This is a genomic window from Oceanobacillus manasiensis (assembly GCF_000724085.1).
Classification (GTDB): domain Bacteria; phylum Bacillota; class Bacilli; order Bacillales; family Amphibacillaceae; genus Oceanobacillus_B; species Oceanobacillus_B manasiensis.
In genome coordinates this window covers 288,358-638,378 of sequence record NZ_CCDL010000003.1, presented here as the reverse complement: position 1 = coordinate 638,378, position 350,021 = coordinate 288,358, and the positions used below count along the sequence as shown (strand labels likewise).

Below are 350,021 nucleotides of genomic sequence, written 5' to 3'. Positions count from 1 at the left end.
GTCTTAGCTTTCGCAGAATACTGGCTTCTGCTTGTATTTCTTCGAAAAACAGAAAGTCTGTTTTTCCTTGACATACTAGTTGTTTTGTTCAGTTTTCAAAGAGCAATTTGTTGGCGTCGCTTTTTTGAAGCAACTTTTATATCATACCATTTCCAAAGCAACCTGTCAATAACTTTTTCGTTTTTAATTATTTCAAGGAGTTGTCGATTGCTGTCGAATTTGGCGACTTGAATAATATAGCATTTTACCAAACATGGTGTCAACAGTTTTTGAATGGAAATAACAGGAATTTATTTTCAATTTGTTATGAAGCACAAAATTGACAGCCCGGTTCAACTTATTAATTGCTATATCTATACATATACCCCATATAAATAATTTTAAACATTTTTTTTAAAAAATGTTTCGATCTCACTTTTATTATCTATTTTAGAATAGGAAGACCTTCCTAAATAGAGTGGTATGTCAATTTCCTTTAAATTCGGTAGACCGTTATCGAGAAACTTAGTGTCGTCACGATAGCATTGCGTAATTTCTCCAACAAACCAATCGTGATCTCCATATGTATTTCGGTCTATAACCTTACACTCATAAGCTACATACGCATCCACTAAGATAGGAGCGGGTATTGTTATCCCTTTTTCAAAAGGTAACCCCAGAGGCTCAAACTTGTCATGTGCGATACCAGAAATACTTCCGGTTCCCTGAATACTTGCAGCTTTCTCATATGGGAGAAAGTTAACTGCAAAGCTCGCAGATTCATTCACTAACTTATGAGTATATCGCTCATTCCCAATCGCTACCCCATAAATAGGCGGATCCATGGAAATATAAGAATGCCAACCTGCAGCCATAATATTATACTTTCCTTCATTATAAGAAGTAACAAGGGCAATCATTCCTGGATAACTGTGCATTACTGTACCTTCTATTGGTTTTCTCAATTGATAACCTCCTCCTATTATATGAAGCATATCATAATAGAAGAGGAAAGGTTAAAGGTATTTTTAATATTTACACTTCCATTCCTTCTTTTGACTACGTAGCTATTAGCTAAAAAGGAAAAGCACCATTGGAGTAATATCCGCTGGTACTCTTCCTCTAAATTTATTTTTGTGGTGCAGAAGGTGTAGAAATCGTGGACAATGCTTGCTCTGCCTCATCATCAAACTGATTATCCACAGCAAGGTCACCAAGTGCTACCATCCCGATAAGTTTCCCATCTTCCGTAACAGGCAAACGACGAATTTGCTGTTGCGACATAAGTTGTGCTGCTTCGTGCACATCCATATCCGGCGTCCCTTGGACAATTTTTTGAGCAGTCATTACTTCAGAGACAGGAGTATTTGCTGCTTCACCCTGGGCTGTAGAACGTAAGGTTATATCACGGTCTGTGACAATACCTACCATGCTCCCGCTTTGGTCAACTACTGGGATAGCTCCAATATTGTTTTCACTCATTATTTTTGCAGCATCCTGAATGGATTGTGTTTCACTTACAGTAAAAACGTCTGATGTCATAAGGTTACGCAATTGCTGATGCATATAGATCCCTCCCCTTCTACAATAGAATGTGTTGAGAAGGTTATTTTATGAAAGGTAGTTTTTTCAATACCCCGCTTAAATTTTCCACTTTTTGAAACCTTTTTTCCATTTAATCGTAATACAATTAGAGTAACGAGTTAAGGGGGCTAATACATATGACGCTTTTCGGCACATCAATAGAAAGCATTTACTTAATTATTCTCTTTATTGCGGGAGGATTAACCATTCTTTACATATTTTTTGGAGATATTTTAGAAGGTGCAGGAGACTTTTTTGGATTTTTAAATCCAGTATTGATTCTTTCGTTTTTTGCATTTATGTCTGCAACTGGATATGTATTGGAAAATATTACTTCTTTATCCAGCATTCTTATATTATTTCTAGCAGCAGGAATCGCACTTATACTCGACACGTTACTTAACATTTTTGTACTTATACCTCTCTCTTCTGCCGAGGAATCGCTTAGCTATACAGAAGAATCTCTTAAAGGAAGAGTGGGCAAAATCATTATTCCAATCCCCGAAAATGGTTTTGGAGAGATAGTAATAGAGAGCAAAAGTGGTGTAATTTCCAAACCCGCAGCTGGGTTCGATAACAACGTTATCCCTGAGGGTGTAAAAGTTTTAGTTTTGGAAGTTAAAAAAGGCGTCCTATATGTCGTTCCATACGAGAACGAACTTGATGCTAATGATTTTGTTTAATCGAACGAAGCCACTTGGTGACGTTTGCTTAATATAATTTAGAACAAGGGGGAAGGAATATGTTTGAAGGAATATGGATTGTCATCGGGATTGCAGTTATTTTAGTAATAGCACTTATTGGGGTATTTGTAGCAAAATACCGTACTGCCGGACCTGATGAAGCATTAATTGTTACTGGAAGTTACCTAGGTGGAAAGAATGTTCATGTAGATGAGGCAAGTAACAAAATAAAAATCATTCGTGGTGGCGGTGCGTTTGTACTACCGGTCTTCCAGCAAGCAGAACCACTCAGTCTACTTTCGAGTAAATTAGAAGTTACCACTCCTGAGGTATATACGGAACAAGGTGTCCCCGTAATGGCTGATGGTACCGCAATTATCAAAATTGGTGGGTCTATAGGTGAAATTGCCACGGCTGCTGAACAGTTCCTCGGGAAATCAAAGATAGACCGGGAGAATGAGGCAAAAGAAGTCTTGGAAGGTCATCTGCGTTCCATTTTAGGTTCAATGACTGTAGAAGAGATATATAAAAATCGTGACAAGTTCTCCCAAGAAGTACAGCGAGTAGCGTCACAAGATCTTGCAAAAATGGGACTTATCATTGTGTCCTTTACGATTAAAGATGTAAAGGATAAAAATGGCTACTTAGAATCACTTGGTAAACCGCGAATTGCTCAGGTTAAGCGCGACGCAGACATTGCAACAGCAGAGGCGGATAAAGAAACGCGTATTAAGCGAGCTGAAGCCGCTAAAGATGCACAAAAAGCCGAATTGGAAAGGGCAACTGAAATTGCCGAAGCAGAAAAAGAAAACCAAATGAAAACGGCAGATTACCGTAAAGATCAGGACGCAGCGAAAGCACGTGCTGACCAAGCCTATGACCTGGAAACTGCTCGCTCCAAGCAGGAAGTTACAGAACAAGAGATGCAAATTAAAATTATTGAGAGACAAAAGCAAATTGAGTTAGAAGAGAAAGAAATTCTTCGTAGAGAAAGACAATATGACTCTGAAGTTAAGAAGAAAGCAGACGCGGATCGTTATGCTGTCGAACAAGCAGCAGTTGCAGACAAAGCCAAACAGCTTGCTGAAGCTGATGCCAATCAGTATCGAATTGAATCACAGGCAAAGGCAGAAGCAGAACGTGTGCGTGTGGATGGTCTAGCTAAAGCAGATTCTCAACGAGCACAAGGTGAATCTGAAGCTGAAGTTATCCGCTTGAAGGGTCTTGCTGAAGCCGAAGCAAAACGGAAAATTGCTGAAGCCTTCGAACAATATGGTGAGGCAGCAATTCTCGATATGATCACGAAGATGCTTCCTGAATATGCAAAAGAAGTGGCAAGTCCATTAGCTAATATTGATAAACTAACAGTAGTCGATACTGGAAGCAGTGGTACAGATGGCGGAGCAAACAAAGTAAGTGGCTATGCGACAAATCTGATGTCCACGCTTCAAGAATCCTTAAAAGCTTCATCTGGAATTGATGTTAAAGAACTTTTAGAAAACATAACAGGTAAACAGCATAAACCAGAGGACTTAGACTTGGACCGCATTCGTTATGAAAACCAGGAAGAAAAGCAATTAGCTCATAATGAGTCACACCACAATTAATATTTAAAGACTTCTAGACGGTAAGAGAAGTGTTTAACCAGTTCATCTGGTCTGACGCTTCTCTTATTTTTTTCTATTCATTTTAAATTACTATCGAAAATCCATCAGAAGATGTTTACTATTTATCTGATTCGAGAACACATTAAAAGAGCAACTGGGGAGGTGTCGATACTTATCTGGTATATAATTCTTATATTCTTTTTGGCTGCGGCGCTTTCAGCATACGCAGCTACTCGACTATCAAGTCATGCTGATACTATCAGCAGGGAAACCAAATTAGGAGGTGTGCTCGCAGGTACGCTTTTATTAGCTGTCGCCACTTCCCTACCAGAATTAACGGTTACTATTTCTGCCGGTGTTATCGGGAATGCAGGCATTGCAGTAGGAAATGGATTAGGGAGTATTTTATTTAACTTTTTTGTCCTATTTATATTAGACCTTCATTTCCGCAATAAACGCTTATTTCTAGATGTTTCAGACCACCACATTCAAACAGGGATAGTGGCACTAATCCTATGTTTGACCACTGCAGGAGCTCTTGCTATTAAGAGCACGTGGGGTTTTTATAATATAGGTGTTTTCAGTATTGCGATCGTGTTTGTATATATCTTTGGTATGTGGTTTATGTCACGGAAGCAACAAGGACCTACCAAAAATAAAGATAACACCATAGAGGAAGAGCCTGTAAAGAGCAAGGATAGTGTTAAGCGAGCCATACGCCAGTTCATCCTTTTTTCTGTGATTATATTAATAACTGGCACCGCCCTTTCCCTGTCAGGAGATGCGTTAGCGCAAAACACTGGCATTAGCGCGACGGCCATAGGAAGTATTCTTGTTGCATTGTCCTCATCCATTCCTGATGCAATGAGTGTATATGTGGCATTAAAGCTTACCAATGTTAATATGGCAATAGGTACCATTCTGGGAAGTAATTTGTTTAACATATTGGTTATTGCACTTGCTGATCCGTTTTATACGGAAGGGAGTATTTGGCAGGATTCTAGCGATGAGTTGATGTTTATGTCCTTCATCGGGTTTAGTTTAACTGCTCTTACAATGATAATTATAAAACGAGATAAAACGAAGAACACTACAACATATGTTATTCCTTCCGTCATTGCAGTAGTTAGTTATTTTGTTGTAGTCGGAATGTTCATATTTTAGACTTGTGAAGCAAAATATAACACCTTACCCGAGATCTTGGTTAGTCTCTCAGGTCATTGAATCAACAACTAATTATATAGAATGAATTCAATCTGGCATGCTTACCATTCAAGAAGATGTTGTGGTGAAGTGATAATATCAGACAAGGTTTAGCAAAAGAGGTGCTGCATATGCAGCACCTCTTAATTAATAACGCATCACCTTTTTATAAACATCTGCGTCACAAATAATAAATAGCCTGGCATCAGATGGGATTTTTTGATCAAGGTGGTTCATAATAGACAAATCTCTTCCATCAGAAATTAATAAAGCTCCTTTTTTAGACAGCTCGGTTTTAGCGTCTTCATATGTCACCCAATTGCTCTTCTTATCAATCGAATATAAATCAAAACCTTGATTGCTTGTAAGCTGCCTAATAATTTCACTTGACCCATTAAATAAAATGGATCTTGCTGCAAGGTTACCTACTGTATCATTTGGGGTTATGTATTCTTCAACTGAAACATTCTTAAATGCTTGAATGTGTGTGGAATCAGTCACTTCACAAATCGTGTAAAGATTTTGGTTATACTCTTTCCCTATTCCTTCCAAGATGGTTGCAATAAGTAATGTTTGGCCATCTGCCTGGGAACTAATCGTTGTATCTTCTGGAGAAAAGATCATAACAGACTTACTTTTAAGTAAATTGGCTTGCATCAGTACATCGTGATTTGCTGGATTTCCACTTACAAATTCCACTTGTTCGTGTAATAGAGGTGTTTTTTTCATATTCTCGTCTATTACTACAATGCGGACATTTCGAAAGGTACGGAGTATTTCATCAAGTGTAATACTTGCCTTCTTCGTCCAGTTAATAAGAATAATGTGATCTTCTGTATTAATATCCAACTTCCCTTCCTCCTTTAAACGCTTTCGAATACTTAAAAAATCGATCGCTTTCCCAATAAAAATAGTCATTAAGCCAATCCCTACAATATATAAAAACATGGCAAAGATTTTACCTGGTACCGTGACTGGTGATATATCCCCATAACCCACTGTTGTTACGGTTGTCATTGTCCACCAGAGACCTTCAAAAGGACTAACGAACGTATCAGGCTCTAAGTAGTATATAAAGTAGCTACTTGCCAGCACTAAGGTTAAGGTAGCCAGTATAAAGAACCAGTTATTTAACCGAACTACTTTCACAAATAGATTTCTAAAAAAAATCATATGTAATCTTTCCCTTCCCAATAAATCTCTCTTTATCTAGTATAGCTTTCTGCGAAGATGCCCTACAACAAAAACTTTTTGGAAGCAGCCATTATGAACGCCTACTCAAAAACATAAGTCTTGGCAAATAATAAGACCCGATTAAAATCTAATCGGATCTTGTGTTAAATATAGAATTTACAAATGTACATTGTTCCCCCTCCAATCAACACGTTCAAACAACAATTATATTTAATCATAACATTCCTGTTTTTTCATGAACAGTTAAAGAGGGGTAGTATATGTTACATACCTCTTCATAAGACATTTTTGCTAAACAAAGGCACACCATACCATGTTGGTACGGTGCGAATATTCTTGTTTAAGCTTTTTTCTATATTACTTAAAATTGAAACCTAATTATAAGATTTCCGTTCCCTTTTATAAAAGATTGCTTTTTCAGGGTGATCTGTGATAATTGCCCCTTCACCAATAACTAGCAGTTGTTTAATATCATTGCTTTCATATGCCGTCCAAACCCGTAGCTTAGGAAGAATGATCTGCCACTTTTTTGCATGCTGTAAAGCCACCTTGACGGAGACATGAATTGATTCTAATGCAAAATACTCCTTATATTCTTCTGGACGACTTACAGGGTGATTAATAAGCCAGGCAATCTTTGCTTTAATTTGTCACATTTTCATTAATGTAGGCAGATGAAAAGATGAATAGACGATTTTTCTTCCATTCCCAAATTCATTGACAATCTCATTTACACGTTCTTCCAATCCTTCATACGACTCTATATATGTTTTTAATTCTATATTTAACTCCGTGTCATAGGGCTCAAGTAACTCCCAATACCACTTGCAATGTTGGAACCTTTTCCAGTCTCCATTCATCCGTGAAGTCAGTTAAATGCGAAAAGCAATTACCTGTGCAAAATTGTCTTATCTCATCTAAGTTAAGCTCCTTTATTAAACCATTTCCGTCCGTGGCACGATCTAATGTCTCATCATGAATTACTACTACTTCGCCATCCTTGGTTAGATGAACATCTAATTCTATTCCATCCGTACCAGCTTCTACAGGCTCTAAGAAACCAATCAAAGAATTTTACGAAACGTAAATGTTATTCAACTATGTATACCAAATTATTTAACAAAATTTTGCTTTATCGTCTTCTTCCATTTAATCATATTTCACTTTAAAAAAACTCTTATTTACCGAAGCTTTACTTATCCTTTACAGGTCAGTAAAAAGATAAGCTTAGATCATATTTTAAAAGCAGTAAAAAAGCACCGTAAATAATACAGTGCTAAAGCAAGCCAGCAGAGTTCCTCCTCTAAGTCGTTATTTCTATTTTGTTAACAGTCTTTTCAAGCCGTCGTTGCACGATACGCAAACGGATAAAAAAGCCAATTGCTGCACAGGACAGGCCTAATGTGATTCCGATCCAAAGTCCAAATGGCCCAAGGTCTGTATAAGCCGAAAGGAGATAGCCTGAAGGAATACCGATCACCCAATACGAAATAAGTGCAATAACAAAAGGTACTTTTACATCAGTGTAACCACGTAAGGCACCTTGTAATCCAGCTTGAGTTGCGTCAGATATCTGATAGAAGATAGCAATAATGAAAAACTGCCCTGCCATCAATACAACTTTCGGATCTTCTGTATATAAATAAGCAATAGATTCACGGAATAAGAACAAGAAGATTGCGCCAAAAGCAAGGAATAATACCCCACCAATTACTCCCATGAAACTATACTGCTTCGCTGCCTGCAATTTTTTTCCACCGACTGAATACCCGACAACAATTGTTAATGCCATCGAAATACTTAGTGGGATCATAAACATAAGGGTTGTAAAACTTAATGCAACTTGATTTGCCGCTACCGTAACTGCCGAAAACATAATCCCCATTAAAAGGGTAACCACAGAGAAAATACTTGATTCAAAAAAGATGGATAACCCAATTGGTACACCGATACCCAGCTGCTTCTTCCAAGCTTTGAAAGATGGCTTTACCCATTCGACAAAAATACGATAATTTCGAACAGAGCTAATTCGAAAAGTCATCAAAATGCTTAGTAAGAGAATGATCCAGTACGTAATCGCTGTTGCATAGCCTGCACCAATCCCTCCAAGGGCAGGCAAGCCGAAGTTACCAAAAATGAAGCCATAGTTTAGCAATGCATTAAAAGGAACAGCCATGATGGTAATGAACATGGTAATTCTTGTGAAACCTTGTCCATCAAAGAAATTACGTAGAACATTGGAAAGAAATAATGGAATAATTCCAATCGAAAGCCCAATTAAATAATGCATCGCGATGTGTTCAACTCCAGCCTCTAATCCCATAACCTGTAAGATTGGCTTTAATACAATACCACCAATAATTAACACCACTACTGCTAAACCTGTGGCTAAGTAGAGTGCTTGCATGACCGAATAAGTAATTTCCTTTTTCTGTCCTCGTCCCATTAACTGAGCAATAATTGGTGTAACAGCGAGCAGGATGCCGTTCATTCCTGTAAAAACCGGTAACCAAAGATTTGAACCAATCGCTACACCAGCTAGGTCATTTGTTCCAACCCTACCTGACATCATCGTATCTACCAAATTCATTGCATATAAACTGAGCTGCGTGACCATTATTGGCCATAAAATTGATATTAATAATGTTGCTTTATTTTTCCAAGTTTCTGCATGATACATAACCTGTTTCCTCCATACTGCTGTTTCTTGTTGTTTGTTTAACTAGAAATACCTCTCCAGAATACCTCCCATGCTGCGGAAAGTTTTTTTTCTGTTCGTTCTTCCCCACTATATACTAATTCTACAGCGATCGAATCTAAAAGTGCCGAGAAAGCCATCGTCGCTGTTTCTGGACTAATGAAATCCATTTCCCTATCAATTGAAGCCTTTTTAAAACGTTCCAAGTATAACGAATCGATTTCATCTATATAGTTATAGCTATATTCATTAATTTGCTCATACAAATGCATAGGAGGAAAAAAAGAAATGCGTAACCAGAATTTCAGTCTACTATCATATGGATAGCGATCTACATAACTACGTAAAGATTTTAGTAAACAATCTTTTAATGACTCTGCGAAATGCTTTTCAAGAAATTCTTTCTCTCGTTCTATTTCAATGTGAAATGTATCATTCACTATCGCTAAAAATAGTTCATCTTTCCCTTTAAAATGCGAGTAGATCGACTGCTTCTTTATTCCTACTTGATCTGCTATTTGTGAAAGAGACGTACCTTCATATCCGTGTAATGCAAACAAGTCTAGTGCCACATCTTTTATCTTATTTGAACTCATCATCCCCACTCCCTTACGATCGGTCGTCAGCGAATTATATCATGATTAGAAAATCAATGCAATTTATTTACAGTAATCCAAAAACGCAAAAAGAGCTTCGTCGAAAGCTCTTTTTGTCATTTACGTTTTATTCTACATTGATTTCATATTCTTCATGTTCATGTAAGCCATCATTGTTTTCAACATGCACGACAACGTGGTACAGTCCTTTTTCACCAAAGGAATGAGTAGCCGAGTATTCTCCTGGGTTGTTTTCTTCAACATCAACCCAGTCATGTTTATCAGATCCATCTAACCATAGCTCATAACGTACCCTTGCTTCCTCCATCGGCTCTTCATCCATTTGTAAATGTGATACTAGCTCAACTTCCTGCTTTGCTTTAACACCCTCTGGATGAGCAAAATGCATGCTAAATCCTTTTGCCGTCTCTCCATGGTGGTGTTCATGATTATCTTCGTGTTCGCTTTCTTCCTCGCTGTCAATGACGGCTTCCCCACTACCTACGGTTATTTTTTTCTTCGGCATCGTATGTAGTTCCCTGGCGTCTGTATGTGCATACATTTCGTATACACCATCCTTCTCGAATGATGTTTCGGCAGTGTATGTTCCATCCTCATTATTAGTTGATTCTACTTCCCAGCTTTCATCTTTCTTTCCCTTTTCCCATAATTCAAATAACACTTTATCAGCGTCTTTAACATCTTCTTCCCCATATGTAACGGTTGCTTTTAATTCTACCGTTTCATTTGTATCAGCAGTTTCTGGCACTGAAAAATCTACTTCCAATATAGCCGGCTCTTCCATAGTTTCTGCTTCATTTGTGTTTCCTTTCCCGCCACAAGCAACTAGCATGGCTAAAACAAAAAACAAAGCGAACCCAATTAGCTTTTTCATTGTACAATCCCCTTATTTTTGGGCATGGCAGCTATTCTGCAGCCCGTTCATTTTTTCTAAAAGTATGGTTTTAGCTTCCTCAAAAGAGTAAACATGACCACCGAAACCTTTTACAAATTTCTCTGCATTCTCCCTAGATTCAAAGGTAAGGATCTGGGGGTGACAGCAACCCATATGGACAGAAGTATCCAAAACAAACCATGCTAGCAGTGCACTAATGGTTGTATTGGTCAGAAAGTCTGGACAAATAGCCTGCATTACTTCATCTTCTATTTGGTGGTGTCGTAAAAGGCCACAGTGCGCACAACAAGCTGTTTCGGTTTGTTGGCTTAAAAGGATTAATCGATAGGCAAGCCTCTCACTATACCCCCTTCCACATAAGGTGCAACCCTGATAGTGTGCTTTAGGTTCATTACTTTCATGATTCCATGACACACCGCCAAACGTCTTGGTTATGCAGCCTTCTTCTAGTAGTGGCTTAATGTCACGGTGAATTGTCATTTCAGAAACGCTAAACCTTTTGCTTAATTCTGTAATTTTCATATGGCTTTCTTTTTCGATTAATGCTTTAATACGTTTTTTTCTTTCCAAAGGTAACATACCAGTCCCTCGCCTTATAACAAAATAACACAATCTATAACATACAATATCATGGGTTTGTGCTATATTCAACATGAATAATATGAATTGTTTGTGAATGAATACTCCCGCCACTTAGCAAGCTTGAAGTGGGGGTACTCTGGACGGATTTGATAGATTATGTGAAGCATACCTTTATTCCTTAGTCTATCTAGATTTATGTTCAAGGTCTTCTATTTCCACCACATGGATACGTTAATAACTATACTATATGTACACCTCTCCCTTCAGAAGAGATGTGGATGCCTATTAAAATTGTTAGCTTTTTGATTTCCTACCAGGATTACCTAAGACGACTTCGCTTGCTGGGACATCTTTTGTAATGACAGACCCTGCACCTACGATCGCCTTTTCACCGACTACGATACCTGGGAGCAAGGAAGCATTATTTCCAATTTTCGCCCCCTTTTTCAAAATGGGCCCTTGCAATTCTTTCGTACGGGAAGCCATATATTTGTCATTACTGCTCGACATACATGGACCTATAAACACTTCATCTTCTATTAACATATGTGCTGTTACATAAGAAGCTGTTTGAATTGTCACGTTATCACCGATAGTCGTGTTATTTTCAACCATTACATTTTTTCCGATTATACTGTTAGCTCCCACTGTTACATGCTCACGAATACTTGCCATATCTGCTACCAGTACACCCGGATGAATGGTGGATCCTTTATATAAACAGCAATGACTTCCTACTTTAACATTCTCCCCAATATACAAAGGGTCCAGATCCATTATCGGCTTTCTAGCCATTTTATTGTTGCTGGAGGGTGCTTTACCTAGCAAAGAAAAGTCACTAATCACTACATTATCAGAAATAATTGTCCCTTCCTTTATCGTAACATGATTCCCAATTTCTACGTTATTTCCAATTAACACATTCTTCTCTATAACCACATAGCTGCCAATCGTTATATTCTCACCTTGTACCGCTGTTTTATCGATCATCCTATCTTTCCTCCCATTTCTTTTGTATTAAAATCTTCTATTGGCAAATGGATAAGTGATTTCATCCTATCTGCTCGGTATAAAGCAAAAATAGCTTCCAGCGCTTGTTTGCCTTCCAACAGCGATACCTGTGGCTGCCGATCATCGATTATGGCATCAAGAAGATCCAGGTACATATAATATTGTTCATCTTTATCTAAGGCAAGAGCACGAAGTTCTTCAGTATTTTCCTTATTCTCCACGTAACAGTGTGTTAGTTCATTAAACTGCATACCACCAATGGAGAACGATCCCTTTTCACCAAATAATGTCAGTTCGTATCCAAGGTTCCTTGGTGTTGTTATGGTATTAGCCTCTATTAAACCTTTCCCGCCATTTTTAAATTGCAAGATCCCTGTCGCTATATCCTCCGTTTCCTTCGTTTTTACAACTTTACCAAGTTCTCCGTAGATAGTAGATGCTTGCCCCATCATCCAAAGTAACTGATCCACCATATGAATTCCTTGATTTACAAGCATCCCACCATCTTTTTCCCAAGTACCCTTCCAATTAGAGTTATTATAATAGGAAACGGGTCTATGAAGTCGTAGCGAGCTTACGGCAAAATACGGTTCACCAAATTCTCTATTTTCTACCATCTCTTGAAGCTTTTTTAGAAGCGGGCGATAACGCAACTGATGGCAAACTAATACCTTGCTATTAGTCTCTTGAGAGATAGTAATTAATTCATCCGCCTCTTTTAAAGAAAGTGCAATTGGTTTTTCCAAAATAACATGCTTACCTTGCTTCATCACCTGTTTTGCTACGGTAGCATGGAGACTGGAGATTACTGCTATTACTACAATATCAATAGTTGGATCTTCTATAAGTTTTTCGTAGTTTTCATAGCAGGAAACAGCACTTTTTTTCCCTACTTGGCTCTGATAATCTGTAATCGTTTTTCGCATACTTTCTTGATTAATATCACTTACTGCAGCTAGTTGCAGTCTATCTATTCGTGAAATGGTAGCTACATGCTTCCCTGCAATATAACCACAGCCGATAATCCCGATTTTGATCATGACAGCATCACCTGGAACTCCTTTAATGCTTCTATTACGACATCCTGCTCTGCTTCTGTCATGTGTGGAAAAAGTGGCAGTGCAAGTAACCTTTCTGATAATTGTTCAGCTTTTGGGAAGTCACCTTTCCGATAAGATAAATGCTGATAAGCTTCCTGAAGATGAATACATTGAGGGTAATAAATTCCAGTTTGAACTTTTCTCGAAGTAAGATGCTCCATAAGCTCTTGGCGTCTTTCTGTACTAATCGTATATAAATGATAAACATGTTTACGGTCCGCTTTGGTCTTCGGACTCTCAATAAATGTTAAATCTTTAAGCTTCTGCTGATACCTAACCGCCCAATTCCCTCGCATCTGATTCCATTCATCAATATTTTTTAAGCAACATAATAAAATAGCTGCATGGATTTCATCCAACCTGCTGTTATAGCCTATTTCACTATGAAAATACTTTTGCTTACTACCATGTGTTTTCAGCTCGCGGATACGTTTTGCCAACGTTTTATCTGATGTGGTAACCAAACCTCCATCCCCCATTGTCGACAGGTTTTTAGTGGGAAAAAAAGAGAAACAAGCAGCATCTCCTAAACTACCAACCTCTTTGCCTTGATAGACTGCACCAAAAGCTTGGCAAGCATCTTCGATAACAAGGATATTATGCTCTTTTGCTAACTTATTCAATTCCTGCATATCAGCTGGTTGACCGAAAAGATGAACCGGTAATATAGCTTTTGTCCTTTTTGAAATTTTCTCCCTTACTTTCGCTGGATCTAGATTAAAGGTAGTGGGATCTATGTCTGCGAAGATGGGTGTGGCTCCAACCCTACTAATTGCCTCTGCGGTCGCAAAAAAGCTAAACGGTGTTGTAACCACCTCATCACCCGGGCCAATGTTATATGCATGTAATGTAAGAACGAGAGCATCCGTCCCATTTGCTACGGCAATTGCTTCTTTCACTCCTAACCGGTCCGCAATGACGGATTCCAGTTGAGTCACATTCTCTCCTGAAATATAGGTTCCCTTCTTTAAGACATGCATTATTTTTATAAATATATCTGATTCCAAGGCTGTGAATTGTCGTTTCGGATCCGTTATTGGGATCATAAGCATCTTCCTTTACAAAATTAATTAAACAATCTCCTAACATCGTATTCTAATTTCTGCTAAGCTGAACGGCAGCTACCATAAAAGCAGAGAATTGTACACTAGCTCATGCCTATCAGCAGATTGATTCAATTAGTAGGAAAAAGCCTTTTTTCTATAAAACCCCGGACTCTACCTTGTCCACTGGCATATATAAATATTAGATTTGCTGAAAGGATAATGCTTATGACAACACGTAATGTACCCATTGCAATTATCGGAAATACGAATCAATTTCTAAAGCCAGTGACTCAGAGGTTAACGGAGGCAGGGTTTGAAATAATTGAGGTAGAAGAAAAAGAGCATGACACCATCTCTATTATTATGTTTTTGTCTGGTAGGCAATCGGCCAAGCCATCAAGCCGGTTATTGGAAAAAATTCATGCAGGAAAACAAAAAATCAAACAACTTATTGTAATTCATGACGAAAAAACAGGAAATAACACTGCTGAAAAAATGGGTTTTCAAGCCATGATGGAAGCAAGCAACACCACAATTGAGATAGCAATCCATGGCCACTTTATTTCAAATACAACTTTGGCCTCATACGGAGACAAATTAGCTCTTCATCTACTACGCTATTTAACCCACCCTCCCATTCAAGAATTAGAAAAAAGAGTAATTTATTTAAATGAAACTGAAACAATTGGTGTTGTAGGTCTTGGATATGTTGGACTTCCTGTAGCAATAGGTTTTTCAGAGAAACATTCTGTAATAGGTTTTGATGTGGATGAGACAAAGATAGCGAAGTTAAGGAGAGGTATAGATCCTTCTGAACAATTTTCCGAAGAAATATTAACTAAATCACAGATAGATTTCACTACAGATGCTCAAAAGCTTCGTAATTGTTCATTTATAATCGTGGCAGTACCAACTCCTATTTCAGAATCCAAACAACCAGATTTTTCTTATTTAAATTCGGCCTCGCAGTTAATCGGAGAAAACCTCACACAGGATACAGTAGTCGTTTATGAATCAACTGTATACCCGGGTGCTACAGAGGAAATATGCTTACCCCTTTTAGAAAAAGCATCCAACTTTAAGGCAGGTGAGGACTTCTTTATCGGCTATTCCCCTGAGAGAATTAACCCTGGTGATAAGGAGCATACGTTCAAAACAATTCCAAAAGTCGTTGCTGGTCAAAGTATCTATGTAACCGAATTACTTCAACATCTCTATCAAAGTGTCATTAAAGCAAACGTGTATAAAGCAAGTTCTATTAAAGTGGCTGAGGCAGCAAAAGTAGTAGAAAATACTCAACGAGACATAAACATTGCTTTTATGAACGAGCTCTCCCATATATTTAACCATTTAGAAGTCCCAACAGAGGATGTATTGGAAGCAGCGGGAACAAAGTGGAACTTTCTTCCTTTTAAACCCGGGCTCGTAGGTGGACACTGCATTGGGGTTGACCCCTATTATCTCATCCACAAGTCTCGGCTAGCTGGTTATGAACCTAACTTATTGACAGTTGCAAGAGAAGTGAATGAATCAATGGTCGATCATGTTATCAATACTGTTATGAAAAAAATAATTGAACATCAATTTTCATTCGAGGATTTAAAGATAACGATACTAGGAGCAACCTTTAAAGAAAATATTGGGGATATGCGAAATTCGAAAGCACTTACTATATTAGATAAACTTCTTCATCTTGGTCTATCTGTACAATTATGTGATCCATATATTGAATCAAGCACGCTCAAAGATATGTACGGAATTAGTAACACCCCTTTTACCGAATTGGAAAAAGCAGATATCGTCATAATAGCGGTTCCTCATAAGATCTTTGATTGGAAAAAGCTTCATAACATATTGAAGGAGCAATCTATCGTGATGGATATCAAGTCAGCGGTTCATTCTAAACAAATACCAGTTAACACCGTACACTGGCAGTTATAAGAGAGGAGGAAATAATATGCAATTAAAACCAACGATTCTCATTTTAATTAAACCTTTTTGGATCTATGCGAAGCATAAACCTAAGATGGATACTATTAAGGCATTAGAAAAAGTAGCTAACGTCCATTATTGGCATGTTGATGGACATATTTCTGACATTATAAATAAACTGCAAATACAACCAGATTTCATTTTTCATTATGATATAGCTTGGAACCATGGACTCGCACCTGAGATCGAGGGATTAAGTGAAGTAGAAATACCAAAAGGCTGTTTTGTTATAGACCTACATTGGAAGCCAGAGGAAAGAAGAAAATATATCGAAGAAAACAAGGTTGATCTAATTTTCTCAGCTACAAAACATCCTTTTTTAAAAGTATTCCCTGAATATGAAACTAAATTAAGGTGGCTTCCTTGGGCAATAAACCCTAAAGTTATGAAGGATTGGAAGCAAGAAAAAACGATAGACGCTCTTTTGATGGGACTTGTTTACGTTGATGAGAACAATAGAGGGAAACATCCACTGCCGGAAAAAATACCTCCTGAAGGCAGATATGCCTTTCGGGATACTGTTTTTAATGTAATGAGAGAAGATCCCCGTTTTGTCTTTCACCCCCACCCAGGGCATAGGGTAAAACGCTCAACCAACCTAATGGTTGATAAAAAATACGCTAAAGAGCTTAACCGCGCTAAAATTTTTTATACATGCGGTAGCCGTAGCGAAATTGGTGGTGTAGCGGTACTCAAGTTCTTTGAAGCACCTGCTTGCAACACGTTACTTCTAGCTGAGGCAAATGAAGAAATTGAAGCACTAGGATTTATAGATGGAGTGAATTATGTAGCATGCACAACTGAAAATATTGTAGAAAAAACTTCGTACTATCTTGCTAATGAAGAAGAAAGGAACCGCATCGCTAGAAACGGTTATAAATTCGTTCATTCATATCATACGAACCATAAACGTGCTAATCAGATGTTAGCGTATATTTCCCCTCTCCTTCAAGACCCTTTAAACTAGTTTTTCTTCTATTAATCGTAAATGTGCGCTCATATCAGATAGTTTGACTCAATCACTTTCTTCTATCGCACATAGGATATATAGAGTTCCAAATTTGGGATCTTAATAAAGGAAAAGGAGGATTAAAATGGCTGTTACGAATTTAATTTTAAATGGTGGATTTGAAACTGGTACTCTATCAGAGTGGAGTGCTCAAAATAGTTATGTTACGGCATCAAGTCCCCATTCTGGAAGATACGCAGCTGTATTAAGAAGCGGTCTATCTGCATCAAGTCTCAGTCAGTTGGTACCAATCATGCCTGGCGAGAATTTTCAGTTGCTAATTTCCTTAAGCAGATATGGTGTCTTCGGAAGTCCACGCCTGATTCTACGGGTGTATTTCTTAAACGAATTGAACCTTGAAGTAGGAATGGGGCTCGATGTGGAGATTGCTAGAGGAAGTTTACCAAATGCTTTAACTAATAACTGGCAAGAAATTTACTATATTACAGAAGAAGCTCCTGAAACTGCTACACAAGCTAGAATTGAAATCAGCAAACCTGCTGGGAACTTATTTTCGTCTACCGTTATGGTTGACGACGTAGCATTACTTGATTTTGAAACCGGAAGTGGAGAAGGAGAACCAGGGCCTACTGGACCGCCTGGCGTTACAGGACCTACTGGACCTACTGGGCCTACCGGCGCTACTGGCCTCACTGGGGCTACTGGACCTACGGGCGTTACCGGCGCTACTGGCCTCACTGGGGCTACTGGACCTACGGGCGTTACCGGCGCTACCGGGCGTTACCGGCGCTACTGGCGTCACTGGTGATACTGGGCCTACTGGACCGACGGGGCCTACCGGGCCTACCGGGCCTACTGGAACAACTGGACCTTAAGTTTACTCAAGAAGGTACTTTACTCAAAGTACCTTCTTTTTTACACGCTAAAAGTATTATTATTCTATTTGGTTTTAACCAAAAATGTATACACTATTCCTAAAAAGAAGATGTTAATCCAACCTTTATAAAAGAACTTTGAATATATTAGTACATGTGAAATGTTTAGGAATTAAAAGGAGTGAAAAGTATGGTAAGCATTAGCCTATGTATGATCGTGAAGAATGAAGAAAAATTATTAGCAAGATGTCTTGACACTGTAAAAGATATTGTCGATGAGATAAATATTGTGGATACAGGCTCAACAGATCGAACAATAGAGATAGCGAAAAAATACACGGACAGGATATATTTTTTTGAGTGGACGGGGAGCTTTAAAGATGCACGAAACGAATCATTTAAGTATGCTACGAAGGACTATATTCTTTATTTGGACGCTGATGATGTAGTCTTGGAGGAAGATCAAAAAAAACTAAAAAAGTTAAAAGAAGAACTTGATCCATCAGTTGATTCTGTTTCTATGTATTACAATGCTGGTATAGATAAGTATGGAAACGTGACCTTAAAATATAGAACTCACCGCTTATTAAAAACAGAGCGCCAATATCGGTGGGAAGGAGACGCACACAATTATTTAAATGTACACGGGAAGATTATCACCTCAGACGTAGGTGTGACCCATAAAAAGGAGCATCATGCAGTTGGCCGTACTCTTTCCATTTATAAAAAAAGGATTGAAAACAAAGAAACCTTTACTGCCAGGGACCATTTCTATTATGGTAATGAGCTACGGGAAAATGGCCATTATGAGCAAGCAATTGAAAGCTACACGAAAAATATTGAAACGGAACAAGGATGGATTGAAGATAAAGTCTATGCCTGTATTAATCGCGCAGACTGTTATCGCTATTTGAATGAGCCAGATAAGGAAATTGCTTCCCTTTACGAATCCTTTCGATTTTCTAAAACACCTCGTCCCGAATCCTGCAGTCGTATTGGCTATCACTATCAGAAAAAAAGAGAATATAACCAAGCAGTCTATTGGTATAAAAATGCGATTGAGCTAGAAGATGACCCAAACAGATGGAGCTTTACCTACCCCGTGTATGCAACGTGGTACCCCCATCTCCAACTATGTGTCTGCTATTATAATCTTCAGCAATTCGACAAAGCATACGAACATAATGAAAAGGCAAGATATTACAGGCCAGATGATGAAAGGATACTATTTAACAAAGAACTGCTTGAGAAAAAAATTAATCAATAACTGATTTCCTCTAAACTCACTTAGAGTGAGTTTAGTTACATAATAACATAGCCTAGTTTCGTTCAGACTTTTACCGCTTTCCACACTGTCCAATAATCCTTTTCCCTTATCTCTTTATCCATAGGTAAACGTCTGCTAATATACTCTACTAACAGTTGAAGCTGCGAATCAGAAAGTTCATAGAGAATAGAACGACCCGTACGCTGTCTTAAATCCTCCTCCAATGCTTCTTTCGTTTTATAAACTCGCCTAGTCTCCAAAAGCTTTCTCTCCTCAACAATTTTGAAACCAGTTTCCTCAATGGTGGTTCTCACTTCATTTGATGCAAAGCGTCTAGCATTTTCTATCTCCTTAAGTTGAGGGAAGCACGTAAAAAACCATCCTCTTATATGTTCTTCATCTCCTATTTTATAGATGTCTTCCATCGTACGGTCCTGAATAATTAACACTCCGCCTTTTTTCAACACTCTATTTACTTCAGTAAAACAGCTCTTCAATTCAGATAGGTGGTGAATTAATGCCCTTTCAATCACCAAGTCCATCTTATTAGAAGCTATGTTAAGTGCATTGGCATCCCCATGTATAAATTGAATCTGTGGGTAGTTGCGACAATTTTCACTGGCAGCCGCCAACATTGGTTTAGAATAATCCACTCCAACCACTTTTGGTACACCAAGATTACACAGAGCTTTGCTATAAATGCCTCCCCCACAACCAATATCAGCTGCCCGCTGAATCAATTGCCCATTTAATAATTCTTTTATTAATGTGGTCCATTGTTCGTCTGCTACCCTTGTTGTGTAACTATTTTTATTTCGCTCATGATGAAAATGATTGGCCATCAGCTTTCCTCCTCCCTACTTTATTTTACCAATTTCACCTGTATAATTATAATACTTATTAGTCATCATTCTTGATAACAGTTGCTTATCGTTTTTTCCGGGATGTTAGATAGCAGGGGGATAATATGATTCATCTTCTTCAGACACCCGCTTACCACTTGTAATTTAAAAAAATAATATTTGCTCTTACCCGTTAAAATTGCTTTAAAACTTTATATAAATTGAAACTTTTTCGTTCTTCCCCCACTAATTGTTAGTTTAACGAATCGGGGTTTTAGCTTCTGTATACTTCCACTTAAACATCACTGTTTAACTTCTTGTTTTTAAGTAGGAGTCTTACGGACGATTGTCCAGGATAAATGTATGATGACTGTATAACTTGATATACTAAGAAAAACCGTTAACAAGGAGGCATTTTTATGGGTGAATACAGCCATTTCCGTTCAGGACAAAAGGTACCAAACAATGGTATCTACCGTGAAATTGGGGAAACAGGAAGTAATGTTAATGATCCTCAATTTATAGAATTAAAAGCAGGCGAAAAGTTTCCAGAAACTATGAATCAAAACAGAGTGTGGACTAGGGAAAAATAATGATTAAAACGTAAATAAGCACCATGCCTAATCACTACTAGGCATGGTGCTTGTTTTATAATCTTATTTCACTCCTAAAACTAACAGAAAGAATCTTTTGACTTGGGAACAGAGAGTCCAAATAATGGACGTAAATACAATGCTACAAATGTTCCTCCAAGAGCTAGAATTCCCCAAATGTAACCATGTAGACTAAAGGAAGCAATTCCGCCGAAATATGCTCCAATATTACATCCAAAAGCAAGACGTGCACCATATCCCATCAGCAGACCACCGATAATTGCTGCCGCGACATTTTTTAAGTTCATTTTAGAGAATTTAAATAATCCCCCAGCTGCTGATGCCAAAAAAGCACCTAAAATAACGCCTAAGTTAAGTACGGTAGTAGAATCTGTAAAGATCGATGCATTTAAAGCTTCTACATTACCTTGCCAATATCCCCAGCTTGCAACATCAACACCAAAAAACTGGGCAACTTTCGAACCCCATAGCGCAAACGCTGAGGTAACTCCCCATGGAGTACCACGTGTCATAAGGGTTAGAGCATTAAGAACTGCAAGAACTATAGCTGCAGCAAATAATGGCCAGGAGCCTCTAAATATTCTTTTCCAACCATTTGTTGAAGGTAGGGGAGCCATTTTGGGAGCCTTCCTTCTTCTTTCAATTACTAGTGTAATCCAAGCAATTACACCAAAGAGTAGAATGGATACTGCCCATGCACCACCATACCCCAATCCAGTGGAAGTTGCCAAGGACACTGGCTCAAAAGATGGTAGCTCCTCTGTCCAGAACGGAAGGTGATATGCTCCAACCGTGGAACCGACAATAAAGAACAGTAATGTAACAAACATAACCGATCTTCCGCCCCCTACAGCATACAAGGTTCCTGAGGCACATCCGCCACCAAGCTGCATGCCGATACCAAACAAAAAGGCACCAACAAGTAAACTAATACCTACTGGAGACACATAGCCAGATACTTCTCCGCCAAAGAAAGAAAGTCCGAAGGCTAGAATAGGAGCAAACAAGGAAACAGCTATTGCCAGCATAAGCATATGTGCACGTAAGGCCTGGCCGTTTCCAACAGATGCGAGTCTGCGGAATGCAGAGGTAAAACCAAAACGCGCATGAAATAATGTATAGCCAAGCAAGATACCAATGACAAGTAGTAACGGCTGTACGGTTTCCTGGCTAATTAATAAATAGACTAATAGAATTGCACTAACAACCAGCCCACCTATGATTTGTGGTGTTTGTGGCTTATTTAAATTAGAATCTTCTTTTTTTATAGGATCCTTCACTTCATTTACTGGTTGAACATATGTTGACATTTAATACACCCTTTTCCGATTTATTTAGTCGGGATTAATGAATATTTTATTATAATACGTGTTGAATAATATTATGTCAATGAAATTAATTGTCTTACAATTAATCATTTAGTCGTAAAATTTTTACGTATGGTTTACCGCTTAATCTGTAGAAATCAAAGCAATGTATAGTACCGTGAAATTACGAGACTAAGCCACGTTTTTAATTTCACATTCAACATAAAAAAGGACTCCTCCAATCTTCTGGAGAAATCCTACTTCACTAATTTTCTCGGTTAATTACATAGTCTAATAGGTGCTTCAAAAAATTACTGTTTTGCTTAATAACCTGCAATGCTTCCGCTGCATTACAGTAATGATCCCACATTAGTTTTTTGGCTCCATTAAGCCCAAGAACAGAGACAAATGTAGCACTATGGTTTTCCAAGTCTTGCCTTGTGTTTTTGCCTGTTTGTGTACTCTCACCTTCTACATCTAAAATGTCGTCTTTAATCTGAAAGGCTATGCCGGCATGCTTTGCGAAAAGCTTCAATTTTTCTTTGTAGATATCATCTTTACCAGCAAGTATAGCCGGCATGATTAACGAGGCCTCAAAGCCAATTCCAGTCTTATAAAAACACATTTCTGTCAGTTCATCAATTGTCAGTGTTTTCCCTCTAGAACTAAGATCTATCGCCTGCCCCTTACACATTTCTGTAGCAACGGTAGAAGAGTAGTAAATAAGGTGAAGAATTGCAGTTTGATCAAATCCAGCAAGTGATGCTTGGTTGGCAACGGCTTGTTGGGTTAGGAAAATTCCTGTTAACTCAGCATTTGCTGTGTTATACACTTCATGAAGAGTGGGACGGCCCCTGCGTAGAGAAGCATTATCTTGTGCTGGCAAATCATCATAAATCAGCGAAGCGGTATGCATATACTCAAGTGACTTTAATAGTGGCTCAATTGAAGCAGGTTCCATATTATACTCTTCCACTGCCATTACCCATGTCATCACAGGACGGAGTCTTTTGCCTCCACTTTCCAGGCTATAATTCGCTGCCTCTGTAATGAGATCATCAAAAAAGGAATTTGATTTAGATTGTGTGACTGGTAACATACTGTTAATCGTTGCACGTATCTTTCTTACTGAATCAATGAATGCTTCCTTTTCTTTCTTTTGGTTTTTTAAGTCGTCGATCATATGATCACGTAAAAACTTATCAAAAAACTCTACATCTGTTGCTTTGCTGACTATACGTTGAATTACACGATTTAATTGAGGATCAATACTAAAAAGCTCCATTAGTTGTTCATATTTTTCCTCCCCCCACTTCTTCTTAAATCGCTTTAATCCATTGATTGCTCGGGAGAGTATAACTTCTCTCGTGTTAGCATCTGATTTATAAACAGTGTGTATCAAATATGAAACGACTGTCCAATACATTTCAAATGGGTTTATCAAGTCATGACGAAGATTATGATGTTTTAAATAGTATGTATAGGGAGTGACAGCCCCCTCTTCCATGTCTGAAAACATATCAGCAAAATCATCTGACAATTGATTATAAATACCATAATAAAATGTTTGTTCATTTATTTGCTGGTCTTCGTTTGCTTTTATTAATGAGCGCACAATCAAACGAGAAGACGCTGATTTAAGAATGATCGGCACATACAAATCACTATTAGTGTATGTTTCAACAGCTAAATCCTTTTCTCGGTCTATTTCCTGTGAATGAAAGAAAACTAACGACTGTTCCAGAAAGCTTTCCCATCCTTTTCTTGAGTGTTGTGTTTTTATATATTCAAAGGCTTCTTTTAATTCGGAATGAACGAATCTCATAAATGGATAGTGTTTAATCCATCCAAACAATTCTGGTACCACCCCCGTCTGAAGCGTCGTACGTATTATGGCTGCGTAGTCTTCCTTTTCCTCAGTCGAGAGTAACTGCGAATCTAAAATATCATCTATAAATGGGTATGTGAGTCCATAAGCATAGCCGAGCCGGATCGCTTGGTCTAGTCGATTAGCACGTAAGGCTGGCGAGAGACTTTCCTCCATTTCGTCCAGCTCTTGAATTACCACACCACCAATAATTTTGATTAACTTCCTTTTAGTTTCAGTTGGGTCCAGTTCAACAGGTATGGTCGTTGTAATCTCATGTAATTTATCTAATACCCAAATAATACTTGATTCTACATTCTCTTTTTGAGCCCATCGGTAAATTTCAGTCATACTAAACGTACTTTTGCCGCTTTCTTGACTTAACAGCTTCTGTCGCATGCTTTCAACCGAGCGACGAACTTTATCCTTCGTTTTTTCATCATCCAAGGATCTCCCAATGTCTCGCATATATATGTAAGAAATGCTTCTATTTAAGTAATCAAAAAGTTTTCCTCTTTTATCAAGCCAATGAATGTAATGAGGATAATGAGAATGAGTGCTTTTCTTCCCATTCATATTATCGGTGACAACGGAAAATCTTTTTAGATGCTTTCGCTTCCATATATCAAAGTCATTTTTTAATAATGGAAGGTATGTCTTTTCTTCCAGATGTGTACTTAGATGTTTAAAATATGCTGTAGCTTTTTTCTCTTGCACTTTGTATGCCATATTATTTTCCTCAGATATGATACGTATTCCCTCTCTCATATGAAGATCCCTCATCTTCTATATTTCTCTTTATTTCCTATTTATATAATACTAATAAAATGCACAGGAATATACCTCTTAATTGTAGCAATATTGATTACCTAAAGAGTGAGTATAAGTTAATGTTAAAAAGCTTTCCAATATGATAAAAAGCGAAGCCTCATTGGCCTCGCTTTTTATCTATCTTAATTAACGGTTTAAACTATTTTGCTTTGCTTCACCAGCAGTGTCTTGAAATTCACCTTTTGCTTTATCTTTTTTTCCTTCTGCTTGCATTTTATTATTGTCTGTCAAATTACCTACTTGATCCTTCGTTTCGCCTTTAGCTTTACTAATTGCTCCTTTAACTTTATCTGAAGCTCCGTTTTTACTCATCTCTATCACGCTCCTTATAAGGGATATTACCGGTATAGAAGATGATTAAACATTTAGTCGCCTATTAAATACTAATGGGATACCGTAATACTCCCGTTGTGTGTTGTTAATTTTACACGGTTTTCTCCATCACCTACGACCGTATCCCAATCAGAATTACCAAAAATATCAATTTTCCCATTGTCTACCCGAACATCAAACGTTACATTTGTTGGTTCCTCATTTGTTTCAATTTTGATCTTTCCGTTATCAGAACCTAGTTGGATAGAGCGATCCAAACTCTCCGTCACAAGCGAGATAGCACCATTATTGGTTTTACCGTTCAACTCCCCCTCCACGTTATGGAGGGTTATTTTCCCGTTATTTGATTCAACATTCACTCTTTCTGATAGAATGTTCTCCATCATAATCTTCCCATTATTTGTCTCTGCTACAATATCCGTTGAATTAATTTGTTCAGCGTTTATACTTCCATTGTCAACATCCAATTGAATAGAGGCAAACTCTTTATCTGGCAAATAGACCGTTAAAGTCAACCTGTCTCCCCAATCAAAAAACCGAAACAATTTCTCATCATGTGCTTTCGTTTCAATGATTAGCTTATCACCTTGCATTTCAGCATGTAAACGATTCTTATCCGGTCTATTACCTTTTCCTTCAAGTTCCACAATGACCTCTGAAGACTGACTTGGCTTTATGTTCATTTTTTGGTTATTCAACTGAATGTCTACCTTCTCTACCCCATCTTCAGGGAATACCTCCGATTCAAATATGTCAGAACGGTCACTTGAAGCAAAGGTGATAACACCTCCAGTCACACCAACCACTAACAGGATAATAGCTAAAATAGAAAGCTTTTTTAGATTACGCATGTTTTAAACCACCTTTCACTAGTTTGGCATTATAAGATAAATAGCGGACGAATACTTTGGCAATAAATCGTGTTACATAAAACATTGCTATTGTAATAAATATGCCCAAACCAGTTAACGCAATAGAAGCAAATAAATCAAACAATCGGAAACTGTCGGGATAGAACATGAAATCTAGAAGTAACAATATAGGTGAACAAACAAATGCGATACCTACTGCCCAACCTCCTACAATACAACCTAACAAAGCTATAAACGGACCAAGCACAATGATTAAATTAAAGAAACCTAATCCAATCACAGCCCACACTGCTCTAAAAATATTGCCGACATTTGATTTTTCTTCTACCCTATCCAAATAATACGTAGCTATTATTTCCTTGGCAATTTGATTAGGTGATCCCAGCGCATTAGCAATTTCTTCTTCCTCTTTCCCTTCCTGTAACCCTGCATGAAAATGTTCTCGAAAGTCTTCTAGTACATCCTGCTGTTCTTCAGGTGGTAACTTTTCTAATGCCTTTTCGAGTTTTTTGATAAAAATCGTCTTATTCATCAATCACAACCTCCTTTAATAATTCATTTACACCTTCAGTAAACTCGTTCCACTCGGCATTTAACTGATGTAAATATTTTCTACCCTGATCAGTTAAATGGTAGTATTTTCGAGAAGGCCCTTCTTTGGATTCCTGTAAATAGGTCGTAAAATAGGCTTCCTTTGTAAGTCTACGTAGGAGGGGATAAACAGAACCCTCTGAGATTGCAATGTTGTCAGAAATTTTCTGTACTAATTCATAACCATATCTGTCTTGCTTATCCAATAAGGCAAGCACGCATAGCTCTAGGGCACCTTTTTTAAACTGTATATTCACGTCCTAATCACACCTCTTTCATTACTACTGTTCAATAAACAGTACCTTTATATAATTACTATACAACGTACTACTAATTAATGCAAGGTAGTATTCACCTTTTTACAAGCCTAATTTGATATAAACGTAGATATTTGTTATAATAAGTTGCTTTTAAAAATCATTAGGGGGAACTTTTTTGTCAATTGAAATAGGCAGTAAAGTCAAAGGAAAAGTAACAGGTATCACTAATTTTGGAGCATTTGTTGAATTGCCTGGTGGAAAAACCGGCCTTGTACACATTAGCGAAGTAGCAGACAGCTATGTAAAAGATGTGAATGATCATTTAACTGTTGGCGATGAAGTCGAAGTAAAAATCATTAGTGAAAAAGAAGGTAAAGTAGCATTATCTATTAAAAAAGCTGTTGATAAGCCAGAAGGTCAGCGACCAATTCGTCAGAGCAGAGATCGGAATTCTAAAGACTTCCGTTCAAAGGGCGGTGGATTTAAGCCTAAGGAAAGCTTTGAAGATAAGATGGCTAAATTCCTAAAATCAAGTGAAGAAAATTTATCTACGCTCAAGCGTAACACTGACACGAAGCGCGGTGGAAGAGGCGGAAGACGCGGATAATATACTTCATGACATAGATAAAAGCAAGCCAGATGCTGGCTTGCTTTTTTAGTGTAATTTTTTTATAGAAAACTAACCCAAAGAACTTAGTCATTTTTAGAAGTCTTTATTGCGTAATTTTATAATTTATTCCCCATCTCTCTAAAACCGTATAGCTATGTTCTCTGCTTCTTGCTATTATTATAGTATTATAACCACAATTTAATATTACACAAAACCGATAAATTCATATAGACGGAGTTAACAGATGAAAAAAACGTTTAGGATTCCCTTAATAATCCTCTTATTTCTATTAGCTTTAACCATTGTTCGCCTATTCTGGGGGGATATGTATAAATCTGAACATCATCCCATTGCAGATAATGGTGTACTTGACTTAAGACAGGGTCAGCTAGAAGATAGGCTAACTATCCCTCTCTTAGGCAAATGGAAGTTTTACCCAGATGTATTATTGGATAAAGCACTACTAAAGACACCAGACAACGGGGCGTATAGTACCTTCCCCAATGGTTGGAATAAGATTCCACACCATTCTGACTACACTGTTGGAACGTATCATTTAAAAATCCTTCTACCCAAATCTAGTGCAACAGTCGACTATGGAATACGCATGCCTATTATACAATCTGCCTCAAAGCTATTTATTGATGGAGTTGAGATTGGCGGATCAGGTAATCCTTCAACAAAACTGTCGGAATATGCTCCCTTAAAGGTCCCCTACACTGTTTCCTTTCGTTCAGAAAAGGACGCAGTGGACATGACCATACAGGTTGCCCACGGAAAGTATCCAATTAGATCCTCAGAAGTAGGCGTTGTGAAGTTTGGATATGCCGAAGCAATTAATAAGGAGACGGCTTTTTCTGTTATTAGTCAAATCGTTGTTCTAGCCGTACTTGGAGTTGTTGCTATATTTACTGCATTTCTATATTTTTTTGGTAAAAGGCCAAAAAGCTTATTATATTTTTTTCTGTTACTTATCGCTGCGATGTTTATGATTCTTTTAGATGTAGATAAATTCTTATTAAAACTTATGCCTATTCCTTATGAAATTAGTGTAAAGCTATTATTCTTGGTATATACAAGTATCGCTTCTTTTATGCTTTTATTCTTTAAGCATTTACTTCCGGAGTTTGCAAACAAAACGTTACTCAACTGGTTTCTAGCTGCTTGTATGGTATACGTAGGATTTATCATTCTAGCACCAGTATCATACATACTTAAGGCAAGCTTCCTATTAGGCATTGTTTTACTAACTACTACCTGCTTTATTACCGTACAGTTTTACAAAGCAACCAAGAATCAATTGGAAGATGTTTTGTACTTGTTGTTAAGTGCTGCTGCTATAACAAATAATGTTATATGGGCAATTATATATAGCAACACTACGATTGAACGTTTTTTCTATCCTGTTGATTTATTGATTACTATCTTTCTCTTTTCCGCTTTCTGGTTAAAGCGTTTCTTTCGAAATGTACATCGGATAGAGAGGCTTTCCGAAGAACTACTCGAAGCGGATAAGCGAAAGGATGCATTCCTTGCTAATACATCGCACGAACTACGTAATCCATTACACAGTATGATTAATATTGGCCATTCTTTGCTACATAATAAGGAAAATAAGTTGAATGTGCAGGATCGTCAGGATTTGGCATTACTCGTTACTGTAGGTAAACGAATGTCCTCCATGATCAATGATCTGTTAGATTTGGGGAAAATTAAAGAGAAAAAATTGAGCTTAAAATTGAAACCGGTACATTTACAAGCCATTACGGCTGGAGTAGTAGATATGCTCCTTTATTTAGTTGAGGACCGACCAGTTCGAATAAAAAATAATATATCAAGAGATGCCCGGATTGTAATTGCAGATGAAAATAGATTAATTCAGATTCTTATAAACTTACTCCATAATTCGATTAAGTATACTGAAAAAGGAACGATCACTATTTCCGCCGAATATTTGGAGAACAAAGCCGTGATATCAGTTTCGGATACTGGTATTGGGATGAGGAAGGATAGGATCCATTCTATCTTTCAGCCATATGAACAAGGAGTCGAAGACAATATTGACGTTAGAGGTGGTGTTGGCTTAGGTTTAACCATTACCAATCAGTTAGTTAAATTACATGGTGGGGAAATGAAAGTTCTTTCAGAGGTTCATAAAGGATCCGTATTTTCTTTTTCTTTACCTTTAGCCAAGGAGAATGTCGTTCAAGTTGAGAAATCATCTGCTTCCCCAACGGGACGAGATGAAGCTGCCGTTACAAAGAGCTTGGAAAAAAGGCGTGCTATTCTTCACTCTGAAACGCCAAAGATTTTAATTGTGGATGATGAGACAATTAACCTACGGGTGCTAAAAAGTTTACTGGCGTCAGAGCAATATGAGATAACCACTGTGTTAAACGGAGCCGATGCGTTAGAAAAATTACAAATGGATAAATTCCACTTGCTGATTACGGATGTCATGATGCCATATATGTCAGGGTATGAACTAACAAAGAAGGTTAGGCAGCAATACACCCTTTCTGAATTGCCTATCCTATTGCTTGTAGCTAGAAACAGTCCAGAGGATTTATATACTGGTTTTTCTTCTGGTGCAAATGATTATATTGCCAAACCTATAGATCCCATGGAATTGAGATCCCGTGTAGACGTGCTTGTAAAACTAAAAACTTCTATTACCGAGCATATGCGCATGGAAGCGGCTTGGTTGCAAGCGCAAATTAAACCACATTTTTTATTTAACACCTTGAACTCTATTTTGTATTTAATGGAAGTTGATGAAGTGAAAATGCGATATGTATTAGATCATTTCATTCAGTTCATTCAAACTAGTTTTGCTTTCAAAAACACTGATAGCCTAGTCGGCCTTAAAGAGGAATTAACAATGGTACATTCCTACATTGAAATTGAAAAAGCTAGATTTGGCGACCGTGTCAAAGTAGAATGGGCTGTCGACCAAAGCATTAATGTAAAATTGCCACCACTGTCCATTCAGACATTGGTTGAAAATGCAATTAACCATGGGATATTAAAGAAAGCTATAGGTGGTAAAATTATTGTTCAGGTAAAAAAACAGGATGATGGGCTTACGAGAATTTCAATTAGTGATAATGGTGTCGGTATGCATCCCGAACAACAGGCGCACCTTGCAAACTATCAACCTACTGAGCGGACAGGCGTAGGAATATTCAATACGGACAGACGATTACGTCAATTATTTGGCAAGGGATTAGACATTAAAAGTGAGTTGAATGTAGGAACTACGATATCCTTTACTATTCCAACTGGGTGAGCTAGGTGAATTTATTCCACTCATGCTCCCCTCGCATATTATTTTAGGCAGTCACTTTTTGTCTATTTCATACCTACTCATTATTTCATTAAGAATTTGTATCAGTTCCTTTCTTTTTCTAACCTCAAATTTGCGATACATTTTACTGACATAATCCCGCACTGTTTTTTCTTTAAGCTGCAATCTTTCTGCGATTTCTACGTTTTTTTTGTTTTTATAAACCAAAAAAGCAACTTCTTTTTCTCTAGAGGATAAAGAATAATGTCTCATTAGCTTATGTTTAAAAAGTTGTTTTTCAAAAAAATCATCTGTTGGAACTTCAGAAAAAAAGTTTCTTACAAGCTCTCCTGACACAACATGAAGATCCTCATTTACATTTTTAATTGATCTTACAAGACAATGTGGTGTCACATTATCAAGAATAAAAGATACTACCCCAATTTTTAATCCATAAAGAACAGCATCTCGGTCGGGTGAAGCTAATACGAACAATAACTTAACTTTTGGAGAATATTGTTTCATTCTTTCAGCTAAAAATAAGTTCTCTTCAGCTTGATGAATTAAAACAAGATCTGCCTCATTCCGCATTAAAGTATTTTTTATATTTGCTTCATCATCCATAACGCCCAAAACCTTTATAGCAGTTTCACTTGGCACTGTGCTATAAAGCTTGTTTGCAGCGACACTTGGAGGACCAACAATTAATAATTTGATCATATAAGACACCCTCAATAAATTATAAAATACGTGATCTTAGTTTAACGATAACGACTGTACAAGTTCTATACATCCTCAACTGTTCTGTAAAACGAACAAAATGTCCAACGCCTAGTGTTATTCTCATGAACTTTTCTGTGTAACTATTTATTACCCAAATCTAGCCAATTGTATTCCTATTTAACAGTTCTATTCTATGTTTTCAAAACATTAAAAGCAAACCCTGCCAACTCTTGTAGTACATGACCTTCAAAAAGGGCACTTGTTCACCAGAGGGTTTGCTTATTATTTCCTTAGCTTATTTTTCAACTTTACTATTCAATTTCTTTTAAACTCGAAATGTTAACATCTTTTAAAGCTTGAGAAGCAAGCTGATCTGCTTCACGATTGTTCTTACGGGAGACGAGTTCAAATTCAGCCTCTAAACCCAATTTTTCCAACTTTACTTCAATACGGTTTGCCCATTTTGCAAGTTCCTTTTCATAACAGGGCCAATCCTCTTCGAGCTGTTTAATCACGACTTGAGAATCGCCAATGATGGTAATGGGCATATGATGTCCACCAAGTTCTTCCACTTCCTGCACAGCCAAGTGAAGCGCAGCATATTCAGCCTCATTATTAGATTCAAGTTCTTCTACCAGCGCGTTTCTTCTTATACGAAATGTTTTGTCGTTCTGTTCATAATAAACGGCGCAACCAAGACCTGACTTTTTTGATTTAAGATCAAATCCACCATCAAAGTATATTTTAATATTATGAGGCTCAGTTTTTATTTCTTCTAGTTGCTTACGTAATTCTTTCACCCTCCATACGTGTTCGTGCGTATCTATAAATTGAATATCTTTAGCTCGCCCTGTTTTTTCCATGTCTTCTATTAGTAATAAGGCTTTGGAAGCACGCATTTCTTCTGAGTAAAAGACGGTATCTGCACCCTTTGGGGTACGGTAAGTAAATGAAATTATTCCTTTCATCTTGTAACCTCCACTTGAGTTATAAGGGGTATAGTAAATAGTCTTTCTTATCCTTTCCAAATATAACACCGATACAGCCTCTTTTCTAAAGATTAGTTATTAAATGAAGTACAAGTAATTTGTAGTATTGATCTTAAATATACAAAAACCCTTATTATGTCGAAGCCGAAGCATAATAAGGGTTTTACTATTTATATTTTTATTCTCCAGTCATCCAACCTGGTTTACCAAAACCTTGGAATTCTTCATCCATAATTTTTTCAAATTCATCTGATTCGATAACTTCTTTAATATCTTTGGCAAACTGAGCATCCTTATCTTCTGTATTAACGGCAACGACGTTTCTGTAATCATCCGGCATTTCTTCTAAAGCTAACGCATCTAGTAGATCCATATCTGCTGCCAGTGCAAAGTTTCCTGGAACTGCAGCAGCATCCTCGCTATCAACTAAACGTGGTAGCTGACCTGCTTCCACTTCCACGAACTCAAGGTTCTTTGGATTCTCCACAATGTCATTAACTGAAGCTTTTAACGGATCAACTTCTTCATTAATCGTGATCAAATCTTGATCCTGTAACATTAGCAGCGTTCTGGAAAGATTGGTGGGGTCATTGGCTATTGCAATTGTGCTACCCTCAGCTATCTCTTCCGTACTTGCGAAAGAATTGGAATATAAGCCCATCGGAGCTGTTGGTACAGCTATTACTGAGGAAAGATCCATATCATTTTCTTCTGAGAAGGCTTCTAAATAAATAGTGTGCTGGAATAGGTTCGCATCTAGATCACCTCTAGATAAAGCGTTATTTGGCTGGACATAATCAGTAAACTCTTGGTTTTCTACTTCATAGCCCTTTTCTTCTAAGAGTGGCACAAGAGCTTTTGTTACCATATCACTGTACGGTCCTACAGTGGCACCGAACTTAATGGATTTAGACTCGCCCTCATTTTCATTTTCCCCTGTTCCAGAGTCATCGTTCCCACATGCTGCGAGTAAAAGAATACATAACAATGTTGCAAATGCTATAAGTGCTTTTTTCATCGTTGTTGTTCCTCCATATGTTTTTTATTTTTTATTTACAGTCTTAGCAATAAAATCACCAAGATATTGTATAAGCTGTACCAATACAATTAGTACAATAACTGTGGTAATCATTACCGTGTCGTCATACCGGTAATACCCATAGCGAATGGCTAAGTCCCCAATTCCGCCACCACCAATTGTCCCAGCCATGGCGGAATAACCAATTAAACTAATTGCTGTGATCGTTAACCCACTGATAAGTCCCGGTTTTGTTTCAGGGAGAATAATATCCTTGATAATTAACCAAGGGGAAGCCCCAACAGCTATAGCTGCTTCAATGACACCTTTGTCAATCTCTCTGGCAGCAGACTCTACAATACGAGCATAGAACGGAATGGCCGCCACAGATAGGGATACCGATGCTGCAAGCGGACCAGTAATACGTCCGACGATGAGATCTGTAACAGGGAATAGAAAGACAAGCAGGATAATAAAAGGTACAGACCGGACAAGATTAACCAAAATACCAATAGTACTTTTCGCTATCCGATTCTCCCAAAACAAGCCTTTATCTGTAACATAAAGTAAAATACCAATAGGAAGGCCAAGGATAAGAGCTACAAGCAACCCTATACCAACCATTAATAATGTTTCAAAGAACGCAGCATTCAATTCGGGAAGGATTTCGACGATTCTATCGAGCATGTTGAATCACCTCCACTTGCTTTAACCGCTCTTTTAAATAAATCTTCGCTGCCGACACTTCTTGCGTGTCCCCCAACAGCTCCATAATAAAAATCCCTAATGGAGTCTCTTTTATGTACTCTACCTTGCCATGGAGAATATTCCCACTGACCTGAAACTTTTGGAGCATATCTGATACAACTGGGTCGCTAGCCAAATCTCCACGAAATTGCAATTGTAGTATCGTGCCTTTACATGCTTTAAGTAATTTTGCCGGCAATTCAAAATTCATAACCGTGTCAATGAATTGCTTAGTCAGTTCTTCTTTCGGATTTGCAAAAATATCATAAGAAGGTCCCTGCTCAATAATTTTTCCATCCTGCATAACAGCACATGTATCACAAATTTCCTTGACTACTTCCATTTCATGGGTAATTAAAACGATGGTGATCCCAAGCTCTTGGTTAATTTTCTTTAATAGCTGTAAAATTGATTTCGTTGTGCTCGGATCCAATGCGGAGGTTGCTTCATCACATAGTAACACTTTTGGATTATTGGCAAGCGCCCTGGCAATACTAACACGCTGTTTTTGCCCACCACTTAGCTGAGCAGGATAATGGTTCACTTTGTCCGTTAGACCAACTAGATCAAGTAGCTCTAATACGCGTTGCTTCCTTTGTGACGCAGCTACTCCAGCTGCTTTTAAAGCAAAGGCGATATTATCAAATACCGTTTTTGCAGAAGCAAGATAAAACCCTTGAAATATCATTCCGATTGATTGTCGTGCCTCTCTTAATTTCTTTGGAGAAAGTTGAAGTAAATCAATACCATCTACCACAATCTTTCCAGATGTTGGCCGCTCTAATATATTTATACAGCGTAGCAAACTACTTTTCCCAGCACCACTATAGCCGACAATACCGTATATCTCTCCTCTAGGTACTTCCAAAGAGACATTGTCTACACCGACTACTTGGCCGGATTTCGTATTATATACTTTGCTGACCTGCTCAACCTTGATCATAACGTTCACTCCAATTCCGACTGTAAATCCAATCCATCAAAAAACCCCCTTTCATCATGAAAGAGGGTGTCGATTAAAAGTATCTCACACTTATCTTCCAGAATGAATCATTCTGAAGGAAGTAGCACCACTCCAAATGGAAGGTTGCTGTGACATCAACGGGCCTTTCCCTCCGTCACTCTAGATAAGAAATATTCATATTGTTAACGTAATGATTATCATAATCTTCGGATTCTACTTTGTCAATAGAAAGTTTAAAATATTCCTAAGTTACCAATTCGATTTGCAGCTTCAGCAAGTCGCTCTTCATTAGCTAGCAAGCCCGCTCGCACAAAGCCCTCTCCTGCTTCACCAAATCCATTACCTGGCGCTACCACAACATGTGCTTTTTCCAAAAGGAGGTCAGCAAATTCCTCTGATGTATATCCCTCTGGGACTGGAAGCCACGCAAAGAATGTACCGCGTGGCGCTTGAACGTTCCACCCAATTTCCTGCAATTTTTCTACTAACACATTCCGTCTATTTTCATAGGTAGCAACCAATTCGTCTACAGCAGTTTGGTCCCCGAGTAAAGCCTTCTCTGCTGCTTGTTGTATCGCACCAAACAAGCTGACGTATAAGTGATCTTGAATCAGGTTAAGGCTTTTAATCACGGAAGTGTTTCCTACAGCAAAACCAACACGCCAACCTGCCATGTTATACGTTTTAGACAAAGTATACATTTCTACCCCAATATCCTTTGCACCAGCTGATTGCATAAAACTTTGCGGTTTCTTTCCATCAAAGCCAATCGCCCCATAAGCAAAGTCATGTACTACACATATTTCGTTTTGTTTTGCTAGTTCAATTGTTTCATCAAAAAATTCCTTGTTCGCAACCCCGGCAGTTGGATTGTTTGGATAGTTTAAGAATAATAATTTCGCTGTTTCCAGGTCAACTTGATTTAGTTGCTGATAATTCGGTAGAAAATTATTTTTTTCTAACAATGGCATAAAGACTGGATTTGCATTGGCCATCGCAATTCCGGACATGTAATCTGGATAGCCAGGGTCAGGTAACAATGCTGTGTCTCCTGCATTTAACAAGCATTGACTAATTTCAACTAATCCTGTTTTTGCACCAAAAAGAATCGCTACCTCTGATTCTGGATCAATATCGACATCGTATTCCCGCTTGTAAAATGTCGCCACCGCTTCTTTAAGAAAAGCATGACCTGTAAACGGAGAATATTTATGATAAACAGGATCATCCGCTGCCGTTTTTAATTCTTCTACAATATGGTTTGGTGTTGGCAAATCAGGATTCCCCTGGCCAAGATTAATAATATCGTGTCCTTCATTGCTTAATGCTTGTACTTTTTTTACCAATTTGGCAAAAAACTGTTCTGGCAGGCGTTTCAAGGTATCTGATACTGGAAAGCTTTGCACGGTTTTCTCACCTCTAATAATTCTAAAATTCTAATTATCTATGTTAGCCAAACTTACAACGTTTGTAAAGCTACACTTACAAAAGGGACAGGTTAATTGACAGGAAAATGAGGCGATGGGATAATAAGCACCAATAACATCGAGCATTTAAATTAGGATCAGGATGGTAGCTTAGCGTTGCTTTAAATGAAGGAGTTGATTTGATGACATTGTCTGTTGCCTTGTTGCAGATAGACATTACTTTTGGAGACCCGGTAGCAAATGAAAAAAAGGTAGAAAGCAAGTTTGCAAATTTTAAAAAAAAGAAAGTAGATGTGGTCGTTTTACCCGAGCTTTGGACAACTGGCTATGATCTCACCCGTCTAGAAGAGATTGCCGACTCTAATGGAGAACGTTCTCTCTCCTTCCTTTCAAGACTCGCTAAGAAATTTGATGTGCATCTTGTCGCAGGGTCTGTTGCCAAGCACACAGAACGAGGCATAACCAATTCCATGTTCGTTATCAATTCAAATGGTGAACTCGTTAAGGAATATGCAAAAGCACATCTATTTAGACTGATGGATGAGGAAAAGCATTTGATCGAAGGTAGTGAGAATGGCATTTTTGAACTGGCCGGAATAAAATCTGCTGGTGTTATTTGCTATGATATTCGTTTTCCAGAATGGATTCGAACACATATGCTTGATAATACAAAGATTTTATACGTGGTTGCGGAGTGGCCTGCAAAACGAATAGATCATTGGAAAGCATTGTTGATCAGTAGAGCTATTGAAAATCAATGCTATGTTGTAGCTTGCAACCGAGTTGGTGCTGATCCAAACAATAAGTTTGGTGGCCATTCTATGGTTATTGGGCCTTGGGGAGAGATCCTAGAAGAAGCTGCTGACGAAGAAACCATTCTATACAGTGAATTGGAAATAGAGCAGGTAGATGATGTTCGACAGCGTATTCCAATTTTTTCTGATCGCCGTCCGGATATTTATCGCTATTAGAGTAGCACCACTAGGGAACTGAATCGGGAGAGCTGTTTTAACAAACAGATTTAACAGCAATACAAAAAGAAGCTTGATATGTAAGCTTCTTTTTGTATGCTTTCCTATTTGGTTATTATTTAATAATTAGCATTTCATTTTCATCAAATTCCCACATATCCCCATAAGCTACCTCCCAAATATGTCCGTCCGGATCAGAAAAATAGCCACTATATCCTCCCCAAAAAACCGTTTCAGGCTCTTTTAATATGGTTGCTCCCGCATCTCGAGCATTGCCAATAAACCTGTCTACGCCTTCTTTAGAGTCTGCATTATATGCTAACGTGATACCTGAAAAGCCTTGCTTTTGACCGATCAATTCCTCACCAATATCCTTTGCTAGTTCTTCTACTGGGAATAGTGCTAATTTGGTTCCCTGATTGTTAAAAAAGACAACTTCAGGATTTCTGTCTGACACAGAGGTCTTAAAGCCTAATCCCTCACGATAGAAGGTTAACGACTTATGGATGTCTTGAACTCCTAGGGTAATTAAATTAATTCGATTCAATGTAAGCACCTCCGATTATCCTTTTGGAAAGTTCCTTAATTCCCTACTTTGTCTTGCGTGATTCCAACTCTTGTAGGCGTTTTTCAAGATTACTAATCCTTTGTTCTGATTGTCTTGCAGGCTCTTTTACCCTATGTATTATACCTTTCATAACAGCAATGATTGCAATAAAAAATACAACGAAACCCGCTACAAACATAAAGATAATTTCCATGAGCCCCCTCCTCTTCTTTAATACTTCTATTTTCTACCTTTAATTCCTGCCTAAAATAGAAATTGCCCCAAATAATGGGACAACCTATTCTACATTACTTCTTTAATTCCCTTTTTAACAAGTAACCAATTGGCTGGGTAGCTTGTTAGAAATCCAAGTATCATGGCAATTTGCATCATAAACCAATATACAGCAGTATCAGGTTTTGGTGGCACCGTAAAGAGAACAAAATGAACGATTGCCATCCAGCCAAACATGCCGACTTCAAATGCAATAAGCGCTGCGGAATCTGCTTTTATCGCTGACTTAAGCGCACCAGTTTTACCAAGATCTTTGTTCATTGGATAGATCGCATAATATTGGAATATAATGCCGACTAGATATGCTAGGATAAATTCAACCAAAAATGTGCAAACAAAGTGGAACCTACTATGGTGAAACCAGTTAATGCCACAAATGGTACACCTGCTGCATCTCCTACTGTGCATCCCCCTGCGCAATGACTTGTCGACACAAAAACCTTTGCAGGCGTTTTCCGTCGATCTTCACGTTCTGAGCCTTTTGCATTCAGCCGTCCCCACTTAAAGTAAGCCCAAAGTGCGAATGGTCCAAAAAACCATCCGTTTATCGGCCATACCAAGTTCATTACTTTCATCTGCTGCGGATGCCTGGTAATATCCACTATGATAATGGCAGAACTTATTATACCAATGATTAATGCGATCCAAGATATAGTAGTTAACATCATTTTCACCTCACAGTATCGTTTCTACCCAAGTTTGTAATCTTTCTAAACAACGCTATGAACCCATCATAGTTAAATAAGGATTACACTACTAACGTGTAAACTTTTGGCAGACCTGGGAAACGATCTAGTTGCGATCATCTTTGTCTATCGTTAAACTACAAGTAACAAACACCACACCAGGAGGAATAGCCATGCGACTTTGGCACGAAGATTTAATTCCCCACCTGCCTAGGCAGCAGTTGCTTGGACAGCATCGTGAATGCTGTGCTTTAAGAGGTAATGGTTGGGGAAAGCCACATGCTACAGTAAATTATGTATTCGATTATTCACCATATCGTCTGTTTATCTACCATCAATTAATTATGAGGGAGATGCAAAAACGAGGATATCGGGTCGATCCTTTATGGGAAGATCCTTTTTATAGAGGAAAGATTTCTGAAGCACATAATGAAAATAGCCTTTATGGAACCGAGCATGTAAACAAGCAACAAATACCACTCTATCCAGAGCATAGCCCTACCTACTTAAAAGAATGTCTTGATAACCTGAGCGAAAAAGGCATTGATTTGCCAGAGATAAAGTGAAACCCGCCAGTAAGGACTGGCAGGTTTCATTTTTTATGTGAAATATTCTATTTTTGCATCTGGGAAGTAGTGGTTTATATAGCCACCAAGCGTGTCTTTAATGTCTTCCTGTTCTTCATTTTGGTAGACGTATTTGCCAATTCCGTATCTTCCCCATTTCCACTTTCGTTTTGATTCATCAAGCTCAAGCTTTGTCATTGGGTAATTTTCCTGAATAACTCGCTTGGCCGGCTTGGTAAAGCGATGCTGAATTAATTCAAAAGTTAAATCCTTTGTTGCTTTTGCTGGCAAGGCCGCTTCTATCCTTTCAAACATCTCTTTATAGCCTTCTTTCCAACCCTCATGCAAATAAATTGGAGCAACGATAAAACCGAGTGGATATCCAGCTTCTGCAATTTTTACTGCTGCCTCAATCCGTTCTTTCAGTCGGGACGTACCTGGCTCGAAATATTTAATAATATAATCATCATTCACACTAAAACGGAAGCGTGTTCTACCTTTATGCTCTGCATCTAGCAAATGATCGACATGTGCAAATTTCGTAACAAACCGGAGCTTGCCATGCTCAGATTTCCCGAAATATTCAATTGCCCTTTTTAATGTGTGGGTCAGATGATCAATCCCAACGATATCAGAGGTACAGGATGCTTCAAATCTTGTGAACTCAGGGGCCCTTTCCTGCATATATTCCTCTGCCGCATCAAAAATCTCGTCTACATTTACATAGGAACGGATATATGGCTTGCTTCCCATCGTTGTTTGCAAATAACAGTAATGACAATGACCCATACAGCCTGTTGCGAAGGGAATTGCATACTCTGCAGATGGCTTCGATGTATCAAATTTAAGTGTTTTACGGATACCGAGCACAAGCGTTGATTTTGCCGTTCGGTACTTTTGAAAATGATTCTCTCCTGGTAAGTTACGAATTTGGTTATGAGATGTTGTTTCCCTTATCTCGATATCCATCTTTTCAAACTTTCCAATTAACTCCTTGGCAAGTGGATATTCCATGGCTCGTGGCTCTACGTAAACGAGTTGCGGCACAAAAGGCTTAACCATAATAATCCTCTGTTTCTGGTAGTCCAAAAGCTACCTGATATGCTTCCTCTGCTTCTTCGGCACTTTTATATACAGCAAACTCCTCCGTTAATGGAAAATAAGTCTCGTGTATGAACAGTGCAAGTTCACCGTTTTGATCTGGATTTTCAACTACAGCAGCCTGTTGAACATGTGCCACATCTTGGGCATGGGGGTTGCGGATAATAATATAAACAACCTCTCCAGGTTGATAAGATTCATTAATATGCATTTTTTCACCATTCTTCCTTTTTACTATTCAGTATCCGCACTTTCTGTGAAATTATGAGAGTTACCTTTTTTACCCGTGATGAAAGTTAGAAGAAGGGGCCAAAACACATTAGGTATATTACCTTATCGTTAACCTAGGAGCTATGTTAAAATGGATTAAAAATATTTTGAAATATCCACTATAATCTAGCATAGCAGGTTCGTTCATTAAGGTTTTTTAAGTCTAAGATTTTCGGAGGCAGGACTGTGGAGAGAACAAAGGTAAGAGTTTATTTTAGTCTATTCGGGGACACATTTCCTTTAGATTATGTGACTGAAAAACTAGGGATTACACCCTCTAATACTTATACAAAAGGAGATATCATTACCCATCTTCCTACTGTTTTGGTTAGACAAGAAACTTGTTGGGAATTAGATACTGGTTACCAAGAATCTCTTGATGTAAATGACCAATTACAACAAATCTTAGCTCAACTGCAAAATAAAGTATTTCTAATTAATGAGATTAAAATGAATTATTCTGTTGAGTGTAAAATCTTTATTGTTGCGGAAATAGAAGATGGAGATACCCCTGCTATATATTTGGATAGAGATGTGATTAGATTTGCATCCATTATTGAAGCTGAATTTGATATAGATTTATATGCATATCCTTATGAAGAATCTAATGATGTGTTATTTGAGTAAATCATTCAATCCATAGCAATAGGAGCTTGATTAGCCAAGCTCCTATTTTCCTTATCCCAGGGCCACATCGAGGACCATCATGATGGTAAACCCAATCATTAAACTCATCACTGCGAGATCTCTATTCCCTTCTTCCTGTGAACCAGGAATTACTTCTTCTGCTACAACAAAGATCATTGCGCCTGCCGCAAAGCTTAATGCATAAGGTAGAAGCGGCTGGATAAAGGTCACAGCCATCGCCCCAATAATTCCGGCAATTGGCTCAACCATCCCGGAAAACTGGCCATACATAAAGCTTTTACGTCGTGACATGCCTTCTCTGCGTAAGGGCATGGAGACGGCCAGTCCTTCTGGAAAATTTTGAATTCCAATCCCTATTGCCAAGACAATGGCACCTGTAATGGAGGCGGATGGGAATTCTGCAGCCACGGCTCCAAAGGCTACCCCAACAGCTAGTCCCTCTGGAATGTTATGCATGGTTATCGCCAAAACCAGTAACGTACTACGTTTTTTCTTTTTTGGCTGATATCCCTCTGCCTCACTCATCGGGGAGGTGGGATGTAAATGAGGTAAAACTTTATCAATTCCCCATAGAAAAAGGCCACCTAGCATGAATCCGACTGCTGCTGGCATCCAGGAAATCGAGCCATTCTCTTCTGCCATCTCAATCGATGGGGCAAGTAAAGACCAAAAACTGGCTGCAATCATAACCCCACCAGCGAATCCGAGCATACTATCCATTAACTTTTGATTAAAATTTTTAGTTGTAAAAACGAGAGCAGCCCCAAGTGCTGTCATGAACCATGTAAATAATGTAGCAATGCCTGCCTGGGCAACTGGGTGCAATGATAGGAAGTAGTCTAGCATAAATAGTGCTCCTTTCTCTGCTGCAATGCTTGTCTTCGATGTCATTCTATGATGTTAATTCAATACTATTCCTATATGACGGGATTTGTAAACAATATCGAACCAAGAGATTGTTTATATGATCTCGACAAATAATGGATATCTTTATTCTGAAGTAAGTCAACTATAAGATACAAAATATAATCGATCTTAAAAAGGAATTGAGTCATCTGCAAAAATAAGACTTTATAAAAACGCAAAGGAGCAGCACTAGACTGCTCCCTCGTTCACTATTCACCTTGCACTCCGACCTCTAACACCGCATATAGCGGATAATGATCACTCGGGAATTGGTCTCCATTTCTTGTGTTGACGATCTCTATAGAACGAGCAGTAACCTCGCCTTTTGCCAGAATTCCATCAATTCGGAAGTCCTTCCCTCCACCAGTAGGGTCGTGAAAATTGTTGAATGTTCCCATTGTCTCATTTTTCCGTTCCACTGCGGTTTTCCATAGGTTTAGAAAGCCCTTCTCCTTTAGGATTTGGAAAGGAGTACTTTCATGATTCGCATTAAAATCCCCTGTTAATACCATAGGTAATCCTTCACTTAAACCCGATCTTTCCCCCAGTAATGCTGCAGCCTTCTCTCGTGCTTTGGAAGCTATATGATCAAAATGCGTATTTAGGATATAAAGTTCCTTTCCATTATCTAAACTACGGAATTTCCCCCATGACACAATTCTTGGACAGGCACTCCCCCAGCCTTTGGAGCCAGGCTCCCTCGGTTCTTCTGACAACCAGTATGTAGCTGTATCGATTACTTTAAAAGCAGCTTTTCGGAAAAATATCGCAGATCGTTCGCCTTTCTCACCGCCATCTCTTCCCTCTCCGATCCACTGATAGTCAGACAGATTTGCTTCCAGGTCGCTCATTTGCTGTGGTACTGCTTCTTGAATTCCTATAAAATCAGGGTTTTTGTCCTTGATTACCTTTAGTATTTCTGGTAATCTTTGCGCCCACGTATGTGGCGGTTCATCTTCACTGGTTAGGCACCTAATATTGTAGCTCATTACACTAATTAGCATGTAGCTCCCCCCTTAGCTATGATACTAATAGTATAGAATCACCCTTCTCGTTTCACAACCGGAAACTAAAACAGTTAATCAATCCAGGCTCCCGTCAAATGATCGAGCGGTAAATACTCCTCGTTAATCCTTACAAATTGATTTAAAACATCCACGCCAAGAAGCTTGCCCTTTATCTTATGGTAGTCATGGTCTTTGAAATATTCTAATTCAATGGTTAAATCGTTCGCCAATGCCAGCTGAAGCTGTAAATTAATCTCCTCCATTTGGTACTCGGAAAGCATCGGCTTTTCCTTAAACTCCTGCTCTGCCCACATCTTTTTTAGTAATTCAATATGTTCTGGCAGCATCATCGCTGTCCATTTTATCGTACCTCTGTCATTGACACTCATTGTTATGCCCCCACTTTCTTGATTCCTAGTAAATTATAAAATTTGTTTTCTGTGGATAACTAAATAACAGAATTAGTTACATCCGGATCCAGCGCCCAGCAGAAAGGATGTTTTCGCGTTTAAACGTGCGTACGCTTTTTCTATAATAACAATAAGCAAGAACGAGTGTATCATCCATTTTTAGCACACGAATAAAACGTTGCGTAATCTGTTGATTTCCATCCATATAGAACACAACAATTTTTTGTTTTGTTTCCATCGAACGCATGAATACTCCATTCATTGAGAACACCCTTTCCGGAACGTTTGTTCAGAACATCTGTTCTTATTTTACCACATTAGCTAAAAAATATGCATGAAAATTTCTGGAAACAAGTTTTAAAGGGGAAAATCCGCGTCTGTCACGACTTCAATTTGTGAAGCATAAACTGTGAGGGTAAAAATGAAGATGGGGAGTTGTTTCCGTATGACAGTCTCATACATGGATTACACAAGTGATCATGACACATATTTCGCCGATTTGAATAAAAATCGACTGTTTACAAGGAATAGACAGAATTACATTAACCAATTAGGAAGAGATGTATTGAATACCTTAGGGAATGTTTCGCTACTGGATATTTACTTAAGTGATAGGCGTGTAGTAGAACCACACTATCACCAGAACGCCACCGAACTTGTTTATTGTGTTTCCGGTGCAGCACGGGTTTCCTTTATTAACCCATTTGATAATGAGGTCAGCAACATTACCATAAGGCCTGGACAAGTGGCAAACATCCCTCAAGGATGGTGGCATTGGGAGGAAGCAACAACAGACCAAACACATTTGTTAGCCATATTTGACGCTCCGTATCCTGAGTATATTTTAGGCTCTGACATTTTGACAAAGACCCCCATTGATGTACTGGCACATACGTATTGCCTGAATGCCGATCAGTTACGTAAAACACTTTCTCCACTTAACAATGAAACTATCATTATTGGTCCAACAGATGAATGTGAACAGAACCAAGTAAAACAACTATATGCCACTCAACAACCTGTAAAAAACACATACCCTAGAAGCGACACCCCCTCCACTTACTATGACGGGTATTATCCACAGGGACAAAATCATTTCTAATGCCTAGACAGTTTCAAACTTTGCCAGTGTTTGGCGTGGCGCAGCGGACCGATACCAATGTAACATGAGGATAAAAATCAATACCAAATCGATCGCATCTCCACCATAATACATTAACATCCCTCCCGTCTCTGCCTCGTGAGTTGGGACCCCGGTTGGAGGATTTGCATAAATATATTTAGACAGGACAGCATGTGCTCCTAAAGCAACCATGAGGACAATACTGCGGTATAAATAAGAAAAGCGATGAGGTGTCGGGTCGATATAGATCATTGCTGCTGTAAATAAGTATCCAGCTGCAAATACATGAAAATGAACAAGCAAATAAACGAGAAGATTATGGTGCATGAAGTGATATAAATTTGTTGTGTACAGCAACCATAGCCCTCCGATATTTAAAATGGAAGCAATGATAGGATGGCTGAGAATCGCAACAGGAAAACTTTTTAAAAAACTTGCTAAAAAACGGGCCTGCCTGACAGGAAGTGTTCGAAGTACTAAAGTCATTGGTGCAGAGAGTACCAGTAAAAGTGGTGCAAGCATTCCGAGCAGGAGATGGCCCAGCATATGTGCAGTAAAATTTGTGTGAGCCCATTCTGTTAAAGGCCCTATGACTGCACATGTGGCAGCAATTATTCCTAGAGTCCAGAGCATATATCGGGACATTGGCCATGAATGTAAATGGCTTTTTCTGTTGGAAAGAAAGCCTGCTAGAAAATAAACAGCAATCGAAGCAAAAGATAGAGCTAGAACGATAATAGCCCCCACTCCTTGGATTCCGTTATGCATCTGAACTCGACTCCTTCATCTTGTGCAAACTTTTTCTTGTTTGGAATAGAATGATCAATCCAACCAACATCATGATGATTGCAATTCCGTTCCAAACTACGTCATAAATCCAAACATTGTCAACGTAACGAATTTGATGCAGTCCCATTACCTTGTGTTGGATCGTTCCATCATATAGCTGAAACACACCAGCACCAAGAAGTACACTCCCCCACCACCGCTTCAACCAGAGAGCGTTTCTACGTCGTAAATCAGCAAACAGGAATAGACCACCAATGGTAGCGAACCAACTGAATGCATGGAAAAGCCCGTCGGATATGAGCCCAATATCTGTTGTAGATTTATCATAAAAATGGTGCCATCGTAGCAACTGATGGAATACTGTTTCGTCAATAAATGCAGCAAGCCCTATACCAAATAACACACCTGATAATAGATTGCGACCAGCATATTTCATTCTTTTTTTCGACTGATTATCTATATCCATAATATCTACCTCGATTCCAAGCTTTCTAATTGTATACCCATGTAGTGCTCCATTCATTCAATGCAATACAAAAAATCCGAACACCCGAATATAGTGGGATAAATTCGGTGGATCGGATTAAATGTTGGATTGCTTGTCTTCTACAAAAGCTAATTCAGTAGTAAGTTAATTCCCCCAAGGGCCGCCAAAATTAACACAAGGATAGTAAAAACTTTTTGCGGAATAATCGGTAGCACCTTAATACCAATAAATGCCCCTATAATAATGGCAGGAACAAGCCATGCATTAAACGAAATCGATTCCACTGTAATGAGCTCAAGATGCACATAAAACGGCACCTTGATAAGGTTAACAAACAGAAAGAACCAGGCTCCAGTCCCAACAAATTCCTTTTTAGGAAGCCCCTTTACTAATAAATAAATTGTCATGATTGCTCCTGCAGCATTTCCTACCATTGTGGTAAAGCCGCCAAGAATCCCCATAAGTAAGGTAAACCCCAGTGAGTTAGGTAACAAAGTATTAAACTTCGTACCAAATCTCTCCCTTACAAAGTTGAGGGTTATCATCATAAGCACAATAACTCCAATTAATGGCTTCAGTTGTGCATCATTTACATGTTCTAGTACAAAGTAGCCCGCAACTATTCCAATTAACACCCACGGGATAAGCCCTTTTAAATGGTTCCACTTTACATTTCTACGATAGTAAATAATCGCAAAAAAATCCCCCACTAAGAGCATCGGCAACAGAATACCGACAGAATCTCTTGCAGGGAAAACAAACATTAGTAATGTGACAACCAATATAACCAAATTAGGCAATCCAGACTTTGAAAAACCAATACAAAGCGCACAAAAGATTACCAGAATCCATTCCAATAACGTTAGCTCAAACATCGTGCTGCCTCCTGCTTTTAACTATTACTTTTACGGTAGTTTCATAATGTTTATTAAGTAAAAAGGAGAGTTTTCCACTAGATCATATTGGCCTTTACCTTATCTGGAATCATCACAACCTCTGTTTTAAGGTCCAGGGGCCTATAATCAGGATCAATGCAAATATCCCAGAATTCGAGATGCTTTTTATCAATCCAATGGGTGGATTCCTCTACTTCCTGTCCACCTTCCCCTTGTACGGAGTACCAATATAAATACTCCCTACCATCAATGGTCTCTCGGAAGATTGTTTCCACATACATCTTTTCAGCATCTAATGTTAGCAGAACATCCTGCATATGATCTCGGAGAAAGCCCATCCATTCATCTACTTTCGCTTCTGCTCCTTGTTTGACTCGAAACCTAGTCAACTCTGTATTCATCCATATACCTCCCTAAAACTATAGTACAAATTGCTTCAAAAGCCTTATGTTTTCTTCAAGAAACAAAGCATTTTTCTCTGTACCCCGACGCTTGCACCAACCAATACTATTAAATGCATCCGTGAAACGGTAAAAAGGTAATACAGATCCCAAATCCATTAATGGTCTTATACTGTTATATCCTTCTTGAAAGGCTTTATAGATTGAATCATCAAACTGCAGAAAATCACGGTATAGCTTGGTAAAATCAATCTCAGTCGACCCAAATCGTACACTTTCAAAATCGATGATCCCGGAAACTTCTTCGCCGTCTACAATTATATTCGCAGGACGAAAATCCATATGTATGAAGCTTGGTCCGTCTGGACTTGGAAGCTGTCGTTTCATTTTTTCAAACTTTTTAATTGCTAGATTGTATGTATGTTTATCCATTACACCTTCTACATCCTCAGCAAAACTATAAAATTGGTTTTCTAAAAAACTTGTCCAGCTCGGAAATTCATTTTTTATGCCGGTCAGCATATGTTTATCAGGGGGCTGTATGTTATGCATGGAGGCATGAAGAACCCCCACATCATATGCGACGTTAGGTGATACCTCAGCGGTTAACGGACTCCCTTTTAGTTCAGATAACAAAAAAGCACCCGGACATTCGTCATCCCCAGACCAAAAGTCCAACAATTCTGGAACAGCAACCTTGCCTGATAAAATACGATAGGCCTCTAGCTCCCTTTGATATTTTAATTTAGAGTAGGGAATCTTAAAAAAAACTGTTTGACTATTAACCAATTTACATTTATAGACGGTGGAACTAAAGGAATCTTCCACTTCATTCATAGATTGTATTTGCATTCCAAAGTTGTCTATAACACGATCTAACAACGTTTTCCCCTCCTTTACTACTCTGTTAAGTGCCACAAACTTAAGAGAGTTGGATATTTCTATCGATTCATAATCGAATAAACTAACGTATCCCCTTCCGCAAGCTTTACTGTTTTTTCATAGCTAAGTCCTGCCTTCTTAGCTACAAAAATAGAAGCTGGATGATTTGGGTTAATTAAAGCTATCAGCTTCATTAAACCTTTCTCTTTAAATCCAACATTACGTAAAGTAATAGCCGCTTCTTTTGCTAGTCCCATTCCCCAATACTCTGGCAGCAACCAATATCCAACTTCTATTTCCTCTTGACCTTCGATTGTTTGCCGTACTAGTCCAGCATGTCCAATTAGTTTATTATCTGGTTTTAGTTCCAAAGCCTGCAATCCGAAACCGTGTTCATATTCAGAAAACCACCGCTTTAAACTAACTTCCGCTTCTGCAAACGTTTTAGTTTCCCCCTTACCAATATAGCGGACAACCTTAGGATCACCCCACAAACGTGCATAAAAATCTAAATCTTTCTCAGTATAAGGCCTAAAGCGTAGTCTATCACTTGTGACCATAGAAAATTCCCCCTTTCATCAATCCCCTACCTTGTCATGTTATCTGATTTCTCCGACGAATTCCACCAACTCCTAAAATAAATAGTATGAGAACGAGCAGAAACATTGTTGTCGGAATTTGATATCCTTCTAATAACTGTAAAATTCTCTCCTCCTTTATTATCATCTCACCTGCCGTCCAGGCAAGAAGCGCAGCTCCTCCATATACAATGCTTGGGAATTTCTCCATGGCCTTCATAATAACACCACTGGCCACTAGAATGATTGGAATACTAATCATAATACCAATTATAATTAACATTAACTGACTATTTGAAATAGCTACTATTGCTAGGACGTTATCAAGACTCATTAAGATATCTGCAAATACAATAATTGCAATAGCTTCTTGTAAAGAATTGCCCACCTTCAACTGATGGTTATCAGGCTTGTCCACCAATAATTTATAAGCAATAAACAAAAGAAGCAAACCACCAATTAAATGTATCCAAGGCATTTTTAAAAGGTAAAGAACAAGAAAGACAAATAGAATTCGAAATGCCACTGCTCCAAACGTTCCCCATATAACTGCCTTTCGTTTTAGTTGATGTGGTAATTTCCTGCTTGCCATCGCGATCACCACAGCATTATCACCACTCAGAATAATATTGACAAGTAATATCTTTAGTAATGGCTCTATAATCTCCAATAGCCTTCTCCTCCCATCTATTTCCTATGGATAGCCTATGATTCTAGTGAGGAAGACAGACCAGATAAAGTGAAACTTCAATTAGTGGGGTTTTTCAATATCCCCTACTGATTGTTAGTTGAACGAATCGGCATGTTAGTCCGTTTACTCCCACTCAAAACTACTGTTTCTCTTCATGTTTTGAAGTGGAAGACTTCCGAACGGTTGCTCCGGGATAAAGGACATCATCTTTCATCTGTCATGCCCTTTGTGTTTGCAGGTATCGTTCCTAGGGAAAATAAATAATAACGATTGAAAGGAGATTGAGTCTAAATGCAAAACAAATATACTGAACTATTTATTAATGGAAAATGGACGACAGGGTCTTCTGGTAAAAAAGTTGAAAATCACAACCCTTACAATGGTGAATCCTTAGGAACTATTCAATCAGCGAATCCTGAAGATCTTAATCAAGCATATGAAGCTGCTGCTGCCTACCAGCCAAAATGGGAGGCAATGATGCCAGCTAAAAAGCAGGAATATTTGCTTCAATTAATCGAGACGATAAAAGATAATAAGGCACATATTGTGGAATGGCTTATCAAAGAAGCAGGAAGCAGTAAAGTAAAAGCAGAAGTTGAGATTCAGTCAGCGATCCAAATCATCCGTGAATCAGCTTCCTTCCCAACAAGAATACAAGGCACCACCGGGAACTCCAATACAGAAGGAAAAGAAAATTACACTTTCCGTTCGGCCAAAGGAGTCATTGGAGTAATAGGGCCTTGGAATTTCCCATTCCATCTCGCAATGCGAACAATCGCACCTGCACTGGCAACAGGGAATACCGTTGTAGTAAAACCAGCTTCAGATACACCCGTAACATCCGGTCTGTTAATTGCTGATTTACTACAGGAAGCAGGCTTCCCGGATGGAGTCATTCATGTAGTAGCTGGACGTGGATCTGAGATCGGAGATGAGTTTATCGAGCATCCAGTTCCTAAGCTCATCTCATTCACAGGTTCTACAGAGGTAGGCAAACACATTGCACAGCTTGCAAGTAAGCACCTAAAAGAAACCTCTCTTGAGCTTGGAGGAAATAATGTAATGCTCGTTCTGAAAGATGCAGATATTGAGAAAGCCGCCGAAGCTGCCGTTTTCGGGTCTTTCCTTCATCAGGGACAAATTTGTCTATCTCTGAACCGCATCATAATTGATGATAGTATCTATGATGAATTTGTAAAAACATTCACCAAGACTGCAGACAAACTGAAAGCCGGAGATCCTTCTCAAGATGATGTGTTAATTGGCCCTATCATTAACGAAGGGCAAGTCAAGCATATACAAGAACTTGTGGAGAAAACAATTGATGAAGGCGCGAAACTTCATACAGAATATAAAATAGAAGGAAATGTTATCCACCCAATTATTTTCTCGGAAGTGACGAACGATATGCCTGTTGCAAAAGAGGAAGTATTTGGACCTGTAGCTTCCCTTCTTCGTGCATCAGATGAAGAAACGGCAATTAAGATTACCAATGATTCTCCATATGGATTAAGTGGGTCTATCTTTACAAATGATCGCTACCGTGGCATGCAAGTTGCCAAACGTATCGAATCTGGCATGGTTCATATTAATGATATGCCAGTCAATGACGAATCTCATATGCCATTTGGCGGTGAAAAACAATCAGGTATCGGGCGTTTTAATGGTGAATGGATTATGGATGAATTTACAACCACTCAATGGATTAGTGTACAAGCAGAAAATCGAGAGTATCCATTTTAGTTAATAAGATTTCGTTATAGAACAAAAAATCCCAAGATACTAGTTATGTATCTTGGGATTTTCTTTGTTTAAGTTATAAGCACCTGTATAGGTATTATCTGTTTTCATTTACATACTGACGCATATGATCTTTTATGCCAGCTAAGTAAATTGATGAAGGATCATCTTCCTTCTCTAGTTCTACAGTAGAGCCATCAGTTGGAAGTGTGTTATTAAACCATGACTCATATTCCGCAACTGATATTTCTTTTCTGGAATCAAGTATTTCTTTATGTCTAACAGGTTGCAGCGCATCTTTGAAGCCAGGTTGCAAAATACCAGTAAAGAATTCACCCACTGCACCAGATCCATAGCTAAACAATCCAATTCTTGCTCCCTCTTGTAAATTCTCTTGTTTTTCCAAAAGGGATAAGAGACTAAGGTAGAGCGATCCAGTATAAATATTGCCAATCCGTTTATTATACGTTTTACCAGCTTCATTGTTTTCTAGTAGTCTCTTCTGTGTTGCTTCATCTGTTTCTGGTAGAAGTGGTTTTAATGCTTTCTGTCCCATCTTCGTATATGGTAGGTGGAAACAAATCGCTTCGAAATCAGAGAATGAAGCGCCTGTTTTTGCTTTATATTGCTCCCAAACCTTAGCAAAAAATTCAATATATTGTTCATTTGATAGTTTACCATCAACGAGTGCTTTATCCGTATAAGTAGGGCGCCAAAAATCCATTACATCACTTGTGTGATAAGCACTTTTCTCCTCAAGTTCCAATATCTTCGGGTCAGCGCTAATTAACATGGCAACTGCACCTGCGCCTTGGGTAGCTTCTCCACCAGTTCGAAGTCCATATCTGGCAATATCTGATGCTAGTACTAATACTTTGCTTTCCGGATTCAAAGCAATATGCCCTTTAGCCATCTGGATGGCTGCAGTTGCTGCATAACAAGCTTGTTTCATTTCAACACTACGCGCTTCTGGATTGATCCCAAGTAAATCATGCACATAAACAGCAGCTGCTTTTGAACTGTCGATACCTGTTTCTGTACCAAAAATAACAAAGTCGATCTTTTGTTTGTCCGCTTCATCAAGAATTTCGGAGGCAGCATTGGCTGCAAGTGTTACCGTATCCTGGGTCATTGGAGCAAAAGCCATTTCTTCTTGTCCAATGCCAATCGTGAACTTAGCAGGTTCTACTTCTCTTGCAGTTGCTAGTTTATTCATATCTACGTATAAATGTGGTGCATAAAAGCCGATTTTATCAATACCTATTTTCAATGTCCTGCTCCTTTACTTCTAAATTTCCACTGTTGCACAAGTGATGAATTTCACAAATGCTAAGCCTTTTAAGTTTAATGCAATATAAGATTAATAATATACTTTTTTTTATTCAAAAACAATTCATGCGGATAGAGTATTCATTTAACATTCCAACAAATCTTTAATTGGAGTTGTTAGAAAACAACCCTTTATCAAACAAATTATTTTTTCTAGTCCGCACCTGGACACTGAACACAAGTCCGATGGCTGCCATATTAGTTAATAAAGCACTACCTCCATAACTTAGATAAGGCAGAGCAAGCCCTGTTATTGGCATTAGTCCTATAGTCATTCCAATGTTTTGAAATACTTGAAAAGCAATCAAGGCTATAATACCTATTCCTATGTATGCCCCAAAAAGGTTCTTTGCATTTAGAGTTGCTAGCACTATGCGATAAATAAGAAAGAAATAAAGAAACACTAAAATACTTGCTCCAATGAAGCCAAATTCTTCACCAATAACTGCAAATATAAAGTCTGTATGAGCCTCAGGCACCTTTCCACTTTGTACTTGTACCCCCTGATTATAACCACTTCCAGTTAACTGACCAGATCCTATCCCCATCCTTGCCTGTTTTAGCTGATACCCTGAGTTGGAAGGAAATTGTTCAGGATCCAACCAACCATAAATTCTGGATAGCTGATGGGGTTTAAAAATTTGCATTAATAATTCTGGCGCAATCAAATATAGAACTGCAATTAAACAAACTGCAGCGACAACTCCAATAAGTATGAGTAAAACCATTTTACTAGAAATAACGGATACAAACACCATGGTAGTGGCCGTCATTGCTACCATGATGGCAGAACCTAAATCTGGTTGTAATAAAATTAAAACAAAAGGTATAAGTGTTACCATCCCAATTTTTAATATGACAGGTATACTCTTTTTAAAAGAGAGCCTATTGCTACCAACATTATTTAAAATGGTAGCGATGTATAGAACAAGGGAAAACTTTAAAAACTCCGAGGGTTGCAATTCAAAGAAACCTAAGTTAATCCATCGCTGTGAACCGTTTTTTAAAACACCAAAAAAATGTACATAAATGAGTAAAAGGACACTAAATAAATATAAATAAAAACTCCACCGTTTTAATAGGTCATAGTCAAATAGCGCAAAGGCAGCTAGCACAGCAAAACCTAATATATACCAAAATACTTGTCGTTTTAGAAAATAAAAGGAATCAGCGGATTCATATTGCCCGGAACCACTATAAACTGCTATTAAACTATATAGGAAGAAACAAATTATAATAAATAATAATGTATAATCTATTACATGTTTTGTCGATTTCATAATAGGTCATACCTTACCCTTGTTTAGACAACATGCTCATAGATAACTGAACAGCGATAGCATCATCAATATAACCAATCGGGAAAAGATAGTCGGGTATTAAATCAACTGTCAAAACAAAGTACAACAGAGCTCCGCCCATTACGAGCTGATGCTTTATCGTTACATTCCCAGAAGTAAACTGATCATACATTTTTTCTAATTGTTGAATAAACGGCCCTGCAGCTCCGATACTCTTTATCTTACTTTTAAATTTCTCTCTTATAGTATCCTGTCCCTCTTCTGTTATTGCGTGTTGTCTGTGATTTTTCAATTGCTTTTCCAGAAGATCAATGGAAAAATCAGAATGAACTGTTTCGGATGTCTCAATAACTTGGAGTAGATGTTGGATATGCTTTTCTACTTTTTCCTCATTATTATTCGAAATAGAATTATCTGCATAACCAGCAGCCCTTAAAAGCTCCTTTATTGGCATATTTAAGGCTTCAGCAAATGCCCTTAAATGATGAATGTTAGCTTTCCTCTTACCATTAATAATCCTAGATATACTAGAAGTTTCTATATTGGTCATTTCACTAAATTTACGCATCGTAAGACCATTTATCTGTAATTGCTTTTTTAGAAATCCACCAAATTCCGTAGTCATTAATGTGTTCACCTACCCATTTTATCTTGATTGTCTCATCTATATCGCAATTTACAACATCGTTGACATTTTGTCAATCTATTGATCAAGCATTTAATTTTACAAGAATTTATTGTTTTGACATTTTGTCAACATTATCATATAGTTTACATACATTAATACAAGGAGTGTCATTTACATGGGGAGATTAAAGAAGAGATCAAAAAGAAAAAGAAGAATAAAGTTATTTTTTCTTACTTTTGTTTTATTAGTAGGAGTTGTTATTACATACAGTATCATCCAATTTAATCAAGGTTTATCTGCAGCAAAAAAAGAAAACACATCTAGTACTACATCCAACCACCAAGATTTCACAGGAGAAGAAGTAAAGTTTGGGGAGATAAAGGTACTCTTAATTGGATCAGACGCAAGAGAAGGAGAACAAGGTCGTTCAGACACCTTAATGATTGGTTATTACAACCAAAATACGCATGACGTAAAATTAGTATCTTTAATGCGCGATATATATGTTGACATACCTGGATACGGAATGAATAAGTTAAATGCTGCCTATTCTTTTGGTGGACCTGAGTTACTTAGACAAACAATCAAACAAAACTTTGATACCGACATTAACTACTATGCCACCGTCGACTTTAATGGTTTCCCTAAAATAATAGATTTGATAGTCCCAGACGGTCTAAATATAGATGTAGCGAAAAGAATGTCAAAGAATATTGGAATGACGCTAGAAAAAGGAGAACAAACATTACACGGCGAGGAACTTTTAGGCTATGTACGTTTTCGCAAAGACAGTGAAAGTGATTTCGGCAGGGTTAGACGTCAACAGGAAGTACTATCGAAATTAAAAGATGAGGCTATTTCAATAAATAGCATAGTTAATCTACCAAAAACAATGGGCGTAGCAACAGGATATGTTGATACAAATATAAGTAATAATACCTTATTTTCAATTGGAAAAGGATTACTGACTTCAAACCAAGATGTCGAGACATTGAGACTTCCTGTTGATGGATCTTTTACAAACCAACGTGTGAATGTTGGGGCTGTATTAGATATAGATCTTGATCAAAATAAGCAAGCTTTAAAAGACTTTTTCTCAAAAGAGGGAAATTTAGCTCAAGAGTAGCCTTCTATGATCCCCTCTAATTTATAAGTTAATAGTAATCAAGTTTTGAAGTCGTTGGGTAATAGAAGTTATCTGTTTTAAAAAACAATAAACGGAAGAGGAAGCACAACATGCTTTCCTCCACCAACAGCGAATTTAAAAAAATTAAAAGGTACTATTTCCCGTGCGCTACAGGAAATAGTACGCCAAAAGTACGTTCGGAAACTAGGATATATTCACCGAAAATTTTCTCTTATTAAAATCCTTTTGTTTCATCCTCTTACAAGTTCTCGTAACAGAAAAGTCATATGGTTTTTAATCAATAACTACCTTTCGTTTCGTTACGTATTGTCCCTATACCTTCAATGGTGCACTCTACCATTATATTTTCCCCGACCATTTCTGCACCGACAGGACTTCCCGTTAAGATGACGTCTCCTGGCTGTAATGTCATCACATGAGATAAATAACGGATCATCTCTTCAATGGTGACAATCATCAAACGTGTTGGACTACTTTGCTTCCTCACACCATTGACTTTCGCTTCAATTCGAACCTTATCTAAGTCAAGGTTGGTTTCTACTACTGGACCGATCGGGGTAAATGTATCAAAGGCTTTTCCAATGGTCCAGTGGCCATCCGGATGAAACATGTCCGGTGCTGTAACATCGTTTGCGATTGTATAACCAAATACATATGGTTCCACAGGTTCTTCTGGTAGTAGTTGTTTAATCTCTTTTCCAACAACAACAGCCAATTCTGCCTCAAATTTCACATTTTCAACCTGCTCTGGTATGACAATGTTTTCACCAGTGCCAATTACGGAAGATACTGGCTTAAAAAAGAATACTGGATGTTGTACAGATTCTCTAGGTAATTCTTCTTCACTTGCTACATAATTCGCCCCAATACCTATAATTTGATTGGGTATTAGTGGTGCAAGTAGTTTCACTTCACTAAGTTGGTGAACCATATTTGTTTTCGTCCAGTTGCTGAAGAGGTCCCCAGAGATTTGGAGGATTCTGTCGTTTTCCAAAACCCCCTGAAACACTTGATTTTTATCTGTGTATCTAACAAATTTCACATTTTCACCCTCTATTTCACCATCACATATTTTCTGCTTTTTTTGCTCTCCGTCCCTCATGCAAAATAGGTTCTGTATAGCCATTTGACTGCTTTTTCCCTTCGAAGACAAGCTTACATGCGGTCTGGAAGGCAATTGAATTTACTTCGTTATTTGCCATGGGCTCGTAGAATGCATCCAACTGATTCTGTTGATCAACCACTTTCGCCATATTTTTGAAAGCATCGTAGACCTGTCCCTTCGTGCAAACTCCATGGTGCAGCCAGTTTGCGATGTGTTGACTGGAAATTCGCAGAGTAGCACGGTCCTCCATTAAACCAATATTGTGAATGTCAGGGACTTTTGAACAACCAATTCCATGATTAACCCAACGAACGACATACCCAAGTATTCCTTGAACATTATTGTTTAATTCCTGTTCTATATCTTCTTCAGTAATTGATGTATTCTTCATTATGGGAATCTTTAAAAGCCTGTCACGATACGAAGACACCTCATTTTTTGATAGCTGCTGCTGAATCTTGTGAACATCTACTTGATGATAGTGAAGAGCATGTAGTGTTGCAGCTGTAGGTGAAGGAACCCATGCTGTTGTTGCGCCAGCTTGTGGATGCAATACCTTTTCCTCGAGCATTGCTTTCATACGTTCAGGTGCCGCCCACATGCCCTTTCCAATCTGCGCTGTTTTTTGAAACCCACTTGACAGGGCGGCCGAGACATTTGAAGCCTCATAGGCTTGGATCCATTCTGTATGCTTCATGTCATTCTTTCTTTGAACCGGACCAACAAGCATTGACGTATGAATCTCATCGCCAGTACGATCCAAAAAACCTGTATTTACAAACACAATACGCTCTTTTACTTGCTCCATACACGCTTTTAAGTTAAGGGAAGTCCTTCTTTCCTCATCCATCACACCAATTTTAATCGTATGCCGTTTTAGGCCAAGTAAATCTTCTACTCGGTTAAACAATGTATTGCTAAATGCCACTTCCTTAGGGCCATGCATCTTTGGTTTAACAATATAGATAGATCCTGTTTTAGAATTGACATACTTCCCTCTTCCTTTCAACGAGTGGAGGCTAATAAGGCTGGTTACGACGGTATCCAGTATACCTTCAAACAGAGGATTACCAGCTTCATCTAATATCGCGTCGGTTGTCATCAAATGTCCAACATTCCGAATAAACAATAAAGATCTTCCCCTAAGAGTAAACCTATCATCATTTAAACCGGTATATTCTCTATCACCTTGTAAACATCGTTTAAACATACTGCCATTCTTCTTAAAGGAAGCAGTTAAATTGCCTTTCATGAGTCCAAGCCAGTTACGATAGACATCCAGCTTATCCTCTGCGTCAACTGCTGCAACTGAGTCTTCACAGTCAATTATGGTCGTGAGTGCAGCTTCAAATATAATATCCTTAACATATGCCTTATCCTGACTGCCAATTGGATCCTTCTTGTCACGCACCAATTCAATATGAAGCCCATGATGTCTAAATAGAATGGAAGTGGGATTATCTTTTTCTCCACGAAAGCCACGGAATAAAGAGAGTTCTTCTAATGTAGTACTCCTTCCATCTTCAAGTGTGAAAACCAGTCCTCCTTCCCCGATGAAATACCCATTTACATTGTGATGACTTCCTTTTACCAATGGGAGAAATTGATCTAAAAGGCTTCGCCCGAAAGCGACTACCTTTTCTCCTCGTTTAGGGTTATAACTCGAACCTTTTTCAGCTCCATCTGTTTCTGGTATTACGTCCGTCCCATACAAAGCATCATATAGACTTCCCCATCGAGCATTGGCAGCATTAATGGCATAGCGTGCGTTGTTTACAGGAACAACTAGTTGGGGCCCTGCAATAGTTATCTCATCATCCACATTATCAGTGGTAATATTCACTGTTTCAGGTTCCTTTTCTAAGTATCCGATTGCTTCAAGAAACTGCTTATATTGCTTTTGATTAAACGTAGGATTTGCAACATGCCAGTCATTAATTGCTGTCTGTAATTGTTTTCTTTTCTTAAGTAACTCCTCATTTTCAGGCGTCAGCTCACTCACTAGGCAAGAAAAGTCGTTCCAAAATTTGTTTTGATTAAGATCGAAATCGATTAAGACCTCTTCTTGCAGAAAGTGATATAACCCTTCTTCCACTTGTAATGTACCTATTTTTTTGTATGTTGTCATTTCTATCAGCCTCTCATGTAAGTGCTAAATTGTTTCTTTTACTGAAATTGCTCGCATTGGCTGATATGGGCTCATGTCCAGTTCTATTAGTCCATCCATCATTAATTCTGCTGCCAATGTACCAACATAAGGACCCATCGTTAATCCAGAGGCCCCCAATCCGTTCGCCATGTATAATCCGGCAATGGCGTCAACAGCTCCTACTAATGGGAGAATATCTGGTCCCATCGGTCGAAAACCAATACGTACTTCTTTTAGTGTTCCAGCATTCAAACCAGGTGCAACATCTAAAGCGGCGCCCAATACTTCGTGCACACCTCCAGCTGTTAATCTATAATCGAATCCAGACCCGGTTTCTCTTGTGGCACCGGCCACAACACGAGAATCATCAAACGCCAACATGTAATGGCTAGTTTGCGGTAACACAACTGGCCAATCTGACGTATCCTGTTCAGGTAGATTGATATGGGCAATTTGTCCACGCTGTGGTTCCATCGCCAGTTCCAGTCCCAGTGGCTTTAATAATTCTGGTGCCCATGCTCCTGCTGTGATAAGTACTTTATCAGCATTAATGGTTTCACCATTTACGCTGACACCCGTTATCTTTTTCTCGGACATATGGAGTATTGCCTCTCCTTCAATTAAACGTGCACCGTGTTTTTGAGAAGCCCGTTTTAGCGCATCTCGTAAATAGCCACCATCTATACGAGCAGCGCCAGGGACATAGACAGCTTCCAAATCATCAGCAAGGGCTGGAAACATTGCTTGTGCTTGTGTTGCATCTAATCTTTGGATTTCACCTGCTTCAGGAGCTTCTTCTTGTTTCTTTCTAACTCGTTTCTCTACAACGTCCAGTTTGGCGGGATCTGAGCTAACACTAAGCGCACCGACTTTTTTATAACCTGTTTCTGTCTCCCCATCTTGTTCTAACTGTTCAATGAGGTCTGGATAGAACCTGGCACCACGTTTCGCAATTTGGTACCAATCTGGATCATCTACACGGGATATCCACGGACAGACGATGCCAGCCCCCGCAGAAGTTGCCTTCCCCTCCTCAATTCGGTCTATCATCACAACCTCTACTCCACTTTTGGCAAGATGATAAGCTGCACTTGATCCAACAATTCCGGTTCCAACAACGATTATTTTCATAATTTCTTTTCCTCCTTTTTTATGCATGCAATGGATAATGACAAGCTACAAGATGTCCTTCTTCATTTGCTTTCAATTCCGGTTTTTGCCCTTTACATTTTTCTGTTGCAAATGGGCAGCGCGAGTAAAAACTACATCCTTTTGGCAGGTTGCGCTGATCCGGCAAATCCTTTTCGAGGATTACCTGCTCGGATACTTCTCTTAAGGAAGGGTCTGGAATTGGAACCGCTGAAATAAGCCCTTGGGTGTAGGGATGCCGTGTATTTGCAAATAGACTTTCTTTATCAGCCATTTCCACGATTTCTCCCATATACATCACAGCAATCCTGTCGCTGATATATTTCACAGCAGGTATGCCATGTCCAATAAATATTAAAGTTAGCTGCAGCTTTTCCTTAAGTTCTAATAAAAGATTCAGTATTTGTGCCTGAATCGAAACATCCAAAGCAGAAACGGGTTCGTCACAAACAATTAATTTGGGTTTTAAAGCAATAGCCCGAGCGATACCAATTCGTTGTCTTTGACCACCACTAAACTGATGGGGGAAACGATTTGCCTGAGAGTGATCGAGCCCTACAAGATTGAGAAGCTCATAAACTCTCTGCTGCAATTCTTTACCGACTGCCGCTTTATGGGTTCGCAATGGTTCGGCAATAATATCAAATACCCTCATCCTTGGATTTAAGGAAGAGAAAGGATCTTGAAAAATCATTTGAACCTCTTTCCGCATTTTTTGCAGCTGTGTTGACGTCATGTTTAGTACATCTTGCCCTTCAAAAAAGATGCTGCCTTTGGTGGGTTCAATTAGTCTAAGAATAGTGTTTCCCATTGTAGATTTACCACAGCCAGATTCCCCGACAATTCCGAGTGTTTCTCCCTTTTTCAGTGATAGATTCACTCCATTCACTGCCTTGACACTTTCCTTTGGCTTCCCAAATAGATTAGTAGATACAACAAAGTGCTTTGAAAGTTCCTTTACCTCAAGTAAGGGAGCTTTCATTAAACTTTGTTTCTTTTGCACCTGTTGGGTCATACATTCACCACTTCCTTTTCCTGATGTAGCCAGCAACGGACGGAAGATCCATCGGTAGAAGCAACTAGATTTGGTGATAGTTCTCGACACTTATCCATTGCAAACGGACATCGATCTTGGAAATTACAACCTGATGGTAGCTGATCTGGCGTTGGTACGTTTCCTTCAATAGATTGCAGTTTTTCCTTGAGTTGATGAATTTTTGGTGTACTGTTCAATAAACCTTTTGTGTAAGGATGCTTGGGATTTTCAAATAAACTATATACGTCATTTTCTTCGACAATCTCTCCACCATACATAACAACAACTCTGTCCACCATTTCTGCAATAACACCTAAGTCATGTGTTATTAAAATAATTGAGGTATTAAGCTCATTACTTAGATTTTTCATTAGCTTTAATATCTGCTTTTGAATGGTCACATCTAGTGCTGTAGTCGGTTCATCAGCAATCAAAAGTTCCGGGTTGCACGAAAGCGCCATAGCAATCATTACACGCTGGCGCATTCCACCACTAAGCAAGTGAGGAAAGGCATGATACTGGCGTTCTGGATTTGCCATTCCTACTTTGCGTAAAAGAGAGATACTTCGTTGCTTTGCTTCCTTCTTATCTACATCTTGATGGAGGCGAATTGCCTCGGAGATTTGATGACCAATCGTGAAAACAGGGTTTAGCGAAGTCAATGGTTCTTGAAAAATCATTGAAATTTTATTACCCCGTATTTTACGTATTTCCTTTTCGGAGAATGTGGTTAAGTCCTTTTCGTGAAACCTTATCTCACCTTCCACAATCTTTCCTGGTTTATTAATAAGTTGAAGAATAGATAAGGATGTGACACTCTTCCCACATCCTGATTCTCCAACAATCCCAATGACCTCCCCTTTTTTGACCGAAAAGGATACACCGTTCACAGAAGGAATCACACCATTTTCCGTGAAAAAATGCGTATGCAAATTTTTAACTTCCAATAGATTCTCTGTCATACTAAGCTCCTCCTTTTTTACTGAAATAGTTTCGGGGATCAAGCACATCTCGTAACCAGTCACCGAGGAAAATAATGCCCAGTACTGTAATTGTGATAGCAATCCCAGGGAAAGTCGCTATCCACCAATTGGTAGCTAAATAATTCCGCCCATCAGTAAGCATAGCTCCCCATGATACGTCAGGTGGCTGAATCCCTAATCCAAGAAAGCTTAGTGAGGCTTCAAGTATAATTGTAGTCGCTACGCTTAATGCGGAAATAACGATAAAGGAAGAAATGATGTTGGGCACAATATGTTTCCTGATTATCGTAGTATCTTTTGTTCCAATGGAGTAAGAGGCACGTACAAAGTCTCTCTCCTTCACACTCAGTACTTCACTTCTTACTACTCGGGCATAAGAAACCCAATTGGTTAAACCAATGACGACAATCAGGGTCATAATACTTGGCTCAAAGACCGCCAATACAACGAGAATAAACAGAATACTTGGTATGGCAAGAAAGGAATCTACAATTCTCATTAGAATAGTATCTACCCACTTTCCGTAATACCCTGCAGCTAGCCCCACAAGTAAACCAATGATTCCTGCCAGTACTACGGAAAATATCCCCACTAATAATGAAACCCTAGTTCCAACAATAATTCTGCTTAAAATATCCCTTCCAAGGTTATCCGTTCCAAGCAAGTATGCGGCTGACCCGCCATCCATCCAAAATGGGGGTGCCAGCATATCCGATAAATTATTTTCTACAGGATCGTGTGGTACTAGAAGGTCTGCAAAAATGGCTACCAACACGACGGATAATACAATGATAAAACCAACAGTTCCTGTTTTACTTTGCCAGAGGAGATGACACCATCGTTTAAACCCACCAGTGGCTTTATCTTTTCGCACTGCTTGACCAATTGTCCCTACTGTTTTTGCTTCGGCATTTCCTTGCATGATGCCACCTCCTATGAATAATTGATTCTTGGGTCCAATAATCTATAAATTAAGTCCGTAATTAGATTTACAACGATAACAAGCAGTGCGATGACAAATACCGCTGCCTGGACAACTGCCATATCCCTCCCATTTACTGCTTGGACAAGCAACAAGCCAATTCCCGGCCAAGAAAACACACTTTCGGTTATGAGGGCCCCGCTAACAAGATGTGAAACTTGCAAACCCATGATCGTGACTACAGGGATCAAAGAATTACGAAATGCATGTTTATAAACTAATATATTACTAGAAACTCCCTTACTTCTTGCAGTTCTGATATAGTCCTGGTTAAGAATTTCCAGCATATTGGATCGAATAAGCCTTGTCATTTCAGCTGCAATGCCCGTTCCTAGAGTAATCGCGGGGAGAATCATATGTACGATCGTCCCTCTTCCAGAAACAGGAAATACTTGAATATTTACTGCAAACAACAAAATTAAGAGAATACCTAACCAAAAGTTTGGCATTGCTTTTCCTAAGACAGATCCACCTGTAATAAACAAATCTACTAATGAATTCTGTTTACGCGCTGAGTAAATTCCTAATGGCACCGCCATTAGCGTTGCAACGACCATGGAAGCGGCAGCAAGCTCGAACGTTGCTGGCAATCTTTCTAATACCAATGGAAGTGCAGCTTGGTTATAACGAAAAGAGGTACCAAAATTCCCTTGAACTAGATCTCCCACAAAGCGAAAGTACTGAATATAGAATGGGTCAGTCAACCCAAGAGCCGCTCGCATAGCCTCTCGATCACTTTCCGAAGCATCTTCTGGTAACATTAAGGCAACGGGGTCCCCTGCCATATAAACAAGCACAAATACTACAAACGAGATAATAAATAAGACAGGGATGATCTGTAGTAGTCGTTTCACAAGATACTTCTTCATATCGAGTCTCCTTTGTTGGGAGCCAACGTTTTCCAGATGGCTCCCCTGTTATTATTTTTTCGTAAGATCATCAAAGCGGATTGCTTCATCCAACCTTGGTGTAAACGTAATGTTTTCACTCACCCCATAATTCACGGCGTTTTGGTAAAGGAAAATATGTGGTCGCTCTTCCGCAACAATTTCCTGAATTAACTGATACTGTTCTGTACGTTCTTCCTCATCCAGGTTTTGGCCAGCCGCGTTAAATAGTCCTTCAACTTCTCCATTTTTATAGTCCGTCTGACCAGCTGCTCGCTCCTCTGTATAGTGAACCAAGGAATAAGATGCATCAAGCAATCCATCCGCTAGACCAATCATGATTAGTTCTTCGTTAGACTTTGAATTGTATTCATCTAAAAACGCACTTGATTCAAGTAACTTCAATTCGGCATTAATCCCTGCTTCACTTAGCATACTTACAATTAGTTGTGCTACTTCACTATCCAATGGATAGCGGCCTCTGGAGGAAGTAAACGTGATATCAATGCCGTCTGGGTGTCCAGCTTCTGCAAGCAATTCTTTTGCTCTTTCCACATCATAAACCCGGGTATTTGTTAAATCAGGATTTGTTCCAAATACTCCTTCTGGAACTCTGGTTCGAACCGGGACTCCTGTACCCTGAAGAACTGAATCCACAATTGCTTGCTGGTCGATGGCAAGATCAATCGCTTCCCTAACTTTTGGATCAGAGGTTACATACCCTTCCGTTGTGCGGACCATTAAAAGACTTACTCTGGTTGTTTCACCATTTATCAAATCAACTCCTGATTCTGATTCCACGCGTTCCCATTCGTTCGGTGGGATATCTGTTGCAATATCAACACCACCCGTCAGTAATTCTCCAACTCTGGTAGAACTTTCTGGAATAGCACGTACTTCAACTTTCTCCCATTTAGGCTTATCGCCATAATAATCTTCAAACGGTACCAGTGTTACGCGATCATCACGAATCCATTCTGCAAACTGATAAGGCCCTGACCCAATTGGTTTCTCTTGAAATCCTTCTATTCCTACTTCCTCAAAATAAGCTTTTGGAAGTATATCGGACCCACTTTTCGCAAGAAGGTTGAGTAGAGTAGGCATTGGTCCCTCTGTGATAATTTGCACTGTTTGTTCATCTTTTACGTTTACTTCCTTCAATTGTTTAAAGTATGGATATTCCTTTAACGTTTCATCAGTCATAACGCGCTCCAGACTAAATTTTACATCTTCCGCCGTAACTGTCTCTCCATCATGAAAAGTTGCTTTTTTTAAAGTAAACTCCCAAGTTTCATCGTCGATCTGCTCATACGTGTCCACAAGGTCCTCTTGCAATGCCAGTTCGTTATCCCACATAAATAATCGGCTAAACATATTTCGATGGACCCGGTCCCCTGTAGTGCTTAAAGAATTTTGTGGATCAATTGATGGAATGTCTGCTGCTTGTGCTAATACGAGGGTGTTGCTTTCTTCCTCGCTTCCTCCAGCTGTTTCTCCTTCATTACTACAGCCTGCAAACACCAAGAGAACTAAAATCAATAAGCCTATGCTAAACAAATTTACTTTTTTCATTTCCATCCCCCTATTTTGATTATTCAGTCATTAATAATTAAACAACGCCAAAATGACGTATGACATTGGCCGTAGCCTTTATCCCCTTCATGAAATCTTCTATATAAATATTTTCATTAGGTCCGTGGAAATTTGATTCTGTATTTGCGACACCAATCTGTGCAGCTGGTATTCTAGTATCAGCCAATAGCTTTTCCATTGGACTTGAGCCTGCTAGATTTCGCATGATGATCGGTGGCTCTTCATACACTTCTTTCATACTTTTGATAACCGTATCGACAAAAGGATGGTTCGCGTCCGAATTAAATGGGAGCAATCCAGCCAATTGTTCAATTTCAATATCTTGAAATCCATGTAGGTCGAGATGATTACGCAACAATTTCATTACCTTTTTCGGTGTCTGCCCTGGTACTAACCGAAAATCCAATTTCACTTTGGCACTAGATGGCAAAACTGTTTTTGCTCCTTCCCCTGTATGTCCCGCCTCTAGGCCGCATATCGTGCAGGTTGGAGCGGCTGTTAAACGTTCCTTTAGTTCTATACCTGTTACATTAGTAAGAAAATTGTCTATTTGATAATGTCCTTTTGTATGCTCCTCATCATAATCCATTGTCTCAAAAAATGCTTTTTCTTTTTCTGTCAAAGCTATTACATCATCATAAAACCCTTCAATTTGTACCATTTCCTCACTATTCTTCAAGGTACTCAATGCCCATACAAGACGCCAGGCAGGATTTTCAACCACCGCAGCTTCAGAGGAATGAAGGTCAAATGCTGCACCCTTGACTTGCATCTCTACAAAGCATATCCCTTTTACTCCAAAACTGATATGTGGCCGTTTGTCATGAACATTACGCATGCCCCCTTCCCAAATCATGGCATCTGTTTTTAGCTTTTCCGGATTCTCTGATGCAAAGCTTTTTAAATTGGGACTTCCAACCTCTTCTTCTCCTTCAATGATAAATTTCACATTAACCGGTAATTCACCATGAACTTTCTGATAAGCGTGTACTGCTGCTATTCGTGCCGCTATATTGCCTTTATTATCTGCTACCCCTCTTGCAAAGATTTGTCCATCTTCTATTTTCGCCTCAAATGGGTCAGACACCCACTCCGTCAACGGATCTGGAGGCTGTACGTCGTAATGGTTGTAAAAAGTCAGAGTTCTTTTCTTTCCGTTATCGATATGCGCATAAATGATCGGATATCCAGTAGTCAAAACTTCCTCCACTTCTGCTCCCAGATCTTCTAGTAATTGCATCACCAACTCCTTCATCTCCAGCATCCCTATATTTTTTGCAGAAATACTTGGCTGATTACACATGTTTAGCAGCCAATGTTTATACAAGGATGCATGTTCTTCAATTTGTTGAAACAGTCTTTCCATACAACCCCTCCTTATTGATCATATAAAATATAATATTATAACATTATAAGGTTATAATATTTTCATATAGTTTCGTAGAATGGTAATTTTCAGATATTTTAACTTAATAAAATTATAAATCTATTTCTAAATAAAAATTTGACTGTTCTTGTTTTAGAATAAATCTGGAATACTCAATTATAGTTCCTTCTTCGTCAACTGTATAACGCTCAAGTGAAAATAATTGTTCTCCCACTGGAAGTTGTAGTAATTCTGCCTCATAGCTGTCAGCAAAAATAATTGAGAAATATACTTTTGCTTTTCCTAACCTCTTTTGATATGTCTGTGTAAACAAATTGTAGAGCAGTTCTTTTTCCATATCATTTTCCAGGAGCCCGGGAAAGATATGTACAGGTATATAGGAATATTCTATTGCTACCGGTGTATCTTCCTTTAGCTTTATCCTATGAATTTTATACACTTCATCTTCCTGCATTTCAAGTTTTCTTTTAATATCAAAAGATGCTTTCTCAGCATTAAGGCTCAACGTCCGATGAGGATGATACTGGTTTTCCCACGCTTCATTTCTTAAAGAAACAAGTCTTGTTAGATTCGTTTCTTCCTTAGCCTTAACGAAGGTGCCTTTACCACTTTGTCTGTAAAGTAATCCGTCATGTACTAGATCATGAATAGCACGTTTGATCGTGATGTTACTTACGTCAAATGTTTCTGAAAGTTTCTTTTCCGTTGGGAGTTGATACCCCACGTCCCATTCCTTGCTTGTAATCTTAGCTTCCAATATATGTTTCACTTGATCATATAAAGGTATAGATAACTCCTTGTCTACTTTCATGCTATACTCCCTATCAAAAGTTATAATATTATATTGAATATTTGATTATTGTTGACAAGTATAATCTCATTTTTTTATGAAGTCAACTGTATATTTATAATTAATTTTAAAAATCTAATTATTTTATAAAAATCAGAAAAATATACAGCCCTTTCATTGGAAAATATTTAAATAGACTCCATTTCTTCCTATATACTCCAAAAAAGAATGACTATTAGAGGATTTACGTTTTGTATTCTACTCGTGAGAAAAAGTAGTAAAAAAGTATATTCTTCTTTATTATTTAATAATTTTAGACTGATTTGGAAAGAATAATCTCATTAAGTTATGAAATCTAACAACGAGGTGAAACTAAATTGAATCCGGATTTCGACCTTGCTAAAGGTATTTGGTACCCGATAGGCCTTAGTGTCATTTTACTTTTAATTACGCTATTAATGCCTGCAAAATTAAAACGCCAAGAATTTCTATTTCATTTCGCAACAGTTGGCTATGTTGTCTGGATGGTTAATATAACAATTGCAGCTCCGTTTGATATATTTGACATTGGTACCAAAAGAGATGGTTTACCAGAACTTTTGCTTTACGGTTTTATCCCTCCTCTATTAGCATTGATCTTCTTAAACTTCTATGAAGAAGGAAAGAAAAATATAAGCCTTGTTTTTTTATTCGTCATTATTTCATATATCCTTGAATATTTCACTACCAAATCCGAAATTATGACCTCTGACATTTGGGAACCATGGTACTCGATTCCGGTATTTTTTATTGCGTATTATTTCTATCTTCCATGGCAATTAAAATTTCTGCGTAAGTTCAGAGAAACGAACTAAAAACTCCCCAAGCAGTCATTCGCCCGGAGAGTATTTATGCTTTCTCACTTTTCATGGGAAGGGAAGGGTTTTTAGTAGCGTCATTTTTAATAGTCGCGCCACTATAGTAGCTTCTCCGTCCTTGTGCGACTCATTTCACCTTTTAATACTTCATTATTCAGGATCTGAAACTTTTACAAGCTGTTTTCCAATGTTTTTTCCAGAGAACAGTCCAAGGAAAGCATCTGGAATCTTTCGAAAACCTTCATAAATTGTTTCTTCATAGTGTAAATTACCATTACCCACAGCATTTGCTAATTCTTGATATGCTTCAGCATAATGGTCAGAGAAATCACCAACAATAAACCCTTGCATGAGAACACGGGACTTAACAAGAAATTGCTGTACCCGTAACCCGATATCCTGTTCTCCTTCCTCTAGGTTATATGAGGAAATTGCGCCACAGACTGGTACACGGGCAAACGTATTTAACATTGGCCAAATATGATCTGAGATTTCCCCGCCAACATTTTCATAATAAACATCAACGCCATCAGGACAAGCATCTTTTAATTGTTTTCCAAAGTCTTCTTTTTTATATTCCACGGCTTTATCGTAGCCTAGCTTTTCTTTTATATAGTCCGCTTTCTCTTCAGAACCGACTATGCCAACAACATGGGCTCCTGCCTGTTTGGCAAGCTGTCCTGCTACTTGTCCAACAGCTCCTGCTGCGCCGGAAATCACAACCGTTTCTCCTCTTTTAGGCTTTCCAATGTGCATCATACCAAAATAGGCTGTTAATCCAGGCATGCCAAGTATGCTGAGAGCAGCACTGGGATCTAACCCATTTGTTTGTACTTTACTTACCTGGTCTGATTTTTCTACATTGTACTCCTGAAATGGTAAGTTTCCTCTAACGATGTCTCCTTTTTGCAGTTGATCGGTTTTTGTCTCTACAACTTGCGCAACCACACCGCCAGCTAGTGGTTCCCCGACTTTAAATGGGTCTACATAAGAAGGTGCGTCTGACATCCTCCCTCTCATATATGGATCTACTGAGACATAAAGTGTTTTTAACAAAACTTCGCCATCTTTTGGAGTGCCTTGTTCTACCTCTTTAAATTGAAAGGTACTATCATCAGGTAACCCGTTTGGGCGTTCTTGCAGAATAAGTTGCTGTTGTTTCATGGAATATACCTCCCCTAGTAATTTAAACTTTTTCCAATATAGTCGTTTTCCCTATTTATAAAAAGTTAAACATCAAGATTTTGTGTCCTGATTTCTATTCGCTACATTTAAACCATACCTGATGCAAAAAAAGCAGTACCATAAAATGGTACCGCTCTTTGTATCATTATTTTTCTCTAAGTTGATTTTGCAATTGGTTTAGCGAAGTATTTAACTGTTCCATCATTACTTCCATGCCTTCTTTTCTAGACATGTCTTCTGGCAAATAAATTGGCTCTCCATAAATAATATGTGGCTTCACTCGCTTAAACAGGTCAGTAAAATTATTAGGACCCGTATAGGCAACAGGAAGTATTGGGACTTTTGAATGCCCGGCAATGGTAACCGCACCGCGCTTTAATGGCACCTCTTCACTAGTCCTTGTACCACTTGGGAAAATTCCTACAACTTTCCCTTCCGCAAGTAATCGTCGAGGAAATTTAATCGTACTCGGCCCCGGATTTTCCCGATCCACAGGAAAAGCATTGAGGTGCTCCATAAGCCATTTTAAACCCTTTGATTTAAATAATTCCTTCTTAGCCATATAATGTATTTTGGTTGGTAGCATGGAAACGCCTAACCAGAGAATATCTACCCATCCAGTATGTGTACATGCAATGACGTAACCATCTTTTCCTTTTGGAATGTTATCTTTTTGATGGACGTTTAATCTACCAAACAAATTTAATATAAGTTTCACAAGATTAGCAGCAAATGTGTATATCATGCTCTCTCTCCTTATCTGCTCAATTCTATCTTTTATTTTAACACAAACTACTAGCACCTGGTACTATTTTCACTAAAAACGTTATTGATCCTTAATATCCCACCTTAATGCCCTTCTTATAATAATATGAAATCAAAATAAAAACCAGTACCTTTTATAAGATACTGGTTTGATAATTAGGACTCAGGTGTTTCAACTTGCTCATATTCTGTCTTAGGAGGGGTCACTCGTTTAATAAAGAAACCGAGAAGTAGAGCAACGACTGCAATCCATGTGGAAACGAAGAAGGTGAAATTAATTCCTTCTAACATCGCCTCATTTGCAAGCTGCACTTTAAATGCTGCCATTCCGTCGGTGTTTTGGGGTACATTCCCAGAAGCCATCGCCTGGTCTAGGAGATCATTTCCTGCTGATTCACTCCTTTTGTTCATAACAGTAAGAAGCAACGCAGAGCCGATTGCACCAGAAACCTGTTGGATAGTACTGTTCATTGCCGTACCATGTGGGTTGTCTCTCATTGGCAACTGATTTAAACCGTTGGTCATAACCGGCATCATGACCATGGAAATACCAAACATCCGAATGGTATAAAGCAACATGATATAATAATAACCCGATTCAAGATCTAAATTACTAAATAAATAAGTTGTAAGAACCGTTATAGATAAACCGATAATCGCAAGTATTCTTGCACCAAATTTGTCAAATAAGCGTCCCATAATAGGTGACATAATTCCCATAACAATTGCGCCTGGAAGCATAAGCAAACCAGAGTGGAATGGTGAAATACCTCGAATAGTCTGTACATATAATGGTGTTAATATCATGGCAGAAAACATGGACATAGAAAGTACAATGGAAATAGCTGAAGACAAAGCAAACATAGGATGCTTATATATTCTAAATTCTAACATTGGTTCGTCCATGTGCAACTGACGCCAGATAAAGCCAAACAATGCCACAGCTCCAACTATGATAGTTCCGTACACCTCAAGAGTTCCCCATCCCTTATCACCAGCCATACTAAAACCATATAGAATGCCGCCAAAACCTATACTAGATAAAATCAAAGAAGGAAAGTTTAAACGTACATCACGGTTTTCTGTAATATTATTTAATTTTAAGAAAGCATAGACTAAAGTAAATAGCGCAAATGGCAATATGATGCCAAATAATACGCGCCAATCATAATGCTCGATTACCCAACCGGATAAAGTAGGGCCAATGGCTGGAGCTGTAATCATTGCCAGACCAAAAATCCCCATGGCACTTCCCCTTTTTTCCACTGGGAAAGCTGTAAGCATTACGTTCATTAGCAATGGCATCATCACAGCTGAACCTGATGCTTGTATCATCCGTCCTAGGACAAGTATTCCAAAGCTTGGCGCCAACATTGCCAACAAAGTCCCTATAGAGAATAGCGACATGGCTGTAAGAAACAACCTTCTATTTGTGAATTTCTGAATAAAAAAAGCACTGGCTGGTATGAGAATACCATTTACCAGCATATAGCCAGTTGTAATCCACTGAACAACTGATGGTGTAACTTCAAATTCTTCCATGATCGTTGGAAGTGCTACGTTTAGTAAGGTGTTATTTAATAATGCTACGAACGCTCCGATAAACAGAATGGCAATCATCCCATATGGAGGTTTCTCATGCATTTGTTTTATATTCAATTTAATTCCTCCATCCATACTAACAGTATAAAATTTGTACTTTGTGTTCAACACTAGAATAGTTTATACTCTTTGTTCATTTTTGGCAAGAGTAAATTCGTTATATTTCAAAGCAATTGATTAGACTATAGTTTTGAGTTAAGATTAAAAATATACTAAGAGTACAAAGGTGATTAAATGAATGAACGTAAACGACAAGTCTTATTAACAGCACAACGTCTATTTATCGAAAAAGGATTCAGTGCAACCTCCGTACAAGACATATTAGAAGGTTCTAAAATATCTAAAGGAACATTTTACAATTATTTCACTTCAAAGAATGAATGTCTTGTGGCCATTTTGGAATATGTAAATGAAGAAACCTTTGTAAGAAGAAGAGAATTACTAATCGGAGAAAGTAAACAGGATAAAACCATTCTAGCTAGGCAGATCGCAGTACGAATGCAAATAAATCGTGAAGAAAATTTATTTATGCTATTCGAGGCCATTTTTCACTCTGGTGACCAGGAATTACGTGATTTTGTGAAAAAAAATCACTTAAAGGAACTATTCTGGCTTTCTGAAAGGTTAGCGGATGTTTACGGAGAAAAAGCCTCGCCCTACGCACTTGACGGAGCCGCATTATTACTAGGTATGATGCAGCAAGTTTTCCACATATGGGCTGCTGCAAGCAATAATTTAGGAGATGTGGAAACATTAGTTATGTATGTCCTACGTCAGATGGATTCTATTATCCCAAGCATTATTTCTAATAAAGATACTCTATTGAATGAAGATGTTGTACGATCACTAAAACGTAGCTTAAATAGCAGAAAATATTCGAGGGATCATGTGATGGAACAGCTTAATGGGTTTGCTGAGAAGTTGTCTGATGAAGCTAATGTGGAAGGAAAACAATGTATTCATTTTCTATGGGAAGAATTGAATGCTGAACATCCTAGAATTTACCTAATTGAAACAGTCACACGCGCTTTCACCAACGCTTTCACAGGAACAACTGACGAACTAGAGGCGAGAGAAATTGCATCTAGACTATGGAGCTATGTTGATACAGTGAATAATGGTTAAAAAAAGTTATATGTGCGTAATTAAGAAAGAGAAATGCTTCATCACTCGATAACATGTGAAAGTCGTCTAAAAATAGACGGCTCTTTCTTACAAGTTAATTATTTTAAAATTCAGATCCAGGGAGGCTGTATTTGTGAAGGATTTCAAACAAAGTAATGTGATTACGGTAAAACGTGACGAAGTGGTATTTCAATTATAAGAAGAGCATGGCTTTAATTGAATCAACTATTTAGGTATGGTCTTTTGTGTTTTTGATTAGCAAGATTCAGGCAACCCCCTCGTCACCATACTATCGCTTTAAAAAGCTAGATAAAAAGAAAAGATTAAAAGTTTTAGAAAAAATCTTTTCCTTTCATCGTTTCGTTGAATCACAACAATACGTTGCCGTAGACTTTTATGTTGGAAGTATTTTATACGACTTTAAAAATGATGAGGTAAAAATATGCCTTTACATTAACATTATTTCCGGGAAAATCATGACCTTTGCTTTTTAAGAGAAACCAATTGTTCGAGTCGGCCTCTATTATAACGCTGAGCTATAATGATTGGTAAATTTAAAGAAAACGCATATAGAATCATAATAAACCCAGCCCAAATTGGGTTCCAAATAAAAAAGAAAACAGCAGGTGGAATAGAAAGCCAGTGCGTTAATTCTGCACGACGTGACTCTGTTATAAAATTGATCAAGGACTTTGTATCATGACCATGGAGCTGTTTTTTATTATAACCCGCTCCCATTATAACTGTTCCATCAGGAATAAATGCTTTCCAGTTCTTCACTCGGAAATATTGTTGCCACACTAACCCCGCTTTTTCCCATGGTCGAATCTTATAAACTAAACGATCCCGCTCAAACCAGTGCTCTGGCATAGAAAGTGTCAGGAAAGATATTGCCATATGAATCACAGCCCATCCTATGATATCTAGTATAACGATCCATGCGATTGGAAGTTCTACAATTGGCATCTTACCTACTCCTTTACAGTTTGATTTTCCTCCCACGCCAGCTTACAGTTCGCCGTACATTAGTTAAATAGATAGACCAAATAAAAAGGATAGTGAAAAACAGGAATAACAAAGGATATAATGCTATCACAATAGTTGAAAACTTTCCTGTCCTACGAGCAAAAATAAATACTTGAACAAAGAAAATAATATATAGCATAGTTGCTATCGTTATCCAAACAGGTGAACCAAGGATACTTGCTGTTATTAAAAATGGTGTCGTAAGAAAGGCTCCGCTTATCCAGAAACTGATCAAAAAAGTAACCAGTGGATGCGTTTCCTGTGAAGCTGTTGCAAAGCTTTTTGTCCACCCTTCCCATAAAGACCTTAGCCCTTCTGGATACATTTGAAAATTGATAAGCCCTTTTCCTCCATAGCAGCGCACTGGATAGCCAGCTTTTCTAAAAGCCTCCCCTAACGCTAGGTCATCCATAACAGCCTTTCTTATTCCTTGATGCCCACCAGATTTCATGTAATCTACCTTATTACATAAAATACATGGACCAAAGGAGCCAGCGCCTTTCAGCTTCTTACCCCAAACAGTAAACACACTCATCCCCACCATAACAATAATGTTAAAGATGGCAGAAAGATTTTCATAGGGCCGTTTAATGGTATGATATGGTTGAAGCGATAAGATGCCACGAGCTCCTAATTCTTGGTAAGTTGAGGTAAGCTGTGTAAGACTTTCAGGTGTCTTTAATTGTGTGTCTGCATCCAGAAAGAGCAGCCAATCACCTGAAGCGTGCTTAACCCCCACCCAGCAAGCAGCTGTTTTACCTATCCAGCCATTTTCTAAATGATTATTCTGGATAACTTTTACACCGTAAGATGCTGCAATGGATACTGTCTCATCAGTAGATCCGTCATCAACTAAGATTGTCTCAAAATCTATCCCTTTTTGGGATAACAAGGAATCAAGTAGCGGGATTATTCGTTTCGCTTCATCTCGTGCAGGAATTATAATAGATAACCTATTCTTAACAGACTGTTTTTCTATATTCCGACGAGGTAGAAAGATTTTCCAAAACATAAGAAAACCACTTATAACCGCAACACTTATTAAACCCACACAGCAAAAAAATAAAAAGTTCATGTTATCCTCCCGCTTTACTGTTCTTTGGTCTATAAATTACGTTACTCTAATTCGATGTCCGTGCATTATCCCGCTTGACTATTTTTTGACACACCTGCTGACCACTAAGCGTAACCATTGGCATCCCTCCACCCGGGTTCACTGTACCCCCAACAAAATAGAGGTTGTCATATTTTTCACTATGCTTTGGATGCTTGAACCCTTTATTTTTTTTCTTATCAGATAGTGTCCCGTAAATCGACCCACGGTTAGATGCATAAGTACTTTCAATATCATCTGGTGTCCACATATCCTCTGTCACAATATGTTTACGTAAATCAGTCAATCCCATTGTTTCTAATTTTTCTAAAACACGTTCACGGAATTGCAAGTAGTCTTGCCTGTCAAAAGGGACATCCTGCTTATAAGGAATATGTGGCAGCACCTTAATATTTTCATAGCCTTCAGGAGCTTGCTCTGGATCCGTTTTATTAACATTTACAAGGTAAATTGTCGGGTCATCTGGCAACTCATGATTACGGAATACTTTGTTCATCTGCTTCTGAAGATCTTTAGAGAAAAAGAAATTATGGTGGCCCAACTGAGGATACTGTCTGTTCACACCTAAATGAAGCACGAGTCCGGAACTAGATGGTTCAAACTGCTTTTCTAGCTTGTTGATAAAGGCTTCACTTTCTTGTAATAAATGCTTGTAAGCTGGTATTACCTCCATATTCGATATGAAATAGTCGGCTCTCCTTCTTTCGCCATCAGCTAATTCCGCTGCAATAATTTCGTTCCGTTCATTTTTAATCAGCTTGTTTACGGGTTGGTTCTTATGTAATACCACTCCTAATTCCCTTGCCAACCTTTCCAAGCCACCAGCAATTTTATGCATACCACCAGGGACATACCAGATACCTTGTGCATGTTGCATATAAATCATCATATTTAATATAGCTGGTGCATCATATGGAGATGAGCCAACATACTTAATAAAATAGGAAAGCATATTACGGAGCTTAGGATTACTAATTCGCTTTTTAATTGCTTCATACATAGTGGAGAAAAGGTCGAATCCGGTAAGCGAATGCATAACACCATGGTGCTTTATCATTTCTTTCGTAGAATCTAGCCCTTCCGCAAAGTAACCTTTCTCTGTCATGGCATATAAGTCCCGTGCATAATGAAGAAAATTTTGATACTCTGCCATGTCGTGCTTGGTTAGATCAGGGTTCTCTTGTACCATTTTTCCCAAATCTGCATATAAATCAATTTTCGATCCATCAGGAAAGAATGATCTCCATTCATGCTCTAGCCTCATTGATGGTATATAATCTTTCATATTGCGCCCACTTCTAGTGAATAAAGCTTCAAAAATGTGTGGCATAGTGAGCATGGATGGTCCTAGGTCAAACCCAAATCCATCCTGTTCTAGCCGATTTACTTTCCCACCGAAATGATCATTTTTTTCATAAAGTGAAACCTGATAACCTTCCTGCGCGAGGGAAATTGCTGCCGAGAGACCTCCAAGTCCTCCTCCAACAATTAAAACAGAAGTCTTACCTGTCATATGTGCACCGTCCTTATCCAACTTTTCCTTTTATCTCTTGGTAAATTCGCTTCATTACTATAGGTGAAACATAGTTACGCCTCTTTAGACAATCATAGTGATGATCCCGGACCGCCTGAATAATACCACGGTAAATCTCAGCAGATAATAAAACGGGAAACTGACTGTCCTCATCAAAATGAAGGATCTCTTCTGAAAAAATATCATATAACTCTTCGGCCCGTACAGCCATTTTCTCCCAAACTCGAATAAAACTTGAATTTATTTGCCGTTGATTCAATTCCTTAGTTGTGTACCCTTCCTCCTCTAATTCTAACATTGGCAAATAAATACGCTCATTTTCGAAATAATCTTCTCCAACATCCCGGAGCATATTCGTTAGTTGCATCGCTATCCCCAGGTTAACAGAATGCTCACGGAGGTCTACCTCAGCTTCTGAAGCAATAATAGGTAACAACATTAATCCTACTGACCCTGCTACATAGTAACTGTACTCCTCCACTTCCTCCATTGTCTCAGGGGCACGGAAGTAAATGTCCATCCTTTGGCCAAATAATTGATCATAAAAGGGCTGTAATGACATATCATACCGATTGAACACGTCACGAAGTGCACGCCATAAGGGATGATCTTTTTCCTCGTATTGTTCGAACAAATATAGATCTTGTGTTAATCCGTTCAATGCTAACTCTTGCTCTTCTTTCGTTGAAGAATTGTCAACACTATCATCAGCCAACCGACAAAATGCGTAGATAGCAAAAACTGCTCTTGCCTTCTGTTCAGGGAGCCGCTTAAAAGCATAGTAAAAGCTCTTGGAATGTCTTTTAATAATATCCTCACAGTAGCGATAATCCTCTTCTAAACGATTTAGGTTCTTAACCTTCATGCTTGATCCTCCTATTTTCACGAAACCTCGTGCTTTGCTTTTTTCTCATGATCATCAAGCTGCAATTCCTCTGTAGCAATTTTTGCAGATAGTAACACTATCGGCACACCGGCTCCAGGATGGGTACTGCTTCCAGTAAAATATAAGTTCTCACAATTCTTTGCTTTACTTTGTGGTCGCATATGATTGCTCTGCGCGAGAGTTGGTTGTAATCCAAAACAAGCGCCATTGTAGGCATTAAATTTAGAGGCAAAATCGGGAGGGGTCATATATGATTCCGATACAATTTCCTCTTCAATTTTTTCAAATCCCTTCACTTTTTTCATTCGATTTAAAACTTTACTACGATAATAATCTATTGTTTCATCATTCCACTCATACTCTGAAGTAGATAGATCTGACACTGGGACAAGTACATACAATCCGTCTTTTCCTTCAGGTGCAAGCGTAGGATCCATTTTGGAACCAATATAGACATAAAAGGAAGGGTCCTCTAGTAGCTTCCCGTCGAATATAGCATTTAAATTATCTTCAAAACCTTCACTGAACATAAAATTATGCACTTGATCGACCGTTTCATATTTTCGATCCATTCCAAGGTACATAATGAAACAGGAGCAAGAATATTTCATACTATCAATCTTTTTGTCGGTATACTTCCCTTTTGCTTTCGTCTCCTGAACTAAATGCTTCATCGCATATGGAAAATCAGCATTACACATAACATAATCTGAAGGAATAAAGTGATCTCCTATTCGTATGCCCTTGGCTATCTGGTTTTCAATAACAATCTCATCGACCGTAGAATTGTAATGAACAGATCCTCCAAGTTCTAGAAAGAGCCTTTCCATAGCTGTAGCCATTGTATGTATGCCACCTTTAATAAACCAAACGCCATAAAGCATTTCAATCATAGGTATCATGGTATATAAGGAAGGGCCATTAAAGGGGGAGACACCAATATAAAGAGTTTGAAAACTAATCATCTGTTTGAGCCGTTCATTTTTTATATACTTCCCGACAAATTGGTCGGCAGTATCAAACGTTTTTAATTTTAGAGCCTGCCGCAGCATAAAAGGATTATAAAAGTCTTTCGCTTGTCGGAAAGGCCGTTGTATAAAATGATTTTTTGCTACAAGGAAACGTTCATATATTTTTTTTAAATATGTTAGAAAGCCCTCCGCATCCTCATCACTAATTTCTTCGAGTGTTTTCATAAGTTCAATAAGATCTGATGATATGTCATAGCGCTCTTCGGCATCCTTCCCAAAAAACACGGAGTACATGGGATCAAGTCTCTCCATGGGAATATAGTCCTCAGGATCCCGTCCAACAAGCTCAAAGACTTCCTGATAGAGCTCTGGCATCATTACAATGCTTGGACCTAAGTCAAACTTGTAGCCATCCTTCTCAATCTTGTGCATTTTACCACCTGGTATGGCTTCTTTTTCATATAGGTCTACGTCGTAGCCTGCATGTTGCAAGCGGATTGCACTTGCCAGTCCGGCTACTCCCGCTCCTATTACACTGACACGTTTTCTATTCATCTATTTCTCTCCCCCTGATGCTGATAATGTGCATTTGCACAGAACGTTGTACAACTTCTGTATTTCTTTTCTATCTTGCTTGTACCCTTCTATACCCAACAATTCCAGGTTACAAACAATTGAAATAAGGGAAGGGTTCTTTAATAGTGTCTAATCTTTGTTACCAACGTTAGACAAGTTATACAGTGGGGGATGTTGAGGAAATGAGTACACACACATATAGGCAGTATTACATAAAAGAAGTTGCAGAACTCACCGGGCTTTCAAAGCAAGTAATCCGGAAATGGGAGGATAGGTACCGTTCACTGGAACCAAAAAGGAAGGAAAACGGATATCGAGTGTACAGCCAGGATGACATCCATACATTACTAAAAATTAAAGATTATCAGCAAAAGGGTGAAAGTATACAGCAAGCTGTAAATAGAGTGCATAGAGAAAGAGCTACACAAAACTATCAACCTACAAACAATAGGGATATGCTTATCACGGATTTGCTGAAATCAGGGGAAAACTGTGATGACCTAGCTTTGAACCGTATATTACGGCAGGCGTATCATTATCATGGGTTGGATTATTTTCTAAAGAAAATTGTCATACCCTTTTTAGTTGAGGTGGGAAATAAATGGGAACGCGGGGAATGGGAAGCTTTCCAAGAATCGGTGACAAGTTTAGTTGTCCGTGACTTTCTAGTGGAAGTAAGGAACAACTTTCAATGTGACGAAAACGCACCTCTAATACTTGGTGCTTGTCTGCCAGGAGAGCTACATGAAGTGCCAGTTCATATCATATTACTTCAATGTTTGATGAAAGGATGGAAAACAAAGCTAATTGGCTCCTCTCCAGCCCCTGGTTCAATTGAAGCCTTGGTTTGTCGTTTTCAGCCAAAACGCGTTCTGTTATCTGCTACGACCACTATCCCGTTTGAACAGAACCCTGAGCTACTTAAAACGTTAGACAACTTTGCTGGAAGATACCACGAGACTTCTTTTTATCTTGGTGGTCAAGGTGCTATTTCTTTTTTAGGGAATAAACAACTTCGCCATATAAGTGTAACGGATCGTGTAGAGGATGTGGTTGCATTACAACCATCAAGCAGGACAGCTTTTCCAAATCCCAAATAGCATTATGATTATGCTTAAAGGAAACAAGGGAGCAAACAAACAGACCTCCCGCTTTCATACCTATTCGAAGGGAAATGCAACTACAAAGCTAGCAGCAAAAACAAGATTTGTTTTCTCTTCTCCTTATTTTATTATGAAGAACCCCCATTTTTTAAAAATGGGGGTTCAAGTTACGCTATTTATCTTCCGCTGCCCGGGCAATATATTCCATGGCCGTTTGCACACTTTTGAAAGTCTTCATATTTCTAAATTTATCCTGAATAGTGGCAGTCTGTACTGCCATGTCTGGGCGGATCCCCGCAACGAGCAGCTGTTTACCCATAAGGGATATAAATTGGTGAATTTTTAAAAATCTGGCTACAGTATTTCTATCAACTTCATACAAGCCTGAAAGATCTATAATTAAATAATCTTGGTCAGAATCCTCTAGGTAATTTGATACGGATTTCATAATAGTATCCAATCGTTCTTCTCCCATTGTTCCTATTAAGGGAAGCACCGAAGCATTGTCATGTACTGGAACAATTGGTGTCGAAATTCGTTCAATTTCTAATAAATGTTGGGCAAGCAGTCTCTCATTCTTTTTATCTTTGGTGACGTCCTTTTGCACCCCAACAAAATAGGTCTTCTGATCTTCCTCAACCCACATAGGATCAATTGATAACTCATTCCAGAAGCCAGTTCCATCTTTTCTGTAATTGTATAATTGTACAGTAATCTGCTTTTCTTCCAAAATTGCATCTCGTAATGCCTGCAGGTTAGTCTCATCTGTTTCTTCTCCCTGCAAAAAACGACAGTTGCTACCAATTACTTCACTTTCTGAATATCCCGTTAGTTTGTAAAAGCCTTGATTGGCAAACACAATCGGGTTATCCTCGATCGTCGGGTCTGTAATAATCAAGCCAACTCCTGTATAATTAAGTGCTTGTTCAATTAGATATTGTCTACTTTGAATATTTTTAGTCACGCTTGGCTCCACCTCTATAATTATAGTACCCTCTTATCTATCATATTATCGAACAATTGTTAAATTGTCTATGATTCTGTAGACTTATACGATAGGGATCTATCTCTTCGTCTTGTAAAGATGATGATAAGGCTTCCCACTCAGTACACCCTTTTCTTTGTCAAGCCCTTCCTTTGTTCCTCTTTTTTTATGTGCATGCTGATAGGCTTTTGAGCTTTGCCAATCTCGAAATGCTTCCACTGTTTCCCACTGACTGAGAATTAGATACGTATCGTCTGTCTTCGGTCGCAGAACGCGAATAGATATAAAACCAGCCTCTTTTTCAATTAGCTTAGGGCGACTAAGGAAGCGCATTTCAAACCTTTCTTTTGCTTCATGATTAACAGGTACATAATTTAATACATAAATCGCGTTTTCCTTCAGCTCACCAGATTGGTCAATTATCTCGTATTCTTTTTCTCCTACCTTTAAGCCCGTTTCCACTACCGATAGTACAATTGGATCATCATTTTCTAAATGCTGTATGGTTAGGTTCATTCTTAACTTCCTTCCAAAATCATTATTTTATTTAGTATATATCTTTCTATGCTCTGATTAAACGATGGAGGATCCATCATATGAAAATTAGTGTTAGAACTTGCTAGAGATTTTAGTTCATGATAAACCTTTCCCTTACCGAACGTGAGAGGCAACATTGTCACACTTCCATACTTCTCCTGAAAATTAACTAGTTTTTCTTGTGCGCCATCTTCCGCCAACATGACGACATGCCAAGGCATCCCATTTTTCTCACCAAGCCTTTTAGCCATTGCACAGAGAGCCTGCTTAGCCTCACATTGAGCGGAACCATGGGCTGCAAGGATGAAAGGTTTTTTTATATCATAGCTTCGTTGTATAAATTCTTTGAAGTGATCATCTTCTACTAAAGGTGGCAATATGTCCACTGGTGAGTCAGCTTGGAGCATTACATCTTTTAAATCTTCTTCATAATGCTTACCTTTCAAAAAGAATAATGGAATGACTGTAACTTGGTAACCTTTTGCATATTGGGCTATTACATTCTCCCACAATGGAGACCCAAATTCCAAAAAGCACCCTAACACGGGTTCCTGAACCTTTTCCTGCAGCCGATTGACCATTTCTAGGAAAGAATTATTTTTTGTTTCATCACGCGAGCCATGATAGACGAGTAGCTTTATTTTTTCCAATTAGCTCCTCCTCTCTATAGATCTGTTTTCCTTATTTTATCTTTTACTAAACAGAACATACATTTTGTTGTAAACTATGTGGTGGGATAATTTACATAAAGAAGGGATACACAACATGAACGGAACTGCACACGCTGCTGTTGGAGCAGCAACAGGATTTATCGTAGCAAACTCTTATACGGCTACACCAACCGAAACTGCTATCCTTGTGAGTATAGGAGTCGTAGCTGGCTTACTCCCAGACCTTGATATTGACGGAAAGTTGCGCGGGAGAATAACGCTTTCTCATAAACTGTTTCAATCTGTTGCCCAGCTAATTGGTATTTTAATGGTTGCTTACAGTGTGTATGAAGGCAATGGCACAAACCAATACATTGGATTGGGCATCGGGCTTTTACTTTTCGTATTCGCCTCCTTTATAAAACAAAAGCATATGCTGACACTGACAGGGGTTGCTGTGATTGCGGTTGGTCTATCTTTACAGGAGACCTGGTTATTTTTACTTGGTATTTTTATACTTATCGCTTCAGTAGTCTCGCACCGCAGCTATACGCATTCGTTACTTGGAGTAGTTTTCGTTGGATACATTGCCTATCGATTAGAGTTGTCAACAGGACTAATTGGTGTTCAAAATACTTGTCTGGCAGGCTATATAAGCCATCTACTAACAGACAGTAAATTTCTCCCTTTTAATAAAAGAGGAGTTAAGCTATTCTTGCCTCTTTCTTCAAAAGAATTTTAAAATAAGTTAAAGAAAAAAGGCTGATCTCTGACGGATCAGCCCTTATTATGTTGTATGGCCTTATGAAGCTGGAGTATTTCCTTAGAAAGTTTTGATATTCGTTCATTTACTATGGGATTTGTAATTTCATTGTCATCATTAAAGTCATCATTATGAACGAAAACACTGTATGTTGGCACCATTCCTTTTAAATAGGAAAGAATAGGCTTTAACTGATATTCGGAGACAAGAAAGTGTTTTTCGACCCCTCCTGTTGTAACCATTGCCGTAACCTTTGATTTAAATGCATCGACAGGTAAGTGATCAAATAAATTTTTGAGTACTCCAGAAATCGATGCTTGGTAAATTGGTGAACCAATCACAAGAGCATCGGCTGTCGTGATTTTGTTTACAACATCCCAAGTGTCTTGATTATATCCTGCTAGCGGAAACCCCCGTACCATTTCTACATCGTATTCCTTTAAATCAATTAGTTCAATTTCAAGCGATGGATCAAGTCTCTTAGCTGTCATTAACACATCATGTACTGCCTGTGACGTTTTTTCACCTACCACAGAACCGGATATTCCTGTAAGCTTCAACGTGTACCCCTCCTGTCGTCGTTTCTTGTAAAGCATATGTACAGAGTAAGGTGCATGTTAACACCTTATTCTATAGTATGTTTATCCAGTGCAACCGTCCGTAAGACTCCCACCTCAAAACATGAAGTGAAACAGTTAGTTTTTAGTGGGAGTACACGGACGCTAACACCCAGATTCGTTCAACTAACAGCTAGTGGGAGTAGAACGCCCACCCCACTGATTGACGTTTCACTTTATTTTGTAGCTGCTTCAAACTTTGTGGCTACTGCTTGCCAGTCAATAATATTAAAGAAGTTTTCAATGTATTCAGGCCTTCTGTTTTGATATGTTAGATAGTAAGCATGTTCCCATACGTCAAGGCCGAGAATTGGTGTTTTACCTTCCATAACAGGACTATCCTGATTTGGAGTGCTCATAATTTCCAGTTGATTATTTGAGTTCACAACAAGCCAAGCCCATCCTGATCCAAATCGTGTAGTAGCTGCATCTGCAAATTTTTGCTCGAAGCTGCTGATACTTCCGAAAGCATCGTTCATTGCCTCTGCAAGTTTTCCTTCTGGGGCTGACGCTTCTTTAGATGGGGCAATAATCTCCCAGAATAAAGTATGGTTTAAATGACCGCCACCATTATTCCTTACCGCTGTTCGTATTTCTTGAGGCAAATCCTCAAGGTTAGAAAGCAATGCTTCTAACGATTTACCCTGCAGGTCTTGATGCCCTTCCAAGGCGCCATTTAGTTTGGTTACATATGTTTGATGATGTTTTCCGTGATGTATCTCCATTGTTTTTGCATCAATATAAGGTTCAAGTGCGTCGTGTGAATAAGGTAGTGCAGGTAATTCAAATTTAGCCATGTTACTTTCCTCCCTAATCGAAATAGTTTATACTTTTTATACTATAAAGTATAATAACTTTAGATAAAGCGTACCCTATTCAAATTGGCATCGCAACTAAAATGCTTGAAGGGATTAAATATAAGAAACTTAAGGAGGTGGCACGATGCAACTAAAAACAACCAAGGATAAAATTCTTGATCTTTTGAAAAGAGAAGTTCGAATGACGGTTGGGGCCTTGTCCGAACACCTAGAAATTACCGACATGGCTGTTAGGAAACATCTATCGGTTATGGAAAAGGATGACCTTATCGTGACGGAAGAAATCAGGCAGCCAATGGGAAGGCCTGTCCAAAGCTATACTTTGTCAGCGAAAGGAGAGCTGCTTTTCCCTAAAAGCTATGAAGGGTTGAGTGTAGAATTTTTACAAGACATACAAGCACTTTATGGCAACAAATCCGTTGAACAGCTGTTCCAAAACAGGGAAAAACGTCTGACGAAGGAATATACTTTACGTATGCAGAAAAAATCGCCTCAGGAGAGAATGCGGGAAATTCAGACTATTCAAAATGAAAAAGGATATATGGCTGAAATTACCATGAAAGATGATAACAATTACGAGCTCATCGAGTACAATTGTCCGATAATGGCTGTTGCAAAAGAATACAAAGTGGCATGTAAATGTGAAACTTCCATGTTTAAAAATGTCTTACAAACAGAAAACGTCAAACGGACAAGCTGTAAAACGGAAGGGAATGACCATTGCAGGTTTCAAATTAGCTTTTAAACTCCACACAGGGCATTCCCTTCTTTTATGCTTTTAGAGTAGCTGTTTCGATTCCTGCTTCTCTCAGTTTTTCATCTGCTTCCCCTTCAATTTGTTCCTTTAATTCCTTTAGAACGGGGTGAAAGTCTGCATGTTTTCCAAGCATAAAGCTCATTCTATGTTCTACCGGAAGCCATGTGTCAATGGAAGCTTCGTTATGCTGAATTTGCGCTTCAAGCTTATCAAGTGCGTTAGCAGTTTTTGCTTCTAGCGTCTCTTTAGCTTCAAACTCTATCCACAATTGGTGTACTTCTAGTCCTAATTCATGAGGAAGCATGTCTCGGAGATGATCAATTGCCTCTAACTCCCGAGCTTGTTTTAATGCTTTTACTTCCTCATTATCCAGTGTATCAAACGCCGGCACATCGGTTGCTTCTGCCTCAACGAGATCATGAATAATAATCATTTTCAACAGCTTTGCTGTATCCAGCTTTTCTTCCATTAATGGCTCAATTAGCATTGCCATTAAGGATAGTCGCCATGTATGTTCTGCCACGCTCTCCCGTCTACCATTGCTAAGCCAACTGTGACGGAGTTCATATTTTAGTTTTTCAGCAAGCTTTATTACCTGCATTACATCTTTCAACTTCTCTTGCATTCCCATTTCCCCTTCTTTACACTTCCCTTGGCTGAGCAAAACGCATCCGACACATTGACCAACGAAATGAAGAGTTAATTATGTTGTCATGTAGTTCCCAAAGTCGTTCCAATTTACGCAGTTCGACATTGTACTTCGAAAGAACATGAACGATATCTTCTATTACAATTTTTCTACTTGGAGTTTGTATAATTTCGCTAACGTAGTAACCAGCAGACTCATCTTGCAATTTGAAACCTTCACTCCCAAATTCATATAAGTAAAGGGTAGTCTCGTTAATTCGCTGTAACCATGCCTTTTCCACTGCCACTACGTGATTCGATAACTTTAGGTAGGCTTTTCTATCTTCAATGGTTGTTTTTGGAGAGATTTGGAAGCAGACCCTTGGACAATTCCTAGGTGTTAGAAAATTTGCGAGACAGTTTTCATCAACCGCCCAAACTAACGGCTTATTTTTATCCAAGTCACCCCTCTCTGGAATCCTCGGATGAAACACGTCAATATTGCTTTCCTCACTTACATGGAACAATCTCAACTCCATCATCTCCATTTAAATTTGTATAGTAGCTGCTCATTTAAAGAAGAGCGTATTCATAGAATACGCCCTCCCTTCATTATAATAGATCTAGCATTTTTAAGCCTTTTAAAATTCCATCATCATCTACAGCTGCAGTTTCATATTTTGCTGCCTGCTTAGCTCGAGGATGGCCGTCTCCCATTGCTACACTTTTGGGGATTTCGGTCAACATTTCTAAATCGTTTAACGAATCTCCAAACGCAACGATGTTCTCTTGTCTTATATCAAGAAGATCGGTAACTTTCCTTATCCCTACAGCTTTTGAGCCTTCAAAAGGGACAACATCCACAGACCTTGGATGCCAACGAACGAAGTTAAATGCACTATACTTTTCCTCGTAAAATTCCTCCTCGCCTTCCTCACAGAACAACAAGCATTGAAATATGTCTCTGCCTTGATTATATTTCGGATCATGCCCTAGACTCACGTCTATTTTAAGAGAATTTAGACCTTCCTTAATTGCAGCATGCTCAGGGACGTTTGCTTTCATTTCTTCTTGCCCCATAAAAACAATCGGATTTTCATTTGCAAGTGATACTTTTGATAAGTCTTCCAATAATTCTTTATTTAATGGGTTACGATGAATAACCTTACCTTGAAAAACTACATATTGCCCGTTGAAGCATACATATGTATTAATTCCTAACTCTTCACGCAATGATTTGAAAAAGAATGGTGCTCTTCCAGTAGCGATTGCCACTTCATGCCCCGCTTCTTTTAATGCCATAATTGCTTCCTTGGTACTCTTAGGCAGCTCCTTTTCTTCATTAAGAAGCGTTCCATCTATATCAAAAAATACCATATGTTTCTCTGACATGATTCGTCCCTCCAACTATTCACATATATTATTTTCACAACACCTAGCATAGCCTATGGAAGGGTTTTCAAGTCAAGTAATTACTCCTAAATCGTAGTTATTTTCAATCTATTTTATTGTACCATTTTACTAGATAGTGATAACCTTAATTACAAGAGGATGCTACTAGAAGAGAAAGGTACTTTAATTATCTTCTCGTAGGTAAATTTAATAAGAGGGAGCGAAGAAGATGCATATACCAGAAATAACCTTAAATGACGGACTCACTGTGCCAGAAATCGGGTTTGGTACGTATAAGCTTAACGGTAACTCAGGGGTAAATGCGATTACAAGTGCCATCCAAACTGGCTATAGGCTAATTGATACAGCGTATAACTATGAAAATGAGGGAACCGTCGGGGAAGCTGTTCGCCGGAGTGCTATACCAAGAGAACAATTACGAATAACATCTAAACTGCCGGGACGCTATCAACCCTATGATAAAGCTGTATCGACTATTCAAGAGTCCCTCTACCGAGCAAACCTAGATTACTATGATATATACTTAATTCATTGGCCAAATCCTAAACAAGATCTTTATGTAGAAGCATGGCAAGCCTTAATTGACGCAAAAAAGTGGGGGTTAATACGATCCATTGGTGTCTGTAACTTTCTTCCCGAACATTTAGAACGCCTTGAAAAAGAAACGGGAGTCTTGCCGAGCATGAATCAAATTGAGCTGCATCCGTACTTTAATCAAGAGGATCAGCGTAAGTGGCATGAGAAGCATAATGTAAAAACAGAGTCTTGGAGTCCACTGGGTAGAGCTAGTACCGTGTTAGAGAATGAAACCATTGGTAAAATAGCAGAAAAGCATCAAAAGACCATTTCGCAAGTAATATTGCGTTGGCATCATCAGTTAGGATCCATTTCAATTCCAAAGTCAGCTTCACCAGCCAGACAGCTTGAGAACATCTCAATCTTTGATTTCACATTAAGTGATTCCGAAATGACTACTATTTCACAGCTAACACGTGCGGATGGTAGATTAAAGGATCAAGATCCTGCTGTCTATGAGGAATTTTAAATAAGAAAACATAAAAAACAAAGCGCTATTCTTAGGAATGGCGCTTTTTTGTGTATAGAAATTGTTAAGGATTAGGTAATATAATGTAATTAGACTTTTTATTTTTAATTCAGGTTTATTTAATTCAAAATCAGGGAAAAGGGACTAGGTCAAAAGTAATAAGTAAATTACTAGTTCGGCTCTCGGAAAATAGAATACGCTAAAAATAAGGATCCCCCTCTTTTTTCGTGGACTGTTATACCATACTTCCCTTATTTGAAATGTATGCAAATTTTTAACAGTAGCCGCAATGAGGAGGAAAATGAATGTTACATACTACAGAAACAGAGCAAGTAAATGACATGCATGTAGTCAAAGCAATTGAGGAAAATTTAGCAATTATAAGGTTCGGACTCGATTACCGTGTTGCCTATGTAAATGATGTATTTGCAAAAACAGTAGGCTATACGACAAGTGAAATGCTAGGAATGCATCACAAAGAACTTTGCTTCCCTGAATTCGCCAATAGTCCTGATTATAAGCGCTTCTGGAATAACATCCTGAAAGGGAGAAGCTTTCAAGATAAGATTGAACGAAAAGGAAAAGGTAATAAACGTGTTTGGTTGGAGGCAACGTATATGCCTATTTATAATGAGGAGCGAACGAGAATTATTGGTGTATCTAAAGTAGCAACAGATATTACAGATCGCCACAAAACGATTACAGATGTTGGAGATCAACTAAACCTTATGTCTGCTAATTTAAATTCAAAAGCTTCAGCCGGTATTGAGCGCTCAGAGGACCTCTTAGCATTGATTGATAGCATTACAAAAGTATCTGGAAAAAACACTGCGAATCTAGAACAACTACAGAAAGAAACACAATCAATTCAAGAAATTGTTAAAACCGTAAAAGCTATCGCTTCTCAAACGAATCTACTTGCTTTAAACGCTGCAATTGAAGCAGCAAGAGCCGGAGAACATGGTAGAGGGTTTAATGTTGTAGCACAAGAGGTACGTAAGCTATCTAATAATGTGGAAAAATCCATTACCCAAATTCGTGATAACATCGAAAGCATCACATCTGAAATTAACACTATAAGTGCTGGAACACAGGATGTTCAAGAACATATTATGGAAGGTCAAGTGAAAGTCCAATCAACAGTAAAGGATTTTAAAGACCTAACCGATTCATCAAAACAATTGGATAAACAAGCTCAACAATTTACTGAATTGTTATAGTAATCAAGCCCCAGACTTAGGGGCTTTTTTATGTTTCTTGATTAAATTGTAAAAAAACGCCCCTGATATGGCATATCATTCAGGGACGTCCTCCTATTTAACCGTCAAACACAAACTGTCGATCCTTCTTATCCTCTATAATCTGTACTTCAAGCTCTTGCACGCCAAAGTGAATTGCTTCCTCAAGGTCTTCTATATATACGTCTAGACGTCCTTCTACAATTGCACTACCTCGATCCTCACAAGTAAAGGTTTCATTTAGCTTAGGTATATACACTTCAGTTCCAAAGTCAAGTGAGACTGGACATGCTAATGTTTCGTTTTCTTTTACAAGATTACCGGAAGCTGTAATACCATATGAAGGATGGTCTGGTGACTTTCCAGTAGACTCCTTGCCAGCAGTATAAGCTGTTACAGTATAAGTCTCTGAAGCTAGATACCTATCTGGTTCTTCTTTCTTTTGATTTGAGTTATATTTCAGCGGTGTAATTACAGCACTATCAATAAAACTTTGTGAGGCTACAAGTGGAGTTATCACTTCTGTTTCTTTGTTCTCCACAATTAAGTTCTTCACATGAGAAATCGTAAATATATGCTGTTCATCAGCTTGTACTTTTCCCGCGAGCGTGAATGTAATAAAGATTAGTATAAATGCAACGCTCATTAATATCTTTCGAATATAAATCCCTCCAACCTTGTCTTGTTGCTAAGGTAATTTGTCCTAGATGGTCTAAACCACCATACAACTCATTGCTTACCCGAAATAGGTAGGAGGTAAACTTTTAGAGGGTATACGAATGACTATACGCACATTTGAGTAAATTGGTAAATAGTCTAATTCCCTAAGATCTCTCTGGTTTTGTCCAAGATTTCTTCATCTTTAAGTCGAAATTTAAACTCCACTCTACGTGAGTCTTTCGCACTGTAATCACCATTTTCATCCGTCCTAGGATCAGAATAGGATTTGCTGTTTACTGTTAACTTTTCACCTACATGTTGCTGAATATTTTCATATGGGAATTCCTCACTCATAATATAGTCAGCAACACTATAGGCACGTGCTTGTGAGAGTTCCAAATTATATAAGTAACTCCCATCTCGATCTGTGTGTCCTTCAATAATAATCTCAGCAATATACTCCTCATACCCACTCTGCAGCAGAATATCTAAATACTTTGGTACAAATTCATCAAGAAATTGAAAAGATTGGGCTTTTAACTCATCTTTTCCGTAATCAAATAGAATTTCCGTATTAAATATAATTGCTCCAGTTTTTTCATCAACCTCAACACCCATCGACGAATCACTAAATTCTTCTTTCAATTCACTTACAAGCTTGGCACGCACTCCCATAATCTGATCGAGTGTTTCCTTCATTTCCTCAATTTGCAAAGATTTAATAACCATCATACATATAAAAATCAGCATAAAACAAAGTAGAATAGTTGTTAGCAGGTCGGTAAATGATGGCCAAAAGTGTCCCTCGTCCTGTTCATTTCTAAATAGACGCTGATATTTAGAATTCATTTTGATTCATTCCTATTCCATTTGACCAATTACCTGTCTGCTGTTGTGGAGGTGTGGCCCTCCGCTGATTTATTGACTGAAGCTCTCTACTAATCTCCTGCAATGTTTGTTGGATGAACCGGCCATTGCTTTGATGTGTAGCTTCTGTAATACGCTGGACTTCTTTAAATTCATTACGTATTGCTTCATTAGTTCGCTCCACATATCTCCCAAAACTCTGCAAGAGACTATCCAATTTATTGCCGAGTGAGCCTTCTAAATTTCCAACATAGCTTGATAGCGTATCTTTTAATATTCCAACACTTGCCTCCATTTGATTTTCCCGCTGATGAAACCCACTGTTCATTTGATTAATTATAGTATTTATTTCTTGAATTAATTGGGTATTTTTCACTCCGAACTGTTCAAACGTGTACGTAGCATCCTTCATCTGTTTATCAAATTGACTAGACTGATTGGAATGGTCTTTTAAATGCTGATTAAAGGTCCGATTAAATTCTTTTAATTCATTAAAACGGTCTGCTAGAAGATGCTTGTACTCTGATTGTGTTTGGTTAATAACCTCTAAAGCATCTGGTAGCTTAACAATAGATGCTCCCATCTTATCAAATTCTTTAGACAGCTCTCCAAGGTATGTCATAACACCAGACAGTTTAGTTGATAGATCCTCCCCAAAAACTCTTTGAAAAGCTTTATTTTGATTATCCATCGCACCAACTAATTCACCGCTCTTTTCTTGTATCCTTTCAAAAGACTTATGCATCGTTTCCTGCTCACTCAAAAGGGATGACGTAAATTGTTTGATTTCTCCCACCGAGGATTCAAAGTGCTGTAATGTCTTCAATTGTGAGTCTGAAGCTTCTTTCATTTTCTCAAAAGTGCTTTCAAAAGCCTTTACCATCCGATCATTTTTGCTATCCATCTTTTTAAAATAAGAAAATAAGGAATCGAAATTTTTATTGAGGTTATTTGTCCCCTCAGAGAACCCATTTGTTACGTCTTTCATTTGTTGGAATAACCCTTTAAATTCTTCTAAATTCTCAGAAAGCCCATCATTAAAAGCTGCCAGATCTTTGGCAGATTGTTGTAGCCCTGCCGTATATTCCTTAAAGCCTGTGAAAGAAGCCTCAATACCTTGCAAGGATTTTTGATTCGTCTCCTGTAGACTGACAATCGAATTATTAATCGTTTCAGAAACACGTATTAACCGACCCATGCTATTCTGCTCTGCTCCTTCTAAACTAGATTCTGTGATGAGCATGATATCTGTTAACATAAATTCTGTATTCATGATTTTAATAAGCAGCGTCATAATTAAAGAAAATCCCATTCCTGCAATACTTGTGTAAAAGGCTACATCAATGCCTGCCAGCACCCCTGCCACACCTTCAACAAGGTCACTATCATCAATATTGATGCTCCCGAGAGACGAAGTGAGCCCGATAAATGTTCCAAGAACCCCTAGCAAAATGAAGACAGAAACGGTCATTTGAATCATCTTCACCAAGCTGACAACTGGCACTTGAAAAATGCGCCAGCCTGAAAACTTTTCCTGTATGAAGGTTTCAGCTTTTATGCCTTCTCCCTGCTTTTTATGGAATTGTTCTTGAAAACCTTGTAATGGCTCAACATCCAGTCGCCCTGTATTTTTCACATAATTACGTATCCCTCTTAGCTTGCTAAATAAAGTGATGTGAAATATTACGGCAATGAGGAACAAACCAAACAATAGAATGAAAATAGCCTCTATCATTGTGTTAGCTAATATTGCTTCTGCCTTTTGTTCACTTGTAAACATTTCTAGAATGGCTTGCACCATTTAATTTTCCTCCCTATATCTTACATATTTTAGGTTCTGTCTAATCATCCTCTTCTTTTATTGCTATTCAAGAATAAAGAAAATCATGTGTACAAGTTAGGAAAGGAATTAGCTGTTCTGGAAAACACCTCAAAATAATACAAAAAAGCCAGGAGAGGAACATCCTCCTGACTATGGTTGGCGTATATTGATTATTTTTCTAACAAGATCTTATAGTAAGTAAAAAGCCCTATTCCATATAGAATACCTCCGGTTTAGCGGATGCTCGAAACATAATTATCTATACGCATTAAATACTTCTTTATATCGGCTCCTACTACATTGGCTAACCAATTATCTGCACCATACTAAGCACTTGTAATTGAATATATTTCTAACTTATGCCAAATAGACTGCCACTCTTTTTTTGTCACTCTTTCATCATAAATAGCCGCGAGTGCGCTGGTCTCCATAAAATACGGAGTCGGCTTCACCTGTAAATTTAATACATCCTCAATCCCCCAAGGAGCTGTGAGTTTCACTTGATTATTTTGATCTAACTTCACACCAATTGCTGTTGCAGTTTCCGGAAATTTAGAAATTGCATTTTCACTTGATTTATAGGGCTCAACTTGGTTCACAATATGCATCCTTGCCTGGTTTTTCACAGACCAAGGAACATTAGGAAGCAAATCTCTTAATCTTTCCTCAAGTCTCTTTTCTTCTTTTTCTTCTATGTTGGTTTTATCGAAATAGATAACGTCCACATCAGGCATGGGGGTTTTTTCCCTGAATTGATGTAATGTATCCCAAATTTTCGAGCGCACAAACCCTGCACAAATCCACCAATCGGGCAACTCTAGCTTTTGGGCCGCTTTTAAAATGCGCATCATTTCTTCGTCTGATTCGATAAGTCTTATAATATCCTGTTCCGTTTTCAATGCTACACTCCTCCTATAGATCACTTGTTCTTATTCTATCATAGTAGAAGTTATTCTAGTTTTTTTCTATGTGTACGAATTAAAAACAGCAAGGATATCCTGTCGGTTTTTGCTTTTATAGGACTGATAGTTCCCTCTTAGAAAAGTTACTTTCAAGTTTCTAGAACAGTTGATACAAATGCTGTTTTCATTTCTGCATACTTATGTTTATTATGTCTATTTTCACTTGCAAGGTTCTGTTTTATCTTTTCATAATCTTTTCTTACAATTGCATTACTTCTTAATATGTCTCTAAATTGTAGTTGTTCCTTTAGATAACTACTTCCAGTCTGGTACATATGTATTTGGTGGGTCCGCGGTTCGCCCTTACTGAAGTAATGCCTGTCAGGTAATATATTGGTTCCTTTATAAGCATAACCTAACGACTCAAGCGGAAAAATACAATTGTCCCCTCCACTGAAGTCCCTTAACTCAATGGCAATATCAAGTATAGGCTTCGCACATAAATGTTTGACCGCCGTGCTTCCAATGTGATGAACGTCCAAGATATATTCGCTAATAAGAGCTTGGATCTTTTCTTTTTCGTATAGAAATTCCCTTTCCCAGTCCTCTGTCCAAGGTACTAAGAAAACCTCTCCTTTTGGCAATCCGAGCATCGTTCTTTCCTCCCTTTGTTTTATTTTGATGCTGACGAGTCTCTATAACTCCCTGATTCATGCTATAAAGATCCTACTATCTTAAACAACAAGGTGCACATTTGTGCTATAGTAAAAAGACAATAGACTGGCATCACATGAGGGGACGGTGCACTTTTCTTTTTAGGACGATTCCTAAAAAGGAGGTGGTGCCAATGGGGATTGAATCGGTGTTAACGTTAATGATATCCTTCGGGATGCTAATAGCGTTTATCATGTCTGACAAGAACCAAAAAAAATAATCCCTCATGTGCTTTAGCCAGGCGCTGAGGGATTACTTTCTCTAGGTGTACCTCCCCACTTGCTGGGGTTGGTCTATTGGAACCGTTCCATGTGTCCAGCATGGAACGGTTTTTAATACATTATGTTTATCTACGATTAGTATACCACGAATATGACTTTTTAACACTTCGTTAAAGAATCCGGTGTTTTAAAACTAAATCAAAAGTTGACCGATTTCTTATTCCTGTTTTACCTAGTAAAAAATTACTACCAAATAATTTTCACAATTTCAAAAAGTAACTTCTGTCTTTTTTCTAATTCTTCTTGTCCGAAGCTATTCATTGGTTCAAAAGCCAAATCATTATTAACCATCATAGATTTAAAATCAAGCTTTGAATGATAATTATCCTCTCGCAGTGTTTCGTTCCAATAAAGAGTATTAGAATAGGACTTCAACTTATTTGTGTAAGGCTCATTACTACTAGAAATGTTATCTCTACCCTTTAGTAACAAAAGGCCACCAATCCTATTCCTTTCTCTCTCAAATTTTTCTTCATCATTATCAAATAATAATAAATTCTCAGCGTTCATAGAGAGGATATGCTCAATATGGAATCCATTTACTGAGCCAGTATTCTTTACTAAATCATATAAAGTATGCTTCATATTCAAATTTGTATTATCGGCAATAAACTTTTCAATTCTAGCAAAAAAATAACGTTTGAAACGCTTATTTAGCTCATTGCCAGTCTCCCTAAAGAGGCTATAGCTTAAAGAGTGAGTTGCATTTAGCCCCCGATTTTCCGAAATAATATCGATAAGTATTCTATTAAATATAGTCGTAATTTCGTCCAGATCATCCTTATTCCTTATTTGTCTGCTAATTTCGTACATTGCTTCATTAAAGTCATTACTATCATAACTTTTTTGAAGTTGGAGCAAAGAGTACAAACGGTCAACATGGTAAGAAATTAATTTGATCTTTTCGTCTTCTAATTCGTCATCTATCTTACATGCTGATAAAATTAACATAAATTGTCCATCCATATCTGTTAAATTATTGTAATAGACATGCATAAAGTCCTCATTTTCCTCATCATAGTAACTTAGCAATTTCAAATACAAATTAGTGTAATATCTAAAATCACTCTGTAGAAATTTTTTAACAGATTTAGAGTTGTGATTCAATTCTAGCTTTTGCTCCACTTCATCTATGAAAATTGTTCTGTGATAATTTTTGTCATACTTACGCGAATCATTAGTCGTTTTTGCAAATTTTCCCCGTAAGTAATAAATGAAAAATTCATCAATTCCATCATCGTAAAAAGTATTTATTCTGTTTATTTGGCCGTCCCATAATTCGTTTAAGTTCAACTCTTCCAATTCTTCTTTATCAATCTGACCTAACAATTTACCTTTCAATATTTCATAAGGCTTAAGTCTAACACCCCGATCATTGATCACCTCAAATACCATTGGCACATCAGTCTGCTCAACATTTAAATTGATAAGTACAAGTCTCTTTAAGAAGTAAAAGGTAAAGTGCTCAAATTTATGTTGTTGTTCTTCCAGTTCTCGATTAAGATAATTGGATATTGCTTTATAATTTTTCACCATGTTTACGGCAGTAACTCCACTTGATGTATTAATATCGTTCGGATTCACTCCATCATAAAGTTCTTTCATTGCTGACTTGTGTTGTTCATGATTCATCCAAAAATCCTTTTTAAACCCAGATAGTCCTACAATTTTGGTGGATATCCAATCATCAATTTCGGATTGGAAGTCTAATGCTAGATGTCTTAATTTCATTAAAATCAATGTTAATGTAGTTAATCTTTGCTGACCATCAACTATGTAAATCTTACCATCTACACTGTTGGTTACATATGTATTTAAGTAATACCAGGAATATTTTTGTACTAATTTATCCAGTTCGGTATCATTATCTTTAAACCTTTCAAATTCTACATTAAACTTGTAAAATATATCGTCCAACAACCGTTTAACAGGCTCTTCATTCCATTTGTACTGACGTTGATAAAAATCTATGTAATATTTCGTGTTGGAAAATAAATTTTCAATATTTTGTTTCTCTGGTGCGACATCCATTAGAATCACTCCTCGTGATAAAATATTATTTACTGTTTTATTGGAGAGTACAAATAGTTTCATACACTGATCTCTTTTTAGAATGAGGGTTTAAAATCTCCTAGTGGTGTTAAGAGACCAGTTTAAATTATTCAACACCCATCGCCTTAAATACCGCATCCTCCGCGCTTTGGTAAAATGCCAATTGAAACTTAGAATACAATTCGGGAGGGACTGTGCCTAAATCTGCTGCAGATGCCATGGGAAGTAGTACTTTTTTTGCTCCGGAATCAAAACAAACCTGGAACATACTGGCTAGTTCCTCTACCTTATGTATCGTTCCACTAATTGAGATGGATCCCAAAACAACAACCTGGCTTTGAACAGGCTTATTTAATGCAGCTGAACATAATGCAATGAATGCTGCCAAAGACAGTTCGCCATTTAACCCAACACCGTTAATGTCCTGTACATGCATGAGATAATCTTTCGTTGCAGTGCTTATTGTTCCACTGATATTCTTATTATTAGCCTTAAAATATCGGAAAGCCGTATCCATGCTCTCTTTCGCATCACGGTCCGACCCTAAACCCGTTCTTTCAAATTTACCATTGCCACTAACCATTTCTGTTTCGAGCTTATATACTCCCATCATGCCACTTTTACCATGGGAAACAGTATATACGTGTCCGGGTTTACCTAAACCTTCAGGAATGATTTTTCCGCCGCCTTGCTCAGGAACAGTTACAAATTCTTCATTCATTGTATCCATATCAATATATGAAAAATTCACATCGTAAAATTCCATGCCACCAATTTTCTTCAGTTGCTCTTTAACACGTCTACGCCCAACTAATGCATAGCGCAATACTTCTTCCACATCTTCTTTTTCAAACTTTCCATTAGGGTAGAGTAGTTTCATTAAACCAGAGACCGTTTTTCTTACTGCAGTGACATCACGTTGATTAAGGTTGTTTCCAAGACGGTAATACTTATCAACTGCATCTGAGAAAGACCGTTTTCTCATCTCCCGAAAAAATTCCGCTAAGTAATCTGTAATGAACCCATAATCATTGGTGAAAAATTCTGGACGCATTTTGGGTATCTCCCACCCTGGAAGATAGTAATGCATGCGGTCAAAAAAAGCAGAGTCATATGCCATCGCTTCAGGAAACGGGTCAAACAAGTGGGATGTCTTTAACAACACTTCCACACTTTGGTTAATATTTCCCACAAAAACCATGGACGCAGATGCGGCCTTTTCTTCGCGTCCCCTGGCAAACGAGCCTGAAGCCATAAAGTCCTTCATAATCTGTATACCGTCTTTATCTTTAAAGGTAATCCCAGCAACTTCATCAAAAGCAACCGTGTCCCACATGCCAACTAAGCCAACTTGCCTTGTAGACATATTATAAAATAGATTTGCTACTGTTGTCTGTCCTCCTGATACGAGTATCGAATTAGGGGAGAGTTCTTTATAAACATGAGATTTTCCTGTCCCACGGGGCCCGAGTTCACATAGATTATAATTATTCTCCACTAATGGTACAAGACGTTCAAGCAAGTGCCATTTCACGTTATTCTCCAATTGGGTAGGTTCCATGCCAATAGAACGAATGATTGCGTCCATCCACTCTTCCTTTGAGAATTGATCTCTTAATGTGAACAATTCCCCCAGATCCATGTTTGGCATTTGAATTGGAGTAACTTTATCTATAGTAAAAGGACTGGTTCCTCTTTCTTCTTCATCAAAGAAATATTCCATTTGAACGATACACCAAATGCCACCAGCTAATAATTTATCAAATTCTTTCACATAGTTAGAAGCAATCGTGACACTTTTTAATCCAAGATTAGAAAATTCAGCTTCATACACATCTCGTTTGTCATTCAATTTAACCGTTAACTTATCAATAACAGTAAACCTACCAAGTTCTTTGATTTTTGATTTAATCTTTTCAGCTTCATCTGGACGAACAAAGTTATCAGAGAGAATCTTTTTAACACGTTCAACGCCATCATTAATACTGTCTTCATCATTTGTGGCACAATACATGCCAAGCAAATACTCCAATACATATACAGGCACGTTTGCCCCTTCTTTAATTTTCTTTGTTAGATCTTTTCGAACAACTTTACCTGAGAAGTGCTCAATTAGCTTTACGTTTAAGTCCTCCAATTACTTCCCCTCGCAATCTTTAAAAACCATATTTATCTGAAAAGGCGATGTCAATGGTGAATGGATAACGTTCATATTGGCTCTCCACTTGTTCTGTTTCATCTTCTAAAATTAAATAGTAAGTTTTTCGTTTATCATATTCGATGGATTTAAAAATAAATTTCTCCCGGAAAGTTCGTTCCCCTGGTTGTGATGAATCACTATCCGCGATAATTATATTCTCATTCGAAACTCGTTCCCCATTTTCATCAACAAAATACAATTTCAAATGAAGTGGCAGTTTTTTAACTGCTATTCGTTCTATTTGAAGAAACTCTAAATGAGTAATCGTATTTGTAACCTTTCTTGCTGGAGAAGTTAATTTTACATCAACCTTCTTTGCTATATTAATAGAAGATTTACTCCGATCATTTTTAAATGTAATTACAGGAACCACTACTTCTTGTAACATTGCGCCACCATGAACAAAATTAGCACCTGCACCTTGGATTGCAAATCTATTTAATCCCTTGGGTACAGTCACATACAATTCGTTATCTTGTTGTAATAGATCGCCCATCGGATAAGTTAACGTACCTTCTATTGCAGGTGGTGTTTCACTCAGCATAAATCTGCGTTTAGTTACTGTTGCATCCACTTTACCTTGTGGCAACTTCTGACTAGTAGTAAGTTCATCCCTTTGATACAGGAAACCATGATCAGCAGTAATCAGTATATTTGATGCACTTACATTGTTTACCAGTTGATTAATAAGTGTACGAATATCACTAATAGCTTCCTCTGCCGCTTGAAAAACTTCCATTTCTGTTGAAGCATTGTCACCTCTTGCATCAATTGCATTATGATAGATATAAACTACTTTTTTTCCATTAAAAGCTTCTCTAAACATCGTTCGACTCATACCGATGACATCACTATATTGAATAGCAACAGCTTCTGGTATTGCCTGCTGAAGAATTTGGTCCCTATTTTCCGTTCCAGAGGTGCTTATATCGTCAACGAAAACTTTAGCATCTTTGGTATACGCCATGTTTTTATATGGTAACAATGCCGCCATACCCAAACTAGTGTAGGAAGGTAGTACACTTTGAACGGCCGCAATGCCTGTCGAAGCTTTTCGCTCATTATTCAGTACTTGCATTAATTCCTGGGCTACTTCATAACGTAAGGCATCCGAAATAATAACAAACACACGTTCATTATCCACCACATATGGATGGACCCAATTACGGTAGAAATCATTTTGTTGGGATACCCCTGTCACTGGCCACCCCACACCTTCAACCCGTTCCAGACTACTAGACCATTTCACAGAAAGTTGATCCATGAAATGATTGGAATATATGTTTTCAATCAATGCTCTTAACGTATGCAATCTGTCTTTTTCTTCCAACTGATCATAAGAAACATAAAACTTTCTATAAGCGGTGTCCATTTTATAAAACTCTTCTGTATATGTCTGAAACAGACTATATGCGGATTGTTCTGGAATAAAATCATTTTTCTCGTGAATAAGTCGTAGCATATAAACAGCATGGGCCATTGCTTCATATTCATGCTTGTATTCCGGGTACCAATGAAGCTTACGACGTGTCGAAATCATTTCTTCATATTCTTCAAAATCGGTTAAATCATTTGTTAATTGCTCCACTATATAATCAATAATATTCTCATCAAAGGTTCGGAATGCGTCTAACTGAATGATCTCCGCCACATCCCATGTGGACAGATAATTACCTACTTTAACAATTTCTTCTACTTGATCAGCTAACTGATTATAGACACTGCCATCGTCACGATGGTTCATCCATTGATTCATAAACACAACTACATTTGTCGGTCTTTCCGTTGTATACTTCTTCCACGTTTCGGGGAATTCTAATGTTTGATTCTGTTCTGACACATAAGTTAGCATGAAATAGATCATTAATGACTGTAATGACTTTTCAGGAAGTGTATATCCATAATACTTTTCAACCAGATTCCAAAACACATCGATACTTCCATATTTTTGAATAGCTTCCCAAGACTTCAAATCTTTATGTAAGAAATCATGCATTAAAGATTTAACCACTTCGTCCATCGAATTCGTTTTGCTTTTCGATAATGTTGCTAAAACGGCCATGTCGATTGATTCCTCGGTATACGTATCAATAAGAAATCGAGTGAATGCTTGGAAGCGGGCTTTATTATTAAAGAACACTTTATATGACTTAAATGTTTCTCTAAGCGAATCATCGTGGATTCCTAATTCACGCATCGTAACGGTTGTTTTATCTGTAGCGAATTCGAAGGCTACTTTATAAATATCTAGTAACCAATCCTCACGTGGGTTTGGCTTAGCCATTTTTCCATAGAGAAGAAAGTGAGTTGTTGGGTCATTTTTCTCCAGCTCATATTTGGTGGCAAATAAATTGTTTGGCGTTACTTCCCATATACGTACATTGGGAATATTTATTTCCTCAATATCGTCAACAAATTCACCCTCTTCATCATACCAAAAAACAATATGCCGCTTTCGCCCATTCGTTAATTCTTTATGAAAAAAATCATTTAACACCCGATGCACTTCTTTCAAATTCATTCAATTCACACCCTTTAAAGTTAGAAGGAAAAGACTTAGCAATAACTTGCTAAATCTCTATCTTCCCTTCTATAATTTTGCCAACACGTTTGCTTTCAGGGCTTTTCTACCTTCACCCTGCGGGACCTCTATATCCTGGAATTTAGCATAGTTCACTTTCACACCATCATCTAAATCTAGATCCAGCTTTTGATTTGCAACATGTGCAATAACCTGATCATAATTCTGGCACTCCAACACTTGTTTTTGCAGCTTCTCTTTCTTTTTTTTCTCTTTAGTCTTTTCCTGCTGAGTAATATCTGATTCTAACAACATGTCCTTACGCTCTATCTCTTCCATATATTTTCGTTGTTGAGCATGCAAATAGTCTGTACGCACTCTTGAAACTAACCCCGGTTCATAACGGTGAAGATAAACAAGTGCTCTAAACCCATCCTGTTTTCCACTATCAAATAACCAGTAAATGGGTCGCTTCTGATATGTCTTTACATGATCTTTATAAAACTCTTTGAGGAAATAACGACGAATACACTGTCTGGATGTTTCATTCCCTTTTCTAGTTAAGGTATCGGCAATGAAATCAAGATTTTCTTCCAAGGTTTCTTCGCTGAAAATTGTTTTCATTATTGTAATGAACCTGGAAACTATATCATCTTCAAAATAGGTATCATCCGTAATCGGAATGACATTATCTGGATCCGGTTTGGAGGATTGATAATTATCTATATCAAAAGCACCACCCGCAAATGCTAGTCCTTCTGTATCTAAAGAATAACGCCCTAACATTAACCCAACAGTGTAGGATAGAAATGATTTTACATCTCGTCCTTTATCTGCACGCCTGATTGTAACTTCTTTATCTTCCACTTCTGGAGTCAGCTCGTCTTGTAAGCCGTATAAATCGATAAAAATGCGGTTTAATTCTTCTTCATTTGCTTTTAGTGTTTGAAAACGGTGTTCAGTCTCTTGCTCCCAGTTTGAATATACTTCAGAAAGCTTTGTTGAATCTTGCTTAAACTCGATAAATGGATGGATTTTGAAATCCCATGACGTTTCGAAAGAGTCCCAGTCGGATTTAGATAGATTAATATTACTCTCAGACAATAAGTTTGTTTCTTCTGTCAGTTGATTAAATAAGTTTTTAGCGATAGGAACGTTACTGACTGGTGTTGGATTAAAATCTAAAGTTGGTGCTAATAAAGACAACAATCGATTCGAAATCTTCGAATTAACTAAAGATAAAATATTAGCTATAAGATTACTTTCTTTTGGGAAAATCATAGGTCCCTTACTATCAAATAAAAACCCTTGAGGGGACCATCTAAATGAAACGTCTCCAGAGGTTAAAGAAGACCAAGTGATGCCTTCTTTAAAAAAGTATTTAGGATTTCTCATTCCAAATTTTTTAAAATTTCGAAGTTCTTCTCCGTCATTTTCCCAATTAATTACGTACTCATTGTTTCCATACCATTTTCTAAAACTCCCCCCTTTATTATATGGAAACCACTTATACAGTGATTTTTTAGATTCTTCTCTATTACTAAAATTAAAACCTATCTTTTGATAAGTAATTTCATGCCACAATTTTAGATAGATGTCATTATTGCCTGTAAAGCTACCTTTTTTTACATCTGCAAAATTACTTAAATTAGGATTTTGGCTGAAAGCTTTTCTAACCTGATCACTTGCCCAATAAGCTATTGGTGAACCAGGAACGTCTGCAAACCCATCCTGAATTCGTTTATATTGTGATTCATTGTTAAAAAACTGTCTTGCTTTTTCCTCCGCATTATTGTAATCAGTAAGACGCACAAAAGTAGCAACATATTCAGGAATAACTCTCTTTCTCATGATAAACGATGTTGTCTGCACTACTTCCCCACCTATATCTGCAAATGCCCTAGTGCCTAAATGAGCCATAGAATAAATCTGATGAGCACGTAACATGCTTTCTCTCAACTTTTCAAATGATGATAAGAACATCCATGAATGTTGATTAATCATGCCAATAAATCCATTCTCTCTCACCGACCGGCTAGCTACTTCCATAAATACAGCATATAGATCAGCACTGGAATCTTTATAATTCTTTTTCACATACTTTGAAAGTTCTGCATTCATTCCCTTACGCCCCATATAAGGAGGATTAGTTACTACAACATCATATGCTTTTGATAAAATCTCAGCTTGATCAATTATTCTTTCTATTACCGTAAGTGAATTATCTTTAAAATCTATCTCAAACATGTCATTGCTTTCTTTTTCTTTTAAAGATTTGGCTCTTTCTCTCAAGCTTGAAATATCTAATTCTGGCACCTCTATAATAGAACCGTATAGCTTTGCATCATGAAACGTATCCAATAGCAACGTCATATCGTTCTTTAGATCTGTATCACGGACACATATCTCAATGTCTTGCTCTGTTAGTTGATTACTTTCCTCCATCCAACGAATATTCGTTTTTAACTCTTGATCAAATAATCGATAATTATAGCTTCTAGCTTTCATCATCAACGCAAAATAAGCCAATTGTGCCGCCCGAGGATCTATATCTAATCCATATAGATTATTTTCCATGATAAGTTTAGGTATATTTTGTTCTCGATATCCTTGTGATTTGTACATTTGATACAATACGTCAAACGCATATACAAGTATATGACCTGAACCCATGCACGGATCGAAAAACGTTATCGATTCAGGGGTCAAGTTTGAATCTTTCAATGTTTCAAGATGGTTAACAACACTTTCCGGTTGCTCAGCACTTTCTAGATAATATGGGAGTTTACCTTGTAGGTTAGTATCGGAGTGGGATTCCAACCAAAAACGACCTAAAGAATTGTCCACCATATATTGAACAATCCAGCGTGGTGTAAATAACTCCGTTGCTGCGGGGATGTTTTCCTTCGCGATTTTTTTGTTTTTCTTCAGGTCAGCAAATACAGCATCTTTTTTTTCTGAAATATAATACTGATAGAGCCAGCCAATAATCTCCACTTCTGTTTGCCAATCATTTTCGTCAATCATTGTCACCATGTCATGTACTACAGATGTCTCTACTAACAGATTGTCTGGGATAAGCAGTTCTGTATAATCCTGAATCTCCTCAAACATCATTGGCATGATCTCACCAAGCTTGTTACATTGTTTAATCAATATGTATTTAAACAAATCTTCCGTCTCATTGGTATCCTGCAATTCATATACCTTTTGCTCATCAAGTCCTAGCTCATCAACAAGCATCAGTACTTCGGTTAGGGCATCGGGGTCTTTTTTCCCTTCTTCAATGGAAGAAAAAATTCGCACACCTGTTGGCAAATAATCATTCGCTTCCATAAAACGCAATGCGATAAATCGGTTAAACCATGTATAGGCCACTTCTTCAATGACTTGGTCATACCCTTTTTGTTGAATTTCTTGTACTAGCTTTTCACGTTGTTTAATTTCATATTTTTTGTAAAACTTTTGGTTAATCATAAATCCATCTTGATAGACTTCTGCATCTTTTATTGCTTCTTTGGTTATTCCTAATTCAAAGGCTTTTTGTTCCACTGCTTCCATTAACTTCACACGAGCTGTTACGGCAAACTTCTTTATTGCTCCCTTGTTCATCCTTACATCCTCCAATGATAGGAATGAAGGATAGCCTTTAATAAGGTCTATCCCTTCCTATTTAAACTAGATTGATTGTTGTATCTTCATCTAATTCATTCATTAATTTCGTTCTTAATTCTTCAATAAGAGTATCTACATCTTCTTTGGATTTAAGTGTTTTTGTTCCTTTAATCATCATGTTTTTACTCAACGTTTTAGTCTTTTTTGGTTTAGTTGGCGGTGAAACTATATCAGGACCCGGTCCCGGGCCGACAACTGGAGGCTTTTGACTATTCCATTCTCGTTCTAATTCACCCATACACCGAACTTTTAACCGATCACTTTCCACTTCCATCGCAATTGCTTCATAAAGATTATTAACCGTGCCCAACCGCTCCTCTAACGTATGGAATCTCGCCCTGAAAGTACCAGCGAATTTACGGTGCATATCTTCATGCTTCTCTAATGCCTCTAACACAGCCTGCAAATCACGCTGTATGGTTGCTTTTACAGGCTTACATTCTTCTTCTAGTAATATGACAAAATGATCATCAAATGTTTGATACAAGCCTGGCAGATCTTGGATCATATCATATGGCTCTGCATTTTTTACGATTTTTTCTATTGCATCCACCGTTTGGTTAATTTTTTCATCGGTTACATATGTTCGGTTATTTTCAAAGATCGTTAATCGTTTCATTGCTTGGTCAAATTTATCTTGTTGATTTTCGAAGAATCCTTTAATTTCTTTGGAGTCAGCAGCATATGATTGTAATTCACGGCGTAAATGATGAACTTCTTTATAATAGGTTGCTGTATCATTAATGGTTATTAATTCATCAATCAATTTCTTACCCTCTATTAAAATGGCTTCCCCAGGGTAATATTTATTGCGATAATTTGCTAATAAATCGGTGATTTTATCCCTTTCCTGGCTTAGTAATTCATTGAACCTATTTTTCAGACCATCTTCATCTGTTGGTAATGCTGATATCCCAAATAACTCCTTACTTAAATCCTTCACATTTTTCAGCAATAAGGCTGAAATTTGTTCTCGTTTTCTAACGACAACTCGATCAATGTAATCTCGTTTCGTCACATAGTTAATAAAATTAGGATCCTCGCCCTGTAGCTCACTACTATTTAATTGAAACTTAATTTTTTGTGATTTAAATAAATGGAGTAGTAATGCTGTAATATCCATTTCCAGCCACCCAAAAGGCTTATTTGCGAAATAATTACGTATGCTTTTGACTGTCATTTGTTGTTTTCTCGACGTAAGACGTGAAATATAGTCATCGACCGCATTGATCGCATTATGATTTACAGCTTTATCATCCATAGATAACTGCGTAGAATCCGTTAAAATGTCTTGTAACCCTTTCGTAGAATCAACAAATTCTGTAATATAATCTAGATTTTTATATTGTGTTTTAATTAATGTACGAAATGCATCATTAATTCGATCAACAGGGTTTTTCTTCGTAATGTCCATTTGCTGTGAGTTAACAAATACTTCCGCAGACTTTAATGCTTCTGTTAAGTATGTTGTAATTCGTTCCCTGCGATCAGCAACTTCCCTAATTTTACGTGTTTTAATGTCTTCTACCGCCTGTGAGACTGACGTTCCGCTCTTAACCTTTAAATATGCTTGGATTTTTAAAATCTCTTCCATTTCTTCCAAATAAGATGTATCCTGTGGTAGTTTCACAATGACATTATTTTCGCGCATTGACATCATTTTCAATTCTGAAGCATTATACTCCATTGTTGCATCCGCATATGGTGTTAAGATTCTTATGCCTATATCATTTACTTGAGTACGAACAGGACGATCATCAATAAAGGCATTGAAGGAAAAATGATATTTAGATGAATAACGATATTTCCTATCTTTATAGATACCCTCAAATATTTCTTCCCCTATTTTTTGAATGACTTCTGATGTTTCCACATGCATATTCTTTATCTCACGATTTACATCTTGTTCGTCATTGGTTAAGAATATATACTCTTCGCCATTTTTTTGAATTAATGTTTGCTGAATAAGACGCGTCAGGGATTTTTCAATATCTTTTTTTAGTTCTATTTTATCTATATCCATATGATCAACCAAGAGTGTCGAGATATTTTCTAGATTGGCTGGAAGCTCTTTTACATATTTAATGAGGAACAACAGTCTTAGAACATCCACATCGAAGTCTTTTAGTTTCTCGTTGCCCTGGGCATGAATAATGACACTTCGAATAGTAGAGTCCAAGAAGGTTTCAATTGTTTGATAAAATGCTGAAAATGGTACAAGTTTTCCTTCACTATTAGTAGCAAAACGAACTGCAGATTCTTGGAAGGCGCTTAACAGGGAACGTTCTCCTTCTGCCAAATGCTTTCCAGATGCCCCGTGGATACGTACCCCTGTAAATACTTTTTGTAGCAAATTAAACTGGTATGGGATAAATGGATATACATCAATGAAATCATGTTCACTTGTATATTTCTTCATTTCCGCACTATTATCTGAGAATGTTAATAGATTTTGTAGAATGGAACTGTTTTTGCGATATACTTCTTCCAATGTTTGTTGTCCGGCTTCATTCTTCGTTAAGATACGTTTCTTAATAACTTCATCAACAAATGCACTGGATAAACTCAATTTTGTATCAAAACGTCCCTGGATTTTCGAAAAATCATTTCCTTTTACACTTAATACAGAGTCAATATCTTCCTGACTCGTAACTGCGATCCATGCCTTTCCTTTACATTGGTGTCCCAACTCATGAACAATTGTCTGTAAGTTCAGCATAGACTGGGAGTTGTCACCAATGTACTGACCTACTTCATCAATTAAAAATGCAACATGATGATTCTTCCCTTTTTCATCGATATATTCTTTCACTCGCTTTGCGAAACGATCTATACTAATTGAATAATCTTGTTCAGCACGTTCAAACCAATTTCGTGCTGATGCTTCACTCATTTGTGTTGATTTAGACAGCGCCTCAATAATAGCATCCTCTTCATAATAGAAATCCTCACGTGCATTTTCCCATTGGTTGCCGGAGATCTCATGGAAGGTTGCTTTGAAGTACTCATAAGTTCCGTCTTTGTGCATGTTCCGCTCAATTTCAGCTATCCATGGAATCGCTCCGCAAAACCCTTGCATTTCATTAAATACCTTGTTCAATACTTTTACAATTGAATCATTGTCAGCCATAGAATCCGATTCACTTTTCGCATCAATATCGAAAAGGACCACATCTGTTGTAATGTCGCCTGCCTTTTTCAAGTCTGCCAGAATCATTGGATCTTGAATTTTATCATCAAAGTAATCAATTGCCTTTTTTCCATTAATCGTTCTGTTTTCTATTAAATAGGATAATATTTTTAAGAAATGGGATTTACCAGAACCAAAGAATCCGGATATCCACACACCTATTTTATCCGTAGGACTGTCGATCCCCTTTTTATATGCTGCAAAAAAATCACCGATATGTTTTTGTAATTCGTTTGTGACTACATATTCTTCTAATTCTTGATAAATATTTTGATCGTCATTCTGGCCAACTTTTACAACACCTTTAATATCACGATCAATTTTCCGTGTAAACATCTTTTTTATTTGCATGGTGCTTCCCCCTTTTAGTAATCCACTAATTGAAAGGCCCGATAATAATTATCATCCTTAATTTCTCCAAACAACATTAACTCTTGTCCGTCATAACGTCCTGGAAAAAATAATACAACTGGAATTTGGTTTACTGCTTTATATAGATTATTCAGTATGACATGAGATCGAATGATCGGGAATACCTTGCCAATTCCGGTTATAAATATAAGATCATTTTTCTGTACTCGGTCTGCTATGTACTTGATCACTAGATCATTATTTAAAGTTAAGCGTAGTGATTTACGCGTGGCATTTAGTATAAATTGACTCCCTTTCTTTTGTTCCATCTCGAAGTTCTTTTGCAAATATCCTTTTTCTTCTAAAATATCCAGAATTACTTCATATAAATCAAATTCAACAACTCGTTGATCTGATTGCTCATTATTAATCCGCTCTTTTATAAAAGCCACATGATTACGAACAACCATCTCCTGTTCTGGTTGGTAATCAAATATATGATAACCTACTTCATTTCCTAGTCCTTTGTTTTCTTTAAAAGAGGGATCCGTGATCTTCGGTAGTATCTGATCTAATCGTTCCTGTATTGTTTTCATACTGAAGTCCCCCCTACAATTAAATTAATGAACCTAGGATCATCGGTATTCCTAATATGTTCTAGTACATCTGGATTCGCAACTGGAACAAGAATTTCTCTGTTTCCTTTTTGATTCTTCAACATACCTGCTTCAAATAAAATTCGAATATATACCTGTTGTATCTTATAAAACGTGTATTCTTTCCATTTAGCTACTATTTCGCTTTGCTGTCTTTTCCCTTCGAAAAAGATGTTAAAATCTCTGTCTGTTAGAGATAGATCCCGATAGGCAATTTTATCACTGAAAACTTCATTCATAAATTCATAAAAAAGCCTGTCTGTTTTAATTATTGTATACAGTACAATTAATTTACTTGTTCCTATGTCGCTTATATTTAACTGATTAATAAGGTAATCATCTAAAACTTTCAATCTCTGTAAGATTACTGAAGCAATTTCCCTCTTTCGTGCATCTGTCTTTACTTGAAAGATATTGTTTTCAACAACCTGTTTTTTTAATTCAATTTCGTTAAATCCTTGTAAAACCAATTCTGCAAGTTTCTTTGTTTCCATATAAAAATATGGTCGGGACTTAATTGTTGATCGATATTGCTGTTTGTTTTCCACATTATTCCATTCCTTTGGGCCAGTATTTAATCCTATTTTATCATGCCATGACATGTAATGATATGTAAACTTTTGTATGAGATATTATTCTAGCTATCATCAATAGTAATCACTTTCAACATAATTCTCTTAATATGATATGATAGTAGAATATCTCCTTCCCAGAGGAAAAAGGCCATAATTCCCCTGTAAATCTTGATGTGATATGATTTTTGCGTTTGTTCCTGTTCTTCCAGATACGCCATAATTCCCCTGTAAATCTTGATGTGATATGATTTGCAATGCGAATGTATCCCTCGTCACATTGCCATAATTCCCCTGTAAATCTTGATGTGATATGATTCAATCCAACTGTTGCCATCTATATTCCTGCCATAATTCCCCTGTAAATCTTGATGTGATATGATTAAATCTAGCGGGGAAAGATACCCTTTAACGCCATAATTCCCCTGTAAATCTTGATGTGATATGATTCGAGTAGATGGTAATCCGGTAGATGTACGGCCATAATTCCCCTGTAAATCTTGATGTGATATGATTAAGACCCTTGAGAAGAATGATAAGCATATGCCATAATTCCCCTGTAAATCTTGATGTGATATGATTATCATTTGCGGGTTGTATATCGGTTGCTGCCATAATTCCCCTGTAAATCTTGATGTGATATGATATGTTGCCACTTATAGCTGAAATGGAATCAGCCATAATTCCCCTGTAAATCTTGATGTGATATGATATTTAATAATCTACAAACTGCGATATAATGGCCATAATTCCCCTGTAAATCTTGATGTGATATGATGCGCGTGACCGACTTGTCGCCGACAGAGCCGCCATAATTCCCCTGTAAATCTTGATGTGATATGATTGAAAATAGAAGTTGGCCGAGGTTAAACCAGCCATAATTCCCCTGTAAATCTTGATGTGATATGATCCCCACCCGTTACTGGATGGCGTGGCACTCGCCATAATTCCCCTGTAAATCTTGATGTGATATGATAATAGGTCGAGCGAAGGTAATTACGAGTTTGCCATAATTCCCCTGTAAATCTTGATGTGATATGATCCGTAAGCCGGAGTGGGCTCTCAAGCAGGGGCCATAATTCCCCTGTAAATCTTGATGTGATATGATTTTGTTATTGAGCAGGTGTCTTAATGGATAGCCATAATTCCCCTGTAAATCTTGATGTGATATGATCGATAAACAACATAACTGGACGTTGGATGAGCCATAATTCCCCTGTAAATCTTGATGTGATATGATTCGTTATTTTATCACCCTGATTATTAATACGCCATAATTCCCCTGTAAATCTTGATGTGATATGATAACTGCGGTAAAGAGTTTTCAGGCAGGAAAGCCATAATTCCCCTGTAAATCTTGATGTGATATGATTACCACCATTTAACACTATTACGAAATGTTGCCATAATTCCCCTGTAAATCTTGATGTGATATGATCGCTATAACTGCGCCTATTGCCGTTCCTAGGCCATAATTCCCCTGTAAATCTTGATGTGATATGATGTTGAGTAATTCGTATATTATGCTGACAGGGCCATAATTCCCCTGTAAATCTTGATGTGATATGATTTTTAGATTTTCTTCTATAGACCAATTTATGCCATAATTCCCCTGTAAATCTTGATGTGATATGATAAAATACTGGAGACTACCAACTGAAAATGTGCCATAATTCCCCTGTAAATCTTGATGTGATATGATGAAACCCCCTATTCATTCTTCGCATAATCTGCCATAATTCCCCTGTAAATCTTGATGTGATATGATAAAGCTTATGAAGAAGATGCCACAGGAGCTGCCATAATTCCCCTGTAAATCTTGATGTGATATGATGTATTAAAGATCATAATATCTCTTGAAGGGCCATAATTCCCCTGTAAATCTTGATGTGATATGATAAGACAGCTACTCAAGCATGGGATCGTGCAGCCATAATTCCCCTGTAAATCTTGATGTGATATGATTTTCGCCTTTTATAGTTACGGCATATACGGGCCATAATTCCCCTGTAAATCTTGATGTGATATGATCGTACCCTTTTATATAATATTCTCTCGTCTGCCATAATTCCCCTGTAAATCTTGATGTGATATGATGTATATCCACAGCCTTTATCTCTATATATGCCATAATTCCCCTGTAAATCTTGATGTGATATGATCCATGGCCCTGAACCCCTTGATAAATCAACCATTCAAGGGGTTTCTTTTTTTAAAAAGAAGTAATTTTTCTTATAAACGTCCCACTATTTCTTCCTTTTCCTAAAAAAATTCTAGAAAAAGATACTTGCTATTGTATTTGCAAGCATCTTTTAAAAGAAATCTATTTTATTTGCACCTAACTCTTCCTCTGCTGTAGTAGTTCCTAAAAGAATTTCCATGTTTTCAAATTGCTTTTCCGTAATCTTCAAGGCCCGTATTGCGCCATTAACTGGTGGGATATTTTCTTTCAAACGACGCATATGTTTACGAACACCATCTTCTCCGTTACAGATTCTTGTATAAACTGAGTATTGCAACATAGTATATCCATCTTGTAATAAAAACTTTCGAAAACGAGAATAAGCTTTTCTTTCTCTTGGTACAACTACCGGCAAATCAAAAAAGACAATTATTCTCATATATCTACTCATACGAATGGACAGCAATATTAGTAAGTTCGGGTAAGATTAGATAGTTTGCATCTTGCTGCCGGCAAGCTGAAACAAAACTTTTGATCATATTATCAACCCCATGCGTAATACTTAATTTTTCATGATTCCAAATAGCTATAATATCAAGGACTTGAAATAAATCTTTACGAATTTCAGGTGACCATTCTTTATCTTCTGTTACATTTGTGGCTATTAACACATCTACAAACGGCCTAACAACTTCCATAAAATCATCAGCTAGATTAAATGCATTTGTTTGGCTATCATGGAAAACACCAAAACTAGGAGTAAATCCATATCTGATAAGCGATCTAGCAACCAAGGAACGAATAATACTATAGCCATAGTTCAATGAGATATTATATACATTGTCTTCTCTCCTATGAAATCCAGCTCCAAACAGTGCTTCAAAATATACCTTTGCTCCATATGCTTCACGATTTGTACGATCTCCAGTTTCAACTCCGCGGCTAATACTATACAATTTCTGTGCTTCTTCAGCTTTATGTAACAATTCCAAACATCTTGCTTGATTCTCTATTTTACGAATAACTATTCTTTGCCAAGTACGTTTTTTGAAAGGTTTACCTAAAGCCAACTGCATTTCTAATACTGTTTTTTGTCTTGAATGCCTGTGGAATGGTTGAACAATCCCACTTGGCATTCGCTTTCTATCACAGATAATTAGCTCTACATGATATTCGGTGCACTTACTTAATACTCCATTGGTAAGCGTAATAGCCGGATCCTCTAGTGTAATTGTTACAATATCCTCTAGTGGTATTTTAATAGATTCTTCTTGCTTTATGACTAACTGCTCATTAGTTGTTGACAGTTTTGCAGGATTCCGTATAACAAGATGTCTAAACGCCATAGCGTTTTTCCTTTTGCACTTGAGTTAAATTACCTAGTGGGTCAGTCTGGTATTTCACAAAAGATTGCAGACTTTTAGAACCTATTGCATCTTTAAAGCTGCTCATATGATCAATTATATTTATCTGTGCAGTCCCTGTATGAACACCTTTAAAGTAAAACATTCCCTCGTCCCATGTGACTAAGTCCCCTGTGTTTAGTTTTGACTTTTTTTCTCTAGGCATCTTTAGTTTAATTATATCGTTCGAGAATAAGCTAAATAAAAATTCGTAATCAGATGTGATTTCTTCCCATTCACTATAAGGTTTTAAAGCCGTAATAAATTTTTCAGGTACTCTATTCTTTAATACATCACTTACATATACTGGAGCCAGATAATATCTCCCATTCTCTTTATGACGGAATACTTCCGTTCGGGCAATACTTGCATTTTCTGCAACTGTTTTATCATTTAAGTGAAACACTTGGTTTGCGGTTGTTTCTAATTTAACACTTCGGATAATAGGTGCATTTTCTGGGTTCTTTGAAGGTTTATACAACACAGTACTAAATGCTTTTCCAGCATCTTTTCCATATTCCAAGTATCTTTCTTTAATCGCTGCATATGTCTTTGGATCAGATTCTTTTCCATACATCGGAAAGTCACCATTTTTATCGAAATTGATATCTTTAAGTGCATATTTCTTCACCATTAAATTTAACCCTTTTTCTGTAAAACCACGGTGTCTTCTAATTGTTTCTTCATGAATCTGTCCTTTAACCGACCTCTTTGGCATTCTCGACACAAATATTGGCTTCACCCGATTCAGAAAATCGCCGTCATAACTTGCCAAGGATAAGCTTTCTAATGCAAGTTTTAGTTTTTCAGGATTCTGAAGCATACGAGCTTCTAACTCTTTAGAGAAACCCTCCCAAGGTTCGGGAAAACGTTCACCTTTTCGCTTTAGTATTTGAGAAGAATGCAATTCACTATGTTTAAAATAATTACTTACTCGATGTCTGAAAGGTAAACTTACTGCTACCAATACGGCATCCAGTGCATGATGCAAGTCATTTTCAGATCTGTTTTTATTAAATCCCCATCTTTTTCTCATCAACGATGTATAAGCTCCATTTACAGTATATACATATTGTTTATTCCCCTCTTCTCCCCTAAATTGTAAGTTATCATCTATAAATGCTTTTAAGAATCTTGTAATGTAACGAGTATCGTTTAAATGACGGGATTTAAACTGTTCTGCCTGCTCATCATCAAAATTTTGTTTCAGTAATAAATCTTTTTTCTTTTTGCGTACTTTTAATGAATTAACATAGGATATATATTTATCCCATCTAACTTCATCATTTCCAAACCATTCATAGGGTGTTCTATTTTGTTTATTTTGGTTTTCTCTTGCTAAAACTAATACTTTATTTGCATTACTGTCGTCGAAACTACGACTATAGGGAATGATATGATCAACCTCTGCTGTCCCATAATCAAATAATTTTTCTTGTGAAATTGGTCTTAACGAATAAGCGCAGCGTCCATCTTGTTCTTCCCACAATTTATATTTCAAAATATCGTGCCCTCTTGGATTACTAATTTCGGGATGCAGCTCATGTATTTGATTTTTGGCCTTTTCATTTAGTTTCCAGTTGTTATTATATTGCTTCTCAATTTCCTTTCTTTCCTTGTAATGTCTTCCCATGTCCCTTGCTAATTCAATGTAAATGGAAGAAGGGGAACCATACCTTTTAATAATTGCATTAATTACTTTCCTGGTTTGTGATAATGCACGAATGACCACGGGATTAGCAATGTCGTCCGCTGGAATCACTGGAAGAAACTTTTCCTTTTTATCACCAACTTTTTGATTGAAATTATACCCTGCTTTTTCGCAAGCCTGATTATAAAGTAATCCTTCTTCTAAAAAGGGGATGATTTTATTCAAAGCTTTCAATGATAGGTGGCCAAACTTTGAATATGATAAGTTTAGAAGTGCTTCTATCAATTCAGAACTATAGTGTCTATTAGCCAGATTGCTTACTCTTTTGCCGTTTTTATTTACATACTCATTCGATAAATAATCACGTGCATCATGGTCATCCTTATACACTGTTACTGCATAGGCAAACGTATCATAATCTATCGGACGGTAAGATTCTGCTAATGTCTTTCCTTCTACTTCTTTAACAATCTTTTTTAGAGCATAGTACCCAGCCAAGGATATAAATATTTTATTTTCATTTTTCTCATTAGTATCGCCTGGATCATAATATAACTCATTAAAGCGCTCACAATCCTTGAGTTGCAATACTTTTCTGAGATCTTTGTATTTTATTTCCTTTTTAGTCAACATACTATTCATCACTTCTTGGCGTTCTTTTCCAGTCAGTGATCTTTGTGGTCCTTCTGTAGAAATAATTCGTAACCGGTTTATCTTATCCAGACCCCGGAATTTTTCAAAAGTATAGGAAAACTTCGGTGCTCTTTTTTGATCTTCTTCCAAAGTACAATTTCCAATCTTCTTAGCAATATCATCTTGACTCGAAAAAGGTCTCTGAGAACTCCAAATATCTATGTATTCTTTTTCAATATTTATCGTTGCAAATTCATTCCCATATTTGCGTTGATTTTCAAAAACATCTTTTATTTCTTTTTCTATTTCATCTCTAGCTAGTACATGCGAATAATCGCCACCTTTATTGCGTTTTTTACCATTAAACTTTTCATCCAAGACCAGCATTTCGGCGACAGAACGGTATCCTTTTTCTTCCATTAACAATGCATTCTCTCTAACAGCTTTTAAAAGGACTCCTCCCTCACTCTCATTGGTCTCACTCTTTCGATTTGATTTAAACCCTCTATTTTTCGCATAATGGATCAAAATCCTGGCAAACTCACGCTCAGTTAATTTCCTTTCCAGTCCATTAACTCTTATTAGCCAAATATCGAAATCTCCATCCTGCCATTCATACAAATGATCAGCTTCCACTTCAGATAAAAGGCCCTTCTTAATTATAAGATTACGAATACGTCCAACACGATAACGACGCCTTCTTAATCTTTTCCTTGCAGATCTAGCTTCACGTCTTGGTGTAGCAAGTGATGAACCATTTTTAGGGTTTTCGGCCACGTCAAACATTCTAGAATTTAAGTCCTCGATTCTTTCTTTGTCTAGATTAATAACCGCCCACCCCACAGAAGAAATCCCAATATCCAGACCAATGCTATACTTCATTAGAATCACCCTATTCGTGTGTTTTAGTACTATATACCTGTTTTAGGTATAAAAAAAATGACTAAAAGCATTTAGTCATAGTTTGAATGGGGAACTCCGCAATATATGCGAAGCTAGGCGATCCCCAACGCCACGGCTTAATGCCTTACCATAATAACTTACCTGTAAACCTTGATGTGATATGATTCAACAACCTTCCCCAAGGTTGTTAATTAAAATTTACTACAATATTTCTAAATTGTCAATATTTTTTAGTTTTTTTAATTAGTCAACTAATTAAAAATTGGCTATCAATATATTCTCATCAATATTAGTTTCAACCAATTTATCGATTTTTAGTATATTATTTGCATAGCTGTCATAAGGTTGAAAATATTCACTGCTGCTAGAACCCATTTTAAAGCACGTTCTCCTCTAAACGCATAATAAATACCAAAGACAGGAAATAGCAATGTTCCTAAAATATATACCATTCCTATGACGCCGCTAATGTATTCACTTAGTAACATACCACCGAACCAAACGGCAAAAAAGCCTACAACACAAATAAACGACGCTTTAAGATTTCTGCTACCAAGATCTTTAACCCAGGCTCTACCTACCTCTATGTAAAAATCTTCTTCTTCCACTCTCTTATTGCGAACCGTGATAAATGCTGCTACTAACTCTTTGGAGCTCTTATTCTGTACAGGGACTGGCCCTTCGGTTAAATCCTCATTCAACTGCTCATTCTCTAAAAGACTCTTATGCAAGGATTTCAAAACCTTGTTCACTTCTTTATAATCCTTTTCCTTTCTACCTCTTTTCTTCAAAACAGAATGGACAAAGAAACGAATTGCTTTAAGATAAATCATTGATATTAATCTGCCAAACATACTAATGTTCCCTTCTCATTTAAGATTGTCTACCAACGCAGACACACTTAATACAAGTTTACCATATCAAAACTTAAATGGGGATGGGGGATCACGCAATCTATGTGGCATACAACAGAATATAAAAGAAAAAGCCACTAATATCAGCAGCCCCTTCTAACACTAACTAATTTTCCGCAATAACAGTGATCTTCTTCTCAATAACATTGCTATCATCTAAATCCTTAACAAGCTCACCTTTAAGCTTTTCTCCATTTTCTCCATATGCTTCATGAACATGTAAGCTGTTTTCATGACGACTTGGGTCCATTTCAATCAAAATTTCAAATTCCTCTAAGTCTTTTATTCTGTCATCTTTTTCAGGATTTTTAATGTAAAGAAGTGCGCTACCATCAGGATTCGTATAGGTAAAAGCCATGAAACCTGTAGCTACGTATCCAGGAATAATTGGTTTCCCACTTACGTACGTCCCATCAACTAGGTTACTATTTAGTTTTACTACCAGATAGTTACCTTTACGGCTAACATTAGCATCTATTTGTACATTTGTATTACCTAGTTCATCATTTGCTTCCCAGTTCGGTTCCACTATGTCAATTGCTTGATTACCATCGTCAATGGAAATCGTTTCTTTGAAGGAAAGCTTTTTAGATAACGTGTCATTATTAATATCGGTACTCACTCTGACAAAATCACCTCCTAGCTTATCCTCGTAATGAGCATTGACCTCCTCTTCCTGGTCTACAACTTCAAATTTTAATTCTAGATTGACTAGTCCTTCCATGTTATCTGGAACATCTCTTTCAATTAGGAACGTCCCATCATCCTCAACCACACTAGTACTTGATTTACTTCCAATTACAGTACCTTCTTCAGGGTCAGTTACAAGCGTAAGCTCAGAACCTGGTAATAAATTGGTAGTCCCTGAAGCAGTTACCGTTTTACCAACGATTGCAATTTCACCTTCAAACCAGCCCTCCATGGCACCCTGGTCCTCAGGTGCGTTTTGTTTACTACTAGAAGCTTCTTCACTTGCTTCCGTTTTCGCAGATTCCTCCTTACCCTTTACTTTAGAGTCATCATCTACGTCTTCTGCCATTTCTTCTTTTTGTTCACCTGTAGCTTCATTAGCTGACGAGTCCTGCTCATTCGCATTACAAGCCACAAGTAATATTGTCAAACCGAATAACCATACCATTTGCTTCGTTTTTTCCATACACTAAACACCTCTCATGTTATACATCTGTTTACATCATAGCTAAACTAGAGGAGGTATAACAACAGAACCTTTTTACTGTTTTTTATATTGTAAAGACGGAAGTCAGGCCTTTATACCTAATGCAGAATTAATTTTTACTGAGAACTAGTAACTAAAAAATTATTCCCATAAATATAAAAATAAAGCTTGCGCTACCCGATATTCCCTGCTAAACTATTTAAAATTATCTAAAAAGACGATGACGAGAAAAGTAAATGAGGACAATGCACAACAGAGAGCTCCGGGCGCTGAAAAGGAGTGTGTATTTACTCATTGAAACAAGACTCAGAGTAGCACGCTGGATTGATACATGATAGCGTGACAGGCGCTCCTGTTACAGAGCTAAAGTATAAGCAAAGTTATCTTTGTCGTACTTGAAGAGGTTAATATGGCAACATATTAACAAACTGGGGTGGCACCACGATTTAGAATTTTAAATCTCGTCCCCAAGACATTAAGTCTTGGGGGTGGGATTTTTTTATTTTGTACTACTTATTTAAAGGAGGAGAGGAAGAATGAAAGCAAAGTCCAATAGCAAGTATCCATTGCTATTTTTGTTAAAGGTTGGCATTTCAAACATTGGAGAATGGGTTTATTTCATTTCACTGAATCTTATTGTCTTAAATATGACAGGCTCTGCATTAGCCGTAACTGGCCTCTATTTAATAAAACCAATGGCTGTCCTGCTCACAAATTTTTGGGCTGGCAGTCTTATCGATCGAATGAACAAACGGAGATTATTGATCGGACTAGACCTATTTAGAGGAATAGTCATTGGCTTTCTTCCCTTATTTGCAACATCCCTTCCGCTTATCTATGTGACGGTATTAATCATAAATATGGCGGGTTCGATGTTTGAACCAGCTTCTATGTCCTATATGACAAAATTAATTCCACCTAAAAAACGTAAACAATTCAATTCTATTCATAGCTTTGTTACATCAGGGGCTTTTTTAGTTGGCCCTGCTGTTGCCGGCATTCTGTTTTTTATAGGTACACCCACATTGGCTATTTACATCAATGGTTTCGCTTTAATTATCGCAGGACTTATTACATGGCTACTTCCGGATCTTGAGAAAGGGAAGATCGTTTCAGAGCAAGAGAAAGCCAATACTATAAGGGTTTTAATAAAAGATTGGCAAGCAGTCTTAACCTTCAGCCTTACGAATCGATATATTTTTGTCATTTACTTTCTATTCAGTTCAGTCTTGATGGTTTTGGCAAGTGCAGTGGATTCACTGGAGGCTGCCTTTGCGAAACAAGTCCTCTTCTTATCAGATAGTGAATACGGATTTCTGGTTACCATTGCTGGGGCTGGCATTATAATGGGAGCTAGCATTAATACACTAATTGTTCAAAAACTAAAAACCTCCCTTTTAATAGGAGGTGGGGCTGTATTTGTTACAATTGGATATATTGTGTATGCCTTCTCCACTAACTTCCTAATTGCAGGGATAGGCTTTTTTATTCTTGCCTTTTTCATCTCTTTTGCTAATACTGGTTTCCTTACTTTCTATCAGCATCACATCCCCTCTGATATGATGGGACGGATTGGAAGCTTCTATAATTTGCTGGAAGCAATCTTGATAATTGTTGCAACTGGCTTGATGGGTGTAGCCACATTATTCATTTCAATTCGGTTCACTGTCAGCCTGGGCGTTTTCCTTATGTTCGTGTTGTCGGTTGTCTTACTTGGTGCAAGTGTATTACCCTCCAGGAGGAAATTTTTCCAGTCTCCTATTGCAGACCAATAATGTAATTCGAAGCTTTTGTAAAAAGGAACATGGCTATACCCCCATGTTCCTTCCTGTTTTAATCCTTAAGAGAACAAATTCTTAATCCTTTGATACGACCGCTCTTTTTCTTTAAAATCAAAGAGATTGGTTAAGATTAACCAGTCCTCACACTGATATATTTTTGATAACCGAAGGAGCTCTGATTTAACTTTTTCTGGACCACCCACAATCATTCGGCGTCTGTTGTACTGAATTTTCTCCTCATCTCTGACACTAAGTCGTTTTTCATTAGCTTCCTGCACACTAGGAACACGACTATCCAACCCCTTTTCAACCTGTAGAAGCCAGATATCCTGGCTACGTGCAAGCTCCTCCGCATGTGTGTCATCCTCTCCACATACTACAAAGATAGCCGTACGGGCAATAGGTGAAGAGAGAAGACCTGGATTAAACATCTCACGGTATTGTCGATGGCTTGCTTCTCCTCTTTCCGGTTTTATGAAGTGACCGAAAACATAGCCTATCCCTAGTTCAGCTGCAAATTCTGCACTATTTTCTCCTAATCCAAGGCTAAATAAGCCAGGTGACACTTCAGTTCGTGGAGCGGCTCTAACTTTTCCTTCTCCCTGTATAAAATGCAGGAGACTTCTTAGTTTTTCTGGATATTCAGCCATTTGATTCGGCTTCCCATCCGCCAATAAAGAGCGAATGGTTTCACTTCCCCCAGGTGAACGCCCTACGCCAGCTTCAATTCTACCAGGGTAAAGAGCTTGGAGCTGTAGCAGCTGCGCTGCAACCTTATATGCACTGTATTGGGGTAGCAAAATGCCGCCACTTCCCACCGCAATTCTCTTCGTTTGTCCTGCAAGGGCAGCCATCATAATTTCTGGGGCACTTGATACAAGACCCTTTGTCCCATGATGTTCTGCAAACCAATATCGCTCATAACCCAAGTTTTCCACATATTTTGCTAATTTTATTGTACGCACAGCCGTTTCTTCAGCACTCATTCCTTTCGGCTGTGCCATTTGATCTAACACACCTAACCGCATCGTGAAACCCCTTTTTGTTCCATTTTCCCTTATTACGTAGCGGAAGGAAAGATAAACGCTCATGCTGCTATATTGCTTCGTAATCGAGCCAACTACATTAATTCTACACAATTTTCAATGACATTTACCCAATCTCTTACATACTATAAGAACAAATTGTGAAAGGATTGAAGTCTATGTATTATTACCCATATCCTCATCCGCATGTTATGGCTACACACTATAATGTTTTTCCACCTGAGTACACTTATTATCCTACTGTTCGTTATTATCCTGATTACTACGGAAGTAACTGGCCACAAAGCGACCTTCCGAGAATTACACTTAAAGATTATGGCTACCAACCCTTTGTTACCAATATCGAAAGAGCAACCAAACAGAACAATACCTTCCGTACTGCCTTATGGAGCGGAGACCATCTGCAAGTTACGTTAATGAGCATTCCAGTTGGAGAGGACATAGGTCTAGAGCTACATCGAGATGTAGATCAATTTCTGCGCATTGAACAGGGCCGTGGATTGACTGAAATGGGCAAAAAGAAAGACAATCTGTCGTTCAAACGCCGTGTATCTGATGATGATGCTATCTTTATTCCAGCAGGATTTTGGCATAACATTACAAACACTGGTAACAAACCACTGAAATTGTATTCTATTTATGCTCCACCAGAGCACCCATTTGGCACCGTTCATGAAACGAAAGCCCAAGCAATGGCATCCGAACCAGAGGGCTATCATCGTCCCTAACCAAATAGGTTCTAAGTCAAATGTTGGGGTGAGCTAACGCTCACTCCTTCTTTATGCGACTCGCCCATTTATATTTTTATATTGATGATGTAATAATACTCTCATTCGAAACCGATCAAAACGACGGTATCCAAAAGCATTCCTCTTTATTACTTTCGTTTGGTTGTTAATCCCCTCCACATAGCCATTATGTAAATTAAAGGCAAAGCTATTCATAATCTCTTTTTGCCAATTTTGAAAGGTTTCCATGGCCTTTTTAAATTCCTCAATTCCAGACGCTTTTACCAAGTCGTAAAACTCATACAAACGTTCTTTGACTGCCGTTAAATTAGAAGGACCTAGGGCCTTTGCTTCTTCAAACCAAAACCGAAAAGCTTCTTTTAATTGGTATGCTGTCCGCAAGGTATCAGACATTTTCAAGTAACGTTCCAGATACCAGCGTTGTTTCTCCGTTAAATCTTCATGCTTCTTATTAAACACATGTTTCATCCGCTTACACTTTTTACGGTCGTAGTCGCTAAAATGCTTTTGTTCTTTTCTTCTTACACGCTCAAGTGCCCAATAAATATGCCGACAGAAATGAAAACGGTCAGCTACTACAATAGGTTTCCCTAATGCTTGGTCCACAGCTGCTTTGAATGAAGGGCTCATATCCATTACAACTTTTTCTACTTTCTGACCATGCTCTCTTAGATAAGCCTCTACCGTTTCTTTTTTCCTATCCGGCAATATCTCGAGGGGCTTCCGATCCACCGGATCGGCAATAATAGTTTGGTATTTTTCTCCGTCTGAATCTCCCTTGTATTCATCAATAGCGATTACAGAAGGTAACTCTCGTGTTTCCTCCAAAAAGCTAGATCCCACTTCATCAAACCTACGCATTACAGTAGTTGCAGAAGTGTTAAATCGAGAGGCAATTGCTTTAAAGTTTTTTCCATGAATTAGCTCTAACGCAATAGCTTGCTTTAGTTCTTTGGACTGCCGTTGATAGCGTTCTACCAATGAATTACTTTCATAAAAACGCCTTTTACATTGTGGGTGTTCACATTTATAGCGACGTTTACGGTAAAAAATTAGCGTCTCTCTCATAAACAGTTTTGAGTGCTGTATCTTTTGAGTGCGATAATCGTGCACCTTTTGTGTTAGGGTATTACACGCTGGACAACGATGGGGCTTGGAATCCAGTTCCACATGCAGCTGAAAAACTCCACCATTTTCAATCGTTTTTTTAATACGAAACTCTTCTAAACCTGGGAAAGAAATGTTAAAATTCACTTACACGCAACTCCTTTTGTTATTGTTTTGTGGTTAAAACAAGTCTAACAAAATTCGGAGTTTGCGTGTTTTATTTAGCTGAATTTTCTCTGTACCCCAACATATATTATAGAGCCACCAAATAAAAACAGATCAAGGAACTCATCCCTGATCTGTTTTATAAAACTTTATGATTTACTTAGTTGGTCTACTGCCAGAAGGGCCTCTGCCACATCTTCTGCTGTAATTGCAGGAGAAAGATTCCCCATAGTATCTGCTTCACTTGTTGCTGCTTCGCCAACTTTAACAAGGTCTTCATAAGATGCATTTTCCAAATGTAAATCTTTTAATGTTGTCGGAAGCCCAAGAGATTGATAAAAATCAATATATTTTCTAATCTCTGCTTCTGGGTGTAATTCTAAAACAAGATGTGCGAGTGTTCCATACGCAACCTTCTCGCCATGTGTTAGATGATGTATGTCACCATCTAATACGGTAAAACCGTTATGAATGGAATGTGCCCCTGCTAGTCCACCACTTTCAAAGCCAAGACCGGATAGCAACGTATTTGCCTCCACAATAGCTTCCACATGCTGGGTTACAAGACCTTCTTTGACTGCTTTATAGGCTGCTTGTCCATATGCAAAAAGTGTTTCTTCACATTTTTCTGCAATAGCTTTAGCTGCAATGCTTGTCTTCCCACCAGCCATAGTATCACTGTTACTTTTAATAGCGGCTCTTGCTTCAACCCATGTCGCCATAGCATCTGCAATACCTGAAGCAAATAATCTTGGTGGTGCGCCAGCAACTACTTTTGTATCAACAAGGACAAGGTCTGGATTCTTTTTATAAAAGTTATAGGATTCAAATACACCTTTATCCGAATAAATTACCGACAGAGAACTAGTTGGTGCGTCGGTAGAAGCTGTTGTAGGAACAATAATAACACCTGTCTCTAACTGATCCGCAATAGCTTTTGCTGTATCGAGGGTCTTACCTCCGCCAACTCCAATTATCGCATCAACGGACTCGTTCTTACCTTCATCCGTAATTCTGTTAATTTCCGTCCATGAAGCCTCGCCGTTAAATTCGACATAATGATAGTTCAAATCTTCTTCTTTAAAACTTTTTTCAATCGCTTCTCCTGTAATTCCCCATACCGTTTCGTCAGAGAGGATTAAAGGTTTTTTGCTTGCAGTTTCTTTAACATGTTTTCCTATTTTCTCTAATGCGTTTTTCCCTTGGATATACTTACTTGGTGAAACGAATATAATTTCAGACACCTAACCACTCCTTCAATTAATTTAAGTATACTACTATGTTTGTTCACAACTTCACCGTACACCACAATTAGTATTACCCTAAGGTAAACTTTCGCAAACTAACCCGTCTCCATCATTTCCATCAAGTCGGTGTGGGTCTTCATGCGGACCACCTGCTGCCTCAAAGAATATTTGCGCTTCCCCTTGGGTATTAAAATCTCCACAGTCCCTGTCAGGCCCATTGGGGTCGTAATTTACTTTATTTGAAGTTCCAGGCTCTGTATCTCTATTGTTTACAGACCTTTCTTCCTCATCTTGATAATAAAATCCTTCATCCGTTACATAACCATCTCTGCTCCAAATACCAAGACCTTCTTCCTTTGCTTTGTTCTGTGCTTTCATGTATGCTTCGAAATGGTTATAAGGGGGATCATAGACATAAGCAAGGCGGGCAAGCCCTTGCTCTAACAGCATTTGATTAAACATCACCCCATCAACCCATAGGTAGGCAAGGAGGCGGTCATATTTATCTCGTTTAGGACCATCAAACTCCAATCCCACTTGCTCACCTTCCAATACTTCTTTTGCAAAACTGCTCGCTTCCGGACCTAGTGGCTGAACTGGCTTTGATGGGTGCTTTGTCTCTGGTGTATCAACTAACAGCAAGCGTACCGTTTCTTCCTTTCCGTTATAGATAACTTTCACTGTATCACCATCAACTACCCGGCTCACTTTTGCAGCTATATGATGCTGTTGTTGTGTGACTTTTTCTTCATTCTCTATTTCTTTTTCCTTTAGGTCAGATTCCTTCTCTCCTGCAACTTTATCTTCTTCCTCAGATGATGTTCCCTTCGTCTCGATGTCATTCATTGTTCCACAACCTACTAAAAAGAACAGAAAGGTGGCAACTATTGCTATTCTTATGTAAAAATTTAATTTCATGATGTCCCTCCGTGTTGAACTACTTTTCTATGAATAATGAAAGGTATAACTATAAACCAACTTTTAAAAAATGAAGGATAGCCTGATTGAATTCTGTTTGATTTTCAATATATGGGTGGTGACTGCTTTCTAACACCTTTACTATCTGGTTTTTAAATTGAAAGAGATGATGATGTGTTGGACCCACTGCATCATCATATTCCCCAGCAATAATTAAAACTGGTTTGCTAATCTTACTCGTAAGCAAGGAAAAATCTTGGAAGTACTCTTCAGATGAGAAAACAAATTTCTGGAAATCAGGGTCACTATGGAGACCTGTCTGATCAATTTGGTCGACTTCCTTCTTTTTTTCTAAATCGTTATATTGTAGGGTGAAATATAACCCATTATCCAGCAAGCTGGTAACCATTTCATAATAGTTTTCCATAACTAACTCTAAAGTGTCTTTACTCACTTCTTGCACACTTTTATTTAGTAAAAATGATCCTTTGGTAATTTGTTTCTGAAAAGAATCGGACATATGAAGTGTGACGTTAGATAAAATTAATCCTTTTGTTTTGTCGGGAAATTGATGGGCATAACTAACGGCCAGTATACCTCCAAAAGAGTGAGCCATAACCAGCCATTCCTTATAACCTAAATGGGTGCGTAACTCCTCTATATCCCTAACCAATCTATTTAAAGAATAGTCCGTTGCCAGACTATGTTCAGATCTCCCACATCCACGTTGGTCCAAATAAATCATCTTTAAATTCTGTTCTAAAAAACTACCTGCGTAATGCTGAAAGGCTTTACTCCAATACCCTGGTCCTCCATGCAAAAACAGGCAGGGGGGCCTTCCCCACTTACTTCATAATACAAATCTACTCCATCATTTGTTTTAAAGTACATTTCATTATCTCCTTAGTATGCTGTTGATTTACAATAGAATTGGCTCACTACTGTTTATGCTAGTTTCATATAACGTAATGTTTCTAACAGGTGGATTCGAATCATGTGAACTACTCCCACACTTACCACCCTTATGGGTTGCTTGAAGTGGGGGCTTCTTGGGTAATCGCCACTTTTGATAGCTGACGAAATGGGCCAAGCTAACCCTCTTGTTCCAAGAGTTTGTATTTTCATTAGGTAGTTGCTAATAAGCGAATGCCTTCTTTTTTGATATTGCGTGCTGCATTATAATCTCTATCGAGATTTAGTCCACACGAACAAGTGTATACCCTCATTTCCATAGGCATTGGTTGGGTCTTTCCGCAACTTGAACACGTTTTGGTAGACGGGAACCATTTGTCAATTTTGATAAGTTGTTTCCCTTGTTCTTTGAGTTTGTACTGTAAGAAAGAAGTGAACATTCCCCATCCATTATCAGCTACGCTTTTACCAAATTTAAGTGCTTGTGCCATTCCTTTCATGTCTAAATCTTCCATCACAACAGCATCAAATTTAGAAACTAACGCTTTTGATTTATGGTGCAGAAAGTTCTTCCGTTGATTTGCTACTTTCTCTTGGATCTTAGCTACTCGAATACGCTGTTTATTCCAATTTGAAGAGCCTTTCTTTTTCCGGGAGAGTTTACGTTGTTCTTTTGCTAATTTTTCAAGCATTAGTCGATAAAATTTAGGGTAATTGGCTTTCTCACCCTCGCTATCGACAAACAACCCATCCATCGCAAAATCTAATCCCACCACTTTTTCAATTTCTTTTCTTTCTATCTCCTTCTCATATTCTGTAAGAATAGAAATATAGTATTTTCCTGATGCAGTCATAGATACGGTACAAGATTTTATTTTGTATTCTGATGGTATCTTTCTATGTTGTTTCATTTTAAGGCTTTTCAATTTAGGTAATTTGATATGACCATCCAACAACTGAATATTTCCATTGACGACATTCGTTGTATAGCTTTGTTTATGGCGTTTACTTTTGAATCTTGGAAACCGAGCATTGCCTTTGAAAAAGGCTTTATATGCCTTATCTAAATTTAATTGTGCGTTTGCCAACGCTAAAGAATCCACTTCTTTTAGCCATTCGTATTCTTTTTTGTATTTAGCAGGAGTAGGATGTTTTACTTTTTTCCATTCTTCTTTATTCTCTTTTAAGGTTTCATACGTTTCTTTTCGTTCTGCTAACATTTTATTATAAACAAAGCGAACACAACCAAAGGTCTTTCGTATAACGAATTCCTGTTCTTTTGTTGGATAAAGACGAAACTTATACGCTTTATGTTGTTTAGCCATATCAAATCACCTCACTTTACCCTTGATTTTCAATGTATTTTTTCACCACTTCAATAGGAGAACCACCAGTCGTTAACAAACAAAAACTTCTTGACCAAAACATTTCTTTCCATAACTTTTTACGAACATGAGGAAAGTCCTTCTTGATAAGTCTTAAACTGGCACTTTTATAGGCATTAATAAACTTCGATATTTCACTGTTGGGTTGTGCTTTGAACAAAATATGAACATGGTCCATATCGTGGTTCCATTCCACCAGTGTAATATTATATTTTTCACACAAAGACAAAAATTTATCTTTGGCATAGTCTGAAATCGTATCATCTATTACTTTTCTTCGATATTTCACAACTAACACAAGGTGGTAATACATCAAGAATACCGAATGATTATTGCTGTCTAATTTCATTGTTATATCAGTCCTTATACTTTATATGACTAATTATACCATGTTAAGCCAAAAGCTAGAAGAAAAGGCATTTGGGCTATCGCCCAAACGAAATTCATCTCCCCCTTACCGTTGGGCTATGCCCTTCACACGTTTGAAGAAGGGAGACTTCTTTCGTAAATACGTTAAATCAACAACAAAATTTTAGATCATTACCACACACTCATGGTTTAAATTCATTGTTTTATAAATATAGCTTTTTATTCATTATAAAACCCATCTACTTATAACTAAATATTACCATATTTAATTCGTAGTTTCGCTGTGCAACCAGGACATTTATGAATACTCCCGCCACTTAATTTCCTAACGAAAACTTGAAGTGAGGGTACTCTGGACGAATTTGATAGAGCATCTTGACTCTCAAGCCTAGTGACTGGAGTGAAAGCAAAGAATCTTGAAAAGCACAAAAAAGACAGGGAGCTAAACCCCTGCCTTTTCCTTAGTTATCTACCTTACTATATCTCTTCTTCTTTTCTTGTGGTCCATCCTTCTTACGTACATTGTGTATAAATGCTTGATCTTCATCCATCATTTTCTTCGCTGCGTAAATGGTTAGAACCTGTAAGACGATAATTGGTAGCCCCATAAGTCCAGAGACCACTTCAAGCGGAGGAAGTCCTCCTACTCGCATAAGAACAAGCGCTAATCCTGTAATAATTGCAGCAACTACAATACGTAGAGACCTTGGTGGTTCTGACTTACTCATATTTTGTGTTCCTGCATAAGCAGCGATCGTATACGTTGTTGAATCCAATGTAGTCGTCAAGAAAATGGTTGCAATAACCAGGAAGATGACAAGTGCTACATTTTCCAATGGTAATGAAGTTAGTATTTGTGGAATTGCAGCCATCTCACCTTGTTCACTAATAATATTTAGTACGTCCACATCTCCAGTAAGGAAACGATGAATCCCAAGTCCACCTAAAATACCTGTAGCTACCCAAGAGATTAAAGTTGGCGCCAACAAATATGTTAAGATCATTTCTTTGATCGTACGACCACGTGATATTTTTGCGGCAAACACACTGTGTAGCATAGCCCATGTTAAATTGTAAGCAAACCAGAAAACGGTGTTACTTTCTACCCTTGTGGTGCTTTCCATATTTAATGTGTTTGTATACAGTGATAGGTCAACGTAATTGGATAAAAGAGAACCCATTGTTTCGGTAAAAAAGTTTAGGATAAATATTCCTGGTCCGAGAATCATGACAAATAATGCGAATCCTCCGGCCAAATACATGTTAAATGTACTTAAACGTTTAATACCACGCTCTATTCCTAAGTACGCACTAAGAGAGAATAACAGTACCCAAATAACTGTAACAATTAAGGTAAGTGTAAATGTAACCTCTATGTTAAGTAATTCTGAAAGGTTATTCGTAATGATTGGCGCACCAAGACCTAGTGTTACAGCAGCCCCTGATAGGATACTGATTAAAAAGACCACGTCTAGTACTTTACCTCCAACCCCATCTGTAAACTTATCTCCGAAAATAACACGACATGCTTCAGAAATCCGGAATAGTGGTTTTTTCCTTACGTGCAAAATATAAGCCATTGCTGGTGCAGCCATGACAAAGACGGCAAAGGTTTGAAAGCTCCAAAGAAACATAGCGTACGTATTTCCCCATAGTAGTGCCTCTGTAGACCCTGCTTCGGTACCAAAAGGTGGGTTTATTGCAACATTTGCCCACTCTACCATACCTGTTCGCATAATGGTTGAACCTAATCCCATTGCAATTAAAATCGAAGCATATTCGAATAAAGTAAACCTAGGTTTTTCCATCGGATCCCCAAGTACTACATTTCCATACTTGGAAAAAGAAAAGAATAACCCCGCTGCTACTAAAATAACAGCATACCAAAGATAGCCCCACCGAAAGTTATTTACAATACTATTAAAAATGCTATTAAGTACTTCCAGTGACCGCTGTTCATATATTACTAACGGAATACAAATCGCAATTACAATTAATAAAGCTGGTGCGAATATCCGATAGTCTATTAAACGTGCTTTTTTCTTATTTTCACTATTATTCTCCATGTTATGCTACCTCCAATATTTCAATCACATTACTGCATACTACTTCTCTACCACACAGCTTGCTTGCTTAAACCAATAACATGCTGCTTATTTTTACCTTTGTTCCCTATCCTTTTTGACTAAGGACCGCTATAATGAGGAGTGGAATCTTAAGAAAGAAAAGGTGTTTTAACATGAGTTTATTATCAGTAAGTAACTTGAGCCACGGGTTTGGAGACCGTGCTATATTTGAGGATGTTTCCTTTCGCTTGCTACAAGGAGAGCATATTGGACTTCTAGGTGCAAATGGTGAAGGAAAGTCTACTTTTATGAACATTATCACAGGAAAATTAGAGCCAGACGCAGGGAAGGTAAGCTGGGCAAAGCATGTGCGTGTTGGCTATTTAGATCAGCATGCCGTGCTAAAAAAAGGCATTACCATACGTGATGCGCTGCGGACGGCTTTTCAATATCTATACGATATGGAAACAGAAATGAACGAACTTTATGGCAAAATGGGAGAAGTAGAGCCAGAGGAACTTGAGGAAATCCTTGAGGAAACTGGTCGTATACAAGACGCTTTAACCAACAACGATTTTTATATTATTGATGCAAAGGTCGATGAGGTAGCAAACGGACTTGGACTCGATGATTTTGGGCTAGAGCGAGATGTTCATGATTTAAGTGGCGGGCAGCGTACGAAAGTGCTTCTAGCTAAATTACTCTTAGAGAAACCCGATATTTTGCTTTTGGATGAACCGACAAACTATTTAGACGTAGAGCATATTGTCTGGTTAAAGGAATACCTATTGGCATATGAACATGCCTTTATTCTTGTTTCCCATGATATTCCTTTTATGAACAGTGTGGTCAACCTTATTTATCACATGGAAAATCAGCAGCTCACCCGCTATCCTGGTGACTATGATGAATTTTTACGTGTGTATGATATGAAGAAGCAACAACAGGCTGCCGCCTATAAAAAACAGCAAAAAGAGATTGCTAATTTGAAGGACTTTGTTGCACGAAATAAAGCAAATGCAGCAACGAGTAAAATGGCAATGTCCCGTCAGAAAAAACTAGATAAAATGGAAGTAATTGAATTAGATGCAGAGAAGCCAAAACCTCAATTTGAATTTAAAACAGCACGGACACCAGGCAGATATCTGTTCGAAACAAGCGACCTCGTGATCGGTTATGAAGAACCGTTGTCCCGCCCATTAAATTTAGCGATGGAACGCGGACAAAAGCTTGCACTATCAGGTGCAAACGGCATTGGTAAAACAACCTTACTCCGGAGTATTCTAGGCGAAATCCCTGCTCTTTCAGGTAATGTAGAGCTAGGTGAGCACCTTCACATTGGATACTTTCAGCAGGAAATGAAAGAGGTCAGCAAGAAGACCTGTATTGAGGAGGTTTGGGATGAATTCCCTCATATGAATCAATATGAAGTGCGGGCCGCTCTAGCTAGATGTGGCCTTACTACTAAACACATTGAAAGTAAAGTACAGGTATTAAGTGGTGGTGAGAAAGCCAAGGTACGACTTTGCAAACTGTTAAATCGGGAATCCAACTTGCTTGTACTCGATGAGCCCACAAATCACCTTGACAAAGAAGCCAAGGCGGAGCTTAAACGTGCACTTAAAGACTTTAAGGGGAGTGTTTTACTCATTTCCCACGAGCCAGACTTTTATGAAGACATCGTAACAGAAGTCTGGAACTGTGAAGATTGGACAACAAAAGCATTTTAGAAAAAAAACGAAGAGCGCCTAGTTCAATACAGGCGCTCTTTATAATTGCATTGTGATGTAGATCATAAGAGTTAAGAAAAACAGCAATGCCTCTATGTTATAAATGAAAGGATTTGGCTTTAACTTTTCCGTTAGTTTGATTCTTTTTATTGTGCTTACATTGATCAGGTTATTCAGGTAATAAATGATCATAAGACTAAATAAACTCATCAGTATTGCCATTGTGATTTCTTCATTTATCCAAAATGCTATAGCTAGGAAAATAGACCAAATACTTTTGAATACATTTGCTAATCCCTCAAAAGAACTTGAGAATGTATCAAGCATCCACGAAGCTCTTTCATCCCAAACTTCACTCTGTTCTTGTTTTACAATATGTACGATATGCCCTGTCTGAAAGCCCATTGTGATAACAAGCATCAATAAGTAGACAAAGCCGAAGATGCTACCTGTAAAAAGGAGTTCTTGCTCTAGCTCAAAATATAGTGCGAATGGCAATGGTAGCCACATAGCATACATGAAACCCATTAATAAATGAAGGAATCCATGTTCCTTGTTTTTTATAAGCTTCATGAAAGTAAGAAGCATTGTAACAAATATACCAATCCCTATCCATCCTAGAATAACTGTAGATAATATCACCTTTATAACCCCCTACCCCAAAAACATTGTGATAACAATAGATAAGAACAAACTTAGAAGAAAAGATGCTATCCAATGCTTTTTTTCAGTAGTTTTAAACATAATATTTAAGAAAGAACTGATTCCTAACATAACTACAAATGAAAATACCATCATAATTAACTGGTTCATATTTTAACCGCCCCTCTTAAATAAACACGTACATAGAAACAAACTTATTTCCAAATTGATCCATAATATGATAACCTTACCAATATCTTATATTAAACTCTTACTGCATTTCAATATGTTTGTACGTCTTATTAAACAATTTGTTAATCTTATAAAATCTCATATACTTGGCTATAACATTATATTTTTTTACATCATTCATAGTTAATTGTACCTAATTATTCGGACTATCCCGATATTCTATCAGGTCGAGCGATTCACGTCTTGGCTTTTTTCGGGTTTTTGTATACATATAAAATAAAATTAATAGGGGGAAATAAGCATGAAAAAAATTATGATTGGCACAGTTATTACCTTAGCTTTTATAGCTACTATTTGGTTCGGTTTTAACTCATTGTGGAATTGGGGAAATGAACAACAATTAGCCGAAGGTAGTAATAGTAGTGTTGCCGACGCAAAAGAAACAAATCAAAAGAAGGAAAATGGTTCCGAAAATATTAATACCAACCAAGACGACACGGCAGAAGAACTATCCCGGTTAGATAAGGTTTTATCAGAAATCAATGAAGATGAGTTACAATTAGATATTGACGCAAACACGAGTCAAAGTAAAGTTGTAGACGTTATGCATCAAATGGTTCACCAAAAAGTTAGAGCTGAAAAAAAGTGGGGAAAAATCCCAATGCACCCAGACACAATCGCACAGGTTTATATGGTTGTAAAGAACAGCAACTTTGATAACAAAGCAACTTTATTGGGCATCCTTGAAAATTGGAAAGATAAAGACTTCAGTAAAGCCGTAAACGATCATAACTATTTTTGGGAATACCAAGATGGAACAGTAGGAAAAGCAACAGCCTCTTTATCTATTTCTGAGGAAATAGCTTATGTTGAAAGTAATTTTCAATAGCATTAAATCCTAAAATTCATATCTTATACCAAGAAAGAGGAACTATAAATTATAGTTCTCCTTTTTATATTATCTTTTTTTATTACTGAGCCCATAGTAACTCAAGAAATCTATCTTTCTTGTCCTTAAACGGTAATCGTATGATTCTTACGACCATCAATTAGGTGACTAAGTTTCAGTTTTTCATTCATTCCTCTCCACTAACTTCCTATGGCTATCATGTAGTAAAATAAAAAGATAACTAAAAACACGATGCCTACAAGAGCAAGGTATATTATCCTGTTTACTTCTTTTTTTAAAAATACAGATAGCCCAAGAATGATTAAGTAGAATGGTAGAACAATAATTAAAGGAAACAACATCATCTGTAATGACCATGCTACAGCTTCAGTTGAAGTTTTAAAAGAAGCACCGGAATCGTTAAAACCAGCAAGAAATATAGTACAAAGAAAAATAGGAAGCAGACATACTATTGTAGCACCAATAAAGTATAATAATGTGAACCCTACAGAGTTATCAGCTTTCATTTGAAGAACTCCTTCCGTTCAATATCGTTATAATTAATTACTATACCGAATCTTTTCATACGGACATATATATATAGAAGACTTAAATAATTAATATCTGATTATAATGTGAATTACAAAATCTACTTATAGAGATTTTCTTATGTGATTTTTAAAAGTAAAAAACAAAAAGGCCACGAGCGTGACCTTTTAAAATGCACCGGAGCCGCCGCCACCGCCACCAACTCCCGCACCTCCACCTGGTGTTCCACCACCACTAGAGGAATATGCAGCTGCTGCAGTCGTATGCGCCTCTTTGAAGTTATGGTTGATTGCAGCGGCAATTACCATAAACATAACAAAATCAGTTTGCCCACTATTATATGTTGGCGTATTCTTCATCATTTGTTCACTCATTTTGTTCGCCTTTTTGCTATGAGTGCCAAGACTATAAATAAAGGCACGCTTTTGGTCATCATCCTGTAGCTCTCCCCATTCCTGTTCCTTTAAATAAGGATACTTTTCTTGAAAACTTTGCCACTGTTTATGGATCCGCGCCCCTTTTACTGTTCGTGGGGAATATAGACCTGCAAAACTTAGGAAGGTACCGAAGAAAACAATTGTTAAGGCCATGCTAAGAAACAATTCATATATTCCAAATAAGATAATAAGTGGCAGCATTAATAGAGTAGAGAGCCCTACGGCAATTCGTAATTTACCTTCTGTTGATGTTAACTTATTGCTTTTAACTTCACTTATCACTGCCTGTTTCCATTTTTGGAAATCACCTTGATACGCTTTATGATTCTTTTTATCTTTCGTATATTTCTTTAAGTGCTGTAGGGTAAATTCCCCATTACGACCAATCTTATCAAATAACCAACTAATTAAAATGGATTCATGCTTATGGTCTGTTTCGCGTTTGATAACCGTAAATTGCTCTTTTCCATCATGCTTTACAAAGCCCTTCCGTACCAAATCTAGTAAGGCAGCCGTCATCGTCTTTTCGTTTATCAGACGTCCATTCATATAGGCAATGGTAGCTGGTAGACTCATTTCTTCTTTTGGCACAAAATATGAATTACCAAAGCGACGATCAGCCTCCCTCTGAATAGTGTTTCTCTTTTGAACGACATACATAATTAACAACAGTAAGTAAACGGTGAGAGCCCCAATTACATAGGGAGAAATATTTGTGAAAAAGTTTTGCCTCTTTTCATAGGCAGCTTGTTTTTGTTCTTGCTCTTCTTTACCCACAAGGATTTCTTCGCGCATAGCTTTATCCGCTGTTAAAGGAGTATTAGGGAAAAGCGACGCATCAAAAGTCGTTCTAATATCACCATTATGGCCACTATCAACAAATCCCATTGCAAAATGAACAACGCCCTCTTCCTCTACCTTCTCTGTACCTGCAGCTTCATCTTCACCATAAGCAATGACTCCCTCTGTTGGTTCAGGTGGATAAACGTATACGTCCATTTGTGCATAATCTGATTCATTGCTTTTATCAAAAAATGGCCAGTCGAACCGAGCAACATCTGTATATTTTTCAATGCCATTTTCAATCATATAAGATATATTAATTGTTATCTTTTCATCAGAACCACTTCGGTATATACGGTAATTATTAACTTCCTGCTCTACCTCAAGTATCGCGTCCCCTTCTCGTGCAACTACATTACGAATTGCCGTCTCCTCTTTAGGTATAAGGGAACGCGTGATACCATTAAATTCTCCGTCGAATGAATAAGTGTGTGATTCTCTAACCTGGACACTACCATTGTCCTGCAAGTAGGCATCGATCCTCGATTGTTCTATAGAATAATCTACAGCCAATACTTGGCTAGGAAAAAGTAAGAATACCGTTAAAATACTAAGCAATAATCCTATTTTCTTCACTCACTACGCCCCCTCTAGTTAATATGTAATACGGATTAATTAACAAAAAGTTTCATAATGTTTCATAATGTTTCACAGGGTGCATGATATATATTCCTTAAACACAAAAAACCTCCCACATGGAAGGTCTCTTAAACTTGCTTTCAAAACTAAAATCCTTCGACAATTTCTCCACGTACCGGCTCCTCGACACTTAATTTAATGCGAATCGAGGTAGCTTCCTCCCATTCTGCACTATCTGCTACGTGATAATGAATATGGGGCTCAGTAGAATTCCCGGAATTCCCAGCTAAACCAAGTAACTCTCCTGACTTTACTTTTTGCCCATCTTCTACTATTATGCTGCCTTTCTTAAAATGGCCTAACACGCTAAATTCACTATTTTCATGTTTGATAATGACATGATTTCCTAGAGGTTGCTCCGTGTTTGTATCAACTCCAGGTGTGTTGTCCTCCATATCGTTTTCTACAGAAACAACAACACCTTCTAAAGGTGCTACAACATCTTTACCAAACGCAGGATAGCTTTCATTATCTTCCGGATCACCTTCAAAATTGCTTTCTCCATCTTTAATAATTAGATCATAAGCATACCGCTGGTTATCATAAGGATAATGGTAGTTAACAAGCTCGTTCACGCCTCCCCAGAAGGTAAACCAAGGCTCGTTAATTGGCATTTGGTAGGTATTCTTTGTATAATCTGCATCTGCTTCTAAATTGGCTGTTATGTTTAATACCTGTAATCCCACTATTGTATGATCTTCGGTGAAATTAGCCCTTATTCCTTTCTTTCCTTCTTCACTTACCCATTGATATTCCACCACACCTGGAGAGTTCAACTGTGATGTAAGGGAAAAACCTTTCACTCCACTATTAAACTGCTCTCCAATACGTTTAAATTCCTCAAATGAGACCTCTTTCTGGAAAGATTTACTCAACTGATTATAAAGTACTTCATAGTTACCCGAAAGAAATTGATCGGGAAATTCGGCTGCTGGTATTGTCTCTTCCATTGTATTTCCCTTCCCTTCTACTTCCTTAGATTCAGAAACATCTTTATCACTGGTGCAAGCTGTCATTGCAAAAAGAAATAGCAAACTCAAACTCACTCTCAATATTGTGCGCATATACACTCCCCTAACCAATAGATCTTCTTAATTTTAATACGTTTCATAACTAATAAAGTTTCGGTTATAGATTAAAAGACAAAAACACCCGAAACTAAAAGTTCCGGGTGTAATTCTCTATTATTGCCAAGACTGCATAAGGTCTTTAAAAAATTCTGTGTTAAATGTCCAAGTAAAATGACCAAAATAGCTTAGCCAGTCTGTTCCAGTCAGTTCACCACTAACAATAAACACACCAATAAACATTGCCATATATAATGCTATAGAGAGATAGCATTCGGTTGTTTCTCTCCAATACGGTTTGTCTGTTTGCATCATCTATCATTTCCTCTTCTCATCTTATTTTCTGATAAAAGAATAAAATGAACTAGGAGAGATAGTTGGACTGGTATTTTTTTATATGAATGTGCCACGTGTATCTTGGTCTATCAGGAAAAAGCAATTCTGTTGTTAAGAGCTTTCCCCTTGGAATTGCTTTTGTTAAGAATGGTGGCAGTGAAGGGGGGTGATCTACCTTATCAACATCTGAAGAAACAACACCAGTTGTGATATGGGCAATTTCTATCTGCTGTATGTCTTTAAATGCTGAAACTGTCTCCTCTGAGGAAGCAGTTTCCTGTATATGTTGCACCAATATTGTCGCCTGGCTAATACCGAAAAAAACCAGTGTTGCAATGAATAAGTAAATAAATTGCTTCCTCATAATGTCCCCCCTCTATTTTTATCATACCAAGATTTTTGATAATTGGATAGATACAGTCTAAGCTATTAACTCCAATATACTAATTGGAATTCGAAAAAAATAAAAGAAAAAACCGTAACCCTCACAGAGTTACGGTTTTAAAAAACAAGCCTAAGATTTCTTAATTCACATCTCCGAACAAGTACTTCTTGCGGTAATAAGAAACCATCCAAATGCCGACTCCGCTCAACAACATGATAGCTCCCAATAGGAGATACAGGTAGATCGTTGTGGCCGTTACCGGCAAAGCAGATCCTCCACTTTTACCACCATGGTGGGTTGTATTCTCTATGACCTGATTATCATCTTTGTTGTCATTCAGATCTGTTGGCTGTTTATTTTCATCTTTTTCTTTATCCGGATCGTTATCAGCGGAAGGATTTTCTACAACTGGATTCTCCTGATTTCCAGGATCCGCTATTTCTCCCGGCTTCTCACCATCCTCTCCAGCATTTCCCTCATCTGGATCTTGTGGGGCTTCTGGAATATCCGGATCCTCTGGATTATCTGGTTCTACAATCTCACCATCAACTGTAAGGAAACGCCAAATGTCCGAACGTTTTTTTCCACCGTATTGATCTGTTGCTTCGACATACCAGAAATATTCACTGTTCGGATTTAATTCATTCCAAGTTACCGAAGCCGTTTCCCCACTCGGTACACCTGTTACTTCTCCAATCAGTTCATCTGTATAAACATTTACCTCTACATAATCGGTAGCAACTTTTTTTGTTTGTGCTGCCATATCAAAATCTAATGAAAATTGATCTTTTCCAGGAAAATCTTTTGGATCGTAATAATTATAATTGTCAAGGTGAGGAGAATAAGTTTCTACATCGATCTTATTTTCATCCATGTTAAAGTTTAATATCCTTAAATAACCTTGGCCACCTTCAGGACCACCTTGATAATCGGCTAACATCTGATACACTGAACGGTCTGGAGTCCCGTCGCCGTTATCATCTATTTCATCAATTAACGTTTGTGCATTGTGATAATGTCCGCATAAAACAGCGAATACATTTTCATTTGGTACGACAACCTTTTCAAACAATAAATCACCTGTTGGACTTCTGTTACCTGTAGCGAGTAAATATTCGTGTACATTTAGAATTGCTTTATGGTTTGGATGTGCTTCCAACACCTCATTTAACCATTCAATTCCTTCTTCCTCAATGCCCCACCCGAGGTGTACCATAATGAAGTCTATTCCATTTACGGAGATTAAATCGTAATGTCCACGATTATCTTCGAAGGATCCACCGTAATATGAATTTCCTGCGAACCGTTCTTCTCCAAAGAACTCGGAGTAATTCCTGTAGTCACGACTTTTATTATAAACGTCATGATTACCTGCTACAACGCCATACGGAATGCCAGCTTCGTCTAGTACGCGCATGGACTGATCTGCTACTTCCCATTGGTCAAAATCATCATAGACATTCACTAGATCACCTGAATGAAATACGTACTCTATGTTACGCTCCTGCTGGTTTTCAGCAATCCAATTGACTTGTTTTTCATAAATATAAGGGTAGCTCTCGGAGTAATACTGGGTATCTGCCATCCAGATAAAGCTAAAATCTTCCCCAATGTCTGCTATTTGGTCCTGCACAATCACACTAACTTTGTGATCTTGTAAGTATTTAGACCCACTCACCGAACCAATCAGTTGAAATGCTTCCTCACCAGCAATCGTCGAAGTTAATACATCCCAACTATCCGTAGCATAATTCCATGCATACATGGTTACTTTTCTACCAGGAAGGGAAGATCCATCCCACACAATTTCTATTTCATCATTTTCATCAACCATCTCATCAACTGTTACATCGAAACGATGGTAAGGAAATTGTAAATCAGACTCTGTTGACAGTTCGTTTCCATCTAATTTTTGTAATGCTTCACGCTGCTTCTCGATCAGACGTTCCTCTCCATCTGGCATGTATCCATTTGGAGGCTCTGTATCCACAGCGTTTTCTGAGATGACAAGATTAGCATCCTCAGCTGTATATTGATAAGACTCGTAGAAAGCGACATCCATCACATCGTTTGTAGGGTCCGTTACTTTAACAGATAAATTAGCACTGGTGCCCTCGGCATCGTTGGAGAGCCAGTCTGGTAAAAGCGGATTTTCTTCTACAACGTAAAAGCTTACCTTTTCCTCTGCAGTATTCCCAGCCAAATCGGTGGCTCGGAATATAACATGATGTTCACCAGCCGATAACAGGGCAGATGAAGTTTCATATGGAAGAGAAATATATTCTCCATCCAATTGAGCCGTAACTTCTTCTACACTACTACCCGTATCCGTTGCTTCCGCGTCAATTGTGAGTGCACCCTTATAAGTCTCCCCTTCTACAATTGTAGGCTTCAGCACTGGCGCCGTGTTATCCGTTACCACTGTTGCTTCAACTTCTTCCTCTTCATAAACAGCTTTAACCTTATGTTCACCATCTTCTACAGTGCTTGTATCAAATAGATATGCTGTGGAGGTGAACTGCTCTTCCTCTAGCTCAAAGTTAAAATCATATACCCACTCTTTCCCTGGGTTATCCCCGATTGGGTGATTTTTTGTTGGATCGGAATATTGTGGATCATATAAAGTCGTTCCGTCTGACAATACCAAGCGAATGTTCCGAATTGTAAAGTCATTTCTATTTTCCTTTGATTCGTCATCAAATGGACTCACCTTATTGCCAGAGCGTATAGTTATCGTATTTTCACCTTGATTTAATCTTTCTGCAGAAATTGGTACGGTAATTGTTGTAAACTTCGTGTACGTATCATCAAAAATTTCCAATATTTCATCGCCCATGGTAACACCATTTTGGAAATAAATATTTGTATCTTTTACATCAAAAGCAAAATAGGCTTCTGTTTCCATGGCCATAAATGTATCCGTTACTTGATTGTCGTCAATATAAAGTTCTGTTTCGGTACTGTATTGATCTGTTGTTGCCTTTATAACTTTTTCTCCAGACAGCAAGTCCTCGTTACTTACATTCAGACGTAGTCCTTCCTGTAAGTTTTGATTTTCGATCGCAAGTTTTATCCGTTCTGATGTTGTTCGGTTTCTACCATCACTAGCAACAAAATAATATTCCAGTTCGCTTTTTCCAATCAATTCTGGCTCATAGACGATATGGCCATAGTAGTCATCTTTCTGTCTTTCCAAACTAACCTTTCGGAAATCATCCGTTCCATCTATACGATAGTATAGAAAGACTGATTTCACACCAAGTTGGTCCGTCACTTTTGCAGATAGTGTGATAGGTTGTTTTGCAGTAATAGGTCCTTCTATTGATGCAATTTCAATTACCGGCTTTATAGTATCTTCTGGGAGCTGAACCTTCTCAGGTGGCACCTGTTCTGTCATAACCTTCCCTGGCGTTGCTTCCCACTCACCTGCACTAATTTTTGTAGTATGAAGACCACCACCTGTTGGATAACGATAAAAGATTCCTTTATCCGGAACAGTGTCTTTCACACCTGCCACTTCATTGTAAGTAGCATAGGAAAGCTCTTCACCTGTTTTGCTCGCAATGATAAGAGTACGCTCACTACCGTTAGCCATTCCATCATTGTATATCTTAAACAGATTTTTCCCTTCAATTAAGTTACTGTTAAAGTTAGCATTAAAATCATCTGAACCTTTATCAGTATTTCCGTGGTTAATAACCCAAAATACTACTGTCTCACCTGATGGTATGATAACTTCTTGATCCTCTTCTGGTCCCCAGATTAAATCTCCTTCGGCACCTCTATTTGGGTAACGATAACGTAATGTGTAATCACTAAAATCAATCGTTTCAGTTGAATTATTATATACTTCAATAAACTCATAAGCATCTGCACCATTTGCATTTACTGTATCCGGTACAAGTTCTGTTATCAGCAATGCAGGGACTTTCTGATAATCAACTGGTTCAGCTGGTATTTTTATATCTTTTTGCTCAGTGCTTGTCTCTCCAGATTGGTTGGAAGCAGTTAAAAAATACGTTACCTGGTCACTCCAAATGTGTTTACGTGGAATGGTAACCGTATAAACAGAAGCATCTGCCTCGGACGGAACCATGTGCAACGTTTGGAAGTCTATGTCCTTGCTTTGCTGAACAGAGAGAATTGCTCCAAGTATCTCCTGATCAGACCTTATTTCCACCTCAACTGTAATGTTTTCCTCCGTTATTGAAAAATTCGGTTCCGCAATAACCGGTTTTTTTGAAGAATCATCAATTACAACCGGCTTTTGTGGCACTTGACCGTCAACAATAGTTAGTGGTGTAACCGTCTCGCCTATGCCTACTTTTAGCATGGTATTCCCTTGTCGTGGATAGCTATATACGATTCCTTTATCGGGATAGACATCTTTACCATCTTTATTATAAGTTGCAGAAACGATTTCATTTGAAAATTTATCCGCAACAATTAAAGTACGTTCACTACCATTCGCCATTCCAGCGCTTTGAATTTCTGTAGCATGACTTTCTGGCAGATTGAATCCATAGTGATTATTAAAATCAGCCAACTCTAACTCCTGGTTTCCGCCATTTTTAATCCATACGATAAAGCTTTCTTGTGGCTGAATAATCTTATCGTCGGTAAGGTTCCAAATTTGGTCCGCTGTATTGGTTGGATAGCGATAAATAACTTGATAGTCTTGCATATTAATAGCCTGATTGGAGTTGTTGTAGATTTCGATAAATTCATAAGCATCTGCACCATTAACATTTACCGTGTCTGGTGTTATCTCTGTAATGAGAATGCGTGGTACCTGTTGGAAATCTGTCTCGCCCTCCACTGTAACAACTGCTTCTACTTGACCTGCTTCCGGCAGACTAAATGTTTCACTATCATTGGTTTTTGCTATAATCCGATAACTAAAATGTGGTGACCATAATTCTTCCTTAGGAATAGTTACGGAGTATAGATCAGAACTCTCCTTATTTGTTAGGGGAAGTTCCTTTTTTTCCATTCCTTTTCCTGTCTTGTACTCTACAGTGACCTCTGAGGCTTCTTTAACAGTTGCCTCTATAGTTAAGTCTGCATTCCCATCTATTTCTGTAATTTCCTCGTGATCCATTACCTGGTCTGTTTTCTTTTCTAGTGTCTGGGATTTCGTCGTATCCTGCTCTGGATTTTCTTCAGCTGTTGTAGGCTTATCTTCCTCTTTGGAAGCATCATTTTCTGTTCCTTTTGTTTCTTCTGTACTTTTTTCTGTTTCTGATTCAATAACAATTGGCTGTTCAGGAACTTGACCTGCTACCAATACTCCAGGTGTAGCGGCCTCTGCGTTCCCACCATTCTTCATTTCACCGTTGCTGTAGTAAAAAAGCTGACTCTTAGTATCATTAGAAATATAGTTTACTAGGCTTACTATCTCTGTTGACTCCTTGTCCACTAGCTTTATTGGAACATCTCCAGAAGAAATAGTCGTTTCAATAATGATAATATCTTTTTCTTCTATTGTTGCATTATAGTGCTTATTAAACTGACTTATATCAGCCCCACTCTTTGTAGGCCAAATAACCACCGTATCCTGCGGAGATACTTTCCGATCTTCAGGAAAAGAAACTTCCTTTTCCCCTATGAAAAGCTGATAATCCTTAAGCAACAAAGTCTGATTTGTATTATTGTAGATTTCTATAAAAGGCTCTTCATCCAAATTGGCTTCTGCAATGAATAACTTTGGCGCCTGCTCATCTTTTCTGTCCACTTGCTTGTCTACCTTTACAGTATAGACATCTGATTGCGCTTGGCTCTCTGCATTGGCTGCTGTAAACCAATAAGCAACATCTTCAGCCCATAAGGCCGTATCTGGAATAGATGCCGTAAATGCATCACTTGCAGCCTTGTTCATATCTACAAGTACTGGCTTGGAATCTTTTGTTGATTTGTAATGTAGTTGGGCGTTCTCTGCGTTGGGGATGCTCACTGTTATGTCCTGAGACTTAGAATCAGTAAGGATAGGAGGTTTTTCATGCTGAAAAGTTATAGCGATTTTCTCTGAAGAAGTATCTATGATGTCTTGGTCGGTTTCAAGTGGCTCGTCTGTAGTAGCCGTCTCTCCATTTTGATCTATTTTCTTTCCATCTGGTATTTCGACAGCTGCTAATGCGATCGTACCTGGTTGTAACAGTGTTGAAACAAATAAAAATATCGCTGTTATTGCGGCAAATAGCCTATGTACCCTTCTATTCCTCATTCTCTTCCCTCCATTTAAAGTTGTCTATTTAATTATAGATTTCAACTGTTAACAGGAGATGTATTTAATGTGAAATTCTTGTAAAGGAAAAAAACACAGTAAAAAAGAGCCCTGTATATTCACATAGGCTCTCGCAATACTTTTTATTCTGATACTTGTTTTTTTCTATCCCGAGCTAACTTTTCCAGTATTTGATAATCCTTGGACTTTTCAAAAGGAATTTCATGCTTATCAGAAAAATCACCTAAATCTTCATATAGCTTTACAGGTATAAAATCGATGAGCCGGATGTTAAAACCCTTATACGTGTGGACAACAGCACCCTTTGTTGCCCAGCCATATCGTTTAAATTTTATATGACTTATTTGGTTTGGTGTCACTCGTTTTTTATAGAGGAGAAGCCCCATCCACATGATGTGATAGGCAATGGATTCCTCATTAATGTCGCAAGAATAACGAAGAAAGGCAGTTGCGAATAAAAAGGCTGCAAAAAGGATTAAAAAATATGAGAACCATCCAAAACTGGCCATATCTCTAAATGTGTTTATAAAGAAAAAAATTGACAAGAAAACTAAAACTTCACGTCTTCCAACATACGAATACTGCATCCCCACATCATCCCTCCATTATGTATGAGCCTTTTCATAAAGCTTACCATAATATGGATGAATTTGAGTAGGTGTTTTAGTGTCCCATCTTTTCCATGTTTGCACGAACTGCCTGCAAAATAGCATTCCGAAATCCGTTTTCTTCTAAACTTGCAACAGATTGAATGGTGGTGCCATCAGGAGAACAAACTTCATCCTTTAATTTAGCTGGATGCTCGCCTGTTTCTAATACCATTTTTGCTGCACCTAATGCTGCTTGTGCTGCAATATTATATGCTTTTTCTCTTGGCATACCATATAATACTGCGGCATCAGCTAATGCCTCTATGTACATATACATAAATGCAGGAGATGAGCCACCAACTGCACTTGCTGTATCCATGAGCTTCTCATCAATCACTTCGGCTTTACCAATACTGTTAAATAAATTTACAAGCTGCCGCTGCTCTTCCTCATTAATAAGAGAATTGAAACTCAGACTCGTCAACCCTTCTCCTACAAGGACTGGTGTGTTTGGCATTGCTTTGACTAGCTTTACCTTTCTGCCAAATCTCGCTTCATTTTCTGCAATACCCTCTCCACCACCAATAAGAATCACAATTGTCTCATCTTGAATGCAATCTCTAATCTCATCAATTACAACAGGATACTTATCTGGCGTAATCGAAAGAAACACTATATGACACAGTCGAGCGATTTCTTCATTACTTTCAACTGTTTGGATTCCATAAACATCCTTAAGGTGTAAAAGTTTATCTTCACTTCGATTTGATGCAACAATTTGTTCAGGCAGATAACCAGCCTTCATCATTCCACCAATTATAGCTTCCGCCATATTTCCACTACCAATAAATCCAATCTTCTTCATGTAAAAACCCTCTCCGCATTCTCTTTATACCTGTATTATTTTAGTATAGGGTAGGATAAAGGGCAAATAGGTTAGAGTAAGAATTGAAAAAACAAAAAAGCCCTCACTTTAACGTGAAGGCTTCGTGCATTTTTTATTCTTCTATTGGTGCTTGATGGAGTGGTGGTGGAACAAGCCAACCCTTATCTTTATTTAGTTTTAAAAATTTGCTGCCCAAAGCTGCTTTATTCATGTGAAATTGGCCAAACATCATTGCAATGTCTTCACGTATGGACATCCCTATTATCTGACTACAAGCTACTAGCCCTGCAGCGATCTTTGCCGAAGCAGCAGCCGCTATATCAGGATCCTGGAAACGTGCCCCTACTGGAATATCATTCAATTCAACGTGTGGAGGCATTGGCGCAGCTGGCGGAAGTGCTACACCATTTTTTGTAAGTACTTCTGAAACTTGCTTTGCTTCTTGCTTAGCTCCTTCAATTACATCCTTGAGAAGTTTTTTTAAGTCTTCATCTCCTGCATGATTCAATAACATCTCATGGTCAGCTGCAGTTTTATTGCAAACCATCACAAACTCCCACAAACTAAAAACTTCACCATAATGCATTGGTTCTTCCTGTGGATTTCCACTTAAAATACCCATTTAATCCCTCCTTACAAATTAATAACAAGTGTGCCAACCTTCTTCCGTGCACAGTTATATTGTGGTATGATTTGGAACATATTATCCATTAATAATTTCAACTGCTAGGATAATTGTTAGAAAATCAAATTTTAATATTTATGAAGTGTTCTGCAGTTTAGTCGGAATTAATAATGGTACACAATATTAGATAGAAAGAATCAGCATTCTAGTCTCTTGATACCTCACACCGCTACTTTTTTTCTATTTTAGTATTTCTTCTTTTTCCTCAAACTAACATTCGATTTATCTTGCCGAAAAAAGGGAATTGACTTACCATAATAAACTAGTTATATGGACAAGTATTAAATTTCACTTCTATTATTCAGTACGTTTGTTCATACTGTAGGTACTTGTTACTGTAACTAAATTAGAACTCTGTGCAGGATGTGAATATATGCCTAAATTACGTAATATTATTGCCTTGTTGCTAATAGCCTGGGGATTTTGGCATTTTTATGGAGAAGATTTTCAACAAGCTGGTTTTACCGGTGTCTATGAAGAAATCTCCTCTGATATAAATAATATAAGACAGGATCCTAAAGTTGTTGCCACTATAGAAACGATCAATCACGAAATACAAAATTTGTTAGGGACTATTAAAGAGGGGCAAGAGGAACAACAAACTAGAGAACCTGATGCTGAGAAGCCTCAACTTAATGCTCCGGAAGAGCAGTCATTTTCTATACACAATGTAGAGATTGGAGATAAGCGTTCTCAAGTAGAAGAAATTATTGGCGCTCCACAAAGATCTACCACAAACGAGTATGGCGTAGAATGGGTGAGCTATCACGAGAATTATCAAAACTTTTTTATGGCTGCATATGATGAAGATAATAATGTTGCTGGGTTATATACGAATCAGGACTTATTATCCTCTACCAGAGACATTGCATTCGACAGTCCTAGAGATTCAGTACTATCTGCTCTTGGAGATCCACTTAACGCAATAAGAAAAGGGGCTGTGAGATATCAAGTTCAGAACGAAGAGGAATATGACACATTTAATATAGACGATAATTATGTAACCATGTTTTATGATAAGCATGAGGAGAATACTCTGACTGCCATACAGATAATTAGTGAGGAGCTGGAACAGCAGAAGAAAGCATATTATACTGATCCCGACGAAGAGTTAAAAGAAGGCTTGGAATATCAATTATTTGATCTGACAAATGCTGCAAGAGTGGTGCACGGCCTTCCTGTACTTGAATGGAATGAGCCCTTACGTAAAACTGCTCAAGATCATAGCACAGATATGGCAGAAAATAGCTATTTCAGTCACACAAACCTAGATGGCCAATCTCCTTTTGATCGCATGGCGAAAGACGATATTGCCTTCAGAACTGCCGGGGAAAACCTCGCTACTGGGCAACCAAGCAGTATCTTTGCTCATGAAGGCTTAATGAATTCACTTGGACATAGGGAAAACATTTTGCAAGAGAATTACGAAACGCTTGCTGTCGGTGTATCCTTTGGTGAAAATGCAAGACCCTATTATACGGAGAATTTTTTGACAAAATAACTAATTGATATTGTTGAAAAATGGCCTGCCCTCAAATCCCCGAGTTGGCAGGCCAGTATTTTCTAGGCTTTATATTTCCAATTCAAATTGATTATACTCTCTGCCTTTTTTATCAATCTTAGTAGCCACTTTTACAAACCCTGATTTCTCAAACAAAGTTCTGGAAGGAGTATTGTACGTGTAAATTTTATTAACCTTTAAACTCGACCAGCCCAGCTTCATCGCTCTTTTGATTAGCATGGTTATCACACATTTACCGATCCCTTTACCCCTATAATCCTTTTCACCAATCACAATTGGCATCATATTTCTAGATAACGTTACATCCCCGATAGCATACCATCTATTCGCTTGAAAGTATTCAATAATATAAAGCTCCCCAATTTCCATAAGACGCTTATACATTCTTTCAATTGTCTGAAGGTCATAAGGTGTGGTACCTTCCCCTTCTGAATAAAATAGTATTTCTTCGTCTTGATACCAAGGGAATGCATGATATATGTCCTTTGGAAGTTGGGCAGATCTTAAACGTAAATTATTCTCTATAATTATCATTTTTATCCAGTCTCCAAAATCTTTATTGAGAGGTCCTTTGTTCCTAACAATCTTCCTTTTAGTTATAATCTTGGTTTGACGTGACTTAATTTATCACTTAATGAGTGATATTTTATTATATAAATAGCAGGACCAGTTAAAAGTAGAAATCCTACTAAGAGAGCGATTTCTGAAGACCAATATTCTGGGATGACGCCAGCTAAAAAAGTCCCTAGCACCGAAAAAATACCACTAATTACATACGTTGCACTTTTAACTCGAGATAATAACTCATCAGGTGTAACTCCTTGCTGAACTGCTGCCTGAACTATAAAAGCCATTGAAAGTGCGCCATCAAAAACAAGCAGACCTATACATAAAAAAAGGTAGTTTTTAAACAAAGCAATGAGTAAAATGCCAGAAGCTGAAACGGTAAGTAGAACAATTAGAAACAATAGCCAATTAACATTTTTGAACCATTTCATTATAATGATCCCAGCCATGTTTCCAACACCTGCGCAAGACAAGGCTATGCCAATAAGTCCCTCGGATAAATTTAAGGTTATTCTAGCATGAAATATCACCGTTAACATTATGAAAACAGTAGAAAAACTTAAACTACTTATAACCAATATGCACACTATTTGCTGGGGAGTTGAAAAGATATATCTCAAGCCATCACTTGTTTGTTGAATAAATCTTTTTCTTTTAATCTTTAAGTTAGAAGTCTCAGTGTACTTAACTTTTTCAGTATATTGAACTCTGGAAATAAAGAACATGGAAATAATGGATAATAAACCACAGATAAATAAAGTTACACTTTCTCCAGAATATGCTAACAATAAGCCACCGATGGTTGGACCCACAAATGTACTAAAAGCATCAGCGGCTTCTAAGCCCGTATGAGCTTCTACTAATTTATCCCTTCCGGTTACATTTGGAATCATTGTGGAAAAGGCTGTTCTACTAATTAACGCTACTATTCCCATGACGAATAGCAAAATAGCAACCAATAACGAATTGTATTGTTCTGATGCAATGAAAAATGTTAGTAAAAAAATACATACTGCATAAAAGAGGTTACATATCGTAGCCACTCTTACTTTATTCTTCGACTCCACCCAGGTTCCTATCGGTATAGCAAATATAATTGTACCTAATTGCTGTGATAACATTACTAAACTAGTAACTAGTGGCGATCTGGTTAAACCTAAAACAATAAGTGGTATAACCAGTTCTCTAAGACGGCTATTAAGAACTGTGGCCAATTCTGAAAGCCACATAGATGTAAAGTTTTTATTTATTAGGAATGATTTCATACTAAACTCCCTAAAAGATATACAAATAAGATTCTAGTAAAAGTTAACTTCTATAAAAGTAGATAAAGTATGTCCGCGAATATAAAACACATACACATTATCTAGAAGTTACTATTGGTTAACATAGTCCTCTTGAAATAAACTCATCATATATGCATCATGATAGCTACCATTCACAAAGTAATGCTTTTTTTGCTCCCCTTCTACATGAAAACCTACTTTTTCGTAAATATGAATGGCTTTTTCATTTACCTTTATCACATCTAAGGATAATTTATGTAAGTTTAGTTGGTTAAAGGAGTAATCGACCATTAATCGTGTCGCATCTTCAGCATATCCGTTACCTTGCTGTTCAGGATCAATCATAATGGCAAATTTAGCAAAGCTGTGGCGGAGATTAATACCGTAAAGACCTACATAGCCAATCTTTTCATCTGAATGATAAAGAATGAACTGTCTATTAGCTTCGCTTTCTTGTAGTTCTTCATAGGCTTTCTTTAATTTCTCCATGGTTGTATAAGGTTCAGCAAACCAATAATCCATTACATCAGAATTAGTTCTCATTTTGTACATGAATTCCAAGTCTTCTTTTTCGTATGGCCGAATATGTAAGTTATTGTTCATTTTATAACCCTTTCTCATTTAGACTAATTATAATCTTAACAAAATTTTAAGTATAGTTCAGCAATACGTAACTTTTAAATAAAGTAATTAAATAACAACCTCACGTTCTCTTCCCAATTATAGAAAAGGGTGGCTAATCCTTTGATCTTTCACACTCATCATACATAATAAGCCATTAAGATATCATCGGCGTAAGAACCATCTTCATATTTAATCTGTTTAATTTGTCTCCCTTCTTCTACAAACCCGAAATTTCTATATAAATGAATGGCTCTCTCGTTTATTGATGTTACTCCTAAACAAATTTTTTCTACGTCCCTCTGTTTTCGAGCCCAGTTAGTAAGGTATTCAAGTAATAATGTACCAATACCCTTATTTGTATACCCATTTCTAATACCCATACCCATTGAACCAGCATGCTTTAGTCGAGTGGGTTCATAGCGGCGAAAAATCATAAATCCAACTACATAACCTTCAACTTCAAAAACTACACAAAGATTATTTCTCTTCAGGCATTTTCGTATTGTTTCTTTTTCTCGCTCAACATCCATTGGTAATTCATTTGGAGAAGATACAAAATACCGTGTTGTCTTTCCTGAAAGAATGATATCCTTTTTGATATCTATTATTGCCTGTGCATCAGCTTCTGTTGCTACTCGAATCATCCAATATCCCTCCCGCCAGGTGTGTTCTAGTATATCTTTCAGGAAAATTTATAACGTGAATCTCTATTACTATTGATGAAACCTGTAATCGAGTTTGATCGTACTAACAGTTAACACTTACAATAAAGGAGATTTATTAGTGAAGAATCTTACGCTATTTGGAAAAGTGAACCTTGCCCTTGGTATTATATCTTTAATTCTTGGAATCTACTTGTTTGTTGAAACTTATACTGGAGGGTTTGTTTTTAAAGAACAATACCTATCCATTTCTTTTGTGGCACTAGGAATATCGTTATTTTTCGCTTCTTATTTAACTAAGGAAGAGAAAGAATAAATAGAGTAGTTACTATTTCTCCGGATACACCTTAAGAATCTTTAAACTCTTGACATTTTATTATTTGAGCTAACATTTTTTTGCTTACAGTGTCCTTTTTGCGACGCGGTCTCCCAATTTGTTCATAAATCTCTTTCTCTTCCAACAGTTGTTTTGGATTTATCACTAAAGCCGATATTCCTTTTAAATTAAATGTTTCTAAAGACAAAGAATCTGCTCTCCACAACCATTCATGCAATCCATTCATAATAATGTTTCCATCTTCTAAACGAAAAATATATCCAATCGTGATTTCTACTTCATCCTTGCGAAAATCAGACTGCCTATCCCGAAATTCTTCTTTAACAGAGACTTTCTCATAACCAGCTGTTTCAAGTTCATCCTCTAACTTTTCTCTGTTTTGTATACATGTTATTAAATCAATATCGTCGTGAAGTCGAGTGATTTTGCCTAGTAAAAAATCAATTGCCCAACCTCCACGTAACCAGAAATTCATATCAAGATTATCAGATATAGAACTAATTTCACTCAATACCTTTAATTGTGATTTACTTTGTTTTTCAATGTTTTGGAAAGTCATCAACTCCCAGTTGAAATAAGCATTTATTAAACATGCTTCTCAAATGCTTTGCTTAACTATTTCAAGCCTGCGGAACCAATCACAATTGTGACAATTCCTTGCAATGGATTGTAAAGCCCCGTGTGCTAAGGATAGATTTAGAATGAGATTATAATTTTGAAAACTTGCACCTCCCTCTTTTTTTAACCCCCCTAAATTACAGAGACTAGTTGCTTTCATTATCAACAAACTTAATAGACTGCATGTGTGTTCTCGCTAAAGTAATCACTTCTTCAATAAATTCCTCCTTCGTTTCTTTGAACCCTAGATTAATCCAGTTTAGAAGAAGTCCATAAAAACCATACGCTGTATAGCGTGTGAAATATGCCATATTTACAGGGATATGATTAACTGTCTCAAAGGTGAATTTTTCCTGATAAATCTTTAAGATAGTCTGGGGAAACCTAGTGTGTAACCCAGGGATTGTATCTTCGTGTTTAATTAGCTCAAAAAAATCTTTGTTTTCATAGATGTAAGAAACAATATTGAAAGAATCTAAGTTAAGGTGCGTGGTAGATACAGTTCGCCCTGGCACAAACAGACTACCTACAGAATCTTCTAAGCCTTGTAGCATGGTGTTCATTAAGTCTCTTGTAAGTTCAAATTTATCTTGATAATGGACATAAAATGTACTTCGATTATACAAAGCATGATCTACGATGTCTTTTACAGAAATAGCTTGATATCCCTTTTCTTTAATTAAAGCAATAAGGGATGTTTTCAAATGTTCTCTTGTTCGATTTTGGCGCTGGGATGGCATTTCAAGTTTGCCGTTCATAAAAAAACCTCCAAAAACAGACACTTTCATCGAAAATGTCTACAGATTAGACACTTTGCAAATGATTAATGATTGGTTAAAAAATGGTAAAGGAATAAAATTAAATTGTAAGCATGAATAAACTATCAATTCTATTATACTGGAGGAATCTATTATGGGTAAACTACAAAATAAAGTAGCAGTAATCACTGGTGGGGCATCTGGTATCGGTGCAGCAACAGCAAAATTATTTGTGTCAGAAGGCGCAAAAGTAGTTCTTGTTGATTTGAATGAGGAAAAAGGAAAAGCATTCGAAGAAGAATTAAAAGCTCAAGGAGCAGAGGCTCTTTTTGTTAAAGCAAATATTACGAGTGAAGAAGAAGTTGCTAAAGTCTTCAAACAAGCTACAAGTATATTCGATAAAGTAGATATCGTATTTAATAATGCAGGAATTGGACGCGTTCACTCATCTCATGATTTGGAGTATAGTGAGTGGAGAAACACAGTTAATGTTGACCTTGACGGTGTATTTTTAGTAGCGCGTGAGGCAATCCGAGGAATGCTTGAAAATGGTGGCGGAACGATTGTCAATACTGCTTCCATGTATGGCTGGGTCGGTTCACCTGGAAGTGCAGCATACAATGCTGCAAAAGGTGGGGTTATTAACTTAACTCGTTCCCTTGCCCTAGAATATGCAGAAAAAGATATTCGCATTAACGCTTTATGTCCTGGATTCATTGATACACCAATCATTCCAGAAGAAAATAAAAAAGAATTATCTTCCATCACACCGATGAAACGACTGGGAAAATCGGAAGAAATGGCGAAAGCGGTGTTGTTCTTAGCAAGTGATGATTCATCATATATGACAGGTAACAGCTTGACTGTTGATGGTGGGTATACTGCACAGTAGCAAAATAGTAAGTTAATCATTGAATCAGCGGGGATATCTTCCTCGCTGATTTTTTTATTACCCGAAAATCTCGCAATTACCTTAACTTACTTGAAGTCACACACAATGTTATTGCTCTTATTTGTTTCAGCTATTCGATTCATATTTTATTCTCAAACAGAAGGACATCTTTCCATTCCCCTCTAATCTTTAATATTATTCAATTAATACAGATCCAACCTCATTTCCTTGAAAGTCAGGGTTTAAGGGGGATGTACTTAATTCAACAATACTCGGACCAACGCTAATATAATATGACAAAAAAAAGCCTCTTTTAAGAGGCCAATAAGTTAATACTTTAGTACTATCTATCACAAAAACTGTGATACTTTTTCTTTTGGCAAGAGCAAATAGCTGTTGTGCGGAACCATGGATGATCAAAATAACTATTTCTTAGAAAGTTGTTATTATCATGGCCATGCTTTTTGTGACACCCACATTTATGACTTTGGTGTTTTTGACAAGAATTGCAATTACACATAATAATTCACCCTCCCTTCTTCCTTACACTATATGAAAATAGATAGAAAAAGATTGGACAGGTTTCATAGTTAATAATACATTTTGACATCTACTAAACCATTATTAAATTGAAGCTCGAAAAAATAAACTATTGTTTCACGGCAACAGCCATTCCAATCATATAAACTTCGAATACAATACCTTATAAACCGTAAGGGAGAGAAATTAATTATGTGGAGAAAAGTAGACAAACGAAGACTTGTTAATCAGGATGAGTATACTTCAAAAGCTAAAGAAAATGTTAATTCCGAAATTGAAAACTATGTAGAGAATGAGAATGATAACAAGTCAAAAGACAAAAAAGAGATTAAACGCAAATAATAAAAGGTAGAACCTCTCGATAACACACTTTAAGTTTACACCTCAAAGTGTTGGATTATCATTTTCAAGAGACAATTATTACACTGATACCGTATCAATCGAGTCTAGGTACACGCAATATAGTAGAATGATTATTTAGAAGAGCGGGAATAAGAATGTGTGGATTGATAGTATTGGAATGTTAAATTTAACTAAATAAAAAACAATTCGAGATATACACAGAGAGTGAGGTAATTTATAAATCCTCATTCTCTGTTATAACAATTATATCTAATTCTTCCCCTATCACCTCATTCACAGTTGTAGCGATAAGGCTTATAAAGTGATCTTTTAGCCAATCCCTCTGAAATACATTCACACAGTAAATGGTGAGTGTTTTTTCTGTAAAGCTCGCTTTGGTGTGTGCAAACCAAGCTTCATAGGAACCAGAGGAGATATTACTAGATATTAATTCTAATATTTTTCCCCATCTATGATCATCTTCTATTTTATTTTCTTCAATATCGTCATATGTAGGAGAAACTAAGATAGTAAGCCCTGCTTCCACATAATCCCACATTTTCACCCAAGGATACGTTCCTTCAGGTAAAATAAAGGTTCTTTCTTCTAATGGCTTTATTGGCTTACTATCAGCAACAGTACCATGAGAAAAGGTAGCAGCATGTATTTTCACTATTCTATTCGTATCGTTAAAATACTTAAACTTCACTATCTATTCCTCCTACTCCATTTGTTTAATGTATATTTTTATATAAAAAAACGCTAATCCATTGATATATATCGGATTAACGTTCCTTTCAAGTAGTGATTCCGATTGGGCTCGAACCAACGACCTCTACCCTGTCAAGGTAGCGCTCTCCCAGCTGAGCTACGGAATCGTGTATTTGCAGTAAATCTACTATATAAAATATCTTTATATCTGTCAATACTAAGAATAGCGCAGCATGATAGTTTTCGCGTGACCATGAGCCGATATTTTAAGAGTTTCCAAATAATAGTACAGATACTTAAAGGATTTCCCTTCCTTCACAGAGAATGGTAATAATATACCAATTATAAAATGAAGGAGTACTACATATGTCAAATAACAAGAAAGAAACTTTTCAAGAAATAAATGCTGAGCGCCTAAATATTATTGACAGCGCGGGGAAAGTGAAATTGTCGCTTTTCAACCAAGATAACATTCCACCAGTTCTTATGGATGGAGAAGATATTCTTCCCGGGCACAGACAAAAAGATCCTATATCGGGCATAATGTTTTACAACCAAAACGAAGATGAATGTGGCGGATTGATTTACGGAAATGGTAAAGATGAGAATGGTAACGAAACGGTTTCTGCCTCTCTAACCTTTGATCAATATAAACAAGACCAAGTAGTACAAATGAGGTATGTCGAAGAGAACGAAGAAAGACATTATGGATTTTCTATCTTTGATCGCCCATCAACCCCACTCTCCGAACAAATTAAGGAGTCAGAAAGAATTCGAAAAAGTGATAAGAGTATAGTAGATCAACAAGAAAAGTTGGCGGAATTATTTAAAGGAAATGTTGAGCGAGCTTTCATGGGGAAAAACAAAGATGGAGAGATGACAGTCCATCTTAATGATAAAAAGGGAAATCAAAGAATTCGTATGGTTATAGACGAGAACGATGTACCAAAAATGGAGTTCTTAAACGCCCAAGGAGAGGTGACTTACAAACTCCCTCCTGAATAATGAAAAACAGGACAGCATCTCCTCGCTGTCCTGCTATTAACAATACTACTGCTGGGAAAGCTGACTTTTGATTTGCTGTACTACTTGTGGGTTTGCTGGTGCTGCTGGTTGGTAGTACCCTTTTTGGCTTGCATAATTATATAAGTTACGTTGGCGCTGCTCGTCCTGATTACGCAGTTGAATTAGTGTTTGACGCAATTGCTCATTGTCTGACTCACTAATATAGCTTGCATATCCTGTTAAACTTGCATTTAACCCTGCAAGATAGTCATTCACGATATCCTTTTCTGAAAGCATGTAAAATTCCTCCCTATCCTAAAAATGTCATAAGCTTTTGTTGTGCTGCTTTAGCATCTTGTGCATCTTTTTGCAGTATGGAAACAAGTTGCGGATCTGTGCAATTTTGGGCATAAGCCTCAAGCTTATTTGCAATCATGCCATGTCCACCAATAATGTGACGAAGGTTTTCCAATTCAAGTTCTGTTAAGCCATTATTCATTACGATTACCCCTTCCTGAGAAATACACATCTATTTTTCCCAGAGGAAAATGCACTATGCATACAAAGTCCCCAACTCTTTTTTATTTCGAAACACGAATTAAATGAGTGGATAAAAACATACTTTCCTATTATAATAGGAAGAATATTGGATTATTTAATGACAGGTGGAGAGTCAACATGAGAACAGTCTTTTCTTTTATTAAACCGTATAAGCTGGCAGCCGTTGCAGCGTTATTGCTAATGCTTGTGGAATTGGCTGCTGAATTGCTGTTACCTCTATTTCTAGGAAAAATGATTAATGACGGGGTGGTTAATCAGGATATTGATAATATTGTGATGTGGGGCAGTATTATGATCGGTCTATCCTTAATCGGTTTCATTAGCGGAATTATTAACTCCTTTTATTCCTCCCATGTCAGCTGGGGATTTGCCCATGACATAAGGGAAAGATTATTTGCTAAAATACAGGAATTTTCGTTTGCTAATTTAAACAAGTACCCCACTTCCGGACTTGTCACACGATTTACTAATGATGTGCGGCAGGTACAGAACACTGTATTTATGATTTTACGCATCATTTCAAAAGCACCTCTAATTGTCATTGGTGGTGTAACACTGGCATTTATCGTGGATGCGAAGTTATCCCTTGTTTTCCTTATTACGGTTCCGTTACTAATTGGATTTATTTTATGGATACTGAAGATTGCGAGCGGGCTGTTCGATAAAGTACAGAAAAGCGTCGACAAAGTAAACCTGGTCATGCAAGAAAATTTAGCTGGCATGCGGTTAATTAAGGCATTTTTCCGGAGAAAACATGAAGAAAATCGCTTCACTACAGCAAACAAAGAACTTGCTGATCGTACACGTTTTACTTTTCGATTTGTGGAGTCTTCCATGCCAGTATTGTTATTTGTAATGAATTTAAGCCTCATTTTCATTATTTGGTTTGGAAACGCTCAGGCCATAGCTGGGGATACTTCTGTCGGAAATGTCGTTGCAATTGTTAATTACGCGCTTCGTGTCTCAATGGCCATTTCTATGTTTACCTTTATTATCATGGCATTTTCTAGGATGAAGGCATCTGCTGAACGTCTAAGTGAGGTATTAAATTTGGAAGTGGATTTGAAGGATTCTGAGACGGTAAACCATGGTGTCCATGTAAATAAAGGCTCTGTTGCATTTCAAGATGTCTCCTTTGCATACCCTGAGGCGGAAGAAACGGTTGTAAAGCAAATGACTTTTGAGGTTGCTGCAGGGGAGAAACTCGCTGTTATAGGTTCTACCGGAGCAGGAAAAACCTCTTTATTCCAGCTTATCCCAAGGCTCTATGACCCAACAAGCGGAACAGTCCTTGTGGATGACAAGCAGCTCACCGATTATTCGCTTGATGAACTGCGCGGAAGCATTGGTTATGTGCCGCAAAGTCCACTTTTATTTACAGGATCGGTGAAAGACAATATTGCTTGGGGAAAAGATCAGGCTACGACTGAAGAAATCGTGCAGGCAGCAAAGGATGCTCAAATTCACGACACCATCATGGGTCTGGATGATCAGTATGAGACCCGCGTTGGTCAAAAAGGTGTCAATCTTTCAGGGGGTCAGAAGCAACGGATTTCGATTGCTCGTGCATTAATTCGTAAACCAAAAATATTAATGCTTGATGACAGTACAAGTGCGTTAGATTTAACAACAGAATCTCGTTTACTTGATGCAATCGATACGTACCAATGCACCATGTTAATCATTACCCAAAAGATTTCTACTGCTATGCGTGCTGACCGAATATTGTTAATGGATGAAGGCAAGTTACTTGCTACCGGAACACATAAAGAGCTGCTCGCAAACTCTGAACTATATCAAAAAATTGTGGAATCCCAATTTGGAAAGGAGTATGCATATGCGAAATAATTCATTAAAGCAGCCTTTTCAATATGAAAAAATCCCTGTAGATACTATAAAGGAAGATAAAGCAAGGAAAGCGAAGGACGCCCGTGGGACGCTTAAACGGATTTGGTCTTACCTCGCTAGGGAAAAGTTTAAGCTTTTTCTAGTGATATTGATGGTTGTTGCCAGCGCTGGGCTCAGCCTACTTGGCCCTTATATGATCGGAATGGCAGTTGACGATTTTATTGTTACAAAAGAAAGTGCAGGACTTGCCACTTTGTTAATCTGGCTCGCTATTATATTTCTGTTCCACTCCCTATCCATTTTTCTACAAAACTTTTGGATGGTAGATATCGCGCAGAACACCGTTTATTCGTTGCGTTCCGATTTATTTTACCAATTTCATCGCCTGCCTATATCCTATTTTGATAAAAGGCAGCATGGTGAATTAATGAGTCGTGTTACCAATGATATTGATAATGTTAACAATACACTGAATCAGTCGGTCATCCAGATTTTTTCAAGTGTGTTAACCCTATTTGGAACTGTTGGCGTAATGCTTTATTTAAGTCCATTATTAACGTTAGTGACCATGTCGATTATCCCTGCGATGTTTTTCAGCATTCGCTGGATCACAAGAAGAACAGGACCACTCTATAAATTACAACAAAAAAACCTAGGTGAAGTGAATGGTTATGTAGAGGAAATCGTTTCGGGACAGCATATTGTAAAAAGCTTCTCTCAAGAAGAACGCGTCATCAAAGAATTTGAAGAGCGTAATCAGAAACTAAATCATTCTGGGTTCTGGGCATTAACCATTGCCGGCTTTATTCCAAAGGTAATGAATTCACTTAATGCCTTGAGTATGGCACTTATTGCCCTTGTTGGAGGAATACTTGCAATTAATGGTTTTATAACTGTTGGGATCATTGTTATTTTCACAGAATATGCAAGGCAGTTTACCAGGCCTTTAAATGAATTATCCAATCAGTTTAATATTCTGCTATCCGCCATCGCTGGAGCAGAACGAGTTTTTCAAGTTATAGACGAGAAACAAGAGGAAAGCGATGAAAAAAGTGCAATAAAGCTATCAGACACGGAAGGAAAGATTGTGTTTGATCATGTTTCTTTCGGTTACGAAGACAGTAAAATTCTAAATGATATTAGCTTTGAAGCTGCGCCTGGTGAAACAGTTGCCCTCGTTGGGCATACCGGTGCTGGTAAGACGACTATCGTCAATTTAATTTCCCGCTTCTATAATTATGATGAAGGCGAAATTCGGCTCGATGGAAATGCATTAAAAGATATCCAGCGTTCTAGTCTACGCCAACATATGGGCTTTGTCTTACAAGATTCCTTCCTCTTCCATGCTACCATTAAGGAAAACATCCGCTATGGGCGTCTTGAAGCAACGGATGAGGAAGTAGTGCAAGCTGCAAAGGATGCGAATGCACATGAATTCATTGAAAAATTGCCTGATGGCTATGATACGATGCTCGACCAAGTTGGTAGTGGAATTAGCCAAGGGCAAAAACAATTGCTCACCATCGCCCGAGCATTGCTTGCAGAACCATCCATTCTGATACTGGATGAAGCGACAAGTAATATCGACACCATCACAGAATTAAAAATTCAAGAGGCTCTTAAACGATTGATGGAAGGCAGAACGAGCTTTGTTATTGCTCATCGTTTAAACACCATTCAAGAAGCGGACAAAATCATTATGCTTGAACATGGGGAAATTCTTGAGCAAGGCAGCCACGAATCTTTACTTGAGCTTGAAGGAAGTTATTACAATCTGTATAAAGGTCAATTACTCGAGAAGGCAAACTGAACCTTTTATAATACGAACCCATTAGTTTACAATAAGAAATAGTAGGGAATCAGAAACCGAAATGTTCGAGTATGACTTCCTTAAAGAGAAAAGCATCTGACTTTTAAATATTGGGGGGGTTAAATTGGGAAGAAAAGGCTCCATGACAGAAAAGCAAGTGGAAAGCAGCTATTTAAATGAAACGATGATTTTAAAACTTTATCAGCCAGAATCATTCTCACCATTATACAAATATAATATCTGTATCATGCAGGATGGAAATGATTATTACCAAATGGGACGGATTGCTACCCTTAGTGATCGTCTTCATGATTTTCATGAAATAAGTAATACCATTTTTGTGGGAATCCATTATAAGGACAAATATGATCGCAGAGAAAAATATCACCCAACCGGGGAACAGAATAAGGCATATATTAAATTTTTGGTTCATGAAGTCGTTCCCCTGCTCGATGATCTGCTTCCGACGTATCATATGGGACAATCACGAGCACTTATGGGAGATTCATTAGCAGGTACACTTGCCCTCATGACCGCATTAAAATATCCGCATACATTTGGTAAAGTTGTTATGCAGTCACCCTATGTAGACGAAACTGTCTTGAAGGCCGTTGAGGAAGCCACATCTATTCATGGTATTGACGTGTATCATACGATTGGCACAGCGGAAACGGCAGTTAATACAACGGATGGGCAAACTCTTGACTTTATCGAACCAAATCGAAAGTTACATGACCTATTAACAGCAAAAGGGCTTAGCTATGTTTATCATGAGCTAGAAGATGGAGAGCATACTTGGAAATACTGGCAACAGGATATGAAACGTTTACTTACTACTATGTTCGTATAACAATAAACGATTTTGCTGAAAACTTTAAAAATAATTACCGTGTTCTTTTTAATTTTGTTATAATATTAGGTACACTTAGCTGGTTCTTAAAGATATAGTCGTCAAAATATTAGAGGAGGTTTTCATAATGAAATATGGAATAGCTATTTTTCCATCAAAAGCAGTACAAGATGAAGCAAATTCATACCGAAAGCGTTATGACCCACATTATGCATTAATTCCACCGCATATTACGCTTAAGGAAGCCTTTGAAGCAGACATTGAGACTGTTAATGAATTCGTATCCGAGCTGAAACATATAGCGAACGACACGGAACCATTTACCTTAAACATTCAAAAAGTAAGTACATTTTCACCTGTAACCAATACAATTTATTTAAAAGTTGAACCAAAGCAAGAGCTGATCGACTTATTTGAAAAAATTAACCGTGGCAATTTTCCTGGTAATCAAGAATACGCATTTGTACCCCACATCACGATTGCCCAGAAGTTATCCAGTGAGGAATACTCTGATGTATACGGTAGTTTAAAAATGAAGAATTTTGAGTTAGAGGATAAAGTTGATCGCTTCCAGCTCCTTTATCAACTGGAGAATGGATCATGGACAGTGCATGACTCCTTTGTGTTCGGAAAGGAAAAAGTTTGAACATAATAATCGTAGAAACAGACAAACAGCTAAGAGATGCCTATGATGTTCGCATGGATGTTTTCGTTAAAGAGCAAAAGGTATCACCAGAGGAAGAACTTGATGAACATGATGAAACAGCAACACATCTTGTAGGTTATGAAAGTGACGAAGCAATCGCAGCTAGTCGACTTCGCTTTGTTGAGGAATATGGCAAATTAGAACGAATTTGCATACTAAAAGAGCACCGTGGCAAAGCATACGGTTCGCAAATGATCTCTGCCATGGAAGACATCATATTATCCAATGGCTATAAAAAGGCAAAACTAAATGCACAAACCCAAGCGCTCCCCTTTTATGAGCGCCTGGGGTACAAAACGATTTCTGGCGAGTTTATGGATGCAGGCATTCCCCATGTTACAATGGTTAAAGATTTGTGAAGCACCTCCTTGTGAGGTGTTTTTTTGTTGTTTGCCCATTTTTGTTAGGGATGAAATTTGCCCATTTGGAAATGCTAAAGGCTAAATGCCTATAGGGAGGGCAGCTCCAGTGAATGATTATCTAACGATGTTATATGAAACATTGTTTGGCTTTGCAGCTCTGTTCATACTTACAAAAATCTTAGGAAAGACTCAAATTAACCAGCTAACACCATTTGATTTTATTTCAGCATTAATTCTCGGGGAGTTGGTTGGAAATGCCTTGTTTGATAAAGAAGCTGGTATTCCAGAAATAGCCTTTGTAATTGCTCTATGGGGTGGATTGTTATACCTAACTGAGATTACTACCCAAAAATGGAAAAAAACACGCGCTTTTATGGAAGGCAGTCCAGACATTGTGATATACAAAGGCAAACTTATACGAGATACGATGAAAAAGGCTAAACTTGACATTAACCAGCTTCAACATTTGTTACGTGATAAAGATGTGTTTTCTATTCAAGATGTTGAGTATGCCATATTAGAAACAAACGGAAAGGTCTCTGTATTAAAAAAAGCTGCCTATCAAACTCCGAATAAACAGGATTTGAAAGTAGCGACACAAGAGGTTCACCTCGCCACTACACTTATTAACGATGGAGAAATTATCTATGATAATTTAAAAGAGAAGAATCTCACCGAGGAATGGTTGTTGGAACAAGTGCTAAGACAAGACTATTCTAGCCCATCCGAAGTCTTTTACGCAGAGTATATAAAGGGTAAAGAACTTTACCTCCTCCCTTTTACGAACCGTAATCACAAGCGATTCAAATAGCAGCTCACATTAGGTGCGCTGCTTTTTAATGTGTCTATCAAGAGAACTAAACACCTGCGTTAAAGTGCTTTCCTCTACCGGTCATTTCACCGAAAAACTTATTGGCAGGCAAATCTTGTCTCTTAGAAGATTGCTGCACTGGACCATTTAGCCTTTCATATTCCTTTTCAATACGCTGATGCTGTTCCTGCAAAATAACTTTAAAAGGTCCCTCAATGAATTGTGGATTTCGCTTTGTTTCCACAATCCTGTTTTGGTATTCATGATACTGGTAATGTGGAATTGGAAGAATGTATCCCATATAAGCGCCTCCATTTTAACAAGATATATTTCGGATCAAGTAAACGAACGCTAAAAGCCCGATTCGCACAACTAACAATCAGTGGGGAAAGAATGAAAACTCCCACTGATTGAAGTTTCACTTTATATATACCCTTTTTTCTAAATAGTATTCCTACCATTTATCCATTTCTTTCTCCATTTCTTTCATAAAACTTTCTATATCCCTGATGTTATTTAAATAATCCTCTTCCCATGCCTCTGCTTCATTATGAAACGTATTAAACCTTTTTTCTGGTAACTGGAGCCATTTCTCATTTTTATCAAGATGCTTTTCTAAATCGTGCACATGCTGAAGCCACTTTGGTTCCGACGCTTTCAATACTTTCTCCCTCCCATTTCCTCAAAATAAAAAGCAGCTACAAGATAGCTGCCAACTTCTTTTAAAACCAAGCGAAAGGATCTCTTCTTTCATCTTTATCATCATACTCATCATTCAAGTCTTTCTTATCTTCATGACGATCCTCTACATCAGCTTCTTCTTCCGGCTTTCTTCCTCCTAAAAAAGGATTTCGGTGATGGGATCGAGATGGTTCAATATATACATTATCTGCCTTTATAACGAGGTCTCTAACATGAATAACCTGTTTTCTCTCAGACACTAGCTTCAACTCCTTCATCATGTAAGTTCGTTATTAGTCTATGTCAAAAGTTTAGGCTGGTGTGGACATTCGCCCTTTTATAAGGATAAATATCTCAAATATTTAGGATGGATGCCCACACCTTCTATGCGAAAACACATACTCTAGTAAAGACAAATGAGTCAATTTCATTTTGAAGGGAGTAATAATTCATGGGTTGTGGAAAAGATTTTGAAACAGGAAACTGTGTTTGCGATATTCTTAGTGAAATAGTAGAGGCACAGAATGATGTCATTGAAAATTGTTGTGACACCAGTTGCGAGCAGTCTATTACGGATTTACTGGGGGAAACAGATCACGGAAACGGCTTAGATACAGTTCCAGTAATCCTTTATTGTAAAGGGGACTGCAAACCATTCCAAGCATACGGTGCGCACCCAAGCAACATCGGCTACGTTGTAGGTAGCTTCTATTTCCGTGTGAAAAAGATTACGGATGATTGTTGTGCAGTTTTAGAACTATTAAGAGATCCTGGTGATGAAAATCCATGTCCGAAAAATCCAGTAGAGCAAGAAACAAAGCCACTACGCGCAACTGGTATTTGCATGACTGTAGATCTTAACTGCTTCTGCCACGTAACATGTCTTCCAGCAATTAATGCGATCAACTAAGAAAAGAAAAGGCTCGAGGATAACTCCTCGGCCTTTTTAAAATCCTAATAACTTAATATGTTTAATGTCATCCAGCTTAATCTTTGTACTCTGTTTTCTATTCCCCACTCTAATATACACATAGTTATCCTCTGACCCTGTAATGACGCCTCTATATGCTCTGTCTTCTGTCCTTATTTCACAACGCATTTGTGGTGCATAGCTGGGAGTATCCACGAAATATGCCACCTTCTCTTCAATTGTCATATCCTTAAACTTAGGCCGTTCCTTTTTAACGCTTTCTGTAAGTGGTTTCTCAGATTCTTCAGTTATCTCAGGTACTTCCTCGTCTTCTTCTTTAATCTCCTCTTTTTCTTCCATTACATTCTTTTCTTGCTGTAATGCCTGTTCTTCTAGAAAACTACGGCGCTTAGTATGAGTACGGACTGGGCCCAGCGGTTCATCATGTTTTTGGTATACAGGATCTGACTCTTGTTCTAAGTTTTGCTTCTTTTTTGAGTTTGTATAAGAAGTATGTTGCATAGGTGCTTTTGGGTTATTTTCCTTTGGTTGGTGAATATAAAGCAAGGGGTCTTTCGCAAATCTCTTTTTTGCCATTAAAGATCACTCCTTCCTTTCCCATTATATGAACCCATTTTTATAAATGTGTGGAAGAATTTAAATCACGTATTAATAGGATGATGAAATCGCGAAAGATCTTTAACAATAAAAAAAGCCGGAAACTAAATGAATCCTAAAATTAGAGTTCAACTAATCAACCGGCGAAGTTATTATTTATAATTTGCGATGTAGGTGTGGAAAAGATTATGACTTCTTGATACGGGTTCCCGTTAAACATTTTCTAATTTAACGGTTATGCTTTTAAGCAGAAAACCAAAGTTGATACCCCTGATTAATCAAGAATGGTACCTTTGTCATGTTTTGTCATAGTTTATGCTTATTTAAATTAAAAACCCCATAAAAGCTGTTGCCATTCCAAAGTAAATTAGAATAGATATAATATCATTAACTGTTGTTATAAATGGTCCTGAAGCTACTGCTGGATCAATATTAAAACGATCCATAACGATAGGTACGAGGGAGCCGGCAAGCGTTGCTACGATCAATGTTGCTAGGATAGAAATCCCGACAAGCATACCAAGGAAGATATCCCCCTTCCAAAGATAAATAACAAGTGTAATAACAACCCCGCATACTGCACCGGTAATTAACCCTGTCCCCGCTTCACGTAAAATTAATTTGGTTTTCTTTTGCTTACCGAATTCGCCAGTGGCTAGTCCTCTAACCGCTACGGCCAATGCCTGAGTCCCAGTATTACCAGCCATTCCACCAATTAATGGTATGAAGATAGCTAGAACGGCAACTTGATCAAGCGTTTCCTCAAATCTGCCAATAAGGCTAGCAGTAAACAAACCCAAAAATAGTAAGATAACCAGCCATGGAAGCCTTTTACGAGCCGAAACAAAGGCGTTATCCGCAGTGCGTGTTGCTTCTGTTACACCAGCAAGTCGGGAATAATCCTCACTAGCTTCTTTTTCCATAACATCCAAGATATCATCTACCGTAATTATACCGAGCAAGTGATCTTGAAAGTCTACTACTGGAACTGCAAGAAAATCATAGTCCCGAATCATTTGTGCGACTTCCTCTTGATCCTTTGCAACCGAAACAGCAACAATTTTCTCATTCATCAACTCTTCGACTAATGTTTCTTCTGAAGCAACAATTAAGTCCCTAAGTGAGAGAACACCTACTAATCGCTTTTCTTCGTCTATAACATATAAGTAATAAATTGTTTCCGCATCGGGTGCTTCTTCTTTCAATAATTGCATGGTCTGTCTAGCAGTATAATGTTTGTAAGTGGAGACAAATTCTGTCGTCATAATACTACCAGCTGTTTTTTCTTCATAATGTAGCAAATGTTTAATCTCGTCTGCAGCTTCTTTATCCATTATTGTCAGAAGACTAGCGACTTGATCCTTATCCAGCTCGTTTAATATATCAACTGCATTATCAGCAGACATTTTAGAGAGCATCATAGAAGACATTCTCGGATCCATTTCTGCCACAATAAAAGTGGTATCCTCTAGTTCAACATTTTCTATTACGTCTCCTAGTTCTTCTGGTGATAAGTACGTATAGATTTGCTGGCGATACTCTTTTTCTTGATCCATAAAAAATTTCGCTTGATCGTAGGGATGCATATCTAAAAATTCATTTCGGAATTCATCTATTACTTCATGCTCGAGTGCATGTTTTAGTTTATTCCAATGTGCTTCATATTGTACTTGGTAATCTTCATCATAACGATTATTGGATTCCATGATAGTTCATTCCTTCCGTATGAAGAAGCTATTTTACTTTCAAAACAAATCTTCTTCTATTTTGCGTTAAGTAAATACTTCATTTGGTGGGAGGGCATCTCCCATCAAATATTATTTAAACGAGTTGGACCTTTACTGGCAGTTGTTCCACGCTGACCATTCTTACCAATCGAAGACTTGAAGTGGGTACTTACTGCCAGCTTAGACGTGGTAAAAAGTCTCCTATTAAATTCCCTTATAAATAAGCATCAAAACAATTTGGATTTATACTAGAAAATGGATATAATAAATGTCAATTACAGTTTCCCCATGACACAGGGACGCGATTTATGATAATGCAATTGTGAAAGGAAAGCAAGAAAAAGAAGGGGGATTAAAATGGAAAAAGTCGATATAATTGGCGACGTGCATGGCTGCTTTGAGGAATTACATGAAGTGCTTGCAAAGCTAGGCTATCTAAAAGATAAAGAATATAACCATCCAGATGGAAGGATTTTAGTTTTTGTTGGCGATATTACAGATCGTGGGCCTGAGTCTTTAAAAGTTATTGAACTTGTCTACTATCTTGTTATGATAGTAAAAAAGGCTTGCTACGTGCCCGGAAATCATTGTAACAAGCTTTACCGCTTTTTCCTTGGGAACAAGGTCCAACAGCGTCACGGTTTAGAAACAACGGTTGCAGAATATGAACAGCTCCCTAAAGATAAACGAGCAGAGATTAAACAACAATTTATTACACTTTATGAACAAGCGCCTCTTTATTTACAAATTCCTGAAGTCAACGCCATTGTGGCACATGCCGGTATTAAAGAGTCACTTATTGGAAGAACGGATAAACAGGTGAAAACCTTTGTACTTTATGGAGATATTACTGGTGATGTTATGGAAGATGGCCGCCCCGTAAGGAAGGACTGGGCAAAAGAATACAATGGTAAAGAATGGATCGTCTATGGACATACACCTGTCTTGTCGCCCAGAATTGTTCATAACACGATAAATATTGATACAGGTTGTGTTTTTGGCAATGAACTAAGCGCCTTTCGTTTACCAGAAAAAGATATTATCTCAGTTCCATCAAAACAGCCGCTTATCGAGGAAAAATTTAGTCACTTTGAAGATTAATGTTTCTTGGTAAATCTATTTAGATGATGCTCCGCTAAAAAGTAGCTGTTTCATGTCTTGTGGTAAATCCTGTTGAAAATGCATTTCCTTTTCCGTTATTGGGTGCTTAAAAGTCAATGCACAACAATGTAATGCTTGTCTTCCTATCCATTTGTCACTTCCTCCGTATAGGGTATCCCCAACTAGGGGATGACCAACATAACTGAAATGTACACGAATTTGGTGGGTGCGACCTGTTTCCAATTGAATGGATACAAGAGAATAGTGAGTGAACTCCTTTTCCGTTTCATAGTGCGTGATGGCCTTCTTCCCATCCTCCCTAACAATACGCTCAATTATGGAACCTGCTTTTCGCTCGATTGGTGCATTAATTATGCCTTGTTTAACTGAAGGGACCCCTTCTACCACTGCTTGATATTGACGTTTGACCATACCACTCTTTTGAAATGCTGATAATCGCGAGTGACTGTAACTATTTTTTGCAACGAGCATAAGTCCAGAGGTGTCCCTATCCAAACGGGTTACTATGTGAACTGTATTACTGACATCTTGATTCTTGTAATGACCAAGCAGAGCATTGGCCACAGTTCCTGTAGGTTGCATTAAGGAGGGGATGGAAAGCATACCAGCAGCCTTATTTAATACAAGTACAACATCATCCTCGTACACAATCGATAACGGTGTATCCTCTGGTTCCATGTAGGCACCGATTTTTTCCGGAGGAAACTCCACTACTAGTTTGTCCCCTTCTTTTAATTCGTATCTCACATTCTGATTCGTCCCATTTACTAGGATACTTCCACCATTAAACTTAATTGATTTTATCATACGCCTAGAAAAACCATGTTCCCGTTGTAAATACGTACGAATAAGTAATCCCTCATGTATCTTCCTAATGATCCACTCCATTTATTGTTTCTCCTTCACACCAAAAATTCTTCTTTTTCAACTTTCCCTTATTTTTCATAATACTTCCATCTATTTTTAAAGAGCATTTTCACTTTTATATTTCGAACACTTATCCCTCTACTACCATATTTACCTTTTAGCTATTTTCTTCCGCGACAAAGGAATCCCGCACCCTGTTCCAGAATGGAAATTGGCGAAATCTAGCAAAACGAATACGTTCATCCGCTACGCGACATTGTATAGACTCCACATTTGTATAGTTTGTCGTAAAATGATCAATCGCAATTAAAAAGCTACGATCAACAGTTGGTCTTAATAGGCATGGATGATGCTTTGGCAAAATTAATGGTGATCCAATGGTACGGAACACCCGATTGTTGATTGATGCCATTTCTGTTAGTTGAATCGCATCAATTGATGGATGGATTATTGCTCCCCCGAGCGCTTTATTGTAAGCAGTGCTTCCAGATGGGGTTGAAATACAAAGCCCGTCTCCACGGAATGTTTCAAAGCGTTCACCCTTTATCTCCACATCAAATACAACGGATCCATCAGCTGTCTTAATTGTCGCCTCATTCAATGCAAGAAAACGATCTTTGCTTTCACCTGTTTTAGAGCTTATCGTAACCTCTAGTAATGGGTATTCCACAATTTGAAACGGTGTTTTAGCAATTTCAATAATTAATTTCTCTACTTCTTCTGGGACCCAGTCCGCATAAAAACCTAAATGGCCAGTATGTATCCCAATAAATGCTGTCTGACTCAATCTGTAAATGTAACGATGAAATGCTTCAAGAAACGTGCCATCTCCTCCTACTGAGATAACCAATTCAGGTTCTTCTTCATCATAATCTAAATCAAAGTCTGTTAAGTACTGTTTCATTGTTGCCTTAAGTTTATTAGAACGGTCATCACCCTTCGATACGATAACAAATTTCATGGATCCAGTCCTCCTTAGTAATAAGTTCTATTATTTGCTGTGAAACATGCGCTGGGCTTCTTGTACTTCATTTTTAATTTTAGACATTTCTTCATCTAACTTAAATGCCGCCTCAGCAGCTCTTTGTAGGCGTTCTTTAACATCTGTTGGTATTCTTCCTTTATACTTATAATTTAAAGAATGTTCATTTGTTGCCCAGAAATTCATAGCTAACGTTCTTATTTGAATTTCTGCTAATAGTATTTTCCTACCATCAATTGTTTCCACAGGGTATTCAATAATTAGATGATAGGATCTATACCCACTATCTTTTTTCTCTGAGACATAATCTTTTTCTTCCATTATAGAAAAATCATTGCGACTACGTATCATATCTACAATGGTATAAATATCATCAACAAACTGACATACAACCCGAACTCCTGCAATATCCTGTATTTTTTGTTCAATATCTGTCATGTTAATCTGTCTTTTTTCCGATTTTTCCAAAATGCTCGCAACAGGCTTTACTCTACCTGTGATAAATTCTATAGGTGAATGCCTAGATTCATATTCAAATTGTTTCCTTATTCCTTTTAGCTTTACTTTTAATTCCTCTACTACCTGTGCATAAGGTGCAAGTAACGCTCCCCAGTTCACATTTACCACCACCTGATTTTCTTCTAAAACGACGTCTAAAAGCCTTTCGGCTCTAAGCACGAGTCGTTAGGATATAATTCCCATCTTATTGTAACATAATCTAATGCAATGGCTAATCTTTGCATATTTGCTTCACATTAGCCATAATCAATACTAACCAATTTAAAAAATGGAGAGAATAATGTGGCACAAGAAATTGAAATTGAATATAAAAATATACTAACAAAAAAGGAGTTTGAGTTACTACTAACTACGCTTCCTTTTTCAATAGAAGGTAAAACACAAACAAATTACTATTTTGAAACGAAAGAATTTAGCTTGAAATCCCACGGAGCAGCACTAAGAATTAGAGAAAAACAAGGGAATTATCAGCTTACTTTAAAAGAACCAAACGAAACGGGTCTATTAGAAACCCACGACACACTGTCTGAGGTCGAAGTGGATCAGTGGTTGAGTGGAAAACCGATGGCAAAACAACATACACAACATCAACTTGATAAATGGAATATTTCCGTATCCGAGTTAAGCTACTACGGTGCGTTAACAACCATAAGAAGAGAAATTCGCTATAAAAATGTTTTACTTGTTCTTGATTATAGTACGTACAATGGTCAGGTGGACTATGAATTAGAGCTTGAAGCACCAACAGAAGAAGTTGGCGAATCTGTTTTTCAGTCACTTTTAAAAGAGTTTGCAATCCCAGAGCGAAAAACGCCTAATAAAATCCAGCGATTTTTTCAATCATTGAGCAAGGATTAGTAGCGAAAAGTGAAACTTCAATCGGTGGACAGAATCAGACCTCTGGTTGCTATTGGCTCCCACTTTACTAATCCTTCAGTGGACCCTTGAAGTAGGGGCTTACAGCCGGTAAAGATATAAAGCTACGTTACAATCAGATCATTTGCTCACAATACCTTACGTTGCTACAATATATACAAACTTAATTCAAAAGCAAATACATCTTTACTGGGATGGTTAAAGAGCTTTTATAATAACGAGGGGAATTTATGATGAGAGAGTTTGGAACAATATATGAGGCAATCGGTGGTTATGAAACGGTTGAACGACTCGTCAATGCTTTTTATAAACGGGTAGCTCTAAACACGGAACTTATTCCTATATTCCCAGAAGATCTAACCGAAACAGCAAGAAAACAGACGCTATTTCTAACCCAGTTTTTTGGTGGACCTTCATTATATTTGGAAGAACGTGGGCACCCTATGCTAAGAAGAAGGCACTTACCCTTTAAAATCACACCAACAAGACGAGATGCTTGGTTGAAATGCATGGCTGAAGCAATAGTAGAAGCAGAAATAGAGGAGCCCTATCGTACAGCAATTTATGAAAAATTAACAATGACTGCAAACCATATGATGAACACACCAGAATAACAGAAAGGAGAATCGATGTGAGCTGGAATCAAACAGAGCTAAGCTCAACACATGCCAACACATCGGGAAATTACAGCTTTTTTGATGTTCTGCAAAAACCTATAGAGATGTATATTTTCGTTGACCCTCTGTGTCCAGAATGTTGGGCACTGGAGCCCTATATTAAAAAACTTTCTATTGAATATGGTCGTTTTTTCACAGTTCGTCCTATTGTAAGTGGCCATATCAATTCTTTAAATAGAGATCAATTTGATAAACCGAGACGACTTAAAGATATATGGGAAAAGACTGCAAAACGGACTGGAATGAGCTGTGACGGTGATTTATGGATAGATAATCCGATTACTTCACCCTGGGTGGCTTCCATTGCCATTAAAGCAGCTGAATTGCAAGGAAAAAAAGCCGGAAGACAATTCCTTCGTATCATGCAAGAAGAGGCATTTTTGAATAAGCAAAATATATCGGATGAATCAGTTTTGATGAAATGTGCAGAAAGGGCAAATTTAGATACTGTGGAATTCCAAAATGACTTATACTCGACTTCTGCCAAAAAGGCATTTCAATGTGATCTTAAACTTACTCAGGAAATGGAAGTCGATTACATTCCAACAATTGTTTTCTTTAACCAAATGGTAGAAGAACAAGGTATAAAAGTATCTGGATTATATCCGTATGAGATTTATGTACGCATATTGCAAGAGATTCTAAGAATTCACCCAATTCCTTCTGAGAAACCACCACTAGAAGACTTTCTCGCACATTATAATATTGTGGGAAACAAAGAAATTTCTGTCGTTTATGATTGGAGCTTAGCACAAACAGAGAAAGAAATGAAGAAGTTACAATTAAAGCAAATTGTAGAAAGAATTCCGGTTAAATATGGTTACTTTTGGAAATATATTGGAGATAGATAAGACTTAAGCCTTTTAAAGGCTTATTTTTTTGTATCCTTAGATAATTAAAGTGCAAGAATCAAGAAATGGGCCATTTTATAAATATAGAGGATATACGGGGCAGCGTATATCCTCTATGTTCTCTCTTTGTATAAATAAACAAAGGGGGATGGGAGAAAGTTTCATGATTCAAACAAAGGGGTTTTGTTTGTTCTCATCTTACACATTAACTATAACAAGATTTTTTTAAGGTTTCAATAAGTATGTTCACATTTTCACAGAAGTGTCACACTTCTAAACTACGGTTCAAAAACATAAGCATTATTATATGCAACTAAAATAAAAGTGTGATAGGAGGATCTGTTGTGCAAGGCATATTTCCCCTTTTTTTCCTTATTCTAACACTGTTCGCATTCATATTAAATATTCTTGGTTTAATGAACGTAATCCCCCTTTACCTTACTTTGCCCATCCTATTTGTTTGTATCTACTTAACAGTACATTCGTTTACTCACAAGAATGTTTATCGTGGAATGAGATAAAGTGAAGCCTTCCATCAGTGGGGGTTTTTAATCTCCCCCATTGATCGTTAGTTGAACAAATCGGCATGTTAGCGTCCGGTTACTCCCACTCAAAACTACTGTTTCTCTTCATGTTTTGAAGTGTGAGACTTACGGACGGTTACTTCGGTATAAAAAACCGGATGGTTATGACCATCCGGTTTTGTTGTGTAATTAGAATAACAACTATCCGATCCTAGTGGATCCAACATATTGAAGTTGATCCTAGGCGGGACGTTCTCAGTTTAGCTTTCCAGACCAACTGCTCTCATTCTTTTCTATTGCTGTGAAAGGAGTTGTTCCATTTCATTCAGCTTCTCTTCAAATACATCAAGTGCGTCTAAAATTGGCTGTTTGGATGTCATATCCACTCCCGCTTGTTTTAAGACTTCGATAGGATAATCACTGCTCCCCGCTTTTAAGAAGTTAAGGTAACGATCTACTGCTCCTTCTTCTTTTTCTAAAATTTTGTTAGCAAGTGCAGTAGCAGCAGAATAGCCTGTCGCGTATTGATATACATAATAATTGTAATAGAAATGCGGGATACGTGCCCATTCAAGCCCTATCTCTTCATCCGAGACGACTCCATCTCCAAAGTATTTCTTGTTAAGATCATAATAAAGCTCTGTTAACCTTTCAGCTGTTAATGCTTCTCCATTTTGCATCCGTTCATGAATATCATGTTCAAATTCTGCAAACATCGTTTGACGGAAAACAGTACCACGGAAGCCTTCTAGAAAATGATTTAACAGATAAAGCTTTTCCTTTTCGTCCTCCGTTGTTTTTAATAGATAGTCATTAAGTAGTGCTTCATTACAAGTTGAAGCTACTTCTGCAACAAAGATTGAATAGTTTCCATAACGATAAGGTTGATTCTTTCTTGTATGGTAACTATGCACGGAGTGACCAAGCTCATGTGCAAGTGTAAACATATTGTTCACATTATCCTGCCAATTCAACAGAATGTATGGATTGGTACCATAAGCTCCTGAAGAGTATGCTCCACTGCGCTTCCCTTTATTTTCTTCCACGTCAATCCAGCGGTTTTCATAGCCTTCTTTAACAATATTTAGATATTCTTCGCCAAGTGGCTCTAATCCCTCTAACACGACTTTTTGCGCTTTTCCATACGGAAACTCCATATCGACGTCTTGTACAAGAGGTGTGAACAGGTCGTACATGTGAAGTTCATCTAGCTTCATTACCTTTTTACGAAGTGCAGCATAGCGATGTAATAAAGGTAGTTTCTCGTTTACAGCTTCCACAAGGTTATCATATACCTGTTCAGGAATATTATTATTGTCCAAGGCTGCTTCCCGTGCGGATTTATAATTACGAACTTTCGCATAAAAGTTATCCTTTTTAACATTACCACTTAATGTGGAAGCAAAAGTGTTTTTAAACTCTCCGTATTTCCCATACATGGCTTTAAAAGCTTCTTCTCGAACACGGCGATCCTTCGATTCAAGGAAACTTATATAGCGACCATGAGTTAGTTCCACTTCTTCGCCTGCTTCATTCTTGATTAAAGGGAATGTTAAATCTGCATTGTTAAGCATGCCAAAGGTTTGGGAAGCATTTGACATTGGTTCTGAGGCTTCAGCAAGCAATGCTTCTTCCTTTTGACTTAAGACATGAGGGCGTTGTCTTGTAATTTCATCAAGTGTTTTCTTATAGGCTTGCAAATTTTGATTCTCTTCTAAGAAAGTTTCAATCTTCCCTTCTTCCATAGCTAATATTTCTGGTACGATGAAACTCATCTCACTTGATGCTTGCGTTAATACATTTTCCGCTTTTGCATTTAATCCTTGATACCACGAATTGGTAGTGTCTTCGTCATAACGCATATGCGCATATGTATAAAGTTTACCAAGACGTTGAGATAATTTATCCTGTAACTGTAACATGTTATACAAACTGTCAGCAGAATCAGATAATTTACCTTGGTATTCTGCTATTTGTGGAATATCCTTTTGTAGTTTTGCTAACTCTTCATCCCATGCCTGATCTGTTTCGAAAATATCTTCGAGTTTCCATGTTAAGTTCACTGGGACTTCATTACGTTTAGGTAATTCTTTTGTCGATTTTGCCACTAATATTCCTCCTTTTATCTCTCTAACTAGTTATACAACTAAATAGAGGAGCTTCCTATTATAACCCCACTATGTTTAGTATATCGAATTGAAACGGAAAAATGCTCGTATTTTGCTTAGTGTCTCGAAATTATTTTACCAAATTTATCTTATGAACTGTAAAACTAATTCATTATCGGCCTTGATAGCTTCTTCTAATGAGGAATAAAAGGATATAGGACTAATTTTTTGATATTGTTTTGGATAGATTTCTTGAAAATAACCGAGCCGACAAAGGAGCAGCATATATTCTTCAAAGGGGTTATTGAAATGCTTAATGAGAGGAAAGTTAATTTGAGGATGGGGGGAACGTAGCAATGAAGTTATCCTGGTAAGAGAAAGGGTTCCGCCTATTGGAAAAGGTGCCAGTGCCTCTATTACAAGCTTACCTTGCCACTGCCAAAGTGGTTGTTTTAAAAAGTGCTGTGATGATATTGGCATGTGTATGATAGAGGGAAGACGATCTCTGTGTAAACCTTTTTCATAGAGCCATTTATTCCATCTGTGATCAGAACCGAACTGCCTAATCGGTTTTAATCTAAAACGCAATTTTTCTTTTCGCCATAACTTCCATAAATCGCTTGTCTGTAGGTAGCCAAACCGAAAACACTCTAAGAAATCAATGTCTTGAAGCTTGCGAATTTGCAGCAAGCCATGAACAAAGCCGTTACCTATACTATAGAGGTCCATTATCTTTAAAAATTGGTGGGTGTGTGGACAAAAGAAGTAAATTATTGGGGGAAACCCAGAAGAAAATTGGTGAATAAATAACTGTAAAAAAGAATCCATTTTAAAAAGTTGACTCGACTTTCTTTTCAAGAGCTGCTCTCCCATAATCCAGATCGGAGTAATTCCTGCTTTTTCATACCCTTTATTTCGCTCATATATTATACTTGGCGAAATTCGAGCACACTGGTATTCAATAGCGATTGTTTTACTGCCAATCATTAATAAAATATCTGGGCGCTGCTGAATTTCTGGTAGATAGGCTTCTAAACTCACACTTAGTTGCTGCGAGAGTAACCATTCATACAATAGAAGCTTCCCTTTTTCATGATAGACACCTTCACCACCTTCAGAGGCTGCACAGGAAGAAACGTGGTGATGGGCAAAATGCGGTATCACTTTCGTACCTGCTTTCATTATCACCTTACCGCCACAAACTGGACAAGTAAAAGTTTCTTTACCCATTTTAAGTTTTTTAATTTCAGCAGGCATCATGTTGGCAAGTGTAATAAACTCTCCTTCACTTGTTTTAGCCTGAAGCATTCGATTAATCACCTCCTCTCCACCTCTATTCGACAATGCATCAACAATTCCTCCCATTTAAGAAATTATTTTAACAACATTAGTAAGGAAGAGGAATATGGAAGGAGTTTTTTACGTAAACAAAAAGACACTCCGTTTAAGAGTGTCTATGCTATCACTGGAAAATATTCACGTATTTGAGAGAACGTATTTTCTTCAAAAATAATTTTCCCATATTCTTCAAGTAAATGAATCGTTAGCTCAGAGTCTTTACCAAATTCAAATACCTGACTGATAATATCCTCCTGTGCATTCTCATCTAGTAAGTCTTGTGAGAATTCAAGATATAAATAATAAGCATTATCAAAGTGATATAGCGTTTCTTCCGCACTGCCTTCAAAGTTCTCAAAGTAATGACTTAACTGTATAACATCCTCAAAATCTTTGAATTTAACAATGATCCAAAGATTGGCGGCTTCTAACTCCTCATCGCCCTCTTCTTCTGTTGAGTTGTCGCCTAATTCTTCTGTTTTTCCAAACTTTTCTTCAAGCATGTTTTCAATATTTTTATTAACTGGAAAACTACCAGTTCCACTTTCCTCAGAAAGCTGAACATTTTCACCGTTTTTAGACATATTCGCATTAGTTACGATAATCTCTAGGCCTTTTTCCAATGCTTGAACTTGTATCCATAAGGGACCTTCCACATTGAAACCTTCTTTATAATTTACCTCATCCATCATCTGCCAAAAAAGCTGCTCACTACGCTCACGATTATACCAAATTTCTTCTCTCTCAAAACCACGGTCTTCAATGTCCATATAAGAAATATAAAATTTCACCGTATTCTCATTAATTCTTTCTATTTCCATGGATAGTTCTCTCCCTTCTTAGCATAGTTTAGGTGGAAGAGATCGCTTCACCTTAATCTATATAATTGAACCTTGTATTTCTATTACCCAATATAGCCTGTCTCTAACCATTAGCTAATTAACATATCCCTTATACGGTAGGATTAATTCCTACTGCTATTGTATGATACTACATGCTAATTTGGAAATTAATATGCCTATTTATTATAAATAGTTAGTAACATATTTTAAACTATTAATCCTTATTTGTCACGATGCATTTTTTGACAATTGTATAACGTTTTCAAATAACTCCAATACACAATGAAAAACGCGGAATCATTTACATGAACCGCGTTTTTACTATTCATTTTTATTTTAGTATTAGTTAACCATTCGTTGTGCTTCACGTAACTGGAATGTACGCACTGTTCTAGGTAAGAACCTACGAATTTCATCTTCATTATACCCTACTTGCAGACGTTTTTCATCTAAGATTATCGGTCTTCTCAATAATCCTGGGTTCTTCTGAATTAGATTAAACAAATCCTTCATTGGTAATTGATCAATATTAACGTCCAATTTTTGAAAGACTTTTGACCGTGTTGATATGATCTCATCAGTTCCATCTTCCGTCATGCGTAATATTTCCTTGATTTCGTCCAATGATAATGGCTCGGAAAATATATTACGCTCCGTAAACGGGATATCATGTTCTTCTAAACATGCTTTTGCTTTTCTGCAAGATGTACAACTTGGTGAGGTATAAAGTGTTACCATATAAAACTTCACTCCTCATTCTAATATGGGTTGAATTCATTCATAACATTGAACAACTTATTAAATTAAAATAAGTTTAATTAAACCCTTTATGTAAATTATACTACATTTGTCAAGCGAAAGGTAGAGGGTATACGAGAAATTAGGGTTTTTTCATAAATTGTTCAAGAAATGTTTTTTAATTCGTTACTTGTAAGGTACCCCAAAACATTTTTAATTAAACCATTTACATAAAAAATTCTCAATTCGCTCACTAAATATGTAACCGATTACTTTAAAATTCTCAAAATAATTTACGAAAAAGTCTTGCAATTTAACTCTCTTCCTTTTATGATAATTAACATAACTAATCATGTTAGGTTTCCTAACATCAAAAGAAGGATGTGTTTGAAAATGAAAAAAATCGAAACGATTATCCGCCCTGAAAAGTTTCAACCATTACGTAAAGCACTATCTTCTATTGGAATTGGCGGTTTAACTGTTACAGAAGCTGCAGGAACCGGAAAGCAAAAAGGGCAGACGGGTGTCTTTAGGGGGACCACCTTCCAAATTCAATTACTTCCAAAAATCAAGGTGGAAATGATTGTAGAAGATAATCAGCTTGATGAGATTGTATCCATTATCCTTGCAAACTGCAGCACAGGTAACATTGGTGATGGTAAAATCTTTGTTTCTCCAGTTGAAGAGGTAATTCGTATACGGACTGGAGAACGTGGTAACGAAGCAGTTATTTAGTTTTATTTCTAAAAGGAGGATGAATCATGTTAAAGAAAAGTCTTTTATTGTCACCAATCTTATTCTTGATCGCATCACCAGTCTACGCTGCACCAACTAATGAATCTTTACAACTTTCCGTTGACCTTGTTTGGGTTATGATCGCTGCATTTTTAGTGTTTTTTATGCATGCAGGTTTTGCAATGGTGGAATCTGGTTTCACAAGGGCAAAAAACTCATTGAATATTTTAATGAAAAACTTCTTAACTATAAGTCTTGCATCCATTTTATTCTTTGTGGTAGGATATGGACTAATGTTTGGCACGTCTGCAGGATCCATAATCGGCACTGATGGCTTTCTATTAAGCGGTGTGGATGACATTGGATTCTTTGTATTCCAGGCAATGTTTGTTGCGACAAGTGCAACCATCATATCAGGAGCTGTCGCAGAACGTATAAAGCTCGGAAGCTATATTTTATTAGTACTTGCAATGACAAGTGTTATCTATCCCGTGGTCGGACATTGGATTTGGCAGGGTGATGGCTGGTTAACGAACCTTGGATTCAGCGATTTTGCAGGATCCACAGTTGTTCATCTAACTGGGGCTGTTGGGGCATTAACGGTGGTGTTGTTCCTTGGGCCACGCCTTGGAAAATATACAGGTAAGAAAGTAAATGTTATTCCAGGTCACAATATTCCATTAGGAGCTTTGGGTGTATTTATCCTTTGGCTTGGATGGTTCGGATTTAACGGCGGGAGTACACTCGCTGCAGATCCAACATTAGTGCCAATGGTTATTGGCACCACTCTCCTTTCCACATCTGCTGCATTAGTTGCTAGTGCTGCCTATACGAAATTCCGTTTCAAGCGTGTGGATGCATCCCTATCATTAAATGGCGTACTGGCAGGACTTGTAGGCATTACAGCAGGTGCTGCAGAAATTTCACTTGCAGGATCCATACTTGTTGGACTAATTTCCGGTGTTTTACTGGTAGAAGGAATACATTTACTAGATACCAAATTGCGTGTTGACGACCCAGTTGGCGCCATTACAGTACACGGAATTTGCGGTATCTGGGGAACTCTTGCAGTAGGACTATTCTCTACTTCAACTGGACTGTTTTACGGTAATGGCTTCTCCCAAGTAGGGATTCAATTAATAGGGGTACTTGCCGTTATAGCCTGGACAATGTTATCTGTTGGAGCAGTATCCTTTATAATAACCCGCTTCTCCTCGATTCGGGTATCAGAGGAAGAAGAAGTGGCAGGCCTTGATTTTGCTGAGCACGGTTCAAATGCGTACGAATTAAAAGAAACATTACTTACAGACGAGGCTTTGCCATTGAAAAATGGTCTCGGATTGGCGGATCGACTAAACAATCTATCAGTGGGGCGAACGGAAAAAAAATCATCATAGTAAAAAGAGAAAAATACTTTAGAGCATACACAAAGGCGCGAGCGATCATTCGAATATAAATTCGAATCACGCTCGCCTTTTAACTACTTCTGTTATTTATATCTTTAAAAATTAGGTTTACGCCTTTTCAGTTGTTCCCAAACCCTCTAAAATATCATCTCGAGTATTGTCTTCGTCATAGCTTAGTACTTCATCGACCGGTTGATATGCGCGTCCGTAGATTTCTTTATCTTTATACGTATGAATGTCTTCATACATTTTCTTCATTTGTTCAAAAATAACCTCTTCTGTTTCATCGTTTGGAGACCAGAATAATATCTCCATTGGTGTTTCTTCGTTGGTGGCTAAAGAACGACGATTATATCCAATTGATTGTGCATGGGTAAAACCTTCTCGATGATAAAAATGCAGACGCTTTTCAGTATCTGTATCCTCGTAATCTACAGGTTCCACTTCTAAAATAATTGGTTTGTTTTTTTTCTTTAGCTTATCAATCAGTTTATGGCCAATCCCTTGCCCACGTGTTGCTGCAGAAACCCATAAGTAATCAATAAAGAGAAACGAATCAAACTCTGCATACATTAAAACATGCTTAGGGCTTTCGTCTTTATAATAGACATCCCCCTTTTCTTTTAAAAGCATCTCCATATGCTTTTTTGACTTCATCTCTTCTACTGGAAAATACTTGTTTAACTTCTCATACCAATTCATTGATCTACTCCTTATTTTTAGTAGTCCTTATAAGTATAACGAATAATGACGCTTTTGTTAAATTGTTACCATAAAATGTGTGTTTGCTTATATTTTGTCCTTCATCTTTAAAGCCATACTAAAAAGCAGCTCTCTATCAGGAAGAGAGCTGCTTCACCTTATTCTTCATATCCAATTTTGTAGTCTACGTTTTCTGTATAGCTATTACCTGAATTCCATAAAAGAAATTCGTTAATTCCACTTTCATGTAATGCCTTAATTTGAGCCTCAACCTCTGCTTTACCGTACTGCTTGGTAGGACCGCTGTATAGCCATGGTGCTTCAAAGTCTTGGATCCACGGTCGCGATACGGGTGGTTCTTCCAATGCACCCAACACTTCATTTTCAACCTTGGCATACTCTTTAACAAGTTTGTACGGTTCTTTATCAGGAACTTCAATGCCGAAGTAAGAAGTCCAGTGACTTGGGTAAATCATAGAAGATATAACATCAACGTTATCCGAAATCTTAGAGAAATTTTGCCCTATACCAGGTGTTTCTTCAATTGTAGCCGCATAACCGAAAATATCCACGGATACATCCACATCATAGGAAGACATTTCTTCTCTTGCATAGGCTACAAAGTCCGTCACAGCTTGTACACGTTTTTTGATGTTGTTCATGTCTGCATCTTTGTAATCACCTAGTGAGTATTCTAGTTCTTCATCTCGATGTTCAAATCCTTCCGGGAAACGAACATAATCGAATTGAATCTCCTGAAAGCCCATTTCAGCAGCCATTTTGGCAATACCTAAATTATATTCCCATACTTCCTTTTGAAAAGGACTTACAAAGGCCTCTCCCTTATTATTCACCCAAACCTTTCCATTTTCCTGGAAAGACAGGTCTGGTCGCTCTTTCGCTAGAACAGAATCCTTAAATACTACTACCCTCGCAATTGGGTATATTCCTTTCTCCTCAAGCGTTTGCATCATTTCTTCTGGATTATCGATAAAATTCTTGGCAATATCCTCATATGGTGAACCTTCTTCCGGTTTGAAGGTAAGATTTCCGTTATCTTCTTTTACATCAATGACCATTGCATTGAGATCCGTGCTTTCAATCATTTCTAATAAAGATTCAAATCGACTTCCACCAGCTGAATTACCAGTTACATAAAGCCCACGTACTGCATCCGGATATTCGAAATTGTAGCCTGAATCATATGTAAATCGCTTCATGTTCTCAATCTCTAAAGGTTTAATACTCGTTTGCCGTTCCTGATGAGAGCTTACCGTTTCTTCTGCAGCTACAGTGTCTATCGAGAGCACACTAGGCAGTAGGAGCGTCATCATTGCTGTCATTGTCAGTAGTTTTTTCCCCATCCTATCAATCTCCCATTCTTTTATTTAATTCTAGTATAAAGGATTACCCGTTATAATTGGAAGGATTATACTAGAATTTGTCGAAAAGACAGTTGGTAACTATTACCCTAAATAAAAGGTAAAATAACCTCTAAATTTGTTTTCTAATAGGAAAATATAGGAAACAAGGGGAAGCATTGAATTTTAAACTCCAACATTAATAAAGTGAAACTTCAATCAGTGGGGGTTTTCAATATCCCCCACTGATTGTTAGTTGAACGAATCGGGGTGTTAGCGTCCGTTAACCCCACTCAAAACTACTGTTTCTCTTCATGTTTTGAAGTGGGAGTCTTACGGACGGTTGCTCCGGGATAAACGAGGCCAGCATTTTCATATATCAAGAGACAGATCTTTTCAAAAATAACATTTTTACGATATTCAGATTCTCGTTGCAAAAGATCCATTTTTTTCGTTTGATCATAGTGGTATGTTTTCTAATGATCAACCAATAATAAACTGGGTATATAGTTAACGGGAGGGATTAATATGGAATATACACAACACACCGATTCTTCTAAAGAAACGGTTGTTAGTGAATTAGATTCAAAAAAGGTTCAACTTTTTAGAAATCTGAAACTTAAAAGGTTAGATGAGCAGGTTATTGTCATAACTGGCGCCTCCAGTGGCATAGGACTCGTTACAGCCAGGATGGCAGCTGAAAAGGGCGCAAAAATTGTCGTAGCAGCTAGAAATGAACAAGCACTTTCTAAATTAGTAACAGAACTTAGAGAAAAAGGCACTTCTGCTATTTATGTAAAAGCAGATGTCGGAAACGAAGAAGATATTAACAGAATTGCTGAAGCAGCAATAAACGAATTTGGACGTTTCGATACATGGGTCAACAATGCTGGTGTCTCCATATTTGGCCATGCGATGGATGTCGAGATTAAGGATATGAAACGTATGTATGACACCAACTTTTGGAGTGTCGTGTACGGAACAAGAGTTGCTGTGAGGCATTATAAAGAAAGAGGTGTCCCAGGCTCGCTTATAAATATCGGTAGTTTGTTTGGTGACAGAGGAACAGTCATTCAATCAAGCTATGCTTCCAGCAAGTTTGCTGTTCATGGTTGGACGGAAAGCATAAGAATGGAATTAGAAAAAGAGAATGCACCAGTATCTGTAACACTTATTCATCCAGGGAGAATCGATACACCTTATAATGAACATGCTAGAAGTTATCTTGATAAACAGCCTGCCCACAGAGAAATGGTTTATCCTCCTGAAGCTGTTGCAGAAGCTATTCTCTATGCTGCAGAAAATCAAAAGCGGGATATGTATATTGGATCTCAAGCTAAAATCATTGCACTCCTTGGATCTTTTTTCCCTAGGTTTACAGATAAATTCATGGAAGTTTTTCTTTATCCGACCCAGCATGACAACAGGCCATCAAACCCTCGTCAAGAAAGCGCCCTGTATCATGCAGGCTATGGGCTACACGAAAGAGGAACAAACGATGGGTGGATGCGCTCTAGCAGTCTGTACGTAAAAGCGAGCAAACATCCCGTTCTAACATCTCTCATTGCCACAGGGGTTGGGGCATTAATTTTTTCTGCTGGCAGACGAAAAAAATAATGTTGAGCAAGTGAAATTTTTGCTGGAATGCTTTTGTGGATTAATATACTCCCTCCCTATAAGGTGGTTAGATTTTTTAAAGTAAAATCTATTATCGTTATAGGGAGTTTACTTGAGAACAAAACTTGCAATTATTTGTAGGAGTATTTAAAATATTCAGTAAGAACGAAAATAAGTTTATCTTTTGTAAACATACCACTTTATTTATTAAGTCCACCGAACTAACCTTACTTTAGCAAGCCCTCTGGAATAAACCATTACTTTCTATTTTTCTTCCTCTACCCTTTTACTAGATTTCTAAGAACAATTTCTTTTATATCACTATAAAGAATAGGATGTGAACAATGATTCTCAAATTACGTACAGTAACAATGGAACTTAAGATTGTTCGATTATTGAACAAGCGTAAGAAGCTGACCAGCAAGGAAAAACAGCATTTTATTAGTTTACAAAAAGGCTATGAAGGAGAAGTGTTATTTGATACCTATATATCACAACTGAAATGTGACTGTTTTGTATTAAATGATTTGCTATTAGAAATTAATAATACTACCTTCCAAATTGACTCTCTCCTCATAACCCCACAAAGAATTTATCTTTTCGAAGTGAAAAATTATCAAGGTAATTATGTTTACGAATCCGATAAGTTATTTAAAAGACCTCATTTAGAGGTAGTTAACCCCCTCCACCAGTTAAGCCGAAGTGAATCTTTGTTACGTCAGTTACTCCTCAAACTTGGGACGAATCCTCAAATTGATGCCTCCGTTGTTTTTATTAATCCAGCATTCACCTTATATCAGGCTCCTCTAGATAAACCAATAATTTTCCAGACACAAATTTATCATTACATGGAAAAAATAAATCAAGGAGATTCCAAGCTATCAGCGAAACATAGGAAACTCGCAGATCAACTAGTCTCTTTAGATCAGAAAGAATATAAGCAGACACAAATTGAACCTTACGATTATACCCAGTTACAGAAAGGTATTACCTGTTTGAGTTGTTTTTCATTCTCTGTAATTGTTGAGAAGGGAAAATGTATATGCAAGAAGTGCGGCTTTCAAGAAACCGTATCAAGAGCGGTATTAAGATCCGTTGAGGAATTTCATACCCTATTTCCAAGCGAGAAACTTACTACTAATGTTATTCATGATTGGTGTCAGATAGTGCAGTTAAAACAAAGGATCAGAAGAATTTTAGCAAGCAATTATAAGATTATAGGCGTTAATCAATGGACTTACTACACTTAGATTTTGACTAATGAATAGTTGTTTATATGTATGCGTCTTACCGTTCATTGGCATGTTTGGTCGTCCCTGGTTATGACGTGCATTTTGACTGCTCCTCTTCCACCTTTTGCACGTCAGCTACCTTGCGACGGGCATTTCGACTGCTCCTCTTCCATCTTTTGCACATCATCCCCCTTATGACGGGCATTTTGTCTGCTCCTCTTCCACCTTTTGCACGTCATCCCCCTTATGACGGGCATTTCGACTGCTCCTCTTCTCTCTTTTGCACGTCATCTCACTTATGACGTGCATTTCGACTGCTCCTCTTCTCTATTTTGCACGTCATCCCCCTTATGACGGGCATTTCAACTGCTCCTCTTCTCTCTTTTGCACGTCATCTCCTTTATGACGTGCATTTCGACTGCTCCTCTTCCACTTTTTGCACGTCATCTCACTTATGACGTGCATTTCGACTGCTCCTCTTCCACCTTTTGCACGTCAGCTCACTTATGACGTGCATTTTGACTCCTCCTCTTCTCTCTTTTGCACGTCATCCCACTTATGACGTGCATTTTAACTGCTTTTATTAAAGTACATCTTCTCGAAAAGTTTTTAGTTTTCATATTTAACCAAAACTATTGATTTTAGGTTACATCCCCCTTGCATTTAACCCCAAAGCTATATATAATGTTAAAAAACGTATAATATTAGCTACGACAAAGGCGTAGTACAATTACCCACTGATTTATAGAGAGCTTGTGGTTGGTGAAAACAAGCATCAAGGTATATTGGAATTGGACTTTCGAGCTTACTAACAGTTAAAGTGATTCTGTGACAAATTGCAGAATAATAAGGGTGGCACCGCGGTTCATTCGTCCCTGTTTAGAGGGATTAATGGGCTCTTTTTAATGAATTTTTTTTTAAGGAGATAAAATTATGCAAACAATCTTTTCAGGTATCCAGCCAAGCGGAACATTAACTTTAGGTAATTATTTGGGGGCAATTCAACAGTTTGTTCAACTACAAGAAGATCATCACTGTTATTTCTGTATTGTGGATGAGCATGCAATTACCGTACCTCAGGAACGTTTAACATTGCGTAACAATATACGTTCCCTAGCAGCACTATACCTAGCCTCGGGAATTGACCACGAAAAGGCTACACTTTTCGTACAGTCTGAAGTTCCTGCCCATACTCAATTGGGGTGGATGCTACAATCCATAAGCTATATGGGAGAATTGGAGCGAATGACACAATTCAAGGATAAGTCAGATGGGAAAGAGGCTGTCTCTTCCGGGCTGCTCACCTACCCTTCTTTAATGGCAGCGGATATTTTACTTTACAAGACAGATATCGTACCAGTTGGCGATGACCAAAAACAGCATTTAGAGCTTACAAGAAATCTGGCTCAACGATTCAACAATCGTTTTAACGATATCTTTACTATTCCAGAGGTTCGCATTCCAAAAGTTGGGGCACGTATTATGTCACTACAAGAGCCAACAAAAAAAATGAGTAAATCTGATACGAATGAAAAAGGATTTATCTCTATGCTAGACACACCAAAGAAAATAGAAAAGAAAATTAAAAGTGCGGTTACAGATTCGGAAGGAATTGTGAAATTTGATAAAGAAAACAAGCCTGGTGTCTCAAATTTACTAACAATCTATGCTATTTGTTCAGGTAAAAGCATTCCAGAATTAGAAGAAGCTTATGATGGAAAAGGATACGGGGAATTCAAACAAGGTGTAGCTGATGCAGTTGTTGGCCTCCTTCAACCAATCCAGGAGCGATATGAAGAATTGCTCCAATCAGAAGAACTAGACGCCATTTTAGATGAAGGTGCTGAGAAAGCATCCTACACTGCTAACAAAATGGTTGCCAAAGCTAAAAAAGCAATGGGTCTAGGAAGAGTGAAGAAGAAATAAAGGCTCACTACTTGCCCATAATTTAAACTGCACCGTCAATGGGTGCCACCCCCGAAAGTTAGAGTTATAAATCTACTTTCGGGGGTGTTTTTATGGCAATATATGATGAAGAGTTTGAACTGATTTTAATAAAAAAAGACTAAATCACAAGTGATTCAGTCCGAGTTATTCTCCATTATTTTTGCTTAGAAGTGTTCTCTTCTTGCCCATTCTCCACTTCCCAAATCTTTTCTAGGAAAGGTTGGCCTTTAATTAGCTTTCCACAAAGATCTTCATGGGCAATGCTCCAGCCTTTTTTCACGCCAGTGTACAATGCTTCCCACACTTCATCTTCACCCATAAAGCGAATATACGGATACTTTTTGGGGTCCCATTCAGTTAGCCAATAACGTAGTTCTTCTAAATTATTTGTCGTCCTGAGCTGATCAAGTCCCATCATTAACAAATGCTTTAGTTGCCGTTCTTTTCTAGTTAATCCAAAGACAAGTTCTGGGGACATGGAAAGCATATGATATTCTTTTTGGTATGCCTTTGAATCAAATTTATAAGATTGAGGCTTGGAATTCTTTATCATATCGTAAACGAGCTGTTCCTGCCTTGGAATTAGTCTACTTTTGCGAATCGGAATTTCGTACCCAATGGTATCAAACACCAAGATATCTGCACCATCAGAAACAATACAAGCATAGTCCAAGACATTACGCTCCTGTCCTTTACGCACATATGCTCTTTTATATACGGCATCTAACAAAGGACGTGGCAGGTCGTGCATGTCATTTTCAATATAGTGAAATAGTTCTTTTGTTATGTATAGTAATGGCACCTGGTCAAGTAGCTCAATTCCGTCACTCTTGCGCCATTCATGAAAATAACACACATTATAGCCATTCTCTTCGCCTTCAAACCAATTCACCCAAACATCGTGCATATACAACATATACAACCCTCACTTTTAAAACTAAACTTAGAATACATTATGACCATCATGAGGAAATTTATTCTAAACTAGTTAAAGATTAAGAGTTATTTGGGTAGCGATATACAACAAAAGCCATTAATACTAGACCTAAGGGTAAAAAGTAACACTCCAGTCGGCCGGCTATAAAAATGAAATACTCTACCCATGTAATCCCAGCTGGTAAAAAATTCAAGTATGCAATAATTGTAACGCCACCACTTACGGCTAACCCAAAACCTACTAAGAATACAAAGATATAGCCCATCTCATCCCCACCAACTTGTCCAAGCTTTTACATATATATATGCTTGTCCACGTAAAACAATGATATTTACTTGTGGCATGGAGTAAAAAATCTAGTTCTCAGTCGATTCAATTTTCTCTCGGCCGATTCAGCTTTCACGATGCCAAACACCTTAAGATGGTACACATTTGTGGTAAAAACCAACAAAAAAACTGACCGATAGAATCAGTCAGTTTTTAGTTTATTGATATTTTTTAAATACTAATGCAACATTGTGCCCACCAAATCCTAATGAGTTACTCATTACAACATCCACATTCTGTTTCCTTGCTTCGTTTGGCACATAATCAAGGTCACAATCTGGATCTGGGTTCTCGTAATTAATGGTTGCTGGGACAATGCTGTCCGTGATGGATTTTATGGAGATTACCGATTCAATCCCGCCTGCAGCACCCAGTAGATGTCCTGTCATCGATTTTGTTGAAGAAACCGCTACGTTATTTGCATGATCGCCAAGCACTGTTTTAATTGCCTCTGTTTCGAATTTATCATTCAAAGCTGTGCTTGTACCATGGGCATTTATATAATCTACCTGATTTGGAGATAGACCAGCATCGTCCAGAGCCATTTGCATCGCTCTTGCTGCTCCTTCTCCGTGTTCAGCAGGCGCTGTAATATGATAGGCATCTCCAGTTGCTCCATATCCTACGATTTCGCCATAGATATGCGCACCACGTTCTAAAGCTGTTTCAAGTGATTCCAGAATCATAATTCCAGAACCTTCTCCCATTACAAAGCCATCGCGCTCTTTGTCAAATGGACGGCTTGCTTTTTTTGGATCATCATTTAATGACAATGCTTTCGCAGAGGAGAAACCAGCAAATGACATATTGGTGATAGGTGCTTCTGTACCACCAGCAATAATATAATCAACATCACCACGCTGAACAGCCTTAAATGCATCTCCAATTGAGTTGGCGCCTGATGCACATGCTGTAACACTACAAGAATTAATCCCTTTTGCTCCAAGCTGGATGGAAACTTGTCCCGCAGCCATGTCTGGGATCATCATTGGCACGAAAAAGGGACTTACACGTTTTGGTCCTTTTTCCATAAACTTTGTGTGCTGATCTTCCCAAGTCGACATACCACCGATTCCGGAACCAATCCAAACCCCTACACGGTGTGCATTGTCTTCATTTATCTCTAGTTTGGCATCTTCTACAGCCATTTTAGACGCCGCAACTGCGTACTGGGTGAATGGATCCATCTTTCGAGCATCCTTCTTATCCATGTATGCTGTTGGATCGAAATCTTTCACCTCTGCCGCAACCTTCGCCTGAAAATTATCTATATTTACTTTTGTAGCAAGATCAATTCCAGAGTTTCCGGCAACAATATTTTCCCACATTGAGTCTACATTATTTCCCAATGGCGTGATGGCACCAAGACCAGTAATGACTACTCTTTTTTGTTCCATGAAATTACCCTCCTAAACATAATCGTACTAAATTTTAATCATCTATCTATTTCCCCCAGCGTATGGCAACTGCGCCCCATGTTAATCCACCGCCGAAACCTACTAATACAACGATATCATCATCTTTTATCTTACCCTCATTTGCCGCTTCTGCTAAAGCCATTGGTATAGATGCAGCTGAATTATTTCCATATTTTTTAATGGTCGTAGCCATCTTATCTTCCGAAATTCCCAATCGTTCTCGTGCAGCTTCCATTATACGAATATTAGCTTGATGGGGAATAAGGTAATCTACATCTTCTTTTTGAAGTCCTGCTTTATCAATAACATTTACTGTTGATTCAGGCATCTGGCGGACTGCAAATTTGTAGACCTCTCTACCGTTCATCACTAACATATCTTGTTCGTTTTGGTAAAGTTCCTTTCCACCTGCCCCATTAGAACCTAATTCAAATGAAAGAATCCCCTTACCTTCAGAAACTTCTCCCATAACCGCTGCCCCTGCGCCATCTCCGAGAAGCACACAGGTGCTACGATCTTCCCAATTCGTAATTTTGGATAATTTCTCTGCACCGATAACAAGGATCTTTTTATAAGCGTTTGTTTCAATAAATTGTTTAGCTGTAATCATACCATACATGAAACCACTACATGCTGCACTAACATCTAACGCAGCAGCGTTTTTCGCTCCTAGTCTTTCTTGAACCATACAAGATACCGATGGAAATGGAGTATCAGGCGTAACAGTTGCTGTTAAAATTAAATCAATTTCATCTACTGACACATTTGCTTTTTCCAATGCTTGTAATGCGGCAAAGTATGCCATGTCTGATGTATTAATATCATCTTCAGCAAATCGTCTTTCTTCAATTCCAGTTCTTGTTTTAATCCATTCGTCTGTCGTATCCACCAACTTCTCCATGTCTTTATTTGTTACAACTTTGGTTGGTAGATATTGACCCATACCTAATACACCAACACCCATATATACAACTCCTCAAAATGTAGTTTTATTATCAATTCTTATGACTTGGTACTAATTTTAATGCATTTTTCACCTTCTTGCAAGTTTTGTTGAAACCAGAAGCCCTTATGATATCGCAGGTAATGCTTGCTATGTAGTGTATAATTGCGAAGGTTAGTAAACAAGTGCTACGTTACAATTAACGGGCATTCCAACTTATTGTTCATTAGGTAGAAATTCTGTTTCTTTGTATCTTTCTACCGCTTTAGTTAAATATTCTTGGTAATCTTCCGGAACCGCTGAACTATATGGCCCTAATGTAATTACGTCATCTTGAAAATCATAGGTTTGAATTGTACCCTTAAGTTCTCCTTCATTAAATAATTCTGCTGCCAGCCTATAGAGCTTGTCCACGTGCTGTATCGTACTAGTAAGGACATGTCCCCCACCAAATCCAGATTGATCTGATACATACCCAATAGCAAATAAGTCATCCGAAACTGCCTTTTCTATAATCTCTTTACTAAATGCGTCTCCTGTCGGATAGACAACATCAACACCTGTTTGAGTAATCTGATCATATATTTCTTCTGCTGTTTCAGTGTCATTCCAATCATTAATAAAATTCATATTAATTTCAGCACTAGGGTTTTCATATTTTACTCCCTCATAAAACCCTTCAATTTCTGGTTGCCATTCATGTGCAGCAATTATTGCAACATGGTCACTAGTCGTCATTCTTCCAGCTAGCATACCACCAAAAAACCCCATAGAATGGGAATCGAAATTAAGACTTGTTACATTATTGCTAGTATAGCCACCGTTGAAATAAACAAAATGTACATTGGGGTAGCTCCCCGCAATATCCACGAAATATTTACCGTAAATACTACTATGGCCAAATATCAGATTTACACCATCTTGAACAAACTCCTCTACAGCATTCATAATCTCTTGTTCCTCTTTTATATTTTCTTTATAAAAGACATCTACCTTATAGGTATTTCCAATTTCCAACAAACCTGCATACCCTTTGCTCCCCCAAACCTGATCATTTATCGAACCATCCAGAAGCATTCCGACATTTTGAACATTTTTTTCATTCGAGCCACAGCCGGTTAAGACGAAAATAAGTCCTATTACTAGTAAAAGTCTGTATAAAAGGCCTTTATTCATAGGTGTACTCCTATCCCGTTTAAAGTTATTATTAGTTGTATTTTAATATCTCTCGTTGTGAAATTTTATAGAGGGAGTCTTATTGCCGGTTAAGGTTGGATATATTATCATAGTGCAACTTATTTTGCTTATAATGCTGTAATACTTTTTGCAATTTTTCCTCTATAGGTATATTGTCCCGAAGATAGACCGAATTTTCAAGTTTAAACTTTTTGGTCTGTGCAGATCGGTAGGATAGGATGTATAGTTCATCCCGATCTGCTATTACTTTGTTTTTCCATTTTACAAGCTCTTTGATGAAATCTTTAATATATATTGCTTCTTTTTGGAAAAGAGACGAGTCAAATCGAATATACGTGCCAGACCAGTACATACCTTCTTTATTCATTGGCATCCATTCACCAAATAACATTGGGACGTGAATGGCAGTATGATTCCTTTCCGTTACTTGCTGGCAATTTTCATTCAGGACATAGGTATGTAGCGTGTTGGAAAACAGCTTGGCATCATAATCAGCAAATATATATGCAGCTTTATATTTTGTGTCAAGATTATAAGAACTATAGTTACTGTTTCTACCAAAGAATAAGGTAAGCTCATTAGATTCTTGCTCAATTTCTTTGCCATGGACCTCATAACCGAGTTCTAATAGATGCTCGACCATGTGGTATCCTATCCAATGATTACTCGGATACACTAAATACGTCATACGATAACCTCCTCAAGGTAGCTATTTATAAGAAATAGCTTTTCATTTATTCATGATTTTGATAAAATATATATAAAATGTACGAAATATGCTTTTTAAAAAACGAGGTGTAAATAATGCGTTACATATGGACAATTATTTGGGCTTTCTTAATTAGTGCAGCTCTCTCCTATGTTCTTTCCAGCATGGGTGGCGGACAATTTGATTTAACGGGGACACTTGTGTTTGGTGCTATTTTGTCAGTATTTGTTTTTCTATTTGGTGAAGTTGTATTAAAGGTAGATAAAAGCAACAGTCACTAATGATTTGGAAAGAGAGACCCTTGCCTCATGCAAAATGGGCAAGGGTTTTGTTGTTTACAATTTTGTTTAATACCACGGAAGAATACTTAACGCCGTTAGGGCTGCAAGTGGTAGTACAAGTCTTCTAAAACGTGGCCGTCCATATCCATACCCGTATCCAAATCCTGGACCATACCCATATCCAGGATAACCGCCGTATCCATAGCCAAACTGGCGGTAGTCATCCGACGATTCATGGTGTTGATAGGCAGGCATTTGTTGTTGGTCATTGGAATCCAGCGGTACTGCAAAATATACATACTCGTCATCAAGACCGGTAATAATTCCATCTACATTTGTACCATCTACCATTTCGGCTAACACATAAGCATGCATATGTTTTTTACATAAGTCGTATATATGGTTTTGATTATGATTCATTTTAACAACCTCCTCACACCCTAGACTATTCACAAGCGTCTAGGTATGTGACTAGGAGTAATTTAATTTAGTAAAACGTATTTTTAAGGAGGAAATGAAAAACATGACAGAACTATGGACGTTAATTAAATATTTTATATTGGGTTTATTTCAAGGGTTTACGGAACCAATTCCCATTTCATCTAGTGGGCACATCGTTATTTTAAAAAATTTATTTAACCTTGAAATTAAAGGATTATCCTTTGAGATACTTGTCAACTTTGGTTCACTCATTGCTGTTCTTTTAATTTTTCGGCACGATATAATTCGACTTATAAAGAATGGTGTTATTTACATAACCAAACGAGAAGAAAAGGCAAAAGGTGACTTCCAGTTTATCCTCTTTCTTATCATTGCAACGATTCCAACAGGTATCCTTGGGTTATTGTTTGAAGATATCATTAGCGAAACGCTTAGTAAGCCAATCGTTGTAGGTTATACTTTACTCCTTACAGGTGCTGCTTTATGGGTTATTCGTAATCTGCGAGGACGAAAAAATGATGGTGATATACGGGTTAAAGATGCGCTTATCGTAGGGTTTGCCCAAGCTGTAGCACTAGTTCCAGGAATCAGCCGATCTGGTGCAACGATTGTAGCAGCAATGCTTGTAGGAATGAAGCAGGAAACAGCACTTCGCTTTTCTTTCTTGCTATATATTCCAGTAAGCTTAGGGATTACAATGATGTCCTTCACAAAAATCATCAATGACCCTGACTTTGATGCAATGGCAATACCATATCTAATCGCTTTTATGGCTTCCATTGTTGCTTCTTTCTATGCATTGAAGTGGTTTATCAATATTATGGCAAAAGGTAATTTAAAATACTTTGCTTTCTATTGCTTCATAGTAGGTATTTTGGTTATATTGTTTATTTAAAACATAAAACCTGCACACTCTCTATTCATGAGAATGTGCAGGTTTTTTTAGCGTTTTCTTTTATTTCTTTTGCCATTAAGATTCAGAAATTCTGTGTCTTCCGAGATCTCGACATCATCACGTTCTTTTTTCGGTGTTGTATCGTATTTAAGAGCATTTCGCTGTCTGCCCTTGTCTTTATTTTTGTTTTTATTTTCTTCAGACATACTATAACCTCCCAGAAGCGTTATAAGTGTAGTATGCCCACAAATTTGACTACTATTAAAAACACCCCATAAAAAGGCAGCCTTAGTAGCTACTTTTTATGGGGTATTGTTCGTCAATCAATCAGGGATTCCCAATGCAATTTTAGCATAGCGGGACATTCTTTCTTTGCCCCAAGGTGGGTTCCATACAATATTGACATTAATGTCTTTCACTTCTGGAATGTCGGATAATGCCGCACGCACATCCTGCTCGATATGTCCGGCAAGAGGACAACCCATTGCTGTAAGTGTCATTGTTACGGTAGCTAGTCCTTCTTCATTAAGTTCTACATCATATATCAATCCAAGATTAACAATGTCGATGCCTAACTCAGGGTCAATAACATTTTCCAAGGCACCCATCATGTTTTCTTTTAACGCTTCATCCATACCCTTACCTCCTTATCACTTTCTATCTACATTTAAACATATTTTCACCATTTTTTAAATCATAAAGAAAAGCATAGAGCACCCGATGCTAAGGAACACCGACTAAAAACGACCCGTCCTGGGTCAACGTCGGTATGACCCCAATCCTTTATACTATGTAGTAAGGTATAAGACAATTAAATATGTTTATGTAGCCATTCGACTGCTTCTAAAGTGGCGTAACGACTTACTTTGTGCCCACGGTTCTCTTCTCGTACAAAATGGACATTGTCCTGATTCTCATAAAGTTTTTTTGCATCTTGATAAAAAGAATAGGAATGGTCAAACGGTACTGCAGGATCGTTCACACCATGCCAAAAGAATAACGGCCGTTGTTTTAGTTTTTCTGGTTGAAGGGATAAATCGAAATGATTCAGCTGGTGATAAAGCTGATTAATGGTCTCGTCCGTAACAGGAAGATCACCCTTTTTCTTTAATCCTTCAATTAGGCTTTTGGCGAAAATACCCAGCTTTGGTGATCCCATAAGGATAGCCGCAGTTTTAATCCATGGATACTGTGTTAACGCAGCTGATGTCGTAATTCCACCCATACTTGTACCCGCAACGCCGATTCGCCCGTCTAAAATAAGATTTCTTTCATCTAAGCTTTTTTTTATCATGCCCAGTTCCTTTACGTTTTCCATTACAATATCCCAAAAAGATACCATTCTAGCCATGGAGTTAATTCCTTGCTCACGACTACCATGGTGCATGCTGTCAGGAAGAATGACTCGAAACCCCTTTTCCGCAAGCATATAAGCTATAGGAAGGTTGTGCTCTTTTGCGCTTGTGAAACCATGAAAAAAGACGGCCGTTGGCAATGCTTCCGTTTCTTTTGCTGTGTCTGCTATAATTAGGGAAGGTATATCATTAAGCTTATCTTCAATAATACCGATCATCGTTCCATGTCTCCTTACTGTGTTTTATAATTTTATTCTACGCCCCCCATTACGATGATTGCAACTAATGTATACCCTATCCCTTTACAGAAAATAAAATCACTTATAAACTAAAGACAGACGAGGTGAAATAATTGGAAAATAAACGATATTTAATAGCTTTGGATTTAGATGGAACCCTACTTACAGACAAAAAAGAAATTAGTGTGCAAACCAAGCAAACGGTGTTAACTGCCATGGAGGAAGGTCATATTGTAGTCATTTCTACTGGGCGGCCACATCGCGCAAGCATTTCTTACTACCATGAACTTGGGCTGAATACCCCAATGGTTAACTTTAATGGTGCTTTAATTCACCACCCCACAGATGCTAAATGGGATGCACTTCATAGCCCTATGCCTATCCGCACCGCACATAAGATTATTGATGCCTGCTATGAATTAGATGTACATAATATACTTGCAGAGGTAAAAGACGATGTTTATCTTGATAGTTATAATCAAGATATTATCGATATTTTTCAATCATCAAAAAATGATTCACCCTTTACGATTGGAAACCTACAACAAAATTTAAAAGAAGATCCAACCTCTTTGCTAATTCATCCCAAAGAATCCCATATTAAAGAACTCAGAAACCATTTGAATGACTACCATGCTGAGTTAATTGAACACCGTAAATGGGGTGCACCATGGAATATTATTGAAATCGTAAAAAAAGGGATGAATAAAGCAGTAGGATTACAAAAAATAGCTCATTATTATGATATCCCGCAAGACAGAGTGATCGCCTTTGGGGATGAAGATAACGATTTCGAAATGATTGAATATGCTGGAATTGGTGTAGCAATGGGTAATGCAATTGATGAGTTAAAAAACATTGCCAATCATGTAACGAAAACAAATGAAACAGAAGGGATTGGCGAATTTTTGAAGGACTATTTAAAACTTGAGGTAAAACCGGTTTAAATTTCCTACTATATAAATATCAATAAGAACCATACTAGTAGTGAGCGTATAACCAACGTTCACTTTTTTACTTCCTGATAAGCGTAGGTATTACAAAGTTTTTCTAAGGAGGCACTACCATGGGAAAACGGAGTAAATCAAAGCGATTCAGCCATCAGAGTGCTGATTCAGTAAAAAAGCATGCTGAACGATTTCCTTACCGTTCTACTTTTTCCGAGGCGGAAAGAAAGCAAGATGAAGCAGACAATCACACTGTAGGAGGGTTTTAAGTTGGAAAACAACCTATTTCAACAAGCTAAAGATGCTGTTGCCAATATGATGAACATGCAAGGGAATTCTACAAGTGCTCAAGATAAGCAAGCTGCACAAAATGCTATCCAAGCTGCATATAATGAAGCGAGTCCTGAGGAAAAGCAGCAACTTCAACAATTGGAGAATCAATTGAAGCAGCATAATCAATTACAGTAGTTCTGTTTTATTGTGAAGGTAATCCCCGATTCATTTGTTGATGAAAAGGATTTACTTTAAGCAATGCTTCTAACGGGACGGAATACTTCCACCTCACTTTACAAGCAGACTGCCTATCACTAAGGCAGTCTGCTTTCTCCTTTTTTATGTGAGCTATTTCTGCTAAAATATAACTAAGTATGATGAAGAAGGAGGAATTTTGATGAGCGTACGTGCAGAAGCAACACCAAATCCAAATGCTTTAAAATTTACAACAGATAAGTTAATTTTTGAAGGTACAAACAGTATCTCTGTAATGCCAGGAGATAAAAGCGAGCATGCAGTTCTTAATGAATTAATGGAGCTTGAAGGTGTCGACAATGTTTTTGGATATCAAAACTTCATTACTGTAAATAAGAAGTTTGATGCGGAATGGGACAACCTAGCAGAAGAGGTAACAAAAGTAATTGAAAAACATGGGTATTAAAGTACATAAAGAGGCCAGTGATAGCACTGGCCTCTTTTTTAAACTGAAGAGTATATAGTTCTACTCCGCTTCCAAATCTATAGGTACATAATTTGGATTAACTTCTTCCCCTGAAGCATTTTTCCCGTATAATTTCACTACTGGTGCCTGCTCTTTAGAAATACTATCCTGTGGTATATCCAAAAGTATCTCAAATGTACTAAATCCATGTGGGTTCGACTCTAATACGATCTCTTCTTCACTAAGAAGTTCTGTATCTCCTTGCTCTAATACGTAATACAACCCACTTTCAAAAAGTGAAGCTTCCCCTGTAATGGTTGCTTGCAAGTCATCCTGTACCTTAACCTCTACATTACGAATATTGACTGACGCCTCGTTACTCTGTTCATCTTCATTATTATCTGCAGTCTCATTCGTTTGATTGTTACAGCCTACTAGGAGAACAACCAATACAATCATCATCCATTTTTTCATCTAGATTACTCCTGTCTAATCTTTTCTAAAGAAACCAAAGATTCCAGTTGTTTGTACAATATTTGTAAAAGCATTTGGGTCTACTTCATTAATAATTCGTTCGAGGTCGTATAATTCATATCTCGTTACGACTAGATACATCATGCTTTTATCAGAATTGGTATAAGCCCCTTTTGCCGGGAGTATGGTAATACCGCGCACCATTGTTTTATGAATCTCCCTTTGTAATTCATCGGCCTTATGCGTAATGATCATTGCAGTTACTTTTTCATGACGTGTATGAAGCGCATCAATCACTCTTGTCGTTACATATAATGTTAATAATGTATAAAGAGCGTTTTCTGGTTCATACAAAATACCTGCCAAAGCAATAATAATTGCATTTAGTGCTAAAAAGTATGTGCCAATTGGTCTATCCTTCACTCGAGAAAGCACCATTGCGACAATATCCATCCCGCCAGTAGATGCACCAACTTTTAATGTTAACCCAACTCCTGTACCAGCGATAACACCACCAAAGACCGCATTTAGAATAATATCCTCAGAAAAACCGATAATTGGTATAAATTCAAGGAATACACTTGTAAATAGCACAGATACTACGCTGTATATTGTAAATCCTTTTCCAACCTTAAACCAACCTAGGATGGCAACTGGTATGTTAAATAGTAATAGCAAAATCCCTGTACTTACACCGATGTTTAGAAAATCATTAAACACACTGGAAACAAGCTGGGCTGCACCAGTAAATCCACTAGCATAAACATTTGCTCCGATTAAGAAGAAATTCAGAGAAAGTGCATTCAGCAGAGCCCCAAAAATTACAATAATAATACGTCGCGCTTCAAAAATAAACATGCCTAACCTCCTTCAAGCTTATTACCTTCATTTGTATAAGAAGGGATATCGTTTTTAAACTTTGTTTTGACTATCATGCCGACTAGCTATAAACTAGAAGAAATAATGATAGAAATGTAGGTGATACAATGTTGGTAAAAATTCTTGCTGATTCAGCAACAGATTTGTCAATGAACCATTATAACGAATTTGATCTTGAAATGGTACCATTAACTGTTCATTTGGATGAGAAAGAATATAAAGACAATGTAGAAATTCAGCCAAAGACTGTTTATGACGCCATGCGCCAAGGAAAAAGTCCAAAAACATCACAGGTTTCTCCCGAGACATTTCATAATGTATTTACCTCCTATGCAGAAAAAAATGAGCCACTGGTTTATTTGGCATTCTCCTCAGAGCTTTCAGGTACATATCAGACAGCCAAAATGATGCTTCAAGAAGTGAAGGAAACATATCCTGATGCCCCGATCCATGTGTTAGACACGAAATGTGCCTCCATTGGATATGGCCTTGTCGTTCTATACGCTGCCAAGGCTGCAAAAAACGGTGCCAGCGCCGAAGAAATTATGCAATCGGCTGAATACCATGCAACCCATATGGAACATATTTTTACTGTAGATGACTTGGAATATTTATACCGTGGCGGTCGCGTTAGCAAAACCGCTGCATTTGTCGGTTCCCTGTTAAAAATAAAACCAATCCTCCATGTTGAAAGTGGAAAACTAGTTCCATTAGAAAAAATCAGAGGATCAAAAAAGCTGTTTAACCGCATGCTCGATATTATGGAAGAACGTGGAACAGACTTTACGAATCAGCTTATCGGCATAAGCCATGGTGATGACCTTGAAAGAGCTGAACAACTTTCCACTATGATTCAGGAAAAGTTTGGAACAGCGAAAGAAGACATTGTAATCGAAATGGTTGGGTCCGTCATAGGAGCACATTCAGGTCCAGGAACAATCGCACTCTTTTTCTTAAATAAACCACATAGATAATGTAAAGGCCTGATTAGATCAGGCCTTTTTAAAACCCCTAAACCAGCCTGTCTCGACCTTTATACAGCTATTTAAGAAATTAAAATCCTATTTAGTATCAACATAGCCTAAAATTATTAATTAATACTTGATAATTCCAAATGCACTCCTTTTTTCCAACACAAAAAAGCTCGTCAACATTTCCACATGAAACTCTTATTTTTTTCATACATTGTAATAGGTGGACAATTAGAAAAGCTGGCGTTCGCTAGCCTTTTAGCAATGGGTACGTTTTTCTTATACTAAATAAAAATTCCATCGTAATTGCTTACTAAATTCTTTTTACTTATCAAACGTTCAAAAAAGGAGGAGGTACATAATGCAACTACATACATTGGTTGCTAGATATGAAATCGACCGAAGCCATGCACCTGATTCCATTCATGCTTTATTGGACTATTACCAGACGAAATATATATCACAAGAAATTGATCTGGTTGTTTATAGAGAGATCTTTCGCTGTCTGGATAAAGAAGGTGCTGTATCCTCTCATGACCAATTTTGTAAGGTATAGCGAAGCAAACACAGTCACAGGTACAATGTAGGTGACACTTTCTATTTCCATTCCTTTATCTCTAAGAAATCAAACTGATAATCTATCGTTACTAGGTAGCTTCGAAACTCCTTCAATGATTTGTTTATAACCTTTCGGGGAAGATAGTTAATACCAAACAGGTTGAAGGAGGAACAAAGTATGGGAATGGAAAAGAAAAATGGAATGGAAACACCACCGCCACAGCATCAATCACGTCAGCCGGGAATTGAATCAAAAATGAACCCTGAACCAGAATATATACGTGAGAATTATCAGGGAAGTAATAAACTAAAAGACAAAGTAGCTCTAGTTACAGGTGGAGATAGTGGAATTGGACGAGCTGTTAGTCTACATTTCGCCAAAGAAGGGGCAGACGTGGCAATTATTTACCTCGATGAACATGAGGATGCAGAAGAAACAAAAAGATTAGTAGAACAAAACGGACAGAAATGTTTGCTCATTAGCGGAGATATTGGAAATCAATCCTTTTGTGAAGCAGCCGTCACGGAAACAATGGAAAAATTTAAGAAAATAAACATCTTAGTAAACAATGCAGCAGAACAACACCCTCAAGGTAGCTTTATGGACATTACAAGCGAGCAACTTGAAAAGACTTTTCGAACGAACATATTTAGTATGTTTTACCTAACGAAAGCTGTTTTACCTAACTTAAAGGAAGGTAGTTCCATAATAAATACCTCTTCCATTACGGCATACCAGGGAAGTACCGATCTCATTGATTATTCTGCAACAAAAGGGGCTATCACTTCCTTTACACGCTCACTATCTGGTGCACTTGCAGATCAAGGGATTCGCGTGAATGGCGTAGCCCCAGGACCAATTTGGACACCACTTATCCCTTCTACTTTCACAGAAGAAAAAGTGGACAATTTTGGAGGACAGACTCCAATGAAACGGCCGGGACAGCCTCAGGAATTAGCACCTGCTTACGTTTATTTAGCTTCAGAGGATTCCAGTTATGTCAGTGGCCAAATGCTCCACGTAAACGGTGGCGTCGTTCTAAACGGATAAAGTGAAACTTCAATCGAACGAATCGGCATGTTAGTCCGTTTACTCCCACTAAAAACCTAACTGTTTCCCTTCATGTTTTGAAGTGGGAGGTTGCTCCGGGATAAACAAGGAAAAAACCCTTAAGTATGAGCTTAAGGGTTTTTATGTGCCTTCTTTTTTTGCTTTTTACTAAGGATTACGATACCAGTTATGAATACAATAAATACAGCAATCACAAAACCAATAAAGAACCAGTTATACCCGGTATCTTGCTGAACGATATACACCTCTGCACTTTCTCTGGATAGCCCTATTTTAAACTCCCCATTTTCTCCAGCACGCACGGTATCATCATGAAGATAGCCACGTAACTGCATAGTAGGATCCACATCGGTTAATGTTACAGCAGCCGTTTCTTCCCCATTGTTTATTGCAATATAGGCTGTTTGATCATCAAGACTTCTCTTAAAAATGCTCATGGCACCACTTGTCCCAGCCAGTTCAAAATCTCCATGAGAAAAAACAGGGAACTGTTTTTTTAATGAAGAAATACGGTTATGAAATTCTTTTAAGTCTGGATCCCCACTATTAAACTGCACCATTTGTTGAACTTCTTCCTCACTTGATCCATACATAGGCAACTCCGATCCCTGAAATAGGGTTGGGGTGCCTGGTGTCATATACATATAAGTAAGAACAAGCGACCAAGTCGTTAAAGCATTTCTACCATTTTCCGAAAATAGCTGTGTAAAACGTTCGGTTGACTGATCATCTACATAAACAAGCCCTACTTCTCTTCCCTCTTGCTGCTCATATATATCGACTACCGCATTACCAGGCTCCATAAATGTTTTTACGATGGCGTCTTTTAGCGAAGGGTCTTCCCATTTCTGTATTCCTGTTTCTTGTGGTAAATCGGTTGTTTTTATATTCTTGTCCAGTACATCACCAAGCAAATAAACATTTTCACCCATACTTGTGATGGCTTTTGTAAAGTTTGCTAGGAAAGTCGGAGATGCTTGATCTGCAGCATGCAGCTTTAAACCATCCAATCCCGTCTCTTGAAGCCAATAACTTGCAGCCTCAATAAGCATTTCCTCCACATCAGGATTATCCTGATTTAGTAAAACAACGTTATCCCCCCATGTTGTGTTTGGAGTCTGTTCGTCTTTTACCCAATTTTGCTTATCCGTATCTTCAACAAGTGGATGACTCGCTGCCACATAATTTGTGACGAATTCCATTACCACTTTTATTTCTCTATTATGCGCTTCTTCTACTAATCTTTTGACATCTTCGATCGATCCAAATTGGTCATCAACTGCATAAAAGTCTTCTATCCAATAGCCATGGTACCCATCGGGGGAATTTTCCATTAGTGGACTCAATACGATCGTTGTATATCCCAATTCTTCATATGTATCAAGCTTATCGATTATTCCCTGTAAATCGCCCCCTTGATAGGCATGTGAATCTTCCCGTCTAACCTGCTTATCATTCTCGGCCAATCCATTATTATAGCGGTCAACTAGAATGGAATAGATAATCTCTTCATCCAATTCTCGGTCCACCTCATCAGCTGATATAGCGATTGGAGAACCAAGTGCTAGCATAAATATAATCAATAACAAAGCTGTAATTTTTTTCATCTACTATTTCCTCCAACATTTCATACTCTTGTCCTATTATTCGCTATTTAAGCAAATAGTCAACTCTTGATTAGAGATTGTTGGAAATCATTCATAATTTGGAGAGTAAAAGCGTTTAAATCCGCTCTTTAAATAACAATTATTCATGTTTTTAAGCTGATCGGATTCAAAATCCATCAAATAGGGCCATCCTATAATTTATATATATAATTGAATACTATCGTTAAATTAGAGAATAATAAAATCATCTATTTATTGGAGGGGTTTCTATGCAGGGAGAACATAACCCAAGGTTAAACTCGTCAGAGATTTCTGTTATTTGGAGCACTATTCAGAACAATAGCTTTTCTATATGCGTTTTGGAATATTTTTTAGCTAAGGTTGAAGATCCAGACGTGAAGCCAGTCTTAAATTTCGCACTAGATATATCAAAGAAAAACTTTAAAATGAGCAAAGATATTTTAAAAAAATCCAGTCACCCCATTCCAGTTGGATTTACATATAAAGACGTGAACCCAAACGCACCTCGTCTATTTTCAGATGCCTTTTACCTATATTACCTTAAAAATATGGCAAAAGTTGGTTTGTCTGTTTATGGTGTTGCTTTAACTACCTCCGCACGATCAGATGTTCGACAATTTTTAAGTCAAGCTATTCAAACATCGACCGATCTCTATAATAAGACAGCTGACACTTTATTATCAAAGGGATTATTTATTAGATCTCCTTTTGTTTCAACCCCTGACACAGTTGATTTTGTCGACAAAAAAAATTATTTAGGAGGATTTTTAAACTTTAACAACAGACCATTGAATGTTATTGAAATTACGCATCTTGAAGCAAATAGTGATACAAATACAGTTGGTAAGGCTCTTTTAGAAGGTCTTGCTCAAGTTGCGAAGTCTAAGAAAGTAAGTGATTATTGCCACAGAGGTGCGGAAATTGCAAAAAAACATATAAAAGTGTTTCAAGAAATTTTAAGTCATGATGACGTTCCAACTCCTTCAGCATGGGACGTTGAAGTAACCAATTCGACTGTATCTCCTTTTTCTGATAAATTAATTATGTTTCATACAACTTTGTTAATAGGATCAAGCATTTCCAACTATGCAACATCTGCCGCAGCAAGTTTAAGAAAAGATATTGCCGCATCTTATGTTCGCCTTACTACAGAAAGTGCACAATTTGCGAACGATGGGATAGACATCATGATTAAAAACGAATGGCTGGAAGAACCCCCTCAAGTCCCTGATCGTAAGAATTTGGCAAAGGATTAGAATTTGTTAATATAAACAACCCCTTGCATTTAACGCATTAAGTAGGGGCACTCCAATTGCTTTTAATTTTTATAATTTAAATGCAAAAAAGCTGCCTTTGTCTCTAACAAAGAACAGCTTTTTATTGCTTCCTTTAAGGCAGCAAACCTAGCGGCAAACGACCAAACCCTAGAATCAAAGTAATAAGCAGTGCGATAACTAATTGTATCCAAGGCCCTTTTGTAGGTTTTGCTTTAGATGTCTTAACTAGGATTAACTCCATAGCAACGATGACCCAAAGGCCAGCTACTCCTTTTACAATTGCTTCGGGTAGCATGTCACCTCCACCAAAGTAAGTTGCTAGTAGAGACCCACCAGTGTACAGAATAAATAAGAAATCCAAACGTAAGATCATGTGAATAATTTTTCCGGGTTTTGCCTTCCCCTGCTTGTACATGATTAATGCTACAATTAGTAGAATTAATGCTAATGCCCAAGAGGTAATATGCATATGTACCATGCAAACACTCCTTCCACTTTCAACCTTTTAAATTTAGCTAACGCTATCATATCATGTAAAAGAGAAAGTTTCATTCAAAAAGGATTTACATCCACACTATGTGGGAACAGTGATTTAATAGAAGATTTCAAACAATGAGTAAATCACTACAAAAACTGTTATACTTAGTTTGAATTGGACTTTTTACAGGGAGGGCTCGTAAATGAAGAACAGTCAAGAAATAATTGATCAAACACAGGAATATGGGGCAAAGAATTATCACCCACTTCCTGTTGTCATTTCACATGCTGAAGGTGTCTGGGTAGAAGATCCAGAGGGAAATCGTTACATGGATATGCTCAGTGCCTATTCTGCGGTAAACCAGGGACATCGACATCCAAAAATTATTGAAGCACTAAAACAGCAGGCAGACTCCGTAACATTAACATCGAGAGCATTCCACAATGACCAGCTTGGTCCATGGTATGAAAAGATTTGTAAACTAACAAACAAAGAAGCAGCATTGCCCATGAATACAGGTGCGGAAGCCGTAGAAACAGCAATGAAAGCTGCTAGACGTTGGGCTTACGATGTAAAAGGCGTAACAGAGGATAAAGCGGAAATCATAGCCTGTGAAGGAAACTTCCATGGAAGAACAATGACAGCGGTCTCGCTCTCGTCTGAAGCAGAGTACAAACGTGGTTTTGGGCCAATGCTTCCTGGTATTAAAATTATTCCTTATGGTGATATTGAAGCATTAAAGTCTGCAATCAATGAAAATACGGCTGGATTCTTATTTGAGCCTATTCAAGGAGAAGCGGGTATTGTCATGCCTCCGGAAGGCTTTTTAAAGGAAGCATATGATGTATGTAAAGAAAACAATGTTCTCTATATTGCCGATGAAATCCAGGCTGGTCTTGGAAGAAGTGGTAAATTATTTGCTTGTGACTGGGAAGATGTAACACCTGATATTTTAATACTTGGTAAAGCTCTTGGTGGCGGAGTATTCCCAATCTCTTGTATCGTGGCCAATAAAGACATTCTGGGGGTATTTAACCCTGGTTCTCACGGTTCTACATTTGGTGGAAATCCATTAGCTTGTGCTGTGTCTCTTGCCTCTCTGGAAGTCTTAGAGGAAGAAAATTTGGCTGACCGTTCTCTTGAACTTGGTAATTATATGATGGATGAACTAAAGTCCATACAAAACCCGTTGATCAAAGAAGTACGGGGTAAAGGATTATTTATTGGTGTAGAACTAACAGAATCAGCACGTCCTTATTGTGAAGAATTAAAGGAAAAAGGATTATTGTGTAAAGAAACACATGAAAATGTGATTCGGTTTGCACCCCCACTTACAATTAAACAAGAAGATTTAGACTGGGCAATTGGCCATATTAAAGAAGTACTGAAAGCATAGATTAAAAAGAGAAAAGGTAGACTTCCACTCTAAAAATGTGTGCTATATTCAAATAAAGTGAAACTTCAAACCGTGGGGGTTTTCAATATCCCCCACGGCTTGTTAGTTGAACAAATCGGGGTGTTAGCGTCCGTCTACTCCCCCACTTCATGCTTTGAAGTTGGGGTCTTACGGAGGGTTGCTCCGGGATAAAACAATTACGAAGAGGCTGGGACATAATTAAATTATCAACGCTTAATACGAATAATACTTTTTAGCATCGCTTCGGCAGAACACTTCGCTTTCCACGGGCACGGCCTCAGCCTCCTCGTGGAATGGGCCCCACTGCGGGGTCTTCGGACTCGTGCTGTTCCCGTTGGAGTCTCCGCGTTCTACCTACGCTAAAATCAGAAAACCCGAACTAGGCAAACCTTTAACCAAGGATTTGCATGATAGTTAGGGTTTTCAAGTGTTAAGAGAAATTTTATCCCAGCCTCTTCTTTTTCGTCAACAAAAATCTTTCATCCCATTCTTCACTTTTCCTTATTTACCTGTCTTACTTATTCGTCTAAATTGTTGAATATTCTTATACGTTAAACTACGCCAAAGCCACTCTAGAGGACCAAAACGATAGTGTGTCAGCCACCATTTACTTAAGGATGCTTGAAAGCTATATACGATGAGCACCATCAGTATTAGGCTCATCGGAGTCATGGAACCATAGAACCCAATGATATAAAATACCAGGAAACACACAATAGACTGTGCAATGTAATTAGATAATGCCATTCTACCTACATATTGAAAAGGTTGTAGAAGTTTTTTTCCCCACTGCTTTTGAAAAAGCAAGGTTATAGATAGGATGTAAAACAATGCTGAAAAAGTACCACCAATGTTATCCTGTATCATAGAAAACCACATTGGATTTTCAAATAAATAAGGACCAGCTTTAAAACTAACAAACATTACAAATGAAATAAACCACAACCTGATTATAATTCCCTGATGCTTCTTCGGCTCATGCAACCACCTTTTTCTTGCAATGTACATGCCTGCTAAAAATAAAGGTAAAAGTGTTCCAATTAATAAAAGATAACTTATTCCTCCATTAGAATAAATCCAATCTGTGTAATTTTGCTGCCAGATCTCGGTAAGATTGCCACTTTGATAATGGTACTGAGCTTGTTCTGCACCAAAACGGTTAGGTTGTCCAATATAATCTCTGATCTGGTATAAAGAAAGGCTTAGAAGTCCCACACATATTCCCATTAACATTACTGCCCAAACAAGAAGTGTACTTTCCTTCACATGTAGAAAAGCTAATAGTAGCAACCCAATTAGCCCATAGGTGAGCAAAATATCACCGTGCCAAATAAGAAAAGCATGAACTAGTCCAAAACAAATGAGTACCACTAATCTTCTGGCCAAAATTGGATATGCCGATAATGCTCTCCTCTCCATTCTTTCCTTCATAAGTTGAATGCCAAAGCCAAACAGTAATGAGAACAATGTGTAAAAGCTTGCTTGAAAAAAGATATCTACAATCATATCAAACCCTTGATCAAAAGGAGAAAGGCTACCTGAATCTCCTCCATACAAAAAGTTTGGGGCACTAAAAGCACCAATATTTACAACAAATATCCCAAATATAGCAAAGCCTCTTGCTGCGTCGATCCATTGAAGTCGATTTGCTTCCTTTACAGGAGTGTGTCTTTCTGTCATGATTTCATCCAACTTTCCTTCTTTTTCTTCTCTTATATAGGAATACTCCACGAACCCCTTATATTCCTTCAACATTTGAAAGAAATAGGCATACCTTAAAGAGAAAGGAGGGGATCAGATGCCGGCAAAGGTGGGTGCAGTGAAAGTTATTAACGTTTCTTCATCAGGTATTTTCAATATCGGTGATGTCTATTCAATGAACCCTGAAAGCAGTGCAAAAACCTATGCTGGTGGTGGCTCCTTCAATACCGGGGACCGGTTGCGGGTCAATCTCGCAAATTCAACGACGTATGTGTATGATTCTGACAAGATGGATCAGAATATTACATCGTAAACGGAGGAAAACGAATGAATTTAACTGTACATCAATCAATTAGTATCCATATGTTAAAAGTAGGTGTCGTTACCAATTCATCCGTCTTACAAATTGGAAGTACTGGTAGCTTTCAAACACAATCTGCTATCTATAACACGGGGGGTTTCAAAGAAGTGGCTGAAGAGGCTGAAGCAACAGGAGCAGTAGAAGCTTCAGAGTTGGCAATGCCAATTGTACCCTTGAGCCGTTAATCATGCACACCCACTCCTCTCTTGCATAAATTAATTTTAGGCATTCGTCTATAACTAGGATAGGAGGGACGCCCTGTGAATGGAACGGATTGGATGACGTACATGTATGACCTACATGGATATGTAAAAGAGCAGGACAGGAAAATTCAAGAGCTTACCCAAAAACTTGAGCAGTTAGAAACAAACCTTAACGAACAGAATACGAATCGCGTCGAAAAAATCGAATATAAATTTGACCAATTAAAAATAGAAAATTTAAATGGGACACTTCATATTGGCATGTCACCACAAGATTTAAACAATGTGGAAGATTTCAGTATGCCTGATCAATCATTACCTCCGACCACACCGCCGCTCAAACAGCAGCTCGTTTCCGAACTATCCAGCTTTGTTCAACAGGAATGCCCTGCACTTATTCGCAATCTATCCGAAGAATATGAAAGAAAGATTGATAAGCCCTATCAGAACATTCTGTTACAGGATGTTACAAAGCAGCTCCCAAGCCGTGTTGCCTTTTATGAAAAAAAGGCAGCAGATGAAAAGATCGAGTCTAGTGATCTCGCTCTTCACGATTATATAGCCAACAATATAAAAGAGGAAATCCACAATTCTCTAATTGCATACATGCAAACATTTGATAAGAAGGAGGAGTAACATGATACTAGAAGTTCATAATTATGAATTAAATGTTGGAAATATTGAATTGGGTGACGTTTCTGCTTCGTCCGTTTTTTTAATTGGAGACAGTGAAGTGATGAAAATGAGCTCCTTTTTTGATACCCCTCCCGAATCCTATACAGTTGGTAGCATCGTACCATTAGGCTCATTAGGCGGGGGTTAGTGGAAAAATGAATAGCAGATTAGCTTCTGTTAACCAAGTAAGGGTAAACTCCGTCTCCTTCAGTGGCATTTTTTCTATTGGAGATACAGAAACATCAGAGCAAATTTCTAGAGGCATCGCTTTGCAAAAAGAAGGAGCGTATTTTACTAAAAAAGACGAACTCTCTTTTGAAGATTACTCTATTTTTAAGATGGAACCCGATTTACCTGCTTTCAAGAATAAGGTGCATATGAAAACATACCACCATAATGACGTGATTCACGTTCAAGGTGTTAATACTATAGGGGTAACCACATCTTCCATTATGCAAATTGGCAGTTTACGCCGTATTGAGGCAGTTTCCTGGCTAAAGCATTTCCGTAGACTAAAAGATTAGAATGTATTTAAGCTTATTTTTTTACAGATCAGAGGTAGCAATTCCAACAAATACGCATAGACTATGGTAAGCAATTCTTTAAATAGTAGGTGTTAATATGCCATCAATTGTCGGACCACTAAAAATTAATAGTATCGGTGGCGGAGTAGTAAATTTTGGTGATGCATTTTACCTCTCTCCGAAAAGCACGTCAAAGACAAACTCCGGTTCAGGGTCGCTAAATACAGGCGATTTCATATGTACGAATAATGGTGTAAGTTCTACGAATCCATTTGACCCTGATATAAACGATCAAAACGTTACAGCAAATGCATAAAAACAGGAGAACCCCATAGAGATTCTCCTGTTTTTTTCTTTACAGCTAGCCCTTGCTCTAGATACGGCACTCACTGCTTTTGTTTTATAGTTTCACTTTTATTAACTGCTGTTTTGCAAAGAAATAAAGATAGGTTTCCTTAACTGGTTGTTTCCAGATCTGCTCTACTGCATGTCGATAAAGCTTTAACTGTGTTTTATACCGATTTCTCATCTTTTCTTGCATCTTTTCTGTCATCTCACCATGTATAGCGTCTGATTTATAATCCAAAATGATCCAGCCGTCCTCATGTGGAATTAGACAGTCAATCACACCCTGTACTAGAACGCGTTCTTCCTTTTTGCTCTCCCAATTTGCATAGACCTCACTTGTCGGCAGGGACAAACTAAAGGGAACCTCTCTTTTCACCACAGGTGCTTCCATCATAAAGCGCGCAATATCTGTCTGTAGAAAATGTTCCACTGCAGTATTATCCACTATAGCTGCTTCATCACGTGTCAGCATTTCTCTCTCTACTAACTCTTCGATAAATGCCTCTATTTCTAAAGGAGAAAGCGGGTTGTTCAACGGAATATGTTGCATGACGGTATGCAACACCGTACCTTTTTCGGCTGCCGTCACGTTTTTTTCCTTTTGCATAAACTGCGGTCTTTTAGTAATCGGGGCTTTAAAAGGTGTTACAAGCTGATCCGAGCTATATTCGTCCTTTAGCTCACGTTGCCTTTTAATTTCCGTTACCGACTGTTTCGCTCTGGATCTTGATGCCTCTACATAAGGATACTGATAAGAAAGACGCTCATCCACACTTGTAGCAAGTTCTTCATCTTCCACCTGAACAGGGTGCCATGCTTTAAGGGTCTCTCGCAATGAAAGCTCTGCTTCATCATTTGTTTCTTCAATGTTAGCTAGTTCGCTGCCATGTTGTATCTTCACATTCCATTTAGATGGATCCACCCTTATTTCATCAAGTACTGCATCCTGTAATTCTTCTGTCCGCAATATCTCAGTGGATTGGTGGCGAATTAACGCAGGGCCAACCCAGTCTAGGTAGGTTTTCGATTCCATGCGATAATGTGCTGGCAATACCCATTCCGAATGATCCAACATCTTTTCCCATTTTTGTCTTTTCTTTTTAAAAGAAGCGACATTACCAATCATAACAAGCTTTTCTTTCGCTCGTGTTAACGCCACATAAAGCACACGCATTTCTTCAGCAAGCAACTCACGGAGTTTCTCCTGCTTTAATGCCTGGAAAAACAATGTAGGATACGTAATACGTTTTACAGGATCAATGTATTTACTCGCAAATCCGAGATCCTTGTGTAAAAGATACTTTTGATTAAGATCCATTAAATTGAACTGCTTATCCATTGCTCCAAGAATGACCACGGGAAATTCCAGCCCTTTGCTTTTGTGGATGGTCATAATTCGAACAACATCCTCTTGTTCACTTAATGCTCGCGCAGCTCCCAGGTCATCGCCCCGCTCTTCCATACGTTCAATAAAACGTAGAAAACGGAACAATCCACGGAAAGAAGTATTTTCGTAAGATCTTGCCCTGTCATACAATGCTCTTAAGTTTGCCTGCCGTTGCCTTCCACCAGGCATTCCACCAACAAAGTCGTAATATCCTGTCTCCCTGTAAATATCCCAAATTAAATCAGATAACGCTCCTTGGCTTGCGTCCATGCGAAAGGTTTGTAGTTTTGCTAAAAATGTTTCCAGCTTATCACCTACAGGACCAGTTTGTTCCTTCTTGAATTGCAATAAGGCCTCATAAAAAGTTTTATTACGCCCAGCAAGCCGAATGGAAGCCAAGTCATCCTCATTCAAGCCCACAATTGGTGACCTTAGTACAGATGCAAGTGGAATATCTTGTCTTGGGTTGTCGATCACCTTTAATAAACTAATCATGATTTTTACTTCAATGGCTTCAAAATATCCTGTGGAAATTTCGGCATAGACAGGTATACCTTGTTTTTTCAGTTCATCTGTAATCGTTGGTGCCCATGTCATAGATCTTAACAGGATTACGACATCACGATACTGCATATCTCTATGGGCATTGGTTGCTTTGTCCGCCACCTGTAATGGGGCAGCATCCTTTTGACCTATCCAACCTTTTATTTTCTCGGCATACGCTCTTGCCTCAATTTGCGCCTTTTCTAAATCGCGATAATCTTCTTCTCCACTATCTTCATCCTTCTCCTCTTCTGCTTCCCGATCGATGATAAGCAACTCTGGAGCTGGTTCTGAATGTGGCAACGAATCATACATTTTATTTCCATAAATTAATTCAGCATTTTGGTCGTATTTCACTTCGCCAACCGTCTCGTCAAGGATTTGTCGGAAAATATAGTTTGCTCCAACCAGTACATCCTCCCTGCTTCGAAAATTACTTGCAAGGTCAATACGCTGTCCTTGTTCTTCTTCCTTAGCAAAACGTTTATACTTTTCTATGAAAAGGGCTGGCTCAGCATGTCGGAAACGATAGATACTTTGTTTTACGTCTCCTACCATAAACATATTACCAGCTCCTGTTCGGTCACTAAGCAGACGTAATAGGGTCTCTTGCACAAGGTTTGTGTCCTGATATTCATCTACGAGTAGCTCGCTAAACTTCTGTTGGAATTGGATGGCAACCTGTGAAGGCGTTGGCTCTTCCGCAGGTGTTTGCTCTTCCATTAGCAATTGCAGACAAAGATGCTCTAGGTCTGAAAAATCCACAAGGGCTCTCTCCCTTTTTTGTTGGGAGAATTCTTGTTTAAATGTTTTTACAAGCTCTGTTAGCTTTTTGATAACAGGAGCAAGTTCTCTCATATCTTGCACATGGCTTTCAAGATTACGGCTGAACCACCCTTGCTTCATATCATTCCAACGTTTTTTGTAGCTGTCCCGTAATGCTTTAACCTTCTTTTTCTTGTCCTCATTACAATCCATTTTCTTCGAGGATAGCTTGGCAAATGTGCTGTTTTCCATATGCTGCTGGAGCATATTCCAATCCTCTAGGTGAACCTTAGCCTCCTGCAATCCTGCTATGTCTACTTCAATCGTTTCCGCATATTGGTAGGGACCGTCACTTTCCTTAGTCATTTCCATAGCTAATGCCATTTCTTCTTCCATTGCCGTAAATTGGCTACGCACCTCTCGCTTCATTATATTTAGCCAAGAAAGGGTACTTTCTTCCCAAACTTCTGATACAGCATACGTGTTAGCCAACTGGTCGAGCCAATGGTCAGGATATGGATTTTGCACTGCAAAAGTATATAAACTCAAGATCAGGTCCTCTACCTCTGCATCGCTACGATCATTGGAGAAACGATCAACAACCGCAAAAAAAGCTGCCTGCCCACTTCCTTCCTCCCCGTACCATCGTTCAAATAAATCATCTATCACTTCCTGTTTAATTAAATCTGCTTCCATATCGTTCGCTATCCGAAAAGAGGGATCGATATCAAGCAAGTACGCATACTGGCGAACCACCTCTAGACAAAATGAATGTAATGTAGAGATTGAAGCCCGCTGCAGTAAAGAAACTTGCTTTTTTAGGTGCTGAGAATTGGGATCTTCTGCTAAAGCCTTTTCTAAAGCCTCTCCTACCCGGTTCCGCATTTCCTGTGCTGCTGCATTGGTGAATGTCACGACAAGTAGTGAGTCTATGTCTACAGGGTTCTGCTTATTTAACAGCTTTTGTATAATCCGTTCTACGAGTACCGCTGTTTTTCCCGAACCAGCTGCTGCAGCAACTAGGACGTCTTTTCCTCCTGTATAAATAGCCTCTTCCTGTTCCTTTGTCCAATTAACCATTCTACTCCCCCCTCTCTAACGCGACAGACCCTGCCTGAATTTTTCCAAGGATTTCATCATCTTTCATATCTGTTAGCTTGCGATAATTATTTGTTTCCAGTTGTGAATCAAATTGGCATACAGAGTGAAATGGACAGTACGTACATGCCACATTCTGTTTATGCTGATATGGGTTCAAATGCACACCGCCTGCTGTCATATCGACTCCTGCCTGCATCATCAATTCATGGATATGTGATTGCAGGCTCGAAAAGGTTTCGTTGCCTGCAACCTTCGAATAATTGTAAAATCCGCCATTCTTTTTCACCCCAGCAGGCACAATTTGACTTGAACCAGAATCCAATGAGGTATCCATCATTTTAACAATTTCTTCATCCGATAAAAGCAAGCCTTGCATTTTATACTTTTTAAAGAGTTCCTCTTGAATAGTCTCGTCATGTAGTTTCTGATTCCCTGATACCATCGGGTTATGAACATGGAAATAAAGCACCCCAGCAGGCGTCGCCTTTGTACCAAGCCACTGTTCTGAATGAGATAAAACGACATCTAAATACGTAAGCATTTGTAACGCTAAACCGTAATAGACTTCTATAAGGTTTAACCCTTTCGCGCTGGACTTATAATCAATAATTCGCAAGTATAGTTCTTGTTGATTTAAAGCCTTGTCCACCCGGTCAATTCTGCCCCGCAGTTGTAACTCATACCCATTGGGTAGAGGTAAATTAAGTGGTGGTAGTGTCTGTCCAGCGCCAAAACCTAATTCCAATCCAACTGGGGAAAAATTACTCTGTCTTGCTTGCTCACTTAATACAAAGGCTGCTCGGGCGATGACTTCCTGTAATTTTTGTTGAATATATTTATAACGATTCGAACTATGCAATATTTGATGTTGTAAGATCGGTGCTAAACTCGTCACTGCTTTTTGTGCATATGAATCGGTATCCTTCTTGGATAGCTGTGCAAAATCCTTTCCTTCCGTCCGTATCCATTCTGTGATTGTTTTTAACGCCTCATGGAAAAGCTGGCCAATATCAGGAGCATCTAGCTTATACGTTTTTCTCTCCTCGAGTCCAAGACTATATTTAGCAAAATGCTGATAGGAACAACGATAATAAGTTTCTAGTCTAGATACACTAGCTTTTACTTCCTTCGGGTAAAGCTCTTCAACCGTTTTGGAAGAAAGGTCCAGTGGTTTATTCTCATAGTACAAGCTTTGTAGTACATTATAGGTTGTGCTGTATTTCTCGTGATGGCTTACAAACCAGTTCAATACATGCCACCACACAGGGGCCACAGGGTATCCTTTCCGTTTCCTCGCAAGCTGGGCAGTTAATGCCGATCTTGTTTTTACTGGCGTTGTAATAAAGCGGTCAGCTTCTACTAGCTCCTCAGGGTCCTGTAGTAATAGATGATCACAGCATACCGGAAATAAATCTTCCATACGTTTAACAAGTTGAGAAGGCATTTTTGACTTACCTTCTCCATCACTCAGTGGATAACTTATATATAATTTGTCTTTAGCAGACGTAAAGGCAATATACATATAGAACCAATCATCAAGTAATTGACGCTTACTACCATCCGCTAACTTTAAGCCATGACTAGCAAGCAACTCTCTTTCTTGCTCACTGATCATCCCATCTATCTGGGGCTTCATTGGCCATACACCTTCATTAACGCCCAGTAAAAAGGCACAAGATATTCCGCTGATTCTCGAACGGTCAATGGTTCCCACAATGACATGGTCAATAGTTGGTGGCACGTGGGCAAATGTTAAGGTTTCGAATCCTGCCTCGAGCGTTGCCCTAAACGTATCCAATGTCATTGTTTCATCTCCGGCCGTTTCCACAATTTCATCTAAGAGCTGTAAAATCCCTGTCCATACTTGGTCTTGCTCACGGCCTTTTTCCACATCTCCTTGCTCGTCATACACTTCACGCATTTTCTCAAGCATCGATGGTGCCTCTATCTCCTCTAAAAAGGTAAAGAGTACGGTAGCTTTTTCTCGTATCGTGGTGGCCTGTCTTATCGCTTCATCAAATGGCTGGAGAGCTTGTACCACTTGTTGGCGGTATTTATTAATACGAGTTTGTGTTGCTTTTTCTGTATCTGTCTGTGCTGTCTGGTCAAACCCCCGGAAACGCTGAAAGACCCATTCCTCTTCTCCTATCCAACGTTCTCTGGAACGAATCCCATATTCAAGCACATAATTTTCAAGGTCATCAATGGAATCAGCTGTTAAAGGAAAATCTGGATCTGTAGAAGGTATAAAGCCGGTCTTTAACACTCGGAAAATAGCATCGTAACGCCAATTTCCTTCTACCATATCCAATACAGAGCGAATCAATTCAATCAATGCATGATTTAACATAGTCCGCTTTTCATCAATAAACACTGGTATGTCATAATCGCTAAATACCGTTTTAATTAAGTCATGGTATGTGTCTGTCTCCCGAAGGAAAACTGCCAGGTCCTGATACCTGTAATTATCTTCCCTTACAAGACGAATGATTTCCTGGGCTACGCCTTCCACTTCTGCTCGTGGATGAACCGCTTCTCTAATCTTTATTGGCACATCCCCTTCATAGGGAGGAACTGGCCTTGTATCAAAATACCGTTCCAAGTGCGCAAAATAAGGACGATCCTGAAACCTTCCATATTTTGGTTCTAATACAACTGTATCTTCTTGAACAACCCCATGCTCTTCTGCCAGTTGCTTTAAAATATAATAGGTTTCCGTGGTTTGGTAGAACAAGCTAAGCTCAGATATTTGTAGCTCCTCTGGTCGGTCAATTGTCAGGGCTATGGTAACCCGTTTGCATTGCTTCATCAGTGCCTCAATTACAGTAAGTTCATTTGGGGTAAATTGGTGAAATCCATCTATATAAATTTCCGCTTCTTTTAAAGAAGTTGCTTCATAGATTTTTTCTGCTAAAAGCCGGAGTTGGTCTTCACTGTCTATATAGCTTTCTTGTAACGCAATCGCTAGTTTTTCGTAGATGTATTGGAGATCGTCTAGCTTGTTAACAAGTGCTTCTTCCCCCGGCTCTTTGTGGACATATTGGTTTATATCCTCCATTTGGCTCAAAAGAGATTCTGGGGTGATATTGTACCGTTTGAATTCTGTAATCATACCTTCAAGCTGCTTTAAAAAGCCCTGTTTTTCAATGGCCTTTTGGAATACCCGCCAGTCTCCTTGTTTCTCTTCAATTATTTTGCGCAACATCATTTGAATGCCGACAGAACTAATAAATTGCTTTGTTCCACCTCCAGTTTCCTGGAAAATACGCCAGGCTAACCTAGAAAAGCTAGTAACCTGTGCGCGGATACTGCCACTCATTTCCTCGTCCTGAAATAATTCGTATTCCTGCTGAAACGTCATTTGGTCTGGCACTATATAAAAAATTGGCGGCCCCTGAGGGTTGTCTTGTAGCTTGGCCTTTATTTCATCTAGCGTTCGGCCGCTTTTCCCTGTTCCCGCTCTTCCCGCTAAAAATCGGAGTCCCATCTTTCCTCTCCCCCCATTTTCTCTTTATAATAAATACGCAACGTTCTCCTAATATGAAAAGGGCTAACAAATGTTCCTTGCCCTCTATCTCTTTATCAACAACTAACTCGTCTTATTTAACACCAAGAAATGCTATTAACATAAAAAGCTTCCATCTTCTATTTTACCAAAGATGGAAGCTCCTAGCTATTTACCAAGACTTATACTTGTTTTGTTAAGTGGCCAATACTTTATATCTACTTTCCCAACAAGCTGGTCTTGAGAGATAAAGCCAAATGATCTACTGTCAAGACTGTCCTGTCTATTATCACCTAGAACGAACAGCTTTCCTTCTGGCACCTCTTTTTCACCAGTTTTCTCCTCTAACGTGAAATCTGCAGTATAAGGTTTTGAATCACTTGCTCTTACGTATGGTTCGAGAAACGGCTCTTCCACATACTCATCATTCACATGGAGTTTATCATCTCTATAGGAAATTTTATCACCAGGTAATCCGACCACCCTTTTCACGTAATCGTCTTCCTCATTTGCATGAAAAACGATGACATCAAAACGCTCGGCCTGTGTTAAGTCATATATTACTTTATTTACCATTAGCAAATTCCCATCATGCAGTGTTGGTTGCATGGACTCTCCATCGACTACATAGCTAGCGAATAGCAAAGAGCGTAAACCTATTATCAACACCGCTACAATTAGTATTACGGGCAGTAGCTTACGAAGTCTCCTTTTTTTCATCGTTTTTAAGCCTCCAGGGTTTTCTTCTATCTTATTCATACCCTGTTTGACGGTGTTTTAATCGTTTCCAAGCTTCTTTGCTTCTTTAATCAGAGCCTTTTTCTCCAGACGTTTTTCGATGATTTTTCCTACAATCCAAAAAATTGCAATACAACTCCCTACAATAATGGTCCGCACAGGATTTTTGGCGAATTCCGTAATACTTGAACCGATATAAGCAAGGGAGAAGATCATAACCGATTTACCTAAAAGTACCGCTAGAACAAACTGTTGGATACTGATTTTCGATAGACCGGCAACTACATTGATTACAGCAGACGGGGAGAACGGAAAGCAAGTCAGCAAAAACAATGGTCCAAATCCATGTCTCTCAAGCCATGTCGTTACTTTTTTTACTTGTTTATTTTTGCGTATTTTCGTAAATAGCGGTTTCTTCCCGAGCTTTCGTATAATTAAAAAAACAAGAATTGCTCCAAGAGAAGAACCAGCCCACGATAATAGAAATCCCTCAAGCAATCCATAGGCAGCAGCATTTGCAAAAACAAATACGACTAGTGGTAAAAATGGAAGGAAGGCTTCTATAAATGGTAATAAAATACCTGGAAGAGGTCCAAGCTGCTCGTATTGACCAAGCAGGTCCATGATGTATTCATCTAGCCTGTCTTCCTCAAACATAATTCTCCAATCGGATAGTGCAGTGTTTATGGCGTCCATGTAGTGAAATCTCCTCAGTATGTATAAAGTGAAATCGTTTGGGGTCCCTTCATTCCCCACCCAAATGTTAGTTGAACGAATTAGGAATAAAATATGATTAGCTAGTCCGTATATCCCCCTCTATGTAACTATTCCCACCCAAGTGGTTGCATAACCTATTTTATAGATCCTTTATCTAATTTTATTTTAATGCAAACGAAGTAAATTTCCTACTTATAAAAAAGAAAACAGCCACTTTCTTTCCCAGTTTATATAAATTAGTTGTATTTTTTCTTCGTTTTAACATATAATAAGAAGAACAAACGTTCTATTTCAGAGGGGGAAGACCATGCGCTATCTTACAGAAGAAGAACGACATATAGCCACACGATTTCTTTTTCTTTCAATGGCAATCGTGGTAATACAACAAGATATTCAACATATTGAAAGAGGAGCATTCAAAATAAAGGAACCCTATACAGAACTTTTGGAGACCATGGCAACAGTGGCAGGTTCCGAGCGACGCGAATTACGTACTCAAATGAGCAAAAGGAGAATAGAGGTGGTGACCTTACACAAAAACGATTCTTTCTCTTCCTTTCTATTTCTTTGCCAGGGCAGAGAAGAGAAACGGAATTATTTCAACCCGGCAATTCGCAAAAAAGTGCACGCCATAATACAGGAGCTTATGCAAAAGTCTCTGCCGTCTTTTCCGAAACCTGTTTCTGCAAAAACCTAATGCGATTGTCTAACAAATAACGGAATTGAGCAGTGCGCTGAACCTGATTTAACATGGAACCATAGGAAACGGATAAATTTACTTTTTTCCCATTTTTGAACATAATCTCTGTTCCTTGCCCAAATGCATCTAAAATGTGGTCAATGTGGGAATGTGCTATCCATGAACATTGTTTGCTTGATGGAGAGGTAGTAGGAAAGAAATACATGCCGCTGAGAGGGTCCACGGAGATGGGAGCTTTATGTGTTATGCCACAAATATCCCTGGTACCATCCTGTCTTCCTTTAAGACTTGACCCGAAAAATTTGCAGGCATGGTCCATTACTTTACTTGCAGTAACTGCCACTGTGTAATCGTTGTGTTCTTCCATTACATTGGTGATAAGGTTACCGGATGCGTCTTGTTCTGTGAGGAGTACCATCGTAAGTGGGGTAATTTCTGGAGTAGGAGCGTAGATGTCTTCATTAAAAAACATACATATCATCCTTTCACTAAACAGCGAAAGAAAGTGGCTTCTTACTAAATCTACCAAACTACAAACAATAAATAAAGACCTTACAGATAATTTATTTGAAAAATTTTATTTTTCTCATAAATAATAGCCCCTGTTGCGTTATTTGCCCCAGGGACTAGCATTAAATCATCCCTAATTAAGAGTTATTCATTATCCTTCCACGTCTCAAAATCCCCAGAAACATAGAAAGCTTCTACAGGTATCTTTATTAGCAATGGTATGCTCATATGTTTTTACTCTTAGCTCTCGTTAGTTCCTTATACTACTTTTCAAGCTCCTCCTAAGTATCTTTCCAGTTGTGTTCTTGGGAAGTTCTTCAAGAAACTCAATTTTTGTTGGTGTTTTATAAGAAACCAAATGGTTCACGCAGAAATCCTTCAAATCTTGTTCCGTTATTTCGGAATCATCGACTACGGCAAAACATGTTACGGATTCCCCACTCTCAGGGTGTGGTTCCCCTACGACCGCGACTTCTACAACACTCGGATGTGTGTATAGAACCTCTTCTACCTCTCTTGGGTACACATTGTAACCACCTACAAGGATCATATCTTTCTTTCGATCGACGATATAGAAATAACCATCTTCATCAACTCGAGCCATATCCCCTGTATAAAGCCACCCATCTTGTAGGGTTACCTCTGTTTCTTCGGGCATTTTATAATAGCCTTTCATAACATTGGGGCCTCGAACAATGAGTTCACCTACTTCACCAGTTTCTACTTCCTCACCAAACAGGTCTACCACTTTATTTTCCACATTCCAAATGCTTGTTCCTATTGAACCTGCCTTCCTCGGACGGTCAATTGGATTAAAGCAAGTAACTGGAGATGCCTCTGACAATCCGTATCCTTCTGATAATCGAATTTGAAACGTTGCTTCAAACGCCTCTAATAGAGAAACAGGCATGGCGGCCCCACCAGAAATACATAAACGGACCTTACCGAATCTCGGTTTCTCTCCTTTAACGGACTGTAAAAGGTAATTATACATAGTTGGCACACCAGCAAATACTGTAGCTTCATGTTCATTGGCTATCCGAATTACCTCAGCTGGTGAAAATTTAGGGATAATAAGAATGGTTCCCCCATTCATCAATGGAGCATTCAGCGATACAGTCAAACAAAAAACATGGAACATCGGTAAGGCTGCAATCATACGATCCTCACCATTAATCCCCAAGTAATCAGCTACATCCTTGGCATTAGAGTAAATATTTTGGTGGGAAAGCACAGCTCCTTTAGGCTTTCCAGTCGTTCCAGACGTATACAAAATGATTGCCGTATCCTGCTCAGCTAATGTGGGACCCTTAAAATTTCCTTCTCCTTTTCCCACCAATTCTGAGAACGCCTTCATTTTGTGTTGTAATGAGTCACCTTTTACGGATACATTTGCTCCTGAATCACAAGTAATATAATGTTGCACACTAGGCAGATCCTGATCAATGACAGCAAGTTTCTCAAGCATTACATCCATCGTAATGATAGCTTTCACATCACCATTATGTAGAATATAGGATAGCTCGTGTGCAGTATACATTGGATTAATGGGAATAACAACAAGACCAAGTCTCAGGGCACCATAGAGACTTATAACATAATAAGGGGAATTTCCAACAATTAAGGCAACATGATCGCCTTTTTTATACCCTAACTTCTCCATACTGGAAGCAAAACGTTGTACAGCTACTTCTAATTCTTGATAGTTCCTCTCCTCTTTTTCAAAAATATACGCTATCTTTTCCGGGTTTTCCTTCGCTGTAATCGATAGTTGATCACTAATATTCACAAACTAACCTCCCTTAAATTTATTATGAATGAATAGTCATTCATAATAAGACCAAAAAAATAGCTTTCTAGATTTGCTTGTCTTTATTATAAAGTAGCAATATTCCATTTTCAAGCAATTTTGAAAGCGTTGACAATTAAAAGTGGCAACTATTCGAAAGTTTATGTATCAGTTGGGAAGTTTCTAAGTTTGGATGTTGACGATTCACTTTGCTATGCTGTTGTTTTAATTGAGACGTACTCCAATAAAAAAAGCCCACCAAGTGAGCTTTCTCTTAATAGATTAAATTAATAAAATCTTCTTTTGTAATTTTACCAAGATAGTGCGGTACATCGACACCTGCTAAGGCTTCTTCAATCGATTTTCTTTCATGGCGAACACCTTTTAATTTATCCTCGATCACTTCAACACTACCTACACCAAAGAAGTCACCATAAATCTTACAATTTTCAATAACTCCCTTTTTAACGTCAAGACGAACATCAACGAGGCCAGCATCAAATTTATGAGATTCTTGGATATTGAATGACGGTGATTTACCATAATTCCATTCCCAATTTTGATAACGATCTTTAGAGATTTGCTCTACATTTTTCCAGTCTTCCTCTGTTAATTCATATTGTGGAACATCAGCAATATCTTCTACATCAAAGACATGTTTTAGGATCGTTTCCTTAAACTCGTCCATCGTTAGAGATTCTTCTAGGAATTCAGAGATGTTTGCAACACGGCTCCGAATGGACTTAATTCCTTTTGATTCAATTTTTTCTTTTCTAACTTTTAATGCAGAAACAACGTTCTCGATTTCTGAGTCGAACATTAACGTTCCATGACTAAACATCCGACCTTTCGTTGAGAACATAGCATTCCCGGATATTTTTCGACCATTAGCTGCCAAGTCATTTCTTCCTTGAAGCTCAGCAGGAACTCCAAGCTTATTTAAAGCCTCTACCATTGGCTGAGTGAACTTAGCAAAATTTTGGAAACTGTTTCCGTCATCTTTGGTAATAAAGCTAAAGTTCAGGTTTCCCTCATCATGGTAAACGGCACCGCCACCAGATAGTCTGCGGACAACCTTAATTCCATTTTCATCAACATAGCTTGTATTAATTTCTTCAATGGTATTTTGATTGCGCCCAATGATAATGGATGGCTTGTTAATGTAAAAAAGTAAATATGTATCGTTCTCTCCGAAATTCTGTAGTACATATTCCTCCAATGCCAGATTCACCATTGGATCTGTAATTCCTTTATTGTCTATAAACTTCATACCAATTAACCTCCCAAAAGAATATATCTATCATTAAGTTTAAGGCATCTATCTCGCTAAATCAAAAATTAGGTTTTGGCCTGCCAAACCAGTCCTTCTTCGGCTAAATAGACTGTCCCTTTGTATTCCTTCTTTGCTTCTTGGACTAACTGGTTCCTATCACCATATTGAGGTAGGTGGCTCAACATCAATTCTTTTGCTCCAGCTCTCTCGGCAATCTTTCCGCCTTCTTTGCTCGTCATATGTCCAGCACTCTCTCCATTTTGGTCAGCATAAAAATTGCAATCTGTAATGAGCAGATCAGCCCTTTGTGAAAATGGGATCCACTCTTCTTTAAAACTGCTATCCGCTGTATATACTACCGTATGCTCACCATCTGTTATCCGCATTCCGAAACACGGAACCGGATGAACGGTTTGCAGAAAACTAATCTGAAATGGCCCGATATCTACAGATTCATCTGGCTGATAAGCTTTTCCTTCTGTGTACTCGTGTGACAAGCTAGCAAATCCTTCTTCATCCAAAACATGGCCATAGATTGGCAGGATGCGGTCAGCACCATTCACATAATAATTTACTAGCTTTGCATACTGTAGAACACCAATATCTGCCACATGGTCCTCATGATAATGAGATAAAATGACGGCATCAAGCTCGGTCACTGGTAGATACTGTTGAAGCTTAGATAATGAGCCACTGCCTGCGTCTATCAATAAAGAGAATCCGTCTTTTTCTAGCAGATAAGAAGAAGTTGCTTCACCAGGGGCAGGATAACCTCCCCAAAAACCAATTACAGTTAATTTCATAACGACACACCCTTTTTTATACTTTGTTGTAACACAGTATTGACAATTTTCATACTGTTATAATACAATGACATTATCTTAGCAAAGGAGGATTCACATATGTTTAAAGTTATGGAGTTCTTTCGCAATCTGCCAAAGAAAAAATGCAGTCAATGCGGGCTTGATATGGTAGAACAAGCCGACTGTTATGGTAACCTATGTGACGAATGTGATCATCCCGCAAGATAAAAAATTTCCTCTTTCCACTGTACTATAACACTTGCTAATCTATCTACTCTAAAGCAGCTATCGCTTAATAGCTGCTTTTTTCTTGGTTTTGATTCTTTTATGCGTTACTAGTAATACGATTTATATTACAAAAGGTTTTAAACAAATTAAGCGATAATTCTATCATTTCTGGCTGCGATATATTATAATTACTTAGAGTACCGAAATAAATTGGATACATACATCAAGATAACAGAAAGGGGAAATTAAAATGACTACAGGAACAACCAATCGTTTAAAGCGTTCAGAAGTACCTACAGAACAAACTTGGGACTTAACTGATCTATTTACAACACATAAAGAATGGGAGAAGGAACTAGAAGCCGTACAGCAGGACGTCACAGACGTAACAGCCTACAAAGGAAAATTAGGAGAAAATGCTGCAACACTGCTTTCCTGTTTGCAGACACTTGAAGCTTTCCAACAGCGTGTAGTGCGTGTGGCAAACTATGCTAGTCTCCGTGCAAGTGCAGATGGATCCGATCCCGCTAACCAACGTGATGCAGCTAGGGTGTCAGCCGGACTGGCTTCCATTGGAACGAAACTTACTTTTATACAATCAGAACTACTAACCTTGTCCAATGAGACGATCTCACAATTTCTACAGGATGAGCCTGCATTAAAAACATATGAAAAAATGTTGCAGGATACGTTAGAGAAAAAGCCTTATACCTTAGCTCCTGAGATTGAAGAAACACTAGCAGCATTAAGTGAGGTTCACGATGCACCATATATGATTTATGGGCGTACTAAATCTTCCGATATGCAGTTTGACTCAATTGTTGATAAGGATGGGAAAGAACAGCCAATGTCAGCTGCTTTATATGAGGATCGTTACGAGTTATCTGCTGATACGGAAACACGCCGAGCTGCATATAAATCTTTTACCAATACGCTTAACCAATACAAAAATACGTTTGCGGCAACGTACGCTACAGAGGTAACAAAACAGGTAACTATGTCTAGGTTACGTTCATACGACTCTGTTACAGACATGCTGCTGCAATCCCAGCAAGTAACTAAAGAAATGTACCACAACCAGCTTGATGTAATTCAAAAAGAATTGGCTCCACATATGCAACGTTACGCAAAGTTAATGAAAGATAAGCTAGGTTTGGAGGAACTACAATATTGTGACCTCAAAGCACCACTTGATCCAGAGTTTACTCCAGTTACGACATATGAGGAAGCAACTTCTACCATCCTAGAAGCATTAGAAGTCATGGGACCTGAGTATACGGAGATTATGAAAAAAGGTATCAATGACCGGTGGGTTGACCTTGCCGACAATGTTGGAAAAGCGACAGGCGCTTTTTGTGCCAGTCCTTATGGTGTGCACCCATATATTTTAGTTACATGGACGGATACAATGCGGGGTGCTTTCGTACTTGCCCATGAGCTTGGACACGCTGGACATTTTTATCTCGCAGGGAAAAATCAAACCCTTCTTAATACTCGCCCTTCCACTTATTTCGTTGAAGCACCATCTACTATCAATGAGCTGCTTTTGGCAAATCACTTGATGAATAAAACAGATGATAAACGAATGAAACGCTGGGTGATCACCCAATTACTTGGCACGTATTATCATAACTTTGTTACACACCTTCTTGAAGGAGAGTTCCAACGTAGAGTATACGATCTGGCAGAAAAAGGGACTCCACTTACAGCAGATGTTTTAACAAAGCAGAAAAAAGAAACTCTAGAAAATTTCTGGGGAGATACTGTAACATTTGATGAAGGTGCAGGGCTAACCTGGATGCGTCAGCCGCACTATTATATGGGGTTATATCCATACACGTATTCTGCGGGACTAACTGTTTCTACTGCAATGGCAGAAAAGATTCAAACTGAAGGACAGCCTGCTGTAGACAAATGGCTTGATGTCCTGCGTGCTGGTGGTACGAAAAAGCCGCTTGACCTGATTAAGCAAGCCGGGGTCGATATGTCCAAACCAGACGCCATTAAAACGGCCGTAGCATTTGTCGGATCCCTAGTTGATCAGTTAGAAGAGAGTTATAAATAAAAGTCAAGCTTCAATTAGTGGGGGTTTTCGTTCTTTCTCCCCCACTGACTGAAGCTTGAACGAAACCGGGTTTTAGCACCGGGATAAACGAGTAAATATAAAAAACGCTAGGATACAACATATTCTAGCGTTTTACTATTCGCAAATTAACTTTAATACAATCCGACTTAAAAAATCATAAATAATATCATTGAAAAGGTTAGACCGATAGTAAAAGTCCAATCTTTCAGACCCATTGCCACACTATTTCTCTTTTTGTCTATCATTGAAAGGGATCTTCCTATTATTATTAATACAAATGGAAGAGCAACTATTGTTTTACTAAGGAAGGGATTTTCAACCGTTATAGATAACAAAGGCAAGAGTACCAAAGATAGCATTCCTATTAAGGCCACTAAGTATAGAAGGTACTTCGCTCGATACAAGTTCATAATTGCTCTCCTCATCATTAATATACTTTTTTCACAGCTCATATAGTTAGAACCATCGTGAAGTTACTATGTTCACATTTTACTTTAAAAAAGCATACCTTTCAATCTTGGTACATTGTCCTTTAATTTGGAATGACAAAAACTTATGATAGTCTCCGTTTATCTAAGTTCAGTGCTTAATAAGTTCATTAACGGGCAACTGGCTTAAATATAGTGGGAGAGGAGAACGTTATTTATGGAAATTAGAAAACCAAACGATTTGGAATATAAAAAGGTTTTATCACTTTCACCAAAAGCATTATTCGATGGTACCTTAGGCGAGGCAAAACCTACGGATGAAAAAGCCAAACAACTTATTGAACGATTATTGCAGAAAGGAAGTTATTATCTAATAGCAACGGAAGGCGATAATTTAATGGGTTGGATTCTTATAGGAACAAGTAAAGACCAATTTACGGAAAAAATATACGGATTTATTTATGAATTGTTTGTGTTAGAGGAATTTAGGGGCAATGGAATTTCAAAACAATTAATGAAAACTGGTATCGAACATCTTAAACAAGACGGATATTCAGAGGTTCGATTAAGTGTATATGCAGGAAATCAAGCATTAAAACTATATGAAAAATTAGGGTTCAAAAATAGAACCATTACAATGAGTATGCCCATTTAAAACAAACATCTTTATTGAAAATTGAGACTGGGACATAAGAAAATCAAACAAGAAAAAACTGTACATTCAAACGGCGTATTGCAGAAAAAGTTCGAACACATCCGGATAGCCCCTAATTTTTGAATATCTGAATTACACTTTAGCGAAGGAAAAATGCGAAGACTCCAGTGGGAACAGCACGAGTCCGAAGGCCCCGCAAGAAGCGATTTTTGCTTCTGAGGAGAACATGCGCCTGCGTCTTCTAGTTACGCTCCGAGGCTGGCTTCCTCGGCGCAAGGGAGCAAAGAAGTTTACTCAAGTAGTACCCTGGCCGTGCCCACGGAAAGCGGAGTATTTTCCGGAGCGGTAATAAAGCACTTAGTTTATTATTGTTCGTGTTTTAAAAAGGCTGGGACGTTATGTCCCAGCCCCAACATCATAACGAAAAATCAACATTAAACATTAACAGAGCCTTATAAAAAAATGCACACAAAATATATTTTAAGTCGTAATAATTACTTTAAAAATTCCAATACCTCTTCTACTGCTTTTTCACCTTGCTCAATACAATCCGGAATCCCAGCCCCATCATACGAGCATCCTGCCAAATATACACCAGGAATATGCTCCTGTGCTTTATCACGTACCTCGGCAAGCCGTTCTAAATGGCCGACGGTATATTGTGGTCGTCCGTCCTTCCATCTTGTAATTACACGGAATTCTGGTTCGGCTTTAATTTTCATTGTCTTCTTTAAATCTTTCATCACAATCCTAGTAATTTCATCATCTGATAAGTCAACGACTTCTTCATCCCCAGGTTTACCGACATAACAACGAAGCAGAATTTTTCCTTCTGGTGCTGTACTCGGCCACTTCTTATGCGTCCATGTACATGCAGTGATCCGAAAATCACTGTTACGTGTTACAAGGAAGCCTGTCCCATCAATGTCTCGCTTAATAGCAGATTGATCAAAGGCTAACACAACATTTGCTGTCGAGACAGAAGGTACTTCTCGGAAAGGCTTAAAGAAATCATACTGGCTGAACATCTTCGGTACGGTAAAATGAGGTGTTGCCATAATGATAGCATCTGCTTGAAGCACGTCCCCATCACTTAACAGTATATGATAGCCATGCTCTTTCTTTTCAATATGATCGACAGCCGTCTCTATTTTTACCGCCCCTTCATCCAACGCATCATGCAATGCGTGCACCAACGTTTCTAAACCATTTTGAAAGGAAAAAAACGCACCTGTCGGTTTAGCCTTGCCGTTCTTTTCAGGTTTTTGCATTGTTTTCTTTAAGCCCTTCATTACACTTCCATACTTCTGCTCGAGTTCATAAAAGTTTGGGTAGGTTGCTTTGAGGCTCATTTGGTTAATGTCACCCGAATGAATTCCGGAAAGTAAGGACTCAATCTGATTCACCAATAATTCATTTCCAAATCGGCGCCGGAAAAATTCGCCGAGGGATTGATCGCCCTTCTGCTTTCCTTTAGAAATAAACCTCTCCCCCACAGCACGAAGCTTTCCTTTACCAGAAATGAGGTTAGAGTTAAGTAATGGGCCAATTTCTTTCGGAACGCCCATAAAGGTACCTTTAGGCATTTTATGTAGCTTGTTTTTTAAAAGAATATAGGACTGGCCTGTAGCATTCCGGATCACTTGATCTTGTAGCCCTAATTCCTCCACAAGCTTAACTGCTGGTTCTTTTCTCGCTAAGAGTGAATCTGGTCCCTGCTCAATCGTAAATCCATCACGTTTCATTGTTTTTATTTTGCCACCTAGTCGATTAGACGCTTCCACTAGCTTGATGTTTAGCGAAAGCCCTTGCTCCTTCATGGTCTTCTGCAAATAATAGGCAGCGGATAATCCTGTTATCCCGCCACCTACAATTACAATGGATTTCGTTTGGCTCATTACACTTCACTCTTAACTTTTTGCATTACAACACCTGCTAGTGTGGTAATAAATTGTGGGTTAACATTCGGCATTTCTGGACGGTAGTAATTAGCGCCAAGTTCATCACATACAACTTTACATTCATAATCATTGTCATAAAGAACTTCTAAATGATCCGCAATAAAGCCAACTGGAGCATAGACAAAGGAACGATAGCCTTTATTATGGTACAAGTCACGCGTTAGATCCTGTACATCTGGTCCAAGCCAAGGATCTGGTGTATTGCCTTCACTTTGCCAGCCAAGTTCCACATTTTTAATTCCTGTTTCCTCTTTAATTAGCTCCGCTGTTTCCCGAAGCTGTTCCGGATATGGATCACCGTTTTGCAGAATCTTCTCTGGAAGACTGTGAGCTGAAACGACTAAAACTGCCTTTTCTCGCTCTTCTGGCGTCATCTCAAAGAAAATAGCGCCAATTCGGTCAGACCAAAGCTTAATAAAACCTGGAGCATTGTACCAGCTTTCCACCGATTCAATGGTTATACCATGCTTTGATGCTTCTTCATTGGCACGTGTATTGTATGACTGCACACTGAAAGTGGAGTAATGTGGTGCAAGTACGATAGATACCGCTTCTGTGATACCATCTTTTGCCATCTCATTAACCGCATCTTCGATAAACGGGGTAATATGTTTTAAGCCAATGTATGCTTTAAATTCATACTCATCCTGAGCTTCATTTAAATTGGTTTCTAATGCCTTAGCCTGCTGCTCGGTTATTTTGGCTAGTGGAGAAATACCACCAATTGCCTTATAACGATCCTTCAGATCTTGAAGCGCATCCTCTGCTGGTTTTCTTCCATGTCGTATATGTGTGTAGTACGGTTCAATATCCTCTTCCTTGTATGGTGTTCCATAAGCCATTACAAGTAAACCTAATTTTTGTTTTCCCATGTTAAGCACCTCTCTATTAAAATTTACAATTCTTTTTAAAGTTAACCCTTCCGCTAAGAAAAGATGGCACAAATGAAGTGATGTACGATCTATCTTTTGGAATATCTATGAATATATTCTGTAAGTTTTTTCAGTGTTTCTGGCTTAATATCTGGTGTTACACCATGTCCCAGGTTAAACACATGGTTACCATCAGCTATTCCTTCATCGATTAATGCTTTTGCTCGATCTTCTATTGTTTCCCATTTGGTTAAAAGTAAAGTAGGATCCAAATTCCCCTGAAGTACCTTTGTTACACCAATGTCACGTGCTTCTGTTATGGATGTACGCCAATCAAGTCCAATTACATCAACAGGCAGATCATTCCACTCCATTAGAAGATGTCTTGCCCCAACGCCAAACGTGATCAATGGTACGCCATGCTGTCTTAGTTCAGAAAATATACGAGTCATAACTGGCTTAATAAACACACGGTAGTCAGAAGCATTTAAGGCACCAACCCAAGAATCAAAAATCTGAATTGCTTTTGCACCTGCTTCTATTTGGGCTTCCACGTACGTTATCACCATGTCAGCTAGTTTATCCATTAAAGCAAACCATGCAGCAGAATCTGTGTACATAAATGCTTTTGTTTTATTATAATTTTTCGACGGGCCACCTTCTATCATATAGCTAGCCAAAGTAAATGGCGCCCCACTGAAGCCAATTAATGGTACATTCAATTGCTCTTCTGTTAATAATCGAATTGTGTCTAACACATAAGGAACATCTGCTTTAGGGTTAATGCTCCCTAACTTTTCTACATCATGAAAATTTTTAATGGGATTGTGTATCACTGGTCCAATTCCACTTTTAATCTCCACATCCACACCTAAGGCAGGCAATGGGGACATAATATCTTTATACAAAATAGCTGCATCTACACCATAGTTTTCCACAGGTAAGCGTGTAACATAAGCACAGAGCTCTGGTTGATGTGTTATTTCAAATAAAGAATACTTTTGCTTTAACTCTCGGTATTCGGGCTGGGATCTGCCTGCCTGTCGCATATACCAAACCGGCGTATGGCTCGTCTCTTCCCCTTTGTAAGCTTTAATTAACGTGTCATTCATTGTTTTGACCATGTTATCCATCCTTTATCCACCATTAAGAATAATTTTATCCGTATCCAATACTGTAAGCAGATTAAAAACCGCTCTCATAATCCAATATTAACTATAGCGATTTATTTCCCAACTGTATAGCAAAGCCATTTGATTGTCATGAATTTGTCTAAATTACCAGGATAACTCCACAATATCGGATCTCCCTCCCTCAAGCCTCGTCAAGGGATCATATGCTGTAATATAGTATTGCTTTGATTTGAAAAGTGCATTGCTTATTGTATATTCCGTCTCACCCTCCACTTCAGCAACACGCTTATCGATTCCATCTTCTACTCTATAGATCCGATAAACCACACGTTCATCTTGGGAACCTTGCCACGTGAGCTTTGCTTTTACGAGTGAAAACCCACCAAATTTATAGGTTGCATAAAGGTTTTCTATCTCTGGTAGTTCAATTGGTTTTTCTAGAGCAACAGCATTTTTAGGCTTCGTAAATGTCTCTGTTAACGGGTTTAGCTTATCGACCTCTGTCAAAATCGTTTTTGTTAGCTCTGTTGGATAAGCACTTCCACCTGTTAAATAATGGTTCTCATCAGATTGATCATAGCCCATCCATGTTACCATCACATAGTCTGGTGTATACCCTGCAAACCAAGCATCTTTAACTTGCCCTTCAACAAATGGATGCTGTGTAGTGCCCGTTTTACCTGCAAGTGCTTTGGAAAAACTTCCTGCTGAAGCAGTGCCATTTTCCACTGTTTCTAACAGTATCTCAGTCATATCCCATGCTACCTGCTCAGTAAATACTTCTTTCTCCACTGTATCTGCCTGAAAGAGTAGCTCATCATTCGAATCATAAATGCGCTCAATTGTATGAGAGTCCACCATCTTCCCATTTCTAGAAAAAGCACTATAACTACCCATCAAGTTTAATGGGGTGATTCCTTCAGTTAGTCCTCCTAAAGCAATTGCCAATCCATCATCTTCTATGGAAAGATTAAGCTTTTCTAGATACTCCTTTGCATAAGAGATACCTAGTTTATCAAGCAACCAAACAGCTGGCGCATTCTTGGAATATTTAATTGCATTATAGATAGAAACTGATTCATCATACTGGCCATCTGCATTTGTAGCAGTATACCCGTTATAATCTAATGCTTTGTCAGGTATAAGGGTATATGGGGTATATGACTCTTGCATTAGTGCAGGACCATATACAGCCAGAGGTTTAAACGTCGAACCAGGCTGCCTTTTAACTGCCGCACGATTAAGCTCCCCCAATTGGTAAGACCTTCCACCAAGTGCAGACACAATTCTACCTGTCTCCTGCTCCATCATAACGAAGGCTCCTTCTACACCTTCTGTATTTCCTGGGAAATACGCTTCATTTTGAAACTGATTATAAGCAATACGTTGGGTATTAGCATCCATATTGACAACGATACGATAGCCGCCGCGTTTTAGCTCCTTTATAGACAAATTATGTTTATCTGCTGCTTCCTTCATTACTAAGTCCACATAACTGTCTGAAAAGGGTTCTGTCTTTCTCTCATTTAACTGTAATTCTAAGTCACGGTTTTCTGCCTGTAGTCTCTTTTCGGTATTAAGCAGTCCTGCATTTTCCATGGAATGCAATACCACATTTCTTCGTTCCAAAGCCCTGTCAGGATGATCAATAGGTGAGTAGCCATTTGGTGCTTTAGCTAAACCTGCAAGCAACGCACCTTCTTCAATCGACAATTCACTTATCGGCTTGGAAAAAAAGTAATTTGCAGCTGTTTCTATACCATAGATCCCCTTCCCAAAGTAAATCTCATTTAAATATAATTCTAATATCTGATCTTTGGTGAAATTCTGTTCTATATATATAGCTGCCATTACTTCTTTTGTTTTCCTCATAATTGTTTTATCGTGATGTAAAAATAAATTCTTTGCTAGCTGCTGTGTGATGGTGCTTGCACCTTCCACTTTCTTCATGGCCACAATATCCCGCACGATGGCTCGCATAACAGAACGCAAGTCGACGCCGGCATGGTCATAAAAACGCCGGTCTTCAATAGCAACGAAGGCATTTTTAACATGATTCGGAATTCTGTCTATTGACACCAATTCACGATTCTCATTATATAGCTTTCCAATTACGGTGCCATCTTCCGTTTCAATGGTTGTAGTAGAATCAAGAAGAAATGCTTCATCATCTACTACTAAGCCTCCCCCATACAAAATAAGAGTAAAACCTATGAGACTTAGAACCAAAATAGCAACAAAGCTATACAATATCCCCTTAACATACTTGGGCATTCCCTTTTTAAAGCCTGTACGCTCTTTTTTCATTTGTTCACCTCTACACACAATCCATTATACGACAGATTTCTCCATTCTTAAAGTTTAATACTTCGTATCACCTAATAATCATTTTAATTTACCTCACCTAATGAAGTTTCACTATATTGTTTGACTAATTTACGAAATCGTAGGGTAATATAATAATAGTAATGGAAAAAAGCTTAGAAACGTATGGACCTATTTTTAAAAAATTGAGGGGTGAAATCTATGAAAGCATTTATGACAAATGGCACAATTGACTTTCTATTAAAACTGGATGAGAAGTATAAGGATATTCAGTTTTATTTTATGACAAGTAATAGTAGTGGTTTAGCCTATTATGAAGGGAAAGAAAAAAGTGTTTTTAACTCAGGACGGGATTATGATGTTCTTATAAAAAAAGGTGAAATATTAGAAGATGGCTATGTTGTAATGAACAACATTACAGTAGTAGAAGATGGGAAAGCTTCCTTTGAAGCGCGTTTTAAGGAACGTGAACATGATGTCGATATGATGCCCGGCTTTCAGGCATTTCGCTTTTTAAAACCACGAAAAGGCAACACCTATGTCGTATTTACACAATGGCAGTCAGTTCAGGACTTCGAAAACTGGAAGAACTCTGAGCAATTCAAGAAATCACATAAGGGACCGGCGACAAAGCCACCTGCTCACTATGCCGATAAACCTTTCATTACCACCTATCATATGTTCGATGAAAAAGAATAAGCAACTAAAAAATCGGACGAAGCGATGGAGACTGTTTAATTCGTTTCAACGCTTTGTCCGATCTATTTTTTAGAACAGCAACCTAATAGTGTTTTTTCCGAGCCCTAAATTTTAAGTGCCCTTTTTAACACTTGCCGTCGCGTCTTTCTACTCCACTACATATTGATCAAAAAATTGTTGGAAGTTATCTTCTGGCGCTTGGCCTACAATTCTTCCTTGTTCTTCTCCATCCTCAAAATGAATAAGTGTTGGTGTAGATTCGATACCATATACATTCCATTGGTTCTGAAATTCTCTAAGGTTCATTTTTTTCATGTCCACATCATTATCTTCAGCAAGCGGGACAAGATAAGGTGTAGTGTTTTGGCAATGGACACATAATGGATCGTAAAAATAAACTGTTACCGCTTCACCACTTTCCACTGTTTCCTGAAGCTCGTCAGGCATAATTTGGTTCCCGTAATTCGGATCATCAAGTTGGTCAATTGTACCTTGTTCAAGTTTTTTATCTCCGTATGGATTATCACTGTTTTCTACCGCCTGGTTATTCTTATAATCTATAACAAAATATAAGCCTGCAAATAAGAGAACGATTACCCCGACGAAGATGAGAATTTTCTTTTGCATTATGTACTCTCCTTTATTTCTTTGATTAATAGCAAATGTAATACAAAGATAACAATAAACGCGATCCCTGCAAGGAATGGAATCGTAATAAACCCGAAGTAGTTTACATAGGCAAGGTTACATGGGACTATACCACATGCATCCCCCGCATCCTGTAGGGCAGGAAGCTTTTGTACAAGGTAATGATAAAGTGATACAAACATACCTATTCCACTTAAAATCAGTCCTGGAAGTGCAATAGATACCTGTTTTTTAAATGCAGCCACTCCATATATAATAACTAATGGGTACATAAGTATACGTTGAATCCAGCATAGCTCACATGGGACATAGCCCATGACTTCCGAGAAAAACAAACTACCTGCAAGGGCTATAAAAGCCTGCGCCCATATAAGTAGTAACAGATTTTCCGCTTTCTTCGTTAGATTAGTCATTTTTTAAATCCTCTCATTTAATCGTTACATTGGTATTATACAAATGCGGAGAGAAAAAAACAAAGGGATTGTCTTATTTTTTATCTCAACTTCGTCATATTTTAGATCTGAAATTCTTTTAGTCTTTCATTAATTGCTGTTTATGTACATACACTGCTGCCTGGGTTCTATCCTGTACTTCTAATTTGGAGAGAATGTTACTAACATGTGTTTTCACTGTCTTTATTCCAATATAAAGCTTCTCACTTATCTCTTGATTCGTCATTCCATTCCCAATACAAAGTAACACTTCTCTTTCTCTTTCCGTTAGGTCATCATGCAGCTTTTTTTCTTCCGTACGAAAACTCGACAACATTCTTCCAGCAACTTTTGGTTCAATAACATTTTCTCCTTCAGCTGCTTTTTTTATGGCTGCTAGAATGTCTGTAGCTGAGGAGGTTTTTAACAAATAGCTAAAGGCTCCTGCTTCAATAGCAGGAAAAACCTGCTCATCGTCATAATAGCTTGTTAGAATAATAATTTTGATGGAAGGGTCTGATTTTAAAACTTGCCTCGTGGCATCGACTCCCGTACCATTTTCCATCATTAAATCCATAAGGACAACATCCGGTTTTTCTTTTAAAATTAATTCAGCTCCTTCATTGCCACTTGAAGCCTCACCAATCACATCAATGTCTTCATCTGTCTGTAAGTATGCAATGATGCCTTTACGTACCACTTCATGATCATCCACAACGATTACTCGAATCATGTTATCCTCACCTTTCTCCTAATTTAACACGGTATGCGAATGGTAATATGAGTTCCCTCTTCTTGATCAGAACGTATAACAAAGGTTCCACCAAGCTCTTCTGAACGTTCTTGCATCGTTTTTAACCCATAGGATGCCTTTTTTTCTACTCTATGGTTCACATCGAATCCTTTTCCATTATCACGTATATGGATAAACAATTCATTAGCACGCGTTGATATGTCTAGTCTAACCTCTGTTGCATTCGCATGGCGTAGAATATTGGAGAGCGCCTCCTGGATAATACGGAACACGTGATCCTCTATTGTCTCTGTAAGTTCTAACTCCTCTTGTATCCCCAGTTGGAAGCGTGTATTACTCTTTTGCTTCAGTTCCTCTACTAATTTGCTGACACCTGTTGATAAGGAATCACCGGATAGATGGACGGGGCGCAAATGCAAAAGGAGTGCCCGCATTTCTGTCTGAGATTGCAGGGCAGATTTAGCGACTTCCTCCATTTGTTTTTTAGCTGTTGCTGGATTTTTATCTAATTGCTTTAATGCTGCTTCCGACATCATTGTTAAGGCGAAAAGCTGTTGACTTACAGCATCGTGGAGGTCTCTAGCTAACCGCTGACGTTCTTCAATTACAGCGGCCTTGTGTGCAGATTTTGCATAATCGGCTTTTTCATCAGCCATACGCTGTAAAGATTTAACCTGACTTTGCAATTTCTCTCCAAGTTCGTTCATTTCATTGCCAATTCGAGCCAATTCATCTCCTTCGTTATAATAAACACGAGATTGATAGTTACCATTAGCAAACTGTGTGATGAGGACTGACAAATAGTCGAGTCGTTCCTTCATGTCCCCACTTGATTTGAAACCAGTATATAGGGAAATAATAATGGCAAGCACAATATATAAAGAGATAAAGAGAAAAATACTATGCGGTGTTAGCCATTCTGGTTCAATCAAGACATAGATTGAAAGCAATATAGACAAAATAGTTACCGTTGTTAGAAATACACCATATAAATGGGAGCGTATATAACTATACCGTATACTCGAAAAACGTTTATTCATGTACAGCTCCCCCCTTATACATAGTCGATTCTGATTGAACCGGCCTTTAAACGAATATGAAAATCAATTTTTTGTACGGCGTGCTCATAATCTTCTGTTTCATAATCAAGAGTTCGATTCATCCCATCCATATTCATATCTATCACTTCAATATCTCCTGCTTTGACAGAAGCATGAACTCTAAAGGGAATATCTTCGGGGATTAAAATAGTAACATCCCCCGCAAGCGAGTTAATGGAGATTGGCGTTCGCTTTTCTGGAATAAAGGCTTTAGAAAAGTCAAAGTAAAAATCGCCTGCCATATTATTTAAGTTCATAGGTTCAAGTTTCCAGTTAGGAGACGTGTACTCATAACTGCCGACAGAGAAGAAAGAAGAATTATGGGATTTCTGAGATTTATCTGTATAGAATCCCTCGTCTTTACTATTATATGTTACGAAGTATTTCTTTCTCCCAATTAAGAGAAAACCGATATAAATAATAAGAAGCGGCCACAATTTAAATATATCTCCCAATGTAAACGAGATATATCCAAATCTATCAAGAAGCAGCAACGATCCGGCCACAAGGAACAATGATCCAAAGATCCAGGTCCCTCCTCTTCTTTTCCAATAATCCATTAGCCATTTGCAACCAATCACCACAAAGAAGGCAGGATATATATATAACCAGGCTGCGTTAAAGTCAAATGCAACTATTCCAATGTTAGAAAGAACGAGCATAATGCCTAGCGCAATGAGTACTACTGCTATGAAATAACGGACAAAACTTTTCATTTTATTCCTCCTCCCTTCCTTTTCAATATCAAATTTAAAATTTATTCCTCTGGAGTAAAAGCCTTCAGGCGTTTATTCCGTAATGTATTTAGCGCAATCCCTGTAATAATCAGTCCACTTACCATAATAATGACCTGGATTTCCACCCCTACTGCAATTAATAAAGAAGTAGCGGCATAGGAGACAGGCACTAGCCCTGTAGATACTGTCATCAACAGGCTCATCATTCTACCAAGCATGCGCTTTTCTGTTGTCTGTTGTAGCATCGTCATAATAGGGATGTTAACGACCTGCATGGTAAAGGCCATTACTAACACTAATCCTGCTGTCAATATTAACGTTTCTGATGTACCTATGATTGTATAAATAACACCGAGACCAATTAATCCCCGAACGACCATAACTCCAGGTTTTTTAAATGCTTTAATAGCTAAAAATACTGCACCTAGTAATGCACCGACCCCCATTGACATCTGAACCATCGCCAAACTGACTGCACTTCCCGCAAAAATGTCCTTGACGATAATTGGTATGCCAATCGTAAATGGCCCTGTAAAAAAGAAATTAAGGAAGAAGGCCATTGAAACAATGGAAATAATAAGCTGATTTTTTTTTGCGTAAACTAGCCCTTCTTTCAAATCTGCCCAAGGTGTTTGAATTGTTCTTTCTTCTTCATCTTCTTTCTTCAAACGTATAAACAATACGATTATAGAAGCAATAAATAACATGCACATGGCTACAGTAAATACGCCTGTAAAGCCAAGAACAGCAATTAAAGTTCCACCTAAAGCCGGACCCGCTATCGGACTGATTTGTGCGGTCATTTGAATTAGAGAGTTTCCCCTTTGCAGTTGATTCTTTTCCAAAACCATCGGTGTCAATGAGTTTATAACAGGGTAGCTAAACGCATCTGATATCCCAAACAACGCAGCCAGTGTAATAAGGTGCCAAGCAGTAACTGAATCTGTTATTAAAAACATGATAAGGACAAGAATAAGTACTGCCCGTGACAAATCGGATATAAACAAAATGAGCCGTTTATTAAACCGATCAGCAACCACCCCTCCTGAAGAAAGTAACAGCAACCTGGGAATAGAAGCCGCTAAGAAAAGCATGCCGAAGTAAAAACGGTTTTCACTTAGGGAGAGCATCAACCATTCCGCACCAATTAAATAGACATAATAACCTGGTGAAGAAAGAAATGCACTCAAAAACAAAAGGATAAAGTTACGATTTTTTATTAATGGAACTGGGACTGTCTCCCGAGCTTGTGCAGTAATTTCCATTGAAACTACCTCCCTTAATTGATCTCCTACTTATCATACAAAATCAATTAATAGAGAGGCACCGTCTGCGGATTGCTTTTTACTCCGTCTTAAGACTGAGCTTTCTTTCTTAGGAATTCATAAAGGAAGATCATACACAGCACCCATAGGTACCCAAATACAAAACCAGCTACCACATCTGTTAAATAATGTACATTAATGACATACCTGCTTGTCCCTATTAAAAGGATTAAAACAGCAAATGCGGTGTGAATGACCCTTTTTGTTTTTGGATTTTTTACTAACTGGACAATAAAGTAAGCTAATAAGCCATAACACACCATGGAGATCATCGCATGACCGGACGGAAAGCTATACCCTTCTGCATTTGCTGAAACCAGAATGCTTGGTCTTTCTCGACCCACTACATGTTTAATATACACATTGATCAAATGGCCTCCCCAGGTACCCCCAGCAAAAATAAGTACAGGTAAAAGTGTGCGGAACTTCCAATATAGAATAATGGCCATTAGGATTACAAACGGAATCGTGAAATGTGATGAACCCAATTCGGTTATCCAGCGGAATACTGTATAGAAAGGAGAGTCCACAGCAATCCCTTCTACAGGGCCTCTTGTCCACTGATCTAAATAAGGCAATGTGCCATTTAGAATTCTCATGATCCATAACCCTATCATCAGGGTAACAACTGCAAGTAGTACAAGTAATAGATGAATTTTCTTAGATCGCATCTATATATCCCTCCTATCTATATAATACCTTATATGAGGTTTCAAAAACACTGAGGAGGGAAAGGTATAAGCGGATAAAAAATATTAAAGGCGGGATTGAAATGGAAAAAGAATTACAGCAACTAATCGATGGATTAAACGTAGACTTAGCTAACGAATACGGTGCTGCCATCCAGTATACCTACAGCGCGTCTGTAGTTTCAGGGCTATATCGCTCTGCATTAAAACCATTTTTTGAAGCAGAAATTAATGATGAACTAGGCCATGCACTTTACTTATCAGAGAAAATTAAATCACTTGGTGGAACTCCAACCACAGAAGCAGCTGACATTCCACAGCCAACAGAAGTGAAGGATCTTTTAAAAGCTGCCCATCAATCTGAATCTGACACTATTGAGCGCTACGAGGAAAGAAAAAAACAAGCAGAAAATCTTGGTTTCACAGAGCTTGTTGTAAAATTAGAAGATCTTATCTCTGATGAAACACACCATAAAGAAGAAATTGAACGACTTTTAGCAGATCCGCGTTTATCTGAATAAATACTTGAGCTTTTAACGATAATTCCTCATGTAGCACCCCCATTTTCCTATTGGACGATGGGGGTTTTATCTCTCTATTAATATAAAAGAAATAAGCATTTCGATAACGAACTTGCACTACCACATTACTTAAAGAACCAAATTTTTTACAGCCTTGGTCTCTCCCACCTATCCCCCCTTTTTGCTTTGAAATGTTATAATAGTTAGAAATTCATCAAGGGGGAATTTAATTGTTACAAGATATCCACGCATCCATAGACAAACTGTATGATGAAATGGTAGAAACAAGACGTTATTTACATCAATATCCTGAATTATCCTTTAAGGAAACGAAGACGGCCAAGTATATAGCTGATTATTACGAAAAGCTAGGTATTCCTTACAAAACCGGTGTAGGAGGTAATGGTGTCATTGCTACATTAAAGGGTGGAAAACCTGGTAAAACCGTTGCATTGCGAGCGGATTTTGATGCGTTACCAATCCAGGACGAGAAAGATGTACCTTACAAATCAAAAGTAGATGGTGTGATGCATGCATGTGGTCATGACGGACATACCGCCTCTTTACTTTCACTAGCCAAAGCAATGAAAGCATTCCAGGAGGAACTTCCTGGAACGATTGAATTTTTACATCAGCATGCAGAAGAATATGCGCCAGGTGGCGCGAAGCCAATTGTAGAATCAGGTGCCTTGGACCATGTGGATGCAGTATTTGGGACACACTTGTGGGCAACTACTCCACTTGGTGTATTACAAACCTCCAAGGATGTATTTATGGCTGGAGCGGATCGATTTACTATCACTATCCAAGGATTAGGTGGGCACGGTGCTTACCCACACGAAACGAAAGATTCCATCGTTATTGCAGCACAGCTTATTACCCAGCTTCAGCAAATTGTGTCTCGCAGACTCGACCCACTTGACACAGCTGTAGTAACTGTAGGGATATTTGAAGCAGGAAAAGCCTTTAATGTAATTGCAGATAAAGCAACATTGACTGGGACAGTCCGTTATCTTAATCCAAATATACAGGACGACCTTATTGCTGAGATGGAGAAAATCATAAAAGGGGTTTGTATTTCTAATGATGCGGACTACATTTTTGACTATACAAAGGGATACCCACCATTAGTTAACCATGAAAAGGAAGCGCTACTTGTGTTAGAGTCTAGTGAAGCGATAAAAGATATTCATACTCGAGAGACAGTCGTGCCCGTTATGGGGGGAGAGGATTTCGCTTATTATACCCAGCACAAACCCGGGGCTTATTTCTTTACAGGAGCTAACTTAGAGGGGAATCCTTTTCCACATCATCATCCTAAATTTGATATTGATGAGCGTGCATTACCAATTGCAGCAAAAACTTTAATTACAGCCTATATGGCATACCAAGAGCGTTAGTAAATTGTAAAAGTCCCGCCGACAGTGAATACTGTTGACGGGCTTTTTAATCCAAAAAAGTAAACGGGTGCGATTTATTAAACTAATTTGCCTCTTACATACCCTTGAATAAACAGGATATTAAAAAGGATTCCACCTAGTAATGTGGTTATAAATCCTGTATAGGCTTGGATTAGCAAAAAGACGAGGGAAAAAATGACAGCTTGTCCAATCGAAAGCTGATACAATAACTTCAAAACAGCTTGCCTCTTCGGTTTTACATCTACTGGATAAATATCAAGCCAGATATTCGTCCGATGATGTTGATAAATTGTCATCATCTGAAAGCAACTTAAGTACAGAAACAATATTGCAAAAATAACCTTCATCCATAAGTTAGGAATATAATAGATGAATAATCCTCCAATAATAATAAGGCGGACATACATGCCGAGATAATCTCCACTCCGTATAAATGTTATGCGGTATAAATAGTCAAACGTATTCTTTTTGTCTACAGTGAAACTGGTAAGGAGTTTTACCAGCCATTGTCGCTTCCTCACACGATTTTTCAAATGAGGTACATCTGCAAACATATTTGCAATTCTATAAAATGTCTGCATTCTATTCTGATCCTTTTCCACGAGCAAATCCCATATAATACCAGCTTGCTTTCGAGACACACTCATATCATAAAGAAATAAAAGAGCGAACATGATTGATGTGATGCCTGCCATCAACATATTCCCGCTTATAATAAAGTAAAACACGACAATATTTAAAATAGTTCTTACCACTAGATCGAGTCTTCTCGTTCCAGGTTCACGAACTTTTAACATCCACCAATTAGCAACTAAATTTCCTAATTTAAAAACAAGAACAATAGCTATACTAAGCAGATACATCTGTCCACTTCTACCAGGAAAAGATGCAAAGTAGAGTGGTCCAAATGCTGCAGCTACTAACAGAACGAGGTACAACTGAATAACAAAACTGTAAATAAGTGAATTACGGAAATAGGCATGCATTTTTGTCTCTGCTGCTATTAAGAAAACAAGATCTGGCTCTTTAAGTAATGTACGTACAGGACTATAGCTTACTAATAGCCCTAAGACCACACCCATAATTTCAGCAGTCGGGAAGTCATCTGGCAGCCCTGTAAGCCATTGTTGATAATAATAAGCCAATGCCGAAATAAAAAACAACATGGCAACAGCAATATGCCCGTTAAATATGTACTTTAAATAACGACTTGTTTCCTTTAGATGAGCTGAAAACCTCTTTTTATAAAAGTCATGGGAATTAAACATGGCTATCTTCTTCTTTCGTAAGCTGCACATACAGGTCATCCAATGTAGCTTTAGGCATATTAAAGGTGTTTTGCAACTCTTCTAAAGTGCCCATCGCTCTAATCTCCCCTTCATGTAAGATGACAAAGCGGTCACAATAGCGCTCGGCTGTAGCGAGAATATGGGTGGACATTAATACACCTGATCCATTTTCCTTCATTTCATCCATTAGCTGAAGATAAGATTGAATACCGAGTGGATCCAACCCTACGAATGGCTCGTCCACAATATATAGCGGAGGTTCTATAAGAAATGCACACATGATCATCACTTTTTGACGCATCCCTTTAGAAAAATGGACAGGGAACCAATTCAGTCTTTTTTCCATTCGAAACTCTTTTAGCAGTGGTGGCAAGCGTTTTTCAAAGAGCTCTTCCGAAATACCGTAAGCCATTGCTGTTAGTTTTAAATGCTCCTGTAAAGTAAGTTCATCATACAATATAGGCATTTCTGGGATATAGGCAAGTTGATTTCGATATGAAGTAGGGTTTTCTTTGAACATTTTTCCATTAATTGAAACAGAACCTTTTTTAGCTTGCATTAATCCTATTATGTGTTTGATAGTCGTACTCTTCCCCGCCCCATTTAGACCGATTAACCCGACGATCTCTTTGGGATAAACATCAAAAGAAATACCATGCAAAACATTTTTATGGGTATAACCCCCATGCAAATCTTTAATATGTAGCAATGATTCCACAACGTTTCCTCCTCTTCATCTTCCTTCATTTTATCATTACCAAGATTGATTGCCAAAATAAACTGTACCTTGAATTTTGACAAAAAACGTGACTACCTGCATATTATTTTATTTTGGTTGCAAACTAGTGATAGAAGGGCGGAGGTTTCCAATCAATTCATTTCAATAAACTACAAATGAGGTGTTAGTGATCGAGTAGCGAAAGAAGTTTCGTGCACTACACTAAACGAGGTGTCAGTGATCACTATCTAAGTAAATTTGTATTTCAGCAAATGAGGTGTTTGCGAAAGGTAACCAAATGTAATAAACCCTTTTGCCAGCTTATCTCAGAGAAATACTGAGATATTGACAAAAAGGTTTACGTAACCAGAGGTTCATGCACATGCATAAACTATACCGTTTACGAAGTCCCCACATTTTCGTTACAAACCCTTCGTCCTTCTTAGTGCAGGCATCGCTCACAATGAGTGATGCCTGTTTCTTTGCATTAAGCCCGCTTCCTCTATACAATAAAAGTAATTTAATGAATGAAGGAGTGGATTAGCAATGACTCATAACGATTGTATTTTCTGTAAAATAATTAATGGTGAGATTCCTTCTGCTAAGGTATATGAAGATGAACATGTCTACGCTTTTTTAGACATTAGCCAGGTTACAAAGGGACATACACTAGTTATACCGAAGCATCATACTAAAAATATTTATGAAACACCTCCGGAAATAGCAAAAGAATTATTTGCACGTGTTCCACTAATTGCTAATGCAATTAAGAAAACGTACAATCCAATTGGTATGAATTTACTAAATAACAATGAAAAACCAGCAGATCAGTCAGTCTTTCATTTGCACATTCATATACTTCCTAGGTACGGCGACGGTGACGGCTATTCATCAAATTGGAATGTGCATTCAGATGAATACACATCAGAAGATCTAACTGAAATTGCTAATAATATTAGCAAAGCTATGTAGCGTAGTATCATTTCCACATAAAGTGAAATTTCAATTATTGAGAATTTCGTTTCCCCCACTGATTGTTAGTTGAACGAATCGGGGTGTTAGCGTCCGTTTACTCCCACTAAAAACTAACGGTTTCTCTTCATGTTTTGAACTGGGAGTCTTACGGACGGTTGCTATGGGGTAAAATAAAAAAGTAGCACTTTTTATTTATAGACGTATTTGGTATAATGAGAATACATTTCTGCAGCTGACAACGAGTGTACAGTTGAGGAATGAAACATGATTTTCATGTAGCTGAGAAAGCAGAGAAGAGGAGAGGTAAAATGAATACGAAAGTTTTAGTTATCTTGTCACTATTGGTGGGGATCGGTACTGTACTTCATACTGTTATACCGGGTGTGTTCTTTGGAGTAAAGCCGGATATGCTTTTATCCATGATGTTCCTAGGAATCATATTATTCCCACAACCAAAGTATGTTGTTCTATTGGCAATGGCCACAGGAGCCATTTCCGCATTGACTACACAAGCCCCTGGTGGGCAAATCGCCAATTTAATTGATAAGCCAATTACTGCAATCCTATTTTTAGTTTTGTTTTTATTAGTTAAGAATAAGGTTAATAATAAAATAAGCGCCCCTGTTTTGACTGCAATCGGGACAATGGTTAGTGGAGCTATCTTCCTTAGCGTTGTACTTTTCTTCCTTGGAGCAATGGAGGGTGGATTTATAGTTGGAATGCTTACAGTCGTTCTTCCAGCAGCTGCTGTAAATACATTGATCATGATTGTAATTTATCCAGTCGTCGAGGGCATTTTGAAGAGGTCACAGCCTATAACATCATTGTAACAAAATCCTCTGGCAGCTCGTTTGTCAGAGGATTTTTTAGAAATACATAAGTAAAATGTTTGATGAAACAGGAAAAAGAGGAAAACTATAAGTAAGTGTAGGGAAAGGAGCGTATTTAAATGGCAAATGTAAAATCATTATTATTAGGATTGATGGTTGGTGGTACGGTAAGTGCTGCCGCAACCCTACTCACCACACCATCGTCTGGAAGCGATGTCCGTAACCGCGTGAAAAATCAAGGTACGGATTTGAAAGACATGCTCGCAAATTTAAAACAAGATGGCTTAAAATTAAGAAAGCAGTTGACTGAGACTTCAAAAGAAGGTGCTGCTTTAGTTAAAGAACTAACACAAGAAATGAAGAAATCTGTTGAAGAATGGAAAGATACTGTAGAGCCTCATCAGGAAAATATTCACCAATACCTAGAGCAAATTGAATTAAGCCTGAAGGACCTTGAGGAAAAAATGAAAACTAAAAATCAATAATAAAGTGAAACTTCAATCAGTGGGGGTTTTCAATATCTCCCACTGATTGTTAGTTGAACGAAATTGCATGTTAGTCCGTTTACTCCCACTAAAAACTAACGGTTTCACTTCATGTTTTGAAGTGGGAGTATTACGGACGGTTGCTCCGGGATAAAAGTGCTTCTTTTAGAGCACAAAGAAACACGCTTGGTGAATATTTATAAACCAAGCGTGTTTTTTGTTCTTATTGAAGTAAGAAAGATATGTTCTAGCCACTAATGTGTGAGACTATTTAGCTTCTAGATCTTCAATAGAGTTAATATCTTCCATGTATTCTGGAACGGCAAGACCAATTTTAGCTCCATCTAAGTTCTCACCTAAATCTACAAAATCATCCACAAATGATTCATAAAAGTCTGCATGAGTTTGTGGCATCCATGCAGCCAATGTAGCGTCCCCATCTCCATTAGCAATTGCCTCAAACATTACGGCGACATCTACAGGAGTAATGGTAACGTTAAAACCTTTTTGTTCTAGTGCTTCTGCCACAACATTTGCTGATGCGCGTTCGGAATCCCATGGAGTCGAAACAAGCTCTACTGCTACTCCATCCACATCTTCAACGCCATCTGTCCACTCTGCCACCTTATCCGGATTGTCCTCAACCCATTGCTTAGCAACCGCCGCGATGTCTTCACCAGTGTCCGAGGATTCGTACATGATACCTTCCATATCTTCTACTGACCAATTAAATTGGTCAATAAGTTTATAAGCGTTCGGTTTTTCCTCTTCTAATCCTGTTCGAGCAAGGGATTTGATTTGTTCTACTTCTCCATAAACCCCTTGTGGATCTTCAAGATATTTAAGGTTATCAAACTTTGTGAACATCCAATGCGGATTCCATCCAGTTACAACAATTGGTTCTTCATTGTTCATCGCTTTTTCCAATTCCGTAACCATTGCTGCAGTTGAGGATTGTTCAACCTCCCAACCATTAAGATTTTCATATTCTTCGATAGCCTTTTCTGTAGTTACTGTAATTCCAGCTCCCGGTTCAATACCTGTAATTGTATAGTCTACTTCTTCACCAATGTTCATAGAGCTATCAGAACTCTCTTCCGCATTTTCCTCACTATCGCTTCCTGAACCACATGCCGCTAGAAACAAAACGAGTAACATACCAGTTATCCAAATAATTTGGTTCTTCCAGTTTTCCAACATAAAATTAAGCTTATCCCTTCATTGTTGTATTGTTTAATACTATTATTATTATTATTATTGTTGTTGAAAATAAAAAGGCTGGCACATGAGGTACCAGCCTTTTTGTTTCCTTATTGCTAGTGTTATTCTACACCATTCAACCATTCGTCTACTTTATCCTGGTTATCTTCTACCCATGTAGCTGCTGCTTCTTCTGGGGAAGCACCGTTGTAAATATCAAGCATTACAGACTCCATATCATCTGTTGTCCAGTTGAATTGGTCAAGAATCTTATAGGCATTTGGAAGCTCTTCTTCTAAACCTTCACGAACCATTGTGTCAATAGTCTCTGCTTCACCAAATGAACCTTCTGGATCTTCAAGATACTTTAAATCATACTCTTGGAATTTCCAGTGAGGAGTCCATCCAGTTACAATAATATCATCTTCCTTATCAATAGCATTCCCAAGTTCGGTAGCCATGGCACCACTAGAAGACGTTTGTACCTCCCAGCCCTCTAGGTTGCCATAATCCTCAACAGCTTGCTCAGCTGCTCCTACAACACCTGCACCTGGTTCAATACCTGTAATCGTCTGTCCAGCTTCTTGATCAAGATCCGCAATAGAATTCACATCCATATATTCTGGAACAACAAGGCCAATTTTTGCTCCTTCAAGGTTTGTACCAAGCTCCACAACCTGGTCACCATATTCTTCATACTGCCCTGCATGTGTTGCCGGTAACCATGCAGCTACCATACCGTCAGCTTCGCCGTTAGCAACAGCTTCCCACATTACGGCATTATCAAGCGGTGTTAATTTCACATCATAACCTTGGTCTTCCAATACCTTCCCAATAACATTTGTGGAAGCAACTTCAGAATCCCATTCTACGTATGCTAGTTCAATTTCTTTACCCTCGCCTACTGCCTCAGAACCATCTTCAGAACCACCATTTGATGAATCGTCATCAGAACCGCAACCTGCAGCAACCAATGATAGTGAAAGACCTGTTACAAGGCCTAGACGTTTCCAGTTAAATTTAACCATAACTCTAAATCTCCCCTTTTCTATTTAAGTAATATATATGGAAACTTTTCATATTGAAAAGATGCCAACAAATTTAATTGTTTATTTCTGTTTGTTTAAATTTTGGGTAACACGATCTATTATGATCGCAAGAATTACTATTCCTACACCAGCTACAAAACCGTTACCAACATTTGAACGTTGTAGGGCGGAAAGCACTTCTCTTCCTAAACCTGGAGCACCGATCATGGATGCAATTACAACCATAGATAGCGCTAGCATGACTGTCTGGTTTATCCCAGCCATAATCGTAGCTTTTGCCATAGGGAGTTCTACCTTAAATAATTTTTGAGAACCCGTACTACCAAACGCCTCAGAAGCTTCCACTAATTCACTAGACACCTGGCGAATACCAAGGTTGGTAAACCTTACTGTAGGTGGTGTAGCGAAAATTAAAGAGGCAAAAATTCCTGGGACCATTCCAATACCGAAGAAGGCAACGGCAGGTATTAAGTATACAAATGCAGGCATTGTCTGCATAAAGTCCAAAATTGGTGTAATAATGGCCTCTGCTGTTTTACTTTTGGACATAAGTATCCCAATTGGCACCCCTATTATGATGGAAAGTAAACTTGAGATCAGTACTAGTGTAAAAGTACTCATCAAGTGTTCCCATAGTCCCTGGTTATAAATGAACCATAGACCAACAATTGAGAATACCGTCAAACCAAGCCTCTTGCCTGAAATAAAGAATGCAAGCACTGCAACTAAAAGAATAATAATAACTGGCGGAACTGCGGTAAGTGATTCAGAAACAAAATCCATGAAGTTTCCAAAATGTTCTTTAATTGGCTCAAATAAGAATGAAAAATAATCTGTAATTTTCTCAGTAAACCATTTAGTACCCTCAGCTACCGGAATCTTTGGAATAAAGTCAAGCATATTATTAAGCATTTCCTATGTTCACCTCGCCTTCTCCGGCAAGAGCAGCAATAACTGCACCGCGTACGATAATTCCTACCAATTTATCTTCCTCTACTACTGCAACAGGAATAGGAGAATCATAGATAATATCAAAGATTTCATTTAAAGGTGTCTCTTTATCTACTTTTGGAATATCGTTTTTCAAGATGTCTTGTAGGTTACCTACTTCTTTTTTTCGAGCTTCTGAAGCATCATCAGCAGTAATATAACCCTTTAAGTTACGTTTGCTGTCTGTTACGAACATGCTTGATAACCCTTCTTCACGCATACGCTCCAATGCAACCCTTGGTCCATGCTTTTCCATGTTCACTGTTTCTGGCCGTTTCATAATGTTCTGTGCCGTCAATACTTTTGAACGGTCAACATCCTCAACAAATTTTTCAACATAGTCATTGGCAGGGTTAACCAAGATTTCTTCTGGCGTACCAATTTGTACGATAGAGCCATCTTTCATTAAGGCAATACGATCGCCTAGTCGGAGAGCTTCATCCAGATCATGTGTAATAAATAGAATTGTTTTTTTCATTGTCGTTTGCAGATCAAGCAACTCATCCTGCATCTCCTTACGAATAAGTGGATCCAGCGCAGAGAATGCTTCATCCATAAGTAGAACTTCCGGATCGTTAGCTAAAGCACGGGCTAAACCAACACGCTGCTGCATACCACCAGATAATTGACTTGGCTTTTGATGTAAATAGCCGCCAAGGCCAACCATTTCCAATGCCTCTTTCGCTTTTTTCTGTCTTTCCTCTTTTGGAACATCTTGTATCTCCAAACCATATTCGGCATTTTCCAGTATGGTACGGAATGGAAATAAACCGAACTTTTGAAAAACCATACTTAGTTTTTCACGACGTACCCTGCGCAAGGATTTCTTATCCATCCCAGCAAGATCTTCACCATCAATATAAAGGCTGCCTTCTGTTGGTTCAATTAAACGATTAACTAATCGAACCAAGGTAGATTTACCACTACCAGATAAACCCATAATGACGAATATCTCACCAGCTTCTACAGAAAAGGAAGCACGGTTAACACCTACTGTATTTCCGGTTTCTTTTAGTATTTGCTCTTTGGAAGAACCTTTATCTAACATCTTTAATGCTTGTTTTGGATTCTTTCCAAATACTTTTGATAGCTGTTTCGCTTCAATTACTGGCAAATTATTCACCTCACCTTTAATCTAACTATTATTATTGGACCACTACTTTGTGACTAGTATTTGTCCGAGTACGGGTGATAGAAATCCTCTAGAACCTCCATCAGCTGATTTCCATCAAGCCGTACCGATTTGCTTTACTTGTAATACTATATCTGTTTTTTTATTTCAACACAAACTTTAAAATCCATTAGTTTTGTACGTTTTTTACGTACAGTTTAAACTGTACGAACTATAAAAGCATAGTATCTTTAAATATCTCCAATTTACTTAAAATTCCTAGCAAATGTACTGTTTTTAAATATTGTTTATTTAGTGTACCCTTTATATATCATGACTTAGGAGGATTTTATGAAATTACCTCAAAATGAAAATGTAACTAACGAAATTATGATTGAATTTTCTAAAACACTCGAGATGTTTGACCTTACGCCATTAGAGGCTAGGCTTTTTGCCTATCTATATCTATATGAAAAACCTTTTACTCTAGATGAGATGAGTGAAGTACTTGGAAAAAGCAAGACTTCTATGAGCACAGGTGTGAGAACGCTTTCAGACTTAAATCTTGTAACAAGAGTGTGGAAAAAGGGAGTCCGTAAAGATTTGTATCAGGCCAACACCCAATTATTCAAAACGTTTATGAATTTCTATATAAATAAATGGATTGACGCTACAATTCATCAAAAGGATTCTTTAGAGGAAACCAATAAATCTGTCAAACAAAATTTAAGCCAAAATAACACACCAGAACTCGAGAAACTCAGTAGTAAGTTACAGGACATCATTACCTTTCATACAAAGGTTGAACATTTGTTCAGGCAAATGAAACAGGATTAAAGACAAAAAAATAAACGAAGGAAATTTACAATCTCCTTCGTTTATATTTACGTTCGTCTTCTTCAATAATTTTGATAAATGTTTTCATTAGAGAAGGATAATACCCTTCTTTTTTTAATGCATAAATTGTCGCATTTGGATCAAGCTTTTCACTTAACATACCGGCAAATTCTATAAGGAGTGAACTGTAGTCAAGAAGACCTTCTTCTTGTTGCATTACATATTTGTCATTTAACCTGCTCAGTAATTGAAGTAATTCCTTAAATTCTAAGCCTGTTACATCTCTCTCTAGCACCATCTTTATCATGGGGAATTGATTCAAATCCATAACTTTTGAAAGCAGTTGCAGATGAAAGGCAGCATTGTCGTTGTTTTCCGTTCTTCCCAACCTCTTGAACCCCCTTTTACAAAGCCGTTATAACACTGCTGTAAATCTTTTATAAAAAAGCACAAAAAACTATTGATTTTTCTCTGTAATCGTACTATTATTCTTGAAGGATTAAAAGTCTCAAGATCAAAAGCGGAAGCACCTTAGCTGGTCGTAGCTAATTCAGTTAATTAGTTATTCACAGCACTCTTATATATCATAAACTTCTATGCAACAAGAATTAACCGGAGGGATCAAAAATGAATTGCTGGAAATCCATTAACCATACAAAAGAATTTGGGAACAATCGTTTATACCTTTTATCATTTTTGATCGGCTTGTTATCCTTCATATTTCTATACGTGCCAATCACAATTGCTCAGGGCACCAACAAAGTCGATGAAGCAGGTTTTCTGCCTTTTATACTGGCATTACTTTTATTACCTGCATTGCATTCGCTAATGCACATCCTACCATTAATTATACTAAATAAGCGACTAAAAATAATGTTTAAAATGAAAAATAAACGATTTCCCATATTTAATTATTATACAAAATTTCATCTCACCAAAAAAGTCTCATTAATTGTTGCTATTGCACCAACTATTTTAATAAGCATCCCAGGAGTGATTGCGAGTTATTTGTTCACCGATTATTCTGTCTATATTCTAATGTTCACATCCGTGCATATAGGCATGTCATATCTTGATTTTCTTTATGTAATTCATATTCAAAAAGCTCCTAAACAATGTTTTATTGATAGTCGACATGACGGCTTCGATATCTTAATAAAAGAAACAAAGCTACCATAAGACCTGGTTACGGTTTCCAGGTCTTTTTTTCGTTCTCTTAACTAGAAAAAGACTGGTTTCTACTTAAGATTTATTAGAAGAGCTCGTAAATAGAATTTTTCAAAGACAGTCATTTTCTTATGCTGCTTTTCAGGATAAGTCTGTTCAGATTGATAATCTTTTGTTAAAGTTAGGAATAGGATAATTTATAGATATGATATATTTTTACAGTGTTAACTGGGAACAAGGAGGTCTTTTATGCTCATTATGTATTTGCTGTTTGCAGCTCTCGTTTTATTTATATTTAATTCCCTAACAGATAGGTTTTGCACAAAAATGGAAATGGAATCATTAAAACAACGGAAGGTATTTCGTACTATTAATATAATGATTCTTATACTGCTCGTTTGTTCCTATCTTCGTGTGCTAAATGTCATGGTTTAACCTAATGGTAGAACTATATATTTTTTTTACATAAAATATGTTATATTAAACAATAGTAAAAACAAAATGCGAGAATGATTAGGAGTGTTCATAATTGAAAAAACTAGCAATCGCTGCCACATTAACAGCGGGAGTATTGACTCTTTCTGCTTGTAATTCAGATGAAGCAGAATCAGAAGTTGTCGTAGAAACTGCTGCAGGAGATATCACAAAAGATCAATTCTACGAGAAAATGAAAGACAAATATGGCGAGGAAGTGCTTCGTGAGTTAGTTACAATTGAAGTGCTCCAGGACAAGTATGACGTGTCAGAAGAGCAAGTAGAAGAAGAAGTAGAAAAAATGAAAGAACAATTAGGCGACCAATATGAAAACGCAGTGGCTCAACAATTTGGAAATGAAGAAGCTTTCCGTGATGTTATTGAAATAAGCTTACTACAAGAAGCTGTTGTCTCTGAAGATATTGAAATAAAAGATGAAGAACTACAAGAACTATATGATCGTAAAAATACAGAAATTGATGCATCACACATTCTAGTTGAAGATGAAGAAACAGCTAATGAAGTGAAAGAGAAGCTAGACAATGGCGAAGACTTTGCTGATTTAGCAGCAGAATATTCAACTGATGGTACTGCTGAAGATGGCGGAAACCTTGGTTACTTCTCTGCTGGACAAATGGTTGCTGAATTTGAAGATGCAGCATATAGCATGGAAACAGGAGATATTAGTGATCCTGTTGCTACCCAACATGGATTCCATATCATTAAAATAAATGATAAGCGTGAAAAGGAAGAAAGCATGGGTGAATTTGAAGATGTGAAAGATGATCTTCGCCGTGAGCTTGTAACTCAAAAAATGGATCCAACTGCAGCACAAGAAAAAATTAATGGATTAATCGAAGAGTCAGTTAAAGATGTGAAAGTTGATGGTCTAGAAGATATGTTTGAACAGCCTGAACCAGAAGAAGAAGCACAAGGCTAAAATTTATCAAATTAAAAAGAGGATGTTTCATCTCATGATGAACATCCTCTTTTTATCTTACGCTTATTCCGAAATTTGTTCTTTTTGATGCTGTTTGCTAACTCTTTCTGCTTCTAAGCGATCCATATATACCTTACCTTCTCTTTCAATAAACTGCTGTTCTAGCTTTTTCTCTGCGAGCATTGCACGCATTGCCATATATCCACTTAAAAAGATTAAAATAACCAGCATAAAAACCCACCAAGGTACTCCTAATATCATTATTCGGCCTCCTTGTCCATATTCTCTATCACAAGTATATGTACAAGAAGTTTAAATAATAACCGATATCTTTATTCTTCAAACAGTGGCTTATAGAATGCTCGATTGTCCATAGCAAACATTCGATCAGTGAATTCACCCGGCTTCGTTTTATCTAATGCGCGATTAAGCATATTCATTTTTGCATCCATAAGGTCAATAAGATGTAAAATCTCTGCTTCTCTTACCAAAGGCGGCTTTGGACTCCCCCATTCTGCTTTCCCATGATGTGATAGAATTAAATGTTGTAAAATAAGGGTCTCTTCCTCACCTTCTACTTGCAATTCTCTTGCCATCAGACCAATTTCTTCTACCATCATTGGAATATGACCAAGTAATTTTCCTTCTAAGGTGTAAGAGGTTGTCACCATACCTGACAATTCTCTTAACTTGCCTAAATCATGTAAGATAATGCCAGCATAAAGTAAATCTTTATTCACTTCAGGGTATAATTCATGTAATTGCCTTGCTATCGCCAACATACTAACAATATGATGTGCAAGTCCAGATACATATTCGTGGTGATTTTTAGTTGCAGCTGGATATAGAAGCAAATTATCCTGATATTTCTTTATAAAAGCTCTAGTAATTCGCTGTAAAGTAGGATTTTCCATCTCAAATATTGCCTCTGTCAGCTTATCCATCAATACATCTTTATCCACAGGCGCCTTTTCCACAAAGTCTGACACGTGAACGCCATCTGTAGGTTGTGCTGGCCTAACCGCTAGGATTTTCAACTGGGCTTTTCCTCTAAACTGGTTAATTTCTCCTGAAACCTTAATTATTTTTTCTGGAATAAATAATGCTTCATCTTCCTTCGATGCATCCCAAAGCTTTGCTTCGATCTCTCCAGTTGCATCCCTTAGAATTAGTGTTAGAAAAGGTTTCCCGCCACTGGTTAGTCCCTTCGTTGCTTCCTTTATAAGCATGAAGCTATCGACAGCTTCTCCTATATTGACATATCCTATTCCTTTATTCATGTTCTTTCTTCCCCCTATTATGAACTCAATAAAAAAAGAAGATTGACTTAAAAACAGGCTTTACGCCTTCCTTATGTCAATCTCCTGCTGTTACTTATTTTTAGGAATATAATCAAATATTTTTCCCGATTCCACAACCTGAATAAATTTCATAACCCACTCATAATAATTTTGAGCATAACGTAAGCGTTCAACATCTTCTTGAATTTTCTCTTTCAGGTCATTATCTTCGGTTCCTTGCATGATTAATTCCAATTCGGCAATGGTTTCTTCTGCCTCTTCTATATTTGTTTCCGTGTGTTGTCTCCAACGGTTCCCAAAAAGGGATGTAAAAGATTTGTACCAATCTTCCTCAGATTGATACAAGTCCTTACGCATACCCTTCTTAAACGTCGATTCTACCATTTTCATATCTGATAAAGCTCGAACTCCTGTTGACATGCTTGTTTTACTCATTTTAAGTGCTTCACGCATGTCATCCAAGGTCATCGGTTGTTCAGCAAAATATAGAACCCCGTATAGGCGACCCACAGATGATGTGATGCCATATAAATTCATATTTTTGGCAATCACTTGAATAAATTTTTCTATTGTTTCGTCATACTTATCCCAATCAGTTGTTATATTCTTCTCAGGCAATGGATGTCCCTCCACTTGCAATTATTAATCTGCAAATAGTTTATCATTATTTGTCACTTAATGCGAACAGTATTTTTTATTTGAATAATATTTTCTAATTCAAAATATTGTAAGAAATCTTCTTTACAAGTAAAAAGGATGATTTGTTGCTTGTTTGAGAGTTCCTTAACTAATTGAATCATGCGCTCTGTTCTCGTCGGGTCAAAATGTACAAATGCATCATCTAGAATATATGGTAAGCGATGCTTTTCACTCATAATATTACTAATTGCTATTCTTAGCGAAATATAGAGTTGGTCTTTTGCCCCTTGTGACAGTTGATCAACTGTATATCGTACATGGTCCTTTGATTCAACTTGGAACAACTTCCCATCAACTGGAGGATAAACATTTTGATAGTCCCCCCCTGTTAGCTTGTAAAAATATTCGCTCGTCTTTTCAATGACCCTTCTTAAATACTTATCTCGGTATTTTCGCTTTGTTTCTTCAAGAATCCCTTTTGCTGTTTTCAAAACTGCCCACTTTCGAACAGACTGATGAAGCTCTTCTTTCTCCATTGAAAAAGTGTGAAATGCCTCTGAATACTCACCAGAAATCTCCAATTGTGTTAGTTCAGCTTTTACATCTGCTAACTGCTGACGATAGTCTTCCATATCTTTTTCAAGCAAGGCAATGTTTTGTTTAACTGTATTGCTTTGCTCTACCATTTCTGGCTCATCAGGAATTACTGCATTCTCGTCACGCAAAAATGACTGTAACTGTTCTTCTAGTCTTGCTACTGTAACTTGTAGTTGTTTCTTTTCAGATAGAAGATTAGCACGTTCATAATAAGCGTTTTCGTCCTGCACCTGTGCATACCTTAATAATTCATTATATGTTTCCTCATAAACGGTAAGCTTTTTCTTAACACTGAGAAGTTGTTCAGTTGTCTCCTTATACAAATGCTGATAATGCAGTTTTTCACTCTCATTCTCTTCGTAATGTAGTATCCACTTTTCCAGTACTACGATTTTTTCTTCCTGTGTGCTATCCTGTTTTCCCCATTTTGAGGAATTCAAAAACACATTTAGCCTTTCAAAAAATCTATCCTGCTTTTCCGTTCTTTGTTTTAAAGTATCCGCTAATCGATTTTCTTCTCTAGACAGCCTGATCAAATGCTTAAGATGGTGGTAGATTTCAAGCCAATAGGTTACATTTATTCCTTTTAGAAAAGGGTATTGCGCTCTTTCATAATCTATTTTGTTAGTTAAAATGTTCTGTCTGTCTTGAAACTGCTCCCCTCTTTCTTGCCATAAAGCAAAAGTATGATCAAGAGATTTTAATTGTGCTTCTAATGTCGCAATCTCTGATGATGCTCTTTCATGAAGAAGTAGCTGATGTTCTGCCTCTCTCTTTTCTACCAAACCTGCCGAGACACCATCTGTATTCGCAAATGTTTCGATTTCTGTCAAACTTTGCTTTCCATGCCACCACTGTAATAACCCAGCGGTCAACGTAATGACTGCGAACAAGTAGTAGGATGCATTCTCCACTATGATACCTACAAGGATTAGAAGGATGGCCAAGCCAAAGCTGAGAAGGAATAGTTTTTGATTTGCTTTCTTTTTCTTTTGCTTCCAACTTTGCAATGGATTCTGCCCAAATTTAGATTCCGTATCAGAGTACCTTCGAACTGTATTTTCTTCTATTTTGTATATCTTATTCTTTAGCTCTTCTACACGATTTTCAGTTAAGAGGCCCTCTTCAAGACTTTCAGCCTGTGATAATAGGCGGGTCCGTTCTTTTTTTAACTGATGACTTTCCTCTAGATGCTTAGATTGTTCTACGTCTAATGTATCTTGTTCGGCCTTTAGCTCCCCCCACGTCTTTTCAGTATGAAAAGGAAGATTTATCTCTGAGAGCTTTACCTTATCCACATTAATACGTAACTGGTTTAATTCCTCGTCCATTTGGAATTCAAGCTGTTCTTTTTGCTTTGAAATATTGGAGACTTCTTTCTTTTCTGCCACATATTCTTCAGCCTCTTTCTTTAACTTATAAGCTTCTTGTAGTGTTTCCTCATTAGAATCTCCATCGTTTGTTTCTAAGGCATATAGCTTTTTCTCATACTTATCTCGATTATCTAGCAACAGAGCATATTCACTCTTTACTGGTAACAATTTATCTTTTACCTGTTGCATGCGTTCGCCACCATTTTCAGGGAAGGGCAGTTCATTTGGGAGCTGCTCTAATTGTTTCCTTACTGACCAGTATTTTTTCAGATATGGCAGTGCTTGGAGCTTTCTTTCATTATAATGTAAGATAGCTTTTTCATGTTGCAGGGTGCGAGAAGCTTCCTCAATATTTTCGGTATATTTTTGAACTGCCTCCTTTTTCTCCCTGTATGTAGCTTCTTGTTCTTTAGCTTTCTGTAGATTTCCCAAACGTGTGTCTAGCTTGTTTATCTGCTCATTAATGAGCGGCTTTTTCCCTGACGGCTTAAACAATCTACTGATTTGGCTATCAAGGCTAGATTCAAGCGCGTAAATTGCGGTTGTGCCCGTTAGACCGATTCCTAGTAGGACTTCACCTAGGTCCTCTTCTTTCATTTTCGGTAGGCCAGCTAAGTCACTTGCTGAAAAAGAATATATAGATCGATAAGTTTGATCCGTCATTCCTTTCAGTCTGCTTTTTAACCATGTTTCATCATACTCCGCTCCATCTTCTGCATAGCAAACGGCAGAGCCATTTCGCAAGTTATCTAATCTTTCAATCGTGTACCTTCCTACCTCAGGATCTAAGATTGTTAGTCTCCCCCCCATTTTCCCACTAGTTATCGGTTTATAGAAATTTCGTTGCTTTGGAGGGAGTCCAAACAGCATAAACAATATAAATGCTTGTAATGTTGATTTACCAGATTCATTCTCTCCATATAAAATAACAGGACCTGATGTAGGGAATTCTACGGTTGTATCCACCCATTTTCCAAAGCCATGTATGGTTGCTTTCGTGATATGCAATCTTTACCTCACTCCTCCATTAACCCCTTTAACAAGATATGCCTTGCTTCATTCTTTATTTGTTCTACTTCCTCCTCTGCAAACATCTCAACGTATTTTCTGGCCTGTTTCTGCTTATATAAATCCTTCAAAAAAGGCTGGATAGATGCCTTATCCGTTTGCCTGAGCAACTCTCCTATGAAATGGTCGCCCTCATATAAATAGGGGTCAATCGTGCTGTAGTCAATCTCTGAATGATATCGGAAAATATGGCACCAGTTTGTTTCTAACTGCATCGTTGCATTTACAACGTCTATGATTTCTTCTAATAAACCTTCCTGTTCCCATGCTGATAATCTTTGTTGGTTTCCAACAATAGAGAGATCGATCATATGAGGCTGCTCCTCTGCCAAATGATGACAGGCTTTCTGAATCTCTTCTTCAAGCTGATGAATTTCAATACAAGCAGTAGCGTTAATAGATAACTTAGAAAATTGTATCGCTTGAAGGGGAAGAAATTGGGTGTTATAAGAGGAAGCTGATAGTTCAACAACATAACAGCCTTTCTCTCCAGTTTCTTTTCGGTTTCTCCCTTGAATATTGCCAGGATATATAACTGGAGGTGATTCCTTCAGAATTTGTCTTTGGTGAATATGTCCCAATGCCCAATAATCGAAATCTTTTTCTACTAATTCATTTAACTGAAAAGGCGCATACAGATCGTGGTCTGTATTAGATTGTATACTGCCATGAAGCATACCAATATGAAACGGAATCGTATCGTCAGATAGGCGATACTCTTTAGCTTTGCCTTCTGTTACCGCCCTTTTTTCATAACTAAACCCATATATTTTTGCCATCGGCATATCTTCCTTATAATGAATAAATGATCGAACCTGTTCATCTGGGAAGATCTGTACATTGTTTGGATATGTAATGGGGTGGATATTTCCTTTTATGTAATCATGATTTCCATAAGATAGATAAACCATAATTTCGTGTGAATAAAGAAGCTCAAACGCCTTTTTCAAACGAATTTGGGCTTTCAAGCTTTGTCTTTCGCTATCAAATAAATCGCCTGTAATAAGTACAAAATCGACTTGCTTTTCAATAGCTGCCTGCACAAGGTTATCAAGTGCAAGGAATGTACTTTCCCTTATAGAATCAAGAACTAACTTTGGGGCATACGCCAGCCCTATAAACGGACTGTCTAAGTGTAGATCTGCTGCGTGAATGAACCTAATGCTTTTCATCTTTTCACCTCATTTTCTATTTTAGCAAACCCGTAAACAGAATGCACGTTCTATTATGTGACAGGATTACACGACAATAAAGCCGAGCAGCTTCAAATCTAACCAAAAATTTGAATAGCTGCTCGGCTTATACGTTCAAAGCATTTGCTTATATCTCTACTCTTTTTTAGAAAGAGCCAACGCCTTTTTAAAATCTTTCAGTGAGTTTGATTTTCCATACATTAGGACGCCACCTTTGTATACACGGGCACCGATTAATGCTAATAATGCGATGGTGCCTACCAGAAGGCCAATTGATAGTGCGACTTCCCAAATCGGGATATCAAGCATTCCCACTCTTAAGAACATGATCATTGGTGAGAAAAACGGGATAAACGAAGTAATCTTGATTAGTTCTGATTCGGGTGCATTTAGACCGAATATAGCAATAAAGAATGCAATCATAATTAAAAAGATCATCGGCATTATTAACTGATGTACATCTTCTATTCGGCTAACAAGCGAACCGAGCATTGCTGCTAATGTAGCGTATAGCAAATAGCCAAGAATAAAGAAGACTATGGCATAAATGTATACAGAGACGGACACATCACTTAATCCAAATACCGAGAAGAACCCGCCGGTCATATTATCCTGGTTAGCTTGAATCATCGCGTAACCGACGCCAAGGAAAAGCACGACCTGCGTTAACCCTAGAAGTGCAATTCCAATTATTTTGGCAAACATATGCGTTACAGGAGAAGCACTGGAAACAAGAATCTCCATGACGCGAGAAGATTTTTCTGTTGCGACATCTGTAGCGATCATATTTCCATAGGTGATAACGGCCATGTAAAGTAAAAATAACATAACATAGACAATCCCTCTTGCCTGACTCAGTTCTTCATCGGTTTTAGCAGACTTATCAAGAGCCACGGTATTAAAGGTCACTGGCGCAGAAATTTCTGCAAGAGTCGACTGATCAACACCTGATTGCTGTGTAGCATAAGCAACTTTTATTTGCTGGAGTTGTTGCTGGATCATCGCTTGATTATTTGAATTGGAAATATTATTTGCATAGTAACTAGCTTCAGGTAATTCATTGTCATTTAAAGATAAAACGACTAGTGCTTGGTACTCATCATCCTGCACCGCTTCTTTTCCAGCTTGTTCTGATCCATCATATAAGGAAAACTCCAAATCCTCACTAGATGACTGGATCCCCTGATTTAGTGGGTCAAAAAGTTCACCAGATTCATCAATGACAGCGATCTGATCACTTTCACCATCCGAAAATGCATCAATAATTGTCTGAAAATTCGTTGCAGCTACAATGAATAAAAGTGTAAGGACGGTACTAATAAGAAAAGATTTCGTTTTTATTCGGCTTATGTAGGTATGAGACATAATAATCCAGAACTTATTCATAGGAAGCACCTACCTTCTCGATAAAAATATCATTTAGGGATGGCTCTTCTAGTTCGAATTTTCGAATAAACCCTTTCCCCTGAAGAGCAGAGAATACTGTCTGTGAAACTTCTTCATTTTCAATTTGTAATTCGCATCCATCCATGTGCTTTTTATAGTCAATTACACCCGGATGGCTTCTCAGAAAAGCAAAGTCCTCATTACCACGAATTATTAAGTTCTTTTTACCAAAAGAACGTTTGATATCCCTTAAAGTACCTTGAACAACTGGTTTCCCTTTATGTAAAATACATAGATGCTCACATAACTCTTCAACATGCTCCATTCGATGGGATGAAAATACGATGGATGTACCCTTTTCTTTCAAATCGACTACAGCCTTTTTTAACATTTCAACGTTGACTGGATCTAGCCCGGAAAATGGTTCATCTAAAATTAACAATTTCGGTTTGTGAATTATAGCCGAGATAAATTGAATTTTTTGTTGATTCCCTTTAGAAAGCTCTTCTACTTTTTTATTCATATACTCAGGAACTTTAAAACGTTCGAGCCAGCTTTCCAATTCCTTGACGACACTGCTTTTATTCATGCCCCGTAGTTTTCCAAGATAAATAAGCTGATCTTTTACGGTTAATTTTGGATAAAGTCCCCTTTCTTCTGGAAGGTAACCGATAAGATGGCTTTTATCATAGCTAATCTCTCCCCCATTCCATGAAATATCCCCATCAGTACGATCAAGTAAGCCAAGGATCATACGGAAAGTTGTTGTTTTCCCAGCACCATTTCCTCCTAGAAACCCAAACATTTCACTCTCTGGAATTTCAAGAGACAAATTGTCAACAGCTGTGTGACTGCCGAACTGTTTTGTAACGTTTTTTAGTACAAGTGTCACGTTGCATTCCCCCTCTTTTAAGTAATACGTTTCTTTCTAGCTATTGTTTCAAAAATATTAATCTTTAGTGAAGATAATTACATCGGAAGTCGATATATCGTACATCGATACGATAGCATGATTCCGTATGTTTAACAACTTCTTTTTTAGGAAAATCAACCTATAATTTCAGACCCCATGACGAAAAAAGGGTTTTGTAGGGTACATACAGAATATAAGTATATAGACATATTTAACATAGGGAGGTAGTAGAACAAATGAGAACTTATGCCTTGACTGTATTTGATCAATCCGGTAAAAAACTATTAGATGAGTCCTTCACGGCTACATCAGATGATGAAGCAAAAACGGTTGGACAAGCCAGATTAGATGATACTGGTTACCAAGAATACACGCATCGATGTGTCACCCCAGAAGCAAAACTAATACTATTCCACCGATAAAGTAATAGCAATTGACCAGCAGCGATTTTACGCGCTGGTCATTATTCACCTTTGAAGCGTGGTTTTCTTTTATCTAAAAATGCTTGCACACCTTCTTGGTGATCTTGAGTTTGTCTGAGTTCCCATTGAGCCTCTTGTTCATCAACTAAAAAAGACAAAAGGTTGTCTCTCTGTCGCGAATGATAAAGCATTTTAGTCTTTAACATAGCTGTTAGCGGTGAGGAAAGGAGCTTTTCAGCAAGTCTATCTGCCGTCATAATCGCCTGCTCATCTGACAGGATATCAACCAATCCCATTTCTTTTGCCTGGATACCCTTGACTTGTTCCATCCCCCAAATAAATTGTTTAGCTTTTTGAACACCAATTCGTTCTTGCAAAAAGAAGTGTCCTCCTCCATCAGGCAATAAACCTATACCAAGAAATAACATACCTAATCTTGCATCTTTCTGTGTCACAACATAATCTGCTGTTAGCGCAATACTTAGACCTAACCCTACAGCAGCTCCTTGGATGGCAGAAATAATGATCTTAGGCATCATAAATAACTCCATTACGATGTCTTTAATGGTTTCCATGACCCCATTAAAGTTAGCTCTATCCGAAAAATCTTCCATCATACGAATATCGCCACCAGAACAAAAAGCGCTCCCTTTACCAGACAAAACAACTACTCTTGCTACACTATCTCTTACATGCCTTACTGTATCTAGGAGCTCCTCTAACATCTCTTTATTTAATGCATTGTATTTATCAGGACGATTTAAGTAGATATACGTAATTTCCCCTTTTTCTTCCATCATCACATATTTCATCGATCCATCCCTCCATTTTATGTAGTCTCTTTAATCTCTTTCGCCGTTCGGTGAGCAACATCCTGCTTGTCATAAAAAAAACTAGAATTCGCTAGCCTTATAGTGAATTCTAGTTTTTCTTATACTTATGACATTAATAATAAGCAATTTTATTTCCTAACCTATAAAAAAAAGCCCACAAATAAATGTGGACTTTTAACTTACTTACTCTTGTGTATCTTCTGGTGTGCCATATAGCTCTTCTAGTGGCTTGGTAATAATTCGGCTTACATCATTTATTACCGTATTTAGGCGCTGTTCTTCTTCCATCAATTTAGAAATGTCTTCATGCTGCTGAACAAGTTCAACAACCTGACGTGCTTTTTCCACTTCTTCTTCTGTAATTTCCTGACCTTGCATCTGTTTCTCTTGTAGTGCCATTTGTGTGTCACGGAAATTATCGAACATTTGCTTAGCAGACTCATCATTCATGACTGCATCATATGCAAGCTTTAAGCTTTTAAATTCTTCACTTTCACGTATTGCTTTTTCTAAGTCATACGCACTATCGTAAATGTTAGGCAAAATAAATCCTCCTCCGATTTTCTTACTCTACCTACTATAACAAACGATTTGTAACATGTATAGCAATAGAAAAATGGGGCAAAAATCCAATAATTTTGTTTTTTAATTATGTTATCCTTGCTATAATGATAGCAAGTTCATGAGAAAGAGGTTTTTACATGTTTGAACAGCTACAAAACATTTTTCCATCTATTATTTCGTACAAAAATTTTCATAAAAAAAAAGCTAACGAGGAAGATTACAAATGGTTTCAACTAGAACAGAACCAAGTAATTGGAATATTAAAGCATGAGTTGACGGATAAAGACCTTACTCTCTTATCCACATTTTTAACCCCTTTTCAAACTAGCTTTCCATTGCTTACAGAGCAAGAAAAGAATTGGAAACAAAAGATTGAAGCTGGAGAAGAATCTGGTTCTGTCGATAAAACGAATCATCCTTTTCGTTTTGTTTATTTCTCTATTAGAAAAGATCAAATTGATCCCAAAACGTTTAAAGAATCTCTTCATGAGTTTTTTTCTTACCCTGTACCGATACTTTGGGAAAATGAACGGGAAGGAATTATTATAGAAGAAAAGGCTAAGTACGAGGATGAGAGCATTTCTTATAAGCAAATTATCGATGTCCTAATGAGCGATTTATATGTTAACATTCATTTTTTTGCAGGTCCTTATGTACAACATTTAAATAATACAGGAAAACATTACAGATCTTTACTCACCAGTGCTAGAACTGCTTTTAACTATTCGGACAAATCTGTGCTATCCTTCTCTGAATCCATCCCTTTTTTATTAGTTGATCAAACATCAGAAAGTTTCCGAGAAGAGCTCTCTTCTTCAGTTCTTCAAGAATTCTCAGAGGATGAAGAAATTCTTCAGACGGTTGAAACATTTATTAAATGTAACTTAAATGTCTCTGTTGCTGCAAAGACTCTCTACATGCATCGAAACAGTTTACAATACCGGTTAGACAAATTCATTGAAAAAACTGGCATAGATATTCGTCATTTCCATGAAGCAATTACTGTTTATATCGCATTACTGGCAAACATGCACAAAGGCTAAGATGTTTTTTGTGCATGTTTGCCATTTTAATGCGGACAGACTTTTCTTATAATAAAAACAATAAAACGTTTTCATTGGAGGGATTAATATGGCTGAGTTAAAACTTGACCACATTCAAAAGTCTTACGATAAAAAAGTAATAGCAGTAGATGATTTCAATTTGCATATAAAGGATAAAGAATTCATCGTATTTGTCGGGCCATCTGGTTGCGGGAAATCTACAACTCTTCGAATGATTGCAGGACTTGAAGAAATTTCAGATGGTGCGTTATACATTGACGAAAAGAAAATGAATGACGTTGCTCCAAAAGACAGAGACATTGCAATGGTATTCCAAAACTATGCCCTTTACCCACATATGAATGTTTATGACAATATGGCATTCGGATTGAAACTTCGTAAATTTAAAAAGGACGAGATTGAAAAGCGTGTCAAAAACGCAGCGAAAATTCTTGGCCTAGAAGCATACCTTGATCGTAAACCAAAAGCTTTATCAGGTGGTCAACGCCAGCGTGTAGCACTTGGCCGGGCGATTGTTCGTGATGCTAAGGTGTTTTTAATGGATGAGCCTTTATCTAACCTTGATGCTAAATTACGTGTACAGATGCGTGCTGAAATTCAAAAATTACACCAACGTCTGCAAACAACTACAATTTATGTAACACATGACCAAACAGAAGCGATGACTATGGCAACACGTCTTGTAGTCATGAAGGATGGAATTATTCAGCAAGTTGGAGCACCAAAAGAGGTTTACGATAATCCTGAGAATGTTTTCGTTGGTGGCTTCATTGGTTCTCCTTCTATGAACTTCTTCTCTGGGAAGTTGACCGAGTCCGGTTTCCAAATGGGTGATATAAAAATTCAAGTACCTGAAGGAAAAATGAAAGGACTACGCGAGCAAAATTACATCGGGAAAGATATTATTCTAGGAGTACGTCCTGAAGATATTCACGATGAGCCTGTTTTCATTGAGTCAACACCAGGTAGTAAGATTAAAGCTACTATCGATGTTGCTGAACTTATGGGTGCTGAATCCTACTTATACTCCAAAGTAAATGAGCAAGATTTTGTTGCACGAGTTGACTCCAGGACAGACGTGAAAGGCGGACAAGAAATGGAATTGGCATTTGATATGAACAGTGCTCATTTCTTCGACGTCGAAAGCGAAGCAAGAATAAGATTATAAATTTTATCCGAAGAGGCAGCTATGCTGCTTCTTTTTTATTTCGCAAAACGATTAAAAGAGGGGAAAGCTGTGCTTTCCCCTCTTACCATTCATATTAAAATTGTGATCCATTCATTTGTTGTTGAGCAGTTTGAACAAGACGTTTAGTGATTTCACCACCAACAGAACCGTTAGCACGTGAAGTTGTGTCAGCACCTAAGTTAACACCAAATTCTTGAGCAATCTCAATTTTCATTTGATCTAATGCTTGTTGTACACCAGGTACAATCAATTGGTTTGAATTGTTGTTGTTAGCCATTGTTTATCACCTCCTGTAATTATAGTGTGAGCAGAATCAGCTAACTTATTACCTTATTTATTTGGTAAATTGTAGGGTAGTTTCCAATCTATTGAGCAAAGGGTTTGTATTAAAGTTCAAAGTGTACAAACGTTGTATGAAAGTGCATAGTAGTGACTAATACTTCGTATTCATTGTATGGGCTTGATTATTTCATATTAGTTTTATAATCACCTTTCAACCATACTTTATAATTTAATACTATAAGAAAAACCCTAATGCCATAGCATCAGGGTTTTTGTCGATAATTCCATTTACTATTTTGGACCAGTCATATCTGCAGGGTTTACATACTTATCAAATTCTTCTTCCGTTAATAACCCTGTAGCAACAGCAGTCTCTTTTAATGTTGCGTTATCTGCAAATGCTTTTTTGGCGATTTTAGCCGCATTTTCATATCCGATGTGTGGGTTTAATGCTGTCACGAGCATGAGAGAATCATTTAAATACTTTTCAATTTCCTCCTCGTTTGCTTCAATCCCGCTAGCACAACGCTCATCAAAAGAAAGGATGCTGTCTGCAAGAAGCTGACAGGACTGAAGGAAATTATAAGCAATTACCGGCTTAAATACATTTAATTCAAAATTCCCCTGACTTGCTGCAAAGCCTATAGTAGCATCATTACCCATCACTTGGGCGGCTACCATTGTTACAGCCTCACTTTGTGTAGGATTTACTTTCCCTGGCATGATGGAGCTTCCCGGCTCATTCGCAGGGATAGTTATTTCCCCAATTCCGCAGCGCGGCCCGCTTGCTAGCCAGCGTACATCGTTGGCAATCTTCATAATATCTGCCGCAAGAGCCTTCAAGGCACCATGTGCATATACCGTCTCATCATGACTTGTTAGCGCATGGAATTTATTAGGTGCAGATATAAATTTCTTTCCTGTAAATTGATTAATTTTTTCACAAACACGTTCAGAGAACTCAGGATGAGCATTTAATCCTGTACCAACAGCAGTGCCGCCAATTGCAAGTTCTCTTAAATATCTCGTGCTTTCTTCAATCATTCTTTCGGACTTTTCTAACATACGGTGCCAACCACTAATTTCCTGTCCAAGAGTCAAAGGAGTAGCATCCTGGAGGTGAGTACGTCCAATTTTCACTATATCTTGAAATTTATCCATCTTCTCTTTTAGTGTCTCTTTCAACTGTTTCACAGCTGGTAACACACTTTCCTCTACTTTTAAAACAGAAGCTATATGCATGGCTGTAGGATATGTATCATTAGAGCTTTGTGATTTATTTACATCATCATTGGGATGTAGAACAAGTTCACTATTCTTCTCTTTTAACCATTTGTTCCCAACATAAGCAAGAACTTCATTCACATTCATATTTGATTGAGTCCCACTGCCTGTTTGCCAAACTACGAGTGGAAAATGCTCATTAAGGTTGCCGTCAACAACTTGTTGAGCTGCGTAAGCAATGGCTTCAGCCTTTTCCTCTTCCATTAATCCTAGATCATAATTAGCTTTAGCAGCACTCATTTTTAATATAGCAAACGCTTTAACTATTTCGGTTGGCATTTTTTCATTTCCTATAGGAAAGTTTTGCTTGCTACGTTGTGTTTGCGCGCCCCAGTATTTCTCAGCTGGTACATTTATTTCTCCTATTGTATCTTTTTCTACACGATAATCCATGTTTCTTATTCCTCCCCTATGTAAGCATTGCCTTTTATCCATTGTACCAAATTTTCAGAAGAAAAAAAGCGTTAACAAATTGTAGGAATACAAAAAACAATTTCCCATATCTGTTCATTTTCTTTTATACTGATATAAAGACCAACAGTAAAACAACGTCATTCATTAGAATTGTCTTTAAATAAAGTTCATAATAGGAGGTTTTTATATGCCAAACATTTGGACACATATACTTTTTTGTGAACAAGTTGTAGACACAATGGAAGAGCCGATAACTTTTTTAACACATAAAGAATATATAAAGCTGGGTGCGCAGGGGCCTGATCCCTTTTTCTATTATAATTTTTGGCCATGGATCAAAGACGAACCAGTACATGAAGTGGGGATGGCATTACATACTAGGAATTGTGGTCCGTTTCTAATGGACCTTATTAAAGATGCAAAATACGGTAGTGAAGTATTACGCGCCTACGTATTCGGTTTCGTGACACACCACATCCTTGACCGAAATACTCATCCCTATATTCATTATAGAGCCGGTTATGAGGGAAGTAAGCATCAGTTGCTTGAGATCCAAATTGATACAATGATGATGGAAAAGCTTCGTAACCAAAAATCATGGAAAAAACAAGTCCATCGAGAAATCGATGTTGGAAAGACTCTAAAAACTGAAATTAGCGACCTTCTACATACTGCTATCGAAAAGCATTATCCTGAGCTTGCCGATCAACAACCCAAGTTTATTGAAACTGCTTATAAAGACATGCGCCTTGCGTTAAAATTGCTTTCAGATCCCTTTAGCTGGAAAAATAAATTATTCAGTTCCCTTATTTCTTCATATTCTCATCAGCCAATTAGTAATAATACGGATTATTTAAATCTCCGTAACACCAATTGGTGTCATCCTGCTACAAAAGAGCCGAGTAATGACAGCTTTCTAACGTTATATAACAAGGGATTAAAGGAAGCAGTCGATATTTCAACAGAGGTACTCCACTTTTGGCATCAAGAGACTCGTAAAGCGATAGAACTTGAAAGGAAAATTGCCAACATTTCTTATGACACGGGTCTTCCTTTGGAACTAAAATTAGAAAATAAATACAGTGATCCAATCGTCTAAAATTGGGAGTCATTACCTATTAGTATGATTGGTGGGGGTTTCCTTACCTCTCCCTCCAATTTTTAGTTAAACGAAGCGGGCCTTTACTGGAAGTTAATCCCTCACTTAGAATGCTTGATCCCCCATCGCACACTTTAAATGGGAGGATAGATAAAAAAAGTACTTAAAGAAGCCGAACGAAATAATTCCATTTTTTGGAATGTCCGTCCGGCTCCTCCTTATATTATATATTTACCCCTTTGTTACTCTAACTAGCCCCTACTTTGTCCATAACTTTATTCCCAAATAAATTGTTTAAATGCCTCACTGCTTTGCATAAACTGCTCTTTATTTCCACTTGCAATTGCTTGATTAATCGACGCTTCTATTCTTTGTTTATTGTACTGAAAACAAATTTCGTCAAGGATCATTCGGGATGATAGTCTAAACTCAAATGGTATCTCTTTTTTGGCTGAAGTTACGCTTCCCTCATATCGTTTATACTTGTAGATTAGCTTTTCCTTTTTCATGGAATAGCCCCCTTGTTCCTTTTTTCTATTATCCTAAATTTTTAGAATAATTTCAACTATAATTTGTGAAAAACATAATTTTTTTCTATTTGGGTAAAAGTAGATTGAGGACTTTCTTTTTACTTTGGCAAACTTCCTTCCCTGCTGCCAATACATATACCTTCATGCTTCAATGTTTCTCTAGACCCACCATTAAATGGTTTGTTAGACTATGTACGAGCGAAAGAACCATCAACGGAGGCTATTCAATGAACCATTCAGATAACTTAAAACGCGGAGAAAGAGGAGCTTGGCTTAGCATCTTTGCCTATATCTTTTTAGCAGCAACTAAGCTAATAATCGGATATACAGGGAACTCAGATGCACTTCAAGCAGACGGGTTGAATAACTCAACAGATGTTATTGCATCAGTAGCTGTACTAATCGGATTAAAAATATCTCGTAAACCACCTGATGATAATCACCATTATGGCCATTTCCGTGCAGAAACTATTGCATCACTTTTTGCTGCTTTCATCATGATGTTCGTAGGAGTTCAGGTTATTTTTAGTACCATTCAAAAGGTTTTTGAGGGGGAATCAATAAAGCCAGATATGATCACAGCATGGACAGCCCTTGGGGCAGCAGTCATCATGCTTCTAGTCTATCTTTATAATGTCAAACTGGCCAAAAAGATAAATAGTAGCGCACTCTATGCAGCTGCCCAGGACAATCGTTCAGATGCCTTAGTCAGTATTGGAGCCTTTGTTGGGATTATTGGAGCACAGTTTGGTCTATTTTGGCTTGATCCACTTGCGGGGTTACTAGTTGGATTAATTATTTGTAAAACGGCATGGAAAATTTTTAAAGATGCTACACACACACTTACAGATGGATTTGATAAGGAAAAAATAAAAAAAATCCGATCAAGTGTAGAAAAAGAACCGGATGTTAAAGCAGTCAAGAATGTTAAAGGGAGAGTTCTTGGTAATGAGCAATTTATCGATATAACGATTCTAGTCGATACCCATTTAAACGTAAAAGAAAGCCACGACATTACGGTAAGAATTGAACAGCACCTCTATGATGAGCATAATATTCGAAATGCTCACATCCATATTGAGCCATTTTACTAGGCTCAATATGTTATAAAGGGAAGAAGTTTACAACATCTAATGATATGAATTAGATTGTTAACAAAAAGACTGTAGCAATGGCTCCAAATACAACTAAGATAACGTTTAAGCCGATATATGCCAACCCAATTGCCACGATTCCTCCAATCAGACCAATATGTGGTTGATCTGGCTTAACTGTCATAATGCCTGGAAAAATGAGTGCACCAAGCGCTGCGTAGGGAATGGCGTTTAGCCAACGGTTAACCCAATCACGAAACTGCAATTTATCCACAATAAAAGCTGGGATAACCCTTGGAACCATTGTGACAAGAGCCATACCAAGTAGTATTAAGACCATCACGCTTCCTCCTCCCTCATTAGAAATATTCCACTCATGCCGCCAATAATCGTTCCAAGTACAATAGCCCATCCTGAACTCATTCCCCATTCAGTACAAAGCGCATTTATTAACATGGCAATGACAGCAATGATCGCTAATTTCCATTCCTTCTTAACCGATGGAATTAACAAGCCGATAAACATGGCATATAGGGCTATCCCCATGCTCTGACTTAATTGGGCTGGGATGACCTCTCCAAGCACTCCACCAAGAAATGAACCAGCAATCCAGGAAAAGTATGCTGTTAAAATCAGCGCTAAATAAAATAATGGACCCCTTTCTTGCTTAGCCTCTTCTGAATGAAGCGCTGAAACCGCAAAAGTTTCATCTGTCAGGCCTAAGGATAGTGGAAATTTCCACCTTAATTTAACACCTCGCAATCTATTCATAAAAGATAAGCTCATTACAAAATGACGAAAATTTAATACAAACGTGGCAATTATAATTTCTAAAGCTCCTGCACCAACCGCAATCATGTTTACTCCCATAAATTGACTCGCACCAGCGAACACCATGACACTCATTAATGTCAGATCTATTAAACTCATCCCTGCTTGCTTGGCAAGAACACCGTATGTGAGAGCAATTGGTAAGTATCCAAGCATAATTGGAAAACCTGCAGCTATTCCTTTATGTATCATTTCTTTTGCAGTTTTTTGTTCAGCATTGCTTACAACATCTGTTGCCACATTCCTTGCCTCCTTTGATTCATAATTCTAATTATTATAGCGGATAATTTTCTTTTAAGAAAGGATTTAATTTCGTATTGACAAATGATTATTACACCATGTATAGTCGTTGTAATCTATAAAGTAGAAAAGAGAATATCATATCTGGAATGCGAAGTAGATCTTTTTTGGGCAGCAAGAAGAGACGGGGCGTTAGCTGAAAGTCCCGGCAGGAAAAGATTAAATTACACATTCATCAAAAGCGGATAGTTAAATTGAGAGGCTGGCACATGCGTGTTGGCAATCAGGGTGGTAACGCGGAGTAAAGCTTCGTCCCTTATATGGGGCGAAGCTTTTTTTGTATTTTAATGATATATACTGCTTAAATACAAGAAAATGGTGCACAGTAACGTGGTGCCCTCTCCATCCCAATTGTTCCACCATTATCAGCAATGCCTGATTCCCAGCAACGTAAACAACACATATCAAGGAGGTTTCACAATGTTTCCAATTAAACCAAAGCATCAGCCGGCATTAATAGAATCCATTCTTTTTTTCATTGCTCTTATATCGCTTATTAGTTTTTTTATTATTGAATTAGAAAGCCCTCCACACATTCCTATTCTGCTTGGAATATTCTTGCTTATAGCATACGGGCTGATGAAAAGAATCAGCTTTTCAGATATTCAAGAGGGAATGGTGGAAGGTGCCCGTACAGGAATGGGTGCTGTCTTTTTATTTTTACTTATCGGTATTCTCATAAGCAGCTGGATCATTAGTGGAACTATACCTGCCCTGATTAACACCGGTTTCCAATTTATAGGTGGAACATGGTTTTATGCTATCGTGTTCGCTGTTACTGCAATTATCGGAGTTTCTTTAGGAAGTTCTTTAACAACGACCGCAACAATCGGAGTTGCATTTATAGGTATGGCTAGTGCAATGGATACATCACTAGCCATCACCGCTGGAGCAATTGTTTCAGGAGCATTCTTTGGGGATAAAATGTCACCCCTTTCTGATACAACCAATCTTGCATCAACCATTGTAGGTGTAGATTTGTTTGATCACATAAAACATATAAGTTTAACGACAATTCCAGCATCGATTATCGCATTCATCTTGTTTGCCATATTGTCGCCTAATGACTCAATTTCCTTACAAAGTGCTGCAGACTATCAAAACGCACTTCAAAACACTGGATTGATTCATTGGCTTTCTTGGCTGCCACTTGTTGTCATTGTACTTTGTACTATATTAAAAATACCTGCATTTCTATCTTTAGGGATCAGCAGCATAACTGCCACGCTTATTGCCGGCTTTGTGCATCAAATTCCTTGGGGTTCCATATGGGGGATATGGTTTAATGGCTATACTGCCTCCACAAATTTTGATCCAGTGAATGAGCTGCTTACAAAGGGCGGTATTAACAGCATGTTATTCACCATTTCTCTCGTTATTTTAGCTCTTGGCTTTGGTGGTTTGTTGTTTGTGACAGGAATTATACCTAGTATCCTATCAGCACTACAGGAAAAGCTCCAACGAGTTAGATCCATCATTATTTCAACAGCTGCAACTGCAATTGGTGTTAATGTATTTGTCGGAGAGCAATATTTATCCGTTATGCTGACTGGTGAAACATTTAAAAGCCTCTATGAAAAGGTAGGACTTCCAAGAAAAGCCCTATCGCGCACTTTAGAGGACGCGGGAACGGTAATTAATCCATTAGTACCATGGAGTGTTTGTGGGGTCTTCATCGCAGACGTACTAGGAGTCCCTGTATTAACCTACTTGCCTTTCGCATTTTTCTGTCTGGCAAGCCCAATCATAACTATGATCTTTGGGGGTAAAAGAGTAAGCTAAAAACAAGGGCTAAAACGGATTCTATACCTCGTTTTAGCCCTTGTTTAATTTATATGTCTAATAAGCTTTCTTAAACCTTCCAGTAAACGTGGTGAAGGCCTGCAAAATAGCGATTCTTCTAACACATGAACATTGCCATTTTGTACTGCTCGCATTTTATCCCATCCAGGTCTTTTCATGACTAGCTCAGGTCTCATCTTTTCTTCTTTTATTCCCACCCAAACCATGCAAATGTGATCTGGATTTCTAGTCTTAACGTCTTCCCAATCTGTCTGGAAACTTGCGACCTGTTCTGTAGCATAAATATTTGTTGCCCCAGCTAGCTCACTTATTTCAGTTAGCCAATTAACAGCACCAGGAGTAAATACGGGTTTTGGCCACCATTCCCAATAGAGGGTAGGTTGACTGGATTTCGTTTTTCTTTGCCTAAATTGTCTTATTTCAGCAAGAAAAGTTGCCTTTCTGGTCATACCAAGCTGACTTTCACCAATAGCCCGCCCCACTGTTTCAATATCTTCCGCAATCTCCTGAAGAGAATTAGGATTAAGAATAATATAAGGCAACTGAAGTTTTTCGAGTGCTTCTATATTCTTTTCCATTCCTGGTACACTAAGGGAAGCGAGCACAAGGTCTGGCTTTAGGGCTGCTACCTCGTCCATATCAATTGATAGATCAGGTCCCACCTTAGGCAATTCTCTGACTGAAAGTGGCCAGTCAGTGAAATCATCCACACCTACAAGCAAATGAACTTTTCCTAGATATTCTAGAATTTCTGTATTACTCGGACAAATGGAAACAATACGCATTGCTATCCCGCCAATCGTTAGACGTTTCTTTCTTCCCCTTGATCTGTAAGCAGTACGGGGCCATCCTTGGTAATCACGATGGTATGTTCATACTGTGCTGAACGCCCTTGGTCAACGGTTCGGGCCGTCCATTTATTCGAATCCATTTGACTGTGCCAGCTACCTTCGTTAATCATCGGCTCAATGGTGATAACCATGCCCTCTTTTAAACGTAACCCTTTATTCGGTAAACCAAAGTGCGGTATATGTGGCTCTTCATGTAAGGTTGGGCCAATTCCATGTCCCGTAAAATCACGAACAACTGAAAAACCTTCTGCCTCGGCATATGTCTGAATCGCGTGCCCAATATCTCCAATGCGACTTCCAAGCTGAGCCTGCTCAATTCCTTTATATAATGATTTCTTTGTAACATCCATTAGATGTTGACCCTTTTCATCAACGTTTCCAACCGCATAAGTCCAAGCTGAATCTGCTAATCCACCATCAAGATTAACAACCATATCAATAGTGACGATATCTCCATCTTTTAATTTCTCATCACGAGGAAAACCATGACAAATTTCATCATTAATAGATGCACAAGTAGCATAAGCGTAGCCGTTGTACCCTTTTTGTTCAGGAACTGCACCATGATCACGCATAAATTTTTCGGCAAACGCATCGATTTCCATCGTATTTATGCCTGGTTTTACCATTTTAGCTATTTCTTTATGACATTGAACTAAAATATCTCCAGCAGCTCGCATTTTCTCAATTTCACGTGCACTTTTTCTTGTAATCAACTCGAATCTTCCTTTCTTCTTCCACAAACTACCTTATTAAATATGTTAAACTATTCGTAAATGTTTATTGTTAGATACCATCATAAAGTGTACCATACATTACAATATTCATAAAAGCAAATAGAAATGAGGGAAATCATGATTGAAATAAAGGAAGTGAGCAAACATTATTCTGGGCAGAGAAAAGTGATTAATCGCTTAAACCTCACCATTCCAGACGGGAAAATAGTTGGCTTTCTCGGACCTAATGGCGCTGGAAAGTCTACTACTATCAAAATGATGACCGGAGTCCTTCCTATTGATGAAGGTGTCATCACATTGGACGGAAATGACATTGAGAAGAAACCTTTAGAAGCTAAAAGAATTATTGGCTATGTACCTGATAGACCAGATCTATTTCTTCGGTTAAAGGGATTGGAGTATTTAAATTTTATCGCTGACATTTATGACGTCCCAAAAGAAGTCAGGCAGGAACGTATTGAACGCATTACAAAACAATTTTCCATTTATAACTCATTGGATGATTATATTCAATCATACTCTCATGGGATGAGACAAAAAATTATTGTGACAGGTGTTCTCCTTCACGATCCTTCTATCTGGATTTTAGATGAGCCATTAACAGGGCTTGACCCGAAATCTGCCTACATATTAAAGGAAATGATGCGTGAACATGCAAATAAGGGAAAAACAGTCTTTTTTTCAAGTCATGGGTTAGAAGTAGTGGAACAACTATGCGACGAAGTGGCAATCATCAATAATGGGGAACTATTATTTTATGGAACTTTAGAGGACATGAAAGAAACGTATAAATCCGATCAAAGTTTAGAACAGGTTTTTCTGGAGTTGACTAGCAATGAATAAAACATGGAAGTTAATTAGAATTATGTTGAAAATGCAGTACTCTAGGGTGGGAAAAAAGAACTCAGAAACAGCTTTATTAGTCATTGCCCTCTTGTTTTTACTTCCTATGGCATTTGTCTATATTTCAGTTGTTAGGAATGCACTCACCGCATTTTATAATGTGCTTGAGCCTTTAGGACAAGAGTCTCTAATTATAGGCATTTTGCTTCTAACATCCCATATCATATTACTATTTGTTAGCTTTATTACCATCCTTAGCGCATTTTATTTTGCAGAAGATATCGATTCCTTTATCCCGTTCCCATTACAGCCATATCAGCTGATACTAGCAAAATCAGCTGGCCCGATGATTTATTTATATGGGACAGCTGCATTATTTTATCTACCTGTATTATTTATATACGGAGGAGTAAGTTCTGCATCCATTTTATTTTACATTGCAGGCATGATGATTTTTTTACTGTTACCTATTATCCCTTTTACTATCGCAGGAATTCTCCTTATGTTCATCATGCGATTTGTTAATATCGCCAAAAACAAGGACCGTTCCAAAGTAATTGCCGGAATATCTTCCTTTGCACTTATTATTTTACTTAATGTATTTATACGTTTAAACACAGATGTTGATGTAATTATGCAAGACGCTGCGATATTTATCCGGGAACAGGATGGTCTATTGCGTTGGATTACTGCGTTCTATCCACCAGCTTATTTTGGGACCATGACATTGACTGCTATAACAATATGGAATGGAATATTATCCTTTTTTGCTAGTATAGCTCTTCATGCAGGAGCGATTATTTTATTTATTTGGGCAGGACAACTATTGTATATTAAAGGCGTCCTTGGAATGGGGACCGCCAATAAATCTAACTTCTCGGATGCAAGACTTTCTAAGAAGACAAAGGTTAGCCCTGTATGGCTCTCCTATATAAAAAAAGAGCTAAGAATTATATTTCGGACTCCTACATTTCTGACTCAATGTGTTGTCTCAAGCTTGTTTGCTCCGATCTTCCTTATTATTATTTTGTTTATGGACTCTTCAAGTGGAAATATAGGTGGACTTTTAGATGGAGTTACTGGAAAGCATGGTTTACTAATTCTGTTTTTAGGTTCTCTCCTTATCGTCGGGACAAATGCAACGTCTATTTCGGGTATATCAAGAGAAGGGAAATCCTGGCATGCCAATTTGTTCCTTCCACTTAATCCTAAGCAAGTATTACTAAGTAAAATTGCGACTGCCTGGATTATCAATCTATTTACGATTTTACTGGCAGTAATCTTGTTCGTTTTTATTATAAAGTTGGAATGGACCCTATTCCTCATTTGGTTACCGCTCGCATTGTTAGCTAGCTGGTTTAGTAGTGCGCTTGGTATGTATCTTGACCTTTTGCAACCTAAACTTAACTGGACGGATGAACAGGAAGTGTTTAAGTCACGGATGATTGGCTTGATTGGGATTATCATCCAACTAGGCATTTTTGGGATAATAGTACTTTTACTATGGAATCTAAACATTATCAACGGAATATATATGACAGCGGCTATACTATATGTTCTAATAATAATCGGAATTGGAGTAATGCATAGCTTAATGCATCATAAGATTAAACAAAAACAGCATCAACTAATATAAAATGCAGAGGAGATTCTCCTCTGCATTTTCTTACTTATTAGTAAAAGCCGCCGCCGTAGCCGCCGCCATAGCCACCACCAGTATAAGCAGTTCCGATAATGATTAACAAAATAAACAATACAACTAACAGCGCAAAACCGCTGCCGTAGCCTTCACCTTTGCTCATTTCTTTCCCTCCTCTTTCGCCGATTAATATACTTTATGCTGCTAAATACTTTTTGGGAGGGAATTAACAAAGAATGGGCATATTTTATAAAGTGAAACTTCAATCAGTGGGGTTTTCGCTCTTCCCCTACTGATTGTTAGTTGAACGAATCGGATATATACAATGTTGAATCACACCGAATTCTGAAACTCGGGTCTACGGCTGGTTATTAGGATAAATAATCCTTCACGTGATAAATCTTCCCATTTTCTAAATTAGCTTCATCTGTCAGGATGTCTACTAGGACCCCACCTACAGTGTCTGTATCCTTTAACGCTTTATTCTCTTTATAAGACTTAAACGTCTCAACAGCACTAAATTCATCTGGAGAAGCTGAGCGGATTTTCTCTTGCATCCCTGTATCCATGATACCAGGGCTGAAGGCGAATACTTTATTGCCTGTACCTTTCTCATCCTGCTCAATTGCCACAGTTTCTGTATACATATTGATACTCGCTTTTGTACTGCAGTATGCACTCCAGCCAGACACAGGTCGCTCAGCAGCCCCTGAGGTCACCGTGGAACCAATAAAACGTATACCTTTAGATACTGCTTCCCGCAAGAATAAATTGGTCATAACCATCGGTGCGATGGTGTTGACCTTCACATGGTAAGCCAAGTCACTGCTTTTCATGTTCATTGCCTGATCGACAGGTTCAACAACAGCAGCATTGTTAACAAGATAAAGATCGCTAACTCCTTCACCCCATTGGCTCTTTATTTTACCGAAGGTTGTTTCAATTTCCTCCACATCTCCTAAGTCGCATTGAAATTGTTGAAAAGTCACATTACTTGTCTCAGCAATCTTTTTAAGCCCGTCAGGTTCTGTTCTGGATATTCCAATTACATGTATGCCCTTCTCAAGTAAAAGTTTTGCTACGGAATACCCTAACCCTTTCGATGCGCCAGTTATGATAGCGTACTTCATTACATCGCCCCCTCTATTTGATTACTTGTTGACTTCTTCCCAATAGTAGGCTAGCGTTTCCATTCCTCTTTGGAAACTATCTAGTGGAAAGCTTTCGTTAGGTGAATGAAGTCTGTCATCTGGGGTCCCAAACCCTAGCAACACAATTGGCATTTTATAAATTGCTTCCATCCATTCTACCACTGGAATTGAACCGCCCATCCTAACATAAACGGTCTCTTTGCCAAATGCTTTTGTGTAACTAATAGCAGCTTTTTTAATTAAAGCATGATCAGGATCCACTTTATATGCTTTTGCAGACAGTTTTTCTTTTTTCACCTCAACTGTTACTCCTGCCGGGGCAACTTTTTTGACGTGTTCCTCAAGTAATTGCTGTACCCTCTCTGGATCTTGCCCAGGTACAAGTCTACACGTTATTTTTGCAGTGGCAGAGGAAGGAATAATTGTTTTCGTCCCTTCACCTTGATAGCCTCCATACATACCATTCACTTCAAAAGTGGGACGAGCCATTGTATGCTCCTTGGCATTGTAACCTGTTTCTGAAACAGTCTCCGGGACACCAGTGGCTTGTACATAATCCTCTCCCTTTACCTGCTCAATTAAGCTTCTTTCTTCATCTGATAGCGGCTCGACCCCATCATAGAAACCATCCACTGTGACAACTTCTGCTTCATTTTTCATGGAGGAAAGAATGTGACTTAGTGCCATCAGTGGGTTGCGAACAGCACCACCATACATGCCTGAATGTAAATCATGATCTGGTCCATTCACTGTAATTTCAATGCCCGTGAAGCCTTTTAATCCATAAAGTATTGTCGGCTGGTTCTTTTCAACCATTCCAGAGTCAGAAATCACGGCAAAGTCTGCTTGAAACTGTTCCTTCTTATCATGAAGTATCTCATACAAGTTTTCACTACCGATCTCTTCTTCACCTTCAATACATACTTTTACGTTAAGCGGCAATTTTCCCTCTGTTCTCATATAGGCTTCAAACACAGCCAGGTGCATGAATACTTGACCTTTATCATCACTGGATCCCCTGGCATAAATACGCTCGTCCCTTATTTCCGGTTTGAATGGATCACTATCCCATAATTCAAGTGGATCAGCAGGCTGTACATCATAATGACCATAAAATAGGACGGTTGGCGCTTCAGATCCTGCCCCGTTATATTCTGCATATACGAGAGGGTGTCCACCTGTCTCTTGCTTTTCTATATTTTCAAAGCCTATATCTTGTAAATATGTAGTAATAAAGTCTGCAGCTTTGTGAATGTCCTCTTTGTGTGCACTATCCGTGCTAACACTTGGAATGGCTAAAAATTCAAACAATTCATCTAGCAGTCGTTGCTGGTTATCCTTTAAATATTGCAATACCTGTTCGCTCATCGCATAATTCCTCCTATGAATTGTAATGATTCTTATTTTAGCATATTTAATCAGAAAACTTCCATTACACCGATTATGACATAGAACAATTACCTTTTATTAATGTTGGAAGATTACTAATTCAAAAATACCGAAATACATTCGAATTGTTTAACTAATAATTCGAATATATCTCGGTATACATCATTTAGAAGTACTATTCTAAAGCTTGTTTTAAATCTTCTAGCAAGTCCTCTACATCTTCAATCCCGACAGATAAACGGATCAAGCCATCGGTAATACCTAATTCGTTACGTCTGTCACGCGGAATGGACGCATGCGTCATTTTTGCTGGTATAGAAATTAAGCTCTCAACAGCACCAAGGCTTTCCGCCAAGGTGAAATATTGAACCCTGCTTAATAGCTTATCTGCTGCAGCCTCACTTCCTACATCAAATGAAACCATGCCACCGTATCCAGTAGATTGATTTTCCGCTATGTCATGCCCTTCATGGTTTTCAAGGCCAGGATAGTAGACCTTTTCGACCTTAGGGTGATGCTCTAAAAACGCAACTAGTTTTTTCGTGTTTGCTTCAATTGCTTCCATTCTTAGAGCAAGGGTTTTTATTCCGCGCATTAATAGCCAAGAATCCTGCGGTCCTAAAACAGCCCCTACTGAGTTTTGGATAAAGTGAATTTTTTCAGCAAGGTCCGTCGAGTTAACAGCCACAAGCCCTGCTACTACATCACTGTGACCACCAATATACTTAGTTGCACTATGAAGCACGATATCTGCCCCCAGATCTAATGGCTGCTGCCAATACGGCGTTGCAAACGTATTGTCGACAATGAGGATCAAATTATGTTTCTTCGCAATCGTCGCCATTTGTTTAAGATCAGTTATTTTCAAAAGAGGATTTGTCGGTGTTTCAACATATAAGGCCTTTGTTTTTTCTGTAATGGCTTCTTCAACCGCTTTAGCATTGCTTGTATCTACAAATGTATGTTGAAGCTGATATCTGTTAAGAACACTTGTCATGAGACGATAAGAACCACCATACACATCGTCCGTTGAAAGAACATGATCTCCAGCATCAAACAGCATCATAATAGATGTGATAGCCGCCATTCCTGAGCCAAACGCAAATCCAGCTGTTCCATTCTCTAAATCCGCAATGACTGTTTCTAGCGCATGTCTAGTAGGATTTCCTGTCCGAGAATATTCAAAACCACTATGATTACCTGCGCTTTCCTGTTTATAGGTGCTTACCTGATAAATTGGCACGGATACAGCGCCAGTTTTCTCATCACCTGTTATCCCACCATGTATCATTTTTGTTTTTGGTCGCATCTCGATTCTCCTCACACATTGTCATAGATATTCTTACTTATATAACGATCACTACCATCTGGAAAAACCGTCACAATAGTTGTACCAGGCCTAGCTTTCTTTGCTTCCTGTAATGCACCAAACATAGCGGAACCAGAGGAACTGCCAACAAGCAGCCCTTCTTTACGGGCAAGCTGTCCGACCATGTCAAAGGCATATTCATCTGTTACCGTATATACTTTATCAATGAAGGAACGATCAAAATAATTCGGAAAGAATTCCATCCCAATCCCCTCCGTTCGATGTGATCCTGCATTTCCACCCGCAATAATGGATCCCTCCGGCTCTACGATTGCCGTATGGACAGCTGGATTTTTTTCTTTAAAAAAGCGACTGCTCCCCATAAAGGTCCCTGCTGAGCCAGCACCTGCGACGAAAATGTCGACTTTCCCATCTAGTTCACGCCAAATCTCTGGTGCTAATGTATGATAATAAGTTGCAGGATTGGCTGGATTAGAAAATTGCTGCGGACAATAACTACCGGGTATTTCCTTACAGAGATCCTCCGCTTTCTTAATCGCACCCACCATACCTTCATCCTGTGGTGTTGGAACAATACGTGCGCCTAATGCTTTCATAATTGTTTGCTTTTCTTGGCTAAAATGTTCTGGTACACAGAAAATTGCTTGCAGATTATAGGTAATGGCAGCCATTGCTAAGCCAATACCTGTGTTCCCAGCAGTAGGTTCAATAATAGTTCCGCCAGGCTGTAAATCTCCTTTTTCAAGTGCATCCTGAATTAAAGAAACACCAAGGCGATCTTTTACACTACCACCAGGATTCATAAATTCCAATTTGGCATAGAGTTTTACATCTTTCGGCAAATCAAATTGTTTCAGTTCTAATAAAGGTGTGTTTCCAATTAATTCTTGTACAGAAGCATACACCGCCATGTATCTTCGCCTTCCTTTTTGTGGTTGGGCTTTGCCATACCTTAAAATACTTCATGCCATTCATTTCGATGTGTGAGCATTTCCCGGGCAATTTCTTTTGCGCCTTCTAGGCTGTGATTTGCAGCCCAGCCACATTGCACCTCGTTACATGCCGGCACTTCATCAGCATCTAATACGTCACGTAAAGTTTTTTCCAGTGTATCTAAAATCTCTTCATAATTATCATGATTTATCACGGATAAATAGAAGCCGGTTTGACATCCCATCGGACCAATGTCCAAAACACTGTCCATATGGTTACGAATGTTTTCTGCCATCAAATGCTCGATTGAATGAAGACCAGCCATTTCCATATGTTCTTTATTCGGCTGTTTAAACCGAATATCATATTTATATACCTTATCTCCAACTGCACCTTCTGTCACACCTACTAAACGTACATATGGAGCTTTTACTTTGGTGTGATCCAGATTAAAGCTTTCCACATTCATTTTCTCTGCCATAATTATCTCTCCTTCATTACTTCATTCGCTCAGCCTTTATAAGCCAAACATAATCATTCAATTGTTTAAATGCGACATTAAATTCGTGAGTATTAAAAATAGTTTGAATTACAGGAATTGTTGTATAGTATTCTCTCTCAAGGTCCTCGGCTAAATCATTGAACCCCTTTTTTCTAGCATTATCGATTGCTTTTTGCTTATGTGCCTCCGATTGGAAGATTGTATCACCAAATATAATCTTGCCTTCCACCGGCAGTAAAGTGGCGAACTGGTTAATCGCAAAATCTTTCTCTTCATCTGTTAAATGATGGAAAGCATACGTACTCACAATGGACTCCACATCGTGAGGAAGATTGGGATAATCCAAAAAATCTCCTTCAAGTAAGGTGAGCTCGGGTAATTTTGTTGCAGCAATACTGCGCATTTCATTTGAAGGCTCTACTCCTACTACTTTAAGCCCTTTTTCAAGTAATTTAGCAGCAAGGTTTCCTGTTCCAACACCAAATTCCACCACCGTTCCAGAGGCATGTCGAACAACCTCCGTCAATATATCATTATAATTGGCAAACACTGCAGCATACTGAGGATCATCCCCTGCTACACTGTCATCATAGGTATCCGCCCAATCAGTAAAAATATCAAGAAATTCCCTCCCCATAATCCCTACACTCCTTTGAAAAATCATTAATCCATAGTATTACACTTGGTATAGTAAGAATTATATGTATAACACTACCATATGTTACTGTTTTTAAAAAGTATCTTTTCTGGAAAATAAATTGTTTAAATCATATAAATCTTCACAAAATAAATATTCACAAAATGAAAAAAAGCAGCACATGCTGCTTCTTTTCATTTTTAGTTATTTTGCGGGAAAAGTCGCTCAACCATATTGCCAAACTGATCAAAGAATCCTTCAATTGGTTCACCATTATTCATATCATCCACATAGTTATTGGTTAGATCTCGGAAATCAGGATTAGTTGATACGTATACATTATCAATGTCTTTATCAACAGATTTTACGATTTTGGAGATTCTTTCTTTTAACTCATCTGATACTTCTCCATCGTTGTTATTCCCTGCATTTTCTCTATCATTGTCGTAAGTATCCGTATTCTGTATACCGGAATTATCGCTTTCGTCTGCACCATTATTACCACTGTTTCCATTATTGGTACCTTTACTTCCATTTTGGTTGTTGACCTCAGCAGCAACATAAGCATTATTTTCTGTCGTTAAAACATAGACATTGTCAATTTCATCTAGTTCACTTTTTATTTTCTTCGCTGCTTCCTCTGATACCTCATATTCTTGCTGGCCATTACCGTCATTTCGATTTTGGTCACGTTCTGAGTCTCTTCCCATCTCGTAACTGCGATCCCCACTCATTCCATCACCAGTATTATTGTATCTTGTTTGTTCTACATTGTTATCACCAGTTGCATCATCTTGGTTCCCATCTGAATTTGTACAACCAACAAGAGCTAAGGTAAGTACTGTAACTGCACTAAATAGTTTCCATTTCATAGTTTTTTTACCTCCTTATCATTTGGTTTTAGTATGTAACAGCTTCCTCGAATTATACTCTGAAAAGAACTAGCTCTTTAAGCAAAATCGTAATGTGCTAAGAGAACCTTTATATGGCAACGACACCATTTTTGTTTCAGACAATATATATAAAATGCGGGGACAATAAATATAACCCTTACACTTAAGGAGGGGTATGAATGGAGATTCCTGATTACGATAAAGCATTGTATTATACACTGTGGGGCCAATGGGATGATTTGCTTGTTTTAATGGTACGCACCAAGGATGATTTGCTTTCAAAAAAAATCCAAGTGTTTTTACACGCTTATCATTACTCACTTGACCAAAGCAAAATCATGTCATCCCATGACAGTTTACTGTATTACCTGGACCATGCAATGAAATTTGAACCAGTTCCTATGGTGGAAATGTAACAAAAGGCTGCGATTCCAATTTTTAGAATCGCAGCCTTCTTTATAGTTATAGGCATTTATAATTTTTTAATGATTAGATTATTAACTCTCTCTTTACTCTTCATCGAAATGACGGCTTTTTTCGGAATAAAAGGAATGAATTATAGCTTTCTCTTCGTCATTTAAATTCAAAGCAGTTAAAGAGCTCTTAGACGGTTCTGTCTGGCTAATTACTTCTGCCACTTTTTCATTTATCGGTTTGCCACTCTCTATGGCAGATCTTCGTACACTATCCGGTACTTGGAAGGTTGTTACATTCCAACCAGGATCACTTTGTTGCAAAACTTTATTCAAATTATGGAAAATCCTGTTCTCCTGATCGTGATGATTTGGATAGCTAACACCTATGAGCATGTTTTTATTGTCACCAACCATGTTTGAGCTCTCACTTTGTTTCATAATTTCTTCTATTACTGCTTCTATTTTTCTACCCCTATATTCCTTTAACTTCAAGCCAACCTGTTTTGCTTCCTCATTTAAATAATGAATAGACTTAACATGCAATCCACCATCGATCTCTAATTCAAAGCTTGGATTTATGTCAAGACTCAAATATGCAAAGGTTTTATTATTTGCCAACACGAAATAAATGGGCAAGACAAATAAAAGTAGTGCACAAGCCAACAAAAACATTCTACCAGGAATTTTACCCATCTTTTCCAAGAAGAGAATAAAGCTTCTTTTTTTTACATGATAAAGCTCAAAAGGTATCTCCTCACCAATTTCTCCATGTACTACTGGCTTTGCCTTATGAAAGGTCCCATCTTTCTCCATTATAATGGTGTATGTACGCCGGTGTTCCATGACGATACCTTTCCTCACTGACCCACCCCCTTAAGATAATCCTTCAAATATAAGTAATCTTCTGCTAGTACAATAAATACTGCAAGTATGAATTTGCGGTTTCTCTCTAACGTTTTTTTGCTAACATCTACCTTTCTAACCAGTTGTTTAATGGGAAGCTTCTTCTTACTAAATACAAACGAGCGAAGTTCAGGGTCTTCATACAAGGTCTTGGCAGTCTTCACTGCCGAATCCCTTGCGTCTCTATGCTTTGGGGAAGCTTCCGTTAACTCATCCAGTGTAAGCTTATATGCTTTAAGCTTTTCTTTATAATCCGCGATCTCTTCTTTTCGATGCCAAGCATCCTGTTCTTCCTGATATCTTTCTTTCACTGCCGCGATTTCCAAAGGATTGTCCATTTGCTCTGCATCAAATGTTTCGTCAAGAGAAATGGGAAGTGGGCGTTTTTGAATATATCGTATATAGTCAATAACCTTCCGCTTCACTACCAGTTTGGCAAAAGATAAGAATGAGCTGCCTTTATTAGAAGAATAAGACATCATCGCTTCATTAAAAGCAGAGAGACCGATGCTAAACTCATCATCCCTTTTAGGATCAATATAACGTTTGCAGACTTCAGAAACACACTTAGCAATAAATGGTTGATATATCTTTAAAAGATAGTTTTGTGTATATGTATCCCCTCTTTGAACAGAGGATATCAATTCTTCAAGAGGTATGTCTTTTAATGATTGCCTAGTCATCAACCTAGAACACCCCCAGGCATTATAAAATTCGATTTATTATGTTTCTTTTTGGGTGTAATCTTATTTATAAATATAACATTAAATTGTTTTTGGAAAATAGTCATTTGTATCATCACCAGCTTATTTAATAATTGAATTTTAATTTCAGTCTGGTTAATCTTACCGCACCGTACAGACTGTTGCTATCTCAAAACAATTACAATTTGTTTAAAATACAATTACCACCCTCACCATACCCGCAATAATTACCATGCCTAAATACCTAGTTGTTCTACACCCAAAAAAACCTTTTGCATCATCTGCAAAAGGCTTTTCTAGTTTATTATTTTTTATAAGCTTGTAAGGATCTGTTCTTTTGATGAATATTTTGTAACATTTTTTGTTTCTGTCAATGTACCTTTTATATAAATATCTTTCTCAAACCAATCAACAGATTCAATTTGATCTGTATGGAAAACAAAATATTGTTCCTTCGTAAACGTTTCACTGTCTTGTACGATGAGATAACGAAGCTTCCAATATTCGGAATCAAAAACCATATCTACAACTGCTCCAATTTTACCGTCATTTGCATGCACTTTAAAATCTATTGTTTCATCTTCACTACGTAAGTTATAACGGCTCTGTTCCTCTAGCTGTTGGTTATACACTTCTGGTTGTGATTCTTCAGCAGGAGGAAACTGTGCTAATGGGCGGTCAGTTGCTCCCCAAAGCATATTACCAGTCCAGTATCTACTCCAGCCGTAATACCCAATTAAACTATCTTCAGCATCCTTTGATATTGAGCTTTCTTCAGAGATAGAAGGGCTATTTCTTACCTTTTCCTTATCACACTCTATTTCAAGGTGCTTATCATTTTCATTGAGCGTAATAAAGGAAGATGGGGACAAGAGTACACGTCGGCCTGGAAGCCACTTTCTTGTGTCTACAATCGCATAACGAATAGCCCATTTTTCATCATCAAAATATAAATCCTTCACTTTACCCATTTCACCATCTGCTGCATGGATATTATAGGTTTTTAGTTCGGAAGTAAAAAATAACATGTAATTCGCCTCCTTAAGACGTTTACAATATAAATACCCCCAATTCTCAAGGATGAAACAAAAGGCTAACCTTCCTCATAATACGTGATGGGTACAAAGAGCCCTACCTTTCCTTCTGTCTCATGTTCTAAAGTAGCAAACACTACCCCAATCACTTTTCCCTCTCCGTTTAAAACAGGGCTTCCGCTGTTTCCGCGGTAAACAGGTGCCTTTATCATCACTACTTCCTGGTTCCAGCCTTTTAGCTCTGTACGCCCAGCAATAGTCCCTTCATTTGCTATACCGTTAAAACGTAAAGGATTTCCTATAAAGGTAATTGGCAGATTCTCCTCGTAAAGCGGTGACTCTGCAAGTTCTAGTGAAGGCAGACCATGGCCATTTACCTGCAACACAGCCAAATCAATGGAAGGATTTGTTTCCACCACTTCTGCTTCAAACAAACCCTCTTCAGGAAAAGCAACGGTTACTTGTTCTTGTCCTTCTATCACATGGTGGTTTGTCAAAATCGTCCCATCCGAATTTATTGCAAAACCAGTTCCCTTACTATCTTCTGTTTCGACTACCACTACAGCCTCTTTATAGAGTCGTGTGTCCTCATTAGCTGAAAGCTTTGAAGAAGTTATGAGGAAATCAATAGCCGGGATGGAAAACGTTTGAGGGATTAATGCAAACACATTAAAGGCCATAGCGAACGCAATTACCCAAAAAATCCATTTTGGAAAAGGTCGCTTTGGTTTTTCGTCGTCCTCTTTCGCCTTTGCTCTATCTAAGGCTTTTCTACGCTCTTCCTGAACCAGCTCATAAAGCTCTTCATCATCAAATTCCTCATACAAATCCTCGTCAATAATGTCAGGTTTTTCTTTCTCTTCCCTATGTCGATCCATACTCCACCTCTTGTATTAAGCGGTCTTCTATCCTGCCGTTTCTTCCAGTATACCTTGTTGCATTTGATACATTTGATAGTAGGTACCCTGTTGCTGAAGGAGACTGTTGTGATTCCCTTGCTCTTTAATCGTACCGCGGTCTAATACAAATATAACATCTGCCTGCTGTATCGTCGAAAGTCTATGAGCAATAACAAGTGTCGTCCGTCCCTGCTTTAACACTTCCAAAGCCTGCTGTATGATATTTTCGGTCTCTGTATCTATATTAGCCGTAGCTTCATCAAGAATTAAAATAGCTGGATCAAATGCCAGTGCTCTGGCAAATGAAAGTAACTGCCTCTCACCTAGAGAAAATGTTCCTCCCCCTTCTGTTACTTTTTCATCATAACGATTTGGAAGTTTTTCAATAAAGCGATCTGCACCAACTGCTTTCAAGGCATCTACAGCTCTTTCTCTGCTAATTCGTGGATCATTCATCGTCACATTTGAAAGAATAGTACCTGTGAAGAGAAACGGGTCCTGTAGTACGATACCCATATGACTCCTAACTTGTTGCCTTGACCATTCCTGTGTAGAAAGCCCGTCAATTGAAATGGTCCCTTTTTGCGGATCGTAGAAACGGAAGAGCAAATTCATAATAGAGCTTTTTCCCGATCCTGTATGGCCAACAAATGCTGCGGTTTGACCTGCATTTACTGAAAAAGAAATATCGTTGAGAACATAGTCCTTTTCATTATAAGCAAATGATACGTGATCAAATAAAATATTACCCTTGTAACGAGTTACACCTTCATTCTTCACGTCTTCACCAGGATGATCAAGAAGTTCAAAAACTCTTCCACCAGCCACCCTTGCCTGCTCTATAAGTGGTAGTTGATTCACAATGTCTGTAACTGGCTCGAACAACCTAGTCAAATAATCCACAATTGCATATAGCATTCCAATCGATATAATACTTGTTGGGTCTAATGAACCCGAACCAAAATACCAAATAAACGCTACGAATGCCAAATTACGAAATACAGTAACAAGATTATAAGAGGTTAACGCACTTAGCTTTACAAGCTTTCGTTGATAGGTGAAGTGCCTATTATTAAGCACTTCAAATTCTTCTTTTGTCTTCTTTTCTCTACTGAATGCCTGTATAATTGGCATCCCTTGAATTGCTTCACTAATGTTTCCATTAATTTCACTTATTGTGGAACGTATTACTTTATTATACTTACTTCCAAAATGTTTATATAGCTTCATCCACCCGAAGATCAGAGGAATAATGAAAAGGCACATAAAAGCAAGCTTTGCATCAAGGATAAACAATGCCACAAATATTCCTGCCATATATATAATACTTGTTAAAACAATGGAAAGAACGCGCTCATATAAGTCACGAATCGCTTCTGTATCATTTGTGATTCTTGCTACCACTTTCCCTGCCGGTTGATCGACAAAGTAGTTTACAGGAATGCGCTGGGTTTGTGAGAATAAATCATTCCGCATCTTCCTCACAATTTGATTGGATGATTTCTGTAAGAGAAAAGTTTGATAAAACTGAAAGAAACCAGCTATAAAAAGTAATAAAACATATAGCCCAAGCAGCCAGATAATAGGGCCTTGTTCAGGTTTAAAAAATGGATATACGTCACCTAGTGACAATTTATCCCCTGTAAAAGTTTCTTCATTTGTACTTGTCGTAATGGTAATTGAATTCCCTTCTATCTCACGCTTTCCCCCTAGCGGTATTTCGTCCTCAACAAAATAATAGGTGGTTCCAATTTGAAAAATGGTTACCGGGCTTCCAACTGTCTGGTCAGATCCTTCCAATCTATCCATCCGTTTGTAAAACTGATCATTATAAGTGGCAGTATACCTATCGTCATTTGTTTCCACCTCTTGCCAGGTTCCTTCGACACCAAGGATATGGTCATCAATTACTTTCTTGGCTATTAAGGGACCAGCAAGTTCAAGCGAAACGGCTATAATTAAACAGATAAAACCAATTATAATACCTTTTTTATAATGCAATGCGTATTGAAAAAGTCGTTTCTCTGTAGTTCGTTTCATTTATTTTTTCGCCCCTGTCTTTGCAAGTTGCTGTTGTAAGTACTGCTGCTTATACCACCCATCTGTCAACATAAGTTCAGCATGTGACCCTTGCTCCACAATCTCACCATTATCAAGGACAATAATGTTATCTGCATGCGTTACAGCAGACATACGGTGTGCAGCTATAAAGGTCGTTTTACTTTTCCTTTCTCTGCGCAGATGTTCAATAATATTGGCTTCCGTCTTCCCATCAACTGCAGACATGGAATCATCTAATATGAGAATTTCTGGATCTTTAATAAAGGCTCGCGCTAATGCTACCCGCTGCTTTTGTCCCCCTGAAAGTGTTACACCACTTTCTCCAACTTCAGTATCCAGTCCATTCGGAAGTTGTTTCATATCATCGAGAAAATGAGCTAATTCCATAACTCGATAAATTTCCTTGTCGGTCGCATCAGATTTACCAAATTGGATATTCTCACGAATTGATTTAGAAAACATCATTTGATCCTGTGGTACATAGCCGATCCATGAACGGATTTGCTCTAGAGAAAGATCCTCTAAATCTACATCAGCTACTCTAATTTTCCCTTGCATACCGGGATATTGTCTTAATAATAATTTGAAAAGGGTAGTTTTCCCTGCACCTGTTTTCCCTACAACGCCAATGGTGTCACCTCGGTTAATTTTTAATGAAACATTATTTAGTTGCTTTGCGTCTGTCCCTGGATATGAAAATGTAATTTTCTCGAAATTAATTGACTCCACAGCATCAACCGTTTTAGGTGTATCAGGATCTGTCACATCAGCCTTGTAGCCAATCGTCTCATTCACACGATCTAAGGAAGCATTACCTCGCTGCAATATATTTATAAGCTCACCAACGGCGAACATTGGCCAAATCAACATTCCTAAATATACATTAAAGGTTACAAGGTCTCCGAGCGTCATTTTATTATCAAAAACCAGAAATGCACCATAACCTAGACCAATCGTATACGAAAGCCCTACAAGAATCTTCATGGTTGGCTCAAATAACGCATCAATCTTGGCCACTTCCATATTTTTCAAATAGACATCCTCTGTCATATTCTCAAATCGTTTTAAATCTTGCTTTTCCTGCACGAAAGCGCGAATTACTCTTACTCCCCGGATGGATTCCAGCACATCATTATTCATTTCTCCAAATGCCTGTTGTGCTTTTGTAAACCGTGCATGAATAACAGCCCCATATTTATTCATAATGACAGCCATAATAGGTAGCGGGATTAAGGCAGCAAGTGTAAGCTGCCAACTAATCGTAAATCCCATCATGGCAACCAACATTAGCATGAAAATAGACGAGTCCACTAAGGTCAACACACCAAAGCCAGCTGTTAGACTAATGGCTTTTAAATCATTGGTACTTCTAGCCATAAGGTCACCGGTTCGGTATTTACCAAAAAATGTTGGTGTCATTTTTGTAAAATGATCCATTAGATTACTTCTGCTCCAGCGTTCTAGAATAACCGCACCACTAAACAATGTGTAATCCCACAAAAAGGAGATCGCATAATGGACAATAATTAATAGTAAATATCCAACAATTAACGCTGTTAAGAGTTGTGTTGTCATTGAATCGAATTGTATCTGATCAATTGTATACCCTGCTAATTTAGGTGGTATAAGACCAATTGCACTTGCTACAATAAGTGCTAAAATTGCAAATAAATAACGTTTCCAATAATGTTTAAAAAACCAATCTAATTTCTTAAAAACCTGAAACATTCCATCACCTTCTAATCCCTCTGTAATTTCCGTTTTACTGTTGATTCGTTAGTTGATCGTACATCAAATTTGACATTAGATGCCTCTTTCTAACAAAAGATCCTCTACAGTTCCCAATCCTCTATTTGCGCAATAAAAAAGCATATGCCTATGACGACACATGCTTTTACTGAGATAAGTGCATAACATACCTATCCCAAAACAAAAAGGCCACAGACTGTTGTGACCTTCTAATTACACAAAGAAGTATGTAAAGATTAGAATACTTTTCCGCACAATACGGCAGAGGTCACATATTTAATTGATTTAAATTGCGTTGCTTGGATGATTTTATTCATCATCATGACCTCCTTTGAATTATTTGTTCTCAATAATTATAGTATTAGGAAAATTTTTAGTCAATCTTTTTTTCTAATATTTTTGTTAATTATTACTCATAACTAGAGTAGCTATTTTTTTATTAAATTTGTAATAAAAGAGGTTAAAAAAGAGTACGCTCTTTTTTTATACGTATACCTAGATGGATCATTTTTTCTAATTTCTCTAAAGGAACATTAGTTGAGCAGGATATCTCCTCCATCGAAGCCAGTGGATGCTTTTTAATATAGTTCTGGACTCGATCGCTTTCAGTTAGACAGGCAGGGCACAGCATAAATGGACTACTTTCCATAGACTCTTTGCATAATCGACAATTTCGGATTATCTCACTCAAATCCTCACCCCTCACTATTTCCTTACGTTTAATCATACAGGAATCGACAGGAACAAACAATGTTTTATGGGAATTTTCTAAAAATGAGTCTTTAGTCTCCAAAGCTTTTCTTTCAAGAGACACATTAGAAATTACATAGATAGTAGTTTTTCCTCACATACTATCCCCATAGATTATAATGTTCTAAGTGATTACGGGAGGAAATAATGAGAAAAGCTAAAAGAAAAGCCACCAATTCATTCTTCCCAAAAAAGGTTGAAGAATTAAAGCAGGTTTTAGAAAAGGAATTTGTAAATAGTAATGATTTAAGCTACTCCATTTTTGAAAGTTCAAGTCAAAAGCTTGCTGTCTTTTATTTGTCCTATCAAGTGGATTCACAAAGAATTGAAAATACCCTACTTAAAGCCCTTTTAGAGCCTAATAAGGACTGGACAGTTGATTCCTTATTAAATGAAATCCCTATTAACACTGGACAGAAAATGGATAAGTTAGAGGAATTACTAACTAACCTCATTAATGGCCATGTATTTGTCTATATTGAGGGAGCACAACAGGTTGTCTCTTATCTAATGCTAAACATAGAACACAGATCACTTGAAAAGGCCGAAACAGAATCTGTGGTTATTGGTCCACAGGTTGCTTTTACAGAGTCTTTAGTAACAAACTTAAATATATTACGCTGGAGAATGCGTTCTAAAGATCTGGTTTTAGAAAAGATTATGCTAGGAAAAACCACTCCGAAAGAAGCAAGAATTATCTATTTGAAATCTGTTGCAAATGAAACAGATGTCCAAACGATGCGTCAACGTCTCCAGGATCTCGATGTTGACGAGGTAGAAGATGCAAACGTACTTATGCAGTATATAGAGGATTCCTCTTGGACAATTTTCCCACAATTTTACTCAACAGAACTACCAGATCGCGCTTCCTATGCAATTAATAAGGGGCGGGTAGGAGTAGTTGTAGAAAACAGTCCAATGGCAATATTAGCACCAACAACGTTCTTTAGCTTTTTTGAATCCACTGAGGATTTATACATGCGTTGGAATGCAGGATCATTTCTACGTGTTTTACGGTTTATATCTATGTTTATATCTGTCATGCTCACACCAATGTATGTGGCTGCTGTCACCTTTCATTATGAACTTATTCCAACTCAGCTACTTATTTCAATTGGGCAATCAAGGGCGAACGTCCCTTTTCCGCCCATATTTGAGGCGTTGCTTCTTGAGCTTTTAATAGAATTATTACGTGAGGCCGGGGCAAGACTCCCAACAAAGGTAGGGCAAACAATTGGTATTGTTGGTGGTGTGGTCGTTGGAACAGCTGCAGTACAGGCCGGAATTACGAGTAACATCCTTATCATCTTTATTACAATCAGTGCGCTTGCTTCCTTTACCGCACCCAGCTACTTGATGGGGACTTCTATTCGGGTATTGCGGTTTCCCATGATTATTCTTGCCGGAATTCTTGGCATTATGGGCATTGTATTTGGTATCAGCTTCCTAATTATTCATTTATTAAAACTAACCTCTCTTGGGCGACCTTACCTTACACCTATTTATCCGTTCCGCATGAAAGATATCAACAAAGTACTGATCCGCTTTCCACAGCAATTTCAAGGAAAAAGATTTCTTTCTTACCGACCTAAGGATAAGGTTCGATTCAATAAGAAAAAGGCACAGCAGAAAAAAGATATTGACGAGTAGGTGAAGAATTGGATATCAACGTTAAAGTAAAACCAAATTTAAGCATTCGTGCATTTTACCTATTCTTCATTATTGCTTCTTTACAATTGGGAGTAGGAATAATGGGTGCGCCAAGGTTTCTTTATAAAGAGGCAGGCACAGACTCCTGGATATCTATTTTTATCGCCGTCGCTTATATCTTTGCCGTGCTTTTTGTCATGATACTTACTCTAAAACAGTATGAAAATGCAGACATCTTTGGCATTCATCGTGACCTGTTTGGGAAATGGATCGGAAACCTACTAAGCAGTGCCTATATTGTATACTTTATCGTTACACTCTTTTCCGTCCTTATTACGTATATAGAAGTAGTTAGGGTTTTTATCTTTCCAACAATCAGCCCATTAACAATGGGAGTAATTTTGCTTATCTTAGGTATATACAGCACGTTGGGAGGTTTACGTATAATAGTAGGTGTATGCTTCCTGTTTTTTATTCTCACTCACTGGGTACTGCTTCTATTGATTGAACCCGCTGTTCAAATAGATTGGGGGCATTTTTTCCCCATGTTCCAAACCCCATTCCCAGATTTGTTAGCAGGTGCCAAAGCCAGTGCGTATACGTTTATAGGCTTTGAAATTCTATTTCTGGTTTACCCTTTTATTCAGAATAAAGAAAAGCTACATTTCCCTGTGTATATGTCAGTAGCATGGTCAGGTTTGCTCGTTTTGGTTACTACTATTATAACCCTCGGATTTTTCACTGGCGTGCAAGTGGAAAGACGCGAATGGACACTTCTTTCATTATTTAAGTTTCAACAGTTTTCTTTTATTGAACGCCTGGATTTTGTAGTAGTAGCAGAATGGATGATGGTTATTATCCCAAATATTATCCTTCTATTTTGGGGCGCGACATATGGGATAAAGCGACTTTACAACCTACCACAAAAAATTACTATTTATGCGCTAGCTGTGCCTCTATTAATTGGTTGTTGGTTAATTGATGAACACTTTCAAATACAGTGGGTGATTGAAAAGGTAAATGGATTTGGTTTTTGGTTAGTGTATGTGTATCCATTTCTACTGCTCCCAATGGTCCTTATAAAGAAAAAATGGAACCAACATAGAAGAGGTGAAAAGAATGAGACTTAAAAGAATCACTTTACTAAGTATCACCCTTTGTCTGCTTACTTCCTGTGTTGATACAAACCAGCTGGAGAAGTTAGGAATTATTCATACGAGAGGTGTAGATATTTCAGAAGAAAAACCTAGTGAACTGGAAGCCACATTAATTATTTTTCAATTTAATGCACAATCAGATATGATCTCTAAGACATTAACAGGGACAGGTCATACCATCAAAGAGGCTCGTGAGCAAGCGAACAACAAATCTAGTTTTAGTTTGACCCCAGGACAAATCCGCTTGGAATTATACGGAAAAGAGATTGCAGAAAAAGGGATACTAACCTATTTAAAAACTTTGACGCGTGATGCCAAAGTTTCAGATACCATGTTGCTTGCAATTAGTGACACGACAGCGAAAGAAATCCTAGAGGTTGGCCAAGCAGATACAAATATGGATATTGGGCAATTTCTACATGGTCTAATTAGACAGGAGCATATGAAAGATACGATCCCAGAGGTTGCACTACATGATTTTACACATACCTATTTTGATGTAGGACAGGATCCTTACCTACCTGTTATCACGCTTGATGAACAATTCCCTATGCTTTCTGCTTTGGGAGTATTTCAAGGTGATAAATATGTTGGTGACATCACCTTGGATGATGCGCTTCTCCTCAATATGACACAAAAGCATGTAAACTTTGCACCAATTGAAGTAGAGATACCGAAAGCCCCATTTAAAAAATATATAGAAAATACGGAATCTATTGAGCCAGACAGCGAATACATGCATATACGAATTGGTGTGAAGGGAAAAACAACTAGCGAACTAACCGACCGAGACCAGCTACGATTTCGCTCGAACGTCGATCTCGATGTTGATCTACATGAAATTTCAGAACAGTTCACTGTTGAGGACAATAAGGCAGCAAAGATACTTGAAAAAGAATTGGGCAAGGCTATTAAGAAAAAATATGAAACAATGTTAAATAAGTTGCAAGAACTCAATTCTGACCCCATTGGTTATGGAAAATTGTATAGGGTGAAGGTCAATAATAAGTTAACAATGGAAGAATGGACAGAAAAGTTTCCTGAAATAACTGTAGATTTTCAGGTTGATGTCAACTTGGTCCATTTTGGTACGCTTCAATAAAGGGATGGAAGGGGTAAGGAAGCAATTTAGAAAAACTCGCATTCGTTACGGTCTTGTCAACGTGCATGTTTATCTTATACTGTGACTTCACATTTTCATTATTTTCGCCATTTCTTCCTAACCAAAATTTTATATGTAAAAAGCCAACGATTATTCAATATCAATTCGTTGGCTCTTTCCTGACTGTTATTTCTTTTGAACTTCTCCAATGATTTTAAGAACTCGATCTCTAGATTTCTCACTTTTATATTCCTTCATTGTATCAATCATGACTGGAGCGTATTCTTTTAATTGTGTTAGTTCATGCATTAAGGCTTCATTCGATAGATTTTCTTCCTCTAAAACCCTAGCATACCGCTTTTTTACAAAGGATTTAGCATTTATAATTTGGTCTCCCCTACTTGCCTCTCTTGATAATGGAATGAGCAACATAGGAATTCTTAATGCCAGGAATTCAAAGATAGCATTTGAACCTGCGCGAGAAAGTACAAAATCTGTTGCTGCGAAAACATCCTTTAATTCTTCATTAACATATTCATATTGAACATATCCTTCTCTCGTATAAGTAGGATCTACTTTGTCTTTCCCGCAAATATGGATAATGTGGAATGTTTCAAGCAACTGATCTAGTGAATCTCTTACTGTTTCGTTAATTTTTTGAGATCCTCCACTACCTCCCATTATGAGAAGAACAGGCTTATGTGAAGATAGTCCCGCAAATGCAAGACCGGCTTCCTTCTTCCCTACAAAGAGTTCATCTCGAATTACTGCACCAACATATTCAGCCTTATCTTTAGGAAGATACTCCATTGTTTCGGGAAAAGTTGCCAGCACTTTCCGAGCAAAAGGGATCGCAATCTTATTCGCAAGACCTGGGGTGTAATCTGATTCGTGGATAACAACAGGGATCCTTCTGAGTTTTGCTGCTAAAACAACCGGTACGGATACAAAGCCACCTTTTGAAAAAATAATGGATGGCTTGCGCTTTTTCATAATTCGTGCAGCTTGGGCAACACCTTTTAATACCTTGAATGGGTCTTTTATATTTTCTTTAGAAATATACCTTCTAAGTTTCCCTGTAGAAATTGGGTGGTATGTGACGCCTTCTAGTTGACTAATTAAGTTTTGTTCAATACCATCTTTTGAGCCAATATAATCAATGTCATACCCTTTTTCCTGATAATATGGGATCAAGGCGAGGTTCACGATCACATGCCCCGCAGTGCCTCCACCAGTGAATAGGATTCGTTTGTTTTTCATGCTATGTTCTCCTTTATATCCTCAATCTTTTTAAGATATCAGTGGGGATGAAAGAAAACCCACACTGATTGAAGTTTCACTTTATACAGTCTTTACTATCGTATTAAAAAAAGATGGAAAAGGAAAGCAAAAAAGGCGACCATTTGAAATTAAATGGTCGCCTGCTTATTATATGATTTTATAGGAATAGGCCTACCACTGTAGCGGATAGGATGGATGCGAGAGTTGCTCCGACAAGTAATTTCATTCCAAATCCTGATACACTTACTGCTTTTTCACTGTCAATTCCTTTTACGGTACCTGCGATGATTCCGATGGAGGAGAAGTTAGCAAAGCTAGTTAGGAATACAGATACAATTCCGACTGTTTTCTCGGACATTTCTGCAATCATTGGTTGGAATTCAAGCATGGCTACGAATTCGTTTGTAACGATTTTCGTCCCCATAACTGAACCTGCCCTGAGTACCTCGTCTGGAGAAATTCCCATAAGTATCCCGATTGGATAAAGAATGTAACCAAGTACTTCCTGTAGAGTTAATCCTGAAAAACTAATGATCCAATTAACCAGCTCAAGTGAAGCAATGAATGCAATAAGCATTGCGGCAACGATAAGGGCAATTTTCCCACCTTCTAGTGCACCATTCCCCATTGCTTCAAAGATACTTTTATCATTTGTTACATTTTTTACATCAACTTTATCCTCTTCCTTTGGTACTTTTACCGGTGCAATGATAGATGCCAGCATTAATGCGCTAAACATATTAAGAGGAAGTGCTACTAAAACAAACTCTGGTGGGAGCATTTGCAAGTACGCACCAACAATTGAGGCAGAAACAGAACCCATTGCTGACGCACTCACGATGTAAAGTCTATTTGCAGTCAAATGATGGAACTGTGAACGGATAGCAATTAACGCCTCAGATTGCCCAAAGAAAATACTGTTTACCGCGTTAAATGATTCGACACGGGGAAGACCAGTTATTTTTGAAATTAATCCTCCAAGATATTTAATAATAGGCGGGAGAATCCGCAAATAAGTTAATACAGATAATATGGTAGCGAAGAAGATAATTAGTAAAAGGACATTAAAGAAGAATACGCTTCCTCCCTCTTCCACAACTAAACCGCCTACGACGAAATTAACTCCTTCAGTACCAAACTCAATTAGTTTGTTAAAACCTGCTGCTATCCCATTTATAATAGCCTGTCCAATCCCTGTACTGAACATGAACCATGTTGTTAAAAGTTGGAGAAGCAACATAATTCCAATACCTTTGTAATTAATGTTTTTCTTATCGTTAGACATTAAAAATGCCAGACCAAGTACAACAAGAATTGCCAATAACCCTAAAATAATACCCACGTTCATTACCCTTCCTTTCCAAATGTAACTGTTTTCATTTCCTTTATTACAATGGTCATTGTACCAAGTTGTCAGACGTCAATCAACTAATTATATTTTCTGGGAATTATGATAACCTTATTTATTAATTCCCTAAATGTCAGCTAATTAACAATCATTTTTTTATATTAAATCTTTCTATTATATAAGACTTACATTCGCTCAGCTTCTAACGGAATATCCTTGGTACGAAATGATTTGTCTGTACCGTAAATTGCTTCCCGGCATTAACGCACAAAAAAACCCGTCGGCTCAAGCTGACGGGTTTTCTCTAAACCATTTAACCTTCTAGTAATAGATCATACGGATCTTCTAACAATTCCTTCACACGGACTAGGAACTGAACAGCTTCCTTACCATCTACAATTCTATGATCATAAGAAAGAGCCAAATACATCATTGGACGAACTTCAATAGAATCGTCTGGCATAACCATCGCACGCTTCTGAATGTTATGCATGCCAAGAATTCCTACCTGTGGTGCATTTAAAATAGGTGTTGAAAGCATGGAACCAAATGTCCCTCCATTTGTTATGGTGAAGGAACCACCTTGTAAATCTTCCATTGCTAGTTTTTTATCTCTTGCTTTTTTACCAAGGTTTCCTATTTCTTTTTCCACACCGGCAAAATCTAGACGATCTGCATCACGTACTACTGGAACAACTAGTCCGTCATCTGTAGATACGGCAATACCTATGTCATAGAATTTCTTTAAGACTAACTCATTACCTTGAATTTCAGCATTTAGTAGAGGGAAATCCTTCAACGCTCCTACTACAGCCTTTGTAAAGAATGACATGAAGCCTAATTTTACGCCATGCTTATCAATAAATTTCTCTTTACGTTCACTACGTAGCTTCATCACATTCGTAAGATCTACTTCATTGAACGTTGTAAGCATAGCAGCCTCATGCTGTACTTCGACTAAACGCTTAGCAATAGTTTGACGGCGACGTGACATCTTCACTCGTTCTACGGGCTTATCAAACTCCGTTTTTTCAGAGTTCGATTCTTTTTTGTCAGATTTTTTCTCTTCTTTTTTAGTATTGCCTTTTGCTGCAGCCTCTACATCTTCAGGGCGTACACGACCAAGTGGGTCTCTAGGACTAACCTCGCTTAAATCAATATTTAATTCGCGAGCTCGCTTTCGAGCTGCAGGAGAAGCAATTACTTCACCATTTTTGCTAGATGTGGAGTTATCTTTGTCTTGCTTTTTCTCCTTAGAAGAATCCTCTTTTTTGGCGGATTTTTCTTCATCATCCTTTTTGTCTTCTTTTGTATCTTCTTCATTTTTAGGCTCTTCTTTTTCGGGTTCTGAATCATCCGCTGCTTCTTCCCCACCAGCTTCGCCGTTTTCATCCACCTTGGCAATAACATCACCGACTTCTACATCATCGCCTTCTTCTCTGAGGATTTCCGTAACAACACCTGCATAATCTGCATTCACTTCAACATTTACTTTGTCTGTTTCTAATTCAACTACTGGATCGCCCTTTTCAATTTTGTCACCTTTTTTTACTAACCATTCAGCGATCGTACCTTCCGTAATTGATTCGGCAAGCTCTGGTATTTTAATTTCTTTCACTGGAATCTCCTCCTTTAGACGGGTTGATTGCTTTTTGTACAAGCTGCTTTTGTTCTGTTTTGTGGACATTCGGTACACCTACTGCTGGAGCAGCTCGATGTGGACGACCGATATAGCGTAATTTTTGCCCTTCTTTCAGTAAATCCCTCAGGTAGTCATCAACAAAATCCCAAGCACCCATGTTCTTCGGCTCTTCCTGTACCCAAACGATTTCTTCTAGATTAGACAATTCCTCTAACATCTTGCTCAATTCCTCTTTAGGGAATGGATAGATCTGCTCTAAACGAAGCACACTTAGCCAATCAAACGACTCCTCTGCATTGGCAATTTCCTCTTCGATATCTACCATAATCTTTCCAGACCCTATTAGAAGTCGCTTCACATCTTTTTTGCTAAGGTCAAGGTTAGGTTGAAGCCTTAACGGTTGGAATTTTCCTTCTGTAAATTCCTTTGGTTCAGAGGAAACACGTTGATTACGTAACAAACTTTTTGGCGTCATTAGAATTAATGGTCTTGCTTCTTCTCGCCCGCGCATTGCCGCCTGCCTACGAATTAAATGGAAAAACTGTGCGGAAGAAGTTACATTGGCTACAATCCAGTTGTTTTCTCCAGCCATTTGTAAGAAGCGCTCTAATCTAGCACTAGAATGTTCTGGTCCCTGTCCTTCATAACCATGTGGCAGAAGCATAACCATATTTGACTTTTCTCCCCATTTTGCACGTGCTGCAGATATAAATTGATCAAAAATCACCTGCGCAGCGTTGGCAAAATCTCCAAACTGAGCTTCCCAGATCACCAATGTATTTGGTGATTGAACACTATAACCGTATTCAAATCCTAGTACACCAGCTTCCGAAAGTGGACTGTTACGAATATCAAAGGATGCTGATGCATCCTCAAGGCCATGCATCGGGCTGTATTTCTCATTCGTTTTTACATCGTGTAGGACAACATGTCGATGTGCAAAAGTTCCTCTTTCTGAATCTTGTCCTGTAAACCTTATTGGAATTCCATCACGTAAGATCGAGGCATAAGTAAGTGCTTCACCAGTTCCCCAGTCAGCTTTACCTCCCTCTTCCATAGCTTTGCCACGGCGGTCAAGAATTTTTTCTAGTTTCTTGAAACCATTAAATCCTTCTGGTCGTCTGAGTAAACCTTTATTTAAACTCTGTAAGACATCAAGCTCCACAGCAGTTTCAAAGGTATCTAAGGTATTTTCCAATTCTTTTGGCATACATTTAGCTTCTGCTTTGCCTGTTTCGTTTTCTTTCATATTATCGTAGATGTCTCTAAGGTGTTTTTCGACATCTTCTAACATACTCTTAAAGGTTGTTTCCTCTATTACACCTTTCTCTTTTAACACCTCAGCATAAACGTTGGCAGCTGTAGGGTGTTGATCAATATCTTGATATAGGGCTGGTTGCGTAGTTCTTGGTTCATCCATTTCGTTATGACCATATCTTCTGTACCCTACTAAATCAATAAGAAAGTCTTTATTAAATTCTTTCCGATATTCGTACGCAATTTTAATTGCTGATACGCATGCGATCGGGTCATCTGCATTCACATGAATAATTGGTATTTCAAAGCCTTTGGCTAAGTCACTTGCATACCGTGTAGAACGTCCATCATCTTGATTTGTTGTATACCCAACAAGATTATTTGCAATGATATGAAGGCTACCACCTGTCGCATAACCAGGCAGTCCGCTGAGGTTAAGTGTCTCTGCCACAACTCCTTCTCCGATAAAGGCAGCATCTCCATGAATTAATACTGGAATCGCTTTATTTAGATCTCGCTTCGGATAGCCTGCCTTAGAACGATCGTCCTGTGCAGCTCGAGCAAACCCTTCAACTACTGGATTAACGAATTCAAGGTGAGACGGATTGTGTGCTAAAGTAATACGGGTAGCCGTTTCATCTCCCTTTTTCACTTCTTTCTTTGCACCAAAATGGTATTTCACATCACCTGTCCAGCCATAGTTAATTCCCATAGATCCTTCAGATGGAACTAATTCTTTATCTGGTGAATGATGAAACTCGGAAAAGATTTTATCAAATGGCTTGCCTAACACATGTGCCAAAACAGAAAGTCGACCCCTGTGAGCCATTCCCATCATAATATTTTCAACTTTGTCTTCGGTTGCATATTTAACCATTTGGTCAAGCATGGGAACCATTGCTTCTAACCCTTCAATAGAGAAGCGTTTTTGCCCAACAAATGTTTTTTGTAGGAATCCTTCAAATCCTTCAACATCCACCAAGCGTCCAAGTAACTGCTTTTTCTCTTCATCAGAAAGATCAAGCCGTGCCTTACCTGTCTCAATTAGATCAAGTAACCACGCGCGCTCAGCTTCGTTGTTAATATGATCATATTCAAATGTGATCGTACCAGAATAGTATTTTTTAAGTTCACGAAGGACATCAAGGCCATTTTCAACGTGATTCGGTGCCTTTTCCCATAACCAGCTAGCTGGCATTTGTTTTAGATCATCCTCACTTAATCCATAAGTGTCAGGCTGTACTAAATTTGAATTACGATTTTTGTGTAAACCTACTGGATAAATATCCGCTTCTAGATGACCGAAACGGCGAATAGCCTCAACAAGTTTCATAGCTGAGGTTAGTTTTTTTACGTCGTGCATGGAAGCCCGGGAATCTGTCGGCAGGTCTGTTGCTCCTGCATCATTAGATATCCAATTTGGTTTTCCATACTGATCAAACATTTCCTTTATGGAATGATCGACTGCATCTGGATCTGATTTATACAGATCATATTGTTCTTCTACATACCCCATATTTGGACCATGAAATTCTGCCCAGAATCTTTGATTAGATTCTTCCGTCTGTGCCACGTTTTTATACCCCCATTAGAAGTTAACATTACTCGTAATGTAAACGGTTTTCTAACACTCACTCTATTATAGAACTGATGAATGACTTTCATCAACTAATATACCCTATTTTATATACTGAAACAATATAATGTTCCAACCTTTATTATTATTAAAATCTTCCGTCTATTGCAGTTTGCAAAGTCCCGTTACTAAAAGTATTACGTCAATTTGTTAACATTAGTTCACAATACAATCATAATTAGTTATAATAGGGACATAATCAAAAAGACGTTCTTTTACCTGCATAAGGAGGCAAAATAATGAAGCTTGCACTTTTATTTGGCGTAATCTTAACATTTCTTACATCAATGTTTACATCTGGATATGAATCCAAACCAGCCGTACCAAAAAAAGACCAATAAATGTAGAAAAGCGTAAAGTTCCGTTTAGAAACGTAGTGACTGCGCCTGGCCATGCCAGGTGGCTCCATGTTGCCACGCAAAGTGGCGGTTTTAATGGAGCTTCTTCTTTTCGAGATAAAGGAAACATGCCCCTGCAAAAGGGGTATGTCGACGTTGGCCGCAAAGGCCGTTTTTAGTCGGCCTACCTTAATCTTTGAATCGATGTTGACTTTCACCCTACGAGTATAAGTGCGACTAAGCCTCTGGTTGAAACCAATCGGCAAGTCTACTTTATCGCAAGGCGCCTTTAGGAAGTCGCCTAGTTTCTGGAACTTGGAGCTAGACAAAGAAAAGCGTAAAGTTCCATATTGCGTAAACCAAAAAAACCGCCATATTGGCGGTTTTTTTATGTTAAGTCGGGAAAGCCTCGTTGACGAAGTGCTTCATAAACAATGATAGCTGCAGTATTCGATAAATTTAATGAACGGACTTTGTCATTCATATGGATGCGAAGACATTTATCTTCTTTTCCTTCTAATAACTCATGTGGAATACCATTTGTCTCTCTTCCAAAAACGAAAAATATATCTTCTTTATCATCGCTATAATTATAATCCGTATAATGCTTTGTACCAAAGTTTTCTATATAATAGTAAGAGCCCTCAGGATATTCTTGGTACAAGTTTTCTATGCTCATATGTTCTTGTATATCAACATCTTTCCAATAATCCAATCCAGCTCTACGCAGCATTTTATCATCTGTACTAAAGCCTAGCGGGTGAATAAGATGTAACGTGGCACCTGTTGCCAAACAAGTTCTTGCTATGTTTCCAGTGTTTGCAGGAATCTCTGGCTGAAATAAAACGACATGTATACTCACTGATCTAATCTCCTTGTTCGATAATCAACTACACCTAAGGGAGCAGCTAACTTATTATAGCATTACTATGATCCGATGCGAAAAAATTTATATTGAATGTTTGGGGTCCAAGCCGTGGAATCTTCATAAGACCAATAACGATTTCGACTATTACTCGTATGCGCATTAACTAGTGGCATTCCAGCTGCATCCTTTGTAACTACAATTGTGTTATGATCCCATCTTCCATCACCTTGGAAGTCGTAACAAATAACATCTCCCGGTGCCAACTCCTCTGCTGAACTAACTTCTTTTCCCTGCAACCCGTCAGTTGACCCACTTAAGTACCATCGTAAGGAATGAGCTACAGCCCAGCTAAAACTCCAGTTATCTTGATTGTACCACCAACCACGTTCCCTCACCGGCGCTCCTCGCATGGGCGCGCCTCCTGCTAAAAGACATTGAGACACATAATTCGTACAATCTACTTCAAACTTACGGAAATCAGGATTATAACTGTTCCACCATCGTTCAGCGTATTGAACCGCCGCCAGCCGATCATAGGAAAAACGTAAACGTTCTTCGTCAGGGTTACGATTTGCATTTGGAGCGATCGATGTTGGTGCTTCTAACTTTTTGTTTTCCACTCTCTTATGTTCTAAAATCGCGCCATTTTTCATTTTAAAGGTATATGGAATTACCTCTTCCTCCATATACATTTTTTCTTTCTGCCTGATTAGGTAAGACAAGTGTAGTTTATATTCATACATTATTTGGTTCTCATACTGAAACTTTCTAAACAAATGACCTTTTCCTTCAACCCGAACAATTTTTGCATCTCTTTTTTCACAGCAGTCTTTCTTCTTATCCCACCAGTTCTCTTCCCCTCGCTCATCCTGTAAAAAATCCAACCAATAATCTTTTAATTTCTCCATAAAAAATCCCCTCCACCACTACTATATGGGGAGAGGACTTGTCAAAAACCATAATTTTTCAAAGCATGGTGGCCGTATTTTAGGATTAAAGAAAGACTAATCTTTATGCGTCATCTGCTTAACTTATTTTACCTTGAACTGGCGATAAGTTTACGACTTCGCTTGATACACCTCTTGAAATGCCAATCCTTTTTCCATCTCAACGCAAACCTGTTCATCCTGCTCTGTCTCCATCGCTTTTCTTATTGAATCATAGGCTTCTTCTGTTCCAATCTTACCTAAGGACCATGCAGCAGTTCCCCTAATGACCGGTCTAGGATCTGTTTGCATTACATGTATAATGTCTTCTACTGCTGTTTTGTCCTTATAATGCCCAAGCGCAATAAGTGCATTTCGTTGAATCGGCTTTTTACCACGCCATGAACCAGAAATATGGCCAAAAGTTTCCTTAAATTCCCGATTGGAAATGCGTAACATCGGTTTTAATACAGGTTTTGATACGTCGTGCTCTGGTTCAAACTCAGGGTGAATATGAAAGTCCAACTTCTGATTTTTAGGACATACAACCTGACATGTATCACAACCATAAACCCGATTCCCTATCTTTGTGCGGAACTCATCCGGCAGAAAATCCTTCGTTTGCGTTAAAAATGCAATGCATCGCTGTGCGTTTAATTGTCCACCTTGAACGATAGCACCTGTCGGACATGCATCAATACATTTTGTACACTCTCCGCAGCTATCATCCACCGGATCATCGGGAACAAATGGAATATTGGTAATCATTTCCCCTAAATACACATAGGAACCAAATTCCGGGGTGATAATAGAGGTGTTTTTTCCACTAAAGCCAATACCTGCTCGTTCTGCTACAGCACGATCTGAAAGTTCTCCGGTGTCTACCATTACACGGTTTTCCACATCTGGCACCTTTTCTTTAATAAAGGCCGCCAGCTTATCCAGGCGATCACGCATGACAACATGATAATCTGTCCCCCAGGAAGCTCTGGCAAAAAGGCCGCGCCTCTCTTCCTTTGTACTCTTAGGAGCACCTTTCATTCGCGATGGATATGCAAGTGCTATTGAAATAATTGATTTTGCTTCTGGCAATAACCTTTCAGGCTCTGTACGTTCCTCAACAGTTCCTTTTTCAAAGCCTGATTGATAGGATAACTCCTGCTGACGCCGTAACCTTTCTTTTAATTCTCCAAACACATCTGCTGAGGCAAAGCCAATTTTGTCAATACCAATCTTCTTGCTGTATGCAATAATATCTTCTTTAAGCTGTACTGTATCCACTGACTTCGCCTCCTTTCTAATTGTGTTTAACAGTTGCTGTGCGCAATCGATTTAACACTGCAGCAATTTCATATTTTCGTGGTCTCGCTATATCTCCAGGATGTTGATTCTTGTAAGGGCTAAATGCTGCGATCCCCTTTTGATTCAATTCGTTATCAATATATTGCACAGTATCCTTTAATGATTTATTTCCCAATGATTTTTTCTGATCAAGATATAAAATGGTGTCTGCAATTAGCCGAGTCTGGGATTGATCAACCAGCTGCTCGGTATCAGCAAACTGTATGTCATGTTTACCCATTAATATAGTATTCAGTCCTTTAGCTTGCACTTTAGCACGTTTCCCTTTATGTGTCTGCAAAGATTCTGATTGAAAATAGCGAGTTGTAATCTCGCCAAACGCTTCTGTTCTATCTAGTGCTCGTTCAAGTGGCGAATATCTCATAATCTGCTTTGCTTTGTCTGTTACATCTTCAGGGCTGTAGGACTCTAGCATAATTACCTTGTCAGCGACTTCAAAGTAATCGCCTGAACCACCCATAACTAAAATAGTAGACACGCCAAGTTGCTCATCCATTTGCTTAATCTTATCAATAAATGGTGTGATGGGTTCTTGATCTCTTTTCACTAACTGTTGCATGCGGTGGTCACGGATCATAAAATTAGTAGCACTTGTATCTTCATCAATAAGTAGTGTTGTAGCACCAATTTCTAGGGCTTCCATAACATTTGCAGCTTGCGAGGTACTCCCACTAGCATTTTCTGTTGAGAAGAACGTTGTTTGCCGTTTATGTGGCAAGTTATTTATGAATGGAGAGATGTTAACGCCAGTTACCCTCCTGCCATCTTCTGCGCGAATTTTGACTGCATCAGGGTCCGTCAGCACATATTCTCTTCCATCACCTTTTGTATGGTAATAAACCCCGCGCTCGATTGCCTGCAACATCGTACTCTTACCATGATAGCCACCACCGACAATTAAGGTTATCCCTTTTTCTATTGCCATGCCTCGAATCGCTTCATCACGGTGTGGTATAGAGATTTCTACTTCTGATTCTAATGGACTTTGAAAAGGGACAGCATTTTTCATCGGACGATTGCTAATTCCACTCTCTCTAGGAAGAATTGAGCCATTTGCCAAGAAGGCTATCCAATTATGTTCTTTCATTTGCTCGCGGATAGCTTCTTGCTGGTCTGCGAGCTCTACTGCTTCCCAAATTGCTTTATCTGTTATTGTAAAAACTGAATTTCTAACTATATCTGGAATAACCTTTGTAAAAAGTTTCTCCGCTTCTCTGCCGTTAATTTTTCTGCCATTCGCAGGAAGACCAACTGATAAGCAAATTGTAATTGTTTCAGAGGAGAGCTGTACAGCACTTCTCTCTAAAACCTCCTGTCCAGGTCGGTCAAAAAACACATTGCCGCTTTTTCCTGAACCCTTTATGAAAACTTCTATCTTACCTGTAGCCTTGCCTACACTCCGCGCAATTGCATCCTCTGCCGCTAGTTTTCTAGCAGCTGTCTGGAGCCACTCTTGTTTTATAGCACGTTTCTGATGTGGCACAATAATTCTAAGCCGAGAGGGAGAAGCAAATGGGTCACCTTGTATATAATCAAGAAACAGGTCAAATTCAGAAAAATTATATTTACCTTGTAAATCTTTATAGGCTTTATATCCTTTATTATCAATCCGTTTTAATTGTTGAATTAAATTCTTCATATATCAATCCCTCAATTTCTTCATAGTTGCCTTAAGGATACTATGGCGAAACCCTTGATTCAAGCGAAGGGATAAGTTTTAGACAAATGAAAAACGCAACACCTCGTAAGTTAGATTACGAAACACTGCGTTAAGACATATGTATGGAGCGGGTGAAGGGAATCGAACCCTCATCATCAGCTTGGAAGGCTGAGGTTTTACCACTAAACTACACCCGCATGAGATATAAGATTATTATGTTATATAATACACGTACTTTAAGTCATACTGCCTCTACATCTTCTAGCTTATTCATAGTTGCTTGTGCTTCGAGGCAACTCGTGGGTTATTCGGTGGAAGCTTCGCTCGTCACTAAACTACACCCGCATGAGATATAAGATAATTATTTTGTAGGTTCGAGGCAACTCGTTGATTACTCGGCTCAACAATTGCGCTGTTTTTTGAATGCATTATTGATTATAGCAAGCAAATAAAGATAATGCAAGGGGAAATTTTACTTTTTTCGACAAAATACTAGATATCCTATTAAAAGACTGTTATAAAGTAGCCAATACAGGCAGTTCCCTTCCCTTTCCTTCAACTATAGATATGACTTAAAAATTTTTCGAATTCCAATTTACATCTAATCTTAGAAGTTATAGAATAGGCATAAGATTTAGGGAGGGGAAATCGCATGTCTGTTTATCCAATTATTATGACCCAAACAAGCTTCACTCACCGAGATAATTTGAAGTATCCATATGAAGAGCGTGGTCTTCAATTCGGGGATGGCATTTATGAAGTGATTCGTATTTATAATGGAGAGTACTACTTACTAGAAGAGCACGTTGATCGATTATTTCGATCCACTGCTGCTGTTAAAATTAAGCTGGATGTTACAAAGGAAGAAATGACTCATTTACTTTTGCAATTACTGGAAAGAAATAAAATGGACAAAGACGGAAAAGTTTACTTGCAGATCACACGTGGCTCTGCACCAAGAGACCATGTTTTCCCTGAAGGAATTCCAGCAAATGTCTATGCTTATGTGCAGGACCTTCCACGCAACACAGAGAAAATGGATAATGGCGTCAGTACGATTACCCAGCGGGATGTACGTTGGGAGAATTGCTATATAAAAAGCTTGAACCTCCTACCAAACGTCCTTGCGAAACAAGAGGCAAAGGAAAATGGTTGCTATGAAGCTATTCTACATAAAAATGGAATGGTAACAGAGTGTAGTTCATCCAATGTGTACATGGTAAAGGATGGGAAAATTTATACCCACCCTGCTACAAACAATATTTTACACGGTTGTGTTCGGATGCGTGTTGAAAAGTTTGCCAATGACCTTGGGATCCCATTCATTGAGGAACGTTTCTCTGTTGAAGATATTGCAACTGCTGATGAAATGTTACTATCCAGCAGTACATCAGAAGTGATGCCAATTATTTCTGTAGATAACCAGCAAATTGCTGATGGTCAGCCTGGTCTTATAACAAAAAAACTTCAGCAAGCTTACGTCAAAGACGCTAATATTGTTGAAGCTGATAAAGTAAGTAACGAAGTTATTTAAACATAAAATGCCGAGCAAACTTTAACTCTAGCACTGACTAGGATTAGAGTAATTGCTCGGCATTTTTACTGACCGTTTATTAATTTCAATCTTCTATACTGCCACGTTATTTAAACCAACCTTTTCTTTTAAACCAAAGAAACATAGTAAATGCGATAATACCCATAAAGACAATGGAAAAGAAATAGCCATACTTCCAAGTCAATTCAGGCATATTTTCAAAATTCATGCCGTATATCCCAGCAATTAATGTTAGTGGCGCAAATATAGAAGTAATAATGGTAAGAACTTTCATTACGTTATTCGTTTGGTGTGAGTTTAGAGAAAGGTAACTATCCCTAATATCTGCAGTTACTTCACGATTAGACATCACCATTTCAGCTAATTTCAATAGATGGTCGTAGATATCGGAGAAATATTCTCTCCTATTTTTAATTTCAACTAAATGATGGGAATTTAACATCCTATATAGTAAATCTCGCATCGGGTTAACAGAATGCCTTAAATTCAATAACATATTTCGTATATCAAATAATTCGCTCATTAAATTGTTCATTGATCTGTCTCGTGTATTATTTTCAATTAAATCCAATTCATCTTCAAGCTTATAAATGAGCGGAAAATAGTTATCTACAATTTTGTCTAATATTTGATAAAATACATAGAACGTATCCCACACATCCGTATTCCTGCCAGCTTTTAACATCTCCCAAACGTTAGTAATTTCTTTAGCCTCAGTACGATGAAAAGTCACAATATAGTTTTCATTCACAAAAAAATTAAACTCGTCCCTTATGATTTCTCTTTCTTCTTCACGTACAGAATGTGCCACATAGAAAGTATGATCTTCATAGTAATCTAATTTCGGCCGTTGCAGCTTCTGTATACAATCTTCAATTGCTAAAGGGTGAAAATTAAATGTACTGGATAAATGATTGATTTCTTCTTCTGTCGGTTGGTCAAAATCTACCCAGAACCATTTATATTTATTTCGTGTGACATCCTGTATAGATATATCTTTTTCAATTGTGTTTTCATCTGTCATGCCTATACATCGAATCAATCAAATCTCTCCTTTTGGGAGTGAGTCTATTACCTATCTACTGTTAATTTATTGTACTTTGTGCTCTATCCTGAATTAATAGAACAGGAAATTCATCGTCCTTTGTAACACTCCAAACAACAGAGTCAATATGAACCCTATCATTTAACTGTGGCAACTCAACCAATAGTTCTTCTGCTACTTTAAACATATTCTTCGTTCGCTCATCATCCATATAAGGATTACCATTTTCAAAGACCGCTTCTATCTCTTCCCCAAATTCTTGATTATTAGGCATGATTCGTACAGTATACTCTGTTCTACCTGTTTCTTGGTTTTCCCAGTTGTCTAAATTATAATGCGTATTTTCAATAGCGTAGTGTTCATTTAGATATGTTTCTATATCAAAATCTGGCTCACTGATCGTTACTTCTTCTTCCGTTTTCATTTCTTCGGCAGTTGAATTAGTGTCAGAGTGAAAATCCTCTGTCGATTTATTAGCTGAAGCTTCTTCCCTTTCACCAGCTACTTCTTTATCTATTTCCTTTGTATCACCAGTCGATTTTGTAGTAATTTTTTCTTCTTTTTCCACTACTTCCTTGTTCGACAAAGAATTATTCTGGGCTGCTTGTTTCCCTTCTGTACTAGAGCAAGCTCCCATTAATGTTAAAACCGTTATCAACCCTATTGTAAGCATTTTCTTCATGTTCTACACTTCTTTCTCGCATAACTTAACTTTATAGTATAAAGGCTAATGGCATCTATCTTACTAAGAATTCGTGTTATTTCTCTGCAATTTTTCTACAAAGTGAAGAATGATTCTTGCTGTTAAACCCCAAATGACTTTATCTCCATAGATATAGAAGTGTTCTGCCAATTTGCTTGTTCCCCATTCATAGTCTTTTCCGCCAGGAATGAGCTCAAAAGGAAATGACTCTTCTGGCTCCATTGCAACATTTACGTAATGGATTTGTGGAGGAGTATCCAGAAAAAATTTCAATGGCACGCTAAATACTTCATCTACTTCGGTAGGATTAGGAATCACATCCGAAGTACTGTCTATTATCCCTGTGTATGGATAGACAATCATTCCAAAGGATGAAACAAGATAATCTAATGGAACAACATGTGAAACCCGCTCCTTTTCTATCCCTAATTCTTCTTCGGTCTCTCTAAGGGCTGCATATTGGGCACTTGCATCGCTAGGGTCTATTTTCCCACCAGGGAAGCAGATTTCACCAGGCTGCCTTCTTAAGCTGGCTGCCCGCACTTCAAATAAAAGGTGGACTCCATCTTCTTTTTCAACTAACGGAAGAAGGATGGCATATTTATAGAGTTCTTTTGCTCCGAGGATTCCAGCGGTATGGTTTGTGAGTTTGTGGAGAATCTCTTCTTTCTTCATCACAAATCCTCCTCCCTTTTCAAATTATCCTTAACTATAACACGAGATCGGATGATAAATCCTATAGCCTGCACTATAAAATAAAAGCGCTATACTTTTTGAAAATTATGTTATAATAATTCTCCTTGCTTGTCCATATATATAGGGAGGGAGTTATGTTATGAGAAAAGTTGCAATCATTGGAAGTGGTGGGGCTGGCAAATCTACATTAGCGAGAAAGCTTGGCGAAATACTAGATATACCTGTTTACCATCTTGACGCAATCTTTTGGAAGCCTAATTGGGAGCCGATCGAACGAGATGAACTAATTGAAAAAACGATAAAGATACAGGAGACTGATGATTGGATTATAGATGGAAACTATAATGCAACAATGGACTTCCGCTTACAAAAAGCGGACACGGTCATCTTTCTGCATTACAGGACACTTCGTTGCCTTTATGGGATCGTCAAAAGACGCATACAATATCATAATAAAACACGTCCTGATATGGGGAGAGACTGCAAGGAAAGGCTCAATTGGGAATTTTTTAACTGGGTACGGATGTATAATAAAAAGAAAGCACCACTTGTTTATGAGCGTCTTTCAAAATTAGAAGACACAGCAATACATGTCTTTAATTCACCTAGACAACTAGAGAACTATTTAAGTGAATTGCAGAAAACTAGCTAGACAATCATTTGATTCGGTACTCGAAATAGTTTAAAATATAAAAATACAGAAATTTCGATACATATAGGGAGGTTAATTTATGACAAGCACAAAACGCACATTAAAAACAGAAGATTTAACTAGATTAGAAGTTTACAGTGATCCGCAGGTTTCACCTGATGGAAAATTTTACAGTTATGTCTCCACAACAACAAACGACAACGATGACTATAACTCTCACTTATTTGTTCAATCTGTTACCGGGGATTCACCCGTGCAATGGACCTTTGGAGACGTTAAAAATAGCAGCCTTCGCTATTCTCCCGATGGAAAAAAGGTAGTCTTCCAATCTAATAGGAGTGGAATACCTCAATTATGGTTGTTACCGACAGAGGGTGGGGAAGCAAGACAGCTAACTACTTTTAAAAATGGTGCATCAAACCCGGCATGGTCCAAAGACGGAAAGTATATTATCTTCCACGCTTCTCTTGATAAGGATGACGATATACATAACCAAAAAGAACAATCAAAGGAAGAGCGTCAGAAGGAACAAGAAGCAAAGAAACAGCAGCCACTCATCGTAAATCGTCTGAAATATAAGTCAGATTCCAGTGGATTTCATGATGACAAACGGGTTCAGCTTATCATCCTAGACGTGGAAAACAATACCTTTACCCAGCTAACACATGACGATGCTGACCATGGGTTCCAGGATATTTCCCCAGACGGAAAGCAAGTTCTATTTGCAGCTAACCTCAACGAGGATGCTGACTATGAATTAGTAAACGACTTATTCTTATTGGATCTTCAAACAAAAGAACGCAAAAAGCTAACAGATGGAAAAGGTGGATACAATAGTGCTTCCTTCTCTCCAAGCGGCGATAAAGTTGTTAGCTTTGGTCATGATTATGACTATGCTGGAGCAACGCTAACAGAAATTTATGTGTTTGATCTCGCAAGCGGTGAACGTACATGTCTCAGTAAAGAATGGGATATGCAGCTTGGTGACCTGATGATCGGTGATACTCGTCTAGGGCAATCAGAAACAGGTCCTGTCTGGGCAAAAGATGAAAATAGGCTATTTTTCATCGCAACCGATCATGGCTCTACAGGCCTTTACGAAGTTTCTTTGGATAAAGAATTAACAACCCTTTACGAGAAAGATAACCATGTGTTTGGTTTCTCCTATGATCAAAATAAGGAAGCCTTTGTTTTAGGTATCAGCTCTGCTACAAACCCATGTGATTTTTATTATTTGGAAAATGACGGTACACTTACACAGTTAACGAAAAGCAATCGTGCTTTTCTTGAGGAAGTTGCCATTGCGGAACCAGAGACCATTTCTGTGACAGCGGAAGATGGAAAAGAAATTCAGGGATGGCTTTTAAAACCTTATGGCTTCACAGAAGGTAAGAAATATCCATTTGTTCTGGAAATCCATGGTGGCCCCCATGCAATGTATGGCCAAACCTTTTTCTTTGAAATGCAGCTATTAGCAGCAAAAGGCTATGTTGTGCTATATACAAATCCTAGAGGAAGCCACGGATATGGCCAGGAATTTGTGGATGCCTGTCGCTCTGACTATGGTGGTGGCGATTATACAGATCTTATGACCGCTGTAGACTATGTACTAGAACATTATAGCTTTATTGATGAAGACAGACTTGGTGTAACTGGTGGAAGCTATGGTGGTTTCATGACAAACTGGATTGTTGGTCATACAAATCGCTTTAAAGCAGCTGTTACACAGCGCTCTATCTCCAACTGGTTAAGCTTCTATGGTGTGAGTGATATTGGGTTCTTCTTTACAAAATGGGAGCATGGTCTTAACCTATTGGATGATCCTGCGAAGCTTTGGGAGATTTCTCCACTAAAATATGCCGAAAACGTAGAAACACCTTTATTGATTCTTCATGGAGAATTGGATTTCCGTTGTCCTGTTGAACAAGGAGAACAACTGTTCATTGCGTTAAAGCATTTGCGTAAAGAAGTAGAATTCGTTCGATTCCCTGGCGCTAACCATGAGCTTAGTAGAAGCGGGAAACCAGCAATGCGTCAAGAGAGACTAAATCATATCTGTCGCTGGTTTGAAGAATATTTATAAGAAAATAACAGATAAAAAACAGGCATACACCATTTTGTATGCCTGCTTTATTTTGTGATATTTTTATTAAATCATTGCCTATTCATAATTAGAAAGATAATTACCTTCTTCAAACATTTTCTCACCATCTATCCCCAACCACTCTTCTGGCTCTAAATCCGGATACTGTTCAAGATAGTTCATTACAATTTTAAAACCTTCACTATACCCATAGAATGGTGGCAACTCCCCTTCACCATAAAGAATTTCTAAAGAGCGCTCAAGATTTCCTTGATTTAAGTCAGCTTCAATTAATTCCCAATGATTATTATTGTATGTCGAATACACAGGGATTGAATACGAATACATTTCAGGATAGACTAGTTCCTCAAATACTAGTGCTTTCCCTTCAAAAACCATATTCTCTAATACTGTAATATAATCATTCGGATCGTAATATTTCTCAGTCCATACACTATGATGATATTCATGTGCTGTGGTTATTTTATAATCGTCTTCTTTTAAATAACTGCTGTGAAAAAGTAAAATTTTTCCTGCACCAACATTGAAGCCCACAGGGGACTCCTCTCCTAAGGCTGGGAACACACACACGGTATTCTCAATCTCAGAAGGCAAAAGAGTCGACGATTTAATTAATGCATCCTTAATAGCTATATTTATGCTTTCCGTATCGATTTCTTTGATTAGCCCTTTCGCATTTTCTAAATCGGGTGGAGTTTGCTCCCAGACCAAATCCATCGCTTCCGCATGTTCTCCTTCTGCAACACACTGTTCATGAACAGGCTCTATGACCATGGTTTCAAATAATGATTCTACATTTTCTTCCTCTGATTCTTGCAATGCTTTTTCTATAAACGCATCGTATAGCTTATAAGCACTTACTATTTGAAAAGACTGATCCATATCTGGGTGTGTAAACTCCGTTACAATATCCTTCACTTCATCTTCCTTACAACCACTCAAAAAGACTAGTAAAAAGGCAATACTAACTACGATTAGTCTCACTGATCGTTTCCTCTTGCCCTCCACCCGTTATCCCCTCCAGTATTATCAAATCTTGAACCTTATTTGCTATAAATTCTCTAATTCGCATAAGTTCCCCCGCCTCTAACTTATCCGCTTTACCAACTGTCCTATAACGTTGTGCTACTTTATGTACCGTGATAGCCATATCGCTTGGCAATGATTTTATTCCCCATTGACTTGCTTCTTCCTTAGATGAAATCACCCCTTCTCTTAAATACCAATAAACTCTAAGAAGATTTAAGGTACAATAAACAGGATCTGTTTCTATACGATTTAGGCAGTCATAATAATCCCCCAAAATAGAAGAAATATAATGTGCCTTTGGAATAGAAGGAAATATACTATGTATTGCTTGGCCTTTTAGACAAACTCCTCTAGTTTTCGTTATGGTAATATGTGCAGCTAGATCAGGATTTGTCTTCAGCTCGTCGTTTAAATAATTCGAAGTACCATGTAATAAATCCTCTTCATAGCGCTTCCTCCAATATTCACTATAATGAAAATCAAATGGACATGGATGCACCCATTCTGTTAAGTGGTTTATTGTTAAAACGCTGATTTCCAATGGGTAAGGATTCGTAGAATATGTAAGAAACAATTTTGCTAACTCTCTCTTTTTCATCATGTTCAATGATTTGTTTGTTACTATTAATATATCAATATCACTACTATTAGGATTAAAGCCACCCATCGCTAATGAGCCATGCAGATAAAAGCCAACACTATTTCCCTTTATAATTTCTTCTAATTCGTTTATAAAATTTAAAACAAACCTTCTCACATCTTCGCTGCATGTTTGCCAACTATCCCCCATATGTACCCCTCGATATACATTCTTTTACATTTGGTTTTACTTTTCAGGTATTAAGATGGTTCTTTGTAATGGAGCTCCTCCCATATTTACAGTTCTCTCTATGAAGTTATAATTTTTCCCATCTACTATAAACTTGCTATTTCCTTTATAGTAAACTTCTCTACCCTCATTCTCCAGTTTGCTTTTTATTGCTGCTAAGTGTTCATTCTGTTTGTAGTAGCGTTCTTCAAAATCAATCGTTATGCTTCCTTTTTGATAACCCATTAACCTGTTAAATAAGAAAAGAAAGCTAATGCCTATAATAAAAGCTATAATATATACCACCATGACCCCTCCCTCTTTTAATAAAATACGAATCACTTTACAAAGTAGTTTCAGAAATTTGCATTATTTACCCAATTTCAAGAAAAGTACTAGCCGTATTTACCATTACTCCCATGTCTCTTCTAATTTATCAGAGTAAAATTCAATTGCTCTTTTATAGCTTAATATTTCTTCATCTTTTGTTGTTTCAATTAAGCATTTTAACAACAACTCCATCGCTCTACCATGTTCACTCAAGTTATATAGAGTCATTGCATAAAATGTTCTTATTGCTTTATTCTCTGGAAACTTGTTCAATCCCTTTTGAAAAATAACTTTTGACTTTTCATACTCTCCTAATGTCCTGTAAGTACTTCCCAGCCCTAATAATGCAGATTGTAGCTCTTCATCTGGTAATCCTAACTTTATCGCCTTTTCATAATAAGGTACTGCCTTCGCTTCTTCTCCTAATAAATCAAAACTCCAAGCACACTGATAATTTAAGGAAGAATTTTCTCCATCTTACTTCACCATTTCGATACATAACTCATTAGATTCTTTGAGTTTCCCTCTATTTCGAAGCCCCATCGCTTTATTTAATTTCTCTATCATACTCCATTGATTCTTCCCTTCTATACATAATTCAGTTGTATTGAACCCTTAAATTAATTCATCCACTAGTAAAGTCTTGACTTTTTGACCATAAAACCCTCTCAATACATTATTGTAATCAATTTCTAAAAATAGATTGCTTTACTTAAAAGGTCCCATGATTAATAGGATTAAATTTTTGTGATGCTTCTTCATCTATACTAATTTTACTTCTCAACTTTAGTCTTCCTCCTAGTAAATAAATTTATAAAATGGAACGCTATTTCTTATGTAGCCTGGTATAACATTAAATCATTGTTAAGAAAAACTAATTTTGTAAATCCTTTTCTAAAACAATCTTATGCCTCCCTTTTTCATCAATATAGGTTTCTATCACATCAAATCCATTTTTAATATTGAGGATTAACATACTACGCCATCTATCAAATCCGTCCAGAATACCCCACTTCAAGCTTGCTAAGTGGCGGGGTGAATGGACTTTTTTTATTTTCTGGCGAAAGCAAAGACTTTTTAATTTATTTTTGGTAATATTATCTTACAAACATACATTCGTATTGGGAGGTGGAACTATGGCTACAACAGTAAAACAGTACATAACACATCAAATTTTAATTAAAAAAGGTCATCGCCTGTTCAATTATTTTGAACAAGCCACTTCTAATGCAAAGAATATGTATAACACGACTAATTTTTATATTCGTCAGGCCTACACAGCGTTGAAAAGCGATAAAGAGCTTCAACCTCTTCAACACGAAGTACTGGAAAATATCCAAAAACACTTACCTAAAATGAATGATGTGCAGCTAGCTGCTTATCTTCGAAAAACAGAAAAAGAAAAAGTGAAACCAAAAGAAAAAAGAAAAGAGTTGAAGTGTAATCTTTTCGAAGGTCCAACTCAAGAAAAACCTTTTGTTGATTACAATTTTTTGGATGCTTTATTCAAATCCATGGTTCAGAATGATTACCGTTCTTTGCCAACACAATCGGCTCAAGCAGTCATGAAGAACGTTTTTCAGAACTGGAAGTCTTTTTTTAGTAGTCTGAAAGACTACAAAAAGAACCCTTCTAAATACAAAGGCCGACCAAGAATTCCGAACTACTCTCGGGCCAAGCAAAAAGAAGTGGTTTTTAGCAATCAAGATTGCGTAGTGAAAGACCAACGTTTCTTAAAGTTTCCTAAAACCAAGGAACGTTTGAATATTGGCAAGTTAGGACTTACCGAAGGTAAGTTAAAACAGATCAGGGTTATCCCTCGACACGGTCAGTACGTTGTGGAAGTGATAAAGGAAACACAGACTAAGAACGAACCTAAAACAGACAACAATAAGTACATGGCCATCGATTTGGGAATTGATAATTTAGCAACCATTATTACAAACACAGGTCATCGACCTGTTCTGTTAAAGGGCAAAAATATCAAATCCATTAATCAATTGTACAATAAAAAAAGAGCTCATTTATATGGCGTCCTGCGCCAAGGTAAGGGAGCGAAAGAGGGTTCTTTCTCTTCAAATGCCCTCTCAGGTATGTACCAGAAACGACAACGCAAAATAAAGGATTTGTTCCACAAGGCGAGCCGTAATATCGTTAACCTTGCACTCCAAGAGGATGTATCAACCATTGTCATTGGACTGAACAAGCAATGGAAACAGGAAACAAATATGTCTAAAAGGAACAATCAATCCTTCACCAGTATTCCGCACGGAATGTTATTAAATATGGTCGAATATAAGGCTGCAGAACACGGTATTAAAGTTGAAATACGCGAAGAGTCCTACACCTCAAAAGCGAGTTTCTTGGATAACGATGTTATCCCAACATATGGAAAGAAAACAAAGGACAAACCTGTGTTTTCGGGGAAACGCATCAAGCGAGGTTTGTACCGTTCTTTGAACGGAACACTACTAAACGCAGATGTAAACGGAGCCTGCAATATTTTAAGAAAAGCATTTCCAAATGCATTTGCAAATGGAATAGAGGGGTTGGATGGTAGTCAGCCCATCAATGTGTCAACTCCACTTTCGTTAATCGTTCGCTAAGTTCGACACGAAAGAAACCCCCACTTCAAATTTTCGTTAGGAAATTAAATGGCGGGAGTATTCATTCATTGTCTTCGTTTGTACGATCTTATAGCCTTTTTCTTTTAAATAGTGATGCTGCTGTTCCATTAACTCTGTCGCAATACCATGATTTCGATAGTTTGGATCCACTCCTCCTAACCAGCTATAAAACTTCCTATTATCCAATCTTATATCCAATAACCCTTTTATCTTTCATTGCAATAACAAATCCCAACGGAGGCTTTTCAGTCATTTTGTTTAGCAAATCATCTGATTGTCCAAATATGGTTCTATGTACTTCTAAAACTCCATTAAGGACGGATTCTTCAGGTATTGAATCAAGGAATAGGTAATGAAAAGTCAAGATCGATTCCCCCTATACAATAATAATTTTCATTCGCTTTCCCACAGTTTACCATTAGATCTACTTTGTATTGAAAATTTTCTAAAATCTGGTTAGTAGAATTACTATGGCGTTTACCCTAAGTAGATGACGGGAAACAAACATTGATAACAAAGACATGATGGCAAACTATATCTCTATTCGAGGAGGATTTTTTATGATAACCTTTCTGCCAAGTAAAAATGCCTCAAGTATTGCTCTAGAATTAAATGGAAAAGCGACCAAAGAAGATGCAGAGTTACTAGATAAGCGAGTGACACAAAGCTTTAATGGGGACAAGTTTAATGTATTAGCTGTCATCCATGATATCGATGGAACGACACTTCAAGGTATTAAGGATGGGATTCAATTTGATGCGAAGCATTGGAAGCAATTTCAAAAGTTTGCGATTGTAAGCGATAAGGATTTGATTGGTACAGCTGCTAATCTTGGTCATTACCTTCCAGGAATTAAAGCGAAACATTTCACATCCGATGAGATAGATGAGGCTTGGGAATGGCTTAGCTAGCTGTCTATTAAACGCATAACGGGTAAGGGAAAATAGATTCCCTTACCCGTTTGTTCTTCAAACATATTTATTTTTCTTTCATACTTTTTAATGGCTTTACTGCTGGTCCTTCTATAACCGATCCAGTGTGGGAAAAGCGTGATCCATGGCATGGACAATCCCAAGACCGCTCAGCATTATTCCATTCCACATCACAGCCCATGTGTGTGCATGTCGGTTTAATAACATGAAGCTGGCCTTCCTTATCTCGATAAGCGCCTGCCTTTTTGCCATGATGAACAACAATAGAACCTTCATCCAATCCAAGTTCTTCCACCGTTTTGTTCTCCCGGTGAGCTTTACCTTTAACTAGTTCCTTTGCAACATCCACATTCTCTTTCACAAAAGAAGTAGCACCTTTCTTTATCTCTGATCTACGCGGGTCAAATAAGCTTGCGAAGCGATTTTCATTTTCTAAAATTAAGTCTTTAAGTAATAGCGCTGCTACTACGCCATTACTCATCCCCCATTTAGCAAACCCTGTTGCTACCCATACGTGCTTCTTACCAGAAGTCATTTGTCCAATATAGGGAACTTTATCAAGTGTAACTAAGTCTTGAGCAGACCAGCGATAAGGAATTGAGTTAACACCAAAATTCTTTTCTCCATATTTCATTAGCTGCTCATAATTAGCAAACGTATCACCACGATTTTTCCCCGCAGTATGTTCTTGCCCCCCAATTAGTAATAAGGGATCCCCATTAGTATCAGTCGCATGTCTTAATGATCTTGATGGAGAGTCAACGGCTAAATACATTCCTTTTGGCGGGTTTTTAGCTGGTTGCACTGCTATAGAATAGGAACGCTGTGCATGCAACCGTGAGAAGTATGCGCCCTGTTCATCATTAAAAGGGAAATGCGAAGCAATGATCACATCTTGGCATTTCAATTTATGCCCATTCTCGGTCGTTACGGTTGGCTCATCGATTCCTCTTACACTTGTAACTCTTGTCTGTTCAAATATACAACCACCATTCGCTTCAATTACAGGGAGCAATCCTTCTGCAAATTTCACTGGATCAAATTGTGCTTGGTTTCGTAGTACAAGGGCCTTTTTCACAGGATAAGGAAGCTCTACTTCCTCCGTCGCATCTCTTCCATCTATCCCTAATGTTTGGTAAGCTTGTTCTTCTTTTTCCAAGACCTCCACATTTTTATTATTTGTTGTATACACATATGCGTCTTCCGTGATAAGCCCACAGTCTATTCCCTCTTTTTCCACTATCGTTCGAAGAAAATTTAGCGCTTCTTCATTTGCCTCATAATACAATTTGGCCTTTTCTTCACCGTGAATTTCCATCAGTTCATGGTAAATGGGCCCATGCTGTGAGGAGATCTTCGCAGTAGTGTATCCTGTGGTTCCTTCTAATAGACGATCAGCTTCAAGGACTGCAACCCTTTTCCCTTCCTTAGCTAAGAGATATGCAGATAAAAGACCTGTGATCCCGCCACCAACCACTACTACATCAATAATCATGTCTTTATCTAATGGTTGATAAGCAGCAATCTGTTTATCTATTTGCCATAATGAACGCCCTTCGTTAGGAATTTGATTCATTTCATCCAAATGGACTGCCTCCTATTAATCGTTTTATTGAGTTATTTTCCTTAAACATAGCAAGCAAAACATTCGTAACGTAAAACTTCAATTGGCGAGGCCTCTCTTCAGCCCAACCAACTGTTAGTTTAACGATTAAGGCCCTTACTGGCAGTTGAAGAGGGAATCTTACAGCTCAGTAGATTTCGGAAAAGCGTTTCTTTCATTTGCCTTGATACCATGCTGACATTTAAAAAAAGGCAGGAAAAAGGAGCTGACTCCATCACGGAAACAGCTCCTTCATTCACTTAAGGTTCTTTTTTTATTTTTTCACCATTTCTTTTGTCATATATTCTGTTAAAGAGCAAACATCAATATGATCAGGCTCTTCGGCCAGGAGAATAGCACGTGCTGTATCAAGGCTAGTAAAGCAAGTAACCGAGTATCGTGTTGCTAGCTCTCTTAAGTAAAATCCCTTCCTGTCTCGTTCTCTTCCTCTAGAAGGAATATTAATTAACACATCTGGTTGTTGTGTGGTCCAATAAGCCTCGATCGAACATTTCTCATTAGTCACCTTTATAACATCAAGTCCAGCAGCTTTTATATAATTTGCGGTCCCTTCTGTGGCTATGAATCTTACATTCTTGTTAGCAAGCTGTTTGATAAGCTCTAAGGCCTCTTTTTTAAATCTGTCAGCAATAGAAACAAAGATTTTTAAGTTCTCACTAGGGAGGTGAGGACGAATCTTGTTCATTGCTTCTTCTAGGCTTTCTCCCAATCCAATGATTTCGCCCGTTGATTTCATTTCTGGACCAAGTACATGATCCACACCTTTTAATTTTCCATCTGAAAAGACAGGCGCTTTTATCGTAAAATAAGATGGTTCTCTCATTACATTAAGTTCATTAGTTAATGATGCCAAACGCTTACCCAGTTGGACCTGTACTGCCCAATCTACAATCGGGACATCTGTCACTTTACTAATGATAGGGATTGTACGAGAAGATCGTGGATTCACTTCAATTACAAAGACATCTTCTTGATAAACGATAAACTGAACGTTCATCACACCTATGATTGGAACTTTTCTACAAATACCTTGAATTATTTTCGTTATTTTCTCTTTTATACTTGTAGTTAATGTGACAGATGGGAATAGCATCATACTGTCACCTGAATGAACTCCAGCTTTTTCTACATGCTCATAAATTCCTGGAATGACAATATCCTCCCCGTCGCTGATAACATCAACTTCACATTCCAATCCAGGCAAATAAGAATCAAGTAAAAGCGGCCAGCATTGTCCATTGCTATCAGCTTCTATCCGTTCCACATAATGCAATAGTTCTGATTCATTGTAGCTTACAAACATGGATTGTCCGCCAATGACGTAGGATGGTCGAATCAGAATGGGGAAGCCAATTTCTTTAGCACTATGCTTTAACTCTTCATAATGTGAGACAACTTTACCTACTATATGGGAAATTTCTAGCTCATCCAATAATTGATAAAAGGCATCACGATCCTCCATTTTATTTATCGCATCAGCAGTGGTTCCTAAAATAGGAACACCTTCCTCTACTAAACCTTCTACTAGATTGATGGCTGTTTGTCCGCCAAATTGCACGAGCACTCCATCAACCTTTTCTTTGTGTATGACGGCAAGCACATCCTCTAATGCTAGTGGCTCAAAATACAAGCTGTCTGCAAGCGAATAGTCTGTGCTTACAGTTTCTGGGTTATTATTCATTACGATGGTTTCATAACCCAATTCTTTCAGTGCCATGGTCGCTTGTACCGCGCAATAATCAAATTCAATCCCCTGTCCAATACGGATCGGCCCAGAACCTAACACTAGAATTTTTTTCTTTTCGTTTTGCGTCTCCACTTCATCTACCCCATGCCATGTTGAGTAATAATATGGTGTAATGGCATCAAACTCCCCGGCACATGTGTCAACAAGCTTGTAGGCAGGTTGCAAAGATATTTCTTTATACTTTTTTCTTAAATCCTTGGTGGAAATAACTGTCAGTTCTGAAATCCGTTCATCACTACAATTAAAGCGTTTTGCCTGCCTTAGTACTTCGGATGGAATATCAGACCACTGATAGGACACTAAAGTCTCCTCCTGTTCAATCATGCGTTGTAATTTTCGAATAAACCAGTAATCTATTTCTGTAAGGCTCATAACCTTATCTATATCCATTCCACGATTTAGTGCTTCTCCAATTGCAAATAGCCGCAGGTCGTTTGGCACATGAAGGAGCTGCTCTAGCTCATCTTCCGTCTTTTTTTCCAATCCTGGCCAATGAAGGCTATTTACATTAAGTTCCAAAGAGCGAATGGCTTTATTTAAAGCACCTTCAAATGTCCGATCAATCGCCATCACTTCGCCAGTCGCTTTCATTTGGGTACCTAAGGTGCGATCTGCTTCCGTAAATTTATCAAACGGAAAGCGTGGTAATTTTACTACAATATAATCCAATGCTGGCTCAAACGATGCGTATGTATTTCCAGTAATTGGATTAAGAATCTCATCAAGGTTAAAACCAACCGCACATTTGGCTGCAATCCGAGCAATCGGATATCCTGTTGCCTTTGAGGCTAATGCAGATGAACGGCTAACTCGAGGGTTTACTTCAATAATCCGGTATTCATTTGATGCCGGATGTATGGCAAACTGAATATTACAGCCCCCTACAACACCGAGTTCTCGAATTACTTTTAAAGAAGCAGTACGTAATAATTGATATTGCACATCATTTAAGGTTTGGGAAGGAGCTACCACTATAGAGTCACCAGTATGTACCCCTACTGGATCCATATTTTCCATGTTACATACAATAATGCACGTATCGTTCTTATCTCGCATTACCTCGTATTCTACTTCCTTCCAACCCTTTATACTTTTTTCTACCAAAACCTGGTTAATTGGACTGAGAGATAGAGCCTTTACAAGTAACTCAGCAAATTCAGATTCATTATGCGCGAATCCCCCTCCTTCTCCACCAAGTGTGTAGGCAGGACGCAGAATTACTGGAAAGCCAATTGTCTGAATAAAAGCAAGCCCTTCCTCTAAATTTTTTATGATACGCGACTCTGGAATCGGCTCATCTATATCTAACATAAGGTTTCGAAATAGGTTACGATCCTCCCCATTTTGAATCGCTTTGACAGGCGTACCAAGCACCTGAACACCATATTGATCGAGAATACCTTTTTCAAATAATTGTACTGTTAAATTTAAGCCTGTTTGGCCACCCAAGGTTCCGATTACCCCATCAGGCTTCTCCTTGGCAATTATTTTTTCAAGTATTTCCAATTCCAATGGTTCCATATAAACGTGGTCCGCAATGTTTTTATCCGTCATGATAGTTGCAGGATTATTATTAACAAGTATAACTTCGATTCCTTCTTCTTTTAATGCAAGACAAGCCTGTGTTCCTGCATAATCAAATTCAGCGGCTTGCCCTATCACAATGGGGCCAGAGCCGATGACTAGCACTTTTTTTAGCTGTGTACGCCTTGGCATGCCTGCTCCCTCCTTGTTACTACTTGGTGTAGAAAGTCTTGAAAAATGTACGCCGCATCACTTGGTCCTGGATGAGCTTCCGGGTGAAACTGAACGGATAAGATCGGTAATGTAGTATGTTTCATCCCTTCAACGGAGTTATCATTCACATTCCGGAAAGTTAGTTGAAAGGCTTCGTTAGGAATAGAATCTTCAATGACCTCATATCCGTGATTTTGGGAAGTGATAGTTACTTTGCCTGTAGCTAAGTCTTTCACAGGATGGTTGCCACCTCTGTGGCCATACGGCATTTTTTTCGTTTTCCCACCATGGGCGAGAGCGAGCAATTGGTGACCTAAGCAAATACCAAGTGTCGGGTATGTTTCCGATAACTTTTTTACTGTTGGAAAATAAGCTCCCAAATCTTTTGGATCTCCTGGTCCATTACTAATTAAGACTCCATCAGGTGCAAGAAGCACGATCTCTTCAAAAGGTGTAAAGAAAGGTACAATGGTGACCTTACATTCAGCCTCAAGCAATTCATTTAATATGGACTTTTTATAACCAAAATCGAGAAGAACAATGTGTAGGTCACCTGTACCAAACTCTTCATATTCCGGCACAGCTACTGTTTTGACTAATTCCTGCGTACTTTCCTGCTTCCAAAAAGACATCGTGGTTATAGAGGATTGTTGTGACACAATTCTTGCGCGAACAGTTTTGTGTTTCCGGATAATGGCCACAAGTGCCCTTGTATCCACATTCGTCAGTCCCGACACCCCTGCTTGCTCCAGTTTTTCGGATAACGTTGCGACGGACTGATAATGACTCGGCTCCTCACAGGTATCGTTCATGATTACCGCAGATACGGCAATGTGGTTACTTTCCACATCCTGAAGATTGATACCATAATTACCTATCATCGGGTAGCAAAAGGTTAAAATTTGACCAGCATAAGATGGATCTGTCATCATCTCCTGATAACCGGTCATACTGGTGTTAAAAACGAGTTCTCCTGTGGTGTCCTGCATTGCACCAAGCCAATCACCACTGAAAACTTCTCCTGTCTGTAGCATAAGATAGCCTTTTGTCATTTTGTGTTATTCTCTCCTTCTACTAAGATTCCAGTAAGGGTGTGGATGAACACCTTGATTTCTTCCCATGTTGCGGTTAATGGTGGAAGGATTCGTAAAACATGCTCTCCTGCTGCAAGAACGATAACCCCCTTATCCCTAAAGGCTGCAACAATATCAGCTGCATTTTCAGAGAACTCAACACCAATTAAGAAGCCATATCCCCGTACATCTTTTATAATAGGGAAGTTTGCTTTCAATTCATGCAACGCCTCAAACAACCACCTGCTTTTATCCACAACTTCCTGAAAGAATTGTTTATCAAGCATCACATCCAATGTTGCAGCACCCGCCGTCATTGCTAACGGGTTTCCACCAAACGTACTTCCATGTGTTCCAGGTTGAAAGGAAGCGGCAACTTCTTGGCGTGCCAGCATTGCTCCGACTGGAAAACCAGAACCAAGCCCTTTTGCAAGCGTCATAACATCTGGTTTTATTCCAAATTGCTCATAGGCAAACAATGTTCCCGTTCTCCCGATGCCTGTTTGTATTTCATCTACCATCAGTAAAATGTCTGACTGCCTGCAATAGTCTTCCAGTGCTATTATCCATTCCTGCTCGACAGGACGAACGCCTCCTTCCCCCTGAACCAGCTCTACTAATACGGCAGTGGTTTTCCCATTATCAATTTGCGATAATACATCCTTTGAATTAAGAGGCAGGTAGCGAAATCCCGAAACGATCGGTTCAAATCCTTGATGAATTTTCTCTTGGGCTGTAGCAGCCATCGTAGTCCCTGTACGTCCGTGAAAAGAGTGGTGGAATGTAACGATTTCTGTTCGTTCTGGATTCCCTTGATCTTTGGCGTATTTCTTTGCTAGTTTAATAGCAGCTTCATTAGCTTCAGCACCACTGTTACAAAAAAACACCTGATTGTAACAACTATGGTAGGTTAATTTCTGTGCAAGCTCCTCTTGAGCCGGTATGGCAAATAAATTGGAACAATGCCATAACGAAGCGAGCTGTTCAGAGAGCTTCTTATGAACTGGCTCAGGTACATGGCCAAGATTACAAGTGGCAATTCCTGAAGTGAAATCGAGATACTTCTTTCCTTCCTTATCCCAAACGTAGCTTCCTTTTCCCTTCACCAACTCTATAGGGAAGCGGTTATAGACATTCATCACCGCAGGTAGTTCATTCACTGATATGGACTGGCTCATCGTATGTCTCCTTTCTTAGTAAAATACTGGTCCCCCGCGATTCTCCGTTAATAAATGCTACAATATCTTCTGGTTTCAAGCCGTTTAGAATAGACGTCCTTTTTACACCGTTTACCAATCCCTTTATCGCGGCTTCCACTTTAGGAATCATTCCACCGTATATATTGCCACAAGCTATTCTTTCGTAAATTTGTTGTTCATCCAGTGCTGAAAGTAGCACTTTTTGTCCATGGACCTCTTCCATAACTCCGTCGACATCACTGACAAACACAAGATCAGCCTCTAACGCCTGAGCAATTGCCGTAGCCGCACTATCTCCATTAATATTGTAATGTTGACCAAAGAGGTCTGTACCAATTGGGGATATTACAGGCAAGACACCTGCTTCTAGAAAAGTAGTAAGGATTTCCGTATTCACTTTTTCTACCTCTCCGACAAAACCTAATTTTCCCGTTTCATCAGCAGTCACTGATTGAAGCAATTTTCCGTCAACTCCACTTAGGCCACAACTATTGACACCAGCCAGTTGGAATTCTGAAACAATCTGCTTGTTAATCTGACCAGACATCACCATTTCGGCTATTTCCAAAACGCTGTTCGTTGTAACCCTTAGACCATCCACCTTTTCGTTTGGTATATGCAAGCTATCTAGCATTTGATTTATGGCTGGCCCTCCGCCATGCACGATGATAGGAAGACATTGCCTCTTATTTAAAAGTTCACCAATAATTCGATAAAATTGTGTTGGAAGCTTTCCCAGTATGCTGCCACCGAGTTTAAGCACAACTAATTGCATCTCCACACCTCACGTTCGATAAGAAGCATTAATTTTGACGTAATCATATGTTAAGTCACAGCCCCATCCGGTAGAATTAAATAATCCATCCTGCAAATTTACATGTAACGTTATGTTTTCTTGTTGCAAGTAGTGCTTTCCATCCTGTTCATTAAAAGAAAGGGGCACCCCATCTTTTACTACAGGAATTTCTCCTATATGAATGCAGATCTTATCTGGATTTATCGGCTGCTCACTGTAGCCAACTGCACAAATAATTCTCCCCCAGTTTGGGTCAGCCCCGTAAATAGCTGTTTTAACAAGGTTAGAGGAAATAACAGATTTAGCAATTTGGGATGCCACCTCTTGAGACGGAGCGCCAGTTACCTTCACCTCAATTAACTTGGTAGCACCTTCCCCGTCTCTTGCAATCATTTTGGCAAGCTCCTCACTTACCATTTTCAGAGCATCTACAAAAAGAGACCACTGAGGATGAGAAACATTTAGGGGACTATTCTCTTGTTGTCCATTTGCCATTACCAGAACCATGTCATTCGTACTGCAATCTCCGTCGACTGTAATCATATTGAAGGTTTGATCAGTAGTCTGTCTGAGTGCAAGCTGAAGACTCTCCGCTTCTACTGCTGCATCTGTAGTGATAAAACCAAGCATGGTAGCCATATTCGGGTGTATCATACCAGACCCTTTCGCAGCACCTCCGATTGTAATTGTTTTTCCATCAATCTCTAGCTGAACCCCAACATGCTTTGTCACAGTATCTGTCGTTAAAATGGCATCTTCAAAATGGTGTGGAGCATTTTCTTTATTGACCGATATTTCGCTTATTGCCTTCTTTATCTTCCCCATTGGTAGTGGGCTTCCAATAAGCCCGGTAGAAGCGACCCCCACATAGTTTTTCGGAATATTTAGCTTTTCGGCAGCGACTTGTTGCATCTCCTCGGCATCCATTTCTCCTTGATGGCCGGTACAAGCATTGGCAATCCCGGAATTTACAATTACAGCTTGTAAATGGTTGTTAGTATTGATTGCACGCTTCGTTACTTTTAATGGTGCGGCCTGAAAAGCATTCATAGTATAAACACCCGCAGCAACAGCAGGAGTTACAGAGTGAAGCCATCCAAAGTCACGTCTTTTTTTACGAATCCCGCAATGCAGCCCACCTGCTAAAAATCCTTTAGGAGAAGTTACATGCCCCTCTTTCAAAAACTTAATTGTCTCACTCTGTATCGTTACCATGCTCTCATCCTTTCTATGGATAAATCGGGATTTGATTCAACCCATTTTCTTCATCCCATCCATTCATGATATTTACATTTTGAATTGCTTGACCGGCTGCTCCCTTCATTAAGTTATCTATAGCAGAAATGATAATCAGCTGATTCGTCCTATTGTCCACATGTAGCGCTATATCGCAAAAGTTGCTTCCATAGACACTTTTGGTTGTTGGAAGTTCCCCTTCGTCTAGTATTCTGACAAAGCGATCTTTTTCATAGAAATGTTTGTAATCAGATAAGATTTCTTCCGTGGATTGCTGACCAGAAAGTCTTCCGTACATGGTACATAGGATGCCTCTTGTCATGGGAACCAGATGGGTGGTAAAGGTAGCGTATACTGTCTCGTTACCTTGTTCAGATAAGTACTGGTCAATTTCGGGAATATGTTGATGTCCCCCAATTTTATAAGGTGTAATATTGCCATTCGTTTCAGGAAAATGTGTACGACCTGATGGTGTTTTCCCCGCTCCAGAGACTCCGGTTTTCCCATCAATAATTATGCCGTCCGTATGAACGTGCTCTTGTTTAATAGCGGGTATTAATCCAAGCAGTGCAGCCGTGGGAAAACATCCTGGATTAGATAGGATTGTAGCATCTCTAATCTGCTTTCGATTAATTTCAGAAAGTCCATATACAGCAGTATCTAGTAGGTCTTGTTCAGCTGCTTCTGATTTGTACCATGCTTTGTATTGCTCTTGAGAGGAAAGTCGCAAATCACCAGACAAATCTACACATTGTACTCCACTTCCAACTAAGCTTGGTATAATCTCTTTCGCTACACCAGCAGGGGTGGCAAAAAGCAGGATGTCTACATCTTGGATTAGAGTTGGAATATCTAATATTTCCAGGGCAATATCCTCGATCGATTTCAAGTGAGGGTAAATGGTCGAAATTTCTGTGTCGTTCTGTGAGTGGGAAATGATTTTTACTAATTCTATTTCACTGTGTGTATGTAGAAGCCTGATAAGTTCTAAGGCTCCATAACCGGTACCACCAACAATCGCCGCTTTTTTCAAACGTTCCACCCTTTCCTGTACGAATTTTTTAATTATTCACTAGTATAAATATCTATACACAACATTTCAAGTATATTTATTAATTTATTTTTATAAATATACAAATTAAAACGGAATTTGTTTATAAATTTGCATAAAAGATGAATAAAAACCCTTCACTATTAAAAAGTGAAGGGTTCAATCTTTCCGTATTAATTAAAATAATGACCAAGGAACTCATTAAGCCTTGTAACATATCGTTCTTTTTGTGTAACAAATGCCTCTCCATGACCTGCTCCGTCAAAAGTGATCATCTCTGCATCACTATTTGTATTTTCCAGAAGATCTTCCGTCATTTTAGTTGGTACAAACGTGTCAGCATTACCATGAATGTAGAGAATCGGTACGTCTGCCTTTTTTACTTGATCCAAAGCAGATGCCTCTTTTAAGGAATATCCAGCTTTCATTTTTGTCACAGCACTTGTACTAGGAAGAATCGGAAAAGCAGGTAAGTGAAACATCCGTCCCAATTGGTAATCAAACATATCATATACACTGGTGTAAGGACTGTCCGCTACAATAGCTTTTACATTTGGTTGTAGTTCTTCTTCACCACTTGCCATTAATACCGTAGCTGCCCCCATGGAAACACCATGCATTACAATTTCTGTGTCTTCACCGGTTTCAGTTACTATTCTATCCATCCAATCTAAATAATCCAATCGGTCATGCCAGCCAAATCCAATATAATCTCCACCACTGTTACCATGTCCTCTCATATCAGCAGTAAATATATTGTATCCTAGCTCTTCGTAATAATATTGGCCATATAGCCCCATATCTCTGGCATTTCCCAAGTAACCATGTGCTAGTACAACGGTCTTGTTAGTCTGCTCTTCGGCTGGGAGATAGTATCCTTTTAAATCTAATCCGTCATAGGAAGTCATTTCCCATTGTTCAAATTCCTGATCATCAACCCATTCTCGCCAATCGCCCTCTATAAATACATCCATCGCTTCTGCTGAAACTTCCAGGTCAGTATTACCCTGCAGAAAGTCTTTTACATTTCGCTCAATGGCTAAATTATAAAAATAAAAGCTTGCTACTATATCAATTATTAGCAGGATGGAGAGAATCCCAATACCAATACCTATTACACGTTTTTTCTTCATGATGTCTTCCCCTCTCTGCTCTTCTCCTATCAATCTATTATACTAGAAAAATGGATAGTTTAAACCCTATTTGGAATGGTACATGTTTACAGGGTGAGTCATTGGTATGATTAGAATAAGTTTATCTAAAGATTGGAGGAGAAAGCTGCGTTGATGGTTATGAACTGCATTTTCTACTTGAGAGACGCCCCTTTTGCCGTTCGTCACCTCTATGAACTGTATTGTTAGTGATGGAAGAAAATCCTTTCATTTTCAACCGCAAAACAAAAGAGGCAGTTTCCTGCCCCTTCATCTTAACTATTTATTTTTAATCTTTGCTTTATCTCCTTAATTTGCTCAATATGCCGTTGTTCATGATAACCGACAAACAATATCCATTGGAGGAGATTCATTTCCCCGAACACCGGGTGAATTGCCGCTTTTTCTTCTAATTTTGTTTTATCAACGGAATTGTATAACGTACGTATAGATTCATGGGAAGTATGCAATTTTTGTTCCAGATTCTCTGCTGTCTTAAGAGATTCGCTCGGTAGAACAAACTCAGGTGCCTCCACCTTTTTTGTTCGGTTTACTGCAAGTTCAATAGGTTTCGCAGACACTACCTTTATTGATCCGTTTTCTAGCGTGTACTGAATGTTTTGCGCCACCGTACTTTCCATTAAATATACGTGCTCTACTACTTGTCCGATTGACCATCCACCAGAGCTTGGGCGTTTATTTAATTCCTCGTCCCCTAGTCCTGACAGTTCACTCAAAAGCTTTGCTCTTGTTTCGTCGTTTGTTTCCAAAATAACACACTCCCCATTAAGATTAAGAATCTTAATACGTTTGAAGTTGCTCTTTCTCAAGTTTATAATTTAACTTCAAAAGTTTAACACTCTCCCCTTTCTTTCCACTATCGTATACTTTTAAAACACGTTTTAGAACGAAACAATCTTAGTGAAACATCCCTGATTCTTTTGATTTTTGTTTAATCTTTTTAGATTGTCTATTAATTGGCTGTTTTAAAAATGCTCCTAACACAATGGCTGCTATCCCAAAAATACTGAGGAATAGGATATCCCGAATTACTCGCTCCCAAACAATTCCGCCTACCGCTTCACGCAAGAGATCAATTGCATAGCTAAACGGCAGGAAAGGATGAATGACCTGGAAAAAGTCTGGTAAGAGTACAACAGGGTACGTACCGCCTGAGCCGGCAATCTGCAGAACAAGTAATACGATTACCATTGCTTTCCCGATATCCCCAAAGACCGATACTAGCGTGTAGATAATAATCATAAACACGAGACTAATTAGCAATCCAAACACTACAAACCAAATAGGGTTCGCCATCGATACATTTAAAAGAAAGATATCCCCCAATGAGACGATCGTTGTTTGTAACAAGCCGATCGTAATAAATGTCAATAACTTACCAAAATAAACCTGTCTTGATGAATAGCTTTCCATATTGGTTGTATCTGTGGAAAGCAATGAAATAAGTAGTAAACCACCTACCCATATTGCAAGCACCGTATAGAATGGAGTCATACCTGAACCATAATTCTCTATTGGAAAGACCTTATTCTCATTAAGCTGAACTGGTTCCGCAAAAAATCCTCGCTCTGCCTCTGGGTCATTTTGCAGCAGTTCAATAATCTCACCAATATCTGTTTCACCTTGTATTTCTCTTATACGATCTGCTAATTCATTGACCTTATCATTTACATAAGGAAACTCACCCTGCACTGTCTCTAGCAAGCCTTTACCCTCACCGAGGTCTGTCTCCGCACTCGAAAGGATCCTCTCCACTTCTGGAATGGCTGTTTGAATTTCCACCAATATATTTCTGGCTTCCGCAAGTGTTGTTTTGGCATTGGCGACTTCTGCCAATACTCTTGGCTCAATCGATTCATTGTATTCTGTGATAAAGGAGTCGATATTTGCTGAGGTGTTTTCTACAATGCTTTGCAAATCACCAATTAATCCATCCACTTCAGCATGTTTCTCCTCGATAAATGTGCGGATGTCCCCACTACGCTGTTGTGCAGTTTCAAGTCCAGCACGGATTGTTGCTAACTTTTCAAGTGCCTGTTCGATTTGTTGACTTCCCTGATTACTTTCTTCCGTTCCTTCATCAGGAGAATCTTCAGCGTTGTCTTCTTCTTTGTTTTCACTTTGCTGTTGCTGCACTTGTCTTAATGTGTTTTCAATCGAGCTGATGTTCTCAATTTGCTCGGCTACCTGTTCATCCAGCCGATCCGTCAATTCCTCACCATTCCCAAAATCAATCTCAGCAGATTGTACTTCTTTAAGAAAAGCATTTGTATCTTGAGCTACCTGCTGCACACGCTCTAAATCCGCTTGGATCTGTGGTGCCATTTCATTCAAGCGATCTTCTGCTTCATTTAAAAATGCTGTTGTATTATCAATCGTATTCAGCCCATCACGGGTCACTTGTTCAGCTTCAGGTACAAGCGACTGAGCACGATTAATTACCTCCTCAGCACTGGTTGCATCAGTCAGAGACTGATTAATTAGTTCATTAATCTCAGGTAGATTTTCTTCTATATCAAATATATACTGCTCGAATCGCTCAATGTCTGGTAGATCTTGTTCTAACTCGATACCGATATCATTAAAAGTTTCAAAAATAACCCCATTTACGGTCGAGATGAAGTTGCTGCTAATCTCATCAATTAGTGCTGAGGCACCTTTATCTGTAATCTTAGGAGCAATGGCATTAATCTTTTCATTTACGTAGTACTCCATATCAGCTTTTTCTGGCTGGTCGTCTACTACCGTCCCCAGTTTACTTGAAAAGTTTTCTGGGATTACAATTACCGCGAAATAATCCCCGTATTCTAATTTATCCATCGCCTTTTCTTTATCTTCAAACTGCCAGTCCATCGACGGATTTTCCTTTAAGGTATCAACAAGTTCCTGGCCTACATTAATATCTTCATCTCTTAATGTAGAGCCTGTATCTTCATTGACAATACCTATTGGAATCTGATCTGTCTGTCCATAAGGATCCCAGGAAGCCTTTATATTAAACCAAGCATAAAGCGATGGTAATAAAATAAGTCCTCCTATTAAAATTAACGCTACCCAGTTCGTACCAGTGTTCTTCGCGTCTTTTGTAAATATTCTTAAGATGTTTTTCATAAACTCTTCCTTCTCTTCTTAATGAATGACCATTCATTTTAATGTAAAATTAAGCTATGAGGAAGATTATAACAAGTTTTCTCTATGAATTCTACTATCCTTGGGTTTATGTAAAAAAGAGTTAATCATAGAGCAGTGAAACTTTAAACAAAACTCATTCGTATGGATTATAATAAGAATATTTAGCAAATTAGAAATGGAGGTAGCTCATTGAAACGAGAAAAGTCGAAAATTCTTGTACTTGGAACTTTTCATATGTTTGAATATGAGGGTTTATATTCTGAAAAAAGACAAGCTGAAATGGAAGAATTAGTATCTAAACTAGCAAACTTTAAACCAACAAAAATTGCAGTTGAAATGGTACCAGAAGATAGTGAATTTGTTAATGAAAGATATAACCAATACAAAATGGGTGCATACAAATTAGAAATGAATGAGATATATCAAGTAGCCTTTCGTTTAGCCTTAAGGCTCGGGCATAAACAGATTTATCCAACCGATTGGATGGGTGAGTCTGATATAGACTATGGAGATATGGAGAGCTGGGCAAAAGAAAATCAACCAGAACTTCTAAGTGATATATATAAAGATTTTGTTGGTCCTGTGTTAACAGAAAATAAGAGCATACTAGATTACTACAGAGAATTAAATGCCCCCTCTTTACTTAACACATTACACAAGATGTATGTAAATATGGCACGCATAGGTGATTTTAATAATAATGTTGGTATAAAGTGGTTAAGTTGGTGGTACAAAAGAAACTTAATTATGTTTTCTAATTTAACCCGTCTTATAAATTTTGAAGAGGAACGTATTTTATTTATAGTAGGTTTTTCACATTCATCTATAGTTAACAAATTTCTTGAAGAGAGTGAAGTGTGTGAGGTTGTACAACCAATAAGTTATCTATCTTAATTTATTGAGTTATTATCTGTAAGAAAGAGGAAGGCTTTCCTAGTTAACAGAACAAGTATTTAAAACGATATGCAGAATTCAATAAATTATTATATAAATAAAATTAAGGAGAGACACGTCTCGTCGTGTCCCTCCCTCTTTCCTGCTAATTATAAAGTTAAAATCTTGTCTTTTAACTTAGATTCGACTTGTGTTTCCCTGTAAGATTTTCCGGGTATCTCAGAATGGAACCCGTTAATTCATCTTTTAGACATGTCTTCTTTCCATAAGATGGATACCAAGACCTGTCATTACAACTCCCATGAGCACCAATATGCTAATCGGGTACAGTAATTCTTCAAAGGAGTAACCATATAGCACAACACCATTTAAAATTTCCATGCCGTATGTTATAGGATTAATTTTGGAAAGGGCGATTAATATTTCAGATTCCACGATTTCTAGTGGCCAATATGCACCACCTATCATTGCCATACTTACTGCTATAATCGGGATAACCGCATTAAACTGTTGAACGTTTTTTACAATAGCTGTAAGTAAAATGGATAGTGCCACAATAGCAAATACGTAAGGAACTGACAGAAGAAGGACCTCAACAAATTTGCCATAAAAGTCAAGCTTTAATCCATAATGGAAAACACAAAAGATAATAACTATTTGGATATAACCTTCTAGAAAACTGTAGACTAAATTCGCCACATAAACTTCCCACTTCTTCACAGGAGAAAGAATCATTCGGTCCCAAATCCCTTCCCGTTTCTCTACCAGAATTGGCAAAAGATTATAAGCGATGGTATATATCACAAAAAACAGTGTAAAACCAAATAGCGACTGGAAAGTATTATCGTAGATCACTGCATCCTCGCTGGTAAATCTTGTTGTTTCCACTTCAAAAACTGGAGATTCCATTGTCGCTTCAAAATCTTGTAAAAGTGTTTCCCTTTTATCCTCCGTATCAGCTTCAGCAGCCTTTACAATAGCTTCTTTTTGGTTATGCTTCATATAAGCCCGCTGGACTGCCTGTTCAATCATTGACACATTTGGTGATTCTACACCTATTATAAGTTGATATGAATCGTCGCTTAGAATCACGCCAGCTTCTGCTTTTCCGTTTTCTATCTGATTGCGCATCTCTTCTTCATCCAACCAATTAAATCGAAAAGCTTCTTCGTTTTCCAACGACTCTTTTAAGTTAATATTTTCTATTGCCCCTTCTTCTGCAGTAATTGGAACAGTAATAGTTGAAACAGCACCGTTTCCTCCAATTATGAATGCAAAGCCAAGGGACATAACAGTAAAAATAATAAATGTCCATGGGTTGCGAATGAACATACGGAACTTTGCTAGAATGATAGCGATCATAAGGCAGCCCCCCTTTTCGGAAAGCTCCATGCTGCAACAATAATAGATATAACACCGAATAATAGTAGAAAGACAACATGATTTGTCACATCAGAAAGTTCATTGCCACGAAGTATACTTAAATAAGCAGACATTCCAGCACCGTTTGGTGTTACATTTCCCATTTTGGAAATAAAGGCAGATGAATCTCCAATTGGGAAGAAACTTCCACCAAGTAAAGCCATTAATGACACAAGAATACTAGAGAAAAAGTTGGTAATCACCTCAGAGTTTAGTCGATAACATAGTGCGGTTAATAATACCGCAATCCCTCCAACTGCTATAGCGAAACTCATGGTCACAAAGGTAAAGCCAAACAAATTCGGCCATGTTACTCCAAAAACAATCCAAGCAAATCCAAAAATTAACAGGAGATGTAAAAATGCAAAGATCATTCCTGATAGGAGAATTCCAATAAAATAGGTCCATCGTGAAACATTCGCTAAAATGATACGGTCAAACACAAAAGTACTTTTCTCTAAAAAAGCAATGGAACCAATTGTTGATGCAATGAAGAGAACGTTCATAACTGCCATTCCCACTGTATAATAATCTTTTGAACTAACAGCACGCTGCTGTCCCATCGTTGATACATCTGCTGTCACATTTTGTAAGTTCTCTTCAAATACAACTGGGTCAATTTGTTTCTCGTTTATAAATGAATGCAGTGTAAGCTGATCCTGGTATTGGGTAAGAATACCGTCCACGATACTTACACCAAGCTGATGTTCTGTGTTTGTATACAGATGTACAGAAGACCGCTTCTCCTCAGCACTAAACCAGTACTGTAAAATTTCATAAGAAAAGTTTTCAGGAACCTCTATTAGCGCTGTGTACGTATTGTCGTTCAATACCCTTTCCTTATCTTCAGACGATATTTCCTCAAGTGTGATATACTTCGAAGCTTCTTCACTACCTAAAACATCCTGTTTCAACCGTTCAATTGGTAATATATTTTCCATTTCTTCTATGGCTTCGGTTGGTAGCTCTTCCCCTAAGTCGTCTGCAAAGCGCTCTAATTGCACTTCCTCGCTTTCTTGCTCTAAGATGGCTAGTTTCACTTTAATAACCGGGCTCTCTCCATTCATGAAACCACTTAATGCTACACCTAGTATCAATATAAGAATAATTGGCAAACCAACGAGTAATAATAGTTGAACTGGATTACGTAGAAACTCCAATGCTTGTTTTTTTATAATCTGTCCTATCATCATCTCACCCCCTAATCCCGTAAAGCACGCCCTGTAAGATGCAAAAACACATCCTCCAAGGTTGGGGTTCTGTTATGAACTGAGGTCAATTCAATGCCTGCTTGCTCAGCAAACTTCGTCAATTCAACAAACATACTTACTTCTTTTGCAACCATAAGGGTGATCTCTTTATCTGTTGTCACGACACGATTAACAAGTGGGTGCTCCTGTATTAAAGATATAAACTGCTCATTTAATTGATCACTTTTAATGGAAATTGTTTTTTCTGAAGATAAAATGCGTTTAATCTCTTCATTAGTTCCCGAAGCTATAAGATTTCCATGATCCATGATATAAATGCGGTCACAAAGGAACTCTACTTCTTCCATATAGTGACTTGTGTATATAACGGTCATATCTCTTTCTTTATTAAGTCGTTTAACAGTTTCCAAAATATAATTTCGTGATTGCGGATCTATGCCAACGGTCGGTTCATCCATAATAAGTAGTTCTGGGTCATGTAACAAGGCGACACCAATATTAAGTCGGCGTTTCATCCCTCCTGAAAAGGTCTTTACGACATCCTTTCTTCTATCAGTCAAACCAACTAAATCCAGTATTTCATTTATTTTGTTTTTCAAGGTAGAACCTTTCAATCGGTACATCCTACCAAAGAATTGTAGGTTCTCATCTGCGGTGAGGTCAGTATATAGTGCAATCTCTTGTGGAATCACCCCGACGATATTACGGAAATCCCCTGGTTTTTTCAGAATGCTTTCATTGTGGAATCGTACATCGCCAGAAGTGGGCTCTGCTAATGAGGATATCATAGAAATGGCAGTAGATTTTCCAGCACCGTTTGGGCCTAGTAATCCAATAATTTCCCCTCGTTCTACAAACATATTTACATTTTTCACAGCATAAAGCTGCTTGAATTTCTTTGAGAGATCAACTAGTTCTAACATATGTCTCCCCTCCTTCTATTTAATTTTAGAATAAAACATATCTGGCGCATACTGTCTGTAGTCATGTTTTGTTGCTTCTTAATATGACTTGAGTCACTTTTTTAAAAACATGAAAAAAGCTCACCCTAGGGAGAGCTTTAAGATAGTTAATCTGATATGTCATGCTTTAAAGCATAGATGGCAAGCTGTGTACGATCACGCTGTCCTGTTTTCTGAAGAATATGGGTTAGGTGATTCTTAACCGTACCCACAGAGAGAAATAGTGCAGTGGCAATTTCCTTATTCGTTTTCCCCTCTCCCACCAGCTTGGTAATTGCTAATTCTCTTTCGGAAAGAGAAACTTCTCGGTGTGGAGATTGTGTTGAACGTTCTAACAGTTTAGGCATGACTTTTGCTGCCACTTCTTCATGTATGATTAAACCGCCCTTCATACAACTGTGTACTGCAGCTATTAATTTGGCTGACTCTGAAGTTTTAAGTAAAAAGCCATTCGCCCCCTGTCTAAGTGCCTCTACTGCATATGTATCATCATTAAATGTCGTTAAAATAAGTACTTTAATATGAGGCCATCGCTGTTTAATCACTCTTGTTGCTTCTACCCCATTCATTACAGGCATACGAACATCCATCATCACGAAATCAATAATATGTTTTTCCAATACGTCAATGGCTTCCTGACCATTTGATGCTTCATGCGATACGGTTACATTCTCATCCTGCTCTAATATTACTTTAAGACCTTGTCTTACAATCACTTGATCTTCTACAAGCAAAACCTTCATCCTCTTCCCCCTAGCCCTCACAGGGAATTATCCCTGAAACAAGAAATTGGTTGGTCGTTTGCACCACTTCCAATCTTCCTCCTATTTCATCCACACGCTTTCTCATCATCGTGATGCCAAACCCTTCTTTAAAAGATGTGGCCTTATGTAATGCATTTTCAATTTCGAATGAAATAGATCCTGTTGCTGACTTACCGAGTGTTACGCGCACTTCCCTCGATTGTGCATGACGCATAGCATTTGTCAAAGCTTCTTGAATCACTCTATATAATACAACACTTTTTTCATTAGAAAGTCCAACTGAAAGGACACCCTGCTTCATCGTAAATTGCACCATAATATGACTTTCTGATTCAAGCTTTCGTATTAACTGGACAACAGTAGCAATGCCTTCATTCTCCTCAATCTTCAATGCCCTTACCGCCTGCCTCGTCTCCTCAAGGCTTTCAGTCGCCATACGCTTCAATTCAGTGTATTCTTCATTTTGTCGTTGAATGGAGAGCATTTCCAATTTCATTATTAGAGCTGTTAGACGGTGGCCTACCGAATCATGAATATCACGGGCAATATTCGTTCGCTCTTCTAACCTTGCATCCCGCTCAGCCACTAGATTTAGCCTTTTCAAATTGCGATATTCGCCGCGTAACTCTTCATATAACTGACGTATTTCCTCTCTTTTTGTAATCATCACTGCTACTTTTCCTGCTAACACATAAAGTATAGTGAGAACCAAGATCGCTTCCACTGTCAGTTGATCATGTAACAGAAGAGAAAAAAGGGAAAGAAATAAAGAGGCAGATAATACAATCAAGGATTTTTGCCGACTAATACGATAAACCCCGTCTAAAGAATAGAAGTAGAAAAGGGCCATAGTGTAAAAGGCAGATTCTTGTCCTACTATTAAAAAATGGATAAAACCAATTACAAGCAGGACAACAATTAGAGTATTAGGAAATTTTCCAACAGAAAGGAAAAAGTATAAAGCCAGTGAAGCGGCAAAAAACAAAATACTTATCGGTACATTGTCACTATTCAATGTAATAATACATAACCATAGTATGCTAAGAATACCAAATCGAACCCAAAATAACTTCACTTTTTCATTCTCCCTGTTGGAGCTTTTCTACAAATGATTTAAGGACATGTACAGTTTGGACACAATCGCTTAGTTCAGACCATTCATCAGGATGATGGCTCACACCATTAACACTTTTCGTAAATAGCATTGCCACCGGAATTTCTTCACCTACTACCATCGCATCATGCCCTGCACCACTCGGTAAGCAAGACGGAGTTAATCCCTGGGAACGAATTGCTTCTTCCATTAACTCCTGTGTCTTCTCCTCAATGGGCACTGGTGATACGCGCATCGTCTCATAATACGCTACTGTCGTTCCGTGGTTGGCAGCTATTTCCTCACCTGTCTGTTTAATTTTCTCAATCAGTTTATCACGCGGCTCTTTATGAATGTCCCGAATATCTACATATAACGATACCTTTCCTGGTATCACATTCACTCCATTTGGTTCGACGTGGAGCTTCCCTACAGTTGCTACAGCACTATCACTTACAGCAGACGGCAATGTGGATATTTTTGTAATAAACTCAGAAGCTGCTACAAGTGCATCCCTCCTGTCATTCATCGGTGTATTACCAGCATGGCCCGCTTCTCCAGTAAACGTGACTTCAAGCCAGCATGGTCCTGCAATACCTGTTACAATGCCACAAGGAAGGTTTTGTTTTTCTAAACGTTTACCTTGTTCAATATGTACTTCCACAAACATTTCAATCGTTTCTTTAGCCCGTTTAGCCTCAGGGTACTGTGCTGCAGATAATCCTACTTTTTTTAAAACTTCTTCAAAGCTTACCCCTTCGCTATCTTTTAATTTCATTTTTTCTTCTAAGCTTCCTAACCCCATCATACCTTCACTTCCGTTAAAGCCACCGTTGAATCGGGCCCCTTCTTCATCACTAAAGATGACGACTTCATAAGGCTTTTCTGGCTGGTAGCCCTTATCCTTCCAAGCCTGGGCTACTTCTAGTGCAGCTAATACACCTAATGGACCATCAAAGTGACCACCATTTGGTACACTATCTACATGGGAGCCGCTCAAAATGGCCGGCAAATGATTATGTTTTCCTGCAAGCCGACCGAACACATTCCCAGCCTCGTCATGATGGACGACAAGGCCAGCATCTTCCATCCAGCCTGCAACCATATCCTTCGCCTGCTTCTCTTCAAGAGAGTAACCAGGACGATTAGAACCCTTATCTGCCGTAAGTCCAATCTCTGATAGTGCGGCGAGTCTAGCTGCCAATCTTTCCCCTGAGACGCCACCATAATTCAGCTTATCATTATAAGACTCCATCAATTTGTTGTAAAATATACCATTCCAACTCATAAAAAAACCTCCGTTTCTTTTCATTTAACATATCAAATTTTTCAGTCATTGGAAATATGTGCAAGCCAAAAATGATTTTTCTCGATTAAAAAGGTGATGCAACATATATGCACTCACCTTAATGTAAACGGGTTATAGAAGCGGCTTCCATCATGAAACGTAACGACCAGTGATGCAATTAATAATATGACACCAATTACAATCGTAAAATAATCTCCACGCCGAAATGGTGTAGCGCGATACCATGTACGTTTTTTCTTCTTTCCAAAGCCCCGAAGCTCCATCGCATTACTAATAACTTCAATTCTTTCTAAACTGGAAAATATTAATGGCATGATAATTACTGAAGCATTTTTTATTCTCTTTGTCAGCTTTTCATTTTTAGACAGATCCGATCCTCTAGCCTGCTGTGCTTGGGCAATAGACCGGAACTCACGTTGGATATCTGGGATATAACGTAGAGTTAGAGATACCGAATAAGCAATCTTATAAGGGATGCCGATACGATTAAGAGAAGAGGCAAACTCACTCGGATTTGTGGTAACTACAAATAATAGTGCAGCTGGTATAACAACAAAATATTTTAACGTTATATTTAAGTGGTAAAATAACTGTTCTAATGTGATATTATATCTGCCTGCGATATCCCAAATAACATGGCTCGTTCCGTATATTTTCACGCCCTCTTGTGGAGAAAAAAGGTAGATCGCAATGTTATTCAATAATAAAAAGAACAAAATAAATAATAACACGAACCGAATTTCACTTACTTTTATTTTAGATATTTTAAAAAGGACAAAGCTTATGACAAGCAGGGCCAAAAGGACCCATGTATCATAAGTGAGCATGGCAGCTGTCGACCAGCAAAGAAAAATAATCAACTTTGTTACACCTGAAAGTTCGTGAACTGGTGACTGCTTCTTTATGTATGTGAGCATTTCTACTGCCATGTTCTCATCTCCCTGTCATAAGCGATAAAGCGAGCTACGAACTCTCTCGGGTCCGCAATTTCTGCCCGCACAGCCAGTCCGAATAAGGAGGTGACCTTCAAGTTAGAGGCATCAATAACAGTTTGATTTGTTAAGACATTAACAGCAGTATCGTCTGCAATCTTCCTTCCCTGGGCAATAGCAATCGCACGAGGTGTATATTCAAGCATTAGGTGCATGTCATGTGTAATCATAATAATGGTAATACCACGTTTATTTAAAACCTCTAGAAAGTCCATTATCTCTGTGTAGTGGCGAAAATCCTGGCCTGCGGTAGGCTCATCAAGGATAAGTACCTCAGGTTCTAAAACCAAAATAGACGCTATGGTGACCCGTTTTTTTTGACCAAAGCTTAGTGCGCTTATCGGCCAATTTCGAAATGGATAAAGACCGCAAATACGCAGCGTTTTCTCTACTCGCTCTTTAATAACATTCGCTTCAATTCCTCGTTTAACTAACCCAAGCGCAACTTCATCATAAATTAAATGCTTGGAAATCATCTGGTTCGGATTTTGCATCACCAGCCCGATTCGTTCTGAGCGTTGATGGATGCTATCGGATGTAATATCTTCTCCCTTAAAAAGAATTGTGCCATTCTGTACCTTTTCAAAACCGACGATTATTTTTGATATGGTGGATTTCCCTGCCCCATTTTGACCAACGATGCTGACCATTTCCCCTTGGTAAATGGTAAAGGACATATCCTGAATGGCGGTTTTTCCTGTATCATAAGCAAAGGTAACATGGTCAACTTCAAGGACTGGCTTACTTTCTAAACTCGGTGTTTGATTAGGAAGGGATTTATACCAGTCATGTAATTTCTTTTTATTTATTTCAATGGTTTCAGGATGTGCTGGTTTCATTTTTGCATGAATCCTGCACCCTGCATATTTCATTGCCCTTACGTAAAGCGGCTCCCGAATGCTGTTTTCCGCCAATACGGAAGTGGAAAATAGTTCATCAGGGCTGGTATCTGACACGATTTCTCCATCGCTAATGACTATAATACGATCCACTTTCCGATATAAAACATCTTCGAGACGGTGTTCAATCATAACAATTGTTTTGTTACTCTCCTCGTGGATTTGGTCTATGAGAGAAATAGAATACTTCCCTGTCGCCGGGTCAAGATTTGCAAGTGGCTCATCGAATAAGAGAATATCCACATCATCGACCATTACTCCACCAAGAGAAACCCGTTGTTTCTGACCACCAGATAGGTGATGGATGGACGCTTCTAGATAACTATCCATATTGACAAGCTGCGCGACTCGCTCGACCCTCTCTTTCATTAGCTCACTTGCAACAGCCTCATTTTCCAGCGCAAAAGCAATATCCTCACCAACCGTTAGGCCAATAAACTGTCCATCTGGGTCTTGCATAACGGTTCCTACCATCTTGGACAAACTAAAAAGATCCAGTTCTTTTGTTTCCCTGCTTTTAATTGTAAGACTACCTGTAATATCCCCCTTATAAGAAAAAGGAACAAGGCCATTTATACAATGTGCTAACGTACTTTTCCCAGAACCAGAAGGACCAACAATTAATACTTTTTCTCCTTCGTGTATAGTCAAATTTATATTTTTTAATGAAGGCTCTGTTTGGCTTCGATATTTAAATGTAAAGTTCTTAAATGCAATAATCGGTTTTTTCATTTTAAACTCCTAGGAAGTTAATCGTTCTCAAATACTTAAGCAAAAAAGAATGTATTAGACACCCTACTCCTTTGAAAGGCTGTTACTTTGACTGCGTGTTTTCGCATATACGACAAGCAACAATGTCCCCAAGAAGCCAACCATTGCAATATTGGATATTGCTGCAATAACACCTTGTGTAAATACTTTATTGGCAGGCTCTGCATAGATCAATATGTCGAGGATAGGAGCCACTAGGATCCAGCCGACTGCTTGGACAGAAGCCTGTATCAAATTGAATAAAAGGATTTGTTTTGTGGCGAAAACACCTGCTTCAATATTAACCCGTTTGGCAATAAGCCCTATAAAAAATCCCACAAACAGTGACACCAATACCCAACTCCACCAAACAGAGCCATAAGAGATTGCATCCTTTAAAGCGTGCCCGATAAATCCGATAAGCGCCCCTGCTATTGGGCCAAAAATAACTGCCATCAATGCAAGGAATGGATAGGTAGTTTCCACATACGTATTTGGTGCAATCGGTATGGAGGCAAACCTTCCTAAAATAACATAGATTGCTGCTCCAATCCCTATCGCTACAATCGTTTTAACTGATAACCCTTTATTCATTTGTCGTTTCCCCTTTTTATCTATTTTTTAATTATAATGTATACTCGAAGTTTTGCGAATACTTATTTTCCAATTGGCCCCTGTTTTAATATGATATGCCTTGGCAAAAGAACCTTGGTTAAGTGCCACTCCTAACTTATCCAGTGAATTCACGTAGATTAGTGGCTCTCCAAGTCGACTGTCAGCAAAGGAACGGCCAAATGTCATGATGTTTTTATAAACTTGCTGCTGATTATTTGTAATGGTAACTTCCAAAGAATTGCCGTATTCGATCGTCGCCTCTTTAAATAGCCCTCGATTAATATTCGTCCATAGATTTCCGAAACGGATATCAAGAATATCAA

The 350,021-nt window shown here is 38.1% G+C and carries 333 protein-coding genes, 2 tRNA genes, 4 pseudogenes, 1 CRISPR repeat array, 1 riboswitch and 2 other annotated features (1 of these 343 running past the window's edge); of the genes and pseudogenes, 99 read left to right on the top strand and 240 right to left on the bottom strand.

The genetic code is table 11. The annotated features are described in order from the left end of the window. Nucleotides 1–380 precede the first annotated feature (380 nt). Both BN985_RS16675 and BN985_RS16670 read right to left on the bottom strand, forming a co-directional pair. Entirely contained in the window at nt 381–944 is a 564-nt protein-coding gene (locus BN985_RS16675) for a flavin reductase family protein (protein WP_042224853.1), read from the bottom strand. Nucleotides 945–1,107: 163 nt separating this feature from the next. Next, the gene (locus BN985_RS16670; protein ID WP_042224852.1) at nt 1,108–1,545 is read right to left on the bottom strand and encodes a CBS domain-containing protein; all 438 of its coding nucleotides are present in this window, start codon (nt 1,543–1,545) and stop codon (nt 1,108–1,110) included. 155 nt (nt 1,546–1,700) lie between these two features. On the opposite strand from BN985_RS16670, the gene BN985_RS16665 reads away from it, so the two are divergent. The 3 genes from BN985_RS16665 to BN985_RS16655 all read left to right on the top strand — a co-directional run bounded on the left by BN985_RS16665 (nt 1,701) and on the right by BN985_RS16655 (nt 5,017). After that, the gene (locus BN985_RS16665) at nt 1,701–2,246 is read left to right on the top strand and encodes an NfeD family protein (RefSeq protein ID WP_042224850.1); all 546 of its coding nucleotides are present in this window, start codon (nt 1,701–1,703) and stop codon (nt 2,244–2,246) included. Nucleotides 2,247–2,305: 59 nt separating this feature from the next. Continuing rightward, nucleotides 2,306–3,853 (top strand): flotillin family protein, encoded by a 1,548-nt coding sequence (locus BN985_RS16660; RefSeq protein ID WP_042224847.1) that lies wholly within the window; start codon nt 2,306–2,308, stop codon nt 3,851–3,853. Between the two features lie 162 nt (nt 3,854–4,015). Further along, nucleotides 4,016–5,017: a sodium:calcium antiporter gene (locus BN985_RS16655; protein ID WP_198030025.1), complete on the top strand. Its 1,002-nt coding sequence runs from the start codon at nt 4,016–4,018 to the stop codon at nt 5,015–5,017. A 186-nt stretch (nt 5,018–5,203) separates the two neighbouring features. Here BN985_RS16655 and BN985_RS16650 read toward each other — a convergent pair whose 3' ends face one another. The 9 genes from BN985_RS16650 to BN985_RS16610 all read right to left on the bottom strand — a co-directional run bounded on the left by BN985_RS16650 (nt 5,204) and on the right by BN985_RS16610 (nt 14,199). Then, the gene (locus BN985_RS16650; protein ID WP_042224941.1) at nt 5,204–6,229 is read right to left on the bottom strand and encodes a potassium channel family protein; all 1,026 of its coding nucleotides are present in this window, start codon (nt 6,227–6,229) and stop codon (nt 5,204–5,206) included. Nucleotides 6,230–7,054: 825 nt separating this feature from the next. Continuing rightward, the gene (locus BN985_RS16645) at nt 7,055–7,318 is read right to left on the bottom strand and encodes a glycerophosphodiester phosphodiesterase family protein (RefSeq protein ID WP_042224844.1); all 264 of its coding nucleotides are present in this window, start codon (nt 7,316–7,318) and stop codon (nt 7,055–7,057) included. 235 nt (nt 7,319–7,553) lie between these two features. Next, nucleotides 7,554–8,930: an MATE family efflux transporter gene (locus BN985_RS16640; protein WP_042224842.1), complete on the bottom strand. Its 1,377-nt coding sequence runs from the start codon at nt 8,928–8,930 to the stop codon at nt 7,554–7,556. A gap of 38 nt (nt 8,931–8,968) precedes the next feature. After that, a complete protein-coding gene (locus BN985_RS16635; protein WP_042224841.1) occupies nt 8,969–9,544 on the bottom strand; it encodes a TetR/AcrR family transcriptional regulator in 576 nt (191 codons plus the stop codon). Between the two features lie 127 nt (nt 9,545–9,671). Further along, nucleotides 9,672–10,439, bottom strand: coding sequence for a FixH family protein (locus BN985_RS16630; RefSeq protein WP_042224839.1), 768 nt, complete (start codon nt 10,437–10,439; stop codon nt 9,672–9,674). A gap of 12 nt (nt 10,440–10,451) precedes the next feature. After that, nucleotides 10,452–11,039, bottom strand: a complete 588-nt coding sequence (locus BN985_RS16625; protein ID WP_042224837.1) for a DeoR family transcriptional regulator — start codon at nt 11,037–11,039, stop codon at nt 10,452–10,454. 297 nt (nt 11,040–11,336) lie between these two features. Further along, nucleotides 11,337–12,032 (bottom strand): N-acetyltransferase, encoded by a 696-nt coding sequence (locus BN985_RS16620; protein ID WP_042224835.1) that lies wholly within the window; start codon nt 12,030–12,032, stop codon nt 11,337–11,339. Then, nucleotides 12,029–13,093 carry a Gfo/Idh/MocA family protein gene (locus tag BN985_RS16615; RefSeq protein WP_042224833.1) on the bottom strand — a complete coding sequence of 355 codons (1,065 nt, stop codon included), beginning with the start codon at nt 13,091–13,093 and terminating at the stop codon, nt 12,029–12,031. The genes BN985_RS16620 and BN985_RS16615 overlap by 4 nt, the downstream gene beginning before the upstream one ends. Then, nucleotides 13,090–14,199 (bottom strand): DegT/DnrJ/EryC1/StrS family aminotransferase, encoded by a 1,110-nt coding sequence (locus BN985_RS16610; protein WP_042224831.1) that lies wholly within the window; start codon nt 14,197–14,199, stop codon nt 13,090–13,092. The genes BN985_RS16615 and BN985_RS16610 overlap by 4 nt, the downstream gene beginning before the upstream one ends. A 225-nt stretch (nt 14,200–14,424) precedes the next feature. On the opposite strand from BN985_RS16610, the gene BN985_RS16605 reads away from it, so the two are divergent. The 4 genes from BN985_RS16605 to BN985_RS16590 all read left to right on the top strand — a co-directional run bounded on the left by BN985_RS16605 (nt 14,425) and on the right by BN985_RS16590 (nt 19,303). Continuing rightward, on the top strand, nt 14,425–16,140 hold the full coding sequence (locus BN985_RS16605; protein ID WP_332257509.1) for a nucleotide sugar dehydrogenase: 1,716 nt from the start codon (nt 14,425–14,427) through the stop codon (nt 16,138–16,140). 16 nt (nt 16,141–16,156) lie between these two features. Next, a complete protein-coding gene (locus tag BN985_RS16600; RefSeq protein ID WP_042224829.1) occupies nt 16,157–17,158 on the top strand; it encodes a glycosyltransferase family protein in 1,002 nt (333 codons plus the stop codon). A 127-nt stretch (nt 17,159–17,285) separates the two neighbouring features. Further along, the gene (locus tag BN985_RS19105) at nt 17,286–17,969 is read left to right on the top strand and encodes an NTTRR-F1 domain (protein WP_052360724.1); all 684 of its coding nucleotides are present in this window, start codon (nt 17,286–17,288) and stop codon (nt 17,967–17,969) included. Between the two features lie 257 nt (nt 17,970–18,226). Then, nucleotides 18,227–19,303, top strand: a complete 1,077-nt coding sequence (locus BN985_RS16590) for a glycosyltransferase (protein WP_042224828.1) — start codon at nt 18,227–18,229, stop codon at nt 19,301–19,303. Nucleotides 19,304–19,365: 62 nt separating this feature from the next. Here the strand turns inward: BN985_RS16590 and BN985_RS16585 are convergent, their stop codons facing one another. Further along, a complete protein-coding gene (locus tag BN985_RS16585) occupies nt 19,366–20,145 on the bottom strand; it encodes a class I SAM-dependent methyltransferase (RefSeq protein WP_042224827.1) in 780 nt (259 codons plus the stop codon). A 419-nt stretch (nt 20,146–20,564) separates the two neighbouring features. Between BN985_RS16585 and BN985_RS16580 the strand changes: the two genes are divergently transcribed. After that, entirely contained in the window at nt 20,565–20,738 is a 174-nt protein-coding gene (locus BN985_RS16580) for a YjzC family protein (protein ID WP_081779352.1), read from the top strand. An 80-nt stretch (nt 20,739–20,818) separates the two neighbouring features. On the opposite strand, the gene BN985_RS16575 is transcribed toward BN985_RS16580, so the two are convergent. The 6 genes from BN985_RS16575 to BN985_RS16550 all read right to left on the bottom strand — a co-directional run bounded on the left by BN985_RS16575 (nt 20,819) and on the right by BN985_RS16550 (nt 26,817). Next, complete coding sequence (locus BN985_RS16575; RefSeq protein WP_042224826.1) at nt 20,819–22,069, bottom strand: YeeE/YedE family protein; 1,251 nt, start codon at nt 22,067–22,069, stop codon at nt 20,819–20,821. 262 nt (nt 22,070–22,331) lie between these two features. Further along, entirely contained in the window at nt 22,332–24,701 is a 2,370-nt protein-coding gene (locus BN985_RS16570) for a polyprenyl synthetase family protein (RefSeq protein WP_042224824.1), read from the bottom strand. 189 nt (nt 24,702–24,890) lie between these two features. Beyond that, entirely contained in the window at nt 24,891–25,076 is a 186-nt protein-coding gene (locus BN985_RS16565) for a CsbD family protein (RefSeq protein ID WP_042224823.1), read from the bottom strand. 71 nt (nt 25,077–25,147) lie between these two features. Continuing rightward, nucleotides 25,148–25,948, bottom strand: coding sequence for a DUF4097 family beta strand repeat-containing protein (locus tag BN985_RS16560; RefSeq protein ID WP_042224822.1), 801 nt, complete (start codon nt 25,946–25,948; stop codon nt 25,148–25,150). Then, complete coding sequence (locus BN985_RS16555; protein WP_042224820.1) at nt 25,941–26,501, bottom strand: HAAS signaling domain-containing protein; 561 nt, start codon at nt 26,499–26,501, stop codon at nt 25,941–25,943. The genes BN985_RS16560 and BN985_RS16555 overlap by 8 nt, the downstream gene beginning before the upstream one ends. Further along, the gene (locus tag BN985_RS16550; RefSeq protein ID WP_042224819.1) at nt 26,494–26,817 is read right to left on the bottom strand and encodes a PadR family transcriptional regulator; all 324 of its coding nucleotides are present in this window, start codon (nt 26,815–26,817) and stop codon (nt 26,494–26,496) included. Before BN985_RS16550 ends, BN985_RS16555 begins: the two co-directional genes overlap by 8 nt. Before the next feature lie 178 nt (nt 26,818–26,995). Here BN985_RS16550 and BN985_RS16545 point away from each other — a divergent pair, with 178 nt between their 5' ends. Together BN985_RS16545 and BN985_RS16540 are read left to right on the top strand one after the other, a co-directional pair. After that, entirely contained in the window at nt 26,996–27,427 is a 432-nt protein-coding gene (locus tag BN985_RS16545; RefSeq protein ID WP_042224817.1) for a S1 domain-containing RNA-binding protein, read from the top strand. A 247-nt stretch (nt 27,428–27,674) separates the two neighbouring features. After that, nucleotides 27,675–30,719, top strand: coding sequence for a hybrid sensor histidine kinase/response regulator (locus tag BN985_RS16540; protein ID WP_042224816.1), 3,045 nt, complete (start codon nt 27,675–27,677; stop codon nt 30,717–30,719). A gap of 51 nt (nt 30,720–30,770) precedes the next feature. On the opposite strand, the gene BN985_RS16535 is transcribed toward BN985_RS16540, so the two are convergent. The 6 genes from BN985_RS16535 to BN985_RS16510 form a co-directional block, all read right to left on the bottom strand. Further along, nucleotides 30,771–31,436 (bottom strand): helix-turn-helix transcriptional regulator, encoded by a 666-nt coding sequence (locus BN985_RS16535; RefSeq protein ID WP_042224814.1) that lies wholly within the window; start codon nt 31,434–31,436, stop codon nt 30,771–30,773. Nucleotides 31,437–31,750: 314 nt separating this feature from the next. Then, on the bottom strand, nt 31,751–32,407 hold the full coding sequence (locus BN985_RS16530; RefSeq protein WP_042224813.1) for a reverse transcriptase-like protein: 657 nt from the start codon (nt 32,405–32,407) through the stop codon (nt 31,751–31,753). Nucleotides 32,408–32,606: 199 nt separating this feature from the next. Then, nucleotides 32,607–33,446, bottom strand: a complete 840-nt coding sequence (locus tag BN985_RS16525) for a MetQ/NlpA family ABC transporter substrate-binding protein (protein WP_042224812.1) — start codon at nt 33,444–33,446, stop codon at nt 32,607–32,609. A gap of 24 nt (nt 33,447–33,470) precedes the next feature. Next, on the bottom strand, nt 33,471–34,133 hold the full coding sequence (locus tag BN985_RS16520; protein ID WP_042224811.1) for a methionine ABC transporter permease: 663 nt from the start codon (nt 34,131–34,133) through the stop codon (nt 33,471–33,473). After that, nucleotides 34,123–35,136 (bottom strand): methionine ABC transporter ATP-binding protein, encoded by a 1,014-nt coding sequence (locus BN985_RS16515; RefSeq protein ID WP_042224810.1) that lies wholly within the window; start codon nt 35,134–35,136, stop codon nt 34,123–34,125. The genes BN985_RS16520 and BN985_RS16515 overlap by 11 nt, the downstream gene beginning before the upstream one ends. An 87-nt stretch (nt 35,137–35,223) precedes the next feature. After that, nucleotides 35,224–35,327, bottom strand: a riboswitch (SAM riboswitch). A 63-nt stretch (nt 35,328–35,390) separates the two neighbouring features. Continuing rightward, nucleotides 35,391–36,563, bottom strand: coding sequence for a pyridoxal phosphate-dependent aminotransferase (locus BN985_RS16510; protein ID WP_042224809.1), 1,173 nt, complete (start codon nt 36,561–36,563; stop codon nt 35,391–35,393). A gap of 209 nt (nt 36,564–36,772) precedes the next feature. Between BN985_RS16510 and BN985_RS16505 the strand changes: the two genes are divergently transcribed. Then, the gene (locus tag BN985_RS16505; protein ID WP_198030029.1) at nt 36,773–37,555 is read left to right on the top strand and encodes a carbon-nitrogen family hydrolase; all 783 of its coding nucleotides are present in this window, start codon (nt 36,773–36,775) and stop codon (nt 37,553–37,555) included. 115 nt (nt 37,556–37,670) lie between these two features. Here BN985_RS16505 and BN985_RS16500 read toward each other — a convergent pair whose 3' ends face one another. The 4 genes from BN985_RS16500 to BN985_RS19405 all read right to left on the bottom strand — a co-directional run bounded on the left by BN985_RS16500 (nt 37,671) and on the right by BN985_RS19405 (nt 39,061). Next, nucleotides 37,671–38,102 carry a VOC family protein gene (locus BN985_RS16500; protein WP_042224806.1) on the bottom strand — a complete coding sequence of 144 codons (432 nt, stop codon included), beginning with the start codon at nt 38,100–38,102 and terminating at the stop codon, nt 37,671–37,673. 43 nt (nt 38,103–38,145) lie between these two features. After that, entirely contained in the window at nt 38,146–38,316 is a 171-nt protein-coding gene (locus BN985_RS19265; RefSeq protein ID WP_198030024.1) for a hypothetical protein, read from the bottom strand. Between the two features lie 89 nt (nt 38,317–38,405). Next, nucleotides 38,406–38,804 carry a DUF4396 domain-containing protein gene (locus BN985_RS19410; RefSeq protein WP_232225604.1) on the bottom strand — a complete coding sequence of 133 codons (399 nt, stop codon included), beginning with the start codon at nt 38,802–38,804 and terminating at the stop codon, nt 38,406–38,408. Then, nucleotides 38,702–39,061, bottom strand: a complete 360-nt coding sequence (locus BN985_RS19405) for a DUF4396 domain-containing protein (protein ID WP_232225609.1) — start codon at nt 39,059–39,061, stop codon at nt 38,702–38,704. The genes BN985_RS19410 and BN985_RS19405 overlap by 103 nt, the downstream gene beginning before the upstream one ends. A 194-nt stretch (nt 39,062–39,255) precedes the next feature. Here BN985_RS19405 and BN985_RS16490 point away from each other — a divergent pair, with 194 nt between their 5' ends. Beyond that, nucleotides 39,256–39,648, top strand: a complete 393-nt coding sequence (locus BN985_RS16490; RefSeq protein ID WP_042224805.1) for a TIGR02328 family protein — start codon at nt 39,256–39,258, stop codon at nt 39,646–39,648. Nucleotides 39,649–39,681: 33 nt separating this feature from the next. Here BN985_RS16490 and splB read toward each other — a convergent pair whose 3' ends face one another. Continuing rightward, nucleotides 39,682–40,710 carry a spore photoproduct lyase gene (splB, locus tag BN985_RS16485; RefSeq protein WP_042224803.1) on the bottom strand — a complete coding sequence of 343 codons (1,029 nt, stop codon included), beginning with the start codon at nt 40,708–40,710 and terminating at the stop codon, nt 39,682–39,684. After that, entirely contained in the window at nt 40,703–40,960 is a 258-nt protein-coding gene (locus BN985_RS16480; protein ID WP_036576358.1) for a transcriptional regulator SplA domain-containing protein, read from the bottom strand. Before BN985_RS16480 ends, splB begins: the two co-directional genes overlap by 8 nt. Before the next feature lie 245 nt (nt 40,961–41,205). Between BN985_RS16480 and BN985_RS16475 the strand changes: the two genes are divergently transcribed. Next, the gene (locus tag BN985_RS16475; protein ID WP_042224801.1) at nt 41,206–41,646 is read left to right on the top strand and encodes a DUF4279 domain-containing protein; all 441 of its coding nucleotides are present in this window, start codon (nt 41,206–41,208) and stop codon (nt 41,644–41,646) included. Between the two features lie 51 nt (nt 41,647–41,697). Here BN985_RS16475 and BN985_RS16470 read toward each other — a convergent pair whose 3' ends face one another. From BN985_RS16470 to BN985_RS16455, 4 genes are all read right to left on the bottom strand, one after another. After that, nucleotides 41,698–42,513 (bottom strand): ZIP family metal transporter, encoded by an 816-nt coding sequence (locus BN985_RS16470; protein WP_042224800.1) that lies wholly within the window; start codon nt 42,511–42,513, stop codon nt 41,698–41,700. 269 nt (nt 42,514–42,782) lie between these two features. Next, nucleotides 42,783–43,577, bottom strand: a complete 795-nt coding sequence (locus tag BN985_RS16465) for an endonuclease/exonuclease/phosphatase family protein (protein WP_052360723.1) — start codon at nt 43,575–43,577, stop codon at nt 42,783–42,785. A 74-nt stretch (nt 43,578–43,651) separates the two neighbouring features. Beyond that, complete coding sequence (locus BN985_RS16460; RefSeq protein ID WP_052360722.1) at nt 43,652–43,969, bottom strand: YolD-like family protein; 318 nt, start codon at nt 43,967–43,969, stop codon at nt 43,652–43,654. A gap of 76 nt (nt 43,970–44,045) precedes the next feature. Beyond that, complete coding sequence (locus tag BN985_RS16455; protein WP_042224797.1) at nt 44,046–44,252, bottom strand: hypothetical protein; 207 nt, start codon at nt 44,250–44,252, stop codon at nt 44,046–44,048. Between the two features lie 183 nt (nt 44,253–44,435). Between BN985_RS16455 and BN985_RS16450 the strand changes: the two genes are divergently transcribed. Then, nucleotides 44,436–45,092, top strand: coding sequence for a cupin domain-containing protein (locus tag BN985_RS16450; RefSeq protein WP_042224796.1), 657 nt, complete (start codon nt 44,436–44,438; stop codon nt 45,090–45,092). Nucleotides 45,093–45,095: 3 nt separating this feature from the next. Here BN985_RS16450 and BN985_RS16445 read toward each other — a convergent pair whose 3' ends face one another. The 7 genes from BN985_RS16445 to BN985_RS16415 all read right to left on the bottom strand — a co-directional run bounded on the left by BN985_RS16445 (nt 45,096) and on the right by BN985_RS16415 (nt 49,816). Continuing rightward, nucleotides 45,096–45,881 carry a cytochrome c oxidase assembly protein gene (locus tag BN985_RS16445; protein ID WP_042224794.1) on the bottom strand — a complete coding sequence of 262 codons (786 nt, stop codon included), beginning with the start codon at nt 45,879–45,881 and terminating at the stop codon, nt 45,096–45,098. After that, nucleotides 45,874–46,368 carry a DUF2243 domain-containing protein gene (locus BN985_RS16440; protein ID WP_042224935.1) on the bottom strand — a complete coding sequence of 165 codons (495 nt, stop codon included), beginning with the start codon at nt 46,366–46,368 and terminating at the stop codon, nt 45,874–45,876. Before BN985_RS16440 ends, BN985_RS16445 begins: the two co-directional genes overlap by 8 nt. A 149-nt stretch (nt 46,369–46,517) precedes the next feature. Then, the gene (locus BN985_RS16435; RefSeq protein WP_042224793.1) at nt 46,518–47,264 is read right to left on the bottom strand and encodes a sulfite exporter TauE/SafE family protein; all 747 of its coding nucleotides are present in this window, start codon (nt 47,262–47,264) and stop codon (nt 46,518–46,520) included. A 77-nt stretch (nt 47,265–47,341) separates the two neighbouring features. After that, complete coding sequence (locus BN985_RS16430; protein ID WP_042224792.1) at nt 47,342–47,686, bottom strand: DUF6176 family protein; 345 nt, start codon at nt 47,684–47,686, stop codon at nt 47,342–47,344. Nucleotides 47,687–47,704: 18 nt separating this feature from the next. After that, nucleotides 47,705–48,568 carry a phosphotransferase family protein gene (locus BN985_RS16425; protein WP_084157584.1) on the bottom strand — a complete coding sequence of 288 codons (864 nt, stop codon included), beginning with the start codon at nt 48,566–48,568 and terminating at the stop codon, nt 47,705–47,707. Nucleotides 48,569–48,627: 59 nt separating this feature from the next. Further along, on the bottom strand, nt 48,628–49,128 hold the full coding sequence (locus BN985_RS16420) for a GNAT family N-acetyltransferase (RefSeq protein ID WP_042224790.1): 501 nt from the start codon (nt 49,126–49,128) through the stop codon (nt 48,628–48,630). Between the two features lie 34 nt (nt 49,129–49,162). Beyond that, on the bottom strand, nt 49,163–49,816 hold the full coding sequence (locus BN985_RS16415) for a YjbE family putative metal transport protein (RefSeq protein WP_042224789.1): 654 nt from the start codon (nt 49,814–49,816) through the stop codon (nt 49,163–49,165). A 312-nt stretch (nt 49,817–50,128) separates the two neighbouring features. On the opposite strand from BN985_RS16415, the gene BN985_RS16410 reads away from it, so the two are divergent. Then, on the top strand, nt 50,129–51,580 hold the full coding sequence (locus BN985_RS16410) for an aldehyde dehydrogenase family protein (RefSeq protein ID WP_042224788.1): 1,452 nt from the start codon (nt 50,129–50,131) through the stop codon (nt 51,578–51,580). Between the two features lie 94 nt (nt 51,581–51,674). On the opposite strand, the gene BN985_RS16405 is transcribed toward BN985_RS16410, so the two are convergent. The 3 genes from BN985_RS16405 to BN985_RS16395 form a co-directional block, all read right to left on the bottom strand. Then, on the bottom strand, nt 51,675–52,847 hold the full coding sequence (locus BN985_RS16405) for a hydroxymethylglutaryl-CoA synthase (protein WP_042224787.1): 1,173 nt from the start codon (nt 52,845–52,847) through the stop codon (nt 51,675–51,677). Nucleotides 52,848–53,010: 163 nt separating this feature from the next. Then, on the bottom strand, nt 53,011–54,186 hold the full coding sequence (gene rodA / locus BN985_RS16400) for a rod shape-determining protein RodA (RefSeq protein WP_042224785.1): 1,176 nt from the start codon (nt 54,184–54,186) through the stop codon (nt 53,011–53,013). A gap of 13 nt (nt 54,187–54,199) precedes the next feature. Further along, a complete protein-coding gene (locus tag BN985_RS16395; RefSeq protein WP_042224783.1) occupies nt 54,200–54,832 on the bottom strand; it encodes a DUF1232 domain-containing protein in 633 nt (210 codons plus the stop codon). A gap of 178 nt (nt 54,833–55,010) precedes the next feature. Between BN985_RS16395 and BN985_RS16390 the strand changes: the two genes are divergently transcribed. After that, entirely contained in the window at nt 55,011–55,961 is a 951-nt protein-coding gene (locus BN985_RS16390; protein ID WP_042224781.1) for an LCP family protein, read from the top strand. A 298-nt stretch (nt 55,962–56,259) separates the two neighbouring features. Here the strand turns inward: BN985_RS16390 and BN985_RS16385 are convergent, their stop codons facing one another. The 10 genes from BN985_RS16385 to BN985_RS16340 all read right to left on the bottom strand — a co-directional run bounded on the left by BN985_RS16385 (nt 56,260) and on the right by BN985_RS16340 (nt 68,064). Beyond that, entirely contained in the window at nt 56,260–57,024 is a 765-nt protein-coding gene (locus BN985_RS16385; RefSeq protein ID WP_042224933.1) for a fumarylacetoacetate hydrolase family protein, read from the bottom strand. 22 nt (nt 57,025–57,046) lie between these two features. Beyond that, nucleotides 57,047–59,215: a malate synthase G gene (locus BN985_RS16380; RefSeq protein ID WP_042224779.1), complete on the bottom strand. Its 2,169-nt coding sequence runs from the start codon at nt 59,213–59,215 to the stop codon at nt 57,047–57,049. 24 nt (nt 59,216–59,239) lie between these two features. Continuing rightward, the gene (locus BN985_RS16375) at nt 59,240–60,367 is read right to left on the bottom strand and encodes an NAD(P)/FAD-dependent oxidoreductase (protein ID WP_042224932.1); all 1,128 of its coding nucleotides are present in this window, start codon (nt 60,365–60,367) and stop codon (nt 59,240–59,242) included. A gap of 19 nt (nt 60,368–60,386) precedes the next feature. Beyond that, nucleotides 60,387–61,400, bottom strand: a complete 1,014-nt coding sequence (locus BN985_RS16370) for an ABC transporter ATP-binding protein (RefSeq protein ID WP_042224778.1) — start codon at nt 61,398–61,400, stop codon at nt 60,387–60,389. Next, nucleotides 61,397–62,383: an ABC transporter ATP-binding protein gene (locus BN985_RS16365; protein WP_042224777.1), complete on the bottom strand. Its 987-nt coding sequence runs from the start codon at nt 62,381–62,383 to the stop codon at nt 61,397–61,399. Before BN985_RS16365 ends, BN985_RS16370 begins: the two co-directional genes overlap by 4 nt. Nucleotide 62,384: 1 nt before the next feature. Further along, the gene (locus BN985_RS16360; protein ID WP_042224776.1) at nt 62,385–63,326 is read right to left on the bottom strand and encodes an ABC transporter permease; all 942 of its coding nucleotides are present in this window, start codon (nt 63,324–63,326) and stop codon (nt 62,385–62,387) included. Nucleotides 63,327–63,337: 11 nt separating this feature from the next. Beyond that, complete coding sequence (locus tag BN985_RS16355; protein ID WP_042224774.1) at nt 63,338–64,255, bottom strand: ABC transporter permease; 918 nt, start codon at nt 64,253–64,255, stop codon at nt 63,338–63,340. 51 nt (nt 64,256–64,306) lie between these two features. Then, on the bottom strand, nt 64,307–65,845 hold the full coding sequence (locus BN985_RS16350) for an ABC transporter substrate-binding protein (protein WP_042224773.1): 1,539 nt from the start codon (nt 65,843–65,845) through the stop codon (nt 64,307–64,309). Nucleotides 65,846–65,882: 37 nt separating this feature from the next. Continuing rightward, nucleotides 65,883–67,232: a M20/M25/M40 family metallo-hydrolase gene (locus BN985_RS16345; protein WP_042224772.1), complete on the bottom strand. Its 1,350-nt coding sequence runs from the start codon at nt 67,230–67,232 to the stop codon at nt 65,883–65,885. A gap of 112 nt (nt 67,233–67,344) precedes the next feature. After that, entirely contained in the window at nt 67,345–68,064 is a 720-nt protein-coding gene (locus tag BN985_RS16340; protein ID WP_042224771.1) for a GntR family transcriptional regulator, read from the bottom strand. A gap of 356 nt (nt 68,065–68,420) precedes the next feature. On the opposite strand from BN985_RS16340, the gene BN985_RS16335 reads away from it, so the two are divergent. After that, nucleotides 68,421–68,897 (top strand): hypothetical protein, encoded by a 477-nt coding sequence (locus BN985_RS16335; RefSeq protein WP_042224770.1) that lies wholly within the window; start codon nt 68,421–68,423, stop codon nt 68,895–68,897. A gap of 153 nt (nt 68,898–69,050) precedes the next feature. Here the strand turns inward: BN985_RS16335 and BN985_RS16330 are convergent, their stop codons facing one another. From BN985_RS16330 to BN985_RS16320, 3 genes are all read right to left on the bottom strand, one after another. Beyond that, nucleotides 69,051–70,064 (bottom strand): NADP-dependent oxidoreductase, encoded by a 1,014-nt coding sequence (locus BN985_RS16330; RefSeq protein WP_042224769.1) that lies wholly within the window; start codon nt 70,062–70,064, stop codon nt 69,051–69,053. 166 nt (nt 70,065–70,230) lie between these two features. Further along, nucleotides 70,231–70,827, bottom strand: a complete 597-nt coding sequence (locus BN985_RS16325; RefSeq protein WP_042224931.1) for a lysophospholipid acyltransferase family protein — start codon at nt 70,825–70,827, stop codon at nt 70,231–70,233. Nucleotides 70,828–71,006: 179 nt separating this feature from the next. Continuing rightward, on the bottom strand, nt 71,007–72,527 hold the full coding sequence (locus BN985_RS16320; protein ID WP_084157589.1) for a DHA2 family efflux MFS transporter permease subunit: 1,521 nt from the start codon (nt 72,525–72,527) through the stop codon (nt 71,007–71,009). A 159-nt stretch (nt 72,528–72,686) separates the two neighbouring features. Here BN985_RS16320 and BN985_RS16315 point away from each other — a divergent pair, with 159 nt between their 5' ends. Then, nucleotides 72,687–73,577 carry a TetR/AcrR family transcriptional regulator gene (locus BN985_RS16315; RefSeq protein ID WP_042224767.1) on the top strand — a complete coding sequence of 297 codons (891 nt, stop codon included), beginning with the start codon at nt 72,687–72,689 and terminating at the stop codon, nt 73,575–73,577. A 275-nt stretch (nt 73,578–73,852) separates the two neighbouring features. After that, nucleotides 73,853–74,035 (top strand): annotated as a pseudogene (locus BN985_RS19605) (serine/threonine protein kinase); the annotation flags it as partial. 16 nt (nt 74,036–74,051) lie between these two features. On the opposite strand, the gene BN985_RS16305 reads toward BN985_RS19605, so the two are convergent. The 5 genes from BN985_RS16305 to BN985_RS16285 are packed head-to-tail and all read right to left on the bottom strand — an operon-like array spanning nt 74,052 to nt 79,663. Then, a complete protein-coding gene (locus tag BN985_RS16305) occupies nt 74,052–74,543 on the bottom strand; it encodes a glycosyl-4,4'-diaponeurosporenoate acyltransferase CrtO family protein (protein WP_042224763.1) in 492 nt (163 codons plus the stop codon). 13 nt (nt 74,544–74,556) lie between these two features. After that, entirely contained in the window at nt 74,557–75,678 is a 1,122-nt protein-coding gene (locus BN985_RS16300; RefSeq protein ID WP_042224762.1) for a glycosyltransferase, read from the bottom strand. 46 nt (nt 75,679–75,724) lie between these two features. Continuing rightward, nucleotides 75,725–77,230 (bottom strand): phytoene desaturase family protein, encoded by a 1,506-nt coding sequence (locus tag BN985_RS16295; protein ID WP_042224928.1) that lies wholly within the window; start codon nt 77,228–77,230, stop codon nt 75,725–75,727. A 13-nt stretch (nt 77,231–77,243) separates the two neighbouring features. Then, nucleotides 77,244–78,116 (bottom strand): phytoene/squalene synthase family protein, encoded by an 873-nt coding sequence (locus BN985_RS16290; RefSeq protein WP_042224761.1) that lies wholly within the window; start codon nt 78,114–78,116, stop codon nt 77,244–77,246. A 17-nt stretch (nt 78,117–78,133) separates the two neighbouring features. Continuing rightward, entirely contained in the window at nt 78,134–79,663 is a 1,530-nt protein-coding gene (locus BN985_RS16285; RefSeq protein WP_042224760.1) for a phytoene desaturase family protein, read from the bottom strand. 203 nt (nt 79,664–79,866) lie between these two features. Here BN985_RS16285 and BN985_RS16280 point away from each other — a divergent pair, with 203 nt between their 5' ends. After that, a complete protein-coding gene (locus tag BN985_RS16280; RefSeq protein ID WP_042224758.1) occupies nt 79,867–80,784 on the top strand; it encodes a MerR family transcriptional regulator in 918 nt (305 codons plus the stop codon). 175 nt (nt 80,785–80,959) lie between these two features. On the opposite strand, the gene BN985_RS16275 is transcribed toward BN985_RS16280, so the two are convergent. The 3 genes from BN985_RS16275 to BN985_RS16265 all read right to left on the bottom strand — a co-directional run bounded on the left by BN985_RS16275 (nt 80,960) and on the right by BN985_RS16265 (nt 82,959). After that, nucleotides 80,960–81,751, bottom strand: a complete 792-nt coding sequence (locus BN985_RS16275) for an STAS domain-containing protein (RefSeq protein ID WP_052360721.1) — start codon at nt 81,749–81,751, stop codon at nt 80,960–80,962. A 99-nt stretch (nt 81,752–81,850) separates the two neighbouring features. Then, nucleotides 81,851–82,288: an antibiotic biosynthesis monooxygenase family protein gene (locus BN985_RS16270; protein WP_042224754.1), complete on the bottom strand. Its 438-nt coding sequence runs from the start codon at nt 82,286–82,288 to the stop codon at nt 81,851–81,853. Nucleotides 82,289–82,290: 2 nt separating this feature from the next. Further along, complete coding sequence (locus BN985_RS16265; protein WP_042224753.1) at nt 82,291–82,959, bottom strand: sirohydrochlorin chelatase; 669 nt, start codon at nt 82,957–82,959, stop codon at nt 82,291–82,293. Nucleotides 82,960–83,074: 115 nt separating this feature from the next. On the opposite strand from BN985_RS16265, the gene BN985_RS16260 reads away from it, so the two are divergent. Then, nucleotides 83,075–83,701, top strand: coding sequence for a metal-dependent hydrolase (locus BN985_RS16260; RefSeq protein ID WP_042224752.1), 627 nt, complete (start codon nt 83,075–83,077; stop codon nt 83,699–83,701). A gap of 35 nt (nt 83,702–83,736) precedes the next feature. Here BN985_RS16260 and BN985_RS16255 read toward each other — a convergent pair whose 3' ends face one another. After that, nucleotides 83,737–84,282, bottom strand: coding sequence for an NADPH-dependent FMN reductase (locus BN985_RS16255; RefSeq protein WP_042224751.1), 546 nt, complete (start codon nt 84,280–84,282; stop codon nt 83,737–83,739). Between the two features lie 233 nt (nt 84,283–84,515). After that, nucleotides 84,516–85,136, bottom strand: a complete 621-nt coding sequence (locus BN985_RS16250) for a superoxide dismutase (RefSeq protein WP_042224750.1) — start codon at nt 85,134–85,136, stop codon at nt 84,516–84,518. A 145-nt stretch (nt 85,137–85,281) separates the two neighbouring features. On the opposite strand from BN985_RS16250, the gene BN985_RS16245 reads away from it, so the two are divergent. Further along, entirely contained in the window at nt 85,282–85,902 is a 621-nt protein-coding gene (locus BN985_RS16245; protein WP_042224748.1) for a helix-turn-helix transcriptional regulator, read from the top strand. Nucleotides 85,903–85,927: 25 nt separating this feature from the next. On the opposite strand, the gene BN985_RS16240 is transcribed toward BN985_RS16245, so the two are convergent. From BN985_RS16240 to BN985_RS16230, 3 genes are all read right to left on the bottom strand, one after another. Continuing rightward, nucleotides 85,928–86,539: an HD domain-containing protein gene (locus tag BN985_RS16240; protein WP_042224746.1), complete on the bottom strand. Its 612-nt coding sequence runs from the start codon at nt 86,537–86,539 to the stop codon at nt 85,928–85,930. Nucleotides 86,540–86,555: 16 nt separating this feature from the next. After that, on the bottom strand, nt 86,556–87,074 hold the full coding sequence (locus BN985_RS16235; protein WP_042224745.1) for a DUF6886 family protein: 519 nt from the start codon (nt 87,072–87,074) through the stop codon (nt 86,556–86,558). Between the two features lie 79 nt (nt 87,075–87,153). After that, nucleotides 87,154–87,933 carry a Cof-type HAD-IIB family hydrolase gene (locus tag BN985_RS16230; protein ID WP_042224743.1) on the bottom strand — a complete coding sequence of 260 codons (780 nt, stop codon included), beginning with the start codon at nt 87,931–87,933 and terminating at the stop codon, nt 87,154–87,156. Between the two features lie 229 nt (nt 87,934–88,162). Here BN985_RS16230 and BN985_RS16225 point away from each other — a divergent pair, with 229 nt between their 5' ends. From BN985_RS16225 to BN985_RS19595, 3 genes and pseudogenes are all read left to right on the top strand, one after another. Next, on the top strand, nt 88,163–88,999 hold the full coding sequence (locus BN985_RS16225; protein ID WP_042224741.1) for an aldo/keto reductase: 837 nt from the start codon (nt 88,163–88,165) through the stop codon (nt 88,997–88,999). Nucleotides 89,000–89,304: 305 nt separating this feature from the next. After that, a pseudogene (locus BN985_RS19600) lies at nt 89,305–89,685 on the top strand (PAS domain-containing protein); the annotation flags it as partial. Nucleotides 89,686–89,727: 42 nt separating this feature from the next. Next, nucleotides 89,728–90,219, top strand: coding sequence for a methyl-accepting chemotaxis protein (locus BN985_RS19595; protein ID WP_408634703.1), 492 nt, complete (start codon nt 89,728–89,730; stop codon nt 90,217–90,219). A gap of 97 nt (nt 90,220–90,316) precedes the next feature. On the opposite strand, the gene BN985_RS16215 is transcribed toward BN985_RS19595, so the two are convergent. The 17 genes from BN985_RS16215 to BN985_RS16135 form a co-directional block, all read right to left on the bottom strand. After that, complete coding sequence (locus tag BN985_RS16215) at nt 90,317–90,883, bottom strand: 3D domain-containing protein (RefSeq protein ID WP_042224738.1); 567 nt, start codon at nt 90,881–90,883, stop codon at nt 90,317–90,319. A 170-nt stretch (nt 90,884–91,053) separates the two neighbouring features. Then, the gene (locus BN985_RS16210; protein WP_042224736.1) at nt 91,054–91,746 is read right to left on the bottom strand and encodes an OmpA family protein; all 693 of its coding nucleotides are present in this window, start codon (nt 91,744–91,746) and stop codon (nt 91,054–91,056) included. Further along, the gene (locus tag BN985_RS16205; protein ID WP_042224734.1) at nt 91,736–93,565 is read right to left on the bottom strand and encodes a MotA/TolQ/ExbB proton channel family protein; all 1,830 of its coding nucleotides are present in this window, start codon (nt 93,563–93,565) and stop codon (nt 91,736–91,738) included. The genes BN985_RS16210 and BN985_RS16205 overlap by 11 nt, the downstream gene beginning before the upstream one ends. Before the next feature lie 347 nt (nt 93,566–93,912). Beyond that, complete coding sequence (locus tag BN985_RS16200) at nt 93,913–94,437, bottom strand: nucleotidyltransferase family protein (RefSeq protein WP_042224926.1); 525 nt, start codon at nt 94,435–94,437, stop codon at nt 93,913–93,915. A gap of 200 nt (nt 94,438–94,637) precedes the next feature. Next, nucleotides 94,638–95,141 carry a GrpB family protein gene (locus tag BN985_RS16195; protein ID WP_042224732.1) on the bottom strand — a complete coding sequence of 168 codons (504 nt, stop codon included), beginning with the start codon at nt 95,139–95,141 and terminating at the stop codon, nt 94,638–94,640. Nucleotides 95,142–95,669: 528 nt separating this feature from the next. Then, the gene (locus BN985_RS16190) at nt 95,670–97,514 is read right to left on the bottom strand and encodes a DUF262 domain-containing protein (RefSeq protein ID WP_042224730.1); all 1,845 of its coding nucleotides are present in this window, start codon (nt 97,512–97,514) and stop codon (nt 95,670–95,672) included. Nucleotides 97,515–97,641: 127 nt separating this feature from the next. Beyond that, nucleotides 97,642–99,672, bottom strand: a complete 2,031-nt coding sequence (brxL, locus tag BN985_RS16185) for a protease Lon-related BREX system protein BrxL (protein ID WP_042224728.1) — start codon at nt 99,670–99,672, stop codon at nt 97,642–97,644. A 19-nt stretch (nt 99,673–99,691) separates the two neighbouring features. Next, nucleotides 99,692–102,256: a BREX-1 system phosphatase PglZ type A gene (gene pglZ, locus BN985_RS16180; RefSeq protein WP_042224727.1), complete on the bottom strand. Its 2,565-nt coding sequence runs from the start codon at nt 102,254–102,256 to the stop codon at nt 99,692–99,694. 69 nt (nt 102,257–102,325) lie between these two features. Further along, complete coding sequence (gene pglX / locus BN985_RS16175; protein WP_042224726.1) at nt 102,326–105,868, bottom strand: BREX-1 system adenine-specific DNA-methyltransferase PglX; 3,543 nt, start codon at nt 105,866–105,868, stop codon at nt 102,326–102,328. A gap of 61 nt (nt 105,869–105,929) precedes the next feature. After that, complete coding sequence (gene brxC / locus BN985_RS16170; protein ID WP_042224724.1) at nt 105,930–109,472, bottom strand: BREX system P-loop protein BrxC; 3,543 nt, start codon at nt 109,470–109,472, stop codon at nt 105,930–105,932. 14 nt (nt 109,473–109,486) lie between these two features. Continuing rightward, a complete protein-coding gene (locus BN985_RS16165) occupies nt 109,487–110,068 on the bottom strand; it encodes a DUF1788 domain-containing protein (RefSeq protein ID WP_042224723.1) in 582 nt (193 codons plus the stop codon). Then, nucleotides 110,065–110,676, bottom strand: a complete 612-nt coding sequence (locus BN985_RS16160) for a DUF1819 family protein (protein ID WP_198030023.1) — start codon at nt 110,674–110,676, stop codon at nt 110,065–110,067. The genes BN985_RS16165 and BN985_RS16160 overlap by 4 nt, the downstream gene beginning before the upstream one ends. A gap of 174 nt (nt 110,677–110,850) precedes the next feature. Beyond that, nucleotides 110,851–112,862: a CRISPR direct-repeat array (repeat unit 36 nt; unit sequence GCCATAATTCCCCTGTAAATCTTGATGTGATATGAT). A 150-nt stretch (nt 112,863–113,012) separates the two neighbouring features. After that, nucleotides 113,013–113,321: a CRISPR-associated endonuclease Cas2 gene (cas2, locus tag BN985_RS16155; RefSeq protein ID WP_042224721.1), complete on the bottom strand. Its 309-nt coding sequence runs from the start codon at nt 113,319–113,321 to the stop codon at nt 113,013–113,015. A gap of 4 nt (nt 113,322–113,325) precedes the next feature. Then, a complete protein-coding gene (gene cas1 / locus BN985_RS16150) occupies nt 113,326–114,228 on the bottom strand; it encodes a type II CRISPR-associated endonuclease Cas1 (protein WP_042224719.1) in 903 nt (300 codons plus the stop codon). After that, entirely contained in the window at nt 114,218–117,451 is a 3,234-nt protein-coding gene (gene cas9, locus BN985_RS16145; protein WP_042224718.1) for a type II CRISPR RNA-guided endonuclease Cas9, read from the bottom strand. The genes cas1 and cas9 overlap by 11 nt, the downstream gene beginning before the upstream one ends. Nucleotides 117,452–117,786: 335 nt before the next feature. After that, nucleotides 117,787–118,326, bottom strand: a complete 540-nt coding sequence (locus BN985_RS16140) for a hypothetical protein (RefSeq protein WP_042224717.1) — start codon at nt 118,324–118,326, stop codon at nt 117,787–117,789. Between the two features lie 166 nt (nt 118,327–118,492). Then, nucleotides 118,493–119,542 carry a hypothetical protein gene (locus BN985_RS16135; RefSeq protein ID WP_042224715.1) on the bottom strand — a complete coding sequence of 350 codons (1,050 nt, stop codon included), beginning with the start codon at nt 119,540–119,542 and terminating at the stop codon, nt 118,493–118,495. 232 nt (nt 119,543–119,774) lie between these two features. Continuing rightward, nucleotides 119,775–120,035: a binding site (T-box leader), on the top strand. A 64-nt stretch (nt 120,036–120,099) separates the two neighbouring features. Here BN985_RS16135 and BN985_RS16130 point away from each other — a divergent pair. Next, nucleotides 120,100–121,338: an MFS transporter gene (locus BN985_RS16130; protein WP_042224714.1), complete on the top strand. Its 1,239-nt coding sequence runs from the start codon at nt 120,100–120,102 to the stop codon at nt 121,336–121,338. A 65-nt stretch (nt 121,339–121,403) separates the two neighbouring features. Here the strand turns inward: BN985_RS16130 and BN985_RS16125 are convergent, their stop codons facing one another. Then, on the bottom strand, nt 121,404–122,372 hold the full coding sequence (locus tag BN985_RS16125) for an MsnO8 family LLM class oxidoreductase (RefSeq protein WP_042224712.1): 969 nt from the start codon (nt 122,370–122,372) through the stop codon (nt 121,404–121,406). Nucleotides 122,373–122,548: 176 nt separating this feature from the next. Here BN985_RS16125 and BN985_RS16120 point away from each other — a divergent pair, with 176 nt between their 5' ends. Further along, nucleotides 122,549–123,118 (top strand): cupin domain-containing protein, encoded by a 570-nt coding sequence (locus tag BN985_RS16120; protein ID WP_042224710.1) that lies wholly within the window; start codon nt 122,549–122,551, stop codon nt 123,116–123,118. Nucleotides 123,119–123,169: 51 nt separating this feature from the next. Here the strand turns inward: BN985_RS16120 and BN985_RS16115 are convergent, their stop codons facing one another. The 8 genes from BN985_RS16115 to BN985_RS16080 all read right to left on the bottom strand — a co-directional run bounded on the left by BN985_RS16115 (nt 123,170) and on the right by BN985_RS16080 (nt 131,308). Next, nucleotides 123,170–124,393, bottom strand: a complete 1,224-nt coding sequence (locus BN985_RS16115) for an ISL3 family transposase (protein ID WP_042223810.1) — start codon at nt 124,391–124,393, stop codon at nt 123,170–123,172. Nucleotides 124,394–124,560: 167 nt separating this feature from the next. Further along, nucleotides 124,561–125,655, bottom strand: coding sequence for a glycerol dehydrogenase (locus BN985_RS16110; RefSeq protein ID WP_042224709.1), 1,095 nt, complete (start codon nt 125,653–125,655; stop codon nt 124,561–124,563). Nucleotides 125,656–125,733: 78 nt separating this feature from the next. Then, nucleotides 125,734–126,576 carry a thermonuclease family protein gene (locus tag BN985_RS16105; RefSeq protein ID WP_052360720.1) on the bottom strand — a complete coding sequence of 281 codons (843 nt, stop codon included), beginning with the start codon at nt 126,574–126,576 and terminating at the stop codon, nt 125,734–125,736. Nucleotides 126,577–126,625: 49 nt separating this feature from the next. Continuing rightward, complete coding sequence (locus tag BN985_RS16100) at nt 126,626–127,396, bottom strand: alpha/beta fold hydrolase (protein ID WP_232225603.1); 771 nt, start codon at nt 127,394–127,396, stop codon at nt 126,626–126,628. After that, nucleotides 127,336–127,467: a hypothetical protein gene (locus tag BN985_RS19510; protein ID WP_269635363.1), complete on the bottom strand. Its 132-nt coding sequence runs from the start codon at nt 127,465–127,467 to the stop codon at nt 127,336–127,338. The genes BN985_RS16100 and BN985_RS19510 overlap by 61 nt, the downstream gene beginning before the upstream one ends. A gap of 233 nt (nt 127,468–127,700) precedes the next feature. Next, complete coding sequence (locus BN985_RS16095; RefSeq protein WP_042224708.1) at nt 127,701–128,813, bottom strand: RNA-guided endonuclease TnpB family protein; 1,113 nt, start codon at nt 128,811–128,813, stop codon at nt 127,701–127,703. Nucleotides 128,814–128,829: 16 nt separating this feature from the next. Next, entirely contained in the window at nt 128,830–129,222 is a 393-nt protein-coding gene (gene tnpA, locus BN985_RS16090; protein ID WP_042224707.1) for an IS200/IS605 family transposase, read from the bottom strand. A 481-nt stretch (nt 129,223–129,703) separates the two neighbouring features. Further along, nucleotides 129,704–131,308, bottom strand: coding sequence for a BCCT family transporter (locus BN985_RS16080; protein WP_042224706.1), 1,605 nt, complete (start codon nt 131,306–131,308; stop codon nt 129,704–129,706). A 173-nt stretch (nt 131,309–131,481) separates the two neighbouring features. Here BN985_RS16080 and BN985_RS16075 point away from each other — a divergent pair, with 173 nt between their 5' ends. Next, complete coding sequence (locus tag BN985_RS16075; protein ID WP_042224705.1) at nt 131,482–133,038, top strand: ABC-F family ATP-binding cassette domain-containing protein; 1,557 nt, start codon at nt 131,482–131,484, stop codon at nt 133,036–133,038. A gap of 39 nt (nt 133,039–133,077) precedes the next feature. Here the strand turns inward: BN985_RS16075 and BN985_RS16070 are convergent, their stop codons facing one another. After that, a complete protein-coding gene (locus tag BN985_RS16070) occupies nt 133,078–133,680 on the bottom strand; it encodes a hypothetical protein (RefSeq protein WP_042224704.1) in 603 nt (200 codons plus the stop codon). Between the two features lie 493 nt (nt 133,681–134,173). Between BN985_RS16070 and BN985_RS16065 the strand changes: the two genes are divergently transcribed. Next, entirely contained in the window at nt 134,174–134,761 is a 588-nt protein-coding gene (locus BN985_RS16065) for a DUF6241 domain-containing protein (RefSeq protein ID WP_052360719.1), read from the top strand. Nucleotides 134,762–134,961: 200 nt separating this feature from the next. On the opposite strand, the gene BN985_RS16060 is transcribed toward BN985_RS16065, so the two are convergent. From BN985_RS16060 to BN985_RS16020, 9 genes are all read right to left on the bottom strand, one after another. Further along, complete coding sequence (locus BN985_RS16060; protein ID WP_042224703.1) at nt 134,962–135,288, bottom strand: hypothetical protein; 327 nt, start codon at nt 135,286–135,288, stop codon at nt 134,962–134,964. Nucleotides 135,289–135,477: 189 nt separating this feature from the next. Further along, entirely contained in the window at nt 135,478–137,166 is a 1,689-nt protein-coding gene (locus tag BN985_RS16055; protein ID WP_042224702.1) for a DUF2207 domain-containing protein, read from the bottom strand. A 149-nt stretch (nt 137,167–137,315) separates the two neighbouring features. Continuing rightward, entirely contained in the window at nt 137,316–138,293 is a 978-nt protein-coding gene (locus BN985_RS16050; RefSeq protein ID WP_084157581.1) for a peptidoglycan DD-metalloendopeptidase family protein, read from the bottom strand. A gap of 120 nt (nt 138,294–138,413) precedes the next feature. After that, nucleotides 138,414–138,611, bottom strand: a complete 198-nt coding sequence (locus BN985_RS16045) for a hypothetical protein (protein ID WP_042224698.1) — start codon at nt 138,609–138,611, stop codon at nt 138,414–138,416. 49 nt (nt 138,612–138,660) lie between these two features. Beyond that, the gene (locus tag BN985_RS16040; protein ID WP_042224696.1) at nt 138,661–138,996 is read right to left on the bottom strand and encodes a hypothetical protein; all 336 of its coding nucleotides are present in this window, start codon (nt 138,994–138,996) and stop codon (nt 138,661–138,663) included. 160 nt (nt 138,997–139,156) lie between these two features. Beyond that, the gene (locus BN985_RS16035) at nt 139,157–145,240 is read right to left on the bottom strand and encodes a lamin tail domain-containing protein (RefSeq protein WP_052360718.1); all 6,084 of its coding nucleotides are present in this window, start codon (nt 145,238–145,240) and stop codon (nt 139,157–139,159) included. A 143-nt stretch (nt 145,241–145,383) separates the two neighbouring features. Further along, nucleotides 145,384–145,854 carry a hypothetical protein gene (locus BN985_RS16030; RefSeq protein ID WP_042224694.1) on the bottom strand — a complete coding sequence of 157 codons (471 nt, stop codon included), beginning with the start codon at nt 145,852–145,854 and terminating at the stop codon, nt 145,384–145,386. Between the two features lie 70 nt (nt 145,855–145,924). Further along, nucleotides 145,925–146,716: a pyrroline-5-carboxylate reductase gene (gene proC / locus BN985_RS16025; protein ID WP_042224693.1), complete on the bottom strand. Its 792-nt coding sequence runs from the start codon at nt 146,714–146,716 to the stop codon at nt 145,925–145,927. Nucleotides 146,717–146,849: 133 nt separating this feature from the next. After that, nucleotides 146,850–147,359, bottom strand: a complete 510-nt coding sequence (locus tag BN985_RS16020) for a DUF3231 family protein (RefSeq protein WP_042224691.1) — start codon at nt 147,357–147,359, stop codon at nt 146,850–146,852. A gap of 436 nt (nt 147,360–147,795) precedes the next feature. Between BN985_RS16020 and BN985_RS16015 the strand changes: the two genes are divergently transcribed. Next, the gene (locus tag BN985_RS16015) at nt 147,796–148,923 is read left to right on the top strand and encodes a CAP domain-containing protein (protein WP_052360717.1); all 1,128 of its coding nucleotides are present in this window, start codon (nt 147,796–147,798) and stop codon (nt 148,921–148,923) included. A 69-nt stretch (nt 148,924–148,992) separates the two neighbouring features. On the opposite strand, the gene BN985_RS16010 is transcribed toward BN985_RS16015, so the two are convergent. The 4 genes from BN985_RS16010 to BN985_RS15995 form a co-directional block, all read right to left on the bottom strand. Further along, nucleotides 148,993–149,478, bottom strand: coding sequence for a GNAT family N-acetyltransferase (locus tag BN985_RS16010; RefSeq protein WP_042224689.1), 486 nt, complete (start codon nt 149,476–149,478; stop codon nt 148,993–148,995). Between the two features lie 62 nt (nt 149,479–149,540). Further along, the gene (locus BN985_RS16005) at nt 149,541–150,776 is read right to left on the bottom strand and encodes an MFS transporter (RefSeq protein WP_042224688.1); all 1,236 of its coding nucleotides are present in this window, start codon (nt 150,774–150,776) and stop codon (nt 149,541–149,543) included. A gap of 111 nt (nt 150,777–150,887) precedes the next feature. After that, nucleotides 150,888–151,400, bottom strand: a complete 513-nt coding sequence (locus BN985_RS16000) for a GNAT family N-acetyltransferase (RefSeq protein WP_042224687.1) — start codon at nt 151,398–151,400, stop codon at nt 150,888–150,890. A gap of 158 nt (nt 151,401–151,558) precedes the next feature. Then, a complete protein-coding gene (locus tag BN985_RS15995; protein ID WP_042224686.1) occupies nt 151,559–152,065 on the bottom strand; it encodes a GNAT family N-acetyltransferase in 507 nt (168 codons plus the stop codon). A gap of 139 nt (nt 152,066–152,204) precedes the next feature. Here BN985_RS15995 and BN985_RS15990 point away from each other — a divergent pair, with 139 nt between their 5' ends. Continuing rightward, nucleotides 152,205–152,399: a hypothetical protein gene (locus BN985_RS15990; protein WP_042224684.1), complete on the top strand. Its 195-nt coding sequence runs from the start codon at nt 152,205–152,207 to the stop codon at nt 152,397–152,399. 31 nt (nt 152,400–152,430) lie between these two features. Here BN985_RS15990 and BN985_RS15985 read toward each other — a convergent pair whose 3' ends face one another. Both BN985_RS15985 and BN985_RS15980 read right to left on the bottom strand, forming a co-directional pair. After that, complete coding sequence (locus BN985_RS15985) at nt 152,431–152,979, bottom strand: nucleotidyltransferase domain-containing protein (RefSeq protein ID WP_042224682.1); 549 nt, start codon at nt 152,977–152,979, stop codon at nt 152,431–152,433. 205 nt (nt 152,980–153,184) lie between these two features. Continuing rightward, nucleotides 153,185–153,796, bottom strand: coding sequence for a TetR/AcrR family transcriptional regulator (locus BN985_RS15980; RefSeq protein ID WP_176463542.1), 612 nt, complete (start codon nt 153,794–153,796; stop codon nt 153,185–153,187). 154 nt (nt 153,797–153,950) lie between these two features. On the opposite strand from BN985_RS15980, the gene BN985_RS15975 reads away from it, so the two are divergent. Together BN985_RS15975 and BN985_RS19100 are read left to right on the top strand one after the other, a co-directional pair. Then, nucleotides 153,951–154,688 carry an SDR family NAD(P)-dependent oxidoreductase gene (locus tag BN985_RS15975; protein WP_042224681.1) on the top strand — a complete coding sequence of 246 codons (738 nt, stop codon included), beginning with the start codon at nt 153,951–153,953 and terminating at the stop codon, nt 154,686–154,688. A gap of 732 nt (nt 154,689–155,420) precedes the next feature. Then, a complete protein-coding gene (locus tag BN985_RS19100; RefSeq protein ID WP_156960151.1) occupies nt 155,421–155,570 on the top strand; it encodes a hypothetical protein in 150 nt (49 codons plus the stop codon). 235 nt (nt 155,571–155,805) lie between these two features. On the opposite strand, the gene BN985_RS19260 is transcribed toward BN985_RS19100, so the two are convergent. After that, nucleotides 155,806–156,279 carry a DnaA N-terminal domain-containing protein gene (locus tag BN985_RS19260; RefSeq protein WP_095149340.1) on the bottom strand — a complete coding sequence of 158 codons (474 nt, stop codon included), beginning with the start codon at nt 156,277–156,279 and terminating at the stop codon, nt 155,806–155,808. Between the two features lie 96 nt (nt 156,280–156,375). Beyond that, nucleotides 156,376–156,448 (bottom strand) — tRNA-Val (locus tag BN985_RS15960). Between the two features lie 199 nt (nt 156,449–156,647). Between BN985_RS15960 and BN985_RS15955 the strand changes: the two genes are divergently transcribed. Continuing rightward, nucleotides 156,648–157,286, top strand: a complete 639-nt coding sequence (locus BN985_RS15955) for a hypothetical protein (protein WP_042224678.1) — start codon at nt 156,648–156,650, stop codon at nt 157,284–157,286. A gap of 45 nt (nt 157,287–157,331) precedes the next feature. On the opposite strand, the gene BN985_RS15950 is transcribed toward BN985_RS15955, so the two are convergent. Next, nucleotides 157,332–157,583 (bottom strand): spore coat protein, encoded by a 252-nt coding sequence (locus BN985_RS15950; protein ID WP_042224677.1) that lies wholly within the window; start codon nt 157,581–157,583, stop codon nt 157,332–157,334. 13 nt (nt 157,584–157,596) lie between these two features. Next, nucleotides 157,597–157,785: a hypothetical protein gene (locus BN985_RS15945; protein WP_042224675.1), complete on the bottom strand. Its 189-nt coding sequence runs from the start codon at nt 157,783–157,785 to the stop codon at nt 157,597–157,599. A gap of 179 nt (nt 157,786–157,964) precedes the next feature. Here BN985_RS15945 and BN985_RS15940 point away from each other — a divergent pair, with 179 nt between their 5' ends. The 6 genes from BN985_RS15940 to BN985_RS15915 all read left to right on the top strand — a co-directional run bounded on the left by BN985_RS15940 (nt 157,965) and on the right by BN985_RS15915 (nt 164,234). After that, nucleotides 157,965–159,695, top strand: a complete 1,731-nt coding sequence (locus BN985_RS15940; protein WP_042224674.1) for an ABC transporter ATP-binding protein — start codon at nt 157,965–157,967, stop codon at nt 159,693–159,695. Then, nucleotides 159,685–161,505 (top strand): ABC transporter ATP-binding protein, encoded by a 1,821-nt coding sequence (locus BN985_RS15935; RefSeq protein WP_042224673.1) that lies wholly within the window; start codon nt 159,685–159,687, stop codon nt 161,503–161,505. The genes BN985_RS15940 and BN985_RS15935 overlap by 11 nt, the downstream gene beginning before the upstream one ends. A gap of 124 nt (nt 161,506–161,629) precedes the next feature. After that, entirely contained in the window at nt 161,630–162,355 is a 726-nt protein-coding gene (locus BN985_RS15930) for an alpha/beta hydrolase (RefSeq protein WP_042224672.1), read from the top strand. A gap of 127 nt (nt 162,356–162,482) precedes the next feature. Next, nucleotides 162,483–163,001 (top strand): YjcG family protein, encoded by a 519-nt coding sequence (locus BN985_RS15925; protein WP_042224670.1) that lies wholly within the window; start codon nt 162,483–162,485, stop codon nt 162,999–163,001. Beyond that, nucleotides 162,998–163,420, top strand: a complete 423-nt coding sequence (locus BN985_RS15920; RefSeq protein ID WP_042224669.1) for a GNAT family N-acetyltransferase — start codon at nt 162,998–163,000, stop codon at nt 163,418–163,420. The genes BN985_RS15925 and BN985_RS15920 overlap by 4 nt, the downstream gene beginning before the upstream one ends. A 109-nt stretch (nt 163,421–163,529) precedes the next feature. After that, a complete protein-coding gene (locus BN985_RS15915; protein ID WP_095149341.1) occupies nt 163,530–164,234 on the top strand; it encodes a DUF421 domain-containing protein in 705 nt (234 codons plus the stop codon). Nucleotides 164,235–164,280: 46 nt separating this feature from the next. On the opposite strand, the gene BN985_RS15910 is transcribed toward BN985_RS15915, so the two are convergent. The 3 genes from BN985_RS15910 to BN985_RS15900 all read right to left on the bottom strand — a co-directional run bounded on the left by BN985_RS15910 (nt 164,281) and on the right by BN985_RS15900 (nt 165,175). Continuing rightward, a complete protein-coding gene (locus BN985_RS15910) occupies nt 164,281–164,535 on the bottom strand; it encodes a hypothetical protein (protein ID WP_042224667.1) in 255 nt (84 codons plus the stop codon). 153 nt (nt 164,536–164,688) lie between these two features. Further along, a complete protein-coding gene (locus tag BN985_RS15905; protein WP_042224665.1) occupies nt 164,689–164,895 on the bottom strand; it encodes a hypothetical protein in 207 nt (68 codons plus the stop codon). Between the two features lie 61 nt (nt 164,896–164,956). Further along, nucleotides 164,957–165,175 (bottom strand): hypothetical protein, encoded by a 219-nt coding sequence (locus tag BN985_RS15900; protein WP_042224664.1) that lies wholly within the window; start codon nt 165,173–165,175, stop codon nt 164,957–164,959. Between the two features lie 191 nt (nt 165,176–165,366). Here BN985_RS15900 and BN985_RS15895 point away from each other — a divergent pair, with 191 nt between their 5' ends. After that, complete coding sequence (locus BN985_RS15895; RefSeq protein ID WP_042224663.1) at nt 165,367–165,825, top strand: CotY/CotZ family spore coat protein; 459 nt, start codon at nt 165,367–165,369, stop codon at nt 165,823–165,825. A 36-nt stretch (nt 165,826–165,861) separates the two neighbouring features. On the opposite strand, the gene BN985_RS15890 is transcribed toward BN985_RS15895, so the two are convergent. Both BN985_RS15890 and mgtE read right to left on the bottom strand, forming a co-directional pair. Beyond that, complete coding sequence (locus tag BN985_RS15890; RefSeq protein WP_052360716.1) at nt 165,862–166,422, bottom strand: CotO family spore coat protein; 561 nt, start codon at nt 166,420–166,422, stop codon at nt 165,862–165,864. A gap of 344 nt (nt 166,423–166,766) precedes the next feature. After that, complete coding sequence (mgtE, locus tag BN985_RS15885; RefSeq protein WP_042224662.1) at nt 166,767–168,149, bottom strand: magnesium transporter; 1,383 nt, start codon at nt 168,147–168,149, stop codon at nt 166,767–166,769. Nucleotides 168,150–168,527: 378 nt separating this feature from the next. Between mgtE and prpE the strand changes: the two genes are divergently transcribed. Further along, complete coding sequence (prpE, locus tag BN985_RS15880) at nt 168,528–169,271, top strand: bis(5'-nucleosyl)-tetraphosphatase PrpE (RefSeq protein ID WP_042224660.1); 744 nt, start codon at nt 168,528–168,530, stop codon at nt 169,269–169,271. Nucleotides 169,272–169,286: 15 nt separating this feature from the next. Here the strand turns inward: prpE and BN985_RS15875 are convergent, their stop codons facing one another. The 3 genes from BN985_RS15875 to BN985_RS15865 form a co-directional block, all read right to left on the bottom strand. After that, nucleotides 169,287–170,180, bottom strand: a complete 894-nt coding sequence (locus BN985_RS15875; RefSeq protein ID WP_042224658.1) for an RluA family pseudouridine synthase — start codon at nt 170,178–170,180, stop codon at nt 169,287–169,289. A gap of 136 nt (nt 170,181–170,316) precedes the next feature. After that, nucleotides 170,317–171,120: an NAD kinase gene (locus BN985_RS15870; RefSeq protein ID WP_042224656.1), complete on the bottom strand. Its 804-nt coding sequence runs from the start codon at nt 171,118–171,120 to the stop codon at nt 170,317–170,319. A gap of 30 nt (nt 171,121–171,150) precedes the next feature. Further along, a complete protein-coding gene (locus BN985_RS15865; RefSeq protein WP_042224654.1) occupies nt 171,151–171,759 on the bottom strand; it encodes a GTP pyrophosphokinase in 609 nt (202 codons plus the stop codon). 183 nt (nt 171,760–171,942) lie between these two features. On the opposite strand from BN985_RS15865, the gene BN985_RS15860 reads away from it, so the two are divergent. The 3 genes from BN985_RS15860 (at nt 171,943) to BN985_RS15850 (ending at nt 174,064) form a co-directional block, all read left to right on the top strand. Continuing rightward, a complete protein-coding gene (locus BN985_RS15860; protein WP_042224653.1) occupies nt 171,943–172,518 on the top strand; it encodes a CYTH domain-containing protein in 576 nt (191 codons plus the stop codon). A gap of 251 nt (nt 172,519–172,769) precedes the next feature. Further along, nucleotides 172,770–173,150 (top strand): globin domain-containing protein, encoded by a 381-nt coding sequence (locus BN985_RS15855; protein WP_042224651.1) that lies wholly within the window; start codon nt 172,770–172,772, stop codon nt 173,148–173,150. A gap of 17 nt (nt 173,151–173,167) precedes the next feature. Continuing rightward, nucleotides 173,168–174,064: a ClpXP adapter SpxH family protein gene (locus BN985_RS15850; RefSeq protein ID WP_042224649.1), complete on the top strand. Its 897-nt coding sequence runs from the start codon at nt 173,168–173,170 to the stop codon at nt 174,062–174,064. An 817-nt stretch (nt 174,065–174,881) separates the two neighbouring features. On the opposite strand, the gene pepF (BN985_RS15845) is transcribed toward BN985_RS15850, so the two are convergent. The 4 genes from pepF (BN985_RS15845) to spxA all read right to left on the bottom strand — a co-directional run bounded on the left by pepF (BN985_RS15845) (nt 174,882) and on the right by spxA (nt 179,614). After that, on the bottom strand, nt 174,882–176,696 hold the full coding sequence (gene pepF, locus BN985_RS15845; RefSeq protein ID WP_042224647.1) for an oligoendopeptidase F: 1,815 nt from the start codon (nt 176,694–176,696) through the stop codon (nt 174,882–174,884). Between the two features lie 144 nt (nt 176,697–176,840). Continuing rightward, entirely contained in the window at nt 176,841–178,016 is a 1,176-nt protein-coding gene (locus tag BN985_RS15840; protein ID WP_176463543.1) for a competence protein CoiA, read from the bottom strand. Nucleotides 178,017–178,150: 134 nt separating this feature from the next. Continuing rightward, entirely contained in the window at nt 178,151–178,855 is a 705-nt protein-coding gene (mecA, locus tag BN985_RS15835; protein WP_042224645.1) for an adaptor protein MecA, read from the bottom strand. Between the two features lie 363 nt (nt 178,856–179,218). Further along, entirely contained in the window at nt 179,219–179,614 is a 396-nt protein-coding gene (gene spxA, locus BN985_RS15830) for a transcriptional regulator SpxA (RefSeq protein ID WP_042224644.1), read from the bottom strand. Nucleotides 179,615–180,007: 393 nt separating this feature from the next. Between spxA and BN985_RS15825 the strand changes: the two genes are divergently transcribed. Next, nucleotides 180,008–180,349 (top strand): P-II family nitrogen regulator, encoded by a 342-nt coding sequence (locus tag BN985_RS15825; protein ID WP_042224643.1) that lies wholly within the window; start codon nt 180,008–180,010, stop codon nt 180,347–180,349. Between the two features lie 26 nt (nt 180,350–180,375). Beyond that, a complete protein-coding gene (locus tag BN985_RS15820; protein ID WP_042224642.1) occupies nt 180,376–181,746 on the top strand; it encodes an ammonium transporter in 1,371 nt (456 codons plus the stop codon). Nucleotides 181,747–181,863: 117 nt separating this feature from the next. Here the strand turns inward: BN985_RS15820 and BN985_RS15815 are convergent, their stop codons facing one another. Both BN985_RS15815 and BN985_RS15810 read right to left on the bottom strand, forming a co-directional pair. Then, nucleotides 181,864–182,457, bottom strand: coding sequence for a GNAT family N-acetyltransferase (locus BN985_RS15815; RefSeq protein ID WP_042224641.1), 594 nt, complete (start codon nt 182,455–182,457; stop codon nt 181,864–181,866). A 158-nt stretch (nt 182,458–182,615) separates the two neighbouring features. Beyond that, nucleotides 182,616–183,821 (bottom strand): putative glycoside hydrolase, encoded by a 1,206-nt coding sequence (locus tag BN985_RS15810; RefSeq protein WP_042224639.1) that lies wholly within the window; start codon nt 183,819–183,821, stop codon nt 182,616–182,618. A 525-nt stretch (nt 183,822–184,346) separates the two neighbouring features. On the opposite strand from BN985_RS15810, the gene BN985_RS15805 reads away from it, so the two are divergent. The 3 genes from BN985_RS15805 (at nt 184,347) to trpS (ending at nt 188,593) form a co-directional block, all read left to right on the top strand. Next, nucleotides 184,347–185,435 carry an SDR family oxidoreductase gene (locus BN985_RS15805; RefSeq protein ID WP_042224637.1) on the top strand — a complete coding sequence of 363 codons (1,089 nt, stop codon included), beginning with the start codon at nt 184,347–184,349 and terminating at the stop codon, nt 185,433–185,435. Between the two features lie 344 nt (nt 185,436–185,779). Beyond that, nucleotides 185,780–186,685 (top strand): nuclease-related domain-containing protein, encoded by a 906-nt coding sequence (locus tag BN985_RS15800; protein WP_042224635.1) that lies wholly within the window; start codon nt 185,780–185,782, stop codon nt 186,683–186,685. Nucleotides 186,686–187,368: 683 nt separating this feature from the next. Further along, nucleotides 187,369–187,547: a binding site (T-box leader), on the top strand. A 53-nt stretch (nt 187,548–187,600) separates the two neighbouring features. Beyond that, nucleotides 187,601–188,593: a tryptophan--tRNA ligase gene (gene trpS / locus BN985_RS15795; RefSeq protein WP_042224633.1), complete on the top strand. Its 993-nt coding sequence runs from the start codon at nt 187,601–187,603 to the stop codon at nt 188,591–188,593. 175 nt (nt 188,594–188,768) lie between these two features. Here the strand turns inward: trpS and BN985_RS15790 are convergent, their stop codons facing one another. The 6 genes from BN985_RS15790 to BN985_RS15765 form a co-directional block, all read right to left on the bottom strand. Beyond that, nucleotides 188,769–189,530, bottom strand: a complete 762-nt coding sequence (locus tag BN985_RS15790; protein WP_042224631.1) for a YjbA family protein — start codon at nt 189,528–189,530, stop codon at nt 188,769–188,771. Nucleotides 189,531–189,609: 79 nt separating this feature from the next. Next, nucleotides 189,610–189,816 (bottom strand): hypothetical protein, encoded by a 207-nt coding sequence (locus BN985_RS15785; protein WP_042224629.1) that lies wholly within the window; start codon nt 189,814–189,816, stop codon nt 189,610–189,612. A 220-nt stretch (nt 189,817–190,036) separates the two neighbouring features. Continuing rightward, entirely contained in the window at nt 190,037–191,275 is a 1,239-nt protein-coding gene (gene fabF, locus BN985_RS15780; RefSeq protein WP_042224627.1) for a beta-ketoacyl-ACP synthase II, read from the bottom strand. Between the two features lie 46 nt (nt 191,276–191,321). Continuing rightward, nucleotides 191,322–192,260, bottom strand: coding sequence for a beta-ketoacyl-ACP synthase III (locus tag BN985_RS15775; RefSeq protein WP_042224626.1), 939 nt, complete (start codon nt 192,258–192,260; stop codon nt 191,322–191,324). A gap of 195 nt (nt 192,261–192,455) precedes the next feature. Next, nucleotides 192,456–193,415 carry a BMP family ABC transporter substrate-binding protein gene (locus BN985_RS15770; RefSeq protein ID WP_042224623.1) on the bottom strand — a complete coding sequence of 320 codons (960 nt, stop codon included), beginning with the start codon at nt 193,413–193,415 and terminating at the stop codon, nt 192,456–192,458. Nucleotides 193,416–193,494: 79 nt separating this feature from the next. Then, nucleotides 193,495–194,124, bottom strand: a complete 630-nt coding sequence (locus BN985_RS15765; RefSeq protein WP_042224621.1) for a hypothetical protein — start codon at nt 194,122–194,124, stop codon at nt 193,495–193,497. A 116-nt stretch (nt 194,125–194,240) separates the two neighbouring features. Here BN985_RS15765 and BN985_RS15760 point away from each other — a divergent pair, with 116 nt between their 5' ends. Beyond that, nucleotides 194,241–194,426, top strand: coding sequence for a YjzD family protein (locus tag BN985_RS15760; protein ID WP_042224620.1), 186 nt, complete (start codon nt 194,241–194,243; stop codon nt 194,424–194,426). A gap of 66 nt (nt 194,427–194,492) precedes the next feature. Here the strand turns inward: BN985_RS15760 and BN985_RS15755 are convergent, their stop codons facing one another. Further along, nucleotides 194,493–194,846 carry a hypothetical protein gene (locus tag BN985_RS15755; RefSeq protein ID WP_042224619.1) on the bottom strand — a complete coding sequence of 118 codons (354 nt, stop codon included), beginning with the start codon at nt 194,844–194,846 and terminating at the stop codon, nt 194,493–194,495. A 103-nt stretch (nt 194,847–194,949) separates the two neighbouring features. On the opposite strand from BN985_RS15755, the gene BN985_RS15750 reads away from it, so the two are divergent. Beyond that, nucleotides 194,950–195,762 (top strand): undecaprenyl-diphosphate phosphatase, encoded by an 813-nt coding sequence (locus BN985_RS15750; RefSeq protein WP_042224617.1) that lies wholly within the window; start codon nt 194,950–194,952, stop codon nt 195,760–195,762. A 47-nt stretch (nt 195,763–195,809) separates the two neighbouring features. On the opposite strand, the gene BN985_RS19255 is transcribed toward BN985_RS15750, so the two are convergent. The 3 genes from BN985_RS19255 to BN985_RS15740 all read right to left on the bottom strand — a co-directional run bounded on the left by BN985_RS19255 (nt 195,810) and on the right by BN985_RS15740 (nt 197,335). Then, nucleotides 195,810–195,968: a hypothetical protein gene (locus BN985_RS19255; RefSeq protein WP_176463544.1), complete on the bottom strand. Its 159-nt coding sequence runs from the start codon at nt 195,966–195,968 to the stop codon at nt 195,810–195,812. A gap of 117 nt (nt 195,969–196,085) precedes the next feature. After that, the gene (locus tag BN985_RS15745) at nt 196,086–196,397 is read right to left on the bottom strand and encodes a metal-sulfur cluster assembly factor (RefSeq protein WP_036573941.1); all 312 of its coding nucleotides are present in this window, start codon (nt 196,395–196,397) and stop codon (nt 196,086–196,088) included. Between the two features lie 176 nt (nt 196,398–196,573). Continuing rightward, nucleotides 196,574–197,335, bottom strand: a complete 762-nt coding sequence (locus BN985_RS15740) for a prolyl oligopeptidase family serine peptidase (protein ID WP_042224615.1) — start codon at nt 197,333–197,335, stop codon at nt 196,574–196,576. A 134-nt stretch (nt 197,336–197,469) separates the two neighbouring features. Here BN985_RS15740 and BN985_RS15735 point away from each other — a divergent pair, with 134 nt between their 5' ends. The 4 genes from BN985_RS15735 to BN985_RS15725 all read left to right on the top strand — a co-directional run bounded on the left by BN985_RS15735 (nt 197,470) and on the right by BN985_RS15725 (nt 199,237). Further along, the gene (locus tag BN985_RS15735) at nt 197,470–198,303 is read left to right on the top strand and encodes a Cof-type HAD-IIB family hydrolase (RefSeq protein ID WP_042224614.1); all 834 of its coding nucleotides are present in this window, start codon (nt 197,470–197,472) and stop codon (nt 198,301–198,303) included. Nucleotides 198,304–198,422: 119 nt separating this feature from the next. Then, on the top strand, nt 198,423–198,572 hold the full coding sequence (locus BN985_RS19250) for a hypothetical protein (RefSeq protein WP_176463545.1): 150 nt from the start codon (nt 198,423–198,425) through the stop codon (nt 198,570–198,572). Nucleotide 198,573: 1 nt separating this feature from the next. Next, nucleotides 198,574–198,771, top strand: a complete 198-nt coding sequence (locus tag BN985_RS15730; protein ID WP_042224613.1) for a DUF3813 family protein — start codon at nt 198,574–198,576, stop codon at nt 198,769–198,771. A 202-nt stretch (nt 198,772–198,973) separates the two neighbouring features. Further along, nucleotides 198,974–199,237, top strand: coding sequence for a NifU N-terminal domain-containing protein (locus BN985_RS15725; protein WP_042224612.1), 264 nt, complete (start codon nt 198,974–198,976; stop codon nt 199,235–199,237). Between the two features lie 60 nt (nt 199,238–199,297). Here the strand turns inward: BN985_RS15725 and BN985_RS15720 are convergent, their stop codons facing one another. Beyond that, nucleotides 199,298–199,711, bottom strand: coding sequence for a hypothetical protein (locus tag BN985_RS15720; protein ID WP_042224611.1), 414 nt, complete (start codon nt 199,709–199,711; stop codon nt 199,298–199,300). A 15-nt stretch (nt 199,712–199,726) separates the two neighbouring features. Beyond that, complete coding sequence (locus tag BN985_RS15715; RefSeq protein ID WP_042224610.1) at nt 199,727–200,569, bottom strand: YitT family protein; 843 nt, start codon at nt 200,567–200,569, stop codon at nt 199,727–199,729. A gap of 128 nt (nt 200,570–200,697) precedes the next feature. On the opposite strand from BN985_RS15715, the gene BN985_RS15710 reads away from it, so the two are divergent. From BN985_RS15710 to BN985_RS15700, 3 genes are all read left to right on the top strand, one after another. Continuing rightward, entirely contained in the window at nt 200,698–201,564 is an 867-nt protein-coding gene (locus BN985_RS15710; RefSeq protein ID WP_042224609.1) for a DegV family protein, read from the top strand. Nucleotides 201,565–201,922: 358 nt separating this feature from the next. Next, nucleotides 201,923–202,117 carry a YppF family protein gene (gene yppF / locus BN985_RS15705; RefSeq protein ID WP_042224608.1) on the top strand — a complete coding sequence of 65 codons (195 nt, stop codon included), beginning with the start codon at nt 201,923–201,925 and terminating at the stop codon, nt 202,115–202,117. A 180-nt stretch (nt 202,118–202,297) separates the two neighbouring features. Beyond that, nucleotides 202,298–203,170, top strand: coding sequence for an SDR family oxidoreductase (locus BN985_RS15700; RefSeq protein ID WP_084157579.1), 873 nt, complete (start codon nt 202,298–202,300; stop codon nt 203,168–203,170). Nucleotides 203,171–203,301: 131 nt separating this feature from the next. Here the strand turns inward: BN985_RS15700 and BN985_RS15695 are convergent, their stop codons facing one another. Further along, nucleotides 203,302–204,798 (bottom strand): alpha-amylase family glycosyl hydrolase, encoded by a 1,497-nt coding sequence (locus BN985_RS15695; RefSeq protein ID WP_042224606.1) that lies wholly within the window; start codon nt 204,796–204,798, stop codon nt 203,302–203,304. A gap of 269 nt (nt 204,799–205,067) precedes the next feature. Here BN985_RS15695 and BN985_RS15690 point away from each other — a divergent pair, with 269 nt between their 5' ends. Further along, entirely contained in the window at nt 205,068–206,075 is a 1,008-nt protein-coding gene (locus tag BN985_RS15690; RefSeq protein WP_042224605.1) for a DUF3231 family protein, read from the top strand. A gap of 133 nt (nt 206,076–206,208) precedes the next feature. On the opposite strand, the gene BN985_RS15685 is transcribed toward BN985_RS15690, so the two are convergent. Next, nucleotides 206,209–206,574: a YisL family protein gene (locus BN985_RS15685; protein WP_042224603.1), complete on the bottom strand. Its 366-nt coding sequence runs from the start codon at nt 206,572–206,574 to the stop codon at nt 206,209–206,211. A 202-nt stretch (nt 206,575–206,776) separates the two neighbouring features. On the opposite strand from BN985_RS15685, the gene BN985_RS15680 reads away from it, so the two are divergent. Continuing rightward, nucleotides 206,777–207,970 (top strand): ornithine--oxo-acid transaminase, encoded by a 1,194-nt coding sequence (locus BN985_RS15680; RefSeq protein ID WP_042224601.1) that lies wholly within the window; start codon nt 206,777–206,779, stop codon nt 207,968–207,970. Nucleotides 207,971–208,492: 522 nt separating this feature from the next. On the opposite strand, the gene BN985_RS15675 is transcribed toward BN985_RS15680, so the two are convergent. Beyond that, nucleotides 208,493–209,722, bottom strand: coding sequence for a DUF418 domain-containing protein (locus BN985_RS15675; protein WP_318262421.1), 1,230 nt, complete (start codon nt 209,720–209,722; stop codon nt 208,493–208,495). Nucleotides 209,723–209,789: 67 nt separating this feature from the next. Here BN985_RS15675 and BN985_RS15670 point away from each other — a divergent pair, with 67 nt between their 5' ends. From BN985_RS15670 to BN985_RS15645, 6 genes are all read left to right on the top strand, one after another. After that, nucleotides 209,790–210,005 (top strand): spore germination protein, encoded by a 216-nt coding sequence (locus BN985_RS15670; RefSeq protein WP_042224599.1) that lies wholly within the window; start codon nt 209,790–209,792, stop codon nt 210,003–210,005. A gap of 14 nt (nt 210,006–210,019) precedes the next feature. After that, a complete protein-coding gene (locus BN985_RS15665) occupies nt 210,020–210,238 on the top strand; it encodes a spore germination protein GerPB (protein ID WP_042224598.1) in 219 nt (72 codons plus the stop codon). Between the two features lie 75 nt (nt 210,239–210,313). Next, the gene (gene gerPC / locus BN985_RS15660) at nt 210,314–210,892 is read left to right on the top strand and encodes a spore germination protein GerPC (RefSeq protein ID WP_042224597.1); all 579 of its coding nucleotides are present in this window, start codon (nt 210,314–210,316) and stop codon (nt 210,890–210,892) included. Between the two features lies 1 nt (nt 210,893). Continuing rightward, nucleotides 210,894–211,079: a hypothetical protein gene (locus BN985_RS15655; protein WP_042224595.1), complete on the top strand. Its 186-nt coding sequence runs from the start codon at nt 210,894–210,896 to the stop codon at nt 211,077–211,079. 7 nt (nt 211,080–211,086) lie between these two features. Then, nucleotides 211,087–211,455, top strand: a complete 369-nt coding sequence (locus BN985_RS15650; RefSeq protein WP_042224594.1) for a spore germination protein GerPE — start codon at nt 211,087–211,089, stop codon at nt 211,453–211,455. Between the two features lie 97 nt (nt 211,456–211,552). Beyond that, a complete protein-coding gene (locus BN985_RS15645; RefSeq protein WP_042224593.1) occupies nt 211,553–211,771 on the top strand; it encodes a spore germination protein in 219 nt (72 codons plus the stop codon). Nucleotides 211,772–211,855: 84 nt separating this feature from the next. On the opposite strand, the gene addA is transcribed toward BN985_RS15645, so the two are convergent. From addA to BN985_RS15625, 4 genes are all read right to left on the bottom strand, one after another. After that, entirely contained in the window at nt 211,856–215,578 is a 3,723-nt protein-coding gene (gene addA / locus BN985_RS15640; RefSeq protein WP_042224591.1) for a helicase-exonuclease AddAB subunit AddA, read from the bottom strand. A 1-nt stretch (nt 215,579) separates the two neighbouring features. After that, nucleotides 215,580–219,086 carry a helicase-exonuclease AddAB subunit AddB gene (gene addB / locus BN985_RS15635; RefSeq protein ID WP_042224589.1) on the bottom strand — a complete coding sequence of 1,169 codons (3,507 nt, stop codon included), beginning with the start codon at nt 219,084–219,086 and terminating at the stop codon, nt 215,580–215,582. A gap of 186 nt (nt 219,087–219,272) precedes the next feature. Next, complete coding sequence (gene lepB / locus BN985_RS15630) at nt 219,273–219,824, bottom strand: signal peptidase I (RefSeq protein ID WP_042224587.1); 552 nt, start codon at nt 219,822–219,824, stop codon at nt 219,273–219,275. Nucleotides 219,825–219,881: 57 nt separating this feature from the next. After that, nucleotides 219,882–220,538, bottom strand: coding sequence for a TVP38/TMEM64 family protein (locus tag BN985_RS15625; protein WP_042224586.1), 657 nt, complete (start codon nt 220,536–220,538; stop codon nt 219,882–219,884). 328 nt (nt 220,539–220,866) lie between these two features. On the opposite strand from BN985_RS15625, the gene BN985_RS15620 reads away from it, so the two are divergent. Continuing rightward, nucleotides 220,867–221,256: a hypothetical protein gene (locus BN985_RS15620; RefSeq protein WP_042224585.1), complete on the top strand. Its 390-nt coding sequence runs from the start codon at nt 220,867–220,869 to the stop codon at nt 221,254–221,256. On the opposite strand, the gene BN985_RS15615 is transcribed toward BN985_RS15620, so the two are convergent. From BN985_RS15615 to BN985_RS15600, 4 genes are all read right to left on the bottom strand, one after another. Further along, on the bottom strand, nt 221,204–221,731 hold the full coding sequence (locus tag BN985_RS15615; RefSeq protein ID WP_052360715.1) for a competence protein ComK: 528 nt from the start codon (nt 221,729–221,731) through the stop codon (nt 221,204–221,206). The genes BN985_RS15620 and BN985_RS15615 overlap by 53 nt on opposite strands. Nucleotides 221,732–222,019: 288 nt before the next feature. Continuing rightward, nucleotides 222,020–223,558 carry a long-chain-fatty-acid--CoA ligase gene (locus tag BN985_RS15610; RefSeq protein WP_042224583.1) on the bottom strand — a complete coding sequence of 513 codons (1,539 nt, stop codon included), beginning with the start codon at nt 223,556–223,558 and terminating at the stop codon, nt 222,020–222,022. A 274-nt stretch (nt 223,559–223,832) separates the two neighbouring features. Further along, on the bottom strand, nt 223,833–224,828 hold the full coding sequence (locus BN985_RS15605; RefSeq protein WP_042224582.1) for a lipoate--protein ligase: 996 nt from the start codon (nt 224,826–224,828) through the stop codon (nt 223,833–223,835). Between the two features lie 68 nt (nt 224,829–224,896). Next, on the bottom strand, nt 224,897–225,634 hold the full coding sequence (locus tag BN985_RS15600; RefSeq protein WP_042224580.1) for an MBL fold metallo-hydrolase: 738 nt from the start codon (nt 225,632–225,634) through the stop codon (nt 224,897–224,899). A 99-nt stretch (nt 225,635–225,733) separates the two neighbouring features. Here BN985_RS15600 and yhfH point away from each other — a divergent pair, with 99 nt between their 5' ends. From yhfH to BN985_RS15580, 3 genes are all read left to right on the top strand, one after another. Next, a complete protein-coding gene (gene yhfH, locus BN985_RS15595; protein ID WP_081779362.1) occupies nt 225,734–225,862 on the top strand; it encodes a protein YhfH in 129 nt (42 codons plus the stop codon). A 250-nt stretch (nt 225,863–226,112) separates the two neighbouring features. Further along, complete coding sequence (pepF, locus tag BN985_RS15590; protein WP_042224578.1) at nt 226,113–227,927, top strand: oligoendopeptidase F; 1,815 nt, start codon at nt 226,113–226,115, stop codon at nt 227,925–227,927. A gap of 666 nt (nt 227,928–228,593) precedes the next feature. Beyond that, complete coding sequence (locus BN985_RS15580) at nt 228,594–229,031, top strand: GNAT family N-acetyltransferase (protein WP_042224575.1); 438 nt, start codon at nt 228,594–228,596, stop codon at nt 229,029–229,031. A 494-nt stretch (nt 229,032–229,525) separates the two neighbouring features. On the opposite strand, the gene hemY is transcribed toward BN985_RS15580, so the two are convergent. From hemY to BN985_RS15560, 4 genes are all read right to left on the bottom strand, one after another. Continuing rightward, complete coding sequence (hemY, locus tag BN985_RS15575; protein WP_042224573.1) at nt 229,526–230,929, bottom strand: protoporphyrinogen oxidase; 1,404 nt, start codon at nt 230,927–230,929, stop codon at nt 229,526–229,528. After that, on the bottom strand, nt 230,929–231,864 hold the full coding sequence (hemH, locus tag BN985_RS15570) for a ferrochelatase (protein ID WP_042224571.1): 936 nt from the start codon (nt 231,862–231,864) through the stop codon (nt 230,929–230,931). Before hemH ends, hemY begins: the two co-directional genes overlap by 1 nt. A gap of 89 nt (nt 231,865–231,953) precedes the next feature. After that, nucleotides 231,954–232,988, bottom strand: a complete 1,035-nt coding sequence (gene hemE, locus BN985_RS15565) for a uroporphyrinogen decarboxylase (RefSeq protein ID WP_042224906.1) — start codon at nt 232,986–232,988, stop codon at nt 231,954–231,956. Between the two features lie 153 nt (nt 232,989–233,141). After that, nucleotides 233,142–235,304 carry a transglycosylase domain-containing protein gene (locus tag BN985_RS15560; protein ID WP_052360714.1) on the bottom strand — a complete coding sequence of 721 codons (2,163 nt, stop codon included), beginning with the start codon at nt 235,302–235,304 and terminating at the stop codon, nt 233,142–233,144. Between the two features lie 219 nt (nt 235,305–235,523). Between BN985_RS15560 and BN985_RS15555 the strand changes: the two genes are divergently transcribed. Beyond that, on the top strand, nt 235,524–236,021 hold the full coding sequence (locus tag BN985_RS15555) for an antibiotic biosynthesis monooxygenase family protein (RefSeq protein ID WP_042224569.1): 498 nt from the start codon (nt 235,524–235,526) through the stop codon (nt 236,019–236,021). Nucleotides 236,022–236,168: 147 nt separating this feature from the next. Here the strand turns inward: BN985_RS15555 and BN985_RS15550 are convergent, their stop codons facing one another. From BN985_RS15550 to BN985_RS15520, 7 genes are all read right to left on the bottom strand, one after another. Next, a complete protein-coding gene (locus BN985_RS15550) occupies nt 236,169–236,648 on the bottom strand; it encodes a thioredoxin family protein (protein WP_042224568.1) in 480 nt (159 codons plus the stop codon). After that, nucleotides 236,648–237,082, bottom strand: coding sequence for a disulfide oxidoreductase (locus BN985_RS15545; RefSeq protein ID WP_042224567.1), 435 nt, complete (start codon nt 237,080–237,082; stop codon nt 236,648–236,650). Before BN985_RS15545 ends, BN985_RS15550 begins: the two co-directional genes overlap by 1 nt. A gap of 118 nt (nt 237,083–237,200) precedes the next feature. Beyond that, complete coding sequence (locus tag BN985_RS15540) at nt 237,201–237,833, bottom strand: response regulator (protein WP_042224566.1); 633 nt, start codon at nt 237,831–237,833, stop codon at nt 237,201–237,203. 23 nt (nt 237,834–237,856) lie between these two features. Beyond that, complete coding sequence (locus BN985_RS15535; protein ID WP_042224565.1) at nt 237,857–238,894, bottom strand: sensor histidine kinase; 1,038 nt, start codon at nt 238,892–238,894, stop codon at nt 237,857–237,859. Nucleotides 238,895–238,908: 14 nt separating this feature from the next. After that, nucleotides 238,909–239,670 carry a cell wall-active antibiotics response protein LiaF gene (gene liaF / locus BN985_RS15530; protein WP_042224564.1) on the bottom strand — a complete coding sequence of 254 codons (762 nt, stop codon included), beginning with the start codon at nt 239,668–239,670 and terminating at the stop codon, nt 238,909–238,911. A 41-nt stretch (nt 239,671–239,711) separates the two neighbouring features. Continuing rightward, a complete protein-coding gene (locus tag BN985_RS15525; protein ID WP_042224562.1) occupies nt 239,712–240,956 on the bottom strand; it encodes an MFS transporter in 1,245 nt (414 codons plus the stop codon). Nucleotides 240,957–241,045: 89 nt separating this feature from the next. Next, nucleotides 241,046–241,687 (bottom strand): phosphatase PAP2 family protein, encoded by a 642-nt coding sequence (locus BN985_RS15520; protein WP_042224560.1) that lies wholly within the window; start codon nt 241,685–241,687, stop codon nt 241,046–241,048. Nucleotides 241,688–241,788: 101 nt separating this feature from the next. Between BN985_RS15520 and BN985_RS15515 the strand changes: the two genes are divergently transcribed. Together BN985_RS15515 and BN985_RS15510 are read left to right on the top strand one after the other, a co-directional pair. Next, on the top strand, nt 241,789–242,226 hold the full coding sequence (locus BN985_RS15515) for a ferritin-like domain-containing protein (protein ID WP_042224559.1): 438 nt from the start codon (nt 241,789–241,791) through the stop codon (nt 242,224–242,226). 230 nt (nt 242,227–242,456) lie between these two features. Next, complete coding sequence (locus BN985_RS15510) at nt 242,457–243,626, top strand: M20 metallopeptidase family protein (RefSeq protein WP_042224557.1); 1,170 nt, start codon at nt 242,457–242,459, stop codon at nt 243,624–243,626. A gap of 77 nt (nt 243,627–243,703) precedes the next feature. Here the strand turns inward: BN985_RS15510 and BN985_RS15505 are convergent, their stop codons facing one another. Both BN985_RS15505 and BN985_RS15500 read right to left on the bottom strand, forming a co-directional pair. Next, complete coding sequence (locus tag BN985_RS15505; RefSeq protein ID WP_042224555.1) at nt 243,704–244,915, bottom strand: ABC transporter permease; 1,212 nt, start codon at nt 244,913–244,915, stop codon at nt 243,704–243,706. Beyond that, nucleotides 244,908–245,654 carry an ABC transporter ATP-binding protein gene (locus BN985_RS15500; RefSeq protein ID WP_042224554.1) on the bottom strand — a complete coding sequence of 249 codons (747 nt, stop codon included), beginning with the start codon at nt 245,652–245,654 and terminating at the stop codon, nt 244,908–244,910. Before BN985_RS15500 ends, BN985_RS15505 begins: the two co-directional genes overlap by 8 nt. Nucleotides 245,655–246,200: 546 nt before the next feature. Between BN985_RS15500 and BN985_RS15495 the strand changes: the two genes are divergently transcribed. The 3 genes from BN985_RS15495 (at nt 246,201) to BN985_RS15485 (ending at nt 247,944) form a co-directional block, all read left to right on the top strand. Then, on the top strand, nt 246,201–246,626 hold the full coding sequence (locus BN985_RS15495; RefSeq protein ID WP_042224552.1) for an HIT family protein: 426 nt from the start codon (nt 246,201–246,203) through the stop codon (nt 246,624–246,626). A 311-nt stretch (nt 246,627–246,937) separates the two neighbouring features. Continuing rightward, complete coding sequence (locus tag BN985_RS15490; RefSeq protein WP_042224551.1) at nt 246,938–247,459, top strand: tryptophan transporter; 522 nt, start codon at nt 246,938–246,940, stop codon at nt 247,457–247,459. A gap of 119 nt (nt 247,460–247,578) precedes the next feature. Continuing rightward, the gene (locus tag BN985_RS15485; protein ID WP_042224550.1) at nt 247,579–247,944 is read left to right on the top strand and encodes a YtxH domain-containing protein; all 366 of its coding nucleotides are present in this window, start codon (nt 247,579–247,581) and stop codon (nt 247,942–247,944) included. A gap of 267 nt (nt 247,945–248,211) precedes the next feature. On the opposite strand, the gene BN985_RS15480 is transcribed toward BN985_RS15485, so the two are convergent. The 4 genes from BN985_RS15480 to BN985_RS15465 form a co-directional block, all read right to left on the bottom strand. After that, complete coding sequence (locus BN985_RS15480; RefSeq protein WP_042224549.1) at nt 248,212–249,144, bottom strand: glycine betaine ABC transporter substrate-binding protein; 933 nt, start codon at nt 249,142–249,144, stop codon at nt 248,212–248,214. 122 nt (nt 249,145–249,266) lie between these two features. Next, nucleotides 249,267–250,172 carry a glycine betaine ABC transporter substrate-binding protein gene (locus BN985_RS15475; RefSeq protein ID WP_042224547.1) on the bottom strand — a complete coding sequence of 302 codons (906 nt, stop codon included), beginning with the start codon at nt 250,170–250,172 and terminating at the stop codon, nt 249,267–249,269. 81 nt (nt 250,173–250,253) lie between these two features. Beyond that, nucleotides 250,254–251,105, bottom strand: a complete 852-nt coding sequence (locus tag BN985_RS15470) for an ABC transporter permease (RefSeq protein ID WP_042224546.1) — start codon at nt 251,103–251,105, stop codon at nt 250,254–250,256. Next, on the bottom strand, nt 251,098–252,297 hold the full coding sequence (locus BN985_RS15465; protein ID WP_042224545.1) for a quaternary amine ABC transporter ATP-binding protein: 1,200 nt from the start codon (nt 252,295–252,297) through the stop codon (nt 251,098–251,100). Before BN985_RS15465 ends, BN985_RS15470 begins: the two co-directional genes overlap by 8 nt. A gap of 348 nt (nt 252,298–252,645) precedes the next feature. Here BN985_RS15465 and BN985_RS15460 point away from each other — a divergent pair, with 348 nt between their 5' ends. Next, the gene (locus BN985_RS15460; RefSeq protein WP_042224544.1) at nt 252,646–253,131 is read left to right on the top strand and encodes a GbsR/MarR family transcriptional regulator; all 486 of its coding nucleotides are present in this window, start codon (nt 252,646–252,648) and stop codon (nt 253,129–253,131) included. A 25-nt stretch (nt 253,132–253,156) separates the two neighbouring features. Here BN985_RS15460 and BN985_RS15455 read toward each other — a convergent pair whose 3' ends face one another. After that, complete coding sequence (locus BN985_RS15455; protein ID WP_232225602.1) at nt 253,157–253,519, bottom strand: DUF1878 family protein; 363 nt, start codon at nt 253,517–253,519, stop codon at nt 253,157–253,159. A gap of 239 nt (nt 253,520–253,758) precedes the next feature. Between BN985_RS15455 and BN985_RS15450 the strand changes: the two genes are divergently transcribed. The 3 genes from BN985_RS15450 to BN985_RS15440 all read left to right on the top strand — a co-directional run bounded on the left by BN985_RS15450 (nt 253,759) and on the right by BN985_RS15440 (nt 255,712). Further along, on the top strand, nt 253,759–254,310 hold the full coding sequence (locus BN985_RS15450) for a DUF3267 domain-containing protein (RefSeq protein ID WP_042224542.1): 552 nt from the start codon (nt 253,759–253,761) through the stop codon (nt 254,308–254,310). Between the two features lie 237 nt (nt 254,311–254,547). Further along, on the top strand, nt 254,548–254,733 hold the full coding sequence (locus BN985_RS15445) for a hypothetical protein (RefSeq protein WP_042224540.1): 186 nt from the start codon (nt 254,548–254,550) through the stop codon (nt 254,731–254,733). A gap of 94 nt (nt 254,734–254,827) precedes the next feature. Next, complete coding sequence (locus BN985_RS15440; protein WP_042224539.1) at nt 254,828–255,712, top strand: peptidylprolyl isomerase; 885 nt, start codon at nt 254,828–254,830, stop codon at nt 255,710–255,712. A 63-nt stretch (nt 255,713–255,775) separates the two neighbouring features. On the opposite strand, the gene BN985_RS15435 is transcribed toward BN985_RS15440, so the two are convergent. From BN985_RS15435 to BN985_RS15405, 7 genes are all read right to left on the bottom strand, one after another. Beyond that, on the bottom strand, nt 255,776–255,973 hold the full coding sequence (locus BN985_RS15435) for a sporulation YhaL family protein (protein WP_052360713.1): 198 nt from the start codon (nt 255,971–255,973) through the stop codon (nt 255,776–255,778). 71 nt (nt 255,974–256,044) lie between these two features. Further along, entirely contained in the window at nt 256,045–256,992 is a 948-nt protein-coding gene (yhaM, locus tag BN985_RS15430) for a 3'-5' exoribonuclease YhaM (RefSeq protein WP_042224538.1), read from the bottom strand. A gap of 90 nt (nt 256,993–257,082) precedes the next feature. Further along, a complete protein-coding gene (locus BN985_RS15425; RefSeq protein WP_042224537.1) occupies nt 257,083–257,631 on the bottom strand; it encodes a GbsR/MarR family transcriptional regulator in 549 nt (182 codons plus the stop codon). 53 nt (nt 257,632–257,684) lie between these two features. Further along, nucleotides 257,685–260,630, bottom strand: coding sequence for an ATP-binding protein (locus tag BN985_RS15420; RefSeq protein WP_042224536.1), 2,946 nt, complete (start codon nt 260,628–260,630; stop codon nt 257,685–257,687). A gap of 8 nt (nt 260,631–260,638) precedes the next feature. Beyond that, nucleotides 260,639–261,862 (bottom strand): metallophosphoesterase family protein, encoded by a 1,224-nt coding sequence (locus BN985_RS15415; RefSeq protein ID WP_042224534.1) that lies wholly within the window; start codon nt 261,860–261,862, stop codon nt 260,639–260,641. Nucleotides 261,863–262,018: 156 nt separating this feature from the next. Next, complete coding sequence (locus BN985_RS15410) at nt 262,019–263,269, bottom strand: ABC transporter permease (RefSeq protein WP_042224532.1); 1,251 nt, start codon at nt 263,267–263,269, stop codon at nt 262,019–262,021. Continuing rightward, nucleotides 263,262–264,161, bottom strand: a complete 900-nt coding sequence (locus tag BN985_RS15405) for an ABC transporter ATP-binding protein (RefSeq protein WP_042224530.1) — start codon at nt 264,159–264,161, stop codon at nt 263,262–263,264. Before BN985_RS15405 ends, BN985_RS15410 begins: the two co-directional genes overlap by 8 nt. 257 nt (nt 264,162–264,418) lie before the next feature. On the opposite strand from BN985_RS15405, the gene BN985_RS15400 reads away from it, so the two are divergent. Further along, nucleotides 264,419–264,604, top strand: coding sequence for a YhzD family protein (locus tag BN985_RS15400; RefSeq protein WP_042224529.1), 186 nt, complete (start codon nt 264,419–264,421; stop codon nt 264,602–264,604). A gap of 41 nt (nt 264,605–264,645) precedes the next feature. Here BN985_RS15400 and BN985_RS15395 read toward each other — a convergent pair whose 3' ends face one another. After that, nucleotides 264,646–265,416: an enoyl-CoA hydratase gene (locus BN985_RS15395; protein WP_042224528.1), complete on the bottom strand. Its 771-nt coding sequence runs from the start codon at nt 265,414–265,416 to the stop codon at nt 264,646–264,648. Between the two features lie 204 nt (nt 265,417–265,620). Continuing rightward, complete coding sequence (locus tag BN985_RS15390; protein WP_042224527.1) at nt 265,621–265,980, bottom strand: YlbF family regulator; 360 nt, start codon at nt 265,978–265,980, stop codon at nt 265,621–265,623. Between the two features lie 158 nt (nt 265,981–266,138). Here BN985_RS15390 and BN985_RS15385 point away from each other — a divergent pair, with 158 nt between their 5' ends. Together BN985_RS15385 and BN985_RS15380 are read left to right on the top strand one after the other, a co-directional pair. Then, the gene (locus tag BN985_RS15385; RefSeq protein WP_042224526.1) at nt 266,139–267,044 is read left to right on the top strand and encodes a PucR family transcriptional regulator; all 906 of its coding nucleotides are present in this window, start codon (nt 266,139–266,141) and stop codon (nt 267,042–267,044) included. Between the two features lie 88 nt (nt 267,045–267,132). Further along, a complete protein-coding gene (locus tag BN985_RS15380) occupies nt 267,133–268,233 on the top strand; it encodes an ABC transporter ATP-binding protein (RefSeq protein WP_042224525.1) in 1,101 nt (366 codons plus the stop codon). A gap of 94 nt (nt 268,234–268,327) precedes the next feature. Here BN985_RS15380 and BN985_RS15375 read toward each other — a convergent pair whose 3' ends face one another. Further along, entirely contained in the window at nt 268,328–268,531 is a 204-nt protein-coding gene (locus tag BN985_RS15375; protein WP_042224523.1) for an alpha/beta-type small acid-soluble spore protein, read from the bottom strand. A 296-nt stretch (nt 268,532–268,827) separates the two neighbouring features. Continuing rightward, on the bottom strand, nt 268,828–270,213 hold the full coding sequence (fumC, locus tag BN985_RS15370; protein ID WP_042224522.1) for a class II fumarate hydratase: 1,386 nt from the start codon (nt 270,211–270,213) through the stop codon (nt 268,828–268,830). A 208-nt stretch (nt 270,214–270,421) separates the two neighbouring features. On the opposite strand from fumC, the gene BN985_RS15365 reads away from it, so the two are divergent. After that, nucleotides 270,422–271,333: a zinc dependent phospholipase C family protein gene (locus BN985_RS15365; RefSeq protein ID WP_042224521.1), complete on the top strand. Its 912-nt coding sequence runs from the start codon at nt 270,422–270,424 to the stop codon at nt 271,331–271,333. Nucleotides 271,334–271,608: 275 nt separating this feature from the next. Here BN985_RS15365 and BN985_RS15360 read toward each other — a convergent pair whose 3' ends face one another. Next, entirely contained in the window at nt 271,609–271,842 is a 234-nt protein-coding gene (locus BN985_RS15360; protein WP_042224520.1) for an IDEAL domain-containing protein, read from the bottom strand. A 248-nt stretch (nt 271,843–272,090) separates the two neighbouring features. On the opposite strand from BN985_RS15360, the gene BN985_RS15355 reads away from it, so the two are divergent. After that, complete coding sequence (locus tag BN985_RS15355) at nt 272,091–272,957, top strand: cation diffusion facilitator family transporter (protein WP_042224518.1); 867 nt, start codon at nt 272,091–272,093, stop codon at nt 272,955–272,957. Nucleotides 272,958–273,006: 49 nt separating this feature from the next. Here the strand turns inward: BN985_RS15355 and BN985_RS15350 are convergent, their stop codons facing one another. Continuing rightward, nucleotides 273,007–273,297: an AzlD domain-containing protein gene (locus BN985_RS15350; RefSeq protein WP_408634701.1), complete on the bottom strand. Its 291-nt coding sequence runs from the start codon at nt 273,295–273,297 to the stop codon at nt 273,007–273,009. After that, a complete protein-coding gene (locus BN985_RS15345; RefSeq protein WP_408634697.1) occupies nt 273,297–274,028 on the bottom strand; it encodes an AzlC family ABC transporter permease in 732 nt (243 codons plus the stop codon). Before BN985_RS15345 ends, BN985_RS15350 begins: the two co-directional genes overlap by 1 nt. Before the next feature lie 480 nt (nt 274,029–274,508). On the opposite strand from BN985_RS15345, the gene nhaC reads away from it, so the two are divergent. Then, nucleotides 274,509–275,870, top strand: coding sequence for a Na+/H+ antiporter NhaC (gene nhaC, locus BN985_RS15340; protein ID WP_042224516.1), 1,362 nt, complete (start codon nt 274,509–274,511; stop codon nt 275,868–275,870). Nucleotides 275,871–275,914: 44 nt separating this feature from the next. Here the strand turns inward: nhaC and BN985_RS15335 are convergent, their stop codons facing one another. Continuing rightward, nucleotides 275,915–276,676 carry a cobalamin-binding protein gene (locus BN985_RS15335; RefSeq protein ID WP_042224515.1) on the bottom strand — a complete coding sequence of 254 codons (762 nt, stop codon included), beginning with the start codon at nt 276,674–276,676 and terminating at the stop codon, nt 275,915–275,917. Nucleotides 276,677–276,693: 17 nt separating this feature from the next. Further along, entirely contained in the window at nt 276,694–277,458 is a 765-nt protein-coding gene (gene map / locus BN985_RS15330; protein ID WP_042224514.1) for a type I methionyl aminopeptidase, read from the bottom strand. A gap of 138 nt (nt 277,459–277,596) precedes the next feature. Between map and BN985_RS15325 the strand changes: the two genes are divergently transcribed. Both BN985_RS15325 and BN985_RS15320 read left to right on the top strand, forming a co-directional pair. Next, complete coding sequence (locus BN985_RS15325; RefSeq protein ID WP_042224511.1) at nt 277,597–278,322, top strand: ABC transporter ATP-binding protein; 726 nt, start codon at nt 277,597–277,599, stop codon at nt 278,320–278,322. Continuing rightward, nucleotides 278,315–279,958: a putative ABC transporter permease subunit gene (locus BN985_RS15320; RefSeq protein WP_042224509.1), complete on the top strand. Its 1,644-nt coding sequence runs from the start codon at nt 278,315–278,317 to the stop codon at nt 279,956–279,958. Before BN985_RS15325 ends, BN985_RS15320 begins: the two co-directional genes overlap by 8 nt. Nucleotides 279,959–279,995: 37 nt before the next feature. Here BN985_RS15320 and BN985_RS15315 read toward each other — a convergent pair whose 3' ends face one another. The 8 genes from BN985_RS15315 to BN985_RS15280 form a co-directional block, all read right to left on the bottom strand. Further along, nucleotides 279,996–280,124 carry a YjcZ family sporulation protein gene (locus tag BN985_RS15315; protein WP_081779363.1) on the bottom strand — a complete coding sequence of 43 codons (129 nt, stop codon included), beginning with the start codon at nt 280,122–280,124 and terminating at the stop codon, nt 279,996–279,998. A gap of 208 nt (nt 280,125–280,332) precedes the next feature. Continuing rightward, nucleotides 280,333–281,091 (bottom strand): (S)-benzoin forming benzil reductase, encoded by a 759-nt coding sequence (locus tag BN985_RS15310; protein ID WP_042224507.1) that lies wholly within the window; start codon nt 281,089–281,091, stop codon nt 280,333–280,335. 21 nt (nt 281,092–281,112) lie between these two features. Further along, on the bottom strand, nt 281,113–282,480 hold the full coding sequence (locus BN985_RS15305; protein WP_042224505.1) for a dipeptidase: 1,368 nt from the start codon (nt 282,478–282,480) through the stop codon (nt 281,113–281,115). A gap of 196 nt (nt 282,481–282,676) precedes the next feature. Then, nucleotides 282,677–283,810, bottom strand: a complete 1,134-nt coding sequence (locus BN985_RS15300; RefSeq protein ID WP_042224504.1) for a bifunctional cystathionine gamma-lyase/homocysteine desulfhydrase — start codon at nt 283,808–283,810, stop codon at nt 282,677–282,679. A gap of 11 nt (nt 283,811–283,821) precedes the next feature. Then, nucleotides 283,822–284,742, bottom strand: coding sequence for a PLP-dependent cysteine synthase family protein (locus BN985_RS15295; protein ID WP_042224503.1), 921 nt, complete (start codon nt 284,740–284,742; stop codon nt 283,822–283,824). 41 nt (nt 284,743–284,783) lie between these two features. Next, the gene (locus tag BN985_RS15290; protein ID WP_042224502.1) at nt 284,784–285,245 is read right to left on the bottom strand and encodes an S-ribosylhomocysteine lyase; all 462 of its coding nucleotides are present in this window, start codon (nt 285,243–285,245) and stop codon (nt 284,784–284,786) included. Between the two features lie 16 nt (nt 285,246–285,261). Further along, on the bottom strand, nt 285,262–285,903 hold the full coding sequence (locus tag BN985_RS15285; protein WP_042224500.1) for a class I SAM-dependent DNA methyltransferase: 642 nt from the start codon (nt 285,901–285,903) through the stop codon (nt 285,262–285,264). Nucleotides 285,904–286,103: 200 nt separating this feature from the next. Then, nucleotides 286,104–286,775 carry a YhcN/YlaJ family sporulation lipoprotein gene (locus BN985_RS15280; RefSeq protein ID WP_042224498.1) on the bottom strand — a complete coding sequence of 224 codons (672 nt, stop codon included), beginning with the start codon at nt 286,773–286,775 and terminating at the stop codon, nt 286,104–286,106. Nucleotides 286,776–286,975: 200 nt separating this feature from the next. On the opposite strand from BN985_RS15280, the gene BN985_RS15275 reads away from it, so the two are divergent. Next, a complete protein-coding gene (locus BN985_RS15275) occupies nt 286,976–287,212 on the top strand; it encodes a YhdB family protein (RefSeq protein ID WP_042224496.1) in 237 nt (78 codons plus the stop codon). A 93-nt stretch (nt 287,213–287,305) separates the two neighbouring features. Here BN985_RS15275 and BN985_RS15270 read toward each other — a convergent pair whose 3' ends face one another. The 6 genes from BN985_RS15270 to BN985_RS15245 all read right to left on the bottom strand — a co-directional run bounded on the left by BN985_RS15270 (nt 287,306) and on the right by BN985_RS15245 (nt 294,541). Continuing rightward, nucleotides 287,306–288,073 (bottom strand): anti-sigma-I factor RsgI family protein, encoded by a 768-nt coding sequence (locus BN985_RS15270; protein WP_042224494.1) that lies wholly within the window; start codon nt 288,071–288,073, stop codon nt 287,306–287,308. Continuing rightward, nucleotides 288,070–288,798: an RNA polymerase sigma factor SigI gene (sigI, locus tag BN985_RS15265; protein ID WP_042224493.1), complete on the bottom strand. Its 729-nt coding sequence runs from the start codon at nt 288,796–288,798 to the stop codon at nt 288,070–288,072. The genes BN985_RS15270 and sigI overlap by 4 nt, the downstream gene beginning before the upstream one ends. A gap of 332 nt (nt 288,799–289,130) precedes the next feature. Beyond that, nucleotides 289,131–289,847 (bottom strand): PRC-barrel domain-containing protein, encoded by a 717-nt coding sequence (locus tag BN985_RS15260; protein ID WP_042224490.1) that lies wholly within the window; start codon nt 289,845–289,847, stop codon nt 289,131–289,133. Nucleotides 289,848–289,912: 65 nt separating this feature from the next. Then, nucleotides 289,913–290,731, bottom strand: a complete 819-nt coding sequence (locus tag BN985_RS15255) for a S1C family serine protease (RefSeq protein ID WP_042224489.1) — start codon at nt 290,729–290,731, stop codon at nt 289,913–289,915. 27 nt (nt 290,732–290,758) lie between these two features. Next, nucleotides 290,759–292,792, bottom strand: a complete 2,034-nt coding sequence (locus BN985_RS15250) for an ABC transporter ATP-binding protein (RefSeq protein WP_042224488.1) — start codon at nt 292,790–292,792, stop codon at nt 290,759–290,761. Beyond that, nucleotides 292,793–294,541, bottom strand: a complete 1,749-nt coding sequence (locus BN985_RS15245; protein ID WP_042224487.1) for an ABC transporter ATP-binding protein — start codon at nt 294,539–294,541, stop codon at nt 292,793–292,795. Between the two features lie 918 nt (nt 294,542–295,459). Here BN985_RS15245 and BN985_RS15235 point away from each other — a divergent pair. The 3 genes from BN985_RS15235 to BN985_RS15225 are packed head-to-tail and all read left to right on the top strand — an operon-like array spanning nt 295,460 to nt 299,221. Next, nucleotides 295,460–296,962 carry a spore germination protein gene (locus BN985_RS15235; RefSeq protein WP_042224486.1) on the top strand — a complete coding sequence of 501 codons (1,503 nt, stop codon included), beginning with the start codon at nt 295,460–295,462 and terminating at the stop codon, nt 296,960–296,962. Between the two features lie 8 nt (nt 296,963–296,970). After that, complete coding sequence (locus BN985_RS15230; RefSeq protein ID WP_042224484.1) at nt 296,971–298,092, top strand: GerAB/ArcD/ProY family transporter; 1,122 nt, start codon at nt 296,971–296,973, stop codon at nt 298,090–298,092. Continuing rightward, the gene (locus BN985_RS15225) at nt 298,082–299,221 is read left to right on the top strand and encodes a Ger(x)C family spore germination protein (protein ID WP_042224482.1); all 1,140 of its coding nucleotides are present in this window, start codon (nt 298,082–298,084) and stop codon (nt 299,219–299,221) included. The genes BN985_RS15230 and BN985_RS15225 overlap by 11 nt, the downstream gene beginning before the upstream one ends. 186 nt (nt 299,222–299,407) lie before the next feature. Here BN985_RS15225 and BN985_RS15220 read toward each other — a convergent pair whose 3' ends face one another. From BN985_RS15220 to BN985_RS15180, 9 genes are all read right to left on the bottom strand, one after another. Next, entirely contained in the window at nt 299,408–300,481 is a 1,074-nt protein-coding gene (locus BN985_RS15220; RefSeq protein WP_042224481.1) for an undecaprenyldiphospho-muramoylpentapeptide beta-N-acetylglucosaminyltransferase, read from the bottom strand. 178 nt (nt 300,482–300,659) lie between these two features. After that, nucleotides 300,660–301,844 (bottom strand): NupC/NupG family nucleoside CNT transporter, encoded by a 1,185-nt coding sequence (locus tag BN985_RS15215; protein WP_042224480.1) that lies wholly within the window; start codon nt 301,842–301,844, stop codon nt 300,660–300,662. A gap of 319 nt (nt 301,845–302,163) precedes the next feature. Then, nucleotides 302,164–303,468 (bottom strand): 2-oxoglutarate dehydrogenase complex dihydrolipoyllysine-residue succinyltransferase, encoded by a 1,305-nt coding sequence (gene odhB, locus BN985_RS15210; protein WP_042224479.1) that lies wholly within the window; start codon nt 303,466–303,468, stop codon nt 302,164–302,166. Further along, the gene (locus BN985_RS15205) at nt 303,455–306,322 is read right to left on the bottom strand and encodes a 2-oxoglutarate dehydrogenase E1 component (protein ID WP_042224477.1); all 2,868 of its coding nucleotides are present in this window, start codon (nt 306,320–306,322) and stop codon (nt 303,455–303,457) included. Before BN985_RS15205 ends, odhB begins: the two co-directional genes overlap by 14 nt. A gap of 789 nt (nt 306,323–307,111) precedes the next feature. Further along, complete coding sequence (gene trmL / locus BN985_RS15200; protein WP_042224475.1) at nt 307,112–307,585, bottom strand: tRNA (uridine(34)/cytosine(34)/5-carboxymethylaminomethyluridine(34)-2'-O)-methyltransferase TrmL; 474 nt, start codon at nt 307,583–307,585, stop codon at nt 307,112–307,114. A gap of 65 nt (nt 307,586–307,650) precedes the next feature. Beyond that, nucleotides 307,651–308,499, bottom strand: coding sequence for an amidase domain-containing protein (locus BN985_RS15195; RefSeq protein WP_042224473.1), 849 nt, complete (start codon nt 308,497–308,499; stop codon nt 307,651–307,653). A 150-nt stretch (nt 308,500–308,649) separates the two neighbouring features. Beyond that, on the bottom strand, nt 308,650–309,798 hold the full coding sequence (gene queG, locus BN985_RS15190) for a tRNA epoxyqueuosine(34) reductase QueG (protein WP_042224472.1): 1,149 nt from the start codon (nt 309,796–309,798) through the stop codon (nt 308,650–308,652). A 16-nt stretch (nt 309,799–309,814) separates the two neighbouring features. After that, complete coding sequence (locus BN985_RS15185; RefSeq protein WP_042224470.1) at nt 309,815–311,518, bottom strand: ABC-ATPase domain-containing protein; 1,704 nt, start codon at nt 311,516–311,518, stop codon at nt 309,815–309,817. A 144-nt stretch (nt 311,519–311,662) separates the two neighbouring features. Next, nucleotides 311,663–311,736, bottom strand: a tRNA-Gly gene (locus BN985_RS15180). 455 nt (nt 311,737–312,191) lie between these two features. Here BN985_RS15180 and dat point away from each other — a divergent pair. Continuing rightward, complete coding sequence (gene dat, locus BN985_RS15175) at nt 312,192–313,073, top strand: D-amino-acid transaminase (RefSeq protein ID WP_042224468.1); 882 nt, start codon at nt 312,192–312,194, stop codon at nt 313,071–313,073. Between the two features lie 106 nt (nt 313,074–313,179). Here the strand turns inward: dat and corA are convergent, their stop codons facing one another. From corA to BN985_RS15160, 3 genes are all read right to left on the bottom strand, one after another. Beyond that, a complete protein-coding gene (gene corA, locus BN985_RS15170; protein WP_042224466.1) occupies nt 313,180–314,136 on the bottom strand; it encodes a magnesium/cobalt transporter CorA in 957 nt (318 codons plus the stop codon). A 43-nt stretch (nt 314,137–314,179) separates the two neighbouring features. Further along, complete coding sequence (locus tag BN985_RS15165) at nt 314,180–314,821, bottom strand: hypothetical protein (protein WP_042224465.1); 642 nt, start codon at nt 314,819–314,821, stop codon at nt 314,180–314,182. Between the two features lie 63 nt (nt 314,822–314,884). After that, a complete protein-coding gene (locus BN985_RS15160) occupies nt 314,885–315,517 on the bottom strand; it encodes an NUDIX hydrolase (RefSeq protein WP_042224464.1) in 633 nt (210 codons plus the stop codon). Nucleotides 315,518–315,677: 160 nt separating this feature from the next. Here BN985_RS15160 and BN985_RS15155 point away from each other — a divergent pair, with 160 nt between their 5' ends. Beyond that, nucleotides 315,678–316,190, top strand: coding sequence for a DNA topology modulation protein (locus BN985_RS15155; RefSeq protein WP_042224463.1), 513 nt, complete (start codon nt 315,678–315,680; stop codon nt 316,188–316,190). A gap of 79 nt (nt 316,191–316,269) precedes the next feature. Continuing rightward, the gene (locus BN985_RS15150) at nt 316,270–318,273 is read left to right on the top strand and encodes a S9 family peptidase (RefSeq protein ID WP_042224462.1); all 2,004 of its coding nucleotides are present in this window, start codon (nt 316,270–316,272) and stop codon (nt 318,271–318,273) included. Nucleotides 318,274–318,351: 78 nt separating this feature from the next. Here the strand turns inward: BN985_RS15150 and BN985_RS15145 are convergent, their stop codons facing one another. The 5 genes and pseudogenes from BN985_RS15145 to BN985_RS19390 all read right to left on the bottom strand — a co-directional run. Next, nucleotides 318,352–319,278: a DUF2268 domain-containing putative Zn-dependent protease gene (locus BN985_RS15145; RefSeq protein WP_052360711.1), complete on the bottom strand. Its 927-nt coding sequence runs from the start codon at nt 319,276–319,278 to the stop codon at nt 318,352–318,354. Beyond that, the gene (locus BN985_RS15140) at nt 319,259–320,113 is read right to left on the bottom strand and encodes an aminoglycoside adenylyltransferase domain-containing protein (protein WP_084157578.1); all 855 of its coding nucleotides are present in this window, start codon (nt 320,111–320,113) and stop codon (nt 319,259–319,261) included. Before BN985_RS15140 ends, BN985_RS15145 begins: the two co-directional genes overlap by 20 nt. 36 nt (nt 320,114–320,149) lie before the next feature. After that, a complete protein-coding gene (locus BN985_RS15135; RefSeq protein WP_042224459.1) occupies nt 320,150–320,440 on the bottom strand; it encodes a hypothetical protein in 291 nt (96 codons plus the stop codon). 102 nt (nt 320,441–320,542) lie between these two features. Next, nucleotides 320,543–321,028 (bottom strand): annotated as a pseudogene (locus BN985_RS15130) (tetratricopeptide repeat protein). Nucleotides 321,029–321,335: 307 nt separating this feature from the next. Next, nucleotides 321,336–321,452: pseudogene (locus BN985_RS19390) on the bottom strand (GNAT family N-acetyltransferase); the annotation flags it as partial. A gap of 145 nt (nt 321,453–321,597) precedes the next feature. On the opposite strand from BN985_RS19390, the gene BN985_RS15125 reads away from it, so the two are divergent. After that, nucleotides 321,598–323,067 (top strand): RNA-guided endonuclease InsQ/TnpB family protein, encoded by a 1,470-nt coding sequence (locus tag BN985_RS15125; protein WP_042224457.1) that lies wholly within the window; start codon nt 321,598–321,600, stop codon nt 323,065–323,067. A 36-nt stretch (nt 323,068–323,103) separates the two neighbouring features. Here BN985_RS15125 and BN985_RS19385 read toward each other — a convergent pair whose 3' ends face one another. Then, complete coding sequence (locus BN985_RS19385) at nt 323,104–323,238, bottom strand: GNAT family N-acetyltransferase (RefSeq protein WP_084157577.1); 135 nt, start codon at nt 323,236–323,238, stop codon at nt 323,104–323,106. 28 nt (nt 323,239–323,266) lie between these two features. Then, nucleotides 323,267–323,452, bottom strand: coding sequence for a hypothetical protein (locus BN985_RS19380; RefSeq protein WP_084157576.1), 186 nt, complete (start codon nt 323,450–323,452; stop codon nt 323,267–323,269). Between the two features lie 196 nt (nt 323,453–323,648). On the opposite strand from BN985_RS19380, the gene BN985_RS15110 reads away from it, so the two are divergent. Continuing rightward, on the top strand, nt 323,649–323,999 hold the full coding sequence (locus BN985_RS15110; RefSeq protein ID WP_042224456.1) for a SpoIIAA family protein: 351 nt from the start codon (nt 323,649–323,651) through the stop codon (nt 323,997–323,999). A 67-nt stretch (nt 324,000–324,066) separates the two neighbouring features. On the opposite strand, the gene BN985_RS15105 is transcribed toward BN985_RS15110, so the two are convergent. From BN985_RS15105 to BN985_RS15060, 10 genes are all read right to left on the bottom strand, one after another. After that, nucleotides 324,067–325,596, bottom strand: a complete 1,530-nt coding sequence (locus tag BN985_RS15105) for an FAD-dependent oxidoreductase (RefSeq protein WP_042224897.1) — start codon at nt 325,594–325,596, stop codon at nt 324,067–324,069. A 301-nt stretch (nt 325,597–325,897) separates the two neighbouring features. Next, nucleotides 325,898–329,107: a carbamoyl-phosphate synthase (glutamine-hydrolyzing) large subunit gene (carB, locus tag BN985_RS15100; protein ID WP_042224455.1), complete on the bottom strand. Its 3,210-nt coding sequence runs from the start codon at nt 329,105–329,107 to the stop codon at nt 325,898–325,900. Further along, a complete protein-coding gene (locus BN985_RS15095) occupies nt 329,086–330,180 on the bottom strand; it encodes a carbamoyl phosphate synthase small subunit (RefSeq protein WP_042224454.1) in 1,095 nt (364 codons plus the stop codon). Before BN985_RS15095 ends, carB begins: the two co-directional genes overlap by 22 nt. Beyond that, nucleotides 330,177–331,379, bottom strand: a complete 1,203-nt coding sequence (locus tag BN985_RS15090; protein ID WP_042224453.1) for an acetylornithine transaminase — start codon at nt 331,377–331,379, stop codon at nt 330,177–330,179. Before BN985_RS15090 ends, BN985_RS15095 begins: the two co-directional genes overlap by 4 nt. Then, nucleotides 331,354–332,175 carry an acetylglutamate kinase gene (gene argB / locus BN985_RS15085; RefSeq protein ID WP_042224450.1) on the bottom strand — a complete coding sequence of 274 codons (822 nt, stop codon included), beginning with the start codon at nt 332,173–332,175 and terminating at the stop codon, nt 331,354–331,356. Before argB ends, BN985_RS15090 begins: the two co-directional genes overlap by 26 nt. A gap of 9 nt (nt 332,176–332,184) precedes the next feature. Beyond that, nucleotides 332,185–333,411, bottom strand: coding sequence for a bifunctional glutamate N-acetyltransferase/amino-acid acetyltransferase ArgJ (gene argJ / locus BN985_RS15080; RefSeq protein WP_042224448.1), 1,227 nt, complete (start codon nt 333,409–333,411; stop codon nt 332,185–332,187). 13 nt (nt 333,412–333,424) lie between these two features. Beyond that, nucleotides 333,425–334,474 (bottom strand): N-acetyl-gamma-glutamyl-phosphate reductase, encoded by a 1,050-nt coding sequence (argC, locus tag BN985_RS15075; protein ID WP_332257504.1) that lies wholly within the window; start codon nt 334,472–334,474, stop codon nt 333,425–333,427. Nucleotides 334,475–334,656: 182 nt separating this feature from the next. Next, nucleotides 334,657–335,616, bottom strand: coding sequence for an alpha/beta hydrolase (locus BN985_RS15070; protein WP_042224445.1), 960 nt, complete (start codon nt 335,614–335,616; stop codon nt 334,657–334,659). Nucleotides 335,617–335,909: 293 nt separating this feature from the next. After that, nucleotides 335,910–336,404, bottom strand: coding sequence for a DinB family protein (locus tag BN985_RS15065; RefSeq protein ID WP_052360710.1), 495 nt, complete (start codon nt 336,402–336,404; stop codon nt 335,910–335,912). Between the two features lie 148 nt (nt 336,405–336,552). After that, on the bottom strand, nt 336,553–338,766 hold the full coding sequence (locus tag BN985_RS15060; protein WP_176463546.1) for a YhgE/Pip domain-containing protein: 2,214 nt from the start codon (nt 338,764–338,766) through the stop codon (nt 336,553–336,555). Between the two features lie 210 nt (nt 338,767–338,976). On the opposite strand from BN985_RS15060, the gene BN985_RS15055 reads away from it, so the two are divergent. After that, nucleotides 338,977–339,681, top strand: a complete 705-nt coding sequence (locus BN985_RS15055) for a DUF5694 domain-containing protein (protein ID WP_095149345.1) — start codon at nt 338,977–338,979, stop codon at nt 339,679–339,681. A gap of 246 nt (nt 339,682–339,927) precedes the next feature. Here BN985_RS15055 and BN985_RS15050 read toward each other — a convergent pair whose 3' ends face one another. The 10 genes from BN985_RS15050 to BN985_RS15005 form a co-directional block, all read right to left on the bottom strand. Further along, nucleotides 339,928–341,043, bottom strand: a complete 1,116-nt coding sequence (locus BN985_RS15050) for an ABC transporter permease (RefSeq protein ID WP_042224443.1) — start codon at nt 341,041–341,043, stop codon at nt 339,928–339,930. Further along, complete coding sequence (locus tag BN985_RS15045; RefSeq protein WP_042224442.1) at nt 341,040–342,293, bottom strand: ABC transporter permease; 1,254 nt, start codon at nt 342,291–342,293, stop codon at nt 341,040–341,042. Before BN985_RS15045 ends, BN985_RS15050 begins: the two co-directional genes overlap by 4 nt. 11 nt (nt 342,294–342,304) lie before the next feature. Further along, nucleotides 342,305–343,237, bottom strand: coding sequence for an ABC transporter ATP-binding protein (locus BN985_RS15040; RefSeq protein WP_042224440.1), 933 nt, complete (start codon nt 343,235–343,237; stop codon nt 342,305–342,307). Between the two features lie 146 nt (nt 343,238–343,383). Next, nucleotides 343,384–344,019: a response regulator transcription factor gene (locus BN985_RS15035; RefSeq protein ID WP_042224439.1), complete on the bottom strand. Its 636-nt coding sequence runs from the start codon at nt 344,017–344,019 to the stop codon at nt 343,384–343,386. Nucleotides 344,020–344,029: 10 nt separating this feature from the next. Next, nucleotides 344,030–345,115, bottom strand: a complete 1,086-nt coding sequence (locus BN985_RS15030) for a sensor histidine kinase (protein ID WP_042224437.1) — start codon at nt 345,113–345,115, stop codon at nt 344,030–344,032. Between the two features lie 4 nt (nt 345,116–345,119). Then, nucleotides 345,120–346,421, bottom strand: coding sequence for a M20 family metallo-hydrolase (locus BN985_RS15025; RefSeq protein WP_042224436.1), 1,302 nt, complete (start codon nt 346,419–346,421; stop codon nt 345,120–345,122). Nucleotides 346,422–346,534: 113 nt separating this feature from the next. Beyond that, complete coding sequence (locus BN985_RS15020; RefSeq protein WP_042224434.1) at nt 346,535–347,371, bottom strand: energy-coupling factor transporter transmembrane component T family protein; 837 nt, start codon at nt 347,369–347,371, stop codon at nt 346,535–346,537. Next, entirely contained in the window at nt 347,362–349,065 is a 1,704-nt protein-coding gene (locus tag BN985_RS15015; RefSeq protein ID WP_042224432.1) for an ABC transporter ATP-binding protein, read from the bottom strand. Before BN985_RS15015 ends, BN985_RS15020 begins: the two co-directional genes overlap by 10 nt. 63 nt (nt 349,066–349,128) lie before the next feature. Then, complete coding sequence (locus BN985_RS15010; RefSeq protein WP_042224431.1) at nt 349,129–349,677, bottom strand: ECF-type riboflavin transporter substrate-binding protein; 549 nt, start codon at nt 349,675–349,677, stop codon at nt 349,129–349,131. A 27-nt stretch (nt 349,678–349,704) separates the two neighbouring features. Then, on the bottom strand, nt 349,705–350,021 hold the 3' end of the coding sequence (locus BN985_RS15005; RefSeq protein ID WP_042224430.1) for an SAM hydrolase/SAM-dependent halogenase family protein. It continues 538 nt past the right edge of the window; the window shows 317 of its 855 coding nt (coding positions 539–855); its start codon lies beyond the right edge, outside the window — the gene reads right to left on this strand; the stop codon is at nt 349,705–349,707.

What these genes read in the sequence shown, in the direction of transcription:
- BN985_RS15745 (WP_036573941.1), bottom strand. Translation starts at nt 196,397, where the DNA reads ATGGATGAAGCGTTAAAAGAAAACATGATGGGTGCCTTGGAAAATGTT.
- BN985_RS16350 (WP_042224773.1), bottom strand. Translation starts at nt 65,845, where the DNA reads ATGAAAAAAGTAAATTTGTTTAGCATAGGCTTATTGATTTTAGTTCTC.
- yhfH (WP_081779362.1), top strand. Translation starts at nt 225,734, where the DNA reads ATGTTTAAAGTTATGGAGTTCTTTCGCAATCTGCCAAAGAAAAAATGC.
- BN985_RS15710 (WP_042224609.1), top strand. Translation starts at nt 200,698, where the DNA reads ATGTTGGTAAAAATTCTTGCTGATTCAGCAACAGATTTGTCAATGAAC.
- BN985_RS15825 (WP_042224643.1), top strand. Translation starts at nt 180,008, where the DNA reads ATGAAAAAAATCGAAACGATTATCCGCCCTGAAAAGTTTCAACCATTA.
- BN985_RS16575 (WP_042224826.1), bottom strand. Translation starts at nt 22,069, where the DNA reads ATGTCAACATATGTTCAACCAGTAAATGAAGTGAAGGATCCTATAAAA.
- BN985_RS19510 (WP_269635363.1), bottom strand. Translation starts at nt 127,467, where the DNA reads ATGTACTTTAAAACAAATGATGGAGTAGATTTGTATTATGAAGTAAGT.
- BN985_RS15655 (WP_042224595.1), top strand. Translation starts at nt 210,894, where the DNA reads ATGATACTAGAAGTTCATAATTATGAATTAAATGTTGGAAATATTGAA.
- BN985_RS15350 (WP_408634701.1), bottom strand. Translation starts at nt 273,297, where the DNA reads ATGGTCTTAATACTACTTGGTATGGCTCTTGTCACAATGGTTCCAAGG.
- BN985_RS16670 (WP_042224852.1), bottom strand. Translation starts at nt 1,545, where the DNA reads ATGCATCAGCAATTGCGTAACCTTATGACATCAGACGTTTTTACTGTA.
- BN985_RS15280 (WP_042224498.1), bottom strand. Translation starts at nt 286,775, where the DNA reads ATGAAATGGAAACTATTTAGTGCAGTTACAGTACTTACCTTAGCTCTT.
- BN985_RS16205 (WP_042224734.1), bottom strand. Translation starts at nt 93,565, where the DNA reads ATGGTGCAAGCCATTCTAGAAATGTTTACAAGTGAACAAAAGGCAGAA.
- BN985_RS15050 (WP_042224443.1), bottom strand. Translation starts at nt 341,043, where the DNA reads ATGATCGCTATCATTCTAGCAAAGTTCCGTATGTTCATTCGCAACCCA.
- BN985_RS16515 (WP_042224810.1), bottom strand. Translation starts at nt 35,136, where the DNA reads ATGATCAAGGTTGAGCAGGTCAGCAAAGTATATAATACGAAATCCGGC.
- trpS (WP_042224633.1), top strand. Translation starts at nt 187,601, where the DNA reads ATGCAAACAATCTTTTCAGGTATCCAGCCAAGCGGAACATTAACTTTA.
- BN985_RS16465 (WP_052360723.1), bottom strand. Translation starts at nt 43,577, where the DNA reads ATGCTAATTAGTGTAATGAGCTACAATATTAGGTGCCTAACCAGTGAA.
- BN985_RS15810 (WP_042224639.1), bottom strand. Translation starts at nt 183,821, where the DNA reads ATGGGGAAAAAACTACTGACAATGACAGCAATGATGACGCTCCTACTG.
- BN985_RS16390 (WP_042224781.1), top strand. Translation starts at nt 55,011, where the DNA reads ATGGGGAGATTAAAGAAGAGATCAAAAAGAAAAAGAAGAATAAAGTTA.
- BN985_RS16250 (WP_042224750.1), bottom strand. Translation starts at nt 85,136, where the DNA reads ATGGCTAAATTTGAATTACCTGCACTACCTTATTCACACGACGCACTT.
- BN985_RS15095 (WP_042224454.1), bottom strand. Translation starts at nt 330,180, where the DNA reads ATGACAAAAGGCTATCTTATGCTACAGACAGGAGAAGTTTTCAGTGGT.
- BN985_RS16590 (WP_042224828.1), top strand. Translation starts at nt 18,227, where the DNA reads ATGGTAAGCATTAGCCTATGTATGATCGTGAAGAATGAAGAAAAATTA.
- BN985_RS15235 (WP_042224486.1), top strand. Translation starts at nt 295,460, where the DNA reads ATGAGAAAAGCTAAAAGAAAAGCCACCAATTCATTCTTCCCAAAAAAG.
- BN985_RS16290 (WP_042224761.1), bottom strand. Translation starts at nt 78,116, where the DNA reads ATGAAGGTTAAGAACCTAAATCGTTTAGAAGAGGATTATCGCTACTGT.
- BN985_RS15680 (WP_042224601.1), top strand. Translation starts at nt 206,777, where the DNA reads ATGAAGAACAGTCAAGAAATAATTGATCAAACACAGGAATATGGGGCA.
- BN985_RS16280 (WP_042224758.1), top strand. Translation starts at nt 79,867, where the DNA reads ATGAGTACACACACATATAGGCAGTATTACATAAAAGAAGTTGCAGAA.
- BN985_RS16365 (WP_042224777.1), bottom strand. Translation starts at nt 62,383, where the DNA reads ATGACAGAGAATCTATTGGAAGTTAAAAATTTGCATACGCATTTTTTC.
- BN985_RS15300 (WP_042224504.1), bottom strand. Translation starts at nt 283,810, where the DNA reads ATGCGACCAAAAACAAAAATGATACATGGTGGGATAACAGGTGATGAG.
- BN985_RS15495 (WP_042224552.1), top strand. Translation starts at nt 246,201, where the DNA reads ATGACTCATAACGATTGTATTTTCTGTAAAATAATTAATGGTGAGATT.
- BN985_RS16520 (WP_042224811.1), bottom strand. Translation starts at nt 34,133, where the DNA reads ATGCTCGATAGAATCGTCGAAATCCTTCCCGAATTGAATGCTGCGTTC.
- BN985_RS15765 (WP_042224621.1), bottom strand. Translation starts at nt 194,124, where the DNA reads ATGACGTATTTAGTGTATCCGAGTAATCATTGGATAGGATACCACATG.
- carB (WP_042224455.1), bottom strand. Translation starts at nt 329,107, where the DNA reads ATGCCAAGGCGTACACAGCTAAAAAAAGTGCTAGTCATCGGCTCTGGC.
- BN985_RS16140 (WP_042224717.1), bottom strand. Translation starts at nt 118,326, where the DNA reads ATGTTTGGCAGATTAATATCAATGATTTATCTTAAAGCAATTCGTTTC.
- BN985_RS15195 (WP_042224473.1), bottom strand. Translation starts at nt 308,499, where the DNA reads ATGGAGAAATTAAAAGATTATTGGTTGGATTTTTTACAGGATGAGCGA.
- pglX (WP_042224726.1), bottom strand. Translation starts at nt 105,868, where the DNA reads ATGAACAAGGGAGCAATAAAGAAGTTTGCCGTAACAGCTCGTGTGAAG.
- yhaM (WP_042224538.1), bottom strand. Translation starts at nt 256,992, where the DNA reads ATGAATAAAGGAATAGGATATGTCAATATAGGAGAAGCTGTCGATAGC.
- BN985_RS15045 (WP_042224442.1), bottom strand. Translation starts at nt 342,293, where the DNA reads ATGATAGGACAGATTATAAAAAAACAAGCATTGGAGTTTCTACGTAAT.
- BN985_RS15410 (WP_042224532.1), bottom strand. Translation starts at nt 263,269, where the DNA reads ATGAATAAGTTCTGGATTATTATGTCTCATACCTACATAAGCCGAATA.
- BN985_RS16270 (WP_042224754.1), bottom strand. Translation starts at nt 82,288, where the DNA reads ATGAACCTAACCATACAGCATTTAGAAAATGATGATCCAATTGTACTA.
- BN985_RS15400 (WP_042224529.1), top strand. Translation starts at nt 264,419, where the DNA reads ATGAGAACTTATGCCTTGACTGTATTTGATCAATCCGGTAAAAAACTA.
- BN985_RS16640 (WP_042224842.1), bottom strand. Translation starts at nt 8,930, where the DNA reads ATGTATCATGCAGAAACTTGGAAAAATAAAGCAACATTATTAATATCA.
- BN985_RS19265 (WP_198030024.1), bottom strand. Translation starts at nt 38,316, where the DNA reads ATGGAAATTATCTTTATGTTTGTAGCGGGTTTCGTTGTATTTTTTATT.
- BN985_RS16295 (WP_042224928.1), bottom strand. Translation starts at nt 77,230, where the DNA reads ATGACAGGTAAGACTTCTGTTTTAATTGTTGGAGGAGGACTTGGAGGT.
- dat (WP_042224468.1), top strand. Translation starts at nt 312,192, where the DNA reads ATGTCTGTTTATCCAATTATTATGACCCAAACAAGCTTCACTCACCGA.
- BN985_RS15580 (WP_042224575.1), top strand. Translation starts at nt 228,594, where the DNA reads ATGGAAATTAGAAAACCAAACGATTTGGAATATAAAAAGGTTTTATCA.
- BN985_RS19405 (WP_232225609.1), bottom strand. Translation starts at nt 39,061, where the DNA reads ATGTTAACTACTATATCTTGGATCGCATTAATCATTGGTATAATAAGT.
- BN985_RS16260 (WP_042224752.1), top strand. Translation starts at nt 83,075, where the DNA reads ATGAACGGAACTGCACACGCTGCTGTTGGAGCAGCAACAGGATTTATC.
- BN985_RS16330 (WP_042224769.1), bottom strand. Translation starts at nt 70,064, where the DNA reads ATGAAACAACAGCAACTTATTCTGCAAGAACGCCCAAACGGGTTACCT.
- BN985_RS15105 (WP_042224897.1), bottom strand. Translation starts at nt 325,596, where the DNA reads ATGAATCAAATTCCTAACGAAGGGCGTTCATTATGGCAAATAGATAAA.
- BN985_RS16650 (WP_042224941.1), bottom strand. Translation starts at nt 6,229, where the DNA reads ATGATTTTTTTTAGAAATCTATTTGTGAAAGTAGTTCGGTTAAATAAC.
- BN985_RS15320 (WP_042224509.1), top strand. Translation starts at nt 278,315, where the DNA reads ATGAATAAAACATGGAAGTTAATTAGAATTATGTTGAAAATGCAGTAC.
- argJ (WP_042224448.1), bottom strand. Translation starts at nt 333,411, where the DNA reads ATGGTAACGATACAGAGTGAGACAATTAAGTTTTTGAAAGAGGGGCAT.
- BN985_RS16060 (WP_042224703.1), bottom strand. Translation starts at nt 135,288, where the DNA reads ATGAAAGCTGATAACTCTGTAGGGTTCACATTATTATACTTTATTGGT.
- BN985_RS19100 (WP_156960151.1), top strand. Translation starts at nt 155,421, where the DNA reads ATGTGGAGAAAAGTAGACAAACGAAGACTTGTTAATCAGGATGAGTAT.
- BN985_RS15490 (WP_042224551.1), top strand. Translation starts at nt 246,938, where the DNA reads ATGAATACGAAAGTTTTAGTTATCTTGTCACTATTGGTGGGGATCGGT.
- BN985_RS15555 (WP_042224569.1), top strand. Translation starts at nt 235,524, where the DNA reads ATGAAAGCATTTATGACAAATGGCACAATTGACTTTCTATTAAAACTG.
- BN985_RS15620 (WP_042224585.1), top strand. Translation starts at nt 220,867, where the DNA reads ATGCGCTATCTTACAGAAGAAGAACGACATATAGCCACACGATTTCTT.
- BN985_RS15285 (WP_042224500.1), bottom strand. Translation starts at nt 285,903, where the DNA reads ATGGGGAGGGAATTTCTTGATATTTTTACTGATTGGGCGGATACCTAT.
- BN985_RS15225 (WP_042224482.1), top strand. Translation starts at nt 298,082, where the DNA reads ATGAGACTTAAAAGAATCACTTTACTAAGTATCACCCTTTGTCTGCTT.
- BN985_RS15275 (WP_042224496.1), top strand. Translation starts at nt 286,976, where the DNA reads ATGGAGATTCCTGATTACGATAAAGCATTGTATTATACACTGTGGGGC.
- BN985_RS15665 (WP_042224598.1), top strand. Translation starts at nt 210,020, where the DNA reads ATGAATTTAACTGTACATCAATCAATTAGTATCCATATGTTAAAAGTA.
- BN985_RS16620 (WP_042224835.1), bottom strand. Translation starts at nt 12,032, where the DNA reads ATGATCGATAAAACAGCGGTACAAGGTGAGAATATAACGATTGGCAGC.
- BN985_RS16345 (WP_042224772.1), bottom strand. Translation starts at nt 67,232, where the DNA reads ATGGAAAGACTGTTTCAACAAATTGAAGAACATGCATCCTTGTATAAA.
- BN985_RS15645 (WP_042224593.1), top strand. Translation starts at nt 211,553, where the DNA reads ATGCCATCAATTGTCGGACCACTAAAAATTAATAGTATCGGTGGCGGA.
- BN985_RS15720 (WP_042224611.1), bottom strand. Translation starts at nt 199,711, where the DNA reads ATGAAAAAATGGATGATGATTGTATTGGTTGTTCTCCTAGTAGGCTGT.
- BN985_RS16240 (WP_042224746.1), bottom strand. Translation starts at nt 86,539, where the DNA reads ATGCAAGAGAAGTTGAAAGATGTAATGCAGGTAATAAAGCTTGCTGAA.
- BN985_RS15545 (WP_042224567.1), bottom strand. Translation starts at nt 237,082, where the DNA reads ATGACTAATCTAACGAAGAAAGCGGAAAATCTGTTACTACTTATATGG.
- sigI (WP_042224493.1), bottom strand. Translation starts at nt 288,798, where the DNA reads ATGACTAGGCAATCATTAAAAGACATACCTCTTGAAGAATTGATATCC.
- BN985_RS15040 (WP_042224440.1), bottom strand. Translation starts at nt 343,237, where the DNA reads ATGTTAGAACTAGTTGATCTCTCAAAGAAATTCAAGCAGCTTTATGCT.
- BN985_RS15165 (WP_042224465.1), bottom strand. Translation starts at nt 314,821, where the DNA reads ATGAAGAAAATGCTTACAATAGGGTTGATAACGGTTTTAACATTAATG.
- BN985_RS15715 (WP_042224610.1), bottom strand. Translation starts at nt 200,569, where the DNA reads ATGTTTATTTTTGAAGCGCGACGTATTATTATTGTAATTTTTGGGGCT.
- BN985_RS15870 (WP_042224656.1), bottom strand. Translation starts at nt 171,120, where the DNA reads ATGAAATTTGTTATCGTATCGAAGGGTGATGACCGTTCTAATAAACTT.
- BN985_RS16370 (WP_042224778.1), bottom strand. Translation starts at nt 61,400, where the DNA reads ATGACCCAACAGGTGCAAAAGAAACAAAGTTTAATGAAAGCTCCCTTA.
- BN985_RS16450 (WP_042224796.1), top strand. Translation starts at nt 44,436, where the DNA reads ATGACAGTCTCATACATGGATTACACAAGTGATCATGACACATATTTC.
- BN985_RS15140 (WP_084157578.1), bottom strand. Translation starts at nt 320,113, where the DNA reads ATGGGGGATAGTTGGCAAACATGCAGCGAAGATGTGAGAAGGTTTGTT.
- BN985_RS16380 (WP_042224779.1), bottom strand. Translation starts at nt 59,215, where the DNA reads ATGACAACATACAAAAAAATAGGTACATTACAAGTGGAAGAAGGGTTA.
- BN985_RS16305 (WP_042224763.1), bottom strand. Translation starts at nt 74,543, where the DNA reads ATGCCAATTGTAGAACTTCCAATCGCATGGATCGTTATACTAGATATC.
- BN985_RS16630 (WP_042224839.1), bottom strand. Translation starts at nt 10,439, where the DNA reads ATGAAAAAGCTAATTGGGTTCGCTTTGTTTTTTGTTTTAGCCATGCTA.
- BN985_RS15220 (WP_042224481.1), bottom strand. Translation starts at nt 300,481, where the DNA reads ATGAAAAACAAACGAATCCTATTCACTGGTGGAGGCACTGCGGGGCAT.
- BN985_RS16040 (WP_042224696.1), bottom strand. Translation starts at nt 138,996, where the DNA reads ATGAGGAAGCAATTTATTTACTTATTCATTGCAACACTGGTTTTTTTC.
- BN985_RS15355 (WP_042224518.1), top strand. Translation starts at nt 272,091, where the DNA reads ATGAACCATTCAGATAACTTAAAACGCGGAGAAAGAGGAGCTTGGCTT.
- BN985_RS15025 (WP_042224436.1), bottom strand. Translation starts at nt 346,421, where the DNA reads ATGAGTTGGAATGGTATATTTTACAACAAATTGATGGAGTCTTATAAT.
- BN985_RS15415 (WP_042224534.1), bottom strand. Translation starts at nt 261,862, where the DNA reads ATGAAAAGCATTAGGTTCATTCACGCAGCAGATCTACACTTAGACAGT.
- BN985_RS16540 (WP_042224816.1), top strand. Translation starts at nt 27,675, where the DNA reads ATGAAAAAAACGTTTAGGATTCCCTTAATAATCCTCTTATTTCTATTA.
- BN985_RS16080 (WP_042224706.1), bottom strand. Translation starts at nt 131,308, where the DNA reads ATGGAGAATAATAGTGAAAATAAGAAAAAAGCACGTTTAATAGACTAT.
- BN985_RS15135 (WP_042224459.1), bottom strand. Translation starts at nt 320,440, where the DNA reads ATGGTGGTATATATTATAGCTTTTATTATAGGCATTAGCTTTCTTTTC.
- addA (WP_042224591.1), bottom strand. Translation starts at nt 215,578, where the DNA reads ATGGTTAATTGGACAAAGGAACAGGAAGAGGCTATTTATACAGGAGGA.
- BN985_RS15260 (WP_042224490.1), bottom strand. Translation starts at nt 289,847, where the DNA reads ATGTTATTTTTTACTTCCGAACTAAAAACCTATAATATCCATGCAGCA.
- mgtE (WP_042224662.1), bottom strand. Translation starts at nt 168,149, where the DNA reads ATGGAATCCAATAATCGTTATGATGAAGATTACCAAGTACAATATGAA.
- BN985_RS15475 (WP_042224547.1), bottom strand. Translation starts at nt 250,172, where the DNA reads ATGGTTAAATTTAACTGGAAACGTCTAGGCCTTGTAACAGGTCTTTCA.
- addB (WP_042224589.1), bottom strand. Translation starts at nt 219,086, where the DNA reads ATGGGACTCCGATTTTTAGCGGGAAGAGCGGGAACAGGGAAAAGCGGC.
- BN985_RS15375 (WP_042224523.1), bottom strand. Translation starts at nt 268,531, where the DNA reads ATGGCTAACAACAACAATTCAAACCAATTGATTGTACCTGGTGTACAA.
- BN985_RS15560 (WP_052360714.1), bottom strand. Translation starts at nt 235,304, where the DNA reads ATGAAAAAAGAGCGTACAGGCTTTAAAAAGGGAATGCCCAAGTATGTT.
- BN985_RS15015 (WP_042224432.1), bottom strand. Translation starts at nt 349,065, where the DNA reads ATGAAAAAACCGATTATTGCATTTAAGAACTTTACATTTAAATATCGA.
- BN985_RS15925 (WP_042224670.1), top strand. Translation starts at nt 162,483, where the DNA reads ATGAAATATGGAATAGCTATTTTTCCATCAAAAGCAGTACAAGATGAA.
- BN985_RS15875 (WP_042224658.1), bottom strand. Translation starts at nt 170,180, where the DNA reads ATGGAGTGGATCATTAGGAAGATACATGAGGGATTACTTATTCGTACG.
- BN985_RS16635 (WP_042224841.1), bottom strand. Translation starts at nt 9,544, where the DNA reads ATGAGTTCAAATAAGATAAAAGATGTGGCACTAGACTTGTTTGCATTA.
- BN985_RS15450 (WP_042224542.1), top strand. Translation starts at nt 253,759, where the DNA reads ATGAATTGCTGGAAATCCATTAACCATACAAAAGAATTTGGGAACAAT.
- BN985_RS16605 (WP_332257509.1), top strand. Translation starts at nt 14,425, where the DNA reads ATGACAACACGTAATGTACCCATTGCAATTATCGGAAATACGAATCAA.
- BN985_RS15155 (WP_042224463.1), top strand. Translation starts at nt 315,678, where the DNA reads ATGAGAAAAGTTGCAATCATTGGAAGTGGTGGGGCTGGCAAATCTACA.
- BN985_RS19595 (WP_408634703.1), top strand. Translation starts at nt 89,728, where the DNA reads ATGTCTGCTAATTTAAATTCAAAAGCTTCAGCCGGTATTGAGCGCTCA.
- BN985_RS15815 (WP_042224641.1), bottom strand. Translation starts at nt 182,457, where the DNA reads ATGAATTGGTATGAGAAGTTAAACAAGTATTTTCCAGTAGAAGAGATG.
- BN985_RS15360 (WP_042224520.1), bottom strand. Translation starts at nt 271,842, where the DNA reads ATGAAAAAGGAAAAGCTAATCTACAAGTATAAACGATATGAGGGAAGC.
- BN985_RS16065 (WP_052360719.1), top strand. Translation starts at nt 134,174, where the DNA reads ATGAAAAAAATTATGATTGGCACAGTTATTACCTTAGCTTTTATAGCT.
- splB (WP_042224803.1), bottom strand. Translation starts at nt 40,710, where the DNA reads ATGGTTAAGCCTTTTGTGCCGCAACTCGTTTACGTAGAGCCACGAGCC.
- spxA (WP_042224644.1), bottom strand. Translation starts at nt 179,614, where the DNA reads ATGGTAACACTTTATACCTCACCAAGTTGTACATCTTGCAGAAAAGCA.
- BN985_RS16200 (WP_042224926.1), bottom strand. Translation starts at nt 94,437, where the DNA reads ATGATGCGCATTTTAAAAGCGGCCCAAAAGCTAGAGTTGCCCGATTGG.
- BN985_RS15670 (WP_042224599.1), top strand. Translation starts at nt 209,790, where the DNA reads ATGCCGGCAAAGGTGGGTGCAGTGAAAGTTATTAACGTTTCTTCATCA.
- fabF (WP_042224627.1), bottom strand. Translation starts at nt 191,275, where the DNA reads ATGGAACAAAAAAGAGTAGTCATTACTGGTCTTGGTGCCATCACGCCA.
- BN985_RS15125 (WP_042224457.1), top strand. Translation starts at nt 321,598, where the DNA reads ATGGCTACAACAGTAAAACAGTACATAACACATCAAATTTTAATTAAA.
- BN985_RS15445 (WP_042224540.1), top strand. Translation starts at nt 254,548, where the DNA reads ATGCTCATTATGTATTTGCTGTTTGCAGCTCTCGTTTTATTTATATTT.
- BN985_RS16215 (WP_042224738.1), bottom strand. Translation starts at nt 90,883, where the DNA reads ATGAGCGTTGCATTTATACTAATCTTTATTACATTCACGCTCGCGGGA.
- fumC (WP_042224522.1), bottom strand. Translation starts at nt 270,213, where the DNA reads ATGGATTATCGTGTAGAAAAAGATACAATAGGAGAAATAAATGTACCA.
- BN985_RS15010 (WP_042224431.1), bottom strand. Translation starts at nt 349,677, where the DNA reads ATGAATAAAGGGTTATCAGTTAAAACGATTGTAGCGATAGGGATTGGA.
- BN985_RS16535 (WP_042224814.1), bottom strand. Translation starts at nt 31,436, where the DNA reads ATGATCAAATTATTAATTGTTGGTCCTCCAAGTGTCGCTGCAAACAAG.
- BN985_RS16375 (WP_042224932.1), bottom strand. Translation starts at nt 60,367, where the DNA reads ATGAAAATAATCGTTGTTGGAACCGGAATTGTTGGATCAAGTGCAGCT.
- BN985_RS15740 (WP_042224615.1), bottom strand. Translation starts at nt 197,335, where the DNA reads ATGATCGGTATTATTGAAGATAAGCTTAATGATATACCTTCCCTAATT.
- BN985_RS16460 (WP_052360722.1), bottom strand. Translation starts at nt 43,969, where the DNA reads ATGAGTGTCAATGACAGAGGTACGATAAAATGGACAGCGATGATGCTG.
- BN985_RS15520 (WP_042224560.1), bottom strand. Translation starts at nt 241,687, where the DNA reads ATGCGATCTAAGAAAATTCATCTATTACTTGTACTACTTGCAGTTGTT.
- BN985_RS15525 (WP_042224562.1), bottom strand. Translation starts at nt 240,956, where the DNA reads ATGGAAATTACTGCACAAGCTCGGGAGACAGTCCCAGTTCCATTAATA.
- BN985_RS15245 (WP_042224487.1), bottom strand. Translation starts at nt 294,541, where the DNA reads ATGTTTCAGGTTTTTAAGAAATTAGATTGGTTTTTTAAACATTATTGG.
- BN985_RS15855 (WP_042224651.1), top strand. Translation starts at nt 172,770, where the DNA reads ATGAGAGAGTTTGGAACAATATATGAGGCAATCGGTGGTTATGAAACG.
- BN985_RS15255 (WP_042224489.1), bottom strand. Translation starts at nt 290,731, where the DNA reads ATGGATCGACATAGGGAAGAGAAAGAAAAACCTGACATTATTGACGAG.
- BN985_RS15980 (WP_176463542.1), bottom strand. Translation starts at nt 153,796, where the DNA reads ATGAACGGCAAACTTGAAATGCCATCCCAGCGCCAAAATCGAACAAGA.
- BN985_RS16285 (WP_042224760.1), bottom strand. Translation starts at nt 79,663, where the DNA reads ATGAATAGAAAACGTGTCAGTGTAATAGGAGCGGGAGTAGCCGGACTG.
- BN985_RS15995 (WP_042224686.1), bottom strand. Translation starts at nt 152,065, where the DNA reads ATGATTCGAGTAGCAACAGAAGCTGATGCACAGGCAATAATAGATATC.
- BN985_RS15775 (WP_042224626.1), bottom strand. Translation starts at nt 192,260, where the DNA reads ATGGGTGTTGGTGTATTAGGTATGGGTCAATATCTACCAACCAAAGTT.
- yppF (WP_042224608.1), top strand. Translation starts at nt 201,923, where the DNA reads ATGCAACTACATACATTGGTTGCTAGATATGAAATCGACCGAAGCCAT.
- BN985_RS16210 (WP_042224736.1), bottom strand. Translation starts at nt 91,746, where the DNA reads ATGAATTCTAAATATCAGCGTCTATTTAGAAATGAACAGGACGAGGGA.
- BN985_RS15790 (WP_042224631.1), bottom strand. Translation starts at nt 189,530, where the DNA reads ATGTTGTATATGCACGATGTTTGGGTGAATTGGTTTGAAGGCGAAGAG.
- BN985_RS16355 (WP_042224774.1), bottom strand. Translation starts at nt 64,255, where the DNA reads ATGAAGAAGTATCTTGTGAAACGACTACTACAGATCATCCCTGTCTTA.
- BN985_RS16470 (WP_042224800.1), bottom strand. Translation starts at nt 42,513, where the DNA reads ATGCTAGACTACTTCCTATCATTGCACCCAGTTGCCCAGGCAGGCATT.
- mecA (WP_042224645.1), bottom strand. Translation starts at nt 178,855, where the DNA reads ATGGAAATAGAAAGAATTAATGAGAATACGGTGAAATTTTATATTTCT.
- BN985_RS16420 (WP_042224790.1), bottom strand. Translation starts at nt 49,128, where the DNA reads ATGGTCACAAGTGATAGACTACGCTTTAGGCCTTATACTGAGAAAGAT.
- BN985_RS16455 (WP_042224797.1), bottom strand. Translation starts at nt 44,252, where the DNA reads ATGAATGGAGTATTCATGCGTTCGATGGAAACAAAACAAAAAATTGTT.
- BN985_RS16435 (WP_042224793.1), bottom strand. Translation starts at nt 47,264, where the DNA reads ATGTTTGAGCTAACGTTATTGGAATGGATTCTGGTAATCTTTTGTGCG.
- BN985_RS15605 (WP_042224582.1), bottom strand. Translation starts at nt 224,828, where the DNA reads ATGAAGTTTATAGACAATAAAGGAATTACAGATCCAATGGTGAATCTG.
- BN985_RS15505 (WP_042224555.1), bottom strand. Translation starts at nt 244,915, where the DNA reads ATGTTTAATTCCCATGACTTTTATAAAAAGAGGTTTTCAGCTCATCTA.
- BN985_RS15250 (WP_042224488.1), bottom strand. Translation starts at nt 292,792, where the DNA reads ATGAAACGAACTACAGAGAAACGACTTTTTCAATACGCATTGCATTAT.
- BN985_RS16045 (WP_042224698.1), bottom strand. Translation starts at nt 138,611, where the DNA reads ATGATGCAAACAGACAAACCGTATTGGAGAGAAACAACCGAATGCTAT.
- BN985_RS15750 (WP_042224617.1), top strand. Translation starts at nt 194,950, where the DNA reads ATGACAGAACTATGGACGTTAATTAAATATTTTATATTGGGTTTATTT.
- BN985_RS16600 (WP_042224829.1), top strand. Translation starts at nt 16,157, where the DNA reads ATGCAATTAAAACCAACGATTCTCATTTTAATTAAACCTTTTTGGATC.
- BN985_RS16660 (WP_042224847.1), top strand. Translation starts at nt 2,306, where the DNA reads ATGTTTGAAGGAATATGGATTGTCATCGGGATTGCAGTTATTTTAGTA.
- BN985_RS19250 (WP_176463545.1), top strand. Translation starts at nt 198,423, where the DNA reads ATGGGAAAACGGAGTAAATCAAAGCGATTCAGCCATCAGAGTGCTGAT.
- BN985_RS16225 (WP_042224741.1), top strand. Translation starts at nt 88,163, where the DNA reads ATGCATATACCAGAAATAACCTTAAATGACGGACTCACTGTGCCAGAA.
- BN985_RS16395 (WP_042224783.1), bottom strand. Translation starts at nt 54,832, where the DNA reads ATGACTACGGAATTTGGTGGATTTCTAAAAAAGCAATTACAGATAAAT.
- BN985_RS15725 (WP_042224612.1), top strand. Translation starts at nt 198,974, where the DNA reads ATGAGCGTACGTGCAGAAGCAACACCAAATCCAAATGCTTTAAAATTT.
- BN985_RS15975 (WP_042224681.1), top strand. Translation starts at nt 153,951, where the DNA reads ATGGGTAAACTACAAAATAAAGTAGCAGTAATCACTGGTGGGGCATCT.
- pglZ (WP_042224727.1), bottom strand. Translation starts at nt 102,256, where the DNA reads ATGAATTTGAAAGAAGTGCATCGGGTGTTAAATGATTTTTTTCATAAA.
- BN985_RS16245 (WP_042224748.1), top strand. Translation starts at nt 85,282, where the DNA reads ATGCAACTAAAAACAACCAAGGATAAAATTCTTGATCTTTTGAAAAGA.
- proC (WP_042224693.1), bottom strand. Translation starts at nt 146,716, where the DNA reads ATGAAGAAGATTGGATTTATTGGTAGTGGAAATATGGCGGAAGCTATA.
- prpE (WP_042224660.1), top strand. Translation starts at nt 168,528, where the DNA reads ATGGAAAAAGTCGATATAATTGGCGACGTGCATGGCTGCTTTGAGGAA.
- BN985_RS15625 (WP_042224586.1), bottom strand. Translation starts at nt 220,538, where the DNA reads ATGGACGCCATAAACACTGCACTATCCGATTGGAGAATTATGTTTGAG.
- nhaC (WP_042224516.1), top strand. Translation starts at nt 274,509, where the DNA reads ATGTTTCCAATTAAACCAAAGCATCAGCCGGCATTAATAGAATCCATT.
- BN985_RS15315 (WP_081779363.1), bottom strand. Translation starts at nt 280,124, where the DNA reads ATGAGCAAAGGTGAAGGCTACGGCAGCGGTTTTGCGCTGTTAGTTGTA.
- hemY (WP_042224573.1), bottom strand. Translation starts at nt 230,929, where the DNA reads ATGAGCCAAACGAAATCCATTGTAATTGTAGGTGGCGGGATAACAGGA.
- BN985_RS16565 (WP_042224823.1), bottom strand. Translation starts at nt 25,076, where the DNA reads ATGAGTAAAAACGGAGCTTCAGATAAAGTTAAAGGAGCAATTAGTAAA.
- BN985_RS15690 (WP_042224605.1), top strand. Translation starts at nt 205,068, where the DNA reads ATGCAGGGAGAACATAACCCAAGGTTAAACTCGTCAGAGATTTCTGTT.
- BN985_RS16035 (WP_052360718.1), bottom strand. Translation starts at nt 145,240, where the DNA reads ATGAGGAATAGAAGGGTACATAGGCTATTTGCCGCAATAACAGCGATA.
- BN985_RS15395 (WP_042224528.1), bottom strand. Translation starts at nt 265,416, where the DNA reads ATGAAATATGTGATGATGGAAGAAAAAGGGGAAATTACGTATATCTAC.
- BN985_RS16315 (WP_042224767.1), top strand. Translation starts at nt 72,687, where the DNA reads ATGAATGAACGTAAACGACAAGTCTTATTAACAGCACAACGTCTATTT.
- BN985_RS16445 (WP_042224794.1), bottom strand. Translation starts at nt 45,881, where the DNA reads ATGCATAACGGAATCCAAGGAGTGGGGGCTATTATCGTTCTAGCTCTA.
- BN985_RS15895 (WP_042224663.1), top strand. Translation starts at nt 165,367, where the DNA reads ATGGGTTGTGGAAAAGATTTTGAAACAGGAAACTGTGTTTGCGATATT.
- BN985_RS15770 (WP_042224623.1), bottom strand. Translation starts at nt 193,415, where the DNA reads ATGAATAAAGGCCTTTTATACAGACTTTTACTAGTAATAGGACTTATT.
- BN985_RS15950 (WP_042224677.1), bottom strand. Translation starts at nt 157,583, where the DNA reads ATGCTTTCAGAAAAGGATATCGTGAATGACTATCTTGCAGGGTTAAAT.
- BN985_RS16625 (WP_042224837.1), bottom strand. Translation starts at nt 11,039, where the DNA reads ATGTTACCTTTGGAAAGAAAAAAACGTATTAAAGCATTAATCGAAAAA.
- BN985_RS15460 (WP_042224544.1), top strand. Translation starts at nt 252,646, where the DNA reads ATGAAATTACCTCAAAATGAAAATGTAACTAACGAAATTATGATTGAA.
- BN985_RS16530 (WP_042224813.1), bottom strand. Translation starts at nt 32,407, where the DNA reads ATGAAAGGAATAATTTCATTTACTTACCGTACCCCAAAGGGTGCAGAT.
- BN985_RS16480 (WP_036576358.1), bottom strand. Translation starts at nt 40,960, where the DNA reads ATGCATATTAATGAATCTTATCAACCTGGAGAGGTTGTTTATATTATT.
- BN985_RS15755 (WP_042224619.1), bottom strand. Translation starts at nt 194,846, where the DNA reads ATGAATCATAATCAAAACCATATATACGACTTATGTAAAAAACATATG.
- BN985_RS15820 (WP_042224642.1), top strand. Translation starts at nt 180,376, where the DNA reads ATGTTAAAGAAAAGTCTTTTATTGTCACCAATCTTATTCTTGATCGCA.
- BN985_RS16490 (WP_042224805.1), top strand. Translation starts at nt 39,256, where the DNA reads ATGCGACTTTGGCACGAAGATTTAATTCCCCACCTGCCTAGGCAGCAG.
- BN985_RS16300 (WP_042224762.1), bottom strand. Translation starts at nt 75,678, where the DNA reads ATGAACTTTTTATTTTTTTGCTGTGTGGGTTTAATAAGTGTTGCGGTT.
- BN985_RS15335 (WP_042224515.1), bottom strand. Translation starts at nt 276,676, where the DNA reads ATGCGTATTGTTTCCATTTGTCCGAGTAATACAGAAATTCTAGAATAT.
- BN985_RS15470 (WP_042224546.1), bottom strand. Translation starts at nt 251,105, where the DNA reads ATGCTTAATAATATGCTTGACTTTATTCCAAAGATTCCGGTAGCTGAG.
- BN985_RS15940 (WP_042224674.1), top strand. Translation starts at nt 157,965, where the DNA reads ATGAGAACAGTCTTTTCTTTTATTAAACCGTATAAGCTGGCAGCCGTT.
- cas9 (WP_042224718.1), bottom strand. Translation starts at nt 117,451, where the DNA reads ATGAAGTATAGCATTGGTCTGGATATTGGGATTTCTTCTGTGGGGTGG.
- BN985_RS16230 (WP_042224743.1), bottom strand. Translation starts at nt 87,933, where the DNA reads ATGTCAGAGAAACATATGGTATTTTTTGATATAGATGGAACGCTTCTT.
- brxC (WP_042224724.1), bottom strand. Translation starts at nt 109,472, where the DNA reads ATGCAAATAAAAAAGATGTTTACACGGAAAATTGATCGTGATATTAAA.
- BN985_RS15380 (WP_042224525.1), top strand. Translation starts at nt 267,133, where the DNA reads ATGGCTGAGTTAAAACTTGACCACATTCAAAAGTCTTACGATAAAAAA.
- rodA (WP_042224785.1), bottom strand. Translation starts at nt 54,186, where the DNA reads ATGAAATCGACAAAACATGTAATAGATTATACATTATTATTTATTATA.
- BN985_RS16410 (WP_042224788.1), top strand. Translation starts at nt 50,129, where the DNA reads ATGCAAAACAAATATACTGAACTATTTATTAATGGAAAATGGACGACA.
- BN985_RS15290 (WP_042224502.1), bottom strand. Translation starts at nt 285,245, where the DNA reads ATGGCAGAGAAAATGAATGTGGAAAGCTTTAATCTGGATCACACCAAA.
- BN985_RS16340 (WP_042224771.1), bottom strand. Translation starts at nt 68,064, where the DNA reads ATGAAAGTAGACAAGGAGTTATCTATACCTTTATATGATCAAGTGAAA.
- BN985_RS16105 (WP_052360720.1), bottom strand. Translation starts at nt 126,576, where the DNA reads ATGAAATTAAATTTTTACATAAGAATAGCAATAGTTGCCACCTTTCTG.
- BN985_RS15020 (WP_042224434.1), bottom strand. Translation starts at nt 347,371, where the DNA reads ATGGCAGTAGAAATGCTCACATACATAAAGAAGCAGTCACCAGTTCAC.
- argB (WP_042224450.1), bottom strand. Translation starts at nt 332,175, where the DNA reads ATGCAATTAGTTGTGCTTAAACTCGGTGGCAGCATACTGGGAAAGCTT.
- BN985_RS15090 (WP_042224453.1), bottom strand. Translation starts at nt 331,379, where the DNA reads ATGAGCCAGTCCATATCAGTGAATGAACTACCTGCGGTGATGAATGTC.
- BN985_RS15070 (WP_042224445.1), bottom strand. Translation starts at nt 335,616, where the DNA reads ATGAAGAAAAAACGTGTAATAGGTATTGGTATTGGGATTCTCTCCATC.
- BN985_RS15650 (WP_042224594.1), top strand. Translation starts at nt 211,087, where the DNA reads ATGAATAGCAGATTAGCTTCTGTTAACCAAGTAAGGGTAAACTCCGTC.
- BN985_RS15480 (WP_042224549.1), bottom strand. Translation starts at nt 249,144, where the DNA reads ATGTTGGAAAACTGGAAGAACCAAATTATTTGGATAACTGGTATGTTA.
- BN985_RS15185 (WP_042224470.1), bottom strand. Translation starts at nt 311,518, where the DNA reads ATGAAGAATTTAATTCAACAATTAAAACGGATTGATAATAAAGGATAT.
- BN985_RS19410 (WP_232225604.1), bottom strand. Translation starts at nt 38,804, where the DNA reads ATGCACAGTAGGAGATGCAGCAGGTGTACCATTTGTGGCATTAACTGG.
- BN985_RS15060 (WP_176463546.1), bottom strand. Translation starts at nt 338,766, where the DNA reads ATGAAAAACATCTTAAGAATATTTACAAAAGACGCGAAGAACACTGGT.
- BN985_RS15700 (WP_084157579.1), top strand. Translation starts at nt 202,298, where the DNA reads ATGGGAATGGAAAAGAAAAATGGAATGGAAACACCACCGCCACAGCAT.
- BN985_RS16555 (WP_042224820.1), bottom strand. Translation starts at nt 26,501, where the DNA reads ATGAATAAGACGATTTTTATCAAAAAACTCGAAAAGGCATTAGAAAAG.
- BN985_RS16050 (WP_084157581.1), bottom strand. Translation starts at nt 138,293, where the DNA reads ATGCGCACAATATTGAGAGTGAGTTTGAGTTTGCTATTTCTTTTTGCA.
- BN985_RS15760 (WP_042224620.1), top strand. Translation starts at nt 194,241, where the DNA reads ATGCGTTACATATGGACAATTATTTGGGCTTTCTTAATTAGTGCAGCT.
- BN985_RS16020 (WP_042224691.1), bottom strand. Translation starts at nt 147,359, where the DNA reads ATGGGTATTTTAAGTGGAAATCCACAGGAAGAACCAATGCATTATGGT.
- BN985_RS15910 (WP_042224667.1), bottom strand. Translation starts at nt 164,535, where the DNA reads ATGGGATACATTCTTCCAATTCCACATTACCAGTATCATGAATACCAA.
- cas2 (WP_042224721.1), bottom strand. Translation starts at nt 113,321, where the DNA reads ATGAGAATAATTGTCTTTTTTGATTTGCCGGTAGTTGTACCAAGAGAA.
- hemH (WP_042224571.1), bottom strand. Translation starts at nt 231,864, where the DNA reads ATGGGAAAACAAAAATTAGGTTTACTTGTAATGGCTTATGGAACACCA.
- BN985_RS15685 (WP_042224603.1), bottom strand. Translation starts at nt 206,574, where the DNA reads ATGGTACATATGCATATTACCTCTTGGGCATTAGCATTAATTCTACTA.
- BN985_RS16570 (WP_042224824.1), bottom strand. Translation starts at nt 24,701, where the DNA reads ATGAGAGAGGGAATACGTATCATATCTGAGGAAAATAATATGGCATAC.
- BN985_RS16560 (WP_042224822.1), bottom strand. Translation starts at nt 25,948, where the DNA reads ATGCGTAATCTAAAAAAGCTTTCTATTTTAGCTATTATCCTGTTAGTG.
- BN985_RS15305 (WP_042224505.1), bottom strand. Translation starts at nt 282,480, where the DNA reads ATGAGCGAACAGGTATTGCAATATTTAAAGGATAACCAGCAACGACTG.
- BN985_RS15365 (WP_042224521.1), top strand. Translation starts at nt 270,422, where the DNA reads ATGCCAAACATTTGGACACATATACTTTTTTGTGAACAAGTTGTAGAC.
- BN985_RS15955 (WP_042224678.1), top strand. Translation starts at nt 156,648, where the DNA reads ATGTCAAATAACAAGAAAGAAACTTTTCAAGAAATAAATGCTGAGCGC.
- BN985_RS15805 (WP_042224637.1), top strand. Translation starts at nt 184,347, where the DNA reads ATGGAATATACACAACACACCGATTCTTCTAAAGAAACGGTTGTTAGT.
- cas1 (WP_042224719.1), bottom strand. Translation starts at nt 114,228, where the DNA reads ATGGCGTTTAGACATCTTGTTATACGGAATCCTGCAAAACTGTCAACA.
- BN985_RS15385 (WP_042224526.1), top strand. Translation starts at nt 266,139, where the DNA reads ATGTTTGAACAGCTACAAAACATTTTTCCATCTATTATTTCGTACAAA.
- BN985_RS15890 (WP_052360716.1), bottom strand. Translation starts at nt 166,422, where the DNA reads ATGGCAAAAAAGAGATTTGCGAAAGACCCCTTGCTTTATATTCACCAA.
- hemE (WP_042224906.1), bottom strand. Translation starts at nt 232,988, where the DNA reads ATGGTCAAAACAATGAATGACACGTTAATTAAAGCTTACAAAGGGGAA.
- BN985_RS15535 (WP_042224565.1), bottom strand. Translation starts at nt 238,894, where the DNA reads ATGAATAAACGTTTTTCGAGTATACGGTATAGTTATATACGCTCCCAT.
- BN985_RS16440 (WP_042224935.1), bottom strand. Translation starts at nt 46,368, where the DNA reads ATGGATATAGATAATCAGTCGAAAAAAAGAATGAAATATGCTGGTCGC.
- BN985_RS16360 (WP_042224776.1), bottom strand. Translation starts at nt 63,326, where the DNA reads ATGCAAGGAAATGCCGAAGCAAAAACAGTAGGGACAATTGGTCAAGCA.
- BN985_RS16165 (WP_042224723.1), bottom strand. Translation starts at nt 110,068, where the DNA reads ATGAAAACAATACAGGAACGATTAGATCAGATACTACCGAAGATCACG.
- BN985_RS15515 (WP_042224559.1), top strand. Translation starts at nt 241,789, where the DNA reads ATGGAAAAAGAATTACAGCAACTAATCGATGGATTAAACGTAGACTTA.
- BN985_RS16615 (WP_042224833.1), bottom strand. Translation starts at nt 13,093, where the DNA reads ATGATCAAAATCGGGATTATCGGCTGTGGTTATATTGCAGGGAAGCAT.
- BN985_RS16120 (WP_042224710.1), top strand. Translation starts at nt 122,549, where the DNA reads ATGTATTATTACCCATATCCTCATCCGCATGTTATGGCTACACACTAT.
- BN985_RS16005 (WP_042224688.1), bottom strand. Translation starts at nt 150,776, where the DNA reads ATGAAATCATTCCTAATAAATAAAAACTTTACATCTATGTGGCTTTCA.
- BN985_RS16075 (WP_042224705.1), top strand. Translation starts at nt 131,482, where the DNA reads ATGAGTTTATTATCAGTAAGTAACTTGAGCCACGGGTTTGGAGACCGT.
- BN985_RS16095 (WP_042224708.1), bottom strand. Translation starts at nt 128,813, where the DNA reads ATGGCTAAACAACATAAAGCGTATAAGTTTCGTCTTTATCCAACAAAA.
- lepB (WP_042224587.1), bottom strand. Translation starts at nt 219,824, where the DNA reads ATGAAAAAAAGGAGACTTCGTAAGCTACTGCCCGTAATACTAATTGTA.
- BN985_RS15310 (WP_042224507.1), bottom strand. Translation starts at nt 281,091, where the DNA reads ATGAAGTACGCTATCATAACTGGCGCATCGAAAGGGTTAGGGTATTCC.
- BN985_RS15485 (WP_042224550.1), top strand. Translation starts at nt 247,579, where the DNA reads ATGGCAAATGTAAAATCATTATTATTAGGATTGATGGTTGGTGGTACG.
- BN985_RS16015 (WP_052360717.1), top strand. Translation starts at nt 147,796, where the DNA reads ATGCCTAAATTACGTAATATTATTGCCTTGTTGCTAATAGCCTGGGGA.
- BN985_RS15435 (WP_052360713.1), bottom strand. Translation starts at nt 255,973, where the DNA reads ATGATATTAGGAGTACCTTGGTGGGTTTTTATGCTGGTTATTTTAATC.
- BN985_RS16320 (WP_084157589.1), bottom strand. Translation starts at nt 72,527, where the DNA reads ATGGATGGAGGAATTAAATTGAATATAAAACAAATGCATGAGAAACCT.
- BN985_RS16010 (WP_042224689.1), bottom strand. Translation starts at nt 149,478, where the DNA reads ATGATAATTATAGAGAATAATTTACGTTTAAGATCTGCCCAACTTCCA.
- BN985_RS15160 (WP_042224464.1), bottom strand. Translation starts at nt 315,517, where the DNA reads ATGAAGAAAGAAGAGATTCTCCACAAACTCACAAACCATACCGCTGGA.
- BN985_RS19255 (WP_176463544.1), bottom strand. Translation starts at nt 195,968, where the DNA reads ATGTCTGAAGAAAATAAAAACAAAAATAAAGACAAGGGCAGACAGCGA.
- BN985_RS15945 (WP_042224675.1), bottom strand. Translation starts at nt 157,785, where the DNA reads ATGAATAATGGCTTAACAGAACTTGAATTGGAAAACCTTCGTCACATT.
- BN985_RS16000 (WP_042224687.1), bottom strand. Translation starts at nt 151,400, where the DNA reads ATGAACAATAACTTACATATTCGGCCATACGAAAAAGAAGACTTGGAA.
- BN985_RS16130 (WP_042224714.1), top strand. Translation starts at nt 120,100, where the DNA reads ATGAAAGCAAAGTCCAATAGCAAGTATCCATTGCTATTTTTGTTAAAG.
- BN985_RS16430 (WP_042224792.1), bottom strand. Translation starts at nt 47,686, where the DNA reads ATGAATACAGAGTTGACTAGGTTTCGAGTCAAACAAGGAGCAGAAGCG.
- BN985_RS15540 (WP_042224566.1), bottom strand. Translation starts at nt 237,833, where the DNA reads ATGATTCGAGTAATCGTTGTGGATGATCATGAAGTGGTACGTAAAGGC.
- BN985_RS16665 (WP_042224850.1), top strand. Translation starts at nt 1,701, where the DNA reads ATGACGCTTTTCGGCACATCAATAGAAAGCATTTACTTAATTATTCTC.
- BN985_RS15615 (WP_052360715.1), bottom strand. Translation starts at nt 221,731, where the DNA reads ATGTTTTTTAATGAAGACATCTACGCTCCTACTCCAGAAATTACCCCA.
- BN985_RS15785 (WP_042224629.1), bottom strand. Translation starts at nt 189,816, where the DNA reads ATGGGCTATATCTTTGTATTCTTAGTAGGTTTTGGGTTAGCCGTAAGT.
- BN985_RS15695 (WP_042224606.1), bottom strand. Translation starts at nt 204,798, where the DNA reads ATGAAAAAAATTACAGCTTTGTTATTGATTATATTTATGCTAGCACTT.
- BN985_RS15325 (WP_042224511.1), top strand. Translation starts at nt 277,597, where the DNA reads ATGATTGAAATAAAGGAAGTGAGCAAACATTATTCTGGGCAGAGAAAA.
- BN985_RS16525 (WP_042224812.1), bottom strand. Translation starts at nt 33,446, where the DNA reads ATGAAAAAAGCACTTATAGCATTTGCAACATTGTTATGTATTCTTTTA.
- BN985_RS15150 (WP_042224462.1), top strand. Translation starts at nt 316,270, where the DNA reads ATGACAAGCACAAAACGCACATTAAAAACAGAAGATTTAACTAGATTA.
- BN985_RS16195 (WP_042224732.1), bottom strand. Translation starts at nt 95,141, where the DNA reads ATGCTCGGATTGCCAAAAGGAGAGGTTTTCTTAGTACCTTGGACAGAG.
- BN985_RS15110 (WP_042224456.1), top strand. Translation starts at nt 323,649, where the DNA reads ATGATAACCTTTCTGCCAAGTAAAAATGCCTCAAGTATTGCTCTAGAA.
- BN985_RS15600 (WP_042224580.1), bottom strand. Translation starts at nt 225,634, where the DNA reads ATGAAATTAACTGTAATTGGTTTTTGGGGAGGTTATCCTGCCCCTGGT.
- pepF (WP_042224578.1), top strand. Translation starts at nt 226,113, where the DNA reads ATGACTACAGGAACAACCAATCGTTTAAAGCGTTCAGAAGTACCTACA.
- BN985_RS15935 (WP_042224673.1), top strand. Translation starts at nt 159,685, where the DNA reads ATGCGAAATAATTCATTAAAGCAGCCTTTTCAATATGAAAAAATCCCT.
- BN985_RS16135 (WP_042224715.1), bottom strand. Translation starts at nt 119,542, where the DNA reads ATGGAAAAAACGAAGCAAATGGTATGGTTATTCGGTTTGACAATATTA.
- BN985_RS15550 (WP_042224568.1), bottom strand. Translation starts at nt 236,648, where the DNA reads ATGCAAAAGAAAATTCTCATCTTCGTCGGGGTAATCGTTCTCTTATTT.
- BN985_RS15295 (WP_042224503.1), bottom strand. Translation starts at nt 284,742, where the DNA reads ATGGCGGTGTATGCTTCTGTACAAGAATTAATTGGAAACACACCTTTA.
- BN985_RS19105 (WP_052360724.1), top strand. Translation starts at nt 17,286, where the DNA reads ATGGCTGTTACGAATTTAATTTTAAATGGTGGATTTGAAACTGGTACT.
- BN985_RS16580 (WP_081779352.1), top strand. Translation starts at nt 20,565, where the DNA reads ATGGGTGAATACAGCCATTTCCGTTCAGGACAAAAGGTACCAAACAAT.
- BN985_RS15035 (WP_042224439.1), bottom strand. Translation starts at nt 344,019, where the DNA reads ATGAAGGTTTTGCTTGTAGAAGATCAAGTGATTGTAAGACAAGGTCTT.
- BN985_RS15985 (WP_042224682.1), bottom strand. Translation starts at nt 152,979, where the DNA reads ATGACTTTCCAAAACATTGAAAAACAAAGTAAATCACAATTAAAGGTA.
- BN985_RS16585 (WP_042224827.1), bottom strand. Translation starts at nt 20,145, where the DNA reads ATGGCCAATCATTTTCATCATGAGCGAAATAAAAATAGTTACACAACA.
- liaF (WP_042224564.1), bottom strand. Translation starts at nt 239,670, where the DNA reads ATGAAAAGTTTTGTCCGTTATTTCATAGCAGTAGTACTCATTGCGCTA.
- BN985_RS16610 (WP_042224831.1), bottom strand. Translation starts at nt 14,199, where the DNA reads ATGATCCCAATAACGGATCCGAAACGACAATTCACAGCCTTGGAATCA.
- BN985_RS16190 (WP_042224730.1), bottom strand. Translation starts at nt 97,514, where the DNA reads ATGGATGTCGCACCAGAGAAACAAAATATTGAAAATTTATTTTCCAAC.
- BN985_RS16125 (WP_042224712.1), bottom strand. Translation starts at nt 122,372, where the DNA reads ATGCGGTTAGGTGTGTTAGATCAAATGGCACAGCCGAAAGGAATGAGT.
- tnpA (WP_042224707.1), bottom strand. Translation starts at nt 129,222, where the DNA reads ATGAAATTAGACAGCAATAATCATTCGGTATTCTTGATGTATTACCAC.
- BN985_RS15800 (WP_042224635.1), top strand. Translation starts at nt 185,780, where the DNA reads ATGATTCTCAAATTACGTACAGTAACAATGGAACTTAAGATTGTTCGA.